This window comes from Vibrio sp. STUT-A11 (genome assembly GCF_026000435.1).
Lineage (GTDB): Bacteria > Pseudomonadota > Gammaproteobacteria > Enterobacterales > Vibrionaceae > Vibrio.
In genome coordinates, this window is the sequence record NZ_AP026763.1 from 2,939,236 (window position 1) to 3,369,721 (window position 430,486).

Genomic DNA, 430,486 nt, shown 5'->3' on the forward strand with positions numbered 1-430,486 from the left:
TATTTGCAAAGTCCCCTATAAAGCCTTTGCAACGCCACGTTGTCTGTGTCAACGAATGTTGTTCACACCTGGTGAAATTCTTTGAAGTTTCTTCAAAGGGTGACTGGGAAAAAGCAGCAGAAATCCGTGCTCAAATCTCTCATCTTGAGAAAGAAGCGGATGTTCTGAAACGTGAAATCCGTCTAAAACTGCCTCGCGGTTTGTTTATGCCAGTAGACCGTACTGACATGCTTGAGCTTCTAACTCAACAAGACAAGCTTGCTAACTTGGCAAAAGACATTGCTGGCCGTGTATATGGTCGTCAACTTGTCATTCCAGAGGCTCTCCAGCCAAATTTCCTCGCTTACGTTCAACGTTGTCTTGATGCGGCTAATCAGGCGCAAAAGGTAATTAATGAACTTGATGAATTGTTAGAGACTGGCTTTAAAGGCCGTGAAGTAACACTCGTTGCTGAAATGATTCATCAGTTAGACGTCATCGAAGATGATACCGATGCGATGCAGATTGAACTTCGTCAACAACTGATGGCGATTGAATCTGACATGAACCCTATCGATGTCATGTTCTTGTATAAGATTCTTGAATGGGTAGGTGGTATTGCCGACCAAGCGCAGCGCGTAGGTGCTCGTTTGGAAGTCATGCTATCTCGATCTTAAAACATAAGTTAACGACATAACGAAGAGCTTAATTAACACGTGTCATAAGGACGATGACGGTTTTCATCGTCTTTTTGGCGCGCGTAAAATTTTGTTCCGCTTGTTATAAAACAACTAGGTATTACGATGGATATCCTTGCGAACTACGGCACTGTCCTGATTATTGTTGCAGCGATTTTTGGTTTCATGATGGCAATTGGTATTGGCGCGAACGACGTTGCCAATGCGATGGGTACATCGGTAGGTTCAAAAGCGTTAACCGTGAAACAAGCCATCATCATTGCGATGATCTTTGAATTTGCGGGTGCATATCTTGCAGGCGGTGAAGTAACCGACACTATCCGTAAAGGTGTTATCGAAACATCTCTCTTTGCTCACCAGCCTGATGTCCTTGTCTACGGCATGATGTCAGCGTTACTTGCGGCGGGAACTTGGCTTCTGCTAGCTTCCTACATGGGGTGGCCGGTATCAACGACTCACTCAATTATCGGTGCGATCATCGGTTTTGCGTGTGTATCTGTAGGTACAGAAGCGGTGGACTGGGGGAGTGTTCAGGGCATTGTCGGTAGTTGGATCATTACACCAGTTATCTCCGGTTTCTTTGCATACGTGATTTTTGTCAGCGCACAACGCCTGATTTTTGATACAGAAAATCCACTGTTTAATGCAAAACGCTTTGTGCCAGTTTACATGTTCATCACCACAATGGTGATTGCACTGGTTACCATCAAAAAAGGTCTTAAGCACGTTGGTCTTCATCTGACTAATGGTGAAGCTTGGATGTGGGCGGCTGTGGTATCGGCACTTGTTATGGCTGGCGGTTACTTCTACATTCAGAAGAAATTTGCTAACCGTGAAGATGATCACAGCTTCTCTGGTGTTGAAGGCATCTTCAGTGTTCTAATGGTCATTACGGCTTGTGCGATGGCATTCGCACACGGCTCAAACGACGTAGCAAACGCAATTGGCCCTCTTTCCGCGGTAGTATCAACCGTTGAGCACATGGGTGAAATCACAGCGAAAAGCACAATCGCTTGGTGGATTCTGCCACTAGGCGGTATTGGTATCGTTGTAGGTCTTGCGACTCTGGGCCACAAAGTAATGGCAACCGTTGGTACAGGTATTACTGAACTAACACCAAGCCGTGGCTTTGCAGCGCAGCTAGCGACGGCATGTACGGTTGTTCTGGCATCTGGTACTGGTCTACCAATTTCAACCACTCAAACCCTGGTTGGTGCGGTTCTGGGTGTCGGTTTTGCTCGTGGTATTGCGGCACTAAACCTAGGTGTGGTTCGTAACATCGTTGCTTCATGGATTGTTACGCTACCCGCTGGCGCACTATTGGCTGTGGTATTCTTCTACGGCATTCAAGCAATGTTTGCTTAATTAAGACATCCGTCAATAGAATGTAAGCGCTTTGTCATTATTGACTCAAACGCACAGAAAGGGAGGCTTTGCCTCCCTTCTTTGTTGCACCAAAGTTTGAAACTGCATACTATTCGTCTAATTCCGGCTCCAATCATACGGTGCCAACGCTGTATCCAAGAAAAATCGTTAAGGGATTTACTGTGAAAAAACTAATCATCACGGTTTTGTTTACTTTGCTAGCAGCGCCAACGGCCCTAGCTGCAAACCGTTATATTTCTGATGACCTATTCACTTTTATGCACTCAGGTCCAAACAACACTTACCGCATTATTGGTAGTGTTGACGCTGGCTCTCAAGTACAACTACTAAGCGCAAATAAAGAGAGCGGTTATACACAGATTCGTGATTCTCGTGGCCGTACTGGCTGGGTGCAAAGCAAATTTGTCACCAACGAAGAAAGCATGGCGATTCGCCTGCCTCGTATTGAAAAAGAGCTGGCTGAAGTGAAAGAACAACTGGCCAATGCTCGTCAGACTTCGGACACGGAAAAAGCCGGTCTTGTGACCTCGCTAGAAACGCGTAATCAACAAATTTCTGATCTTGAGAACAAATACTCAGAGATCAGCGACCAACTGACTTCGATTGAAACAGAAAATCGTGAGCTGCGCGCTAAACTTGATACGCAAAAAGATGACATGCTGCTGAAGTACTTTACTTACGGTGGTGGCGTTGCGGGTCTGGGTCTACTATTTGGTTTGGTGTTACCTCACCTAGTGCCACGCAAGAAGCGCTCTCCTGCGGGCTGGGCATAATCACTCCCTTAGAATTGAATATTCAAAAGGCCACATTGTTGTGGCCTTTTGCTTATTTGGACTGAGTTAACCTTCCCACTCATACAGGGCCGGAATCCGGATCTGCTCACCCTGAAAATCAACGATCACCGCTTGTGGCTGGATCTCTTTTAGTGTGATCTGGCCATCCACCACATCGCCTTGATGATATTCCACGTTATTAATTTTTACCCAACGACGCTCGGCATCACTGGCATACATATGTGTTTGTAAGTTGAGAGCAGGCAAACGACCCTGCCACCGCTGAGCATTCCCCTCCAAATCATTGACGGGAGCCACACGCTGTGGCGCTATTCCTTCACTTCGGCGAGACAATGCATTCTCAACCTTCATCGCCAAGTCCGGTGACAGTGACGATAAATCGATATCTTCCAAAGTGAAATCTAAATCGTCATCGCTGGCTTGATTTTGAGTCGCTGGCGATTGTTCTCCTTGAGAGCTGCTCGCATATTCTTCAGGTTGTAAATAAGTCCCTAAATCACCGGATAACTCTGCACTTGGCCACTCTCTTGGTAACTGTGCTAGTTGTGAGATTTCTGGGTAGTCCAATATCTCAAATGGCTGTGCTGCAGCATTCTTAACCGTAACACGAGCTGGTGTTGTTGGTGTCGCAGGCGTCGCGGACTGAGAGCCAGGAACGAGCATCTCCAAATACCAGGCAGCCCCTAGGGCAGAAATACCAATAGGCAAAAGCAACAGGCTTGCATGCTTGGCGATAGACATTACACCTCCTCCTTATCAATGCTTGCCAGCGTTGGCGCATTAGGCTGCACATTCTGTTGTAATCGATCTAGCGTACGCTGACCTGCTATACCGTCAACACCAATGCCTTGCCAGCGCTGAAAGAGTTCGACGCGTTCTTTCAACTCAGAATCAAACATCGAGGTTCCCAAAGGCCGCTCACTGACTGCTTCAGCAAGCAATTGATCTAAGACTTCAATCGCGGGCCCTTGCATATCCAACCGCAATGTTTCTTGAAGCGGCGATTGCCATAGCTCAATGATATTTCCCTGCCACATTGGTTTTAACCAGGAAAGTGGTAAACGCAAGCGATGTTCACCATTAAGCACTTCAACTTTATCGTCGCCTACAGCGTAGAGAATCACATAGCCGATCTCGCCTTGATAATTCAGCTCCAAGATCACGGGTCTATTTTGCTTTACCAACAACGGCCATGTGGCCATTCTCCTTTCACAAACCATGGTCGATTGCGCCTCTGATAAACAGAGGTTATCGCGCACAGAAGCTCGGTAACCCCATAACTTGTACAGGTCGTTGACTGCAAGGTTGGATTGTTTTTGTGACAGCAATAATTCACGTTGCTCGTCAGTTAGCTGATCGTTTAGCACAACGGGTTCAACTGGCTCAGGAGCACTCTCAGGAACACTGATAGCGACGGTCTCTTCTACAAACGCAGAAATGGGGTTCTTCGGCATATAGTTAACGGCAGCCCAACCAACACCGAATGCCGCTGCCACCCCTATGGCTGCAGTGCCCCAGGCAGGCCAGCCAAACTGACGACGAGCCCTCATCTGTCCGGGTTTGTTGTCTTGCTGATAAATGTCGGCCTGAAACTGCATGACTTCTTCACAGGCGCGTAAAACCATTTGCTTATCGACAACAGCACTGCCTTGGTGATAACTCATGTTAAGCGCTTTATCGCAAATAAGGTTAATCAACCTGGGAATACCGTGACTGTACTTGGCTATCAGTTTGGTTGAACTGCGATTAAATAGCTGTTGATTCCCTCCAGCAGTGTGCAGTCGGAACGCAATATAATCCTCGGTTTCTTTTTCATCCAAAGGCAATAGGTGATAACGACCAGTAATTCTCTGAGCGAGCTGACGTAACTGAGTGGTTTGTAATAATCGTTGTAATTCTGGCTGGCCAACCAAAAGGACTTTAAGTAGCTTTCTGGTCTCAGTTTCCAAATTGGTCAACAAACGAAGTTGCTCTAAGACCTCAGCGGAAAGGTGTTGCGCTTCATCGATGACAAGTAACGTCTGCCAGCCAGCATTGTGATTGTCTAGCAGATAATGATGAATCACTCGATTGAGCTGCTTCAGTGTCGCATCTTGCGGGTAAATGATATTGAATTCATCACAAATCGCCTCCAGAAGATCTCGAGTCGAAAAAGTCGGATTAAGAATCAAACCCGCCTTAGTGGTCTCGTCCAGGTTGGCCAGCATAGCTTTTGCCACAGTGGTTTTTCCTGTCCCCACTTCACCAGTCAACATGGCAAACCCGCCCCCATCACCTAACCCGGCTTTAAGGTGCGTAATCGCTTCTTTATGACGTTGACTCAGATACAAATAACGAGAGTTTGGAACAATCGAAAAAGGTTGCTCAACAAACCCGAAAAAGTCCTTATACATAGGATCTCCAGCTAACAAACCACCCACTTTTGCTCAGACACATAAATGCATCTGCCGTTGGGAGTAAAGAAAAGTACCATTGCTTGCTACAATGTCCAACGACATATCAGTAAATTAAGAGGTTGTTCGTGCAAGTTTACTTAGTAGGTGGGGCTGTCCGGGATCAATTGCTCGGAATTGATCACTATGACAACGATTGGGTGGTGGTTGGCGCGACTCCCGAAATGATGCTTTCTCAGGGATACACTGCTGTAGGGAAAGATTTTCCGGTATTTCTTCATCCGCAAACCAAAGAGGAATATGCGTTAGCCCGAACAGAGAGGAAATCAGGCTCAGGTTATACTGGCTTTGAATGCTTCTTCGATCAAAATGTCACCCTGGAAGAAGATTTGATTCGTCGTGACTTAACCATCAACGCCATGGCAATGGATGACCAGGGTAAGCTTTACGATCCCTACGGCGGTCAGGACGATCTTAACAATCGACTCCTGCGCCACGTCTCTGATGCGTTTATCGAAGATCCGCTTCGAGTTCTGCGTGTGGCCCGCTTTGCAGCCAAGCTCGCGCCATTAGGCTTTACGGTGGCAGACGATACCATGCAACTGATGCGTGATATGTCTGCATCCGGGGAGTTAGACACACTGACACCGGAACGCGTTTGGCAGGAATGGCATAAATCGCTATCTTCGCCTCGTCCCGATATTTTTCTTGCTGTACTGCATGATTGCGGCGCACTGGCGGTTGTCCTGCCAGAAATTAACGCACTGTTTGGCGTGCCTCAACCTGAGAAATGGCATCCTGAAATTGATACTGGCATTCACACCTTAATGGTTGCAGAACAAGCGGCGAAGCTCAGCGTTTCTCTGCCAGTTCGTTTTGCGGCACAAGTGCATGATCTTGGCAAAGGAACAACGCCAAAGAATGAATGGCCGAGCCACAAAATGCACTGCCATACGGGCCTTAAACTGATCAAGGAACTGTGTGAACGTGTCCGTGTCCCCAATGAGTTTCGTGATTTGGCTTTGATGGTCTGCGAACAGCATTCCAACATTCACCGAGCAGCCGAGTTAAAACCGCAAACCATCATCAAAATACTCAACAAGTTTGATGTATGGCGTAAAGCCGATCGACTGCATGATATTTTAATCTGCTGTCAGGCTGACCATGCAGGTCGAAAAGGGTTAGAAGATCTGCCTTATCCTCAAGCGGAGATTTTTACCCGAGCTTACCAAGCCGCAGTAGCCGTGGATGTTCAGGCTATCATTCAGGACGGATTTAAAGGGCCGGCGATTCGAGATGAACAAGAAAAGCGGCGGATTGAAGCGGTAAGAGTCGCTTTGAATAAGTGACCTGATCTAAGGTTAATTAACCGAATGCTACTCATGCCAGGTCATTCCTGCGAGCTTAAGCGAGACTAGGAATCTAATATCAGCACGCAGGGAAGTTTTAGAAATGGCCTAAGCTACAAGAAACTCGGAGAGAAGATTCTGAATCACGCTCCTTCGTCGCTGTTCAGAATGACGTAGCGGTTTAGGTTTGCAGCTTGCGGTTAAGCAAGCTGCAAATCAGGCAATTTATTAGGCATTAAGCAAAAAAGCAAATAGGCCCACGCCCAGAATCAGACGGTAAATAACAAACGGTGTCATGCCCATACGAGAAATCAGCTTGAGGAAGAAGTGGATACAAATGTACGCACTCACAAACGATGTCACGATGCCCGTCAGCAGAAACCCAACGTGCACGGGTTCGCTACTGGTGACCAACTTCATACCAAGATAACTACCGGCAAGAGTGATGATAGGAATCGACATCAGGAATGAGAAACGCGCGGCGGCCTGACGGGTAAAACCAAGGTAAAGCGCTGCAGTAATCGTCGCACCAGAACGAGAGGTTCCCGGGATCATCGCCAGGGCTTGAGTCACACCAATAAATAGCGCTTTCTTCCAGCCAGTCTGGTATTCGTCTGCTTCCTGTTTCGCGTGTTTATCCGCCCACCAAAGCAATAAACCAAACACAATCGTCGTCGTTGCGATCACGTAGGCACTACGCAGATATACTTCGATGATATCTTTCATCAGTAAACCAAACACACAGGCTGGAATCGTAGCCAGTACGATCATCCACGCCAGTTTCGCTTCTTTACCACGATCCCCTTTAAAGATAGAGGCAAACAACGCCCGAAATAGCGTAAGCACTTCATAACGGAAATAGAGCACCACAGCCATCAAGGTCCCGACGTGAACAGCGACATCAAATGCAAGGCCTTGATCTTCCCAACCAAGAATAGCGGAAGGCAGGATCAAATGTGCGGAGCTGGAAATAGGCAAAAACTCCGTTAGACCCTGAATAAGAGCCAAAATAAAGGCTTCCAAATAACTCATGTAAATAACTCAAATTTAAAGTGAAAAAGAAACTGGTTTAAGACAATCAACTGGCTGCATCGCGAGCCAAACATCCGCAACCGTGCGTCCATCACCAGGAATAATCAAATGTGGTTCGAGATCATACAAAGGCTTTGTGACAAAGGGATATTTATAGATATCACTGCGAGGCAATTCAGGTTTTTGCTTAGAAATGATCTCACCAAACAACACTATATCCAGATCCAGTGTTCGATCCTGATACTTTTGCGCATTTTCTTCTCGCCCCCACTTAAATTCAATCTCACGCAGGCGATGGCTCAACTCTTCTAATGATAAAGTTGTACGCAGAGCAATCACAAAGTTGTAGAAATTCTGGCTGCTGAAACCAATTGGTTCACATTCATATATCGGTGATACAAGAAGATCTTCTCCAAGCTGTAGCAGCTCTGTATAAGCAACCTTCGCATGCTGCTCTCTGTCTATATTCGTACCGACACCGATATAAGCGGTGATCATGCCTGACCTCGCTCAATCACCACACCTACCGCGCGAGCTTGAGGAACCGCACCAGGTTTTGCTAAGCGAATTTTAATCCAAGGTACCGAAAAACGTTGCATGATCAACTCTGCTATTTCTTCCGCTACACGTTCTACCAATAAAAAACGACCATTCTCTATGTGATTTAATACTGCTTCACTCACTTGCGAGTAATCTAATGCATCTTGAACATCATCACTTTTACCAGCAAGCTTATTGTCATGTGCCATTTCGATATCCAGAACCAGCTTTTGTTTAATTTGCTGTTCCCAATCGTACACGCCAATCGTGGTGATCACTTCTAATTGTTCAATAAACACTTTATCCAGAGCCATCTTATGTCCTTCTATTGCAGAGGTCGGATACCCATTGAGGGTAATTTGATCGTAATATTCTATACCTAAGCCACTTATTATAAGGTTGCTATAAAGTGGCTTAGGTATAAAAACTGCAAAACACCTTTATATACAGGAACTCACATAATGCAAGCTCCTTCGTAGAGAGTGTTTCTGCTAGCAGCAGATTCACGCTATGATAGCAATTACGCTGGAACTGAGCATTAATTTCCAATCCATCAAGGACTTCTATGGACGCACTGGCACTGATAATGACAATGGCCGCCTACTTACTGGGTTCTATATCCAGTGCGGTGTTAATTTGTCGTCTGTTAAAACTGCCAGACCCGCGTAAAGTTGGCTCTAATAATCCAGGCGCAACCAATGTATTACGCATTGGAGGTAAAGGGGCTGCCATCTCTGTATTGCTGTGTGACATGCTCAAAGGCACCATTCCGGTATGGGGGGGCTACTTCCTCGGTATTAACCCGATCATCCTTGGCGTCATTGCAATCGCCGCATGCCTTGGCCATATGTATCCTATTTTCTTCCATTTCAAAGGAGGAAAAGGCGTTGCCACCGCTCTGGGGGCTATCGCGCCAATTGGGCTTGACCTTACAGCATTAGTGATGCTGACCTGGCTCTGCGTCGCGATCATCTTCCGCTATTCATCCCTTGCAGCCCTGGTTACTGTCTTGCTGACGCCCTTTTATACCTGGATGTTCAAGCCACAGTACACCTTACCCGTAGCGATGTTGTGTTGCCTGATTGTATTTAAACATCACCAGAACATCCGACGCTTGTTAACCGGCGAAGAGCCTAAAATTGGCCAAAAGAATCTGACAGAAAAAAACTCGGCATAGTGCCGAGTTTCTGTTTAGCGCAGTCTTAAGAGTAAACTTTATTTAGAAAGTTCAACAACATCTGATTGACGAACTCAGGCTGCTCCAGTGAACTGATATGACCCGCTTCTGGGATCTCAATCAGCTGACTGCCTGTAATGCAATCATTCATCAAATAAGATTCGAACACCGGGCGAGGCTTATCTTCACGTCCTACTGCAATTAACGTCGGCAAAGCAAACTTCTCTGAATCTTCAATCACATCACGTCGGCCGAAGACCATTCGACCAATTCGCGCTACTTCAACCGCACGCTCACCCTGCAGTGCTTGCAAGCTTTGCTTAAATGATGCGATGAGCTCTGGATTCGCTTGCTCGACATTGTTGGCAAAGAACAGCGGAGCGACAGCGTCGACAATCGGCTCAGGTACCGATTGAACTTGATTGATGGTATCGAGCATGGCGAAGTACTTTTTGTGTGTGACTTCTGGCTCCCAGCCAATAAAAGTATCCATCAATACCAGCGACTTCACGCGCTGTGGTGCTTGAGCAGTTAACTCCGCGCCCCACATGCCACCAACAGACAAACCAACAATAGAAAACTCTTCCACTTCGAGGTGATCCATCAACGCTAACATATGCTGGGCATAGTCGACTAAAGAGCGTGTTGATGCAGGTGCCGCCTCAGACTCACCATGTGCCCATAAATCCGGCACGATACAGCGATAAAACTGACTGAGAACTTCAACCTGTGGTGCCCACATTTGGTTATCCCACAAATAGCTGTGACCAAATAGCAGTACTGGCCCTTCACCTTTATCCAGATAGGCAAGTTGCTGACCTTCAATTTCAAATTTATTCATTGCGATATCCATTACTTCTTTTTCTATCCGGTGTTGCCAATGAACCAAACATCCCGAGGTTATTTGGGTATAAGATAAATACGATTACGCAATCGGCGTTAATTGATCGATCGGCCAGCGAGGACGGGCTTCGACTGCCATATCTGATACTTCACCGTTTTTCAGGCGCTGCATGCCCGCATAAGCGATCATCGCACCATTGTCGGTACAGAACTCTGTACGTGGGTAGTAAACTTCACCGCCCACTTTCTTCGCCAGTTTTTCTAGTTCAGCGCGTAGGCGACGGTTAGCACTCACACCACCCGCGATAACAATACGTTTCATACCAGTCTGATCCAGTGCTCGCTTACACTTGATCGCCAGCGTCGCACAGACCGCTTCTTCAAATGCCAGCGCGATATCTGCGCGAGTCTGTTCGTCATCGCCATTGGCCGCAATAGTATTCGCCGTGAATGTTTTCAGACCTGAGAAGCTCATATCCAGACCCGGACGATCTGTCATTGGACGAGGAAACTTAAAGCGGCCCGGTGTGCCTTTTTCAGCCAGTTTTGAAAGCAGTGGACCACCTGGGTAATCCAGCCCCATTAACTTCGCCGTCTTATCAAAAGCTTCACCAGCCGCATCATCAATCGATTCACCAAGAATTTGGTATTCACCAATGCCTTTTACTTCGACCATCATAGAGTGACCACCAGACACCAATACCGCAACAAACGGGAACGGTGGCGGGTTGTCTTCCAGCATTGGCGCCAGTAAGTGGCCTTCCATATGATGAACAGGTACCGCAGGCACACCCCAAGCGTAAGCAATACTGCGCCCAATAGTTGCGCCAACCAATAACGCCCCAACCAGACCAGGGCCTGCAGTATAAGCCACACCATCAATGTCTTTTGAGGTAAGGTTTGCTTCTTTTAATGCCTCTTTAATAAGAGGAATCGTCTTCTTCACATGGTCACGTGAAGCCAACTCAGGCACCACACCACCATAATCCGCGTGAAGTTTTACTTGGCTGTAAAGCTTGTGTGACAATAAGCCCTTTTCATCGTCATAAATCGCGATGCCAGTCTCGTCACAAGAGGTTTCAATACCAATAATGCGCATGGTTATCTCAGTATGCTTTCTATATAGAGGAAATTTGGGCGTCATATTACCTTGCCTTCGTGCTGCAAACAAATTTTGTACAGACAATAATCGATAAAAGGCTTTACAAAGCAGTTGTGATCGGATTAAAATTCCGCACCATTTTTGATCAGCTGGTAAGTGACCAAATAATTGTGATTTGGTCTGTTGAATTCCAGCATTAACGAATAACCCCTGAGGTGAAAGGCATATGCCAGTAGTTAAAGTACGTGAAAACGAACCGTTCGACGTTGCTCTACGTCGTTTTAAGCGCTCTTGCGAAAAAGCAGGTATCCTTTCTGAAGTGCGTCGTCGTGAGCACTACGAAAAACCAACTACAGTTCGCAAACGCGCTAAAGCAGCAGCTCAAAAGCGTCACGCTAAGAAGCTAGCTCGCGAAAACGCTCGTCGCGTTCGCCTGTACTAATAACTGAGCTCCATAGAGGAATTTAGTTATGGCTCTGATTGAACAACTCAAAGAAGAGCAAAAATTAGCGATGAAAGCCAAGGACAAATTGCGCCTTGGTACTATTCGTTTAGCCTTAGCAGCCATTAAGCAACGTGAAGTGGACGAACAGATTACTCTGGGCGACGACGACATTATTGCGGTAATGACTAAGATGGTTAAACAACGTCGCGACTCTGTTACGCAGTATGAAGCAGCGGGTCGTCAAGATCTTGCTGATGCGGAGCAAGCAGAAATTACGGTTCTTGAGGACTTTATGCCTCAACCACTGACAGACGATGAAGTTGCGACTCTTATCGAGAGCGCTATTGCAGAATCTGGTGCAGCTGGCATGCAAGACATGGGTAAAGTAATGGGCGTTTTGAAACCGCAGATTCAAGGGCGTGCAGATATGGGTAAAGTAAGTGGTTTAGTTCGCGCTAAATTGGCTTAACACCCCACCCAATTGCAGCAAGCCGTGCTATCCTTTGGAACGCACGGCTTGTTTGTATCTGAATGAAATAACTCAAAGTCGCACGCAAACTTTCTCAGTAATTCATTCGCACCAATCATGATTTTTCTTTTTTGTTAGGTTTTATGGCTGGACACATCCCACGCAGTTTTATCGATGACCTTCTAGCTCGGCTTGATATTGTCGATATCGTCGACGCGCGCGTGAAACTTAAGAAAAAAGGCAAAAACTACGGCGCTTGTTGCCCATTCCACAATGAGAAAACGCCCTCTTTCAGCGTTAGCCAAGAAAAACAGTTCTATCACTGTTTTGGTTGTGGAGCGCATGGCAACGCCATCGACTTCATCATGGAGTTCGAACGCCTAGACTTTGTGGAAGCCATCGAAGAGCTTGCCTCTTATTTAGGTCTGGATGTTCCACGTGAACAGCGTAGTGGTGGTGGGCAGTTTAAGTCTGGCCCACAAGCCAGCAGCAGTGAAAAGCGTAACCTTTACGATCTAATGGGCAGTATCGCTCAGTTCTATCGTAACCAGCTAAAACAGCCAGCCAACAAAGTTGCGATTGAATATCTGAAAGACCGTGGCTTATCTGGCGAAATCGTGCAGAAGTTTGGCATTGGTTACGTGGCTGACGAGTGGGACTTAGTCCGTAAAAACTTCGGCCAGCAAAAAGACGCTCAAGACATGCTCGTGACGGGCGGCATGTTGATTGAAAATGATAAAGGCAACCGCTACGACCGATTCCGCGGGCGTGTGATGTTCCCGATTCGTGACCGTCGTGGTCGGGTTATTGGTTTTGGTGGCCGAGTGCTCGGCGATGGCACACCGAAATACCTTAACTCACCGGAAACGCCCATCTTTCATAAAGGTAAAGAGCTTTACGGCCTTTACGAAGTAATGGAGGCTCATAAAGAGCCGAAGCAAATCCTGGTAGTAGAAGGGTACATGGATGTCGTTGCTTTAGCGCAATATGGCGTCGATTACTCTGTCGCTTCTCTAGGGACCTCTACAACCGGTGATCATATTCGCCAGTTATTTCGACAAACAGATACTATTGTTTGTTGTTACGATGGTGATAGAGCAGGTAGAGAAGCTGCCCGAAGAGCTATGGAAAATGCGCTCGAATACCTCAATGCAAATAAAGTACTAAAAGTTCTATTTCTTCCAGATGGTGAAGATCCTGATAGTTTTGTGCGCAAATTCGGTAAAGAACAGTTAGAGAAAGAGATTTCAAATGCAGAGTCATTAATCGACTTCCTACTAACTGAAATTAAAAAAGAAGCTCCAGATACTGATCCTAAGAGATGGGGGACGTATGTCGCAACAAAAGCAGCACCGCTTTTAGACAAAACGACTGACCCATCTTTAAAAGCATATCTTTGGAAAGAGCTAACTTTGGGTACCGGATGGAGTGACTTTCAGCTACAAAAGTTTCTAAATACACTGCTCAAAAGCAATCCAGAAACTCGACCTCAGCCGCACAAAGAGATCAAACGAACTCCAATGCGTGAGGTTATTGCTCTACTTATTCAAAATCCGAGCTATGCTCAAATGGTACCGGACCTTTCCACAGTGAGAGATTTATCCATACCAGGCCTCAGTTTATTTGTAGATGTACTTGATAAATGCCAGGCGCATCCCCATATAAACACAGGCCAATTATTAGAGCACTGGCGAAATAGCCAGAATGAGGCACTTCTGTCTCGTCTTGCGAGCTGGGATATCCCACTCGATGAAGACAACCAAGAAGAAATATTTTTAGACTCACTGGACAAAATTATTGCCCAGTGCGTAGAAAAGCAAATTGAAAACCTGCAGGCCAAAGCAAGAAGCGTCGGTTTATCAGCCGAAGAGAAAAGGGAGCTGCTAGCACTTATGCTAGATTTAAAAGCGTAACCCTGTTTAATTAGTCAGCATCAATTTAATTTGTTATAGTTAGTGGTTTGCATTTCGCATACTGATTCCTTCACCAGATTACGAAGTTGGATACCGTCTATGGATCAAAATCCGCAGTCACAGCTAAAGTCACTTGTTATTAAAGGCAAGGAACAAGGCTATCTGACCTACGCCGAAGTAAATGACCACCTCCCTGCTGAAATCGTAGATTCAGAACAGGTAGAAGACATCATTCAGATGATCAATGACATGGGCATTAAGGTAGTAGAAACTGCTCCTGATGCTGATGATTTAGCACTAAATGATGACACAAATATTACCGATGAAGATGCAGCGGAAGCTGCAGCCGCTGCACTTTCTAGCGTAGAAAGTGAAATTGGTCGTACTACAGATCCAGTACGTATGTACATGCGTGAAATGGGTACTGTTGAGCTACTGACCCGCGAAGGCGAAATCGACATCGCAAAACGCATTGAAGAAGGTATTAACCAAGTTCAATCATCGGTTGCTGAATACCCAGGAACGATTCCGTACATTCTTGAGCAATTTGATAAAGTTCAAGCAGAAGAGCTTCGCCTTACGGACCTGATTTCTGGCTTTGTCGACCCAGATGCAGACGATACCGCTGCACCGACAGCAACACACATCGGTTCTGAGCTATCTGAATCTCAATTAGAAGATGAAGATAACACAGACGTTGATGATGATGAAGACGAAGACAAAGACGACGATTCAGATGATGATTCTGAAGAAGATGTTGGTATCGACCCAGAACTGGCTCTGGAGAAGTTCAATCAGCTACGTAGTACATACCAAAATCTACAATTAGCGATTAACGAATACGGCTACGAAAGCCCGAAAGCAACCGTCGCTAATGAAATGATGCTAGACGTATTCAAAGAATTCCGTCTAACGCCAAAACAGTTCGATCACTTGGTGAATGAGCTGCGCACTTCTATGGATCGCGTTCGCACGCAAGAACGTTTGATCATGAAGTCAGTGGTTGAATACGGCAAAATGCCGAAGAAATCATTCATCGCTCTGTTCACTGGTAATGAATCAACTGATGCTTGGTTAGATGAAGTTTTGGCTTCTGACAAACCATATGCAGAGAAGATCAAACGTAACGAAGAAGAAATTCGTCGCTCAATCACTAAGCTAAAAATGATTGAAGAAGAAACTTCTTTGAGCGTACAAAATGTTAAAGACATCAGCCGTCGCATGTCTATCGGTGAAGCTAAAGCTCGCCGTGCGAAGAAAGAGATGGTTGAGGCGAACTTACGTCTGGTAATTTCTATCGCGAAGAAATACACCAACCGTGGTCTACAGTTCTTGGATCTAATCCAAGAAGGTAACATCGGCTTGATGAAAGCGGTAGATAAGTTCGAATATCGTCGTGGTTACAAGTTCTCGACATACGCAACGTGGTGGATCCGTCAGGCAATCACTCGTTCAATCGCAGACCAAGCACGTACGATTCGTATTCCGGTACACATGATCGAAACGATCAACAAACTAAACCGTATCTCTCGTCAAATGCTACAAGAGATGGGTCGTGAGCCGCTACCGGAAGAACTGGCAGAACGCATGCAGATGCCAGAAGACAAGATTCGTAAAGTGCTGAAAATCGCTAAAGAGCCAATCTCAATGGAGACACCAATCGGTGACGACGAAGATTCGCATCTAGGTGATTTCATCGAAGATACAACGCTAGAACTGCCATTAGACTCAGCAACAGCAACTAGCTTGAAAGGCGCGACAAAAGACGTGCTTGCAGGTCTGACACCGCGTGAAGCAAAAGTACTTCGCATGCGCTTTGGTATCGACATGAACACTGACCACACTCTAGAAGAGGTAGGTAAACAGTTCGACGTTACTCGTGAACGTATTCGTCAGATTGAAGCAAAAGCACTGCGTAAACTTCGTCACCCAAGCCGCTCAGAGACTCTGCGCAGCTTCCTAGACGAGTAAGCCAGGCGCTCATCAGCGTTAAAAAATCCTAAAAAGGTGACCCTAGGTCACCTTTTTTATTATCCACTGTTCTAAGTGGATAAAAACTAAGCGCAATTAGCCATACTGGTATCTAGACACCTCGCAGCGCTTCCCCTATAATCGTTGACCTATCAGGCCCCTTAGCTCAGTGGTTAGAGCAGTCGACTCATAATCGATTGGTCCGCAGTTCAAGTCTGCGAGGGGCCACCATATTCCAGAAGGCTCGTAGAGAAATCTACGGGCCTTTGTCTTTTCTGGTCCGGTCTATATTCGGCCCTAGATTTACCTCACTATACTTTCCAGTCTGACTGATGGTCCTTCGCTGTCAGTAGACGTTAGCAAGCCGATATCACGAACCTTGGTTAGCTTTCATATCTGAAGCGTCCTAACTCATCTCATAGAACTTCTCAGCGTAGTTTTAGCCACAGGTCTGTATCTCAGCTACAGATTCATTTCGAAGTTGATTTAGCGACGTCAACGAAGACAGTACAGCGCTAAACTCCCAGTTAAAGACTGGACGAGGAGCGGAACAACGACACAATTTGCGTAAAAATTGATGTGATGGGATGTGGGTAATGTAAGGGCTGACTGGGTCAACCTGATATGGCCGACCCAGCACTTTAGAGTTTGGATTAGTTGAGTTAGAAGTAGTAACGAGCACCAGCATAAAAGCCACGTATCGCAATTTCTACGTCATCAATTTCAGTATTTGCGCTTCGATAACCAACATTTAAGCTAATGCTTTCATTAATGTTATACCCTCCCTCTACACCAAATTGATAACCAGTCTCAGATTCTTCAACTGCGTTTGTCTTATCTTTCAGAGTCATTTGACCTAGGCCAACTACGCCCGAAAGGTAAGCACCATTATCAAAAGTATATTTAGGCTTAAGGTTCGCAAAAATCGCATGCCCATCTGCTTTCATCGTTCCTAAAAAATCCACTTCACCAAAATTTTGGTATTCAAGTTCGCCTGCAAGTTTAAAAGATTCTTCTAACTTTGACTCATACCCGACAACGGCATTAAAACCAACGTCATTTGATTCCTCGATTGATACACCACTATTTTCCAGTTCCGTATCATTCGCAAATGCCACATCCGCTCCTAAATAAAAGCCTGTTTTTGTCCCAGCAACCGCTGCACTACTGATGAAAAAAGACAACACTGCTAAAGAAAATACATTTTTAGTTTTCATTTTTATCTCTAAAATTTACTAATTTTTTATAGCCACATATAGCCATGACATTTTAATCAATAATTACAATGAATTATCGCGCGTCATAATATTCAAAACAGTGCTTACAAGCCATGACTCAAATCACATCAACCGAATCATATGCAAAAAGCCTCTTAATCAAATGCTTTTACTAAGGGGGATTAAACCAGCACAACAACCAAAAGTAACTTAAAGCGCACCGATAAAGGCCCGTAGAGAAATCTACGGGCCTTTATCTTTTCTGGTTTGGTCTATATCCGGTCGTAATTATTGCCAGCAAGTACCGCACCCGTCTTTTACCAATACCTGTTATTTAGTGAGCATAGAATCGCGCAGAAATGACTAAATTATTGCTTGGCATTGGTATTACTATAAATTTTCGTATCAATAAGTACCTCACGTGCAATACAAACACATGAGCAGTAATTGAGATACAGGCTGAAGTTACACACTATTCATTCAGCAGATTCAAAGCAGCATTCGGAATCAACCTAGCTTGAGCTAACATAGATGATGAAGATTGTTGAAGAATTTTAGCTCGCGTCATTTCGGTTGTTTCTTTTGCGTAATCGGTATCCGTACGGTTTCCTTTTGATTCACTGATATTCTCATGCATATTCGTTAGATTAGAGAGCATGCGATCAAACCGATTCTGCAAAGCCCCCATATCTGCTTGATGCCCATCCACATAATTCAATGCAGAATCAATGACAGAGACGGCTTCTTGGGCGCCTCCTATGCTTGTCACATCAATGTTCTCTACAATTGTCTTACGGCCGTTATCGAAGTTAAACTCTCTGGCCAGACATCCAGAAAAACAAATTTCCCCTTCTGCAACATCTGCCCCAACAAACATTTGTAGTTCACCGGTACCGGATACGGATGCTGTAACAAACTCTTGCTGTCCATTGATATAAGTTGCAAGTTCTTCAATATCATCTCCAATCTTGGCTTCGATATTGATACTTACATCGTTTCCGGCTCTATCGGTGAAATCCATACCGAGCTCGTGAGCATCACCTTCGACAGCCCAGCCTTCGTCTTTGGCTTCCTCTGCAATAAATATCGTTCCACCCATCAGTGAAGAGCTTGAACGCATATCCTTTAGTTCCAATAGTATCGTTTCATTATTGGAACCAACTTGAAGCGCTTTCTTGCCATAGCTACCATCTAACAGTCTAGTCCCAGCAAAGTTAGCTGAGCTAGCGATACTATGCAGTTCTTCCTTTAAGGCTTGGACATTTTTTTGAATTGCCTGCCTGTCAGCTATTGAGTTTGACCCGTTCGCCGCTTGCAATGAATGGTCTCTCATATCCTTTAGAATGCTAGATATTTCCCGTATAGACCCTTCAGCAGTCTGGACTATGGCTACTCCATCATTGACATTCTTAGCTGCAACATCCAGCCCTCGACTTTGTACATGTAGTCGATTCGCAATTTGTAACCCAGCAGCATCATCTTTAGCACTGTTTATCTTTTTTCCCGAAGAAAGTTTAAGTATTGATGAATTATAATCATCAGAAGCATCAGCAATGTGACGTCGTGTTGCTAACGCAGCGGTGTTGTTGTGTAGGCTCAATGTCACGCATAGCCCTCCTTTCCATTATTGCTGCTAAAAAATATGGAACTAAAGTCTCATTCTGTGTATCGACCAAAACCATCATCACTTTAGGGGCTATATGCATAAAAACTTGAATATTTTAACTTTAACCCATTCATACAACAAATGAACAAGCAGTTCCTTAAAGAAAAAAGGCAACTGTTAAAAAAGGAAGTGCGCTTTTAAGCGCTAAAGTCTCATTGGCGGGACACACTAGAAGAAGACCGAGCGATCAAATATTGACGACTTTTATAAATATGCTAGATTAGCCGTATAGACGTCCAAAAAAATAAATGGAGTTATTATGGAAAGTTTGCGCCAAATTAGACAGTTACCTATTGTTCTCATCGCAGCCCTAAGCTTAGCGGCCTGTGGGCAAAAAGATGAATCAGTCATCAAGGTAGGTGCAACGGTTGGTCCTCATGCACAAGTTGTCGAAGCCGTTGCCAAAGAAGCAGAAAAACAAGGGCTAAAGGTCGAAGTAGTCGAGTTTTCCGATTACGTCACACCAAACGCAGCGTTAAGCGATGGCAGTATCGACATCAACAGCTACCAGCACCAACCGTTTCTGGACAATTTTAACAACAGCCATGACGCTCACTTGGTCTCTATCGGCCAATCCATTCTGATGCGTATGGGGATTTACTCAAACAAGTTTCGCTCTCTTGAAGAGCTTCCTGAGAATGCTCGTATCGCTATTCCTAATGATCCAACCAACGGTGGGCGCGGTTTGCTTCTTCTTGCTGACGCGGGCTTGATTACGTTGAAACAAGACGTCGGCCATAAAGCGGCATTGACCGACATAACTGAAAATCCTAAACGTTTTCAGTTTGTTGAAGTCGATGCAGCTCAGCTGCCAAGAACGTTAGATGATGTGGATGCAGCAGCGATTACCATGAACTATGTGATGTCGTCTGGCCTTGACCCGAAAAAACAGGGTATTTATTTGGAGTCTAAACAGGCACCTCTGGCGGTTATGGTTATCGCAACGCGCGAAGCAGATAAAAATAAACAAGAGTACAAAAAGTTTGTTTCTATCTACCAGTCTCAGGAGATTCGTGACTACTTGGAAGAAACATTTAAAGGAACGATTGAACCTGCGTTCTAACCTGTAAAAGTGTACGTTAGAAGATTAAGCTGAATCTTTGAGTAAGGCTCGTGGAGATATTATCCATGAGCCTTTTTACTTTTAAGCTTCACCCTCTGACGAACTCGGTAAGCCAGGCTACACATTATTAGCGTTTCCACGACGCTCTGCTTCTAGCCTCGCAGCTAAGTACTTTTGAGTCGCTAATACTAAATCAGGACGATCAATTAACTTCCAGAGAAAGTATGGCGGGATGAAGAAAATAACAAAATATAGTGATTCATGGAAAAAGACATTAGCAATTGAATCTTGATGCTCAAAAAATGCTGTCAGGGCAAAAAGATCCAACAAGACCCCTACCACTCCAAAAACAACACAGACCACTATCGCTAACCCCAAGAGTTCACGTAAGAAATATTTATATATCATGGCACTAAATCCTTCTAGCAGTACGTCGTACCAAGATACTCCTCTAATTACTCCGTTAGCTTGATTACGGTCAATTTCTGCTAGATACCAATAAGAAGTTAGTTTTATAAAAGCTAACTTCTACTCAATATTACAGCTATAAGAAACTGTCCCAGTCATCCCTGTCGGCGATGAACATCCTGAAAACAAAGAACTAATGAACATATCAATTCATCCTTACGTCATTAGAAGTGAGAGGGAACACACAGAACAAGACATCGACCTGATTCTGTAGTTCTCACACATAGAATAGAGAAAGCCGCTTACTGGTTTGTAAGCGGCTTTTTATTTTTGCTCTGTCAGGCATTAACTGGCGGACAGCTCTGCCAGCCGCTTCGCAGCGCGGCTATGGCGAACCATCAAGTCCTGTAAATCCACCCCAATCACTTCACCATCATGCACACGCCATTGGCCAGCGACCATCACTCGGTCAGCCTGTTGTGCGCCACATAGCAGTAAAGCGGCCAGCGGATCATGACTCCCTGAGAAGCGAATATCATCCAGCTTAAACATAGCAATATCAGCCTGATAACCGATGTCTAGTTCTCCAATATCGTGTCGCCCCATCGCAAGAGCAGAGCCTTTTGTCGCCCAGCGCAGAGCATCAAAATGCGTTACTTTTGCTGATCCATACTGCAGGCGTTGCAGGTACATCGCCATGCGGACTTCGGCGATCATATTGGATCCATCGTTTGAGGCAGAGCCATCCACGCCAAGACCAACTTTCACACCGGCCTGTTCAAGCTCCAAGTTTTTACACATACCAGAGGCCAGCATCATATTGGATGTCGGGCAATGACTGACCCCAACGCCCGCTTTACCTAATCGTAGAATCTCTTCAGAGTTAAAATGAATACCATGAGCCAGCCAGGTCCGCTCGTTTAACCAGCCAACATCTTCCAGATAATCAACCGGACGTAATCCAAACTGCTTGATACAGAAGTTCTCTTCATCAATGGTTTCACACAAGTGGGTATGCACCATGACATTCTCATCTTGAGCGATTCGCGCAGTCTCTTTCATCAGATCCGTGGTCACCGAGAATGGGGAACATGGCGCAAGCGCAATTTGAATCATCGCGCCATCATGGTCTTGGTGATATTCATTGATCAGTCTTTTGCTGTCATCGACAATCGTTTGCTCTGTTTGGATAGTATGCCTTGGCGGTAAACCGCCCTGATCTTCCCCCAAACTCATTGAACCCCGAGTAAAAATAGTGCGTACGCCAAGGCTGTGTGCAGCTTCAACTTGCAGATCGATGGCATGTTCCAGACCATTGGGTAATAAGTAGTGATGATCCGAAGCGGTCGTGCACCCTGAACGCATAAGCTCAACTAAAGCCAATTCAGTGGCAACGCTCATCATTTCCTGGTCAAGGTTCGCCCACACCGGATAAAGGCTTTTCAACCAGTGAAACAGCTCTTTATTGAGAGCATCGGGATAAGCGCGAGTCAAAGTTTGATAAAAGTGGTGGTGGGCATTGATTAGCCCTGGAGTGATGACGTGCTGGCTGGCGTTGACTACCGAATCGATTTTGCTGTCAGGCGTGGCATTAAGTGCCACCAGCTCAATAATTTTGTTTCCGCGAATCACCAGACCTCCGCGAGCGTCCTGCTCATTGCCAGTGTAAATCGCGAGTGGATTCTTAATCCAGATTGTTTCCATTCATAAATATCCTTAGCCGTTTCAACCATTTCAGGGGAATCGGACTTGTACCCACATCTTCACAAGAGAAGATGTTGAGTGGTTTTATTTGATTAAAAATACCGATATGACGGCATGTAAAGAGCCCAAATAATGAGCCGTAACTACCATAACATAAGCCTATCTAAAGTGGACAAAAATTCTGCACCGCCTTCTTAATCTCAACTCGGCGTTCAATAAATCGTCACCCTTTTGTCACCAAAGACTCACTGTTTTGCCGCTGAACTGTCATCTGTAATTCCTACTATCCAGTTAGAAACTTGCACGCTGAGGTAAATATGGATAGCACTACCCCTTTTCGTCTCCCTCGTAAAACGCCATTTGGCATTGGTGAAAATGTCGCTGAGTGGGCTACTGGATTAAGCCAGCTCGATAAGTTCTATGCGCAAAGACCCGTTAATGCAGATATTCAAACCTTCTTACGCTTTACGCTGTCGATTTTAGGTATCGACTACCGAATTGCTCATGGTTCGCTCGACGCCGTTCCAAAACAAGGCCCTACCGTTATTGTTGCCAACCACCCTCTCGGCTGTGTCGAAGGCGTGATTCTGGCTGAATTACTGCTCATGGTTCGAGATGACATCCAAATCCTCGCGAATCAATACCTTAAAACTGTCCCGGAACTCGACCAGTTGTTTATTGGTGTGGATGTATTTGAAGGCAAAGATGCGGTCAAATCCAACATGAAAGCACTGCGCGCGGCGAACAGACACCTCGCTAATGGCGGATTACTGTTAGTTTTCCCGGCGGGTGAAGTATCCCAACTGGTTGATAAACAGCAGCAACGCATAGAAGACAAAGAGTGGAGTCGCAGTGTCAGTACGTTAATTCGTAAAAACAAAGCGACAACCGTCCCTGTATTTATTAACGGACAAAACTCGAAACGCTTTTACATGGCCGGAAAAATCCATCCTTTGCTAAGAACGTTAATGCTGGGTAGAGAGCTACTTAATAAGAATGCTCAGACCATTGAGTTATCGTTTGGACAGGCGATTAAATTTAAAGAACTGAATAACCTCAGTGACGATCAGGTGGTCAATTATTTGAGGCTCAATACCTACCTGCTTAACCGTGATCCCAGCACTCCTGGGCAAACCACATCGACGAATGATTTGCTGCCTATTGCGGCAGGGTTACCAATAAGCCAATTACTCGATGAGCTGTACAGCTTACCTGCAGAAGCCAAACTTCTTGAAAGTGGCGAGTTTGAAGTCTACTGCACATCCGCTTATCAGATCCCATCTCTACTGCATGAAATCGGTCGTCTACGTGAATACAACTTTCGTCAGGTGGGCGAAGGCACAGGACAAGCAATCGACATCGATCATTTTGATCATGATTACCTACACCTGTTTGTCTGGGATCGTGAAAATCAATGCATGGTAGGCGCTTATCGTCTGGGATTAGTGGATAAATTACTGGCCAAACATGGTGTTGAAGGGTTGTACTCTCGCACCCTGTTTAATTACGACCAACGCTTCCTCGATAAAATGGGTAAATCAATTGAGATGGGGCGTTCGGTAATTGCGGAACAATACCAAAAGAGCATGAGTGCCCTACTGCTGCTTTGGAAAGGCATTGCGACGTTCGTACACAGAAACCCAGAGTACACGCACCTGTTTGGTCCCGTCAGCATAAGTAACGATTACAGCCAGACCGCTCGGCAATTACTGGCTCAGTCCATGACACTGCATCACTACGACAATGCCTGTGCAGAGCACGTCACACCGTCCAATCCATTGCCCGAGAACAATCTGAGCTGGAACACCAGCATGCTCACCGCGTTAGGCGACTTGCAGCTGTTATCTCGCGTCATCGCTCGAATTGATGAAGGCAAAGGTGTCCCTGTGTTGTTGCGTCAGTACTTAAGCTTAAACGGCAAACTGGTCTGCTTTAATGTTGATCCTGCCTTTAACAACGCGCTAGACGGATTAATTATGGTGGACTTACGCGAAGTGCCAGAAAAGACGCTTGCAAGGTACATGGGGCTGGAAAATACACAAGCGTATTTAGCGCAACACCACGATTAATAACTTACCAGAAAAATAGTGCATTGCTGATACAAGCAGTGCACTATCCTTTTAATTTGTAAGAAATATAACCGAAATTTTCCGATATTTCTGACATCGCACTCATTTACCCAGTCAATCAGTCGCTATGTGCTGATATTGCGCAGCATATCTCGTTACAAAATTTCAAAAAAACCACAACCAGACGCGCATCACACTTTTATCAACAACCAAACAAAAACAAAGTGTGACATTGATCGATAGATATATTTAATTCGATCCCAGAAATAAATCATAAGTGATTTTGATCACATTATATTTTCAACTCAAATTTGTAATAAGATCGATTTGATCACTAAGATTTTTATTGACAGATTAAAAACCTGCATTTTGTTATTAAGTTACATATCAATAAATTGATCGCCATCACTTAAAAAATGCTTTTTATCTGAAGAAGTGCGGGTGTAGATCACGAAAAGCCCGTTGTCAGTTCTAATTGGAAATTGTGTGATAAATTGATTGGGTACTAAGCAATCAAACAAGCGGTTTTGGCGAACCGTTTACGACAACAATATTCATCAGAACATCGAACGGGGAATTGTTATGATATCACCAGATGCTAAGATCAAGATACAAAATTTTGGTCGCTTTCTGTCTAACATGGTAATGCCTAATATTGGCGCATTTATCGCGTGGGGCTTTATCACTGCACTATTCATCCCAACCGGATGGTTGCCAAATGAGACTTTGGCTGCCATGGTTGGTCCTATGATCACTTACTTGCTGCCACTACTTATCGGTTACACCGGTGGTAAATTAGTCGGCGGCGATCGCGGAGCGGTAGTCGGCGCAATCACCACTATGGGCGTGATTGTCGGTACAGACATCCCTATGTTCATGGGAGCGATGATCGTCGGTCCAATGGGCGGCTTGGCGATTAAAAAATTCGACAACTACATCGATGGCAAAGTGAAAAGTGGCTTTGAGATGTTGGTAAACAACTTCTCTGCAGGCATCATCGGTATGCTGTGTGCCATTCTTGCTTTCTTCCTGATCGGTCCTTTTGTAAAAGTACTTTCTGGTGCTTTGGCAGCAGGCGTCAACTTCCTTGTATCAGCGCACCTTCTACCTCTGACTTCTATTTTTGTTGAGCCAGCGAAGATTCTGTTCCTGAACAACGCAATTAACCATGGCATCTTCTCACCACTGGGCATTCAACAGGCGTCAGAAACAGGTCAGTCTATTTTCTTTCTGATTGAAGCAAACCCAGGTCCGGGTCTAGGTATTCTTCTGGCGTACATGGTGTTTGGTAAAGGTACTGCTCGTCAGACTGCAGGTGGTGCTTCTATCATCCACTTCTTTGGTGGTATCCATGAGATTTACTTCCCATACATTCTGATGAACCCACGCCTCATCCTAGCGGCTATCGCAGGTGGTATGACTGGTGTATTCGTTCTCACTATGTTCAACGCAGGTATCGTTTCTCCAGCGTCTCCAGGTTCTATCTTCGCGGTACTATTGATGACGCAAAAAGGCTCGATCGTTGGTGTACTTGCCTCTATCGCAGCGGCAGCGGGCGTATCGTTCACCGTAGCCTCTCTGTTAATGAAGACTCAAACATCGACAGAAGAAGACGGCGATAAAGCAGCGCTAGAAAAAGCAACTTCACAAATGAAAGACATGAAATCTGCATCAAAAAACAATGCAGCGGTAAACAGTGAAAGCAAAGGCGACGTAGACCTTGCGACAGTTCAAAGCATTATTGTCGCTTGTGATGCAGGCATGGGCTCAAGTGCAATGGGCTCGAGCATGCTACGTAAGAAAGTTCAGGACGCAGGTCTGAACATCCACGTTACTAACCTTGCTATTAACAATTTATCAGAGAGTGCAGATATCGTGATTACTCATAAAGATTTGACGGATCGTGCACGTAAGCATGCTCCTAACGCACACCACATTTCACTGACTAACTTCCTGGACAGCGAAATGTACAACCAACTCGTCACCAAACTGCTGGCGGCACAAACTTCATCTGCCAATGACGATCAGATGGTAAAAGTATCGGTTCTTGCAGCAAACGACGACAATTTTGAACAGCAACAACCATCTGTTTTCCAGATTCAACGTGAAAACATCCACTTAGGTTTAAGCGCGGCTAACAAAGAAGAAGCGATTCGCTTTGCGGGCAACAAGTTAGTTGAACTTGGCTACGCTGAACCAGAATACGTAGAGGCGATGTTTGATCGTGAAGCACTGGTTCCCACTTACCTTGGCGAATCTATCGCGGTGCCACACGGCACGATTGAAGCGAAAGATCGCGTGAAAAAGACTGGCATTGTTATCTGCCAATACCCATCGGGTATCCAATTTACTGAAGACGAAGACGATGTAGCGAAACTGGTTATCGGCATTGCCGCTAAAAATGATGAGCACATCCAAGTAATTACCACCATTACGAACGCGCTCGATGAGCCCGAAGCAATTGAGAAGCTAACCAGCACTATGGATGTAGAAGAGATCCTCAACATCCTTGGCCGCGAACAAGCCGCTTAATTACTTCACTATTTTGCTCCTGAGCAAACTGAGGTCAGCTGTCACCCCCTATGCGGTTGGCCTCCCCCCTGATTCGTTAGTCAATATTTTAGACATTGGTAGGTAACAGTTATGAAAAATGCAGTTCATTTTGGCGCAGGTAACATTGGTCGTGGTTTCATCGGTAAACTTTTAGCAGACGCAGACGTCGAGGTCACTTTCGCTGACGTTGATGCCCCGTTGGTAGACCAGCTCAGTCATAAACAAGAATACAAAGTTAAAGTGGTGGGCACGGAGTGCCAAATCGACACAGTCACGCATGTCACTGCAGTTAACTCAGCAAGTGAAGACGTGATTGACCGCATCGTAAAAACCGATTTGGTGACAACCGCCGTGGGTCCAAACGTGCTGGACATTATTGCGAAAACCATTGCAACCGGCATCACCAAACGTTTCGAATCGGGCAATGAATCACCACTGAACATCATCGCCTGTGAAAACATGGTTCGCGGCACAACCCATTTAAAAGGCGAAGTGTACAAGCATCTTGATCAGTCACTGCACACAAAAGCAGACGAGCTCGTCGGCTTCGTCGATTCCGCTGTGGATCGTATCGTGCCACCAGCAGAAGCGGCCAATGATGATCCGCTGGAAGTCACGGTAGAAAGCTTTAGCGAGTGGATTGTTGACGAGCAGCAATTCAAAGGCGAAATCCCAGATATCTCAGGGATGGAAAAGACCGACAACCTGATGGCGTTTGTGGAACGTAAACTGTTCACCCTAAACACCGGTCACTGTATTACGGCTTACTTAGGCTGCTTAAAAGGTCATCGCACCATTCGCGAAGCGATTGAAGATCCTGAGATTCAGGCAGAAGTAAAACAAGCGATGCAAGAGAGTGGTGAAGTACTGATTCGTCGTTATAGCTTCGACCGCGACATGCACAATGCCTACATCGAGAAGATTCTGGGTCGCTTTGCCAATCCATACTTAGTTGATGAAGTTGACCGAGTTGGACGTCAGCCAATTCGCAAATTAGGTGCAAATGATAGATTAGTGAAGCCATTACTCGGTACAATTGAATATGGCACTGAAAATCAAACACTTTTAAAAGGGATTGCGGCGGCATTGAAGTACACTAACGACACCGACCCGCAAGCCGTCGAATTACAAACTTCATTAAAACAAGTCGGCGTGAAGAAAACGCTCGCAAAATACACTGGTCTTGCAGAGGACAGCGCTGAAGTGGCTAACATTGAGACACTCTACAACCAGCTGTAATTAACTCAGGGGGGGCAATGCTCCCCTTACAATAACGATTGAACAACTACTCAGTATATGGCAGATAACATCAACGAAACCGAGATCATTGAACGACTCAACAGCGCACCCTCGGTGCGGGGCTTCTTTATTGCCACAGTCGACGTCTTTAACGAGTCGATTGACGGCCTAATACAAAGAATCTTTCGTAAAGATAACTTCGCTGTTCAGTCCGTTGTCGGCCCGCTTTTACAAGACTCAGGCCCACTGGGTGATCTGTCTGTTCGTCTCAAGTTACTGTTTGGTTTAGGTGTGTTGCCTGACGATGTTTACCACGATATCGAAGACATCATTAAGCTCAAAAACCAACTCAACAGCGACGCATCCGACTACGAGTTCACTGACCCAAACATTCTCGACCCGATCAAAAAGCTTCATCTGGTAAAGAAAATGGGTATGGTGCAACTGGAAGTCAATGAACCAGACGACGACATCGATCTAGAGTTCTATCAGCTTCAACTTCAGCGCCAACAACAAATCATCAAATCAGGGCTTTCCCTCGCCATTGTCGAAATCTGCAATGAACTGGGCAAGGAAAGTCCTTTTTAATAGTTAAACGTTACTAACGCTATCTTTGTGCAGTACTGGCTACTGCTTTGAATTATTGCTACCTCTGCCCACCGATTCCTCGACCTAGTGTTTTGTTTAGAGAATGTCACCTCTCGACATTCTCACTCGTTAATACAACTGTTCACTCCCCGTCAAGTCTCCTATCAATAAGTAGTCGAACCACAACAAAAATAAATGAAACATCGTTTTACATATGTGACTCCAATCTATAATCCGTACTATTTAAATTGTCGATATTCGACATTTAATTATTATCTATACGTCGATTGTCAACGGAGAGAGTTATGAGTGAGTTGTCGTCCACCATTAATAAAGAGCAAAACCCCGAGACAGAACTGCTGTCCGAATTGCCATTAATGGAAGTGCTGGAATTACTCAATGCGCACGATGCCAGTGTTGCGGTGTCGATTAATAAAGTGCTGCCAGATGTCGCGAAAGCGGTTGAACTGATTGCCTCGCAGATGAGACAAGGCGGCCGTTTATTCTATGTTGGTGCAGGAACCAGCGGCCGACTTGGTGTTTTGGATTCGGCGGAATGTCCCCCTACATTCGGTACCGATCCTGCTTTAGTGCAGTCGATTATCGCAGGTGGCGTTGACACTATGCTTGCTGCGGTGGAAGACATTGAAGACTGTACCGAGTCGGCCCCTGCCGAGCTTCAACAACGTCAACTGACTGCTCAAGATGTGGTTCTAGGGATCGCAGCAAGCGGTAGGACTCCCTTTGTTATCTCAGCAATGGATTACGCCAGACAAGTAGGAGCCAAAACGATAGCACTCAGTACCCGGGGACCAGGGCTTATTTCGCAACACGCCGATGTGTCTATTGCACCGGATGTCGGCGCAGAGGTACTGGCAGGCTCGACACGGATGAAAAGCGGCTCAGCACAAAAGATGTTACTGGGCATGCTGAGTACCTCGGTCATGCTTCAACTGGGTAAAGTTCACGGAAACCTGATGGTAGACGTCAAAGCGAATAACCAGAAGCTGCGCATTCGTGCCCAGCACATGGTGCAGCAAATTTGTGAAGTGGATGAGCTAACCGCTGCCAAGCTATTGGATGCGGTGAAATACAATGTTCGTGCTGCGGTATTGCTGCACACGTTGGACACTTCACCTTCTAAAGCGTTGGCTCTTGCGGCGCAACCCTTCCAACCTCTGAAACAGCAGTTACTGCAAGGAAAATAGCATGGCAAATAAGATAGAACATCTGGAACTCATTGCCGATCACATTGAACGGTATATTGGCGGCTTTGATAACGTCGCGACCCTGACCAACTGCATGACACGCGTACGTATCGTGCTTAAAGACCGCTCCCAATTTAATATGGATGCACTACGAGAGGTTGAGGGTATTAAAGGTGTCGTTGATGCCGGAGAACAATATCAAATCATCGTCGGCATGGGCACTGCGGCAAAAGTCGCTGGCGTTCTGAATAAACGAATGAAAGGCGCTGGTATTGAGGAAGGTTCGACGGAGGCTCCTGTCGCGCAACCATTTTCGATTCGTCGCGCTCTCAACACCTTAGCCGCGATCTTTGTACCGACGATTCCGGCTCTGATCGGTTGTGGTTTAATTCTGGGGATGGTGAACATCTTCAAACTCATCGCTCCGGAATTTGTCGCAGCCAACCCAGATATTTTCTCGCTATTCACTGTCGTTGGCAAAGCCGTATTCGCGGTGCTTTCTGTCATGATTGGTATGAATACCGCCAAAGAACTTCAGGCATCTCCTGCGATTGGTGCGGTGATGGCTGCAGTTTTGGCTGCACCGGGCCTCGCTAATATCGAGTTATTTGGTAACGCGTTAGTACCAGGCGGCGGCGGCATGTTTGCGGTGTTGTTGGTCTGCGTCTTTTCTTCTAAATTTGAGCTTTGGTTCCGTAGCCACTGTAAAGAAAGTCTCGACCTTATCTTTACTCCAACCGTGACGATTTTGGTGTCGTCGGCAGTGGCTTTGTTCATCTTGCAACCTATCGCCCACTCGGTAAACGTGTGGCTAGGTAATTTGGTTTCGGTTGCACTGCTTAATGAATCCGCAGGTTCCGTCGCCGTTGGCGGTGTCCTGGGTGGTGGCTTCCTGTTTCTACTATTAACGGGCTTACACCAAGGTCTTATCCCTATTCATGCGCAAATTCTTGAGACTTTTGGTCTTAACTACCTGTTCCCGATTTTAGCGATGGGTGGCATGGGGCAAGTCGGCGCAGCGGCGTACGTCTACCTTAAGTCGAAGAATGAACGCCTGAAGAAGACCATCACTGGTGCTCTGCCTGTTGGTATTCTGGGTGTTGGCGAACCACTGTTGTTTGGTGTATCGCTACCGTTAGGTAAAACCTTTATTGCAGGCTGTCTTGGCGGTTTTGCTGGCGGTGCAATGATGGCGGCTTTCAAGATTGGCATCATCATTCCATTTGGTACTGCAGGGCTTTCTCTGATTCCACTGGTTGGCGAAGGGCAGATTCCATCCTTCCTGCTTGCGGTAGTGTGTGCATGGATTGTCGGCTTTATCGCGTCGATGCTATTAGGATTTACCGATCCAGTCGAAAAGCCAGCGAAAAGTCGCTAATATCATCCCGTCGTATAATTCACTGCGACGGGACGATTTCACTGCAGAGGCACCAATGGAAAGCATAATTAATAAAGTCAAAGCACTCGCTCATTCCACCAACCTGAACGAGAAAAAGATTTCGCACTTTATTATTGAGCAGCAGTTTGACCTCTCTAAGTTTAGCGCCACCAAAATCGGCGCTAAACTGGGTATTAGCGATTCTTCGGTGATTCGTTATGCCAAGAGTATCGGCTGTAGCGGCTTTCCCGATTTAAAACTTAAGCTGGCGGCACTCGCACCACAGACGCAAAAACTGCCTACTCAGTCAGTGTATGCGGAAATCGAAAGCAGCGACTCGACCCAGGCCATCATCGAGAAATCAAAAAACTTATTTACCAGTAAGATCGAGCAATCTTTAAGCCTGATTGATACCGACACTATTGAACGTAGTGCTGAGGTATTGCTGAAAGCAAATAAGATTCTGCTTTCCGGCATTGGCGCTTCCGCGTTGGTCGCCGCCGATATCAATCACAAGCTAATTCGCTCTGGCTTTAACGTGCAGTTCAATCTGGATTACCACATGCAAATCGTCCAGGCTTCGCTGCTTAAAAAAGGTGATGTTTTACTGGTGGTATCGGCGCGAGGCAATACACAAGAAGTGTTGGCGACGATTGAAAAAGCACGCGCCAACGGTGCCAAAGTGATTGCCCTGACTCGTTACGGCAAAGGTAAAGTGGCCCAGCTATCGGATTTCGTCATTCCTTACAGTTACACCGAAGAGCACAACCAATTAGGTATGGTCACGCCACAACTGCTGCAGATGATTGCTTTCGATATCCTGTTTTTCAAACTTAACACGCTAACCGACTCTGTCTGCATGAACACGGCGTTAGATTCACTTCGTCAAATTCAGCGCTAACGCAGTCCATCAAACAATGTGAACCCGCAGCCTTGGGTTTACCACCGTGGTTATATTCGCGGCACTGTGAAGATGCTTTCCCTCTTTTGTCTGCGAGCATAAAAGAAAAAACCACCTATCACGCGCGGCGTAAATAGGTGGTTTTGTAATTCACTTGGTAGTGGGTAGTGTTATTCCACTGTTACCGCTTTCGCCAGGTTACGAGGTTGGTCAACGTCAGTCCCTTTGATCAAAGCAATGTAGTAAGACAGCAATTGCATTGGAATGGTGTAGTAAATCGCTGCAGTGATTTCGCTTACGTGTGGCATGGTGATGATCTTCATCGTCTCATCACCTTCAAAACCTGCATCAGCGTCAGCAAATACGTACAGTAGACCACCACGCGCGCGAACTTCTTCAACGTTTGATTTCAGCTTCTCAAGTAGGTCATTACTTGGCGCAACCACAACCACTGGCATGTCAGCATCGATAAGCGCTAATGGACCGTGTTTTAGCTCACCTGCTGCGTACGCTTCAGCGTGAATGTACGAGATCTCTTTTAGTTTCAGAGAGGCTTCCATCGCGATTGGGTAGAACTCACCACGGCCAAGGAACAGTGTGTGGTGTTTATCAGCAAAATCTGTTGCCAATGCTTCGATATCTTTCTCGAAAGACAACGCCTGATTGATTTGCTCTGGGAGCGCGTGCAGTGCTTCTACGATTTCTTTTTCTTTCTCTTTGCTGATGCGGTTCTGTTGCTTACCAAGCGCAGTAACCAGCATTAGCAGTGCAGATAGCTGAGTCGTGAATGCTTTGGTAGAAGCCACACCGATTTCAACACCTGCGCGAGTCATAAAGGCAAAATCAGATTCACGAACCAATGAAGAGCCCGCCACGTTACAGATAGTCATTGCCGCCATGTAGCCTTTCTCTTTTGCAAGACGAAGCGCCGCTAGTGTATCGGCCGTTTCGCCTGACTGCGATAGCGTAATTAGAAGGCTGTTTGGACGCGTCACAAACTTGCGGTAACGGAACTCAGAAGCGATTTCTACGTCACAGCTCACGCCAGCAATATCTTCAAACCAGTAACGAGCCGTCATACCAGCGTTGTAAGAGGTACCGCACGCCACAATCTGAACGTGCTCTACACGGCTTAAGATATCTGAAGCATTCACACCAATCGCGTCAGTGACAACAGAATCTGCAGTAATGCGGCCTTCCATGGTATTGATTAGTGCTTTTGGCTGTTCATAAATTTCTTTTTGCATGAAGTGACGGTACTGGCCTTTATCACCCGCATCGTGTTCAGCGTTAGATTCTGTGATTTCGCGTTCTACACGCTCACCAGTTTCGTCGTAAACGGTCACTTCACGGCGAGTAATTTCTGCTACATCACCTTCTTCCAAATACATGAAACGGCGAGTCACGCTCAGCAATGCCAACTGGTCTGAAGCCAGGAAGTTTTCACCTACACCAAAGCCGATAACAATCGGGCTACCGGAACGTGCAACAACAATGCGAGAAGGATCTTTACGATCTAAAGCAACCGTACCGTAAGCACCTTCCAATTGCTTCGCGGTTTTTTGAACCGCTTCAAGAAGTGTTTCTGACGTGCGAAGTTCCCACTCAACAAGGTGTGCGATAACTTCAGTGTCAGTTTGAGACTCAAATACGTAACCGCGTTCACGTAACGTTTCACGCAGTTCTTCATAGTTTTCGATAATGCCGTTATGCACAACAGCAATATCACCTGACATGTGTGGGTGCGCGTTTGCTTCTGAAGGTTCCCCGTGTGTTGCCCAGCGAGTGTGCGCGATACCCGTGCCGCCAATCACTTTTTCTTGATCAACCGCATCAGCCAGCTCTTGTACTTTGCCAAGACGACGAACGCGGGTCAGGTTATTTTCTGCATCGACGATTGCTACGCCTGCAGAATCATAACCACGGTATTCCAAGCGGCGTAGACCTTCGACCAAAATTTCTGCAACATCTCGTTGTGCCACTGCACCTACGATTCCACACATGTGTTTCTCTCCGATTATAGTTTTGTTCTTCCCTAGCCATGATTTCATATAGAGGCAGCAAGCAAAGGCCTGTACATGAGGGAAGTGAATTTAAAAAATGTTAGTTTGAATATGAGTTTGTCAGGCGCAAATGACTTTCACACCTTGCTGTTCAATCTGGAATTTGTGTTCAGCTTTTATATCCGCGTCGGTTACCAGCACATCAATCTGTTGCCAGGCGAGCTCGAGATTCGGAATACGGCGGCCGATTTTTTCAGACTCAATCATTACGATGACTTCGCGGGAGACTTCCGCCATTACATTACTTAAGCCAACCAGCTCATTAAATGTGGTGGTTCCGCGCTCTAGGTCGATCCCATCAGCACCAATAAATAGCTGGTCAAAGTCATAAGCTCTTAAAACAGATTCAGCGACTTTGCCTTGAAAGGATTCAGAGTGCGTGTCCCAGGTTCCCCCAGTCATCAGCAAAGTAGGCTCACTCTCCAGCTCATTGAGCGCATTCGCCACATGTAATGAATTAGTCATTACAACTAAGCCACGCTTGTCGTTTAACTGCTGTATTAATGCTGCGGTCGTACTGCCACTGTCGATAACAATGCGATTATGGTCTCGGATCAGTGATGCGGCCGCTTTGGCTAAATTTAACTTTCGAGTCGAAACATTTGGACTCAATTCTTCATGGATAACTTCCGTTGGGATCGAGATCGCTCCACCATAACGACGCAAAAGCTGTCCATTTTTCTCCAAAGAAGCTAAGTCCTTTCTAATCGTGACTTCAGAGGTCTCAAACTGATGAGCCAATTCATCGACACTGACTTCGCCCAGTTCAGAAACCAGGTTAGAAATAGCGTGTCTTCTTAGTTGAGTGTTTCGTTTCGACATTTACGTTTTGATTTTAAGTTTCGTTTCGAAAGTTATTATAGTCAAATCGAAACTTTTAAGTCCATTTATTTCGATCCAAAAAATTAATATTTCTCGATAAAACCTTGTCCTAAGACAATTCTTAAACAGTGATATTGGATTCATTCGGTGGTAGAATTCGCCACCGAAAAGAAAAAAAATTACAGAAATGACGGCTATTTTTTTGCAACTTTCTGCATATAAAGTGGGATTAGTCACAAAAAGGTAACCAAAATCACCGATCTTTAAGTCATAAAATGACTAAACTTGGTGAAAGACTTTCAGAATCTGAAGTTCAATAATGTGGCGGAAAATCGGTGGGTGACAGGCACAAAATGTCATCAAATACGCCCTGGCTTCAGAGTAAATAACCGACTTTCAAATTGTAACTATACTTACCGGAGAGTATCTTCCATGAAAAAGACCAAAATCGTTTGTACGATTGGCCCTAAAACTGAATCTGTAGAGAAGCTAACTGAACTAGTAAACGCAGGCATGAACGTTATGCGTCTTAACTTCTCTCACGGTGACTATGAAGAGCACGGCACTCGTATTGCGAACTTCCGCCAAGTAATGGAAGCAACTGGCAAACAACTGGCAATCCTTCTTGATACTAAAGGTCCAGAAATCCGTACTATCAAACTAGAAGGCGGTAACGACGTTGATCTAGTTGCTGGTCAAGAATTCACTTTCACAACTGACACTTCAGTTGTTGGTAACAAAGACACTGTAGCAGTAACTTACGCTGGTTTCGCAGCAGACCTAAACGTTGGTAACACTATCCTTGTAGACGACGGTCTAATCGAGATGGAAGTTATCGCAACGACTGAAACTGAAGTTAAATGTAAAGTACTTAACAACGGTGCTCTAGGTGAAAACAAAGGTGTTAACCTACCTGGCGTTTCTGTAAACCTTCCAGCTCTTTCTGAAAAAGATAAGAACGACCTTAAGTTTGGTTGTGAGCAAGGCGTAGACTTCGTTGCGGCTTCTTTCATCCGTAAAGCTTCTGACGTTCAAGAAATTCGTGACGTACTTGCTGCAAACGGCGGCGAGAACATCCACATCATCTCTAAGATCGAAAACCAAGAAGGTGTTGATAACTTCGACGAGATCCTAGAGCTTTCTGACGGCATCATGGTTGCACGTGGTGACCTGGGTGTTGAAATCCCAGCAGAAGAAGTAATCTTCGCTCAGAAAATGATGATCGAGAAGTGTAACCGTGCACGTAAGATGGTTATCACTGCAACTCAAATGCTTGATTCTATGATCAACAACCCACGTCCTACTCGTGCAGAAGCAGGCGACGTTGCGAACGCTGTTATGGACGGTACTGACGCAGTAATGCTTTCTGGTGAAACTGCAAAAGGTAAATACCCTGTTGAAGCGGTAACTATCATGGCGCAAATCGCTAAGCGTACTGATTCAGTGCTTAAAGCTGAACTGGGTGATCGTCTAGACAGCCCACGTCTACGTATCACTGAAGCGGTATGTAAAGGCGCTGTAGACACTGCAGAGAAACTGGCTGCTCCACTGATCGTTGTTGCAACTGAAGGCGGTAAGTCTGCACGTTCAGTACGTAAGTACTTCCCAACTGCAAACATCCTAGCTCTAACAACTAACACTAAGACAGCTGCACAGCTTGTTCTGACTAAAGGTGTAACTCCTGTTGTTGTTGAGTCTATCGCAAACACTGACGCGTTCTACGTGACAGGTAAAGAGCTTGCTCTAGAGTCTGGCCTAGGTAACAAAGGCGACATCGTTGTGATGGTTTCTGGTGCTCTAGTAGCTTCAGGCACTACAAACACAGCGTCTGTACACGTACTATAAGACTGAACACTCTGTTATCAGTTAAATACTAGAAGGGGGCTTTATGCCCTCTTTTTGTTTTTGGTTCTAACGTCACGTATCGCTGGCACCAAAAACAGAAAAGCCACCGATTATTCGATGGCTTTGTTTGTTTTGTTGGTAAAGATACCCCAGACCGCGTTAAGGCTTCAGTGCACGCTCTCCACGCGCAATGCCTACAACCCCACTACGAGCGACTTCTACTACTTCCGTAACTTCCGAAATTGCCTTAATAAACGCATCCAGTTTCTCACTGGTTCCTGCCAACTGAACGGTATACTGAGAAGCCGTCACATCAACAATCTGTCCGCGGAAGATGTCTGCTGTGCGTTTGACTTCAGCACGAGCAAAGCCACTTGCTTTCACTTTCACCATCATCAGCTCACGTTCAAGATGCTCAAGCTCCGTCACTTCCTGAACTTTTAACACATCAATTAACTTGTGTAACTGTTTCTGAATCTGCTCTAGTTGCATCTCGTTCGAGGTTGTTGTGATATTCATACGAGAAAGGGTTTCGTCATCCGTAGGAGAAACCGTTAACGATTCAATATTGTAACCACGCTGAGAGAACAAGCCTACAACGCGAGACAAAGCACCAGGTTGGTTTTCCAATAGCAATGAAATTATGTGTCTCATATTAAGTTCTCTCCGTTTTGCTTAGCCACATTTTGTCCATACCCTCGCCTTTAATCTGCATAGGGTAAACGTGCTCAGTTTCATCGACATTAATATCAACGAAAACCAATCGGTCTTTCATATCGAGTGCTTTTTGTAGACCAGCTTCTAACTGATCTGGTGTCTCGATACGAATACCAACGTGACCATAAGCTTCTGCAATTGCTGCAAAATCAGGAACAGAACTCATGTATGAATTAGAGTGACGACCTTGGTAAATAATGTCTTGCCACTGTTTTACCATGCCTAGGAAACGGTTATTCAGGTTGATGATCTTCACTGGGATGTCGTACTGCATTGCGGTCGACAACTCTTGAATATTCATTTGAATACTACCGTCACCAGTAACCACAACCACTTCTTCTTCTGGCATGGCAAACTTAACGCCCATGCCAGCAGGAAGACCGAACCCCATCGTACCCAGACCACCAGAGTTGATCCAACGACGTGGTTTATTAAATGGGTAGTAAAGCGCAGCAAACATTTGGTGCTGACCTACATCTGAAGCAACATAAGCATCGCCATTGGTCAGTTTGTGCAGAGTTTCAATAACTTGCTGCGGCTTAATCCGTTCTGGAGATGTGTCATAAGCTAAGCATTGACGATCTCGCCATACATTAATGTCTTCCCACCAGGCCTGAATGGCTTCTTCGTCGTTTGAAGCATCTTGCTCTGCCAGCAAACCTAGCATGGTTGTCAGTACTTTTTCTGCCGAACCAACGATAGGTAAGTCCACTTTCACGTTTTTCGAAATCGACGATGGGTCGATATCTATGTGCATGACTTTTGCGTTAGGGCAGTATTTTTCCAGGTTGTTGGTTGTACGGTCATCAAAACGAACCCCAATACCAAATATCAGGTCAGCTTCATGCATTGCCATGTTGGCTTCGTAGGTACCGTGCATGCCCAGCATGCCCAGAGAGTTTTTGTGTGTGCCTGGGAATGCGCCTAAGCCCATTAACGTGCTCACTACCGGAAGATCAAGCTTGTCAGCCAGCTCAAGGATGTGTTCGTGTGCACCAGAAATCACCGCACCACCACCGACATAAAGCACTGGTTTTTTCGCTTCAAGCAAAGACTTGAGTGCTTTCTTGATTTGGCCTTTATGACCAGAAGTGGTCGGCTTGTACGAACGCATCGAAATGCTTTCCGGATACTGGTAAGGCAGTTTGATTTGCGGATTCATGACATCTTTTGGCAAATCAATCACAACTGGACCTGGGCGACCAGTCGTCGAAATGTAAAACGCTTTCTTGATGGTTTCAGGGATATCTTCTGCTTTCTTTACTAAAAAGCTGTGTTTTACCACTGGGCGAGATACACCAACAATGTCACATTCTTGGAATGCATCGTTACCAATCAGGTTGTTCGGTACGTTACCTGAGATAACGATCATTGGGATTGAGTCCATGTAAGCGGTCGCAATACCTGTAATCGTATTGGTCGCGCCAGGACCTGAACATACCAGTACGACACCCGGTTTACCGGTGGCACGAGCATAACCATCGGCCATGTGCGTCGCCGCTTGTTCATGTCTTACTAATACGTGTTTAATTTGGTCGGTTTTGGCGTGCAGCGCGTCGTAGATATCTAGAACGGAACCGCCAGGGTAACCAAAGATCTGCGATACATTCTCTTCGATCAGAGATTGCACAACCATCTCTGCGCCTGACAACATTGCTGTCATAATTGCTCTCCTTACCCAGTTTCCTCACCGTAAGGTCAACGGATAGGTCTGGTTTCACATAGTTTAGGGCTTATTCGTAGCCTAATCGAAATACTTCCACGTTTTCGGCTATGTCTTGCGTTCGTCATAACATCCCGCAAGGTTACCCAACAAATGTAACGTTTTATTATCAACGGGTCTAATGAGAGGTAGATCCCATTTTTCAACAAGATACTATGAATTGGATTGATAGAAGGAATAGCCGCCAGAGAAGCGAAAATAGACAGTATGATCGAAGAGAGTATTGGTTAAAAAAAGAATATTATTTCATATGCAACTCGAAGTTTGTCGCAAAATCCCCCTCAATCAGGCAAAAACACAGCAGGAACAATCGTAAAGGAAAAAGTCCCCAGACATGAACAAGGCATCTCTGGGGACTTTTTCATCAATTTAAAATCTACGCGAGTTCAAGTTAAGCGAACTAATGCTTTTCCTTGTACATTTCTTCGATTTCGTCTTGGTATTTGTCGTTGATAACTTTACGACGCAGTTTTTGTGTCGGTGTTAGCTCGCCATCATCCATCGAGAAAGCCTTTGGCAACAGTTTGAACTTTTTAACTTGTTCAAACTTAGCCAGCTCTTTTTGCAGTTCATTGACTCGCTTTTCGAGCATTTCTACGACTTGATGATGTTTAATCAGTTCAACACGATCGTGATACGCAATGTTCAGCTCTTTGGCATACTCTTCCAACGAATCAAAACAAGGGACGATCAGTGCTGAAACGAATTTGCGTGTATCCGCGATCACCGCAATCTGCTCGATAAAGTGATCTTTACCGATAGCACCTTCGATCATTTGTGGCGCAATGTACTTACCACCCGAGGTTTTCATCAACTCTTTAATACGATCGGTGATAAAAAGATTGCCGTTTTGATCAATATGACCCGCATCGCCAGTTTTCAGGAAGCCGTGCTCATCGAACGTTTTTTCTGTCTCTTCTGGCATTTTGTAGTAACCACGCATGACCATAGGGCCACGAACCAGAATTTCGTTGTTTGCACCGATTTTCACTTGTGCGCCAGGCATTGATGAGCCGATAGAGTCAGGATCAAAGCAGTGATCATCCCAACAGGATACGGTCGCGGTTGTTTCCGTCATGCCGTAGCCTAACTTAACGTTAATGCCCATCGCATGGAAGAAACGGCCGATGGTTTCATCCAGCTTCGCGCCGCCACAAGGCATAAAGTTAATACGCCCGCCTAATAGCGCACGTAGCTTACTCAGTACCAGCTTATCAGCCAGAGCATGAGCTTTACGTAGCATGATTGAAGGCTGACGCTTTTCCTGATCGCATAACGCCATTTTAGCGCCCATGTTCACCGCCCAGGTAAACATGATCTTACGGTGGATCGGTGCGCGAGACACCTTTTCATGAATCGCAGAAAAAATCTTTTCGTAGAAGCGAGGCACTGCACACATCACAGTTGGACGAACCTGACTGAGCGCGTCTCGCACTTGCGCTGTATCTTTGAGGTAACAGTTGGTTGCGCCTTTATACAGGACATAGAATGTCCACGCTCGCTCGAACACATGAGACAATGGCAGGAAACACAGCGAGACGTCATCCTGAGTCAGGCTCAAGCGTTTGTCATGTCCTTCTAGCTGCGCGGCAATATTGGCGTAATCCAGCATTACCCCTTTCGGCTGTCCTGTTGTACCAGAGGTATAAATCAGGGTAAGCAAATCATCTTCACAAGCCTGTGCAACACGAGCGTCCAACTCTTGTTGGTAACCAGCATTGCCTTTAGCGACAAAGTCCTTCCAAGTGATAACAAATGAATGGTCGCTGAGCTCGATATCGTCAGACATCGCCACGATCAGTTCTAGCTGACTGCACTGCTCGAAAATACTGACGGCTGCATCAAACTGAGGCTGCTCACCGACAAACAGAACTTTCACGTCTGCATTGTCGAGGATATACGCCGACTGCGCAGCCGTATTAGTCGGATAGATAGGAACCGTCACACTACGTACTTGCAGTGCGGCAATATCCGCGATCGTCCATTGCGGCATGTTATTTGAAAAAATGCCGACCTTATCTTGAACTCTCAATCCCTGAGCCAAAAGTGCAAGCGATAGTTCATCCACTTGCTGACCAAATTGCTGCCAAGTAATACCTTGCCATTCATTGCCCACTTTGTGTTTTAGAGCAACGCGAGTATCACCTTTCGCAATTTGTTCACGAATACGTTTAACGATATGAAAATCTAACTTGGCCATTTTTACTTACCTTTGGCTTACAGGTGTAAGCTAATTGAGCGAGCAAGTGTACTCACAGGGCGGCAAAACGCAACTGACGAATATCAAACTTCTCTTTATTAAGAGATCGGCTTCACTAATGCGTGCGAACCACCCCATCGATAGTCGGATAGAAAAGCACTTAACTTTATGTTTGTATTGGCCATTATAAAAAATACAAAGCCCCGAAGGAGTAAACCTTCCGGGGCTTTGTAATTGTAAAATTTGGTGAGCAGTTGAGGGCGTTTTCTATCCCTCAACGTGACCTAAGTGAGTGAAGTCATGACCCAGGCCGTATTCTCATTTATTTTTGAGCGATAACTTCGCCACAGATCATCATCAATTGATCACGAAGCCAGATGTGACCCTTGTCTTTCTCACTGGACTCATGCCAGCTCAGGTAACCACTGATTTCTTGACTCTCAAATGGCAGATCCAGAATTTGTAACTGATCGCTGTTGACCGCATTTTCAGCGATCCAACGCGGAGCTATCGTCACCAACTCAGATTGACTGACCACATAAAGCAAGTTGCTAAGGCTTGAACCTTCATACGCCGCCTGACAATCAAGTTCTCTATAAGCTTGCTCTGAAAAGCTACGCTGACCATGCACTTTTGATAGTTTCGCATGCTTTTCGTTAATCAGTTGCTCTGCCGATACCATCCCTTGAATACGCGAGTGCGTTTTAGACGCTATCACTACCAGTTCATCTTTAAAGATCTCAGTGCTAGAGAACCCTTGCTCATCAAAGCGGGCGTAGTCGATCACAAAATCGATCTCTTGGTAACGCATACGTTCAGACAGAAGACGATCGAATTCCGCATCTAGATGAAGTTGAACGCTTGGTGCCTGTTGTGCCACTTTAGACATAATCTTGGGCGCAAAACGTAAATCACATGGGCTACAGATAGCCAATTTAAACAGACGCGTTGAAGACTCCGGTTGGAATACAGAGCTTGGTAGCTCGTTGCGGATTAGTTGTAACGCCTGACGGATAGGACCAAATAACTGACGTGCACGCTGTGTTGGCTGAATGCCTCGGCCCTGACGCATAAAGAGTTCGTCATTAAACATCACTTTTAGTCGTGCCACTGCGTTACTTACCGCTGGTTGAGACATGCCTAAGTTGTGTGCTGCACGAGTGATATTTTGCTCCTGCATCACGGCATCAAATACCGTTAACAAGTTTAAATCTACACCTCGTAAAGTGCTTTCCATACGGTAGCTAGCAATTGCGCTCATCGCGTCTTTTTTATCTAACATTGAGTGCGCCTCTTTTGAAATCGTCAATTTGGTTTAATGAATTCATAGCGAATAGAATCCCATCTCGCACAAAAGACGGCGGCTGGATTCGAATCATGTCACGAATAGAAAACCTAACTTTTATTATATTTATCGTCCGGATGATTCCGGCTCAAAGCGTACTATCAACTAATTGATTAGGGTTTCGCAACTAGATTGACAATTAATCAGTAAATTTTATCCTTCCAGTTATTTATTATTTAAAATTCAATATGTTGATAAAAATATAAAAAAACATAAAATGACTAAAATTACGCCAATCTAGCTCAGAGGTCGTATTTCTAAGAGTGGAGAGAACAAGCCATAGACCCATTCACAGAGAGTATGAAAGATTTTTTAAGAGAAATACAATCAATAACCCGAGCAGTTAGGCGGTGAAAAGTCGAGTAGTTTGGGAGCTAGGATTGAATAAAAACAAGGAAAAATCAATTAAAAATGCAGCGCATATTTCTATGCTGCTGCTCTAAAAACGCTTGATACTGACTGGCTAGATATTGGATACGTAACTAGGGAAGTCTACTTGTTCCCACAATTGCTTGGACAACGCTTCCTGAGAATCCCAGACACCTTGCAACACCCAGTTAACTATCGCCTGTGCCACATCCGGGTACTTAACGCTCTCTGCTTGTTGCTCCTTCAACCAATGACGCACCGCCGAAATATCTAAGCTGTCCATGGAAGAAGCGAGCCCTAAATCTTCGAGCGTTGCGACGTTACTCTGTTGCTCAAATTGACCCGCTAGTGGTTTCAACAACAGCTTCTTACCAAGGGAAAGTGCCTCTGACGGCAACTCAAAACCACCATTGGCGATCACACCACTACAACGGTGTAGGTGATGCTGAAAATTGGTATGGCACAATGGGCGCAACTCGATATTCTCAATCACTTCATTTTCTATCACATCAGGGTGATAACAAATGAATGACTGCTGATTAAAGTGGAACAACAGATCAGCAATGTCCTCGATAGATTCAAAAGGCAGGTAAACCAGCACAAAGCTATCGCTGTGTTCCTGATTGTCCAGTGTATGAATGATGGGAGGCAGTATTGGCTGGTCGAAATGATACCAATGCAATCCCAAATGATGTTGCGATGGCGCAAAGTGCTCAATTACTGATTTATCCAGCCAGCTGGCCCCTTTTAACGGTACGGGATAACGAAATGCGTTCTGATGGCTGATGCCGATGCATGGCTTTTTCTGCTTACGGGCAGCCCATGCCGTGACAGGTTCAAAATCATTAATCACTAGATCATAAGACGACAGATCTAGCTGATTCACTTCTTTAAGAAACTGAATCAAATTGTTGTTGAGTGCTGTTTTTATGTAGTTCACTGCCCCTTTTTCAGTCACGAAAGTAAACCCTCGACGAGTTTGATAATCACCAAAGGCTTCCATTGAAAAATATTTCTCTGGAGCTCGACCTGAAAACAGAAAGTCCACCTGCACATCACGCGACGCAAATGCTTTACTCATCGCTCTGGCACGAGCAATATGCCCATTCCCGGTGCCTTGCACACCGTATAGAATTTTCATCAATTACACTCCGATGATTGAAATAGCGAGCCCAGCACACAGACTTCCTAGCAGCGCACCTATAATGATGTCGGTAAAAAAGTGCACCCCGAGAAAAATACGCGCAGAGCCGATCAAGCTCGCCCAGAAATAAGCAGCAAACCCCAGTTGTGGGTAAAAGTGGTCAATAAGCGTTGCCATAACAAAAGCGGCAGCAGTATGTCCAGACGGTAAACTGTAGCGATCAGAAGGGGTAATAAAAGCAGGTAACAAAGCGCTCAGTTCTTCAGGGCGGCGACGCTTAAAACTGTTTTTCAGCGTCCAGTAGATGGGCAGTTCTATGGCAAATGCCAACAACCCGGCAAGCAGAAACCACAAGCCCAGATCCTTATCCAGATACCACGCCAACACACCGAGGACTAAGTAAAGGTGACCGTCACCGCTGTGTGAGATCCCTTTGCTGATATTAGCCACTTGTTGGTTAAAGCGATGTTGCAAACAAACGCTAGAAAGTGCTAAGTCAAACTTAGCGATGGCCGTTATTGGCTGAGTAATTGTCTCTATCGTTCTCATATGACCTTCCCTCATTTTGACAACGCCTTAAACGCAAATTAGGCGTTTTTAGTGACAGTCGCATGACGGGAAGTTGGACAATTAATGACAGGTGTAAAATTGATGTGAGGCACTCGTCCTCAGGACTGACAAACTTATCTGTCTGGTTACGTGTAACACAGCAACGTATATGGGAATGATGATCTTTAGGCTTGTGGCGAGTCGATATACCAGACCTTTCTCTGCTTACGGCACGCTCGTAAGGCTCCAGTGGTAAATTCACCACCTTTGCTCAACTCATAGCTGAGAACGCGACAGGTATAGCTTCCCTGTAGTTCATAATAATATTGGTAATTTGGGTCTGTGGACTTAGGCGAATCCAGTAATGGATTCGGTGGCGTGGAAAGTATGTCACGCTCTCCGACATTACTCCGCGCGTAATCTTTATGGACATAGCCTTTGATCACACCTCTTTGCTCGACAAGGTACCAATCCGCGACTTTAGCAATAACATTAAAGACTTCACCTTTAGTAATCTGGCTCAGTTCTTCACCATCTGGACCGGGTTTTGAGCGTAAATACAACGTCGACTTTGAGCGATATGGCACATCGATAAACGCTAAGTCATGGTAAACCTCAATTCCCTCTTCCATGGGCCTGATGCCTTCCGCCTGATACCATTGATTAGGTTGCACACGAATCTTCCACCACGCATACGTCTCTGGATCTTTACCTTTAAATTTGTCTCGATTGTCGGACTCCAGAGCAACCAACATCTGATTTAAAAACGACGCTCGGCCCTCATAACTTAAGTACATATCCATTTGATCACGGATCAATGCAATAACTTGAGCATGATCATTGGCAACGACGAGTGGAACGCTCTGACTCGTGTGTGATTGAAACAGCTGACAACCAGATAAGCTGATCAATGTTAATGCTAGTGCTGAACATCCAAATTGTTTTGCTTTAGCCATTAATCCCCTGCCTTTTGTACCTTTCATCAAGTGCAAGTACTACCTCAAAAACCCAACTCAGATAAAACGGTTTATTCTCTCGAACAAAGCCCTGCCACAGGCTTTGAATAGCGAACCTTGTCGCCACTTTAAGATAGACTATAAACTCTATCTATCGATTCTCAGCTAACAATTCAATCCTTGTCTCGATAGCTTGTAAGCGCGATCCCTCTATTTAATGATCCACCTTATAAGCGCGTGATCTTTATCGAGAGTTAGAATAGACAATTAAAACCCGCTCTCTTTGCACTTTTTACAAGATTACATACCTTAAATTGCAAATGACTCATCCGATATGAATAAAAAATCGACTTTGGGGTTGACGCAATTGATGGAGTGCGGTACTAATTTGTTAACTTAATTTTGTGGAAAGCTTAACAACTATGTCAGCTCATTTTTCTATCCTGCTTAGCCTCCTCCTGATCGTGACCAGTTCGCGCGGGTAGGCTGTGGAAGAAAAATAACCACACCAAGTTCTAAGAACCCGCATGCAAATGCGGGTTTTTTTATACCTAAATACTGGAAGTAAACGATTAACTCACACGAAAGTGCAGAAATCATTAAGGAAGCAAACATGAACGATCAAGTCATTATATTCGACACCACTTTGCGTGATGGCGAGCAAGCGTTATCAGCAAGCTTGACGGTTAAAGAAAAACTGCAAATTGCCTACGCGCTGGAAAGGCTGGGCGTTGATGTCATCGAAGCAGGTTTCCCTATCTCTTCTCCGGGTGATTTCGAGTCAGTACAAACCATTGCTAAAAACGTTAAAAACAGCCGAATTTGTGCTCTTTCGCGTGCCGTTGCGAAAGACATCGATGCTGCCGCAGAAGCGTTGAAAGTCGCTGACCAGTTCCGTATTCACACATTTTTGGCTACTTCGACCATTCACGTCGAAGACAAGCTACGTCGCAGCTATGACGATGTATTAGAAATGGCGGTGAATGCAGTAAAACATGCACGCAACTACACAGATGATGTTGAGTTTTCTTGTGAAGATGCCGGTCGTACACCAATCGACAACCTATGCCGTATGGTTGAAGCTGCAATCAATGCAGGTGCGACAACAGTCAACATTCCTGATACTGTGGGCTACACGGTACCAAGTGAGTTTGGCGGCATCATTGAAACGCTATTTAACCGTGTACCAAACATCGACAAAGCCATCATTTCGGTTCACTGCCATGATGACTTAGGTATGTCCGTTGCTAACTCTATCGCCGCCGTCCAGGCAGGTGCTCGTCAGGTTGAAGGCACGATCAATGGCATCGGCGAACGTGCGGGTAACTGCTCGCTTGAAGAAATCGCGATGATCATCAAAACGCGCGAAGAGTTAATGGGTGTACGTACGGCTATCAAACACGATGAAATCCACCGTACCAGTAAGTTAGTCAGCCAACTATGTAATATGCCTATCCAGAGTAACAAGGCTATCGTCGGTGCCAACGCGTTTAGCCACTCTTCAGGCATTCACCAAGATGGCATGCTGAAGAACAAGAATACCTACGAGATCATGACTCCTGAGTCGATTGGCCTTAAAAACCAAGCGCTTAACTTAACCAGCCGCAGCGGTCGTGCCGCAGTGAAGAGCCACATGGATACCATGGGCTATAAAGAAGATGAGTACAACCTAGATGCGCTGTACGCTGACTTCTTGAAGCTAGCAGACCGTAAAGGACAAGTTTTCGATTACGACTTGGAAGCACTAATGCACTTCTCAAATCTGCGTGAAGAAGACGACTTCTACAAGTTGAACTACTTGAGCGTGCAATCTGGTAGCGTAATGGCAACCACCAGCATTAAAATGCAATGTGGCGATGAAGAAATGTGTGAGGCGGCAGTCGGTAATGGTCCTGTAGATGCGCTATACCAGTGTATTTACCGCGTAACTGGCTACGACATCGTGCTAGACAAATTCGACCTAACAGCAAAAGGCGAAGGTGAAGACGGTTTAGGCCAAGCTGATATCATCGCTAACTACAAAGGTCGTAAGTACCATGGTACGGGCGTTTCAACAGATATCGTAGAAGCGTCAGGTCAGGCTCTACTGCACGTAATCAATAGTATTCACCGCGCCGACAAGATTGCCGAAATCAAGCAAAAGAAAATTGCGACTGTTTAATAGCTAACGTTACTTCCAAGCGCACAACAGATTAACTTCGACATAAAATTTAGCTAAAAATTAGTATATTAAAGGATTAACATGACAGACAAATCATACAAAATCGCCGTTCTACCTGGTGACGGTATTGGCCCTGAAGTGATGGCACAAGCGCACAAAGTACTTGATGCAATCGAGAAAAAGCATGGCCTTTCTTTTGAGCGTGATGAGCACGATGTCGGCGGTATTGCTATTGATAATCATGGCTGCCCACTTCCTGAAACGACGGTAAAAGCGTGTGAAGAGTCTGATGCGGTTCTATTTGGTTCAGTAGGTGGCCCTAAGTGGGAACACCTGCCACCGAACGACCAACCAGAGCGCGGCGCTTTGCTTCCACTGCGCAAGCACTTCCAACTGTTCTGTAACCTGCGCCCAGCACAGATTCACAATGGCTTAGAGGCATTTTCTCCACTTCGTGCTGACATCTCTGAGCGTGGTTTTGACATTGTGGTGGTTCGTGAACTGACTGGTGGTATCTACTTCGGCCAACCAAAAGGTCGTGAAGGCGAAGGCGCAACAGAGAAAGCGTTTGATACCGAGGTTTACCACCGCTTTGAAATCGAGCGTATCGCTAAAATTGCCTTTGAATCTGCACGTCTACGTCGTAAGAAAGTTTGCTCAATCGATAAAGCGAACGTACTACAAAGCTCTATCCTATGGCGTGAAGTGGTCGAAGAGATCGCGAAAGACTACCCAGATGTCGAGCTTTCTCACATGTACATCGACAACGCCACCATGCAGCTAATCAAAGATCCAGCGCAGTTTGACGTAATGCTATGTTCAAACATCTTCGGTGACATCATCTCGGATGAATGTGCAATGATTACTGGCTCTATGGGCATGCTGCCTTCTGCGAGCCTTAACGAAAGCAAATTTGGTCTGTACGAACCAGCAGGCGGCAGTGCTCCAGATATCGCAGGCAAAAACATCGCTAACCCAGTGGCGCAAATTCTTTCAGCTGCGCTAATGCTACGTTACAGCCTGGGTGAAGAAGCAGCGGCTCAAGACATTGAAGCTGCCGTATCTAAAGCGCTTTCTGCTGGCGAGCTAACCGCTGATTTAGCAAGCGACAAACCAGCGCTAACCACTTCAGAAATGGGTGACAAGATCGCCGAGTACATCTTGAACTCATAACTCAAATTAAATTTATAACAATTATTCGCCTCTGATAAGCCGTTATCAGAGGCAGCACACAGGATTAGTGATAATGGGCAAAACACTTTACGAGAAGGTCTACGACGAACACGTTGCTGTCGCAGCTGAAGGGGAAAACCCGATTCTTTATATTGATCGTCACCTGGTACACGAAGTTACCTCTCCACAGGCTTTTGATGGCTTGCGTGAAAAGGGCCGTCAAGTGCGTCAGGTAAGCAAAACGTTCGCAACGATGGACCACAACGTTTCGACCACAACCAAAGACATCAACGCTTCTGGTGAGATGGCACGTATCCAGATGGAAACGCTATCGAAAAACTGTGAAGAATTTGGTGTAACCCTTTACGACCTAAACCACAAATACCAAGGCATTGTCCACGTTATGGGCCCTGAGCTAGGCATTACCCTGCCAGGCATGACCATCGTTTGTGGTGACTCTCATACTGCTACACACGGTGCGTTCGGTTCACTGGCTTTCGGTATCGGTACATCTGAAGTTGAACACGTATTAGCGACTCAAACGCTAAAGCAAGCACGTGCGAAAACGATGAAAATCGAAGTGAAAGGTAAAGTCGCTCCGGGCATTACAGCAAAAGATATCGTACTGGCGATCATCGGTAAAACAACAGCAGCAGGCGGTACTGGCTACGTGGTTGAGTTCTGCGGTGAAGCGATTACGGACCTTTCAATGGAAGGCCGTATGACAGTATGTAACATGGCTATCGAATTAGGCGCGAAAGCGGGTCTGATTGCTCCGGATGAAACCACGTTCGACTACATCAAAGGCCGTAAATTCTCACCACAAGGTGCAGATTTTGACGCGGCGGTTGAATACTGGAAAACACTAAAAACTGACGATGATGCTGAATTTGATGCCGTAGTAACGCTAAACGCAGCGGACATCAAACCGCAAGTAACCTGGGGTACCAACCCAGGGCAGGTTATCGCGGTTGACCAACCGATTCCTTCACCAGAAAGTTTTTCAGACCCAGTGGAAAAAGCATCAGCAGCAAAAGCGCTGGCTTACATGGGGCTAGAAGCAGGCAAGTCACTGGCTGATTACCCAGTTGATAAAGTGTTTGTTGGTTCTTGTACTAACTCACGTATCGAAGACATGCGCGCAGCAGCAGCGGTAGCGAAAGGCCGTAAAGTTGCTTCTCATGTTCAGGCATTAATTGTCCCAGGCTCAGAACAGGTGAAGACTCAAGCGGAAGCGGAAGGCTTGGATGTCATCTTTAAAGAAGCGGGCTTTGAATGGCGTCTACCAGGCTGTTCTATGTGTCTGGCAATGAACAATGACCGCTTAGGTCCTCAGGAACGTTGTGCATCGACTTCAAACCGTAACTTTGAAGGTCGTCAAGGCCGTGATGGTCGTACCCACTTGGTTAGCCCTGCAATGGCTGCAGCGGCGGCTATCGCGGGTCACTTTGTTGATATTCGTGAACTAGATTAAGGAAAGAACAGATGTCAGGTTTTAAACAACACAAAGGCTTAGTTGTTCCTCTAGATGCAGCGAACGTTGATACTGATGCCATCATACCAAAGCAGTTCCTACAAAAGGTGTCTCGCCTGGGTTTCGGTAAGCACCTTTTCCATGACTGGCGCTTCCTTGATGACGCAGGTGAACAGCCAAACCCTGAGTTTGTGATGAACGCACCACGTTACCAAGGTGCTTCCATCTTACTTGCGCGTGAAAATTTCGGTTGTGGCTCTTCTCGTGAGCACGCTCCTTGGGCGTTAGCCGATTACGGCATTAAAGCGATGATCGCACCAAGCTTTGCAGATATCTTCTATGGCAACTCAATCAACAACCAAATGGTGCCAGTGCGTCTGACTGAGCAAGAGGTTGATGAACTGTTCCAATACGTTGAAGCGAATGAAGGTGCACAGATTGAAGTGGATCTGGAAGCGAACAAAGTACGTGCCAATGGCAAAGAATACGATTTCGAAATCGATGAGTTCCGTCGCCACTGTCTACTGAATGGCTTGGACAACATCGGCTTGACGCTACAGCACGAAGATAAAATTGCGGAATATGAAGCGAATATTCCAAGCTTCCTGCGCTAAGACGCTTTAATCTATAAAAATGAAAAAGGCTGGCTGTTGTCAGTCTTTTTTATTTTTTAGGTAACTGATTTCAGAGCGCTTTGCTTACGGAATACAGAACGCGCCTGTTTAAGTTCGTCATCCTGAACAGCGACGAAGGAGCGTGATTCAGGATCTACTGCCAGAGTACGCAGTACACATTCATACTTTCTTTACTCAAGAGTTTGTGGGTATTAGATTCCTGATGTCGCTTAGGCTTCTCGGAATGACGGCGAATAAGGGCTGCAGATTACAGATTACAGATTACAGATTACAGATTACAGATTACAGATTACAGAAAGAAAACAAACACTAAACTGGTCTACACTAACATCAAAAAGTTTCTCCGCAGGTATCTCTATGAAACGTTTCTTATTGTTATTGTGTGCCCTACTTTCCTTTTGCGTCTATTCCGCACCTAAAGCCGACCTGTGGCCATACTGGAACCACTCGAACGAAGCCAGCCAAATACAAATCTCTCATCAAGAGTGGCAACAATTACTCGACCGCTATCTTGTCACTCTGGGGGAAAATACGTTATTTCGCTACCGCGCTGTGTCGGCAGCGGATAAAACATTACTCAAACAATACATTCAGCGCCTGACCAAACTCGATCCTTTGCAATACCGCAAAGCTGAGCAATATGCTTATTGGCTGAACCTGTACAACGCCATCACGGTGGATCTGATCTTGGATAATTACCCGATAAAGTCGATCACTAAGTTAGGAGGGTTGTTTAGTTTTGGGCCCTGGGATGAAGAGGTCATCACCATTAATAATCAAAACTTAACTCTGAATGATATCGAGCATCGAATTCTGCGACCGATCTGGCAAGATCCAAGAACACATTATGCGGTTAACTGTGCAAGCTTAGGCTGTCCGAATCTACAAGCTCAGGTGTTTACAGCCGCCAATAGCCAAGCCTTGTTGGACAGCGCGGCAAAAGCCTTTATCAACAGCAAAAAAGGCGTCTCTATCGAAGGGGAGACGGCGCGAATCTCGTCTATTTATGATTGGTTTGCAGAGGACTTTGGGGGTGAGAAGAACGTGTTTAAGCACATCAGGCAATACGCACCGCAATACAAGCGCTTTTCCGGTCAACTTAAATACGACTACGATTGGAATTTAAATCAAGCTGACTGATTGTACTGAGTGGATAGCTTGAATAGCTTTGGGTTACCTGTAACTCAAAAAGGGCACCGGATAACGACTCTTATTGGGTCATTCCAGCGAGACTAAGCGAGACTAGGAATCTAATATCCGCGCGCTGAGAGGCTAGAGAAATACCTTTGACAACAAAGTGCTCGGATAGAAGATTCTGAATTACGCTCGTGCCTCGCTTTTCAGAATGACGGCATGATACCAATACCGTTTGGCGTTTCTTCTTAGATAGAAAAAGCCAGATTACTTAAAGCCTTTTACTTTCTTAATCAGATCATAAGCATTTTGAATTTCTTGCGATTTTTCTTTGGCTACATTCATCATTTCTGGTGGCAGACCTTTCGCCATCAGCTTATCTGGATGGTGCTCGTTCATCAGCTTACGGTAAGCACGTTTCACCGTTTTACTGTCCGCATCTGCCGACACATCGAGGATTTCATACGCATTCGCTAACTGATCAGATTCAGACGCTTGCTGCCACCCTGCACCAGACGATTGATGTTGACCGTGAAAACCACCCTGATGCTGGAAACGGAATGCCGCTTCTTGCATGTGTAAGCGACGCTCCAGTTGCTCAGAAGAAAACCCTAATGCGCGAGCAATCTTGTGCAGCACATTTCGCTCACTTGGATGAATCTCGCCATCGGCAAAGGCAGCTGAAATTTGCAACTCCAAGAAAAATTGCAGCAAGTCGAAACGACCCGCAGTCGAGATCTTAACCCTAACCAACACCTCTTCGAGCGGGAAATCACTTTCCTTCCCTTCACGAAATGCGTCTTGCGCTGCACGGCGCTGTTCACCATGCAGGTTCATACGGTCCATCATCGCTGACGCAAGTTGAATCTCTTCTTTGGTGACCTGACCCTTCGATTTTGCCACATGTCCCATCACAGCAAAAGCCGCTTTGAAAAACTCTTCCTGACGTTGCGCCTGACTAGGCCCTTTACCAAACCCGCCCGTCGAGAATCCAGCCTGACTCAAACGACGTGCTTTATCAAACTGATGGCCAACAAATAAGCCAAATAGCAAGCCGAGTGGCCCGCCAAGTAACAAGCCAAAAAAGGCACCTAGTATTTTGCCCCAAATATGCATTATGTGTTCTCTATCAATGAATTTTTATCGACGAAAGCGGTCTTATAGTGCCGTATGCAACGATTTCCTTTATGATAATGGAATTAGTTTTATTTCGGCTAGGCCATTTCGCCAGCTTATCTTTGCAGCTACTTTATCTCGATTATGCCACAGCAAGTCAATGAGCCGGGACATATACGACGATAGTAGTTGATTCATTTGGCTATTACGCTAGGGTACAACAAGCCCTATAGCCATCGAGTAATATCTATCACCGTAAGTAAGTGAGCAGTTATTTACTACGATTGGTATAACAGTGACACAGGAAAGTTCGATTCAATGCAACATTTCTCCCGCACATTTTTAGCGGCCTCTATCAGCACCGCCTTGTTTGTCCCTACCACTCAAGCTGACGCGAATATCCATGATAGTGTGCAGGAAATGCCCACCACAGATCAATGTTTGGTCGAAACGAGTGGTGATCAGGACGCTTTAAATGCACCCGTGGTAGTCGAGGCTGACAGACTGCAAGCCATTAGTGGCGACAAAGCACAATACTCTGGTAACGTCCAAGTCACGCAAGGTCAAAAGAAAATCACCGCAGATAGCGTAACGCTGCACCAACAAGACAACGTCGTGGTCGCTGAAGGTAACGTCACCTTCAATGACGGTCAGGTCGAAGCTCGCTCGGATCGCGTGACCAGCGATATTGATCAAGACACTTTCTCACTCGAGAACACGGACTACCACTTTATTTGTCAACAAGGACGAGGCACGGCGGCCTATATTGCGCGTACTGGTCAGTCGATTTATGAACTGGAAGACGGCTCCATTACATCCTGTCCTCAAGGCGACAACTCTTGGCGCCTGGTTGCGTCCGGTATCGATGTCGACCAGGATGAAGAGACGGCAACACTGCATCACCCTCGCTTTGAAGTGTTAGATGTGCCTATTTTCTACGTCCCTTACCTGACCATGCCAATAGGCAATACACGCAAATCGGGTCTGCTATTCCCTTCTCTATCGTACGGCTCTAGCGATGGTATGGAAGTAGAAGTGCCATTCTACTGGAACATTGCGCCTCAATACGATATGACCCTGACCACGCTCTACATGCAGCAACGTGGGACCAAATTCGACACCGACTTCCGCTATTTAACCGATGGTTGGGGTGAAGGTGAAATTAAAGGCGAATACCTAAATTCAGACAGAAAGTATGCCGATGAGACACGCTGGGGCTACCAGTTTAAGCATGAAGGTATTATTGACAAGCACTGGGTCGTGGATGTCGATTACTCAGAAGTGAGTGATATCGACTACTTCCTGGATCTCGACTCTGATATTGGTAACCGTGAAGATGGCCAACTGATGCAGGAAGGCGAAGTCCAATACCGCTCAGATTTCTGGGACGCCTCGTTGACCGTTCGCGACTTCCAAATCCTGTTGCAAGAAGAAAACAAACCTTATCGTCTATTGCCTCAGTTGGCAGTAAACTACTACACGCCAGTGTGGGGAAACTACCTCAACTTTGATGTGAAAAGCCAACTAAGCCGCTTTGACACCAGTGACAACGCCAAGCCCGATGCCACTCGTTTCCATATTGAGCCTGGCTTCACTATGCCGCTGTCTAACTCATGGTCGTCTTGGACAACAGAAGCTCGCGTGCTAGCCACATACTATTCGCAAGACTTAAATGGTCTGACCGACTCAGATCTGGAACTTCAGCTGGATGAAAAAGTGTCGCGTGTGATTCCAGAGTTCCGTAGTAACGCGCAGATTTATCTTGAACGTGATACCAGTTGGATCGAAGGGTACACCCAAACGCTGGAACCACAGGTTCAGTACTTGTACGTGCCAAAAGAAGATCAAACCAATATCTACAACTACGACACAACGTTGCTGCAAACCGATTATTACGGTCTGTTCCGTAGCCGCAAATACAGTAGTATCGATAAGATCGCATCCGCGAACCAGCTAAGCTACGGTGCAAGTACTCGTTTCTTTGATGACGATTATAAAGAACGTCTCAATATTTCATTCGGCCAAATCTATTACTTTGATAAAAAAACTAAGCTCAGCAACAGCCCAGCCGATCCTGATGACACGACAAATTACTCGTCATGGGCGATTGAAGCAGACTTCAACTATAACGATTACGTGTTCTATCATGGCGGTATTCAATACGACATCGACCTAGGTTCAATGCAACTTGCGAACAGCACGTTAGAATACCAGTTTGACGGCGGTTTTATTCAAAGTAACTACCGTTATGTCACTCGCGAATACATTGAAGATACGATCATTCTCGAAAACCTGGACACCATTACTCGGAAAGGTATTTCTCAAGCCGGTATTGTGGCCGCTTACGAATTTAACCGAAATTGGTCCGCCAGTGGTCAGTACTACTACGACCTGAATGAAAATAACGACTTAGAATGGTTAGCAGGCTTACGTTATCAATCTGATTGTTGGTATATCGGTTTAACCTACTCTAACCAACTGTTAGGCTGGGAAGACCAAATTATCGGCGGCTCAGGGGCATCAGCAGAATACGAAAGCAACTTCAGTGTTAATGTTGGTATTCAAGGCTTTGCCACCAACCAATCTACTGGCACGGCAGCCAAAGAATTGGAAGGTTCAGACAACACCATCAAATATGGTCGCCCATTCTATCTGAACAATTAATCGAATTAAGCGTCTTAGAGTAAATAAGACACTAATTAAAAATACTGACGGAATTTTAGATGAAAATTTGGAAATCAATCTTATTTACGACCCTACTCTCTTGTGGAGCGGTTGCAGCACCAGTAGAGCTTGATAAGGTTGCTGTTATTGTGAATGACGGTGTCATTCTACAAAGTGATATCGACACAGCGTTAAAAACGCTACAAGCCAATGCTCGCCAAAGTGGGAAAAGCTTGCCTTCTGCCCAGGTGTTGCATGAACAAGTCGTTGAAAAACTGATTCTAGATACACTTCAAGGCCAGGAGGCTGAGCGTATCGGTGTGCGCATCGACGATAGTCGTCTAAACCAGGCTATTGCAGAGATTGCACGCAACAATAATCAAACTGTCGAACAACTGACAGCATCAATTGCAAGTGAAGGGCTGAGTTACACCGAGTTCCGCGAGCAAATCCGCAAGGAAATTGCCGCTTCGGAAGCACGTAACGCGCTTGTGCGTCGTCGTATTAATATTCTACCGGCGGAAGTTGACAGCCTTTCGGAGCAATTATCACAACAAACCAACGCCACGGTTCAATACAAAATTAGCCATATTCAACTGCGCTTCTCTGATGACAAAGACAAGTCAGCAGTAGAAGCAGAAGCGAAAGCGCTGGCCAAAAAGCTCAATGACGGTGCAGACTTCACTGAAATGGCTTACACCTATTCTAAAGGACCAAAAGCGCTACAAGGTGGTGACTGGGGCTGGATGCGTAAAGAAGAAATGCCGACCATCTTTGCCGACCAAATCAACATGCAGAACAAGGGCAGTATCATAGGTCCATTCCGCAGTGGTGTTGGTTTCCACATTCTTAAAATCGACGATGTACAAGGTCTGGAAACCGTCGCGGTAACGGAAGTGAACGCTCGCCACATTCTGATTAAGCCAACGGTTATCCTCAGTGATGAGGGCGCACAAAAGCAGTTAAATGAATATGTTCGCCGTATTAAAGCTGGTGAAGCAACATTTGCTCAGCTAGCTTCTCAACACAGCCAAGACCCAGGCTCTGCGGCTCAAAACGGTGAACTTGGTTACCAAACTCCGGACCTTTACGTGCCTGAATTTAAACATCAGGTAGAAACACTACCAGTAGGTTCGATCAGTGAACCATTCAAAACGGTTCACGGCTGGCATATTGTAGAAGTGCTGGATCGCCGTCAGGTTGACCGTACGGATTCTGCAATGAAGAATAAAGCTTACCGCATTCTATTTAACCGTAAATTTAATGAAGAAGCAGGCGCATGGATGCAGGAACTGCGTGCAAGTGCGTTTGTTGAAATCGTGGATGACAGCAATGACAACTGATTTAGTTCGCAGAATTGTCGTAACCGCAGGGGAACCTGCGGGTATCGGCCCTGACTTGGTGCTGGCGCTCTCAAAAGAAGACTGGGCGCACCAAATTGTCGTCTGCGCAGATAAAAACATGTTAATGGAACGTGCCGAGCTACTAGGTATTGACGTCCAACTCTATGATTATAATCCAGAAGAAGCGCCTAAAGCTCAAAAAGCTGGCACGCTTATCGTCGATCATATCGAATTATCGGAAAGTACCGTAGCCGGTCAGCTCAACGAAGCCAATGGCCACTATGTACTAAAAACGTTAGAAAGAGCCGCTTTAGGCTGTATGAATGACGAATTTGATGCTATTGTCACCGGCCCTGTTCACAAGGGGGTGATCAATCGCTCTGGCGTTGCATTCAGTGGACATACTGAATTCTTTGCCGAGAAGTCTAATACGCCGTTAGTTGTGATGATGCTGGCGACGGAAGGACTGCGTGTTGCGCTGGTAACCACACATATTCCTTTGGCGTATGTGTCAAAAGCCGTCACTGAAGAGCGATTAGAGAAAATCATCGGTATTCTTCATAAAGACCTCGTTGAAAAATTTGCCATCAAGCAACCAAACATCTATGTTTGCGGGCTTAATCCACATGCGGGAGAAGATGGTTGTTTAGGTCATGAAGAGATCGAAACCATCACTCCGACACTGGAAAAGATTCGACAAGAAAAAGGGTTTAATCTGATCGGCCCACTGCCAGCAGATACCATTTTCAATGACAAATATTTAAACGATGCTGATGCTGTTTTAGGCATGTACCACGATCAAGTATTGCCAGTTTTAAAATACAAAGGCTTTGGTCGTTCAGTAAACATTACGCTTGGTCTACCTTTTATTAGAACATCGGTGGATCACGGTACTGCATTAGATCTGGCAGGGACAGGTCAGGCGGATACAGGGAGTTTCCGAACAGCGCTCACGCATGCGATAGAATTGGTAGAGAAGAAACAATGAGAAATGATGTCCATTTAGGACACAAAGCGCGTAAACGTTTTGGTCAAAACTTCCTGAACGATCCATACATTATTGATGGTATCGTCTCAGCGATTAACCCAAGACCAGGCCAGAATCTGGTTGAAATTGGCCCAGGTCTGGGCGCTATTACTGAACCTGTAGGCCGTGAAGTCGACAAGTTCACCGTTATCGAACTTGACCGAGATCTGGCTGAACGTTTACGTAACCACCCGGATCTAGCGGATAAGTTAACCATTCATGAAGGCGATGCGATGCGTTTCGACTTCACTCAGCTAGTAAAACCGAATAACAAACTACGTATCTTCGGTAACTTGCCGTACAACATCTCTACCCCGTTGATGTTTCACCTTTTTGAATTCCATAAAGACATTCAAGACATGCACTTTATGCTTCAAAAAGAAGTGGTTAACCGTTTGGCAGCAGGCCCGGGTAGCAAAGCTTATGGCCGTCTGACAGTAATGGCTCAGTACTACTGTAAAGTGGTGCCAGTACTAGAAGTGCCACCAACAGCATTCGTACCGCCACCGAAAGTAGACTCAGCCGTCGTTCGTCTGGTTCCTTACGAAGAGCTACCGTGTCCAGCCAAAGACCTGCGTTTACTGGATCGCGTTTGCCGTGAAGGCTTTAACCAGCGTCGTAAGACCGTACGCAACTGCTACAAATCACTGTTGAGTACAGAAGTGTTGGAAGAGCTGGGTATCAACCCAGGCATGCGTCCAGAGAACCTGACGCTAGAACAATTCGTTGCCATGGCGAACTGGCTGGCGGATAACCCACAACGCTAAGTTTGTTAAACGAAAGCAACTCAATACAATAAGCCAAACCAACCCCTTGCCGGTTTGGCTTATTGCTAAGTTTCTTAAGGAGTGTACATGGACGTCATTCAACCCTGCATCAAAATTCAAGTTCACACCAAATACATCGAAGAACAGTCTAATCCCGAGCTACAACGCTACGTTTTTGCCTACACCATCACGATTAAAAATCTAAGCCAGCAAACCGTACAACTGATTAGCCGTCGTTGGTTGATCACCGACTCTAACGGAAAGCAGATGACGGTTGAGGGAGATGGTGTGGTTGGGCAGCAGCCATTTATTCCAAGTAATGATGAATACACCTACAGCAGTGGCACTGCGTTAGAAACACCCGTTGGTGTTATGCAAGGGCACTATAAGATGCTCGACGAACAAGGACAGGAGTTCATCGCTGAAATAGAACCATTCCGTCTTGCCATTCCGAATGTTTTAAATTAATAAGATTGGAGAGTCAGTGGCTACCTATATTGTTGGTGATATCCAAGGCTGTTTTGAAGAACTGCAGCGACTATTAGAACAAGTATCTTTTTCTGCCAAAAATGATCAACTCTGGCTTGCCGGTGACCTCGTCGCCAGAGGGCCTAAATCGTTAGAAACCTTACGCTTGGTTAAGTCATTAGGTGACAGTGCCAAAGTGGTACTTGGCAATCACGATCTACATTTACTTGCCGTCGCTCATGGCGTTAAAAAAGTAAAAGATAAAGATAAGACCGCCCCAATTTTCGCCGCTCCTGACAGTAAAGCGTTATTGCAATGGCTCGCTAAGCAACCGCTTCTTGCAGAACATGATGACTTCGTTATGTGCCATGCTGGAATTTCACCACAGTGGAATTTGGCAACAGCCCGCCAATGTGCCCGCGAAGTAGAAAACATCCTGCAAAGCGATCACCTATCGTGGCTACTGCACAATATGTACAGCAACAAACCAGATTACTGGGATGATTCTCTGACAGGGTTAGATCGCTATCGCTATACCATCAATGCATTTACGCGTATGCGCTTTTGTTTTCCGGATGGACGCCTGGACATGGATTGCAAACTTCCGCCACAACAAGTGACAGATGAAGAGTTAATTCCTTGGTTTGATCTTCCACAGAGAGTGGAGCTAGGCAAGACGGTCCTATTCGGACATTGGGCGGCATTACAAGGCCATATCGATGAAGAAGTGATTGGTCTGGATACGGGCTGTGTTTGGGGTGGAGAACTGACGATGATTCGCTGGGAAGATAAACAAATTTTTACCCAACAGGCATTAAGTTAAGCTCTGATACCAACCTAAGTAAGAAAGTGGTCATACTTAATTATAGAGAACCAGAAAACAGGAATCGAACACAAACACGCATCAACCCATCCATGGGGCTTCGATTTGCCATCCATGGCAAAGAGAGTTTGTTTATCGAACCCTGTTCCCTGATCAGTTAGATATCAGTTACTTAACGACTCTTCTAGGGTCATTCCAGCGAGCCCTAGCGAGACTAGGAATCTAATATCAGCGTGCTGGGAATAGATAGAAAGCTCTTTGACAACAAAGTGCTCGAATAGAAGATCCTGAATTACGCTCCTTCGTCGCTTTTCGATGACGGTAGGCTGGTATAGCCGCTCGTCGCTGTTATACGAACGGCATTACCGTATTAACAATGCTGTTTTGGTCTCGAATTATTTTCCAGAATCGTAAAGCGCATGTTGTAGGCGTTTTTCTCATCCGCTTGATACGCTTCTGAATAAGTTTCTTTAAACTCATTCCCCCAATCAGGGAACTGCGTATCACCTTCGATAGCTGCCTCAATATGTGTCACATACAACTTCGTCGCGAGTGGTAGACAGGCTGAGTAAATAGCCCCACCACCAATGATCATCACTTCTTCCACATCACCCGCAACCTCTAATGCTTGTTCAATGGAAGTCACTGTCGTCACCCCTTCGATACTTAGAGATTCATCACGACTGATAACGATATTAAGACGACCAGGCAATGGACGTCCGATAGACTCATACGTTTTGCGTCCCATGACGACAGGCTTGCCCATGGTGCAACGCTTAAACCATACGAAGTCAGCCGGTAAGTGCCATGGCATTTGATTGTCTTTACCAATGATACGATTGTCTGCCATCGCGGCAATCATACTAATGATCATGTCGGGTCCTTATACTATCGGTCTGCGGCGATAGAATAACAGCCCCGGAACAGCAAGGCCAATGGCTAAACCTGCAATAATAAACATGGCTTTAAGAAAATTTTCCATGCACGTCGCAAGTAGTTCAGGTGAGTAACCTAAATGGTTTATCTCTACCATCGCAATCATGGCTTTGTAGGCAAACACGCCGGGAACCATAGGGATCAGAGCAGCAACGGTGAATACTTTCGGGTGGGCCAAAAAGCGACGAGACCAGTACACACCAATCATCCCAACTAAGGTCGCAGCGAAGAAGGTTGCCCACTCAATAGGAATCCCGAACTGCATCATTACATAACGACTACCATGACCAATCGCGCCGCCTACGGCACAGTAGATTAATGCTTTATGTGGCACGTTGAACACCAATGCAAACCCCACAGCAGGTATAGCGGCAAAAAACATATCGTTTAACAGACCAAGCAGTAAATCGACAATACTCATCTGATGCTCCATCCCCAAATTCCAGTCACACTCATCGCCGCAACGATGCCTAAGCAGGTCGCCAGCGTTAATAAACTCGCCATCACAAAGCGGGCAATCCCCATATTGATATGACCTTTGAGCATGTCGGCTACCGAGTTAATCAATGGGAAGCCCGGTACTAGCATCAACACTGACGATGCCATCGCGACCGTAGGCAAGTTACCAATCTGATAGATTTCCGCCTGCGCAGAAATTAAGGTAGTCACAAATGCCGTAGCGGCAAAATTGAGTAAAGGATTGAAATGACGGTGGCCAATTTCCTGGCGAACAATCATGCCGACCGCTGAGGCTAAGAAAGTCATAAAAAATATGCTTATATCCCCTCCCGCTAAATGACTAAATGCCGCACAAGATAGTCCGATCATAAAGACCACCAACCAACGGTTATAGCGCTCAGGGCTGATATGATTAAGCTTTTTCTGCGCCATGGCTGAATCGAGTAACCCTCGCTCCATCATGATACAAATACGCTGAATTTGTGTGATAACTCGCATATTGATACCACGATCGGCACAACTTCGTGTAGTGGTAATACAATGGCCATCCATCAGCGTGGTGACGACAAGCGCATTTGCAGAGAGTGCTACCGCGACTTCATGAACACCACAAGCAAGGCCAATACGGCGCATAATATCGCTCACTAAGGTACTTTCAGCGCCATGAGCGAGCAACATCTGTCCGGCTTGAGCGACAAGGCGAGAAATCGCCCTTTGATTTGATACCGATACCTTTGTGGTCGGTATAGTTTCCAATGCCATAGATACGTCTAAATCCTTTTAGGGTCCAAATGATACTAATCCCAGCCAATTTTTAATCAATGAAGCTGGCATTAGTATTATTGTGCCGTAAATCACATCATCTAAATATGATTAGATACAAAAAAAGCCGCAATAGGCATTGCGGCTTAATTAAATTTTCTTGGTAACTATTTACCGGATGATAAAAACCGGGTGATGAAATTAGTCACGAACGTAGACAACGTGACCGTCATCTTCTTCATCGTCCCAATCATCCCAGTCGTCGTCATCATCTTCAGTAATAACGTCTTTACCAGCCATCGCGTCTTTATGGTAGTCATCCCACATGAAGTTAACTTTATCTTCTTCAGCAACTTCTTCCTCTTCACGAGGTAGGTTTTCCATAAAGTCAGCTAGCTTGTAACAAAGCTCTTTGGTTCCAGAACGGTTGATTGCCGAGATCTTAAAGTACTCGTCTTCCCAACCTAGCGCATCCAAGATCTCTTGGATCTTTTCATTCGCTTCTTCTTCTGGCATTAGATCAACTTTGTTGAACACCAACCAACGAGGTTTATCGGCTAGCTTTTCACTGTACTGCTCTAACTCATCAATGATCGTTAGTGCATTTTGCACTGGATCAGACTGATCAATCGGCATAATGTCGATCATGTGCAGTAAAACGCGGCAACGTTCTAGGTGTTTCAGGAATCGAATACCTAAACCTGCACCATCCGCAGCGCCTTCAATCAGACCAGGGATATCCGCAACGACAAAGCTTTTCTCAGGTACAACACTAACCACACCTAAGCTTGGGATAAGCGTCGTAAATGGGTAATCCGCCACTTTTGGTTTTGCAGCAGATACAGCACGAATAAAGGTTGATTTACCCGCGTTTGGCAAGCCAAGCATACCAACGTCAGCAAGCAGTAATAGCTCTAGACGAATTTCACGAACTTCACCTTTAGTACCCAACGTTCTCTGACGAGGAGCGCGGTTTACCGAAGACTTAAAGCGCGTGTTGCCCAGACCGTGCCAACCACCTTTAGCTACCATTACTTTTTTGCCGTGTTCAGCAACTTCCGCAACGATTTCGTTAGTGTGGATATCAACAGCACGAGTACCAACCGGCACACGCATCACAATATCTTTACCACGCTTACCAGTACAGTTACCACCGCGGCCATTTTCTCCACGCTCTGCTTCGTAAAAGCGTTGGAAACGGTAATCGATTAGGGTGTTTAGGTTTTCGTCAGCTTGGATATAAACATCGCCGCCGTCACCACCATCACCGCCATCAGGACCACCTTTAGTGATGAATTTTTCACGCCAGAAACTAACAACGCCGCTACCGCCGTCGCCTGCCTGAACTTTTACTACAGCTTCATCTACGAACTTCATCTTTTACTCCGACTACTTCGTGCGTGGATTAAATCTACTTTGTCATCCGACAATTTTAGCAGATGACAGATCTAAACTCCCTGATTCGAATCGCTTTGGATCAACCGAGAAGTTTCGATATGTCGACTGCCTATAAATAAAAAACCCCGCCGATTCGGCAGGGCTTTTGAATTCAGCTTAAAGCTATTAAGTAATTGAGTTAAAAACTAATTACTCAGCTTCGATGCTAACAAACTTACGGTTCTTAGGACCTTTCACTTCGAACTTCACTTTACCTTCAGTAAGAGCGAATAGAGTGTGGTCTTTACCGATACCTACGTTGTTACCAGCGTGGAACTTAGTACCACGTTGACGCACGATGATGTTACCTGCAAGAACAGATTCACCACCGAAACGCTTAACACCTAGACGTTTGCTTTCTGAATCGCGGCCGTTACGAGTAGAACCACCAGCTTTTTTGTGTGCCATTGTTAAACTCTCCTAATAGATTAAGCGTTGATACCAGTGATCTTCACTTCAGTGAACCACTGACGGTGACCCTGTTGCTTACGAGAGTGCTTACGACGACGGAACTTAACGATTTTAACTTTATCGCCACGACCGTGTTGTACAACTTCAGCAACAATTTTGCCGCCCTCTACAAGAGGAGCACCAACTTTGATGTCTTCGCCGTTAGCAACAAGAAGAACTTTATCAAATTCTACAGTTGCACCAGTTTCAACGTCTAATTTCTCTAAACGAAGAGTTTGACCTTCGCTTACACGGTGTTGTTTACCACCAGATTGGAAAACAGCGTACATATTTTACTCCGCTTTTTCCGCACAGCCTTTCGTGAGGGTGTGCGCTAAACTAATCATCAATAGGGCGCAGATTCTACAGAATAGGAGTCCCCATGACAAGCCATATTTTGAAAAAATTGGCGAAAAGCTAATCGCCAAAGAAAAGTGCGGCAATCATGCCCTTTAGTAATGTATTAATCAACGTTTTTTAGTGTATTATTCGACAATTATATAAATCGAATAAGCCTTGCAGGGTCTAACTTCAGCCGGATATACAATGGATTTTAAAACTATCCAAGCGCTTACTGCCAATGACATGGCAAAAGTGAATGAAACAATTCAAGCCCAATTAAATTCTGATGTCTCTTTAATCAACCAGCTCGGTTTTTATATCGTCAGTGGTGGAGGCAAACGCCTAAGACCGCTATTGGCGATCTTGTCAGCCCGTGCTCTTGGATATCAAGGCAGCGGTCATACGATGGCAGCTGCGTTTATTGAGTTCATCCATACAGCCACTCTGTTGCACGATGATGTGGTAGACGAGTCAGATATGCGCCGTGGTAAAGCGACCGCAAATGCTGCCTTTGGCAACGCAGCAAGCGTATTAGTTGGGGATTTTATCTACACTCGCTCATTTCAGATGATGACTGAGCTAGGATCGATGAAGATCCTTCAGTTAATGAGTAACGCCGTAAACGTGATCGCCGAAGGTGAAGTTCAGCAGTTAATGAACTGCAACGATCCTGACACGACAGAAGAAAGCTACATGCAAGTCATCTACTCTAAGACGGCACGCCTGTTTGAGTCTGCGACACAAATTGGCGCCATCCTGACTGATGCACCGGAGCATGTTGAAATTGCACTACAGAATTACGGTAAGTACTTAGGTACCGCATTCCAACTGATTGACGACGTCATGGATTACACCTCTGATGGTGAAGACATGGGTAAAAATGTTGGCGATGATTTAGCAGAAGGTAAACCGACCCTTCCTCTACTTCATGCAATGCGCAACACAACCCCTGAAAATGCTCAGATGATCCGTGAAGCGATCGAGAAAGCCAACGGAATGGATCGTCTTGAAGAGATCCTTGCGGTTATGAAACAAACGGGCTCACTGGAATACACGACTCAAAAAGCCCTCGACGAAGCTGATAAGGCGATAGCAGAGCTGTCGGTACTGCCTGAGTCTGAGTATAAAGAAGCACTTATTACTCTGGCTCACGTGGCGGTAAAACGCACGCGATAGCATTAGCTAACTGGACCAGCAAGGCGATAAATTATAACCACCGACTAAAGTTGGTGGTTTAAGGCTGAAAAGAAAAAGGAAGAGCACCACAGTCCACTCTTCCTTATTCTTTATTCCAGCGACGGTTTGCTCAATTAATAGTAGCGTTCGCTTCCTCCGTGTAGCTGCGGGTCATCTTCTATCTCGTCAAACGTGACGGCAATTTGCTGATCGCTTCCCTGTTTAGCCAACAGCACTGTTTCGGCTTCACGATCAACAACAAGAATAGTACCGACACCTTGTTGGCACTCTACAACCATGCCTTTGCGGATTCGACTTGCTTCCATACCCTACTCCTGATTGACATTGTTGGTTTAGCCTCTTATACGTCAGACAGAATAAAGGGATCAAAAAAGCCGACCCTAAGATCGGCTTTTTATAAACGTATAAACGCTTAAACTTACTTAGCGAACTCAACACCGATGTTGATATCACCATTTAGCGTTTCTAGCATGTTGTCTAGAGCAGACTTTTCGTAGTCGCTTAGTGCACCGTAGCTTAGTACTTCCTCAACACCTTCTTTACCTAGCTTCACTGGCTGAGCAAAGTATGGTGCGTGCTCACCGTCACCTTCAACGTAAGCACACTCAACCACGCCTTCTTCACCCTGAAGAGCACGTACTAGAGACAGACCAAAGCGACACGCTGCTTGACCCATAGATAGAGTCGCACTACCGCCACCTGCTTTCGCTTCAACGACTTCAGTACCTGCGTTCTGGATACGCTTGGTTAGAGCTTCAACTTCTTCAGCCGTAAACTCAACGCCTTCTACCTGAGAAAGCAGAGGAAGAATAGTTACGCCTGAGTGACCACCGATAACTGGTACACGAACATCACTTGGATCTTTGTCTTTCAGCTCAGCAACGAAAGTTTCTGAACGAATAACGTCAAGTGTAGTTACACCGAATAGTCTGCGCTTGTCATAAACGCCAGCTTTCTTCAGTACTTCTGCAGCGATTGGCACAGTCGTATTCACAGGGTTAGTGATAATACCAACACACGCTTTCGGACAAACTACAGCAATTTTCTCAGCCAGTGCCTTAACGATACCAGCATTAACGTTAAATAGATCCGCACGATCCATACCTGGCTTACGTGCAACACCAGCAGAAATTAGAACTACATCTGCGCCTTCCAGTGCAGGTGTTGGATCCTCACCCGCGTATCCTTTGATCGATACAGGAGTTGGGATGTGGCTAAGATCAGCTGCAACACCTGGAGTTACAGGGGCAATATCATATAGGGCTAAATCAGAACCAGCAGGAAGACGGTTCTTTAGTAAAAGGGCAAGGGCTTGACCGATACCGCCAGCGGCACCAATAACGGCTACTTTCATGTAGTTCTCCTTGAGAGTATTTTTTATAAATGTATTCGTAGGGTAGTTTTTAACCAACCCATTAAAGCTATCGGAATCACAACTTGATTACAATCAATTAACGCCAGCTTTGCGACCTCGCGCAACTCCGCATTTTCGTGCTACACAAACGGTTGGATTATTCTTTTATTCATTTGAAATGACAATAGATTACGGGAAATAAAACAGATGTATGATTACCCATTAAATGGGGCATCATTCTGTTTATGATTTACAGTGATGTAACTAACATTATCTTGGGACTTTTTGGCACTGCCTGAATATATATGCGAGAATATGCAAAATTGCTGATCCGTAATTAAGAGAATCATAATGACTATGCGCAATACTGAAAAACAAGATAACCTAGTCCGAGCTTTTAAAGCCCTGTTAAAGGAAGAAAGCTTTGGCTCACAAGGCGAGATTGTTGATGCTCTAAAACTGCAAGGTTTTGAAAGCATTAACCAATCTAAAGTGTCTCGCATGCTGACTAAGTTTGGTGCTGTTCGTACACGTAATGCGAAAATGGAAATGGTTTACTGTCTTCCTGCAGAACTTGGCGTGCCAACAACAAGCAGTTCTTTGCGTGAGTTAGTACTGGATATTGACCACAATGCAGCGTTAGTTGTTATCCATACAGGTCCAGGCGCAGCACAACTTATCGCTCGCATGCTGGACTCTCTGGGTAAATCTGAAGGTATCCTGGGAGTTGTCGCGGGCGATGACACCATCTTTATTACTCCTACGTTGCCAGTATCTACAGAGCAGCTATTCACATCCGTGTGTGAACTGTTTGAATACACGGGCTAACAATCATAAGTTAAAGTCACCTAACTGATTGTGAGCTATAAGATAAATCCTATTTTGTAGCTCACCATATCCTCCTTCCCCTGCGTTTTAAGGTTGTTTTTTAGCCAAATTATTTGTGATCTGACTCACGCAATTAATTTTTCCTTCCTTTCCTCACATTCGATCGTAAGCTACTGTTATAAAAGGAATAAAATAACAGTTAAATCACTAATTATTAACGCTGTTTCAGACTTATTCGCTATAACTTTTAACAGTCGGATAATTTTCTGCCAATTTTTTGTTATGATTTGTTCGCTTTTTCAAACAATTGGATTGGAAAAGATGCCGTTTCCAAACAGGAAACTCCAGAAGTGATTGATGGTTATTTCCGGGTAAATAATGAAATATAAGGAAGGGAATTTCATGGCATTTAACAAACTACTTAAAGTAGGCGCTATCGCTGCAGCCGTTATGGGCGCAGGCGCAGTTAACGCTCAAGAGTTTATTACTATCGGTACGGGCTCGGTGACAGGTGTTTACTACCCTACTGGCGGTGCTATCTGTAAATTGGTAAACAAAGGTCGAAAAGAACACAATATTCGTTGTTCCGTTGAGTCGACTGGTGGTTCAATTTACAACGTAAATACTATCCGTGCTAACGAGTTGGACTTTGGTATCGTACAGTCGGATTGGCAGTACCATGGCTACAACGGTACGAGCAAGTTCGCGAATCAAGGCGAATACAAAAAGCTACGCGCCATGTTCTCTCTACACACTGAACCTTTCAACATCATCGCTCGAGTAGACTCTGGCATCGAAAACGTTAAAGACCTGAAAGGTAAACGAGTCAACATCGGTAACCCAGGTTCTGGTGACCGTGCAACAATGGGTGTTGTAATGGACGCAATGGGTTGGACTCTAGACAGCTTCCAATTAGCTTCAGAGCTTAAAGGTTCTGAACGTTCTCAAGCACTTTGTGACAACAAAATCGACGCTTTCATTTACATGGTTGGTCACCCAAACGGCTCAATCAAAGAAGCAACCACATCATGTGACGCAAAGCTAGTGCCAGCTACTGGTCCTGAAATCGACAAGATTGTTTCAGCAAACCCTTACTACGCATACAGCAATGTGCCTGCAGGCATGTACCGTGGTACTGATCAAGATGTGAAGAGCTTTGGTGTAGCTGCAACAATGGTTACTTCAACGGACGTTTCTGATGAAGTGGCATACAATGTTGCAAAAGCAGTATTCGAAAACTTCGACACATTCAAACGTCTGCATCCAGCCTTTGCCAACTTGAAAAAAGAAGACATGGTGAAAGCAGGTATTTCAATTCCTCTTCATCCGGGCGCAGTGAAATACTACAAGGAAGTGGGACTGCTAAAATAACCCCCACAGATTCCAAATCTAGGCAGATACAAGCCGTTTCTGCCTGATTGAGTATGCTGGTTGTCACTGTTGCTACACCAGCATACTTTGTTTAATACCCCAGTAACCTCAAGATGCTTTCCCTACTGATAACACGGTAGCCTTGCATCTGGACGTTATCTGATTACATTCGTTGGTTTTTCTAAAACCTCACACTCATGCCAAGAAAACACTTTAACGCCGCCAATTCAGAGCTTCAACAAGCCTCATTTAAATTTCAGGCAGCGGAATACTCGACTGCAAACTTCGCTCAGTTCACTACACTGATATAGGCGAAGTGAGCTTTCGATATATAAAACAGGCAGAACCATCAATAATAAGGAAAAAGTACATGGCGACGAACAAAAGCCCGTCACAAGATGTGCAAGATATGGTGGCTCAGGCAGACACAGGGGCACGTAGCCCATCGGGCATACAAGGACGAATTCTCTGGTTTGTTCCTCTGTGTTGGTCACTATTTCAGCTATGGTATGCTTCACCATTACCATTTATTTTTAATTTTGGCGTACTAAATGACACTGAAGCTCGTGCAATTCACTTAACCTTCGCGATCTTTCTGGCTTTCACCGCCTACCCAGCAATGAAACACTCTCCACGCGATCATATTCCGATTGTCGACTGGATTCTCGCGCTTGCTGGTAGTTTTTCAGCGGCTTATATCTATCTCTTTTATACGGAGCTCGCCGGACGTTCAGGTGCGCCAACCACGCCCGATATTGTCGTCGCGGTAATCGGTATGGTCCTTCTTTTGGAAGCCACAAGACGCGCACTTGGTCCACCACTGATGCTTGTCGCAGCCGTATTCCTTACCTACACCTTCGCCGGTCCATACATGCCAGACGTCATTGCCCATAAAGGAGCGAGCTTGAATAAAGCGATGTCTCACTTGTGGCTGACAACTGAAGGTGTATTTGGGGTGGCTTTAGGCGTTTCGACTTCCTTCGTCTTCTTATTCGTGCTATTTGGTGCGATGTTAGAGCGTGCAGGCGCTGGTGCTTACTTTATTAAGGTGGCCTTCTCACTGCTCGGCCACATGAGAGGTGGTCCGGCAAAAGCGGCCGTTGTGGCTTCAGGTCTGTCAGGCCTGGTGTCCGGCTCTTCGATTGCCAACGTGGTAACGACGGGTACATTTACTATCCCATTGATGAAACGTGTCGGTTTCCCGGGCACCAAAGCTGGTGCGGTAGAAGTAGCGGCATCAACCAACGGCCAGTTAACGCCACCAATTATGGGTGCCGCTGCCTTCTTGATGGTGGAATACGTCGGGATCTCGTACGTTGAAGTCATCAAAGCAGCGATACTACCAGCACTTATCTCGTACATTGCATTGATTTACATCGTTCACCTTGAAGCATGTAAAGCGGGCATGACAGGTCTACCTCGCCGTCATAATCCAACCATGCTACACAGCATGTTGTCGTTCACAGGAACCATTTTAGGGCTTTGTGTCATCAGTGCCTTGGTTTACTACGGTGTGGGCTGGACGAAAGATGTCTTTGGTGAAGCCGCGACAACCATCGTGATGGTCGCACTGCTCATTGCCTATGTTGCTCTGGTAAAAGTATCCGCTAACCATACCAAAGATGGTGCGATTAATATCGATGAAGAGTTGACCGAAGTGCCCGACCCAGGCCCTACCGTGAAGTCTGGTCTGCATTTCCTACTGCCAATCGTGGTACTGGTTTGGTGTTTAACGGTAGAGCGTTTCTCTCCGGGCTTATCTGCATTCTGGGCAACCGTGTTCATGATTTTCATCCTGCTCACGCAACGCCCTCTGATTGCCTTGCTATCTAAACAAGGTGATATGGGCAAACAAGCCAAAGAAGGTGTTGTCGACCTTTTAGAAAGCTTAGTTTCTGGAGCGCGTAACATGATAGGTATCGGTGTGGCGACGGCTGCCGCTGGTACGGTGGTAGGCGTGGTAACGCTGACTGGTATCGGTCTGGTTATGACTGACTTTGTCGAGTTCATCTCTGGTGGTAGTGTGTTCCTGATGTTGCTGTTCACCGCAGTGATTAGCTTGATTCTGGGGATGGGCCTGCCAACAACAGCAAACTACATCGTCGTATCAACGTTGATGGCACCAGTGATTGTCACACTGGGTGCTGCACATGGGCTTATCATCCCACTGATTGCCGTACACCTTTTCGTGTTCTATTTCGGTATCTTGGCCGACGATACGCCGCCTGTAGGTCTAGCCGCCTTTGCTGCTGCAGCGATTGCGAAATCAGATCCGATCCGTACTGGTATCCAGGGCTTTACCTATGATATCCGTACCGCCATTTTGCCATTCATGTTCGTCTTCAATACTCAATTGCTATTAATGGGTATCGACACATGGTGGCATTTAGCGCTGACGATTATATCTTCTATCATTGCGATGCTGATATTTTCCGCAGCCACTCAAGGTTGGTGGTTTACTCGCAACAAGTGGTGGGAAACCGTCCTATTATTAGTATTAACGTTCTCTTTCTTCCGCCCGGGATTCTGGTGGGACATGATGTTCCCGGCAAAAGTGCTTTCTCCAGGGATTGAAGTCGCTCAAATTGTCGAAGGACTGAGTGTAGGACAGTCCATCGAACTGCGTGTCGCCGGACAGAACTTAGAAGGTGATAACGTTGAGAAAACCGTGCTGCTACCGTTTGACGACAATGCAACAACCGCAGAAGAGCGCATCTCATCGATGGGTCTGATGCTGGTCGAAAACGACGGGAAAATGATCGTTGATATGGTGGAGTTTGGTAGTCCTGCTGAATCTTCAGGTATCGATTTTGACTGGGAGATTAAATCCGTTGTTCAAGACGCTGACCGTCCAATGAAAGAGTGGGTGTTTGTGCCTTGCTTATTGATTCTGCTGGCACTTGCTATGAACCAGAAACGTCGTGCGCGCAGAGAACAACTGAACGCATAACCGATTTACCCCTGGGAAACCGGGGGTTGAGTGAGAGAAACTGAATGTATAAACAAATTCTTGTTCCGGTAGATCTTAATGATCAAGGCTTCTCAGACCGAGCGGTGGAACTGGCTGTTTGGCAGGCGAAGCAAGCGAATGCGGTAGTCCACCTTCTGACTGTTGTACCTGGCATCCATATGTCAATGGTCGCCACTTACTTTCCGAAAGATGCAGCTCTTAAAATGAAGCAAGATGTCGAACAGCAGTTGACGACATTTGCCAAAGACAACATCAAGGAAGACGTCACCTACAGTATCCACGTGGCCGAAGGTAAACCTTATACAACGATCATTGAACACGCTAAGCGCTTAGGCATCGACCTTATCATCATGCCAAGCCACAAGCGTTCGAAAATCAATAAAGTGATGCTCGGTTCAGTCGCGAGTAAGGTTGTGGAATACTCTCCGGTTAACGTGATGGTAGTGAAGCCACAAAGCTAGACTCGCGAAACAATCGCGATAAAAAAAGGTTGATGTTCTCATCAACCTTTTATTTTTCTATCTAAACAGAGCTTATCCAGCTGCCCGAACGAAGGCTTGTAAAGCCTCACTTGAATGTGTCATGCAGAGCTGACCTATCTCACCTGCCGCCTCAATTTTTCCACCCGCAACAAATGCAAAGTGACTTGCTATGGCTTTTGCATCACTCAGGTGATGAGTCACCATCAGAACGGTAATCCCTCGCTCAGCGGCTAATCGTTTCACTAAGCTCAGCATCTCTTCACGCAGCACAGGATCGAGCGCAGAGAATGGTTCATCCAACAGCCACACCGGATGAGGCTGGACAAAACAACGGGCTAACGCAACACGTTGGCGTTGACCGCCAGAGAGATGCTCTGGCAATCGGTCGAGGTACTCTGCAACACCAACCTGCTGCGCAGCTTGCTCAACCTGAAGTTTTTGGTCTGCGGTGAGCTTTAAGCCCGGATGCAATCCTAAACTGATGTTGTCACGCACCGACAAATGGGCAAATAAGTTATGCTCCTGAAACAACATTGAGAATGGACGCAGATAAGGTTCTTTACTGACAATGGATTCGCCATCAACTTGGATATCCCCTTGGTCAGGGTGGATAAAGCCAGCAACCAGTGCCAACAATGTCGATTTACCCGCCCCACTCGGCCCCATCAACGACACAATCTGACCGCGCTCGATGGTTAAATCAAAACGAAACAGTTCACTTTGATAAGTGTATTGCACGTCATCCAACACTAACATTGTGTGCTCTCCTTCGTTTTAATACTTTCTCAATCAGAGTAAAACAGCCAACACTAAGCAAAAGTAAGGTGACCGAAACCACCGCTGCCGCTTCCATCTGATAACTGCCGAGTAGTTGGAATAAATACAACGGCAAGGTTCTGAATTCTTGTCCGCCAAATAGCGCAATCGCACTCAAATCCCCTATCGCAAACATAAAGCTGATTGCGAAAGCGTGAGCAAAGGGTTTACGTAGTGCTCGCCATTCCACGACTTTAAATCGCTGCCAGCCTCGCATCCCCAGGCTGGCACAAACATATTGATATTGCTGTTCGATATGCAGCATCGGCTGCGCTAACGTCTTAATCACATACGGCAGCGCCATCAAACCGTTGACCAGTATGACGACAAAAAATGCCAGACTGAAAACATCAGTAAAGGAACGGAGCAACAAAAACAAACCAGTACTGATCACCAAACCCGGCGTTACCAAAATAATGGTACCAACTAACTCAATGTGATCCGCCCGTGAGTTTTTATACTCCAGGCGCAAACGCCGACTGGTGAGCAAAATGGAAACGCCAGCAGCCACTGCAAGAGTGCTCGCCATTGTTGCTACTTTTAAAGAGTTGAATAGCGCAGACCAAAAACGTTCGTCATTTAATACCGAGCCAACCTGTTGATTTATGCCGCTCAGAATCACCATCGCAAGTGGTGGGATAACCAGTAAAAAGGCACCCATGATCCAAAAGCTATCCCAAGCTTTTGACCACCCATGATCCTTCGTTAAGTATTGCTGTACCGATGTGCTGCCAGAGCTTATAGACACTGGCTTTGTCAGCTTCTGTACGCCTATCGCGATCACACCGCACAACAACATTTGCCACAGTGCTAATAGCGCGCCGGCCTGCAGGTCAAAGTCAAATTTTATCGCTTGGTAAATGGCCAACTCAATGGTGGTCGATTTAGGCCCGCCTCCCAGTGCCATCACCGTGGCGAAACTGGTAAAGCACAGCATAAAGACAAGGCCACTTACATGTGGCAATTGTTGTCTTAATCGAGGCCACTCAACCCAACGAAACTTATCCCAATGGCTCATGCCGAGATGAGCACATAGCTTATGTTGCTCAGCAGGAATCGACTCCAGTGTTTGCAACAATAATCGCGCAGCGTAAGGCAGATTAAAGAACACATGCGCCAGCAAAATGCCGTTCAAACCATAGATCGAGAATGGCAGCTTGGCATCAAGGGTTTGCAACCATTGGGCAATCAAACCGCTATTGCCATATATCGCCAGCAAGCCAAAAACCCCGACTAAAACAGGCAGAACTAAGGTGGAAGCGAACAGTTTGAGCAGTAATGGCTTACCGAAAAATTCACGGCGGGAAAGCGAATGGGCGACGGGAATCGCCAAACCCACACTAAGCAACGTGGATAGAAAAGCCTGATAGAAGCTGAACTTAGTAACGTGCTGATAATAGGGATCATGCCAAATCAGCGACACATCCAGAGACGGAGCCTGAACAGCCAAAGCACTCAGCGCAGAAAGAACAAAGGCCGCGATGACTATCGCGACCCCTATGCCTAATTTGGGTACAGTATTCAAACGGAACTCTTAGAAAGTCAGGGCGCTTTGCCATTCACGAATCCAAGTCTTACGCATTTTTGCCACTTCATCGGCGCTAAAGCTCAACGGCTTACTTGGTACGTTCAAGGTTTCAAAGCCTTTTGGAAGGGCAACGTCAGTGACTGGGTACATCCAGTTACCCGTTGGCATGGCTGACTGGAACTCGTCACTCAGAATAAAACTCAAGAACTCGTCCGCCAGCTTGGCATTGTTTGAGTCTTTCACCTTGGCCGCGACTTCCACTTGCATGTAATGCCCTTCAGCGAAATCTGCTGTGGCAAATTTTGCATCTTCTTCGGCAATCAAGTGGTAGGCTGGTGATGTGGTGTAAGAGAGCACTAAGTCTGATTCACCCTTGAGGAACATGGAGTACGCTTCTGACCAACCTTTAGTCACCGTGACGGTTTTATCTGCCAGCTGCTGCCACGCTTGTGTCGCACTGTCGCCATAGATTGACTTCATCCACAGCATCAAACCCTGCCCCGGAGTTGAAGTACGAGGGTCCTGATAAATCACTTTAAGATCATCACGCTCTTCCACCAGCTCTTTCATGCTTTTTGGTGGGTTAGCCAACTTTTCTTTATTGTAAACGAACGCGAAATAACCATAGTCATAAGGCACGAAGGTTTTATCGTTCCAGCCATTTGGTAACACAGTTTTAGAGGTATCAACATGGTGCTCAGCCAACAAACCTGTTTTCTGCGCTTCCGCCATCAGGTTGTTATCCAGACCTAACACGATATCCGCTTTGCTGTTACTGCCTTCCAGACGCAGGCGGTTCAAAATCGATACACCGTCATCAAGAGCAACGAAATTTACGTCACAGCCGCATTTCGCTTCAAAAGCTTGTTCGATTTTAGGACCCGGTCCCCAATCCGCAGCGAATGAGTCGTAGGTGTAGATGGTTAATGTGTTTTCAGCAGCGAATGCTGAAGTTGTTGTCATTGCAGCAAGGGCAATCAGGCTTAGAGTGGGTTTCACTGCTCGCTCTCCATGTCTATTTCAGAGAAATTAGTTGAGCGGCACAGGTTTGAGGCGGCTATTGGGATGGCTAATATCCAGACTCAATTCCTACGCCAGCATTATCTGGTTCAGGTATTACGGGTCCCCATAGCCTAACTAGGTTAAGCCATTAGGTCTCAGCGCCCTTAAGTATTGATGAACACAATACAAAATGGGGTTGCTCCCCGATGAGTTGGATGGATTGTATACCCAAACCCCCTCGCGATGCTAGGTTACGCGAGGGGGTTTGGTACTTAGATGAAGATCGGGCTACGTAGCAAGATAACTATTTATGAACGTTGGTCGTATCCCCAGCGCGGGACCAATCCTTGCTCAATCCCCAGATGGTCGAGAATTCGCGCCACCATAAAGTCGATTAAGTCTTCGATAGTCTTTGGCTGATGATAAAAACCCGGCGCTGCTGGCATGATGGTTACGCCCATTTGCGACAGCTTGTGCATATTTTCCAGATGTAGGGTCGAAAATGGCGTTTCACGCACTACCAGAAGCAGCTGGCCACGCTCTTTCATCACCACATCGGCGGCACGCTCAATCAGGTTATCCGACATACCATGTGCAATCGCCGCGACGCTGCCTGCCGAACACGGACAAACCACCATTTGTTTTGGAGCCGCAGAGCCTGAAGCCACTGGCGAGAACCAATCATCTTTACCACAGACAGTAATGTTGTCAGGATTACACTTCAGGTGCTCCACCAGCGCTTTTTGCGCCGCATCAGGACCACTTGGCAGCTTCAGGTCATGCTCGGTTGCCATCACAACCCTCGCCGCGGAAGATATCAACACATAGACGTGATAATCCGCAGCGACCAAACATTGCAGAAGTCTCAAGCCATAAGGCGCACCAGAAGCGCCAGTCAGTGCTAGGGTAATGGCTTTTTTTTGTTGATGTTTTTTGTCAGACATAAGGATTAAGCTTTTTGTTTTAATTGTTCGAGAAGTTTACCGTGAATACCGCCAAAGCCACCATTGCTCATAACCAGAATTTGGTCATCAGGCTTTGCACGTTCAACGATTTTCGCAACAAAACGGTCTAAATCAGCGTCAACAAAAGCCGGTTGCTGGCATTGGTCTGCAATTTCCTGTACCGACCATTCAATATTGTCTGGCTGGAACAAAAATACTTCATCGGCACTGTGCAATGACTCCGCCAGCGTATTCTTGTGCACACCACGCTTCATGGTGGCGGAGCGAGGCTCCAGTACTGCTAAGATACGTTTGTCACCCACCTTGTTACGCAGGCCACCAACTGTTAGTTCAATAGCAGTAGGATGATGAGCAAAATCGTCGTAAACCGCCACACCTTGCTCTTCACCTTTAAGCTCTAAGCGGCGTTTAGTATTGATAAAACGGTCCAATGCCTGACAGGCTAACTCTGGAGTCACGCCGACGTGCCTTGCCGCTGCGATCGCCATCAGAGCATTGTCCACGTTGTGATCGCCGACTAAGTTCCACTCCACAATGCCGACTTTCTCACCTTGCAGCGATACTTCGAACTTCGAGCCATCGACGACCAGTTTATGCGCTTGCCAGTCGCCACCTTCACCAGAAAACTGCTTTTCTGTCCAACAACCGCGCTCAAGTACATCAGCAAGTGCCTGATCTTGTTTAGGAGACAGAATAAGACCATTGCCCGGAACAGTACGCACCAAGTGATGAAATTGACGCTTAATCGCTTCAAGATCGTCGAAGATATCTGCATGATCAAACTCAAGATTGTTCATGATTAACGTACGTGGGTGGTAATGGACAAACTTAGAACGCTTGTCGAAAAAAGCACTGTCGTATTCATCCGCTTCAACAACAAAAAACATGCTTTCTCCTAGTCGGGCAGATACACCAAAGTTACCCAGTACGCCTCCGACCAAGAAACCTGGCTGGTAACCACAGTCTTCCAGTATCCAAGCCAGCATACTTGAGGTGGTCGTTTTGCCATGCGTCCCAGACACAGCTAACACCCAGCGATCGTGAAGTAAAATCTCATGCAACCATTGCGGTCCAGAGGTATAACGCATGTTGCTGTTGAGTACATGCTCTACGCATGGGTTGCCACGACTCATCGCATTGCCAATCACGACTAGGTCAGGTTCAGGATCAAGCTGAGAAGGATCGAAGCCTTCAATAATTTCAATACCTTGAGACTCCAGTAATGTGCTCATCGGAGGGTAAACATTCGCATCAGAGCCCGTGACTTTGTGGCCGAGCTGGCGAGCTAAAATTGCCGCGCCACCCATAAACGTGCCGCAGATACCCAAGATATGGATGTGCATAAACTTAACCTTGTAATGCCGTGTTTAATGCTTTCATTATCGCGATAACCACCAGAAAAGCGAGAGACTTTCACCTTGTTCTTGCTATCACTTTCAAAAAAATGACAAGCCTGAACACGGACTGTACAGTCACCAAACTAAATGATGAACTCGTCAGTGATAAGACAAATAAATTGAGATCTCAGACGGTTACTTCATTACCATTAAAAAGATCTTCGACATAAAATTACGTTTAGCGCAAACGTTTAACATCCATAAAGAGATGCCCCGTTGCGCAACACCCCCAATAAATGAAAATGTAAGGATTGACCATGTCTGGATTGCGCACCCTAGGCGAATTCATTGTCGAGAAACAAGCGGATTTCCCCCACGCTAGCGGTGATCTATCATCTCTTTTAGCATCCATTCGTTTGGCTGCTAAAATCGTTAACCGCGAAATCAACGCTGCGGGCCTTGGTGACATTACTGGTGCTGTCGGCACAGAAAATGTCCAAGGTGAAGCTCAGCAAAAGCTAGACGTTTATGCAAACGACAAGTTTAAAGCGGCACTTGAAGCTCGTGACCAAGTTTGTGGCGTAGCCAGCGAAGAAGAAGATGAGGCGGTTGCATTCAATAAAGAACTCAACCAAAACGCCAAGTACGTTGTATTGATGGATCCACTTGATGGTTCATCAAATATCGACGTGAACGTCTCTGTAGGTACCATTTTTTCCATTTACCGTCGTGTATCACCAATTGGTACGCCAGCAACAGAAGAAGATTTCCTTCAGCCAGGTCACAAACAAGTTGCGGCGGGTTACGTGATTTACGGCTCTTCAACCATGTTGGTTTACACAACAGGTAACGGCGTGAATGGCTTCACGTACGATCCTTCTATCGGCAGCTTCTGTCTTTCTCATGAAAACATGATGATCCCTGAAGAAGGCAAAATCTATTCTATCAACGAAGGCAACTACATCCGTTTCCCACTTGGTGTGAAAAAGTACATCAAGTACTGTCAGGAAAATGTGCCTGAAGATGGTCGTCCGTACACGTCTCGCTACATCGGTTCTTTAGTAGCAGACTTCCATCGCAACCTGCTAAAAGGCGGTATCTACCTATACCCAAGCACGCAAAGCCATCCACAAGGCAAACTGCGTCTGCTTTACGAGTGCAACCCGATGGCATTCCTCATCGAACAAGCCGGTGGTATCGCTTCTGACGGCGTGAATCGCATCATGGACATCAAGCCAACAGAATTACACCAACGTGTACCATTCTTCGTTGGTTCGAAGAACATGGTTCGCAAAGTTGAAGAGTTCCTTGAACTGAACCGCGACGAAGAATAATTTCCGACCTTTGTCCAACACGGCAGGTGTTTACCTGCCGTGTTTTTGTCGCTAAAGTGAGTTGCGAATAGATCGTAATTACTCATCCTCAATGAAAAGGAAGTTTCAAATGAGCCTAAACCATGTACCAGCAGGTAAATCTCTGCCTGAAGATATCTATGTCGTTATCGAAATTCCTGCAAACGCAGACCCAATTAAATACGAAGTAGATAAAGACTCTGGTGCTGTATTTGTTGACCGTTTTATGTCTGCACCAATGTTCTATCCATGTAACTACGGTTACGTGAACAACACACTGTCTCTTGATGGTGACCCTGTAGACGTACTTGTTCCTACTCCATACCCGCTAATGCCGGGCTCAGTAATTCGTTGCCGCCCTGTTGGTGTGCTAAAAATGACGGATGAGTCTGGTGAAGATGCTAAAGTTGTCGCGGTTCCTCACTCTAAAATCTCTAAAGAGTACGAGCACATTCAAGACGTCGGTGACATCCCAGAGCTACTGAAAGCACAAATCACTCATTTCTTTGAGCGTTACAAAGAACTGGAATCCGGTAAATGGGTGAAGGTTGATGGCTGGGCAGACGTGGAAGCCGCAAAAGCTGAAATCCTGGAATCTTACGATCGCGCGCAAAACAAATAACCGCGAGCGGATTACAAAAAAAGAGCTGCAAGTACGCAGCTCTTTTTTATGCCTGAACGCCAGATAAGCTTCAGTCGATTTGTACACCAACACAATATGCGACTAACGTCGAAGCCATTCTAAAACTACACGTCGATACGCCGTCGGACTAGACTCTCTGGCACCAGTCCCCAGATGATATTTCATCGGTCAAATGCTCGGTATCTTGATAAATGTAAATCCAAGCCTGACCAAATGGCGTACTGATGCTCTCTCGACGGTACTCCACAGGAACATCCTCAAGCTTATCAAGTGCAACCAGCGTATCGTCATCAATCATATACACTTCACCTTGTACTGAGCGATGTCCTTCAGACACCCCAGGGTAAGGCCCTAAGTCATACAAAGTATATTGAGCATCACTTTCATGGAGACCAAGGAATTGTGCGGTACTCAAATAGTGATGATTGTACTCCCCTTTGCGTAACGTTCCGTATACAAAGACTAAATGCTGCATAACCACTCCTTAGCTATGAGTTACGCCCTATTAATCAAACTCAAATTGATAGAGTAGATCAACTGCACTGTCTACACCAGAAACCGCTTCTAAATACAGATCCTGCATTAATCGGTAACGAACCGTAAATTCACCCAACGAGTTAAAGATTCCCACACCATATTTCACCTGCAGGCCAGGGAGAATGTAACCACTGACCGTCACCTGAGAGTCATCTCCCGATCCTGCGGTATCGAGCTGTAAATCTTGTACGCCAAAGGCTTCGCCTATCTGACCGACTACACGACCACTTTTCGCCAGACTCAAGCCAATCAGGGTCGTTGTCATGGCATTGCCACCTGACTCTGCATCGATGTCTTGACCTCGTAATAGGTAGGACAGCGCGTTAGCCTGAGGCATCGACGGTTCTGAGAAGATTTCCAAACTTGGATCCGATGCGGGACCTGTAACCCGAACCCCCGCGGTCACATCATCTTGCGTATTATCAGGATTACGAATGGCGGAAATCGACAGATAAGGTTCATCCGCTGGGCCATTCATCATGATTTTACCTTCGTCAATAACCAGATCCTGACCAAATGAGCGGTAAGAACCATCGACGATGTTGACCTCACCAACAATAAATGGTCCTTTGTCTTTTTGGGTTACGTTGAGATTACCCTGCAAACCGCCTTTTAGGCCAAACGCCGCAAGCTGGAAGTCGTTACCGATCTTGATGTTAATATCAGTTTCAACATTAAACGGTACTGCTACCGTATCATCAACTGGCTGTAAGTTTTCATCCAGAATGACCAAGTCACTCGAAACGCCAACGGCACTCGGTGGCAACTCTTCAACCACGATACGCCCCCAAGGCAGGTTAATATTACCTTGTACCTTAGCGAAGTTCGGTGTCGCTTCAATCGTCATATCGGGCTCAACTTTGATTTTCACCATTGGTGGCATATCGACTTTTAATTCTTCAGCAAACACACGAGCGCTGGTTCGCCAATTTGCCAAGTCTTGCCAATCTGCATCACCAGTGATTTCCAACTTTCCGTCTGGGGTGTTGATGCCTGCGTTTAAGTCAGCTTGATGACCTTTAAAGTTAATCAGGACCTGACCCGAATCAATATCGATTGGCGTCACTTCACCATTCAGATTAAGTTGGTCAATCAGGAACTCTCCGTTTACCTTAGGGTGCATCACGTCACCAGAGAGCGCTAAATCGGTATTCATATTGGCTTTAAACAAGCTGTACTCGCCAATCAATGGCGCTAAGAAGTCCAAATGGAGCGTCGAAAGTGCCACATTACCAACAATCTCTGGTCGCTCGGCAGAAACATTAAGTAATGAAACCTTACCGCTTATATCTCCGTTATCCGATACATCTACCAGCCACTGTGCGTCCAGTTTGTCTTTCGCTAGTGCGGCCGTAAAGCTGACACTATCCCAACCAACCGTAATAGGCTGCTCCAGAGCCTGTTCCACCTTGCCTGGTGGCATGTCGACATTCAGCGTCACTTCTGGCTTCATGTTGGGAGCCCACTTCGCAAAAGCTTGTGCGTTCACAGAGCCTTGCAATTTAGTCTCTGCCGGTAATAGTGTCTTGATTTGGCTAAAGTCAAAGTTGTTCACCGCTAACTTCGCCTCACCACTTTTGCCAACACTGATGTTTTCAGATAAACACACACTCGAATCAGCTTGCAACCAACAGTGCGCCTGAACATCCGCGATCTGCTTATCGATATTGACCTTCACCGCCGTCGACTTTTGCAGTGCCCAAGGCCCTTGAACGGTATCAAGTGACAAACGAGTTAGCGCACCGTCCCAGATCATTTCAGGCTTCTGAGTAAATGCGCCTTGGATTTCCAAGCTGGTTGATACGATATCCGAAACCACATCCAGGGTGAGTTGATGCTGTTTTTCATCTCCCGACACTTCAAGATCAGCGCTGTCTATGCTGAAGCTGTCATAGGTGATATTGTTGACCACCAAGCTTACGTTAGCTTTTGGTGCCGGTAACGGTGAAACATCCCCTTTCAACGTGACCGTTTCTACTTTAGCTAGCTGCTGCCAGTTCGCTTTATTGACGGTAAGATCCAGATTGATGGCCGGTTCTTTTAAGCTGCCCCGCACCGCGATTTTACCGTTCATATTACCGCTAAGATCAGGCACACTTTTCGCGAAATCAGGGAAGTTAACCTCAACGTCCAGCAGGATTTGTTGATCAACATTACCCTTGGCACTCAACTGGTTAGGGCCATGAGCTAGTACTAAACCTTGCGTGGTAAGCTGGATATCCTCGGCTTTGCCATTTGGAGCAGAAGCTTCTAACTGCCCCTTCACTTTCAGTGGATAACCGCGTAACACACCATCAATATCAAGGGTAGGAAGACTAACCTGCCAGCCGCCTTGCTCCGTCAGCGCCCCAGAGGTTGATAAGCTACCGCTTATGTCGCCTTCGGCTTCCTGCCACTGAAGACCCGGCTGGATATGTTGTAAGTTGAGATCGGCTTGCCAGTTGATTGGTGCCGCCCAGTTAGCCATGACCTTGCCCGACAGCTCGCCGCCCAAGGTTTTCACCACCAGACTTTCCAGATCAATTTGTTCTAAGGTGCCCTTTCCGTTTAGCGCCACATCTAGCGCAGGAATATCCTTACCAGATGCTTTAGTTTCCAGCGCCACCTCGTAGCCCTCTAACGAGCCTTTAGCGGTAAGACTCGGTACAGCAACCTGATAGTCACTTTCTCCCGACAAAGGCCACTGCGCTTCGACATCATTAATGGTTACATCAAAAGGTAACTGCGCTTTCAGTGGCTGAAGTTCGGCTTGGATTTCGGCTTTAGTCAGTTCAGACAATGTGGCTTTCAGTGCTAAATCAGCTGCAGAGCCCGATGCCGACAGCGACAATTTCTGCCCTTTCGCCTCAGCATGTTTCACTAGCGCATCCAGTTGAGCACTAAGAGGATAGTCTGCGGAAAGTGTCACTTGCGTACTCAGCGTAGCCTCAACTTCAGGCATGTCGAGCTCAAGCGTTTGCAAATCAACACGATCACGACCCGCCTTCGCCACCAAGCCGAGATGATGAACAATAACCGGCGTTTCACCCGCTAACTTGAAGTTATGAATATCAAGACGTCGGGCATCGACGGTCAACGGAATCCAGACTTCAGGTAAAACGATATCTTGTGGTTCTGCATCGGTCTGAGAATCAGCGACTTCAGTGTCCACGCTCTCAGCTTCAACTCCCACGACGGCGGCAGTCTCAGATTCAGCAGCTTCTGTATCAGCCGGTGCTTGTTCGGTGTCCGTTGGCGCTAATGCAACATTGATCTCTTTTAATGCTGTTGGTGCAATGACTAAGCGGTCGCCCTGCATCGATAACGCAGTCGTGAATTGCTGCCAGTCAACTCGATTACCCAAAACATTCAGGTTGATATCATTAAGGCTAACTTTGTTGACGAAAATTGGCACTGGCGTACTGATTGAACGCAGCGGAGGCGTCTCTTCTTCTGGCTCGTCACTCGCCGGTGGAAGTTCCGGCATCTGGAAGTTTACACCCTGCAGTGAAAGCTCATCGACACATACTCTAGGATCGAAAAAGCAACGAAAGTTAACCGCCAATGTCAGGCGTTCAACTTTGGCATCAACATGCAGTGATTGATCAGCAAAGCTGACGTTTTCCAATGCAAATCGTGGGAATAATGCCCCCTGCACTTTCTCCACCTGTAATTGTGGCAGGGCTTTTTCTGCGCCCCATATGGCGAGCTTTAACCCAGGGTGAGTAAAAAGAACGGTTGAGACTAAAGTGATGATCAACAACAGCAGACCAATCAAACCGAGCGATAGCCATTTGGTCCACTTAAACACTTTTTTCATCATAGTTCAGGCCCCAAAGAGAAATGGATGCGAAATTCGTTCTTCTCTGGATCATCCAACCCCCATGCAAAATCAAAACTGACCGGTCCAACCGGTGATGCCCAGCGAATACCGACCCCGGCCCCCGATTTCCACACGGGTGTGTCATTAAATGCGTCACCAATATCGTAAAAGGTCGCTCCCCACCAGTTCCCGGTAATACGGTATTGATATTCCAGCGTGCTGCTCAGGATATATTTTGCCCCCGTTAGCGCCCCACTTTCATCGACAGGCGAGATGGATTCGTAACCATAACCACGAATGTTGTTGTCACCACCAGCAAAGAAGCGCAACGATGGAGGCAACTTATCGAACTCTTCCATAAAGTTAGCGCCGCCTTCTAGGCGGAAAAGTCCGCGATGGTTTTCACCAATTCCACGAATCCAGGAGGTTCTGCCCAGAAAGCGAAACACTCGGGTCGCAGACAACACGGCCGGATCACCATATTCAAAAGTGATGGTTTGCTTATCGCCCCACATTGGCATACTTCCCCCACGTACTCGTGTACGTGAAAACGTCGCCCCAGGTAGCAAGAAGTGCACCCCATCTTCTTGTAAACCCTGAGAGAAGTTTTCGTACAGGTGACGTACATACAAGGTCTTACGCCAGCCATCATCGACTATCCAGTGACGCTCTACTGCTAAGTTTGATTCTAAACTCTGAGTATCACGGTTATCTACATGCTTCAGGCCAAACTGAAGTTGGTAGTATTCATGTAGAACATCATCAAGCGGTATTTTGTAGCCTGCGGTAATGGTTTGTTCTGGCTGAGAGAGGGAAAGTGCGGTATCGAGGCTGTGGCCACGAGAGCTGATCCAAGGCTTTTTCCATTTCAAGGTACCGCGGACACCAGTATCAGTAGAGTAGCCAATACCGGTTTCTATCTGGTTTTTGGCAGCCGGAGCAAGAGAGACCTTAACAGGCAAATCACGTCCTTCATCCAGCATGGTCAGATCGGGTTCAACAAACACGGACGAGAACCAATCGGTATTAGACAGGTTCTGGTTATACTCCCCGACACTCGAGACTAAGTAAGGTTCGCCCTCCTCAAAAGGACTTAACGACGCAACACGCTCATCCCAAATCTGACTACCAGTGATATTGATGGAACCAAAGTGATAGCGGATACCACTGTCATAATGCAAACGAATGTTCGCTTCATTGAATGCAGGCACCACTTCCAAACGGCTGAGTTGATAATCTCCTTTGAAGTAACCGCGCTGCAAGGCTAAATTACGTATTCCTGACTTGAGACTATCGTATTCGCTTTGATTAAGGACTCGACCAACTTTTAAAGGAGATGCCGCCAGAAGCGCATCAAATGCTTCATCCTCTTGCGCTTCACCAGTAATCAAGATATCCATGACTTTAATTTTGACTGGTAAGCCTTTTGCAATATCGATGATCAGTTCATCATTATTTTCAGTAACAGAGTATGAAATCTCTGCGTGATAATACCCAAGCGCGTTGAGGGCTTCAGTGATACTTTCATCTAATCGCGCTTGAAAACGCAACGAAGTCGAGTAGTCTTCTTCAGGAATCGACGTTAGATAAGCTTGAACATTTTCTTCTAACGCACCATCGATACCCTGTAGCTTAAGAGATACTTTGGCAGAGACGTTGTGGGAAAAGGCAAACAGGCCAACAACAATGATCGGGAGAGCTTTTTTTATCATGCGTTTTTAGCTGCGTGAGATTCGTGAGATTAAAGAAACGTGTGTCATAATAACGCCAATTAAAGGCTAAGTCTGTAATATTAATAACTTTACCGCAGCCTTTGTAAATCCATTTTCACATTAAGACGAACTGGGAAAAGTTCGCAAATTTAAGACATATTTAAAGGACGGATAGCATGCTCAACAAACAAACACTAATCAGTATAGAAGATGCTCTACCAGGTCGAGAGCAGCCGATGCAAATTGAAGATACTCATTTTGTTAATCATTCCAGTTTAACGGCACCATTGCAGTCTAACCAACAGCAAATTCTATTAGGTATGGGTTGTTTTTGGGGAGCGGAGCGCCTGTTCTGGCAACTGGATGGCGTCATCTCAACATCAGTAGGTTACTCCGGCGGGCATACGAAAAACCCAACCTATGAAGAAGTATGTACGGGAAAAACCGGACACACTGAAGTCGTTAGAGTGGTATTTGATGAGCAAGTAATCTCTCTGGAACAACTTCTGGCTACATTTTGGGAACGACACGACCCAACACAAGGGATGCGTCAGGGTAACGATCTCGGTACGCAATATCGTTCGGCTATCTACACGTATTCGCAACAGCAGCAAGACATCGCAGAGCATTCAAAACTTCAGTATCAACAAGCACTGAAAGAGGAACAAAGAGCGGCCATCACCACCGAAATTCAATCGGCAGGGCCATATTACTTTGCTGAAACGTACCACCAGCAATACTTGGCGAAGAACCCTGAAGGCTACTGCGGTCTTGGCGGTACAGGTGTATGTTTTCCACCAAGTTTACAAGACTAACTGCGCTAGAAAACAACGAAAAAAGAGCGACCTTAGCCGCTCTTTTTTATCGCTTTATCTAAGACCAACTTACTGTTCTTATAGCGAAGATATCGCCTGATTCACTTCTTTGAATACCGAAAGTCTTTTCTGATCTTTTACGTCAGGAAGCAGAACCTTACCATTGTCGAAATCAAAATTCCCAACACCTGCGATGAAAAACTGGCCTTTAAACAGCGTCTTTACAAAACGAGCCACCTGGAGTGGTCGATATACTGCGAATTCACGTAGCATAATTCACCTCAATTCCTTTGAGAAAACACAGATTGTCTATCCTTAACAATCTACTAGCGCAATTTGCGACCGACTTCATTTTAGCAAATCCTATTAACAACGCAAGATTGCACATTCTTATTTGTTAATCAAATGTTAACAATTTATCTGTAAATTTGCTTATTCTACTTATATACTGGCGAAATCCAGATGGTCTCAATCAACCAAGTTCGCCTGACTGAATCGACTCTGTCAAAGAAACTTGGTATAAAAGTGCTCACTAGTACGGAATATAACAATATGAAAACTAACACTCTCCTACCACTCCTACTGGCTCTGACCTCAAGCCTTTCATTCGCAAATAATTTATCCATCGGTGAAAATGTTCCAGATGTCAGAGTCGGAGCTTACGGTGAAATTGTGATGCAAGGGGAAGGCGTTGCATACCAACCATGGGCTACACAGAACATGTTTGGCAAAGTGCGTGTTATTCAGGCGATAGCCGGACGTAGCAGTGCGAAAGAAATGAACGCACCTTTGATGTCTGCCATCACCGCCGCGAAGTTCCCTGAAGAAAGCTACCAAACCACAACGATCATTAATCAGGATGATGCGATTTGGGGTACTGGATCCTTCGTTAAGTCTTCAGCGCAAGACAGTAAGAAGGAATTTCCGTGGTCATCAATGGTATTGGATGAAAATGGCTTAGTAGCAAAAGCGTGGGGATTGAAGCAAGAAAGTTCAGCGATCATCGTTCAGGATAAGCAAGGTAAAGTGCTTTTCACCAAAGAGGGGCCTTTGAACCAAGACGAGATCACACAAGTGATTGAGTTAATCAAACAAAACATCTAACCCATCAATAGGCTCCTTGTTCCGACAAGCACATGGAGCCGGTTCCTCAGCATTGTTTGAATTTTCCCTGAATTAACAAAAGAATGAACTTTTCCTATGAATGAGTGTTATATTGTAACAGTCATTCATGGTGTCAGGCGCTAAAATGGTTATCTTTAGGCAAGCCACATTTCAACATTGGTATCGTACTGTTGTGCTGTTCAGTGCGACTTTGCTGATCGTATGGAATTTTGCCAGCATTTTTCACCAATTCGATGTGACGCCGGAACACCATGCACATCATCACTGTCAGCTATTTGCCGGGACTCACCATGGTTTGGCAAAGGTCCAGCCCACTATCGCCGTCCAGTCTTACACTCGGATCAAATTTCATGATGTGGCTGAAAACTCGCACTACATAGAAGAAGTAGGCAGTTCTGCCCGTGCTCCGCCTAATTTCGCTCAGTCCCCCTCAACTCAAACCACTTAGTGTTATTGATTCGCACATTCGCGAGTTTTAACAATGTATTAAAAGACTTAGTATCAATTGGAATGCATACTCATTCAAATTGATAGACGCAAAATTAGGAAAGTAAAATGCCATCTAAACACACTTTGGCTCTTGTTATCGGCTTGTCTCTATCTACCACTGCAATGGCGGAAGAATACCGCCAACACGAAGCTCACGTACATGGCCATGTCGAATTTAATATCGCACAAGACGGCAAGGATTTATTAGTGGAAATCACCGCTCCGGGTGCAGACGTGGTTGGCTTCGAACACGCTCCAGAGAACGCAGACCAAGAGCAAGAACTGAAACAAGCGATCGCAAAACTGGAAGACACCAGCAGCCTATTGACTATCAACCCACAAACTCAGTGTGAGATTGCAGATGTGCATGTGGAGCATACACTTGGTAGTTCACACGACGATCATGATCATGAGGGTCACGACCATGATGAGCACGATCACCATGACCACGAGGATCACGACCATGATGAACACGAACATCATGACCACGAGGGTCACGACCATGATGAACACGAACATCATGACCACGAAGGTCACGACCATGATGAACACGATCACGATGACCATGAACACCACGATCATGATACGCACAGCGGCCATGGTGAATTCTCTGCGCAGTATCGTTTCAACTGTGAACAGATTGGTGAACTGAGCAAAATCAAAACGTCTTGGTTTAATCAATTCCCAAATACAGAATCAGTCAGCGTTAACCTGTTCACTGATACGACTCAGTCAGCGGCCAGTCTTGACAAAGATAACACCGAAATCGTAATCAAATAATCGTATGGCGTGTAAGCACCCACTTACACGCTATTACTTTGGTAACTATCTATGACTGATTCAACATCAAGCGTTGTTGAACTCAATAATGCCCAATTTATTTGGCCAAGTTCAGACAGCGCTACCATCGATATCCCTCACCTACGCATCACGCCCGGTGAGCATGTCTTTATCAAAGGCCCCAGCGGATGCGGTAAGTCAACACTTCTGGCATTACTTACCGGTATTAATACACTAAGCTCGGGGGCTTTATCGGTATTAGACACCGATTTATCGGCGCTATCAGCAAGTCAAAGAGACAAATTTCGCGCCGATCATATTGGCTATATTTTCCAACAATTTAATCTGTTGCCCTATCTCAACGTGATTGAAAACGTATTGCTGCCCTGCCAGTTCAGCCAAGTAAGGCGTGAACGTATTGCGCCGAGAGCAAGCCATCAAGCATTAGCAGAACAGGCGTCAGGGTTATTAGAAAGACTGCATTTGCCAAAAAGCCTGCATTCTCGTCCAGTATCAGAGTTGAGCATTGGCCAACAACAGCGAGTAGCTGCAGCACGAGCTCTGATGGGGCACCCAGCGGTAGTGATTGCTGACGAGCCAACGTCCGCTCTGGATCATGACAACAGAATGGCTTTCATTGAATTGCTGATGGAACAAGCTAATCAAGCCAACGCGACCTTGGTCTTTGTCAGCCATGATCCAACCTTAGAGTCTTTGTTTAACCGCACGATTAACCTGCCTGAAATCAACCAAGCGAATACATTAGGAGGGTTATCATGACTGCCGTAGTAAGCCTTGCCTGGAAGAGCCTGATGAACCGTAAAGCAACCGCCTTGCTGACTATCATGACCGTGGCTATTTCAGTAGTCCTGCTGCTTGGCGTTGAGCGTATTCGAACTCAGGCAAAGGACAGCTTTGCCAATACGATTTCTGGCACCGACTTGATTATTGGAGGCCGATCTGGCCAGGTAAACTTATTACTTTATTCAGTATTTCGTATCGGTAATGCCACCAACAACATTGATTGGAAGAGCTATCAAGAGTTCAGCCAGCATCGCTCCGTTGATTGGGCGATCCCAATCTCTCTGGGGGATTCTCACAAAGGCTTTCGAGTCATGGGAACAAACCACAGCTACTTCGAGCATTTCAAGTATGGAAGTAAGCAACCACTTACCTTCTCTCAAGGCTCTGAATTTAAAAGCTTATTTGAAACCGTAATAGGGGCAGATGTAGCTAAAACGCTGGGGTACCAGATAGGCAGTGAGATTATCATCGCCCACGGCATCAGTGATGTAGGCTTTAGCCGCCATGACAACTTACCTTTCAAAGTGGTGGGCATTTTAGCACCGACGGGAACACCCGTAGATAAAACTGTCCACATCTCTTTAGAAGCAATTGAAGCGATCCACGTAGGTTGGGAAAGTGGTGCTCACTTAGGCACAACGCCAAAAGCCGAAGATTTAAAAAATATCGACTTTCAACCCAAGCAGATCACCGCCATGCTCGTCGGTTTAAAATCACGCATTCAAACTTTTGCTTTGCAAAGACAAATCAATACCTACCCACAAGAACCGCTGAGCGCAATCATGCCTGGTGTGGCGCTACATGAATTGTGGGGGATGATGTCGGTCGCAGAACAAGCATTGATGGCGGTATCAGGTTTTGTTGTTGTGGCTGGATTGCTCGGTATGTTGAGTAGCCTACTGACCAGCTTACAGGAGAGACGCCGAGAAATGGCCATTCTACGCGCGATGGGGGCAAGACCCCGCCATGTATTCTCACTGCTGATCAGCGAAGCCAGTTTATTGACAGCGGCTGGAATTATCACAGGCGTTGCGGGGCTTTATTCCATTCTGGCTCTATTACAACCCATTGTACAACAACACTATGGTATACATCTGACACTCAGCTTTCTTTCTTCATATGAATGGATGCTACTCGGTTTTGTTCAATGCGCTGGTATTATGATTGGTTTCATCCCCGCACTACGCGCATATCGACAATCTCTGAGTGATGGAATGACAATAAGGATATAAATACATGTGGAAAAAAATACTCGCTAGCTGCTTGCTGGTGATTGCTTTTACGGCCCCAGTAATGGCAAATGAAGAGCCGTTGAAGTTAGACTGGCTTGATCTGGTTCCAGAATCAGAACGAAAATTGTTCGATAGTATCGGCATGCCAACGGCATCTGAACATAGTGGTGGAGCTGCGCAGCAATCTAAGCTTGGTGGTGTAAGAACAGAGCTGAATGGTAGCCTGGTTAAAATTCCGGGATTTGTGATCCCGCTAGAGGGTGATGCCAACACAGTGACTGAGTTTCTATTGGTACCCTACTTCGGGGCATGTATACACGTTCCACCCCCACCACCAAACCAAATCATTTACGTGAAATTCCCAGAAGGAGCGCCTGTTCAGGAGCTGTGGGATGTCATTTACGTCGTTGGTAAGCTCAAAACCGAAGTCATCAGCCATGAGTTAGCCGAAACCGCTTATATGATAGAAGGGACCAAGATAGAAGCCTACGACGATATGTAGTATCTCATCTTTTCAGATATCCCCATGGCGTCGCTTCGGCGCCATTTTTTAATGCAAAACTAAATAATATAGCGAGACAAGTACGCTAATACACCCACATAGAGAATCAAAAGAAACGCTATCGACAGGTGCTTTTTCAGTTTGCTTGCTTCCGATAACTTCATTGCCCCTCCAAAATAACGATAACAACTTTAACAATTCATTATCATTTTGGATAGCTTAATTTGATCAAATTTTAATGATCACATTCTGGTCGTTAGAAAGAATACGATGTAAATTGAGGAAAGCATTACTCATAACTCCCTGAGTAGGAAAATAAATGGCAGAATCAGCAAAGCAACCTGGCGAAATGGTACACCAGCCTCACCCCGAACAAGGTTCTAAAAACGACAAGAAAAACAGCTATATCAAAGACAGTGCCAGCCGACTTCATAACATTGCGCAACGTTATGGACTCGATGCATTGCTGCAAGCTGATACTCCGAACAAGTCTGCCCTTGAAAGAGCTCAACTGCGCGAGCAACGACGTCAGGAGCAACGACAAAAGAACCTTGAACAGATTTTAAAATTAGCCCACAGCGCCTGCCGAGACGAAACGGCGGGCGAGCCGGAACAGGATTGGTTATACCGTTTTTTCGATATGGCTCAGGATATTCACAACAGTTCGATGCAAAAGCTATGGGCGCAGGTGCTCAAACGCGAAGTAACCAACCCCGGTTCAACATCGATGAAAGCGCTTAAAGCGCTCAAAGACATGTCAGCCAAAGAAGCCCAGACACTGCAAAGAGCCGCCTCTTTGGCTTGCAGCTTTGGTGGTGATGGCAGCCGCAAGTTATTGATTGGTTATAAAGCTCATAACGGTATTTTTAGCTTTGGTAAGCGGGACACCACCAGCAACCTCAATATGGGGGCGTTCCAACTCCCGTACTCCAGCTTGTTGGTGTTGATTGAGTTAGGACTGCTGCACAGTGCCGAGCTCGAGTCTGGAGAAATCAGCGTGGAAACCCCCTTAATACTCTCGTACCAAGGTAAAAACCTATCACTCCATGCCAACAGCAAAGGAGTAAGATTGCTTTACTATCGATTTACGCTAACGGGTAACGAGCTGTGTAAGCTACTAGGCAACAAACCTAATCCTGATTACTACGATCAGTTGTTAGCACTGATAAATCATAAATTTAGTGTACACACTGAATCAGGCAGCCGTGTAGACCATACCGTTTAGTTAAATGCCGTTCGTTTAACAGCTAACGGCATGTTTACACCTCCAGTCATCCTGAACAACGACGAAGGAGTGTGATTCAGGATCTTCTATCCGAGCTCTTTGTTGTCAAAGATATTTCTCTATATTCTCAGCGCGCTGATATTAGATTCCTAGTCTCGCTAGAGCTCGCTGGAATGACACAAATAAAATCGTTAAGTGATTGGCATTAATACTGTTTAGTCAGGCTTTTAGAGCTTTTGGTCACCTATGTTCCAAAAGCGCTTTAAACACCTTTACGACCTTTTAGTCACCTATGATCTAAATGCTTATTTAGCGGATCACACCACGCTGCTTGAGGTCATTTACGCACAGGTCCACCAGCTCATCGACGCTCTTTTCGCCTGCTGGTAAATCAATTTCTGGGTTTTCAGGTGCTTGATATTCTGAATCAATTCCCGTGAAGTTTGGAATCTCTCCAGCGCGAGCTTTACGGTACAACCCTTTAGGATCACGTCCTTCACACACCTCCAGAGAGGCATTGACGAACACTTCAATAAACTCACCTTCAGGTAATAAGTCACGTACCAGTTGGCGCTCAGCTCGGTGAGGCGAAATAAACGCAGACAGGACAATTAAACCTGCATCCGCCATCAATTTAGCCAGTTCGCCAATGCGGCGAATATTCTCGCGACGGTCCTGCTCAGAAAAACCTAAGTCACTGCATAAACCATGACGAACGTTGTCGCCATCAAGTAAATAAGTATGGTAACCAAGCTCAGCAAGACGATTTTCCAGTGCACCCGCTACGGTTGATTTACCCGCTCCAGATAAACCGGTAAACCACAGCACAGCTGGCTTTTGTTGCTTTAAGTCAGCACGAAAATTTTTATCGACCGAGTGCTGATGCCAAACAATGTTTTCGTCTTTTACCGTAGTGTCGGCTGTCATAACGTATCCTTGTAAATATCGGAATTAAAACGGGAAGAAGACCGGAATGAGTGTCAGTACTAATACGGAATACACAATAGAAATCGGCACACCAATTCGCACATAATCGGTCAATTTGTAATTACCTACGCTATAAACCAACAAGTTAGTTTGATAACCGTAGGGAGAAATAAAACTCGCACTTGCGCCAAACAATACCGCCATAATAAACGGCATGGGATCGACACCGTACCCTACCGCCATACTATAGCCGATAGGAAAAGAGAGTGCGGCGGCGGCGTTATTAGTGACTAATTCAGTTAACACCAGCGTCATGATATACGTCGCGACCAAAGCGCCAAAGACACCCCAACCGTTAAAGGCGTGGATAAACATCTCCCCCATCCTGGCGGATAAACCCGAGGAGATCATCAACTGAGCAATCGAGAGCGCGGAGCCAACAATCACCACAATATCAATAGGAAAACGTCGGCGCAGCTCGGAAACTTGTATAATGCCAAACGCCATCAAAGCGATAATGTAAACCGCGAGTCCTTTTATGATTGGCACCAAATCGAGTAAGGCACAACCAATAACGGCTGCAAAACCAAGTAAGACGATAGAAGACTTGTTCGCGTCCAGACGAGCACTCGAATCCAAATCTTGAACTAACACGAACTCTTTACGGTGGGCACGACGCTCAGCTTCAAATCGCTTACCCGGCACCAATACTAAGGTGTCACCCGGGGCGAGCTTGATACTGCCCAGCCCGCCTTCTAGCCGCTCATGACCACGACGAATTGCGACCACTACCGCATCAAAACGATCGCGGAAACGACTCTCTTTAAGCGTTTTGTGACAAAAAGTAGCAGAAGAACTGACGACAACTTCACGGAAGTTCTGGCCATTCAAATGCTGATGACCAAACAGAGTCAAACCGGGAATTTCCTGCAGCGTCGCCACACTTTCGACATCGCCACAAAACAGCAGGCGGTCTTTTGCATTGAGCACAAAGTCCGGCCCTACCGACGAAACAGTAACGCCATCGCGAACCACTTCCGCCAAGAACAGCTTACGTAACGCACGCAAGTTATTTTCACTGACGGTGCGCCCGACCAATGGCGAGCCCGGCTCAACGCGTGATTCGAGAAAATAAGGCAGATCTTCCTGAGTTTGATCATCATAATTCGGCAGCAAGTAGCTCAGCGGGATCAAAATCAGTAACCCACCCGCTAGTACGGCCAAGCCAATTAGCGTCGGTGTAAAAAAGCCCAGGCTAGGTAAACCTGCATCTTCGACAAAGCTATTGATAATGAGATTGGTCGACGTACCAATCAGGGTCAGTGTGCCGCCCAAAATCGCCGCGTATGACAATGGGATTAACAGCTTTGACGGCGCATGTTGCTGGTTTCGTTTAATCGCGCCAATCAGGGAAACCACAACCGCCGTGTTGTTGGTGAAAGAAGAGAGTAACGCCGTCGAGAGTCCCAACTTTGCGATAACACTGCCTAACTGCCCTTCCGAAATGCTGCGGCTAACCCAACTGATGAGAAGTGTCTTTTCCAGGGCGCACGAAGCAAGTATGAGTAATACTAAGGTCAGTAGTGACGAGTTGGTAAAGTTAGAGGCAATGGATGTTAAATCCATCATGCCAGCCAGAAACGAAATGAAGGCGGCACCAGCAAATACATGACTAGGCTTAATTTTCGTGACGAGCAAGCAAGTGATAATGCCAAGCAAAATCGCTAATACAAATCCTTGTTCCCACATAGCCTTTCCTTACCAAATAGCCCATTCAGGGCGAAAACAGCCACTGCACATCACGTGGTGCAGAGCGAGAAATTAAGTAACCAGAACAAAGCAAGCGAAAAAGAAAGCCAGAATACTCATACTTCGCCGAGCATTCTGGTTTCTGGGGGAATGAGCCTGACTGCATTTCGCAACTCAGTCAGGCTATCAATCTAAGCCGGGAAAAGAGGAAGTATTTGCTTCCTTCCCTGCCCAGCTACAGCAATTACTTTTTAAGTAACTGGCTTAGGTCTTTCGCTTCCCAATGTGGGAAGTGTTTACGAACCAGTGCGTTAAGCTCCAGTTCAAATGCAGAGATATCGGTCAAATCACGCTCTACCGCTGCCAGGCTTTCTTTCACCATACCCGCACCAACAGTCACGTTAGTCAGACGATCAATAATGATGAAGCCGCCGGTGTCGGCACAATCTTGGTAATTATCAAGTGCCACAGACTCGTTCAATGACCACTCACACAAACCAATACCATTGAGTGGCAATTCAGCCGCACTGTGAGTTGACAGGTTGTTGATGTCGTATTGATGACGAATCGCCTCTACGTGACCAACCGTTTTCTTACCGGCAATCTTAATATCGTAATCACGACCCGGTTGCAGTGGCTGCTCGGTCATCCACACGATATCAGCAAGAAGATGGTTGGAAGACTCTACGTTAGCGTCTTGCAAAACAATCAAATCACCACGGCTAATATCGATTTCGTCATTCAGAGTCAGCGTTACCGCAAGACCTGCTCGTGCTTCCTCAACATCTCCATCGAACGTTACGATTCGAGCAATCGTCGACGTTTTACCGGATGGAAGCGCTTTGATTTTATCGCCCACTTTCACTGAACCTGAAGAAATCGTGCCAGCGAAGCCACGGAAATCGAGGTTAGGACGGTTGACATACTGAACAGGGAAACGGAATTCACCAGTACCTTTCTCGTAGTCAACATCCACAGTTTCAAGTAACTCAAGCAGTGACGGACCTTCGAACCAGCTCAGGTTATCGCCTTTATCGACAACGTTATCGCCTTCAAGTGCCGAAATCGGGATGATTTGGATATCAATCTCACCGGTCAGCTTTTCAGAGAACGCAAGGTACTCATCACGAATCTCTTCAAATCGCTCTTGTGAGTAATCCACTAAGTCCATTTTGTTGATTGCAACAACAAAATGCTTCAAGCCCAACAGGTTTGAAATGAATGAGTGACGACGCGTCTGATCAAGAATGCCTTTACGCGCATCGACAAGAATCACAGCTAAATCACACGTTGAGGCACCTGTAGCCATGTTACGCGTGTATTGCTCATGCCCTGGCGTATCAGCAATGATGAACTTACGTTTCTGGGTTGAGAAGTAACGGTAAGCCACATCAATGGTGATGCCCTGTTCGCGCTCTGCCTGCAGACCATCAACAAGTAGGGCTAAATCAGGCTTTTCACCTGTGGTACCTACACGCTGGCTATCTGAGTGCACAGCCGCTAGCTGATCTTCATAAATTTGTTTTGAGTCATGGAGTAAGCGACCAATAAGGGTACTCTTACCATCATCAACAGAACCACAAGTCAGAAATCGAAGTAAAGACTTGTACTGGTGTTGTGTTAAATAGCCTTCAATACCTAGCTCGGCTAATTGAGCTTCAACTGCACTGTTCATTATCTTTCCTTAGATCCTTTAGAAGTAACCTTGACGTTTTTTAAGTTCCATCGATCCTGACTGATCATGGTCGATCGCTCGCCCTTGACGCTCACTCGATGTTGCTACCAGCATCTCTTCAATGATGCCCGTCAGCGTATTGGCTTCGGATTCGATCGCGCCGGTTAACGGGTAGCAACCTAAAGTACGGAAACGAACACTCTTCTCTTCTACTACTTCACCTGGCTGAAGCTCCATGCGGTCGTCATCAACCATGATCAACATGCCATCGCGCTCAACAACCGGACGCTTGTCAGCAAGGTAAAGCGGTACGATCTCAATATTTTCTAGATAGATGTATTGCCAAATATCCAGTTCTGTCCAGTTTGATAGAGGGAACACACGGATGCTCTCGCCTTTATTAACCTGACCATTGTAGGTTTTCCAAAGCTCTGGACGCTGGTTTTTCGGATCCCAGGTATGGTTCTTGTCACGGAATGAATACACACGCTCTTTGGCACGTGATTTTTCTTCATCGCGACGCGCACCACCAAATGCAGCATCAAAACCGTATTTGTTGAGTGCTTGCTTAAGACCTTGAGTCTTCATGATGTCAGTGTGCTTTGAAGAACCGTGCACAAATGGGCTACAACCCATCGCAAGACCTTCTGGGTTCTTGTGAACCAAAAGCTCAAAACCGTATTTTTCTGCAGTACGGTCACGGAACTCAATCATCTCGCGGAATTTCCAGTCCGTATCGACATGCAAAAGTGGGAATGGAATTTTGCCCGGGTAAAACGCTTTACGCGCCAGGTGCAGCATCACTGATGAGTCTTTACCAATCGAATACATCATGACTGGGTTACCAAACTCAGCCGCAACTTCACGGATAATATGAATACTCTCCGCTTCGAGTTGTTTAAGGTGAGTTAAACGTTGTTGGTCCATGTTTTGTATTTCCTTTTAAGCTTGAAGGCGCTGTACGTCTCTAATCTTTGATTTGAAATTATATGGAGTTGGCAATAGCACTTTTGTTGAATTCAGTACTAGACAAAAACCAGTCTAATTTTTGAGACAATCGAACCACTTCACCGACTACAATTAAGGAAGGAGATTGAGCATCCTTCGATAAATCAGAGAGTTGAGACAATTCTCCCGTAAATACTTTCTGTTCTATTTGCGTACCACGTTCAATGATAGCTATCGGTGTTGAGGCAGATCGACCATGTTTAATCAGCTGATTCTGAATATAGTTTGATTTCATCAGCCCCATATAGATCACTAAAGTCTGATTGCCACGTGCCAGTGTCGACCAATCCATCTCGTCACTTTCTTCTTTCAAGTGACCAGTGACAAAAATGGCCGATTGAGCGTAATCACGGTGAGTCAGAGGAATCCCGGCATATGCCGTTGCTCCTGCCGCTGCAGTAATGCCAGGCACAACCTGAAAACGCACACCAGCATCAGCCAGCACTTCAAGTTCCTCACCACCACGACCAAACACGAATGGATCACCACCTTTCACTCGCACCACGCGATAACCTTGCTTGGCGAAATCAACCAATAGTTGATTGGTTTTCTCTTGTGGCACGCTGTGATGTCCAGCACGTTTGCCAACACAGACTAAAATGGTATCGCTAGGGATCAATGCCATGATCTCTTCGGATACAAGGTAGTCATACAAGACCACATCCGCTTGCTGCAGGCAGTTCAGTGCTTTCACAGTCAACAGTTCAGGATCACCTGGGCCTGCGCCAACCAGCGCAACTTCGCCAGGCTGTAACGAGCGCTTGGAAAAACGCGTTGTCCCAGCCGTTGGGTTATCAGAAACCAATCGAGGCTTTGATATAGGAAAAGTGGTGACTGAATCTTTCGCTGCCATGTGTTTGCTCATCGTCCATAGATATCGGTATGGATGCATTATGGCGGGGCGCTTATATTACCTGAAATTCTAAAATTTCATTTTTTATTCAAAAATCTGCTAAGAAGTTTTTGTTTGGTCTCATTCAAAAGTGTGAATTGGCCGTTTAGCCTCATTCCAGTCGCAGTATTATGTGGAATATTAACGCCTTGTGATTCGGCTTCGCTGACACTAAAAAACGGCGCAGCATGGTGAGAGGTTAAAGAGGATCGTAGTAACTCATGTCGTCCGTAGAACCGCGATCAGCATATCCCAGTCTACCGTCATCCTGAACAGCGACGAAGGAGCGTGATTCAGGATCTCCTATCCGAGCACTTTGTTGTCAAAGATATTTCTCTATCTCTCAGCACGCTGATATTAGATTCCTAGTCTCGCTATGGCTCGCTGGAATGACCCAATAGGAGTCGTTAAGCGACTGGCATTTGATCCCAGTAGTCGCTTTTTGTTATTGCTTTTTGTTATAGAATAAGAAAAGGCACTTCATTTGAAGCGCCTTTTCGGTGAAATAAGCGGACTATTTTAATAAACGAGCTCGGAACTGACGCCCTTTCATCTTACCCGTGCTGATGGTTTGCAGCGCTTTCTTCGCCGCCGACTTCTCTACTGCCACATACGCACGCATTGGGAACAGATGAATTTTGCCTACTTGAGCGCCCGGAATACCATTTTTTCCGGTTAAACAGCCAAGGATATCGCCCGGACGCACTTTTTGTTTTTTGCCGCCGTCGATATTGATCGTCACCATTTTCGCCTGGTAAGGCTGCTGTTTGGATTTTTCTGGCAACGTCGCAGGAACGATATCCATATCTAAGTACTCTTCGATACGCGCAACACGTAAACCATCTTTCTCACCAAAGAAGCTAAACGCTAAACCTTTACTGCCCGCTCGGCCTGTACGACCAATGCGGTGCACATGTACTTCTGGGTCGCGAGACAACTCAAAGTTAAATACCGCATCCAGATTATCAACGTCTAAACCGCGCGCCGCAACGTCTGTTGCCACCAGAATCGAGATACTCTTATTGGCAAACTGCACCAGTGCCTGATCGCGTTCACGCTGCTCCAGATCACCGTGCAGATCAATCACGCTGAAACCGCGATGATGCAGCTCATCCGCCACACTTTGCACTTCTTTTTTGGTGTTGCAAAATACAACCGCAGATTCAGGTTGATGAGTAAGAAGCAGGTTTGCCAGTGCCTCATCACGCGCTTCCGAGCCTTCGACTTTATAGAAATACTGGGCAATGCTCGAGGTATCGTGTGTCGATTCCACTTTGATCATCTCAGGAGACTGCATGATGCGCTGGGCAATTTGATCAATCTTCTCAGGAAACGTCGCACTGAAAAGCAACGTTTGACGCTTTTTCGGCGCAGCATCAATGATGGCGTCCAGCGCGTCCTGGAAGCCCATTTCCAGCATGCGGTCTGCTTCATCCAGTACCAGAGTATTCAACTCGGAAAGATTAATCCGGCCTTTTTCAAGGTGATCAAGAATACGTCCCGGCGTGCCAACCAGGATATGAGCACCATGCTCCAACGAGCCTATCTGTGGACCCATAGGCATACCGCCACACAATGTCAGCACTTTAATATTGTGGATACCACGCCCTAACGTCCGGATCTCTTTCGCTACCTGATCGGCCAGCTCACGAGTAGGACATAACACCAGAGACTGTACGCGAAATCGCTTCACATTAAGGTTAGATAAAACCCCAAGACCAAACGCAGCGGTTTTGCCCGAGCCAGTTTTACCCTGACCAATCACATCGCGCTGGTTCAGAATCGCCGGCAAGCTTAACGCCTGAATTGGCGTCATGTGGGTGTAATTCAATGAATCAAGCGTCGCGAGTAACGCCGGGCTTAGCCCTACGTGGTCAAAAGTTTGTTTGCTCACAGGGGAATATCCTCAGGTGGGATGAAAAAGAGGGCACATTATCGCCAGATTTTGCATAATGACCAGCGAAAATTAACCCTTGTTAATGAGCCTCGGGCAAAAAGTCCGTAAAGTCAGACACAAAGCAATTTGAGATTCACACTATGACCAACTGGATTACTTTACCTTTTTCTCAACTCACAACACTTCAACTTTACGAAGTGATGCGCTTACGTGTCGATGTTTTTGTCGTAGAGCAAACCTGCCCATATCCGGAGCTAGATGGCAAAGACACACTGAACGGAGTCTATCACCTGCTCGGCTATAACGATGATGAATTAGTGGCTTGTGCGCGCTTATTACCGGCTGGGACAACTTACGACAACGTCAGTATTGGTCGCGTCGTTACCAAAAAAACAGCTCGTGGCGGGGGGTTAGGTCACAAACTGCTGGAAGAAGCATTAACACAGTGTGAAGCACTTTGGCCTGAACAAACCATCGACATTGGCGCTCAGGAACACCTCATTGAGTACTACTCTCGCCACGGGTTTGATGTTATTTCAGACAGCTACCTTGAAGATGGTATTCCGCATGTCGATATGCGCAGAGAAGTAAGCACAAAATAAAACGAGACCATTACGTCTGCGAAAAAGATATCCCAAAGAAAGGCGCAAATTGAGCGTAATGCCAACCAGTAAACAGCAAGCAGAATACTCCAGTAAACCGTCATCCTGAACCGCGACGAAGGAGCGTGATTCAGGATCTTCTATCCGAGTACTTTGGTATCAAAGGTATTTCTCTCTATTCTCAGCGCGCTGATACTAGATTCCTAGTCTCGCTAAGGCTCGCTGGAATGACCTTATAGGAATCCTTAAGTGACTAGCATTGCGCGACTTGAGCACGTCTTTTTTACAACAAGTCTTTTATAGATACCGCTATTTATTGCGGCCGAAGGTTCCATCAGATAAGCGGAAGAACATAACCGAATGATCGCCCTTCTCCAGCTGTAACATATCCAGCTGGCCATCATCAGAGAACTTAAAGCGAATCAACTGTCCTTGCTTAATATGACTGAGCGGCTTATCGCTCCCCTCAATTTTGACCAGCGAGCTGAGATCCGCCATGGATAATTGATTACTGCGGAAAACCTGAGCGAGCGTATCGCCATTCTTGACTTGATACTCTTTCCAATTTTCAGACTTTGGACCTGAATTCTGAGAGGTTCGTTGCTGACTCAAGCTCTGGGCATTTAACTCAATCGCAACTCGCGGATGATCAATAACCTGAGTCTGTTCAACTAACTCTTCTGTTTTGTTTGGCATCGGAACAATAAGAAGTAAAAATAACAGTGGCATCAGCACCATCAGTGCTCGTTGATGGAATTTAGGCAGGCGTTGCCAAAACGCAGTCACTGGCTCTACTCGTTCCAACCAGTTACTTTTATTGAACGGCTGCTTCCAGTCGATAGCAGCGTATTTTTGTTTGATCAGTTCGACGTAGTCGACTTGCTGCTTTTTCTTTCTGCGACGATTCATTCTGATAGACCCCTTAATGCTTACTGCCAGTATAAAAATACCAGCGCGGAGAGTATATGTTTTTCAATCAAGTAAAATGGAATTTGGACTAAATTAGCAGAAAATTCACTTGGAGTAAGAGATAAGTCACACCCTTAATGGTCAGACGAGACAATCTGAGCCAATCATTTAAACATTAGCTCGAAACTGATATCCTGTGACCTTTACACTCCTAATAAGAGATGACATTCATGTCTGAAATTAAATTTGAAACTGCAGAACAAAAAGCAAGCTACGGCATTGGTCTGCAAATGGGTCAGCAACTAGCAGGTTCTGGTCTTGAAGGTCTTAGCGTTGATGCAATCGCAGCTGGTATTGCGACTGCACTAGTTGGTGACATGCCAGCTATTGAAATCGACGAAATCAACAAAGCACTGCAAGAGCTACACACTCGTGCAGAAGCAGTTCGTCAAGAAGCAGCTAAAGCTGCAGCAGCTGACGGCGAAGCGTTCCTAAAAGACAACGCTCTACGTCCAGAAGTTAAAGTTCTTGAGTCTGGCCTACAGTACGAAGTTATCTCTGAAGGCACTGGCGAGATCCCAACTGAGCAAAGCCAAGTTCGTGTTCACTACCACGGTGAGCTAACTGACGGTACTGTATTTGACAGCTCTGTATCTCGCGGTCAACCAGCTGAGTTCCCAGTAACTGGCGTAATCAAAGGTTGGGTTGAAGCTCTACAACTAATGCCTGTTGGTTCTAAGTGGAAACTATACGTACCACAAGACCTTGCGTACGGTGAGCGTGGCGCAGGCGCTGCAATCCCTCCATTCGCAGCACTAGTATTCGAAGTAGAACTACTAGACATCCTATAATTGAAAGCAATTTCAATTACAATTTCTAAAGCGGCGCTCTTGCGCCGCTTTTTTGTCTAAGATAAAAAGACATTATCCCTTCAAACACTATCAGTCAGTCTAATAACGTATAAATTAATAAATTAAAAAAGCACGCTCAACCATTGGAGGTACTATGCGTAAAACACTTCTTACTCTGGCATTGTTGTCGGTGAATATCGGCAGTGCACATGCTTTCCTTGATGCAGTAGTAGAAAAAAGTAGCGAGAGCGGACTGATGGACATGGTCGGTCAAAGCTTAAGTACGGAATCTTCACCATTAACTGAGTTGCTAACGAGTCAACTACCAGTATCAACAGAACAAGCTGCAGGTGGCAGTAGTGCATTACTTGCGCTAGCACAAAGCCAGTTATCGAGCGAGAACAGCAGTGAACTGGAATCTTTAGTACCGGGTTTATCTAGCCTGAGTGGCGCACAAAGCTTACTAGGTAATATTGAAAGCCTAAGCGCAGTTCAAAGCGCATTCGATACGTTAGGACTGGATGCATCAATGATCAGCCAATTTGCTCCTGTAATTTTGGAATATCTAAACCAACAAGGTGCAAGTGAAAGCCTATTGAGCTCTTTGACAGGATTGTGGTCCAACGAATAAGCGGCCAGACGAATAAACAAGAGTCGCTAACCAATTAGGCGCTAAGCGCTGTTAGTTTACTTTCCAGCTCGGATGGACCAGGTCGTTTAATGATATAACACGCTTAGATTTCTGAAATTTGAAAGTAACAGATACAAAAAAGCCGAGCTAACGCTCGGCTTTTTCGTTATTACGAACTGATTACTCAGCAGCTTCTTCAGCAGCTGGGCGATCTACAAGCTCAATGTAAGCCATTGGAGCTTTATCACCAGCACGGAAGCCAGCTTTTAGGATACGAGTGTAACCGCCCTGACGAGCAGCAAAACGTGGACCTAGTTCGTTAAATAGTTTTGCAACTACTTCGTTGTCACGAGTACGTGCAAATGCTAGACGACGGTTAGCAACACTGTCAGTCTTAGCTAGTGTAATCAAAGGCTCAACTACGCGACGTAGCTCTTTTGCTTTTGGCAAAGTAGTCTTGATAACTTCATGACGTACTAGAGAGCTAGCCATGTTGCTGAACATCGCTTTGCGATGTGAGCTGTTGCGGTTGAGTTGACGACCACTCTTACGATGGCGCATGACCTAATCCTTCTAACTAGTATCGATTAATCTTCAGCGATTGATGCAGGTGGCCAGTTTTCTAGGCGCATGCCCAGAGACAGACCACGTGACGCAAGTACGTCTTTAATCTCAGTAAGAGATTTTTTACCAAGGTTAGGCGTTTTAAGTAGCTCTACCTCAGTACGTTGTACTAGATCACCGATGTAGTGAATCGCTTCTGCTTTCAGACAGTTAGCAGAGCGAACTGTTAGTTCAAGATCGTCTACAGGACGCAGTAGGATCGGATCGAATTCTGGCTTCTCTTCCTTCTCCTCAGGAACACGTACATCACGAAGATCTACGAATGCATCCAATTGTTCAGCTAGGATAGTAGCTGCACGACGGATTGCTTCCTCAGGTTCTAGAGTACCGTTTGTTTCCATATCGATAACAAGCTTGTCTAGATCGGTGCGCTGTTCTACACGAGCTGCTTCTACAGCGTAGGCAATTTTGTCTACTGGGCTGTAAGTAGCATCTACTAGTAGGCGACCGATTGGACGCTCATCTTCTTCAGTATGGATACGCGCAGAAGCTGGAATGTAACCGCGACCACGTTCTACTTTAATACGCATTGCGATTTCAGCGTTGTCATCCGTTAGGTGACAAATAACGTGTTCAGGGTTAGCGATCTCTACATCACCATCATGGGTGATGTCACCTGCAACCACAGGGCCCGAGCCTGATTTGTTCAAAGTAATGAACACTTCATCTTTGCCTTCAGCAACACGCACTGCCAAACCTTTAAGGTTTAGAAGGATTTCAAGAATATCTTCTTGTACGCCTTCTTTAGTGCTGTACTCGTGAAGTACGCCCTCAATCTCTACTTCTGTCACTGCACAACCAGGCATAGAAGATAGAAGAATGCGGCGAAGTGCATTACCCAGAGTATGACCAAAGCCACGCTCTAATGGCTCAAGAGTTACTTTTGCGTGAGTCGAGCTGATTTGTTCGATGTCAACTAGACGTGGCTTAAGAAATTCTGTTACAGAACCCTGCATTGTGTCCTCTCTTTAGTTTAAACCTTACTTAGAGTAAAGCTCGACGATCAATTGTTCGTTGATGTCAGCTGATAGATCAGAACGCTCAGGCATACGCTTGAATGTACCTTCCATCTTGCCACCATCTACTTCAATCCAAGTTGGTTTTTCACGTTGTTCAGAAACTTCTAGAGCCGCTTTAATACGAGATTGCTGTTTAGCTTTCTCACGGATAGAAACAACGTCATTAGCCGCTACTTTGAAAGAAGGAACGTTTACAACTTTACCGTTTACTAGGATAGCTTTGTGGCTAACTAGCTGACGTGCTTCTGCGCGAGTTGCACCAAAGCCCATGCGGTAAACTACGTTATCAAGACGACCTTCAAGAAGCTGAAGTAGGTTTTCACCCGTGTTGCCTTTAAGGCGAGCAGCTTCTTTGTAGTAGTTACGGAATTGTTTTTCTAGAACGCCGTACATACGACGAACTTTTTGCTTCTCACGAAGCTGAACGCCATACTCAGATAGACGACCGCGACGAGCGCCGTGTACACCTGGTGCGTTATCAATTTTACACTTGGTATCGATCGCGCGAACACCAGACTTAAGGAATAAGTCAGTGCCTTCACGACGGCTAAGCTTCAGCTTAGGACCCAAATATCTTGCCATGATTCTTCTCCAATTGTCCTAGAAACGTTATACGCGACGTTTCTTAGGTGGACGACAACCGTTATGAGGGATTGGTGTAGCATCAACAATGTTTGTGATGCGGAAACCAGCGGCGTTCAGTGCACGAACAGTAGATTCGCGACCTGGACCAGGACCCTTAACCATAACTTCCAAGTTCTTTAGGCCGTATTCTTTAGCCATTTCAGCACAACGCTCAGCAGCAACCTGTGCAGCGAACGGAGTAGACTTACGAGAACCACGGAAACCAGAACCACCTGCAGTAGCCCATGCAAGAGCGTTACCTTGACGGTCAGTAATGGTTACGATTGTGTTATTGAAAGAAGCATGGATGTGCGCAACGCCATCTGCAACTTGCTTGCGTACGCGCTTACGAGCGCGAGTTGGTTGTTTAGCCATTGTACTCTACCTTCCCGATTATTTCTTGATCGGCTTACGCGGACCCTTACGGGTGCGAGCATTGGTTTTAGTACGCTGTCCACGTAGTGGTAGACTGCGACGATGACGAAGACCACGGTAACAACCAAGGTCCATAAGACGCTTGATGTTCATTGATACTTCACGACGTAGATCACCTTCTACAGTGTATTTAGCTACACCATCACGCAGTTGATCGATCTGCTCTTCAGTTAGTTCACTGATCTTAACATTTTCAGCAATACCCACTTCAGCTAGAATAGCTTGAGAACGAGTTTTACCGATGCCGAAAATCGCAGTTAGTGCGATTACAGCATGCTTCTGATCAGGAATGTTAATGCCTGCTATACGGGCCATTATTCACTCCTAAGTGTTTCTATAAAAGAATTAGCCGCAGCAAAGCCCGTTATGGATACGCTGCGGAGTACTACTTCTTTTGCACGCAAAAGGTAGGCCGAGGAATATACTCGACCTAACCTTCGTTTTCAAGTAAAAATTTCTGCTAATTAGCCTTGGCGCTGTTTGTGCTTTGGCTCACTGCAAATCACGCGAACGACACCGTTACGCTTGATTACTTTACAGTTACGGCAGATTTTTTTAACGGAAGCACGAACTTTCATTGCTAAACTCCGTAAATGAAACTGAGTCTACCACCGAATTAACGGCCGTAGCCTTTCAGATTCGCTTTCTTCAACACAGAATCATACTGTTGAGACATCATATGAGTCTGTACCTGTGCCATAAAGTCCATAATTACAACCACTACGATGAGTAGTGATGTACCGCCGAAGTAGAAACGTACGTTCCACGCGACCATCATGAACTCGGGAATCAGACAGATAAAGGTAATGTACAGTGCACCAGCAAGGGTTAGACGTGTCATTACTTTATCGATGTATTTCGCTGTCTGCTCGCCTGGGCGGATACCGGGTACGAATGCACCAGACTTCTTCAAGTTATCTGCTGTTTCACGAGGGTTGAAAACCAACGCTGTGTAGAAGAAACAGAAGAAGATAATAGCTGCTGCATAAAGCATTACATACAGCGGTTGACCTGGGCTAAGAGCCAAAGACACGTCAGTTAACCAACCGAACGCGCTGCTCTCACCGTTCTGACCAAACCACTGAGCCAGTGTTCCTGGGAACAGGATAATGCTTGATGCGAAAATCGCTGGAATAACACCTGCCATATTAATTTTAAGTGGCAGATGCGAGCTTTGTGCAGCAAATACTTTACGACCTTGTTGACGCTTCGCGTAGTTAACAACGATTCGACGTTGACCACGCTCCATGAAAACAACGAAGTAAATAACTGCAAAAGACAATACCGCGATTAGCAACAGAAGAAGTACATGCAATTCACCTTGACGCGCTTGCTCGATTGTTTGACCGATTGCAGAAGGCAATCCAGCAACAATACCTGCAAAAATCAGTAACGAAATACCGTTACCAATTCCACGCTCTGTAATTTGTTCACCTAACCACATTAAGAACATGGTGCCGGTTACTAAACTTACGGTAGCAATAAGCGTAAACATGGTTTGGTTGATAACAACCAAATTATCGACCATGTTTGGTAAGCCTGTTGCAATACCTATAGCCTGGAAGGTTGCAAGTACAAGCGTGCCGTAGCGTGTGTATTGGCTTATCTTACGACGGCCTGCTTCACCCTCTTTTTTGAGTTCAGCTAACGCTGGATGAACTACAGTTAGCAATTGGACAACAATAGATGCCGAAATATACGGCATGATGCCCAATGCTAATATAGATGCACGCTCAAGAGCACCACCGGAGAACATGTTAAACATTTCTACGATGGTACCTTTTTGCTGGTCGAACAACTCGGCAAGTACAGCAGCGTCAATACCAGGGATCGGCACAAAAGAGCCTGCTCGAAATACTAAAAGTGCACCAATTACGAATAATAAGCGCGACTTTAGTTCACTTAAGCCGCTCTGAGCACTACGAAAATCTTGTCCTGGTTTCTTAGCCATCTGTACCTCGTTCCTCGAGATTAATCCTCGATTTTACCGCCTGCAGCTTCGATTGCAGCTTTAGCGCCTTTAGTCACACGTAGACCTTTAACAGTCACTGCTTTGTTGATTTCACCAGAAAGAACAACTTTTACGAATTCGATGTTCTTAGTGATGACGTTAGCAGCTTTAAGGCTGTTAAGATCAACTACGTCACCAGAAACTTTCGCTAGCTCAGCTAGACGAACTTCAGCAGACACTAGGCTCTTACGAGAAGTGAAACCGAATTTTGGTAGACGTTGTTTCAGAGGCATCTGACCGCCTTCGAAACCTGGACGAACGCTGCCGCCAGAACGTGATTTTTGACCTTTGTGACCACGGCCACCAGTTTTACCTAGGCCTGAACCGATACCACGACCTACTCGCTTCGCAGAAGTTTTCGCGCCAGCAGCCGGTGCTAGAGTATTCAAACGCATTCTGATTACTCCTCAACTTTAACCATGTAGTAAACCTTGTTGATCATACCGCGTACGCACGGAGTATCTTCAAGTTCTACTGTGTGGTTGATTTTACGAAGACCTAGACCGCGCAAAGTAGCTTTGTGCTTAGGTAGACGACCAATTGAGCTTTTAGTTTGAGTTACTTTAATAGTTGCCATGGTGTTCTTACTCCGAAATAGATTCAACAGTTAGACCACGTTTAGCAGCAACCATTTCTGGTGACTTCATGCTACCTAGTGCATCGATCGTTGCACGAACGATGTTGATAGGGTTCGTAGAACCGTATGCTTTAGATAGTACGTTGTGTACACCAGCAACTTCTAGTACTGCACGCATCGCACCACCTGCGATAACACCAGTACCTTCTGCAGCAGGCTGCATGTAAACTTTAGAGCCCGAATGGCGACCTTTCACTGGGTGGTGAAGAGTGCCTTCGTTTAGAGCGATCGTAGTCATGTTACGACGCGCTTTTTCCATTGCTTTTTGAATCGCTGCAGGTACTTCACGAGCTTTGCCGTAACCGAAACCTACACGACCATTACCGTCACCAACTACTGTTAGTGCAGTGAAGCTCATGATTCGACCACCTTTAACCGTTTTAGAAACACGGTTAACTGCGATTAATTTTTCTTGCAAATCATTCGCTTGAACTTGTTGTTCTTTAGCCATCTTCCAACCCTACCTTAGAATTTCAGACCAGCTTCGCGAGCAGATTCTGCTAGCGCCGCTACTCGACCGTGGTATTGGAAACCAGAACGATCAAATGCAACTGCAGTTACGCCTTTTTCAAGAGCGCGCTCAGCAACAGCTTTACCTACTGCTTTAGCTGCATCAACGTTACCAGTGTATTTCACTTGCTCACGGATCGCTTTTTCTACAGTAGAAGCTGCTGCGATAACCTCAGAGCCATTAGCCGCGATAACCTGTGCGTACACGTGACGAGGAGTACGGTGTACAACTAGGCGAGTCGCACCCAGTTCTGCAATCTTACGACGTGCACGTGTAGCACGACGGATGCGAGATGCTTTCTTATCCATAGTGTTACCTTACTTCTTCTTAGCTTCTTTAGTACGCACATTTTCATCTGCGTAACGAACACCTTTACCTTTGTAAGGCTCAGGTTGACGGTAAGAACGAATGTCAGCCGCAACTTGACCAACTAGTTGCTTGTCAGCACCAGTGATCACAATTTCAGTTTGGCTAGGACACTCAGCTTTAATACCCGCTGGCAACTCGTGCTCAACTGGGTGTGAGAAGCCTAGTGTTAGACCTACAGCGTTGCCTTTAATAGCAGCACGGTAACCAACACCTTTAAGAGTTAGCTTCTTAGTAAAGCCTTCAGTAACACCAACAACCATGTTGTTTACTAGCGCACGAGCAGTACCTGCTTGAGCCCAAGCATTAGCAGCACCTTCAACAGGGCCGAACGTTAGGTTGTTTTCTTCCTGAGCGATAACTACAGCGTCGTTTAGTACGCGAGTTAGTTCGCCTTTAGCACCTTTTACAGTGATTTCTTGGCCGTTTAGTTTCACCTCTACGCCAGCTGGAATAGCGACAGGTGCTTTTGCAACACGAGACATAGTCTACTCCTTATTAAGCTACGTAGCAGATGATTTCACCACCAAGACCTGCTTTACGTGCAGCGCGGTCTGACATAAGACCCTTGGAAGTAGAAACGATAGCAATACCAAGACCACCCATTACAGAAGGAAGTTGATCTTTCTTCTTGTAAACACGTAGACCTGGACGAGAAACACGTTTAAGTTGCTCGATTACTGGTTTAGCTTGGAAGTACTTAAGAGTAACTTCTAGCTCAGGTTTTGCTTCGCCTTCAACAGCGAAGTCAACGATGTAACCTTCAGCTTTTAGTAGTGCAGCAATTGCAACTTTAAGCTTTGAAGAAGGCATTTTAACAGCAACTTTGTTTGCTGCCTGACCGTTACGAACACGGGTCAGCATATCCGAAATCGGATCTTGCATGCTCATATGATTTACTCCAAATGATTAAGTGGCAATTACCAGCTAGCCTTACGAAGTCCAGGAATCTCGCCTTTCATGCAAGCTTCACGAACTTTGATACGGCTTAGACCGAACTTACGTAGGTAACCGTGTGGACGACCAGTTTGGTTACAACGGTTGCGCTGACGAGATGCACTTGAATCACGTGGAAGAGATTGCAATTTAAGAACTGCATTCCAACGATCTTCTTCAGATGCGTTTACATCGCTGATGATAGCTTTTAGCGCAGCACGCTTTTCAGCGAACTTAGCTACTAGCTTTGCACGTTTTGCTTCACGTGCTTTCATAGAATTTTTAGCCATAACAGTAACCCTTCACCTTACTTACGGAATGGGAAGTTAAAGGCAGCCAGCAGAGCACGGCCTTCCTCATCAGTACCAGCAGACGTCGTAATAGTGATGTCTAGACCGCGTACTCGATCAACTTTATCAAAGTCGATTTCCGGGAAGATGATTTGCTCGCGAACGCCCATGCTGTAGTTACCGCGTCCGTCAAAAGACTTAGCGCTAACACCACGGAAGTCACGTACACGTGGAAGAGCGATGTTAATTAAACGCTCAAGAAAATCCCACATACGTTCGCCACGCAAGGTTACTTTACAACCGATAGGGTAGCCTTCACGGATTTTGAAACCTGCAACAGATTTGCGCGCTTTTGTGATAAGTGGCTTTTGACCAGAGATCGTTGCCATATCAGACGCTGCATTTTCTAGCAGTTTCTTATCGTTGATTGCTTCACCAACACCCATGTTTAGGGTGATTTTCTCGATTCTAGGGACTTGCATGACGCTTGTGTAGCTGAACTGTTTGGTCAGTTCAGCGACTACAGACGACTTGTAGTAATCATGCAGTTTCGCCATAGTAGAACTCCAAATTACTTCTAATTAGTTAGAAACGGTTTCGCCGTTAGACTTAAAGAAACGAACTTTCTTACCATCTTCAAAACGGAAACCGATACGGTCAGCTTTACCAGTAGCTGCGTTAAAGATTGCAACGTTAGAAGCGTCAATAGCTGCTTCTTGTTCAACGATGCCACCTTGTTGACCTAGAGCCGGAACCGGCTTTTGGTGTTTCTTAACAAGGTTGATGCCTTCAACGATAACTTTACCAGTTGCTAGAACCTTAGTTACTTTACCTTTCTTGCCTTTGTCTTTACCAGCAAGAACGATTACTTCGTCGTTACGACGGATTTTAGCTGCCATTTCTACGTGCTCCTTACAGAACTTCTGGAGCCAGTGAAACGATCTTCATGAACTTATCGCCACGAAGTTCGCGTGTCACAGGACCAAAGATACGTGTACCGATTGGTTGCTCAGTATTGTCGTTCAACAATACGCAAGCATTTCGGTCGAAGCGAATGACAGAACCGTCAGGACGACGTACGCCTTTACGGGTGCGCACTACCACCGCCTTCAGAACATCACCTTTTTTTACTTTACCGCGAGGAATTGCTTCCTTCACAGTAACTTTGATGACGTCACCGATATGTGCATAACGGCGGTGAGAGCCACCCAGAACCTTAATACACATTACGCTGCGTGCGCCTGAGTTATCAGCTGCGTCCAGCATACTTTGCATTTGGATCATGTTAGTGCTCCGCTAAATATTAATAACTAGACCCATCACGGGTCGGGCTGCCTCTTTAAAAGGGACGCGAATTGTACCACCCTTTTTTGTGATTGGGTAGTCAAAAAATAAACGGCTCCAAAAATATTTTGGAGCCGCTTGAGTTTCATAGAATTAACGAGATTAAATCTTCGCCTTTTCTAGAACTTTTACCAAAGTCCAAGACTTAGTCTTAGACAGTGGACGACACTCAGCGATTTCAACTGTGTCGCCTAGGCCACACTCGTTGTTCTCGTCATGTGCGTGTACTTTAGTCGTACGTTTAACGTATTTACCGTAGATAGGGTGTTTTACGAAACGCTCGATAGCAACAGTGATAGACTTGTCCATCTTGTCGCTTACAACACGACCTTGTTGAGTACGTTTTACTTCGCTCATTATGCGCCTGCCTTCTCAGTCAAAACAGTTTTCACACGTGCGATATCACGGCGTACAGCTTTCAGAGTATGAGTTTGCTGTAGTTGACCAGTTGCAGCTTGCATGCGCAAGTTGAACTGTTCACGTAGCAAATTCATTAGCTCAGCGTTAAGCTCTTCAACGCTTTTCTCGCGTAGATCTTGTGCTTTCATCACATCACCTGCTTAGTTACAAATGTAGTTTTGAAAGGCAGTTTACGTGCCGCAAGACGGAACGCTTCACGTGCCAATTCTTCAGGTACACCACCCATTTCGTACATAACCTTACCAGGTTGGATTTGGGCTACCCAGTACTCAACGTTACCTTTACCCTTACCTTGACGAACTTCAAGTGGTTTTTCTGTGATTGGTTTGTCTGGGAACACACGGATCCAGATTTTACCTTGACGCTTAACGTGACGTGTCATTGCACGACGTGCCGCTTCGATTTGACGAGCAGTTAGACGACCACGGCCAACAGCTTTAAGACCGAATTCGCCGAAGCTTACATCAGTACCTTTAGCTAGACCACGGTTACGACCAGTCTGAACCTTACGGAACTTAGTACGTTTAGGTTGTAGCATCTGTCGACTCCTTACTTACGGCCTTTACGCTGCTTCTTAGGCTTGTCGCCTTTAGGCTCTACAGCGTTAGCTGCTGGCATACCACCTAGGATCTCACCTTTGAAGATCCAAGTTTTAATGCCGATCACACCGTATTGAGTGTGAGCCGAAGAAGTTGCGTAATCAATGTCAGCACGTAGAGTGTGTAGAGGCACACGGCCTTCACGGTACCACTCAGAACGTGCGATTTCAGCGCCGCCTAGACGACCGCTTACTTCCACTTTGATACCTTTAGCGCCTAGACGCATTGCGTTTTGTACCGCGCGCTTCATAGCACGACGGAACATAACACGACGCTCTAGCTGAGACGCGATGCTGTCACCAACAAGTTGCGCATCTAGTTCAGGCTTACGTACTTCAGCGATGTTAATTTGCGCTGGTACACCTGCAATTTTAGCTACAGCTGCGCGTAGCTTCTCTACGTCTTCACCTTTCTTACCGATAACAACGCCTGGACGAGCAGTGTGAATAGTCACACGGATGCTCTTAGCAGGACGCTCGATAACGATGCGTGATAGAGACGCTTTTTTCAGTTCACCTGTAAGGAACTGACGTACCTTGAAGTCGCCGTCTAGGTTGTCAGCGAAATCTTTGGTGTTAGCAAACCATGTAGCATTCCAAGGCTTAACGATGCCTAGACGAATACCATTTGGATGTACTTTTTGACCCATTGCTTACTCTCCTAGTCTCTAGCGATCTGCTACAACAACAGTGATGTGGCTTGAACGCTTCAAGATACGATCCGCACGACCTTTAGCACGAGGCATAATACGCTTCATGGTTGGGCCTTCATCTACAAAGATTTTTGCGACATTCAGATCGTCAATATCTGCACCTTCGTTGTGCTCCGCGTTAGCGATAGCAGACTCTAGAACTTTCTTAACTAGTTCAGCCGCTTTTTTGTTGCTGAAAGTTAGGATTTCTAGAGCTTGGTCAACAGATTTACCACGGATTTGATCCGCAACTAAGCGAGCTTTCTGAGGCGAAATGCGAGCAAAGTTATGTTTAGCAAATGCTTCCATTATCTACTCCTTAGCGCTTCTTAGCTTTCTTATCCGCAGCGTGACCGCGGTAAGTACGTGTTGGTGCGAATTCACCCAGTTTGTGACCGATCATTTCATCAGTTACAAATACTGGTACGTGCTGACGACCATTATGGACAGCGATGGTCAAACCGATCATCGTAGGGATGATCATTGAACGACGGGACCAAGTCTTAATAGGCTTTTTGTCTCCGCTTTCCACCGCTTTCTCTACCTTCTTCAGCAAGTGTAGGTCAATAAAAGGACCTTTCTTGAGAGAACGTGGCATGGCGATTCCTCTTTATATAGATTACTTGTTACGACGACGTACGATGTACTTGTCAGTGCGTTTGTTCTTACGAGTCTTGTAGCCTTTAGTTGGCATACCCCAAGGAGATACTGGATGACGGCCACCAGAAGTACGACCTTCACCACCACCGTGTGGGTGATCAACCGGGTTCATTACCACACCGCGAACGGTTGGACGAACACCGCGCCAGCGAGTAGCACCAGCTTTACCAAGTTCACGTAGCATGTGCTCAGAGTTACCAACTTCACCGATTGTTGCACGGCCTTCAGAAAGAACTTTGCGCATTTCGCCAGAACGTAGACGGATAGTTACGTACGTACCGTCGCGAGCAACGATTTGAGCGTAAGCACCAGCTGAACGAGCTAGCTGACCACCTTTACCAGGCTTAAGCTCAACGTTATGTACTGTTGAACCTACTGGGATGTTACGCATTGGTAGAGTGTTACCAGCTTTGATAGGTGCATCAACACCTGACTGAATAACATCACCAGCTACAACACCTTTAGGTGCTAGGATGTAGCGACGCTCACCGTCTTTGTAAAGAACTAGAGCAATGTTTGCGCTACGGTTTGGATCGTATTCAAGACGCTCAACTGTCGCTGGGATACCGTCTTTAGTACGTTTGAAGTCAATTACACGGTAGTGGTGCTTGTGACCACCGCCGATGTGACGTACTGTGATACGACCGTTGTTGTTACGACCACCATTCTTAGAGTTTTTCTCTAGAAGAGGTGCGTATGGCTTGCCCTTGTGTAGGTCAGCGTTAACAACTTTAACAACGTGACGACGACCAGGGGAAGTCGGCTTACATTTAACAATAGCCATTTTTAACTACTCCTGTTATTCCGCGCCGCCAACGAAGTCAAGATCTTGACCTTCTTTCAAAGTAACGTACGCTTTCTTAACGTCGCTGCGGCGACCTTGGCGTAGACCTTGACGTTTGGTCTTACCCTTAGTGATAAGAGTATTTACAGACTTAACTTCAACTTCAAATAGCTTTTCTACAGCTGCTTTGATCTCTTTTTTAGTTGCATCTTTAGCTACTTTGAAAACGATAGTGTTCGCTTTCTCAGCTGCCATAGTTGCTTTTTCAGAGATGTGCGGTGCACGTAGAACTTTTAGGATACGCTCTTCAGTGATCATGCTAGCATCTCCTCAACTTGTTTAACTGCTTCAGCAGTCATTACAACTTTGTCGAACGCGATTAGTGAAACTGGATCAATACCAGCTACATCACGTGCGTCAACTTTGTATAGGTTACGAGCCGCTAGGAATAGATTCTCATCTACTTCGCTAGTCACGATTAGAGCGTCAGTTAGCTCAAGCTCTTTAAGCTTAGCTACTAGCTCTTTAGTCTTTGGTGCTTCAACTGAGAAGTTATCAACAACGATTAAACGCTCTTGACGAACAAGCTCAGAAAGAATGCTCTTCATAGCACCGCGGTACATTTTCTTGTTTACTTTTTGGCTGTGATCTTGTGGTTTCGCAGCAAAAGTAACACCACCCGAGCGCCAGATTGGGCTACGGATTGTACCAGCACGCGCACGGCCAGTACCTTTTTGACGCCATGGCTTAGCGCCACCGCCAGAAACTTCTGAACGTGTTTTTTGAGCACGAGTACCTTGACGAGCACCTGCTGCAAACGCAACAACTACTTGGTGTACAAGAGCTTCGTTAAACTCACGTCCGAAAGTAGTTTCGGAAACAGTTAGTGCATCAGCACCTTTAACCATTAGTTCCATTACTTACTCCTGAGACGTTATGCTTTAACAGCTGGTTTAACGATCACGTTGCCGCCAGTTGCGCCTGGGACTGCACCTTTAATAAGAAGCAGGTTGCGCTCAGCGTCAACACGTACGATCTCTAGGTTTTGAGTCGTTACACGCTCTGCACCCATGTGACCTGCCATTTTCTTGCCTTTAAATACGCGACCTGGAGTCTGACATTGACCGATAGAACCAGGAGCACGGTGAGACAATGAGTTACCGTGTGTCATATCTTGAGTACGGAAGTTCCAACGCTTAACAGCGCCTTGGAAACCTTTACCCTTAGATGTACCAGTAACGTCTACTTTCTTAGTTTCGTTGAATAGTTCAACAGTCAGTTCAGCACCAACTTCGAACTCTTCGCCGTTTTCTAAACGGAATTCCCAAAGACCGCGACCAGCTTCAACACCAGCTTTAGCAAAGTGACCTGCTTCAGCTTTGTTTACGCGGTTAGCTTTCTTTGCACCAGCAGTAACCTGGATTGCAGCGTAGCCGTCAGTTTCTTGAGTTTTCACTTGAGAAACGCGGTTTGCTTCAACTTCAACAACAGTTACTGGGATAGAAACGCCGTCTTCAGTAAATACGCGGGTCATGCCCACTTTACGACCGATTAGACCAATCATTCTTCTAATCTCCCTTAACCTAGGCTAATTTGAACGTCAACGCCCGCAGCAAGGTCTAGACGCATTAGAGCATCAACAGTTTTGTCTGTTGGCTCAACGATGTCGATTAGACGCTTGTGAGTACGGATTTCGTACTGGTCACGTGCTTTCTTGTTAACGTGTGGAGAGATAAGAACTGTGAAACGCTCTTTACGAGTTGGTAGTGGGATTGGACCACGAACCTGTGCGCCAGTGCGCTTAGCTGTTTCAACGATTTCCGCTGTAGAAGCATCGATTAGTTTGTAATCGAAAGCTTTTAGGCGGATACGGATACGTTGGTTCTGCATGAGACAGAGCTCCAAATTAAATAAATTACACAAACAATATCGCCACTCAAACTCGTCAAGACGAGAGAATGCCGATTGATTTATGTGAAACCGTAGCATCCAAGATTAGGACGCATTGTCAGTTAATTTTCGATTAACTATCCCTACATACCAAAGTCACCTTTGGGGATAGTTTTTCCGAAGAAAAGATAGCTAATTGTATTAACCGCGAACATAAGCTGAGTCTACATTACCTAATAAATCCTTGAATTTATTAGCTCCTCACTGCTCATTGGTTCACAACTGGCTTAACCAGTGCGCTGCATTATACAGATCACATTTTAGGTTGCAAGCATTGAGTGAAAAATAATCGAGACAATTTTTAACTTGTTGTTTTTGAGTTTTAACTGACGGTTTTAGGGCCACCAGCCAGTTGCCTCATAAACAAAAAGGACGCCGAAGCGTCCTTTTCTAAACTGTAATCGTAATAGCGTCTGCTATTATTTCTTACCGCTTGATAGTGCACCGAAACGCTTGTTGAAGCGATCAACACGGCCGCCTGTATCAACGATACGTTGCTTACCAGTGTAGAATGGGTGGCACTTGTCACATACGTCTAGGTGGATTGAATCTTTACCTAGAGTAGAGTTGAACTCAAAAGAGTTGCCGCAAGAACAAGTAGCAGTTACTGCTTTGTATTCTGGGTGGATACCAGCTTTCATGGGATAACCTCAATAGTAGGCCGTGTCGCTATACGAATCTAAGCCGCACACCACACGTAATTAATATCAAAAGTGCGATACCGCATCAGCATAATGCTGAAGCCATATCTCAAGGCGCGATATACTAATGAATCGCACTGATGGGATCAACACATTTGGCAATTTTTTCGCCACTTTTTTAGCCAGTCTATTACTCATCGTCTGTTTGAACGGTGATCAGTCAGCTTTACTCGAATTTTCATCCCAACTTTAATAGACTCTAAGCTCCTTTCCCTCTTTATATTACAGCAGAATTTTATGCGTCCATCCATTGCCAGAGTGGCATTACCCGTTCCACTCGACAAACAGTTTGATTATGCCATCCCGGGACACTTGTTCCCGCTCATTGGTGGGCGCGTATCCGTACCTTTTGGACGTCAGACTCTGGTAGGAATTGTCACCGCGATGGTGAACCACTCTGATTTTCCTAAAGAGCAGCTAAAGCCCATTAAAGCCGTATTGGACTCACAGCCGATTTGGTCAGAAAAGCTGTATTCATTACTCACATGGTGCAGCCAGTTTTATCAGTATCCATTAGGCGATACGCTGCACAATGCGATGCCGGCTGCGCTGAGAAAAGGGAAGCCAGCCGATTTTGCCACGTTACAGGAATGGCAGATCACCGAAGCGGGTAAAGACAAACTGATGCAAGGCCTCGACCGTCGGGCCGTGAAGCAACAAAAAGTTCTGCAAATTCTGGTAAACGGAGCCGTCCCGCACCAAGAATTTGTAGAGCAAGAGATCGCCTCAACCGTATTGAAATCGGTCGAAGAGAAAGGTTGGATAGAGCGAATTGAGAAAATGCCAACGATTTCTAACTGGCCTCAGCAAGTCGAAAACGACGTCGACAAACCCAAACTAAACCACGAGCAGGCGTTAGCCATCGCTAGCGTCAATGGCCAAAGTGGTTTTGCCTGCTATTTATTAGAGGGCGTTACAGGCTCCGGTAAGACCGAGGTTTACCTCAATCTGATCAAGCCTGTATTAGAAAAAGGGCGACAAGCCTTAGTTCTGGTGCCAGAAATTGGCCTGACACCACAAACCATTAACCGCTTCAAGCATCGCTTTAATGTGCCTGTTGATGTTATCCACTCAGGTTTAAATGATACTGAACGTTTAAACGCCTGGTTATCGGCTCGTGATAAAGCGGCTGGAATTATCATCGGAACACGCTCCGCGCTACTGACGCCATTTGCCGATCTCGGCATTATTATTGTCGACGAAGAACACGACTCGTCATATAAACAACAAGATAGTTTGCGCTACCACGCTCGAGATGTTGCTGTAATGCGTGCGCACAAAGAGCAAGTGCCTATTGTGTTGGGCTCTGCGACTCCGGCTCTTGAAACGCTGCACAATGCGTTGACGGGTAAATATCATCATCTGACATTAACTCAGCGTGCAGGCTCTGCGGTGCCGACCACCAATAAAGTACTCGACGTAAAAGGTCAGTATTTGGAAAGCGGATTGTCTGCGCCGCTGATTGCTGAAATGCGTAAACACCTAAAAGCAGGCAATCAGGTGATGCTGTTCCTTAACCGCCGAGGTTTCTCCCCTGCCCTAATGTGCCATGAATGTGGTTGGATTGCAGAATGTAAGCGATGTGATGCCTACTATACCTTTCATCAATACAGTAACGAAATACGCTGCCATCATTGCGGCTCACAGCAACCTGTCATTCATCAGTGTCAGGGATGTGGTTCCACTCAGTTGGTGACGGTTGGTGTCGGCACAGAGCAGTTAGAGCATCAATTGGCGCAACTCTTCCCAGAATACAAAGCCATTCGTATTGATAGAGACAGCACCCGCCGTAAAGGCAGCTTAGAGGATGCCCTTGAATCGATTCGTAAAGGTGAATTCCAGATTTTAATTGGTACGCAGATGCTTGCTAAAGGACACCACTTCCCCAACGTAACGCTGGTTGCCTTGTTGGATGTGGATGGCTCTTTATACAGTAGTGATTTCCGGGCTTCTGAACGTCTCGCGCAGCTTTTTATTCAGGTTGCAGGACGAGCAGGACGCGCGAGTAAACCTGGCGAAGTGATTTTACAAACTCATCACCCAGAACACAGCCTATTGCAGGCACTACTGCAAAAAGATTACCGTCACTTTGCGATGACCGCCTTAGAAGAGAGAAAGTTGGCGCAGCTCCCTCCCTACAGTTACCTGACTCTATTCAAAGCAGAGGCAAACCAAAGTGAACTCGTCGAAGACTTCTTGCGCCAAGTTCGTTTTACGCTGGAGTCTCACCCATTATTTGACGACACTTGTATGGTACTTGGCCCGACCCCCTCACCTTTGGCTAAACGGGCAGGCAAATATCGCTGGCAACTTTTGCTGCAAACTCAACATCGTTCATTGATGCAAAAGTTATTAACCAGTGCCAAACCTGCTATTGAGTTGTTGCCTAATGCCAAAAAAGTACGTTGGAATTTAGACATAGAACCACAAGATCTCAGCTAGCAAACGTTTAGCCATGAAATGAATTACCTTTTAATGTGACCGATATCACATTGTCATTGTGGATTTTGTTAAACAGACCGTAACTTTCGCCATAGAAATGAATAGACTATCCAAATTAGCAAAGTCTTAAGTGCTTTGCAGGCAAAGACTTTAAATGAACACTATAAGATTCCCTGAAATCGAAGTGTTGTTCTGGAAGTAAAAGCGGGCTTTATCCGATAAATAAACACCAGAAATGTGATGGTTAAGTGCGAAATGAACTGTACTCAATGACAGCGATTTCACGACAGGGAATAACGTCATCTTGGCGAACTATTTGAGAGGTTAAAACACTATGGCGACAATGAAGGATGTTGCCCAGCTTGCGGGAGTGTCTACCGCGACGGTATCTCGAGCTTTAATGAACCCGGAGAAAGTCTCCTCTTCAACCCGAAAAAGAGTGGAAGACGCGGTACTCGAAGCAGGCTACTCACCCAATTCATTAGCGCGTAATTTACGACGAAACGAATCAAAAACCATTGTTACGATCGTTCCTGACATCTGCGACCCTTATTTTTCTGAAATCATACGTGGTATTGAAGATGCGGCGATGGAACACGGCTACCTGGTTTTACTGGGAGACAGTGGCCAGCAGAAAAAACGCGAAAGTTCGTTTGTAAACCTGGTATTTACCAAGCAAGCTGACGGAATGCTGCTACTGGGTACCGACTTACCGTTTGATGTGAGTAAACCAGAGCAAAAGAACCTGCCACCCATGGTCATGGCTTGTGAATTTGCACCAGAGCTGGAATTGCCAACTGTACATATCGACAACCTGACTTCTGCCTTTGAAGCGGTTAACTATCTGACTCAGCTTGGTCACAAGCGAATAGCGCAAATTTCAGGCCCCGATACCGCGGTATTGTGCCAGTTCCGTCAGCAAGGTTACCAACAAGCTCTACGTCGAGCAGGGATCAATAAAGACCCGCAATACAGTATTGTCACCGAATTCTCTTTTGAAGGTGGTGTAAAAGCAGTACGTAAACTGTTGGAGCTAGCGGAGCCACCAACCGCGATATTCTGCCACTGTGATACGATGGCAATCGGCGCTATTCAAGAAGCGAAAAAGCTCGGTTTCCGTGTCCCGCAAGATCTGTCGGTAGTAGGGTTTGATGACATCAATTTTGCACAATACTGTGATCCACCGTTAACCACCATCTCTCAGCCTCGCTACGAGATTGGCCGACAAGCGATGTTAATGATGTTAGAGCTTTTAAAAGGCCACGACGTACATTCTGGTTCTCGACTTCTGGAGACGAACCTGATTATACGCGGCAGTGCTGCGCCCCCAGCGAGATAGATTAAAGAGAAGATCCTAGGGTCTAGGGAACTAGGTCCTAGGCGTATCTGTGGTTAGTTTTGTGATAAACGTAATCTTCGTGTTTGCTGTATTGGAATACGGGCCGCTTCGATTACGGATTACGGATTACGGATTACGGATTACGGATTACGGATTAATACCAGTATTCCGTAATCTGTATTCCCAAAAAACTAGTACAATCATTTATTTTGTTCGCTTTATTCCCAACGAACGCCTCTAGGACCTAAAACCTAGGAACCTAGTCCCTCTTTCCTAATACCTTTCCCCTCCCACCTAACAAGATTCATTCAACAGGGTGTTTTCTCGACTCGTTCTGGATTAACATATTTGCAAGAATTCTTGATCACCAGAAATGACCGTGGCAAACAAAGATTATGTGAGAAGGGGGCGTGGTACCCCAAAAAAGTCGACAAAAAAACAACCTTCAAGAAAGAAGCCTTGGCGTAGTGGTCTACTGGCAATCGTGCTAGTAGGTGGTTTTGGCTATGGGCTTTACTTGCTAAACAATGATCCAGAGCCTCAGCCACAGGTTGTGCAGCAATCAACGACTCCAGTCAGCAAACCAAAGGCAAAGACAGACTTACCTCCCCCACCCGAAGAGAAATGGGAATACGTAGAATCTCTCCCCAATCGCGAAGTTGAAGTGGTTGCCAAAGAGATTCAAGTATCGAAAATCCCTTACATCATGCAGTGTGGCGCTTATAAGACCCAAGCTCAGGCAGAAGAACGTAAACTCGCCATCGCTTTCCAGGGATTAACCAGCAAAATTGTTAAGAAAGAGGGCAGTTCTTGGTATCGAATTATTCTAGGACCATACAAATTTAAGCGCGATGCAGAAAAAGATCGCCATAAATTGCAACGCGCTAAAATCGAGCCATGTGCGATTTGGAAAGAGAATTATTAAAAATAGGTCCTAGATCCTAGGTGGCTAGGTCCTAGAAGCATCTGCGGTAAGTCAGTTAAGAAATGTCAGCTCAGGTGCTTGTTACTTTGGAATACGGGACGCTTCGCTTACCGAATACTGATTACGGGAAAGACAACGTTTGCCCGTATTCCGTATTCCGTATTCCGTATTCCGTATTCCGTATTCCGTATTCCGTATTTCGTATTCATGTTTTTTCCTAGGACCTAGGAGCCTATAACCCTAGGTCCTTTAATTTCCCCCCCTTGAATCCCCTTTTCCCCTCCCCCATATACAGTATTACTTCCAAAGAGAAATAATTAAGAGGTCGACTGTGACTACCATTGTATCTGTACGTCGAAATAATAAAGTCGTCATCGCGGGTGATGGCCAAGTATCTCTAGGCAATACCGTAATGAAAGGTAACGCTCGTAAAGTTCGCCGCCTATACAACAACAAAGTACTGGCGGGTTTTGCTGGCGGTACTGCGGATGCCTTCACCCTTTTCGAGCGCTTCGAAAGCAAACTGCAAATGCATCAGGGCCACCTGACCAAAGCCGCTGTGGAACTGGCAAAAGACTGGCGCAGCGATCGCGCACTTCGTAAGCTAGAAGCGCTACTTGCTGTTGCAGACGAAACCGCATCTCTAATCATCACGGGTAATGGTGATGTCGTACAGCCTGAAAATGACCTAATTGCGATCGGCTCTGGCGGTGCATACGCACAAGCGGCCGCAACGGCATTGTTAGAAAACACAGATCTGGATGCGCGTGAAATCGCGGAAAAAGCACTGAACATTGCGGGTGACATTTGTGTTTTCACCAACCACAATCACACAGTAGAAGAGCTAGAATCAACGGCAGAACTGGCAGTACCAGCTGAGTAATCGTAACGAAGTAAGGAAAGAATATGTCTGAAATGACCCCTCGCGAAATCGTTCATGAACTGAACCGCCATATTATTGGTCAAGACAAAGCAAAACGTTCGGTTGCGATTGCGCTTCGTAACCGCTGGCGTCGTATGCAACTTGAAGAAAGCCTGCGTGTCGAAGTGACACCAAAAAACATCCTGATGATCGGTCCAACCGGTGTTGGTAAAACTGAAATCGCTCGTCGCCTGGCTAAGCTAGCCAATGCGCCGTTCATTAAAGTAGAAGCGACCAAATTCACCGAAGTGGGTTACGTTGGTAAAGAAGTGGAAACTATCATCCGTGATCTTACCGATGTTGCCGTGAAGCTCACTCATCAACAAGAGATGGAAAAAGTGAAATTCCGCGCTGAAGAGCAAGCAGAAGAGCGTGTTCTGGATGCACTATTGCCACCAGCTCGAGATAGCTGGGGACAAGCAGAACAGAGCGAAGATTCCTCTCATACTCGTCAAATCTTCCGCAAAAAACTACGTGAAGGTCAGCTAGACGATAAAGAGATTGAAATCGATGTCGCTGCGCCACAAATGGGTGTGGAAATCATGGCACCTCCTGGTATGGAAGAGATGACCAACCAGCTGCAAGGTATGTTCCAGAACCTGGCGGGCGATACCAAGAAGAAGCGCAAGCTAAAAATTAAAGACGCGATGAAAGCCCTTGCCGAGGAAGAAGCAGCGAAGCTTGTGAATCAGGAAGAACTAAAAGAAGCGGCGATTTACAATGTTGAAAACAACGGTATCGTCTTTATTGATGAGATCGATAAAATCTGTAAACGTGGTGAGAGCTCTGGCCCTGACGTTTCACGTGAAGGTGTTCAGCGTGACCTGCTACCTCTGATTGAAGGCAGTACTGTTTCAACCAAACATGGCATGGTGAAAACAGATCACATCTTGTTTGTGGCTTCTGGTGCATTCCAGGTCGCGAAGCCTTCTGATCTTATCCCAGAGCTACAGGGCCGTCTGCCAATCCGTGTTGAACTTGAAGCACTAAGCAGCAACGACTTCAAACGTATTCTGACGGAACCAAAAGCCTCATTGACTGAGCAATACATCGCGTTGATGAAGACAGAAGATGTCGACATTGAGTTTACTGAAGACGGTATTACGCAAATTGCCGAAGCCGCGTGGACAGTAAACGAAAGCACAGAAAACATCGGTGCTCGTCGTCTGCATACCGTGATGGAACGTCTGATGGACGAAATCTCTTACGATGCTGCCGAGCAATCTGGCGCTAAGTTTGTGATTGATGCAGCCTACGTGCAAGCGCGCTTGGGCGATACGATTGAAGATGAAGATCTAAGCCGCTTTATTCTGTAATAACATAGGTTCTAGGATCCTAGGTGGCTAGGGTCTAGGACCTTCTTGGATTACGGATTAAGGATTACGGATTACGGATTACGGATTACGGATTACGGATTACGGATTACGGATTACGGATTACGGATTATTTATTAACCACCCAGTCCAATGTCAAGCATTTCGGTATTCCGTAAGCGAAGCGTCCCGTATTCCAAGAAAACAAACGCAAACGCCAAAGAGATACGCCGAACTTTCAGCTAACTCACCTAACTACCTAGAACTTCTTATTTCCCCAACTCTCTTTGACTTGTTTCAGGTCAATAGCGCATCTGCTTCTTTATGCTTATACTGGACAAATCGGTTACTAGCACGAAATATCCATGAAACAATCTTTACAGATCTGGCTCGACGCCGCTCGTCCTAAGACATTACCACTGGCATTAGTCTCTATTCTTACCGGTAGTGTGCTCGCGTATGCAGCGGGGCAATTCTCAATGCCTATTTCCCTGATGGCGTTTATCACCGCGACTCTGTTACAGATCCTTTCCAATCTGGCCAACGATTATGGCGACGCAGTAAAAGGCACCGATAATGAAGCACGCCTTGGTCCACTGCGCGCTTTACAGTCGGGTGCAGTAACTAAAGAGCAAATGAAGCAAGCAATCGTCTTCAACATCGTGCTTACTATTATTTCCGGTCTGATCTTAGTGTTTTACTCTTTGAGCTCTTTGGAAAGCATTCTCACCTTCATCGGATTAGGTATTCTTGCCATCCTCGCTGCCATTGCCTACACCATGGGCAGTAAACCCTACGGTTATGTTGGATTAGGCGATATTTCTGTGTTTCTGTTTTTTGGTTTGCTTGGCGTATCCGGTACTTATTTCCTGCATACCGGACATGTCGATACCACGCTCTTCTTACCCGCTTTAGGTTGTGGCTTACTTGCTGTTGCAGTACTGAACATCAATAACATGCGTGATATTGAAAACGATCGAGAGTGTGGAAAACGAACTGTCGCGGTGCGCTTAGGCCAACAGAAGGCCAAGCAATACCATTTCATCTTATTGGGTGGCGCTATTCTCGCTTTCGCTGTTTACTTGCTTATTCAGGACAAACCGGTTTGGATCAGTTTGCCATTCTTATTAAGCATTTACTTTGTCGCTCACCATGGCAAAGCCGTTTGGGAAACCGAAAAGCCCGCACAGATCGCACCTATGATGCCAGTCATCGTTAAATGCTCACTGGTCACCAACGTTTTATTTGCAACAATTGTGGTAGCTCAAACTCTGGTAAGTTAAAAAAGGATTGTCATTGCATTGACTTAATGCCCAGATATACTCAAAGACAACCAGTTTCTGTTTAGAAAGGTACGCTATGGAATACAATACCTCGGCACTCTGTGATATTTACCTCGAGCAGGTAGATGTGGTTGAACCAATGTTCAGTAATTTTGGCGGTCGCGCTTCCTTTGCCGGACAAATCACCACCATCAAGTGTTTTGAAGACAATTCTCTGATCCGTGAAACGTTAGAGCAAGATGGCTTAGGTCGCGTACTGCTAATTGACGGCGGTGGTTCCTTACGCAAAGCTCTTGTCGACGCAGAAATTGCCACCATTGCAGAAGAAAATGAGTGGGAAGGCATTGTCGTATACGGCTGCGTTCGTGAAGTTGATGAACTGGAAGATATGAATCTGGGTATTCAGGCTCTGGCTTCTATTCCTGTCGGCGCATCTAGCCAGGGCATTGGAGAATTCGATATCCCAGTGAACTTTGGCGGTGTTAGCTTTCTACCAGAAGACTACATTTACGCGGACAGCACTGGCATCATTCTGTCTCCAGAACCGCTCAATATCGACCTTGAACTGGATGAGACGGAAGAAGAAGTTTTAGAGGTACTAGATCCTAGGGATTAGGTTCTAAGGTCCTAGATCCTAGGGGGCTAGGTCCTAGGTGTGTTTGCGGTTAGTGAAGTGGATAAACGCTAAGTTTAGTTTTACTGTTTTTGAATACGGATTACAGAGCACTGAAAAGTTGACTTTTTACTCTGTAATCCAAACAAGCTCTATCTAGGACCTAGGATTCTAGAACCTAGGTCCTTATTTCCCTGGATTACTCCACTTCTTCCATTTTGCCAAGTAGTGCACGAATGCGCTCTTGCCACTGCGCGTGCTCTTGCTGTGCTTGCTCAGCTTTTTGCTCAAGCTCTTCGCGTTGCGTGCGAAGCTCGTTTGCTTGTGCTTCTAGTTTTACTTTATCTTCTTTCAGCTCTTCAACTTCCATTTGAAGAAGAGTGATTGTGTCAACTGCAGTTTGAATTTTAGATTCTAGTTGTGCGAGTACTTCAAAAGACATCTTGGCCTACCTATGTTGTTCCGTTGGGATGATGCATGCGACAAGCGCGCACCTTACCTATATAAGGTTATTCTACTCAGCGTTGCGACGAGAAACACTCACTATATTCGATATTTTGCATCATTCGGTTAAAAAACCGGCGCAATCTCACTAAATGCTGACTTTTCTGATCACCGACGCATTTTTGAGCAAGATATTTGCCTCTCGCCACGCGAAAAACTCACTCAGTATTGATCAAATTCAACTTAACCAAAGTAAAAGCTCGGCAAAAACGCAAACGTTTAACACTCGTTATGGTAAAATCGCCGCGCAAATTCTTCTTCCCTCTTGCTTACTTGGAGACATCATGAAACGTGATTTAGCAATGGCATTTTCCCGTGTTACTGAAGGTGCAGCACTGGCTGGTTATAAATGGCTTGGTCGCGGCGATAAAAACGCAGCGGACGGTGCAGCCGTTGAGGTTATGCGCACACTACTGAACAAAACAGAAATCAGCGGTGAAATTGTTATTGGCGAAGGTGAAATCGATGATGCACCAATGCTGTACATCGGTGAGCAAGTGGGTATTGGTGGCGATGAAGTCGATATTGCAGTCGATCCTATCGAAGGCACACGCATGACGGCCATGGGTCAATCCAATGCTTTAGCGGTTCTCGCCGCTGGTGAAAAAGGCAGCTTCCTTAAAGCGCCTGACATGTACATGGAAAAACTGGTGGTTGGCCCTGGAGCAAAAGGCGTTATCGATTTAGAGAAGCCTCTAAAAGAAAACCTAGAGAACATCGCCAATGCACTAAACAAAACTCTAGACACTTTAGTTGTGATCACGCTGGCTAAACCTCGTCACGACAACGTGATTGCAGAAATGCAGGCAATGGGCGTACGCGTATTTGCTGTGCCAGATGGTGACGTGGCAGCTTCAATCCTGACTTGTATGCCAGACAGCGAAGTGGACGTGATGTACTGCATCGGTGGCGCACCTGAGGGCGTTGTTTCTGCAGCGGTGATTCGTGCGCTAGACGGTGACATGCATGGCCGCCTGCTTCCTCGTCATGAGGTGAAAGGCAATACCGAAGAAAACCGCATCTACGGCGCTGCAGAGCTAAAACGTTGTGAAGAGATGGGCGTGAAAGCAAACGTCGTGTTGAAAATGGAAGACATGGCATGCAGCGATAACGTTGTGTTCTCCGCGACAGGCATCACCAAAGGTGATCTGCTAGAAGGCATTACGCGCCAAGGCAATATCGCAACAACCGAAACGCTACTTATTCGTGGTCGCTGCCGCACCATTCGTCGCATCAAGTCGATCCACTACTTAGAACGTAAGGATCAAGAAGTGCGCGATATTATTCTTTAGTCATAAAGATCCTAGGACCTAGGTTAATAGGTCCTAGGTTAATAGGTCCTAGGTATGTCTGCGGTAAGTTCAGTGATAAACGTAAGCTCCGGTGTTTGCTGTTTTGGATTACGGAATACAGAATACAGAAATGCTTGACATCAGGTTTGGGTGGTTGAACATTAATCCGTAGTCAGAAACTCCCTCTAGGACCTAGGATCCTAGTCCCTCGAACCTCCCCTCCCTAAGTCAACACTTTTCTTTATAAAACCTATCGCGCATAATATCTACTGACACATAAATGGTGGGAATATGAAAACCGTAGATAGGATATTACAAATCGTTAAGCGTGACGGCTCTGTCACAGCAAAACAACTCTCTTCTGAGCTTGGCATGACAACCATGGGTGCACGCCAGCATCTGCAAGGCTTGGAAGACGATGGCATCCTGTCTATTTACGATGTAAAAGTCAAAGTTGGTCGCCCGACCCGACATTGGGCTCTCACCCAGAAAGGCCATGAGCAGTTTGCTGACCGCCATGGTGAACTCACCGTACAATTCATTGAAGCCGTTGAACACATCTTTGGTAAAGACGGTCTCGAGAAAGTGACCTCTGAGCGCGAAAAACTCACGTTACAAAACTATCGCCAGCATCTTGAACCATGTGACACGCTAGAAAGCAAATTGAAAACACTCGTCTCATTAAGAGAGCAAGAAGGTTATATGGCCGAACTCGATCAAGACGAGCACGGTTTCATCTTAATTGAGAACCACTGCCCTATTTGCAAAGCCGCAACGCGTTGTCCTAGTCTCTGCCAGTCAGAGTTAAGCGTGTTCCAAGCTCTGCTTGGCGATGAAACTCGTGTGGAGCGCACAGAACATATCATTAGCGGCCAGCGACGCTGTGTATACCGTATTCAAGCGTAAGCAATGATTAGAAACTCGCAGCTTCTCCCTACAACTCAACTATTAAAATGCTCTCTTAACTCTGAGACGACAGAGTAATTTCGCCTTTCTCCTCTTCTCTGTGATGTACGCTTTTAATATCGAAGCGTAACTATCCTTATGGATTAGGAGACAAACGATGGCCAATCTGCGTACTCACAAAGTGCAATCTCTGCCTTCTTTCGACGAACTGATGAAAATGGCACAGGATGATCCGGAAGCTTTTGAGCAATTCCGCCAAGATAAAGCGCGCGAGATGATTGAGGGAGCATCGGAAAACATGCAACCAAGATTGTGGGCACAACAAAGTCACATCGACAGAGTGATCAACAACTGCAAAAACCCAAACCATACCAACGTGGTATTAATGAATGAGTTACAAAAGCAGCTGATGAAATTTAGAGATGCGTTGCAAGGCAACACACCAGCTGAACAGGCTGATAATATCGTCCAGCTCAGGGAAAATTAAGGTCCTAGATCCTAGGGGACTAGGTCCTAGAAGTTTTTGTGGTAAGTTCAGTTAGAAATATAAGATCAGGTACTTGCTTATTTGGATTACAGGGCGCTTCGCTTACGGAATACCGAAATACTTGACATTGGGCTTGAGTGGTTGAAAATTAATCCGTAATCCGTAATCCGTAATCCGTAATCCGTAATCCAAAACAGCAAATACAAATGCTTAATCGGGCATAACAGTTCCAGCGAATAATCCTAGAACCTTCAACATTAGTTCTACTCTACCGGATCAGGGCCGTACTTATTGGGGCCTGTTGTTCCTTTCAGAAAACCACACTCAACTAAAATCCATACGCCACAAATTAAAGAAATCGACGCGATAAACAGTTGTGGTGTGGCAGGTTCTTGTGAAATCGGACTCGTCATTGGTGTGGTAAGTCGGCCAAAAACCAAAGGGATATTCAGGGCTAGCCAATAAATCGATTTATCACGGTCGTGCCAACGCTTAGTCGTCATCGCGAGATCAGGAATCAGCAAAACCAAGAGGAAAATAGGCAGCAGAAGGTGGGAAACCGCAGGAAACAGCTTACTTATACCCACACCAAAACCCAGAATGGAGATGTAATAAATCACGTTCCAAATCCAAAAGGTTTTACGCCCTATTCGTCCTCGAAAAGAAAACAGCAACTCTTTAGTCAGCATTAACAATTACCCTCTAAAATAAACTCGTCATTCAAATCGTGCTGGAAGCCCAAAAGCTTGCCTTTACTACTAGGATAGAGCAGAGAAACTTTCACGCTTTAAAACCTCAATAAAAATCAGCCATTAGTGATTGAAAAATACTTTTCCAAAGTCTTGATACAAACAAGATCTTCCCTATTTTCATCTTGGAATTGCGCGACATGCGCATGAGCGTTTTCCAACATCTTTTGCGCTTCAGCCGGGTTCTGTAAGTAGTAATTGACCTGTTCTTCAAAGTCGGACCAATCATCTTTGACTTCTATGTAGTGAACGCCTGGCTTAAGAGCACCCTCCATAAACCAAGTTTCAAATCTCATTTTTGGCGTGATAACCACTGAGTTTGAAGACATCGCCCACTTTAAGTTAGAAGCCACGTCATTACCTTCTAAACAAATGAGGAATTTATATTGCAGCTGATCCCCAATGGACATAAACGGCTGCTTCCATTCAGGATGCTCTTTTGAAGGGTTAGATTGCCCGGCATCCACCAGCGGATGACCAAACATGGCATTCATAAAGCGAATACGATGCTTTTGTTTAACAGCGCCGCGAAAAACAGCCATATCTTTCTTATCTAGATATTCCGTTTTATCTTCAATAAAACGGAAGTGGCGTATTTTATCTAACTTAAACAACACCGAAGTAGAATTGTCACCTTGTGTTGGCCTGGCTTTATACAGCGTTGGTTGTGGCTCAACTTTTACGTGGTCACCAAAGTAGTATGCGAACTTAAGATGTTTAGGAAAATAGTGCAGGTACTGCTTTAGGTCATAGAAGTAAGCACTCTTACCTCGACGTTGATATGTACGTTGGGTGATAGCATCACTCGGTAACTCATGCAATTCATTCGGTTTACAGTAATAATCAACTCGAGCCTGAATCGCTTCTTTATCCTTCTCAAACAGGCGTTCCAATTGAGCCTTGCGCCGTTGAAAAACAAAGGATGGAACAACGTTGAGTAGTAAGTTGTTAAGATAGTAGAAAAGTTTCATTAAATAGACCTAGAAGTCAATGCCGTGCAATAGGTTAGCAGAATCGTAAAACTAGGGGTAGATTAACCAAGGCCTAGCTGCGTGAGAAAGGTCACCACGCAGCGAGTTAATAAATAGAGACGACCATTAGTTCACCACTTTTTGGAAACACTCCACATCCATATCACGAATATTTACCGTTAAGCTGTGAACATGGCTGGCTTGATCTTGAAGCACTGACATTAAATCTCGCGATAACGCTCGTTTTTGCTCTGACGTTCTTCCCGCGAGTAGCTCAAAGTTTACATGGATAAAGTCGAGACTGTCTCCTTCCTCTCCTACTAACCAGTTATGGCAGCGGAGTGTTCTCGATTTTACTGACGCCAATTCAAAAAGCCCACTATCTAGCGCCGCTCTATGTAAGTCCTCCAGTAAACCTTGAACATTAACTCGCTCTTCCACTGAGTTCGAATACTCTAAAACCAAATTTGGCATTTTGATTCCTTTCTACAAGATTAAAATCCAGTGCGTAGTAATACCAATCCACGCAGCAATTTCCGAGCAATGAGCTATTATTCTGTCTACGTGATCACCAATCGATTGCTTTTGATAGAACTGACAGAAACAAGTGCTACGCTGACCAGATAAACAAAGGCGTACAAGACATGATACCAATCATGATCTGTGCAAAATATTCTGTTATATTCTTTCGTAGATTTTTTACATTAATCATTAATAGATAATACGGAGATATTCCTATGCGTCGTCCTGTAGTGATGGGTAACTGGAAACTAAACGGCAGCAAAGCAATGGTAACTGAGCTGCTAACTGGTCTTAACGCTGAGCTTGAAGGCGTTGAAGGTGTTGACGTAGCAGTAGCTCCACCAGCACTTTACATCGACCTAGCTGAGCGTGTAATCGCAGAAGGCGGTAATAAGATCATCCTAGGTGCACAAAACACTGACCTAAACAACAGCGGTGCTTTCACTGGCGACATGTCTCCAGAAATGCTGAAAGATTTCGGTGCTACTCACATCATCATCGGCCACTCTGAGCGTCGTGACTACCACAATGAATCAGACGAGTTCATCGCGAAGAAATTCGCTTTCCTAAAAGAAAACGGTCTAACTCCAGTTTTCTGTATCGGTGAATCTGAAGCTCAAAACGAAGCTGGTGAAACTGAAGCAGTATGTGCACGTCAAATCAACGCAGTTATCGACTCTTACGGCGTTGAAGCTCTAAACGGCGCGATCATCGCTTACGAACCAATCTGGGCAATCGGTACTGGTAAAGCAGCAACAGCTGAAGATGCACAACGCATCCACGCTTCTATCCGCGCACTAATCGCAGCAAAAGACGAAGCAGTTGCAGAGCAAGTAATCATTCAATACGGCGGCAGCGTTAAACCAGAAAACGCAGAAGCATACTTCTCACAGCCAGACATCGATGGTGCTCTAGTTGGTGGCGCATCTCTAGATGCTAAGAGCTTCGCAGCAATCGCTAAAGCAGCGGCTAAAGCAAAAGCTTAATCTTGCTTTAAAACAAGCAGAAATAACAAAGGGGTGCATTATGCATCCCTTTTTCTATCTCAGAGGTAAAGAGTCCCCTACTTACATCTGACACCCGCCCCAGCACCATCAAAGGTACAAGGCTTCAAACTGATCGACTTTTTTGTCGTAAGCCTCTAACTCTGCGGCTGTTTTTTTCTTCTCGAACAAGATATGTAGGTTTTTCCGGAGAAACTTCTTAAACTTACGGTTGATCTTTTTATGCATAAGATAAGGGATAAAATCCGATACGGGGATAAATTCCGTATTGCCAAATCCATCGATCAGATAGAGCGTAATGTCACCTTCAGCCTGTCTCACCAGCAAATTCGTCAATACTAAATCACTCGGTATCACCCGACTCTCAACCAAATAATCTTTGAGAATTCGTATCTTCAGCAATAAGTTATCAATATCGAGTTCATCCCCTTGCTGCACAATATATTGTGCGAGGTTCAATGATACTGACAAATCCTCATCCAAAACCACTTGCTGCTTAAAGCCAACTTGAGTCTCTGTTGTCACCTTGCCTAAGAATTTGGGAATATGCGTAAACTGAACGTTTTTATTTTTTAATCGCTCAAAAAACTGAATTTCTCGATAGGTTTGCTTTGCGGCGTCTTTCTGACTCAACTTTACACATTGAGCAGGGTTAGAAGGGTTTTGAAAACAAACTCGCTCTGCGCCTTTTCCGATGACAGTCCAGCTTTGGAACTCATGATCCGATTGCATCTTTAACCTTTATGTATTGTCTCTTGTAATCAATAGCAGAACAGCGCTTACGTTGTATTTACGAGAGGAACTCTTTGAACTTAAGGCTAATTGTATCACGAACTGGGAAGACAGTGAGGTGCTAGGTGGATTACGGATTACGGATTACGGATTACGGATTACGGATTACGGATTACGGATTACGGATTACGGATTACGGATTGTTTTTCAACCACCCAAGTCCAATGTCAAGCATTTCTGTACTCTGTAAGCGAAGCGTCCCGTATTCCAAAGCAACAAACACCGCAACTTACGTTGATCACTAAACTGGCCGTATTCCCCCTAGAACCTTCCTGTATTCCGTAAGCGAAGCGCCCCTTAATCCAAATCAGCAAACACCTGATCTTATATTTCTAACTGAACTTACCACAAAAACTTCTAGGACCTAGCTCCCTAGGATCTAGGACCTTAACCTCCCTCGCATTTCCGCACTTTCCCAACCAATTACATCTAACCCACTGAACCATAAGCCTTACTATTTCATTACCTGCTCGCCTATTCTGAATAGATAAGGAGAATTATAAGCATGACGACACCAATATCTGACAACGCCAGTGTTATCCACCATGGCGGGAAGCATACCGTTACTGGCTCCTGTCATGAGCTTAAGCTAACCAATGGCAGTATTTTGATTGATTGCGGGCTGTTTCAAGGCAAGGATCTCAGCTTTGGTGGACGTGACGCTTCACTTAACATTGAGTTTGCTATCGAACCGATTAAAGCGCTCGTTCTAACTCACTCTCATATTGATCATATTGGTCGATTGCCATGGTTACTGGCTGCTGGATTTAAAGGGCCAATCTATTGCACTCAAGCAACTGCGGAACTTGTTCCCTTAATGCTTGAAGACGGCCTGAAGCTACAACTCGGTTTAAACTACCACCAACGCCAACAAGTGCTGAATATTATTAAAAAGCAGCTAAAGCCGTGTGATTATCAGCAGTGGATAGCACTCACAGATCTCGCTGACGTCCGCTTTCAGCCTGCTGGGCATATACTGGGTTCAGCGTATGTGGAGTTTAAACTACCCAATGATGAGATAGTCGTCTTCTCCGGTGACTTGGGGCCGTCCGATACGCCACTTTTAACCGATCCGCAATCTCCTGAGCGTGCTGATTATCTGTTTCTAGAGTCCACGTATGGCGATAAGCAACATGAGGACATCGCAACACGCACAATGCGTTTAAACAACATCATTGAGCATGCATTAAAAGATGGTGGTGTAATTCTGATACCTGCTTTTAGTGTCGGTCGAACACAGGAGCTGCTGTTTGATCTTGAGCAGCTAATTAACCAGCATAATCTGGCAGCTTCATTGCCGATCATCCTGGACTCCCCTCTCGCTAAAGAAGTAACGAAAACCTATCGCCGCTTCAAAACGCTGTGGGGCCAAGAAGCGAAACAAAGGCTAGAAAATCAACGTCACCCACTCGCGTTCGATCAGTGCATTACGGTTGAGAATCACACCGAACATAAAGCTTTGGTCAACCGACTCGCTTCGACCGATGAACCCGCCATCGTTGTGGCCGCTTCTGGTATGTGTGAAGGCGGCAGAATCGTAAACTACTTAAAAGCACTGCTGCCCGATGAAAGAAACGATGTGCTATTCGCAGGCTATCAAGCTCAAGGCACGTTAGGTGAGGCAATACAAGCGGGTAATTCGACAGTTGAGATAGATGCTCAAGAAATCCAGGTGAACGCTCAGGTTCATACCATTTCTGGTTATTCCGCACATGCAGACAAGAGTGACTTGCTGAAGTTTATTAATGGTATACCAACGGCGCCAAAAGCCGTTCATTTGATTCATGGGGAAGAAGAGGCCCAGCAAGCATTAGGGAAGGAGTTAGAGAAGAAAGGATTTAAGGTGGTGTATTGAGGGGGCGAGAACCTAGGGGAGATTGTTGTGATTATGGTGGATCATATCAAGTTGAGGAATCGTGGTTTGGGATTACAGATTACAGATTATTTTCAACCACATAAGCCCGATGCCGGATACTAACTAAGCTCCTAGGTTCTAGAAAGAGCTTGCTGGGATTACGATTACAAAAATTTACTTTTCAGTACTCTGTAATCCGTATTCCAAGACAACAAACACCGGAACCTACGTTTCTCACTGAACTGGCCGAGAATACTTCTAGGACCTAGCCCCCTAGGATCTAGGACCTTTCATTTCCTGTATTCCGTCTTCCGTAAGCGAAGCGTCCCGTACTCCAAAACAACAAGCGCCTGAGCTTATATTTCTAACTGAACTTACCGCGAATACACCTAGGACCTAGGATTCTAGTACCTAGGCCCTTGCGCGATTACGCCACTTTAACCTCAGGCACTTCTTCGACCTGGCTTTTAGACGGCTTATTGTAGATATTCTCGAAGCAGTAGTTTGTCGCTTCAATATAACCTTCTACACTTCCGCAATCGAAACGCTGGCCTTTAAATTTGTACGCCAATACGCAGCCGTTTTGTGCTTGCTGCATCAGAGCATCAGTGATTTGAATTTCACCGCCTTTGCCTGGCTCCGTATTTTCTATCAACTCAAAGATATCGGGAGTCAAAATGTAGCGGCCAATGATCGCTAAGTTGCTCGGTGCTGTACCTGGCTCTGGCTTTTCAACCATATTGTCGATACGGAAGATGTCTTCTTTGATCATCTCACCGGCAATCACACCATATTTGTGCGTTTCTGATTCTGGTACTTCTTGTACCGCAACAATCGAGCAGCGGAACTGTTTGTAGAGCGCAACCATTTGCGCCAACACGCCGTTGCCTTCGTTCACACACAGGTCATCGGCCAATACCACTGCGAACGGTTCGTCACCCACTAGCTCACGCCCAGTCAGAATAGCATGACCTAAGCCTTTCATTTCACTCTGACGAATATAGGTGTAGCTCGCTGAATCAATCAAACTACGTATATCATCTAACAACACTTCTTTGCTGCTGCCGCTGATTTGGTGCTCTAACTCGTAGTTTTTATCGAAGTGATCCATAAGCGAGTGCTTGCCACGACCAGTGACAATACACATGCCATCCATACCTGCTTCAATCGCTTCTTCGACGCCATATTCGATGAGTGGTTTGTTTACCACTGGCATCATTTCTTTCGGCATGGACTTAGTCGCAGGCAAGAAACGCGTACCGTAACCTGCTGCTGGGAATAGACATTTTTTTATCATTTTAATTACCAACTGAAAAAAGGGCTCCGTACCAGGAGCCCTTACGTTAAACAAATTTGAATTTAATCACTTCCAAAAAGATCACGCGTATAAACTTTATCAGCGACGTCCGCTAGCTCTTCCACCATACGGTTGGAAACGATCACGTCAGCTGTTTGCTTAAACTCGTTCAAGTCTTTCACTACACGAGAATTGAAGAATTCCTCTTCCTGAAGAACTGGCTCGTACACCACAACATCAATACCTTTTGCTTTGATGCGCTTCATAATGCCCTGAATAGAAGAGGCACGGAAGTTATCAGACCCCGCCTTCATGATCAGACGGTAAACACCAACTACCTTTGGCTGACGCTTGATGATCGAATCTGCAACAAAATCTTTACGCGTACGGTTTGCATCTACAATCGCACCAATGATGTTGTTTGGTACATCTTGATAGTTCGCCAGAAGCTGTTTGGTATCTTTTGGCAGACAGTAACCACCATAGCCAAAGGATGGATTATTGTAATGATTGCCAATGCGAGGGTCTAAGCCTACACCCTCGATAATTTGACGAGCGTCTAAGCCATGCGCTTCCGCATACGAATCAAGCTCATTAAAATACGCAACACGCATTGCCAGGTAGGTATTTGAAAACAGCTTAACGGCTTCTGCTTCGGTTGAGTCGGTAAACAGTACTTGAATATCTTCCTTTACCGCACCCTCAACTAATAAACCAGCGAAGGTTTCGGCACGCTCACTACGCTCACCAACAATAATACGAGATGGATGAAGGTTGTCGTAAAGCGCTTTCCCTTCACGCAGGAACTCTGGTGAAAAAATAACGTTTTCACAGCCCAGCTCTTGCTTAATACGCGCAGTATAACCAACAGGTACTGTCGACTTGATAACCATGACTGCATCCGGATTAATGGACATGACATCTTTGATCACAGCTTCTACCGAAGAGGTGTTAAAGTAGTTCGTCGTCGGGTCATAATCGGTTGGTGTAGCAATAACAACATACTTGGCTTCGCGATATGCGAACTCTCTGTCTGTCGTGGCGACAAAGTTTAACTGCTTGTTTTTGAGGAAATCTTCAATCTCCGTATCCACGATTGGAGATTGCTTATTGTTTAATAACTCAACCTTTTCTGAAATAATATCCAACGCAACAACGTCGTGGTTCTGCGCTAGTAACATGGCGTTAGAAAGCCCTACATAGCCGGTACCTGCAACTGCTATTTTCATCAATAAATCCTTGGTTTCTTTTTTTATGAGAATATCAGAATTTGAAAAAGGGAACTAGTTTGAAATCCCCACCAGATCGCCACATATAAAAAATCAACTTTGTTAAAAAAAAACCAATATCCCGTCAATTTTTCTTTAGACCAATCAATATTTGAAGTAAAATTGTCCAGTTACATCAAAAAAACAAAACTATTAAACAAACGTTGGCTAAATCATGTTATTTGAATTAATCAGTATATTCTTTTCTTCATGTATAACTCTGTTCTTTATGCGAAAACTCGCCAAAAGAATAGGCTTAGTAGATAAACCGAATAAAAGAAAGCTCCACAGTGGTGCAATTCCCTTGGTGGGTGGCATTTCAATTTGTCTAGTTTTAGCGCAATACTTAGCGTTTAGACCTGAAGCTATAGAGCATAGCTGGCTTTACCTAGTATGTATTGCTGTGCTTACTTTAATTGGCGCAATAGACGACAAAGTAGACCTAAACTTTAAAGCCCGAATGGGGGTTCAGGCAGTGCTTTCTCTATTTATGATGAAAGAGTACGGCACTGAACTCCATAGTTTGGGCAATATGTTTGGCTTTGGTGACATGTATTTAGGCATGTTAAGCCCTGTCATTACCATACTCGCCGTTATCGGCGCAATTAACGCCTTTAATATGGTGGATGGTATTGATGGTTTATTAGGAGGGCTGTCTATTGTTTCTTTAGGTTCAATCGCCATTCTATTGCATGCAGATAGCCATTACACATTAGCCTATTTCTGTGTGGTTATTATTGTAGCCATGTTGCCTTATATTATGATGAACCTTGGTATTTTAGGCCGTACACGCAAAGTATTTATGGGCGATGCAGGGAGCATGCTACTTGGCTTCACCATTATTTGGCTTTTACTCTCTGCAAGCCAAACCCGCGCTGAGCCTTTCATCCGTCCAGTCACCGCTTTATGGCTAATAGCCTTGCCACTCATGGATATGGTTGCAATTATGGTTCGCCGCGTTCGCCGCGGAGACTCGCCATTCAAACCCGACCGAGAACACCTTCACCATATATTCCAACGTATTGGATTTAGCTCACATCAAACTCTTTTTGCGATTTGTTTACTGGCCTCTGTTTTTGCCTTGTTTGGTATTTATGGCGAGTTTATGAACATTAGCGAGCCGGTTATGTTCTATTCCTTTATCGCTATATTTGCCATTTACTTCACTACCCTAGCTTACATCTGGCGCATTACGAGTTGGGTACGTCGTATATTTGGTAAAGAAAAATTAGAAGTAGCTCAAGATATAAAAGCGCAATAGCCTGCGCTCTTTTAAGCTGATGTTGTTTTATGACGATGTGGAAGACCACCAATACGGTCGTCTTCCATATCTACTAGCTTCGTTTAATCAATAAACTCCAAAGCGGTGTGAAAGACGTCATATCCTGAGAATGACCAACAAAAGAAAGGAAAAAAGATAAAAAGAAAGAACACCGACCGGTAAGTCGGTGCTATGAATATAATTAGATGACTTCAGCTTCAAGCACTTTTTGTTCAGTTTTCTGAGGCACCGCTGCCAAAGAAATCCATCAACGCGTGTATACCACGACAGGTTACCACACACATATCAGTCATTGCCGCTTGAATCGCTTCTTAATCATAATTTATCTAGCCAATTGTTTTAGTCGTTACCAAACAAGTCGCGAGTATAAACCTTCTCTGCGACATCACTGATTTCATCTACCATACGGTTAGATACAATCACATCACAAGCCGACTTAAATTGCTCCAAATCGGAAAGAACCAGCGAGTTGAAAAACGTATTCTCTTTCAGTACTGGCTCATAAACTACCACCTCAATGCCTTTCGCTTTCAAACGCTTCATAACCCCTTGAATCGAAGATGCACGGAAATTATCCGATCCCGCTTTCATTACAAGGCGATAAATACCGACACGTTGAGGGTTACGCCTTATAATAGAATCCGCGATAAAATCCTTACGGGTGGTATTCGCATCAACAATCGCGCCAATAATATTGTTTGGTACTTCCGCGTAATTAGCGCGCAGTTGCTTAGTATCTTTGGGTAGACAATAGCCGCCGTAGCCAAACGATGGATTGTTATAGTGGTTGCCAATACGCGGGTCTAAACTCACCCCTTCAATAATTTGGCGGGCATTCAAGCCGTGAGTTTCAGCATAGGAATCTAACTCATTGAAATAAGCCACACGTAACGCCAGGTAGGTATTAGAAAACAGCTTAACCGCTTCAGCTTCAGTTGAATCCGTGAAAAGAACTTCGATATTTTCCTTCACTGCCCCTTCAACTAATAAATCGGCGAACACCTTAGCACGTTCACTTCTTTCACCTACGATAATACGAGAAGGATGAAGGTTGTCATATAGCGCTCGGCCTTCACGTAAAAACTCCGGAGAGAACATCAGATTTTCACAACCCAACTCCTCTTTGATACGAGCCGTGTAACCGACCGGAACCGTCGATTTAATCACCATCAAAGCATCTGGATTAATTTCCATCACATCTTTAATCACTGACTCTACTGACGAGGTATTAAAGTAGTTGGTTTTTACGTCATAATCGGTCGGCGTTGCAATCACGACAAAATCCGCATTTTTATACGCGAGCTCTTTATCCAAAGTAGCGTAAAAGTTAAGCTGCTTATTCGCCAAAAAGTCTTCAATCTCAACATCTACAATCGGGGATATCTTGTCGTTTAATAGCTGTACTTTTTCTTGAATAACATCTAAAGCAACCACTTCATGATGCTGCGCGAGTAACATCGCGTTTGATAAGCCTACGTAGCCTGTACCGGCAATAGCAATTTTCATGTTTCCTAGTCCAAACCTGTTTAATTTTTATATGTTTTTTATACGATATGTATGAGATTCTCGTAATACCAACGAGATAGCGTTTTTTGAGCCATGATTACAATGACGCTCTTAAATTGACAATAAATGATGATTAGTTTCCTGCAATGCCAGAAACTAATCACTGAATAGAAGACAACCTTAGAAAAGTGTCTCAAAATTGTCTTACGCTGAGACACTATGACGACTAATTACCTGTTTATTTGAAACAAAAATGATCACAAGGAGTATTCCCAATAGTGTCGTGGCGCTATCTTTTTTCATCTACAAAAATACATACTCTTTATCGACCAAACATTCTTTGACCGCATTAAGATATTTATTAATCACTAACTGTTCATCAAACTCACGTTCAATCTTCAAGCGACTTTGACGCCCCATATCTAAACGTTGCTCATGAGTCAACTGAATCATTAATTCTAATTTTTCAGCCAAGCTCTCTGTACTGCGTAACTCACACAGGTAACCGTTTATGCCATCATCAACAGTTTCTCGGCAACCAACATTATCGGTAGTTACAATAGGTTTTCCCATCGCGCCAGCTTCAAGCAACGACTTAGGAACGCCTTCGCGATAGAAAGATGGTAATACCATACAATCAACTTTCGCGATATCCTCTTCAACGCTATCAGATACGCCAAGGTAATTCACAATACCCTCATCAACCCATGCTTGCATTTCAGATTCGGTGACAGCTGACGGATTATTTACTCCAACAAAACCGAGTAGTTGAAACTCAACACCGTCGCCATACTTAGCTTTAAGTGTTCTAGCCGCGTCTACGTAATGCCCAATACCTTTGTCGTAGAGCATACGAGCAATTAATAAAAATCGGATAACGCCATCATCGGCAGCTGGTTGAAGAGTAAAACGAGTTAAATCGACACCAGAGCCTGGTAACCTATCGGTAATCGAAACATCTGCAAGTTTGTTATCTAAGAAGAGCATCCTATCGTCTTCATTTTGGAAAAAGATCTTATCGGCTTTACGTTGACTAACTTTGTAGAGACAACGAGCTAATTTGGCGGTAATAGATTCATTAATAAAAACCATACCCAAACCAGCAATATTGTTAATCACCTTTGCTTTGCAAAGCTTGGAAGCCAATGTGCTATAGATATTATTCTTAGGCGTAAAATTAAGAACTACTGAAGGTTTAACTTTTGAATAAATCTTAAAAAAACTGATAAAGGTTTTAATATCCTTAATTGGACTAGTACCACCTTGATCTATATCTACATGAATAAATTTGCAACCCAATTCAGATAATTTTCTTGAATACTCATCTTTGGGAGCAATTGCAACGACATGATAACCTTGATTCATTAACGATATAATAGTATTCTTTCGAAAATTATAAAGGTACCAGCTAGTGTTAGATGTAATAGCTATTATAGACATTTAATCTTTCATTTATTTTAAAATTATCAACTTAAACATACAAGAACTGCATGCCTCATTAACAGATTGTTTCTCGAAAATTATAAATAATAATTTGGTAGTGAATTATGTATCAAATCAATTAGACAATTGCACCATATAGAAAAATCCACGATTATTAATATCAAGATAATATTTTATCACTGTAAAAATAACTCACTAAAACTAATTATATTCTTCCCAGTATCTACCTAACATGAAATCAACATCTTTCGTTGAAGTTGGCTCCCAACCGCTACCATGACAAAAGGTAATTTCACCGAAAAACACGTTTCCATCAACATTGTACATATCCACTCTTGAGTACTTGAATTTAGAAGCAATAATACTAGCTTTATAAACCAAATCGCTGAAGTTTTCAGGGAAAATATAATTTTCGGAGACCTCATCATACTTAGGTTGAATATTAAAGTTAAGTTTTTTTCCATCAACATCAAATAAAGACCGCTTATGATTACCGAACCTATCTTCGTCTATTTGAATAATTATTTCTTGTCTTTTACCATTAAATATATGTAATTTATAATCAGAAGGAAATCTACCATCATTATGACGTAAAAGATGCTCTACTATGATAACTGGTTTTTCGATATCATAAAAAGCCTCATCAATCTTTTCCCCTATTTTAATGTTAAGATATCTATTAAATCTATTGCAAATCGAAACAATATCAATGTTAGATTTATCTTCTATAATTAAAACGTTCTCTCCACCGCCACCATTACTTGTTTTTATAACAAAAGAATTAGGGAAATCATTAAAGTGTGACGGTTCGATCTTTTCGTATACACCGATTAATGGGATCAAATACTCCTCCCCAATTTCGCGTGAAATTTCACTCCTAACAGTGTACTTATCTACGTAACGAGAGAATTTAAAGGGGCTATCATTGAGTTTACGATATTGAATTTTTTCGTTCCAAGTTCTAGGATGGCGCAAATTAGGCCAATAGCCATGAGTCAATATAAATCTAACTTTTATATACAAACGTTTTCCTAAGGTTAATCTAAGGAAATCACGAACTAAGTTTTTTACTTTTTTCACGTTACCTCCATAAATATTTATTATGGATAAATTTGTCATGCTTTTCTGACTTTAGACCTATTTTTTTTGCCGGACAACCAGCAAACACTTCATTTTCTAAAATATTCTTCGTAACAACAGAACCTGCTCCAACCACTGCACCTGATCCAATAGACACATTTTCAACAATACATACATTGGGGCCAACATATACACAGTCACCAATTGTAGCGGCATTACCTATATTACTGCCTATAGTAGTAAACTGAGATAAATTACAGTTATTTCCAATTTTTACACTTGAACTGAGAATTAGACTAGTCCCATGTCCTATATATAAACCGTAGCCAATATTTGCAGATATAGGTATTTGAATAGAATATTTACGCGATAGCCAAAAGTGCATTAATTTCGCATACATTCTAACAACATAAAAGTTTGACTTACATAGCCTAAACCAAAACATATACTTAAATGATCTACTTTTAAAATAATACTTTAAAAGTGACATACATGTTTTTTTTCCAGAGTACCTATATAAATCACTTAAAATAAATTCAGTGGTTTTCATTTATAACCTTTTCATAAGCACTAATATGATTTTTTGCACAATGGTTTATTGAAAGTTTTGATAGATGGTCTTTATACGAATCTGAATCATATGAGTATTTAACTTCGCCCAAAATAAACTTCGACATCGCTCTAACAAGTTCGTCGCGAGAATTGTTAGTAATAAGCTGACCATATTTACCATCAGATATTATTTCGTTATTAGCCCCAACATCAGAAGCTATTATAGCAGTCTTAGAAACAAGAGCTTCTATCAGGGCAATAGAAAACCCTTCATATTTTGAGGGAAGTAAGAAAACATCGCTAAAAGATAACACGTTGGGAATATCTTTCCTAACACCATGGAAAATAAAATAGTCGTTTAGACCCAATCTCGAGATTTTAGCTTCTATAAGACTTCTTAGCGGACCGTCTCCAACTATGTTGACTAAAAATTTATAGTCTTTATCAGTATTTACCAGTTCATAAACAGCATCGACTATAAGGTCATGGTTTTTTTGATCTGTTAACCTGGAGATAGTAGTAAAATTAGTCATTTTATTAATGGACTTTGGTTTTGATAAATTAAACCTATCCATTCTTATACCATTGACAATTTTTAAAATTTTACTACTGGGTAAAGTATTCCCCATCGACAAAGTAGCTTCATCACAAATTGAAATATATTTATTAATGCTATTCCTAATAAAGTATTGATGGAGGTATGGATGTTTTAACCTATTGATATGTTGGGTAAATACATGATTTCGACCACGCCAAAATGTTGATAAGTAAAGAGTCCAAATCAACAAATGCGAATGAACAATATCGGGATCAAGACTTTTAATTATCTTATGTAGCTTATATAAAACATGAAATGGCCTTTTACGTGAATACCTACCAACATGGATTACTCTGACACCATTGTCGTTCAATTCTCGTATTAAACTTTGTTCGTAAGCAACATCTTTACCTACATCTACAGCAAAGTCCAGTGCGAGTATAACTACTTCGTGACCTTCTTTGTGCAATTCAATACTTAAATCTGCAACGAATTTTTCTGCTCCACCAATGCCAAAAGAGGAGACTAGTTGTAATATTTTCATAAAACTTTCTTAACTTTACAAGACAATTTTTATTTTGTTTACCATTTCTTCAACGGAAAATTTTTCGTTTGCATATTTCGATATATCTTCACGGTCAAGTGAAAGGCAAGTTGAAATAGCTTTCTCAACATCATATTGAGTTGAAGATGTAGATATAAGTTGGCCAGTTATATTATGGGCAATTGACTCTTTTGTCCCATATTTATCATAACCTAAAGATGGAAGCCCACTAACTGAAGCTTCCATATATACTAGAGGATGTGCTTCTTTAAAATTAGAAAGAAGCCAAAATACATCACAATGCGAATATATAACTGGTAAATTTTCTCTTTTTATAGCTCCTAAGAAAATTACGCTATTAGATAAGTTACGTTCACTAACTTCTTTCTTAAACTCATCTAGATAATCACCAGTCCCAAGAACTAGCCAAATATATTTATCTTTTTCAAATTCTTGAAAAAAATTTAATTTATCTAAATAGCCTTTACCCTTAACTATACGGCTAGCTGATACTAAAACAATTTTGTTATTTTTATTAAAATCAACGAGCGCAGGAGGAATAGATAAATCACCTAAGGAATTTTTAATATTAACACCATTATTGATGACAGAAGATTTTCTATTTATCCAATCAAAACCAGTAATATCTAAAAACTGCTCTTTTATATACTCGCTTACAAAAACGACATGCTTACATTTTAATATTAAAAGATAATAGAGTTGGTATAAGAATCTATTTGATTTACCTTTATCAAGGTAATCTTTAGCTTCTTCACCATGAATATAAACAACTGACTTACCTATTATCTCTTTGCTAAACGTCAAAGCTGCAGACAAATGAGATCGAGTATCATTTAAGATAAATGTATCAACTCTATCCCTAAGAGAATACAACTTGGCGGAATATTGTAGAGGCCTTACTACTTTTTTAGTATTTACTTTTATAATATTATCATCGTCCATACTGCAGGCAACAGAAGTAAGCAAAGTGAAATTATCATCTTTTTTCATAACATTATATATTTCACTAGCAACGACCCCGGCACCACCAAGCGATGGAGGAAACTCATGACTGACTAAGCATACTTTCATTTTCATTCGATCCGAATTAAGTTTTGAATTTCCACTTCTGGAATAAAAAATATATTAATAGCTGGTTTAATTGATATGAGATATGACTCATAAAAAACATATCGGTAAGTATAGAAACTATATAATGTAGTTAAAAAACCACAAATAATAACAATTGCTTTGAATTTATTTATATGCCTATCTTTGCTTTGTGAAGATTCTAATATGACAAAAGGTAAGATTATTGTAGTCATAACTTGATATCTTCCAGATATAGTTCCAAAATCCCACAACCATAGTGAAAATATAACCATCAAAGCAAAAAATTTTTGTATTTGAGTAGAGTTGATATAATATAATGAATAAACAACACAGCAATAGAACAATGACGACTTTACTGTTACGTTAGCTAAAGTTGCAGTAAAGGAATGACTTACATCTTTTCCCCACTCTTCACCTATAATATACGTTGTATGTATATAAGTGCTTATTTCAGAAGGTAGTATTGAAACGAATGAATCAACAAGAAGTGAGACCCCCCCAAAAGAAATAGGTATAGGCGTTAGAATTATCAAAGTCTTTATAAGGCTACTATTAAGTTTAAAATTACTTAATAGAAATAAAAATATAGGAGCTAAAACAAAGGAATGAAAAAAAGATGCTATACAGAATACTATTAGTGACGTAGTTCTACTTTTACTGTCTATAGCTAGCCCAAATATAAATATAGATATTGCAACGCCACTTCTAATCCCATTGGCTGCACTCATAAATGGAAACGCAAAAAATATTAATAACACATAATATAAAACTTCTTTTTGAGATAGCTGGATATTTTCCGTAAATACTTTAAAACTATAAAGTAGAAAGTAGTATGCTAAAAATGTTGGCATAAATGGAATAAACTCTTTACCTATCCCAAACATACTTAATAACTTGACATAATACTTCACAAGTAAATTAAAATGATACAGACTGAAAATATCAAATATATTTACATTCGCTAACCTTTCGTAAGATTCATAATACCTAACTAGATCCATCTCAAATACAGGCACTACACCAATTGAAATAATTGCTGCACTCAAACTTAATAATAAAATCGATGATTTTCTTCTCAAATCTAAGGTAATCAGTGTACTGAATACAGAGATCAAAGGGTTAAAGATAAAAAGAATATAATTAATAGCTATCTTATACATAACGAATTGACAATCAGTCTTTTTGATATTTTAAAAAAGCAAGATATTGTAGGGTATAAAACAAAGTCATTCAGTGAATACTCTTTATCACTATTAACTTTGATATTAAATTTGTGGTTTATTCTTTGATTCTTTGACATCTTATCATCATGTTTGTCTATAAACATGTTGATAGCTAAATTTCTTCGGTTACTATTAGTAATTCTTGGTAATGTATGATCGACGTGAACAATATATAAATAATCTTTTAATTTATATGCCTCTCCATACTTTTCCAATAACCTTACCCACATATCATAATCTTGTAAAGCGGGAAATCCAACATCGAAACCATCAAGTGACCTTAAATATGAAGTTTTAGTCAATACTTGATTCCCTATGTAATTTTTTGTTAATAGTGAATTGAGATTTATTACACCTGACTTATCTTTATATAGGCTTCTTTCACCAACTTCATCGATTAAATACACCGACGAACAAACACATGAAAAATTATTATCAACAAATTTCTTAAGTAACTTTTCTACTCTTTGAGAATGGAATTCATCATCATCATCTAAACCAGTAATATATTTACCTTTAGCTTGGCTAATGGCTATATTCCTTGAATAGCACGCTCCCATCGATGTCTTATTTCTAAAATACCTTACATTATTATAAGTCCTAACACACATATCTAAGAAATCATTAGTGTCATCTGAAGATGCATCATCTACAATTATAATGTCCAGCTCTTTATGTGTCTGATTTAAAACCGACAATAATGCTCTCTCAAGTAATTTTCGTCTATTTTTCGTAGTAATATAGACCGTAACTAATTTATCTTCCATCTTGTAAGTGCTCGTTAAGTGAGTTGTATTCTTTCAGATTTTCTTTGATATGTTTATTTGATGGTCTTCTAGGCTTTAAGGTTAGGGCGGAAACAACCCTTCTTAAAAAATTATAATTATTTATTTTAAATTCTTTAATATCTTCTCTTTTACACCAAGTAATGCTAGTTAATTTTTTATTCCTATCACCAGATATTTTAAGAGATATTGAATTAATTTTGAAATCAAAGTCTTCCTCAATAACTTTTAATTTAGGAAACTCTTTTTTATTCATTACGTCATTTTCATAAACTAAATTTATCAAAAACAAACTCCTAAGCCCCCATAGGGAACTAGCAGGCCCAGAGTAGTTATCAAGAATTCTTAAATCACGTCCAATATACCCTTGAGTTGGTACACCACGAGACACAGCACCATTCCTAATAAAATAACTCCAAGAGCTTTCAAAGCAACTTATAGCATAGCTTAGCTCATCGTCATTATCTAATAGAATTGCATTTGATATAAGAGGGGCTGAGATTGCTAACCTATAACAGACACTACGTCCCCATAAAGGAATACCAGTTGGAGAGAATAAATATTTATAACTTTCTGAAAAATTTGAGCTTATTAATTTTATATAGTCAAGATCGAAAGAATCATCAATTCTGGTGATCCAAAATAATGAATAATGGAACCCCCATGCATTGTATAGATCAACATCGCCATCTATACCATCTCGAAACCAACCATCGTCGATATAGAATTCTTTTATTCTCTCATAAGAACTAATATCATACGGTATTCCTGACAGTTTAAAAACTATTAAGCTAATTGTAAACTTAAATAGATGCCAATTATTATCAGCAACTTTTTTGTCCGAAGCTTGATTTAGCCATTTTAATATTTTATCTTGTTCCTTTGAATTTAGAGTATCCCAGACATATTTTTTTGATATCCATATAGCTAGCGCAATATCAGAGGCTTCTGCTAAGCGTTGATCAAAATCGACAATATCTCCCCAATAACCTCTTTCTGAAGGATCAACCCCTTTTAATAAAATTGACTTTAGTTGAGCACGAAGGTTTATTTTTTTATTGTTTAGTAAATGAAAATCATCTTTACATTTAAGGGCGATCAACGGTAAAATCCTAGATACACCTTCAATTGAATCTATATCACGCTCATTGCAACTAAAGGCGCCTTTGTAATATCCTCTATTATTTTTCGGACAATAATACTCAAAGAAGTAAGAAATAAAATATCTATTTAGTATATCAACTCTCTGCTTAATATTAATTTCGGAATTTAAAAAGTCTTTTAATACCGAATCAAAATTTGATGTTTTTTTTCCGGAAACAAACTTATGTTTAATTGTGTCTCTTAGTCTAGAGTAATATCTAATTGCCTTAGTCATAAATAACTCTTTTTATTTCAAAACTTCTTAGCACATTAAGATGTGACTTAAAAATTGCAGATTTTTTATGGAAATAATTTGTTATTGACAATGCAATAATTTCAGTAATGACCAAACTAATTGCAGCCCCCTTCATACCTAACAAATCTATCATGAGGATAGATAGAAATATTGAAAAAAAGCAAACAAAAATCATTTTATACATTAAATATCTATATCCACCTAGAGATGATATAAAACGATTAGATACAAAGTTTATTACTGTCAAACCTCCCATAGGGGCTAGAATTGGTAATAACCAAGAGGCTTCAAGATATTTTTCTCCATATAAAAAACCTATTATTTCACTTGAAAATAAAGTATAAAAAGCGACTACTAAAATGAGCATGATAAAATTAATTTGAAAGATCCCCGTCATTCCTATAACTTTGTCTTCTATTTTATTTTTTGCTATAACTTTAGATAATAAACTAGTAGATATAGACAAGGGTAAGAAACTCCAAACCTGACTTAATGTTAGTGCCACTGAAAAAATACCGACCTCATGATAACCAACTTTGCTACCTAATAATATCAAAGATACTTTTGAGTATATTGCTACCGATAACGCCGATATCATTAAAGGGACACCACAATTAATAAAATATTTTACGTATTTTTTCTTTGCACTTTTTCTTAGTTGTGTCTTACTAAACTTTACTTTCCTAATTAACCAAGGAATAAAATTCTGAAGTAATATAGGTAAGGTGAAAAATATTGTATTCAACGCTAACTTAACCATTATAACTCTTAAAACCATCGATAATACAACAGATACTTGTGAACTTATTGCATTTATTTTTGACTTATGAATCGCGTTATAATGAAACTGATATATATCGTGTCCGACAAAAAGGTATGAGAGCAAGATTAGTATTATAATTATAGTGTTATCTATATCTACGTTTACAAAAAGTAGCCATGCCGAAATAAAAAAAACCGAAACTAGGTATAGCCAAGCTCTTAACTGATTACTTGAATTTACTAACTTTTCTGCACTTTTACTATTTTTTGAAGCCCGATTGAAGACCAAATGTGTTGCACCCAATTGAGAAATAGCAGTAGGTATAGCAGACAATGCTATTGCATAATTAATAACTCCCATTTCTTGTGGCCCTAAATATTTAGCGACCACTATTGAAACAAGAAATCCACCAGCGAACAAAAATAGCTTGTCAACAATTAACCAAAAAGTATTTTTTAAAATCTTATTATTTAAAACCATGTCATAAAGCCATTTTAAAATTTTTGAACTTTCATGTATATATCTGCCATATCACATTTAATCTATTACACTTTTACAGTTTGATTAAATAATAAAATCAATAATAACTAGATGTTTTGCTTGATAGTATTAAGATTCTTATCTTTCAATTGCTACCAAAACCATAGAACTTTTAGGTCAGTAACATTGTATAGATCTGCTACTATGTTTTTAATATAGATTCCTTAATAAAACTCTTTGTACCAATTTACAAACAAATCGACACCTTCTTGTACATTAACTTTGGGGCTATATCCTATTGCTTTAAATAGTCCCGATGTATCTGCATATGTCTGATATACATCACCAGGTTGCATAGGCATAAAGTTTTTCTTCGCTTCTATACCTAACGACTCTTCTAGTGCTTGAATGTAATCCATCAATTTCACCGGATTACCATTGCCAATGTTATAAATACGGTAAGGTGCTGAGCTTGTTGCTGGTGAACCTTCCTCTACAGTCCATTTACTGCTCTTTTCAGGAATAACATTCTGAATACGAATAATACCTTCTACGATGTCATCGATATAAGTGAAATCGCGACACATATCACCATTGTTATAGATATCGATACTTTCGCCTTTTACGATTTTGTTGGTGAATTTGAATAACGCCATATCTGGACGCCCCCAAGGCCCATAAACCGTAAAGAAACGTAATCCCGTTGTTGGAATATCGTAGAGGTGAGAATAGGTATGTGCCATCAACTCATTTGACTTTTTGGTCGCAGCATAAAGAGAGATAGGATGGTCTACAGAGTCATCTGTACTAAAAGGGACTTTTCCGTTTAGACCATAAACAGAGCTAGATGAAGCATAGACGAGGTGTTTAACTTTGTTGTGGCGACATCCTTCCAAAATATTCAGGTGCCCAACTAAGTTACTGTCCGCATACGCGAGGGGATTATCAATAGAGTAACGCACGCCAGCTTGAGCCGCTAAGTGTATAACTCTATCAAACTGTTCATTAGCAAACAGCTCTGGAATTGCTTCGCGGTCAGCAATATCCATTTTAATGAACTTGAATAGGGGATGTTGGATTCGCTCTAAACGAGCGTATTTTAAGTTAACATTGTAATAATCGTTAATGTTATCGATACCAACAACATCGTGTCCCCTGTCTGTCAGGCGTTCAACAACTGCACTGCCGATAAACCCAGCAGCACCTGTTACTAAGTATTTCATATTTTTTCCTAGACAACCTAATGACCCTATGTGTAAGGGACATATATTGATTTATATTTATCAGTACATGACACACATGAAAACATAAAGGCGTTATCAAACTCGATGTTTATAGCCTACGTTTTTCTTAGTATTTTTATTTGTGTCAGTGTTCCTTGACATCACCACTTACTAAAACGAAGCAGTTTCTCTAGCGATATTTATAGAGTTCTTCATCTTAAAATCGTGAAGTTTTTCTACATTTCATCTCAGACTTCGGATGAGCTTGAGACGGATTTCATTCATTTTGAGACTGTCAGCTTTCACTAACTGACTGTAATTGCTTGATTTGGCCTATTTTTGGCTACCCCGCCCCAATAGGCCATTTTTCGTATCTTAAATATATTTATTAAGCTTTATTACTTGAATACTCATAGTTGTAATATCCATAGCCATAAGAGCTTGACGCTTTTTTCTCAATAGCGTTAAAGATAACACCTTTCACCTCAATGCCTGACTGCTGGAATCGGTTGCGTGCGACGTCTATTTCTTTCGCGGTGTTTTCACCAAAGCGAGCGACCATTAAGGTAGTACCAGCGAACGCACCGACGATACTTGGGTCCGTTACGGCAAGCACAGGTGGCGTATCGAAAATCACCAAGTCATAGTTTTGGGAAGCCCAATCAACTAACTCTTTGAGGCGAGGGTGCATTAACAACTCTGAAGGGTTTGGAGGTAACTGACCACGGGTAATCACATCTAAGTTTTCAACTTGGGTTGCTTTTACTGCCTGGTTGGTATCAATTTTGCCGCTCAATAAGTCCGACAGCCCGTTATTTGCACCTACTCCCAAGGAGTTCTGTAAGTGGCCTTTACGCATATCTGCGTCAATAAGTAGCACTTTTTGCCCAGTTTTCGCCGTGACAGCTGCGAAGTTGGTAGAAATAAACGACTTACCGATACCAGGTGCTGGACCAGAGATCATAAGTACATTATTTTTCGCTTCCATCATTGCAAAATGGAGGCTGGTGCGTAATCCACGTAGTGCTTCGATAGAAAGATCTGCAGGGTTAACCTCTGCCAGCAATGGCTGTTCCTTGCTTTTCTTTTGACGCATCGCCTTATTAGCGATATCAAGCTGCAGCACCGATTTTGGCACACTGGCGTATACCGCTAAGCCGATTGCTTCAATCTCATCTGGAGATTCCACACCTTTATGAAGTGCAGCTTTCACGAGTGCAAATGCAACACTCAGCATCCCACCCATCAAGGTTGCTAACACAACAATTAGCGGTTTTTTTGGCTTAACGGGAGCAGCATAAGACTGTGCGCTATCAAGAATACGTACGTTGCCCACCGTACCCGCTTTAATAACGCTTAACTCCTGCACTTTATTAAGCAGTTGAATATAAATTTGTTGATTCACTTCAACATCACGTGTCATGCGCAGCACTTCACGTTGGGTTTTTGGTAGCTTTTGAATTTGCTGGTTTAAACGTTCTTTTTCGTTTAACAAGGTTGCACGTTTATCCAGTAGAGATTTGTAGGCAGGGTGATCTTTGGTAAAGCGCTGGCTAATCTCGCTCTCTTTAAATGTCAGTTCATTCAACTGAGCTTCAAGTTCAACCATCACGGTCAACGTTGACTGCGCTTCTAAGCCTAAATCAACAGATTCGTTATCCTGACGATATTGATTGAGTAGATCTTCTGCTGTCGTTAAGTTGTCCTTGATGTCAGGCAGACGTTCCTTTAAAAACGCTAAACTTTGTTCTGCTTCAGCCGATTGTCGTTCTACATTTTGTAGAAAGTAAGTTTGGCTAATGTGATTGAGGATATTGGTGATTTGGCTGCGGTGTTCACCAGTAAAGCTCAGTTGTAATATTCCCGTCTGTTTACCACGTTCGCTAACCGATAGGTTTTGCTTCAGCCATTCAATTGCATCTAAACGGCTGCGTTTCGCAATATTAAACTTTTGCCCATTCTGTGAGTGGATTGAGGTGATAAACAGCTCGTAACCATTGCTCTTAGCTAACTTACCCGCTTCTCCCTCTAGGACAACCTGTTCATCTTCACTAATTAACTGATACGTTTGCTTTTCAGCATCTGTTACCACTAAACGATGCTTTAATCCCATCGCAAAGTCAGGCGTTACATAACGGCTGACCGCAATCTGATTCACTTCGCCCGACATACGCGCTAAACCTTTACCGATAACAGGAAAGTAGTCAGGTGTAACAACGGTGGTTAAATTAAACTTATCAACCGTGTCGCCTAAAATCATACGTGATTTGATGATCTCAATTTCTGTCGTGGCAGAAGACTCTTGCGCGAAAAGCTCGCCCATGTCCCCAACTAAAGAGCCAATGCCTCCTGAGTTTTTAGACTCAATTTGCAGCAGCGCATCTGCTTTGTAAACGGGTGTGGATAACAGTGCAACAGCCACCCCTCCGACAGCAAATAAAAAGGTGGTAACTAAAATGGTCCATTTCGCGTCTAACAAGATGCCAAACAGTTTGCCTAAGTCCACTACGTCTGAAGCGGCTTCTGTAGCGGGTCTTTGTTGTGGTGTTGTCATAATTGATGCTGATTCTTATGTTAAAACAATCGCCCCTAGTGGGGCAATTTGATAAGTAACTTGTGAGTTTAACTAGAGAAGTAAGCGTTATTTCAGCTTTGCCGCCCAAGCATGAGCAGATTCTTCAATAAGCTTGTAGGCGTGATCGAACGCCTCTCTACTTTGTCGATAAGGGTCTGGAATGTCACTTTGCCCAATCCATTGCCCAAATAGCATTGTTTTCCCTCGGGCTTCTGGCGCGATTTGGGTCAATGCTTCTTTATGCGATTTTTCCATTACAAGAATAAGATCATATTGAGCACATAATTCCGGGGTAAGCTGCTTGGCTTGATGTTCTGCTAAATCCACATCATGCTCGGCAGCCACTTGCTGGGCCATTGAATCCGCTGGCTTACCAACCAGGCCACTCTTTTTGGAAGCAATACCTGAAGAGTCTACTGTTTTATTCGGTAATAATTTTTTGAGAATCGCCTCGCCAGTTGGAGAACGGCAAATATTCCCGACACACACGACTAAGATTTTGTTAAACATGGATCACGCCTATAGTGAAAAAAGGTCTATGTTCTAAGGCCAATTACGAACTCGCAACACCCCTTCCGTCAGCTCATTAAAGCCAGAGATGGTTGGGAGAAGCTGAGTGACAACGCGGTTCCAACGGGTAATTGGTGCTGCGGTAACATAAACCACATCATAAGGTTCGAGATTAAACTCGGTTCCGACCACAAGCGCTGACGCATCTTGAATGTCTAACTGGTAAATATCGGCCATACGTTCTGACTTGTCGTCAGAAGTGCGTATCACAAATACACCCGTCGCATCAGCAGAAAGTTGGTCAATACCTCCAACATTACTCAATGCTTCGGTCAAGCTCATTCCAGCGCGGTCAATTTTAAGTAGCTGGGGATTATTTACCTCGCCCATGACAAAGACTTTTTGCCCATCGTTACGCGGTACATGAATAATATCGCCGGCTTCTAACAAACGGTTTTGGGTTAAATCACCACGTTGCATTAGAGCATAAAGAGAGATTGGCTGCTCTTCACCGTTTCGGGTCAAGGTGACATTACGCCAGTCTGCGTTCGCAGCTAAACCGCCAGAACGGTTCACCGCATCTAACACGGTTAAAGGTATGTTGGTGATCGCCTGTTGACCTGGCTGGCCTACTTCACCTGTCACGTAAGCTTTTTTAGAGCGAAACGCTGCGACGTTAACGTCGACCTGAGGGCTCTCGATATACTTTGCTAGGCGAGCGGCAATGTCAGCGCGAATTTCGCGTACCGTCTTACCTGATACTTGAACAACGCCGATATAGGGATAGAAGATGGTGCCATCAGCATGTACCCAGTTACCAGCCTCCGACGCGCTTCGGTAAGAACCAGCAGGAATAGTCAACTCTGGGTGGTCCCAAATCGTCACGTTTAGGATATCACCCGCTCCCACTCGGTACTCATATTGAGCAATCTGTTGATCAAGTTCTGGGTTGGCTTTAGAAGTAAAGTAAGACAATCCACCGTAACTCGCGACTGTTTTCGCATTGAGCGTATGCAGATTAACAAATTCAGAAATGTTGTCGGCTTGATTAGCCTCATTAAGAGCTACAACGTTCTCACTATTGGTAGACAAATGTGAGCCCGGCAAAGTACAACCGACTAATAAGGAGGGTGCTAGCATCACTAGCATCAATTTTGATTTCAGTTCCATGTAAGCCAAATCATCAAGAGTTAAAGAGTGTTTGTTAGCAGGGAGTTATAAAGGGACAACACGCTAACATGAGCTATAGTTAAGTAGGAGCAAGAGCTGAGCGCCCCTTAGAGTTGGGAAATTCACCGAAAAGTATCATCACCCCTTTTTGACGGATTTGAAGGGGAGCGACGTTCCTGTGTCGACACTTGCCATGAATATTTACCGAATTTTTACACTAATTGATATTTTTCATGATATCGTTAAATCCTTGAATATAGGCTTGTGCGCACGATTTCCATTTGTATCATTTTGCCTTGTAAAACCTTTTTAAGACGCTACCGCCCATCGGCTGTACGCAAACCACATAGCGCTACATTCAACACTAAATAGAAAAATAGTATTGAATTTACTGACGTTTTTTTCAATGCGCTGAAAAACAGCGCTTATTTTTTTATAGTTTTCAAGCGCAAACATTATCCATATTACGTTCAAGATCACAACACTTTTTCGGACTCATCAGTAAATGAGACTCATAAGCTCCACTTGTAAAAAGAACCAATAGTTATAGTTTTTGCGGATATATCTGTTGAGTAGGGGGATGTAAGAAACACTTCTGGCCATTGCTGTACTTTTAACTACGTGTATACCATCCAATTCAGCTTTGTATTGAGACCTGATCTCATTTGCAGTAATTGCTAACCTTTGGGTTTACGTTGGATATTGTGTAACGGGTTAACCAGCTCCAGTTGATATACTCTATCCAACCGTTATGTGTGTTCAAACAGTCAAAGCAATCAATTTATGCTGTAAAGGAAATATCCTCCAAACTTTTAAAAAGAAGTACTACTTTAAGGTTGAAATGTATGCCTTAAACGATTAAAACAGAACTTACACGAAGTACCATTACTACAATAATTAATCTATAATTTACATCTACTTTACTAAGCTTGGCTAGCCAACAAAAAATAATCATTAATATGACCGATACAATCAGCGATACAATTCAAAAAAGAGATGCGTTAGAGTTGCAAGCGAACGATTCTATCGAAGCAAATGCTAATTTATCGAGTACAACCTCTAAGCACCTGGAATCATGTATTTATATCTACTGTCCCAAACCTGATGAGGACATGATCGCTGAAGTATTAAAGCGAAACCCAGAAATAAATGCTCAAGTAAATAACTACACCATAAGGGATTTCAAAAGTAAGACGCTTTGTCACTTCAAAAGCTCGTATTTGACCCAAGATCAGCAAGCATTTCTCGTTGCCGCGACGGAACTTGGAGCTTGGGTTGAACCTCTCGTAAGCTACTTTGACCGCACCCTTGGCTACACTGAAACAGAACTCTTGCATAGCGGTTACTTCCTACATCAAAAAGCTTTTTCTATCCTTTCTAATCGTAGGAACAACTGGCAAAAGCGAGTCATCGACCTTCTATTCGTATTCATGCTTGCTTGGATTGCTATTCCTGTTGGCTTAATTACTGCGTTACTTATTAAATTAGAGTCACCAGGACCGGTGTTTTTTAAGCAACGCCGCACAGGTCAGTACAACGAAGAGTTTAAGGTTATCAAGTTCCGCTCTATGAGTAACGATGCCGAAAAGAATGGCGCGCAGTGGGCAACCAAGAATGACGCTCGTGTTACTAAAGTTGGCAACTTTATTCGTAAAACTCGAATTGATGAACTTCCTCAGTTAATCAATGTATTGAAAGGTGAGATGTCGATGGTAGGGCCTCGCCCAGAGCGTGAAGTGTTCATATCTGAATTGGAAAAGGTAATTCCATACTACCGTTTCCGTCATGCGGTTAAACCAGGAGTAACAGGCCTCGCTCAAGTAAAATACCCTTACGGGGCATCCGTGGAAGATGCGATATGGAAACATAAATACGACATTTTTTACATCAAGCATCAGAACTGGAAGATGGAAGTGAAGATTTTGTTTCTAACCGTGAAAACAGTTTTGTTTGGGATGGGTAGGTAAACAAAGCAATTTTCAACCAAATGGATAGATATAAAAAAAGAGCAACTCCTTTCGGTAGTTGCTCTTTTTTTATGAATATCTTATGCCAGTGGTTTTTACGAGAACAGATTAAGACTTACGTTTTGCCCTATGTTTCATCGTTCCTTTGACAGCATAAACCGCAAATGTGAATAAAGTCTTAGGCAAGCTTAAATCCACTACATCCCTATAGAATCGCCACTGGTATGACAATACGGTAAGTTTATTTGCCGTCATGCCAGTGTCCATTCTGTACTTAGCTAATGGTTTGGGTAGACAATAAGCTTTAGGTGTATCCTTTAATATCTCCAACCATAATCCCATATCTTGACGCTTGCGAATTAATGGCATGTAACGTTTACCAAGAGATTTCGTATCATAAACTGCTGTCAAACAACCAATAACGTTACTATATATTAGCTTTTTGTAAGTTGTATATTCAGGTGCAGTTACAACGTTCAATTCACCAGTACTGTTAAATCGAGTATAGTGAGTGTATGTCAGAGAATAGTCATTCTCTATCATGAAGGATATTTGCTCTGAGAGCTTATCTTCCAGCCACAGATCGTCAGAGTCTAAGAATGCGATGAATCGACCCTTCGCTTTCTCTATCGCAAAGTTTCGACTCGCACCAGCCCCTAAATTTTCGTCATTCTGATATATATATATATTATCGAATTTGTCAGCATAGCTTTTAATAACTTTCCAAGTATTATCTGTAGACCTGTCATCTACTATGATAAGCTCCCAGTTTTTATATTTTTGAGATAATATACTATTAACACTGTCTTCAATTGTAAGTTCAGAATTATAAGAAGGCATTATTATAGAAACAAGGGGTTGTGTCTTTGGCATAATACTGGCGACCTTACTACCTATCCGATTTTGTAAAATTTAGTGAAACCATAAACTATCCTCAGATTTAAAAAATTAGCCCTTGGCGCTACAAGGCCCATTTCACCTTTTAGTAGTACATTGATAAGCTGAGGGAGTTCATTAACCTTAGTTTTTCTTAGGAATAGCCATAGCTAATTAAATATTATACTGGAGTAATCATACTCCGCTGATGGAAAGGCGATCACTTTTAAACAGTAACCAAACAAAGTATATACAATCGCCAAATAAACTAAGTTTTTCTTATTCAATACGTACAGGTAGTAAAACGGTACAAACATAAAAGGTGCAAAGAAATAAAATAAACGGCTAAAACGGCCAAAATAGAATACAAACAAAGCACTATTAATGGTTACAACCCATACCGCTATTAAGCTTATATCTACTTTTCTAAACTTACTAATATCTGACTTTGACAAGTAATATATGAATAAAAAATAGAACGGATAGTTATACAGCCTCGTAGCTAATTGTATTAATGATACATTTTTTTCACGCTCTGCATTAAGATAATGCTTATACATAGGGGCTATCGCACCTACTATAACGTCAATAAATTGATAAAGAATACCACTACCAAACAACATTAGCGTTATGATAAACATAAGCTTAACATTCTTGACAACAAAAAAGCCTAATCTTCCTCTTAGTAAAAAAAGAGGTAACGTAAATATTATTGACTTATGCCATATTAAACCGATCATGAACATCAGTATAGATAACGAATTTTTCCCTCTGATGAAATACACATAGGCGTTCATAAAAAACAATACAGCCACATATGCTCGTAATACGTTTAACTGATTGTGAAATACATTAGTAACAAAAAAGAAGAAAGAGAAAACTAATGCGATATGAACATAAGGATACCTTGGATATGCTATACGTATAAAATTTAGAAAAAGGAGTATCTGGATAAGCCCTACAGAGACGAAAAGACTTTGACTACTTAAACCTAAATAGTTTAAAAATACGACCAGATAGTAAAATGCGTACTCATATTTACGATAATAATAGTCTAACTCAGTTGGGGTATCAAAGATCCTTATATAATTAAAGTAGTCTGTACCTACCCCATATTGAAGCGAAGGTATAAACCATAAGAGTAAAAACACCGAAAGAAAACAAAAAGTATCAAGAACGACATTTCTTTCATATTTGGAAAATAGAAGAAACCAAAAAACACAAAAGGCGTAAATTAAAACGAATAACAATTTCGAAGCTACCTTATCTTAAGTGCTTTTTTCACTACCAAGGAACTTGGTATCAAGTCTCTAACAAGGCTAAACTCAAAGGCCTTCAAATAGCTTAGAGATGACCGTATATCCAGCTTGAATAACCTAATTAGCAATGGGAAAATTGAAATCCTGTACTTATTTTGCCCAACACTTACCAACTCTTGGTTGTATCGTATCACAACACCTAGCCGGTCACGTAACCTAGTAACGCTATCATTTACAGTTAAGCCAGAGTTGTGTTCCTGAACGGAATAGTAAGATTGCTCGCTCACAGATATCGATTTAGCTTTAATACCCGCTTTTAGAGAAAACATCGCATCATTGGATGCTGAGATCTCGTCAAATGACAAGCTATGATCGATGATAAACTTTCGTCTATAGATCTTTGACCAAGGGACATGAAACTTATACCTAATCGCTTGATCCCCATCATCAATATATAACGACACTAACTGGGAATACCGATTATGTCTTGAACCTGAACTACCATCTGGCTTATGACTCTTTGGAGAGAAGAAGTAAATATCCTTAACTAAATCCGATTCAGATATAGAATATAAGAGACGTGATAGAACTGGTTCATTTACCATATCATCAGCATCGAAAAAGGCGACATAATCTCTGGTCGCAAGCCCCAAGCCAATATTTCTGGCAGCTCCGGCACCTAGATTAGATTCTAGGCGCTTAACGATTACGTTACTTTGAGAACTCTCAACGACTTCATCTACTAATTCCTGCCCATGATCATCAACAATGATCACTTCATACAGATCGTTGTTGCTTACTAGTGGCAAAAGCTGTTTTAAATTATCATTTGAGTTATAAGCCGGAATAATAATAGATAACATTCACAAACCTCACACTATATAGGATAACTCGTACACTCTTGCCATAAAGGTCATTAAATCAACTTCATTATTGCAAAAGCACTTATGTTCAGCGTTCCAATACTTATCAAGCTCTCTATTCATATAGCTTTCATATTCTTCCTGAGACAACGACATTAATCCCTTACGAGCAAAAGTCTGGTATATAAACGGAAGCTCAAATGCTGATACGTTGTAGTGTGAACCATAAACATTATCTTCGCTGGATAACGCATCCAGAACATCAAGGCTCACGTACTTAAGTGATTTACAGAAGTTATCACTTGAGAAAAAGGCATTGTTAGGTTGTTTCGCGTAAATCTTAGAAAACGCGAACAGATTGAACAAATGGTAACCTCGCTCTTTATAGTTAACCTTCTTTCCTTTAGTTAACTCAGCACGCTTGTACGCCAACTTGTTAATCTTATTCTTTAGTGTTCTGCCATGATAAAGGTGGTTAATCAATCCATTATCTCGGATCTGAAAAGCACCATTTAAAGCACTGGACAAAAAACTATTCACAAAATCAGATTTGTTGTGAATTTTGCTATCTTCTAAGCAAGCGGCCAGCCATAGTTGGTGGTTGAACGTGAAGTCAGGAGTAAGCTTACCTTTTTGACAATCGAATCGGTATGCGAAGCTATAAGTGCTATCAAAATCAGCACGAGCAGACATGGCTTCTAAAATCGCGATTCGGTTGCTCTGATTGTCTGCATCTAAACTATCACTTTCGATACTGAGGGCCTCGATGACCCAAGCTTCACCAATAACGCCATTACAAGTATCGTTAGCAAGTCCCCGTTGAATAAACTGACCTTTCTTAAAGTATGGATTTGCGTCAACTAAGTATCTGACAAGCTGGTTCAGGTGCTTTTTGAAGCACTTCTCTTTCTCACTTTCCAGTTCAGTCTTTAATAAATTGGCCAATAAAACTACGAAGTGTGATGTATTTCTAATCGGAGTTTCATGGTGGATATAAGGACCATTGTGTCCCCCAGGGAAAAACATTTTGTTTTCTCCTGCTCGAACCAACACATTACTAATCACATAGTCAGCATGTTCCACCAACATGCGCATCATTCTACTTCTTAAACATTCCATAAACGATTCCAACAGCACTAACTAATCTTAAACCCCAACCCAATAAAGTAATCGACAGTTTGTCAAAAACTGACAAATTCACACCTCTTCTCTTTGCCGTATTAAAAAGCTGAAGGGGGTTTGGTGGAATAAAGAACAATAGAACACGCTTCACAAAGTTTGGTATTACGGTTCCATCTACTTGCCAAATCTTATACCAGCCAGAAGACACGCGGAACTGTTTCTTAATTAGATTATGTGTATTTCGTGATTCTTTTCGTACGATCCAGTCAGGCATAAACATAAGTTGAAAGCCCATAGATGTAGATTTCGATGTCCATAAAACATCCCCACCGCTTCGGATCTTTTCTTCAAATAGACCGACTTTCTCAATCGCTTTTGAACTCACAGCTAAACAAGCCGTTTTAGCTACACCCGACTGCTTTACTGTTTTTTGGTTATCGATATTGATAATAGAGTCATAGATGTCTCCAGAGGTACTCTTGCTCTTGCTGTAAAATTTAACATTAGCAGCATAGACATTATCAGAGTCAAAATTTAAAATTTTATCAAACCAATTCCCTTCAGGTAGACATGTGGAATCTAAAAAAACATACCAATCGGACTTTTTATGTTCTACACCTCTATTTCTCGCGGAGTATGGGCTATTTAAACAGCTAGTCTCATTAATTAAACATAATTCAAAAGAATAAGACTTATCTGAATAATACTCCTTCCCTCCATTGTTAACACAAATAACATTTATTTCAGTTTCTTCAAGTAATGTACTGTTTGAAACTTGATCGTCGATACAATCTAATACATCTTTTAAATCGTCATTGAAATAAGGTATGATTATTGAAACTATCTTCATTTTATTTTACCTTATACTTAAAATATCTATAACATATGCTAACTATATCTCTGAGAGATAAATTTGATAAAAAGTCAAAAAAGTCTTTCAAGATGATCTCATAATCAGAAGTTTTAACTGTATCCTTTTCTTTTGGATATTTACCTTCTTTAAAATCTGAAAACTTAAGACCTTTTTCCTCAAATAGTATTTTGTTACACTCCTCGTAGTTCGACATAACTTCCTTCATTTCAGACTCACTAGGAAGAAACTTCTTACTACCGTTTTTTGATAGTTTCTTCATGAAATGTGGTCTAATACAGAAGTCTAAAACCCCAGAAGAAAACACATGGTAGTTAAATATTATATTTTCTTTACTTAACGCTTGATTTGTAACTTCATTTTTTACAGGAACATCTATTCCGATGTTCGTTAAAAAGTCATTAATTATGTTGTTTTTATAAAGACAGTTTTTATCAAACAAGTTCCAATATACATTTTCTTCTCCGAAGACTGAACGCCACAGTTCCAATTTACGTGCGTAGTTCAAATACTTATCAAAATACGGCTTATGCTCAGGTAAAGGAGTCAACTCTCTTCCATAAAACTTAGCTGCTGTAGACTCCTTAAATCTAAACCCTTGTTGATAGTGAGACAATAACTGCTCATCTTGTCTTCGAAAATATACAATAATAGAGATATCACTAAAGATATTCGACATTATTTTTTTAATGTTTTCTATACTCTCTCTTGTCATACACCAAGATAACTCTTCAGAAGATATAATAATATTCCCTTGTGTTTTACTTAGTTCAGAGAGTATTTTTTCACTTAGCCTGCCACAAAAGCTTTCATGTTTACCACTGAAGTCAATCCAACTATTAATACTGCCTTCAGTATAATGAACTCTATTATTCACAGCTCTATTCTTTGAGAATAAGCTCCAACCATTATCCTCAAGTAAGTTTTTATTATCTAACATAAACTTTTGAATAGAAGTAGTTCCTGTTTTGTGGGAACCTATGTGGATAATGAGCTTCCTACCTTTGTTCATTTTTAGTTAGATTCCCATAAATTATGTTTAGTGATTAAGGACATTAATTCACTATCAGTACAACTATTCAGGTCTAAAGAGAAAAACTCTTTTCTGTCTTTCATTTGTTTGTAACTCCAATCCCACCAATTTATTCTTTTTATAATTTCAGTTTTGCTGTCACTAAACCTATTTTTAATAACCTTAGCAGGGTTTCCAGCAGCGATACTATATGCGGGTATTGATTTTGTTACGATACTACCTGCACCAATAATGGCTCCATCACCAATTTGTACTCCAGGCAAAATGACCACGCTATCTCCAATCCACACTGCATTTCCTATACTAACTCTACCTTTAGATAGTCCAGCAACCGAAGTTTCAGGACAAATTTTCTTTTGTAGTTCAGATTGCATATTTAAATAACAAGTATGATGATTAGTAGACCGGATTATCAATCGCCCTCCTATAGCGCAGTATTTTCCTATATCACAGTCTCCCAAATGAGATATATGATTAATCCTAGTTCCTGTCCCTATATTAACGTCAGGGTGAATATAACTACCTTTAGCTACCTTTACGTTATTTTTCTTTAAATAAAACAACTTAGACTTTTGTTTTATAAATTTATAAATATATCTAATCATTTTATGCTTTTATACATGAATAAGTTATATGTGAAATAAAAAATCATTGTTGCTATCGAGTACATAAACAGTGTATTAAATAGATCATCAGAAAATGTTAGTGATATATATCTAATTGGAAGAAATATAAATAACAACATTAGTCCTATTTCTTGTCTATTAACTATACTTAATGTGCTTGCTAGAGGGCTATTCATAAGTTGTGCACATTTACTGAGTCCAAGAATAAGCATGATTGTATTCACTTTCTCCCATTCATCACCCAGTAGAATATCAACACCAACTAAAGATAATAAACCCACTCCTAATATAAAAACAATTGATACAATAGCTAATTTTTTTAGCGTGTTTAAATATCTGTTCTTCAATTGGTCAGGAGATATTTTATAGTCATCTGCAGCAAACTTGGTAAAAACTTGACTTAAGGCCCCTGAAACCAATGAAATAGGCATATCTAGCAATCTATTAGCCATCATATATATGCCAACAACTTCCATATTAAAATGCCTTGATAGTACAAAAACAGGAAGGTTTATAGACACATTATTTAATATTGTATTTGTTGTATTTAGAGTTGGAAACTTGCCATATTTTTTTGCGTACCTAAAGAGTAAACTAAATGATAGGCTTCTTCTACTATTCAAAAGATGTTTACATCGTGCTGACGCCATTAAAATGATAAATAAATTAGAAGATATGTATGAAACAATCAGAGTAGTAAATGAAGCGTTATATTGTCCTAACCCAATATTCATTCCATTATTTATTATCGCTTGGCTTCCTTTATTGTACGATAATTGAGAGAAATCCCCCTTATATACTAGGCACATTTGCAACATTTGAACGAGCCCGTTTAAACCAACACCAATTGGGATCATCCATGCTACAACAAGAAGTTCAGTTGCATTAAAGTAGCTTAAAACAATTTCAGAAAAAAAATAAAATATAAGCCCGTACATTATTGTTGATATAAAAGTAGATAATAATGCTATTCGTATCACTATTAACGATTGATATCTCCTTCTAGGTAATACTATAGCGAGCTCATATTTGAACGAGCTTACACTAGAAAAAACCAATACAATACTGATAAATAGCTGATAAGTTCCAAGTTCTTCTGGGGAATATAATCTAGCAATTATAGGTAGACTTAAAGCTGTAATAGCGGCTGTTAACACACCAGTAGACAATAGCTTTACAAATCCCAAACTAAAATCGCTAAGATTTAATTTAAACACTTTAATGTCTCTAATATCTCTTTTGTTAATATATTATTTTTCATAACTAATGTGCATTTCTATATATTATTTTTCTATTATACGACTTGGTCTCTATAATATAGAGACCAAGCTTTTATACTCTAATTGTTATGCAAAATTATATGTTCTTACATTCCCACTCTGGATAATGCTTGCGAACATAGGCATTCAGTTCTTTCTCAGCTTGAGAATAAACACGACTAGGCTCACCTGATTTTTGTGATATTTGGCTTACCATACCAGCGCCAACTGTGACATTGGTATGACGGTCGATAACAATAAATGCCCCTGTTTGAGGGAGAGTCGCGTAGGTATCAACGGCAATGTTATCCGTCAATGAAATACTGGATAAGGCAATCTCATTCAGATCGAGTGTTTCACTATTCTCCGCATGCTGCTGTAGTGTATTTACATCAATCTTATGATCAATATCCGTCACTTTACCTGTGCATGATTTAGTAGCGAACTTGAAAATGTATTCTTTGTGGGTACGCATCGGGTTCTCACCCATCCAGACTACATGCGCTACCAATTTATTGGTTACCATTGGTTCGTGGCCAACATGCACCAGCATGTCTCCTCGAGAGACATCAATTTCATCTTCAAGAGTAATGGTAATGGCTTGACCAGGGTAAGCGGTCTCTAGTTCACCATCATGAGTGAAAATAGATTTAATACGTGACTGTTTACCTGACGGTAATGCTGTCACTTCGTCGCCAACTTGAACAATGCCCGAAGCAAGCGTGCCACAGAACCCTCTAAAGTCTAAGTTAGGGCGGTTGACATATTGAACAGGGAAGCGCATGTGCTCAAGATCTTTATCTTGGTCCACCTTTACTGTTTCAAGCAACTTCATTAATGTCGCACCCGGATACCAATCCATGTTCTCACTTGGGGTAACTACGTTATCACCCTTAAGCGCTGAGATTGGTACAAAGCGGATATCGTCAATATTGAAGTTCTTTGCCATTTCACGGTAATCAGCTTTGATTTTTTGGTAAACCTCTTGGCTATACTCCATCAAATCCATTTTGTTTATAGCAACAATGATGTGCTTAATTCCTAACAGGCTACAGATGTAACTATGACGCTTGGTTTGAGTCTGAATGCCGTGGCGAGCGTCAACCATCACGATCGCAAGATCACACGTAGATGCACCTGTAACCATGTTACGAGTGTACTGTTCGTGCCCTGGTGTGTCTGCAATGATGAACTTACGTTTATCTGTAGAGAAATAGCGGTAAGCGACGTCAATTGTAATGCCTTGCTCACGTTCAGACTGAAGTCCATCAACGAGAAGTGCCAGGTCAAATGCTTCGTCGGTTGTATTGAACTTCTGCGAGTCTTTTTCAATCGCCGCCATCTGGTCTTCGTAGATAAGCTTACTATCAAACAGTAGACGACCAATCAGAGTAGATTTACCATCGTCAACGTTACCACATGTCAAAAAGCGAAGCAGATCTTTGTTTTCATGAACTTTTAGGTAGGCTTCGATATCTGTAGCAATTAAGTCAGAAGAGTGAGACATTTTTGTATCCTTTTCTAAAAGAGAGTATTAACACTCTCTTCTTTCATTTTGTTGTTATATCTAGAATATTTAATAGAAACATATAGGCATCAACGTAGTGTTAAATAGCCTTGGTCAGCAAGCTGAGCAACAACAAGTTCCGCACATTCTTCGACGGATTTGCCTGCGGTTTTCACATGAATTTCTGGTGAGAGCGGCACTTCATATTCGGAGTCAATCCCAGTAAAGTTTTTGATTTCTCCTGCACGAGCTTTTTTGTAAAGACCTTTGGGATCTCGTTGCTCACATACCTCGAGCGGTGTATCAATAAACACTTCCAAAAACTGGCCTTCCGCCATTAGATCTCGTACCTGTTCGCGATCAGCGACAAATGGAGAAATAAATGCGGTAAGCACTATTGCTCCAGAGTCTACAAATAGCTTTGCCACCTCACCGATACGACGAATATTTTCTACACGGTCATCATCACTAAAGCCAAGGTCTTTGTTCAAACCATGACGAACATTATCGCCATCAAGTAAATAACTATGTTTACCTAAACTCAGTAGCTTACTTTCCACCGCATTGGCAACCGTTGACTTTCCTGAGCCGCTTAAACCTGTAAACCAAAGCACTACTGGTGTTTGCTGTTTTAATTTAATACGGTCTTCATGAGTCACCGTTGTATTATGCCAAACGACATCATTACTCACGGATTCATTGTCTTTTATTTCATACGGAGAGCTCATTCGAATTCAATCCACTATTTTAAAAAGGAAACACCATCGGAATAAGCGAATACGCGATCCCGATATAAGTTAGCGTCATTAGCCAACCCACTTTTACAAAATCGACAAACTTATAGCCACCAGCATTCATTACCATTAAATTCGTTTGATATCCAAATGGGCTGATAAATGATGCGCTTGCCCCATAAGCTACCGCCATGACAAAAGGCATGTCATCTACTTGCAAATGAGATGACACGCTAAGAGCGAGAGGTAAAACAATCGCGGCGGCGGCTGTATTTGTCATAATTTCAGTTAACAAAATGGTCAGCAATATGACCATCAACAGAGCATGGTGGTGACTCACTGACTCAAGCAGGGAACTGGTGCTCATCACTAACTGAGTAGATAAACCACTTTTACTGAACGCAGCCGCAATAGATAACGCACACACTAAAATAGCCAGTAATTCGAATGGGAAGCGTCTTCTTAATACCGAACCATCGATAAGCCCTAATGTAAGCGACCCCAACAAATAAGCGCTCAAGGTTTCAACCAAACTGAGTGACGTTGCACTAGCAATAACGACAGCTGTAATAAAGCCAATAATACCGAACACGTTTTGTTGCAATGATAAAGGCTTATTAACTTGTCTTTGGCTGAGAAAAAAGAAGTTTCTTGAGAGATTAGGCCTCTTATCAAAGTCGCTGCCTGTTGCCAGCAACAGTTTATCACCAGCCAGAATAGTTAGCTCACCCAACTTACCTGATATTGCCTGTCCTTGCCTCGAAATGGCTACTACTGCAGCGTCAAACCGAGAACGAAACTCCACTTGCTTGATGGTCTTCCCTACCATTATGGATTCAGGGCTAACTAACACTTCTTGAAGATTCTTTTCTAAGTCGAAATCGTCAGAGCTAAAAAGCTCTAGACCATTCATGTTGGACAGCTGGCTGACTTCTCGCACATCACCGACAAAAATAAGTTTGTCTCCCTCTTCCATTTTCTCATGTGGAGAAACTGGTGAGATCAACCTTCCCTGACGAACAATCTCTACTAAGAAGAGAGACTTGAGAGAACGCAGGCCGTTTTTTAAAACGGAATGACCAACTAGAGCGCTCCCCTTTAGTAATTCCGCTTCAATAAAGTAGTCTTGGTGAGTCTGCTTTTTCAAAACCCCACCATTGGGCAACCAACGAGTAATAGCCAATATCGCTATACCACATCCAGTTAGTAGCGCTAAACCAACGGGTAAAAAGTCAAAAATGGCAAGAGAAGGTAGATCCTCTTCTTGTAGCAAGCCATTAACCACTAAGTTCGTCGCTGTCCCAACCAGTGTGAGCGTTCCCCCTAAAATCGAGAAGTAAGACAGAGGAATAAGTAATTTCTTAGCCGAATGAAATGGGTTGTTGAGTAAGGTCCCCATTAACGTTGCAACCACGGCCGTATTGTTGAGAAATGCAGAGCTTAAAGAGCTCGCTAACCCAAGCTTACACAACGTACGATAATAGTTCTCATCAGCGATCTTAGTCGCCAACCAAAAAAGAATTGCCGTACGCTCTAAAACAAGTGCAGAGAGCATCAGCATGATCAATGTGATTACCGACATATTCGTCACATTACCCAAAACTGTGCTTTGATCAATCACGCCAGTTACGTACAAAGTCGCGGTTACAAGAATAAAACTGTAAACCGCTCTTATACGCCCCCATACCAACAATGTAATTAAGGCAATAAGAGCTCCACCGGTGATCCACTGCTCAAAAGGCACTTTTTGTACTCTCTGTTACTGCTGCTTTGACAAAGCTTTCAGGTTAGAAGTAGCCTTCACGCTTTTTCTTCTCCATGGATCCAGAGCTATCGTGATCAATGGCGCGACCTTGACGCTCCGAAGTCGTTGTGAGAAGCATTTCTTGAATAATTTCAGGTAATGTCGTTGCTTCTGACTCAACCGCGCCGGTAAGCGGGTAACAACCCAGGGTACGGAAGCGAACCATTTTTTCTTCTACGACTTCACCTTCTTTAATTTCCATACGATCGTCATCGACCATGATCAGCATACCGTCGCGTTCTACGACAGGGCGTTTCTTCGCTAAGTATAAAGATGGAATTTCAATACTTTCTAGGTAGATATATTGCCAGATATCGAGTTCAGTCCAGTTCGAAAGCGGAAATACTCGAATGCTTTCACCTTTATTTACTTTACCGTTGTAGATGTTCCAAAGCTCTGGGCGTTGGTTTTTAGGGTCCCAACGATGATGCTCATCTCGGAATGAATAAACACGCTCTTTTGCACGTGACTTTTCTTCATCACGACGTGCACCACCGAAAGCAGCATCAAAGCCATGTTCATCTAGTGCTTGTTTTAGCCCTTGAGTTTTCATGATATCAGTGTGTTTTGAGCTACCGTGAACAAATGGGTTGATATTCATTTCCAACCCTTCTGGGTTTTGATGCACAATTAGCTTCATACCCAATTTTTCTGCCATGTAATCACGAAACTCAATCATTTCCTTAAACTTCCACGTTGTGTCAACGTGCATCAGTGGAAATGGTGGGATACCTGGTGCAAACGCTTTTTTTGCTAAATGAAGCATTACGGATGAATCTTTACCTACAGAGTAAAGCATTACCGGATTATCAAATTCCGCAGCAACTTCGCGCATAATATGGATTGACTCGGCTTCAAGCTGTTTTAAGTGAGTCATTCTCTCTGGAGACATTTTCATCATTTCACACTTTTAATTATTTAAAGTTCATCCACACACTCAGTGAATTAAACAAACACTGAATAAGATATTTTCTCTTGGAGTGCTAAGTATTAGCAGCTAGATCTTCAGACTCTTCTTTCCTAAATACAAAACGTACCAACACAATCGCTACACCTAGCATGCCGCCCAATAGAGTACCTATTACACAGAGCAAGGCTCGCTTAGGGCTATCCTTTAACTCTGGAACAACTGCAGGGTCAACCGTCTTAAATACAAACTCTTCTTGAACCTCCGCCAGCATTAAACTTTTTGTTTGCTCCTCAATGAGCTTGTAAAAGGTGCTTTGCATATCGGCTACAGCGGTTTTCTGTAATTGTATGTTGAGATAGTCTAAATTTTGCGACGTTTCTGCAATGGTACGTTCACGCATCACTTTATTTATCTCCTCAATTAACCAGTTAACCCATTGCTGAGCAACATAAGGAGAATAGTGTTTAATAGAAACTGTGTATAAACCACTATCTTTATCTTGTTCAACACTCAAGATATCTTTGCTGAATACTTCAAAAGCCTCTTGCGAAGTTGGTTTTGCACCTCTGAGGCCTTCAGGTTCTCGAAGCCAATTCGCTGTACTTTGGTCAAAAACCTCATCATCTATAACCAATTTGTTATTGGCTAAATCCCAATCTTTAGTCGCCATTAACGGAACAAGTAAGTCATGCTTGTTGATAAATGCATCCACAAACTGCCGAGACTTCATAATTTGAACAGCCAGATCGGCTTGGGATGACTCCGCCCCCCCCAGGTTTACACCTGCTAATGCAGCTAAGCCGCCAACCTGGTTAGCCATTTTTGACAAACCACCACTACTAGAACTTTCTGTGGGAGCTAGCAACGCATCTGCTTTATAGATGTCCGGGAGGCTTAGAGAATAAAGTACTGAAGCCACTGCAAATACAAATGTGGTAGCAACGATGATCCACTTTTCCTTCCAAATAGCTTTGAATAGTTCACGCAGGTCAATTTCTTCTTTAGAGACCACAGGTACTTGTGGAGGGTAAGGTAGGTAATTTGGTTGTGGTTCCATAGGGTATTTAGGTCCTAGGATCCTAGGCCCTAGGTCCTAGGTAAAAACTAGGTGCTAGGGATAGGATCGGTGAAAATTAGTTTAGTTACGGATTACGGATTACGGATTACGGATTACGGATTACGGATTACGGAAATCATACTCAGCTGGTTCTTCGTTTAAACGGTTTTGCTTAGTTTTTATTAATTTTCCAAGACTTGCAGCTATCAGCTCAGATTCATCAATTAATGTTAAACCCACCTGCTTATCGATATATCCGATTTCTATTCCTATATAAATTTGTGTAATGAGTTCAGCAGTTGAAGCCTTTGCTATATTCAAAAACCTCATTTGGTCTTTAAGCGATTCCCTTTCTTCACCTTCAGCAATATTCGAAGGAACAGATAAACCAGAACGAGTAATCTGGTCCTTAAAGCCAAAGTCACTACATGTCCGCATTATTTTGTAAATATTACAAGAAAGGCGACACGCTTGTTGCCAAACTTTTAACTGCTTAAACCTCAATAGATTTCCTTATCTAATGACTACGGAATACGGAATACGGAATACGGAATACGGAATACGGAATACGGAATACGGAATACGGAATACGGAAATTTTAATCACTCAATCACGAAGTAAAGTATCTGTAATCTGTAATCTGTAATCTGTAATCTGTAATCTGTAATCTGTAAGCGAAGCGCTCAGTATTCGGTAATCAATTTCCATTCTGTAAGCGAAGCGCTCCGTAATCTGTATTCTCAAATTTTAGGGCCTAGGATCCTAGGACCTCCCCTATTTAAGCGCATTAATCGCTACACCTGTTTGGTACAGGATTTGCGTTGCAGCGGTCCAGGTGCTCAGAGCATCGCGGTAGTCTGTATCGATAGGTACAACAATAGTATCGCCAGCACTTAACTCTTCATTGTTATTACCGAACCAGTAACCTGACGTTGGTTTATAAACAGAGCCGTCTGCACGTACTACGAAAATACGATCTTCATCCGCTTGCTTTTTCGCACCGCCAGCTTTGTTCAGGTAATCGTCGACATCTAACTTACTATCTAGCAGATAGGTAATTGGAACCTGGACTTCTCCCATAATTGATACTGTATTGCGGAAAGTCGGAACAAATAAGAAGTCACCGTCTTCTAACATAAAGTCCGCAGAACGTTCGTCTTTAATGATACGGTTTACCTGAACAACCATACGGCCAAGTGCTTTGCTGCGGCTTGCTTCTTCAACAAATTGCAGCGTTTTATCAGGATTAGAGATGATCGAACCTAAATTAGTATCGGCCCGGAAGGTTTTCTTCGCTGTTTCTGCACGCATATCCGCCGCGTACTCATTGAGTAGTTTCTGCTCTTGTAGCCGCAGAGCTTCACGAGTGAATATTGCACCTTGCGGATGCGCAAATTCGGTAAGACCACCAGCGCGTTCAAGTAGCTCTCCAAGTGTTTCACCTTGGCGTACCGTGTAAGTTCCTGGAAAACGTACTTCGCCCTGTAAAGTAACCGTACTTTGCAATTTCACGCTTGGTTTTTCAAGAATATTCAAACGGTCTCGCCCAGCAATAATAGCATCAGCAGCCGTACTACCCTGGATTGCTTTGCGTAAGTCAATACGCTCTACATCAATGTAGGCACGTTCATCAATATTATTGATAACTGTACGTGCAAGTTCTGCGTTAATAGTAAACGCGTTGTACGTTAACCCCCCGGCAGCTTCAAGCAACGTAGAGACGGTCATTCTTGGGGTGATTGGATAACGACCTGGGTGTTTTACTTCACCAAAAACTTCGGCTATTTGTGGTGCTAAACCGAGCTTAGATTGTTGCTGAAGTTGCAACAGAACAGGAGCAAGTAACGTTCGGCGTGTATTTTGTTTCAGCGCTTCCAGATCTTCTTGGGTTATCTCTTTACCGCGGAAAATAATTTTAGGCTGATTGTTCTGATTGAAGTCCAACGTCTTATGTACGGTACCAACCGAGTTAGCACCAATTTCGAAACCATTGTTTACGGGTTCAGTTGAGACGGCGACTGAAGAACTCATAACTTGCTGTTCTTTTCGCAAATCTTGTTCTGCTTGCTGCTGAGCTTCTTCAAGCGTCTTCGCTTTAGTAACGACTTCTTGTTCGGCTAGTGTATCTAAGTCTTCATTGTTAAAACGGTTAAACACTAAGACACGATCACGAGTTTGCAGCTGTAAATTATCTTTGCTATTGGGAGCTAGAATTGCTTTAGCAAGATTCACTTGATACGTTTCGATATCTCGTTGAGAGTTAATTTCTCGCACAATGACGGCGTAGTTAACATCAGCAGTTGAATTGAAAGAAGAATCTACAGAGTGGAATAAGTCAGCGATACGCAACCCACTCTTCCATTGAACAAACCCTGGATGGCGTACGTCACCTTCGATCTGAACGTAACGGGTTAGCTCTTCACTTTTCTTCAGTACGTTAACTTCATCACCCACTTTTACTTTCGCTTGTTGGTCTTGAGAATTAACAAAGTTCAGAGTTAACGCTTCTCGTCTACCTTCAGTACCGTAGCGTTTTATATTGATTTGTTCAAAGAAGGCGTTGGCAGTAAAACCACCCGCCATTTGAACTAGTTGTTTGTAGGTTTCACCAGGTTTGACTTCATAAATCGCAGGACGGTTAACTTCGCCATCAACTGAAACGGTTTGTTTAACTGCGCCAATAAAAACCACATCACCTGGTAATAAACGGACATCGTTACGAGCATCACCTTTTAGTAGTAGATCATACATATCAAGCTTACGGATCACTTGACCATTACGTTTTAGCTGAATGTCACGCAGTGCGCCGCTCTCCCCAAAACCACCACTGTAATAAATAGCCTGAGAAATTGTAGTCAGCGCACTCACTGTGTAAGCGCCGGGTTTATAAGCATCACCCATGACAAATACTTGCATGGTACGCATTTCCCCAAGAGAGATATCACTGCGTACACCAATCATTTGTTCTTTGACACGTTGGTTAAGTGAATCACGCACTTCTGAGAAGCTCATGCCAGCAACCTGTACCGGACCTAGCGATGGGAAGTTAATGATCCCAGCACGATTAACACGCAGACGGTGAGTTAAGTTCTCTTTACCAAACAGTTGGATAACAAGTTCATCACCAGCTCCGACGGTGTAGTCAGCAGGAACAGGAACATCACTAACCGGAGCAAAAGTACTTGGTGAACCTGCAAATAACTCCAAACCAAAACGTTTTAGTTCTTCATCTTCGTCTTTCTGGTTTTGCTGATTTAATTGCCCGTTTTGAACGCTGTCGTTTATAAGAGGACGAGGTTCAACCACCTGTGGGCTTTGGTAGGTCGTTGATTGAGAAGAGGCTGATGGAACGGAAATACCATACTTACTCGCCAGTGCTTGTTGCTGATCGGCTGGTAAGCTCTTAAACATTTGGATCTGTTCTGGAGTTGGGTTCTGCGCCAACGTGTACGGCGCAAACATACTTGCCAATACACAAATCGCAATGGAGAAATATCCTTTAAGCATGATCAATCGCTATAAATATAATGAAGTGAAAAACCTAGACACTAAGACCTAGGCGCTAGGTTTTTTAATTAAAATCGGTGCTGGAAGCCAAGTGAGATTCCGTTCAGGCGGATTTTATCTTCGGCTAGATAGTCAGTAAATTCGAAGACAACTGCACTTTGCTTATCAAGCGCGTAATGCGCACCCATACCAAAACTGAAGCCCTGCTCTTTCCCCGAACCAACATTTTGTTGATCGATTTGAACACTGGAGTAGCCAGCCAATCCATAAAGGGCAACTCGCTCCGAAACTGGAATATTAAACTTGGCGAAACCGCTTGCAATACTATCGACAGCTAAGCCACTATCGCGCTCGAGAGAGGTGCCATAACGGGCTTCGAAACCAAGGTAATCATTGAAAAAGTAGCCCGCTTGAGCCTGAAGAAGAAAAGGACTTCCTTCCTCTACGGAAGATGAAGAAGTGTGGTGATATTCAGCGTTAGAGTAGCTCAATAACGCACCAGCATAAAATTTGGCAGAGACAGAAAAAGAGCACAAGCCTAAACTGATTGCGCTCAACGCCCCTAGCCATGGTCGTTTATAAATCACGTAATGGTTCCCTAGGTATCGACCTATCACTGCATAAATAATGCGATCAGTGAGGTCTGTTAAATATCTGTGCATTCCACGCTACCGCCCTGCGGCACTTACGCGTTAGCCACTGTTCGCTGATTACCGATTCATTGTATTCGGTTTATTGATAGAAATACTGTTATTTAAGCCAATTCTTTGTGAATTCAAACCCAAAAAATCATGGTCTAAGTGCATAACAAAGCGGTCAAATTATGCATGCAATGACATGAAACGGCAAGTGGGGAAGAGTGTCTAGAAAGTGAGAATGAGATAGTCATTAATAGAGGAATGAGGTTTCGAGCGGATTACGGATTACGGATTATTTTTCAAACGCCAAAGAGATACGCCGAACTTTCGGCTAACTCCCCTAGGACCTGTATTCCTAGGTTATTTATTTTCTTAAAATTAACAACCAAATAGATACGAAACTATTTACATGCTGATGATTTTTTAACTAGAATAGAATTTGGGACATAGAATTATGCTCCAAAACATCGATGTTTTATATACCGGATATAAAAAGGATAAATAATGAAGAATACAGCTCTGGCTATTCTTATGGCTCTAAGTGCGTCAACAGCCTTCGCAGCACCTGACGCAGGCACAACCGAAGGCGCTTCTGCCCTTGCTAGTGGTGAAGTAGCTGTAGGTGTTGGTGCAGCAGCAGCAGCAACCGTTGTGGCTGTAGCGGCAACAGACAGTGACTCTAGCACTACAACAAGTTCTGCTTCTGCTTCTGCTTCTGCTCAGCAGTAATACTAATAGCAGTTGATTAATAATCGCCCTGATTTATTCAGGGCGATTTTATTTTCAAGAGGGAATAATGAATATCTTTCGAACTGTAAAGTGGAAACGCCTCCTTGTAACACTACCAGTATTGAGCCTTATGTTCGGATGTACTCAAAAATTCAATGATGTATCCGCAACCGTTCAAGAAGCTTATGACAATTACATCGATGTAGAGCTCACGCCCCAAGAAATTGAAGCCGTACCATACGCCAGCGCATACCTTAAGATAGGCAATCAAAAACAAGTTTTCGTCGTTTTGGCATTTGCCGAACACAACCCTCTTACTGGCAAAACTCGGCTGAAATGGGTCAGCTCAGATAAAGCAATGGTGATCACAGAAAACGGCCATATCGTTAAAACGGTCAACTTACAGAACTACAACATAGCTGGTATCTATGGCCAAGTGCCAGCCTACACAGAATCAAACACTGAGTATGTCCTTTCCTATGACTGGGCTGAACAATACCGTTACGGATTTACAGCCCGCATATCACGAACATACCAAGGGAAAGACGTGGTCACAACGCCACTCTCTTCTACTTCCGTCAATGTCTATCGTGAATCTGTTGAATTCCCTAGCCTATCGGAGTCCATTGAGAACTTTTTCTGGGTAGATGAAACAGGACAAGTTGTGAAAACCCGACAACACCTGGGGCCAAAAATGGTGCCTATTGAGTTAACGATTTTGAAAGGATACAGCCAATCATGAATAAACGACTGTTACCTTTATTAAGCGTCGCCTTGTTAGCGAGTTTCTGTACCGCTCCCGTCTCGGCCCAATCAACTCAAGATATCAACGCATATTTAAACGTTGAGTTAGTTGGTGTGGGTAAACAGTTGCAATTCAAACAACCTGCTCGGTTAGCGGATGTTCTGAAGCAGGCGCAACAGCAAAGCCTTATATTACAATACCCACTTGGGACAACGTTATTTGACAGCTCTGAACAAGCGTTACAAAAATCGACTGCGCTGAAAAATTCGGTACTGAATCAAATGATTCAGCATAATCTGGTCGCCCACCCTTTTTATAAACACATCCAAAAACATCAATTTGCGCCGCGTGTATTCTCTGCTGTTGATTTGGATAACGTCCGCTTGGATAAATTTAACAACCCTTTGCTTAACGGTGATTTATCTCTTGTATCAACACTACGGGAGGAAAAAGTCATTTACCTGGGCAACCTAGACAATGTCTACTCCGTCAAAGAGCAAGCGGGTATTCCATTAAAACAACAGATTGAAAACCTAAAAAGTGACATAGGAGAACTGGCAAATCCTCCTATCTTAATTTATCCAGATGGCAACGTTGTCCAGCCACACCACGGTTCCTGGCTAACGACGCAATATTACCTGCCACCACTGACTATGGTTTATATCCCGTTTGAGGAATTTGAAACCTCAGAAATGGATCAGGATATTGTCCAGTTACTCACGCAACTGAAGCCAACCGTAATGAAGAAACCACTATGACGCTGATTAGAAATACTTTAACCCTTTCGTTACTAGGGCCAGCATTGGTTTGGGCTCAAGACATGCCATTTGAAGTACCACCATTACGACCATCGCAAATGGACTTTGGTGGTGTCGGTCTTATGCAGATGCCAACTGGCCGCATGGCTCCAGAGGGCGAATTTAACTTTGCTGTCAATTTCAGTAATGAATACCAATTGTACAATGTCACTCTACAAGCGATGCCATGGCTGGAAGCGACCCTTCGTTATACACTGGTCAATGATCTCTTTTATAGCAAAGATCCTGACTATTCTGGTGATACCAAATACACCGACAAAGGCATCGACTTTAAAATTCGCCTCTTAGAGGAATCCCAATACTTACCCGAGTTGTCTGTTGGCATTCGTGACTTTGCAGGTACTGGCCTGTTTGATGCTGAGTTTATCGCCGCAACCAAACGTTACTCTAATCCTAACTTGGGTACCTTCGACTTTACTTTAGGTATGGGCTGGGGTTATCTAGGAACTCGTGACAATATCAGCAATCCAGCATGTAAACTTTCTGATCGCTTTTGTGACCGACCATCCGACTTTAAAGGTAATAGTGGTAGTGTAGATTTTGAACGCTGGTTTAAAGGATCTTCAGCGCTATTTGGCGGTGTTGAATACCAAACGTTGTATGCCCCACTACGCTTTAAACTCGAATACGACAGCAACGACTACAGCGAAGACTATCCTGTTGTCCGTGGTGGTACAGACATGACCCCGCACACGCCATGGAACTTTGGCGTATTATACCGCTTGAGTCACATGGCGGATCTACGTTTGAGTTATGAGCGTGGCGATACCCTCGTAGCAGGTTTAAACCTGTACACCAACTTCAATAATATGCCATCTTTCTGGCGCGATACGCCAACGCCAAAAGTAGAAGATGACCAACCAGTTGAACTGTCTCAGGTCGATTGGGAGCGCGTGACAGAAGACTTGGATAAAATCGCGGGTTATCAAAATACCAAAATTTACGCCAATGATGACACCATATCGATTGTCGGTGAGCAGAAGAAATACCGTGACCGCAACGAAGCTCATGAAAAAGCGGCGGCTGTGTTAACTAACCAAGTACCCGACAGCGTTGAGACCTTTACCATTAATGAGCGCAACCGTGGGTTAGTATCCAACCAAGCAGTTATCTCGAAAGATAAATTCCGTGACTACGAACAAGTAAACTACATCGATCCAAAAATTGAGGATGCAGTTTCAACATCGAACAAGAAACCACAAGGTGAAGCGACCTACGATGGTTTTAAACGATTCGATTGGGGATTTGCGCCTAAATTGGTTCAAACTTTGGGTAGTGCGGAGGACTTTTATCTGTTTAGCGTTGGCTTAAATGGTAATGCCTCCTACTGGTTAACTGATAACCTAGAAATAGGAGGTTCGCTTTACTGGGATTGGTACAATAACTATGACAAGTTTGTTTACGTTACACCGCCAGATGGCACAACAATTCCACGAGTGAGAACCATGTTCCGTGCTTACCAGAATGAGCATGATGTCACTATGTCAAACCTACAGCTGACCTGGTTCCAGGAATACTCAGATACGATAGACCAGCAATTCTACGCGGGTTATTTAGAGAGCATGTTTGCCGGTGCAGGCACAGAGATCCTATACCGTCCTCAAGGCTCAAACTGGGCTATTGGCGCAGACGTTAATTTAATATCTCAGCGCGACCCACAAAGTTACTTTGGCGTTTACACCGACAAGTGGCAGGACATTCCAGAGTATGGTCGTCCATTCCAGGTTATTGATAAAGGATTTACTGGTTTTGTATCTGGCTACTATTTCCCACAATGGGAGTTCTTATCTAACACAATGTTCCAGTTAGATGTTGGTCAATTCCTAGGTGGAGATAAGGGCGCTCAGGTGAATTTCGCCAAACAATTCAAGAGTGGCGTTATCGCTGGTGTGTTTGCATCTGTAAGTGACTTGTCTGCCGATGAGTTTGGTGAAGGTAGTTTTACCAAGGGCTTCTATATATCCATTCCATACGACATTATGACGGTTAAGCCAAGTAACAACCGAGCGAACTTCAGTTGGCAGCCACTGACGCGTGATGGTGGTCAAAAACTGGGTCGCAAGTACAGTTTGATTGAGCTCACAGATGAACGAAATCCTTGGTTCCAAAGGCCAAACCATTCGGATGAGAAATAAAAGAGGTCCTAGGGCCTAGGTTTTAGGTCCTAGGGAAAGACAACAGAACACGGAGCGCTTCGCTTACAGATTACGGAAGAGGTTGTTGTAAATTCCGTAATCTGTATTCCAAAAAACCGCATTCTCCGACTTACCGTTTGTTCACCGTAATTTCCAACGATCTCCCCCAGGACCTAGGATCCTATAACCTAGGATCTTGTTTCCCTCCCCCCCGTTTCTTGCTAAAATTCCTGAGAAAATTTTAATCTATGGTGGAAGTTCTATGATCATCGTAACTGGTGGTGCTGGCATGATCGGCAGCAACATTGTTAAAGCTCTCAACGCAGCTGGTATGAACGACATTCTGGTTGTCGACAACCTAAAAAATGGTAAAAAGTTTAAGAACTTAGTTGATCTGGACATCACAGATTACATGGATCGCGACGACTTCCTTACCCAAATCATGGCGGGTGATGATTTCGGTCCGATCGAAGCAATTTTCCATGAAGGTGCGTGCTCTGCAACCACCGAGTGGGATGGTAAATACATGATGCTGAACAACTATGAGTACTCAAAAGAGCTACTGCATTACTGTTTAGACCGTGAAATTCCATTCCTTTACGCGTCTTCTGCAGCAACATACGGTGAGACAGATACCTTTGTTGAAGAGCGCGAATACGAAGGCGCACTTAACGTTTACGGTTACTCGAAGCAACAGTTTGATAACTACGTTCGTCGCCTATGGCAAGATGCTGAAGATCACGGTGAGACCCTGTCTCAAATCACGGGCTTCCGTTACTTCAATGTCTACGGCCCTCGTGAAGATCATAAAGGCAGCATGGCATCCGTTGCCTTCCACCTAAATAACCAGCTAAATGCAGGTGAAAACCCGAAACTGTTCGCAGGTAGCGAGACCTTTAAACGTGATTTCGTTTACGTCGGCGATGTATGCAAAGTAAACCTGTGGTTCCTGGAAAATGGCGTATCAGGCATCTTTAACTGTGGCACAGGTCGCGCAGAGTCATTTGAAGAGGTTGCAAAAGCGGTGATCAAGCACCACGGCAAAGGTGAAATCGAAACGATTCCTTTCCCAGATCACCTAAAAGGCGCTTACCAGGAGTTTACACAAGCCGATCTAACTAAACTACGCGCAGCAGGTTGCGACGTAGAGTTCAAGACGGTTGCTGAAGGTGTGGCAGAATACCTGGCCATCCAAAACCGCTAAGTATCTTTGTTCGCAATTATGAGGTGGCGGTGATTATGACCTGCCACCTTTACTCAGTCTCAATAGCCTGTATCATTTCCTTTATCTGCATTTAAATCACTCGTCCTCCTACATATAGGTAACTAGACTCCCCATGACCAATAAACGCGATGATTTCGATCCCAAAGCCTATAACCCTGAGTTTGAGTACTCCTTTCTCAAGCCTAAATATTGGGGAACTTGGCTCGCTGTTTTTAGCTCCGTCCTTATCGCATTGCTGCCCCTCGCTTTTCACCAGTGGCTGGCAAAGATGCTGGCATCACGTTTAGTTAAATCTAAAGCCAACTCAGTCAATAACGTAAAGACAAACTTAGCGCTGTGTTTCCCTCATCTAAGTGAACAAGAGCGCGACCAGCTGGTTTACAAAACCCTTTATACCGCAGGCGTCTTTACACTTAGGTTTGGCCTAGTCTCTTTACGATCACCAGAATGGCTTCAGTCAAAGTGTGATTTTGTGAACCCAGAACAGTTGTTCGACCTTACAGCACAAGATCAAAAAGTGATGTTATTAGTGCCACACTCTTGGTCAATTGACATACCTGCGGTGCTGCTTGCTTCAAAAGGCTTACCCGTTTCTGCAATGGCGAAAAGGCAAAAAAACCCAGTAACAGACTGGTTAATGCACCGTCAGCGCGTGCAATATGGCGGCCGCGTGTATGAGCGCTCTGGAGGGATTAAACCCTTCATAAAATCAATTAAAGAAGGTTACTTAGGTTACTACCTTCCGGACCAGGATCATGGTGCTGAACTCAGTGAGTTTGTGGATTTCTTTGCTACAACCAAAGCGACACTGCCAGGTCTGACAAAACTGGCAAGGCTGTCAAAGTCCAAAGTAATCCCGACTTTTGCTTCACTTGATCCGGAAACTGGTCGCTTTAGTATTGAGTTCATGCCAGCGCTGACGCTTCAAGAAACCGATAGCGACGATGCTCGCTCACTCAATGAAGCCGTTGAGTACTTTGTGACGAAAAACCCAGAGCAATACATGTGGACCCTGCGTCTACTGCGTACTCAGGCGGATGGCAGCAATCCATACAGTGAAATGCGTGAGCATGGCTTTATTAAAGAGAAGTGATATCAACATGTCGAAAAACAAAATTCTAATTATTGGTCCTTCTTGGGTTGGCGATATGGTGATGTCGCAATCCTTATATATCGTTTTAAAGCAACTGAACCCTGAAAGCGAAATTGATGTGATTGCTCCCGGATGGTGTAAACCAATCTTAGAGCGCATGCCCGAGGTAAACCAAGCGATACAAATGCCGATTGGTCATGGTGAGTTTAACCTTCTGGGTCGCCGTGAAATTGGTAAGACACTGCGTGAGAAGAAATATGACCACGCTTACATCCTACCAAAATCGGCTAAGTCGGCACTGATACCTTGGTTTGCTAACATTCCTCTTCGCACCGGTTGGAAAGGCGAAATGCGCTATGGCTTGCTGAATGATATTCGTCCAAACATGAAGTCGTTCCAATACATGGTGGAGCGTTATGTGGCTTTAGCTTATCCAAAATCGGAGATGGTGGACTCATCATCACTAGGTGGATTGGAGACACTGCCTCGCCCTCGCCTTGCTATCAATACAGAAGAGCAACAAGCCACTATCCAGAAGTTCAATCTGAATCAAGAACGCTCGATTATTGGCTTGTGTCCAGGCGCAGAGTTTGGCCCGGCGAAAAAGTGGCCAGAAACGCATTATGCCGAAGTCGCCACACAAATGTGCAAAGAGGGCCATCAGATCTGGTTGTTCGGTTCGCAAAAAGATCTAGAGACTTGCAATGGCATTCGAGCGCTCGTTCCACCACAATTCCATCAACATATTCATGTTCTTGCCGGACAAACCAGTTTGATCGAAGCCGTTGATTTACTCGCTGCATGTAAAACCGTCGTAGCAAATGACTCAGGCTTAATGCACGTGGCAGCCGCGGTTGGTTGTAATGTCGTAGCAGTATATGGTTCGACATCGCCACAATACACGCCGCCACTTGCGGAGAAAGTCGAGATCGTACATACCGATATTGATTGTCGCCCATGTTTTCAGCGTGAATGCCAGTTTAACCACCTAAAGTGTTTAACGGAACTGTCTCCAAAACAAGTGCTGCACAGTATCCAAAAGCTCGAAGCCATTACTATTAGCTCATGTTAATTCGTCTAATATATACGTTACTGCTAGCACTAGTGTCGCCAATTCTTTTGTTTGGTTTGTACAAGAGCAAGCCAAACAAGCCTAAATTTGGTTCGCGCTGGAAAGAGCATTTCGGTATTACACCAAAGCTCAATACTGACCAACGCCCAATATGGATCCATGCCGTATCCGTTGGTGAAAGCATCGCTGCAGCACCGCTAATAAAAGCGTTAAAAAAGCAGAATCCTGGGCAGACGATTCTGGTTACCACAACAACCAGTACCGGGGCTGAGCAGGTAGCAAAATTAGGTGATTTAGTTGAACACCGCTACATGCCGATCGACTTTAGCTTTGCGGTGAAAGGTTTCTTGAAAGCCACAAATCCAAAGCAAATGCTGATTATTGAAACCGAACTCTGGCCAAATACCCTAAATACGGTACACAAAGCCGGAATTCCAATCACTGTCGTTAATGCACGCTTGTCTGAAAAATCATACCGCAACTACGCCAAAGTGCAGCCTTTGTTTAACCTTTTGCATCCAAAACTTACTCAGGTGTTGTGCCAAACCGAATCGGATGCTGAGCGTTTTTCGCGCTTAGGCGTCGATAGCAATAAACTATTCGTGACAGGTTCAATTAAGTTCGATATCCAAATTTCAGACAGTGTGAAAGCAAAAGGAAAAGAATTACGTTCTGCTCTTGGCGAACACAGACCTGTCTGGATAGCGGCAAGCACTCATAAGGGTGAAGACGAGCAGGTATTAGAGGCTCACAAGCAAGTGCTTAAATCAAAACCAAAGGCCTTACTAATCCTAGTCCCTCGCCACCCGGAGCGTTTTGATAGCGTCTTTGAACTTTGTCAGGGTCAAGGCTTTGAAACCATTCGTCGTACATCACAGTCAGAGGTAGCTGAGTCAACTCAAGTTTACCTCGGCGATACCATGGGTGAGATGTTGATTTTAATCGGCGCAGCTGATGTTTGCTTTATGGGCGGAAGTTTAGTTGGTGATAAAGTTGGTGGACACAATGTGTTGGAACCAGCGGCTTTGGGGGTACCAGTGATCACCGGCCCTAGTTACTATAATTTTACCGAAATTGTGGAAGATCTTTATTCTCAACACGCTTTGACGATCATTGCTAATGAATATGAGCTCTCGAAAAAAGTGCTAGAGCAAACTTCTAACAATAAAAGCCAAACTAAGGGTTCCTTAATCAAAAAGACCGAGCCAATAAAATTAAGTATTGAACGAATCGTCAGCGTAGAAAAAAGATTTATATAGCCTTACGGTTATTACTGGAGAATATATGAAAAAATTAGCTATATTACAATCTAACTATATTCCATGGAAAGGTTACTTTGACTTAATAAAAAAATCAGACCTTTTCGTTTTTCATGATGATCTCCAATACACAAAAAATGATTGGAGAAACAGAAATAAAATAAAAACGGCAAAGGGAACTGAATGGCTTTCAATTCCTTGTGGGACCAATGAAAAAAGATTGATTTGTGAAGTACCTTTAAATGACAAGAAATGGGTTAACAAGCACAAAAACAAAATAATCAGCGAGTATAAAGATTGTCCATATTTTGATGAATATAAATTTGTTCTCGATTATATCTATGACAACAAATGGGATAACCTTTCTGACTTTAATCAGTCTGTTATCAAGTTTATTTCTAAAGAAGCTCTTGGCTTTAAAACAGAGTTTATGGATTCAAGGGAGCTCGATCTAAAAGAAAAAAAACAAGAGAGAGTACTGGAAATATTGGAAAAACTTGGCTACCACTACTATATTTCAGGGCCTGCTGCAAAAGATTATATCGATGAGAATAAGTTTACGTCTAAAGGCATAGAGATTGAGTGGATGGACTACTCCCATTACCCTGAATACCCTCAAAAGCATGGAGAATTTGAACATGCCGTGTCTATCTTAGACCTCATTTTCAATACTGGTAAAAATGCTAAAGACTATATAAGTTAAAAATAACAATTGTGGTCAGAAATTTAATTTACACTTAAAAACCTGACCACTATTCATAACATCTTTATTATTTGGCTTAGAAACCTAACTCATCCTTAATAATGGACTCTATCGAGCTATTCAACCTTCTAACTTCATATTCAACATTTTCACTACTGGATGAATAGTTACTTTCAAACTCTTTTCTGTCAACTTTAAATGGTTCCACGTAGGTATGTATAATAACTTCATTGCTAGAAGAGGTTGAGGTGTCATACTTCATTAACTCCATCTCTTTTTTACAAACAGTTTCAATATACTCTATTACCGTAGAGGGAAGAACTTTTTTATAATTGCCAATAGCAGATGTATCAAATGCCTTTTTCTCTCCAAATGAAGAATTTCCTTTCCATGATGATAAGTTCATCTGTTCAACTAAGGATTCGTAAGATAGAGAATCAATGTCTAGAAAAGAATATATAGATTCCAAAACACTTTCAGGGTGTATTAACAAGTCTTCCATTCTGAGTACCATTAAGTTTGGATCATTTTTAAACACTTCACCAATAAGTACACTCTTTCGCCAGTTTCTCAGATCAAACAGTACTGGCCTTTCCTTTCCTGTATATTCTGCACCATTACCAAATGACATTGAAGCGATCACATCTCTAGGATCCCTCACAATTAAAATACATTTGATGCCATTCTTGATAAAAAAAGGAATGAACTCTTCTGCCAAAACTTCCTTAACACCACAAACTTTACTGTCTTCACTCTCAGGCATAAAGCTATCTACACTTGAGTTTAGTAACAACCAATGATTAAGCTCTTTTAATGTGTATTCACTATTACCTGAATAGTGAGATAACAGATGGTATTTGTCTAAGTTTAATGATTGGTGAAAGCCTTTTATGCACTTCAGAAAGTCTTGAGTACTGCTCTGATAGGATATTGATACGTCCGAGTGCATATCTAAGGCTCTTTGCAGCAATGTAGTACCAGAGCGCATCATACCGGTTAAAAACACTCTCATTTTGACCTCTCATTAAAGATTCAATTTAATATTTTAGGAGCTATAAAGATTATTAAGCTGTAGTATTAGGTTCTCTTTAGAAAAAAACTCATTTATTATTTTCGAGTTTCTTTCACTATCTATGTTTTCTTTCAAGTTTAACGCTTGCACATCACCAAGGTGTACACCCAACTCATCAAAGAAATTCCACTGCGATGTATTACTACATGCATAAACTCTTTTTCCTAAGCTAAGTAAAGATACGGTATTTCCTAGAGCCTGGGGTCTTTTATGATTGAAGATAGCAATATCTATACTCAATAAAAGCTGATTGTACTCTTCAATCGGCAATAACTCTGTTAATGGATAAAAGTTGTCCTTACCAAATAATTTAAAGCCAAGTTCAGTAATTTCTTTCCTATAAGCCTTATGTCCATAGCTCAAAGGGCAGTAAACTTTCACATTTTTTGAATAATATGGACTACTTACTAACTTATGAAAAACTTCCTCGTGATCATTTATTGGATCGGCAGAGTTCCCCACAAGAATATTAATAGATTCGCTACTTTTATCATCATTACTGTGAATTTTTGGTGGAATATTTGTTGGATATGAGAAACACTGGATAAAGTTTCCGGTTGCTCCATAATTTTTCTTAGCCAACTTATAATTACCTTCGGATACCGTCGCTATTGAAGAAAACCAAGGTATTACTTTTCGCTTAATTTTCTCAGGAAACGATTTTTGCTTCTCTGGTGAAAGTTGTGCATTATGTAAATCTCCCCCCCAGACAATCCACTTACACTTTTTGGCATTACTTTTCGGTAATAGATAAAGAAGCCAGTTAATAACTTTGTTATTAGTGGAATGAAGAATAACGACGTCAGCCCTTTTAATCTTCCGGATTGCTTTTATGTAAAACAAAAACTTTCTAATATTTCTATTTTTACCTTTGTTTTTACATTGTACTACACCTAGAGTATCATCCAGTCTTGCATCGTAACCATAAAATAGATACTCATGGTTATAACCCTGTAGGTTCTCTTCATTAAACTTAACAAACGGAAATATAAATTTATCGATATTTCCAATATGTAAAATATTTTTTTTCTTCATAAACTATGAATTCTTGAAAAACGACAGAGTATGGTTGATGACATGTTCTACTTCTTCATCTGTCATATTGTAAAATATAGGAAGCCTCAGCAACTTTTCGCTTTCTTGTGTTGTATACTGATCACTTCCAATAAATACACTTGAACTCATCCCTTTCTCTGAGGAGTGTAACGGAACATAATGAAAAACTGCGGTCACACCATTCTCTTTTAAATGCTCTATTAATCTTGTTCTTTCAGCTAAATTTTTTAATTTCAAATAGAACATATGTGCGTTGTGTGTACACATTTCTGGTACAGTAGGGAGCTCAACTAGGCTTTGGTCTTTTAAAACAGTAAAAGCTGTGAAGTACTTATCCCAAATTTCATTTCTTTTTTCATTAATCTCATCGTAAGCATCCAATTGGGCCATTAAGTAAGCAGATTGGATTTCTGATGGTAAATATGAACTGCCTATGTCAACCCAACTGTACTTATCTACCATTCCTCTAAAGAATAAGCTTCTGTTGGTTCCCTTTTCTCTTATAACCTCAGCACGTTCAATAAACCTTTCATCATTAATGATTAGAAGACCACCTTCACCACCGCTGGTATAGTTCTTGGTTTCATGAAAACTAAGAGCTCCCATGTGACCGATTGTACCTAATGGTTTACCTTCATAATGAGCATGCATTCCTTGAGCAGCATCTTCTATAACAAATAAGTCATACTTATTTGCTATATCCATAATCGTATTCATCTCACAAGCGACACCCGCATAATGAACTGGAACTATCGCTTTGGTCTTACTCGTTATCGCGGCTTCAATTAAGTTTTCATCAATATTCATCGTGTCTGGCCTGATATCGACAAAAACTATTTTAGCTCCTCTCAATAGAAAGGGGTTTGCTGTACTGACAAAGGTATAGCTTGGCATGATAACTTCATCACCTTGCTGTATATCTAATAAGATTGCGGCAAGTTCTAACGCATGTGTACAAGATGGGGTCATTAGTGCTTTCTTAGCGTTAAGCTTTTCTTCAAACCAATCTTGACAGCGACGACTAAATTCCCTGTCACCACTCAACTTCTTACTATCAATAGCTTTAGAGATAAGTGCTAACTCTTTACCTGTCACTGGGGCTTTATTAAATGGGATTAACATACTAATACTCATTTTTGTAAAGTGCCTTGAAAACAATATCATGCCCAGACACTTAAAATCTCAAACTAAATAAAAAGCTTTTAAAGTGGCTACTTCACCAATGCTTTTAAATATTGACCGTACGAGTTTTTGTCTAGTTTACTTGCTAGTTCTAATAGCTGATCTTGGCCAAGCCAACCGTTCTTAAACGCAATTTCTTCTAAACACGCGATCTTCAATCCCTGAACATTCTCAATGGTTTCTACGAAGGAAGAAGCTTCATGCAAGCTGGCATGGGTGCCTGTATCTAACCAGGCAAAACCACGCCCGAGTAGTTTGACGTTTAGCTTGCCGCGGTCCAGATACATCTGATTCAGCGTAGAGATCTCCAGTTCACCTCGCTCAGATGGCTGGACTTGCTTTGCCAGCTCAACGACGTCGTTATCGTAAAAATATAAACCGGTCACCGCATAATTTGATTTCGGTACCTTAGGCTTCTCTTCAATAGAAATGGCTCGCATGTTGTCGTCAAATTCCACAACACCAAAACGCTCTGGGTCTTTCACTTGATAACCAAATACCGTCGCCCCTTCTAAAGAGCTCGCAGCATTTTTTAGAATTGGAGTAAAACCTTGACCATAAAAGATATTATCCCCCAACACTAAGCAAACAGAATCGTCACCAATGAACTCTTCACCGATGATAAAAGCTTGTGCTAAGCCTTCAGGCTTTTCTTGAACCGCATACGTTAGGGAGATACCAAAATCAGAACCATCCCCAAGTAAACGCTTAAAGCCTTCTTGGTCTTCAGGAGTCGTGATAATCAAAATATCTTTAATTCCCGACAACATTAATACAGACAATGGGTAGTAAACCATTGGCTTGTCGTACACTGGTAATAACTGTTTTGATACACCACGTGTAATTGGGTAAAGTCGAGTCCCAGAACCACCTGCAAGAACAATACCTTTCATTTTCAGACCTTTTTCAATTAGTTACCGAGGCGTTCTAAGCTATACGAACCATCTAAAACACGCTGCCACCAGTTTTCATTAGTTAAATACCACATAACGGTTTTACGCAGACCTGTTTCAAAGGTTTCTTGCGGAGTCCAACCTAGGTCGCGCTCAATCTTAGAAGCATCGATGGCGTATCGAACATCATGCCCCGGACGGTCTTTAACGAAGGTAATAAGATCTCGGTAATGTACAACACCTTGAGGTTTTGTTGGCACTAGCTCTTCCAACAACTCACAGATAGTTTGTACGACATCAATATTCGCTTTTTCATTGTGCCCGCCAATATTGTATGTTTCACCAATTGAGCCTTCTGTCACGACTTTGTATAGCGCTCTTGCATGGTCTTCAACAAATAACCAATCGCGAATCTGCATACCATCACCATACACTGGTAGCGGTTTTCCTTTTAGCGCATTCAAAATCATTAATGGGATCAGTTTTTCAGGAAAATGATACGGACCATAATTGTTTGAGCAGTTAGTAATAATTGTCGGAAAGCCATAAGTGCGTTGCCACGCTCTAACTAAGTGGTCACTCGAAGCTTTAGATGCGGAATATGGTGAAGATGGCGCATAAGAGGTATCTTCTGTAAACAGCTCATCAATGCTGTCTAAATCTCCATAAACTTCATCAGTCGAAATATGGTGGAATCGGAACGCTGCCTGTTTCTTTGAATCTAGTTGATTCCAGTATGCACGCGCTGACTCTAGCAACGCATAAGTGCCAACAATATTGGTTTCAATAAACGCAGCAGGGCCATCGATAGAGCGGTCAACATGGGACTCAGCTGCCAGGTGCATAACCATGTCAGGTTGATGTTGCTCAAATACGCGATCAAGCTCAGCACGATCACAGATATCGACCTGTTCAAACGCATAACGTGTATTATCAGACACTTCAGTCAAAGACTCCAAATTCCCGGCATAAGTTAGCTTATCGAGATTAACAACAGAGTCTTGAGTATGATTGATGATATGACGCACAACCGCAGAGCCTATAAAGCCTGCACCGCCAGTAACTAATATCTTCATTTGAATAATTTCCAACGTGAAGGTCAATCAGTCGTTTATTGTTTTAGTTAAACGGAAGCCATAGCGTCAAAACGTTCTGCAACTCATCGACCTAAAACATAAACACTGATTTATTGTCTAAACCTGATGGGGAGATTGTAGAGCAGTGAGTAATTACCGCAATTACTTTCTAAATGGACTCATATACCCAAGTAACTTCAAGATGAAGGATTCAGAGTCTTATCATCGGTGCAAGTTCAAGAATAAAGACAGTTTTTTCGATTCCAAGACGTTACACCAACTTTGTTCCATCAGTTTCCAAATGCCTCATATGAATAAGTGCTTTTTTCACCTATACTATGTACCTTGTCAATAGCTCATAAGTAATGATCTACTCTTAGGTGGCGTTGGATATACCATAGAAACCTACCTGTAAAAGTTCCTCAATGTAGTTCCAAGTCCAAAATATGCAGTTTAGAAAAGATATCAATGCACTAAGAGCATTAGCGGTAATCTTAGTTGTCGTTTACCATTTTAATTCCAGTTGGGTTCCCGGAGGTTTTGTTGGCGTTGATGTGTTCTTCGTCATTTCAGGCTTTTTGATGACCACGATCATCCTCCAAAGAGAACTGGTAAACCTATCATCATTAATCAATTTTTACGTAGCACGGTTAAACCGCATTGTACCCGCGCTCGCATTCCTTTGCGTTGCATTGCTAGCCTTAGGCTGGTTTTATGTTGCTGGAGAAGAGTATGAGACTCTAGCCAAGCATGCCAGATACAGTTTAACGTTCTTATCAAACCAAGTTTATTTAGATGAAGCGGGATACTTTGCTGCCGCCTCCAGAGAAAAGTGGCTGCTACACACATGGTCACTTTCTATCGAATGGCAGTTTTATTTACTTTACCCGATCTTCATTGGCATCGTATTGAAGCTATTTTCGAGGTCTCGCCTTGCAGTCGCTATCAATACATTACTCCTAATCAGTTTATTTTACTGCGGATATTTATCATCTAGTGGCGATACAAGTGGCTACTTTATGCTTTCAGCACGTGCTTGGGAGATGCTTTTAGGTTCATGGGCGGTTCTTTACAAGCCGAGGAGACCTTACCCTGCGTATGTAGGTTGGCTGCTCGTTTTGAGCTCGGCATTGGTAATCAATAAGGATTACGTATGGCCAAGCTTGGTAACGCTGCTCCCCACACTCGGTGCACTCATTATTTTATGGGCAAACCAGAGCAACCGGGTGAATGACTCTTATGTTGTCCAACAGATAGGTTTATATTCGTATTCGATCTACTTATGGCACTGGCCTGTCGTTGTTCTTTTCTACAAACTAAACTTAAGCACTCCTTTATGGTTGTTTGTTGGAATCGCACTGAGTCTATTATTAGGTGGCTTCAGTTACCATACCGTGGAACAAATCCGATTCACTAAAAACATACATTCAGCTAAACGCCTATTTCTTCAATGTAAACCTTTGTGGTTAATTCTAATTTTGGTCGGTACAACCAAGTTCATAGCAGAAGAAAAGGGCTTTCCAACAAGAGGAACTTTAGAGCCGGAACTTGTAGAGCTATATGAAAAGTTAAGCAAAAAAGCACAAATGAGTCCATTCAGAGCCAAATGTCATATCGTTAAATATACAGGGCAACAACCAAAGGATGCCTGTACTTTTTCTTCTATGGACCCAGAATGGGCTGTTATTGGTGACAGTCATGCTTCAGAGTTAGCGTTCTCGTTGTCTGAACCATTGAAAAAAACAAGTAAAAATCTTATCCAGCTAACAATGTCAGGGTGCCCTCCATCGTATATGCAAAGCGAAGAATTTAGTGATTGTGTGAACTGGACTAACGATGTCGTTAGTTTTGTTTCATCATCTGATGAAATTAAAAATGTTGTTATTGCCTACCGGTACTCTGCTCACTTATTCGGTGGTAATGAACACTCTTATCCTGACCTGCCCAATGACTATTCTGACGAAAGAAGAGAACAGGTGTTACAATCACTAAAACTAACGGTAAATACTCTTCTTGAACAGGGAAAGGAAGTGTATTTAATGATGCCTGTGCCAGAAATGGGGATTAGTATAAAAACCCTGGTGGACCAGGCATACATGCAGAAAAAAGACCTAACAAATATTCCATCTGTCGACGTCTCGTACTACGAAAAGCGAAATCAACTGTTTTATTCTTTTATGTCTAAATCAACTTTTAAACCGGGATTACACCCTGTTGAGATAAGAGACTTCTTCTGTGATGAGAGTCAGTGCTACGCTGTTAGAGATAAGGTGCCACTCTACTTTGATGATGATCATCCAGGTTTATCCATTACCAATGATATAGCTGCTAAGATTCTTAACAGCAAGAGTTAGTCTACGGGTGGGATCATTGGCTCATGTTGTGAGAAAAAACTCAGGGAAACCATAAACATGAGGTGCGAGGCAAAATAAGAACGAAAGCGCAGGCAGGTTTTTATCTCGTTCGTCGTACAACTAAGCCAATCATCTGTCACTTATATCCAGCAAGAAGATGATTAAACTCATCTTCTTGCCAGTGGATTGCTCGCTTGCGTTGTTCTTTGCGAAAAGAACGCAACAACCTATCTAAGTTGTTTTTTTGCCAGTCTGAACCAGTTTGTTGGTAGCACTTATCAAAATCAATTAGCCAAACTTTGTCGTTTGCATCGAGTAAAACATTGTGGATATTCAAATCCGTGTGGTTAACACCAGCACCGTGCATCTTGGCAATCTCTTGACCAACTTTACGGTACGTCTCCGCCGGTAAAGCCTGCTCTTGAAGGATACTGACTAAATCTTTCGCGTTGGGAATGCGCTCGCTGAGTAAATCTGCCTGATAGGTTAAGCCTGTTTTTACTGCTCTTGCTGCGATGGGCTTCGGTACGTTAACCCCCGCCTCCGTGAGCGTCAGTAACAGCTGAAACTCCTCGGCACTGCGCGTCTTGTCCCAACCAGAAAACCAGTAATGATCTTTCACTAACTTTCCGAACAGACCACCACGTCGATAATGACGCAGCGCAGCTTGCATGGTATCAAGTTGAACAAACCAAGTGGTTCCACGCCCAGTTGCACTGCCAACAACCGCGTTCTGACTCTGCCAGTATTCAATATCAAACAGCGCTTTTTCCGGCTCTGAAACTAATGACTCGTCATGCCAAATTCGAGTATTGCCGTGATGAAAAAGTTTCATGGTGTTCCTTAAAAGAAGAGGAGCGTTAACCAAGTGAACGCAGCCAAAAACAACGCAACCATTACCGCTGCTGAGCCAATGTCTTTCGCACGTCCACTGAGCTCATGTTGCTCCACGCCGATGCGATCCACTACCGCTTCAATGGCAGAGTTAAGTAACTCGACAATCAGCACTAATATGACACTACCAAGCATCAAAACACGTTCTGTCGAGGACAAATCCAACCAGAACACGATAATGGCAGCACAGACAAATAAGGCCACTTCTTGTCGAACGGCCGCTTCATGTTTGAATGCCGCTTTTATCCCTTGAGCGGAATAAAAAGTCGCGTTATAGATACGTTTGAGCCCAGTCTGACCAGGCTTTCCTGAAGTGTTTTCGCTAGTTTTTTTCATGTAGCCCCATGATTAAGTTTCAGCTCAAGCGTCACGCGGAGTATTCTACATGGTTATGATGACAGTACCAATGGAGCTGAATGGAAGATCCTTTCTCTTTCTGGCCCAGAAAATACAGCATTAACAGCATCTTTACTCGACGACCTTTGGTAAACTTAGAGCATCAGCTAACATAAAAACCATTTTCTGTTTTAGGGTTCATAATGAAGATTGCACTGATTCACATGCGTCACGCTAAGGTTGGCGGCACAGAACTATTCTTAAATCAATTGTCCAAATACCTGTGTGAACAAGGTGAAGATGTCACCATTATTTGCCGTTCTCACGAAGAGCCAAGTCACCCAAACATTAAGTTTGTCACACTAAAACCGATAAGCATTGGTAAAGCGCATCGAGCCTATCGATTCGCAAAAGCGGTTGAAAAGCACGTCAATGAAAATGACTATGATATTGTTTATGCGTTGGGGAAAACCTGGACACACGACTTGATTCGCGTTGGTGGCGGCACTCGTAAACACATCGTTGATTTGAGAAAAGACAAGCGCCCAACACCAAGGGATCGCGTCTCCATGTATATCGAACGTAAAGCATTGTCGTCTGCCGATAATTTATTTGTAGTATCGAACTCGCATAAAAGCAGTACTGAAATCATGGAAGATTACGGGGTATCTCCGGAGAAAATCGCCACTATTCATAACGCGGTTGATTTGAACCGTTTCTCGCGTGAAAACTGCGCGTCACAAGTCGCAGAGTTAAAGCAAAAACTGAAAATTGACGATCAGCACCCTATCTTCCTATTTTTAGGATCTGGCTATCACCGCAAAGGGTTGGAGCCGACACTCAGGGCATTTAGCCTGCTTAACGAACAGGCAAGCCTGGTTATTGTGGGTAATGAGCAACACCCTCAACAATACAAAGATCTCGCTAAAGAACTTGGTATTGAAGATAAATGTTACTTCTTGGGCAAACAAAGTACCCCTGAAGTCTTCTTTAGCATGGCCTCTTGTTATGTTTTCCCAACTAAATACGAGCCATTTGGTTTTACGGCTATTGAAGCGTTATCAAGCGGCTGCCCTGTGATTACCACTGTTGACTGCGGAGCAAAAGAGGTGATGAACGCCGACGTCAGCTCTATTCTTGAATCTGACTTTGCGCCTGAAAAGCTCGCACAAGAAATGAGTTATTGGGCAAACAAAGCAAGAGCTGACGAATTCCGAGAAGCCTGCCGTGAGTCAGTCGCACCACTGGACGTGGATAATATCATGGAAAAGAACTATCAACTGATCAAGCAAGCGTGGAAAAAGAAACAGCAATGATACTTAATGCCGTTCGTTTAACAGCGAATGGCATTTACGTCTCCCGTCTTCCTGAACAGAGGCGAAGGAGCGTGATTCAGGATCTAACTTCCGAGCACTTTATAGCCAAAGTGATTTCATTTAGCTGCTCAGCGCGCTGCCATTAGATTCCTAGTCTCGCTAGAGCTCGCTGGAATGACAAAGGTAAAATCGTTAAGTGATTTGTATTAAGCAATGATACTGCAATTAACTCAACATCTTAAAGGCTTCTTACTGACCTCAATAGATAGCTAAGAAGCCTTTTCAATATAAGTATCTGGTTGGCTGAACAGGTTAGCTTTATACCGCCGCTGCCGGCTGAGTGTTTCGACTTAACTCCATCAAAGATAAGCTACTCACCCTTTCTACAGATATAGATTCTATAGACTTGCTACACTCAGAAGGAAACACACACCAAGAATGATCAGTACTGTGGTACCACTCTGGTAATACGAAATAAGGCGCCTTTGCCGAATTTTTGCAAAACTCCCAGCCCCAAATCATCACCATCGGCACTTTCATCATCTGGAAGATATGGCACGGGCCACAATCGTTCGACAACGTTAGCGCGGACTCATTGGCAATATCGACTAATCCAGAAATAGAGGGAGAGTGCTTTATTTCGTATGGTATGTCTTGTAATAAGTTATCTACAATTGCTGACTTCGAGCTTTCTTGAGGACCAAGAATAACATTCACTTTTTCAATCTTTTCTGACTTAAGATAGATCTCTTTCGCAGCTTCACAGTACTTTTCAATTGGCCAGACTTTAAAAGCACCAGCGCCACCAGCTGGTACCAAAGTTAACGCGCTTTTCTTTGCATCTTGTCCGGTTTCGGAGCCCAGCATATTTATAATCGTGGTATCGTAGTTGGTACCAAATGCGACATTAGCTAAATCGAGATTGTTTTTTGCGATGTACTGTCGACCTTTTGGCGTAAATAAATGCTTGCTATAGAAACCACATTTATTCAAAAACCTGGAGTTACTAAACGCGTATTTTTCTTTTGTTTTCGCCAGAAGTAGTGCCGCATGAACACGCTCAGAGCCGGAGTAAATATTAAAAACTTTATCAAATTTATTCGAATTGATACTCGTTACTATTTTTAGAATATTCCAACCTTTGTAGTTAATGACGTTATCTGCAAGTCCATTACACACAAGAAGTTGACTGCTTTTGGCCTTGGTATAAATCGTAATATTTGCGTCTCCAATTTCTTTCCTTATGGCGCAAAGCAATGGAATTTGCGTTGTGATGTTTCCAAATTGTGCTCTGTGTGGAACAAATACAGCCACGTTTGTCATTTATATATCCACCAATTACGATAAGTATATGTCACTTTCCTTACAGCAAAGACTAAAGTATGGGTCTAGACGCATAAGGCCAAGTAAAATTTAAATTTATTTTTAATAGAAAACAGAGAAATAATATCAAAAACTGACCTGGTTTTTACAATTAGCACTCTATTCTGTGCTCCTGAAACCAAAAATTCATCCTAGTTCAACTTTTTGGTAAAAGCCTGTACTTAGATCAAGCAAAATGATTAAAGAAACCTCTTAATACTCAAGGGTTGGACCACTAAAAATTAAAATTGTTGCATAGTCGCTCATGGCTCCTATCTCGCCAAATCACGCAACTCAGGGTTATTTGGGTATACATTCTGTAGATGCAACTGCATAATTCATAGATAAATAACAAACCTCTTCATAGTCATGAGCCTTTTTAATAAACCACCACAGAAAATCTGTATCCTTAGACTCTCTGCGATTGGTGACGTTTGCAACACCATCGCAGTTGTGCAAGCGATACAAAAGCACTGGCCAACAACGGAGATCACCTGGATCACCGGAAAACTGGAGGCTGAGTTACTTGAATCAATTCCAAATATCAACGTAGTGGTGTTTAACAAAAAGAATGGCTTTTCCGAATATCTAAGGGTTTGGAAGCTACTTAAAGGCACACGCTTTGATGCTTTGTTGCACATGCAGTATGCCATCAGAGCCAGCCTACTGACTATGGGGATCAAAGCCAAATACAAGCTTGGGTTTGATGCCAAGAGGAGTCAAGACGGTCAACGCTTGTTCACTAACGTCAAGGTCCCCTCTCCTGAGTCTAATCATGTTTTAGATGGCTTACGCCAGTTTGCGATTGAGCTTGGTGTGCCTGAATTCACCCCATCATGGTCGCTGGAATATAATGATGACGCACGAAGCTGGGCGACTAAACACCTTTCCAACGACAAAACAAACTTAGTGATTGTTCCTGGTGCGAGTAAGGCATACAAGAATTGGACTGCGACGGGGTATGCAGACGTGATTCAGTATGCCATGGCGAACAATCTTAATGTCATTCTTGCCGGAAGCCCTGCGCAAGTTGAAAAAGACCTTGGTCGTGACATTGAGCAAGCACTTGATAAGCCTGTCACCAACCTTATTGGCCAAAGCTCACTGCTTCAAATGCTGGCGTTACTCGATAAAGCAGATGTGGTCATTGCACCAGATACAGGACCAACGCATATGGCCAATGCCATGGGCACTCCTGTGATTGGGCTCTATGCGCATCATAATCCAGAACGTACTGGGCCCTATAACTATCGATCGTTGGTCGTTTCAGCGTACAACGACGCTCTGTGGGCGGAAACTCAAAAACTGCCTTCTCAGGTCGACTGGCGTACCAGAGTACAAGATACAAAAGCAATGGAAAGAATTACCAGTGAGTCCGTCATTACCATGCTGGATAACGTTCTAAATAACTTTCAATGCGAGCAAGTCAAAGCATGAATATCTGCCACGTGAATTTAGCGTCAGGGTACCACGGTGGTGAAAACCAGACGCTTCAGCTTATCAAACAGCAAGTTAAGTTAGGCTATGACCTCACTGTTGTCGCCAATCCTAAAAGCCCTTTCGCTGATGCCGTCCGTCAACTGGACGTAAAACTGGTGCTCGCGACGCACTTTACTAAAGCTCACGCAAAGTCGATAACTCAACATTGTGCATTGGTCCATGTACATGAAGGCAGAGCCATTTACTGGGCTTTGATTCAGCACATGCTGTATGGCACATCATATATTGTCACTCGCCGTATCGACAACACTTTAAAAAAGAAATGGTTAGCAAACCTGGCCTATTCTAAAGCAGCAGCCGTGGTCGGCTTAAGTACCGAGATTGTTCAGCGTGTTAATGATGCCTATCCCGCTTTACAGACACACAAAATCCCGAGCTCTCCTGTCCAATATCCGATTGACGAGAAAACCGTTCAATCAATTAAACAAAGATTTCCGGGCAAGTTTTTGGTCATTCAGGCCGCGAATATGCTTAAACATAAAGGGTTTGATGTCACCATTACTGCAGTAAAAAAACTCGAAGAATCAGGACTGCCGATACAATTCTGTTTGCTTGGTGATGGTCCAGAAAGGCCTGCCCTTGAACAACAAGCTAGCGGGCTCAGTAACGTTAGCTTTGAAGGTAAACAAACAAATATGGGCGACTGGTTCAGCGCCGCAGATCTGCAAATCCACCCGTCATATACAGAAGGACTGGGTTCAGTGATCTTAGAAGGTATGTCTGCAGGTTTACCTGTGATTGGCTCGAACACCGGAGGGATCCCAGATATTATTGAGCACGGCTATAATGGCTTATTAATAGAGCCCGGAAATGCCGATGCATTAGCCGATGCCATTGTGTCACTCTATGAAGACGAACAAAAACGAGCAAGCTTCATACAAAACGGCATTAAAAAGCTCGAGACGTTCGACATTCGTTATACTTCCCAGCAGTACCTTGAGCTTTATAAGAAAATAGAAAAATGAAAAGAGTAATATACCCAGGCACTTTTGATCCAATTACCAACGGCCATCTGGACCTGATAGAACGTGCCGCTGATATGTTTGATGAAGTGATTGTCGCTGTCGCCGAAAGTCCAAGTAAAAACACTATGTTTACACTGGAAGAGCGCGTCAACTTTGTCAAAGATGTCACCGCGCATCTCAACAATGTATCTGCCCAAGGCTTTTCCGGACTTATGGTGGACTTTGCTCGTGATGTCAATGCGAACGTGCTTATACGGGGCCTGAGAACCACAGTAGACTTTGAATACGAATTCGGTTTAACCAATATGTACCGCCGTTTACTTCCCGGGTTAGAAAGCGTGTTTCTCACTCCGGCCGAAGAGTATGCGTTTATCTCATCGACAATCGTTCGCGAAGTCGCTATTCATGGTGGAGACGTCAGTGCATTCGTGCCAAAAATCGTTGCGGACGCGATGCACAGCAAAAAGCGCCATTAGTGAAAAAGCCTGAATTAACCATGTTTGGTTACTTCAGGCCTCCGCTTCTCCGCAATCCATTTATTTCAAAGCACTTCTAGCGAAAAATTTTACTTCTGGCATTCATCGCAGAAAAAAGTATTACGCTGACCAATCTTCTGCTCTTGAAGCGGCTCTCCGCATTCAGGACAAGGATTTCCTGCTTTACCATATACCAACAGCTCCTGGGCGAAGTAACCGGGTTTACCATCTGCCTGGGCAAAATCCTTGAGAGTGGTACCACCTTGATTGATTGCGATTTCTAGCGTGGCTTTGATGTGGGTAACCAGTAACTTCCACTCTTCTACCGTCACTTGACCCGCAGGTCTGGTTGGATGAATCCGCGACTTAAACAGGGATTCATTGGCGTAGATATTACCAACGCCAACCACCATTTTGTTGTCCATAATGAACTGCTTGACGGCAACGCGCTTACCTTGAGCTTTTTCTGCCACATATTCAGCATTGAATTCGTCCGTTAACGGCTCTGGCCCCATATGATCAAGCACGGTGTGAGACTCACCCGGCGCGCACCACAACCACGCTCCAAATCGACGCGGGTCGTTGTAGCGCAGTACTTTGCCATTAGTCAGCTTCAGATCCACATGATCATGTTTCGCCGGAGGAAAATCGGCATCAAGCACACGTAGCGAGCCCGACATGCCGAGATGAACAATCGCGGTTCCCATATCGGTCTCAATAAGCAGGTATTTAGCACGACGTCGGATTGCGCGAATAACCTGCCCTTCCAGTTGTTTCAGCTGCTGAGGGATATCCCAGCGTAGTTTTGGGGTACGAAACACAAACGCCTGGATCGTTTGATCAAGCATATGTGGTGTGATTCCCATACGGCTGACTTCGACTTCCGGTAATTCAGGCATTGTCGGCTCCATTCATTCTGTTTATCAATCTGCGCCGCTAGCATAATAGAAATACACCCAGATATACACTTTATAGCTTAGGCTTACTCTGGAAGGATGTAATCACCATCGACTGAAATCGCAATCCATTTATCTTGCCAGTTCTTGAACAGCCAAAAATCGGGTAAGCGATAAAATGTAATACGCTGTGGCTCATCAAGCCCCTGATACCAAATTTCTATCGTTTCTGGTGTGTCAAGCTGTGGCTTTAGTGATTCGTACTGCGGTTCGGATAGCTCGGTGCCTTCAAGAGACTGCCAGCGAGCCACAAGCTCTTCTGCGGGCAAACTAACGTTGATATTGGATTGCCACTGACCATTGTGAAGATCCAACTCCCAACCGCTATAGTAAATTGCACTGACCTCGTGGTCAGAGCGCAGCAAGCTTGGGTAAGGATCCGCTTCTTCCGGTAATAAATAGGTTTTGATCCACATCGGCGCATTTAAGATCACAATAAAAGCGATGATGGCTAGGATAAGAATATTGTTCCATCGGCGACGACGAGCCGGGCTAACGCGCATAGTTTCAGGTCCTAGAGGTAAAGAAAGGTCCTAGATCCTAGAGTTTAAGTCCTAGGGATGCATATGGAAAATAAAGTGATAAACGTAAATTCTTATATTTGCTTTTTGGGAATACAGGTTACTAAATACCACTCCCATCCCTGCACTGTGTTCTTTACTCCGTAATTCCGAGGAGCCTAAGCGACATCAGGAATCTATTTACAGAAACTAAGTAACCGAAGTTAACACCGCAATATCAGCGCACTCGGACAGTAGATCCTGAATCACGCTCCTTCGTCGCTGTCCAGGATGACGATATTGGGTATCAGGTTACTAAATACCAATTTTATTTATCTTTCCGTAATCTGTAAGCGAAACGTCCTGTATTCCAAGACAACAAACACCTGAGCTTGCGTTTAGCACTGAACTTACCGCAAACACTTCTAGGACCTAGGATCCTAGAACCTAGTTCCTTTCTTTCAGGCAATAAAAAACCCAACTCGAAAGCTGGGTTTTTCAATACGTAAAAGAGTCAGAAACCAATTATTTGATTTTTGCTTCTTTGTACATAACGTGCTGGCGTACAACTGGATCAAATTTCTTGATCTCAAATTTGCCTGGCATGTTACGCTTGTTCTTATCAGTTGTGTAGAAGTGGCCTGTACCTGCAGAAGATACTAGACGGATTTTCTCACGAACGCCTTTCTTTGCCATTGCTTATTTCCTCTTAAACGTTTTCGCCACGTGTACGCATTTCTGCAAGAACTGTATCAATACCTTTCTTGTCGATGATGCGCATACCTTTAGCAGATAGACGTAGTTTAACAAAACGTTTTTCGCTCTCTACCCAGAAACGATGAGTTTGTAGGTTCGGCAGAAAACGACGCTTAGTAGCATTTCGTGCGTGTGAACGGTTGTTACCCGTTACTGGACGCTTACCAGTTACTTGGCATACTCGTGACATGAATGTCTTCTCCAAAATCGTTTCAGCTCGATATCAACCTTGGTGGCCGAACCTCTCTATCTCTCAAAAAGAAGTTAGAGGTTAAGAACCGCTATGGAAAATCCATACAAGGCTATCAAAGGTCGCGCATTATACTAACTTGACATGCATTGCTCAAGACCCGAACAGATCCTTTTTACAGGTTTTCGTGATCTTTTTTTAGACAGCAGGTTTTTCTAGCAGTCCAAGCTGAATTCAGTTTAAAATTTAGTGGCGTGGATAATAGCAGATTTTTTGCAACTAACAACCTAAAAAACGCACAGTTATATCCATCCTCTTTCAGCAAAAGAGACACTTTCTCCATCACCGATGACGAAATGGTCCAAAATGCGAATGTCCACCAGGGCTAACGCGTCGATTAGACGGCGGGTAATTCTTCTATCTGACTGGCTCGGTTCCGCCACACCTGAAGGGTGATTGTGAGCGAGAATCAAGGCTGCAGCGTTATGATACAAGGCTCTTTTCACCACTTCTCGCGGATAAACCGACGCCGAATCCAGTGTTCCTTCGAATAAGATTTCGTCTTTTATTACTCGGTGCTGATTATCAAGAAAAAGAATGTAAAAAGCCTCTCTTTGTCGGTCTCTTAAAATAGAAGAGAGGTACAACTTTGTTTGCTCCGGACTGGTTAAGGCGTCGCCTCGCTTTAAAGTTTCCGCCAAATAACGCTGAGTCATCTCAAGCACGGCTTGTAATTGGACATATTTTGCTTGTCCTAGACCTTTGTGTTGGCAGAATTCTTTCTCTGAGGCAGAAAACAGCTTCCTGAGCGAGCCAAAATCCTGAATCAGGAAATCCGCCAACTCAATCACATTCATGCCTTGTGTGCCTGTACGCAGAAAGATAGCAAGCAATTCAGCATCGCTTAGCGCTTGCGGTCCTCTTTGGAGAAGCTTCTCTCGGGGCATGGACTCATTCGGTAAGGATTTGAGTATCATCGAATGTCTCTTTTAAAGGTAAGAGCCCCTATTCCACAAAATAAAAAGCGAAAGTCGAGGGTGACTTTCACTTTTTCCGTTCTGATTTGATTTTTTGTGTAATTTATTAGTTCATCAGAGTTTAAAGTTTCCAACCAGATCGTTAATCTCGGTTCCGGATTGCGACAGCTTGGTACTGATTGTCTCGGCGTGTTGCAAAGTGTCCGTAATGTTATTGACGATTTGTTGAATCGCGACCAAGTTTTGATTGATATCGTCAGCGACTGCACTCTGTTCTTCTGCAGCTGAAGCGGTCTGAATCCCCATATCCCTGATGGTGCCAATTGAGTGATGAACACTCGATAAAGATTGCTGGATAAGCGCTGATTCTTCTGCCGTTTTCACTCCTCGTTCCTGGCTAGCAGACATAGTGGTCACGGCTCGTGAAACGCCAGTTCGCAACTGCTTCAGCATGTCACCGATTTCGTGGGTGCTATTTTGCGTACGGCTGGCAAGCGAGCGAACCTCATCAGCAACCACCGCGAAACCTCTTCCTTGTTCACCTGCTCGAGCTGCTTCAATCGCCGCATTCAAGGCGAGCAAGTTAGTTTGTTCTGCAATCTCTCCTATCACATCCAGTACTTTGGTGATTTGATCCGTCTGCTGGCTCAGCTCCGAAATAGCGTCTGATGTGCTATTAATCTCCGCAACGAGATCTGTTATCCCATCAATAGCTTGTTCTACTTCACGCTGCGCTTCGGTTACTTGGCTATTTGCATCCTCAATCGCCTCTGCCGTTGCGCTGGTATTACTGGCCACTTCTTTTGCCGTCATACTCATTTGCGTTACCGCTGTCACCACCTTATCGGTTTCCAGACAATGGTTTTGCATTTGATCACTGGCTGTGATGGTTTTGTCATTCAGCTCTTCAGAAACACTCTGCACTGTCGACGCCGAACCATGAATGTCTGTCATTAACGGGTGAAGCTTATCCATGAACTCATTGAATGCTGCAGCCACTTCACCCACTTCATCTTTACTTTCTACTTTCAGTCGAGCGGTTAAATCACCACCGCCAGCGGCGACATCTTTAAGTGAGTTCGCCACATGCTGCAAAGGTTTGATACCTTTAGACACCACGATACTAGTCAAGATACTGGTAAAAATGAGGCCAATGACCGAGATCATCACAGCAAATAAAGTGTTTTGATTCAGCTCCTGAGTACGTAGTTCACGCTGCATAGCAACCTGATGGTCGATATCATCAATGTAAATGCCAGTACCAAGAACCCAATCCCATTTCGGCAAATACTCTGCATAACCTAACTTTGGAGCTTGCGCATCGATGGTTGGCTTATGCCAAGAGAATGACAAAAAGCCATCGCCCTTCTTCGATGAGTCAATTAAGCCAGCAATTACTGCCACGCCATTTTCATCTTTAAGGTTGTACAGATTTTTACCTTCTAGTGATGGCTTAATAGCATGCAACGTATTCACACCCTTTGAGTTGTAAGCAAAGAAGTAACCATCACTTTCAAAGCGCATCGCCTTCAAGATTTCTTTCGCGGCTTCTTTATTACTGCCATTGACGTCAGAATCATAAAGCGGTTTGATCGCGGTTACCCCCATCATCATGTAGGCGGTTAGCTCTTTCTTGCGCGTTTCTAACAACTCATGTCTATCGCGAATCAGCTCCTCTTCTAGGCTATTACTACTATTGATGTAATACACCACTGAAATCAACGTGGTGATCAACAGTAGAGGAACTAAAGAGATCAGCAGCAATTTATTTCGACTTTTTAATACCATGGATTATGACCTTATTTTTTCTTTTCAATCTTTCAAACTAGGCTCAGATTTACTGTGAAGTATGCGGAATTTTTATGGCTGCTCAACCGAATTATATCCCGAGTTTGATTTTGGTTAGTTTCTGAAGAGAAATACCTCTAAATGACTTCAATACTCAGGCTTCATAGCGTTGTAATTGAAACTTGTTCCCAGGTAAGTCGAAAAATAATTGTGGCTCCTTATAAGGACAAGTTGAAGCTGCATCTCGAGGTTATTTGGGGTTATACGGGTGGCAGAAGTTTGAGTTGTGCTAAACTCGTCGCCAGAAAAATTGGAGATCTCACATGCAAACACTAGCAGGAAAGAAAATTCTACTCGGCATCAGTGGCGGTATTGCCGCGTATAAATGTGCGGAGCTAACCCGTCGCTTAATAGAGAGAGGCGCACAAGTACGCGTCGTGATGACCAAGGCAGCTCAGGAGTTTATTACTCCACTCACCATGCAAGCGGTCTCTGGCCACCCAGTCTCTGACAGCTTATTCGATCCCGCAGCAGAAGCGTCGATGGGGCACATTGAGTTGGCAAAATGGGCGGACTTAGTCCTGCTTGCTCCAGCAACGGCAGATTTGATTGCTCGACTGTCGGCAGGGATGGGGAACGACCTAGTGACAACGTTAGTGTTAGCTACTGATTCGCCAGTTGCGGTATCTCCGGCAATGAACCAACAAATGTACAGTAACGTGGCAACACAAGAGAACATCGCCACCCTAGCTCGTCGCGGCATGCACATTTGGGGCCCTGGTGCCGGTGAACAAGCATGTGGCGATGTCGGTCCAGGTCGTATGTTAGAGCCAATGCAACTGGTGCATCTGTGTGAGCAGTTTTTTCAGCCTAAAGTACTCGAAGGAAAATCCGTACTCATCACTGCAGGTCCTACCCAAGAAGCCATCGATCCCGTGCGTTACATCAGCAACCACAGCTCAGGCAAGATGGGCTTTGCACTGGCGAACGCAGCGGCGCAACTGGGGGCGAAGGTCACTTTAGTCAGTGGTCCAGTCAGTTTAAGTACACCTGCTGGCGTGGAGCGCATTAACGTCGCAAGCGCTCAAGAGATGTTTGATACAGTGATGGAGCACGCCACCAGCCACGATGCATTTATCAGCTGTGCCGCCGTGGCCGATTACCGACCTGAAGAGATCGCGTCTCAAAAATTGAAAAAGACCGAAGACAACGACCAGATGGTCATCAAAATGGTCAAAAACCCTGATATTGTTGCGTCAGTTGCAGCAATGACAGATAAGCGTCCGTTTACCGTCGGCTTCGCCGCAGAAACCAATGATGTCGAAACGTATGCGCGAGGCAAGTTAGTGAAGAAAAACCTCAACATGATCTGCGCCAATGACGTATCGGTTGAAGGTCAGGGGTTCAACAGCAATGACAATGCGATGACGCTTTTCTGGCCAGAGGGTGAACTCGCTCTCGCTCTCGAATCAAAACAAGCACTGAGTTTTAGAATCCTCGAAAAAATGCACGCATTAATGTAATTAGTGTTCATTTTTTGATAGCTGCTTATTTTTTAATAAAAGTTGGCGAAAATTTAGAGCATCCATGACAACTGAGGGTGTTATCTCTCCCAAACCACCCTCAGTAGTCTAGTTTGATCCAACTTAGCGTTTTATAATCCCTCCGCTCAACTTTGTATTTTGAAAGGAAATAACTAATGGCCGGCAGTAAAAAATCCAATCGTCGTGAAGAGATCTTGCAAGCTTTAGCACAGATGCTTGAATCTACAGAAGGCGCTTCACGTATTACTACGGCAAAACTGGCGAAGCAAGTTGGCGTTTCAGAAGCGGCGCTCTACCGCCATTTCCCAAGTAAAGCACGCATGTTCGAAGGTTTGATCGAGTTCATCGAAGAAGCGTTAATGACGCGTATTAACCGCATTCTGGACGACGAAAAAGACACTTTAGAGCGCATTCGTATGGTGATGCACCTGATTTTGGTTTTCTCAGAACGTAACCCTGGATTGACACGTATTCTTTCAGGTCATGCTCTAATGTTTGAGAATGAACGCCTGCGTGAGCGAATCAATCAGCTATTCGAACGAATTGAAACTCAGCTGCGTCAAATCCTACGCGAACGTAAACTTCGTGAAGGGAAATCTTTCCCGGTAGAAGAGCGCATTCTTGCCGCGCAGATCCTGGGTCAAGTTGAAGGAAGCCTGAACCGATTTGTTCGTAGTGACTTCAAATATCAGCCTACTGCCAACTTTGATGAATATTGGGCATTGCTCAGCGCACAAATTAAGTAGATATTATGAGTAAAGACAAACTAATGCAGCCAGAGTTTTCTCTTTCCCTTCTTCATCCACGCAACTGGGGCGTATGGATAGGGTTTGGTCTGCTGGCGATCATCGTTAATATTCTCCCTTACCGCTTGCTACTGTCATTCGGCCAATCATTAGGTAAGCTCGGCATGCGTTATGGTAAAAAACGCGTTCACGTTGCCAAGCGTAATCTGGAGCTGGCGTTTCCGGACAAGCCTCAAGAAGACATTGACCGTATTGTCGAAGAGAACTTCAAAAACACTGGTATGGCTCTGATCGAAACCGGCATTACCTGGTTCTGGCCAACTTGGCGCTTTAAAACGCTGCTAGTGGAAAAAGATGTTGGTGCTCTGAAAGAAAAGGCGCAAGAAGGAAAAGGCGTCCTACTCTGCTGTGTGCATGCATTGAACCTGGAAATCACCGCACGTGCTTTTGCCGTGGTGGGGCTTGCAGGTTACGGCGCATTTCGTCCACACGATAATCCAGCTTATAACTTTATCCAGTACTGGGGCCGTACCCATAACGGCAACAAACTGATTGACCGTAAAGACGTGAAAAAGATGATTCGCGTGCTGCGTAGTGGTGAACGTCTGTTCTACCTACCTGACCACGATTACGGACGCAACAAATCGGTGTATGTGCCATTCTTCGCGGTAGAAGATGCCTGTACGACAACCGGTACGAGCATTTTGGCTTATACCTCGAAGTGTGCCATTGTTCCAGGCTCTGGCTTTCGCAATGAGCAGGGCAAGTATGAAATCATCGCAGATAAATGCATTGAAGCCGATTACCCACAAAAGGATGAAGTTGCCGCAGCAGCGTACATGAATAAATACGTGGAAGAAATCATCTTACGCGCTCCTGAACAATGGATGTGGCTACATAAACGCTATAAGACCATGCAGGATGAAAACGTGCCAAAAGGCATTCGTTATAGATAACCCAAGATCCTAGGTTCTAGGTTTTAAAAGGGCCTAGGCTCCTAGGTCCTAGGAAAAGATTTGGGATTACGGAATTTTGGGATTACGGAATACAGACTACGGAATGTACCTATCTGTAGTCCGTACTCTGTAAGCGAAGCGCTCTGTCTTCCAAAACAGCAAACACAAAGCCCACCGTTTATCTCTTGAGGTGCAGCGCGCTACACCTAGGACCTAGGATCCTAAAACCTAGAACCTAGGACCTATGTTTAACCTTCTTTTAAACCCCATATTCCGCGCGGTACGCCTTTACTGCATCTAAGTGTTCCGCTGCATTACCTTTTTCTTCAAGGTAAGTCACTAGGTCACCCAAACTCACGATAGAGATCACCGCGCAGCCGAAATCGCGCTCAACTTCCTGAATCGCAGACAGCTCGCCCTTGCCTTTTTCTTGACGGTCGATAGCAACCAACACGCCAGCCAAATCAGCACCGTTCGCCTTGATGATTTCCATCGATTCACGAATCGCGGTACCTGCTGTGATCACATCATCAACCAGCATAATGCGACCTTCCAGAGCCGAACCTACCAGATTACCGCCTTCACCGTGGTTTTTCGCTTCTTTACGGTTAAAGCAGTAAGGTGTGTCGATATCATGGTGGTCCGCGAGTGCTACTGCTGTTGTCGTCGCGATAGGGATACCTTTGTACGCAGGGCCAAATAGCACGTCAAACTCAATACCTGAGTCTGCTAATGCGGCTGCGTAAAAACGACCAAGGCGAGCAAGGTCGCGACCTGTATTGAAAAGACCAGCGTTAAAGAAGTAAGGGCTCTTACGGCCTGATTTCAAAGTAAACTCACCAAACTTAAGAACTTCTTTCTCAAGTGCAAACTCAATAAATTCACGCTGGTATGCTTTCATGGATTTCTCTCAATTTTCAGTGTGTGGATATAAATATTAAGGACCTAGGTTCTAGGTTCTAGGTTCTAGGTTCTAGGTTCTAGGTTCTAGGTTCTAGGTTCTAAAATAAGTAAAAAAATAGCTTCCTTTGCGGGGAAGCTATTTTTAAAAATTAATTTTCTAACGCCGCCTTCTGCGCCGTGACAATTTCGCTAATGCCGATTTTCGCTGACTCCAGCAGTGCCATCAGCTGTTCGTGACTGAACGGTTCACCTTCTGCAGTGCCCTGGATTTCAATCATCTTACCTTCTTCAGTCATGACCACGTTCATATCGGTATCCGCTGCTGAATCTTCGACATATTCAAGGTCACACAGTACGTCATCACCCAGTAAGCCAACAGATACTGCGGCTACGTGGCCTTTCATTGGGTTCGCTTTTAGCTTTCCGCTCTCAACCAGGTGCTGGAACGCGTCTGCCAATGCAACGCTTGCGCCACTGATAGAAGCTGTGCGAGTACCACCGTCGGCTTGGATAACATCACAGTCAACAGTGATCATAAACTCACCCATCGCTTTTAGATCGACAACAGCACGTAGGCTGCGCGCGATCAGGCGTTGGATTTCCATCGTGCGGCCACCCTGTTTACCACTTGCCGCTTCGCGACGGGTACGAGAGTGTGTTGCACGTGGCAGCATACCGTATTCAGCAGTTACCCAGCCTTTACCTTGGCCTTTTAGCCAGCGTGGTACAGATTCTTCGACGGTCGCATTACACAACACTTTGGTATTACCGAACTCCACTAACACTGAGCCTTCAGCGTAAGCGGTGTAGTTACGAGTAATTTTGATTGGGCGAACTTGGTCCGCCTTGCGATCGTTTGGACGCATGGGCATCTACCTTAAATATGAGGAGAAGACGATTTGGTTGGGCGAAGATTATAGCGGATTCGATTCCGGATTCCTAGGTCACAAGTCATGCAATCGATGCACATTTCCCTAGTACATCGCGCTACATCCCGCGCACCTATTCTCACTCCGTGATACACTCTCTAGGTAATTTTCAAAAAATTGAAGACAGGAAAATTCGATGATTTACAGTATGACAGCGTATGCGCGCAAAGAAGTGAAAGGCGACTGGGGCTCAGCGGTATGGGAAATCCGCAGTGTAAACCAGCGCTACCTGGAAACTTACTTCCGCATGCCAGAACAGTTCCGTGCACTAGAGCCAGTACTGCGCGAGCGTTTTCGTAAGCGCCTAGCTCGCGGTAAAGTTGAGTGTAACCTTCGTTTTGAAGCGAACCCTGCCGCAAAAGGCGAACTGAGCATTAATGAATCACTGGCGAACCAGGTCATTAAAGCAGCCGAGCAAGTGATGCACATGACGGGCGAACTGAGCCGCATCAACCCATTCCAGGTGATGCAATGGCCTGGTGTAATGGAAACACCAGAACAGGACATGGATGAAGTAAACAAAGTTTTACTGGGTGCTTTTGATGAAGCTTTAAGTGAGTTTATCGATGCGCGTGGCCGTGAAGGCGACAACATGAAAGCCCTGATCGAACAACGTCTCGATGCAATTACAGCAGAAGTGGTCAAAGTGCGTGCGCGCATGCCAGAAATTCTGGAGTGGCAACGCGAGCGTCTGTTCTCTAAGTTTGAAGATGCCAAAGTGGAACTGGATCCGTCTCGCGTTGAGCAAGAGCTGATCCTGTTAGCGCAGAAATCAGACGTCGCAGAAGAGTTGGATCGTCTCGACTCTCACGTAAAAGAAACCACCAACATCCTGAAAAAAGGTGGCGCAGTTGGCCGTCGTCTGGACTTCATGATGCAAGAATTCAACCGTGAATCCAACACGCTAGCGTCTAAATCAATCAGCACAGACATCACCGCATCTGGCGTCGAGCTAAAAGTTCTGATTGAACAGATGCGTGAACAGATCCAAAACATCGAATAAGCTTCTAACCTACCTATTAGCATGCTTAAGGCCCTTTTTTATAAGGGCTTTTTTATGTGCTTGGCCTACAACACCGAACCTAACCAATCAAAAAATAGAACAATAATTAAACTTTTTTTGATTAAATATTTGACACCTATCACACCAGTAGTAAAATACGCCCCGTTCTTAGACACGTACCAATAACTACGGTGAAAAAATGAACTCAGCACTTTTATCAATATTAGACGGTAAAAATAATCTTGAATTAGGAAAAGTGTTAACGCCTTCAATCTCTGCTGCACTGATGTGTTTTTCAACAACAGCAGTTATTGGACTGTTAAGTCTAATTTCTATGGCATAGTTTACTGCCCGTCAGAATTCAAAATAGAAAAGACGCTTACCATAGCGTCTTTTTGTTTGATTACCCCAGTCCAACATCCGTATCTGTCGCCCCTCAGACCAGACTAGAATGCATACAAAATTGTCATACCACTTAAGGTATCCTCTTGCTTTCCTGCACCCAAATTATCTTCTTCTGTTTTTCTAACTTCACCAGAAATAATCAACTGCGGTGTCGCATGGTAGCTTAAACCAAATGAGTAAATGCTACGTTCCCCATCCATATTTACCGAACTGTCATCAAAATCAACTTGCGAAAGGTAAATATAAGGACGTAAGCCAATGTTGAAGTAATAGTGTGCATACATATCGTAAGCGCTAGCGTCAGCATAGAGGTTTGCTTTAGTGCTTTCGGTCACACGGTAATACAATAAATCGGTTTCATGCGCTTTCTTACCATCAGTAAATGCAGCAGAAATTTGAAACCCTTCATATCCATATTTTGCTGCAACTGTCGTCAGTTCCTGGGAGTCGCCATCATTAAGTCCGGCAAAAGAGGTGCCCTCCACTTTGTTTTGCATATGAGTTGCGCCAAGACTTAAACCAAAGTCAAAATCATAGCTTACCGCCAGGGCAACGTTGTTATCTCGACCTAAGTTCTGATTGTATCGGTTGTTTACCCCATTAAAGCCATACTGAGCAGAGACATTCAGCGAATCGAAGCTCTTGCGGTAAACAACCAGGTTGTCACCACGAGCTGTGGCCATAAAGCCACCATCTTTACCATCACTGAATAATGGTGTTGCATCCGGATCGAACACAATAAGGTTATCCATGTATCCCGCGACATCATGATACGCGGAATATTGCTTACCGACTCGCACACTACCGAACTCTTGATTTGCAACCGTAATATAGCCCAGCCGACTTCTGAACTTATCACCATTCTGCGTTTCAAATTCGTTCGAAGGAGGGTTTAGAATCGTATCCCACTCAAATTTTACATCGGTTGACCAACCGTTCTCTAATTGACGCTCGATCGCAATACCTAACGTACTGCGGCTGGCATTAAAGTAGTGATCAAGGAATTGAGCGGGTTGCCAATAATCCATTAAAAATGCGCCAGATACTTCTACCTTGTTTACTTCATCTTGATACACCGTCAGCGCATGCGATTGATTTGAAAGAATTAAACCAGAGATGAATAGTATATTTTTATTATTTAGTTTCATTTCACGTTCCAACATTTATAAAAAACGGGCACAAAAAAAGCATGACAATAAATCACATTATGAAATTATCATGCTTCTATTTTTAAATAGGTGTAGAGGTGTTAAAGCGTATTCAGCGGTCGTTATGTCGTTGCTATCACTTCAATTTCCACTTTTGCATCCATGGGTAAACGAGCGACCTCAACGCAAGATCGAGCAGGGAATGACGCGTTGTGATTCTCAAAAAAGTCACCGTAAACTTTGTTAACAACAGGAAAGTCATTTAAGTCTTTAACAAATACGGTTGTTTTCACAATGTGCTTAGCGCTCAACCCGGCCTCTTCGATGATGGCCAAAGCATTGTTTAATGATTGCAGCGTTTGTTCAGCGACATCCTCCGACATCTGTTTTGTTTCTGGGTTAATTGGAAGCTGACCCGAGGTCATGATCATGCCACCTAAATTAACACCTTGAACATATGGACCAATAGCTAAAGGCGCTTTTGAAGTACTAATAATATTTGTCATTTTTTATCTCAAGTCAGTTGTAAAAGTTGCGATTTGTTGAGGACTAAATGCTAAACACAGGGAGAAGGTTCAACATTGACATGAAATGGAACACGGCTGTCAGCACACCAAACAGAATCAGTACGCCAACCATGGCATTCCCTCCAGGGGCGACAAATCCTTCATGGCTTCCCTCTAGACGGCGTGATTTGCGAGCTAATAACGCAGGGATCAGACATGCCCAAACCGTAGCTGCCGCACCGGCATAACCAATTGCAATAACGAAACCAAACGGAAATAACAAAGAAAGCACCAGAGGGGGTAAAAATGTAGCCAGCCAGGTTTTTGTTCGGCCTTGTTTTGTGTCTTCAAACTTGAATAAGTCCGCTAGGAAATCGAAGACGCCTAACCCGACCCCAATAAACGAGGAAAGAATGGCAGCCATAGAGAAGGTGTTAATGGCGTTGGCTACTTTGTCAGAATCAATTGCTGAGCCTAATGCTGATAATAATGCTTCTACATTACCGCCTTGCTCAATAACAGGGCCGAATTCACTGCGTGGAAGATTGCCGTAAATGCTCACCATCCATAAGAAATAAAGCGTTAACGCAATCAGCGTACCTCCTAAAATGGCTTTTTTTGCACGATGCTCGCAACCGTAGTAAGAGCGCATACTTGCGACGGAGTGATGGTAACCAAATGAAGTCAACGCGACAGGCAGCATCGCCATTGCATAAGGTGCATAGCTGGTTTCTTGATTGACGCGGTCAAACAGAATCGACATATCGATATTTGCCGCTAAGCCAGATACACCGAAGATAAAACTGAGGCCCATAAAGGCAATAAGAACAACGGAAATTCTATCTACCGCTCGAGTGGAGTGCCATACGAAAAGAGAAAATATTGCAACAAATAAAACTGAAGCTACTTTATTATTGAGACCTAATACACCTTCTAAGATTAAACCCGAAGAGGTTATATAGGCATAAAGTAAAATACCACCAACGAAATATACTGCTAAATTATTAATTCGGTTAACGGTACTCCCTAGCATATCTTTCGTTACCGTATTAAAAGATACTTTTAAATCATAGCGCTTAAAAGCTTCTAACAGCATCCAACCTGATACTGTCATCATAATCATGGTAAAGGTAATTGCAATTAATGACCATGCGGTCCAAGCACCTGCGCCTGCGCTTGGTAAACCAAGCATTCCCGCCCCAACACAGACACTTGCTATAATACAAGATCCGCCGACTAAAGATGGACTATTTTTCATGACCTATGTCTCTATAATAGTGTTTTAAATAGGGATAAACAATCAGCCAACATTTACAATTTATATTTAATGTTATTTGTAATTTTATTTATAGTAAGAGGTAGATATTAAGAATAAGTGCGCCTCAGCAGAGGGAAGAGACGCACCCATTATTTATTGCTTAATGATTTACTATTTAATTCCTAGGATTAAATTTCTTTTAGTCGGGCAGTGAAGTGACGAAGTACTTTCGGTTCGTAAGTAAAATCGAGACCTTTCACGTTTTGGGCATTGGCTTTCACTTTCTCAAAGGCTTCGATAACAAAGTCCATGTGTGTTTGTGTATACGTCGCACGAGGAATCGTTAGGCGCAGCAATTCAGCCGGACATTCATGCTGCTTGCCGGTTGCTGGATCACGGCCTAGTAACAGAGAACCGATTTCAACCGCACGAATACCCGCTACTTTATACAGTTCACAAGCAAGAGCATGCGCTGGGAATTGATGCGATGGAATGTGAGGCAACAGTTTACCTGCATCTACGAACGCCGCGTGACCGCCCGCTTGCTGACAAACAACACCAATTGCTTCTAGGCCATCAACTAAGTACTGAACCTGACCGATACGATACTCTAGCCACTCCTGACGCATACCGTCATAAAGACCAACCGCTAAGCGCTCCATAGCGCCACCTTCAAGGCCACCGTAAGTAGGGAAGCCTTCCTGTACAACACAGAGCGTACGAGATTCGGTGTATACATCCATCATGGATTCGTCTTTGAAACACAGCAGGCCACCCATTTGTACCATTGCGTCTTTCTTCGCTGACATGGCTAGCGCATCCGCGTACTTGTAGGTTTCGCGAGTGATCTCTTCAATCGTCCAGTCTTGGTAACCTGGCTCACGCTGTTGTACGAAATAAGCGTTCTCCGCATAACGAGCCGAGTCCATGATAACTGGGATATCGTAGCGTTTAGCGATTTCATAAACCGCTTTCAGGTTTGCAATGGAAACTGGTTGGCCACCTGCAGAGTTACAAGTAATCGTACTTACAATGTACGGAACGTTGGCTGGACCCGCTTCTTCAATCGCCATTTCCAGTTTTTGCAGGTCGAAGTTACCTTTAAAGTCGGCATTTACTGATGTGTCAAAGGCTTCGTCTGTATAAACGTTTTTTGCCACACAGCAGTTCACTTGAGTGTGGCCTTGCGTTGTATCGAAGAAATAATTAGACAGAGCGACCATTTTAGAACGGTCCAGGCCTTTCTCCTGCTCACGTTTCTTGATAAGAATAGGAATATAAATCTGCTCTGCACCACGGCCCTGGTGAGTAGGAATTGTCAGTTCATATCCAAAGATATCTTTAACCGCATTGGCAAGCGCGTAGTAACTGCGACTACCACTGTAGGCTTCATCACCCATTAACATTGCCGCTTGCATTTTTTGTGTTATCGAACCAGTACCACTATCGGTGAGTAGATCGATAAATACATCTTCACTGTCTAATAGAAATGGGTTCATACCCGCCTTTAAAATGGCTTCTTCACGGTATTCTCTAGTCGTGGTTTTTACTGGTTCAACAACACGGATACGGAATGGTTCTGGTAGATGCTTAAAGTTTTCCATAATAATACCTATAAATAATATTTTTTATTATTCAGACGATATTAATTACACCTAAAATTTAATTTTGGTGTACTAAACCGAACTGAATAATGAATCAGTTAAATTAAAAATTAAATTTAGATAAAATACGACTAAGGAACTGAATTAGTAGTACAGAACTGTAATGTCGAATTTTAAAAAGATGTCAAAGGGATTACGAACATTTAGCAACAACAACTAGTTGCTAAAAATACGCATTAATTAGGCATGAATACAAGAAGGAAGAATTTTTAGATCAAAGTCGTGCGTATACCAAGCTAATGAGCTTGACCATAACTTATTTTGATTTTTTAGATTTTCACTCATTTCTAATTCCATCATTAGTTATAGCTGATTGACCGATGAGTTCATTTTTGGCCAAAAGATGAATAAAGTAAATTACACAGAATAATAAATGTGACAAATATCCTTATAGATAATCTTGGAATAAGTTGCATGTCACAAATAAACGAGCACATGCAGAACACACACACTCATAGAAGCCCATACGAAAAAGAATCGTAATTCATAATTCTGATAGTTAGTAACGATACTCCAACTCATTGACAACATAACCCTACCCAAAAAGCCAGAAAGCAAAAAGGGCGGTGCCTACAAAAGGAAACCGCCCTTTAATATTACTTTTTAATCGACTTAGCGCTCTTGTTCCAACAAACGAAGATAGGCGTTTCTCATTCGCTGTTGATAGGTATTGAAGTACGCTGGCGTTAACCTAGAACGGTTAAGGTACTCACGTTCCAGACTATGTTGCAGCTTAATCGACTGACCAAGTCCGGTGTTGATATTGTTGTGAGAGTCATTAACTCGAGTTTGTACCGTCAGTTCATACTGATCGATACCTCTGACTTGCAAGTAGCCCGGTTTCATGTCTCGCCATAGCGTCAACGGTAAAGAGACACCAAGAGTCAGAAACTCTTCATCTTCACTGTTTAAGTATTTCGCGAAGAATTTAGCATCACCGAGCCAATGCGTTGTGGTGATATCATAACCTTGATCCCCACGCCAGTACTCTCCACCCCGCAAGCTTAGCTGCCAGTTCCAATCAGGTCTTGAATAGGTATAGTTAGCTAAACGAGTGGCTTTGTCTTCAATTTCACGACCGCGTGAGTCAACGTCATCCTTATAGGTGAATTCGCTGATCTGAAAACCAATGCCGTGATGTCCCTCAGGTGAGTTCCACTGGGTTTCATTCATTCCTCCAAGGTACCCACCATAGACATAACCTGCCGAAAACTGAGTCATGATATCGAAAGGTAGACGGAAAGCCTGGTGAACAAGAACACGGTTAATCTCATTGTCTAAGCTTTGCTCTTCCCAGTATCCACCGTCCTGATAATCATCGCTGTCATCAAGCGGTAATACATGCCGAATATCAAATGCTGCACCTTGCCACAGTGGTGTATACAGATTGGAACTAAGGCCGACTGAATAGTCAAAAACACCATATTCGGTGGCAACGTTGTAATTCATAACTGGCGAAAAAATAAGCTGCGAACGTCCCATACCATCGTTGATATGCTGATGGATCCACTGAGTCTGCTTCCGATATTCATTCAAGTGCTGTGAGGAAAACGACGTCTGTTTACATAACTCGCCTGTCTCCAAAAAGTCTTGATAGCAGTCTAGCGTGGTGGAAACTCGCATTACTGGTATATTGTTATTCAGCAGCAGCAAGTTGATCACTGGAGCATAATCACTACCAACAATATCGGTAAGTGTATCATGGCTTAGGTTTGTTGCTATTAGGCCCAGAGCCACACCAACACCATCAACTTCATTGTGGTTATAACGACGGTTCTCGAGGGCAATGACCAATTGGTTAAGATGAGTACCCGTTTGAATATTAATAAAGCCTTCATTCTTAAGCGCTTGCTGCAAAGATGTCCGACTTGTCGACTTGCTAGCAGCCAACTGAGAGGTAAGACGCTGCTCGGTACTTTCTAGTTCTGGCTGTTTTAATCGCTTACGGCTATTGCTGCTATATCCAACCAATGGAATGTCTGTATTGATCCCCCATACCGTCTGATCACTATTCTCGTGACCACTGTAAAGCTCTACATGGGCAGAAGTCTGAATACCATAGGGTAAAAAGCCCTCAGGGGTAAACACTTTCGCCGTAACATTGAGTTCGCTGGCATCATATTCACCAACAAGCTGGGCAAAGGAAAGCGGTTGCCACTCTACGCCACCAAAAGGCCCGTCCATAATCCCAAGACTAAGATCTGACTTGCCAAAACCTGAGCTAACACGTAATCCGTAGTCTTCGAAGGTTTTGTCTGCGACGACATATGCCGCTCTAAAGTTACTGGCAGCACCGCCAACATCTTGAGCCCCCACGGCTAGTTGGATGCCGGTCCAGTCATAAACATAGGGGACTTGAGCCTTGAAAGACGCGGACAAATCTCGAATACCACAGCCAGGTTCAAAGTAAATATTGCAATCGTAAGTTTGAGTAACAATTCTCCCCCCAGCTTCAACACCAGGAAGAATGCCGGCGCCAAAATACCAGTTATCTAGTTGAGCAATCGTACCCAGATACGGTGTGCCTTGGCTGAAAGAAACATGAAAGTCTCCAGTATCAATCACCTGAGCATTTGGGGTAAATCCCAACCCAGTGAAACTTTGATAAGAAGATAGGTTATCGGGTGAAGCAAGAGTAGTACACGGGGCAAGGAGCAAAACTGTTCGTATACAGTTTTGTAATGAAAAATTAGGTCTGAACATGCGATACATCCATGGATAAAAAGTCACCCAAAGCGTGCGCTATGGGTGACTAATCTTTTAGCTATGATAAGGAAGGAGAAAGCGATTAAGCGCCACCGCCGCCTTCACTACCACCACCACCTGTACCACCTGTACCGCCTGTGCCACCTGTAGGTGGAAGCTCAGGCTCAGGAACGGGCTCCGCAGGTTCACCCGTTGCTATATCTTCACGAAGTTCATCAAAAATTGGATCATCCTGATTGATATCTTCGTCTTGTTCTGCATCAGCAATTGTGGTGAATACAGTCTCATCTTCCAGAGCTCCAGAAAGTTCGACATAGATTTCATCACCATCGTTATTGGTCGGATAGTTTGGATGTTCATCCAAAACAACCTGACTTACTCTTCTCGTCACAGTAGTAAGTTGCTCAACAGTAACATCTGAATTTTCACCTTGAGCGGCAAGTGTGTCAGAAAGTACGACTGTAGTAACCATAATTTCTGAGTAAATGGTTGGATTTGATTCTTTTAGATCACCCAATACAGTTTCAGGATCAGTGAGCAGCTCGAAAATACTAATGTTCGTACCATTCTCATTGTTTAGATCACCAACATTGATACCTAGGCTTTGCAAAGTTTCGTTAGCAGCTTCTTCAGTATAGTCGTCATCACCCAGCGCTTTGGCAATAATTGTCGTCAATGGTGTTGCCGCTGCTTCTTGACCCTCTTGGAGCAAGCCTTTTGGCACACTGTAGCTAACGTTCGACATGTCTTTACCGTTAGAGGTATCCACGGCACCTGGTGTTTTATTGAAGGTTACAGAACAAGTTTCAGGGCTAGTTGCGAACGTTTCATTTTCAATGGTGATATAACCATTGTAGTCAGTAGTCCCGTTGATAGCGCCGCCTGAGCCGTCAATACAATCAAACTGACCAGTCATACCTTGAACAGCACCATCGAATGCACGAACATCCTGAGAAAACGATACAGTATCAGTGCTACTATCATTACAGCCGACTAAAATTATGGAGCCAACCGCGATTGCTAATAGTGAAAATTTCACTTGAATCTCCTTTTTTTTTGCAAGTGAGGGTATACCAATGAAGGGCCGCGATAATAGTTTCTATTATTTTTAACCTTGATTAATATAACAATTTTAGCTTTCGACCAATAATATAAGAAATACCTATTAATGTAAAAAACTGTTTGCATCAAGCCGACAGATAAATTACTCAAAATTGACAAGAGTTGCCTGTCAATTAGATAAAGCTAATCTTGGCGGTGCAAACTGCTATCATGCAGTAGAGGTATAAAAATTGGCAACAAAAAAGGTAATATCTATATTATTCAGTGATATTGCTCTAAAAACAGCACTGCTTACTTAGATTAACAACATCAACCGACACCGACTTAAGTAACCACTCTAAAAATAAAGTCCAATATTGGTGCAAAAAAATAGTCTAGATACTCAATCAACCTATATGTATCTTCAAACCCATATTTATAAAAACCTTATTTATACCCAAATAACCTCGAGATGCTTGGTTCAGCGAGAATGACTTGGCTCTCAGACGCGGCAACGATTTGAAGATCTAGTGGTTCTAACAAAAAAGAGGTCAAAGTTAGCTTTACTCATCCTTTTCTTCTGTTCGCTTATCAACATATGGCCAATAATGGTGACCAACGCGAATGAGCAGTGTCGCCGCCGCAAGAATCAGGGCCGCAAGAGATAGCCAAACAACGGGAACTGCATCCAACTCTTTCATACCCAGAGTAATATAACGAGCAATTGCCATCATCGCGATATAGATGGGGTAACGCACCGGAATTTTCCCGTTCATTACAAACTGCCGTACCATCGCCAACACTTCGAGATAAATAAACATCAATAAGATGTCGGTTAACAAAACACGCTTTGCAACAAACACATGGATGAACTCCTCCGCCATGGCATACAAGGTAGCCAAGGTAATGGCGACTAATAATATCGCCTCAAAGAAGTGGAAGATTTTTAAGAACGGTCGGCTGAATGATTTCGGTAAATCTGACGCCATAGTCAATTATCCAAACAAAACCAAAGAGATAAGCCTGAGTGTAGCATGTAAGCGCAAAAAGCATACAAAAGAAAAACGCCCCGACTACTTGGCGGAGCGTTGCTTGTTTACATTCGCAGTGGCACGGCTTACGCCACTCGCTGCTTTTTTTCAGCCACACGTTTTTTCTTTCTGTATTTAGGATGCGTAATTGGGATAGCAGAAAGCAGCTTTTTGGTGTATTCGTTTTGTGGGTTAGCGTAGATTTCTTTCGCATTACCCGCTTCTACCACCTTACCAAAGTACATCACCGCGACTTTATCTGAGACATGCTTCACTACCGACAGGTCATGCGAGATAAAAATGATCGCCAGATTCATCTCCTGCTGTAGTTGTAACAACAAGTTGAGAATCTGTGCCTGAACGGAAACGTCCAGGGCCGAAACCGACTCATCACAAATCAGAAGTTTTGGTTTCAGCGCAATCGCACGAGCAATCCCGATACGTTGGCGCTGGCCACCAGAAAACTCGTGCGGATAACGATTTACCGCGGTTTCCGGCAAGCCGACTTTAATCAATAACTCTTTCACCCACTGTTTACGTTCAGCAGGCGTACCTACTTTGTGAATCACAAACGGCTCTTCCAGAATCATACCGATAGTATGACGCTGGTTGAGAGATTCCATTGGGTCCTGAAAAACAATCTGCATGTCTTTTCGCAGAGAGCGCATCTCTCTTACCGACAACTTGGTGATATCTTTGCCTTCGAAAAAGATTTTGCCTTCCGTTGGTTCGTAAAGCTTTAATATCGTCCGGCCCAAGGTACTTTTACCACAGCCTGATTCTCCTACCAGACCCAGCGTTTCCCCTTCACCGACAGACAGGGAAACCCCATCTACCGCTTTAATCGTGTAGCCTTTCTTAAACAGCCCTTTACCAGATACAAAGTGCTGCTTAAGATTTTCAATTCTTAATACTTCTTTTGTCATAACATCCTCTTTTATGACTCACTTACTTTGCACCAGTTAGCTTGCAAACATACTCGCATCTATTGGTTTGATGTCTATCATCTGCTTAGGTTCATTATCTAAGCTTGGCATTAAGCCCATCAAACGCTCTGTGTATGGGTGCTGCGGGTTATCAAACAGTTCAAAAATTTCTGCTTTTTCAACAATACGTCCGCCATACATCACCGCCACGTCATCGCAGACTTCGGCCACTACTCCAAGGTCGTGGGTAATGAAGATCATCGCCATGCCCGTCTCTTCCTGAAGCTCATTCATTAGTTCAAGAATAGACGCCTGTACAGTAACATCCAGCGCCGTTGTCGGTTCATCACAGATCAGAATGTCTGGTTTACAGGCCAGTGCCATTGCGATCATCACACGCTGACGCATACCGCCAGACAGGTTGTGCGGATACTCATTGAGACGCTTTTCTGGCATTGGGATTTTTACTTTATCCAGCATTTCAATTGCATAGGATTCGCGGGATTTCTTATCCAACTCCGGGCGGTGTAGTTCGAGTACTTCACAAATCTGACGGCCGATAGTGTGAACGGGGTTCAACGCGGTCATTGGATCCTGAAAAATGATCGAAATATGGTTACCACGCATCGCGTACATTTGGTCTGCTGGCAGCTCCACCAGATTGGTTCCGCGGTAATTCACTTCACCCTTCACAATATTGCCGTACGGTTTAGGTAGCAGTGCCATAATGGCCATTGAAGTGACACTTTTTCCACTGCCCGACTCTCCGACTAAACCCAGCGTACGCCCGGCCCGAACATCAAAGTTAACGCCGTGCAGTACTTTTACTGGCCCATCGTCGGTTATGAACTCTACTTCGAGGTCTTTAACACTTAAGATTACATCGTTTTCCATAACACCTCCTTACAGCTTATAGGTGTCGTCGATTTCAATTACAGGTTCGAATGCCTTACCTGATTTCATCGCTTGTTGAGTTTCTTTTTTCACATCACTGTCGATCCAGTATGTGCCATCGCCAATAACGCCATCACTGTAAAGTGCTTCTGTCATACGGTTCATCGGTTTTTCTGGTAACTTGAGCCAGCGCCAGTGACCGTAACGAACGTAAGGCACCATATAGCCAGAAATGATCACGTGTGCATCGATGATATCGCGTTGAATTTCGTGTCCGAGCTGAACCTTTTTATCCATATCTAAGTTGAAACGGTACTCCATGATTTTTTCATCCAGCTCAGGTGTGCTGTAGTTGGTGAAGGAGTTCGTTTGCGGTTTATTGGCATTCACCGAGTGGAAGTACTCCCAATACGTCGGAATCTCTGAGGTACTCATGGTTAAGAACGCCAGATCGTGCTTTTTCTCGCGCACGTACTTGAACATCGAAGAACCATCAACCAGCTTCAACTCAATGTCCAGCCCAGCCAACTTAGCCTGCTCTTTGAGGTAAGCAATACGCGGGGTATGCACAGGTGTACCGTAGGTCAACTCAAAGCTCAGACGCTGACCTTGAGAGTTAACCCGAATACCGTCGGCACCGATCGAATCAAAACCTGCCGCTTCAAATGCGGCTATTGCTCTATCCACATCAAAGGCAGGCGCTTTGGCATCTGGAAGAGAGTATTTACCATGACCAAAACCCATTGGGTTCGGCTTACGTGAGTAGTCACCGCGCAAGACATTTTCGATCATGCCATCGAAATCCGTCGCGTAGGTGACGCCTTTACGCACATTAAGATCATTCAATAACGGTTGCGCCGCGTTGATCCAAAGGCCACCAGCACCAACCGGGTATTGGTTGTAACCCCAGAACTTTTCAATGTAGCCTTTCTGATACGGTTCCGAGTTAGATTTGTCATGCCACAGACTTGGTAGTATTAAAGCAAAAGCATCGAGATTACCTTTCTCAAAGTGCTTCATTGCAATGTCATTATCGCGAATGACCGTGATACGAATTTTGTCGACGTTGTAGCGGTTTTGATAGTACTTATTCGTGTAGCCCCACCAGTCCTTACCAACGTGTTTGAAGGTGACGCTTTTGCCTTTCTTGATATCGTCTAAGTAGTACGCGCTTGTGGTTGGTTCACTCTTAAAGTTGTAGTAACGAACAAAGTTGTCATGAATGCCATCGCCGTTTTCATCTTTAGCCGGATTGGCATAGAAGTGCGCTGGGCGTGGGCGCAATGCTCCCATTCTCAGCATCAGTTCTTCTTGGTTAAACTCTTTGGCCGCAACAACGGAAAACGTGTGATCATCGTACTTAACGACGTCCGCTACCGTTTTGTTGTAATAATCGTTGTACCAGGGTTCCAGAATATCTTTTGAACGGTAGAACTTAAGCATGAAGACAAAGTCGTCTGCGGTGACGGGTTTGCCATCCGACCATTTCGCTTCTGGGTTGAGTCTGAAATAAACCGTCTTATTGTCCCCCGCCAACGCCCACTCATTGGCCAACTCAGGAATGAATTGCAAAGTATCCGGATGACGCACCACCAACCCTGGGGTGTCATCCAGCAAGAAAGCTCGCAGTCCTGCATTTGCATCTGGTCCCACGCTGCGTAGCGTCTGGGGAAAGCTCGACATGTAGGTGCGATAAGTACCGCCACGCTTAGCTTCCGGAGAACCATATTGAGGCTCATCCCAGTTTGTTTGCCATTCTAAGTCAGTCGGGAGCGTCGCGGACATCGCACCGAAACTCAGGGCGGCCAACGTAGACGCTAAAAGTAATCTATTCATAAAACTTCCCTTTTTTATGTTTTGTTCACTCACTTAAACATAGCGTGTGAATTTTTTCGGGTCGAAAGCCGCTCGGATCGCTTCACCAATGAAGGTCACCATCACCAGTACCAATACAATTGAAGTCACTACTGACGAAACAATCCATGGCGAGTCTAAGTTCGACTTACCTTGCTGCAGTAGTTCACCCCAGCTCGGTGTCGGTGGCATCAGACCTAGGCCTAAATAGTCTAACGCAGTAAGTGCGGTAATGTTGGCCGCGATCGTAAATGGTGCCAGTGTGACAATCATAACCATAGTATTAGGAAGAATATGATTAAACAGAATTCGGGCCGTTGACGCACCTAACGCACGCGCTGCCATGACGTATTCACGAGCCGCTTCCTTATAGGTCATAGTTCTCATGTACCAGGTCATGCCCATCCAGGTGAACAGAACGTTGATAGCGACAAAAAGCGCAAAGGTGGGCTGAACGATCGAAACCAGAATCATAATCACGTAAAGGAATGGCACCATCGACCAAACTTCTATCAATCGCTGGACGAACAAATCGAACTTTCCGCCCCAGAAACCCATCGCACAACCTACTGCGGTACCAATGGCGTACGAGATAGCCATGGTCAACAAAGCAAAACCCATCGCGGTCCTAAAGCCGTAAACCAGTCGAGCTAAAATATCCCGACCAATAACGTCGGTGCCCAAGTAGTGCTTATTCTCAGCGCTTGGAGCCGTTGGCGGGAAATCACCACTAAAGTCCTGCTCATACGGGTTCCAGGGCACGATAGGTAGAATGACAAAATTATCGCCACCTTGTGCTTCAAACACTTTTTGCAGAACGCGGTAATCGGCTTCACTTGCTGTATTTTGGCCAAACTCACTGCCAAGGCGAACATCACTCACGACAGGAAAATAGAAATTGCCATCGTATTTAACCACCAGCGCCTTACTGTTGATCAGCAATTCAGCGAACAGAGAGAGGATCAACATGATTGATAACACCACAAACGACCAGTAACCACGCTTGATCTCTTTAAAGTGACGAATTTTCTTTTGAGTTAATGGACTGACTTTAATCATATTACGCTCCAAACTTCACACGTGGGTCGACTAAAGCAACACAGATATCTGAAACAATGTTACCGATCAGCAGCAGTATCGCGTTGATAGCAACGATGCCCATTACCACAGGATAATCACGCTCCATGATGGATTCGTAACCCAAAAGGCCAATACCATCAATGTTAAAAATAACTTCAATCAGGAAGGCCCCGGTCATAAAGAACAACAAAGAGTTACCGAAGTGACTTGCAATGGGAATCAGACTGTTGCGTAAAGCATGCTTACGAACGGCTTTTTTGAAGGGTAGCCCTTTCGCAATTGCGGTACGGATATAATCTGACGACAGGTTTTCCATCAGGTTGTTTTTCATCGTCATCGTCAGCGTGGCAAAGTCACCAATCAGATAACAAATCAATGGCAACACAGCATGCCACATGATGTCTTTTGCTCTTTCGAAGAAGGTTTCATAGTCATCAAAATCATCACCAACAAAGCCCCCCATAGGGAACCACTCGAGGTGATAACTGAACAAGGTGATGAGCAGTACACCCACCACATAGCCTGGTAAGGCATAACCGACAAATATCAATACCGAGGAGGAGGAGTCAAATACAGAGCCATGCTTGAGCGCTTTGTAATAACCCAGTGGGATAGAAATGAAATAACTGATAAAGAACGTCATTCCGCCGTAAAACAACGAAACGGGCAGACGCTCTGCAATCATCTCTGACACTGGTTCGTAGTAACGGGTTGACTCACCAAGATCTAACGTGACCAAACGGCTAAGCCACTCGATGTACGCTTCCATCACAGGCTTGTCCAAGCCATAGAAAGCATTCAACTCTGCAATTTGATCATCAGAAAGCGCGGTATTGCCACCCGCTGACGTCATAGCAGCAGCGCCATCGCCCTGTGATTGCATCTGTGACAACATACGTTCAACAGGGCCACCCGGTACAAAACGAGTGATGGCAAAAATAAGAATGGTAATTCCGAGAAAGGTCGGAATCACTAACGCTAAACGACGTAAAAAGTACGACAGCATATACAACTTGCTCCTTGTCTACTGTCCAATTTAGACCGGTTTAATAGGGAAAGTACCAGCCCCAAATGGTGCATATCTATCTTGCAGAAATTCTAGCTGTTGAACCACGCTCCATGTGTTTCAATCACTTAATTTTTTAAGACTGCAATAATGTCAGCGTCATATTTAGCTTGAATCCACATTGGCTTCAAGTGTTTAAAAACAAAACATGACACACTTCGTCCACTATCAAAAAAACGCATTATTTTGGTAAAAAATGATAAAAAACCACAAAAATAATTCATACAGAATTTCAATCTGGCCAAATTAGAGCCAAAACCCTACATAAAAATGCAGAAATTAAGAATAATAAGACATTTATAACCTAAGCATATTGACTCAAAATTGCGAGTGAGCCCTTTGATAGCAATGGGTATCATATTTTGATACCACTTAACGTGCTAGAGCCAACTTGATTAGCATTTCATATAAAACTCGTGTCAGAATTATTCACTGGAAAAATACAATTTTTCAGATTCTATTACCCACTGAAAAAGCATACACAACATAACCCATTAAAGTTTACAAGAAAGACAAAATACGGTGTTTTACCGAGGTTTAATGTCATTAATTCACGCTTGCTTGGATATTTATCCTGCAATTCATAATTACTTCAGATTTTTACATCTTTTTTACATTTGACCATCCTAGTTTACGACTGGTTTGACTTCCTTTTTTGTCCTCGGTTATACATTGGCCGCACGTTAACGAAACATTAACGTCACATTTGGTCGTTTTACGATCAGATACAGGAAATAATAATAAATTGGAGCAACAAGGATGTATAAAAACACAACAGCTTTATCTGTTGCGATCAGTCTTGCTTTAGGTACGGCGACGGCATTCGCACCTGTAGCAGCTCAGGCAGAAGAGCAGCAAGTTGAAAAACTTCAAAAGATGAAAGTGACTGGTTCGCGCCTTACGCGCGCATCAATGGAAGGAAGTACTCCGATAGCAGTGATCGGCAGAGCAGAAATCGAACGTGCTGGTGACATATCGATTGCAGACGTTCTACGTAAATCTTCATTCAACTCATTTGGTTCTTACAGTGAAAGCTCTGGTAGCTCATGGCAAAGTCAGGCAACCGTCTCTCTACGTGGTTTAGGCGCTTCACGAACTCTGGTTTTGGTTAACGGTAAACGTCTACCTGGTTCAGCAACCATGGGTGGCGGCGCCGCGAACATCAACGCGATCCCATCTGCGATTGTTGAACGTGTTGAAGTGATGGCCGACGGTGGCTCAGCGGTATACGGTTCTGATGCAGTTGCTGGTGTGGTCAACATCATCCTGAAAGAAGAGTTTGATGGCATTAACGTGACGGTTGGTTCAGGAATCCCAAGCCAAGAAGGCGGTGACGAAGGAAACGTTGCGCTTGTAATGGGTACCAGTGGCGAAAAAGGCAACATCATGTTCTCGTTTGAGCATGACAGCAAAGATGAAATCTACCAACGCGATCGCGATTACCTAAGCTCGACCAATACTGGCGCAGCCAACTACTTCGATATGTCTGGTGTTAGTATCTACGGCCGTAACGTGTACCATGACGGCGAATTAAAAGCGCTAAACGGTTACAACACTGACGCATCATGTACATCAAAAGGCTTTGTTGGCCTAACCAACTACCCAGGTCTGGGTGACATTTGTGGTTACGACTACACGGGTGAAGCCGCTCAAACAGCCTCTCTAGAACGTAACACAGTATTCGTTAACGGTAATATCTTCCTGACTGATGAAACAACGTTTAATTCACAATTGCTGTTGAACCGTAACGAAAGTTTTGGTCGTTTCGCACCAGCTGCAGGTTATTTTGAAGTAGACCCTACTACCGATGGCGGTGCGGACTTCTTCGCGGAAAACGGATTAGATCCGACCAAAGGCCCTGCGGAAGTTTACTATCGTTTCAACAACGTCGGTACGCGTGATAATACTGTTAAAGATTTTCAGGCTGACTTCAAGGCAGGCTTGGATGGCACGCTTTACACCGATACGTTCGGCGACGTAATTTGGGAAGCCGGCTACCATATGAACTACTCTAACGGTAGCGAAACAGGCACCGGCTATGTCTTCGGTTCAGCCGCATCACAACTTGTAGAATCAGGTCAGTTTGTAGACGGTGAGTTCAGCGCAGACGCGACAGATCAGCTTTCTGCGGGAACTGGCCGTGAAACAGAAATGGAAATGCACCAGTTCTCTGGTGGTCTTCAGTTTGACCTCGCACAGGTGGGTGACGTAACGATTCCACTTTATCTTGGTGCCGAGTTCACGACTTACGATTACTCCGATATCTATGACCCACAAAGTGAAGCGGGTAACATCATCGGTAGTGCGGGTAACTCTGCTGGCGGTGATCGCGAAACATACGCATTTTATGCGGAGTCTTTGATCGCATTTACTGATGAGTTGGAAATGAACCTGGCGGCGCGTTACGACCATTACAGCGACTTCGGTGATGAGATCTCGCCAAAAGTTTCTTTCCGTTACCAACCTCTTGATAACCTGATGTTCCGTGCTGGTGCTGGCATGGGCTTCCGCGCTCCAACGCTATCTGACCTTTACGCCGCTGACAGCTACTCGTCAGACTTTGCAAAAGACTACAGCTACTGTTCAGCCAATGGCATTGCCTATGCAGACTGTCCAGAGACTCAATACGATGTGACTCGTACTGCCAACGAAGACCTGGAAGCAGAGACATCAGTATCATTTAACTTCGGTGTGAGTTACTCGCCAATCGAAGATCTAGACGTAACAGTGGATTACTACAACATCAGCATTGATGACATGATCACACTGAATACTCTGCAAAGTATGATCGACGAAGAGCGTAGCTCAGGCGTTTCAAACCCGAACATCATTCGTGATGCAAATGGCCGTATCATTGAAGCAACAGCAGGTCTGCAGAACCTGGGGACACTAGACACTTCTGGTATCGACCTGAAACTGGGCTACCGCTACGACTTCGATTACGCGACTGTTCGTTACGACTTTATGGGTAGTTACGTACTTGACTTCAGCACACCTGAATATGTTGGTGGTCCAACGAACAACCAGGTAGGCCGTAACGGCATGCCTGAGTACCGCTTCAACTCTGGTGTAGGTGTGAGCTTCCTTGAAGATCATGACATCTATCTATCTGCAGATCACATCGCAGATCAGGCACAAGATGTTGACGACAACTACAAGAAAACTGGCCACATCTCTTCTCAAACTACATGGAACGTTGCATACAACTACCTGGCTCCATGGGATGCAAAATTTACAGCGGGTGTACGTAACCTGACTGACGAAGAACCATCGTTTGAGTCTGATGGCGTGACCTACGACGACGAGCTTTACAGTATTCAAGGCCGTGTTTACTTCTTGAAATATTCTCAAAACTTTTAATTAAGACCTTTGGCGCAGGAGGATTTCCTGCGCCCTATTCGACTGACTTAATATCACACTAACAAGGATGCTACTATGACGTTAAAGGAATTTGGCGTAAGTGCGTTGACTGCCGCGATCCTGTCGGTAAGTGGTGCAGCAATGGCCGCTGACTCAGGAACCGTAGTCTCTAATCAAGCACAAACCACGAAGTCTTCCCAGGCTTCACAACAAAAAATCGACAACTATGCTGAAAGCACTGAAGGCATGTTGGCAGAATACAAAGGCTTACTTCGTCAAATCGACAGCATGAAAGTCTACAACGAGCAAATTAACCGTATGGTTCAATCTCAACAAGGTGAGTTGGATTCATTAAACAGTCAGATTGCTCAAATCGATCAAACGGCAACCGAAGTTGTCCCTTTAACACTAAAAATGATCGATGCACTAGACGAATTCGTGACGCTCGACTTGCCGTTCCAAAAAGAAGAACGTAATAAACGCGTTCAAGAATTACGTCGCCTGATGGACCGTGCAGACGTAACGACTTCAGAGAAATTCCGTAAAGTAATGGAAGCTTACCAAATCGAAGAAGGCTTCTCGCGCTCTATCGAATCTTACAAAGCTAGCCTGGACCGTGGCGGCGAAGTTGTGACTTACGACTTCTTGCGTATTGGTCGTACGGCACTTCTATTCCAATCTCCAGATGGCGGTGAAACGGGTATGTGGAACCAACAAACTCGTCAATGGGAAACATTACCTGAAAGCTACCGTATTGCTGTACAGCAAGGTCTGCGCATCGCTAAGAAGCAAGCGCCACCATCGCTGATCAAACTGCCTGTATTTGCTGGGGAGGAATAAGAGATGAAAGGATTCAAAACTCTAGCCGCTGGCCTATTAGCGAGCTTATTTATGGTTTCTGGCGTCCAAGCAGAAACACCACAAACTTTGTCTGAACTACTGAAAAACGTAAAGTCAGAAAGTATTGTTGAATCGAAACAGAACAAAGAACGCGAAGCTATCTTCAAACGCGATCGTGACCAACAAGCCGTGTTGCTACAACAAGCACGCAATGAGCTTGCCTCACAACAAGCACTGGGTGATCAACTAAAAGCGACGTTCGACGAAAACGACAAACAACTGACTGAATTAACCGAAACCTTACGTGTTCGCTCCGGTACCTTGGGCGAAATGTTTGGTGTAGTTCGTCAATACGCAGGCGAATTTAAAGGTCTGTTTGCCGCTTCGCAAAATGCCGTTCAGTTCCCAGAGCGTGATGCCCTGCTGACGAAACTGGCAGAAAGTAAAGAATTACCATCCACTCAAGAGCTGGAAGCATTCTGGCACACCATCCTGCAACAAGTTGTCGTATCTGGTGATACATCAACAACACAAGCAACCGTTGTTTACGGAGAAGGTAAAGAAGCCGTTCGCGACGTAACGCTAGTTGGTGAGTTCAACGCAATTGCAGATGGCAAATACGTTATTTACGTACCACAAACTGGCAAGTTCGAAGAACTATCTCGCCAGCCAAGCAAGAACATCACAAGCCAAGTGGCTGGTTTTGAGTCAGCAACAGGCACTTACGAGCCACTGTTCCTTGACCCTTCTCGTGGTGTAATCCTGTCGCTGCTTGTACAAAGCCCGACTGTTCAGGAACGTATTGACCAAGGTGGTATCGTTGGTTACGTCATCCTGGCAATGGGTGCTGTCGGTGTCATCATTGCACTGTTCTGCTTCCTACGCCTTCAGGTTATCGGTGGCAAAATGCGTAAACAGGCGAAGTCTGACACGGTTATTCCTGGCAACCCACTGGGTGAAGTTATCCAGGCTTACCAAGAACATAAAGGCGACAACCTTGAAGATCTTGAAGCGAAACTGGACGAAATCATCCTACGCAACGCGCCAAGCATCGAACGCTTTGTTAGCTCAATCAAACTGTTTGCTTCAGTTGCACCGCTACTAGGTCTATTGGGTACAGTAATGGGTATGATCGGTACCTTCCAGGCTATCACGCTATTTGGTACTGGCGATCCGAAACTGATGGCTGGCGGTATTTCTGAAGCATTGGTAACCACCATGCTAGGTCTGGTTGTCGCTATTCCTCTGCTGTTCCTTTACACCATCGTACACAGTAAAGGTCGTCGTTTGGTTCAAACTCTTGAAGAACAGAGTGCAGGTTTCATCGCTCGCTATCAGGAAAAACTACATAAAGCCGAAAGCTAAGGAGGCATTATGTGGTGGTTAGTTGGAGAACTTGAATCAATTAGGCGCTTCTTGGGAATGGGTGGCGATGTACTCGTCGCCATCTTTATCCTCAGCTTTATGTTGTGGGCAGTGCTGCTAGAACGCTGGTTCTACTTTGCCGCCGTCGCTCCGAGAGCCGCGAAAAAAGCCGTGACGCTTTGGAGTGAGCGTTCAGAACATCAAAGCTGGAACGCAAAGATGATCCGACAAGAAATCGTTTCTCGTCAGGATATTGAGAATAAAAAGGGTCTGCCAATCGTGAAAGTATTGATTGCGCTTTGTCCCCTACTCGGTCTGCTCGGCACCGTTGTCGGCATGATCCAGGTATTCGACATCTTAGCGGTAACAGGAACAGGAAGCCCTCGAGCAATGGCCTCGGGGATCTCAAAGGCAACAATCCCAACGTTAGCCGGGATGGTGGCTTCTCTGTCAGGACTGTTCTTTAGTTCACGTCTTGATCATTTAGCCAAAGTCACAACGCAAAAGCTGGAAGATAAGCTTAAGCATATTGCCTGAGTAAATGGAATTAGAGGTATAGGTCATGAAAAGACGCTATAGCAGTGATAGCAGTGATGAAACCGCTATCGATATGACACCGATGCTCGACATCGTATTCATCATGTTGATCTTCTTTATCGTAACAACATCGTTCGTTAAAGAAGCTGGTATTGAAGTAAACCGCCCAACGGCAAGCTCAGCACAAACTGTGAAGAAAGGTAACATCATGGTTGCAGTGGGTGCAGCTGGTGACGTTTGGGTTGATAAACGACGCATTGAAGTCGACGCCGTTCGCGCCAACATCGAGCGTCTTCGCGCAGAAAGCCCTGATGGTGCGGTTGTTATCCAGGCGGATACAGAAGCCAACGCAGGCGTAGTCGTGAAGGTTATGGACCAGATCAAGATGGCAGGTGTAGAAAGCATCTCCATTGCCGCAACCGGTAAGGATTAAGCTTATGCGGTATCTGGCCTCAATTGCACTGGCGCTCATTGTCTCCCTCGGACTGTTCTGGGGGATGGACAAGCTGGTAAACAAAGAGCGCCACGAGCTAGTGTCGAATGATGATCAGCGTATGGTCGACTTCATTCGCATTAAACCAGACGAAAAAGTACAGGAGAAAAAACGCGAACTGCCGAAACCACCACCACCTAAGCGTCCGCCGCCACCGCCAGAAATGAAGGTGACATCGACGGTGAAACCGGTGATGGATCAGGTTCCAATGAACATGCCTAAGCTAGACCTTCCAGTTAACGTAACGGGTGGTTCAGTACTGGGTCACTACACACAAGGTGGCGGTGCTCAGGTTGTTGGCGGCGGAGGTCCGGTTCCTCTGGCCACGTTCCAACCGCAGATGCCTCGTAAAGCGGCACGCTCGGGACTTGAGAAAGGTATCGTACTGGTAGAGTTTACCGTTAACGAACGCGGTGGCGTTGAAGATGTAAGAGTCTTAAAAGAGACACCACGTAAGTTAGGCTTGGGCAGAGCAGCGAAGACAACCGTAGCCAAATGGACCTTCAAACCTAAGATGGTCGAAGGCAAAGCCGTGAGTTCTCGTCTTTCTCAAGAAATTGAGTTCTCTACTAACTAAGGAGTCGCAATCATGAAATCATACACAAAATTGTTGGCTTCTCTGGTGTTCATTGCAGGCGCGTACGGCGCGCCTGCTTTCTCCAGCACTGCTGAGTTGTCTGACCGAACATTCAGAACCGTCAATAAAGTTCAGGAATTGATCGCAACTGAGCAGTATTCAGAAGCCATCTCGAAACTGAACTCGGCATTAAGTAGCACCAGCAAACGTCAATACGATCGTGCGGTACTACTGCAACAAATGGGCTTTTTGTATTCGTTGCAGGACAACTACACGAAAGCGATCAAATACTTTGCTGATGCGCTGAGTTTAAACGCACTGCCAGTGCCTGTTGCACAACAAGTGCGCTACAGCGTGGCGCAACTTTATCTTGCTGAGGGTCAGTTTAAAAAATCTGTCTCGACCATGAATGAATGGTTCAAGATTGCCGAGACGACTGAAGAAAAACCGCAAGCTCATGCCTACATCACGCTGGCGAGTGCTTATATTCAGCTAGAAGATTACAGAAACGCGATTCCGCCGACAAAAAAGGCCATCGCAATGAGTAAAAACCCTAGCGAATCCTGGTACCAGCTGCTGATGTCGGCGCACTATGAGCTGAAGCAGTTCAAGAGCGTTGCCGGTGTTTTGAAGATTTTAACCACCAAGTATCCGCAAAATAAGCGTTACTGGACGCAGCTGTCTGGTATTTACATGGAGTTAAACCAGGAGCGTAATGCCCTTTCTACTCTGGAGATGGCCTATAAACTGGGTCTTCTGCAAGGCGAAAAAGAGTATCTGCGTCTGGTGAACTTTCAGGCTTATCAAGGGGTACCATTCCGAGCAGCAAAAACGCTTCAAACGGCCTTTGACGAAGGTCATGTAGAGCGTAACGCGGAGAACTTAGAAAAGCAGGGAGCCTTCTGGCAACAAGCACAAGAGCTTGGACGTGCAATCGACGTCTACCAACAAGCTTATAACTTGGCTCCAAAGGCGAAAACTCAAATCAAAATCGCTCGTTTGATGATTTTAGACAAGCAATATTCAGAAGCGACGAAGTTTACTCAAAACGCCGCTCCTGATGCCAAGCGCGATCAAAAAGGCGAATTAGCCTACATTCGTGGCATGGCATATTTTGAGCTGAACCAGCCAGACAGCGCTCTTAAAGCAATGCAAAGTGCCGCTCAGTCTCCTGACTTAAAAGCCGTAGCGAACCCTTGGATCAACTTCCTAGAGACTCAAGGCTAAACCAGGTCAATATAATGAAATTAAGTGTGAGTCAGTCGCACGCCTGGGGAAGTGAAAGCTTCCCCTTTTTTCCCTCTATTTATTACATTCTCCACCAGCGTCATTCCGAGGAGCCCTAGCGACATCAGGAATCTGCTTGCAACAAGAATGCAGCTGCTGTAAACACGGTTAGTACAGCACACTCGGGATTTATGAGGAGTTAGCACAGAGAGAAAGATCAACTGGTAACAATATAGAGATCATGATACTCTTCGCCTCCATTTTTCTGGCGGGATTATCACCAGTATCCATCCCTTTGGTGGTTAATTCAACAATGCCAGTGCTATCGTTATAAGACTGTCGCGACTTTCGTCGGCACTTAATCAATCCAATCAATAGTGGAACAGTACAATGGGCAAAGGTACTCTCTATATCGTATCTGCACCTAGCGGCGCAGGTAAATCTAGCTTGATCTCAGCAATGTTGGAGCGTAATCCAACATACGCAATGAAAGTGTCTGTGTCTCACACCACTCGTGATATGCGTCCTGGTGAAGAAAACGGTATCCACTACCACTTTGTCGCCAAAGACGAATTTGAAGCTCTTATTGCGCAAGGTGACTTCCTTGAATACGCTGAAGTGTTTGGTAACTACTATGGTACGTCCCGCGTCTGGATTGAAGAAACGCTAAACAAAGGTATCGACGTATTCCTGGATATCGACTGGCAAGGTGCGCGACAAATTCGTCAACAAATGCCAGAAGCGAAAAGCATCTTCATTCTGCCACCATCAAACGGCGAGTTAGAACGTCGCCTGAACGTGCGTGGCCAAGACAGTGATGAAATCATCGCTAAGCGTATGGCAGAAGCTAAGTCTGAAATTTCGCATTACAATGAATACGATTACGTAATTGTAAACGACGACTTCGATACCGCGCTGGTGGACTTTAAAGCCATTCTTCGCGCAGAAAGATTGAAGGAAGAAAAGCAAGCTGCTAAATATAAAGGTATGCTTGACGCGTTATTAGCAGAGTAACTTCAATATAAGTACACTGTAAAACACCAAGAATTTTGCTTCTTTGCGCCTATTTTTTTGCAGCAAAGAGCAGACAATAAAATCCCCGAGAAAGCCCACGTGCAGTGGCCCGTCTAATTGCTAGTAAATAAAGCAGTTAGGCTGTATACTTTCTCGTCATTCTAATATTTTAGTTAACTATTTGGAGTCCTCATGGCACGCGTAACTGTTCAAGACGCTGTTGAAAAAGTTGGCAACCGTTTCGACCTAGTACTGATTGCGGCTCGCCGCGCTCGTCAAATGCAAACTGGCGGTAAAGATGCACTAGTGCCAGAAGAGAACGATAAGCCAACGGTTATCGCGCTTCGCGAAATCGAAGAAGGTTTAATCACGAAAGAAGTTCTGGACGCTCGTGAACGTCAAGAACAACAAGAGCAAGAAGCGGCAGAGCTAGCGGCAGTAAGCAGCATCGCTCACAACCGTTAATTCTGACTCGAGAATTCAACAACCTCCCGGGCCTATAATTTGTATCTATTCGATAGCCTCAAAGACGTTGCCCAAGAATACCTAACAGAGCCTCAGATTGAGGCTCTGCGTCAATCTTATGTGGTAGCGCGAGATGCCCATGAAGGGCAAACCCGTTCTAGCGGGGAACCGTACATCATCCACCCTGTCGCTGTGTCTCGAATCCTGGCAGAAATGCGTCTGGATATTGAAACGCTCCAAGCCGCTCTATTGCATGACGTCATCGAAGATTGTGATGTCAGCAAAGAGGATCTCGAAGAGCAATTCGGTAACACCGTGGCTGAGCTGGTTGATGGTGTATCTAAACTGGACAAACTCAAATTCCGTGACAGGAAAGAGGCTCAGGCAGAGAACTTTCGTAAGATGGTTCTGGCCATGGTGCAAGACATCCGCGTAATTCTGATCAAACTGGCCGACCGAACGCACAATATGCGTACGCTTGGCGCACTTCGACCAGATAAAAAACGCCGTATCGCCCGTGAAACCCTCGAGATCTATTCACCACTGGCTCACCGTCTTGGTATTCACAATATCAAAACCGAGCTGGAAGAATTAGGTTTTGAAGCGCTCTACCCGAACCGTTATCGCGTTCTTAAAGAAGTAGTCAAAACGGCACGTGGTAATCGTAAAGAGATGATCCAACGCATCCACAGTGAGATCGAAGGCCGCCTGCAAGATGTCGGTCTGAGCTCACGCGTTGTGGGTCGTGAGAAAAACCTGTTCTCTATCTATAACAAGATGAAAACCAAAGAGCAGCGCTTCCACACCATCATGGATATCTACGCATTCCGAGTGGTTGTCGACACCTCTGATACCTGTTATCGAGTGCTGGGTCAGGTGCACAGCTTGTACAAACCACGCCCGGGCCGCATGAAAGATTACATCGCGGTACCAAAAGCGAACGGCTACCAATCCCTGCATACTTCTATGGTCGGCCCTCACGGCGTTCCGGTAGAAGTACAGATCCGTACTGAAGATATGGATCAAATGGCGGATAAAGGTGTTGCTGCGCACTGGTCTTACAAAGACAAAGGCGATAAGTCTGGCACAACTGCGCAAGTAAAAGCTCAACGCTGGATGCAAAGCCTGCTTGAACTGCAGCAAAGCGCGGGTAACTCATTCGAATTCATTGAAAACGTAAAATCAGATCTGTTCCCAGACGAAATTTACGTCTTCACACCAAAAGGCCGTATCGTCGAATTGCCACTTGGCGCGACAGCGGTAGACTTCGCTTATGCGGTGCATACTGACGTCGGTAACTCTTGTGTTGGTGCGCGTGTTGATCGTAACCCTTACCCACTTAGTAAGGCACTGAAAAATGGTCAAACCGTCGAAATCATCAGTGCGCCGGGCGCTCGTCCGAATGCAGCCTGGCTGAACTATGTGGTGACTTCTCGTGCTCGTACCAAGATCCGTCAGGTTCTGAAGACCATGCGTCGTGAAGAATCAATCACGCTTGGGCGTCGCTTGCTGAACCATGCACTTGGTCGCCACTCTATTGACTCGATTTACCCAGAAAACGTCCAGGAAGTCCTGACTGACCTTCGTTTGGAAAGTACCGATGACTTGTTGGCTGCGATTGGTTTGGGTGAGTTAATGAGTATAGTCATTGCCCGTCGTCTGCTTGGTGATACCGAAGAGCTGACCACAACCAGTTCGATTCCAGGCGATTCGAAGAAAAAGCTGCCAATCCGTGGCGCCGAAGGGCTATTGCTGACGTTTGCAAACTGTTGCCACCCGATTCCGGATGATCACATTATTGCGCACGTATCACCGGGTCGTGGTCTGGTTGTTCACCGCGAAACTTGTCCAAACGTTCGTGGTTACCAGAAAGAGCCGGATCGCTACATGGCCGTTGCCTGGTCTGACGATTACGATAAAGAGTTCATCGCCGAGCTCAAAGTCGACATGCTCAACCATCAAGGTGCGCTCGCTGAGCTAACCAACGTGATTTCGAAAACAGGCTCGAACATCCATGGCCTGTCAACGGAAGAGCGAGATGGTCGCCTGTATACCGTCACAGTGCTACTGACCACCAAAGATCGTGTTCACCTAGCTGGTATCATGCGAAAAATCAAAACGATGCCTCAGGCGACTCGAGTCAGACGCAGAAGAAAATAACCTCCATCGCCACCTACCCCACTAGGTGGCGATTTTTTATGTACCTATCACTATGAATCTAGAACGCTACCACCGTATCCACCAAGTCCTGAAAGCACGCCAGACCGACCTAACGTTATGCCTAGAAGAAGTGCACAAACCAAATAACGTCTCAGCCGTGATTCGTACCGCCGACGCAACGGGCTTGCATAAAGTTCACGCCATCTGGCCGGATAAGATGCGTACCTTAAGCCACACCTCTGCTGGCGCCCGTAACTGGGTAGAAGTGGACACTCACGACTCTATCACCAGCGCCGTAACAGAATTAAAAGCACAAGGCATGCAGGTGCTGGTGACTAACCTGTCAGAGACAGCGGTCGACTTCCGTGAAATCGACTACACCAAACCAACGGCGATCATTCTAGGCAGTGAGAAAGTTGGCGCTTCGGAACAAGCGAAACAGCTCGCAGATCAAGACATCATCGTCCCAATGATTGGCATGGTGCAGTCGCTCAATGTCTCTGTCGCAAGTGCGGTGATATTGTATGAAGCCCAGCGACAGCGTGAAGCCGCCGGTATGTACGAGCGTGACGAAAGCGTTCTGCCGAGAGAGACGATTAACCGAATTCTGTTCGAACGTGGTCACCCGGTTCTGGCTAAAGTTGCGAAACGTAAAGGTCTCGCTTATCCGCCACTCGACGATGAGGGTCAAATCATCGCCGATGAGGCATGGTGGAAAGAGATGCAAAAGAAGTAAAAAAGATCCTAGGTTCTAGGATCCTAGGTCCTAGAAAGCGTTGCAGGGAGCACGGTGAAAAATTCAAAATCAGGTATCTGTTGCCTTGGAATACGGAACGCTTCGCTTACGGAATACAGAGAGGTAAATGTGTGCACAATCTGTATTCCGTAATCTGTAATCCAAAACAACAAGCACGAACATCTAATGGAGCACCAACGTCTCAACAAACTCCCCTAGAACCTAGGACCTTTCTTTTACCTAGGACCTCCAAAAACTTTTCCTGTACAAAAACACAGCTCCGTGGTTAACATATTGCAATGTTAACCATTTTTTTGAGCCTTCTATGTCTGCCCAACTGCTATCAGCTGTTCCATTAACTTCCCTTTCTGGGGTTGGCGCGAAAGTCGCAGAAAAACTAGCCAAAGTTGGCTTGCATTCGGTTCAGGATTTACTGTTTCACCTGCCACTTCGTTACGAAGATCGTACCCGTATTTATCCTATTGCTAAGCTCCATGCAGGGCTGTGGGCCGCAGTACAAGGCAAGGTGATGGCCGTGGATACCATTTTCGGTAAACGCAAAATGCTCACGGTAAAAATCAGTGATGGTAACGGCACTATTACGCTGCGTTTTTTCAATTTTACCGCCGCCATGAAGAACAACTTTTCTCAAGGTAAGTTAGTACACGCTTACGGGGAAATAAAACGTGGTGGAATGGGTTTAGAAATCGTCCACCCAGATTACAAGTTCTACATCAGCGAACAAAAGCCAGATGTAGAACAAAGCCTGACGCCCGTTTATCCCACTACAGATGGCCTAAGACAAATCACCCTGCGTAACCTGAGCGAACAGGCATTAGCGTTATTGGATAAAGCCGCCGTACAAGAGTTACTGCCAGCGGGTTTATACGATCACCAAATCACCATGTCTCAGGCGCTGCACACCATTCACCGACCGCCCCCAACGATCAACTTAGATGAATTTGATGAAGGTAAGCATCCGGCACAAATTCGTCTGATCATGGAAGAACTGCTGGCTCAGAACTTATCTATGCTGGCGGTGCGCAGTAAAGGACAGCAAGATATTGCTTTGCCACTTGCTCCTTGTGAAAAACTGAAGAACCAACTGCTGGCACAACTGCCGTTCTCACCAACCAACGCTCAGACACGAGTCGTAAAAGAGATTGAAGCCGATCTGGAGAAGCCTCACCCGATGATGCGCCTTGTTCAGGGCGATGTCGGCTCAGGGAAAACCCTCGTCGCGGCACTTGCTGCGGTTCGCGCTATCGAGCACGGTTATCAGGTCGCACTAATGGCACCGACTGAGCTTCTGGCCGAACAGCATGCCATCAACTTTGCCAACTGGCTTGAATCAATGGGAATCCAAGTGGGCTGGCTGGCGGGTAAATTAAAGGGGAAAGCCAAAGAAGCCGAGCTTGCACGCATTGCCAGTGGTGAGGCGCAAATGGTAGTGGGTACTCACGCGCTCTTCCAGGAACATGTTGAATTCAATCATCTGGCACTGGTGATTATTGATGAACAGCACCGCTTTGGCGTCCACCAGCGCTTAGAGTTACGTGAGAAAGGGGCCAAGCAAGGCGCTTACCCACATCAGCTCATCATGACCGCTACCCCTATCCCGCGCACCCTGGCGATGACCGCTTACGCCGATTTAGAAACCTCAGTAATTGACGAATTACCGCCGGGCCGAACTCCGATTCAAACCGTCGCGATTCCCGATACCAAGCGCGACGACATCGTAGAACGAGTTCGCCATGCCTGTCTCAACGAAGGTAAGCAAGCCTACTGGGTGTGTACACTGATTGATGAGTCTGAGGTATTGGAGGCACAAGCTGCCGCTGATACTGCTGAAGAACTGCAACGCAAGCTACCTGATGTAAAAATTGGTTTGGTTCATGGCCGTATGAAGCCAGCGGAAAAACAAGCGGTGATGCAGGATTTTAAAGACAACAAACTGCACCTACTTGTCGCAACAACCGTGATAGAAGTTGGTGTTGACGTACCCAACTCAAGCCTGATGATCATCGAAAACCCGGAGAGACTCGGTTTAGCTCAGCTCCACCAGCTAAGAGGCCGTGTTGGACGAGGCTCAGTCGCTAGTCATTGTGTTCTGCTCTATCATTCACCGCTATCAAAAACCGCACAAAAGCGCCTCGGCGTTCTGCGTGAAAGCAACGACGGCTTTGTCATTGCGCAGAAAGATTTGGAGATCCGTGGCCCTGGTGAGTTATTAGGTACCAAGCAAACCGGTCTGGCAGATTTTAAAATTGCGGACTTGGTTCGTGATCAGCGCTTAATACCCGAAGTTCAACGCATAGCGCGCCATATCCACGACAATTACCCTACTAATGCCACGGCGATTATCGACCGTTGGTTAGGTGAACGGGATATTTACTCCAAAGCTTAAAATTGTCCGATTAACTGATTATCAACGCCTCATGGCAATCGTTTGCTTTTTAAATAAATCACTCTATAATCGCGCACAAAATTAGGGTATTTACCCAAACCAATCTGAGTTGACACTGATTAACAGCAATCACAGATCAAAACGTCACCTCCTCCCAGTACTCCCATTCAGCGAGCGCTGGGTAATCAATATTGCGACAAGCGAGACAAACCATGACAACTTCAAACCGATCTTCGGAACTGGTCTATCAATTAAATGATCGCCCACCACTACCACAAACGATTTTCGCCGCCATTCAGCACCTTTTAGCGATGTTCGTTGCGGTTATCACCCCTTCGTTGATCATTTGCCAATCCTTAGGCGTACCAGCCGATCAGACAAACACCATTATCAGCATGTCTCTGTTTGCTTCTGGTGTGTCGTCATTTATTCAGATTCGTACTTTTGGTCCGATAGGCTCTGGCTTATTGTCAGTACAAGGCACCAGCTTTAACTTTTTAGGTCCAATCATTGGTGCTGGCTTGTCATTGAAAGCCGGCGGTGCTGACATTAGCACAATGATGGCCGCCATATTCGGCACGATTCTGGTCGCTTCCTTCGCGGAAATTCTGCTGTCTCGAGTGCTTGAGCACGCTCGCCGCATCATCACTCCGCTGGTTTCAGGTATTGTGGTGACTCTGATTGGTCTGACATTGATTCAAGTTGGATTAGTCTCAATGGGTGGTGGCTATGCTGCGATGGGTGATGGCACGTTCGGTAGTCTGGATAAGTTAGCGCTGGCTGGCACGGTACTGGGCCTAATCGTTATTCTGAACCGCTCAAATAACCCTTACATTCGCGTTGCTTCGATTGTCATTGCAATACTGGTTGGCTATATCATGGCCTACTTTATGGGCATGGTGGACACATCACAGCTAAGTGAGACCAACCTGGTTGCGCTGCCAATCCCAATGCAATACGGCTTGGCGTTTGACTGGTCGTTGTTTATTCCACTGGTACTAATCTTCTTCATTACTGCGCTGGAAGCGATCGGCGATATTACCGCAACGTCAGAAGTATCCGGCGAGCCAGTTAAAGGCCCGGTTTATATGCAGCGCATCAAAGGTGGCGTGCTGGCGGACGGTTTAAACTCAGCTATCGCAGCGGTCTTTAACAGCTTCCCGAACTCGACGTTCAGCCAAAACAACGGCATCATCATGCTGACAGGCGTCGCAAGCCGTTACGTGGGTTATTTCATCTCCGCTATGCTGGTTTTACTTGGTTTATTCCCTGGTGTTGCGAGCTTTGTGCAGTTGATTCCAGAGCCTGTACTTGGCGGCGCAACCATCGTGATGTTTGGTACGATTGCCGCGGCAGGTGTGCGTATTATCTCTCGTGTTGATCTCGACCGCCGTGCGATTCTGATCATGGCGTTGTCTTTTTCGATGGGCCTTGGTATTGCTCAGAAGCCAGAAATTCTGCAATTCATGCCGGAATTTATTAAGAGCATCTTCTCGACGGGTGTTGCTGCTGGCGGTATCACTGCCATCATCCTAAACCTGCTATTGCCAGAGAAACTGGAAGACGAAGAACCAGAAGTTCAAGAGGTCAAAGAATCCTAGACTGATCAATAGGATGAGAAAAGCCCGATCTCACAACTGAGGCTTAGTGCCGTTCGTTTAACCGCGAACGGCATATTACACTCTCCCGTCTTTCTGAACAGCGACGAAGGAGCATGATTCAGAATCTTCTATCCGATCACTATATCGCCAAAATGATTCCTGTACCTGTTCTGCACGCTGATAGTAGATTCCTAGTCTCGCTACGGCTCGCAGGAATGACCAGCAATTTACTACGATATGGTATTACTTGGTCGGGAAGCTGATTTGTGCGATTAAGCCACCTTCACTACGATTGCGCATCACAACCGAGCCTGAATGCTGGCTGACAATGCGCTTGACGATCGCCAGACCAAGCCCGGTCCCTTCACTGCCTCGTGCCGTATCTCCACGCGTAAACGGTTCAAACAACTTACCGACCTGATCCGGTTCAATACCGGGGCCATTGTCTTCCACTGTGACCCAAACCAGTTGGTTATCTGCGGTCATACCCGTCGATACTTTGACCCAGCCATTGCCATAGCGAACCGCGTTGACCACTAGGTTCGTCACAGCACGTTTTATCGCAATCGAATTGCCCAAAGCAGGTTTGATGGACGCTTCAATCCGTGTCTCAATTTCCTGTTCTTCACTGCCTTCTGCGCCCGCAACATCACAGACAATGTCGTTCAGGTATACGGCCTCAAACGTCTGGTTGTTCACTGGCTTGAGGTAGTCCATAAATTGGCTGATGATTTCATTGCACTCTTCCGTATCGCTGATGATGCCTTCCGCTAGATAGCTTTCTTCAGGTGACATCATTTCTGTCGCCAGACGAATTCGAGTTAGAGGTGTACGTAAATCGTGGCTGATCCCCGCCATCAACAAGGCGCGATCTTCTTCCAGCTCCTGAATACCTTTCGACATCTGATTAAAAGCACGGGTCACCGCGCGAATTTCTAACGCGCCTTTCTCTGGTATCGGTGGCGGTATCTCACCTCGTCCAACCCCCTTGGCGGCTCTTTCTAACGCCAGTAACGGTCGGTTTTGAAAACGAATAAATAACCAGCCACCAGCGATAATCAGCAATGCCATAATCAGGCTGTTACGAAATAGCGGCGCAAAATCCTCTTCTTGCAGCTCTGAGAGCGGGATACGAATAAGCGAGTTGGGCAGCTTGTCGATGTGCATCCACAAGATGTAGCTCTCCTCGCCCAACATCAAACGCACTTCAGTCGGGGAGTCCAGTTCTTGAGTCATTTCTTCCGACATCAATTCAATCGACATCGCATGATTAAACTCGTCCGCTCTTTCACTATCAATACTGTGAACCGTTACACCCAGCCTTTCTAATAACTGACGCCTTATTGGTGCCTCATACTGAAGCTCTCCGTCGGCATCAAGTACCAGATTGAGCTCATGAGCGAGAATTTTATTGAACTGCTGCAGGCTCGGCATCAACGCATAATTAAAAACAGCGTAATAAGAGAAAACTTGGCTAGCGAGAAGCAAAGAAATGAACAGCAGAATAGATTGAGTGAGAGAGCTTCGGATTCGCATGGACAGTTCCTGGTGATCCTAACAGAGTGTTGCTAAAAGAATGTGCCTAATCACAATTTTCCGCCCTCATACAGGAGATGCAAGAGGACGGAATGTACAGACAAATATCGGAGTGCAGTTACGCCAATTATACTTCTTTGCCGTCTGGGACAAATACGTAACCTAAGCCCCATACTGTCTGAATGTAGCGTGGTTTACTCGGATCATCTTCCAACATACGACGAAGACGAGAAATTTGTACATCAATAGATCGTTCCATCGCCGAATATTCACGACCACGGGCCATATTCATCAGCTTGTCACGCGACATTGGCTCACGCGCATTGGTGACTAAGGCTTTTAATACGGCAAACTCACCGGATGTTAACGGCATCGCTTCTTCGCCACGGAACATTTCACGCGTTCCTAGGTTTAAACGGAATTCACCAAACTCAACCACTTTTTCTTCCGTGCTTGGCGCACCCGGCAGTTCGATGGTTTGACGGCGCAATACCGCTTTAATGCGAGCCAGCAACTCACGCGGGTTAAATGGTTTTGGCAGATAATCGTCTGCCCCGACTTCTAAGCCAACAATACGATCAACTTCGTCACCTTTTGCGGTCAGCATCAGGATAGGTAACATGTTGTTCGCGTTACGTAAGCGGCGACAGATAGATAAACCGTCTTCACCTGGCAACATCAAATCGAGCACCATTAAGTGAAAGTTTTCACGCGTCAGTAAGCGATCCATTTGTTCGCCATTGGCAACGCTACGAACCTGAAAACCTTGCTCAGAAAGGTAACGCTCCAATAGAGCACGTAAACGAGCATCGTCATCAACCACTAAAATTTTATGATTTTCCTGCATTGAAACATCCTTTCAGAAGCATGTATTGTCGAAAATGTATCACTGTTTTTTCAAACGTGCTTGAGCAAATTGTTACTCTTTTTATCTTAGCCGCTCTTTTGACACATTATTTCGAAGATACAGTGCCGATATTGAGCGAAGTGATTGCTCAGATTGGTAAAAAACACGGCGTATTAAAAGTAATCCACTCGTTGACCTGCGAGCAATAAATACCAGCCGATCGTCTTCCTGAACAGCGACGAAGGAGCGTGATTCAGGATCTTCTATCCGGGCACTTTGCTATCAAAAAATATTTCTATATCTTCTCAGCACACTGATATCAGATTCCTAGTCTCGTTAGAACTTGCTGGAATGACCCGAGAAGCGTCGTTAAGCGAATGGCATTTATCTATCTAAGGGAATTACTCGTTCAGTTCCCACTCAGTTTCGCTACTGGCTTGCAATTTTTCTTTTTGAGTACTTTTTTCAATTTCTGCATGTAATTTCTGGCGTTGCTCCTCTCGAATACACTCACTTTGTACCGAAGCTAACGCACGTTCGAGGCCTTCAATATGCTGCTCTTTACCTTGCACTTTGGCGTATTCAAGCTGCTGCTCGACAGCAAACTCTTTTGCTTCACACCCTTTTAGTTCTTGTTGGGAAAACGCAGAAAATGAACATCCTACGGTTAATACGGTACCACTAATCACTGCTCTCATCATTTATGTGCTCCTATAAAAACGCTCAATGTCTTTCGTCTCAGGATGAATGAGGATGTCGGTTAAACATGGTCGGAACATTCGCTCACTGACCAGCCACTCTAACTAGGGTTTGTCGCATCGGGGCTGGATAGGTTGTACTCAATCGAGTTAATAAACCACTCTTTATCTCCATCGGGCGTCCTGACCGTAAACTCTTCATCGACTTGTTTTTTTAGCATCGCGCGTGCCATGGGTGAGTCGATAGAGATATAGCCTTTAGCATCGCCATAGATCTCTTCCGGCCCGACAATACGAAACTTCTTCACCTCACCCGCTTCATTTTCGATCTCGACCCAAGCTCCGAAGAAGACCTTGCCTTCTTGTTGAGGTGAGTAATCCACGATGGTCACTTCAGGTAAAAACTTTCTGAGAAAACGAACGCGACGATCGATTTGACGCAATAATCGTTTATTGAAGGTGTAATCTGCATTTTCAGAGCGATCGCCCAGACTGGCCGCCCAAGTCACTATCTTGGTGATCTCAGGTCGCTTTTCGTTCCAGAGGTAATCGTGCTCTTGTTTGAGTTTGTTATAGCCTTCACGCGTAATCAGCTTAGTTTTCAATTTTTCTCCTTGGGAGACGGGTGATTTTCGTTTGGTTTATGCCCCGGCTCTAATTCTGAGATTATACCAATCACAATACGTAAAACACGGGGCGACGTTGGCGTTCAGCCGACAAATTGACTGAGTTTTTACTTTTTGACATCCGATTTTTTCGTCACGATGTAATTGGTATCACTCGACACCACCACACCATGCTTCAAAAAGTTTTTACCCAAAATCATGCTGTACTTAAAACGCTCTCTGTCCTGAAGGTTGACCTCTATTTTCTTCTCCAGATCGCCCAGTTTCACGTGCATTTTAACCACTGGCCTGACGTTGGTTTTTTCGCCCTTCTTCGCGGTAATGTGCATGACATTGACCACTTCGCGAGTCAGCTGTTTTTTCACGCCATAATCGTTTTCGTAAGTGAAGCTCACCATGTCTTTGCCGTCTTTCTCAAATTGCTTAATATCGGTGGCGCTGATTGAGCTGACATCAGCCCCCGTATCCAGCTTCACCGGGAACAACATCCCTTCCACTTCAGCCACTTCAATATGACCAGCCCGGAATAATGGTTTAGCGTCCAAGAGGTGATCCGCACGCGTATTCAGCAATACACCACCTTCTTCCATATCATGACCAAAGACGAAAAACGGTTGGGTTTCGTCGTTCTCCAACACATCAATGGCAAATTCTATCGACTTCTCTGTATTGCCAAACACAAAATTCCCTTCAACCACAGGGCGCACCATATCGCCCACTTTTAGCTTTTTCACAACAGGTTTGGTGATTTTTTCTTCTTTGCCCTGTTCATTGGTTAAGTAATAGGTCGCTACCTCATCTTTACCTTGTTCGCTCAGCTCAAAGCCATGCACGCGAAGAAGCGGAGTTTTGACGGTAAACGTTGGGTAGGCTGGTACGGAGTAACCATCGATAACGAGTGTCTCCTCAGGAGAAACCACCAGAGGTTTGGCTTTCAGAGCACTCTTAAAGGTCTTCTCAACACCACCAAGCAGGTTTTCTTTATCGGTATCGACTACAAAGTGCTGGCTAACCACATCGTTACCTAAGCGAAGCTGCGAGCTAAAATTGCTGCGATCACGCAAATACACCAACCAGTGCTGAGTTTCGCTTTCCGACACTTTCACAGGTAAATACACCAGTGGTCGCTCACCTTTGGTCGTTTTAAGCATACGAATCAGCGGTAGTGTCATCGGGTGTCGCTTACCGCTTTCACCCTCCAAGATGAAGGATACTAGCTTAGCCTTCTTATCTACTTTGATGTCCAGAGCATGCGCATTGGTGTAGCGACTGCGGGTCGAAATACTCACCTTGTAAGGAATACCTTCAACAGAGACAAGCTCTTGCTTACCAATCATTTTGGCCTTGGGTTGCTGCTGCAGGTAGTCATATCCGGCAAACACCCACGCATTATCTTTCAGATAGGTTTTACCAATCAAAATCGGTGCAGAAAACTGCTTACGTGCGGTTAAGTTCACAACGGTATCAACGGTATGACCGGCTATTGTCATCGGCATTTTTACGTTTGGGCGCAATATCGGTTTTGTACTGGTGCGGCTGCGAATCGCACTGATGCGTTCCAGATCATCGGTGATTGTGATCTGTTTACCCGTGTAAGGGTGCTGAATGGTAAAGCTCACTTTGACTTGATACGGCTCGAACGTCCCATCATCCCATTTGGCTTTAGTGCCGCCAAGATCATCGACGATTGCCCAGAGTAACTCGTTATCTTTCAAGTTAGAGAACTCTGGGTTAGAGCTGCTGACATGAATATTCTCGGCATGCATCGACGTGGTATCTGCCCCCGTATCGATCTTGCCCATAAATGGCACATCACTTAACTCTGGAATCTCGCTGTAATAGACACTTTCCACCCGACCTAACACCAGTTTGTTATCGAGTTGGTAGATTGGATCTTGAGTGGTCGCGGAAAGAGATTGCGCCCAGCTAAGCGGTGCAAAAAGTAAGGCACTGGTAAGCGCCAAAGCCAAAGACATTTTTTTCATCATGATTATCCCTATGAGCTAAGGTATGTTCTTTAGTTGATAATCGAGGATATAAGTTCTCAATTTAATTAAAGTTTTGACACAAACCTGACTGATGTCCACCAGCGCCCGGTAAATTTTTGTGTTGCTAATTTAAAACATTGTAAATTCATCGAATGACCCCAATGTTTATATCAATAATGAAACTCAACTGAATAGAAAGAGAATACACGGATGAGCCAAGCTATCTGTCGCATGATTGCTCAAGAGCTAAATGTTCGCTCAGAGCAAGTCAACGCTGCTGTCACCCTAATCGACGACGGGAACACGGTCCCTTTTATCGCGCGTTACCGTAAAGAGGTGACCGGTGGACTTGATGATACCCAACTGCGTACGCTAGACAGTCGCCTGTCATATCTGCGTGAACTGGACGACCGTCGTCAGACCATTCTGAAATCTATCCAGGAGCAAGGTAAGCTGACGTCTGAGCTGGAAAAAGAAATCACTCAGGCAGACAGTAAAACTCGTCTCGAAGATCTTTACCTGCCTTACAAACCTAAACGTCGCACCAAAGGCCAAATAGCAATTGAAGCCGGTTTAGAACCACTCGCTGACGCTCTGTGGAATCATCCACAAACTGAGCCAGAAAGCGAAGCCAGCAAGTACCTTGACGCAGATAAAGGTGTCGCGGATATCAAAGCGGCATTGGATGGCGCACGTGCCATCATTATGGAACGTATCGCCGAAGACGCCAATCTGCTAGAAAAGATTCGTGTACATCTGAACCGCAATGCAGAGCTCGTTGCTCGGGTTGTCGAAGGCAAAGAGAATGAAGGTGAGAAGTTTAAAGACTACTTCAGCCACAATGAGCCTCTCAGCAAAGTGCCATCACACCGCGCTCTTGCGATGCTGCGTGGCCGTAACGAGGGTTTCCTTACCTTGGCAATGAATGCCGACCCAGAACAGGAAGAAGGCGTTCGTCAGTCTTACTGCGAAACCATTATTGCAGACCATTATGGCGTGACCCTGAGCAATGCACCGGCAGATACGTGGCGTAAACAGGTAATCAGCTGGGCATGGCGCATCAAAGTGTCGATGCACATGGAAACCGAGCTGATGGGTGCGATGAAAGAGCGTGCAGAAATCGAAGCGATTGATGTGTTCGCTACCAACCTGAAAGATTTATTAATGGCAGCGCCAGCAGGTCCACGTGCTACGCTAGGTCTGGATCCGGGTCTGCGTACTGGTTCTAAAATCGCTGTGGTTGATTCCACAGGTAAGGTACTGGCAACTGAGACTATCTACCCTCATCCACCGCAAAAACAATACGATAAATCTGCTCAGATTGTGGACCAATTGGTACGCAAGTTTAACGTTGATTTGATCGCGATTGGTAACGGTACGGCTTCTCGCGAGACTGACAGCTTTGTCGCAGACATCATTAAACGCGGCAACCTGAAAGTACAAAAGATCATGGTCAGCGAAGCTGGCGCATCGGTTTACTCAGCATCCGAATTGGCGGCGAAAGAGTTCCCGAATATGGACGTTTCACTGCGTGGCGCTGTTTCTATTGCCCGTCGTTTGCAAGATCCTCTGGCCGAGCTGGTGAAAATCGATCCGAAATCGATCGGTGTGGGTCAATACCAACATGACGTCAGCCAATCGATGCTGGCAAAACGTCTGGACGCAGTGGTAGAAGACTGTGTAAACGCCGTGGGTGTTGACGTCAACACTGCATCGGCTGCTCTATTAACTCGCGTAGCGGGCCTGTCAACGACCATCGCACAGAACATTGTTGATTTTCGGGATGAAAACGGCCGCTTTGACGCGCGCACCACACTGAAAAAAGTGCCTCGCTTAGGGCCAAAAGCCTTTGAACAGTGTGCTGGTTTCCTGCGTATCATGGATGGCAAAAACCCGCTGGACGCCTCTTCGGTTCACCCGGAAGCCTACCCAGTGGTCAAAACCATTGCAGCGAAAAACAGCAAAGACATTAAAGCACTCATCGGTGATACAACGTTCCTGAAAAGCTTGCATGCTGTGGATTATACTGACGACAGCTTTGGTGTTCCAACGGTGACCGACATCATCAAAGAGCTGGATAAACCGGGCCGTGACCCTCGCCCTGAGTTTAAAACCGCGACCTTTGCTGATGGCGTAAATACCGTGGCGGATCTTGAGCCAGGCATGATTCTGGAAGGTGTTGTCTCAAACGTGGCTAACTTTGGTGCATTCGTTGATATCGGTGTCCATCAAGACGGATTGGTACACATCTCAGCACTGACGGATCGCTTTGTCTCTGACCCGCGTGAAGTGGTCAAAGCGGGTGACATCGTCAAAGTAAAAGTGATGGAAGTCGATGTTCAGCGTAAACGTATTGCTCTGTCGATGCGTCTTAACGATGAGCCGGGCCAGGACAATCGCAGCCAGCGTTCTGATGCGCCGCGTCGTAATGATCAGCAACGTCGCCAACCACGTCGTGATAATTCCTCATCAAATAATGCATTAGGAAATAACGCAATGGGTGGCGCTTTTGCCGCGGCTTTTGCCAAGGCGAAAAAGTAAATTCCGTTAAAAACAAAAAAGAAAACGCTCCAGTCAGTTAGCTCTGACTGGAGCGTTTTTATTTGAGTAGAGTGTTGAGTTATTACAATACTGCTATCACGTCTGACGGCGTATGAGGCGCGACCGAATGACCATAATGAAACTTGATCACTTTCCTGCGCCTTTCCATCAATCCTTGATAGATCGCAGCATCCAGAATGCGCTTTGGTAAGCGAAAGCGTATCGTATAGCCTTTGCCCTGTTCTTCACTGTACGACTTGAGCGCAAGTAATCCGAAAAGCCGTTCTAACGTATCGGCTGGTTCTTCAGAGTAACCAGCGTCAACTTCAGGCTCCCCTTCATAACTGGGGTGCTCAGAAGGGTCCCAAGCAGACTGACGTCGCCGTTTGTCATCCCCTTTTACTCGGCGCTCAGCACTGGTTTTGGCCAATGCCGTCGTTGGCGTCACAGGCTCCCGGACTTTGTTATCACGAGCCGCTTGCTCCGTTTGCACATTCACGGACGGGGCGATCAATGGCACACTTACGTTGGTCGGTGACACAATCATTGCGAACCCTCCTCAGAGTCGCCCACTCGTCTATGCCGCTAGCAACTACAGCCTAGCTCAAACCCTATATCGACCACTTTTTAAACAACTTGAGTTTTTTGCCCCACGAACCGTTAGCGGACAGCAAATTCTCGAACTTGAGCACAAAATGCGTCATGTTCGGTCATAAACGGCGCATGAGAAGACTGGCCGAAGATGCTATGCTCAGTGTGTGGCAGCTGTTGATTGAGATCGCTGGCGACTTTAATCGGCACCAGTCCGTCTAGTCGTCCATACAAACGCAACATCGGCATGGTCAGCGACGTAAGCGCATCGCGCAGATCAACATCAGCCAATATGTTTAACCCTACCAGCAGTGAGTCTGGATTCGGCTGAGGGCGAGAGAGCACCGCTTGCTTAAGCAGTTTGACGTCTTTACGCGCGGATGGGCTGCCCATTGCTTGCAGCGCCATAAAACGCTCGATTGTGAGTGAAAAATCTTCCAGCAACTGCTCGGTAAAAGCACTCAAAACCTTAGGTTGAATACCACGCCATGTTTTCTCTGCCGCAAATTTAGGAGAGCTCGCCACAGTGATGAGTTTATTCACGCGCTCTGGTGCATTAAGCGCAATATGAGTCGCCACCAAACCGCCTAATGACCAGCCCAGCCAAACCGCTTTGTCTGGCGCGTCTTTTAGCACCATCTGAGCAATCTGAGCTAAATCTTCGCCATGATGTTCAGCGCTGTGGCCGTATCCTGGAAGGTCAACCACGTGCACCCGAAAACTGGACTGAAGGGACTCGATGGTTTGTTGCCAAACCGCGCCATTCATTCCCCAGCCATGCAGCAACACCAAATCTGGCCCCTGACCAAACGACTGCCAGTGTAAATTCGTGCTCATGCTCTCAATCTCTCCCACTTAACTTATTCCTTACGCTTACATCCCGGCGTTAGTCTGTGAAAAACCTCAGCCTGAATAAGTTGTATGTTATCTCATCACTGGCAAAACATCATGCATCATGTGCTCGGCAGCCAATGCGGCTTGTGCAGGTTGCCTCTGGACACATCGCAACTGCCTAACCCACTTCGCTGGTGTAGCCATTGCTTTCAGTACCTTAATCCAATTAAAAGGTGCCAACAATGTGGTTTGGCTATGCAGGAAACAGAAATAGACGATTCAGTGTGTGGCGAGTGTTTAGCCGACCCGCCTCCCTGGCAACGACTCATCACTCTCGGTGACTATGCGTTTCCTCTGTCTCGCGAGGTTCAACGCTTTAAAGATCATGGCGAGAGTTGGCACGTCGACGCGCTGACTCAGTTGCTTGCCACTCGTATTACCGCGCCCGCTCCGCTTATCACCAGCGTTCCGCTGCATTGGCGACGCTATTTATCGCGCGGATTCAATCAAAGTGATGTGCTCGCCAGACACTTGGCAACCCATCTGGATAGCCATTTTGACCCCAAATTATTTCGTCGAATCAAATACGCAGATTCCCAACGAGGCCATAAAAAATCTAACCGGGAGCAAAATTTACAAGGGGCATTTGTGCTCAATAAGAAGCCGATATTTGAACACGTAGCGATTGTCGATGATGTCGTCACAACGGGCAGTACGGTACGACAATTATGCCAATTACTACTTGAAGTTGGTGTAGAAAGCATCGATATTTACTGCATCTGCAGAACACCTGCTCCTACTTCGCTCTAGATCGCTTTACTATGCCTTATCAGCAAAAAAACTAGATCCATACGCCAACAAGAGTAGAATAGCAGCAGTAACCTACAAATTTACTCGGGTATTGTCGTGTCAAATATTACTATTACAGAAACTGCGCAAACGCATTTCGCTAATCTTCTCGGTCAACAGCCAGAAGGGACTAACATTCGTATTTTCGTTGTAAACCCAGGTACACAAAACGCTGAATGTGGTGTGTCTTACTGCCCACCTGAAGCGGTGGAAGGAACCGACACAGTGCTCCCATACAGCGGCTTTTCAGCATACGTTGATGAGTTGAGCCTGCCATTCCTTGAAGACGCTGAAATCGACTTCGTTACAGACAAAATGGGTTCTCAACTGACGCTAAAAGCGCCAAACGCTAAAATGCGCAAAGTGTCTGATGATGCGCCGCTTGTTGAGCGTGTTGAATACGCTATCCAAACTCAGGTGAACCCACAGCTTGCTGGCCACGGCGGTCACGTAAGTCTGGTGGAGATCACTGATGAAGGTGTGGCTATCGTTGCATTTGGTGGTGGCTGCAATGGTTGTTCAATGGTCGACGTAACACTGAAAGAAGGTATCGAAAAAGAACTACTAAACCAGTTCTCTGGTGAACTAACTGCGGTTCGCGATGCTACAGAACATGATCGTGGTGACCACTCTTACTATTAAGGTAAGTACTGTCATTGAAAATGGGAGACTCAGGTCTCCCGTTTTTGTATCTAGCATTCGCCAGAGCGATAAATTCCAGCTAGCAACTCAGGCAGACTTTTCATATATTAAGAATCTTACGCACCTCGTAAAAACCCAACGACACCAAGGAGCCAGCGCTATGTCGAAAAGGACCCCACCAGAGATTCTCTCTTGTCAGACGGTCGCAAAGTCTAAGCTGTTTGCAGTGGAAGCCCTCGACCTTCGCTTTTCTAATGGAGAACATCGCACTTACGAGCGTATGAAACCGAGTGGCCGAGATGCCGTTATGGTTGTGCCTGTTACCGAACAGGGCGATCTCCTGTTGGTACGCGAGTACGCGGCTGGTACAGAACGGTATGAATTGGGCTTTCCCAAAGGTCTTATCGATCCGGGAGAAACGCCACATCAGGCGGCAGACCGCGAGCTGAAAGAAGAAATCGGTTTTGGCTGTAATCAATTAACCGCTTTAAAACAAGTTATCCTCGCGCCCTCTTACTTTTCGAGCAAAATGACCCTGTTTTTAGGACAGGCGCTATATCCGGAAAAACAAGAGGGTGATGAACCCGAGCCACTGGAAATTGTGCGTTGGCCACTGGCGCAAGCTGAAGAGCTGATCACACACATGGATTTCTGTGAAGCGCGCAGCATCACCGCATTAATGTTAGCGCTGAAACATTTACTCAATACCACTCACAACCAATAACAACAACAGAGCCAAATCATCGTTGTGAGGAAGGACAATCACCTATGCCAATGACAAAAGATTTATCTCACCTGCTCCCTCAAGTTATTGAGATCGCCCGCAGTGCCGGACAGTTGATTCTCGATATCTATCAAAAGAAGCAATACGAAGAATTCACCAAAAGTGATGAAACCCCGGTCACCAGCGCTGATCTTGCCGCACACAAATTCATCATCGAACGTCTGAGCGAACTAACGCCAGATATTCCTGTATTGTCTGAAGAAGACGCTGACATCAGCCTGGAAAAACGTGCCCAATGGCAGCGTTATTGGCTGGTCGACCCTCTCGATGGTACTCAGGAGTTCATTGCACGCAGCGGTGACTTCGCGACAATTATCGCCTTAGTCGACAACAACCAACCGACGATGGGGGTCGTGTATGGCCCTGTTTCCGGTGTCACTTATTATGCCTACAGCGGAAAAGGAGCATGGAAGATTCCAGATATGTCCGAGAGTGTCAGAGTGCACACTCATAAGCACGAGCAGCCTGGACAGAACATTGCAATTGCGATTAGTCGTCGTCAGGACATCAACCGCATCACCAATCGCATGAGCAGCGCCTGGAATTACGAGCTGATCCCACTTGGTTCTGCTGCGTTGAAAGCGTGTTTAGTCGCTGAAGGTGCGGTGGACTGCTATCTCCGCTTGGGGCCAACGGGTGAGTGGGATACGGCCGCAACACAGTGTATTGTTGAAGAGGCGGGAGGTCGCATTCTAAGCACTCAATTAGAACCGCTGTCTTACAATGAACGCGAAACGTTGGAAAACCCTAACTTCATCGTCTTAGGTGATGAAACGCTGCCTTGGAATGAGATTCTTCAGCGTAAAGATTAATTTTCTCCCTGCAACAGAACGAACTTCTACAAGGTCACGAATCTAATTCGTGGCCTTTCTTTTTATCGCCGTACAGCGATCTAGGTATTTAGCCTACTATGATCCAAAAGCTAATCAAGCTGTACAGATTCAAATAAAACAGTTTTAAATCATAAGGTTATTTAGAATTGTGTGGATAGGGCATTTTCTCGTACAGCGATTAAAGGGTTTGGCCTACTATGATCCAAAAACAAAAAGAGCTGCACATTGGCAGCTCTTTTCTCTGTCTGTTTTCGGCTTTGACTTAAAAGCGTCCTTTATAATCAAACTCATATTGTCCCTGTGCGTTTGGCTTGCCGAGCCATTGCAGCTGATCCCCCATCGCTGAAGGGAATTCGGCACCTGGCTTAAACCAGGCTTTCGTCGAGTAACGCTGATTCGGCCTTAACTCAGCCGAAAACGCCGCTGAAACTTGCGGGCTATTTTGTTCGCCGGATGCAGTCAGCACGCTGTCTTTACAGTTCAAATCGGCTACGACCAGACCGAGATCTAAACGCCCTAATGGACTTTGTATACCACTTGCACTCCATACCAGGGTGCCATCACCCGTTCCACACCAAGGAGAAGCATAGGTTGCATGGTGAATGTTGAGTTCCAACTGCCCATCGACACCAACCGGCACAGGTAAGCGCACCTGCTCAACGACTTTTATCGCCGGGACAGAGGCCACTAAGTCTTTTGCGTAGGCATCACCAAACAAACCATAGCCAACTAAGCCACGTCCTCGCACGTCCATATCGCTGCCACGACCAAAACGCACAGCAAATTCTGCTTTACCAGCAAGCAGTGCAGACCATTGGAAATCCCAACTAACTTCACCCAGATTTTGACGTTGCCAGCGCACATTGGATGCCTGACCTTGCCATATTGTGCCCTGGGGCCCCTGGATATCGAGTCCTCTCACCGTAGGACTGTGTTGAAGTACCCAGGATACTGGTAACCCCACCAATAAACTCACTGAGAAGCAGACAATAAAGATGACTGCATAAAGTACAACTCGCTTCACTTTATCCTCGCTTAAACTGCAGGCGGTTCACCTCGATCATGCCCGCCTGTTCGGTTCGATCAATATCTAAAAATTCGACCTCGATACCTTGCTGCTCTTTCAAATAACGTAACCAGTCAACCATTTGGTTAAAGGCTAAAGGCTTGATCCACACCTGAACGCTCTCATTACGCGGCTGTACGCGTATCAACTCAACCTTATAACGACGTGCCGAAGAAGACACTAACTGGTTAAGAGGCTGATTCGAGTAGGTCACACCGCCACTCTTGCGCAGTGCCGTAATGTCGTTCGCTTTGCCTTGCACCCAGGTAAGGAGCTGTTTCTCACTCTGTATTCTTGACTGCGCCAATTCTGCTCGCTGGTTCATCGGTTGTAATATGCCCCAGTAAACGAAACCGAGAATTACAAGGACCCCACATCCCATCACCATACGCTGTTCACGCTGTGAGATGCTGCCCCACCAAGTCTGGACTTGAGAGATTAAATTTTTCATCACCACCTCACAAACGTTTCAATACAAAACTGCCCATCACAACTTTGTCGTTGCGATTAAGCTGGCCTTGCTCAACATTAAACTTTTCTGCGAGCTTCACTCGAGCCTGCTCAAAAGGCTGAAAATCCGAGCTGCGCGCGTGGATTCTGACTTCCCCACGTTGACCATCGTATTTAAAACTGGTGATTAGCAGATCATCAACCTGACCTAGCGTGGCAGGAAGCGCGGCTAACCAGATCAACATGGCTTCATCACCAGAACCACCAGATAAGCGACGCTCTTCATCGGTCATTTGACGTTTAAGGTAGCTGACGGTTGGAATGCGTTTTTTGCCCGGGAACACTTGGCGGAAAATACGTTCACTTTCTTCACGATAAGCCTGAGCCTGAGCCTCATACTTATGTACCATCAGTAACTGTTGAGCGACCATCACCACTAACAAAACACCCGCAGCGATAGCGGTTTTTTGCCATATTTTCCAGTATTTACCCCAAGACGATTTCGGTTTAAATTCTCCAGTGAGTAAGTTGGCTTTGCTCTCAACCACACCTCTGGCTAACAACGCCATCGTCATTTCTTCTGGCTGAGCAATCCACACTTCACTGACGGCAGACACCGGAACCGAACTGTAACAGTCGAGTTTCCAACCTTCATGGCTTTGCAGATAAGATGAGAGATAAAGGTCTAGCCATGAAACATCGACCACCGCGCCTTCGGTTTGAGAATGGCGAATCAGCCACTGTTCACCCATGAGTGCAGCACTGCTGTTCTCATTCACGGGTAGTGCCAACACATCTGGCAAAACACGCTTAATTGTCATTCCCTGACTTGAGAAGCGCTGCAGCACGGTTTGGATCCACGCTCGCTCAACCGCACAGATTTGCGCTTTACCTGACTGCTTGCCTAATACGGTAAAGTGAAGGCTATCGACATCTTGTGCGACTTCGTCTTCCACCAAGTAAGGCAGCATGGTGTCGAACTGACGTTCTGCGCCCGCGGGGATGTCCACTTGAGTGAGCACGACATCGTTACTTGCCAGTAAAGCAAACACCGGACGCTGGTTAGCATAAGGCACTAACTCATCCAGATGTTCCCACCCGGCGATTTCGCCGCTGGCAATCACTTCCTGCTGCTCTGTCGACCACACCACCCAAGGAATGGTACTTTGTTGTTCGCTACTCAGCCGAACGGTCAGAAACTCGCTCACTGATCCCTCCAAAACGACGGCGTACTACCGTCACTGTGTCTCTGTTTGTACTTTGCAAAAGGCTGCGGATACGCACGCGTGAATCATCCACCAGCACTTGTGCATCTAATTCGAAGAAAGCACTATCGACGCCTAAATAAGCTTTGGCTTCCTTCGTGATATTTTCATTTAAGCCCGCTAATTCTGACTCGGCTAAAAACGCTTCGACATTATCCCAGCCATCGAATGGGCGCTTCTCTATCAACTGCACCGCATCACTGTTGCTCAAACCGGGTGAGAACATTGCGACTAAAATTGGTGCTTGTTCAACGTCAATAGTATTCACGTTCAGACGCCAGTCATCACTGGGTAGTGCACAAACTAACGGTGCGATTTTTTGATAGAACTCGCCACTCACCTGATAGACTGAACGTAACTCGGTCTTATCCGCCATCCAGCTATTTGGCGATAAATAAGCAGGACTCATCGCTTCATAAGTACTGTCTTCAACCCCTGTCGTTGAACGAACCACAGAGTCGCTGTCAACGTACTCCCAAGTCGAGTCAGCAATCACTTCCGCTTGATACGGATCCACTTCCGACTCTTCTAGTAAGCGTTGCAGAACCTGAACCAGATAAGGCCTGGCCGTTTGCTGACTGGTCGACTGCACACGGCTCAACACGTTGAGGTTAAAGCACGCTTGCTTATCCACAATCCGTCCGCTGGCCTGACCATAATCAAGCGGGTAGACCTGATCTTTTATTGCCCAAGGCTGGCTCAAGTTGATGGTGTCGGTATCCTTATAGCTTTGCTCAATACCCACTTTTGCCAGCGCTTCGACGCCTAAGCTATACCAATACGCCTGTTGGAAATTGATTTGGTTAGCACCACGCTGAAACTGAGCAAATAATCGCTCAGACATGCTTGCTGCAACCGTGGTCATGATTGCCAGCAACATGAGAACGATAAGTAAAGCGACACCACGCTGACGTTTAGCCATTGTCACTCTCCTCTAACTCAACCAGCTTGCCATCCGGTGTAAGGTAAGTGCGCGTGATTTTGCCGTAGTCCTTTAGCGTCAGTACCACGGATACCGCTTTGGGCAAGGTATCGTTGCTCTCCCAATCACTCTGCCATTTTTCACCATCATAAAAGCGAATATCGAATGCTTCGACTTGCTTCAGTAGTGGCGTAACTATCCCTTCCTGCCCAACGGGTGTATCCGGATAGCGCCACCAGATACGTTGCAGAGTCTCGCCTTTGAGGCGATAACCAACTTTGGTGACTTCACCACGGGGAAACTGCTGTTGCGGGTTGTGCCAACCCAAACGCGCATACATCACCCCTTTGGCATCGGAGTCTAGTAAATAGTCTGACCAAAAAATCAGCTGGCTTGTCGGGTCTTCTCCATCGGTACGAGTGCGACGCAAGGCCATCTGACGAAAGTCATTATCCATCATTACCATCGTACGTTGCAGCTCATTCAAACGCGTAGTACGTTCTTGAGAAAGCAGGTTGCTACGCTGTATCTGTGATACCACCTGATAGGCAGCAACGCTCAAGCTGGCAAAAATCGCAATCGACACCAACACTTCGATAAGTGTAAAACCGTTTTGCTTGTGGTATTTAGTCACGCTATGCATCCTACTGCGCCACATAACTGCGTACCGTCACAAGCGGGCTCGCGTCTTTCGCTGTTGCGACGCTCACATCAAATGCTTTCAGCAATGGCTGTGTGGTAGCGACGGGCGCAACTTTCCAGTACCAAGTGCGTCCAGCCAGTTGCTCAGTGCCATTTTTCGCTTTGAGTTCACTGGTGGCTAACATCACATTCGCCATTTGATTATCCACAACCATTGCTGCAAACATTTTTTCTTCTAAGTAGCTAACCGTATTAATGTGTTGGCTCACAGAGCGAATCACGCTAATGGCCGCTGTCGCAAAAATAGCTAGAGCAACCAGCACCTCTAGCAATGTCATGCCTTTGGAGCGATGACCCGCTACGCTCGGGTGAGTTCGCTTAAAATTGCGCATTCTCATCCTCTTCTGCTTCTTCTCCCGGTGCTAACAACAAAATCTGACCGGACTCTTTACCCACAACACGCCAGCCATCATTCAATGCATCGCCATTTTGGGGAAAGAAAGACAAAGTAAACGGTGTCAGTTCCGCGCTGGAAAACACGAACACTTGTGGCGGCTTACTTTTTTCCTCTTGCTCCTGTTCGGCAAACATATCTTCATCAAACAGCGAGCCTGGCTCAAACAAACGATCATCGTTGTCCCAAGCACCACCACCTAGGTCCAATTGCAACGAGATACCTTCATCCAGAGCGGTTTCACTGGGTATCTGTCTCATTTCTAGTGGTTGCCAGCCCTCAGCGCTCATACTCAGTAATGAATAGGTCGATTGAACGTCATCAACTCGGACACCAAAATCTTTACCGCTCAGTATCGCCTCTTCATTAAGCAGCAGTAAGCGCTGGAAAAAACTTTGTGCATATTGTTTTGAAAGGTCTTTCTGACTGGTAGGCAATGTCGTGACGACCGCTAAGGCGGTCAGAGATAATAAAACCAGCACCAATAGAATTTCTATTAATGTAAACGCTTGATGTTTTCGCATTTGCTTCCTTGGCGCTGGTTTAACGGTCACGATTATTGGTAATCTTGCATATTCCAGTTGCCGATATCCGCAGCTGGACCTTCACCACCCTCTTGACCATCAGCACCCAAGGTAAAGATATCAATCGTGCCATTATCACCCGGGCTCAGGTATTGGTATTCATAACCCCAAGGGTCATTAGGAAGACGCTTAATGTAGCCACCATCACGGTAGTTACGTGGCTCAGGGTTTGACGGTTTGTTCACTAATGCGTCCAAGCCCTGATCGGTGGTTGGATAAACGTTATTATCTAGTTTGTACATATCCAAAGCGTTTTCTAACGCCACAATATCTGTGATCGCTTTTTGTTGGTCTGCCTTTTCTTTGTTGCCAAGTAAGTTTGGTACAACAAAACTTGCCAAAATACCTAAAATCACGACCACTACCATCACTTCTAACAGTGTAAAGCCGCGTTGTTTACTGCGCTTAAAGTTCATTTTTTTCTCCGAAAGTTAGATTGAAGGAACGCCTTTAGTAGACATCCCTTAACCCGAATATTATCCGCTCATTAAGTTATTCATTTCTAGCATTGGCATCAAGGTCGCCATAACGATGAACAGTACTAAACCAGCCATGAGTGCAATCAATACCGGGGTGAAAATGCCCAATGCAATGTTAACGGTTGATTCAAAGTTCTGGTCCTGGTTATCCGCGGCACGAGTAAGCATACTTTCCAGCTCGCCACTTTGCTCACCACTGGCAATCATATGTAGCATCATTGGCGGGAATAAACGGGTTTGATCAAGCGCCCGACGTAAGCTTGCCCCTTCACGCACATTATCCGCAGCCACCATCACCTGCTGTTTTACGTAGCGGTTTGACATTACGTCCACCGCGACACGCATCCCTTCAAGAATAGGGATAGCGCTAGAGGTACAAATCGAAAGTGTACGAGCAAACCTCGCGGTATTAATACCTCTAGAAATCTTACCTAACAGCGGTAAGTTAAGAATTTTTTTATCCCAGGAAAGTCGGAAATCAGGCTTTTGCAAGGCCAGTTTAAGGCCGTAGAAAAACACCACTAAAATGGCAAAAATAATCAGTCCCCACTCCTGAATAAACTCACTGGCAGCCAGAAGAACTTGGGTTGATTGCGGCAGTTCTTGTCCCATCTGAATAATCGGGTCGATGATTTTTGGTACCACTGTGGCGAGTAGAAACGAGACAATAGCAACCGCAAAGACCACCAAAACTACTGGATAAATCATCGCTTGCAGCAATTTAGAGCGCATTTTTTGCCGGTTTTCTACGTAATCCGCCAGACGCTCCAATACTGCATCCAAGTGTCCTGATTTTTCTCCCGCCGCCACCATCGAGCGAAACAGATCATCAAACACATGAGGATAATCCGCCAAGCTATCCGCCAGAGCATAACCTTCGGTCACTTTAGAGCGGACTGCAGCCATCATGGTTCGAATGCGCGGTTTCTCTGCTTGATCAGAAACCGCACGCAAACATTCCTCAAGTGGCATACCCGACTGTACTAGAGTTGAAAGCTGGCGTGTAATCAAAGCTAATTCTGCGGTTTTGATGCCACGCTTAAAACTCACAGAGCCTGACGATTTGACCGCTTTTGCCTTCGCCTCCATCACTTCAATCGGGATCATTCCCTGCTCTTTGAGACGTTGGCGCACCTGACGTGCATTATCGCCTTCTATAGTGCCTTTCTTTTGTTTCCCTTTGCCATCCAGCGCTTTGTACTCAAATGCAGCCATTACGCTTCCTTCGTCACTCGCATCACTTCTTCAAGTGACGTAATACCAAGACGTACCTTGCTTAAACCATCACTACGAATACTTGGCGTATGCGCTCGAACTGCTTTTTCAACCTCTTGCTCACCCGCTTCGCTATGGATCAACTCTTGAACTTTTTCATCGACCATTACCAACTCGTGAATACCTGTTCGACCTCGGTACCCCTTTTGGTTGCACGCTTCACAGCCTACCGCTCGATGCAGAACTAAAGATTCGTGTTCAGCAATACCAAACAGTTTCTTTTGCTCTCTATCCGCCTCATAAGGTTGCTTGCAATCCGGGCAGAGAGTACGAATCAGACGCTGCGCTAACACGCCCAATAGTGACGATGAAATCAAGAATGGTTCAATCCCCATATCACGCAGACGAGTAATAGCACCGACTGCGGTGTTGGTGTGAAGCGTTGACATCACTAAGTGACCAGTCAAGGAGGCTTGCACGGCGATTTGTGCTGTTTCTAAGTCACGGATCTCACCAACCATCACCACATCCGGGTCTTGACGCAATATTGCACGTAGGCCACGAGCAAATGTCATGTCCACTTTAGTGTTGACCTGTGTCTGACCAATACCGTCGATATCAAATTCGATCGGGTCTTCTACCGTCAGGATGTTGCGTTCGTTACTGTTGATTTCTTGCAAGCCAGCATACAAAGTTGTTGATTTACCAGAACCTGTCGGACCGGTAACCAAGATGATGCCGTGTGGGCGCTGAATAAGATGACGGAAATTATCATGTACTGAGCGAGTCATTCCCAAGCTGTGCAGATCAAGGCGCGTGGAATTCTTATCGAGCAGACGCATCACCACACGCTCACCGTGTGAAGATGGCATGGTCGAAACACGCACATCAACGGCGCGACCACCGATACGCAAGGAAATGCGACCATCCTGAGGCACACGTTTTTCTGCAATATCCAGCTTGGCCATGACTTTGACACGGGAAACCAGAAGAGGCGCTAGCTTGCGACTAGGTGTCAGGACTTCACGTAATACGCCATCGACACGGAAACGAATAGAGAGCTTTTTCTCGAACGTTTCAATGTGAATATCCGAAGCCCCTTCTTTGATGGCTTCTCCCAACATTGCGTTAATCAATTTAATGATTGGGGCGTCGTCTTCGGACTCAAGCAAGTCTTCATCATGTGGCAACTCTTCTGCCAGAGAGAAGAAATCATCACTGTCTGCACCGATGTCTTCCATCAGCTGACGCGCTTCAGAAGAATCTCGCTGGTACGCTTCAGTCAGCTTTTTATCGAACGCTTCCTGGTCGATAGGCTGAGGTACGAAGCTCTGTTTAATCACACGACGAACTTCAACCAGAGCCGCCGGATTAAGCGGCTCCACATAATAGAGAATGGGTGGGCGCTCAGGATGTTCCGTCTCCAGCACCAGTTTAAAGCGATTGGCAAAACTGAATGGCAGACGACGCATACTTGGCACTGTGTCTAACATATCAACCATTAGTTCACACTCATCTGATCAAGAAATGCCTGGATCTCAGCGGGATGCTCGCGATCTTGTCCATACTCAGGCATCAATGGAACTTTATCATCCGCCATCAGTTGCAAGCCTTGCTCCGCTTTATACAATTGCTCTGCACGAATGAAGTTGTACTTACGCTGAGTAATACCATCTGCCGTCATGCCATCACGGATAATGGTTGGCTTAATGAACACCATCAGGTTACGCTTTTGTGTTTCCGTACTGGTTGACTTAAACAAGTGACCAAGAACTGGTATATCACCCAGTAGAGGAACTTTTGCCACACTCTCCAGTGCGCGCTCATCCACCAAGCCACCCAGCACGAGCATCTGACCATCCTGAACCATGACTGACGTGTTTAGCTGACGCTTGGCAAAGCGAACATCGACCGCACCATTGGCACCTAAAACGTTCGACACTTCTTGTTCAATATTCAATTGAACGGAATCCCCTTCGTTAATTTGTGGTACCACTTTCAGCTTGATACCGACTTCTTTACGGTCCACGGTCTGGAATGGGTTGTCGTTGTTTGAGCCGGCAGTCGAACCAGTAATAACCGGTACTTCCTCACCAACAATAAATGAGGCTTCACCGTTATCCATCACCGTAATGCTCGGAGATGACAGGATGTTAGAGTTTGAATCCGTCGCCACGGCATTAATCAGTGCTGTCCAGTCACCCATCACAATACTCATTGCTGCGCCGTTGACGCCACTCAACGCAGAGGCCAGTGTAGAATAATCACCTTCTTCGGTGTACTCACGAGTTTGCCAGCTACTTGAATCGCTATCCCAGTAGCTTTCTGTCTGTGTGGTGTCTTTCGCTTCTTCCAGACCAACCATGACTTCGCCGATTTGCGCACCAGAACCGTACTGAATCACAGCGCCCGTCTCTAGCGAGCCCCATTGAACGCCAAGGTTAATACCATCACCTTCCGACATTTCAACAATCAGCGCTTCAATCAATACCTGTGCTCGGCGGATATCAAGCTGGGCAATAACATCTTGTAAAGCCATCATGATATCTGGTGGCGCAGTCAGCACGAGCGCATTGGTTGCAGGGTGAGCTGCGATCACCACTTCGCCACGCTGTGTTGATTTCTGTCCCTGACCTGCTTGCTTTTCCGCTTGTAGGTTATCAGATACGCCTTTTAGGACATCGACTAAATCTTCGGCTTTGGCGTTCTTAAGGTAGACCACCCGGTTGTTACCTTTGGTCGCCATTTCCACGTCAAGCTGACGAATTAAGCGTTTAAGACGAGCGCGTACTTTAGGATCACCCGAGATAAGAATCGCATTGGTGCGGTCATCAGCCACGATCTTAGGCTCAAGGAATTCTGGTGTGCTTTTTTGATTGGTGCTTTTGTTTAGTGCTTCGACAATACGCACCATCTCTGCTGCCGAGGCATTACGTAGCTCAACCAGCTCAATTTCTTTGTCACCCGCCTGGTCAACGCGTTTAATGATTTCCGCCAAGCGATTGACCACCGCCGCACGACCCGTGATCAGGATGATGTTGGCTGGATCATAGTGAACCACGTTACCGGCACCTGCATTGTTAATTAACTGACGCAGCAAAGGAGACAATTCACGTACCGATACATTACGTACCGCAACAACTCGGGTGATAACACTGTCGCCTTGCGCGCTGCTATCACCTAAAACTGGGATCGCAGAAGTTTTCGAGTCTTTCGCTTTAATCACTTTCAGTACGCCGTTGTCCATCTCGACGACGGCATAGCCGTAAACTTCGAGTACGTTAAGGAAAAAGCTGTAGTATTGCTCTTCATTCAGTACGTCATAACTACGGACATCAATTTTTCCACGGACCGATGGATCAACAATGATGGTTTTTTCTAAATTACGACCAACGATGTTAATAAATTCCTGAATATCCGTACCTTTAAAGCTGGCACTAAATTCATTTGCTATCGTACCCGGAGCCCAGAGTAGGCTCCCTACCAATAACCAAGCACTTTTGCTTAACCAATGTTTCACGTATGTCTCCCTGCACTTACGCTGATAGCCTAAGTATTACAATTGGATATAGATTTCGTACTGCTGGCCTTCACGCACAACAGTCAGATTCAGCTCTTGCGGATCGCTCATTATTTGCATCAATTCAGCTGAAGAAGAAGGGTCACTTAAGTCGATCCCGTTGAGTTGTACGGCAATATCACCAGACTCTAAGCCCACATCATTAAACAATGCGGCTTCGCGCCCCGGAGCAACTCGGTAACCAATAATGTCGTCACCATTCTTCACGGGTGAAATGCTGATGTATTTAAAAACACTTTTCGGATCTTGAGCGATTTCCTCGCGGATTTGCTCCAATTTGTCACCCACCACAGACTCCTGCTGGACAGCCTGCGCTCGCCTCAGCTGTGGCGATTCAGATAACTTGTTATACTCAACTCCCTGCATCATCAGCGTTTCGTCACGGCCTTGGTTATCGATGATGACACGATCGACTAATACGGCTTTCAATGTCGCACGTGTGCCTTCGATTTCTTCACCGATACCATAGGTTGACTGTTTACCTCGATTGGCAATAACCGCTAAACTGCTTTGCACCTGATTACTGGCCACAGCCCCAACGAGAGTTAAGTTCAGACGAGTCTTAGGTGCATCTTTGACAACAGGTTGATCGATAATGACAGGTTTGTTTTCAGTGTATTGACCGAATAAGTGAGCATTTTGAAGGGCGTTGAAATCAATTGCGTTGTCGTTATTGCCAGCAATAATATTACCTGCTGTAGGTCGCCATGGCGTTATTTCCGCCGTTTGTGGGATCAGTAACCACACTACTTTTCCGAGCAGCCATCCGACTAGCGCGATAAATAAACAAGTAAATAGCAAACTAAGCTTGGTTTGAATCGCGTAGTTATTGGATTTCATCTGAGCCAGTAGTGGGCTGCTCGATAATCCAGCACTCAGCTCTATTCGCTTCACTAAATTGATTCCTTTCTTTCGATATAGGTCGATCTGGCTATAAAAAACATCGACTCTATCACTTCTATAATGACAGTAAAATTACTAACAAAAAAATAGCAGTCAACTATATCATAACGAATATTACTTACCTTTTTCTTCTTCAGTTTTTGCCAACTCCCTTGAAAAAAATAGGCCTTGGCTCCATCTGTAGGTGAATAATCCATCACTCATTGCTGTAAATAGCAGTGGTTAGATAGCGTAGTGTTGTATGAGTTCCGTAAATGAAGCCGTTAGGCTAGATAAATGGCTTTGGGCCGCAAGATTTTATAAAACCCGCTCCATCGCTCGTAACATGGTCGATGGCGGTAAAGTCCACTATAATGGCCAACGAAGCAAACCAAGCAAAATAGTTGAGTTGGGTGCCGAAATTAAACTTCGTCAAGGCAACGAAGAAAAAACGGTGATCATCGAGAAAATCTCTGATCAACGTCGCGGGGCACCAATCGCACAGACTCTGTATCGCGAAACTGAAGACAGTATTACAAAGCGAGAAGAACACGCGACTCAACGGAAACTTAATGCCCACAACCCAAGTCCGGAACGCCGCCCTGATAAAAAGCAGCGCCGTGACATCATTAAGTTCAAGCATCAATAAACGCCGGAAATACCAACGAGGAAATCACTCCATGGCAAATAATGTTTTAAACCGCTACCTATTTGAAGACCTTTCAGTTCGTGGCGAGTTGGTACAATTGGACGAAGCGTACCAGCGTATTATCTCCAGCAAGGAATATCCGGCAGCAGTACAAAAACTGTTGGGTGAGCTACTCGTATCGACCACTCTTTTAACCGCAACACTTAAATTCGAAGGCTCAATCACGATTCAGCTGCAAGGTGATGGTCCGGTTTCTCTTGCCGTCATCAATGGTGACCACAAACAGAGAATTCGTGGTGTTGCCCGCTGGGAAGGCGATATTGCCGATGATGCTAGCCTTCACGATATGATGGGTAAAGGTCATATGGTGATCACAATCGAACCTAAAGCAGGCGAACGTTACCAAGGTGTGGTTGGCTTAGAGGGCGACAATCTGGCAGAAGTTCTCGAAGGCTATTTCGCAAACTCTGAGCAGCTAAAAACGCGTCTTTGGATCCGCACGGGTGAATTTGAAGGTAAACCGCATGCAGCGGGTATGCTGATTCAGGTGATGCCCGACGGTACTGGTTCTCCTGATGATTTTGAACACTTAGAACAACTGACTGACACAGTAAAAGAGCAAGAGCTGTTCAGCTTAGAAGCCAATGAGCTACTCTACCGTTTATACAACCAGGACAAAGTGCGTCTGTACGAACCTCAACCAGTATCATTCCAATGTGGTTGTTCTCGTGAGCGCAGTGGTGCTGCTATCGTCACTGTTGAGAAAGCAGAAATTTATGACATTTTGGCCGAGGTCGGATCCGTTTCTTTACATTGTGATTACTGCGGGACAACATATTCCTTTGATGAATCTGAGATTACAGCCCTCTACGCACAAGCTTCAACGGACAAAAAAACGCTGCATTAATTTTCATAGCTTATCAAGCACGTAATTCCCCCTTCAAAAGGCCAGCTTAATGCTGGCCTTTTTGTGACCCAACCCCCGTAAAACCTAACTTTTGACGTAATAAAATAACCGCTTAATTTTAAGTGATTAATAATTATTTTGCCCTAGCGTAAAGGATTGCGCGCACGATAAACTATTCCAACCAATATGTGACGGGTCACCTAAAACCCCAACAATATCGTGGATAAATTTTGAACTATATCCCTGTTTTCTCCCGGTCCCGTTGCTAGCATGGTGAGCAGATAAAAATTAAAACATTCTTACAAAATCCCTACAAAATCCTTATAAGGAGCACCTATGACCGTTATGGAACATACAAAGGCTGCAACACTTGATCTAACCAGACATGGACTGCACAACGTAAAAGAGGTTCTGCGCAACCCTAGCTACGAAGTGCTGTTTGAAGAAGAGACGCGTGAAGAACTAACCGGTTATGAACGCGGTGTGGTTACTGAATTGGGTGCGGTTGCTGTAGACACAGGCATCTTTACTGGTCGCTCACCAAAAGATAAATACATCGTGAAAGATGCTACAACAGAAGAAAACATGTGGTGGACTTCTGACGCAGTTAAAAATGATAACAAGCCAATCAACCAAGAAGTGTGGAATGAGCTAAAAGAATTGGTGGCAAACCAACTTTCTGGCAAACGCCTGTTTGTGATTGACGGTTACTGTGGTGCAAACCCTGATACACGCTTGAGCATTCGTGTTATCACCGAAGTTGCATGGCAAGCGCACTTCGTGAAAAACATGTTCATCCGCCCAACAGAAGAAGAGCTGGCAACGTTTGAACCAGACTTCGTTGTTATGAATGGCGCGAAATGCACTAACCCTAAATGGGAAGAGCAAGGTCTTAACTCTGAAAACTTCACTGTATTCAACTTGACTGAACGTACTCAGCTTATCGGCGGTACTTGGTACGGTGGTGAGATGAAGAAAGGCATGTTCGCAATGATGAACTACTTCCTTCCTCTGAAAGACATCGCATCAATGCACTGTAGTGCAAACATGGGCGAAGATGGCGATGTAGCGATCTTCTTTGGCCTATCTGGTACAGGTAAAACAACGCTTTCTACTGACCCTAAACGTGCCCTAATTGGCGATGATGAACACGGTTGGGATGACGACGGCGTATTTAACTTCGAAGGTGGTTGTTACGCGAAGACCATCAAACTATCGAAAGAAGCCGAGCCTGATATCTACAACGCTATCCGCCGCGATGCGCTGCTAGAAAACGTAACGGTACGTAACGATGGCTCTATCGACTTTGATGATGGCTCTAAGACAGAGAACACTCGTGTTTCTTACCCGCTTTACCACATTGAAAACATCGTTAAGCCTGTTTCAAAAGGCGGTCACGCGAACAAAGTGATCTTCCTGTCAGCTGACGCGTTTGGTGTGCTTCCTCCAGTATCAAAACTGACGCCAGAACAAACCAAGTACCACTTCCTGTCTGGCTTTACTGCTAAACTAGCAGGTACTGAGCGCGGTATCACTGAGCCGACGCCAACCTTCTCTGCATGTTTTGGTGCTGCGTTCCTAACACTTCACCCAACTAAGTATGCAGAAGTACTGGTTAAACGTATGGAAGCAGCAGGTGCAGAAGCTTACCTGGTCAACACGGGTTGGAACGGTAGCGGTAAACGTATCTCAATTCAGGATACTCGCGGAATTATTGATGCAATCCTAGACGGTTCAATTGAAGATGCAGCAACAAAGCAAATCCCAATCTTCAACCTTGAAGTTCCGACTTCACTACCAGGTGTTGATCCAAGCATTCTTGATCCACGTGATACTTATGTTGATCCACTGCAATGGGAAAGCAAAGCGAAAGATCTAGCGGAACGCTTTATCAATAACTTTGATAAATACACAGACAACGCAGAAGGTAAATCCCTGGTTGCTGCAGGCCCACAACTTGACTAATGTGATGCAATAAACCAGTCGAGAGTGACTTGGTTACCAAAATATTCTACAAGCCCCTCTTTTGAGGGGCTTTTTATTGAATCCCACTTAAGATTGATACAAGCTAAAGCAGACTTCCCTACTTTTACGCAGGTTCTGGCAAGGATGAAAACAGCGCTTCGAATTCTAATTCTGTTACTGGTATTACTGATTGCTATCCCAGCAACCGTTATTGCGCTGCTTGCTACTTCCTATGCTAACCAAACCTGGGGCTTTATTTCACAGCATCTGAACCTATCTGTTCAGGCAGATAAGGTGTATTACGACTTTCCTTATCACCTCACTGTGCAAGGTATTCGAACTAAAAACGAACGTGCTTCCTACATTGAACAAATCGATGTATGGCTGAACCCAGATGTGCGTCGTGATGGAAAGTGGATTGTCGATAGTTTGCTTATCGATGGTGTGAGCTTACAAAAAGGGATGCCTGCCTTACCCGATCTCAGCGCTGTCCTGTTCCACCAAGTGGCCGTTAAGAATCTTGAATACTCCAACAACCAATTAGTGGTCAATGGGTTAAACGTTCAAGTTCAAGCGCCTGATTGGCATAACAGCCCGTATGAAGTGCCTTATGGTGAAATACAGCTATCCGCAGCTCAAATATACTGGAACGGTGAAGCTTTCGATAATGTCTTGCTAGATATGGATTATCGACCTGAAAATAGCACACTCTACGGTTCGTCGTTTGAATGGCGAGGCAGCCAGGTTTCCGGTCAAGGGGAACAGTACCCTCAAGGCTGGTCTTTGGTTAATGTCACCCTCAACAAACTAAAAATAAACGATACGCAGCTAAAATCTCTACTTGCGAAACCATGGCAACAGATACCATTCAAAATCAACCATATTAATAGCTTAGACTTGCTCAATGCGGATATCGAGTGGGGAGATTGGCACTGGCAAAATTTAGATCTTTCGTTGGAAGATGCTGAACTTCCGCTCTCGCTTTGGCATACACAAGCTCAGGTATCTCTTCAAGCCGACAGTGTTCGCTTTCAGGAACAAACCGCGATCGAACCACGCTTAAGCGCGACAATGACGCCCGGTCAGATCGAGCTGAAAGAACTCGACTTAGACTGGCAACAAGGTCGTATTCAGGTTTCGGGCCAGTTCAAGCCAACCCGATGGCAGATAGAAACAGCCTCAATTCAGGGCTTGAAGTGGGCCATACAGCCAGAGGACAGCTCTGATTGGTGGCAACAAGGTCGTATTCAGGTTTCGGGCCAGTTCAAGCCAACCCGATGGCAGATAGAAACAGCCTCAATTCAGGGCTTGAAGTGGGCCATACAGCCAGAGGACAGCTCTGATTGGTGGCAAGTGGCGACGAACGAACTAAAAGAGCTCGCGATAAACCAGCTTGATATCGAACACAGCCAGATCATTCAGATATCACAGCAGCCCTATTGGCAGGTTTCAGGACTGAACTTAGAAGGTCGCCAACTTGAAATCAAACGCTTAGCGAAGCACTGGACCGTGTGGAATGGCAATCTGGACGTCAGCGTCGTCAACGCCAGTTATGATAAGGTTGTAACAACTCATGCTGCGCTGTCAACTCAAAGCGACAATGGGTTGTGGCAATTGACTCGTTTGTTTGCTCCATTAAAGCAAGGTTATATCGAAGGTTACGGACAGATTGATGTCAGTACCACCAGCCAACCATGGACACTAAACTTAGATGCAGATGGTATCCCTTTGCGACTGTTCCACGCTTATCTACCTGACGTATTAGCCGTAGAAGGTTTTTCTGATCTCAACCTTGAGCTCCAAGGTCTGGCGGGAGATCACAATATGCTGGCGTACAGCTTAACCGGCGCTGTCGAAGCCAATTTACGTGAAATAACTCTGCGTTCACAAGCAGATAAGTCACTTAAACCCATCACATTATCTCCCGTCCGCCTGCAAGCGCAACGTGGGGAGGTCGTTATGAAACCCATCACCATTTCAGGCGCTGCTATCAAAGGTAAACTATCTGGTGCTTTCGATCTGGCTAACAATCCATTAAGCGGAATAGAGTATCAACTGCAAGAACAATGCGGCTTGATTACTGGTGACCTTTTCAGCCCTGAACCCGAGACGAATAAGTGCATTCAACCTAATAAAAACCAAGTATTACCACCGCAAGATGGTTCTGCGTTACCGGAATCAGGTCAAGAAGAAACCGAGCCTGCAGCCCCTATTTCGGACATCAATTTAGAGCTGCAGGAAGACGAGTTGGTTGAAGAGATAGTGGAAGAAAATGAGCCAACAATAAATGCTGCTGCCGACGAAGCGCTAACAGCTGAGTAATTGCGAATAATTAGGGATTAGCATGTAAGTCCCGACAAAATCGACGGCTGGCGTATCACCACTATAAATCACTACATGAATCACGATTCGCGCTTTACGGCCCGACTTCAGTCGGTCCAAGTCACCGCTGATACCGTCAAGCGATGTGCTGGCAACAGGGTTTTGTTCCACGGGTTGGCGATAACGAATCGAGCTGTCCGCAAGAACAATATCACCGTGCAGACCACGCTCTTTAAGCAGTAACCAGGTCATTCCCCACCCAGTCAATGTCGCCAAGGTAAAAGCAGAGCCAGCAAACATGGTATTGTGAGGGTTCAGGTTAGGGTTAAGCTGGGCGCAACATTCAAATTGATAACCCGTGTATTGATTAATCTTAATCCCCATTTTGTCACTAATCGGGATTTGCTCTTCCCATCGCTTCTGAAGCTCCGTACACCACTCAGGGCGGCGCAGAACATTGGCCATCGGGTCCAGAGGTTTAACCATTTGTTGGTGACGGACCGGGCCACGCTCATCAGTCAGCTCACCACGGCGCTCAAAACCACTTTTCTCATAGAACGCAATCGCATCTTCACGGGCATTACATACCAAGCGTTTCGCACCTTCCTGGCGTGCTAGAGACTCTAGTGCCACTAACACTAATGAACCCATGCCTTTACCACGGCGATTACTTTTTACCGCCATGTAACGAATCTGACCGTCATTGTCTGGGGTAATATAAAGACGCCCAATCGCCATCGGGCGGCCTCGGCCATCCACAATCATCCGGTGGTGACTCATACCATCGTATTCATCACGTTCCGACCCGATCGGCATTCGCCACGGCTCACGTAACATCTGCCAGCGGAACTGATAATACTTGTTAAGCTGGTTTTCGGTTTTTGGAGTAATGAGTTTGAACATATCATTCCTTTGAAAGAACTAAACAAATAAATGTCAGAGAAAATAACGCCAAGCCAATTCCATGTGCTTGGAGTTAAAGCTTAGACCATCAAGATTGCGTTACCAGATTAGACCTGTAACCAGAAAGTCACTGGGCCGTCATTAATTAATGACACTTTCATATCGGCAGCGAAACGGCCACGCTGGGTAGGAAGCACCTGTTCGCATAAGTCAGAAAAGTAATCATACAGACGTTCTGCATCGGTAGGGTGAGCACCGCGCGAAAAGCCGGCGCGAGTCCCTTTTTTAGTATCAGCTGGCAGAGTGAACTGAGAAACCACTAACACCTTGCCTTCCACCTGTTTGACGTTGAGGTTCATTTTACCGTCCTCATCTTCAAACACACGGTAAGTGGTCACACGCTCCATCAAACGCTTTGCTTTAGCTTCATCGTCGTCCTTCTCTACGCCAAGCAGAACAAGAAGACCCTGATCGATTTCACCAACTACTTCACCGTCAACACGGACGGCAGCTTCACTGACCCGTTGAATTAGAGCTATCACTACGCTCGTTTCCTTTATTTGCTAACTGAGATTCTGCGACCGAGTGTATCATGTCTAGGTCTTCACTCCAGTGCTCTCGTTCACCCATCGCTGCAGTCACTTCCGCTCCTAACAGCACAATCATCCAGCACAAATATACCCAAACAAACAGGATAGGGATCGCTGCAAGCGCGCCGTAGATAAGCTGATAGGAAGGGAACTGAGTAATATACATAGCGAAGCCTTTTTTACTCAATTCAAACAGAATCGCGGCCAGCGCTGCACCCACCGCTCCATGGCTAAGGTGTACTTTTTTATTCGGTACCAAAATGTACAGCCCTAAAAAAGCAAAGAAAGACAATAGCAAAGGCAACCAACGCAAAAACAGGTTAAACGCACCCGATAGGGTTTCGTTCTCTAGGATCTGAAGTGATGTCACATACGACGTGGCGGCAATACTGGCGCCGACCATAATTGGTCCGAGCGTTAATACCATCCAGTACATTGAGAAGGAAAAGACGAAGCGACGTTTATCTTTTACTCGCCATATATAGTTAAGATTCTTATCAATATTAGAGATCAGCATCAGTGCCGCGACAAATAAAAATGCACCACCAACCGCACTCATTTTACCAGTATTAGACACAAACTCTTGCAAAGCAGTATGTACGGCCTCACCAGACGCTGGCACAAAATTCTCGATAACATACCCTTGCAACACTTCACCGACATCCGAAAACACCGGGAATTTTGATAATATTGATAACAATACGGTGAGCATCGGTACGATGGACAACAGGGTGATATAGGCAAGGTAGCCGGCGTTCACATTCACACGGTCGTGCGTCAAACGCTTAAGAAGATACTTAAAGAAAGCGACGCAACTTGGTAATAGATTACTCAATCTCGCCTTGTAACTCTCTGATAACTGGTTCATAGTTCATCTCATAATTAGCATCTGGGACATAAAAAATGCCTTACTTATTAGCAATTGTACTATCAATTTTTACTTTAACAGGGTGTCAGTCTGCATATTATTCCGCAATGGAACAAGTGGGATACCATAAACGCGACATCATGGTCGATCGTGTTGAAGATGCCAAAGAGTCTCAACAAGACGCTCAGGAAGAATTCACCAGTGCGCTTGAAGCCCTATCTGCTCTGACCAACTTTGATGGTGGTGAGCTGGAAGACGTTTACAACAACATAAACGACAAATATGAAGACAGTGAGAAAGCGGCGCAAGATGTCCGCGATCGTATCGCTGCTATCGAAGATGTATCAGATGCACTCTTTGACGAATGGCAGGACGAACTCGATCTGTACACCAGTGCAACACTGCGTCGTTCGAGTGAACAGAAATTGCGTGATACCAAGGCGTCTTACAAAACCATGCTCAGTGCGATGAAGCGAGCTGAACAAAAGATGACGCCAGTTCTTAATACATTACGCGACAACACCTTGTATTTAAAACATAACTTAAATGCGAGCGCAATTGGCTCTCTACGAGGCGAATTCTCTAATCTAGAGCAAGACATTCAATATGCCATCAAACAGATGAATGCAGCGATAGCGGAATCAGATAAATTCCTGCAAAAGCTAAACCAAAAATAACTTACCTGAATTTAACACCTCTCTACGTGGAGAGGTGTTCGTTTTCTTCCTGACTGACTAAACCGGCCACCCTTTGAACAAACCTTACCCGCTCCTCTACCGTTCCCCATGGCACTTCAACCACCTGATAACCAAGCTCAGCGTAAGTGGTAACTAGGATTTGATGGATTGTCATTGCCTCTTCAAAGCTGTGGGGACGCACCTCATCCTGCACATAAATCGAGGCTTCAGGTCGACAAGTCAGCACTTGACTATGGTACCCAGCACTTTCTGTCACAAAGTCTAAGTCTACATCACAATCGCCCACTCGCAGATAAGCAATGATGTCTGGTATCGCGCGATCAACAAACGCCACTTCGTGACTCTGCGCCTGCTGTTTCTGCTCGCTCATGAGCTCAAGGCACAATCTGGCAAACTCAGGTAAGTTGTTCCAAGGTAAGATACCGCCTTCCAACTGGCTTTGTTGCTCTATTATGGTGCGAGAGCTTTCAGCGAAAGTCGCAAAGCCCTGCTCACCCAAAGCGTTCAATAACGTCGTTTTACCGGCGCCTGGACCACCCGTAATCACCATCGGTTTCATCAAAGTCTTCCCTTTCCCTGAAATACAAAAAGCCCCGAGCATAACTCGGGGCTTCTTATTAACTTAATCCGTTACAGCAGATTATTTCGCTGAACGTGAAGCACGCTTACGATCGCTTTCCGTTAGGAACTTCTTACGGATACGAATGCTTTCAGGTGTTACTTCTACTAGTTCGTCATCATCGATGAATTCTAGTGCTTGCTCAAGAGTCATCTTGATTGGCGGAGTAAGAACCTGTGCGTCATCAGTACCAGAAGCACGAACGTTAGTTAGCTGCTTACCTTTCAGTGCGTTTACTGTAAGGTCGTTGTCGCGGCTGTGAATACCGATAACCATGCCTTCGTAAACTTCTACACCGTGACCGATGAATAGGCGACCACGCTCTTGAAGGTTAAACAGTGCGTTGGTTAGCGCCTTACCCATCGCGTTTGCAATTAGTACACCATTCACACGTTGACCAATGTTACCGCCTTTGTGAGGGCCGTAGTGATCAAACGTATGGTAAAGAAGGCCAGAACCAGACGTCAGCGTCATGAATTCCGTTTGGAAACCGATCAAGCCACGAGATGGCATGTCGAAGTCCATACGTACACGGCCTTTGCCATCTGGAGACATATCTTTCAGCTCACCTTTACGCAGGCCGATGTTCTCCATGATGCCGCCTTGGTGCTCTTCCATCACGTCGATAGTGACCGTTTCGAACGGTTCCATCAACTGGCCATCTTCTTCTTTGATGATAACTTCTGGACGAGATACCGCTAGCTCAAAGCCTTCACGACGCATATTTTCGATCAGAATAGACAGGTGAAGTTCACCACGGCCTGATACGCGGAATTTATCTGGATCGTCAGTTTGCTCTACGCGTAGTGCTACGTTGTGTACCAGTTCCTTCTCTAGACGCTCAAGGATGTTACGTGAAGTTACGAACTTACCTTCTTTACCCGCGAATGGAGACGTGTTTACCTGGAACGTCATGGTTACTGTTGGCTCATCAACAGAAAGTGCAGGTAGTGCTTCCACCGCGTTTTGCGCACAGATAGTGTCAGAGATTTTTAGCTCGCCAAGACCGGTGATTGCGATGATATCACCTGCGTTAGCTTGATCAATGTCGTGACGCTCTAGGCCAAGGTAGCCCATTACTGTGCCAACTTTACCGTTACGAGTTTTACCGTCTGCACCGATAACTGTTACTTGTTGGTTTGGCTTAACGCTACCACGAGTTACACGAGCAACACCGATAACACCAACGTAAGAGCTGTAGTCTAGCTGAGAAACTTGCATCTGTAGTGGACCGTCTAGGTCAACTTCTGGTGCTGCTACTTCTTCAACGATAGTTTCGAATAGTGCTTCCATATTCTCGCCAGTTTCGCCTTCTTCTAGAGAAGCCCAACCGTTAAGAGCTGAAGCGTAAACTACTTTAAAGTCTAGCTGTTCGTCAGTTGCACCTAGGTTGTCGAATAGGTCGAACACTTGGTCCATAACCCAGTCAGGACGAGCACCTGGGCGGTCGATCTTGTTGATTACAACGATTGGCTTAAGACCATGAGCAAACGCTTTTTGCGTTACGAAACGAGTTTGCGGCATTGGGCCGTCAACTGCGTCAACGATAAGTAGTACAGAGTCTACCATCGACATGATACGTTCTACTTCACCACCGAAGTCCGCGTGTCCCGGAGTATCTACGATGTTGATACGGTAATCGTTCCAGTTAATTGCTGTGTTTTTAGCAAGAATGGTAATACCGCGCTCTTTCTCGATGTCGTTCGAGTCCATGACTCGCTCTTCAGCTTCACCGCGAGACTCAAGCGTGCCTGATTGTTGTAGCAGCTTGTCAACCAGCGTTGTTTTACCGTGGTCAACGTGCGCGATAATCGCGATATTTCTTAATTTATCAATCTGTGGAGTAGCCATGGATATTGATTCACTTAGATAGATGAAATGCCACCACGCTAAGAACGGGTGCTCTCTGGCGACATTTGCTGATTAAAAAAACGGCCATAATGTACCAGATTTTAGCAAAAAGCCTAGAAATATGTGATCTACTCCCGAGCATTTCTGCGATTTATACGCTTAATGCACGCTTTCGTCTTCTAAGCGGTGCCGTGAAGTGAACTTTCTTTACTTCAACGTTCAATACAAATTGACTATTGCTTAAAAAATGGGCTGAATAAGCGATGTGGCTGTCACATCGTGGTGCAATAAAAATAAATTGCACCACCAAAGTGCAGATAAGGATCATTATGGTGCAATGCTTTGCACCAAACTAGTATCCAAAAACACAATCCATTGAAATTAATGGAATATTTTTTTTGGCACGGTTCTAGCTTTAGAAAAAACAGCATCGGTTAATGAAAGTTTAGTTTGATTAATCAATGCCGAATTTCACATTTAAAGAATAGTTCCTAAATCGAGCTTTTACCGCTTATTTAACACTGGAGGTTATCCAAGATGTCAGTAGAAAACGTTCTATCGCTGATCCAAGAAAACGAAGTTAAGTTTGTTGACCTACGCTTCACAGATACAAAAGGTAAAGAGCAGCACATTTCGATTCCTGCTCACCAAATCGACGCAGACTTCTTCGAAGAAGGTAAAATGTTCGATGGTTCATCAGTTGCTGGCTGGAAAGGTATCAACGAATCAGACATGGTAATGATGCCGGATGCATCTTCAGCTGTGCTTGACCCTTTCACTGAAGACGCAACACTAAATATCCGTTGTGACATTCTAGAGCCTGCGACAATGCAAGGTTACGATCGTGACCCACGTTCAATCGCAAAACGCGCTGAAGACTTCATGCGTTCAACGGGTGTTGCAGACACTGTACTTATCGGTCCTGAGCCAGAGTTCTTCCTATTTGACGATGTTAAATTCGCAACTGACATGTCAGGTTCTTTCTTCAAGATCGATGACGTAGAAGCGGCATGGAACACAGGTTCTGACTACGAAGAAGGTAACAAAGGTCACCGTCCTGGCGTTAAAGGCGGTTACTTCCCAGTAGCTCCAGTTGACTCATCTCAAGACATCCGCAGCGCAATGTGTCTGATCATGGAAGAAATGGGTCTGGTTGTTGAAGCACACCACCACGAAGTAGCAACTGCGGGTCAGAACGAAATCGCGACTCGTTTCAACACGCTAACAACGAAAGCTGACGAAATCCAAATCTACAAGTACGTTGTACACAACGTTGCTCACGCATTTGGTAAAACAGCGACATTCATGCCTAAACCACTTGTTGGCGACAACGGTTCTGGTATGCACGTTCACCAATCTCTAGCGAAAGACGGTGTAAACCTATTCGCAGGTGACAAGTACGGCGGCCTATCTGAAATGGCTCTTTACTACATCGGCGGTATCATCAAACACGCTCGCGCAATCAACGCATTTGCTAACCCAGCAACTAACTCGTACAAGCGTCTTGTACCAGGCTTCGAAGCACCAGTTATGCTAGCTTACTCAGCGCGTAACCGTTCTGCTTCTATTCGTATCCCAGTGGTACCAAGCCCTAAAGCGCGTCGTATCGAAGTTCGTTTCGGTGACCCAGCAGCAAACCCATACCTATGTTTCGCAGCAATGCTAATGGCTGGTCTTGACGGTATCAAGAACAAGATCCACCCAGGCGAAGCAATGGATAAAGACCTTTACGATCTACCAGCTGAAGAAGCAGCAGAAATCCCAACTGTTGCATACTCACTAAAAGATGCACTAGCTGAGCTAGATGCTGACCGTGAGTTCCTAACAGCAGGCGGCGTATTCTCTGATGACTTTATCGATTCTTACATCGACCTTAAAGCTCAGGACGTTGAGAAAGTAAACATGACAACTCACCCAGTTGAGTTTGAACTTTACTACTCTGTTTAAGGTTCAGATTCAGACTGTGTAACGTGTAAACACAGTAGCAAAATTTTAGGCTCGCCTCGCAGGCGGGCCTTTTTTGTATTCGCCAGTCCAGAGTCGCCGTTTAACATGAGGGAATAATTACAATACGCTCAGACTCTTATTATGTGAATCAAGGGACTCAGCACCTAAACGTGAAAATATCAGTCAAAAGAAGGTGAGCTATGAAAGTTCAGCTTATTACACTCCTGTGCGCGCTCAGCAGCGTAATGACTCCCCCCGCTGTACTTGCACAAATCGCGTATATCTGGGTTGATAAAGATGGTGTTATTCACTTCAGTGACACGCCTAGTCAGGGTGCAAAAGCCATTGCTCTGCCTAATTTGGAAGCTCCAGCACCTGAAGTCGAAACTACCGAATCACTTGCACCACAAGTGAACAAAACGTCTGCAGAGACCGAAAAAGTACCTCAAACTCAACCTGAAAAGCCCCAGCCCTTACAACTCACTATGCTCAGTCCCGCGCATGACGAAACACTGCGCAGCAATCGTGGACGGATTAATATTCAACTCGAAACCAATCGTAAACTCGGCATTGGAGAACAGTTACAACTTCTACTTGATGGAAACCCTTATGGGGTACCACAAACTCATCTGAATTGGCAGCTAAGTGATATTGACCGAGGGACTCACACTCTTTCGGTCCATGCCAAGCGAAGCGGCAAGCTTATTGCATCATCTAGCCCTATAACGGTGCATTTACATAGAGCAAGTATCAAGCCGACCGTAAACGGGGCAAAGTAGAGTTTTTGGTGAAAATAAAGCATCACAATGAAGCTTTTCACTTTTTCTTCTTAGTTTTATTGGCCATACTCAATGTTCCATTGCACCATTATTGTGCGTCGCACAGTCTTAACGCAAACAAGGACATAATGTGGATACCAATCTTCCTAGTGCCATTCTCAACAATATGGTTACAGCAACGCTGATTCTCGATGATGGCTTGGCGGTCCGTTATGCCAATCCAGCAGCAGAGCTGTTGTTTTCACAAAGTGCTAAACGCATTGTCGAGCAGTCGTTATCTCAACTTATCCAACATGCCTCGATGGATTTGGCCCTGCTCACTCAACCACTACAGAGTGGTCAAAGCATCACCGACAGCGATGTCACTTTCATTGTCGACGGAAAGCCTTTGATGCTGGAAGTGACGGTGAGCCCGATAACCTGGGAAAAGCAGCTGATGCTATTGGTCGAAATGCGCAAGATTGACCAGCAACGCCGACTAACGCAAGAACTCAACCAACACGCACAACAACAAGCAGCCAAGCTTCTTGTGCGTGGTCTGGCACATGAAATTAAAAATCCATTAGGTGGGTTGCGGGGGGCAGCACAGCTACTGGAAAAGATGTTGCCAGATCCATCCTTAACGGAATACACCCATATTATTATCGAACAAGCCGATCGCTTGAGGGCCTTAGTCGATCGCCTGCTTGGCCCTCAAAAGCCAGGTAAAAAGACACAAGAAAACCTCCATCAGGTTTTGGAGAAAGTCCGCCAATTAGTCGAACTTGAGTCACAACACTCTATCACTATTGAGCGTGATTATGATCCAAGCCTGCCAGAGATTTTGATGGATGCGGACCAAATAGAGCAAGCGATGCTGAACATCGTCAGCAACGCGGCACAAATTCTTGCGTCTCAAGAACACGGAATAATCACTATTCGCACCAGAACGGTGCACCAAGCCAATATTCACGGTAAACGCTGTAAATTAGCCGCACGTATTGAGATCACCGATAACGGGCCGGGCATTCAACCTGAATTACAAGATACGCTGTTTTACCCAATGGTCAGTGGCCGAGAAGGCGGTACCGGACTCGGGCTGTCTATCTCACAGAATTTGATCGACCAGCACAACGGAAAAATCGATGTTGAGAGCTGGCCTGGCCACACCAATTTCACAATTTATTTGCCGATCTGACCAAGTTTAGCGTTTAGCTATGGGTCAGTTTTACGGTTTTGCTGCAAGGACTAGTAGATGAGTAAAGGATATGTTTGGGTCGTTGATGACGACAGTTCAATTCGCTGGGTGATGGAAAAAACCCTTTCTTCAGCCAATATTAAGTGCGAAACCTACGCTGATGGGGAAAGCGTATTAATGGCACTAGAACGCGAAGTTCCTGACGTTCTGGTTTCAGATATACGTATGCCGGGCATCGATGGCCTTGAGCTTCTCAAACAAGTTCAGCGCGACTACCCGGACTTGCCCGTCATCATTATGACCGCTCACTCCGATCTGGACGCGGCAGTTAACGCGTATCAAAAAGGCGCATTTGAATACCTGCCAAAACCGTTTGATATTGATGAAACCCTGACTTTAGTCGAGCGCGCTATCGCTCACAGTCATGAAAATAAACGAGTGCAGATATCACCAGAAGATATCCCTGCCGAAACACCAGAAATCATCGGTGAAGCACCGGCGATGCAGGAAGTGTTTCGCGCGATCGGCCGCCTTTCCCGCTCTTCAATTTCAGTATTGATCAATGGTGAGTCAGGCACCGGTAAGGAGCTTGTGGCTCACGCGCTGCATCGACATAGCCCTCGAGCCAGCAAACCTTTCATTGCACTTAACATGGCAGCAATCCCGAAAGACCTGATCGAATCCGAACTGTTTGGCCATGAAAAGGGCGCGTTTACCGGCGCGAACAATGTTCGCCAAGGCCGATTCGAACAAGCGAATGGCGGTACGTTATTTCTGGATGAAATCGGTGATATGCCACTGGATATCCAGACTCGTTTACTACGCGTTCTCGCTGATGGTCAGTTCTATCGTGTTGGTGGTCATTCACCGATCAGTGTTGATGTCCGTATCGTTGCGGCGACTCACCAGAACCTGGAAAGACTGGTTCATGAAGGCGATTTTCGTGAGGACTTGTTCCACCGTCTGAATGTTATACGCGTTCAAATTCCGGCACTGCGTGAACGTAAGCAAGACATAGAGAAACTGACTCAGCACTTTCTGCTGCGTGCCGCAGACGAGCTTGGCGTAGAAACCAAAACACTGCACCCATCTACGGTTGAAATTCTCAATCGATTGGACTGGCCGGGCAACGTGCGTCAGCTAGAGAACATTTGTCGCTGGTTAACGGTGATGGCCAGTGGTAGTGAAATATTACCGAACGACTTACCTTCAGAACTGCTGCAAGAAAAGAAAACCATTGCTGACTCTACACAAGGTAGCTGGCAAGAACAATTGGCGGACTGGGCACGTCAATCACTGGCTGCAGGAGATAAAGAACTGCTTTCTTACGCATTACCAGAATTTGAACGTATTTTATTGGAGGCCGCGTTAGAGCACACTAAAGGTCACAAACAAGATGCCGCTAAAGTTCTAGGTTGGGGACGGAATACACTCACCAGAAAATTAAAGGAGCTGTACTGACACTTTTATTAATAATACGGCATCACTGTCACACAATATTAATAAATATATCAGTACAATATGGCGCACCACCCTTTTGTGATTAGACTATGTCTACTGCTAAGACTCAAATTACACTGCGTACCGCTGTTCTCATCCCATTTGTGATGATTTTTCTACTGTCTATCGGTGTAATGGTCTACGTACAAAAGCAAAACTACGAAACGGTGGTGGCCGACATCAGTGAGAGGCAACTGTCGGTTTTGACCGAGAGTGTCCACGAGCATCTTAACGGCTTTCTCCATGAACCTTTTAGTGCCGTAACGACGCTCGCTCACAGCGTCAACCATTACAGCCTCTTCGACCCTATTTATTCTGAACAGATTCAAACTTACCTGCTAAGCGCATTTAAAACGCTTTCTGAATCTATCCCACAACTGGATGTGCTAGCCTTTGGCTCTGAAAGTGGTGACTTCACCGGTTTTCGTCTTGAGCCCTCTGAAAAATACACTTTGATGCTTCAAAGCCAACAAACTGATGGCGCTCTGGTTATCTATGGAACCAGTCAGGCCAGTGACGATATACGTTCAGTCATTACCTCTTATGACCCACGCAACCGACCTTGGTACCAACCCGTAGCCAAAAGCCAAAGACCGATGTGGTCAGAGATTTATAGTAACTCCGATGAACGACAAGACATCACTTTGTCAGCGATGGCGCCGGTGTATCTTAGACAAGAGTTGGCCGGAGTATTGGTCGCCGATGTCCGGCTTAATACCTTTAACAAATTTCTGCGCGAAGTCGCACAAAAGACCAAAGCCTCAGTCTTTATCATGGATCAGGAGCACCGTTTGGTTGCGCACTCAGGAGTGGGTAGTGTCATCTCTTGGGGTACACGCTTTTCAGACAAAGGACAGCGCTTATTTGCCTCAGAAAGCTCGAGCCCAATCATTCAAATCAGTGCCGAACGCGTCCGAACATTCGACCTTTATCAAACTGATCAAACGTTTACCTTAGTCTTTGACCACAACGGACAACGTATCTTCAGTCGCCTCACACCCTATGATGATCAGAACGGTATAAGGTGGTTTATCGGTACTTCTATCTCCGAGCAAGATTTACTCGGAATGCTGCCAAATAACCAAGAAAAAAGCTGGCTCGTTGGCATTATTGTCAGCTTGATAGGCATTGCGATCTGCTGGGTCATTTTCAATCGTATAACAAAGCCAATCAATACCACAGCGGCAGCAGCGCTCCAGCTGGCTAAAGGCGATTGGTACAGTAGCCTGCCCAAACCAGGCTATGTGTATGAGACCACAGTGCTGGTTCAGGCATTTAATGACATGACAACAAATCTAAAGACATCATTTACCGCCTTACGAGAGCAGTTGGTTTATGACTCACTTACGCGTTTATACAGCCGCCAAGGTTTGGTAGAAATGTGTTATCACTGCCACGGAACGCTATTTTTACTCGGTATCAACCGATTTAGGGACATCAATGATAGTGTCGGTCACCATAATGGCGATCAACTTCTGATAGACATCGCGGAAAGGCTTAAAAAACAATTTAAGGATGATACGTTGCTGGCTAGGATAGGGGGCGACGAGTTTGCCATTTTTGTACCCAATGCACATAAAATTAATGATGTTCGGCTGATAGAGCGTCGTTTACAACAGCTGTTTGCAACTCCGTTCATCACACAAGAAGAAGCGGTCGTCATGAAAATTTCGCTTGGTATTGTGCAAACCAAGCAAGGCGAAGACATGTCTCTATGGTTGCGCAATGCCAGTATTGCACTGAGTTACGCCAAACAGGACGCTCTCACTGGTGTTTGCCATTACAGCCCAGAACTCGCCAGTGCCTCTAAATTTCGCACTAAGATGCTGACCAAAATTCAAACCGGAGTAGAAAACCGAGAGTTCATTCCTCATTATCAACCAATCATAGACTTGGCAACTGGCAACATCTGTGGTGCCGAAGCACTGGCGCGCTGGCAGAGTGAATCTGGCATGATTTCACCATTGGATTTTATTCCTATCGCAGAAGAAAGCGGGATGATCAAAGCGATTGGTCAACAGATTCTGTTACAAGCTTGCCGTGATACCTACATCGCCATCGAAAATAAACAGTGGCCATCAGACTTTCAATTACACGTAAATATCTCTGTTAACCAACTTTCCTGTCCGGATTTTGTCGATAGCGTCACACGTGTTTTAGCGTTAACTATGCTTCCTGCCAACAACCTGACATTGGAGATCATTGAGTCACGCATCATTGACAGCGGACCAACGACGCTGGAGAACATGACAAAACTGCGTGATATGGGCATAGGTATCGCGATAGATGACTTCGGCACTGGCTACTCGTCGTTGGGCTATTTACATACCCTACCGTTCACGTGCCTGAAAATAGATCGCACATTTATCAGTCAACTAAACCAAGAGAATCTAGAGAGTTCCGTGGTCGCAGCCGTACTTAAAATGACTGCCGGACTTAAAACCAGCGTGGTCGCAGAAGGGGTAGAAAACGCTTCTCAGGCTCAACTGCTGCATTCCATGGGTTGCCATCAGGTGCAAGGTTTCTATTACAGCCGCCCTATGCCACTAGAAGAATGGCCAACACATTTAGTTAACATGAAGTAGAAAAGAGCGATAATCGCTGATTTCCTGGTCACGCTCTACTGACAATCAACCAAACTGTTAATTATACTTAACTGCAAATCTTCCCCATGTATTGTCACAGATGATGTTTGGGCCCTGTTCCAGTTCATAACTATCCGGATCGACATAATGATAACTAAGCACCTTCCTCTCACAGATTTGCACCGCCACCTAGACGGCAACATTCGCACTCAGACTATCCTAGATCTTGGCCAACAATTTGGCATGACACTACCTGCGTACGACGTTGAATCTCTAACGCCACACGTTCAGATTGTCGAAGCGGAGCCCTCTCTTGTTGCCTTCCTTTCAAAGCTTGACTGGGGCGTAGCGGTATTGGGTGATCTAGACGCGTGTCGTCGTGTTGCGTACGAAAACGTGGAAGATGCGCTAAATGCGCAAATTGATTACGCGGAATTGCGTTTCTCGCCTTACTACATGGCGATGAAGCACAACCTGCCAGTAGCCGGCGTTGTCGAAGCGGTTGTCGATGGTGTTCAAGCAGGGATTCGTGATTTCGGTGTCAAAGCTAATCTGATTGGTATCATGAGCCGTACATTCGGTATCGATGCATGCCAGCAAGAGCTGGACGGTATTCTGAGTCAGAAAGACCATATTGTGGCGGTTGACCTTGCAGGTGACGAACTCGGTCAACCAGGTGATCGTTTTGTTTCTCACTTTAAACAAGTGCGAGACGCGGGTCTTCACGTGACTGTTCACGCTGGCGAGGCTGCTGGTGCAGAAAGTATGTGGCAAGCAATCAACACATTAGGTGCAACGCGTATCGGTCACGGTGTGAAAGCGCTTGAAGATCCAAAATTGATGGACTACCTAGCAGAAAACCGCATTGGGATTGAATCTTGCCTGACATCAAACATTCAGACCAGCACCGTTGCCTCACTGGCGAATCACCCGCTAAAACAGTTCCTTGAACATGGTGTTCTTGCATGTCTAAACACCGATGACCCAGCTGTTGAAGGTATCGAACTGCCGTACGAATACGAAGTCGCTGCTCCAGCTGCTGGTTTGAGCCAAGAACAGATTCGTCAGGCGCAAATCAATGGCCTTGAGTTGGCATTCCTGTCAGACGCAGAGAAATCTGAGCTGAAAGAGAAAGTGAAAGATCGCGTCTAATCGCAGCAACTAGAGACAAAAATGCCAGCATCTGCTGGCATTTTTTAGTCGGAATAGGTAAGTACTCAATATCCACTCATTTGTGTCATTCCGAGGAGCTCTAGCGACATCAGGAATCTACCAACAACAAACTCACAGTCAAAACTAACGCCTTTAAAGCTAACACACTCGGAGAGTAGATCCTGAATCACGCTCCTTCGTCGCTATCCAGGATGACCGAAAAATATGACTACACTATTCGTTACTAAACGTTCTGTGGCATTTTTTGTATCCGGAATCTATCGAGTTTTAAATCACTCGAGAGAACTGCTGCTGACGAGCCTTCGCACGGAGGTACTTATCGAAACTCATACAGATGTTACGGATAAGCAGACGACCACGTAAAGTGACACGAATTTCGTTGTCATCCACTTCGACCAGCTCATCATTAATGAAGGTTTGTAACAGCTCCAGGTCTTCTTTGAAGTACTGATTAAACTTAACCTTAAACTCCGACTCAATGGCTTTTTTATCCAGTTTAAAGTTACAGATCAGTTGCTTAATCACTTCACGGCGTAGTAAGTCATCCGCATCCAGCGAGACGCCTTTCCAAAGCGCATGGCGCAGGTCATTCACCTGAGCGTAGTACTTCTTCAACTCTTTTTGGTTCTGCGCATAAGCATCACCAATCATCGAAATCGCCGAAACGCCAAAGCCGACTAAGTCACACTCACCTTGTGTGGTATAACCCTGGAAGTTGCGATGCAGCACACCTTCTCGCTGGGCAACCGCAAGTTCATCATCGGGCTTAGCAAAGTGATCCATACCGATAAACTGGTAGCCTGCATCGGTTAACGTTGCGATAGTGTCTTGCAAAATCGCCATCTTTTCTTCGGCTTGTGGCAGGTCTTCATCTTTAATCTTACGCTGAGCGGCAAAAAGTTGCGGCATGTGAGCGTAATTGAAAACCGAGAGACGACCCGGCGACATTTCAAGCACTTGTTCCAGTGTCTTAGCAAAAGACTCTTTGGTCTGCTTCGGCAAGCCGTAGATTAAATCCAGGTTTGTCGAGCGGAAGCCCAAGTCTTTCGCACGTGCCACCATATCAAAAATGAACGTTTCATCCTGCTCACGGTTAACCAGTTTCTGGACTTCTTTGTTAAAGTCCTGAACACCGATACTTAAGCGGTTAAAGCCTTCGCTACGCAGGTGATCCAGCATAGTAAGCTCAATTTCTCGCGGATCGACTTCGATGCTGATCTCAGCATCATCACTGAAGAAAAATTCCTGGCGAAGTAGATTCATCACACGTGTGATCTGTTTTTCAGATAGGAACGTTGGTGTACCACCACCAAAATGCAGTTGCGTTACCGTTCGGCCCGCAAGCAATGAAGCACGTTGACGAATTTCGTGCTCTAGAACATCGAGGTACTCATCGGCTTTATGCGAGTGACGAGTAATCACCTTATTACAACCACAGTAGTAGCAAAGCTTATGACAGAACGGAATGTGAACGTACAACGACAATGGACGATCAGGGTACTGAGCGCATGCCATATCATAATCAGAAATGGTAAATGCTTCATGAAACTCTAATGCTGTTGGGTATGACGTGTAGCGAGGACCGGAATAGTTGTACTTATCCAATACTGCTTGATCCCAAACGACTTGTTGTTTCGATTCAGTGTGTTGATTCGACATGGTGGTACTTTCCGTTAAATGTTAGAGTGACAAAAACCGCCACCCAATACCCAGATCTGTGTATTTTGCCACACGATAGTGATAACCGCGGTAATCACTTTTGGCTTTTTAATTATAAAACCAAAGAAATGTTAGCGTGATCACGATAACCCCAGCAGCCATAAAGCATTACTGGGGGAAGCGAGTTCAAGCAATCAAGTGGCTTTCTGATGGCTAGATCATCTGAATATTAATTTGATTATTCAGTGGCTGGACGTTTTTCTTCAACAATTCGAGTTCTTTAACGATCGACTCGGTTAAGCGACTTTCCGCTTTTTGACGAGCCAAGGTCTGTTGCATACGCTCTTTTTTGGCAAGTTGCTGGCGATCTTCACCGCGCGCCATATCTTTCACAATATGATAAAGCTCAGAAATTGCAGGATACGTTTTGTCAAAATCGATGCGGTCTTCACCTTGAACATAGTCCATGATGCAGTAAACACGAATACTGATTTCCGACAAATCGCACTGGCCTTGAATGCCTGCCTGACACAAGGTATGCACGTTCTCAAAAATGTTGGCGTTACGTTTATCAATCGCCAGTTTTTGATGCTTCAGCTGCAATTCCTTTTGCTTTTTCAATTGAAGCAGAAGGTAACCTGCATAAGAAGCCAGAGCAATGATGATCACCGCTCCTGCAATTGCTAATAAGGTTACGTTCATCGCTTAATTATCCTTTGTAGTCGTCGAAGTTGATATCATCAAAATCCGCAAGAAGATCATCGTCATTACGAGAACCTTTTGCAGCAGGAGCAGTAAAGTCATCTTCTTCTTCCGGTTCTAACAGACCGAGTTGGTCCATCAACTTCTCGATGCGATCCAGCTTCTCGTCTACGTATTTTTGTAGACCGGTACCCAGATTCTCACCCGCTTCGATACGATCCAACAACACATTCAATTGTGCATCGTTTTCCAGCATCTCTAGCTCTTGTTCTGCAGACAGACGACGCTCTTGCTTGGTCATCTTCTTCGCTGGCTCAACAATCAGAGGGATCTTCTTCTTGCTGCCTAAACGTGGGTCACGATTTTGTGCAGCGGCGCGTTGCTTCTGCTCGTTTCCTTCCGAGTTGCGGTTGCCCGTTTTCAAACCTTTGCGCTTTTTCGCACGCTTACGTAAACGGCCTTCCACGTCTGATTCAGTACGGTTACGAGTGACAATAACATCAGGTGCGCCTGTGGCACCCGGCTTTCTAGATTTTTTACTACGGCTCATTACTGGGTCTTCCTCAGTAAAATTACATCATTACCAATAAATTCAAGTTCGAGCTTATCCCGCTCAGCTAGGAACTGGAACGTTTCACGGCTAAAAAACACCACATGCGTTGGGTCGTTCTTATAATGCCACGATTTGAAAGCCTCTGCGTCGATGACCATTTTTGTCATCAGGCCAATCCAGCCCCCCGGCTTAACTAAATTCAACCATTGCTTCCACACCATATCTGGGTGGTAGAGGTGCTCAATCACCTCCGTTGCTGTCATGAAGTCATACTGCTTTTCTAGCACCGAAGTATCAGGGTGATAATAAAGATCGTATAACGCCATGCTGTGGCCCGTTTCTTCTAACATCAGAGAAAGCGTCGGGCCCGGACCACAACCAAAGTCGATTCCGTTCGATTGTGGAGAAATTCGCTCTGTCATTGGATCAGCTATTCGCGACAAAAAGCGTCTGTATCCCATATCTGCGGGATTGTTCTCATGCAAATCATAGTGAGCTTTTTCGGTATCTGCATCCAAACGTTGGTCTGGATTTACAAACACCAAACGGCACTGTTCACATTGAAGATACTCGCGACGCTTATCTTCAAAATAATGGTGAGTGTGCTGATTGTGGCATAAAGGACAGGTATGCATGCTGACTTCCTCAAACAGGGATGCGAAACATACCAGAAACTGAACTCAGATTGGAGTGTTACTGAACATTTTTTCAGCAGTTTTTACTAAAAAACTCTGATTCTGATGCGACATCGCCTGCTGAGAGAGTTTCGATGTCAATTTCATTGTAAAAGAAATAAAAAAAGCGACAGTTAAACTGCCGCTTCCTAATGCCATCTTATGTGGCGAAACTGTGTTGCACGCATTGAGTGCACCAATAATCCTTTTGTTTTTCGAGCTTTCCTTGCCAAAAAGTGTTGTTTTTCATCTTCCTGATGAATTTTGGCTATCCATTAACTTCCTGTCTTCTGGGCGACTTCCTGTGCCTGATCCTTTTCACTGTCTTAACCGTCAGACGAGATGACCATCCTTATCCGGCAGGCTCCTTGCCTACCCAAATCCTTTTGCAGCAACCAAGCATCCCTAGCTTGAATCCCTGAGACCGAAACCTTGGTCTATATTTCCCTGTGTTCACCCCCTTGTGAACAACTTCTACTTTACGCCGATCAAACCTTGCGACAAGTCGAGCACAGAAAAAAAACGTATCATTTTTTCCACTCCCGAAAAAAGGCATTATTAATCATGAACTTAAGATTGTTTGAAGAGAAAAAGGCAACAACAAGTATGGCAAATATCTCACAAACTGCCGAGCTAGATATCTACTTAGCTGATTGAGTCGGGTGTGAGCTGCATCACCAACAAAAATGCCCCGACGAATTCGCCGGGGCATTTTGTGAAACATTGCTCGAACTATGTAGGGTTATCAGTTATCAGTGCAGACCGCCAACGTATTGCGACAGGACTTCAATATCTTCATCTGTCATTTTCTTCGCGATATCACGCATCATGGCATTCATATCGTTACCACGGCTAGCATCACGGAATTTAGTTAACTGAGCTTTGATGTAGTCAGCATGCTGACCAGAAATTTTAGGGAAACCTGAAAGCTCAGTACCGTTACCACGTGCACCGTGACATGCAATACATGCTGTTAGACCACGTTCGGCATCACCAGCAGTGTAAAGCACTTTGCCTTTCTCAACGACGTCTTCTGGCGTTGAATTCTCTGATGTTGGCAGAGAAGCATAGTATGCGGATAGATCGGCGATGTCTTCATCGCTTAGCGGCATGGCCATACCACTCATGACGGGATCGTAACGACCTTGCTTACCACCGCTTGTCATACCTAACTTAAGATCTTGTAACTGTTTTTCAAGATACTTAGCGTGTTGACCAGCAAGTTTAGGATACATTGCGATTGCACTGTTGCCATCTGCACCATGACAGGCGACACAGGTTTGTGATTTTGCTTTACCAGCCTCAATACTACCTTGGGCCCATACTGAGCAGCTGGCTAAAACACTCAAAATTAGCGCTAATTTCTTCATGACATTCCATTATAATTATCAAGCTTCCAGTACCACGGAATGTGAACATACCGTGTACACTCATGGTACAATAGGCGACCTCATGCCGAGCACGGTTATTTTACACAATTTCACAAAAAAGTAATCAATCGACTACACAAAGTCGAGATGGAGTTAACAGTGAGCGTAAAAATTCATTACCAAAATACGCATTTCATCACCAGCGCACCCGATATTCGCCACTTGCCGGAGGACGAAGGTGTCGAGATTGCGTTTGCAGGACGCTCAAACGCTGGTAAATCGAGTGCACTTAACCGTCTGACTAACCAAAAAAGCTTAGCCAAGACATCAAAGACACCAGGTCGTACCCAATTAATCAACCTTTTCAAAGTAGAAGAAGGTTGTCATATCGTCGACCTACCGGGATACGGCTTTGCTCAAGTCCCAGTAGAGATGAAGAACAAATGGCAGAAATCTTTGGGTGAATACCTGCAGAAACGCGAGTGTCTAAAAGGCTTAGTGGTTCTGATGGACATTCGTCACCCAATGAAAGATCTCGACCAGCAAATGATTTTCTGGGCCATTGATAGCCGTATTCCTGTCCAGGTACTGCTAACCAAAGCAGACAAACTGAAAAGTGGTGCCCGTAAACAGACACTCCTTAAGATTCGTAAGCAAGTTGAAACTTTCGGTGGTGATGTCGACGTGGATGTATTCTCTTCTTTGAAAGGGTTAGGTGTCGATCAATTACGTGCCAAACTGGATACTTGGTTTGCGCCTGCACTGGCACATCTTATCGAAGAAGACGAGCTAGAAATGCCAGAAAGCAATGAAGAATAGTTAACAATTTTTGTTAAATTTTATGACATAGCCCTGCCAACCCGTTGGTGGGGCTTTTGTTTGTCTAACAGATAAGAAAGGAAATGACAGAAAATAAAAATCCCCACCTTCCTGGCAGGGATAACGGGAGAGAAAACTTGGTAGTTGTTATTATGCTGAGAGCATTACTGAACTATTAAATGATTTCAATAGCATAAAAAGCCCCCAGATTTCCGTACCCTAGTCTCCCCGTCATACCCAGCCAAAACAAAAGCAATAAAATTCAGAAACTTAAAATAAAAACAATTGTAATTATTAACGACTTAGTTTCCGTCAAGAAAAAATCAGAATGTGATTGGCGTAAATTTACAGGATGGATATCAAGGCAATAGAAAGGAAAAAGCTAGAGTGGTCAGAGAGTTACAAGGAGTGAAGATGGAAGCAGAGCAAAAAAACATAACTGATTGTTATAAAATAACTTTTCTTTCGCCCAATAAAAAACGCCCCAGTCAAAAACTGACTGGGGCGGCTGAATCAGCCTAATCCAATAACGTGAAACAAAAGGTCTGAAAGATAGAACATCTTACCTCTGTACCCTACGAGTATTAATGTACAACAATTGGTCAGAATTGCAAAGAATTTTTGTAATTTTTTTTCATTAAATTTTTATTAAATGACATTAAACTCCAGATTGGCCTTGCTTTTTTAATACCAAAAAAAAGCCAGCGTTTGTGCGCTGGCTCATATTAAAATAGCTAAATCGATTTAAAATTGACTAGTGCGCCTGATCCCAGTTGTCACCATGTCCTGCTTCTGCAACAAGAGGCACTTTCAGCTCCGCTGCGGATTCCATCAATTTCTGTACTTTACTTTCAATTTCGGACAATGATGACTCTTCCACTTCCAATACCAGTTCATCGTGTACTTGCATCAGAAGTTTCACTCGACCGTTACCTTCAGCCTGAATCCATTGGTCAACAAGCAACATCGCTTTCTTAATGATGTCTGCCGCTGTACCTTGCATTGGCGCATTGATCGCCGCACGCTCAGCCGCTTTACGACGCATCCCATTACGAGATTTAATTTCTGGTAGGTGCAAACGACGACCAAAAATGGTTTCAACATAACCTTGATCGGCTGCAGCGCTGCGCGTGTCTTCCATATACTGCATCACACCAGGGTAACGCTCGAAGTACTTATCCATGTAAGTTTGTGCTTCTCCACGTGGGATACCTAACTGTTTCGCTAAGCCGAACGCACTCATACCATAGATAAGACCGAAGTTAACCGCTTTCGCTCGGCGACGCTGTTCACTAGATACTTGATCAATACCCACGCCCATGATTTCAGCGGCAGTGGCTGCGTGAATGTCTTTACCATCGCGGAATGCATCAAGCAGAGCCTGGTCGCCAGACAGGTGAGCCATAATACGCAGTTCGATTTGCGAATAGTCGACCGCCAGGATTTTGTAACCTGTCGGTGCAACAAATGCCTGGCGAATACGGCGTCCCTCTTCATTACGGATAGGAATGTTCTGTAAGTTTGGATCAGTCGATGACAAACGACCCGTCGCCGTTACCGCTTGATGGTAAGAGGTATGTACGCGTCCTGTGGTTGGATTAATCATCTTCGGCAGCTTATCGGTGTAAGTCGATTTAAGCTTCGCCAGACCACGGTATTCCAGGATAAGTTTTGGTAGCGGGTAATCTAATGCCAACTCTTGCAGAACTTCTTCATTGGTCGAAGGCGTGCCAGATGGTGTCTTTTTCACTACCGGTAAACCCATTTTCTCAAACAGGATAGCTTGCAGCTGTTTTGGTGAGTTCATGTTGAACTCTTGCTCTGCAATTTCGTACGCTTTTTGTTCCAACTCTTCCAAGCGTGCGGCAATTTCTACTGACTGAGCGCCCAACTTCATGTCATCAATCAAAACCCCGGTGCGTTCAATACGAGAAATCACAGGCACAAGTGGCATTTCGATCTCTTCGTAGACCGACTTTAGCTTGTCGTCTTGCTCAATATTGGCAAACAGACGGTTGTGCAGACGAAGCGTGACATCCGCATCTTCTGCTGCGTATGGCGCCGCTTGGTCAAGTTCGATTTGGTTAAAGGTCAGCTGTTTTTTACCTTTACCTGCAATCTGTTCGAATGAGATACAGCTATGCTGAAGGAAACGCAGAGCCAGGCTGTCCATATCATGCTTACCGCCTACGCTGTTGTACACGTAAGACGCTAACATGGTGTCGTGCTTGATGCCTTTCATCTCAATGCCGTAGCGAGCTAAAACAGAAGCGTCGTATTTCAGGTTCTGACCGACTTTGGCTTGTGACTCATCTTCTAAGATAGGTTTTAACTGCTCTAATACCCAATCACGATCTAACTGCTGTGGCGCATCAAGGTAGTCATGAGCAACAGGCACATAAGCGGCGATGCCTTCATCAATTGCAAACGAGAGACCAACCAGATTCGCCACCATGTAGTTGAGGCTGTCGGTTTCAGTATCGAAAGCGAACAATTCAGAGGCTTTGAGTTTTTCTAACCAAGCACTAAAAGACGCTTCGTCTAAAATAGTTTCGTACTGGCTACGATCAATCGTCACCGCTGACGTTTCCATCTCAGCATGAGAAGAAGCAGACGATGTGCGTGCAGACCCAGCCATTTCTACCGCTTCAACAGAACCAGAGCCGCCTTCTAACAGTTCATTTAACCAAGACTTAAACGTCAGTTGACCATATAACTTGATCAGCTCGTCTTTGCTTGGTTCTGCTTTGAGTAGTGATTCCGGAGTTTCTTCCAGCTCAACATCAAGCTTAATGGTAGCGAGTTCGTAGGACAGCATCGCATTTTCTTTGTTGTCGACCAGCTTCTTCGCCATGGTTTTTGAACCACGGAAGCCCAATGGAGCAATATCATCTAAGTTTTCGTAAAGCTTCGTCAGGCCACCAATACCTTGCAACAGCGCAGTTGCAGTTTTATCGCCCACACCCGGCACACCCGGAATGTTGTCGACTTTATCACCCATTAACGCCAGGTAATCGATGATCAACTCCGGTGGAATACCGAACTTTTCAATCACACCTTCACGATCCATCACAACATTGGTCATGGTGTTGATCAGGGTGATATTGTCATCCACCAACTGCGCCATGTCTTTATCACCGGTGCTGATCAAGACTGGCATACCTTTTTGCGATGCCTGATAAGCCAAAGTACCAATCACATCATCAGCTTCTACGCCAGGAACACAAATTAAAGGCAAGCCCATCGCGCGAATCACATTATGTAACGGCTCGATTTGACAACGAAGATCATCCGGCATTGGCGGACGATTCGCTTTGTATTCTGGATACATATCGTCACGGAAGGTTTTACCCTTCGCATCAAAAACCACTGCAATACGATCAGACGCAAACTGACGCATCATACTGCGTAGCATGTTGACTACACCGTAGACTGCATTGGTTGGTATTTCACCATTACTCATTGTGCCTGGGTAGGCGTGAAAAGCGCGATATAAATAAGAAGAGCCGTCGATAAGAATCAGCGGATTTTCAGGAATACTTGCCATAATTGTCTGTATCCAAGTCAGTACTTAAGAGATCTGCTTAGGATGCCATGACTACTGATCTGAATCTATCTTGTTCGCTCGATCCAGATCGCGTAAATATTTCGAGCAGATACACTAAAAGAGCACAACCCCTGTGGATAACTCTGTTCATATTATTTATCCACTGGTTATACAAGATTATAAAACAAAGAAAACAACCAAACTAAGCTACTAATAACATTAAATAATTTTATTTTAAGATGAAAAGATCAACGATCTAAAAATGATCATCAAATGTGGAAAAGTTATAAATCGTGGCGTCAAATGAAATCGTAGAAAAGAAAAAAGCGACCCAATTGGGTCGCCTAGCAGAAGTGGTAAAGCAATTTTTATCAAGCTGCTTAACCAAGAAGCTATAAATTACACTGGAAGCAATGTGAGCAATGTCGTGTCAAAAAGAGTTCGTGCAAGTTCTTAGAAACTGTTTCATCACCTTCTCAACACCAGTTAATCAACTTCTGTTAATCAACAACTATTAATAAGTAAATCAACGTCCTTGTGAACCTTTCCTCATTCCCTAAGACAGGTTTAATAATAATGATTCTCATTTGACTGTCAACAATTAAATGAGAAAAAATCTCATTTATTTTCAAATCGCTTTAATGAAGTGCACTCTAGATTCGCGAAGATTTACATTTTCTTCAAACTTTTCAATGATATACCCATTTCTCAGCAACAATCTAAGCATAGCTGGAAACTGGTTACGAGACTTCACTTTAAGGGTTTTATAACCTTGTTCAGCAACCCACTCTTCCTGGGCCTCTAACAACATTTGTGCAACCCCTTCATTACGAGCCTGAGGAGCTACGCCACCAAACCAGCTGTAAAAAGTATCATCATCCAATTCATACCCAATTTTGAAGCCCAAAATGGAGCTGTTCTTTTCTGCCACCAGAATCAAGCTATTTTTATCGCCGAGACGCTGTGCCATAGACTCGATTGTTTCTTCATTGGTAAACTCTTTCACACGGGTTACCACTTGAAGTGCCTCTTCCAACGTGCCTTCACGAATCAGCATTGTCATTGTTCTTTCTCCAGAAATAAAATACCCAAGCACCTTGGACTGCTGCTAAATAAATAAGCCTTATTTGATCCGCCAGAGGTTACTTGGGTATATACAGACGAACAACAATTGTCGGTCTGGTTTTTCTCACTAAGCGATAATTACTCTTCTGTCGCTTGCTGAGACATATTTAGATATTGAGCCGCTTGTGCGTTTTCTTCCGCTAACCACTCCGCCACATCTTTGGCAAAATAAGTCAGGATGCCATCAGCGCCTGCACGTTTGAAACATAGCAATGATTCCATCACCGTTTCACGCTCTTTTAACCAACCGTTTAGAATCGCCGCTTTATGCATCGCGTACTCACCCGACACTTGGTAAGCAAATGTCGGAACCTGCAACTCAGTCTTCACACGGCGTACCACATCCAGATAAGGCATCCCAGGCTTAACCATCACAGAATCGGCACCTTCATTGATATCCAGCGCGACTTCATGAATCGCCTCATCAATATTCGCCGGATCCATTTGGTAGTTTTTCTTATTGCCACCTTTAAGGTTAGACGAAGAACCGACCGCATCACGGAATGGCCCGTAGTAGTTCGAAGCGTATTTCGCAGAGTAAGCCATGATTTGAGTATGAATATGGCCTGCTTCCTCCAGTGCTTCACGGATTTTACCAATACGTCCATCCATCATGTCTGATGGCGCAACAATATCAGCACCCGCTTCTGCGTGAGACAACGCCTGTTTAACCAATACTTCGGTAGTTTCATCATTCATTACATAGCCGTCTTCATCAATGATGCCGTCTTGGCCATGCGTGGTAAATGGATCCAGCGCAACGTCGGTAATCACACCAATTTGAGGGATATGCTCTTTAAGAGAACGAACGGCACGCTGAACTAAACCTTCCGGGTTGTAAGCTTCGGTCGCACATAAGCTTTTCGCATCTTGGTTTACGACAGGGAAAAGCGCGATTGCAGGAACACCTAAGTTTGCAAGGTATTGCGCTTCTTCTAGCATTAAGTCAATCGACAATCGCTCTACACCTGGCATGGATTCTACGCTTTCACGACGATCTTTGCCCATCAGAATGAACATTGGGTAAATCAAATCATTAACAGAAAGTTGGTTCTCAGCCACTAGACGACGGCTAAAGTCATGCTTACGTAAACGACGCATACGGCGTGCAGGGAATGGACCTTGAATTGATACAGACACCATTTTCTCCTTGTCTGGACGGTTATGATGATCAAATCATCTGGTGGACAAAATCATATCACTCTTGATGCACTTTGCGGGTGACAATCTGGAAAAAGGCGCGGGAAAAAACTGAAAATGACCCCGCACTCACACTCAAGTATACTTCTCAGATAACCAACACAATCAAGCACAGAGATTAACGATGATCGATACCCACGCGCATATATACGCCAGCGAATTTGATAATGACCGCGACGAAGTGGTAAAACGCGCGCTAGAGCAAGGCATAAACAAGATTTTGCTGCCAAACATCGATCTGGAATCGATTGAGCCTATGCTGGAAACCGAAGCTGCTTATCCTGAAGTATGCCATTCGATGATGGGCCTTCACCCATGCTATGTGGATGATAATGTCGAACAAACGCTGGAGATCATTCGCAACTGGTTTGAGAAACACAATTTCATCGCTGTGGGAGAAATTGGTATCGATCTGTACTGGGATAAAACCTACCGAGCTGAGCAGGAAATGGCATTTATTACCCAACTTAACTGGGCAAAAGAGATGAACTTGCCAGTTGTGATCCACACTCGCGACTCCATCGAGGAGACATTAACCCTGCTACGCCAGGAGCAAGATGGCCGCTTGCGTGGCGTATTTCATTGTTTTGGCGGCAGTTTGGAAGAAGCAAAAGCGATTAACGAGTTAGGTTTCCATCTCGGCTTGGGTGGCGTATCAACGTTTAAAAATGGTGGGATGGACAAAGTTATTCCTCACCTCGATATGCAGTGGGTCATACTGGAAACTGACTGCCCTTACTTAGCGCCGGTCCCACATCGCGGGAAACGCAACGAGCCATCCTATACTTCTCTGGTTGCCCAGCGTATTGCTGAACTGAGAGAGTTAACCATTGAAGAAGTAGACTCTGTGACGACAGCGAATGCCAACAAGCTATTTGGTCTAGAAAGCAAATAAGCGTCCAAACAGTCGTCCCCTCATACATGAAAAAAGAGCGAGATTTTTACACCTCGCTCTTTTACTTATTTCTGCGCTACTCTTCCGTTTCTTCCTCGTCTTTACGCGTGTAGAAACGCGCAAACAGCAGACCCACTTCAAACAGCAAGCACATTGGAATGGCCAGCAGAGTCTGCGAAATCATGTCAGGTGGTGTTAACACCATACCAACAATAAACGCAGCAACGATGATGTACGGACGTTTTTGTTTTAACTCTTTTGGTGTCGTTGCCCCCGTCCAGCACAGTAGAATGATCGCCACCGGAACTTCAAAAGCAATACCAAACGCCATAAACAGCGCCAGTACAAAATCCAGATAGCTGGAAATATCAGTGGCAAACTCTACACCACCAAGCGATATCGCGGTGAAGAAACCGAACACAAGCGGGAATACGACAAAATACGCAAACGCCACGCCGCAGTAGAAAAGCAAAGAGCTGGAAAACAACAGTGGCATGATTAAACGGCGTTCATGCTTATAAAGACCCGGCGCAACGAATGCCCACACCTGGTACAAAATAAATGGTACGGCGATAAAAACCGACGCAATCAATGTCAACTTCAGAGGAGTGAAAAACGGTGACGCAACATCGGTCGCAATCATCGTTGCCCCTTCGGGCAAACGCTCGACTAAAGGTGCTGAGACAAACTCGTAAATGTGGTTAGAGAAATAAACTAGCCCGACAAACACCACCAACACTGCCAATATTGCACGCAGTAGCCGGTTGCGAAGCTCCAACAAGTGACTAATTAAAGGTTGTGTCTGCTCGACGGTAGACATGGCAAACCTCTTTGTAAAAACCAGATCAAAAAGGAGCCACTTATCCTAGCAGCTCCTCCTAATGAGACTATTCGGCTTTCTTATCTGCCGCTGTAACCTTGATATCTTGCGCTTTTTCTACCGACTCAACGACAGGCTCTGCTTGCGCAGGTTTTGCGTCCGACTCAGTGTTTTCCGCGTAAGGGCGGTTTACAGATTGCGCTGCTTGCTTCAGTTCTTCTACAGAAGACTTCAGCTCCGGAGATAAATCTTTCATCCCCATTTGCTCAGCTTTACGCAAATTCTCTTGCAGCTCTTGGACTTTCAGCTCGTGCGACAATTCGTCTTTGACGTTATTTGCCATACTCTTAGCCGCACCGACAAAACGCGATACGCTTCGAATAGCATGAGGCAAACGCTCCGGTCCAAGAACGACCAGACCAACAACAGATATCAATACCAGTTCCCAAAAACCGATATCAAACACGTTTTACGCCTGCTCTTTGTCTTTTTTAGTTTCAGGTGCAGCTTCTTTTTTTTGCTGCTCCTCTAAACTTTTTGGCTCGAAGTCTGCGTCTTTAGCGTCTTTCGCATTTTTCGCAGCCTCGTCATCATCGCTCATTGCTTTTTTGAAGCCCTTAACGGCACCGCCTAGATCACCACCAATACCACGTAGCTTCTTGGTTCCGAATAGTAATACAACAATTACAGCAATGATTAAAAGTTGCCAAACACTGATACCACCCATTCTTTTTACCTCGGGTCTTTAAACAAAATGTATTTCAAGAGTTTACCGTCTAACGACGATAAGCTCGCCAACTAAACAGCCAGAATGTGACACCTGCAATCCCGCAAGCGAACGATAGCTGCTCATAAGCGTTATCCACCAATATTGCCGAGCATACGACTAAAGTGGCGCCAACACCAAGTAAAAACTTACCTGTTGCCTGTTGTCGCTTACTTTGACGGTAGCCCTGATAAAGCTGATCCATACGTTGGTTCATTGCCTTACCTTGTTTGAGGCTATCATAAAGCAGCTCAGGTAACTCCGGTAATTTCTCCGCCCAAAATGGCGCTCGATCTTTAATCGCATTGACTAAAGCTTGCGGACCAACTTGATTCATCATCCACTCTTCAAGGAATGGTTTCGCAGTCTCCCACAAGTCGAGCTGCGGATAGAGCTGTCTGCCAAGCCCTTCAACGTAAAGCAAAGTTTTTTGCAACAACACCAGTTGAGGCTGAACCTCCATATTAAAGCGACGGGCTGTATTGAACAGATTCAATAACACGTGGCCAAAGGAGATTTCACACAATGGCTTAGCGAAAATAGGCTCACAGACAATGCGAATCGCAAACTCAAATTCGTCAACATTGGTATCTGCCGGCACCCAACCTGAGTCCACATGCAATTCCGCCACTCGACGATAATCACGATTGAAGAATGCCAGGAAGTTTTCCGCCAGATAACGTTTGTCTTCACTATTAAGTGTACCAACGATCCCGCAATCTAACCCAATCCACATTGGGTTTTCCGGGTGTTCTGGTTTGACGAAGACGTTACCAGGATGCATATCGGCATGAAAGAAGCTGTCCCTGAACACCTGAGTGAAGAACACACTCACGCCGCGTTCAGCCAGCAGTTTCATATTGGTGCCATTTGCTTTCAAGCCTTCTATATCAGAAACTTGAATGCCATATATTCGCTCAGAAACCATGACAGTTTCATTACTGAAGTCAGGAAAAACTTCAGGAACGTACAATTCTTCACTTCCTTCGAAATTTCGACGCAGTTGAATCGCGTTTGCTGCCTCACGACGCAGGTCCAGTTCATCGAGAAGGGTTTTCTCGTATTCACGAACCACTTCGACCGGTTTCAAACGACGTGCTTCAGGCAACGCCCCCGCGACTATACGCGCCATTCGAAGCATCAGTTTTAGATCAGAATCAATAACCGGACGAATATCCGGGCGAATGACCTTTAATACCACTTCCTGGTTAGTGTCTTTTAAGCGAGCGGTGTGCACCTGAGCAATAGACGCAGAGGCCAGAGGTTTGATATCAAACTCGGTAAACCAGTTTTCGAGTGGTCCACCTAACGCTTTTTCCATCTGTCGTTTTGCCAGCTCACCATCAAACGGGGCAACCTGATCTTGAAGCAACGCGAGTGGATCAGCAATATGAGGAGGGAATAAGTCACGACGGGTCGACATCATCTGACCGAACTTGATCCATACCGGACCCAGTTCCTGCAATGCTAAACGAAGGCGCTCACCTAGAGGCTTCTCAGGGTGTTTATTTTTAATCCAGAATAGGCTTTTGCGCATCCAAAGCGGCGCTTTAGTCAGTTGATGATCCGGCAACAACTCGTCCAAGCCATATTCCAGTTGTACTTTAGCGATGTGGTATAAGCGTTTTATTTCTGCCGGGGTCATGGTTTCTCCAGCGCAAGCTTATCTGAATCCAATTTATCAAGCAGAGCATTCAGGCGCGCTTCCACACGCGAAGCCTGACTGCGTACTTCGTCCACTTGATCGCAAAAATGCGCGACTTCGAGAGGTGCCGGGGCAAACTTCCACTCTTCCGTGACGACTTGAGCGAGATGACGCTGATGCTTTTCGGCCTGAGAAACAAAGAAGTTACCGACGTTTTTTGAACCCTGAACGACCGTATGGGCTACGACATCTCCAGTCAATCGCGATAGCCATTCTTCAATGTCTGGTTTGCAATCCACCATGAGCTGAGAGAACTTTTGCGCCAGTTGGATATCTCCCTCAAGTTCAAGCTTGTCTTGCTTGATGAGTCGGGTGATGTTGGCTTGTTCACGCAGCTCCGGCAAAACGCTTAAATGCAAAGATAGATAACAATCAGGTTGTCCTTCATAGTGACCCAACACATCAATCTGTTGACTGAAAATAAACGTCAGTGTCTTATTAATTTCTTTCAGGTGAACTTGAATAACCTGGCCTTTAAGACGTGCTAAACGACGACCCAAAGCCGGATCGTCTTTAATCAGCGTGTTCAGCGACGTTTCAATCACGGCAGTAATAAGAGGTTCAAATGGCATGCCGTTAACCCTTAGAATTTGAAGCCGCGGTGCAGCGCCACAATACCACCCGTCAGGTTGTAGTATTTGGTGTTTTCGAAACCCGCTTCTTGCATCATGCCTTCCAGCGTGTCTTGATCTGGGTGCATGCGGATCGATTCTGCAAGATAACGGTAACTTTCTGCATCGTTCGCCACCAGCTCACCCATTTTTGGCAACAGATGGAATGAGTACGCGTCATAAATTTTCGATAATGGTTCAATGATTGGTTTTGAAAACTCCAGCACCAATAGACGGCCGCCCGGCTTTAGAACACGGAACATTGAACGCAGTGCTTTGTCTTTGTCGGTGACGTTACGCAGACAGAAACTGATGGTGATAACGTCAAAGTAATCATCCGGGAATGGCAGCTCTTCTGCGTTTGCCTGAACGTAATGCACGTTACCGACAATGCCATTATCACGCAGCTTATCGCGGCCGACATTCAGCATTGAGTTGTTGATATCCGCCAGAATGACATGACCCTGATCGCCGACGATGCGCGAAAATTTCGCTGTCAGGTCACCGGTACCACCGCCAAGATCCAGAATTCGCTGCCCAGGGCGAGCACCACTACAATCAATGGTGAAACGCTTCCATAAGCGGTGAACACCTCCAGACATCAGGTCGTTCATGATGTCGTACTTCGCTGCCACGGAGTGAAAAACTTCGGCAACTTTGGTTACTTTTTCTTCTTTCGCTACGGTCGTGAAACCAAAGTGGGTGGTTTCGTTCTCTAATGCATTATTGGATTGCAAGCTTGTGTCCGTCATTCTAATTCCTCTTAGGCAGCACTTTCACTGCTGGGCGGTTGCTGACAAATATCGTCGCCCAATATACTGCGGGCAATTAGTTTACTTTATCCTCAGCCGGATGTCTTTCTACTAACGATTCATTTGGGGATTCATTTTCCGAAAATGTTTCACTCTGTGCTAACTGGGCAAGATCAGAAGAAATAGGACGTTTAACTTCGACGCCAAGTTGCTTGAAGCTTTCCGCTTGTCGGATGACGTTCCCACGACCTGTAGCGAGTTTATTCATAGCGCCCTGATACGTTTGGTTGGCTTTATCCAGCGCACCACCCAACCCTTGCATGTCATCAACAAACAAACGCAGTTTGTCGTAAAGTTTGGTCGCTCGCTGGGCGATCAATTTGGCATTCTCATTCTGACGCTCATTGCGCCACAAATTATCAATAGTACGCAGCGCCACCAGCAGAGTGGTTGGGCTGACTAAAATGATGTTCTGCTCCATCGCATCTTTAACTAAGCTCGGATCGGCCTGAATCGCGACCTGAAAAGCAGGTTCCACCGGAATAAACATCAGCACATAATCCAGGCTCTGGATGCCTTTCAGCTTGTGATAATCCTTCATGCTCAAGCCCTTGATGTGCGCACGCAGCGCGACGAGGTGAGCATTCAGCGCCTGATCACGCTCGGCATCCGTTTCTGCGTTGAAGTAACGCTCAAACGCTACCAACGCCATTTTAGAATCGACCACAACTTGCTTGTTTTGCGGAAGGTGCACAATCACATCAGGCTGGTAGCGCTTGCCCGCTTCATTTTGCAAATTCACCTGTGTTTGGTATTCATGCCCTTCACGCAATCCAGACTCTGCAAGCACACGGGCGAGAACCACTTCGCCCCAATTGCCTTGCTGTTTGTTATCGCCCTTCAGAGCCTGAGTTAAGTTCACCGCTTCACGTGTCATTTGTTCGTTTAAGCGTTGTAGATTTTTTAGCTCATGCACCAGCGTATGACGCTCCTTGGCTTCCTGACTAAAACTGTCATTGACTTGCTTTTTAAACCCATCTAACTGCTCTCGCAATGGCGAGAGTAAGCCTTCCAGGCTCTGACGGTTTTGCACATCTACCTTGGCGGTTTTCTCTTCGAATAATTGGTTGGCAAGATGTTCAAACTGCTGTTTCAGGCGGACTTCCGCTTGCTCCAGTATTTGCAACTTTTCCGCATTCGACTGATTCACTTGCTCATGGCGCGCTTGCTGCTCTCGCAGTTGTGTTTCCAGACGCGATTTTTGCTCACGCATGTTGCCGAGCTCATCAAAATACTGCTGACGTTCTTGTTTGACGGCTTCGAAATAACGCAGCTTCTCCATTGCCGCCATCAACTTACCGTGTGACTGGCGTACTTCAAAGGCGGCCTTGTCGCGCTCGTCATCCAGTTCATCCAGTTCTTGTTGCGCGTCAGTCAAACGCTGATTGACTTGCTCAAGCTGTTGTTGATGAAGCTGTTTTTCCGCAGAGAGTTGCTGCTCAAGCAATTGAGTTTGTGAGATAAAGCGCTGTTTTACCCACCACCCTACCGCCACGCCACTGGCAGATGCGGCACAAAGAGAAGAGAGAATGAGAGATTGATGCTCAAGAATCCATTGCATAATAGCGAGTTAGCCTGTGTTTTAGTTCTATAACAATGGTATTTAGACACTGGATAAATGTCCAGTTTGTTGGATGAAAAATCCTCGCATACACTAGCTGCTCAAAATAATATCCTTTGGCTCGCTCAAAACCTTATCGTCGAGCCTTTGAACACGATACAGAGGCATCATGAATGAGCGTCGCGCCCTAGGATTTGGGCTCTCAGCAGTATTACTTTGGTCAACAGTGGCGACCGCATTTAAACTCACATTAGCCGAGTTCACTCCGATTCAAATGCTGTGTATCGCCAGCGTCGTTTCCGCTCTTGCGCTCATCATCGTATGCGGTGTTCAAGGCAAGTTAAATCAGCTTAGCGATACCTTTCTGTCAAACCCTTATTATTACCTGCTGCTGGGGTTAATTAACCCGCTGGCTTACTACCTGATTCTTTTTAAGGCTTATGACTTGCTCCCGGCATCACAGGCTCAGGCCATCAACTACAGTTGGGCCATTACACTGACGCTCATGGCGGCGGTTTTTCTCGGCCAGAAAGTTCGTGTTAAAGATTGGATTACATGCGCGTTGAGCTACTTTGGCGTGATCGTGATTGCGACCAAGGGCGATATCCTGGGATTAAACTTTGAAAGCCCTCTCGGTGTAGGATTGGCGCTACTCTCAACCCTGTTATGGGCTGGCTACTGGATTCTAAACACCAAAAACAAAGCAGACCCGGTTGTAGGGGTACTGCTTGGTTTTCTGGTCGCGATTCCATTTGCAATTGCCATCAGTCTTTACGAAGGTGCAAGCTGGCAACAGATTTCACCGCAAGGTTGGTTGGCTGTGACTTATGTCGGTTTGTTTGAAATGGGGATTACTTTTGTACTTTGGCTAAGCGCGCTCAAATCAACCCAGAATACCGCGCGCATCAGTAACCTGATTTTCGCCTCACCATTTGTCTCGCTGATATTGCTCGCAACCATCATTGGCGAAGAGATTCACCCAACCACCCTGATAGGCCTGGTGTTGATTATCGGCGGACTGGTGATCCAGCAGATCAAATTTGGCAAAAAAGTGAAGACAGCGAAAGCTTCTCAATGAAAAACGTTATCAAAAAGCATTTTTATGATCTCAAGCATCTTCTATTGCTTGGAATTATCTGAGCGTTGGATACGATACTGCCACAGCCCAATAGCCAACTCGGCTTTAATTTTTATAAACACATCGCTGGGCACTCCAGGATACCGTACTAATTATGTTTCGCTTTGATATTCCATCTTCTTTATTAGCAGACTGGCAACATGCCCTGCAACAGTGCTGTGATGCCAACCATGCACAGGGACGAGTGTATACCTTAAATGGCAACAGCCATTGGCAGCTCAGTGAAGTGTCGACCTCAGCGCAGGACCATGATGCTATTGTTGCCGAGGTAGAGCAGACTACTGCACGCTTTACCCCTTTTAAATTCGAAACAGTCAACACGGCTTGTGATCATCAGGCCGTCAGCATTTGTCCGGTGTGGTTACCTAATGGCGATTTATTTGCTGCTGTGACACTGACTTACTCACACGCACAAAGCGACTCCGTGTCTGCGTGGTTGAGCGCACTGGCAGGTAGGTTCAGCTTTGATGTCAGCCAATATTACCATCAAGAACAGGATCGCCATCTGCGACTTAAGCAAACTCAAAATCAGCTGCCAACACTGCAAGAGTTTATCGACTGCCTTGAAGACCATATCTGGATCAAAGGTATCGATGGCCTGTACGCAATGACAAACCGAAGCGTTGAACAAGCTTGGCAAAAAAACAATCAGGAGATCATCGGTAACAATGATTTTGACCTGTTCAGCGAACAACGTGCTGAAAAGTTCATTCAAGCGGACATTTCAGTGGTAGAAACTGGTAATCAAAATATTGTCGAAGAGTGCCGACAAATCGATTCGAACAACAATCCAACATGGCTCGAAACGATTAAGTCACCCGTGCGAAATCGAGCAGGTGAACTGATTGGTGTTCTCGGTATGACACGAAACATTACTCGAAGGAAAACCATAGAAACCCAACTCACGTTGGCATCTAAAATCTTCAATAACTCGCAAGAAGGGATGATCATCACCGATCGTGATGCAAACATCATCGATATCAACCCGGCCTTCACGAGCATCACGGGATACAGTGCAGAAGAAGTAATTGGTCATACACCGAAAATCCTTCATTCTGGACACCACGATAACAACTTCTATCTAGAGTTATGGTCTGAGCTACAAACTAACGGACAGTGGAAAGGGGAGTTCATCAACCGCAAGAAAGATGGCAGCTTTTACCCTCAACTTGCCACCATCAGTGCGGTAATGGACGACAAAGACCAGCTGATCAACTATATCTGCGTGTTTGAAGACATTTCGGTGCGCAAAGCGCATGAAGAAAAGCTACAGCGAATGGCGTTTTATGACCCGTTAACCAACTTGCCAAATCGTACTCATTTACTCAGTCTGATCGAGCAACACATAGAAACGGGCAGAAAGAAACAGCAAGGCTTTGCAACCCTGTTTCTGGATATCGATCACTTTAAGCACATCAACGACAGCATGGGCCACTTTTGTGGTGACCAACTACTGTCCAAACTGGCGACGCGACTACAAGACATCTTACACCTGAATGCCCATGTCGCCCGTATCAGCGGTGACGAATTTGTGATTATTCTTCCAGAAGCCCAAAGTGATGTCGCGCTGACCGAAACGGTGGACAGCATCTTAGGTGTATTCCATCAACCATTTAAGCTGACCAGTCACGACTCACTGAGAGTCTCTGCCAGTGTTGGGATTGCCATGTACCCCACAGATGGACATGACAGCGAAACGCTACTGAAAAATGCTGATACAGCCATGTACTTAGCGAAAAAAAATGGGCGTAACGGCTACGCTTTTTATTCCCCAGATCTAACCCATAAGTCCATTTCACACGTGCGAATTCAATCTGCCCTGCATCAGGCTATAGAACTCAATCAACTGCGTTTGGAATACCAGCCTCAATATGATTTGGAACAAAACACGATCGTGGGTGTGGAAGCCCTGTTACGCTGGCAACATCCAGAGTTTGGCTTGGTATCTCCTGCTGATTTTATCCCGATTGCAGAAAAAACGGGGCTGATTCAAAGCATCGGGGATTGGGTACTTAAACAGGCTTGTATTCAAGGCCTCTCGTGGCTGGAATCCGGAGTTAAATTCGGCAGAATGGCTGTCAATGTGTCCGCACTCCAACTGCAGCAATCAAACTTTATTGACCGACTCCGGGGGATACTTCGAGAGACTGGTTTTTCCGCGCAGCATTTAGATATTGAAATTACCGAAAGCTTTTTGTTGATCGATCCACAACAGGCCATTGCGTCGTTAAATCAACTGCGAGAACTCGGTATTGAAATATCTTTGGATGATTTTGGCACCGGCTATTCCTCACTTTCTTACCTGAAAGGTCTGCCGATCAACAAATTGAAGATCGACCGTTCATTTGTGAAAGATGTACCGAGTCACAGCGACAGCAACGCCATCGTTAATGCGATCATCGCGATGGGCAAAACCTTATCACTTAAAGTCGTCGCAGAAGGAATTGAGACGCAAGAACAGGCACAATACCTGTCAGACAAAGGGTGCATTTACGGACAGGGATATCTATTTAGCCCTCCAGTTGTTCCCAACAAGCTATTTCTATGACCGACGTATCATTCAACAAGTAGTCAGAAGCATAAATATCTAATTGAAACAACGAGCATGAACACTGAATAAGTTGCTTTATTCAGTGTTCAGCAATGGTATCGATAAATATAGGTAAGTATAAAAACTCACACCCACTGACCAGCGACAAAGCCGCTCGACCAACACCACTGGAAGTTGTAGCCGCCTAACCAACCCGTCACGTCCATCACTTCGCCGATAAAGTACAAGCCTTTGATATTTTTGCACTCCATCGTTTTAGAAGAGAGATGGTCGGTATCCACGCCACCTAGTGTCACTTCCGCCGTGCGGTAACCTTCTGTACCGTTGGGCGCAACATTCCAGTTTTCTAAACGCGCGACAATGTCAGCCAGCTCTTTCGGGTTAAATTGCTTCAGTGGCTTGTCGGTTAACTCTTTACGTTCGATCAACACTTCCACCAAGCGTTTTGGCAAGACTTTCGCCAGCGTATTTTTCAGCGATTGATTTGGGTGTTTCTCGCGACTGCGTTCCAGCAGAACGGCAACATCATCATTCGGTATCAGATTGATCGAAACCTTTTGCCCCGCTCGCCAAAATGAAGAGATCTGCAAAACAGAAGGTCCAGACAAGCCTCGGTGAGTGAAAAGCAGCGCTTCTTTGAACATAGTGCCGTCTTCAGCCGTGATTTCTGCTGGCACAGCAATGCCAGACAAATCGGAAAAATCTTCTTTGTCTTCTTTGTGCAGCGTAAATGGCACTAAGCCTGCCATGGTTGAGATGACTGGAAGACCAAATTGTTCGGCAACTTTATAACCAAACGGCGTCGCGCCAAGTTTTGGCATCGATAGACCACCGGTCGCGATGACCAATGATTCACACTCAACCACTTCTGTACCTGCATGCAGACGAAAGCCTACGTCGGTTTTCTCGATGGAGTGGACATCACATTGGTAACGTTGCTGAATATTCGGCATATCGCACTCCGCGAGTAACATTTTTACGATGTCTTTGGCGGTGAATGCATCCACACAGAACAGTTGGCCATGGTCACGTTCTTCAAACTCGATACCGTATTTGCTGACCATCGCAATGAAATCCCAGTTGGTGTACTGAGATAGTGCCGATTTTACGAAATGAGGGTTTTGGCATAAGTAGTTATTGGCCGACACGTCATAGTTGGTGAAGTTACAGCGGCCACCGCCAGAAATAAGAATTTTACGCCCAGGCTTTTTCGCGTGGTCGAGCACTAATACACTGCGGCCTCGCTTACCAGCTTCTGCAGCACACATCAAACCCGCAGCGCCAGCGCCAATTACTACAACATCAAATTTCTTACTCATCGGTAACTCTTAGGCTCTATAAAAATCCAAAACAATAAAAAAGGATGTGCTCAGTGCACATCCTTGCTTTGTTCGGGCGACATTCTACCGAGAAATGTTTTCCGGGAAAAGCGCTTAAATTCCAAGCACCGAACGAAGGGCTTTGTTTATCCAACTTATAGAATAAAAGCCGCGAGCAACGTGACGCCAAGTAACGCAGTTGAAAGGACGAACAGCTCTCGTACACGCTCACACTTACCCGTAAATATCTCATCATGGTGATGATGGTACTCTTTACTCTTGATGTAGTGAAACAAACGCACTTGTTTAGTGACATTTCCATGAGTAGTGAAAAACCCATTGCCATCCACTTGTTGATATAACAACGGATGGGCTTCACGCATGATGTGAATTAAAGAACGAAGAGCAGTCAGATACCGGACCATATTGACTCCGGTGACTACCATTAGCGCAAATAAGATTGTGTCTCCACTGATCATCTTTTCCTCCCTACATCTTCAACAATGCTCAAGAGAAAAAGACGATCACTGCTTTGTCTTTTAATCGCTACTTATCGCGCTGGGGAACGCTTTATGCAGCTGGAGCATCCATGATTGAAGATGAACCTTCTTTCGCCATTTGTGCTAGATCTTTATCGATGAAGAACAATGCCTTACCATCTTCACCAACAAGTTCGATCTTATCTAAGATCCCTTTAAACAACTTCTCTTCTTCGTGCTGTTCAGCCACGTACCACTGTAGGAAGTTAAATGTTGAGTAGTCTTGGCTTGTAAAAGCACCGTGTGCCAGCTTGTTGATTCTCTCAGTGATCATTTGTTCGTGTTCGTACGTCTCACGGAAAACATCACCTAGGCTAGCAAAGTCATGCTTTGGTGCATCGATCGCGCCTAGAATTGGCAATGCGCCAGTTTCACTTACATAGGTGAAAAGGCGTTGCATGTGCTCCATCTCTTCTACTGCGTGCTTACGTAGAAATTCAGCAGCGCCTTCAAAACCTTTGTCTTCACACCAAGCACTCATTTGTAAGTATAGATTGGATGAGAAAAATTCTAGGTTAATTTGATCATTCAATTGATCGACCATAGTTTGAGACAGCATGTTAGCTCCTGTTTATATTCCTGCATTTCATATAACTATAACATGATTAACACATTAAGACTTTGTGAGGTATACCTAAATAACTTCAGGATGCAGAACCAAGCATCTCAAGGTTATTTGGGTATACACTATTGATATGAGATCACTTTAGCAAAATTTATTGGGGGTTAGTGCTAATCTGAAACTATACCCAAGTGACTTCAAGATGCAGAAGTCAAAGCCTAAGTGCTGGGGTCAGTTCGAGGTTACTTGGGTATATGACCTTACAAGGAGATAGCAATATGAGTTACAAACACATACTTGTGGCAGTAGACCTGTCAGACGACAGTAAAGTGTTGATTAAGAAAGCCGTATCTCTGGCTAAACCTCTGGATGCGAAAGTCTCTTTCATTCACATCGATGTGAATTACGCCGAGCTCTACACCGGGCTTATCGATATCAACATGGCGGAAGCACAACACCAAGCCATGGAAGCCTCGCGCACTCAATTAGCCAACTTTTCGGAATACGCTGAGTATCCTATCACCCATACGTTAGTCGGCAGTGGTGATTTAAGTAATGAGCTGTGCGACACCATTCAGGACTTCAACATTGATTTGGTGGTTTGCGGTCATCATCAGGATTTCTGGAGTAAGATTCTGTCTGCGACACGCCAGCTGATTAACCGCTCACCTGTCGATATGCTGGTCGTACCGCTAAAAGACTGATTGGCGCTTTGATAAAACTTGGTTAGACTGCAAGCATATTTGTTATTGATAAAAGTTCTCATCTATGGCTTATCTATCTGCAGTCACCCTGCTCTGGGCATTTTCATTTAGCCTGATCGGCGTCTATCTCGCCGGTCAGGTTGATTCTTGGTTCTCGGTATTTATGCGTGTGGCGCTCGCCAGCATCGTATTTATTCCGTTTCTGAAATTCCGTGGCGTGCCTAAATCGCTGATCGCCAAATTGATGATTGTCGGCGGCTTCCAGCTCGGTTTGATGTACTGCTTCTACTATCAGTCTTTCCTACTCCTTTCTGTTCCCGAAGTCCTGCTCTTCACGGTATTCACCCCGATTTACGTCACGTTGATTTACGACCTACTCAAAGGTCGCTTTTCGCCTTGGTATTTAGTCACGGCGTTGATTGCGGTTGTGGGAGCTGCTTGGATTAAGTTTGCAGGCATCAACGAAAATTTCCTGCTCGGCTTTTTGGTCGTCCAAGGCGCGAACCTGTGCTTTGCCATCGGTCAGGTGGGTTACAAATACATCATGGAAAACGAGCCTGTCGACCTGCCTCAACATACCGTATTTGGTTACTTCTACCTGGGTGCACTGTGTGTGGCAACGGTTGCCTTCGCGCTGATGGGGAATATCGACAAACTGCCAACCACCGCGACCCAGTGGGGCATTTTGACTTATCTTGGTTTGATTGCATCGGGGTTTGGGTATTTCGCCTGGAATAAAGGTGCAACTCTGGTGAATGCGGGCGCACTTGCTGTAATGAATAATGCGCTGGTTCCGGCTGGTTTGATTGTCAACATTGTGATTTGGAACCGCGACGTTGACATCACTCGCCTGGCTATTGGCGGCGCTATTATCATGTTCTCACTGTGGGTAAACGAGACCTGGGTGAAAAAACGCGTCGAGATGAGCTACGCGAATAAGTAATTCCCTTGATAACGACAATAAAAACGCTCTCCGAATGGAGAAATGCCGTTCGTTTAGCAGCTAACGGCATGTTTAAGTCTCCAGTCATCCTGAACAACGACGAAGGAGTGTGATTCAGGATCTAATTTCCGAGCACTTTATGGCCGAAATAATTTCATTAAAAGCTCTGCGCGCTGCTATTAGATTCCTAGTCTCGCTTGAGCTCGCTGGAATGACACAGATAAAATCGTTAAGCGATTTGCATTACTCCGAATGGAGAGCGTTTTTTCATTCGATTAATGCACTTTAGCTTGTTGGCTTTCACTCATCACAGCCGTTAATGGCGTTGGCAACAGTACTTCCAATTTGGCATTGCGCTTTTGCAACTTTTGCTGACGTTTGAGCAGTTTTTGCTGCTTCTTGGCCAATTTAAGCAGCTTCTTCTGTTGCTTGTAATGCTTCTTCAGCGTCTTCTTGGCTTTCTTGAGCGATTTTTTGTCGGCTAAGTCAAACAGGTCTGGAGCTTTGATAGCAACGGGCGGTGTCACTTGAGCAGCCAGCTTTTTCTCTTTTACTCTTTCCACCACACGTTTAACGATCGCCGCTTTTTCTGCGCTTTGCTTTGGCGTCACCGCAATAGGCTCTGCTGGAAGCGCTTCAGCCAACAGCCCACAAGCTTGCTGCTCGTGAAGTGGCTTATCTTGGCATGCTTGCGGCGGAATAGCCGCGGGCTTGCACAAGGTATTTTTAGAAGCGGAAGAACGCGCGCACGAGCGACAGACAAATTTTGGCGCTACCACTAAACGGTGGATATCACCCAGATTGGTTGCGATCTGTTTGCGATTCATTTTACATAAGCGTTTAGCCATACGACGACTCCAAATAGCTAATTATTATTTCATCGACGCATGAAATAATAATAATTCTTACTTAGATATACCGTCAGTATGCCGAATTAGCAAGTGGAAAATAGCGTTCTTTGTTACGAAAGAAAAGCGGGATCACAGCGCGAAAATTCGCGCTATGGAGTAAAAGAGTTAGCAGTCAGAAAGTTACGCCATTGAGGCTTTAACATAAACGTCGAAGCGGTTCTTTTTGGTTTCTATCGCCATGCTCGGTTTTTCGTCATCCAACCAGTTGGCGTAATCCGGACGCTTGACCACAACACGCTTGGTAGCCAGTGCCATCGCCGGTTCCAGCAAATCATCCGCATCCAAATCAGCGCCAACCAGAGACTGGAATACGCGCATCTCTTTTTTCACTAATGCGGATTTCTTTTTGTTTTCCGGATGTGGATACATTGGGTCAAGGTACACCACATCGGGTTTCACAAACTCACTATCTTGCGCTAATTGATTTAACGCATCATGGCTTGAAGCGTGAATCAATGACATTCGCTCTGAGACCCAGGCACCGATTTCTGGATCTTGTTTCGCACGAGCTAAGCCATCGTCCAGTAAGGCGGCAACCACTGGGTGACGCTCAACCATCTGTACCTGACAGCCCAGAGAAGCCAGTACGAATGCATCTCGGCCCAAACCTGCAGTGCCATCCAGCACCGTTGGTGTTGCGCCTTTATTTAAGCCTGCCGCTTTTGCGATTGCCTGACCTTTGCCGCCGCCAAATTTACGACGATGCCCAACCGCTCCGCCAATCAAATCGACAAAAATCGCCCCCAGCTTGGGCTCATCCACTTTGCGCAGCTCCAAACGCTCGGCAGTCAGTACTAAAGCAAAGTCACTGTGTTCAGAATGGGACAGTTGCCAGCGAGCAGCAAGCTCATCAAGATGGGACTGTTGAGACGGGTCTTCACAAATCAATTGCAGTTGCAAAAGGAGGCTCCAATAAAAAAATCGCGGTAACTGGCGCTGAGTTTACCTCACTACTGGCATTCTTGCAGTAACTGCGAAGCTGGTTAAAATAAACCCATAACAAAAACCATGGAACGAATCGTATGAATACGAGCATGCCGAAACTCGATGACCTCGATCGCGCAATTTTAAAAACCCTGATGGCCGATGCCAGAACGCCTTATGCGGAAATGGCCAAGCAGTTCGATGTCAGCCCAGCCACAATTCACGTGCGGATTGAGAAAATGAAGTCGGCGGAGATCATCGAAGGAACCGAGGTCATCGTTAATACCAAGAAGCTTGGCTACGATGTGTGTTGTTTCATCGGTATCAACCTTAATGCGGCTCGTGACTATCACTCTGCACTTGAGAAGCTCAACGCACTCAATGAGGTGGTTGAGGCTTACTACACCACAGGGGCGTACAATATTTTCGTCAAACTGATGTGTAAGTCGATTGAAGAGCTGCAATTTGTCCTGATCGATAAGCTGCAGGCGATTGATGAAGTTCAGTCCACCGAGACGTTAATCTCGTTGCAAAACCCGATTAACCGCAACGTAAATCCATAGTTCTGGATTATGTAGTTTTCTACCTACGTCATTCCAGCGAGCCATAACGAGACTAAGAATCTAATAGAAGTGTACTGAGAAGTGTTAGAAAAAGCTTTAGCAACAAAGTGCTCGGAAAGTAGATCCTGAATCACGCTCCTTCGTCGCAGTCCAGGATGACGGGGTTATTTAAAAATGCCGTTCACTGTGAAGAGAACGGCATTGAACTGAAGATTGCATTAATGCTTACGCGGCAATACCTGAATGACGCAGCAGAGCATCAATTTGTGGCTCACGGCCACGGAAGCGTTTGAACAGTTCCATCGGCTCTTCACTGCCGCCCATCTCAAGGATGTTATTCAGGAAGCTTTGGCCCGTATCTTTGTTAAAGATGCCTTCTTCTTCAAAGCGTGAGAATGCATCTGAAGAAAGCACTTCTGCCCACAAGTAGCTGTAGTAACCCGCGCTGTAACCACCAGCAAAGATGTGCGCAAAACCGTGTGAGAAACGCGCCCACTCTACCGCAGGCACCACGGCAACTTTCTGCTTCACTTCCGCTAAGGTTTCTAGCACGCGCGCGCCCACTTCAGGGTCGTATTCCGTGTGCAGAGTGAAGTCGAACAGGCCAAACTCTAGTTGACGTAGGATGCCCATCGCCGATTGGAAGTTCTTCGCCGCCAGCATCTTCTCTAACATCTCTTTAGGCAGAGGTTCACCGGTTTCGTAATGACCAGAAATGAACGCCAGTGCCTCTTCTTCCCAACACCAGTTTTCCAGGAACTGGCTTGGCAGCTCAACCGCATCCCAAGGCACACCGTTGATGCCAGATACCGCACCAGTGTCAACTTGCGTCAGCATGTGGTGAATACCATGGCCGAACTCGTGGAATAACGTCACCACTTCATTGTGAGTGAACAATGCAGGCTTATCGCCAACCGGACGGTTGAAGTTACAGGTCAGGTAAGCGACTGGCGTTTGCAGTTCGCCAGATAGCGTAATACGGCGACCACGGCAATCATCCATCCAGGCGCCGCCACGTTTGTGTTCACGAGCGTAAAGATCGAGGTAGAAGCTGCCACGCAGTGTGCCTTGTTCATCGAAGATATCGAAGAATCGAACCGACTCGTGCCAGGTATCCACACCTTCGCGCTCTTCGACTTTCATGCCAAACACACGGTTTAACACTTCAAACAGACCGCTTACGACCTTAGATTCTGGGAAGTAAGGACGCAGATCTTCATCAGAAATCTGGAACAGATGCTGTTTTTGCTTTTCGCTGTAGTATGCGATATCCCACACGTTTAGCTCTTCAACGCCAAACTCGCTCTTAGTGAACTGACGCAGCTCTTCCACTTCACGCTCACCTTGTGGCTTCGCTCGGGTAGCCAGATCGTTCAGGAAACCTAACACCTGCTCTGGCGTTTCTGCCATTTTGGTTGCGAGCGACTTCTCACTAAAGGTGTTGAAGCCCAACATACGCGCAATTTCATAGCGCAGTTTTAACTGCTCCGAAATGATGTCTGAATTATCCCACTGCCCTGCATTTGGACCACGGTCAGACGCACGAGTCACGTACGCTTCATACACTTCTCGGCGTAGCTCCTGATTGTCACAGTAAGTCATCACTGGCAGGTAAGATGGAATATCCAGCGTGATCAGGTAGCCTTCCAGCTCTTTCGCTTCTGCCGCTGCTTTGGCTGCAGCCAGCGCAGACTCCGGCATGCCGGTTAATTCTTTTTCATCGCTAATATGTTTGGTCCAGCCCATGGTCGCATCTAACACATTGTTAGAGAATTTTGAGCTCAACTCGGACATGCGCTTGCTAATTTCACCGTAGCGGTGCTGCTCGTCCGATGGCAGACCAATACCGGATAGTTCAAAATCACGTAGTGCATCGGTAATGGTTTTCTGTTGAGCGCGAGTCAGCGTTACAAATTCGTCACTGGCTTTGATCGCTTTGTATGCTTCATACAAACCTTTGTGTTGACCTACCCAAGTGCCGTATTCAGACAGAATAGGCAGACAACTTTCGTACGCTTCACGCAGTGCTTCGCTGTTTACCACTGAATTCATGTGGCCGACAGGTGACCAGATACGGCTTAAGCGGTCATCTGTTTCTTCCATCGGCGCAATAATGCTTTCCCAAGTTGGGTGAGTGCTTTCTTTTAACACCGCCTCAACTTTAGCGCGGCAATCCGCTATCGCCTGCTCCACCGCAGGTTTAATGTGTTCTGGTTTAATTTGCGAGAACGGAGGCAGGTCCGAAAACGTAAGAAGTGGATTAGACATGAATAATTCCTTTTGTGTTTTGGCTTTGTGACTACCTATAAAATAGGTCAACTCAAGGCGCAGGCAAGCCAGCAACATGGATGGAGAGATATCCGTTCTCTTTCTCTATGCAGCGATGACCACGGTGATCAGCGAGAGCAACTCTGTCCTTGAGCGTAGTTATGCCTAAATGAGGCTAACTCTATTGGAGTACTGGCACTCACTTAGGTTCAATATGTTTAGTAAGTATGGGTGACTTAAAGAAATTTCAATAGTGATGAGATTAATAATTAAACAAAGCAAACGGATATTCTGCATCTTCGAGGTTGTTGGGTATAATACCTTCAATATTGCAAAAACTTATTGCATCTGAAATCACAGACCACACTCAGATAAAGAGTGTTTCGAGAGTTTAATTTGTTAAGTTACCGCCACAGCTTCCACGCAGGCAACCATGCCGACGTGGTCAAACACATTGTTCAAAGCCTTATTCTTGATGCGCTAAAACAGAAAGATAAACCATTCGTTTATCACGATACCCATTCGGGCGTGGGCCGCTACGACCTGACACATGAGTGGTCGGAAAAAACTGGCGAATACAAACAAGGCATCGCTCGCATTTGGGATAATCCGAACATTCCTGCAGATATCAGAAGCTACATCGACTCGATCAAAGCACTAAACAATGGTGAGAACCTGCGTTATTACCCAGGCTCGCCTCGTGTGGCTCGTGCCCAAATCCGCTCACAAGACCGTATGGTTTTAACTGAACTTCACCCTGCTGACCATCCTCTTTTAGAGCAAGAGTTCCATCGCGATCGTCAGGTGAGCATCTACAAAGAAGATGGCTTCCAGCGCCTAAAAGCGAGCTTACCGCCGCAAGAACGTCGTGGCTTGGTGCTGATTGACCCACCATACGAGCTAGCAAAAGAGTATCGTGATGTAGTGCGCGCTATTCACCAGAGTCACAAGCGTTGGGCGACGGGTATCTACGCTATCTGGTATCCGGTGGTTAACCGCATCGACATTGATGACATGATCGAAGGTTTAGAAGCGCTAGGGATTCGTAAGATTCTGCAAATTGAACTTGGCGTCTCTCCTGACACCAATGAGCGCGGCATGACCGCATCGGGCATGATCGTGATTAACCCACCATGGAAACTGGAAAGTCAGATGAAAGAGATTCTGCCATTCCTAAAAGAAGCGATAGCGCCTGCGACTGGTCACTGGAAAGTCGACTGGATTGTGCCAGAGTAAACGTCTCTGCTCATAACTCTCTCAGCGCAACGAAACCATCGTTGCGCTTTTGTCCCCTCAGCTTCGCCCTTCACCCGCACTTATTCTACTTTTTGTGTCTCTCATCGCTATTTGTCATAAGTATTGTCGCTTTTTCCCATTTAGGAATTGGTCGGATTCGATTTATCATAGTCAGACTTCTTAACAAAATGTTGCGGCGATATTGAGTTAACATCTCATCACCCCAATGTATTTGTTAACCAGAAATTCATACGCTCTTGGAGAAAGTAATGGCGACTCATTTTGACTATATCTGTATCGGTGGCGGCAGTGGCGGCATCGCATCTGCAAACCGTGCAGCCATGTACGGCGCGAAAGTAGCGCTGATTGAAGCACAAGACCTTGGTGGCACCTGTGTAAACGTAGGTTGTGTACCAAAGAAAGTGATGTGGCATGGCGCACAAATCGCAGAAGCAATGAACCTGTACGCGGAAGATTACGGGTTTGATGTCGACGTGAAAGGTTTCGACTGGAGCAAACTGGTAGAGAGTCGTCAGGCGTACATTGGCCGTATTCACCAATCTTACGACCGCGTTCTAGGTAACAACAAAGTAAACGTCATCAAAGGGTTTGCTAAGTTTATTGACGAGAAAACCGTGGAAGTAAACGGTGAACACTACACCGCCGATCACATCCTGATCGCAGTCGGTGGTCGTCCAACCATTCCAAACATCCCGGGCGCAGAATACGGCATCGATTCAAACGGCTTCTTCGACCTGGCTGAGCAACCAAAACGCGTTGCGGTTGTTGGCGCTGGCTACATCGCGGTTGAAATCGCAGGCGTACTACACGCACTAGGTACAGAAACGCACCTGTTCGTACGTAAAGAATCGCCACTACGTAGCTTCGATCCAATGATCATCGAAACGTTGGTTGAAGTGATGGACGCTGAAGGTCCAAAACTGCACACCCATTCTGTACCAAAAGAAATCGTCAAAGAAGAAGATGGCACTCTGACTCTGCACCTGGAAAATGGTGAAAGCCAAAATGTTGACCAGTTAATCTGGGCAATCGGCCGTCACCCAACGACAGACGCCATCAATCTGGCTTCAACAGGCGTTGCAACCAATGACAAAGGCTACATCAAAGTAGACGAATACCAAGAAACTAACGTGAAAGGTATCTACTGTGTCGGTGACATCATGGAAGGTGGTATTGAGCTAACGCCAGTAGCGGTTAAAGCTGGTCGTCAGCTTTCTGAGCGTCTGTTCAACAACAAGCCAAACGCGAAGATGGATTACGACTTAGTTCCAACTGTCGTATTCAGCCACCCACCAATTGGCACCATCGGCCTGACTGAACCAGAAGCTATCGCGAAGTACGGCGAAGATAACGTGAAAGTGTACACATCAGGTTTCACGGCAATGTACACCGCGGTAACAAAACACCGTCAACCATGTAAGATGAAACTGGTATGTGCTGGCGAAGACGAAACGGTCGTTGGTCTGCACGGCATCGGCTTCACCGTTGACGAAATGATTCAGGGCTTCGGCGTAGCAATGAAGATGGGCGCAACCAAAGCAGACTTCGACTCAGTAGTGGCAATCCACCCAACTGGCTCGGAAGAGTTTGTTACCATGAGATAAATCAACACGCAATCAATTGATAGTGTAATAAAAAATCCCCGAGCAGCATTAGTACTCGGGGATTTTTAGTTGGTATAGCTAACGAATAAAGCTTACAAGATTAAAATTCATACTTGGCGGTTAGAGAGAAGTTACGCTTAGCTTCAGATCGATCTTTATCTTCCGCAGACAACCCACGAACATCGTTCCAGTTGTAGTATTCTTCGTCGGTCACGTTGAAGATACCCGCACGTAGCGTCAGATCCTTAATTGGCTTGTAGTAAGCGGTAATATCAACCACGGTTGCAGCATCGATTGGTTGGTAATCACCGTCGATATCACTCTGTGATTTTTTCGCAGTATAGCTTAGGTTAACCGTCGTACCCCACTGGTTGATAGAATCATAGCTTAACCCAACAACGGTATTCCAAGGGCTTACGCTGTTAAGAGGGTTACCGTCGCCATCTTCGCCTTCTGTATAAGCCGCTGCGATACGTGAGCTAAAGCCTTCCACAGGCATGAACTCATCCCAAGAGAGTTGGTTTGCAAGCTCAACACCTTTGATAGTGGCTTTGTTAATGTTGATCGACTGATAAACCGCATCACCAGTCATGAAGCTACCAGAAACCAACTGGTTATCAATAAAGTTATCGTAGTCACTGTAGAAGAGTGAGATTTCATTGCTGACTAGGTCTGTGTTGTAACGCCAGCCACCTTCATAAGAAATACTTTCTTCCGCTTCTAGATCTGGATTTGGTTTGTTCACATAACCGTACATCGGGTTGCCGTAAGAGTAATAGAGCTCTTGGAAATCTGGTGCACGGAAGCCTTGGCTTATTTGAACAAATAAGCGGTTCTCCTCGTTGAGTTTATAAACGGTACCTAATCGTCCAGTTACAGCAGAATCAGAGTAGTCTTTGTATTCACTTGCCGCATTCAAGCTTGGGTTGGCGCTGGTATCACCTGGATCGGTGTCAAATGAATCAAAGCGAACCCCTGGCGTGACAATCCATTTGCCAAACGTGATTTCATCTTGAGCAAATAAGCCATAACGCGTTTCTTGCGCATCAGGAATGTAGAAAATAACTTGGTCACTACCAACTGAGTTAAATTCTTTGTTGGTGTTGGCAATGTCTTTGTCTGAGAAAGAAGCGCCATAAATTAAGTTATGCTCTGCACCGCCCGTAACAAAATACTTATCGAACTGAGCGTCAAATTGAATCCCCTCGTCAGAATACAGGTAATCTTTCTTCTGAACGTTGCCATTTGAGACTCTTGTTCGATCCGTTACACCGGTTTCTTCTTTACTCATCCAATCTAGTTGCCAAGTAATTCGATCAGCGAATGACGTTTCCGCATCCCAGATATGCTTGATACCTAGTTGATATTGTTCGGTTTCATCACTACCAGATGCATTTTCATACGGAACCATGCTAGTGAGATAATCGAGTGAAAGGTTATTTTTATTGCGAATATAGTTACCAGAGAATTCTATGCGGTGAGCAGCGTTGAGTTGATATTGTAGTTTCACCAATAGATTGTTTGCACTGCTGTCTTGCTCATCCGGTTGACCGAAGTTATCCAACTCTTCACCATCGCGACGCGTATAAGCAACCAGAGATTCCAGATCACCCACTTTATTTGCTATCGCAACAGATTCACTGAAGGTTTTGTCCGACGATGAATAATTAAGCTTGGCATAACCACCAAAATCACGACCTTTTAAGATATCTGCCGGGTCTTTGGTTTCAAACGCCACAATACCGCCGATAGCGTCAGAGCCTTGCAGTGAAGAAGCTGCACCTTTGACAATTTCGACCGCTTTGATCATATCGGTATCAACATCAACACGTGATGAGTTTACAAACTCAGCACCAGACTCAAATTGATTTGGTTGAGCCACCCCATCCACTATCACTTTAATGCGGTTTCCTTCGATTCCGCGAATATTGATGCTTTGTACACCTTGACGTGAGTTACTCTGTACGTTCACCCCAGGGGTATATTTGAACAGGTCATCAATGTCCTTGACCATGTTTTCTTCGATTTCTTCCTCATCAATAACCGTCACCGATGCAGCAGTATCTATCGTCTGGGTATTGAGGCGTGTTGCTGACACAACCACTTCATCAAGTGAGTAGCTAGTCTCTTCAGCGACGGCTGATGCTGATAGTAAGGTGCCAATAACGATGGCAAGAGGAGTTGGCTTAATCATTAATTTGTCCGTATCTAAATGTTAAGTATGCTCAATGGTTTTCCCGAATTTGAAGCGCAAGAATCTAAGCGGCATTCGCATGCGAGCCGCTTTGAAAGCATCAAACTTATGGATATATTGTTATCAGTTGAGCTGGTTTTGGTTACTTTACTTTCTTAAGCGTTTGTTATTTAGCGCTTACAGTTGCTTCATGTGCTATTTTTCAGCTTTAACATGCCCTTCTGTTAAGTGCACAAAATCAAGCATGTCATCGCCCGTAATCACATAGGCTTGCCCAAACCCTTTTACATAACGGCCCGAGTCAGGCACCAAGCGGTAAAGATTGAAGTCGCCAAGCTGACTTAAATTGTCAATAATTTCGCCAAAGCGAGCTCGCAGTGCTGCAACGCCCTGTTGCCAATCTTGGGTTTGTTTTGCTACCAGTTCCGCGCGCGTATCAAACGTGAGTCGTTTACGTGCGTAGATGTTTTTACATTCGCTTTCGTCCTCGATCATTAGAATCGAAACATTGCGATTGGTTTTTAAATTCTTGCCATGAGCGGCGATATCACTCACTAGGATGTAATACGCTTTGCTATCAAAAGCGAAAGGGGCATAAGTGGAGTTCGGAATACCCGCTTCATTAATGGTTGCCAACTGCAACGTTTTGCGCGAATCACGAAATTCACGAACCTCAGGCTCTAAACGCCCTTGTAGTCGTTCGCGACGAATTTCTTCTCGTTGAGCACTTTCTTGTGGCTGACTTTCTACTTTCACGCGGCAAACTCCTTTTTGATTTGCGTAAACGCTTCTATTTGATGAGGGAAAAGTTGACGCTTCTTATCTCTTCCCAGGTACACTTTAAAAACACAATCGCCAGCTGCATTAAAGAAGCCAATATAGTGGCTTTCCGTGCCTCGGAATGATTTGCTAACAAATGCGATATGTTCAACTAGATCCAAGCGTAAATGACCATGTAATTCACCGTCTCTGCCCATCAAGTTATAGTAACCATGTGCTTCTTTGCCTTTGGGGAACTTAGCTTTAGTTTCAAATATTGAGCCAAAAGAGTGAACAATAGTGGTAACAGGCCCCCACTCAGGAAGCTGCTCTAAAATAGCTTGGGCATGCTCGCCTGCAACGCGAGTAACCATATTTTCAGGTAACGCAAAAGTGATTGCACCTTCATTCAAACCTAGCTGTTGAGACATGCTAGAGACAGGGGTTCCAGCATCTTCCGCCAATGCGGCTGCTACTTTTTGTTTTACTTCGACTTCGGAACAAGTGGTGTACATGATGACTCCTGGTTACTTCTTAATGTTCAAGCTTCTTAATATTCAAACGCTCTTAACGACGCCTTGAATGGGATAACTTTGGTCTTCTTTGGTTTTGGATGGCAGATGGCAAGGTTTGCCAAGCTTACTGCCCAAAACTGTTCAGCTTCGGCCGTCAAAATCAACTGAATTATCGTTTGATGATGCCTGAATTAAAAACCTCAATCTGACTACTGCGTATCCATCAATATCGCTCAAAGCAGCGATGAATGCTCAATTGATAAAATTGCAATCAAGAAATTGTTCGATATAATAACGATCGAAAACAATAATGTAAATAACAATCAATATCATTAACAACCTCATTACTGTAAGATTACGGTGTTGATAATTAGTGGGTATAAAATGGCAAGGCTTCGTTATCTTATCGCTGGCTTAATAACATGCATTCTACATGGTATTGCGTTGTCGTTTACTCCACAGCAAAACACCATCAATGTTTCGACTGAAGATGGCGCGCAATCGGTACGGATTCAGCTTATGACAATGGCTGCCGCCAAACCTGTAGCAGAACCAACAATAGACAAGAAAGTCGTCAAAGAGCCGACGCCCGTTACTCCCCCACAGGAACAAAAGCCGAGTGCGACTGAACAAACAAAACCCTTAACGCCTGAGCCAATTCACAAGCCAGTCATCACGCCTAAAGAGGCAAGCAAACCAATTGTTGCTAAAAAACCACTGCCGAAACCGCCAGAGAAAAAGCAGGTTGCCCAACCTAAAAAGCCAGTAAAACCAAATACACCTGAACCCAAGACCACAAAGCCTAAGGTCAAAGAAATAAGTACTGAACCAGCTAGCCTAGAAAAGCCTCGGACCGAGACACCAGCCAAAAACAGTGCTCAAGACAGCAAACCAATGTTGGTTAAGAAGCCTAAATTTAGTGCGAAACCAACACCTGTGACTTACCCAAGAATAGCGAGAAAACGAGGCTTGCAAGGGAAAGTGCTTGTTGAGGTGTGGCTGGACGAAAAAGGCAATCAGGTGAAACAGGTGCTGCTCGAATCGAGCGGGCATAAGGTGCTGGATCAACAAGCGCTAAGTACGATTAAAGAATGGCGTTTTTCACAGCAAGTAGCTCAAGGGCAAGCCATTGCTCACCGTGTACAAATTCCTATTAATTTCCAACTACAGTAGTCGCTATCATGCAAACATTAACTCATATCCACAGCCAACTCGGCATCATGACATGGCCACTTATCACTATGTCATTCCTCACTGTCGTTATTTTAATAGAGCGGACGATATACATGCTGCTGAACAGCCGTACGCACACGACAGCTATTCTCAAAAGCATTCACAAACTGGATTTTTCCCGTCCGCAAGAGGTGGACGACTTTATTCAAAATCAATTACAAGGTCGCCAACTGATTTTTCAGTCCATGCGTATGCTTCTCGGCCATCGTCATTTTACTAAACCTCTACGAGAAGAAGCGGTTGGCATTTGGCTATTTAAAAAACGTCAGCAGTTTCGTTCGGGTATTCGCTTACTGTCGATGATAGGCGTGATTAGCCCGCTGATTGGCTTACTAGGTACGGTGCTTGGACTAATGGAAATGTTTAGCGGCATGACCGATGCCACTGCAGTCATTTCTCCAGCAACCCTAGCGGATGGCCTGGGCCTTGCGATGACAACCACAGCGGCAGGTTTGATCATTGCTTTACCCGCTATCATGGGCGCTCAATTACTTGGAATGTGGGTGGAAAAGACATTAGCGAAAATTGAGTACACGCTAAATCATAGTAACCTCCATATCGAAGGCATTGTGGTTGATCCTTTCTCGGGTAAACAAGTTCTACCCACTGCCACCACAGAAGAGGTGTTGTGATGATCCAGTCGCAATCTCGTTTTCTCGACGAAGAATTCAAGCCCGATCTCACCCCGATGATCGACATCATCTTTATCGTTATGGTGTTTCTGTTACTGACCGCCAATGTCAGTGTGCAGACTCTAAACGTGGATATCCCAAAAACCGAACAAGCGAGTCAGCTTAGCTCACCTGATAAGCCAGTTATTTCTATCGGCATTTTGCATAATGAAGAAGAAAAATGGGCATTAGACGGAGAGAAGTTTAGTGACTGGGACGCTTTCACCACAGCGTTGCTCAAAACTCGCACTCGCTTTCCAGATAAACCTTTTGTTATTGCTGCAGATAAAAAAGCCGATGTGGAATCCATGCTCAACCTTTTCGCATTCATGCAAAAACATCAAATTTCAGCCACCAATATCGTTATGGAAGAACAATAATGAAAAAGCTCATTTTGGCACTTAGCCTAATTTTGTCGACCGCCACAACTCAAGCTCAACCAGAGACCTACGCCAATAATCGGATTATCAGCGCTGGTTCCAGCATTACAGAATTGCTCATCGCTTTAGGCGCAAAAGATCAGCTCGTTGCTGTAGACGTCACGAGTCGTAAATACAACCGTGATGAAGCACTTCCTCAAGTAGGTTATCACCGCCAGCTCTCTGCTGAGGGTTTGATGGCTCTGGAGCCGACCCATCTCATTGGCTCTAATGAAATGGGCCCTGAAAATACCTTAACGCTGTTAAAAAGTGGCGGTATTAAAGTAGAAACCGTGCCGTCGGGCGATACGGAAAAAGATCTGTTTAGCCGTATCGACAAAATCGCCCAAATAACCGGAACTCAAGACAAGGCCAAATCGCTCAAAGCATCGATTGATGAGCAACTAAACAACATTAAATCACGCGAATTAAGCCATTCACCAAAGGTGCTGTTTGCCATGCTGACAAAAGGCAGACCCGCCACCATAGCCGGTGACAAAACCACCATTGATGTGATCATCAATTTAGCTGGCGCGCAAAACCCAGCAAAATCGGAAATGAGCTCTTACAAACCCTTAACGCCTGAAGCTATCGTCAAAATGCAGCCTGATTTCTTATTGGTCAGCGACCGTGCCTGGGAGACGCTGGGTGGCCAGGAAGGTATTTTACAAGAATTCCCGTTGCTAGCAGCGACACCTGTGGCGGGTAAAGACAGAATTATCCCCGTTAGCAGTAGCGCAATCATAGGCGGTTTTGGCCTTGAGAGCATCGAACTCACGGACAAACTGTATGACACGTTCCTTAAATTCGAATAAGCCAGCCTTTTAATATAAATAGCCATCGATAAAAAAGTCATGACAGATTCAAGAATGGTTTCAGCCAAAACATTATGTAGTCTAGCTGCGGTTGCACTCTATTTCGCGACCGTTGCTTCGATCAGTACCGGAGCCATGAACATCAGTTTATCTGACAGTTTGATGTCTCTTCTGCCGTTGGGAAATCACGATCTCCCTAATCATGTCACCATGATCATTCAACAGGTACGTTTACCTCGTACCTTATTGGCCATCGCGGTCGGGGGCATTTTAGCCATTAGTGGCGCGGTGATGCAGGGCTTATTCCGCAACCCGTTAGCCGATCCAGGCATTATCGGGGTATCTTCAGGTGCAGCTCTGGGCGCTGCGCTTGCAATTGTGGCCTTTGGTGACCTCGCCAGCCACTATCCAAACTTACTACTGTTCGGTACCGTACCTATGTTTGCTTGTATTGGTGGTGCCCTAACAACCTTCGCGGTTTACCGTTTAGGTACTGGCAGGAACGGTACCTCGGTGACTATGATGCTACTTTCTGGTGTCGCCATTTCAGCTTTAGCGGGCGCGGCTTTGGGTCTACTGAACTACTATGCTGACGACCAGGCACTAAGAGACCTGTCTCTGTGGACAATGGGCTCGCTGGCAGGAGCAAATCAAAAAGGCTTATGGCTTGCCTTTGCAACGCTCATCATTCTATTTATCGCCTACTACCGAGACGCTGATAAGCTTAATGCGATGTTATTAGGTGAAGCCGAAGCACGTCATATGGGCATTAATGTACAAGCTCTAAAGCGCCGCTTAATTGTTATGGCGGCATTTGGTGTGGGTGTGACGGTCGCATTAAGCGGGATGATTGGCTTTATAGGACTTATCGTTCCTCACTTAGCACGGATGATGATCGGGCCAAACTATCGCTCTCTGTTGCCTGTGACGCTATTTCTTGGTGCTCTGCTGTTGCTGATTTCTGATATGTTGGCGAGAACGGTTGTGGCTCCTTTAGATATGCCAGTGGGTATTGTCACCGCTCTACTTGGTGCACCCTTCTTTGTCTGGCTACTCATCAAACAAAAGGGGAGGATCTAATGCTGTCTCGTCTAGGTTTTAGTTTTTCATCAGCAACAGACAATAATGAGCCGATTCAATACTCAGGCCATAAGACAATAGAAATAGGCAACTTGTCTGTCACACTGGGTGATAAGAAGATACTTGATGACATTGACCTCACGTTAAACCGAGGTGAGTTCACCGTACTCCTTGGCCCGAATGGCACCGGCAAAAGTACCCTGCTCAACGCTTTGACAGGCGAGATTAGCGCAAAAGGTGAATTTCGAATCTTTGGTCAAGACAGAGCACAGTGGCCTGCACCATTACTTGCAAAACATCTGGGGGTATTACCGCAAAGCAGCTCTCTGTCATTCAACTTTATGGCCAAAGAAGTGATTGAACTTGGCGGTATTGGCTTAACCATGTCTAACCGACAATTGGCAGATGTGGTGAGCAATCATATGCGTGTGACGGATGTAGAGCACCTAGGTTCACGCTCCTACCCGACCTTATCTGGCGGAGAAAAACAACGCGTACATTTGGCTCGGGTGCTGACTCAACTAGAGCAAAGTGGGGATAATAAAATTCTGTTGCTTGATGAACCAACGTCGGCGTTAGATATTCATCACCAGCACACCACCCTAACGCTGGCTCGAAAGCTAGCCAATGAAGGGGCGACAGTTGTGGCAGTACTGCATGATCTCAACTTAGCTTCACAATATGCGGATAGAATTGTCATTCTTAACCAGGGAAAGATCGCCGCCGACGATATTCCAAGCAAGGCACTCAAACCTGAGATCATTGCAGCGGTGTACCATCACAAAGTGGATATCATTGCGCATCCAACTTACGGTCATCCGGTTGTTATCGCCTGCTAGGTAAGCCTAGATAGTAGTAATAACCACTTCAAAGTAAAAGGGCCATTCAAGGCCCTTTTCATATTTCCGATACACCACTAAATAAGTGGTAGAACAAAGTTCACTTATGCTTTAACGGCACGAACCAATTCAGCAAGACCTTCCCAGTCGCCATCATCCATCAGTTTTGTTGGTACCATCCAGGTACCGCCACAAGCGATAACCGACTTAAGTGCAAGGTAATCTTCTACGTTAGCAGGGCTAACACCACCCGTTGGCATAAAGTTCACTGGGTAAACCGCAGTCAGTGCCTTTAGCATGTTCACGCCACCCGATGGTTCTGCCGGGAAAAACTTCAGAGTGCGCAGACCCATTTCCATCGCCTGCTCAACCAAGCTTGGGTTATTCACACCCGGGACAATCGCGATATTACGCTGCTGACAGTATTTCACGGTAGTTGGGTTAAAGCCCGGGCTAACAATGAAGTCCGCACCCGCATCAATAGCAAGATCAACCTGCTCAGTCGTCAAAACGGTACCTGCGCCAATCAACAAGTCTGGGTACGCTTCACGCATAGTACGAATTGATTCCGCTGCCGCTTCTGTACGGAAAGTCACTTCGGCGCATGGCAGACCGTTCTCTACCAGTACTTTAGCCAGTGGCAGTGCCTGTGCGACATCGTTGATCGCAATAACCGGGACGATTTTGATTTCTTTTAATCGTTGTTCAAGTGTTGTCATGGGTAACCTCTAAAGAATAAAGCTTAATGTTGCTACGATAATAAACGCAATACCGCCAAGTAGTGTTTCCATTACCGTCCAAGTTTTTAATGTGGTTTTTTCATCCATCTCCAGCAAGCGAGAAACCAACCAGAAACCAGAATCGTTGAAGTGTGAAAGCACTGTCGCACCACCAGCAATCGCAATCACGATAAAGCATAGATCAAGCTCGCTCAAACCAGTAGACGCAGCCACAACAGGCGAGATAAGTGCAGCAGTAGTCGTCAGCGCCACAGTTGCAGAGCCTTGGGCAACGCGCAGACAGGTTGAGATAACAAATGCTGCAACAATAACGGGCATGCCAGTATTGGTTAATACCCCCGCCAGTGCATCACCAATGCCACTTGAACGCAATACACCGCCAAACATACCGCCTGCGCCTGTGACCAGAATAACGCCACAAATCGGTGCCAGTGACTCGCCACACAGCTTTTCCAGTTTCGCCATACCGTAATCTTTAGCAAATACAGCAAGACATACCACCAGCGTGATCAGCAGGGCTACTGGGGTTTTACCTAGCATACGCAGGAACGAAACCAGCGAAGAGTTGCCATCTATAACACCAGCAACGGCTAACGTGTTAAGAACCGTGTCCAAACAGATAAGTAAGACAGGCAGAATAAGCAGCGTCATTACTGTCGAAAACTTTGGCGCTTTGCTGTCGTCCGCGAACGCATCACTGTCAAAGAATGCTTTAGAAAGTGGGATCTCAAACTTCTTACCAGCATAAATACCAAATAAGTAAGCGCCAAGATACCAAGTCGGAATCGCAACCAGAATACCAACCATCAGCAGCAGGCCAATATTTGCACCAAGGAAATCCGCAGCGGCTACAGGTCCTGGGTGCGGAGGAACAAACGCATGCATTACGGCAAATGCACCTGCAGCGGGCAACGCGTATTTAAGTGGTGAGCCACCAAACCGAGCCGCAACGCTCAGGATAATGGGCATCATTACCACCAAACCCGCATCGAAAAAGATGGGGAAGCCGAACATCAACGATGCCACACCGAGTGCCAGTGGTGCACGCTCTTTACCAAAGCGGCCAATCAAAGTATCGGCCAGCACTTTCGCACCGCCAGTCACTTCTAAAATTTTGCCGATCATCGCACCAAGACCAACCAATAAAGCAACCGAAGCTAACGTGCCTCCGAAGCCACTCATCATGGTAGGTACGACCTTGTCAGTCGATACGCCCGTTGCGATTGCCGTACCCAAACTCACCATAGTCAGGGACGCAAAAGCATGGACTTTTAATTTAATGATTAGAACGAGTAACGCTGCAATAGCAAGGCCTGCAATCGTTAATAAGTATGTAGGATCTGGGGCTTGGGCTAGCTGCTCCATAGGTTCACCTTTAAGAATTATAGTTTGTGTTTTGGTTCACATTTATTTAAGTTACCGGTAACATGTTACCGATAACATGAATAAGATAAACCCATATTTTCAAGTGAATTCAAAAATTGAGATCACGCGCAACTTTAGTTATGAGGATAAGTTATGGCTGGTAGTAGTGTCATCGTTATGGGCGTTTGTGCGAGTGGAAAAAGTACAATCGGCGAGCAACTAGCGAAAAAGCTAGGACGAAAATTCATTGATGGTGATGATCTTCACCCACGAGCGAACATCCAGAAAATGGCATCTGGCCAACCTCTGAATGATGACGATCGCAAGCCATGGTTAGAGCGTATTCGTGATGCAGCCTACAGTCTGGAAAGCAAAAACGAACACGGTGTGATCGTCTGTTCTGCTCTGAAAAAGATCTACCGCGATCAGATACGAGAAGGCAACAATAATGTGACTTTCCTGTTTTTGGATGGCGACATGGAATTGATCCTTAATCGCATGCGCCTGCGCCAAGGCCACTTCATGAAAGAAAACATGGTGAAAAGCCAGTTTGAAGCCCTTGAGCGCCCAGATAATGAACCTCAAACTCTGGTCGTCAGTATTGAAGGTGACATCAGTGGCGTTGTTGAACGCTCTGCAGCGGAACTCTTGAAACAGCAACCGGTTGAGGAGGCATCATGACCCACTCCGTTATTCTCAATGTAACCGAACGTCTTATCGAACGCAGCCGCGAAGCCCGCGCCGCATTTTTAGCTCGTACCGAGAGTCAGTCTGAAGCAGGTAAAGGCCGTACAGGCCTGTCTTGTGGCAACCTTGCGCATGCGGTGGCGGCGTCATGTTCTACCGAGAAAGATAATATTCTCGATTTTACTCATTCCAATGTCGCGCTGATCAGTGCTTACAACGATATGTTGAGCGCCCACCAGCCTTACCAAGAATACCCAGCACAAATTAAGCAAGTACTGGCACAGTATGGACACACGGCTCAAGTGGCAGGTTGCGTACCAGCGATGTGCGATGGCGTGACGCAAGGTCAGCCTGGTATGGATATGTCGCTGTTTTCCCGCGACTTAATTGCTCAATCGACAGCGTTGTCTCTAAGTCATAATGTCTTTGATGCCACATTGCTGCTTGGCATCTGCGATAAAATCGCACCGGGACAACTGATGGGAGCACTCTCGTACGCTCACCTGCCAGCTGCCTTTGTACCTGCTGGTTTAATGGCCACCGGCATCAGCAATGAAGAAAAAGTCGATGTGCGCCAGAAATACGCAGCGGGTGAAGTAGGAAAAGATGCTCTACTGGATATGGAGTGTCGCGCTTATCACTCTCCAGGTACCTGTACTTTTTACGGCACGGCAAACACCAACCAACTGGTGTTTGAAGCAATGGGATTAATGCTGCCGGGCTCAGCGTTTATTCATCCTCATACTGAGCTACGTAAAGCCCTGACCGATCATGCGGCAGTGAAGATAGCGTCCATGACTGCAGGCTCCAGCAACTTCCGTCCTCTGGCAGAGGTCGTGACAGAAAAGAGTTTGATCAACGGTATCATTGCGCTGCTGGCATCAGGCGGCAGTACCAACCACACCATTCATATGGTCGCCGTCGCACGTGCGGCAGGTATCTTACTCACCTGGCAAGACATCAGTGATTTATCGGAAGTCGTGCCTCTACTGGCGCGCGTGTACCCGAACGGTCCGGCAGATATGAATGCATTTCAGGCAGCTGGCGGCGTTCCAGCCCTGCTACATCGATTGGACGAATCCAACCTACTACACCGCGACGTGAAACCAGTTTTCGGAGAGTTCTCTGCTCAGATGACGATGCCATCTTTGAACGATGGTCAATTAGTATGGACAGCCTGCAACGGCAGCTTGGATGGCGATGTTATCGCCGCTCCAGAAGCGGTATTCCAAAACACGGGGGGGACTCGTGTATTAGACGGCAATTTAGGTAAAGCGGTAGTTAAAGTCTCGGCGGTAAAAGAAGAGCAGCGCATCATCGAAGCACCTGCGGTGGTCTTCCAGTGTCAGCACGAAGTGGAAGCAGCCTACAAACGAGGTGAGCTCAACAAAGACTGCATTGTCGTTGTAACGCATAACGGTCCAGCCGCGAACGGTATGCCAGAGCTGCATAAGCTGATGCCAATTTTAGGCAATGTGCAAAAAATGGGTTTTAAAGTGGCACTGGTAACCGATGGTCGTTTATCTGGCGCATCAGGCAAAATTCCATCCGCGATTCATGTCTCACCCGAAGCGATTCGTGGTGGCGCGATTGGTTTAGTCCGTACTGGTGACGTTATACGCGTTGATTGCCAGACTGGCGAGTTGAACAACTTAACAGACGCCAGTGGACGCACAGTCATGCAGCTTGATACTGAGTCAACCCAGCAAACATGGGGACGTGGATTTTTCGAAGTGATCCGCCACAACGTTTCCAGTGCAGATCAGGGCGCGAGCTTCATTGTTTAGGGTATAAGAACGGATAAACCGAGTATCCAGAACTTAATGCCATTCGTCTAATAGCGAATGGCATGTTTAAGCCTCCCGTCTTCATGAACAGCGACGAAGGAGAGTGATTCAGGATCTAATTTCCGAGCGCTTTATGACCAACGTTATTTCATTAGCTGCTCAGCGCACTGCGATTAGATTCCTAGTCTCGCTAGGGCTCGCTGGAATGACGCGGATAGGATCATTAAACGATTGGAGTACTCCGCTTATCTATATTTTTCGACAAAATATTACACACTCTCACCCGCAGTAATGTCATAGCCCATATCGACCACCAACTCTTGCTGCTCTTCGCCTTTTAATCGCGCTATCAGCAGTTCTGCACTCTTCTTGCCAATCTCAAAACGCGGCGTATCCACACTGGTCAGCTTCGGACTGATCGTCTGGCCGATGTCCAGTGCGTTATAGCCAACCACTGCCAGTTGCTCCGGGACGTTAATCCCACGCTGCTGGGCGCTGAGGATAGTACCAATCGCGATATCATCGTTGGTACAGAACACACCATCAAGATCAGGGTAGCTTTCCAAAGCCCGTTCAAGTAACTCATGGGCAAGAGAGAAGCTGGAATGTTCACCAGTTAATACATGTCTCACTTCTAGACCGGCTTCAGACATGGCGCGCTCATAACCTTGCATACGTAACTTAGTCCGCGTATCCAAACGGGCACCAAAGTAGACAATGGTACGCTTGCCAGAATCTAACATACGCTTTACTGCGCTATAGGATGCATCTTCATGGTCCAAACCTACCGCCATATCAATAGGTTGTTCCGGCAATTCCATGGTCTCTACCACAGGCACACCGGCATTTTTGATCATCTGCAATGTACGCGGAGTATGGTTGCTTTCGGTTAAGATCAGCCCATCAACTTGATAAGAGAGTAATGACGCGATCTTGCGCTCTTCTTCTTCTACATCATAGCTAAAGTGGGCCAGAAGCGTCTCATAACCGTGCGCTTTGGTGACCATCTCTATGCCCTGCACAAAAGAAGCAAAAATTTGGTTAGACAGAGAAGGAAGTAAAACACCGATCGCTTTACTGGAGGATTTAGACAGCATTGCTGGAGCCCGGTTTTCAATATAACCCAGCTTTTCTATCGCAGCTGCGATCTTAACCCGCGTCTTTTCCGCAACGGATTCCGGATTGCGCATATAACGCGAAACCGTCATCTTTGTGACACCAACCTGGTCAGCAACATCCTGTAATGTCGCACGTGTTTTCTTAATCTTTTGATTCATAAATATGTGAACTGTCAGTAATGTTACTTGTAACATTATGACCAATAGACATCCTTCGAACAAGCTCAGGATAAATAGTTCATTAAATCAGTATCTTAATGTACAAGTATCCACCAGGTTACGATACCAATACTGTGATTGAAACCAAATAAATAGATAACATTAATATCAGTTTTCATATAAAATAATGCGCCTAAAAGAGTAAGAAATTAGGCACCGTGCAATTAGGTTATAACGCAACTCAGATTTATTATCATCTTCTTGATCTGGACGACTCTCAAAAGCAGCAATTCCTTCAAGCATTACAGCAAAGTCAACCTAAGCTATATCAACAACTCACCCCTCTTTTAACTAATAAAACCGCAGAAGATCAGCTGACTCAATTACTTTGTTTTGGCGCTCAGCAAGCTACAGCTCGGGACATTGATCTTAGCGGCCAAGTTATAAGTAAATACCGCTTAACCCAAGAGCTTGGTCGCGGCGGTATGGGTGTTGTTTATGCAGCGCAGCGAGCAGATGCAACATTTGAGCAAGATCTGGCGATTAAATTTATTCAAAGTAACTTGAGCAACGTGCTGGAACAACGTGCTCTATTCGATGAAGCTCAGCTTCTCGCTCGATTAAACCATCCTTACATCGCAAAAGTCTTTGATGGCGGTTTACACGACGATTCAGTTTACATTGTGATGGAACGAGTATTCGGTCAAACCTTAAATAAGTATCTGTCCGAAACTAAATTGAAAACAAACGATAAGTTGCTGCTGTTTAAACAAATTTGCCAGGCGATGGAACACGCTCATCAACATCACGTTTTGCATGCCGATCTCAAGCCAGAAAATATTCTTATCGACCACAACCATCGCCCCAAGTTGCTCGATTTTAACTTAACCCAAAAAGCACACTCCAACCGAGGAGAGCCACCGTCGGCGCTGATCGCTTTCAGCCAACACTTTGCCAGCCCGGAGCAACAATTAGGGCAATATCTAACTGAACAAAGCGACGTTTACTCTTTGGGTAAAATTCTGGCACTAATGTTTCCATCTCCAGCGATTTGGTCGGATATCTATTGGGTGATAAAAAGCGCCACGCGCACCACCATTACGCAACGATACCAGAACGTCACAGCCTTAAGAATCGATATCGAACGAATTCTCGAACGTCGCCCGATCAAGCAGAAGATCCATTGGCCTTTTTACAGCGCACTTCGATTAGTTCAGCGAAGGCCTCAAGCATCGGCATTGACAGCCATTATTGTGCTCTCCGGTATGATATTTGGCAGTGCCATAATGCAAAAGAATATCCAGCTGCAGCAAGAGAAAAAAGTGACAGAAAACATGATGTACGAACTCACTCGCCTTATCTTCCACACAAAAGGACAGAATCTAGAACAATTGCCGGTTAACGCCATGATGGAGTTAACACGAAGGCGGATACTGGCTAATCCAGAGATCCCCAAACAGGTAAAGCAAAAAATGTTATTGGCGATGATGACACCCGTGCCAGATAAGCACCTCCCCCCCCAAAAAAAGTGTCACTCGAATTGTCCGTCTGAGTACAGCACTGAACAGTAAGGCTAAAACAGGATGTATACACATTTGGTGGCACTATGGATATTGGTATGTGCCGCTGCAATCACTTTAACTGCAGCGCCATCTATCGCAAATCAAAGCCAACTTTTACCCAAGCTCAGACAGGGCTATTTTGATGATGCAACGAACCTGCTAGATTTTGATTGGTTTTCCAGTCTAGACGCCATTGAGCACCTCAATGAGAGCCAAGCCTATATTGAAAAACACTTCACATCCGATGACATTATCTTTCAGCCTCGCGGCACCACCTTCAAACACATAGTGATCAAAAAGAAAGACTGGCAAGGCCACGTGTGTGCGTATGACCTACGCTACCGAAATTACCCTGAATATCGTCCTCCCTTTGCTGAAACAACATATACCATCACTGACGACGCTCTTATTCAGCACCCGAGTACGGGGGATCATTTTCAGGGCTGCTTTTTATCGCTCAGCCATCAAGTAACCGAAGATGTCATCGAGCCACTCAGTCACTTTTCTAATTGGCACAATTTGGTCGGTTGCTCACTAACAGGTTGTACGAGAAACGATTTAAATGGCTTCTCTACCGAAGAATTTGATGATGACGGTGATTGGAAATACCGTACTGCGGCCATGAACTTCGACCCACGTACCAAACTATTAATGGAGAAGGTACAAGGCTTGGGGTATAGCGAGTATATTCAACACAGCAATCGCTCCGAAATGCTGTGGTTTACTTACCCGCAATCGGATGACCATTATATTAATTATCGTGGTATCTGGCAGCAGACCCAATATCACGGTCAAACCATAACGCAATCCTGCCTATTAATAGGTCACCAGCAAGTATTGCGCCTACCCCTGTCGACAAAAACCTGTCCAACAAACCCAAGTTTGTACACATTGGACGTCACTTGGGAATATGGCGATATGTGGTGGATTGATAACCCTACTCCCAAAGCAGACCTCGCACAAATGAATGTGATGGTTCGTTGGTCTCAGGCGCTCACAGACATTAACTACACGACCTGGGAATATCTGCCTGCAGGGAAAGCTTGGGAGCAAGGCATTTTATATCGTTATCAACAAGATGTTCATCGTAATCTAGATGGTTCTGATCGCATTGAAACCCACACAATTTCTGAATTTGTCAAAGTAAATAAGGATGTATAACAATGACAAAACCCAAAGCACTGACTCAAATTATTCATCAATGGCAATCAGGCAACAAACAAGCTGAAAGTGAGTTGTATCAGTTCGCCTACCTGCAATTGCGCAAAATTTCCCAGCAGGAGCGAAAGAGAAACGCAGAAAAATACGGCCCTGAAAATAAAGTATTAGTCGATAGCGTCAATAGCACCACGGCATTGATTCACGATGCCTACCTAAAAATATCCAACTACAACAGAAGTGATATTAAAACCAAACGTGATTTCTTTTTGATGGTAGCTAAAGTCATGCGCCAAATACTCATCGATCATGCACGCTCACACCAAGCCCAGAAGCGCCAACATTACACCGCGATGAACCAAGAAGAAGATCGCTTCGAACAGCTGATCATCATGGATAAAACCCTGGATAGCTTCAGTATCCGTTACCCACGACAGTCCAGTGCCTTAAAGCTTAAGTATTTGATGGGAATGAAAAGCCAAGAAATCAGCGAACTGCTCGAGTGCAGTGCGAGTTTGATTGAGAAAGATCTTAAATTCTCTCGCAGTTGGTTGCAGTCCCGCCTGACATCGAAATGAAAAGCAAGCGGTCATTGCCCCGAATCTGCATGCTAACCCCCAGTTCGCCCAGTGGGTAGAAGAGATCAAATTAAACCAGATCTATCATCCACCACATTAGTACGCCTAAAATTTCCACAATGCTTGTAAGCCCGTGCTCCATGTCAGCAATTCCGATTCAGGCAACGTGGCTTGGTAATTCTCGGTTACCTGCTCCTGACAAATGCCATCGGTCATGGTCTTACAGTATGAGGTACTTATAATGTGAGAATCCGATTCCAGACGTTTTTCAAATCCAATTAAGGCAAACCAACCTAAATGCAAACCTTCAAAAACCTCATAGCTCACCGTTCCCTCCAAACTGGTACGAAGACTGTGGCTAGCAAAATCGACATCACTAAACTGAGTAGAAGAGGTTTTGCTATATAAAGGGAAACCAATTAGTACTTTGCCAGAAACATGCCAGTTATTATCGGCGAATAACGTGCCATCATCATAAGCCACCCCAATATCAGCAAACACACTTGTGTTGGTTTCCTCCCATGTACCCTGAAAGAACTGATTACCCTGTTCGGTATAGTTTTTGACACTGAAACGAGTAAACGTTTGATAAGTGAATGACGGGCCAGCGACCAAACGCCAGCGATTATCCAGCTTATAGTGCAGTAAGATATTGGTGGCAGTTTTCAGGTACTCCGCTTCGTTATTTTGAATAACTTGGCCGTTCCAACGCCACTCTTCCTCACCATTAACTGGTGAGAACGTTGCAAGTGCATCGATAGAAAAATCGAAGTCTTGATTAATACGGTATAAGCCACCAGAGTTAATCACCGGATTCAGTAAGTTCACACTGGAACTTGCTACGCCCGTTTCCTCATACACTACGTTCTCTAACCCCAGGGAAAAATACGAATAGCCATACCGATCATCCATCTCGCTCGCTGCCGTTGCCGAGGCCATACACATCAACGCGAAACCCACGCAAGTCTTCATTATTATTGTCCTTTTTATCCTTTTCTGCGGCAGATAATAGCGTTGCGCTACACAATTCCAACCCCGTTATTGATAAAAAAAACAAAACTTTTTTTACGGTTTTTTTGCTGTTTTTCGTATCTTGAAATCTCGCCATATTCACTGATACAAATCACCTATCTGTACCCAAAAAACGTTCACAAGCAAAAACTTACTCCCTCCGAGTGATGAGAGTTTAATTCAAAGAAAGGATGTAGAAACACATGAAAAAACTTAGTTTACTAGCAGCGTCAGTGGCTATCGCTCTTACTGGATGTGGAGGCTCTGAGGGAGGTTCATCCGACGGCGGCACACCACCAACTCCGGGCGGCTTGATTATCACAGCTATTGATGGCTACCTACAAAACGCTGAAGTGTGGGTAGATAAAGACGGTGACCTAAGCAATGGTTGTGAATTCGATACTGATGAAGTAACCGATGAAAATGGTCAAGCAACCATCAGTAAAGATGACTATGCGGGTATGGATGTTTGTATCAAAGCAATCGCAGGAAAAACCATCGACAAAGACCGTGGTATTGTAGCGTCTGACTTCGTACTTGCTTCTCCTTCAAGTGATGGTGACCAGGTGATCGTCAACCCAATGACCAATATGGTAATTGAAAAGGTTAAGACACAGCTAGCCAGTGACTCAGCCCTAGATGTGGTTGAAGCGAAACAAGTGGCGGCTGATGAGGTTGTTGCTGCTGTAACACAATCGGGCTTAACCGCGAGCGCTGAATTGATTTTCGGTGACTATCTCACTAGCTCAGAGTCCTCTAATGATGCTAAAGCACTAAAAGTAATTGGTGAAACGCTGGTTGACCACCAAGACCAACCTGTTGAAAAACAGCTAGAAATCACGACTAAAGTGGCAGAGAAAGCACAAGAGATCATCAGCAGTAGCACACCTGAAGAGATTGATAACTTCGCTCCAGTCGTTAATGTACCTAACGATGGTCCCGTTACCGTAGAGAAGAACAGCCGCCCTGTGGTAGCAACACCTCTAAAACCTGTCACCCTTCAACTTGGCGATACCTTCTTGGCGATAAATGCTGCCGATTACTTCAGCGATGCGGAAGGTGATGCACTGACTTTCACCATGAGTGCTATTGGCGGTGATAAAAATGGTATCGATATTGATAGCCTTGGCATGATCACGGGTGCACCAACAGCAGCGGGCGAATTTATCTACCAAGTTTTTGCTGAAGATGCGAAAGGCTCACTCTCTTACCCTGCAACCCTGACAGTGACTATCGAAACGCCAAACACAGTTCCAGCAGTCAATGACACCACAAAAGCAGACCTTCAAGCAGAAGTGAACGGCTGGCAATGGGTAAAAGGCGAACAGCCACAAGACACCCTGAATATTGCAGCACTGTTTACCGATGCTGACTCAGATGTCCTCACTTACAAAGTGGAAACCTCACTGAGCAAAAATGGTGGTGAAGACACAGGCTTCCAGGTGCTTATCGATGACAGCGGTACGATTTCATTCGACGGCCTAGTGCCACATGTTGCCAATGCAGGTGCCGAGCATATTTATGTGTACGCGAACGACGGGGTGAATGCCGAAGACACTTTAGTTACCTTTGCGCTACCGAAAATCGCAGAGGGAACGGTGGTTGAGCCAACGCTGCATCCTCTGGAAGGTCAGGTGTGGTACCGTCTTGAATACGGTAGTGGCACAGAAACTGAGAGCTTTAACTATTCTCGTGTCTGGTGTGACACACTGAGCTTTAACAATGGTGAAGTTAATGGTAACACACGCTCTCTGAGCAACCTGACAGAGTGTAGCGAAATTACCGATGGAACAAATAGTTTCTACTTTGGTAGTTATGAAGTACAAGGGAATAAAATCCTTGCCTCTTTTGTTGGTGATGAAGGTACAGAACGGGCTGAACTGACCATAAAAGATGCTGACGAAATTTCACAAGGTGCGAAAACGCTGTACTGGTATTTCCCTGAAAGCGGCGAAACAGAAATCTACACACTGTTCAGTGTAAAAGCCGATGCTGAAGCACGTATCCAGATTCAATCAGACGATATCTCTGATAACCGTATGTTCCCAATGACGCTACCAACTGCAGTTGAAGGTCAATATGCAACGGGTAAAGCGTCTGTATCATTGCTAGAAAATAGCAGCACCAATGATAACGGCTCAATGGATGCGAATCTGATTCTAGAGTTCGATAATCAAGATTTTACCTGTGCCGATGTGAGTGAGTTTTACCGCAGTATGACGTTCACAGGCGAAGGGCTGGGATACGGTGTCGACTCTGTCGATGCTTACGAAGGTGGCTTTGAGTGTTACGACAATGTTGAAAACGACATCACCCATGCTGCTATCGATTTCGACTTACCAGCATTAACTGTAGGCAACGTTTACAGCTTTGTAGGTAAAGTCAAAGAAAGCCAGGGAGCTTACATTGAAGCAGTGAAGTTCAATGTAACTTGGACAGGTACTGGCGATAACGAATAACAACGCTTCCCCCAAGCACCAGGCCCCGTACTGCGGGGCTTTTTTCGTTCTATACAAAAATCACTTCACACACATCACATTGAGTAACGAAGTGCCCGTTAATTGGTTAGGCTCACGATCGGTAAACAAACCTTTCTTACCTTTGCCCCAATACGGCAGTTGAAGCGGCCATTTATTCTTTTCCATCACACCTGAAGCTCTTAATGTCTTAAACTCTTCAGACGTTGCCAACGACATGTCTAATTGCTGGCATATCTGTAATGCGTCTTTATAGTTGAGGCGGTTCCACGGTTTACCATATTCCATGTAAAACTGGTTCCGATTATCAACCAAGTACGGCGCGACATACGTTTTACCCTGTAGTACGGTTTTTAAGCGAACCACAATACCATCTCGACTTGATACTCTCTTTTCCGGCTTAGCTTGAACTGCTGGTTTAGTCGCAACTTGCTTCGCTGCGGTAGTTTTTTTTTCAGCGGTCGCCGATGGAGATTTAAACGCATCGGTGTTCGGTCGTACACTCGAAACCGAGGCAGCAGGCGCGTTGCCAACAACTGACTTCGTCACAGCCTTGGTTTGTTTCGACGCCGAGGTGTTACGCTTCCCAACCACACGAATAAACGCATCTTTGTAGTTGGGCAAGGTTTTCACTCCACGCAAATCAGCCGCTGCTTTAGCAGGGTCCGTGTACGGACCAATCAGACAGCGATAGCCGCTGGGTTCTGCTTTCATCCAAACATCAGTGGTGATTTGGTTATAGAGGGGTTTAGCTTTGGCCAGTGACATCGGCTTTGGCAGCAAACCACATTGAATCCAGTAGAAATCACTGCCACCCTGCGGCACTTTCTTTCCCCATACTCCATTACCAATAGGACAGGTTTGCTCAAGCTTTGGTAGCTCTTTGTCGCTAGCCTGAGTCGCCTGACAAAGAAACTCTTCAGCCAACACATAAGGAGAAAACTGAGCGCCGCCCAAGACCAAAGCTAGGCTGAGGCATAATTGGATACGTCGTGATAAGTGTTGTGCCTTCTTCAATTCCATACGCTTCACTATAAACTCGTGGGTAAGGTCATTATGGCGGAAGACCGCCAAAAAACGGTGAACAAGGAATAACTAGCAAAAAAAGAGCCGGAAATACATCCGGCTCTTTTTTTAGCAAGGAATTAAGCGAATTAACCACACTTAATGTCTAGATTCTTAACCTTTATACAGTTTCGGGTTAAATACATCACGTAACCAGTCACCCAATAGGTTGATTACCAGTACCAATGTCACCAACACAATGCCAGGAAAAGCGGTAATCCACCAAGCGCCCGAGAAGATGTAGTTAAAGCCGATACTGATCAGCGCACCCAAAGACGGCTGATCCACTGGTAAACCTAAGCCAAGGAATGACAGTGCCGCTTCAGACATGATCGCATTCGCTACCTGAACCGTCGAGATAACTAATATTGGCGACAGACAGTTCGGCAGAATATGACGGAACATAATACGTGGCGCTTTAAAGCCCATCACACGTGCCGCTTCTACGTACTCTTTTTTCTTCTCTGCCAGAACCGATGCACGGATAGTACGTGCGTACTGTGGCCATTCTGCCACACCGATGATCACCACCAGCATAACCACTGCATATTGGCTGTAGAAGTCACTGCCAAAGCTGGCTTTGAAAATCGCCGAAACGATGATCGCTACCATCATGGTTGAGAACGAAAGCTGAACATCAGCAAAACGCATTAAGAAGCTGTCGATACGGCCGCCAAAGTAACCCGCAGACAGACCAATGATGATCCCCAGAATCAGCTGTAGACCCACAGCCAGAAAGCCGATGGTCAGTGATAAGCGAGAGCCATAAAGAATCGTCGATAAAATGTCACGACCTTGCTCATCCGTCCCCAAAACAAAACGCTCATCGCCTTCTTCCATCCATGAAGGAGGAAGTTCCGAGTCCATAATATCGATCGACGTCAGGTCATAAGGATCGGTTGGTGCCAGAATGGGTGCCGCAAGAGCTAATACTAAGAACACCATAAACACAGTGAAACTTGTCATCGCGACTTTGTCACGCTTAAAGTAGTACAGAAAATCTGACTTTTTAAAACGCTGCCACGCTGAAGGAACGGCTTCAGGAGCGGCAACTTGATTTGATTGGCTCATGATTAAGCTCCTTTTCCGGTTAGGTTCACAGTTGGGTTGATGATGCCGTACAGCAAGTCGACGATGGTATTGGTTACCACGAAGATCAAACCAACAAAAATAACGTAGGCTGTGATTAGCGGTGTATCTACACGGTTAATCGCCTCAAGGAAAAGGAAACCCGTACCCGGCCATTGGAATACAGTTTCAGTCAGAATGGTGTAGGCCACCATAGTACCAATTTGCACACCACCCACTGTCAGTACTGGCAGCATGGTATTTTTCAGTGCATGTTGGTAATAGATTTTTTGTAAGTTCAGACCTTTTGCTTTTGCGAACTTAATGTACTCAGAGCTCAGCACTTCCAGCATTTCTGAACGAACCAAACGAATGAACAGCGGCAACATAATAGAAGCCAGAGCAATACATGGTAGGATCAGGTGCTTGATACCATCAAGGGTAAAGAAGCCTGACTCCCAACCGAGAAGGTTCGATGTTTCACCCCGCCCGTAGGAAGGCAGCCAGCCTAGCTCAATGGAGAAGACGTACATCAGCATGATTGCGGTCAGGAAAACCGGAATCGAAATGCCGACACTACTCATCGCCATAACAAATTTGGTGAAGATACTTTTCGGGTGAATCGCAGAGTACACCCCAAGTGGTATTGAGAAAGCAATAATGATGAGCGTCGCGCCAAACACGAGCTCAAGTGTCGCAACCAGCTTATCAAGAATGACCTCAACCGCTGGACGCTTGAAAAAGTATGAAGTACCCAAATCACCTTGCAGTGCATTACCAACAAAGCGAGTGTACTTTGTGATAAAGGGATCGTTCAGGCCCAGTTCATCACGCAGCGCTTGACGCTCCGATTCCGAAACCGACTGACCTACAAGCTCACGCAGCGGGTCACCCAGGTTGTCCTGAATGGCAAACGCCACCAAACTGATCACAAACATCACTATCAGTGCCTGAAACAGGCGCTTGACCAGAAACGAAAACATTCCTTGCCCCTTAACTATCCATAGATCTCTAAATTTAGAGAGAAAATTCAGTCTTTAAACGGGCTCAGTCCGACTGAAATAAAACTGAGCCTGGTATTGAGCCCCACAATAATTCAATTGTCATAGGGCTCTTTCAGGAGGGAACGAACTCCCTCCTAATCACTACTTAATGTGCTTATTCAACCACTAGGTCGCCAAAGTAAGGCATAACCATTGGGTTCACGATGTCTGCTGCTTTCACGTTAGACTTCGCGCCCCACGCTTCACTTTGCCAGTGTAGCGGTACGAATGCTGCGTCGTTGTATAACGTTGCTTCGACACCTTTTAGCATCTCTGCACGTTTCGCTGGATCCGTTTCAACGTTAGCCGCCTCTACTACTTTATCCATTTCCGGGTTTGAGTAGTGACCACAGTTGTACTGACCACGACCAGTTTCTTCGTTACGAGTCATGGTTAGGAATTCGTTGAAGTTTGCAGAATCTTCAGTATCTGAGTGCCAGCCGATCATCAGCATGTCAGCAGAACATAAATCAAACTCAGGCCAGTATTGCGCTTTAGGCATGGTCTTCAGATCAACCTTGATGCCGATCTTAGACAGCATCGCCGCCGCTGCTTGTGCAACTTTGGCATCGTTCACGTAACGGTTGTTTGGCGCAATCATTGTTAGCGTCAAGCCGTCTTCGTAGCCCGCTTCTTTCATCAGCTCTTTGGCTTTCTTCAGATCGTAACGAGGAACCAGTTCTTCGTTATGACCAACGTAACCTGCCGGGCTTTGCTGACCAGCTGCCGTTGCGAAGCCTTTCATAATTTTCTTCACGATGCCTTCGTTATTGATGGCATGCACAATCGCTTGACGAACGCGAACGTCTTTCAACGCTTCGTTGCTGTTTTGGTTCATTTGTAGCGTGATAATACGAGTACCAGGCAGTGTTACCAGATCGATACCGTCAGCGTCTTTCACACGTTGGTGATCGTTTGGCGCGACTGGGTGAATCATATCTACGCCGCCAGAAAGTAGTGCAGCAACACGAGTCGCATCTTCTTTGATAGGCACTAGCGTTAGCTTATCAACGTTACCTTTTGACTCTTTGTCCCAGTAATCTTTGAAGCGTTCAAATTCTACTTTTACGCCCTGTTCACGTGATGTCACGATGAACGGACCAGTACCAGAAACGTGAGTTGATGCAAATGAGTTACCATGCTTCACTAGCTCAGATTTGTCTTTGCCGTCTTCCGTTTTACCAGTGTAGAACTTGCTGTCCATTGGGAAGATGTACGTTGCCGTTTGCAGCACAAGTGGGTATGGGCCTTTAGTCACAAGATCAAAGGTATTGTCGTCAACTTTAACGATTTTTTCGTACGGTTCGAAGATAGATTTAAAGTCTGGAGAGTTTTGCAGACGCTCAAATGTCCATACAACGTCATCTGCAGTCATTGTGTTACCAGAGTGGAATTTCACACCTTCACGCAGTTTAAAACGTACTGTCGTATCGTTAATACGCTCCCAACTTTCTGCCAGGCGTGGTTCAAAATCCATTTCCTGAGTGAAACGAACCAGTGGGTCAAATACCATGTGTGACATTTGCAGTGTACCACCAGATAGCTGCTCGTGCGGGTCAAGCGATACCGGATCAGCAGCGTAGCCAACTTTAATGTCTGCTGCCAACGAGTTAAAACTTAGTCCCGCCGCGATTAGCGCCACTGCTAATTTGCTTTTCATGGTTTTCATTTGCATAACTCCTTCATGCTGGGATCAAAGTCCCTTGTTGTTGTGTTTGCGTCTGTTTTTATTTCAAGATCAGCCAAGCTAAAAACTTGGTTTATGCCGATTTAATCTCTTCTCTTAGCCCAGTAAATTCTGGCATCAGAGAAATCAGTTTCTTACTGTATTCATGCTGAGGTGCGGTAAACAACTGCTCAGTTGGTGCCACTTCCAGTAGCGTACCCATCTGCATTACACCGACTCGGTCACACATCTGACGAATTACCGGTAAGTCGTGACTGATAAACAACATAGTCAAGTTCAGCTCACTTTGCAGATCTTTCAGCAAGTTAAGAATCTGTGCCTGTACCGAAACATCCAACGCTGATGTTGGTTCGTCACAAATTAAAAGACGGGGCCTCGTTGCCAGTGCGCGCGCAATAGAAATACGCTGACGCTGACCACCTGAGAATTCGTGTGGATACTTAAGACCAGCCATACGCCCCAAACCAACGTGATCAAGCAAGTCATTCACGATTTGGCGTGTTTCTGTTTCGTTTTTAGTTAGTTTATGGAAACGAATAGGCTCAGCAATGATATCCGCCACCTTCATGCGAGGGTTCATTGACGTATAAGGGTTCTGGAATACCATCTGCATTTGACGGCGAACAGGGCGACGCTCTTTTTCTGACTTCATCGCTGTCAGGTCCAGGCCTTCAAACTTTACCTGACCAGAGTTTGGTTCATACAAGCCCGCAATCACACGTGCTATTGTCGACTTACCAGAGCCAGATTCACCCACCAGACCAAACGTCTCACCTTCGTGAACTTCAAAACTGACGTTATTCGACGCTTGTACGTACTCACGACGGCTTTCAAACAGCGAGTCTTTGGTCACGAATCTTAGGTTGACGTTTTTCACATCCAACAACGGACCAGTGTACTCACGTTGATCCTGACTTTGTCCTAACCAGTGATTCTTAATGTCTAGCGACTTCATTTCTGTCGCTTCTTCGATGTAACTGACCAGAGGGAAGCGATCGAGCTTTCTGTCTGAGCGAGGAACCGCAGAAATCAAGCTGCGCGTGTATGGATGGTCTGGGTTACCGAGCACTTTTGCTGTCGGGCCAAATTCAACCAGATCTCCACGATACATAACTGCGACACGGTCGGTCACATTCGAAACCACGCCCATATCGTGCGTAACCAGCATACAGCCAACGTTGTTCTTGACGCACAACTCACGAATCAGGTTCAGGATTTGGTCTTGGATTGAAACGTCCAAAGCCGTCGTTGGCTCGTCAGCAATGATCAGATCAGGTTCACCCGCCAGAGCAATGGCAATAACCACACGCTGACGCATACCACCTGAGAATTGGTGAGGATACTGTTTAAGACGGTTTTCCGGTTGAGGAATGCCCACTTGCTGCATCAGAGAAAGCGCACGTTGATAAGCCTCTTCATCCGACACTTTCATGTTGGCATGAATAGTTTCTTTAAGCTGCTGCTCAACCGTAAACAGAGGGTTAAGAGAGGTCATTGGGTCTTGGAAAATAAAGCCTATTTTCGAACCACGAACCTTACGCATCGCTTCCGGGGATAAACCAGAAATCTTTTCGCCATCCAGAAATACGTCGCCACTGGCAACACGACCCGGAGGACTAAGCAAATCAATAACAGCGTTACCCACGGTGGATTTACCCGCACCTGATTCGCCAACAACACCCACAATCTCACCACGTTCAATTTGGAACGAAAGCGATTTCACGGCTGCGTGAACACCGTGTCGGGATGGATACTCAATACGAAGGTTTTTCACTTCTAATAGTGACATTTCAGACCTCTACTACCTTGTCTGTGTGGCATTGAATCACGCCCACCTGGGACGCAATTCATCGCCTGAATGAATCCGTTCAAATTCAGAATAATACTCTGAAATTTTAATGCGGACACAATTTGGCAAAAATCACACAAAAAAGCAACAATTAAAGTATATTCCGCCATGAAAATGTTAATTAAACGCATATTTGGCGAATAAAAATGCATTAACAAGTATTTAACCGCTTTCATATCAACCTATTTTTGTGCGCTATGCACCAATAAAAGCAGGAAAATGCTCTATATTTAGGCAAAAACCCAACATTAGACATAACCACATTATTCACAGGCAATCATTAACAATCAGCAAACAATATCTGGCATGAAATCGATCTCTCAGGCATAAAACTTCATCTAAAAACGATATTGAAAGATAATAATCCAAACCAAAACAACACTAGGTCAAAGTAAAACGTGAACCGTTCTGCAAAAAAGATTAATACTCTATTTTAGGCTAGTTATTCGAACTTGGTGGCCAAACGTACAATGAATGGCACTGAAATCGTTCACTCGGTTTGAATCGATTGATGGCAGAGGGCTCTGCCATGCTTTGATTTTAAGTCTTTACGATACTAGCTAGCATGAGATAATAGACTAAATAAAAGCCCCAGTAGCAGAGTTGTAAAAGATAGGAGCCCCTGTGCTTAAAGCGATTTTTTTTGATATGGACGAAACTTTATGTGGCACATCTCAAGCCGATAAAGTGGCAGGGCAAGAATTTGCAAATTGGATGAAAGCAACCTATCCACAGCTCGCGGACTCTAATGCCTTCTTACAACGCTACCTACAAGGCGTGTATAAAAAGCTCAATGCAGAGTTTCCCGATCTCGTTGCTCTGCTACCGGATGAAAATGCATTCCGTTGTGGCCTGATAAAAACCATCCTTGCAGAACAAGGCATCGAAATAAGCGTAGAGCAAGCTCAACAGGCACAAAGTTTTTTTGACTCTGCACGCATGAATGCATTCTCCTTTTTACCAGGGGTAAAAGAGATGCTGGTTGAACTGCGTCAGCACTACACACTCGTTGTAATCACTAACGGGCCAATCTTCTCTCAGCATCCGAAACTCGCAGCAACTGAGATGAGTGAATGGGTCGATCACATTATTGTTGGTGGTGAAGAACCTGAAGAAAAACCTGCGGCAAGCATCTTCCATAAGGCTCTTAAGCTAGCAGACGTTAAACCAGAAGAGGCGCTTCATATCGGTGACTCTTTAGCAGCAGATATTGCAGGCGCTAACAATATGGATATTCTCAGCGTTTGGGTGAACCCAAAAGGCGCAGATAATCAGACGGATATTGAGCCTGACTACGAAGTAAAAGACACCGTGGAGCTAAAAGAAATCCTCAAAACGCTCGCGCAATAGAAAGAAAAGGTCCTAGGTAAAAAGGTCCTAGAATCCTAGGTCCTAGAGGAGCCCGTTGGAAATAGAGTGATAAACGTAAATTCCTTTATTTGCTTTTTTGGAATACTGATTACTGAATACAGATGATATTCACCCCTTCCGTAATCAGTGTTCCGTATTCCAAAACAACAAGTTCCTAAGCTTGCACTTCTAACCGAACTTACGGCGTGCACTTCTAGGGCCTAGCCCCCTAGGACCTTTAACACGCAAAGAAGCCGCAACATTTCTGTTGCGGCTTCTTTTAATAGTGGTCGGTGAAGAGCCAGAATTTGAACATCAGGCGACCCCCCGCCCCTCTGGTCCGCTATATTTCAAAGCATGAGATACGCTACCAAACTGCGCTATTCACGATCTGTAGACGTAAAAAAGCCCCAGCTTTCGCTGAGTCTTTGAAGATGGTCGGTGAAGAGGGATTCGACGCGGCTGGGCTCCCAGACCCCGGCCCTCTGCAATAATGCCTAGAACTCAGAATGCAAAAAAGCCGTAACATTTCTGTTGCGGCTTCTTTAATAGTGGTCGGTGAAGAGCCAGAATTTGAACATCAGGCGAACCCCCGCCCCTCTGGTCCGCTATATTTCAAAGCATGAGATACGCTACCAAACTGCGCTATTCACGATCTTAGACGTAAAAAAGCCCCAGCTTTCGCTGAGGCTTTGAAGATGGTCGGTGAAGAGGGATTCGAACCCCCGACCCTCTGGTCCCAAACCAGATGCGCTACCAAGCTGCGCTATTCACCGATATATTTATTGCTTGAGATAGTATTCCGAGGGTCTACCCTCTGGTCCCGCTATTCTCAAAACCCAGAGATGCGCTACTAAAATACGCTATTCACCGAGCATGTATTCTTTAAAGAAAGAATGGGGTGGCTAACGAGACTTGAACTCGCGACAACCGGAATCACAATCCGGGGCTCTACCAACTGAGCTATAGCCACCATCAAATTGTCATGTTTACCGCTTACTGTAAGCCATAAACTTTAATAGTGGTCGGTGAAGAGCGTGATTTAAACATCAGACGAACCCCCGACCCTCTGGTCCGCTATTCTCAAAAAATGAGATGCGCTACCAAGGTGCGCTATTACCAGATTTACTCATAATAGCTAAATAGTGGTCGGTGAAGAGGGATTCGAACCCCCGACCCTCTGGTCCCAAACCAGATGCGCTACCAAGCTGCGCTATTCACCGACGAAATATTTTATCTCGACTTAAGTCAAGACAGGAAGCAATGCTACCTTGTTCTCTCTAAAAAAGAAAGAATGGGGTGGCTAACGAGACTTGAACTCGCGACAACCGGAATCACAATCCGGGGCTCTACCAACTGAGCTATAGCCACCACTGAATTTTACCGACTTATCCTTCAGGGCAATGGTACGCCCGAAAGGATTCGAACCTTCGACCTTTGGCTCCGGAGGCCAACGCTCTATCCAACTGAGCTACGGGCGCATGCCCTATCGGCGGAGTGGAATAATACGGATATCACACTATGCCGTCTAGTACTTTTTTTACTTTTTTTATCGTTTGGTCTCTTTTTCGACAGTTATATGCCTTTAAAGAGAATTTTTGATGTGATTCACGCCCTGTCATCGATAACTTGTTGTTTAATGCAACAAGCTATCGGGATATAATCACTCATTATTTACATTGATTTAACAGCTGCAACCAAGTTGTCTAATCATTCTATGCCATTAAAGTGGTTTTATCGGGCTTCTTTAATCGGTATCAATACTCTAACTATATAAATAGGTAAGTCACTTACCTCGGGAATGTGAAGTGGGTTTAATGGATATGTCTCGACAAATGATTAGCGTTTTGTTCGCTGCCTTAACGTTTTCTACGGCAGCTTTAGCTTCTGACATCAGCCAAAGTGAATACGATGCGATCGCAGAACGCATCAAACCTGTCGGCGATGTTTATCTGGCAGGCTCTGAGCCTGTAAAAGCAGAACCAACCGGTCCTCGTGATGGCGCAACAGTTTACGGTACTTTTTGTATTGCTTGTCACGCATCTGGTGTAAACGGTGCGCCAAAGATTGGCAATGCTGACGAGTGGGCACCTCGTATAGCTCAAGGTAAAGATGTACTGATCAAACATGCACTTGAAGGCTTCAACGCGATGCCAGCTAAAGGTACGTGTATGGACTGTTCTGACGACGAGATCACGGCAGCTATCGATCATATGATTGCAGGTCTATAATTCTTCTTGAATCAAAGCGTTAAAAGAGAAAGGCTTGCCACTTGGCAAGCCTTTTTATTTGCTGTTTGATGATTTAGATGATGTTACTTCTTAAACATCGAGCGTAAGTTGGCAATGTGCGCCTGGCCTTTCGCCATTCGCTCTTCTTGCGATACTGGCTTTTTGTTGACTTCCCATTCCACATCATCGAAAGGCAATTCATCAAGGAATCGGCTTTGCGTCGGCTTGATTAACTCACCATACTGACGGCGTTCTTTACACATCGTAAAAGTCAGCTCTCTCTGAGCACGAGTAATCCCCACGTACATCAGGCGACGTTCTTCTTCTACGTTGTCTTCATCAATGCTGGTTTGATGCGGCAAAATGCCTTCTTCTGAACCAATCAGATAAACGTACGGGAATTCCAGACCTTTTGACGCATGCAATGTCATCAATTGCACCGCATCGCTGTCTTCATCTTCTTCTCCACGCTCCATCATGTCACGTAAGGTTAAACGCTGAACCACCTCTTTTAACGTCTTCTCTTCTTGATCGTAATTATCACCTTCTAAATCAGCCACAATCCAGGAATAGAGATCTGACACGTTTTTCATCCGCATCTCGGCCGCTTTCGGGCTAGTGGACGTTTCGTACAACCAGTCTTCGTAGTTGATATCACGCACCAGTGAACGTACCGCCGTCACGGTATCGCCTCTTTCCGACTGATCGGCAATAGCAACTAACCATTGAGTGAAGCGTCGCAAGTTTTCCAGACCTCGACCAGTCAAGTGCTGTTCGAGTCCCATTTCAAAACTGGCTTCAAACAGGCTTTTACCACGCATATTGGCGTAACTGCCCAGTTTCTCTAGTGTGACCGGACCAATTTCACGTCGAGGCGTGTTTACAATGCGCAGAAAGGCGTTGTCATCATCTGGGTTCACCAGTACTCGAAGATACGCCATGATGTCTTTAATTTCTGCACGAGCAAAGAAAGAGGTGCCACCCGAGATTTTGTATGGCACACGGTTTTGCATCAGCGACTTTTCAATTAAACGTGACTGATGGTTACCACGATATAAAATCGAGTAGTCTCGGTATTCCGTGCGGTTGAGGAACTTGTGCGCAATCAGCTCACCCGTGACGCGCTCCGCCTCATGCTCTTCATTTTTCGCCAACAGCACTTTGAGCTTTTCACCATCGGGGATCTCTGAGAACAGTGATTTCTCATACACGTGCGGGTTGTTGGCGATGAGTATATTGGCAGCACGAAGAATACGACTGGTAGAGCGATAGTTTTGCTCGAGTTTAATCAGGCGTAAGTTCGGATAATCTTCACCCAGTAGCACTAAGTTCTGCGGCTTCGCACCACGCCATGAATAGATAGACTGGTCATCATCCCCTACGACGGTGAGACGGCCGCGTTCACCCACAATGAGTTTTACCAACTCGTATTGACTGGTATTGGTATCTTGATATTCGTCCACCAGCAGGTAGCGAATACGGCTCTGCCAACGCTGACGCACGTCTTCATTATTACGTAACAGCAGTACTGGCATCAGAATCAAATCATCAAAATCGAGCGCGTTGTACGCTTTCATCTGCTTCTGGTACATATCGAAACAGAAGGCAAATAACTGCTGTTGCTCACCTTTCGCCTGAGCTTTCACCTGCTCTGGCGTTAGCATGTCGTTCTTCCAGTTAGAGATTGAACTCATAAGCTGACGCAGCAGATCTTTATCTCCGTCGAGCTGCTTTTCGGTTAGCTCTTTGAGTAGCGCGAGTTGGTCTTGATCATCAAACAAGGAGAAGCCTGCTTTTAAGCCAAGCTGCTTGTACTCGCGCTTAATAATGTTCAACCCCAAGGTGTGGAAGGTCGACACCATCAAACCTTTAGATTCCGCTTTACCTAACGTCTGACCTACCCGCTCTTTCATTTCTCGTGCGGCTTTATTGGTAAAGGTTACCGCAGCAATATTTCGCGCTTTGTAGCCACATTGCTGAACCAAATACGCAATTTTATTGGTAATAACACGAGTTTTACCCGAGCCAGCACCTGCCAGCACCAGACACGGACCAGATACGTACTTTACGGCTTCATCTTGACTAGGGTTCAGCTTCATAGAATTTCTCAGCGGGCAATAAACGTGGCGCCTATGATAATAGTGAGTATGAACGATTACCACGTTTATCAGCCTTCCGTTTGTCGGTGTTGACTAACTCCATTTATAGCAAAGTAAAAATTTAACCATTTTTTATTGCACACTCGTATAGCTTTAAGTCTATAATGAATGAACGTTCATTCACTAGAAGTGGAACTATGTCGAGTAATACAACTTTAGATAAAAAAGCTCAGATTCTTTGTGCGGCGGAAAAACTGATTGCTGAGCTGGGTTTTCAGGGGTTTTCGATGCAAAAGCTAGCCAAAGAAGCGGGTGTGGCGGCTGGTACTATCTATCGTTACTTTTCCGATAAGAACCACCTTTTAGACGAAGTTAGATTAAACGTCGCAAAGCGCATTGCAATAGAAGTGCAAGCGGGCGTGAGCGACGATATGCCTTTAAAAGAACGTTATACAAAAATGTGGCTTAACATTTGGTGTTTAGCTGGCTCAAATGTGGACACATTGAACAATAGAGTTCAATATCAATCCCTGCCCTATGCAAGCAATAGAGTAACGCTGGAACTTGAGCGTAAAATGTTTGATCAGGTAGACCGACTATTTGACCAAGGTAAAGAGCAAGGAGTGTTTAAGCCACTCGACAATATGATCCTTTCGGGACTGAGTTTCGAGGCGACCGTTGCACTCGCCCGACATCATGCCCTGGGGTTTTATCAACTGGACGAAGCAGCCATAGAAGCTGCCATTGAAGCCAGTTGGGACGCAATCATTCAACACTAATTGGAGTTCTGACCAGAATGAAAAAGTGGACTTTTTTTATGTTACTTATCGCAATCTTGCTGTTCGGCAGTGTGATAGGTTTCAACTTATTCAAGCAACAGAAGATTGCCGAATACATGGCGAATCGCCCAGAGGCGGAGTTTCCGGTAACCGTCACTGAGGTACAGTCAGTTGATTGGGTTCCGGTGATTGAGGCAATTGGTTTTATCGAGCCAAACCAAGGGGTAACAGTAGCGAACGAAACCAGTGGCGTCATTGACCAAATCGCTTTTGAATCGGGAACTCAAGTGAAAGAAGGCCAGGATTTGGTACTTCTTGATTCAGCTGTTGAGAAAGCCAACCTGAAAAGTGCACAAGCGAAGCTGCCTGCCGCGGAAGCAAAATACAAGCGTTACCAAGGCCTGTACAAAAAAGGGTCGATTTCTAAAGAGTCTTATGATGAAGCAGAAGCGAATTACTTTTCTCTTAGCGCTGACATCGAGAGCTTGAAAGCGGCGATCGATCGTCGTGAAATCAAAGCACCGTTTTCAGGCGTGGTTGGTATCCGTAATGTTTACCTGGGTCAGTACCTGCAAGCGGGTACGGATATCGTGCGTCTTGAAGATACCAGCGTTATGCGTCTACGTTTCACAGTGCCGCAGACCGATATTTCTCGTATCCACATCAGCCAAGCTGTCGATATTTTTGTCGATGCTTACCCAGAAATCGCCTTCAAAGGTTCAATTACAGCCATTGAGCCAGCGGTTAATGTACAGAGTGGTCTGATCCAGGTACAAGCAGATATACCAAACAACGACGGTAAATTACGTAGTGGTATGTTCGCGCGTGCGAATATCATCCTGCCTAAACTTGAAAACCAGGTGACTCTGCCACAAACCGCGATTACTTACACACTTTACGGTGACAGCATTTACATCGTATCTGAACAAGATGGCGAAAAGCGTGTAACACAGCAAGTGGTTAAAGTGGGTGAGCGTACAAAAGACATCGTACACATTCTTGAAGGCGTTAAGCCAGGTGATGTGGTGGTAACCTCAGGTCAGATTCGTCTGAGTAACCACGCTAAAGTCCGTGTCGTAGAAAGCGATGCAACAACTCCACCAACTGAAACACCAATGCTGTAATCGGAGGCTTCATGCGCTTTACTGATGTTTTTATTAAACGTCCAGTTTTAGCGGTATCAATCAGCTTTTTGATCGCATTGCTTGGTCTACAAGCAATTTTCAAAATGCAGGTTCGTGAATACCCTGAAATGACGAATACGGAAGTAACGGTTTCGACCAGTTACTACGGTGCCAGTGCCGACCTAATCCAGGGCTTTATTACTCAGCCATTGGAGCAAGCGGTCGCACAGGCTGATAATATCGATTATATGACTTCTCAATCGGTGCTGGGTAAATCTACCATCACCGTAAAAATGAAGTTGAACACCGACCCGAATGCGGCACTCTCGGACGTTCTGGCAAAAACCAACTCGGTTCGCTCTCAACTACCGAAAGAAGCCGAAGACCCTACCGTTACTATGTCGACTGGTTCGACAACGGCGGTGTTGTATATCGGTTTTACCAGTGATGAGTTGTCTTCAAGTCAGATCACCGACTACCTTGAACGTGTAATCAACCCACAGTTGTTTACCGTTAACGGTGTATCGAAAGTCGACCTGTACGGTGGTATGAAATACGCGCTACGTGTTTGGCTAGACCCTGCAAAAATGGCCGCGTTTAACTTAACCGCGACTGACGTAATGGGCGTGCTGAGTGCCAACAACTATCAGTCTGCTACTGGTCAGGCTGTCGGTGAGTTTGTACTTTATAACGGCAGTGCAGATACACAGGTATCCAATGTTGATGAGTTGAAGAACCTTGTTGTTAGCAATGACGACGGCAATGTCACTCGCTTAAGCGATATTGCTAAAGTGACGCTAGAAAAGAGCCACGACTCATATCGAGCCAGTGCAAATGGTCAGGAGGCGGTAGTTGCCGCAATCAATGCTGCACCAAGTGCCAACCCAATCAATATCGCAGCAGATGTGCTTGATCTACTGCCTCAGCTAGAGCGCAATTTGCCTAGTACGATCAAGATGAATGTGCTTTATGATTCAACTATCGCAATTAACGAATCCATTAACGAAGTCATCAAAACCATTGCTGAAGCAGCAGTGATCGTACTGATTGTTATCACTATATTCCTTGGTTCATTCCGTGCGGTAGTGATCCCTATTGTGACCATCCCACTGTCTTTGATTGGTGTGGCGATGGTAATGCAATCAATGGGTTTCTCGTGGAACCTGATGACCCTACTGGCAATGGTTCTCGCCATTGGTTTGGTTGTAGATGATGCGATCGTTGTACTGGAAAACGTTGACCGACATATCAAGCTTGGTGAATCACCATTCCGAGCGGCGATTATCGGTACGCGTGAAATTGCTGTGCCTGTAATCGCGATGACACTAACGTTGGGTGCGGTATACGCGCCGATCGCGCTGATGGGTGGTATCACGGGCTCGCTATTTAAAGAGTTCGCGTTAACCCTGGCGGGTGCGGTATTTGTATCAGGTATCGTGGCACTGACCCTATCACCAATGATGTGTTCAAAAATGCTTAAAGCTCATCAAGCCCCAAGCAAGTTTGAACAGAAAGTACATAGCGTGTTAGAGCGCATGACCAGCCGATACGCCAAAATGTTGGGTGCGGTCATGCAACACCGTCCCGTTGTGATTGGTTTTGCGTTGATTGTATTTGCCAGCTTACCAATGTTGTTCAAGTTCATCCCAAGTGAACTGGCACCATCTGAAGATAAAGGCGTGGTTGTATTGATGGGTACTGCTCCATCTAATTCGAACTTAGACTTTATCCAGAACACCATGAACCAGGTAAACAACATTCTGTCTGAACAGCCAGAAGTTCAGTTTGCCCAGGTGTTCTCAGGTGTACCAAACTCTCACCAAGCGTTCGGTATTGCCTCTATGGTGCCTTGGAGTGAGCGTGAAGCAAGCCAGGCAGACGTTACTGGACGTGTAGGTGGATTGGTTGCAGACGTTCCGGGAATGGCGGTAACGGCGTTCCAAATGCCAGAATTGCCAGGTGCGGGTAGTGGTCTTCCAATTCAATTTGTTCTGACCACACCAAACGCATTTGAGAGCTTATTCTCTATCGCGACAGACGTATTGACGGAAGTGAAATCGAGCCCAATGTTCGTTTATTCGGATCTTGATCTGAACTACGACTCGGCGACGATGAAAATTAACATCGACAAAGACAAAGCGGGCGCATACGGCGTAACCATGCAAGACATTGGCGTGACTTTAAGCACCATGATGGCAGATGGCTACGTAAACCGTATCGACCTTAATGGCCGCTCTTACGAAGTTATCCCTCAGGTAGAACGTAAGTGGCGTCTAAATCCAGAGTCGATGAACAACTACTACGTACGTGCAGCTGACGGCAACGCGGTTCCACTGAGTAACCTAGTGACGATTGACGTGATTGCAGAGCCACGCTCACTGCCTCACTTCAACCAGCTGAACTCAGCAACGGTAGGTGCGGTACCAGCTCCGGGCACGGCAATGGGTGATGCGATTAACTGGTTTGAGAACATCGCTGAAACGAAACTGCCAAGCGGCTACAACCATGACTATATGGGTGAATCTCGTCAGTTTGTGACTGAAGGTAGTGCGTTATACGCAACGTTTGGTTTAGCACTAGCGATCATCTTCTTGGTTCTGGCGATTCAGTTTGAATCTGTGAAAGATCCACTGGTTATCATGGTGTCTGTGCCACTGGCAATTTGTGGCGCGTTGATTGCGCTTGCCTGGGGCGCGGCATCGATGAACATTTACTCTCAGGTTGGCTTGATTACTCTGGTTGGTCTTATCACCAAGCACGGTATCTTAATTTGTGAAGTAGCGAAAGAAGAGCAGTTGCACAACAAACTGGGTAAAACAGAAGCCGTAATGGAAGCGGCGAAAGTTCGTCTGCGTCCTATTCTGATGACTACAGCAGCGATGATCGCGGGCCTTATCCCACTGATGTACGCAACAGGTGCAGGTGCGGCTCAGCGCTTTAGTATCGGTATCGTAATTGTTGCTGGTCTGGCGATTGGTACTCTGTTTACCCTATTCGTACTGCCTGTTATCTACAGCTACTTAGCTGAAAAACACAAACCACTGCCAGTGTTTGTTGAAGATAAAGATCTGGAAAAGTTGGCCCGTGTTGATGAAGCAAAAGCGGCACAACGAGGATTAGCGGACAACCACTAATTCCCAGCCAAGCTAAAAAGGTCACTTCGGTGGCCTTTTTTATTCCCTTGTGTTTGCCGTACCTATCTCGATTTTTTGCATTCCAACTAGCGACTTTCCCGTATCAATTACTTAAAATGAGGGCAAATCAAAAGGAGTTTTAACCACTATGTTTGATCCAAAGAAACTAGAGCAAATTGCCAAGCAGATTCATGACTCTATGCCAGCACCAGTGAAAGAGTTAGGTGCAGATGTTGATCAGAAAGTTCGCCAAGTGATTCAAGGTCAGCTGAACAAACTTGATGTTGTTAGCCGTGAAGAGTTTGATGTTCAGACTCAGGTTCTGCTTCGTACTCGTCAGAAGCTCACTGAGATGGAAGCGAAACTCGCCGAGCTTGAAGCAAAACTGGCAGACAAATAAACATCGGCTTCCAATGATATTCAAAGGCTGACACTCAGGTGTCAGCCTTTTTTGTGCTCCCACCAAACGAGCCATAAACAATACCAACCTAAGTAAGAAAGTGGTCATACTTAATTATAGAGAACCATAAAACAGGCATCGAACACAAACACGCATAAACCCATCCATGGGGCTTCGATTTGCCATCCATGGCAAATAGAGTTTGTTTATCGAACCCTCTCCCTGACCAGTTAACTTTCCAGATAGGTATAAAAAAGGCTTGGTCAACGGCGACCAAGCCTTTTGATTAGATGTTGTGTTTTGTATTTATTGACCCCAGTCTGCCTGGAGTTCTTTTACTGCGTTACTTTTGAGTATGTAAATTACGCAGTATTAAGATTTCATTTCTAGGAGAAGGCACGGAGTTTACGATAGTAAATGAGCACCTTCGACACCGAAATGGAACCTTAAGGCCAGTAATTTAGCCGCCTACCGCGATACGCTTCATATCAGTCATGTACCCGCGTAGCTCTTCACCGATGTACTCAACAGGGTGGTTGCGAAGCGTCTCATTAACCGCGATAAGTGTTGCGTTATCAACTTGGTTTGAAGTTTCACCCAGGCCTTTACCGATAACATCAGTACCTACCGAAGGCATGAACTTCTCACGTAGTAGTGGTGTTGCTACGTTTGCGAATAGGTAGTTACCGTATTCTGCAGTATCAGAGATTACTACGTTCATCTCGTACAGACGCTTACGTGCAATTGTGTTTGCGATTAGCGGTAGTTCGTGTAGTGACTCGTAGTACGCTGACTCATCGATGATGCCTGATGCAGTCATAGCTTCGAACGCTAGCTCAACCCCTGCGCGAACCATCGCGATCATTAGAATGCCGTTGTCGAAGTACTCTTGCTCAGAGATTTCAACGTCAGTTTCTGGGTAGTTTTCAAATGCTGTTTGACCAGTTTCTTCACGCCAGCCTAGTAGGTTCGCGTCGTCGTTCGCCCAGTCAGCCATCATTGTGCTAGAGAAGTGACCAGAAATGATGTCATCCATGTGCTTGTTGTAAAGTGGACGCATTAGATCTTTTAGCTCTTCAGAAAGCTCAAACGCTTTGATTTTAGCTGGGTTAGACAGACGGTCCATCATGTGCGTGATGCCACCGAATTTCAGTGCTTCTGTTACTGTTTCCCAACCGTACTGAAGTAGTTTACCTGCGTAACCTGGGTCGATACCTTCCGCAACCATCTTCTCGTAACATACGATAGAACCAGCTTGAAGCATGCCACATAGGATAGTTTGCTCACCCATTAGGTCAGATTTTACTTCTGCAACGAAAGAAGACTCTAGACAACCTGCACGGTGACCACCAGTCGCAGCTGCCCATGCTTTTGCGATTTCCAGACCATCGCCTTTAGGGTCATTCTCTGGGTGAACCGCAATTAAAGTTGGAACACCGAAACCACGTTTGTATTCTTCGCGAACCTCAGTACCTGGGCACTTAGGAGCAACCATTACAACCGTTAGGTCTTCACGGATTTGCATGCCTTCTTCAACCACGTTGAAGCCGTGTGAGTAACCTAGTGTAGCGCCTTCTTTCATCAATGGCATTACTGTCTCAACAACGTTAGAGTGCTGCTTGTCTGGAGTTAGGTTAACAACTAGATCCGCTTGAGGGATAAGAGTCTCGTAGCTACCTACTTCAAAACCGTTGTCTTTTGCATTTTTAAATGACTGACGTTGCTCGTCGATTGCTGCCTGACGAAGTGCGTATGACACATCCAGGCCAGAATCGCGCATGTTTAGACCTTGGTTCAGGCCTTGAGCACCACAACCTACGATGACAACCTTCTTACCTTTTAGGTAGTCTGCTTCTGAAGCAAACTCACTGCGATCCATAAAACGACAACGACCTAGTTGGTCCAATTGCTCACGCAAGTTTAGAGTATTGAAATAGTTAGCCATTAGGGTGCTCCTTTAAGATTCTTCCGTAGAGGTCGGTATTAGTCTTACCGAATGAGTTCATACTAGAACAGACATTTAATTGCTTAAAGTGATATATTCACAATTAGTAATTGCAAAAAGTGCAACACGGTAATTTCATGAATATAAAAACCATCCGACTGTTCCTTGATATCTGTGACAGCAAGAATTTTAGTAAGACAGCAGCCACTATGCACGTGAGTCCATCTGCTTTGAGTCGTCAGATTCAAAAATTAGAAGAAGAGATAGGCCACCCGCTTTTTGTCAGGGACAACCGGAGTGTGGAGTTAACGCCCGCTGGTGAAAAATTTCAGCCAGTAGCGATGAAGATGATTCACGACTGGACACAATTCCAATCTCAAATAAATGTGCAAGACGATGTTCTGAAAGGTGAAGTTCGACTGTTCTGCTCCGTGACCGCCAGCTACAGCCACTTGCCTCAACTGCTCAACTCGTTTCGCTTAAAGCACCCTTACATTGAATTCAAGCTCTTGACGGGCGACCCAGCACAGGCCATCGATAAAATAATGAATGATGAGGCCGATATCGCCATTTCAGCCATGCCAGAGCATCTTTCATCTAAAGTAGAGTTTACGACTATCAGTGAAATTCCACTCTCCGTGATAGCGCCCATTGGTATCAGCTCATGGGTTGAAGAGCTACATAAAGAACAACCAGATTGGAATAAGGTTCCTTTTATTGTACCTGAGTCAGGAACAGCGCGAGACAGAGCCAATGCCTGGTTTAAAAAAATGAAAATTAAACCGAATATCTACGCGCAAATTTCTGGTCATGAAGCCATTGTCAGCATGGTGGCTTTAGGTTGCGGTGTCGGAATCGCGCCTGATGTGGTGATTAATAACAGTCCTGTACGAGATAGCATTCAGCGTCTCTCGTTTGCCCCAATTAAACCATTCCAACTCGGTGTTTGTTGTAAACGATCGCAACTGGAAAACTCATTAGTCAGAGCGTTATGGGAGTTAGCCGAAGGAAGCTTTATTGCCCAGTAGAGTAAGCTTCAATAATCATTTGAGCATTGCCGCAATTGGTATCAACACATTAACGATCTTTAATTTTTCAAAAAGGTCCCCTCAAGAGAAGTTTTCGTAGACTCTTGGTGACAATTAATAGAGACAAACCAGCAACATTTTAACGATTTATCCCCCTAAATCGTGTTGGCTCGCATTAGTCACGCGAGCCTTCTTTTTCATATTTCCCTCTCTCTGCTACATCAGTAAAGTACCAGCCAAAACAGAGGAATCCCCCGTGAAAATACTCATCATAGAAGATGACGAAACGACCAGAGAGTTCGTCAGTAAAGGTCTGACCGAGCACGGTTATATCGTTGACCAAGCCGAAGACGGCAAGAAAGGGCTAATGATGGCTCTTAGCTCGGAATACCAGCTCATCATCCTGGATAGGATGCTGCCATACCTTGACGGAATGAAGGTTCTTGCAGCAATTAAAGCCGCAGAAGAACAGCTTCCGGTTCTGATTTTAAGCGCGATGGATAGCGTAAACGATAGAGTGGACGGTTTGCAGGCTGGCAGCGATGACTACTTAATTAAACCATTCGCTCTTGCTGAGTTAATTGCACGAGTCGATATCATCATCAATCGCACTCAGCGGCCAATATCAAATCAACACATTCTTAATTACCACTGTTTGCAAGTGGACCTAAAAGCACACAAAGTCACCTGCAATCAGCAGGAGATAATTCTCCAACCCAAAGAGTTTCAGCTTATTCAATATGTTATTGAGCATAATGAGCAAGTGGTATCACGCATGCGCCTGTTCGAAAATATCTGGAGTTATCATTTTGATCCCAAAACCAACGTCATCGATGTCCACGTTGCTAACCTGCGCCGTAAACTGGAAGAGGCTGGATGTACAGAGATCCTGCACACAGTAAGAGGAGTCGGCTATGTCCTTCGTCGATGACTATGCTTTAACCCGTTCTTCGGTATTTAAAACATTGGTGAGCCTTTTCTTAATTGTCACTATCACCAACATCGTCGTCATACATCAACTGTATCGGGATTCTAACAACTTTCACCATAAGCAATTAGCACGACAACTCAATGAAGAAATTCTGGAATTCAACTTTGCAGCCAACCAGAGCCAGGAGGATGTCGAGCAACTTTTAAGAACCAAACGAGCAACGGAGACACCTTTCTATTACCAGCTCATCGAAACCATCGAATCAGACAGCTTTAAACCGTACTATCCTGTCGATCTGCAAGACAACAGGCATAATATTTTAGTAGGTAACAACCTCCAATTAGAGATAGGAGTAGATAAAAGTGCGGTAGAAGAGTATCGAAAATCACTGACCCCGATGGTCTTCTCTGGCATCATTTTCCCTACCGTAATCATGATCATCTCGGCACTCTTTTTTACTGCGCTGATTCTCAAACGATTAGAAAAAGTGAATCACGCCATGAACCGCGTTTTATGCGGAGAGCCGAATGTGAAAATTGCCGTATCTCGCCAGGACGATGAGTTTGATATTTTAGCCATTCACCTTAATTTCATGATTGAGCAAATGGCCAAAAACGAGTCTAGCCTAAAATCGCTGACCACTGGGCTTGCTCATGATATGAGAACACCAATGGCGAGGTTGAAACTTCGCTTAGAAGACATTCTAGCTCAAAGCGATTTATCGCCATCCCAAGTAAGCAGCTTTTCAGCTTGTTATGATGAATTAGAGCTGATTTTGTCACTGTTCAATAGCATGCTTGAGATTGCAAAGCTCAACTGCGGCCAAGTGAATATCGACAGTGATAACGTCGATTTAGGTAAAATAGCCCAGGATGCCCTGGAGTTTATTTCTCCCGTCGCCGACGAAAAAAATCAGAGATTAACATTCAGACAAGATGCTTCCTGTATTGTCACAGGCGATCGATCTCTGCTTTTTCGAGCGGTGTTTAATCTGTTAGAAAATGCGGTTAAGTACACTCCTAACGGAGGACAGATCGAAGTTATTGCGGACTGCTTTGGTGTTGTTATCGCCGACTCTGGCATCGGCATTTCTGATTACGACAAAATGTATGTTTGCCGCCCAATGTATCGTGCGGACCAAAGTCGCACAGAATCAGGTAATGGTTTAGGGCTATCTTTGGTCGATGCCGTGGTCAATCTGCATAGCGCACACTTGTTTTTGCGTGACAACAACCCAGGGCTGCGTGCTCGACTCTATTTTGAAAGTTAAATAAATACAAAAAGGCTAAGTAAATACTCAGCCTTTAGCTTAATTAGAAAGACTTTTATACGGAGAAACCAGGAACGACAACATCCGAGAGATCTTGCGTCTCAGGAATTTGCTGCATCGCATGAGCGATTTGTTCCGCTTCGGTACCAACAATGACCTGTAGGTTATTCGCGCCAATTTTCACGACCCCCATCGCGCCAATGGCTTTGAGAGTACGTTCGTCAATAACAGACGTATCGTTCAGAGTTAAACGTAAACGCGTAATGCATGAGTCGATAGAAGCAAGGTTACTATGACCACCCAGCGCCTTCAGATACTGAGCGGCTTTGGTATTAGTAGAAGTCTCACTCTTCACCATCGCCTCAGCTTCTTCACGGCCTGGCGTTTTCAAATCAAACTTAACAATAGCGAATCGGAATACCGCATAGTAAATAAATGCAAAACAAATACCCTGTACGATAAGCATATAAGGCTTGATCGCTAGAGGTAAGTTATAAGACAAGATGAAGTCAATTAACCCGCCGCTAAATGTGAAACCCGCGAACCACTGCATGCTTGCTGCAATGTATAGAGAAAGTGCAGCCAATAGAGCGTGAACAACATACAGCGCAGGAGCAACAAACATGAACGCAAATTCAATAGGCTCTGTTACACCAGTCAAAATTGCGGTCAGTGCTGATGCACCAAGAATGCCGCCGACTCTTTTCTTGTTTTCTGGTTTTGCACAGTGATACATCGCCAAACATGCAGCAGGCAGACCGTAACCCATGAATGGGAAGAAACCACCTTGGTACATACCCGTCACACCTAGCTCACCAGTACCAGACCAGAATTTAGAAATATCGTTGATACCAACAAGGTCAAAGATGAACACTTGGTTTAATGCGTGATGTAGGCCGATTGGAATTAACAGTCGGTTGAAGAAACCGTAGATACCAGCGCCCGCCGCACCCATTTCAGAAATTGAGATACCAAAGTTTACCAGTGAACCATAAACAGCAGGCCACACATAAACCATCACAATACTGATAAAGATTGAGGCAAGTGAAGTGACGATAGGAACAAAACGTTTACCGCCAAAGAAACCTAATGCCGCCGGCAATTTGATAGTGTGGAAACGGTTGTAAAGAGTGGCAGCCACTATCCCCATCATGATCCCTGTAAATGCGCTCACAGCAGCTCCTGATGCAATAACTTCCGAAGAACTCATCTCCGCAACAGGAATTCCAGTGATCTGCGAAATCACTGCCGTGTTCCCGACAATCATTTCAACAATTAACAGACCGAGTAATCCTGATAAAGCCGCAGCACCGTTATTATCTTTGGCCAATCCATAAGCCACACCAACGGCGAATAACCATGCTTGGTTATCCATAATGCCCTTACCGCCATACACAAGTATTGTCGCTATTGGGCTATTTGCGCCCCAACCCGACGGGTCTATAGCATAACCAAGACCAAGCATTAAACCACCTGCAGGCAGTACGGCTATTGGCACCATGAGTGCTTTACCGATTTTCTGTAGATATCCTAAAATGTTCACGTTGTATCCTCTTACTTTTTGATTCTAGATAGAGGATACGTGATTGATAATTAAGGGTCGGTTGTGCGTAGATTAAGTTTTGTTAATCTTATGAAGCGTATTTTGGAAAGCGTAAATAACAAAAAAGCCCGCTATTTCTAGCGGGCTTTTTTGCAAATTTGAAGCCTGGCGATGTCCTACTCTCACATGGGGAAACCCCACACTACCATCGGCGCTAATTCGTTTCACTTCTGAGTTCGGAATGGAAATCAGGTGGGTCCAAATCGCTATGGTCGCCAAGCAAATTCTTACTCTCTATTTCTAGAGAAAACTTGGAAAGCTGTTGTTAATTCTCGTTTTTACACATTCAATGTTCTTGCTTTGAGTCCATCAAAACCCCTTGGGTGTTGTATGGTTAAGCCTCACGGGCAATTAGTACAGGTTAGCTCAACGCCTCACAACGCTTACACACCCTGCCTATCAACGTCGTAGTCTACGACAACCCTTTAGGATACTTAAAGTATCAGGGAGAACTCATCTCAAGGCTCGCTTCCCGCTTAGATGCTTTCAGCGGTTATCGATCCCGAACTTAGCTACCGGGCAATGCGTCTGGCGACACAACCCGAACACCAGAGGTTCGTCCACTCCGGTCCTCTCGTACTAGGAGCAGCCCCTTTCAATTCTCCAACGCCCACGGCAGATAGGGACCGAACTGTCTCACGACGTTCTAAACCCAGCTCGCGTACCACTTTAAATGGCGAACAGCCATACCCTTGGGACCGACTTCAGCCCCAGGATGTGATGAGCCGACATCGAGGTGCCAAACACCGCCGTCGATATGAACTCTTGGGCGGTATCAGCCTGTTATCCCCGGAGTACCTTTTATCCGTTGAGCGATGGCCCTTCCATTCAGAACCACCGGATCACTATGACCTGCTTTCGCACCTGCTCGAATTGTCATTCTCGCAGTCAAGCGGGCTTATGCCATTGCACTAACCTCACGATGTCCAACCGTGATTAGCCCACCTTCGTGCTCCTCCGTTACGCTTTGGGAGGAGACCGCCCCAGTCAAACTACCCACCAGGCACTGTCCTCATCCCCGATGAGGGGACCAAGTTAGAACATCAACACTACAAGGGTGGTATTTCAAGGTCGGCTCCACCAACACTGGCGTGCTGGTTTCAAAGCCTCCCACCTATCCTACACATGTAGGGTCAATGTTCAGTGCCAAGCTGTAGTAAAGGTTCACGGGGTCTTTCCGTCTAGCCGCGGGTACACTGCATCTTCACAGCGATTTCAATTTCACTGAGTCTCGGGTGGAGACAGCGTGGCCATCATTACGCCATTCGTGCAGGTCGGAACTTACCCGACAAGGAATTTCGCTACCTTAGGACCGTTATAGTTACGGCCGCCGTTTACCGGGGCTTCGATCAAGAGCTTCGACCGAAGTCTAACCCCATCAATTAACCTTCCGGCACCGGGCAGGCGTCACACCGTATACGTCATCTTACGATTTTGCACAGTGCTGTGTTTTTAATAAACAGTTGCAGCCACCTGGTATCTGCGACTCTCAATAGCTCCATCCGCAAGGGACTTCACCGTCGAGAGCGTACCTTCTCCCGAAGTTACGGTACCATTTTGCCTAGTTCCTTCACCCGAGTTCTCTCAAGCGCCTTGGTATTCTCTACCCGACCACCTGTGTCGGTTTGGGGTACGATTCCTTACAATCTGAAGCTTAGAGGCTTTTCCTGGAAGCATGGCATCAATGACTTCACATCCGTAGATGCTCGACGTCGTGTCTCAGCCTTAAAGAGAGCCGGATTTACCTAACTCTCAAGCCTACGCACTTGAACCTGGACAACCGTCGCCAGGCCCACCTAGCCTTCTCCGTCCCCCCATCGCAATTGTAAGAAGTACGGGAATATTAACCCGTTTCCCATCGACTACGCCTTTCGGCCTCGCCTTAGGGGTCGACTTACCCTGCCCCGATTAACGTTGGACAGGAACCCTTGGTCTTCCGGCGAGGAGGTTTTTCACCCCCTTTATCGTTACTCATGTCAGCATTCGCACTTCTGATACGTCCAGCATGCGTTACCACACACCTTCAACCGCTTACAGAACGCTCCCCTACCCAATATACAAAAGTATATTGCCGCAGCTTCGGTTTACTACTTAGCCCCGTTACATCTTCCGCGCAGGCCGACTCGACCAGTGAGCTATTACGCTTTCTTTAAATGATGGCTGCTTCTAAGCCAACATCCTGGCTGTCTGAGCCTTCCCACATCGTTTCCCACTTAGTAGTAATTTGGGACCTTAGCTGGCGGTCTGGGTTGTTTCCCTCTCCACGACGGACGTTAGCACCCGCCGTGTGTCTCCCGGATAGTACTTACTGGTATTCGGAGTTTGCAAAGGGTTGGTAAGTCGGGATGACCCCCTAGCCTTAACAGTGCTCTACCCCCAGTAGTATTCGTCCGAGGCGCTACCTAAATAGCTTTCGGGGAGAACCAGCTATCTCCAGGTTTGATTGGCCTTTCACCCCTAGCCACAAGTCATCCGCTAATTTTTCAACATTAGTCGGTTCGGTCCTCCAATTGATGTTACTCAATCTTCAACCTGCCCATGGCTAGATCACCTGGTTTCGGGTCTATATCCAGAGACTGAACGCCCAGTTAAGACTCGGTTTCCCTACGGCTCCCCTAGATGGTTAACCTTGCCACTGAATATAAGTCGCTGACCCATTATACAAAAGGTACGCAGTCACACCACGAAGGTGCTCCTACTGCTTGTACGTACACGGTTTCAGGTTCTATTTCACTCCCCTCACAGGGGTTCTTTTCGCCTTTCCCTCACGGTACTGGTTCACTATCGGTCAGTCAGTAGTATTTAGCCTTGGAGGATGGTCCCCCCATATTCAGACAGGATATCACGTGTCCCGCCCTACTCGATTTCACTGAACACACATCGTCAACTACGGGACTATCACCCTGTATCGTCGGCCTTTCCAGACCGTTCGTCTAACGTGTGTAAAGCTTAAGGGCTAGTCCAATTTCGCTCGCCGCTACTTTCGGAATCTCGGTTGATTTCTTTTCCTCGGGGTACTTAGATGTTTCAGTTCCCCCGGTTCGCCTCCTGCTGCTATGTATTCACAACAGGATACTTACTTATGTAAGTGGGTTTCCCCATTCGGAAATCCCAGACTCAAGTGGCTTTTACTGCCTAATCTGGGCTTATCGCAAGTTAATACGTCCTTCATCGCCTCTGACTGCCAAGGCATCCACCGTGTACGCTTAGTCACTTAACCATACAACCCGAAGGAGTTTCGAATTGCATTTTGTCTTCACTTTAAAAAGTGAAATCAAACGGTCAAACAACCAAAGTTGCTATCTCATTATTTGAATGAGCGAGATAGCTTTCGATTTTGCCGGACTCAAATATGAATAATCCGAAGATTATTCCCAAGAACACTTGAATGTGTTTTTAGTTGTATTCCATTAGGAATACTTTGAGAACTTTACAATCAAACTCCTATCTATTTAAAGACAAGGTTTGATTTGTCAGCTTTCCAAATTGTTAAAGAGCTATGTTTCTTCACAAGGAAGTACATTTTCTAAAGACTTTCAGAGTCAAAAATGCCAACCAGTATCAATTGCTTGCTCTGGTTTGGACGTTTTATTCCAAAAATGCTTAGAGAATGGTGGGCGATACCGGGCTCGAACCAGTGACCCCCTGCTTGTAAGGCAGGTGCTCTCCCAACTGAGCTAATCGCCCACATTATTTTCTCTTGCTTTCACTTTTAGAAAAAGTGAAACAAAAGCCATCCTTCGTGGAAAGAATGGTGGGTCGTGCAGGATTCGAACCTGCGACCAATTGATTAAAAGTCAACTGCTCTACCAACTGAGCTAACGACCCAATGGTATCCCGTAGGGGAGTCGAACCCCTGTTACCGCCGTGAAAGGGCGGTGTCCTAGGCCTCTAGACGAACGGGACACTAAGTGAACATCTTGGGGGATGTTCTATCTCTTAAACTTCATAAACCGTATCAATCTGTGTGGACACTCATCACGATAATCATCGTATAAGGAGGTGATCCAGCGCCAGGTTCCCCTAGCGCTACCTTGTTACGACTTCACCCCAGTCATGAACCACAAAGTGGTAAGCGTCCCCCCGAAGGTTAAACTACCTACTTCTTTTGCAGCCCACTCCCATGGTGTGACGGGCGGTGTGTACAAGGCCCGGGAACGTATTCACCGTGGCATTCTGATCCACGATTACTAGCGATTCCGACTTCATGGAGTCGAGTTGCAGACTCCAATCCGGACTACGACGCACTTTTTGGGATTCGCTCACTTTCGCAAGTTGGCCGCCCTCTGTATGCGCCATTGTAGCACGTGTGTAGCCCTACTCGTAAGGGCCATGATGACTTGACGTCGTCCCCACCTTCCTCCGGTTTATCACCGGCAGTCTCCCTGGAGTTCCCGACATTACTCGCTGGCAAACAAGGATAAGGGTTGCGCTCGTTGCGGGACTTAACCCAACATTTCACAACACGAGCTGACGACAGCCATGCAGCACCTGTCTCAGAGTTCCCGAAGGCACCAATCCATCTCTGGAAAGTTCTCTGGATGTCAAGAGTAGGTAAGGTTCTTCGCGTTGCATCGAATTAAACCACATGCTCCACCGCTTGTGCGGGCCCCCGTCAATTCATTTGAGTTTTAATCTTGCGACCGTACTCCCCAGGCGGTCTACTTAACGCGTTAGCTCCGAAAGCCACGGCTCAAGGCCACAACCTCCAAGTAGACATCGTTTACGGCGTGGACTACCAGGGTATCTAATCCTGTTTGCTCCCCACGCTTTCGCATCTGAGTGTCAGTATCTGTCCAGGGGGCCGCCTTCGCCACCGGTATTCCTTCAGATCTCTACGCATTTCACCGCTACACCTGAAATTCTACCCCCCTCTACAGTACTCTAGTCTGCCAGTTTCAAATGCTATTCCGAGGTTGAGCCCCGGGCTTTCACATCTGACTTAACAAACCACCTGCATGCGCTTTACGCCCAGTAATTCCGATTAACGCTCGCACCCTCCGTATTACCGCGGCTGCTGGCACGGAGTTAGCCGGTGCTTCTTCTGTCGCTAACGTCAAATAATGCATCTATTAAACACACTACCTTCCTCACGACTGAAAGTGCTTTACAACCCGAAGGCCTTCTTCACACACGCGGCATGGCTGCATCAGGCTTGCGCCCATTGTGCAATATTCCCCACTGCTGCCTCCCGTAGGAGTCTGGACCGTGTCTCAGTTCCAGTGTGGCTGATCATCCTCTCAGACCAGCTAGGGATCGTCGCCTTGGTGAGCCCTTACCTCACCAACTAGCTAATCCCACCTAGGCATATCCTGACGCGAGAGGCCCGAAGGTCCCCCTCTTTGGCCCGTAGGCATCATGCGGTATTAGCCATCGTTTCCAATGGTTATCCCCCACATCAGGGCAATTTCCTAGGCATTACTCACCCGTCCGCCGCTCGACGCCGTTAACGTTCCCCGAAGGTTCAGTTAACTCGTTTCCGCTCGACTTGCATGTGTTAGGCCTGCCGCCAGCGTTCAATCTGAGCCATGATCAAACTCTTCAATTTAAGATTTTGTTCGGCTCAATGAATACTGACTTCAAAACTACAAAAGTAACTTTAAAGCTATTATCGTTATTCCTTTATAAAAAAGGAGAACGATAATGAATTGACTGTGCCAAGTCCGAAGACTTGATTGGTCACTCAGTTCATTGAAACCTAATTTGAAACCGAAGTTTCTAATTGGATTATCATCAACGAGTGCCCACACAGATTGATAGGTCTATATTGTTAAAGAGCTTTCCTATTGAGCCTTGAGCTATGCGCCCCACTCAAATCGGACGGCCATTTTAGCGAGTTAAAGTTTAGTGTCAATCACTTTTTCAAACTTTTTTCAAGCGTTTCCGCTTGGCTAATTTGGCTTGCTAACTCAACATCGTTTCTTTCGAAGCGTTGCCGTGTCAGCGAGGTGGCATTATAGAGATTGCGATCACATTGGCAAGCCCTTTTTGAGGTTTTTTTTGATTTATTTGTCGTTTGGGTGTTTTTTATTCTAAAAGGCGAGTTTTTACTACTCTTCTACCCCTATATACCCTTTAATCGCCCATAATAAGGAGAAAAGATGAGTTCAATAAGAAGTTATAAAGGTATAAAGCCTCAGCTTGGTGAGCGAGTTTACGTCGATTCAACATCTGTTTTAGTCGGAGACATCGTTATTGGGGATGATTCTAGCGTTTGGCCATTGGTTGCTGCGCGTGGCGATGTCAATCATATCCACATCGGCGAACGAACAAATATCCAAGATGGCAGTGTATTACACGTGACACACAAGAATCAGGAAAACCCAAACGGCTATCCATTAATTATTGGCAATGATGTCACTGTCGGTCACAAAGTCATGCTGCATGGTTGTGAGATTCACGATCGCGTATTGGTAGGTATGGGAGCAATCGTTCTTGATGGTGCTGTTATACAATCTGAAGTGATGATTGGCGCTGGCAGTTTAGTTCCGCCTGGGAAAATATTAGAAAGTGGCTACCTCTATGTTGGTAGCCCGGTAAAACAAGCACGCCCACTGTCAGAAAAAGAGCGCGCTTTTTTACAAAAGTCTTCAGATAACTACGTCCAGAACAAGAACGACTACATGAATGAAGTCGAAATAATTGGTTAGTCATCCGATAGCCTAATTATTCAATAACAATGTGGCCTTCTTCATTGAAGGCTTCATCTTCTATCAGTTCTTCGGCCATTTCTTCCAGATCAAAGCGTAAGGCTAAAAATGCTTCTACAGCTTCTTGCTCGTCTTCAATATCCAATCCACTCATTTTGGAGAGCTTTTGTTTCGTGACGTAGCATTCAATCAGTGCGCCCGATTGCTGCGCAGGAAAGTGGATTGATTGTGATGCTTCATCCCAAGACTGGATGTCTGGGAATAAAATGGATTGATTCATCGATTATTGACCTTCAAGATTTTTTCTAAGCTCACGTAAAATCTGTTTGGCTCCAGGACGTAAACCGCGCCAGAGCATAAAGCTTTCAGACGCTTGACCTACCAACATTCCCAAGCCGTCATAGGCATGAATAGCACCATGCTCTTTAGCCCATTGATTAAAGGTGGTGTCCCCCTTGCCATACATCATGTCATAGCTTGTGCTGTTAGGAGCAAATATTGCTGATGATATTTCAGGAAGTTCGCCACTTAGCGACGCAGACGTTGAGTTGATAATGACGTCGTATTCTTGCGTAATACTACTCATCTCTTTCGCTGACACAGGCCCATAATCGGAAAACAGCGCTGCCAATTCTTTAGCTTTAGAAAATGTACGGTTGGTCACCGTCAATGAAGCAGGCCTTTGCTCAAGTAACGGCAGAATTACTCCTCGAGAAGCACCACCAGCTCCAATGATTAGGATACGAGCGCCTTCTAGAACGACTTGATGCTGTAGTAAGTCTTGCACCAGACCTGCACCATCCGTGTTGTCACCGATGATTTCACCATCATCAAGCTTCTTAAGTGTATTCACAGCTCCGGCAAGTTGGGCACGCTCTGTCAAACGAGTAGCAAATTGATACGCCTGCTCTTTAAAAGGTAAAGTGACATTACATCCTTTTCCACCTTCAGCAAAAAATACGTTCACCGCTTCGATAAATCCATCGACAGGGGCGCATTCGGCTGTGTAAGTCAGTGATTGATTTGTCTGGCGAGCAAAAAGTGTGTGAATAAATGGCGACTTACTGTGCCCGATGGGATTACCAAACACGGCATAGCGATCAACTTGCTGAGTCATTTTCTTACCTTTATTCCTTACCTTAATATAGAGAAAAACAGGGCCATCTGATTAAAGATGACCCTATCACTATCTTTCTATATAGAAAAGGAGATTCAGCGCTTACCAGTCACGTGGTTTTAGGTATCGCTCGTAAAGCTCGGCTTCAGGTGTCCCAGCTTCAGGCTGATAACTGTATTCCCAGCGTGCTAGTGGCGGCATTGACATAAGAATCGACTCCGTACGTCCACCACTTTGCAAACCAAACAAAGTGCCACGGTCGTACACCAAGTTAAACTCAACATAACGGCCACGACGATACAACTGAAACTCTCGCTCACGCTCGCCAAACTCAATATCTTTACGTCGTGCAACGATGGGCAGGTAAGCCTGACAGAAGCCTTCACCCACCGCTTTGATGTAATCGAAACATTTGTCGAACTCCCAATGGTTCAAGTCATCAAAGAACAAACCACCAACACCACGAGTTTCGTTTCGATGTGGAAGGAAGAAATACTTGTCACACCAAGCTTTGTGATCCGAATAGACTTCATCACCAAATGGGGCACAGATGGCCTTCGCGGTATCGTGCCATGACTGGCAGTCTTCTTCGAAAGGATAGAACGGCGTTAAGTCGAAGCCACCACCAAACCACCAAATCGGATCTTCTCCGTCTTTTTCTGCGATAAAGAAGCGCACATTGGCATGTGACGTCGGCACATACGGGTTTTTAGGGTGAATAACCAAAGACACTCCCATCGCTTCAAAACGGCGCCCCGCCAATTCAGGGCGATGCGCTGTTGCTGACGCTGGCATTTCTTTGCCTTCTACATGAGAGAAGTTCACTCCACCTTGCTCAAACACGTCGCCATCACGCAGAACACGTGAACGACCACCACCACCAAGACGCTCTCCCGGCTCACGATGCCAAGCATCTTCGACAAAGACGGCCTTTCCATCTTCTTGTTCTAACTGCTGACAAATGGAATCCTGAAGCGACATCAGGAACTGCTTTACGGCATGCTTATCGATTGCTGACATACGTTATTACCTATTATCTGGTACCTATTAGAAGGCTGGTAGGCAGGGTTAGCCCTGTCTTAATATTTGCGAGGTTTTGGCGTCACGAATTTCACTTGGCTTATCACGACCGCTGGTTTCACCACGAAGAATCGCCACCAGCTTATCACCCAGCTGCTGCTCAACCTCTTCCGTCGTCATACACGGCGGCAAGCCTGAAAGATTCGCGCTGGTAGAGGTTAACGGCTTTCCGAATGCATTACACATCTTTTGCACCAAAGGATGATCAGTCACACGAACTGCAATTGAGTCAAACTGTCCTGAAACCCAATTAGAGACTTTATCGCTCGCAGGCATGATCCAAGTGTAAGGACCAGGCCAGGTGGCATGAACTTTATCTAACTGCGCTTGCGTCAGCTGAGATTCGTCAATATAAGGTAATAGCTGATCGTAGCTGGCAGCAATAAGGATGAGCCCCTTTTCTACCGGGCGCTGTTTTAGTTCCAGTAGCTTTTGGATTGCCTCTGGATTATCGGGATCACACCCAACGCCAAAAACACCTTCTGTTGGATAGGCAATCACTTCGCCTTGCTGTAGTGCATTGAGCACCTGTTCAAAGTTATCCACCGATGACTTCCTGATTATCTGACTGTATTATTTTCTCTGTGCCTAAGTGTACAAAGATTCATTCTCAGAGACTAAAGCAATTTTTTATAAAATGTATCTATACTCTTTACAAAGGCACGCAAACGTTTGCTTGAGATAAAAATCCCCGTATAATGCGCACAAATTTATCAGCTCACCTAATTTTGCAGCTTGAAGGAGTTTGAGATGAAAGTCGGTATCATCATGGGTTCTAAATCAGATTGGCCAACCATGAAACTAGCAGCGGACATGCTGGATCAATTTGGCGTGTCTTACGAAACAAAAGTGGTGTCAGCTCACCGTACTCCTCAACTATTGGCTGATTACGCAAGCAGTGCGAAAGAGCGCGGCATCAAAGTAATCATCGCAGGTGCGGGCGGCGCAGCTCACCTACCAGGTATGGCGGCGGCATTCACGAGCTTGCCAGTACTTGGCGTTCCGGTTCAGTCACGTGCTCTGAAAGGAATGGACTCTCTGCTGTCTATCGTACAAATGCCTAAAGGTATTGCGGTCGGCACATTAGCGATTGGCGAAGCAGGTGCAGCAAACGCAGGTATCCTGGCAGCACAAATCCTGGGTACGCATGATGAAAGTATCATGGCGAAGGTAGAAGCATTCCGCAACGAACAGACGGAAACGGTACTGGCTAACCCAAACCCAGCTGAGGACTAATCGGATGCACGTACTGGTTCTAGGAGCAGGTCAGTTGGCTCGTATGATGTCTCTGGCTGGTGCACCACTGAATATTCAAATCTCTGCTTACGATGTGGGTAGCGGCAATATCGTTCATCCTCTTACTCAACATGTGCTTGGTCATGGTCTGGAAAATGCCATTGAACAAGTCGATGTGATCACCGCAGAATTCGAACATATCCCTCATGATGTGCTCGACATCTGTGAAGAGAGTGGAAAGTTCCTTCCGAGCACAGAAGCGATCAAAGCAGGCGGTGACCGTCGTCTTGAAAAAGCCCTACTCGATAACGCTGGCGTGCGTAATGCGAAATACTACGTGATTGAAACACGTGAAGATTTCGATCTTGCGATTGAGCACGTTGGGATGCCAATGGTTCTGAAAAGTGCATTAGGCGGCTACGATGGTAAAGGTCAATGGCGCTTGAAAGAAGCTTCTCAGGTAGACGCTATCTGGACAGAAATGGCCGAGTGCATTGCTGCAACACCAACTCAAGCCATTGTGGCAGAAGAGTTTGTTCCATTTAACTGTGAAGTATCTTTAGTTGGAGCTCGCGGTAAAGATGGCAGCATTGAAGTTTATCCACTGGCAGAGAACGTGCACACTGATGGTGTACTAAGCCTTTCTACCGCCATTGATGAACCTGAACTTCAAACGCAAGCCAAACAGATGTTTACTGCGGTTGCAGAAAGTCTCGGTTATGTAGGCGTATTAGCCCTAGAGTTCTTCGATGTTGATGGCACTTTACTGGTGAATGAGATCGCGCCACGCGTTCACAACTCAGGTCACTGGACACAGCAAGGTGCAGAAACCTGTCAGTTTGAAAACCATTTGCGCGCGGTTTGTGGTTTGCCACTAGGCAGCACGAAACTGGTTCGCGAAACGTCGATGGTTAATATTCTCGGTGAAGACACTTTGCCAGAAGCGGTATTAGCGATGGATGGTTGCCATATTCATTGGTATGGCAAAGAAAAACGTGCAGGCCGTAAGATGGGCCACATTAATGTGTGTGGAGACTACCCAGGAGAACTTCACCGCAGGCTATGTGCATTAGCCAACGTATTGGATAAAGAGGCTTTTCCTGCTGTGCATAGTTTTGCCAAGCAGTCATAAGATTAAAATCCAGATAAAGAACAACAAAGGGTCGCATCATGCGACCCTTTTTAATGGGTAGTATCGTTTACTGAGCTTGCGTATGCTGACACTTGCGGTTGGCACACTGCAACTTCACCCCACTGGCGAGCTTCTTTTCAACCAGTAAAGTAAAACCGCACTCTTCACAACGGCCTTTGACTGGGGGCTGGTTCACGGCAAACTTACATCTCGGGTAGTTATCACAGGCATAAAATGTTTTGCCGAAGCGTGTTTTACGCTCGACTAAATGGCCTTTGCCACATTCAGGACAAGCATGTAGCTCCTGTGGCTGTTTTTCCGGCTCGGGCTGGTTAATCGATTCAATATGATGACAAGCCGGATAATGACTGCATCCGACAAACATGCCATAACGTCCCTGGCGTAACACCAACTCGTTACCACACTCAGGGCAAGGTACGCCCAGCTCTTTGACGATGTGACCATCATTACTGTTCAGCGCTTTGATGTAATCGCAACCTGGATACTGACTACAGCCGAGAAACGGGCCGTGTTTACCGTGCTTAAGGATCAGCTCTGCTCCGCATTTTGGACACGGTTCATGTTCGAGCGCATGTTCATGGGCAGAGAAAAGGCTGTTGTCGATTTTACTACTCATACTTACCGTTTACTTGAAAGACATACCAAATGGACAAGTTCGCGTTCACACTCAACGGAACACGAACCTGCCGGAATGAGGCTTAGTGAAGGATCCCTTGTTCCTTGGTATATAACAACTCTTCCATCAGCGTATAAGCGTTTTCATTACCCGGTACATTAAACAGTACCATCAGAATGATCCATTTGAGGTCTTCAAGCTCAAATTCGTTTGTTTCCAGCCCCATCACTCGATCAATCACCATCTCACGAGTTTCTGTCGTCAGGACATTAATCTGCTCAAGGAATAACAAAAAACCTCGGCATTCGAGATCCAAACGCTGCATCTCTTTCGCTGTGTAGATACGAGTCGATGACGATGCACTACAAGCCGATATCGCAGAAGATGTTTCACTTTGCTGCAGCGCGGCAAGCTCTTCTAACCAGACAAGGGCTTTGTAGATATCTTTTTGCTGGAAGCCTGCACGAAGCAACTCATCTTCCAACTCGTCTTGTTCGACCTGTAACTCCGCATCGCTATGGATGTAGGTTTCGAATAGATACATCAGTATATCCATCATCATAGCTAGCCCCTCCCCTTTCGAATATAGCCACCTGAAACTGCAACAACATGCCCTGAGAGCTCAAGCTCTAAGAGCTGCATCATGACTTCCTGGACAGGTATATTGGTCCTGTTTGCAAGAATATCAACTGGTGTAGCCTCATTTCCTACGTTAGCTAACAGCTGAGGAAATGGCAATTCTTCTTCAACAATTAAGGTAGAAAATAAATCTCTGCTCTGATTAACAGACCAATCAAGCAATGACTGTATTTCATCGAGTACATCTTTGGTCTTTTCTACGAGGCAAGCACCATTGCGAATCAAATGATTTCCGCCACTGGCATTTTTCGCATTAATAGAAGCAGGCAGAGCAAACACTTCTCGTCCTTGCTCAAGCGCATAACGCGCCGTAATTAAAGAACCGCTTTTCTCTGCCGCTTCGACAACGAACACCCCCAGAGATAACCCACTAATAATTCGGTTGCGACGTGGAAAGTGATCCGGCCTTGGCTTTGCATTTGGGCGAAATTCTGAAATCAGTGCACCACTTTCTGCGACGCGCTGTGCCAACCCACGGTGCCGGGCTGGATAAATATGCGCTAAGCCGGATCCAAGCACAGCAATCGTCCTTCCTCCCGCTTGCAACGCTCCGTCATGCGCATGACCATCAATGCCCAAAGCGAGTCCACTGGTCACAACGAGATCATTATTAACAAAGTCTGCGGCAAAGTGACGAGCGTACTGCAATCCGTCAACACTCGCGTTACGGCTTCCCACCATAGCAATCTGAGGCTGAGATAAACACGTAGGATCGCCTTGCAAAAACAACAGCGGTGGCGGTGCAACAATCTGTTTAAGTAGCGGAGGGTAAAGCGGATCATCTAAAGTCAGAATATGGTGATTCGAAGCGAGCTCTTTCCAATTGAGGCAAGCTTCAACTTCTTTATCGACCGATGCCCAGGCCTGAAGTTGCTTCTGACTTAATCCAAGGCACTGCAGGTATTCATGAGAGGAGTTGATGATGTTTCGAGGCGTATCTTTAGCGAGTAACTGATTCAGTTTGACCCCGCCAACGCCTGGCAAGCAGCTCAGCTTTAGCCAGGCAACAAGGTCACTATCATTGAGTGGCTTCATCTGTGACAGGCACTTCAGCAAGAGGCGAAACGACCGTTACCTCGTTACTAATTGGTTTAGTACTGTTAGTAATCAAAGCCAAGCTGAAGTATTCATAAGGACGAATCACCAGCAATTCACCTACTTTACTTTGGGGCAGAATAATTGCTTTATCGAATAAACCCACCTCTTTTTGGAAGCCATCGCCATCTTTAGCAACCGGATGAGCGTCTTGTTTGAGATCAAACACACTGCCTTGTTTCAGCTTATCCGCCGTCCCTTTATCAATAACAACAACCTGATTGGTTGAACTGAAGTGAATACCTTCGATATTTCCTAGTAACTTCGCAGTGCTACCCTGCGGTGCAGGAAGTGGATAGAAGGTCGTGGAAAGATCTCTGTTATCTATCATCTGGTTTGGTAAAGCGATGTCGTTACGAAGAACTTCCTGCAACTGAGCAGTGATTTTCAACCCTGAAAACGCTTCATACGCCTCTACTAAATCCCCTTTTGCAATCAAGCGCAATGCGGTGATTTCCTTTGAAACGTCTTCACGAGAGAAAGTCTCGACCGGGCGGTAAATCACCCATTCCGTCGCAGTTTGCTCACCGCTGATGTACAACACATCTTCTGCGGTCAAATACCGACTGCCTTTAGAACTGCCGATAACTTTGACTGCATTGTCGAGCGTCTCTTTATCCACCAGTCGGTCAGAACTGAGATAAGGCATCACCAGACCTTCCGCAACCGTCGGCACCGCCTTCTTTTCGGTAATTCGAGCCTGTGGACTGAGTTTTTTTACCGGTTTTAAGCTCAGCACTGGCTGACCGTTCATCCATACCAGAGACAATTTATCACCGGGATAAATCAGATGTGGATTATCTATCTCTGGGTTAATTTGCCACAAACGAGGCCACAACCAGGGACTATCCAGGTACATTGCCGAAATATCCCATAAAGTGTCACCTTTCACGACCAGATAAGTTTGGGGCGCATCAGCTTTGACTGCGAGTGGATCAGAATCTGCATTCGCTGCAGCAGTGAAGGAGAATAATAACGGCAACATCATGCTGGAAACGTTGCGGAAAATGCGATTCATACCCCTCATCCTTGGTCTATTACGCAGTAGTTGGTATGGAAATTAATGCAAGGATGCTGTCATTTAGGTCATAAAATGTCTAGAATTGAGCCAACAAGGTTTGTGCTGTTTCGGCACAGTTCAATATTTCGAGTGAATATGTCTGTATTACAAGTATTAACATTTCCAGATGATCGCCTGCGCACAGTCGCTAAGCCTGTGGAAGAGGTGACACCTGAAATTCAAAAAATCGTCGATGATATGATTGAAACCATGTACGACGAAGAAGGTATTGGCCTTGCTGCAACGCAGGTTGATATTCATAAGCGTATCGTAGTGATTGATATTTCAGAAACTCGTGATGAGCCAATGGTGCTTATCAACCCTGAGATTCTGGATAAGCGCGGCGAAGATGGCATCGAAGAAGGCTGTCTGTCGGTACCGGGTGCTCGTGCACTGGTGCCTCGTGCGGCTGAAGTTACGGTTAAAGCACTGGATCGTGATGGCAAAGAGTTCACCTTTGAAGCCGACGACCTGCTAGCGATTTGTGTTCAACATGAGCTTGATCACCTACAAGGTAAGCTGTTCGTGGATTACCTATCGCCACTGAAGCGTAAACGCATTCAGGAAAAGCTGGCGAAGATCAAACGCTATAACGAGAAGCAGCTAAGCGCTTAATCGCGACCCATACCAAATAGAAGGAAGTCTACCTTGAGTCAGTCTTTACGTATTGTCTTTGCAGGTACTCCGGATTTCGCCGCCCGTCACTTGGCGGCGTTGTTGTCTTCGGAGCATGAAGTCATCGCGGTTTACACAAACCCAGATCGTCCAGCGGGTCGTGGCAAGAAATTGGCTGCGCCACCGGTAAAACAACTGGCGCTGGAACACAATATCCCGGTTTACCAGCCTGAAAGCTTTAAGTCCGACGAAGCGAAACAAGAACTAGCCGATCTGAACGCCGACCTAATGGTTGTCGTGGCGTACGGTATGCTACTGCCACAAGCGGTTCTTGATACCCCTAAACTGGGTTGTATCAACGTACATGGTTCTATCCTACCTCGTTGGCGTGGTGCGGCACCAATCCAACGCTCAATCTGGGCAGGTGATGCAGAAACTGGCGTAACCATCATGCAGATGGATATTGGCCTGGATACGGGTGATATGCTGAAGATTGCAACTCTGCCAATCGAAGCGACGGATACCAGCGCATCTATGTATGAAAAGCTTGCCGACCTTGGCCCGCAAGCCCTGATTGATTGTCTGGCAGATATCGCTGCAGATAAAGCTGTGCCAGTTAAGCAAGATGATGAGCTCGCAAACTACGCGAAAAAGCTCAGCAAAGAAGAAGCTCGCATCAACTGGAGCGACGATGCCGCACACATTGAGCGTTGCGTGCGTGCATTCAATCCTTGGCCTATGAGCCATTTTTCAGCGGCTGAAAACAGCATCAAGGTTTGGCAAAGCCGAGTAGCAGAGCAAACCAGCGATAAGCCAGCAGGCACGATTGTGCAAGCAGACAAAACCGGTATCTATGTTACGACAGGCAATGGCGTATTAGTTCTGGAGCAATTACAGGTTCCGGGTAAAAAAGCCATGCCAGTTCAAGACATTCTGAACTCGCGTGCATCTTGGTTTGAAGTTGGCACCCAGCTGATTTAAGCCATACTAGGGTGAGTTATTCCCCTAATAATACGAACTTTTAGAGGGCAGAGATGCCCTCCTTTACTTTAAGGTACTCATCATGAATGTTCGCGCTGCGGCTGCCAACGTCTTGTATCTTGTCGTCGACAAGGGCCATTCTCTTTCTAGCGCTCTACCAGCGGCTCAACAAACCATCCGACCTCGTGATCACGCGCTTTTGCAAGAGATCTGCTACGGAGCACTTCGCTACTTACCTCGCCTTGAAACCATTTCAAGCCAGCTAATGGATAAGCCTCTGAAAGGCAAACAACGTGTGTTCCATCACCTGATCCTGGTTGGTATTTATCAACTGAGCTTTATGCGTATTCCTGCGCACGCAGCGGTTGGTGAAACGGTTGAAGGCACCAAAGATCTCAAAGGCCCTCGTCTGCGTGGCCTGATCAATGCCGTCTTGCGTAATTACCAACGCAATCAGGAAGAGCTTGACGAGATTGCCGTCAGCCACAACGCTGGCAAATATGGTCACCCGAGCTGGTTACTCAAGCTGCTGCAAGACGCTTATCCGCAGCAATGGGAAAGTATTGTCGAAGCCAATAATCAAAAGGCACCGATGTGGCTGCGAGTAAACCACCAGCACCATACTCGTGATGAATATCTGGCACTACTCAAAAATGAAAACATTGAGGCCACGCCGCACACAGAGGCGATGGACGCGCTAAAATTGGCTGCGCCATGCGATGTGACCAAGTTGCCTGGGTTTGAGAAAGGTTGGGTATCGGTACAAGATGCTGCCGCTCAACTTTCAATTAATTACCTCAAGCCAAAAGATGGTGAGTTGATTCTGGATTGCTGCGCAGCACCAGGTGGCAAAACCGCACATATTCTTGAGCGTACATCCGGCAGTGAAGTGGTCGCGATTGACTGTGACGACACTCGCCTGAAACGCGTACATGAAAACCTGAAGCGTCTCAATCTTCAGGCAAAAGTGGTTTGCGGTGATGCACGTAATCCTAAAGAATGGTGGCAAGGTGAACAGTTTGATCGCATCTTGCTGGACGCGCCGTGTTCTGCGACGGGCGTCATCCGCCGTCATCCAGATATCAAATGGCTACGCCGAGCCGACGATATTGCGGCATTAGCCGAGCTGCAAAGCGAAATTTTCGATGCGATGTGGACACAGCTAAAACCAGGCGGCACAATGGTTTATGCAACTTGTTCAATCACTCCACAAGAAAACGTAGAGCAAGTGAAAGCATTCTTAGCTCGCACCGCTGATGCGAAATTGCTGGATTCTGACCCTGAACACCCTGGTCGTCAAATTCTACCAGGTGAAGAAGATATGGATGGATTCTACTACGCTGTGCTGACTAAAACACACGCGTGACAGCAGGCTAAATAGGGCGATTGGAGTCATTCAATCGCCTTTTTCAGATAACGAGAAAAGAGTATGAAGATCATTATTCTTGGTGCTGGTCAGGTTGGCGGCACACTGGCAGAAAACCTGGTTGGTGAGAACAACGACATCACCATCGTCGATAACAATTCTGACCGACTGCGTGAACTACAGGACAAATATGACCTGCGTGTGGTCAATGGCCATGCGAGTCACCCAGATGTACTCCACGAAGCAGGCGCGCAAGATGCCGACATGCTGGTTGCAGTAACCAACACTGACGAAACCAATATGGCAGCATGTCAGGTAGCCTTCACTCTGTTTAACACACCTAACCGTGTTGCACGTATCCGTTCGCCAGAGTATCTGGCAGAAAAAGAAGCCCTATTTAAGTCTGGTGCGATCCCTGTCGATCACCTAATTGCTCCAGAAGAGCTGGTAACCAGCTATATCGAACGTCTGATCCAATACCCTGGCGCACTACAGGTAGTCAGCTTCGCAGAGCAGAAAGTCAGCCTGGTTGCCGTAAAAGCCTACTATGGCGGTCCTTTGGTGGGTAACGCACTCTCAGCGCTACGAGAGCACATGCCTCATATCGACACCCGAGTTGCGGCAATCTTCCGTCAGGGTCGTCCGATTCGTCCGCAAGGCACGACTATCATAGAAGCTGATGATGAGGTGTTCTTTGTCGCGGCAAGTAATCATATTCGCTCGGTAATGAGTGAGCTGCAGCGTCTAGAGAAGCCTTACCGCCGCATTATGATTGTTGGTGGTGGTAACATCGGCGCAAGCTTAGCCAAACGCTTAGAGCAGACCTACAGCGTGAAATTAATCGAGCGAAACTACCAACGTGCTGAACAACTGTCTGAGCAGCTCGGTAACACCATCGTCTTCTGTGGTGATGCTGCAGACCAAGAGCTGTTAACCGAAGAAAACATCGATCAGGTCGACGTGTTCATTGCGCTGACCAACGAAGATGAAACCAACATCATGTCCGCGATGCTGGCAAAACGCATGGGTGCAAAGAAGGTAATGGTGCTGATTCAGCGTGGTGCCTATGTCGATCTAGTACAAGGCGGCGTGATTGATGTGGCCATTTCGCCTCAGCAAGCCACCATTTCCGCGCTTTTAACCCACGTTCGCCGTGCCGATATTGTTAACGTATCTTCTCTACGCCGCGGTGCAGCCGAAGCGATCGAAGCCATTGCCCACGGTGATGAAAGCACCTCTAAAGTGGTGGGTCGCGCCATTGGTGATATTAAACTTCCACCCGGAACTACCATCGGGGCCATTGTTCGTGGTGAAGAAGTACTGATCGCTCACGACCGGACTATCATCGAACAAGATGACCATGTGGTGATGTTCCTAGTCGACAAAAAATACGTACCAGACGTCGAAGCTCTGTTCCAGCCGAGCCCATTTTTCCTCTAGGACTCTCTTATGGTCAACTTACGTCCCGTACTGTTTGTTATCGGGCTGGTTTTATCTAAACTGGCCCTTTTCATGTACGTGCCTACTTTGGTCGCTTTCTTCACCGGTACGGGCGGATTTCTCGACTTCGCCCAAGCCGTGGTGATTACGCACCTGGCTGCGTTTATCTGCCTGAGTATTGGTCGAACGGCTAAATTCAAACTCAGTGTGCGCGACATGTTCCTCATCACCAGCTTAGTCTGGACTATCGCCAGTGCTTTCGCGGCGTTGCCGTTCGTCTTCATTAACCACATCAGCTTTACCGATGCCTATTTCGAAACCATGTCGGGGATCACCACCACAGGTTCGACGGTTCTGAGCGGTCTGGATGACATGGCTCCAAGCATCTTATTGTGGCGTTCCATCCTACAGTGGCTTGGTGGCGTCGGCTTCATCGTCATGGCAGTAGCGGTTCTGCCAATGCTTAACGTCGGTGGTATGAAGCTGTTCCAAACGGAATCTTCTGACTGGTCAGATAAAAGTAGCCCAAGGGCTAAGACCGTGGCCAAAAACATCGTGCTGGTTTATCTGATCTTAACCGGGCTGTGTATCGGCGGGTATATACTGACAGGCATGGGAATCTTTGAGGCAATCAACCACGCGTTCACTACTTTGTCGACGGGCGGTTACTCAACTTCGGATGGCTCAATGAATCACTTCTCTAACGGAGCACACTGGGTGGCGACGGCCTTTATGTTCCTGGGTGGGTTGCCTTTCTTGCTGTTCGTGGCGGCACTGAGAAAACGTCGAGTTGATATATTACTTAAAGATGCACAGGTTCGTGGCTTTGCTTACCTGTTCCTCTTCTCAAGCCTAGTGATTGCCTGCTGGTTAGTCATTCGCGATGGTTACACCATACTCGATGCTTTGCGAGTGTCGATGTTCAATATCGTGTCAGTCGTGACAACCACTGGTTTTGGCCTGGAAGACTTCACTGCGTGGGGGGCTCTGCCAACCACATTGTTTGCTTTCTTGATGATTGCAGGTGCTTGCTCGGGTTCAACATCAGGCGGGATAAAAATATTCCGCTTTCAGGTAGCAATGACGCTGCTGAACAAACAGATGATGAAACTGGTTCACCCCTCCGGTGTTTTTGTCCAACGCTATAACCAACGCCCCGTAAACGATGATATTGTGCGATCCGTGGTCGCTTTTGTGTTGATGTTCTTTATCACCATTATATTTATTGCTGGCTGCTTGAGTGCACTCGGCTTAGATCCTATCACTAGCATCTCCGGCTCAATTACCGCTGTCGCCAACGTTGGCCCTGGTATGGGCTCTGTGATTGGCCCGACTGGTAACTTTGCCCCATTACCAGACTCCGCAAAATGGCTATTAAGTTTTGGCATGTTAATGGGCCGTCTGGAAATTCTGACTATTCTTGTATTGTTCTTTCCAGCCTTCTGGCGTCGTTAACGGCAATGAAATAAAAGGTACAACAATGAAAACTTGGATTACTTTGGCTACTCTGCTGGCCACATCATCGGTCTATGCTGCCGAAATAGTAACGTTAGCCGATGGAAGAAGTGTAAAGTTAAATGATGACTTTACTTGGGAGTATGTGGTTGAGAACACTGCACCCGAAGCCACTGCAGCGTCAGCAACCAAAACGGTCACCGCGGCGACTGAACCTGTTGCCGTTCCAGCAATAGCAACCATTCCTGTCGTCTCGAAAACCGTGGGCACGACGGTTACCGTCAATGCAAAAAAACCAACCATGCAGCTATCAGATTCAGGTGTAGATATATTGATTGGCTCTGCAAGTTACCAAGGCGGCGAACTGGTCTTTCCTACTTCGATCACTAACCAAAGCTCGCAGTCAGTAATTCAGATTGAGGTCGAAGTTGAGGTGTTCGATATGTCCGGAAAAGCGCTCGCAAAAGAAAAGGTCATTGTTTGGCAGTCGATCAAACGTATGGCAGATACTTACCTTCGCCCACAACAAGCTGAGCAAGGTAAAACCATCAAACTGGCAGTGCCACAATCGCAGCAATACCAGTTTTCGGCAAAAGTGGTTGAATTACAAACTCGCTAATACGCGCATACGTTGTCGAGCTGATTTAGCCAAGCTTAGATCGGCTCGACAAAATAGTAGATAGAGAAGAAGTGGCACACGCACCCAGCCAGAACAAAGCCGTGCCAAATCGCGTGATTAAATGGAATCCGCTTAGCGACGTAAAATATAACGCCAAGAGAATAGATCAAGCCACCTGCGGCTAGCAGCGTCAGACCACCGATATCCAGAGTGATAGCCAACTCATAAATCACAATCAGCGATAACCACCCCATCGCCAGATAACTCGTCAAAGACAAATGCTTAAAGCGATGAATAAACGCGACTTTCATGATGATGCCAAGCAAAGCAATACTCCAAATCACGATCATCAAACCAATCGCGAGAGGTGTACGTAAGCTCACCAATAAAAATGGCGTGTAGCTACCCGCTATCAATAAGTAGATCGCGCAATGGTCAAACGTTTTCAGCCAGCGTTTGGCATTCGGGTGCGGAATGGCATGGTACAGCGTTGACGCGAGAAACAGCACAATAATACTTGAGCCATAGATCGCCATGCTGGTTATGGTCAGGGTATCTGCTTGCTGATCTAATGCTCTTACTAGCAGCACAATCAGCCCTACAATACCTAGAACCATCCCGAGGCCATGGGTGAGAGAATTGGCAAATTCTTCACTCTGACTGTATTCAGGTTTCTGTGGTGATGACATCGAAGTACCTATACTAGAGCGTGTCAATTCACTCTAGTATGGCACATTAAGCGTACACGTGTAAGCTTAAACTTCGGAATCGTGAATGGCGGTGGTTTGGTCGAGGTAATTAAGGACAATCTCTCCCACTTCTTCAGGGCTGGTCGTCACCGGAATCGTCAGTTCTCGGTTAAGCTTACCACTGCCAAGCAGGCTCGCCAGCATGCCACCAGCGCCACTTCGCGTTCGGTCTATTTCAAACCATAACTTCAGATCTTCCTCACTACGATGAGCCACAAACTCCAACTCACGCCATACACCATGGTAAGGCCCGTCGGTGGGTACCATTTCAAATTCCTGAACAAATGGTAAGTCGAAGCCATTGACCTCTTCACACTCCACCTGGCGAATACGTAATCCTTGCGCTTCAAATGCGGATAAAATGGCGTCCATCAGTGGATCAGGTCGAATGGTAAGCGTGTCTTTATCGGTCGGATCGAGTGAGGCGGCAACGTCCAGTCCCGTTTCCAACCATACTTTCGCGTCACCAATCGTAACGGGAGTATTCCAGGGAACATCAAGCTTCACATCAAAGGTGCGCTCTTCTGCGGAATGAATGACAAACGAGTAAGGGAGGCGCCACTCAGTCAGGACATGAGTCTGCGGCACTCGACGCATGTTATGCCCTTCTCGAGAGCCTCGGTCATCAGGTGCCTCTGCTATATAACGACAACAGAGCTTCATATCGATGTTATCGATCTTTTGTTCTGTCGCGCCACCGTAAACATGGATTGACACATCCACACTCTGACCGGGGTATATCACATCCTGATTGAGGATCGAATCGACCTTAGCACTGCCGATACCAAAACTCGCAAGTGTCTTCTTTAAAAATGACATATGCACCTCCTTTGTCGAGATCTCATACTACTACTGCTGATCTGGGGATCAAAACAAATTTTTGCACTCATTCTCGGTTTAAAATGACCAAATCGAAAAAATTCAATTGCTCAAGTATCGACCAATTATAACAAGAGTGCTAACCTATTAATTGATATGCATGCATATCGTTATTCCTGCTCACTAACTGGATTGGCGCGAGCCAAAAGAGCGAATCTTTAAGTAATTCAAGATGAGCTCATAGTGATTCAGGGCATTAGAACGGCAATGGATATGCCTGACAGTTAGGTAACTGAATGCGCCCAACAACAGTCAGGTTCGCACACACCAATAGTAGTGCAATGCGCCGCCGCAGTGGCTTTGCTGCTGCACCTCAGGCACACCAAGTTGCGCCTGCTAAAACATTGGTTGAGAAAAAAGCGGTAACGTCGAAAACTCCGTCCAAAGTTAACAAAGCAGCTTAATAAAAAGCGCGGCAACAGCTGCGCTTTTTCTTTTCCTCTCATGCCTATTTGTATCCTCTCTACAATTTGATACCTTAAACAAAATACCTATAAAATTTGTGGAGAAAGAAATGAAGTGTCATCGTATCGAAGAACTGCTTGAGCTGATAGAGCCAGAGTGGCAAAAAGACCAAGACATGAATCTGGTGCAGTTTATTATCAAACTGTCTCAAGAAGCGGGTTATGAGGGCAACTTGGAAGATCTCACCGACGACGTTCTGATCTACCATTTGAAAATGCGTAACAGCAGTAAAGATGAAATGATCCCTGGATTGAAAAAAGACCAGGAAGACGATTTCAAAACCGCGCTTTTACGCGCTCGCGGCGTCATCAAGTAATGTCTAGTACAGCCATAAATTTTCCTAAGCGACTCATCTGAGTCGCTTTTTTATAGCGAAATGACAGTCGCCGAAGTGAGTGATAACTGTTCAGCCATTTATCAGGTTAACTGTACTGACTTTTGTTGTTAAACATTGACTACGTTAAAGAAAAGGAATTGTTATTGGTTGTATAATCACCGTTTATCAGTATTAACTAAAATAGTTAAAAATAGCAATGTCATCGAGCGACATCATCAGAAATGACGCCGAACATTATAAAAAGCCTAAGAAGGATGAGTACATGAGTCAGGATAAGATCGACATTAAAGATGTGACTCCGAAAACTTTTAACCCCAAAACCCACAAAGGTAACGGGGATCGTTTTAACCCAAGCAATCGCATCTACGTACGTGAAAGTAAAGGAACCTATCAAAAGCTAAGACGCTACGGCGGCTGGTTTTTACTGCTACTGTTTGCTTTGACACCTTGGATTCCATACGGAGATCGCCAAGCGATTTTATTGGATATCGGTAATCAACAGTTCAACTTTTTTGGCACCACACTCTATCCGCAAGATCTTACTCTGCTTGCACTGCTGTTTGTTATCGGGGCATTTGGTCTGTTCTTCATCACCACCTTTTTAGGTCGGGTCTGGTGTGGTTATCTGTGTCCACAAACCGTCTGGACTTTCATGTACATCTGGTTTGAAGAAAAACTCGAAGGCAGTGCGAATAAGCGTCGTAAACAAGACGCCAACAAGCTCACCGCCAATCTGGCAATACGCAAAACACTCAAACACATTGCCTGGTTTTCGATCGCGCTGATTACTGGATTCACCTTTGTCGGTTACTTCGTGCCAATGAAGCAATTGGTGATCGACTTCTTCACTTTTAACTCCAGCTTCTGGCCAGTTTTCTGGGTGATGTTCTTTGCAGTCTGTACCTACGGTAACGCCGGTTGGATGCGATCTATCATGTGTATTCACATGTGTCCTTACGCGCGCTTCCAGTCCGCCATGTTCGACAAAGATACCTTCATCGTTGGCTACGACACCAAGCGTGGTGAAAAACGCGGCCCACGCTCACGTAAGGCCGATCCAAAACAACTTGGCTTGGGTGACTGTATCGACTGTGATTTGTGTGTCCAGGTTTGCCCTACCGGCATCGATATTCGTGACGGTTTGCAATATGAGTGCATCAACTGCGGTGCCTGTATTGATGCCTGTGACCAAACTATGGATCGCATGGGTTATGAAAAAGGGTTGATCAACTACACTACCGAACACCGCTTATCTGGTAAACACACCAAGGTAATGCGCCCAAAACTGCTCGGCTATGGTGCGGTATTCCTGATTATGATCGGCTTGTTCTTCGCTCAGATTGCCTCCGTTGATCCGGCGGGTATGAGCGTACTTCGAGACCGTAACCAACTGTTCCGCGTAAATAGTGCCGGAGAAGTAGAAAACACTTATACGCTTAAAGTGATCAACAAGACCCAGCAAGTGCAAGAGTACCAACTGGATGTGAAAGGTATGAGCGATGTAAGCTGGTATGGTAAACAAACCATTCAGGTACAGCCTGGAGAAGTATTGAACTTACCAATGAGTCTTGGCGCCGATCCTGACAAGCTAAACTCTGCGATAACCACAATTCAGTTTATACTCAGCGATAAGAGCAATGAATTCACCATCGAAGTGGAAAGCAGGTTTATCAAGAAACTCTGATTTCAAACTCGATGACTAATGGAAAAAGGCTCAGCAATGAGCCTTTTTATTTATATGTCCCAAGGTACGTTTAACTTTGACGCCCTCACCCCAGATTTTATGTGGTATGCGTTAGAAAGCATCGGCATTCGCGCAGAATCTGGCTTTCTCCCTCTCAACAGTTATGAAAACCGCGTTTATCAGTTTACCGATGAAGAGCGTCGCCGCTATGTGGTGAAGTTCTACCGTCCTGAACGTTGGAGCGACGAGCAAATTCAGGAAGAACACGATTTCACACTGGAGCTGATCGACAACGAAATCCCTGTCGCACCACCTGCCATTCTTAACGGTCAAACATTACATCACTACCAAGGCTACGGTTTTGCGCTATTTGAAAGTGTTGGCGGACGCCAGTTTGAAGTAGACAATCTGGAACAACTGGAAGGCGTCGGTCGATTTTTAGGTCGAATCCATAAGGTTGGCGGTAAAAAGATTTTTCAACACCGACCAAGTATCGGCTTACAAGAATACCTATACCAGCCAAGGGAGATTCTGCAAAACTCGAACATGATTCCCATGCATCTGGAGAACAGTTTCTTCAATGATCTGGATATCCTTATTAACTCTATCGAAAGCCACTGGCAGGATACCTTTGACAGTATTCGACTGCACGGAGACTGCCACCCGGGTAACATTCTATGGCGTGATGGGCCTATGTTCGTCGACTTGGATGACTCCCGTAATGGGCCTGCAGTACAGGATTTGTGGATGCTTTTGAGCGGTGAGCGACAAGATAAGCTGATGCAGCTGGATATCGTTCTGGAAGCTTATCAAGAATTTTGTGATTTTAACTCCGCAGAATTGAAACTAATTGAACCACTTCGCGGTCTACGAATGGTGCATTACATGGCATGGTTAGCAAAACGTTGGCATGACCCTGCATTTCCGTTGGCTTTTCCATGGTTTAATGAGCCAAAATACTGGGAAGGTCAGGTTCTTGGCTTTAAAGAGCAGATTGCCAACTTAGAAGAAGCCCCCCTCTCTTTAATGCCTCAATGGTAAGTCAGCCAACTAATTCAAAGTGGAGATATTTAAATGAAAAAGCTGTTCGCACTGTTTTCTGTACTGATGCTGAGCCTCTCAGCACAGGCGGCGCAATTCAAAGAAGGTGAACATTACAAGGTATTGGATCTAGAGGCATCAAACAAACCAGTAGTGACTGAGTTCTTCTCATTCTACTGCCCGCACTGTAGTTCGTTTGAACCTGTTATTCAGCAACTTAAAAAGCAGTTACCAGAAGGCGTGAAGTTACAAAAGAACCACGTATCCTTTATGGGTGGCAGCATGGGCCCTTCAATGAGCAAAGCATTCGCAACTATGGTTGCACTTAAAATTGAAGACAAAATGGTCCCTGTGATGTTTAACCGCATCCACAATTTGCGTAAAGCGCCGCGCGACGATGCAGAACTGCGTCAAATCTTCTTAGATGAAGGTGTGGATGAGAAGAAGTTTGACTCCGCATTCAAAGGTTTTGCTGTCGATTCTATGGTTCGTCGTATGGACAAACAGTTCGAAAACAGTGGCCTGACAGGTGTTCCTGCGGTGATTGTAAACAACAAGTATCAGGTACAGGCACAAAGCATCAAAACCATGGATGAGTACTTTGCTCTGGTAAACTACTTATTAGAACTTAAATAATCCGTATAGATTGCACAAAGGGGAGCTCCGGCTCCCCTTTGTTTTATCTGTGTATCTCTTTCAGTAACTGGTCTTTCTCTTGCCAGACATCACCCAGCCACTGCTGAAACTGACGCTTGTAGGGTTTGTCGTTAAAGTAATCACCCTGCACTTGTTCATCGACCGGCAGTACCTTCACACGAACCACTATCTTGCTCATACGGCCCATTAACATGTCTCTAAATGGTTTATGGGTATTTTCCGGATAAGCCAACGTGACATCAATAATACTATCAAACTGATCACCCATCGCAGCCAGCGTGTAAGCGATGCCACCAGACTTTGGCTGCAACAAATGTTGATATCGTGCTTTGCTCTGGCGTTGCTTTTCTGGCGTAAAACGCGTGCCTTCTACGTAATTGACTACCGTCGTGGGAGTATGCTTAAACTTAGCGCAAGAGCGACGCGTGGTGGCCAAATCCTGACCACGCTTATGCGGATGACGGATCAAATATTCGCGCGAAAAACGGCGCATAAACGGCATATCCAGAGCCCAGCAAGCCATACCAATAAATGGCACATACAACAGTTGCTGTTTGAGGAAAAACTTTGGCATTGGGATACGATCTTTAAACACACAACACAGCACCACAATGTCCGTCCAACTCAGATGATTGCTGATCAAAAGGTACCAGCCATCTTTCTTTAGCTCATCGCCAACTTGCACATCCCATTCAACGCGATTGGACAGCGCGAGTATCCCCGCATTTATTGTTGCCCATGCCCACATAACCTTGTTCGCTGCTTCCGTTCCCTTCGCTTTTAGCTTTGCGCCTGGAAATGACAGTTTAACCACAGCGATCAAGCAAATAACCAATGAACAGATCGCCGAATTGATTATGACTAGAGACGCGTTAAGAAGAAGTAACAAATATGCCAACATGATAACAGTGCTAAAGTGTGAGTAATAAAACAGCGTGTAATTATACTGTCACATTGCTACATTGAAACATTTATGAGAATGGTCTGATTAGTTACCACTTACCCGCTTGACCTTGCACAATATGAAACAAAGGGAATATATTATTGTATAAGTTGGGCAAAGAAATTAAGTTACTCTCCAATACAAATAAACGCTCAACCATTGCTCGAACCATTCATTCACAAATAGGGAGATCATGAATGAAACCAAGACTAACGGTCTTGACCTTGGCTTTTATCGTCAGTTCAGCTCAAGCTCAGCTCGCAGAAACTGCTGGATTCAGCGGTGAGATTTCACTTAACGCTGCCTTTGTGACCTCAGAATCTAACTTTAATACCGATAACGACAGAACCATCGACTCACTGAATCACAGTGCTGACAGCGATAGCTCGGCAGTCGCAGCGCCCCTGGGAAACATCGCCTACACCTTCGGTACGCAGCTCAACCAGCAAGTCTATGCTGGTACCACTCGTTCAGATGTAGCCATTGGTACACTTGCATTTCAGCTAGGCTATCAATACCAATTGCCATCAGGCACCGTACTCGATGTATCGTACTTGCCAACTATGCTAGAAGGCGAAACCTGGCGTAATCCGTATCAGGTCAGTGTAGCTAGGCGCACAACCGACGAAGGCGGTAACGCGTACCGTTTTCAGGTTAAAGGGCTGATTGATAAAAACTTCAATCTTGATCTTGCCTATGCCAACAAAGAAATTGATAAAGAGGAAGTAACGGATCGCTCTTTGGCTCGTGATGCTGATATTTACTACATCAAAGGTGACTATCGAATTTCACTGGATCGCACATCAATATTGCAACCCGCATTTGCCTACATTAACCAAGATGCGGATGGTAAAGCAGAATCCTTTGACTCATATGGGTTTGAGCTTAGCTGGTTTAAATTCATCAATCGTCATCGCTTAGCGCTCACCGGCGGCTATACGCTTCACGACTATCAATCTAAAAGCCAGACCTTCACCAAGACGCGCAGTGACGATACGTTGAGCCTGTTTGCCGCTTACGAATACCAAAATGTGTTTGACTGGCAAGACTGGTCTTTCATTTCATTCGCAGGCTATAGTCAAACCGACTCAAACATTACCTTCTATGACGAGAAGGAATACCTGTTCTCGTTAGGCTTCAGCTATCGCTTCTAATTTTCTGGCCGCTATTGGGGGTAAGGACTGATTACACAGCCTGAGCAGTAAGCTGTTTCAGTAATCGGTCCATAGCACGATATCCAAGGGCTTCCGCTAGGTGGGAGCGTTCAATCCGCCCTTCCCCATCCAGATCGGCAATCGTACGGGCCACTTTAATGATTCGGTGATACGCGCGAATAGACAGCCCTAACCTGTGCAAAGCGGTCTCCAGAAACTCAGCATCACTTTTTAGCAGTGGGCAAAACGTCTCTATCTCACGGCTCCCCAGCAAGGCATTTACCTTGCCACTACGGCTTAACATGTTCTGGCGAGCGTCATAAACCCGCTCTTTAACGACTGCTGTAGGCTCTCCTCGGTCACCTCCCTGCGATAATGTGCCTTTAGGCAACGCCGGAATTTCTAACGACATATCAAATCGATCCAGTAACGGTCCTGATAAGCGACCTAAATAGCGCAGAATGGCTTGTGGATTAGTACGAGCCTGATTGCCTTCGTAATAACCTGTCGGGCTGGGGTTGAGTGCGCCCACCAGCTGAAAGCGGGCAGGAAAACGGGTTTTGCCCTGAGCCCGAGAGATGATGATTTCTCCCGATTCCAGTGGCTCTCGTAACGAGTCCAAAGCTTTACGATCAAATTCCGGCATTTCATCGAGAAATAATAGGCCATTGTGGGCCAATGAAATCTCACCCGGCCTTGGCACCGAGCCACCGCCGACCAATGCCGCCATAGAACTGGAGTGGTGTGGAGAACGAAACGGTCGTCGCTTCCAGTTATGTTCATTGATTTCGCTTTGTGTCAGTGATGCGACGGACGCGGTTTCCATCGCTTCCTCATCACTCATTTCAGGTAACAAATCGCATAAGCGCGACGCTAACATGGTTTTTCCGGTACCGGGTGGCCCTAAAAATAATAAGTTATGGTTACCTGCCGCCGCGATCTCCAAAGCCCGCTTTCCCTGCTGCTGGCCGATAATGTCTTGCAGATCGCGGTTATGGTTTTGTGACATAATTCTCTCAGGCGCTTGATGCAAACTCAGCCTATGCTGACCGCACAATTCAGCACACACCTCAAGCAACGACTGAGCAGACTTATGCTGCTCTTTAGCCACCAGCGCCGCCTGATCACCATTCGCATGTGGCACGACCAAGTGGCGCTGAAACTTGCTTGCGGCGAGCGCTGCAGGTAGCACGCCTTTTACTGGCCTTAAGCCTCCAGACAAGGCTAACTCGCCAACAAATTCGTAGTTTTTGAGCTTATCTGTCGCGATTTGCTCTGAAGCGGCCAAAATACCCAGCGCAATGGGTAAATCAAAACGTCCGCCCTCTTTGGGTAGATCCGCCGGAGCTAAGTTGACCGTAATGCGTTTGGCGGGAAATTGAAAATTAGAATTAATGATGGCACTACGTACCCGATCTTTAGACTCTTTTACCGTGGTTTCTGGTAACCCAACCAAAGTAAAGCCCGGCATACCGTTACTAATATGTACTTCCACACTAACTGACGGTGCCTGAACACCGACGCTTGCCCGACTATGAATAATTGCCAGCCCCATACGATCCCTAACCAGTTATTGATTGCTTTATAAACAAATGTTTTCACTATGTGTTTATGTTATATACCGCGTCTTAATTGAGAGTTAATGTGAAAAAAGAATGACTTTTTGCTTGTCATGCAGAGGAATTGTGTGATACCACTAATGACGCAAACAATTTCGTAGAACATTACACAACAAAATTTAACGAAAACAGAACGACAGACAGATGAATCTTTTCGCTTACATTAACTCACTGCTAGCCCTGATTATCGTGGTCATTATTGGCACTGCGCGGGGTGTTGTGGGCGAAAGATAACCACAAATTACAAAAAACCCCCGCACTGAAAAGTCCGGGGGTTTTTTTACAACTACAAGTTGTCATCTGTCTAACCCTTAGACAGTTTAACGGGAAGAATGGGAGTGCACATGAAGTGCAATACAAATGGTAATAGCTACGAGCCACAACGTAGCAAAGGAGGTTTACGATGACCGGTGCACAACTTGTCGTAGCCGCTTTAAGACAGCAAGGCATCCAGACCGTGTTTGGTTACCCTGGCGGGGCCATCATGCCAATCTACGATGCTTTGTATGACGGAGGTGTCGAGCACATCTTATGCCGTCATGAGCAAGGCGCAGCCATGGCCGCTATCGGTATGGCTCGATCCACTCAAGATGTTGCCGTTTGTATGGCAACTTCCGGCCCTGGCGCCACAAACCTAGTCACCGGCCTTGCCGACGCTTTCCTTGATTCAGTTCCACTGGTAGCCATCACAGGTCAGGTTGCCAGCTCTCATATCGGTACCGACGCTTTCCAGGAAATGGATGTGATTGGTATGTCTCTAGCCTGTACTAAGCACAGCTATCTGGTTACCGAGATCGAAGATCTTGCCCCGACTCTGGCTGAAGCCTTTGAAGTAGCAAAAACCGGACGTCCAGGCCCTGTCATTGTTGATATCGCGAAAGACGTTCAGCTTGCTCAAACTCCAACCGATTTGCTTACGCCATATGTTGCCCCAGCAATCGAAGATGTCCCTACCGAAGACATAAAACGCGCACAAGAAGTGTTAGCCGCTTCTACTCGCCCTGTGTTATACGTTGGTGGTGGTGTTCAGCTAGCGAAAGCGACTGATGCAGTACGAGAGTTCTTACGTCTGAATCCAATGCCAGCGGTAAGCACTCTGAAAGGTCTAGGCACGATTGAACGCCATGACCCTCACTATCTAGGCATGTTAGGCATGCACGGCACTAAAGCGGCCAACCTGGTAGTTCAGGAAGCGGACCTATTAATTGTGGTTGGTGCGCGATTTGATGACCGTGTGACAGGTAAGCTCGACACTTTTGCACCTAACGCGAAAGTGATTCACATCGATATAGATGCAGCAGAAATTCATAAGCTTCGCCATGCCAATGCACCGCTGCGTGGCGACATTAAGACCATTCTTCCTCAGCTAGAACTGACTCAAGACATCTCCCCTTGGGTTCACCACAGTGAAAGCTTACGCAGTGGCTTTAAGTGGCGCTATGACCATCCTGGTGAACTTATCTACGCGCCGCTGTTGCTTAAACAGTTGTCTGACATGATGCCGGATAGCTCTATGGTTTCAACAGACGTAGGCCAGCACCAGATGTGGGCTGCGCAACATATCCAGCCACGTGAACCACAAAACTTCATCACTTCAGCCGGTTTAGGCACCATGGGCTTTGGTCTGCCAGCGGCAATGGGTGCTGCCGTTGCTCGCCCGGATGATCAGTCTATCCTTATTACTGGTGATGGTTCATTCATGATGAACGTGCAGGAATTAGGTACGCTAAAACGCCGCCAGATTCCAGTGAAAATTGTTCTTCTTAACAACCAACGTCTTGGTATGGTACGCCAATGGCAATCGCTATTCTTTGATGGCCGACACAGTGAAACTATCCTTGATGACAACCCTGACTTTGTGATGCTGGCAAAAGCATTCGACATTCCGGGCAAAACCATCACCAAGAAAGAAGAAGTGGAGCCAGCACTGAAAGAGATGTTGGAGAGCAAAACTTCTTACATGCTTCACGTGTTAATCGACGAAGAAGAAAACGTGTGGCCGTTGGTGCCACCTGGCGCATCAAACAGTGATATGTTGGAAAACACCTAGGAGACAATCACATGGATAGATATTTACTCGACATCAAAGCCGATGATAAACCGGTATTGTTAGAGCGCGTTCTACGTGTGATTCGTCACCGAGGTTTCGTGATCAAACAAGTAGCAGCCACTCAAAACCACGAAAGCAAAGTCGCCAGTGTGGAGATTATCGTCGACAGCGATCGCCCAATCTCATTTTTGATCAATCAAATTGAGAAGCTGTGGGATGTTCGTAAAGTTGAGGTACTCAAAATCCGCAACGATGAACTGCCAAATCACAACTTACAACAACAGGTAAGTGCATAAGAGCCCTGTGGCAACAATCGAACCAATGGAAATGGGCAGCGCCAGGCGTTGTCCAATCACAAACTACTGCGAGAGGCCTACGATGGCCTATGTAACAGCACCACGAAAGAGAAGTGGGCTGGTTAGACTGTGTGTAACCAGAGCAGAAGTAAGAAGGAATTAGGAAATGCCAAAATATAGATCAGCAACCACCACACATGGTCGTAACATGGCGGGCGCCCGCGCGCTTTGGCGTGCAACTGGTGTAAAAGATGAAGACTTTGGTAAGCCAATCATCGCTGTGGTGAACTCGTTTACTCAATTTGTACCGGGCCACGTACACCTGAAAGATATGGGTCAGTTGGTTGCCGGTGAAATCGAAAAAGCAGGTGGCATCGCAAAAGAATTCAATACCATTGCTGTCGACGACGGTATCGCAATGGGTCACGGCGGTATGCTTTACTCATTGCCTTCACGTGAATTGATTGCCGACTCTGTAGAGTACATGGTCAATGCACACTGTGCCGATGCAATGGTATGTATCTCTAACTGTGACAAAATCACTCCAGGAATGATGATGGCCGCTATGCGCCTAAACATTCCGGTTATCTTTGTTTCTGGCGGCCCAATGGAAGCAGGTAAAACCAAGCTTTCTGATCAAATTATCAAACTCGATTTGGTTGATGCGATGATCCAGGGTGCCGATCCAACCGTGTCGGATCAACAAAGCGAACAGGTCGAACGCTCGGCTTGTCCAACCTGTGGATCGTGTTCAGGCATGTTTACCGCCAACTCAATGAACTGTCTGACAGAAGCTCTAGGCCTCTCTCAACCAGGCAATGGCTCGATGCTGGCAACACACGCCGACCGTGAACAATTGTTTATTAACGCTGGTAAACGTATCGTTGAGCTGACTCGACGTTACTACGAACAAGATGACGAGTCCGCCTTACCACGCAACATTGCTAACCGCGACGCCTTTGAAAATGCCATGGCGCTGGACATCGCAATGGGTGGCTCCAGCAACACCGTTTTACACCTTTTAGCTGCGGCTCAAGAAGGTGAAATAAACTTCGATATGAACGATATCGATGAAATGTCTCGTCGCGTACCACACTTGTGTAAAGTGGCGCCATCGACACAGAAATACCACATGGAAGATGTACACCGTGCGGGTGGCGTAATGGCTATCTTAGGTGAACTCGACCGTGCTGGTTTGCTAAACGGCAGTACGAGTACGGTATTGGGCATGACTATGCAGCAGCAGCTTGCCGAGTACGACATCATGCAAACAGAAAATGAAGAAGTACTTAAGTTCTTCCGCGCAGGCCCTGCAGGTATACGCACCACCAAAGCATTCTCACAAGACTGCCGCTGGGATCGTCTCGACGATGACCGTGCCGATGGCTGTATCCGCTCCAAAGAGAACGCATTCAGTCAAGAAGGTGGCCTGGCCGTTCTCTCAGGCAACATTGCGGTTGATGGCTGTATAGTAAAAACGGCTGGTGTTGATGAGGAAAACCTTAAGTTCCAAGGCCCTGCGATTGTGTTTGAAAGCCAAGATTCAGCGGTTGATGGCATCTTAGGTGGTAAAGTTAAAGCGGGTGAAGTGGTTGTTATTCGTTATGAAGGTCCTAAAGGTGGTCCGGGTATGCAGGAAATGCTCTACCCAACCACTTACCTAAAATCGATGGGATTAGGAAAATCTTGTGCCTTACTAACAGATGGTCGCTTCTCAGGTGGTACATCGGGTCTGTCGATTGGTCATGCATCCCCAGAAGCTGCCAGTGGCGGTACGATTGGCTTGGTGCAAGATGGGGACATCATTACCATTGATATCCCAAGTCGCTCTATCACGCTCGATGTAGCAGAAGATGAGCTGGCAGCACGTCGTGCAAAACAAGACGAACTCGGTTGGAAACCAGCCGATCGTCAACGTGAAGTTTCTTTTGCACTCAAAGCGTACGCCAGCATGGCAACCAGTGCTGACAAAGGCGCAGTACGAGACAAATCTAAGCTAGAGGGCTAGCAATGATGGAATCTCAACCCACAAAAAAAGTGAATCAAACTGGCGCAGACTATCTGCGCCAAATCCTGCGCGCGCCAGTTTATGAAGTCGCAACGGTTACGCCACTGCAAGATATGCCGCGCCTGTCGGCACGCATTGGCAACAATGTGCAAATCAAACGTGAAGATCGCCAGCCAGTGCACTCTTTCAAACTGCGTGGCGCCTACAACATGGTGGCCAGCCTGTCTGAAGAACAAAAGGCTGCGGGTGTCATTGCAGCATCGGCGGGCAACCATGCTCAAGGGATGGCACTATCGGGCACTAAACTAGGCATCAAAACCACGATTGTAATGCCAAAAACCACGCCAGACATCAAGGTTGATGCGGTGCGGAGCTTTGGCGGTAATGTCGTGCTGCATGGCAGCAACTTTGATGAAGCGAAAGCGGAAGCCGAGCGCCTGTCAGAAGAATATGGCTACACCTTTGTGCCACCCTTCGATCATCCATTGGTGATTGCTGGCCAAGGCACCATTGGTATGGAAATGCTGCAGCAAAATGGTCACCTGGATTACATCTTTGTTCCGGTAGGCGGTGGTGGTCTGGCGGCGGGTGTCGCTGTCCTGGTCAAGCAACTGATGCCAGAAATCAAAGTCATTGCCGTCGAGCCAGAAGATTCTTCTTGCTTAAAAGCGGCTTTAGATGCTGGTGAGCCAGTTGTCCTTGATCAAGTCAGTATGTTTGCTGATGGTGTGGCAGTAAAACGCATCGGTGAAGAGACATTCCGTTTGTGTCAGAAGTACATTGATGGCCATATTGCCGTATCAAGCGATGAAATCTGCGCGGCGGTGAAAGATATCTTTGAAGATACACGAGCAATAGCAGAACCTTCAGGCGCGCTTGCTCTGGCGGGCTTGAAGAAGTTTACTGAGCAGAACAAACTCGAAGGCAAAAACCTTGGTACGGTACTGTCTGGTGCCAACACCAATTTCCATGGCTTGCGCTATGTCTCTGAACGCTGTGAGCTGGGTGAAAAACGTGAAGGCCTGCTTGCTGTTACAATCCCAGAACGCCAGGGCGCTTTCTTTGAGTTTTGTAACTTGATTGGTGGCCGAGCAGTGACTGAGTTCAACTACCGTTACAACGATGATGAGCTGGCAAATATCTTTGTTGGTGTGCGTCTTCAGGGCGGTCAGGAAGAACTGGATCATATTATTCGCGATCTACGCGAAGGCGGTTATCCGGTCGTGGATCTATCTGATGATGAAATGGCGAAGCTACACATCCGCTACATGATCGGTGGCAAACCTTCCAAAAAACTCAAGGAACGCCTATACAGCTTTGAGTTTCCAGAATATCCGGGGGCGCTGCTGAAGTTCTTAAGCACGCTAGGTACCCACTGGAATATCAGCCTGTTTAACTACCGCAACCATGGTGCCGATTACGGGCGTGTTCTTTGTGGTTTCGAGCTAGATGAAAGCGACTTAGCCCAGTTTTCTGCCCATTTGCGCGAACTTGGCTATCAGTGTAAAGACGAAACGGATAACCCATCCTATAAGTTCTTCTTATCGTGAACCATCTAAAAACACCTCGTGAAAGCGAGGTGTTTTTATTTACCCCGAGCTTATTTAAGCCTGTAACCAATCCTGATGTAACTGGTTGGATGATCCTAAGTAATCCACCATCCATTGGATCAAATTATGGTTTTCATCTTTACGCCATACTAAGCAACAACGGCTTACGGGCTTGTCGTCCGGTAGAACCTTCTCCACCAGCACGCCATCATTGATCAATGGCATTGCGATATGGCGAGGCATAAACCCGACCCCAACTCCATTTTTCAGACATTCAATCGCCGCATACCAGTTTGGCAGCAACAAACGACGCTGATGGGGATAATGACCTGTGTGTCGCTTAGGCAATACGTTCGAAGTATCATCCAGACAGATAGCAGGAAACTGGCTGACAAACGCTTCCGTTAACGCCTGTTGACGAACACAGGGATGTGCCGGTGACATAACAAATGCCCAGTCGAGTGTTCCCATATCTCTGACTTCGAAATCGCCACCAACCGGGATCGCACTTGTCGCGCCAATCACAATATCTGCCCGCCCTTGAGCAATCGCCTCCCATGAACCATTGAACACTTCCATGTTGATCTGCAGCTCGGCAAACTCAAATTCGCGATAAAAGTCTTCAATCAATGGTTTGAGCTTTTCCAGCTTAACGACGTTATCCAAAGTCAGTTTTAATGTGGTTTGCCAGCCATGTGCTGCTCGACGAGTCTGAGCTTTAACCTCTTCCATTTGACGCAATAAAGCACGCGCTTCTGAGATAAATAACTCTCCCGCAGGGGTCAGTTCAACTTTTCTAGGCAAACGTCTAAACAATACAACATCCAAATCTTTCTCCACCTGGCGAACACCATAACTGATTGCCGAAGGCACTTTGTGCAGCAACTCTGCAGCCGCGGTAAAACTCCCCAACCGGGCAACGGTATCGAGCATTTCTAATGAGGATTTGGAAAACATTCGCGAAGTACCTTTCAAATTTTTTGATTGATAACCAACAATTTTAGCGTTTTATTTTTAGTAAATCGAAAAATAGAATGAAAGAACAAATAAATCAGGGTTGGCGCCAACTGATATTGGTTAAAAAGTAATTAAATAATTTGATTGGTTAATAATGAAAATATCAAAACTACAACTCGTTTATCTTGCAGTGTTGTCGATGCTTGGCTTTGTCGCGACCGATATGTACCTGCCAGCTTTTAAAGCAATGGAAATAGACTTTGCGACAGGCCCGGAACAGATAGCCCTTTCTCTGACCGTATTTTTAGGGGGAATGGCATTTGGTCAGCTGATGTGGGGGTTGGCTTCAGATAAGTTTGGCCACCGCAATACGCTAGCCGCAGGTTTAGTTGTATTTACTCTTGCGTCATTTGGTCTGGCATTCTGCGATCAAGTATGGCAATTGCTCACTCTTCGATTTGTTCAGGCGATCGGTGTCTGTGCACCAGCCGTTATCTGGCAAGCCATGGTGATTAAACGTTACTCAAGCAGCAGTCAGCAGATTTTCGCTACCATTATGCCATTGGTTGCCTTATCACCTGCGCTGGCTCCACAATTAGGCGTCGTACTTGCGGACAACTTTGGCTGGCACAGTATTTTTATCGCGCTAATGCTGGTGGGTGTATTGCTTGTCGCTGCAACCATGCTGCAAAAAGACCAAAAGGCAGAAGTAAAGCAGACCAGTGTATCTGCAGATATTAAAGCACTACTCCGTTCTAAGGCTTACCTTGGCAACGTCATCATGTTTGCCACCGCTTCTGCAGCATTCTTTGCTTACCTAACCGGTATGCCGGAAATCATGGCGCAACTGGGTTATGAAGCCAAAGACATTGGCCTGAGTTTTATTCCACAAACCATTGCCTTTATGGCTGGTGGCTACTTGGGTAAAGTGGGTGTACGCAAATATGGCGATAAAAATGTTTTACGCCAGCTGATCGGCTTGTTTAGTATTGCAGCACTGATGGTATTCGTTGCATCACATTGGACGTTGACCTCTATCTGGCCAATCCTGGCGCCTTTCTGTCTGATCGCTGTCGCCAACGGTGCTCTGTACCCTATTGTTGTAAACCGAGCTCTGGAGAGTGCCCAGCAAAGCCCAGCGACCGCAGCTGGTTTGCAAAACAGCTTACAAATCTGTGTGAGCAGTCTTGCCAGTGCATTTGTTGCCGCAATGGCCAGTCAGGCTCAGTCGGTCACTGGTATCGCAATTGTGATTTGTATGGGCGGTTTATGGGTCGGCTACATTCTGTCTAACCGAGATCTGGCCAAGCACTTTGCTACCCCCGATAACTCGCGCGTTGTCCGTGAAGACGACTGCTAAATACAACAAAGCCGCTCAAGATGAGCGGCTTTTATTCAATTTTTTAGAAAAAGTTGAATTACTTCTTTTTAACCGGACGCTGCCAATCAGTAATTCTGCGCTCTTTAGCACGAGTAATCACTAACTCACCTTCGGCGACATCTTTGGTCAAAGTCGTACCTGCTCCAATAGTCGCACCATCAGCAATGGTAACTGGCGCGACTAACTGGCTATCCGAACCAACAAAGACATCATCACCAATGATGGTTTTGAACTTGTTCGCACCATCGTAATTACAGGTAATGGTACCTGCACCGATATTGGTGCGCTGGCCGATTTCTGCATCGCCCAGGTAAGTCAGATGGTTTGCTTTAGAACCTTCGCCAATGCGCGCATTCTTCACTTCGACAAAGTTACCAACGTGAGAGTCATTACGCATATCTGCACCAGGACGCAGACGAGTAAATGGACCGACAGTACAGTCCTCTCCGACAGTCGCGCCTTCAATCACGCTGTATGGACGAACGATCGTGTTGTCATCAATCTCACAATCTTTCAACACACTGCCAGCACCGATAACCACGTTATCACCAAGCGAGACACTGCCTTCAATGATCACATTCGCATCAATTTCACAGTCCATGCCGCACTGCAGTTCACCACGTAAGTCAAAGCGAGCTGGATCACGTAGCATAACGCCCTGCTCAAGCAGTTTTTGCGCTTGCATCGATTGGAATGCGCGCTCTAAACGAGCAAGCTGGGCACGATCATTCACACCTTCAACTTCAATCGCATTAACAGGATGGACAGCTTCAACTGCACGACCTTCATCGTGAGCAGCAGCAATCACGTCAGTAAGGTAGTACTCACCTTGTGCGTTGTTGTTGTTTAAGCCTGACAACCAGCGCTTCAGGTCACCACCAGTTGCAACCATCACACCTGTGTTGATTTCTTTGATCTGTTTTTGTTCTTCGGTGGCGTCTTTCTGCTCGACGATAGCAACTACAGGACCGTTCTTACGTACGATACGTCCATAGCCAGTCGGGTTATCCAGAACAACCGTCAGCAACGCGATACCACCCGTTGGTTGAGCGTCAAGCAGGCTCTCAATAGTTTCCGCTGAAATCAGTGGCACATCCCCATACGAGACCAGGATTTTCTCATCATCTTCAAATTGAGCAGAAGCCTGATCCACCGCATGACCTGTGCCTAGTTGCTCAGCCTGAAGTACCCAGTTTACCGGCTCTTCTGCTAGTACCTGTTTCATTTGATCACCACCATGACCATAAACTAGGTGAATATTTTGCGCGCCAAGACCGGTACATGTATCAATGACATGTTTTGCCATTGGTTTACCGGCCAAAGTGTGAAGCACTTTTGGCATGTTCGAATACATACGGGTTCCCTTGCCCGCAGCAAGAATTACAGCACTGAATTTCATTGATAACCTATTGACGTTCTTTATGTAGTTGGCGGATATTTTAGACAGCTTGAGGGGAGAAGTTAATGGAAAGCGTTCAATTTCTAACGAAAAATAATCAAAAAGGCGACCATTTGGCCGCCTTTTTCATGCAACGTTGCTAATTGAGCTTAGCGACGCTTTTTGGTCAGCTCGATAACTCGTAGCTGAGCAATGGCTTTAGCCAGTTCACTGGCCGCTTGTGCGAAGTTCATATCGCCATGCTGGTTCTGGATATTCTCCTCAGCACGACGCTTAGCTTCTTCTGCCTTCGCTGCGTCTAGATCTTCACCACGAATCGCTGTATCAGCCAGTACTGTAGCAGTACCCGGCTGAACTTCGACCATACCACCAGAGACATAAATGAACTCTTCGTGGCCGTGCTGTTTCACAATACGCACCATACCAGGCTGAATAGCGGTCAGAAGCGGAGTATGGCCATGGAAAATACCAAGCTCACCTTCGCTACCGGTCACCTGAAACGTTTCTACACGACCAGAGAAAATGCGTTTCTCAGCGCTTACTACGTCTAGGTGAAAGGTTATTGGTGCCATATCGCCTCCTAGTTAGCCTTATAGCTTCTTAGCATTCTCAATAGCATCATCGATGCTACCGCAGTACATAAATGCCTGCTCTGGAATGTCATCGTATTCACCAGCTAGTAGACCTTTAAAGCCACGTAGAGTCTCTTTAAGAGGTACGTAAACACCAGGGTCACCTGTAAATACTTCCGCTACGTGGTAAGGCTGAGTAAGGAAACGCTCAATCTTACGTGCACGAGATACAACTTGCTTGTCTTCTTCAGATAGCTCGTCCATACCTAGAATCGCGATGATGTCTTTCAGCTCTTTGTAGCGCTGAAGTGTCTGCTGAACGCCACGAGCGACGTCGTAGTGCTCTTGACCTACTACTAGTGGGTCTAGCTGACGAGACGTTGAATCTAGTGGGTCGATCGCTGGGTATAGACCCATTGCTGCGATGTTACGGTTAAGTACAACCGTTGCATCCAAGTGCGCGAACGTGGTTGCTGGAGACGGGTCAGTCAAGTCATCCGCAGGTACGTATACCGCCTGTACAGACGTGATAGAACCTTGCTTAGTTGACGTGATACGCTCCTGAAGCACACCCATCTCTTCTGCAAGAGTTGGCTGGTAACCTACCGCAGAAGGCATACGACCTAGAAGTGCTGATACCTCAGTACCTGCAAGCGTGTAACGGTAGATGTTATCAATGAACAGTAGTACGTCACGACCTTCGTCACGGAAACGCTCTGCCATTGTAAGACCAGTCAGTGCAACACGTAGACGGTTGCCCGGTGGCTCGTTCATCTGACCGTAAACCATTGCTACTTTAGATTCTTCAGGATTCTCAACGTTTACAACGCCCGCTTCCTGCATTTCAAAGTAGAAATCGTTACCTTCACGAGTACGCTCACCAACACCAGCAAATACTGATAGACCTGAGTGTTGTAGTGCGATGTTGTTGATAAGTTCCATCATGTTAACGGTCTTACCTACACCTGCACCACCGAATAGACCGATTTTACCACCCTTAGCGAATGGACAAATTAGGTCGATTACTTTAACACCCGTTTCTAGAAGTGCTGTTTCGTTTGATTGCTCTTCGTAGCTTGGTGCTGCACGGTGGATAGAGTAAGTCTCTTCCGCACCGATCTCACCACACTCATCAATCGCGTCACCTAGGACGTTCATGATACGACCTAGAGTTTTAGTACCTACTGGTACTGAAATTGGAGCGCCAGTGTTAACCACTTCTACTCCACGACGTAAACCATCAGAGCTACCCATTACGATACAACGAACTACGCCACCGCCTAGCTGTTGTTGAACTTCAAGAACTAGACGCTCTTTTGAGTCCGTTACGTTTAGAGCGTCATATACACTAGGTACTTCGCTCTGTGGGAACTCTACGTCGACTACCGCACCGATGATCTGTACGATCTTACCTGTAGCCATCGTTAATCCTCTAAACTATTTCGTTTTACCTAAGCTTAAACCGCAGATGCACCACCAACGATTTCCGACAGTTCTTGTGTGATCGCAGCCTGACGGGCTTTGTTGTACACAAGTTCCAAATCATCAATTAAGTTGGTTGCGTTATCCGTTGCAGCCTTCATCGCAATCATTCGAGCCGCTTGCTCACAAGCAAGGTTCTCTACCACACCTTGGTATACCTGAGACTCTACGTAACGCACTAATAGCGTATCCAGTAGAGGTTTTGGCTCAGGCTCATAGATGTAGTCCCATGAGTGCTCACGCTGCATCTCTTTGCTGTCCGATTTAGGCAAAGGTAGCAATTGATCGATCGTTGGTTGCTGAACCATAGTGTTCACAAACTTGTTGAACACTACGTATAAACGGTCCAGTTCACCTTCATCGTATTTCTTAAGCATTACGCCAACAGAACCGATTAGGTCTTCCAGGCTTGGGTTATCGCCAAGGCCAGAAACCTGTGCCGCAACTTTTGCGCCACCATGTTTAAAGAAACCAGTCGCTTTTGAGCCAATGACTGCTAGCTCAATTTCAGCACCTTTTTCTTTCCATGCTTGCATGTCTGTAACGGCTTTCTTAAACACATTAATGTTCAAACCACCACACAGACCACGGTCTGTCGAAACGATGATGTAACCAACACGTTTAGCTTCACGCTCTTCTAGGTACGGATGACGGTACTCTAGGTTTGCGTTTGCCACGTGACCGATCACTTTACGCATTGTTTCAGCGTATGGACGAGAAGCTTCCATTGCATCTTGAGAGCGACGCATTTTTGAAGCTGCTACCATTTCCATCGCTTTCGTAATTTTCTGCGTGCTTTTAACACTACCGATTTTATTACGTATCTCTTTTGCGCCGGCCATCGTTACTCTCCGTTAGTTGGTGGCAGAAACTGCCACCGACCTAATTACCAAGTTTGGGTTGCTTTGAAGTCGTCAGTCAGTTTCTTCAACTGAGCTTCGATTTCATCGTTGTAAGCACCAGACTTGTCGATCTCAGCTGCTAGTTCAGCGTATTGACCGCGAGCGTACGATAGTAGAGCCGCCTCAAAATCTAGAACTTTGTTTAGTTCTATATCATCAAGGTAACCGCGCTCTGCCGCGAAGATAGTTAGTGCTTGGTCAAATACAGACATTGGAGCGTACTGCTTCTGCTTCATTAGTTCTGTTACTTTTTGACCATGGTCTAGCTGTTTCTTCGTTGCTTCATCAAGGTCAGAAGAGAACTGAGCAAATGCTGCTAGTTCGCGGTATGCAGCTAGTGCTGTACGGATACCACCTGATAGTTTCTTGATGATTTTCGTCTGAGCTGAACCACCTACACGAGATACTGAGATACCTGGGTCAACAGCTGGGCGTACACCCGCGTTGAATAGCTCAGTTTGTAGGAAGATCTGACCATCGGTAATCGAGATTACGTTAGTCGGTACGAATGCTGAAACGTCACCTGCTTGAGTTTCGATGATAGGAAGAGCAGTCAAAGAACCAGTCTTACCTTTCACTTCACCGTTAGTGAAACGCTCTACATACTCTTCGCTTACACGAGCTGCACGCTCTAGTAGACGAGAGTGTAAGTAGAATACGTCACCTGGGAATGCCTCACGGCCTGGTGGACGTTTAAGTAGTAGAGAGATCTGACGGTAAGCTACTGCTTGCTTAGATAGATCATCGTAAACAATCAGTGCGTCTTCGCCGCGATCGCGGAAGTATTCACCCATCGCACAACCTGCGTATGGCGCTAGGTATTGTAGCGCTGCAGATTCAGAAGCGGATGCAACTACAACGATAGTATTTTGTAGTGCGCCGTGCTCTTCTAGTTTGCGAACCACGTTAGCAATAGTCGATGCTTTCTGACCGATTGCTACGTAGATAGAGAAAATACCAGAGTCTTTCTGGTTGATGATCGCATCGATCGCCAGTGCTGTTTTACCAATCTGACGGTCACCGATGACAAGCTCACGCTGACCACGACCGATTGGGATCATTGAGTCAACTGACTTATAACCAGTTTGCACAGGTTGGTCTACCGATTTACGGTCGATTACACCTGGTGCGATCACTTCTACAGGCGAAGTCATTTTCGCTTCGATTGGACCTTTACCATCGATAGGCTCACCCAGCGTGTTCACTACGCGGCCTAGTAGTTCTGGACCAACTGGCACTTCAAGAATGCGGCCAGTACCTGTAACTTTCATGCCTTCCCTAAGGTCAGCATATGGGCCCATTACAACCGCACCAACCGAGTCACGCTCAAGGTTAAGTGCTAGTGCATAACGGCCACCCGGTAATTCAATCATTTCACCTTGCATCACGTCCGCTAGGCCGTGGATGCGGATGATACCATCGCTTACCGATACGATAGTACCCTCGTTGCGAGCTTCACTAACAACTTCGAAAGATTCGATACGTTGTTTGATTAGATCGCTAATTTCCGTGGAATTAAGTTGCATGCTCCAATCCCCATTAAGACTGCAATGCATCGCTCAGGCGGTTCAAACGACCACGCGCTGAGTCATCGATGACTAGGTCTCCGGCTCGAATAATAACCCCACCAAGTAGGGTCTCATCTACACTGCAATTCAGCTTCACTTTACGTTCAAGACGTGCTTCAAGTTTGCTGCCGATATTTGCAAGCTGTTCATCAGAAAGTTCTGACGCTGAAATTACTTCAACATCAATTTCTTTCTCATGCTCTTTCTTCAAAATGAAGAACTGCTCACAAACATCAGGAAGGGCCGTTAAACGACCATTCTCAGCCATGACCTTTAAAAGGTTTTGACCGTTTGCATCAACTTGGTCACCACAAACTGCAACAAAGATTTCTGCCATTTTTTCAGCAGAGAACGAACTGGTTAACAGTTCAGTCATTTGTTCGTTGTTGGCAACTTCAGCAGCAAAAGACAACATTTGACCCCATTGGTCTAGTTGGTCTTTTTCTACCGCAAAGTCGAAGGCTGCTTTAGCATAGGGGCGTGCGATTGTAGTCAAATCAGACATATGCGCCCCCAGACTTAAAGTTTTGCAGTAATGTTGTCGAGAATATCTTTTTGCGCGTCTTTATCGATAGTACGCTCAAGGATTTTCTCAGCACCAGCTACAGCCAGAGTAGCAACTTGTTTGCGCAGGTCATCGCGTGCACGATTACGCTCAGCTTCAAGTTCAGCTTCTGCTTGCGTTAGGATTTTCTGGCGTTCTGCCTGAGCTTCCTCGCGAGCTTCTTCTAGAATTTGAGACTTACGCTTATTCGCATGCTCGATGATCTCAGTTGCTGTGCGCTTCGCTTCTTTCAATTGATCAGAAGCGTTGGCTTGTGCTAGATCCAAGTCTTTAGCAGCACGTTCAGCTGCTTGAAGACCGTCAGCGATTTTCTTTTGACGCTCTTCGATCGCTTGCATCAATGGTGGCCATACATACTTCATGCAGAACCACACAAATAGTGCGAACGAGATTGCTTGACCTAGCAGAGTTGCGTTTATGTTCACAACAGCTACCCCTCTATTTGGACTTAGTGTTAATCAGTGACAAGCCTGAGCTCGTCCCGAGTTAAAGGTGATTAACCTAGTTGACCAACGAATGGGTTTGCGAAAGTGAATAGTAGCGCGATTACGATACCGATCATTGGAACCGCATCAAGTAGACCTGCGATGATGAACATCTTAACTTGTAGCATAGGAGCCATTTCTGGTTGACGTGCTGCACCTTCTAGGAATTTACCACCTAGCAGTGCGAAACCAATCGCTGTACCAAGAGAAGCAAGACCGACGATAATACCTACGGCGATTGCAGAAAAGCTCAGTAAAGTTTCCATTACTATCTCCAATTTATAGTTGTTGGCTTAGTGCCCAAATAAAAAAGCTAAAAAAATTAATGATCAGGATCTTCGTGTGCCATTGACAGGTAAACAATTGTCAACATCATGAATACGAAGGCTTGAATCGTAATAACCAAGATATGGAAGATTGCCCACGGTAGTGAACCCATCCATTGTAAGTACCATGGTAGCATTGCCGCACAAAGAATGAATACAACCTCACCCGCGAACATGTTACCGAATAGACGCATACCAAGTGATAGAGGTTTCGCAAGTAGCGATACCACTTCAATCAGTAGGTTAAACGGAATCATCAGTGGGTGATTGAATGGATGTAGTGCAAGTTCTTTTGCGAATCCACCTAGACCTTTTACTTTGATGCTGTAGAAAATCATCAAGGCAAAAACGCCTAGAGCCATAGCCATGGTGATATTCACATCAGCAGACGGTACGACCTTAAGGTAAGGAATACCAAGCCAATGTTCTGCTGGGTATGGTAAGAAGTCGATCGGGACTAAGTCCATCACGTTCATCAAAAATACCCAACAAAAGATAGTCAGTGCTAAAGGCGCGATCAGTGGGTTGCGTCCATGGAACGTATCTTTGACGTTATCAGCGACAAATTCTACGATCATTTCTACAGCACACTGAAGCTTACCCGGTACACCCGCTGTTGTTCTCTTCGCTACTTTGTAAAAGATTCCGAGGAAAATTAAACCAGTAAACCAAGAAAAAAACAGGCTATCGATATGTACGTTCCAGAAACTTGTCTCCTCCGCAACTAAACCTAACTTGTATAACGATAGGTTAGAAAGGTGGTGGGCAATGTAACCGGACGATGTTAGCGCTTCACCTGGCGCAGCCATAACTCATCCTATTTTTTGTTGTTAATGAATAGCACTGGTGCAAAGATATTAATACCTAGTACCAGCAAATAGGTTAGTTTGAGGGGAACAAGTTCCACCTGCATATACATGTAGGCAACATAGAACAGTGCAACCGTGATGAGAATTTTCAGTACTTCACCCGTATAGAAGGAAGCAGCGATGCGCTTGGCAGCGCGAGCCCCACTAAACATGAAAGCACATAATGCGAAAACAGCATTGGCAATGACAAAAATGCCCCCACCAATTAACGCTGAAAGTCCCCAATCAGGATTTACGGCTACCGCCGTTCCTGCAGCCACAAAAATAACCGCGCCAGATTCGATCATTAACAATTGCCTTGCAAGCTCTCGTCCTGGTCTAGCTAACGCAGCTACCATGTATTCGTACCTCTAGTAATATCCACTTCGCACTAAACTCTCTGTGCAGGGAAATTGGCGAAAATTATACGTTCAGTCCAAGCGAATGCAATTAAATTGCATCAAAAACTTACAGTTTTGTTTACAAAACGACAACTTTCGCACAAAATTCGAATTATTCAGTTAATTGACCTAAATCAATTATCTCACTTAGGCCTCAAGCTTGGCAATAAGTTGCTCTAATTTGTGAGGTTCATCAATACTTATCGTCAGTTTCGCTTTTCCGCTTGCAGAACGAACCAAAGAAACTTTAGCGTCAAGCATCTGGCTTAATTTATGCGACATTTGCATAGCTTCGGTATCTTCTTGTTGCCCTTTTTGCTCATTTTGTGGCGCTAAACACTTTTTTACTAACTGTTCGGTTTGACGAACAGTCATGTGTTTATTTGCAACCTGCAAAGCGACTTCTATTTGCAGCTCGCCTTCAAGAGCTAAAAGAGCACGGGCATGGCCCATTTCTAGTTTTTTATCAGCGACTAAGCTCTTTACTTCAAGCTCAAGCTGATTCAAACGCAGTAAGTTGCTGACCGTCGTTCTCGATTTACCTATCACGTCAGCAACCTGCTGGTGTGTCAGGGTAAACTCATCTTGCAAGCGCTCCAATGCCTGTGCTTCTTCGATGACATTGAGATCTTCACGTTGAATGTTCTCAATCAGCGCCATGGCAATCGCAGCACGGTCTTCAACCTTTTTCACCAAACATGGGACACGTTTTAGTCCCGCTTGCTTAGCAGCACGCCAGCGCCTCTCACCAGCAATGATCTCAAATTGGCTACTGTCTACCTGGCGAACCACAATCGGTTGAATGATGCCTTGTGACTGAATAGAAGCAGCCAGCTCTTCCAAGGCTTCTGGTGCCATATCTTTACGCGGTTGGTAGACACCCGGCTGCAATTGACCAATCGCGAGTTCAATTAACTCACCGTCTGCTGATAAGGCTTGGCTTTGCGATGCAATATGCTGTTTCTCACGAGCAAATGAACTGGTCGACAACAACGCATCCAGTCCTTTTCCTAGACCACGCTTAGACATGGGATTGAATTCCTTAGGTTAGAGTTAAACTGGGATTTCTTCGCGGCGAAGCATCTCACCCGCTAAGGCAAGATACGCTTTGGCACCAGCAGAGTACTTATCGTAATACATGGCAGGTTTACCATGGCTAGGCGCTTCGGCCAGACGAACATTACGTGGAATCACTGTGCGATAAACTTTGGTACCAAAGTGCTTTTTAAGTTGATCGGATACTTCATTCGATAAGCGGTTACGCGGATCGTACATAGTGCGTAACAAACCTTCAATTTTCAGGTTTTCATTCACTACCGCCGCCAATTTGCTAATTGTATCCATAAGAGCAGTCAAACCTTCTAACGCAAAGTATTCACATTGCATTGGCACCAACACTGAATCAGCGGCAGCCATAGCGTTGATTGTAAGAAGGTTTAGAGAAGGGGGACAATCGATAAAGATGAAATCATAGTTATCACGAACTGATGATAACGCATTTTTCAGGCGAACTTCACGCGCGAAAACTTCCATCAGTTTGATTTCTGCGGCGGTAACATCACCGTTTGCGGCGATAAGATCATACTTTCCGCTTGTTTCAGAGCACACCACTTGTTCAAATGGCGTGTCTTCCACCAATAGATCGTATGCTGTGGCATCGACCATGTACTTATCAACACCGCTGGCCATCGTAGCATTACCCTGAGGGTCAAGGTCGATAACCAAAACTTTGCGCTTTGTTGCCGCCATCGAAGCCGCTAAGTTAATGCACGTTGTTGTTTTGCCGACCCCACCTTTCTGGTTGGCGATTGCTACAATTTTACCCACACGACTACCTCGCTAATTTTCCTTGCGCGATAAGATTACTAGATGACGATCCCCTTCCAACTCAGGAACAGTCAAAGATACGACATCGGTCACATAACACCACTCAGGAAGCAGATCTATTTCATCTTTAGGGTGCTGACCTTTCAACGCAAGAAACAATCCATTTTCCTGTTTCGGCAGATGGTGACACCATTCCACCATATCCGTCATTGAAGCAAAAGCACGGCTCAGCACAGCATCGAATTTTTCTTCAGGCTGGAACTCTTCTACGCGGCTTTGGACCGGAGTTACGTTCTTCAGACCTAATGTGTGCACGACCTGCTTTAGAAAACGAATCCGTTTACCCAAGCTATCGAGCAGGTAGAATTCTTTGTCCGGATTCATGATAGCTAGTGGGATACCCGGTAATCCAGGGCCAGTGCCAACGTCGATAAAGCGCTGACCTGGTAAGTGAGCGCTAACCACTATGCTATCAAGAATATGTTTCACTAACATCTCAAGTGGGTCACGTACTGACGTCAAATTGTACGCTTTGTTCCATTTGTCGAGCAGTTCAACATAACCGACCAGCTGATCACGTTGCTTCTCTGATACTTCAAGGTCAGTTTGAGCAATCAATGCATCCAGTTTAGTTCGAAGTACACTCATTACTCGTCCTCACCTTTTTTCAGTAAGCCATGCTTCTTCAGGTGAACCAGTAGAATAGAAATAGCAGCCGGTGTAATTCCTGAAATACGAGAAGCAATACCGATGCTTTCAGGCTTCGCTTCACTTAATTTTGTCACTACCTCGTTCGATAGACCTTTTACTTGTTTGTAATCCAGATCAACCGGCAACTTCGTGTGTTCGTGGCGGAGTGACTTCTCGATCTCATCTTGCTGACGCTTGATGTAGCCATCGTATTTCACCTGGATTTCAACCTGCTCAGCAGCCTGTTGATCGTCCAAAGCTGGTGCAAATGCGTCTAATTGAGTCAACTGAGAGTATGAGATCTCAGGACGACGCAGCAGATCCTCACCACTGGCTTCACGCGCCATTGGTGTTTTTAGCAGTTTGTTGAGCTCATCAATGCCTGCTGAATTTGGATTCATCCAGGTTGATTTCAAGCGTTGACGCTCCGTTTCCATGTTGTCGATTTTTTGATTGAATCGTGCCCAACGCACATCATCAACCAGACCAAGTTCACGCGCTTTTTCAGTTAAGCGTAAATCTGCATTGTCTTCACGTAGCAACAGGCGGTATTCCGCGCGAGACGTAAACATGCGGTACGGCTCTTTGGTGCCCATGGTGGATAAATCGTCAATCAATACGCCCATGTAAGCCTGGTCACGGCGTGGGTTCCAGCCTTCTTTGTCCTGGCTGTACAAACTGGCGTTCAAACCAGCCATCAAACCCTGAGCTGCAGCTTCTTCGTACCCGGTTGTACCGTTAATTTGGCCTGCAAAGAATAAACCGTGGATAAATTTCGTTTCGTACGTCTGCTTCAAATCACGAGGATCAAAGAAATCATACTCAATCGCGTAACCCGGACGCACAATGTGTGCGTTCTCAAAACCTTTCATTGAACGAACAATTTGTACCTGAACATCAAACGGCAAGCTGGTCGAAATACCATTCGGATACAGCTCGTTGGTTGTCAGGCCTTCTGGCTCAATAAAAATCTGGTGACTGTTTTTGTCAGCAAAACGCATCACTTTGTCTTCAATCGACGGACAGTAACGAGGACCAATGCCTTCGATAACGCCAGCGTACATCGGACTGCGATCAAGGTTAGCGCGGATCACATCGTGTGTACTTTCGTTGGTGTGAGTGATGAAACACGGAATTTGACGTGGATGTTGCTCACGATTGCCCAGGAATGAGAATACCGGTGTTGGGTTATCTCCGTGTTGCTCTTCCAGTACAGAGAAATCAACGGTGCGAGCATCAATACGTGGTGGCGTCCCTGTTTTGAGACGATCCACGCGGAATGGCAATTCACGTAGACGATCAGCAAGTGCGATCGATGGTGGATCACCTGCACGGCCACCAGAAGCACTTTCCATACCGATATGGATCTTACCACCCAGGAAGGTACCAACCGTCAATACAACCGATTTGGCGTGGAATTTAAGACCCATTTGAGTCACGACGCCAATCACATGATCCTGTTCAACAATCAGATCATCTACCGATTGTTGGAATAGCGTTAGGTTTGGGGCATTTTCTAATGCACTGCGAACGTAGGCTTTGTAAAGTGCGCGATCAGCTTGAGCACGAGTTGCTCGTACTGCCGGGCCTTTAGAGGCATTAAGCGTTCTAAATTGAATACCTGCATGGTCAATAGCTTGCGCCATCAAACCGCCCATTGCATCCACTTCTTTAACTAAATGACCTTTACCAATACCACCAATCGCCGGATTACAAGACATTTGGCCTAATGTATCGATGTTATGGGTAAGGAGAAGCGTTTTTTGTCCTGTACGTGCAGATGCGAGTGCGGCTTCCGTTCCAGCATGTCCGCCACCAACAACAATGACGTCAAAATTTTCGTGATAAAGCATGAACCGACCTCAGGTATTCAAAGGATTTATTGGACAGATAAAGGAGCAGCATTTTACCTGCTTTATGCCACAGAGAAAATCGTTTTCTCGCTTTATCCATTTTAAGCTTCAAGTAATATATATATAAGATCTATATATATGATCTTTTATTAGATCTATTATTAGGATCGACCGTTTCTGTGGATAACCGAAAAATGATCAACAAGATCATGGATCTTATTTGGATCATATCTTGTGATCTTGCTTGGATCTGATCGAGGATTAGCTGGGATCAAAATGGGTGGTTATACACAGGGGGATAAAACGATCAAAGTTGTTCTTTGGATAACTAAAGGAAAGTAACTGGATATTAGCTTACTTATCCACAGTCTGATTGCTTGTTTTTTAATCGGTTGATTGGCTGTTTAGAGAAAAAGTTATTCACATTGGGTAGGACAGAGCCGCGATGCGACTCTGTAAGTAGGAGAAAATGGCAGTTAAAATTGTTCGATGTGCTCTTTTAGCCACTCTTCTGCTGCGTCTTCTGGCACTTCATGGCTAAGGACATCAATCTTTAAGCAGTCTGTAATTGGTGTGGCACCAATGTCTTCCAGTAAATCATACGCATGCTGGCCAGCTGCACAGAAAGTATCGTAGCTTGAATCACCTATCGCTATCACGGCAAACTTCACGTCCGCCATTTTCGGTGGGGTCGCCTGAAGAGCGGCAATAAACGGCTGAATGTTATCTGGATACTCTCCGGCACCGTGTGTAGAGGTGATCACCAGCCAGGTGCCCTGGTTGTCAATTGACGCCAATTCCGGTTGGTTGTGGATCGTGGTTTCAAATCCGTTCTCAATGAGTAGATCACTCAGGTGATCCCCCACGTATTCAGCGCCACCCAGGGTACTGCCTGTAATTATGTGGATCATTTATCTTCCTTATAAGCCATACTTGCGCTCGTACAGATGAGCGAGGGTACAAAAAGAAACGCGGTGATAAACCTAAGCTTAACACCGCGCGTTATATTATTTGCCGATACAGAATGAAGAGAAAATACGGCCGAGCAGATCGTCTGAGCTGAACTCCCCGGTAATCTCGTTCAGATGTTGCTGAGTGATGCGCAGCTCTTCTGCGAGTATCTCGCCCGCCATATAGCCTTCAAGCTGCTCCTGACCGATTTGAAGGTGCTGTGCAGCGCGTTCTAATGCATCCAGATGACGGCGACGAGCCATAAAGCCACCCTCGGTATTACCAGAGAAGCCCATGCACGCTTTTAAATGTGCACGTAAGGCGTCTACACCAGTCCCTGTTTTTGCCGACAGGCGGATCAAAGTGGGGTTATTCACATGACAGATCCCCATCTCTTCACCGGTTTGATCGGCTTTGTTGCGGATCACTGTCATACCAATGCTATCTGGCAGGCGATCAACAAAGTCAGGCCAGATGTCTTTAGGATCGGTTGCATCAGTTGTGGTGCCGTCGACCATAAACAGAACTCGGTCTGCTTGTGCTATTTCATCCCAAGCGCGTTCGATACCAATTTTTTCGACTTCATCGGAGGCGTCACGTAGACCGGCAGTATCGATGATGTGCAGTGGCATACCATCGATGTGGATGTGTTCTCTCAGTACGTCACGAGTGGTACCCGCGATATCAGTCACGATGGCGGATTCTTTACCAGAGAGTGCGTTCAGAAGACTAGATTTACCTGCGTTAGGGCGACCCGCGATAACCACCTTCATACCTTCACGCATAATTGCGCCCTGATTAGCTTCACGGCGCACCGCATCAAGGTTATCGATGATAGTTTGCAGATCTCCAGCCACTTTGCCGTCGGCAAGAAAATCAATTTCTTCTTCTGGGAAATCAATGGCAGCTTCTACATAGATACGCAAGTGAATCAGCGATTCCACCAGCGTTTGAATGCGTTGTGAGAACTGACCTTGCAGTGATTGCAGGGCAGATTTCGCCGCTTCTTCAGAACTGGCATCAATCAGGTCGGCAATCGCCTCTGCTTGCGTCAGGTCCATTTTATCGTTGAGGAATGCACGTTCAGAGAATTCCCCCGGGCGCGCAGCACGCACGCCTTCAATGCCCAGGATACGTTTAATCAGCATGTCCATGACGACAGGGCCACCATGGCCTTGCAGTTCAAGTACATCTTCGCCGGTAAACGAATGTGGGTTCGGGAAGTACAAAGCGATGCCCTGGTCAAGCACAGTCCCGTTCTCTGCCTCAAATGGCAGATATTCTGCGTAGCGAGGTTTGAGTGTTTTACCCGTCACTTCCTCTGCCACTAAATTGGCCTTCGGGCCGGAAACACGAATAATGCCGACACCGCCACGACCAGGTGCGGTCGCTTGAGCGACAATCGTATCTGTAGTCATAATCTTGCCTTTTAAGCTGGGCTATAAGGTGGTTGACCCTAGGGAGCCAGAACCAATTAATTAGCTGAATTGTAATCAGCCAAAAACAAAAAGGCGACCTTTTGGCCGCCTTTCTCAATCATTTCCTAAAGGATTACTTAGTGTGTAAGCCTTTTTTCTCTAATCCTTTATAGATCAGAGTTTGCTGGATAAGCGTAACGACGTTCGAAACCAACCAGTAAAGAACCAGACCTGATGGGAAGAACAAGAAGAAGAAGGTAAACATAACCGGCATGAAGGTCATGATCTTCTGCTGCATAGGGTCCGTTACAGTTGTTGGGCTCATCTTCTGGATCATAAACATGGAAGCACCCATCAGTAGTGGCAGGATGTAGTATGGGTCCTGCGCTGAAAGGTCATGAATCCAACCGAAGAATGGAGAGTGACGTAGCTCAACTGATTCCATTAGTGCCCAGTATAGCGAGATGAAGATTGGCATCTGCAGGATAAGAGGTAGACAGCCACCAAGTGGGTTTACTTTCTCTTTCTTGTACAGTTCCATCATCTCTTGGCTCATACGCTGACGGTCATCGCCGATGCGCTCACGCATTGCTTGCAGCTTAGGCTGTAGCATGCGCATTTTCGCCATAGATGTGTATTGAGCTTTTGTCAGTGGGTACATTGCACCACGAACGACGAAGGTCAACAGGATGATTGCTACACCCCAGTTAGACACGAAGCCGTGAATCATAGACAGTAGCCAGTGTAGTGGCTTCGCGATGAACCATAGCCAGCCGTAATCCACAACAAGGTCTAGGTTCGGCGCAACGGCTTCCATTTGATCCTGAAGTTTTGGACCAACCCATAGCGTTGCTTCAAACTTCGCTTGATCACCATTTGCAATGGTCTTGTTCGGCATACGTACGCCGATATCGCCCATATTACCGATTACACGAGTGTAAAGATTGGTTCCAGGTTCGTTACGTGGGATCCAAGCAGCAGCGAAGTAGTGTTGGATCATAGCTGCCCAACCTTGGCCGTCTGCTAGGTTGATAGACAGGTTACGATCCTGCATATCATCAAAGCTGTATTTTTTGTAACGCGTATCTTCTGTAGAGAAAGCACCGCCGCGGTATGTTGGCATCGTGATGCTGCCGCCATCGTCCATTAGGTTTTGACGCAGGTGAGCGTACATACCAAATGTTGCGTTGTTACCTGAGTTGTTAACTACATCGTACTCAACGTTAAGTGCGTAGCTGCCGCGCTTAAAGATGTAAGTCTTCGTGTACTCAAGGCCGTTTGCTGTGAAAGTCATCGGAACGCGCAGTTCGTCTTGACCATCAGCAAGCGTAAAGCTGTCTGCACTTACATTGTAGTGAGGGCGGTTAGTGCTGCTAAGATCGATACCTTGTGGACCCACAAGGCCGCTTTGCGCGATGAACTGGTGACCTTGGGTGTCTTTTAGCAGAACAAACGGGTCAGCAGAATCAAGTTCAGCAGAATATTGATTTAGGTCGGCATGTACCACATCGCCACCAACGGTGTCGATCGACAGAGTTAAAACATCAGTCGTTACTGTGATAGTTTTTGCAGAAGCTTGCTGGTGTCCCGGAGCTGGGTCTAGATCATCAGCAAAAGATGGTGCAGGTAGACTGCTGTTTGATTGAGCCTGTTCAACTGCTTGAGGTTCTGGATTCTTCGCTACTTGCCATTGTTGAAATAGCAAAAAAGAAACCAGGGCCAAACCGATGAGCAGGATATTACGTTGAGAATCCATCGTTAGTTATCTCTGTCTTGTTTTTGGACTGGTGGAACGGGGTCATACCCCCCTTCATTCAAAGGGTGGCATTTTAATAGACGTTTGCCTGATAACCAACATCCTTTTACAAAACCGTGAGCTCTCAAAGCTTCTAGCGCGTAAGTGGAACAAGTTGGTGTGAACCGGCAACGAGGACCAATCAAAGGGCTGATAAACCAGCGATACAGATAAACGAGCCCAATGGCTATCCACGTGAAGGGCGAGACAGGCGTTGCCATAGCTTATCAAACAATTTAAATAATTCCTCATTGCTTAAATCTTGCGCGCTTTTCTTCGCGATCACAACAAAATCTTTGTTTGGAAGTTGATGTTGTTTATTACGGAAGCTTTCACGAGCCAGACGCTTAAATCGGTTACGACCGACGGCAGTTTTAATCTGCTTTTTCGGAACAGCCAGACCTAATCGTGGATGAGAAAGAGTGTTATTGCGAGCAATGATGGTGAAATGAGGCGAGCCAGCACGATGAGCCTGCTGGAAGACGTTTTGATAATGCTCGGGAGTTAACAAACGTAACTCCCGATTAAACGCGTACGTGTTCAAAATAAACTAGCGATTATTTTGATAGGCGCGCACGGCCTTTTGCACGACGTGCGTTGATAACTTTACGACCGTTCTTAGTTGCCATGCGAGCACGGAAGCCGTGAGTACGCTTGCGCTTTAGAACTGTAGGTTGAAAAGTGCGTTTCATGATAATTACCTTTACTGATCAGTAGTTTTAGGTTCTTGTTAAACCCGGCGTGGGCACATGCTTTCTTATATAAAGAAGCTCTTTACATAGAGAAGGCAACCGACGCCTCTCAACAAAGAGGCGGAATTGTAATCACACTCACATAATGTGTCAATGACTCAATGCGTATGAAATTCCGGCCGGGCGATTATACGTAGTGTGAGTAAAATCTCAAGGATCAATCGATCCTATACCTTGATCGTTACTCTATTCCCACTTGGTTAAGGAATTTTTTCAAACGAGGATCCTGTGGATTATCGAATATATCCTGTGGAGAACCTTGTTCAACAATATTGCCTTCCGCCATGAAGATCACCCGATCGGCGACTTCTTTGGCAAATTGCATTTCATGTGTCACCACCAGCATGGTTTGATGCTGATTAGCTAACTTCTTCATTAATGACAACACTTCGCCAACCCATTCCGGATCCAGAGCGGAAGTGGGTTCATCAAAGAGCAGAAGCTCTGGTTGCAGTGCCATGGCTCGGCCAATGCCGACACGCTGTTGTTGGCCACCAGATAAAGCAGCCGGGTAGCTGTCGCCTTTATCGCCAAGGCCAATATCGTCCAGAATCTGCTGAGCACGAGTCAGTGCTTGCTGTTTCTTCCAGCCACGCACGGTAATCAAACCTTCGGCAATATTCTGGCGAGCGGTCATATGAGCAAACAGCGCGTAGTTCTGGAACACAAACCCAGTGCGACGACGTAAAGCCAGTACTTCTGCTTTAGTGTGTTTATTTACATCTACCGACACATCATCAATCGTGATGCGCCCTTCATCAGCCTGTTCTAAAAAGTTAACTGTGCGTAATAAGGTGGATTTACCGGTACCACTGGAACCAATGATAACGATGATTTCACCTTGTTTGATGTCGATATCGATGCCTTTGAGTACTTCAGTATCACCAAAGCGCTTATGAATATTCTCTAATTTAATCATCGAACGTACGCCTTATTCAGTTTCGCTTCAGCCCAAATTTGAACGCGGGTCAGAATCACGACCACGCCCCAGTAAATCAGAGCGACGGCCAGGAAAGCTTCAAAGAATCGGAAGCTGGATGATGCTTCCATCTGCGCTTTAGCCATGATTTCTGCCACGCCCAGCGTAAAGGCGAGGGAGGTCGATTTAATCATATCGATGAAGTAGTTCATCAGAGATGGCAGCGCGACACGGGTCGCTTGCGGCAGAATCACGCGACGCATCGCCTGAGTGGTCGTCATGCCGACGGATAAGCTCGCTTCCATCTGGCTGCGATCAATACCGATGATTGCCGCTCGAATACTCTCTGCCATGTAGGCGGCAAAGTGGAGGGTTAAACCGATCACAGCCGCAGAGAAAGCATCGAGACCAACCATAAATGGAAAGATTTGCGGTAAGCCGTAATAAAGCAGAAACAGCTGGACTAACAGAGGAGTTCCGCGGAAAAAGCTGATGTACAGTTGGCTTAACTGATCGAGTACTGGAACCTTAAAAACGCGGATATTGGCTAAAATGATGGAAAGAATCAGTGAGAACACCAATCCCCATGTTGCCATTTCCATGGTTGTACCAAGATATTTGAGTAATATCGGCAACAGTTCCAACATGTAATTAAAATCAAATCCCATTCGGCATACCTGAACGCTAGAGAAAAGAAAAGGTGGAAAACTAGGTTCCACCTTCACGTAAATTTATAGAGGTGAGGAGGGTATCTCTCCACACCTTAATTTTCAAAGTGTTTTATTTGCTAATGTCGGCACCAAACCACTTCACGGAAATCTTCTCAACGGTACCGTCTGCACGCATTTCTGCAAGTGCTTTGTTAACTTCCGCTTGTAGCTTCTGACCTTTTTCGTTGTTTACGAACGGCCAGGCGTTTTGAATGGTTTCAAATGGTTCGCCAGCTAATTCTAGTGGAAGACCGGTTTTCTTGATCAGCTCTAGTGCTGACAGACGATCCATAACAAAAGCGTCAGAACGACCTAATGCAACATCGTGCTCGATACCGGTATCGTATGTCTTGATGTTGATTTTGCCGTCTTTATCGTACTGACGAAGAAGCTGCTCAAAGTTCGAACCCAGGTTTACTGCCACGGTTTTGCCAGCCAGATCATCGATGCCTTTGATGCTGTCATTGCCTTTACGTACTGTGATTTGTGCACCGTCAACCACGTATGGGTCAGCAAACAGGTATTTTGCCTTGCGCTCTTCTGTCATGGTGATCTGGTTTGAGATCGTATCAATACGACCCGTTTCTAACAGACCAAACAAACCAGAAAAGTTCGCAGTAACGTATTCGATCTTGTAATCGTTACGTTTACCAATTTCGTCCCACATATCCACTTCAAATCCTTGTAGCTTATCTTGCTTTACAAAAGTGAATGGGAAGTAGCGGCCTGACATGCCAACTTTTACTTCTGTTGCAGCTTGAACAGTCGCCGCAGATAGTGCAATAGCCGCTACAGCAACCTTAATCCAGTTTTTCATCATAAATCTCCACAATTTTATGGTTAGATATACTAGTGTTAGTTTTCTCAATTAAATAATAACCAAGCGCAATAATCTAGACCTGGGGGTAATAAGTTAATAATTGTTTCAATTGTTAAGTTTATTCACAACGCGGGTGAAATACGATCACAATTAGGAATTAAGATCGAAAAACTCACGGTCGGAAATAAAATAATACACAGAGTTATCACCAATCACATGATCAGGCCATTTTTGCCCAATTGTGGATCGTTATGTGGGCAAAGTTGGGGCAAGGTGTGTTGATCTCACTATGTTTGACGAAATAATTGTGAATAACTTCGATCTTATTCACTGGATCGTCGATCAATTGCTGGCGATCTTGGTTATCAACAGGTAAAATTGCCAGTCTTTTCCGATAATTCAATTACTCAGTGGGGGCGCC

At 45.2% G+C, this 430,486-nt stretch carries 393 protein-coding genes, 9 tRNA genes, 3 rRNA genes, 2 pseudogenes and 1 riboswitch (1 of these 408 cut by a window edge); of the genes and pseudogenes, 160 read left to right on the top strand and 247 right to left on the bottom strand.

The window, feature by feature from the left end; all coding sequences use genetic code 11:
* The 3 genes from OO774_RS13685 to OO774_RS13695 form a co-directional block, all read left to right on the top strand.
* A protein-coding gene (locus OO774_RS13685) for a TIGR00153 family protein (protein WP_014230765.1) crosses the window boundary here: on the top strand, positions 1–656 show its 3' portion. It extends 25 nt beyond the left edge of the window; the window shows 656 of its 681 coding nt (coding positions 26–681); its start codon lies beyond the left edge, outside the window; the stop codon is at positions 654–656.
* Between the two features lie 126 nt (positions 657–782).
* A complete protein-coding gene (locus OO774_RS13690) occupies positions 783–2,042 on the top strand; it encodes an inorganic phosphate transporter (RefSeq protein WP_264903180.1) in 1,260 nt (419 codons plus the stop codon).
* Positions 2,043–2,224: 182 nt separating this feature from the next.
* Complete coding sequence (locus OO774_RS13695; RefSeq protein ID WP_264903181.1) at positions 2,225–2,836, top strand: TIGR04211 family SH3 domain-containing protein; 612 nt, start codon at positions 2,225–2,227, stop codon at positions 2,834–2,836.
* Positions 2,837–2,902: 66 nt separating this feature from the next.
* Here the strand turns inward: OO774_RS13695 and OO774_RS13700 are convergent, their stop codons facing one another.
* Both OO774_RS13700 and OO774_RS13705 read right to left on the bottom strand, forming a co-directional pair.
* Complete coding sequence (locus OO774_RS13700) at positions 2,903–3,598, bottom strand: general secretion pathway protein GspB (RefSeq protein ID WP_264903182.1); 696 nt, start codon at positions 3,596–3,598, stop codon at positions 2,903–2,905.
* Positions 3,598–5,250, bottom strand: coding sequence for an ExeA family protein (locus tag OO774_RS13705; RefSeq protein ID WP_264903183.1), 1,653 nt, complete (start codon positions 5,248–5,250; stop codon positions 3,598–3,600). Before OO774_RS13705 ends, OO774_RS13700 begins: the two co-directional genes overlap by 1 nt.
* Before the next feature lie 128 nt (positions 5,251–5,378).
* Between OO774_RS13705 and OO774_RS13710 the strand changes: the two genes are divergently transcribed.
* Complete coding sequence (locus tag OO774_RS13710) at positions 5,379–6,599, top strand: multifunctional CCA addition/repair protein (RefSeq protein WP_264903184.1); 1,221 nt, start codon at positions 5,379–5,381, stop codon at positions 6,597–6,599.
* Between the two features lie 228 nt (positions 6,600–6,827).
* Here the strand turns inward: OO774_RS13710 and OO774_RS13715 are convergent, their stop codons facing one another.
* From OO774_RS13715 to folB, 3 genes are read right to left on the bottom strand one after another with little or no spacing between them, the layout of a single operon-like run.
* Entirely contained in the window at positions 6,828–7,631 is an 804-nt protein-coding gene (locus OO774_RS13715; protein ID WP_264903185.1) for an undecaprenyl-diphosphate phosphatase, read from the bottom strand.
* 15 nt (positions 7,632–7,646) lie between these two features.
* Positions 7,647–8,129: a 2-amino-4-hydroxy-6-hydroxymethyldihydropteridine diphosphokinase gene (folK, locus tag OO774_RS13720; RefSeq protein ID WP_264903186.1), complete on the bottom strand. Its 483-nt coding sequence runs from the start codon at positions 8,127–8,129 to the stop codon at positions 7,647–7,649.
* Positions 8,126–8,485 carry a bifunctional dihydroneopterin aldolase/7,8-dihydroneopterin epimerase gene (gene folB / locus OO774_RS13725; protein ID WP_264903187.1) on the bottom strand — a complete coding sequence of 120 codons (360 nt, stop codon included), beginning with the start codon at positions 8,483–8,485 and terminating at the stop codon, positions 8,126–8,128. Before folB ends, folK begins: the two co-directional genes overlap by 4 nt.
* 251 nt (positions 8,486–8,736) lie before the next feature.
* On the opposite strand from folB, the gene plsY reads away from it, so the two are divergent.
* Positions 8,737–9,348 (top strand): glycerol-3-phosphate 1-O-acyltransferase PlsY, encoded by a 612-nt coding sequence (plsY, locus tag OO774_RS13730; RefSeq protein WP_264903188.1) that lies wholly within the window; start codon positions 8,737–8,739, stop codon positions 9,346–9,348.
* 25 nt (positions 9,349–9,373) lie between these two features.
* Here plsY and OO774_RS13735 read toward each other — a convergent pair whose 3' ends face one another.
* Both OO774_RS13735 and tsaD read right to left on the bottom strand, forming a co-directional pair.
* Positions 9,374–10,189 (bottom strand): alpha/beta hydrolase, encoded by an 816-nt coding sequence (locus OO774_RS13735; RefSeq protein WP_264903189.1) that lies wholly within the window; start codon positions 10,187–10,189, stop codon positions 9,374–9,376.
* 84 nt (positions 10,190–10,273) lie between these two features.
* The gene (tsaD, locus tag OO774_RS13740; protein ID WP_264906116.1) at positions 10,274–11,290 is read right to left on the bottom strand and encodes a tRNA (adenosine(37)-N6)-threonylcarbamoyltransferase complex transferase subunit TsaD; all 1,017 of its coding nucleotides are present in this window, start codon (positions 11,288–11,290) and stop codon (positions 10,274–10,276) included.
* 229 nt (positions 11,291–11,519) lie between these two features.
* Here tsaD and rpsU point away from each other — a divergent pair, with 229 nt between their 5' ends.
* The 5 genes from rpsU (at position 11,520) to OO774_RS13765 (ending at position 16,322) form a co-directional block, all read left to right on the top strand.
* On the top strand, positions 11,520–11,735 hold the full coding sequence (gene rpsU / locus OO774_RS13745) for a 30S ribosomal protein S21 (protein ID WP_001145625.1): 216 nt from the start codon (positions 11,520–11,522) through the stop codon (positions 11,733–11,735).
* 28 nt (positions 11,736–11,763) lie between these two features.
* Positions 11,764–12,207, top strand: coding sequence for a GatB/YqeY domain-containing protein (locus tag OO774_RS13750; protein ID WP_264903190.1), 444 nt, complete (start codon positions 11,764–11,766; stop codon positions 12,205–12,207).
* A 143-nt stretch (positions 12,208–12,350) separates the two neighbouring features.
* The gene (gene dnaG, locus OO774_RS13755; protein ID WP_264903191.1) at positions 12,351–14,120 is read left to right on the top strand and encodes a DNA primase; all 1,770 of its coding nucleotides are present in this window, start codon (positions 12,351–12,353) and stop codon (positions 14,118–14,120) included.
* A gap of 99 nt (positions 14,121–14,219) precedes the next feature.
* On the top strand, positions 14,220–16,091 hold the full coding sequence (rpoD, locus tag OO774_RS13760) for an RNA polymerase sigma factor RpoD (RefSeq protein ID WP_264903192.1): 1,872 nt from the start codon (positions 14,220–14,222) through the stop codon (positions 16,089–16,091).
* Between the two features lie 155 nt (positions 16,092–16,246).
* Positions 16,247–16,322: transfer RNA gene (locus OO774_RS13765), tRNA-Ile, on the top strand.
* A 431-nt stretch (positions 16,323–16,753) separates the two neighbouring features.
* Here OO774_RS13765 and OO774_RS13770 read toward each other — a convergent pair.
* Together OO774_RS13770 and OO774_RS13775 are read right to left on the bottom strand one after the other, a co-directional pair.
* The gene (locus tag OO774_RS13770) at positions 16,754–17,308 is read right to left on the bottom strand and encodes a porin family protein (RefSeq protein WP_264903193.1); all 555 of its coding nucleotides are present in this window, start codon (positions 17,306–17,308) and stop codon (positions 16,754–16,756) included.
* Positions 17,309–17,780: 472 nt separating this feature from the next.
* Positions 17,781–18,914: a flagellin gene (locus tag OO774_RS13775; RefSeq protein WP_264903194.1), complete on the bottom strand. Its 1,134-nt coding sequence runs from the start codon at positions 18,912–18,914 to the stop codon at positions 17,781–17,783.
* 319 nt (positions 18,915–19,233) lie between these two features.
* Here OO774_RS13775 and OO774_RS13780 point away from each other — a divergent pair, with 319 nt between their 5' ends.
* On the top strand, positions 19,234–20,037 hold the full coding sequence (locus OO774_RS13780) for a MetQ/NlpA family ABC transporter substrate-binding protein (protein WP_264903195.1): 804 nt from the start codon (positions 19,234–19,236) through the stop codon (positions 20,035–20,037).
* Positions 20,038–20,154: 117 nt separating this feature from the next.
* On the opposite strand, the gene OO774_RS13785 is transcribed toward OO774_RS13780, so the two are convergent.
* Positions 20,155–20,445, bottom strand: a complete 291-nt coding sequence (locus tag OO774_RS13785; protein ID WP_264903196.1) for a D-fructose-6-phosphate amidotransferase — start codon at positions 20,443–20,445, stop codon at positions 20,155–20,157.
* A gap of 345 nt (positions 20,446–20,790) precedes the next feature.
* On the bottom strand, positions 20,791–22,149 hold the full coding sequence (locus OO774_RS13790; protein WP_264903197.1) for an 8-oxoguanine deaminase: 1,359 nt from the start codon (positions 22,147–22,149) through the stop codon (positions 20,791–20,793).
* Positions 22,150–22,466: 317 nt separating this feature from the next.
* Between OO774_RS13790 and OO774_RS13795 the strand changes: the two genes are divergently transcribed.
* The 7 genes from OO774_RS13795 (at position 22,467) to OO774_RS13825 (ending at position 32,085) form a co-directional block, all read left to right on the top strand.
* Positions 22,467–24,218, top strand: coding sequence for a lysophospholipid acyltransferase family protein (locus tag OO774_RS13795; RefSeq protein ID WP_264903198.1), 1,752 nt, complete (start codon positions 22,467–22,469; stop codon positions 24,216–24,218).
* A 582-nt stretch (positions 24,219–24,800) separates the two neighbouring features.
* Positions 24,801–26,750, top strand: coding sequence for a PTS mannitol transporter subunit IICBA (locus OO774_RS13800; protein ID WP_264903199.1), 1,950 nt, complete (start codon positions 24,801–24,803; stop codon positions 26,748–26,750).
* Positions 26,751–26,861: 111 nt separating this feature from the next.
* Positions 26,862–28,010: a mannitol-1-phosphate 5-dehydrogenase gene (locus tag OO774_RS13805; protein ID WP_264903200.1), complete on the top strand. Its 1,149-nt coding sequence runs from the start codon at positions 26,862–26,864 to the stop codon at positions 28,008–28,010.
* A 57-nt stretch (positions 28,011–28,067) separates the two neighbouring features.
* A complete protein-coding gene (locus OO774_RS13810; RefSeq protein ID WP_264903201.1) occupies positions 28,068–28,598 on the top strand; it encodes an MltR family transcriptional regulator in 531 nt (176 codons plus the stop codon).
* A 305-nt stretch (positions 28,599–28,903) separates the two neighbouring features.
* On the top strand, positions 28,904–29,806 hold the full coding sequence (gene murQ / locus OO774_RS13815) for an N-acetylmuramic acid 6-phosphate etherase (RefSeq protein WP_264903202.1): 903 nt from the start codon (positions 28,904–28,906) through the stop codon (positions 29,804–29,806).
* Position 29,807: 1 nt separating this feature from the next.
* Entirely contained in the window at positions 29,808–31,184 is a 1,377-nt protein-coding gene (locus tag OO774_RS13820) for a PTS transporter subunit EIIC (protein WP_264903203.1), read from the top strand.
* 55 nt (positions 31,185–31,239) lie between these two features.
* On the top strand, positions 31,240–32,085 hold the full coding sequence (locus tag OO774_RS13825; protein WP_264903204.1) for a MurR/RpiR family transcriptional regulator: 846 nt from the start codon (positions 31,240–31,242) through the stop codon (positions 32,083–32,085).
* A 170-nt stretch (positions 32,086–32,255) separates the two neighbouring features.
* On the opposite strand, the gene glmS is transcribed toward OO774_RS13825, so the two are convergent.
* Both glmS and OO774_RS13835 read right to left on the bottom strand, forming a co-directional pair.
* A complete protein-coding gene (gene glmS / locus OO774_RS13830; protein WP_264903205.1) occupies positions 32,256–34,088 on the bottom strand; it encodes a glutamine--fructose-6-phosphate transaminase (isomerizing) in 1,833 nt (610 codons plus the stop codon).
* 120 nt (positions 34,089–34,208) lie between these two features.
* Positions 34,209–34,970 (bottom strand): DeoR family transcriptional regulator, encoded by a 762-nt coding sequence (locus OO774_RS13835; protein WP_264903206.1) that lies wholly within the window; start codon positions 34,968–34,970, stop codon positions 34,209–34,211.
* A gap of 432 nt (positions 34,971–35,402) precedes the next feature.
* Here OO774_RS13835 and pykF point away from each other — a divergent pair, with 432 nt between their 5' ends.
* Positions 35,403–36,815 (top strand): pyruvate kinase PykF, encoded by a 1,413-nt coding sequence (pykF, locus tag OO774_RS13840; RefSeq protein ID WP_264903207.1) that lies wholly within the window; start codon positions 35,403–35,405, stop codon positions 36,813–36,815.
* Between the two features lie 159 nt (positions 36,816–36,974).
* Here pykF and ilvN read toward each other — a convergent pair whose 3' ends face one another.
* The 7 genes from ilvN to OO774_RS13875 all read right to left on the bottom strand — a co-directional run bounded on the left by ilvN (position 36,975) and on the right by OO774_RS13875 (position 45,818).
* The gene (gene ilvN, locus OO774_RS13845) at positions 36,975–37,469 is read right to left on the bottom strand and encodes an acetolactate synthase small subunit (RefSeq protein WP_014230733.1); all 495 of its coding nucleotides are present in this window, start codon (positions 37,467–37,469) and stop codon (positions 36,975–36,977) included.
* Position 37,470: 1 nt separating this feature from the next.
* Entirely contained in the window at positions 37,471–39,195 is a 1,725-nt protein-coding gene (locus tag OO774_RS13850) for an acetolactate synthase 3 large subunit (RefSeq protein ID WP_264903208.1), read from the bottom strand.
* A 460-nt stretch (positions 39,196–39,655) separates the two neighbouring features.
* Positions 39,656–41,455, bottom strand: a complete 1,800-nt coding sequence (locus OO774_RS13855; protein WP_264903209.1) for a long-chain fatty acid--CoA ligase — start codon at positions 41,453–41,455, stop codon at positions 39,656–39,658.
* Between the two features lie 322 nt (positions 41,456–41,777).
* Positions 41,778–42,737, bottom strand: coding sequence for a LysR family transcriptional regulator CalR (calR, locus tag OO774_RS13860; RefSeq protein WP_264903210.1), 960 nt, complete (start codon positions 42,735–42,737; stop codon positions 41,778–41,780).
* 526 nt (positions 42,738–43,263) lie between these two features.
* The gene (locus tag OO774_RS13865) at positions 43,264–44,310 is read right to left on the bottom strand and encodes an MJ1255/VC2487 family glycosyltransferase (protein WP_264903211.1); all 1,047 of its coding nucleotides are present in this window, start codon (positions 44,308–44,310) and stop codon (positions 43,264–43,266) included.
* A gap of 3 nt (positions 44,311–44,313) precedes the next feature.
* Positions 44,314–44,862 (bottom strand): phosphatase PAP2 family protein, encoded by a 549-nt coding sequence (locus tag OO774_RS13870; RefSeq protein ID WP_264903212.1) that lies wholly within the window; start codon positions 44,860–44,862, stop codon positions 44,314–44,316.
* 185 nt (positions 44,863–45,047) lie between these two features.
* Entirely contained in the window at positions 45,048–45,818 is a 771-nt protein-coding gene (locus OO774_RS13875) for an SH3 domain-containing protein (RefSeq protein ID WP_264903213.1), read from the bottom strand.
* Positions 45,819–46,431: 613 nt separating this feature from the next.
* On the opposite strand from OO774_RS13875, the gene leuA reads away from it, so the two are divergent.
* The 5 genes from leuA (at position 46,432) to OO774_RS13900 (ending at position 52,401) form a co-directional block, all read left to right on the top strand.
* The gene (gene leuA, locus OO774_RS13880) at positions 46,432–47,979 is read left to right on the top strand and encodes a 2-isopropylmalate synthase (protein WP_264903214.1); all 1,548 of its coding nucleotides are present in this window, start codon (positions 46,432–46,434) and stop codon (positions 47,977–47,979) included.
* Between the two features lie 81 nt (positions 47,980–48,060).
* Positions 48,061–49,152, top strand: coding sequence for a 3-isopropylmalate dehydrogenase (leuB, locus tag OO774_RS13885; protein ID WP_264903215.1), 1,092 nt, complete (start codon positions 48,061–48,063; stop codon positions 49,150–49,152).
* 73 nt (positions 49,153–49,225) lie between these two features.
* On the top strand, positions 49,226–50,626 hold the full coding sequence (leuC, locus tag OO774_RS13890) for a 3-isopropylmalate dehydratase large subunit (protein WP_264903216.1): 1,401 nt from the start codon (positions 49,226–49,228) through the stop codon (positions 50,624–50,626).
* Between the two features lie 11 nt (positions 50,627–50,637).
* On the top strand, positions 50,638–51,240 hold the full coding sequence (leuD, locus tag OO774_RS13895) for a 3-isopropylmalate dehydratase small subunit (RefSeq protein WP_014230723.1): 603 nt from the start codon (positions 50,638–50,640) through the stop codon (positions 51,238–51,240).
* Between the two features lie 378 nt (positions 51,241–51,618).
* Entirely contained in the window at positions 51,619–52,401 is a 783-nt protein-coding gene (locus OO774_RS13900) for a DUF547 domain-containing protein (RefSeq protein WP_264903217.1), read from the top strand.
* A gap of 261 nt (positions 52,402–52,662) precedes the next feature.
* Here the strand turns inward: OO774_RS13900 and djlA are convergent, their stop codons facing one another.
* Positions 52,663–53,511, bottom strand: coding sequence for a co-chaperone DjlA (djlA, locus tag OO774_RS13905; RefSeq protein ID WP_264903218.1), 849 nt, complete (start codon positions 53,509–53,511; stop codon positions 52,663–52,665).
* A gap of 318 nt (positions 53,512–53,829) precedes the next feature.
* On the opposite strand from djlA, the gene lptD reads away from it, so the two are divergent.
* From lptD to OO774_RS13935, 6 genes are all read left to right on the top strand, one after another.
* A complete protein-coding gene (gene lptD, locus OO774_RS13910; protein ID WP_264903219.1) occupies positions 53,830–56,175 on the top strand; it encodes an LPS assembly protein LptD in 2,346 nt (781 codons plus the stop codon).
* Between the two features lie 59 nt (positions 56,176–56,234).
* A complete protein-coding gene (gene surA / locus OO774_RS13915; protein WP_264903220.1) occupies positions 56,235–57,518 on the top strand; it encodes a peptidylprolyl isomerase SurA in 1,284 nt (427 codons plus the stop codon).
* Positions 57,508–58,506: a 4-hydroxythreonine-4-phosphate dehydrogenase PdxA gene (gene pdxA, locus OO774_RS13920; protein ID WP_264903221.1), complete on the top strand. Its 999-nt coding sequence runs from the start codon at positions 57,508–57,510 to the stop codon at positions 58,504–58,506. The genes surA and pdxA overlap by 11 nt, the downstream gene beginning before the upstream one ends.
* Entirely contained in the window at positions 58,503–59,312 is an 810-nt protein-coding gene (gene rsmA / locus OO774_RS13925; protein ID WP_264903222.1) for a 16S rRNA (adenine(1518)-N(6)/adenine(1519)-N(6))-dimethyltransferase RsmA, read from the top strand. The genes pdxA and rsmA overlap by 4 nt, the downstream gene beginning before the upstream one ends.
* An 87-nt stretch (positions 59,313–59,399) precedes the next feature.
* Complete coding sequence (gene apaG, locus OO774_RS13930) at positions 59,400–59,780, top strand: Co2+/Mg2+ efflux protein ApaG (RefSeq protein WP_264903223.1); 381 nt, start codon at positions 59,400–59,402, stop codon at positions 59,778–59,780.
* A gap of 16 nt (positions 59,781–59,796) precedes the next feature.
* The gene (locus OO774_RS13935) at positions 59,797–60,603 is read left to right on the top strand and encodes a symmetrical bis(5'-nucleosyl)-tetraphosphatase (RefSeq protein WP_264903224.1); all 807 of its coding nucleotides are present in this window, start codon (positions 59,797–59,799) and stop codon (positions 60,601–60,603) included.
* 370 nt (positions 60,604–60,973) lie between these two features.
* On the opposite strand, the gene folA is transcribed toward OO774_RS13935, so the two are convergent.
* From folA to rplU, 6 genes are all read right to left on the bottom strand, one after another.
* Entirely contained in the window at positions 60,974–61,477 is a 504-nt protein-coding gene (folA, locus tag OO774_RS13940) for a type 3 dihydrofolate reductase (RefSeq protein ID WP_264903225.1), read from the bottom strand.
* A 9-nt stretch (positions 61,478–61,486) separates the two neighbouring features.
* Positions 61,487–61,960 carry a threonine/serine exporter family protein gene (locus OO774_RS13945; RefSeq protein WP_264903226.1) on the bottom strand — a complete coding sequence of 158 codons (474 nt, stop codon included), beginning with the start codon at positions 61,958–61,960 and terminating at the stop codon, positions 61,487–61,489.
* Positions 61,957–62,760: a threonine/serine exporter family protein gene (locus tag OO774_RS13950; protein ID WP_264903227.1), complete on the bottom strand. Its 804-nt coding sequence runs from the start codon at positions 62,758–62,760 to the stop codon at positions 61,957–61,959. The genes OO774_RS13945 and OO774_RS13950 overlap by 4 nt, the downstream gene beginning before the upstream one ends.
* Before the next feature lie 201 nt (positions 62,761–62,961).
* Positions 62,962–64,137 (bottom strand): Obg family GTPase CgtA, encoded by a 1,176-nt coding sequence (gene cgtA / locus OO774_RS13955; protein WP_264903228.1) that lies wholly within the window; start codon positions 64,135–64,137, stop codon positions 62,962–62,964.
* 210 nt (positions 64,138–64,347) lie between these two features.
* Positions 64,348–64,605, bottom strand: coding sequence for a 50S ribosomal protein L27 (gene rpmA / locus OO774_RS13960; RefSeq protein ID WP_005383095.1), 258 nt, complete (start codon positions 64,603–64,605; stop codon positions 64,348–64,350).
* Positions 64,606–64,625: 20 nt separating this feature from the next.
* The gene (rplU, locus tag OO774_RS13965) at positions 64,626–64,937 is read right to left on the bottom strand and encodes a 50S ribosomal protein L21 (RefSeq protein ID WP_005383096.1); all 312 of its coding nucleotides are present in this window, start codon (positions 64,935–64,937) and stop codon (positions 64,626–64,628) included.
* 256 nt (positions 64,938–65,193) lie between these two features.
* Here rplU and ispB point away from each other — a divergent pair, with 256 nt between their 5' ends.
* Complete coding sequence (ispB, locus tag OO774_RS13970) at positions 65,194–66,165, top strand: octaprenyl diphosphate synthase (protein WP_264903229.1); 972 nt, start codon at positions 65,194–65,196, stop codon at positions 66,163–66,165.
* A gap of 134 nt (positions 66,166–66,299) precedes the next feature.
* Here the strand turns inward: ispB and OO774_RS13975 are convergent, their stop codons facing one another.
* Together OO774_RS13975 and mdh are read right to left on the bottom strand one after the other, a co-directional pair.
* Positions 66,300–66,491, bottom strand: a complete 192-nt coding sequence (locus OO774_RS13975) for a hypothetical protein (protein WP_264903230.1) — start codon at positions 66,489–66,491, stop codon at positions 66,300–66,302.
* Positions 66,492–66,604: 113 nt separating this feature from the next.
* The gene (gene mdh, locus OO774_RS13980) at positions 66,605–67,540 is read right to left on the bottom strand and encodes a malate dehydrogenase (protein ID WP_014230708.1); all 936 of its coding nucleotides are present in this window, start codon (positions 67,538–67,540) and stop codon (positions 66,605–66,607) included.
* A 357-nt stretch (positions 67,541–67,897) separates the two neighbouring features.
* Between mdh and argR the strand changes: the two genes are divergently transcribed.
* The 4 genes from argR (at position 67,898) to OO774_RS14000 (ending at position 73,171) form a co-directional block, all read left to right on the top strand.
* Positions 67,898–68,368, top strand: coding sequence for a transcriptional regulator ArgR (argR, locus tag OO774_RS13985; protein WP_264906117.1), 471 nt, complete (start codon positions 67,898–67,900; stop codon positions 68,366–68,368).
* A gap of 402 nt (positions 68,369–68,770) precedes the next feature.
* Positions 68,771–69,739 carry a TAXI family TRAP transporter solute-binding subunit gene (locus OO774_RS13990; protein ID WP_264903231.1) on the top strand — a complete coding sequence of 323 codons (969 nt, stop codon included), beginning with the start codon at positions 68,771–68,773 and terminating at the stop codon, positions 69,737–69,739.
* A 370-nt stretch (positions 69,740–70,109) separates the two neighbouring features.
* Complete coding sequence (locus tag OO774_RS13995) at positions 70,110–72,689, top strand: TRAP transporter permease (protein ID WP_264903232.1); 2,580 nt, start codon at positions 70,110–70,112, stop codon at positions 72,687–72,689.
* A gap of 44 nt (positions 72,690–72,733) precedes the next feature.
* Positions 72,734–73,171, top strand: a complete 438-nt coding sequence (locus OO774_RS14000) for a universal stress protein (RefSeq protein ID WP_264903233.1) — start codon at positions 72,734–72,736, stop codon at positions 73,169–73,171.
* 72 nt (positions 73,172–73,243) lie between these two features.
* On the opposite strand, the gene thiQ is transcribed toward OO774_RS14000, so the two are convergent.
* The 5 genes from thiQ to mpl form a co-directional block, all read right to left on the bottom strand.
* Positions 73,244–73,948: a thiamine ABC transporter ATP-binding protein gene (gene thiQ / locus OO774_RS14005; protein ID WP_264903234.1), complete on the bottom strand. Its 705-nt coding sequence runs from the start codon at positions 73,946–73,948 to the stop codon at positions 73,244–73,246.
* Positions 73,932–75,533, bottom strand: coding sequence for a thiamine/thiamine pyrophosphate ABC transporter permease ThiP (thiP, locus tag OO774_RS14010; protein WP_264903235.1), 1,602 nt, complete (start codon positions 75,531–75,533; stop codon positions 73,932–73,934). Before thiP ends, thiQ begins: the two co-directional genes overlap by 17 nt.
* Positions 75,534–75,542: 9 nt before the next feature.
* Complete coding sequence (thiB, locus tag OO774_RS14015; RefSeq protein ID WP_264903236.1) at positions 75,543–76,535, bottom strand: thiamine ABC transporter substrate binding subunit; 993 nt, start codon at positions 76,533–76,535, stop codon at positions 75,543–75,545.
* Between the two features lie 70 nt (positions 76,536–76,605).
* Positions 76,606–76,754: riboswitch (TPP riboswitch) on the bottom strand.
* Positions 76,755–76,846: 92 nt separating this feature from the next.
* The gene (locus tag OO774_RS14020; RefSeq protein WP_264903237.1) at positions 76,847–77,482 is read right to left on the bottom strand and encodes a flavin prenyltransferase UbiX; all 636 of its coding nucleotides are present in this window, start codon (positions 77,480–77,482) and stop codon (positions 76,847–76,849) included.
* Positions 77,483–77,487: 5 nt separating this feature from the next.
* Positions 77,488–78,846: a UDP-N-acetylmuramate:L-alanyl-gamma-D-glutamyl-meso-diaminopimelate ligase gene (mpl, locus tag OO774_RS14025; protein WP_264903238.1), complete on the bottom strand. Its 1,359-nt coding sequence runs from the start codon at positions 78,844–78,846 to the stop codon at positions 77,488–77,490.
* Between the two features lie 311 nt (positions 78,847–79,157).
* Between mpl and fbp the strand changes: the two genes are divergently transcribed.
* The gene (gene fbp / locus OO774_RS14030; protein WP_264903239.1) at positions 79,158–80,174 is read left to right on the top strand and encodes a class 1 fructose-bisphosphatase; all 1,017 of its coding nucleotides are present in this window, start codon (positions 79,158–79,160) and stop codon (positions 80,172–80,174) included.
* Positions 80,175–80,283: 109 nt separating this feature from the next.
* Complete coding sequence (gene ppa / locus OO774_RS14035) at positions 80,284–80,814, top strand: inorganic diphosphatase (protein WP_014230697.1); 531 nt, start codon at positions 80,284–80,286, stop codon at positions 80,812–80,814.
* Between the two features lie 148 nt (positions 80,815–80,962).
* On the opposite strand, the gene OO774_RS14040 is transcribed toward ppa, so the two are convergent.
* The 3 genes from OO774_RS14040 to OO774_RS14050 are packed head-to-tail and all read right to left on the bottom strand — an operon-like array spanning position 80,963 to position 86,886.
* Positions 80,963–81,310: a gamma-glutamylcyclotransferase gene (locus OO774_RS14040; RefSeq protein ID WP_264903240.1), complete on the bottom strand. Its 348-nt coding sequence runs from the start codon at positions 81,308–81,310 to the stop codon at positions 80,963–80,965.
* A 30-nt stretch (positions 81,311–81,340) separates the two neighbouring features.
* The gene (locus OO774_RS14045; RefSeq protein WP_264903241.1) at positions 81,341–85,174 is read right to left on the bottom strand and encodes a translocation/assembly module TamB domain-containing protein; all 3,834 of its coding nucleotides are present in this window, start codon (positions 85,172–85,174) and stop codon (positions 81,341–81,343) included.
* On the bottom strand, positions 85,171–86,886 hold the full coding sequence (locus tag OO774_RS14050) for an autotransporter assembly complex family protein (RefSeq protein ID WP_264903242.1): 1,716 nt from the start codon (positions 86,884–86,886) through the stop codon (positions 85,171–85,173). The genes OO774_RS14045 and OO774_RS14050 overlap by 4 nt, the downstream gene beginning before the upstream one ends.
* A gap of 176 nt (positions 86,887–87,062) precedes the next feature.
* Here OO774_RS14050 and msrA point away from each other — a divergent pair, with 176 nt between their 5' ends.
* Positions 87,063–87,701, top strand: a complete 639-nt coding sequence (msrA, locus tag OO774_RS14055; protein WP_264903243.1) for a peptide-methionine (S)-S-oxide reductase MsrA — start codon at positions 87,063–87,065, stop codon at positions 87,699–87,701.
* A gap of 78 nt (positions 87,702–87,779) precedes the next feature.
* Here msrA and OO774_RS14060 read toward each other — a convergent pair whose 3' ends face one another.
* Positions 87,780–87,974, bottom strand: coding sequence for a DUF1107 domain-containing protein (locus tag OO774_RS14060; RefSeq protein ID WP_264903244.1), 195 nt, complete (start codon positions 87,972–87,974; stop codon positions 87,780–87,782).
* Positions 87,975–88,253: 279 nt separating this feature from the next.
* Here OO774_RS14060 and OO774_RS14065 point away from each other — a divergent pair, with 279 nt between their 5' ends.
* The 7 genes from OO774_RS14065 (at position 88,254) to OO774_RS14095 (ending at position 93,858) form a co-directional block, all read left to right on the top strand.
* Positions 88,254–88,805, top strand: a complete 552-nt coding sequence (locus OO774_RS14065) for a YtfJ family protein (RefSeq protein WP_264903245.1) — start codon at positions 88,254–88,256, stop codon at positions 88,803–88,805.
* Positions 88,806–88,950: 145 nt separating this feature from the next.
* Entirely contained in the window at positions 88,951–89,274 is a 324-nt protein-coding gene (locus tag OO774_RS14070) for a DUF2607 domain-containing protein (RefSeq protein WP_264903246.1), read from the top strand.
* 107 nt (positions 89,275–89,381) lie between these two features.
* Entirely contained in the window at positions 89,382–90,095 is a 714-nt protein-coding gene (locus tag OO774_RS14075) for a DUF2796 domain-containing protein (protein WP_264903247.1), read from the top strand.
* Between the two features lie 51 nt (positions 90,096–90,146).
* Positions 90,147–90,875 (top strand): ABC transporter ATP-binding protein, encoded by a 729-nt coding sequence (locus tag OO774_RS14080; RefSeq protein WP_264903248.1) that lies wholly within the window; start codon positions 90,147–90,149, stop codon positions 90,873–90,875.
* A complete protein-coding gene (locus tag OO774_RS14085; protein ID WP_264903249.1) occupies positions 90,872–92,131 on the top strand; it encodes an ABC transporter permease in 1,260 nt (419 codons plus the stop codon). Before OO774_RS14080 ends, OO774_RS14085 begins: the two co-directional genes overlap by 4 nt.
* A gap of 4 nt (positions 92,132–92,135) precedes the next feature.
* Positions 92,136–92,633 carry a DUF3299 domain-containing protein gene (locus tag OO774_RS14090; protein ID WP_264903250.1) on the top strand — a complete coding sequence of 166 codons (498 nt, stop codon included), beginning with the start codon at positions 92,136–92,138 and terminating at the stop codon, positions 92,631–92,633.
* Between the two features lie 319 nt (positions 92,634–92,952).
* Entirely contained in the window at positions 92,953–93,858 is a 906-nt protein-coding gene (locus tag OO774_RS14095) for a TIGR03899 family protein (RefSeq protein WP_264903251.1), read from the top strand.
* Between the two features lie 309 nt (positions 93,859–94,167).
* Here the strand turns inward: OO774_RS14095 and cysC (OO774_RS14100) are convergent, their stop codons facing one another.
* The 6 genes from cysC (OO774_RS14100) to dbpA all read right to left on the bottom strand — a co-directional run bounded on the left by cysC (OO774_RS14100) (position 94,168) and on the right by dbpA (position 102,003).
* Positions 94,168–94,785, bottom strand: a complete 618-nt coding sequence (gene cysC, locus OO774_RS14100; protein WP_264903252.1) for an adenylyl-sulfate kinase — start codon at positions 94,783–94,785, stop codon at positions 94,168–94,170.
* A gap of 24 nt (positions 94,786–94,809) precedes the next feature.
* The gene (locus OO774_RS14105; protein WP_264903253.1) at positions 94,810–96,534 is read right to left on the bottom strand and encodes an SLC13 family permease; all 1,725 of its coding nucleotides are present in this window, start codon (positions 96,532–96,534) and stop codon (positions 94,810–94,812) included.
* A gap of 244 nt (positions 96,535–96,778) precedes the next feature.
* Positions 96,779–98,209, bottom strand: coding sequence for a sulfate adenylyltransferase subunit CysN (gene cysN / locus OO774_RS14110; protein ID WP_264903254.1), 1,431 nt, complete (start codon positions 98,207–98,209; stop codon positions 96,779–96,781).
* Positions 98,210–98,227: 18 nt separating this feature from the next.
* Positions 98,228–99,136 carry a sulfate adenylyltransferase subunit CysD gene (gene cysD, locus OO774_RS14115; protein ID WP_264903255.1) on the bottom strand — a complete coding sequence of 303 codons (909 nt, stop codon included), beginning with the start codon at positions 99,134–99,136 and terminating at the stop codon, positions 98,228–98,230.
* A 58-nt stretch (positions 99,137–99,194) separates the two neighbouring features.
* The gene (gene cobA, locus OO774_RS14120; RefSeq protein WP_264903256.1) at positions 99,195–100,070 is read right to left on the bottom strand and encodes a uroporphyrinogen-III C-methyltransferase; all 876 of its coding nucleotides are present in this window, start codon (positions 100,068–100,070) and stop codon (positions 99,195–99,197) included.
* 553 nt (positions 100,071–100,623) lie between these two features.
* Complete coding sequence (gene dbpA, locus OO774_RS14125; protein ID WP_264903257.1) at positions 100,624–102,003, bottom strand: ATP-dependent RNA helicase DbpA; 1,380 nt, start codon at positions 102,001–102,003, stop codon at positions 100,624–100,626.
* 143 nt (positions 102,004–102,146) lie between these two features.
* On the opposite strand from dbpA, the gene OO774_RS14130 reads away from it, so the two are divergent.
* Positions 102,147–102,608: a GNAT family N-acetyltransferase gene (locus OO774_RS14130; RefSeq protein WP_264903258.1), complete on the top strand. Its 462-nt coding sequence runs from the start codon at positions 102,147–102,149 to the stop codon at positions 102,606–102,608.
* Between the two features lie 309 nt (positions 102,609–102,917).
* On the opposite strand, the gene OO774_RS14135 is transcribed toward OO774_RS14130, so the two are convergent.
* Positions 102,918–103,517, bottom strand: a complete 600-nt coding sequence (locus tag OO774_RS14135) for a LysM-like peptidoglycan-binding domain-containing protein (protein WP_264903259.1) — start codon at positions 103,515–103,517, stop codon at positions 102,918–102,920.
* Positions 103,518–103,747: 230 nt separating this feature from the next.
* On the opposite strand from OO774_RS14135, the gene OO774_RS14140 reads away from it, so the two are divergent.
* Positions 103,748–104,368, top strand: a complete 621-nt coding sequence (locus OO774_RS14140) for an FKBP-type peptidyl-prolyl cis-trans isomerase (protein WP_264903260.1) — start codon at positions 103,748–103,750, stop codon at positions 104,366–104,368.
* 154 nt (positions 104,369–104,522) lie between these two features.
* Positions 104,523–104,999 (top strand): DUF2780 domain-containing protein, encoded by a 477-nt coding sequence (locus tag OO774_RS14145; protein ID WP_264903261.1) that lies wholly within the window; start codon positions 104,523–104,525, stop codon positions 104,997–104,999.
* Positions 105,000–105,179: 180 nt separating this feature from the next.
* Here the strand turns inward: OO774_RS14145 and rplQ are convergent, their stop codons facing one another.
* The 29 genes from rplQ to rpmE form a co-directional block, all read right to left on the bottom strand.
* A complete protein-coding gene (gene rplQ / locus OO774_RS14150; RefSeq protein WP_005383141.1) occupies positions 105,180–105,560 on the bottom strand; it encodes a 50S ribosomal protein L17 in 381 nt (126 codons plus the stop codon).
* Positions 105,561–105,586: 26 nt separating this feature from the next.
* The gene (gene rpoA / locus OO774_RS14155; RefSeq protein ID WP_014230672.1) at positions 105,587–106,579 is read right to left on the bottom strand and encodes a DNA-directed RNA polymerase subunit alpha; all 993 of its coding nucleotides are present in this window, start codon (positions 106,577–106,579) and stop codon (positions 105,587–105,589) included.
* A 24-nt stretch (positions 106,580–106,603) separates the two neighbouring features.
* Positions 106,604–107,224 (bottom strand): 30S ribosomal protein S4, encoded by a 621-nt coding sequence (gene rpsD / locus OO774_RS14160; RefSeq protein ID WP_176290783.1) that lies wholly within the window; start codon positions 107,222–107,224, stop codon positions 106,604–106,606.
* A 27-nt stretch (positions 107,225–107,251) separates the two neighbouring features.
* Positions 107,252–107,641, bottom strand: coding sequence for a 30S ribosomal protein S11 (gene rpsK / locus OO774_RS14165; RefSeq protein WP_001118870.1), 390 nt, complete (start codon positions 107,639–107,641; stop codon positions 107,252–107,254).
* A gap of 18 nt (positions 107,642–107,659) precedes the next feature.
* Positions 107,660–108,016, bottom strand: coding sequence for a 30S ribosomal protein S13 (rpsM, locus tag OO774_RS14170; RefSeq protein WP_017051447.1), 357 nt, complete (start codon positions 108,014–108,016; stop codon positions 107,660–107,662).
* Positions 108,017–108,165: 149 nt separating this feature from the next.
* Positions 108,166–108,279, bottom strand: coding sequence for a 50S ribosomal protein L36 (rpmJ, locus tag OO774_RS14175; protein ID WP_000868186.1), 114 nt, complete (start codon positions 108,277–108,279; stop codon positions 108,166–108,168).
* Positions 108,280–108,317: 38 nt separating this feature from the next.
* Positions 108,318–109,652 carry a preprotein translocase subunit SecY gene (secY, locus tag OO774_RS14180; RefSeq protein WP_014230670.1) on the bottom strand — a complete coding sequence of 445 codons (1,335 nt, stop codon included), beginning with the start codon at positions 109,650–109,652 and terminating at the stop codon, positions 108,318–108,320.
* A gap of 20 nt (positions 109,653–109,672) precedes the next feature.
* Positions 109,673–110,107 carry a 50S ribosomal protein L15 gene (gene rplO / locus OO774_RS14185; RefSeq protein WP_264903262.1) on the bottom strand — a complete coding sequence of 145 codons (435 nt, stop codon included), beginning with the start codon at positions 110,105–110,107 and terminating at the stop codon, positions 109,673–109,675.
* Between the two features lie 5 nt (positions 110,108–110,112).
* A complete protein-coding gene (rpmD, locus tag OO774_RS14190; RefSeq protein ID WP_000201159.1) occupies positions 110,113–110,289 on the bottom strand; it encodes a 50S ribosomal protein L30 in 177 nt (58 codons plus the stop codon).
* 7 nt (positions 110,290–110,296) lie between these two features.
* Positions 110,297–110,800 carry a 30S ribosomal protein S5 gene (rpsE, locus tag OO774_RS14195; RefSeq protein ID WP_004745894.1) on the bottom strand — a complete coding sequence of 168 codons (504 nt, stop codon included), beginning with the start codon at positions 110,798–110,800 and terminating at the stop codon, positions 110,297–110,299.
* Between the two features lie 14 nt (positions 110,801–110,814).
* Positions 110,815–111,168, bottom strand: a complete 354-nt coding sequence (rplR, locus tag OO774_RS14200; RefSeq protein WP_005435088.1) for a 50S ribosomal protein L18 — start codon at positions 111,166–111,168, stop codon at positions 110,815–110,817.
* A gap of 9 nt (positions 111,169–111,177) precedes the next feature.
* Positions 111,178–111,711, bottom strand: coding sequence for a 50S ribosomal protein L6 (gene rplF / locus OO774_RS14205; RefSeq protein ID WP_264903263.1), 534 nt, complete (start codon positions 111,709–111,711; stop codon positions 111,178–111,180).
* 13 nt (positions 111,712–111,724) lie between these two features.
* Positions 111,725–112,117: a 30S ribosomal protein S8 gene (rpsH, locus tag OO774_RS14210; RefSeq protein WP_005450567.1), complete on the bottom strand. Its 393-nt coding sequence runs from the start codon at positions 112,115–112,117 to the stop codon at positions 111,725–111,727.
* A 29-nt stretch (positions 112,118–112,146) separates the two neighbouring features.
* The gene (rpsN, locus tag OO774_RS14215; protein ID WP_006963211.1) at positions 112,147–112,452 is read right to left on the bottom strand and encodes a 30S ribosomal protein S14; all 306 of its coding nucleotides are present in this window, start codon (positions 112,450–112,452) and stop codon (positions 112,147–112,149) included.
* A 17-nt stretch (positions 112,453–112,469) separates the two neighbouring features.
* Positions 112,470–113,009: a 50S ribosomal protein L5 gene (gene rplE, locus OO774_RS14220; protein WP_005455660.1), complete on the bottom strand. Its 540-nt coding sequence runs from the start codon at positions 113,007–113,009 to the stop codon at positions 112,470–112,472.
* 24 nt (positions 113,010–113,033) lie between these two features.
* Entirely contained in the window at positions 113,034–113,351 is a 318-nt protein-coding gene (rplX, locus tag OO774_RS14225; RefSeq protein WP_014230668.1) for a 50S ribosomal protein L24, read from the bottom strand.
* 13 nt (positions 113,352–113,364) lie between these two features.
* Positions 113,365–113,736 carry a 50S ribosomal protein L14 gene (gene rplN / locus OO774_RS14230; RefSeq protein WP_004410450.1) on the bottom strand — a complete coding sequence of 124 codons (372 nt, stop codon included), beginning with the start codon at positions 113,734–113,736 and terminating at the stop codon, positions 113,365–113,367.
* A gap of 162 nt (positions 113,737–113,898) precedes the next feature.
* A complete protein-coding gene (gene rpsQ, locus OO774_RS14235; RefSeq protein ID WP_005379575.1) occupies positions 113,899–114,153 on the bottom strand; it encodes a 30S ribosomal protein S17 in 255 nt (84 codons plus the stop codon).
* Positions 114,153–114,344 carry a 50S ribosomal protein L29 gene (rpmC, locus tag OO774_RS14240; protein WP_005379576.1) on the bottom strand — a complete coding sequence of 64 codons (192 nt, stop codon included), beginning with the start codon at positions 114,342–114,344 and terminating at the stop codon, positions 114,153–114,155. Before rpmC ends, rpsQ begins: the two co-directional genes overlap by 1 nt.
* Positions 114,344–114,754 carry a 50S ribosomal protein L16 gene (gene rplP, locus OO774_RS14245; RefSeq protein ID WP_005379577.1) on the bottom strand — a complete coding sequence of 137 codons (411 nt, stop codon included), beginning with the start codon at positions 114,752–114,754 and terminating at the stop codon, positions 114,344–114,346. The genes rpmC and rplP overlap by 1 nt, the downstream gene beginning before the upstream one ends.
* Positions 114,755–114,765: 11 nt before the next feature.
* Complete coding sequence (gene rpsC / locus OO774_RS14250; protein WP_014230667.1) at positions 114,766–115,464, bottom strand: 30S ribosomal protein S3; 699 nt, start codon at positions 115,462–115,464, stop codon at positions 114,766–114,768.
* A gap of 18 nt (positions 115,465–115,482) precedes the next feature.
* Positions 115,483–115,815, bottom strand: a complete 333-nt coding sequence (rplV, locus tag OO774_RS14255) for a 50S ribosomal protein L22 (RefSeq protein ID WP_264903264.1) — start codon at positions 115,813–115,815, stop codon at positions 115,483–115,485.
* Between the two features lie 10 nt (positions 115,816–115,825).
* Entirely contained in the window at positions 115,826–116,104 is a 279-nt protein-coding gene (gene rpsS / locus OO774_RS14260; RefSeq protein WP_004394525.1) for a 30S ribosomal protein S19, read from the bottom strand.
* Positions 116,105–116,125: 21 nt separating this feature from the next.
* Positions 116,126–116,950, bottom strand: coding sequence for a 50S ribosomal protein L2 (gene rplB / locus OO774_RS14265; protein WP_264903265.1), 825 nt, complete (start codon positions 116,948–116,950; stop codon positions 116,126–116,128).
* Positions 116,951–116,965: 15 nt separating this feature from the next.
* A complete protein-coding gene (gene rplW, locus OO774_RS14270) occupies positions 116,966–117,268 on the bottom strand; it encodes a 50S ribosomal protein L23 (protein ID WP_004398471.1) in 303 nt (100 codons plus the stop codon).
* Positions 117,265–117,867, bottom strand: coding sequence for a 50S ribosomal protein L4 (gene rplD / locus OO774_RS14275; RefSeq protein ID WP_041156801.1), 603 nt, complete (start codon positions 117,865–117,867; stop codon positions 117,265–117,267). Before rplD ends, rplW begins: the two co-directional genes overlap by 4 nt.
* A gap of 17 nt (positions 117,868–117,884) precedes the next feature.
* Positions 117,885–118,514 (bottom strand): 50S ribosomal protein L3, encoded by a 630-nt coding sequence (rplC, locus tag OO774_RS14280; protein ID WP_176290778.1) that lies wholly within the window; start codon positions 118,512–118,514, stop codon positions 117,885–117,887.
* Positions 118,515–118,528: 14 nt separating this feature from the next.
* On the bottom strand, positions 118,529–118,840 hold the full coding sequence (gene rpsJ / locus OO774_RS14285) for a 30S ribosomal protein S10 (protein WP_004410492.1): 312 nt from the start codon (positions 118,838–118,840) through the stop codon (positions 118,529–118,531).
* A 479-nt stretch (positions 118,841–119,319) separates the two neighbouring features.
* Positions 119,320–119,541, bottom strand: a complete 222-nt coding sequence (rpmE, locus tag OO774_RS14290; RefSeq protein ID WP_005435070.1) for a 50S ribosomal protein L31 — start codon at positions 119,539–119,541, stop codon at positions 119,320–119,322.
* Between the two features lie 297 nt (positions 119,542–119,838).
* Here rpmE and priA point away from each other — a divergent pair, with 297 nt between their 5' ends.
* The 7 genes from priA (at position 119,839) to rraA (ending at position 128,441) form a co-directional block, all read left to right on the top strand.
* Positions 119,839–122,043 (top strand): primosomal protein N', encoded by a 2,205-nt coding sequence (priA, locus tag OO774_RS14295; RefSeq protein WP_264903266.1) that lies wholly within the window; start codon positions 119,839–119,841, stop codon positions 122,041–122,043.
* 334 nt (positions 122,044–122,377) lie between these two features.
* Entirely contained in the window at positions 122,378–123,382 is a 1,005-nt protein-coding gene (cytR, locus tag OO774_RS14300) for a DNA-binding transcriptional regulator CytR (RefSeq protein ID WP_264903267.1), read from the top strand.
* Between the two features lie 379 nt (positions 123,383–123,761).
* Positions 123,762–124,307 carry an SPOR domain-containing protein gene (locus OO774_RS14305; RefSeq protein WP_264903268.1) on the top strand — a complete coding sequence of 182 codons (546 nt, stop codon included), beginning with the start codon at positions 123,762–123,764 and terminating at the stop codon, positions 124,305–124,307.
* A gap of 331 nt (positions 124,308–124,638) precedes the next feature.
* Positions 124,639–125,190, top strand: a complete 552-nt coding sequence (gene hslV, locus OO774_RS14310) for an ATP-dependent protease subunit HslV (RefSeq protein WP_264903269.1) — start codon at positions 124,639–124,641, stop codon at positions 125,188–125,190.
* Positions 125,191–125,213: 23 nt separating this feature from the next.
* The gene (gene hslU, locus OO774_RS14315) at positions 125,214–126,545 is read left to right on the top strand and encodes an HslU--HslV peptidase ATPase subunit (protein ID WP_264903270.1); all 1,332 of its coding nucleotides are present in this window, start codon (positions 125,214–125,216) and stop codon (positions 126,543–126,545) included.
* 362 nt (positions 126,546–126,907) lie between these two features.
* Entirely contained in the window at positions 126,908–127,825 is a 918-nt protein-coding gene (locus tag OO774_RS14320; RefSeq protein ID WP_264903271.1) for a 1,4-dihydroxy-2-naphthoate polyprenyltransferase, read from the top strand.
* A gap of 76 nt (positions 127,826–127,901) precedes the next feature.
* A complete protein-coding gene (gene rraA / locus OO774_RS14325) occupies positions 127,902–128,441 on the top strand; it encodes a ribonuclease E activity regulator RraA (RefSeq protein WP_264903272.1) in 540 nt (179 codons plus the stop codon).
* Between the two features lie 196 nt (positions 128,442–128,637).
* Here rraA and zapB read toward each other — a convergent pair whose 3' ends face one another.
* Positions 128,638–128,880 carry a cell division protein ZapB gene (gene zapB / locus OO774_RS14330; protein WP_014230654.1) on the bottom strand — a complete coding sequence of 81 codons (243 nt, stop codon included), beginning with the start codon at positions 128,878–128,880 and terminating at the stop codon, positions 128,638–128,640.
* A gap of 346 nt (positions 128,881–129,226) precedes the next feature.
* On the opposite strand from zapB, the gene glpX reads away from it, so the two are divergent.
* From glpX to OO774_RS14345, 3 genes are all read left to right on the top strand, one after another.
* Positions 129,227–130,234 (top strand): class II fructose-bisphosphatase, encoded by a 1,008-nt coding sequence (gene glpX, locus OO774_RS14335; RefSeq protein ID WP_264903273.1) that lies wholly within the window; start codon positions 129,227–129,229, stop codon positions 130,232–130,234.
* A 291-nt stretch (positions 130,235–130,525) separates the two neighbouring features.
* The gene (locus OO774_RS14340) at positions 130,526–131,140 is read left to right on the top strand and encodes a metalloregulator ArsR/SmtB family transcription factor (protein WP_264903274.1); all 615 of its coding nucleotides are present in this window, start codon (positions 130,526–130,528) and stop codon (positions 131,138–131,140) included.
* A gap of 157 nt (positions 131,141–131,297) precedes the next feature.
* A complete protein-coding gene (locus OO774_RS14345) occupies positions 131,298–131,627 on the top strand; it encodes a DUF3135 domain-containing protein (RefSeq protein ID WP_264903275.1) in 330 nt (109 codons plus the stop codon).
* Positions 131,628–131,890: 263 nt separating this feature from the next.
* On the opposite strand, the gene OO774_RS14350 is transcribed toward OO774_RS14345, so the two are convergent.
* The 3 genes from OO774_RS14350 to OO774_RS14360 form a co-directional block, all read right to left on the bottom strand.
* Positions 131,891–132,316 carry a DUF805 domain-containing protein gene (locus OO774_RS14350; protein WP_264903276.1) on the bottom strand — a complete coding sequence of 142 codons (426 nt, stop codon included), beginning with the start codon at positions 132,314–132,316 and terminating at the stop codon, positions 131,891–131,893.
* Between the two features lie 116 nt (positions 132,317–132,432).
* Positions 132,433–133,347 (bottom strand): glycosyl transferase family 90, encoded by a 915-nt coding sequence (locus tag OO774_RS14355; protein WP_264903277.1) that lies wholly within the window; start codon positions 133,345–133,347, stop codon positions 132,433–132,435.
* 126 nt (positions 133,348–133,473) lie between these two features.
* Positions 133,474–133,821, bottom strand: coding sequence for a 5-carboxymethyl-2-hydroxymuconate isomerase (locus tag OO774_RS14360; protein ID WP_264903278.1), 348 nt, complete (start codon positions 133,819–133,821; stop codon positions 133,474–133,476).
* A gap of 263 nt (positions 133,822–134,084) precedes the next feature.
* Here OO774_RS14360 and tpiA point away from each other — a divergent pair, with 263 nt between their 5' ends.
* Complete coding sequence (gene tpiA / locus OO774_RS14365; protein WP_264903279.1) at positions 134,085–134,855, top strand: triose-phosphate isomerase; 771 nt, start codon at positions 134,085–134,087, stop codon at positions 134,853–134,855.
* Between the two features lie 108 nt (positions 134,856–134,963).
* Here the strand turns inward: tpiA and OO774_RS14370 are convergent, their stop codons facing one another.
* Positions 134,964–135,605, bottom strand: a complete 642-nt coding sequence (locus OO774_RS14370) for a PhoP regulatory network YrbL family protein (RefSeq protein ID WP_264903280.1) — start codon at positions 135,603–135,605, stop codon at positions 134,964–134,966.
* Positions 135,606–136,170: 565 nt separating this feature from the next.
* On the opposite strand from OO774_RS14370, the gene OO774_RS14375 reads away from it, so the two are divergent.
* Positions 136,171–137,520 (top strand): MBL fold metallo-hydrolase, encoded by a 1,350-nt coding sequence (locus OO774_RS14375; protein WP_264903281.1) that lies wholly within the window; start codon positions 136,171–136,173, stop codon positions 137,518–137,520.
* Positions 137,521–137,947: 427 nt separating this feature from the next.
* Here the strand turns inward: OO774_RS14375 and galU are convergent, their stop codons facing one another.
* Positions 137,948–138,817: a UTP--glucose-1-phosphate uridylyltransferase GalU gene (gene galU, locus OO774_RS14380; RefSeq protein ID WP_264903282.1), complete on the bottom strand. Its 870-nt coding sequence runs from the start codon at positions 138,815–138,817 to the stop codon at positions 137,948–137,950.
* Between the two features lie 62 nt (positions 138,818–138,879).
* Positions 138,880–140,046 (bottom strand): nucleotide sugar dehydrogenase, encoded by a 1,167-nt coding sequence (locus tag OO774_RS14385; RefSeq protein WP_264903283.1) that lies wholly within the window; start codon positions 140,044–140,046, stop codon positions 138,880–138,882.
* A gap of 214 nt (positions 140,047–140,260) precedes the next feature.
* On the opposite strand from OO774_RS14385, the gene wecA reads away from it, so the two are divergent.
* The gene (gene wecA / locus OO774_RS14390; RefSeq protein WP_264903284.1) at positions 140,261–141,346 is read left to right on the top strand and encodes a UDP-N-acetylglucosamine--undecaprenyl-phosphate N-acetylglucosaminephosphotransferase; all 1,086 of its coding nucleotides are present in this window, start codon (positions 140,261–140,263) and stop codon (positions 141,344–141,346) included.
* A gap of 360 nt (positions 141,347–141,706) precedes the next feature.
* Here wecA and OO774_RS14395 read toward each other — a convergent pair whose 3' ends face one another.
* The 14 genes from OO774_RS14395 to OO774_RS14460 all read right to left on the bottom strand — a co-directional run bounded on the left by OO774_RS14395 (position 141,707) and on the right by OO774_RS14460 (position 158,271).
* Complete coding sequence (locus OO774_RS14395; protein WP_264903285.1) at positions 141,707–142,873, bottom strand: nucleotide sugar dehydrogenase; 1,167 nt, start codon at positions 142,871–142,873, stop codon at positions 141,707–141,709.
* Positions 142,874–143,176: 303 nt separating this feature from the next.
* Positions 143,177–144,313 carry a glycosyltransferase family 4 protein gene (locus OO774_RS14400; protein WP_264903286.1) on the bottom strand — a complete coding sequence of 379 codons (1,137 nt, stop codon included), beginning with the start codon at positions 144,311–144,313 and terminating at the stop codon, positions 143,177–143,179.
* Positions 144,314–144,517: 204 nt separating this feature from the next.
* Positions 144,518–145,396 (bottom strand): ATP-grasp fold amidoligase family protein, encoded by an 879-nt coding sequence (locus OO774_RS14405; protein ID WP_264903287.1) that lies wholly within the window; start codon positions 145,394–145,396, stop codon positions 144,518–144,520.
* Between the two features lies 1 nt (position 145,397).
* The gene (locus tag OO774_RS14410; protein WP_264903288.1) at positions 145,398–145,946 is read right to left on the bottom strand and encodes a serine acetyltransferase; all 549 of its coding nucleotides are present in this window, start codon (positions 145,944–145,946) and stop codon (positions 145,398–145,400) included.
* Complete coding sequence (locus tag OO774_RS14415; RefSeq protein ID WP_264903289.1) at positions 145,933–147,030, bottom strand: glycosyltransferase; 1,098 nt, start codon at positions 147,028–147,030, stop codon at positions 145,933–145,935. Before OO774_RS14415 ends, OO774_RS14410 begins: the two co-directional genes overlap by 14 nt.
* Positions 147,031–147,045: 15 nt before the next feature.
* A complete protein-coding gene (locus OO774_RS14420; RefSeq protein ID WP_264903290.1) occupies positions 147,046–148,128 on the bottom strand; it encodes a glycosyltransferase family 4 protein in 1,083 nt (360 codons plus the stop codon).
* Positions 148,125–149,303, bottom strand: a complete 1,179-nt coding sequence (locus OO774_RS14425; protein ID WP_264903291.1) for an EpsG family protein — start codon at positions 149,301–149,303, stop codon at positions 148,125–148,127. The genes OO774_RS14420 and OO774_RS14425 overlap by 4 nt, the downstream gene beginning before the upstream one ends.
* Positions 149,291–150,133 (bottom strand): glycosyltransferase, encoded by an 843-nt coding sequence (locus OO774_RS14430; protein ID WP_264903292.1) that lies wholly within the window; start codon positions 150,131–150,133, stop codon positions 149,291–149,293. Before OO774_RS14430 ends, OO774_RS14425 begins: the two co-directional genes overlap by 13 nt.
* Positions 150,123–151,529 (bottom strand): DUF2264 domain-containing protein, encoded by a 1,407-nt coding sequence (locus OO774_RS14435; RefSeq protein ID WP_264903293.1) that lies wholly within the window; start codon positions 151,527–151,529, stop codon positions 150,123–150,125. The genes OO774_RS14430 and OO774_RS14435 overlap by 11 nt, the downstream gene beginning before the upstream one ends.
* Positions 151,522–152,793 carry an oligosaccharide flippase family protein gene (locus OO774_RS14440; RefSeq protein WP_264903294.1) on the bottom strand — a complete coding sequence of 424 codons (1,272 nt, stop codon included), beginning with the start codon at positions 152,791–152,793 and terminating at the stop codon, positions 151,522–151,524. The genes OO774_RS14435 and OO774_RS14440 overlap by 8 nt, the downstream gene beginning before the upstream one ends.
* Before the next feature lie 224 nt (positions 152,794–153,017).
* Complete coding sequence (locus OO774_RS14445; protein WP_264903295.1) at positions 153,018–154,016, bottom strand: NAD-dependent epimerase; 999 nt, start codon at positions 154,014–154,016, stop codon at positions 153,018–153,020.
* Positions 154,017–154,404: 388 nt separating this feature from the next.
* Positions 154,405–156,570, bottom strand: coding sequence for a polysaccharide biosynthesis tyrosine autokinase (locus OO774_RS14450; RefSeq protein ID WP_264903296.1), 2,166 nt, complete (start codon positions 156,568–156,570; stop codon positions 154,405–154,407).
* Positions 156,571–156,657: 87 nt separating this feature from the next.
* Positions 156,658–157,101 carry a low molecular weight protein-tyrosine-phosphatase gene (locus tag OO774_RS14455; protein WP_264903297.1) on the bottom strand — a complete coding sequence of 148 codons (444 nt, stop codon included), beginning with the start codon at positions 157,099–157,101 and terminating at the stop codon, positions 156,658–156,660.
* A gap of 33 nt (positions 157,102–157,134) precedes the next feature.
* Complete coding sequence (locus OO774_RS14460; protein ID WP_264903298.1) at positions 157,135–158,271, bottom strand: polysaccharide export protein; 1,137 nt, start codon at positions 158,269–158,271, stop codon at positions 157,135–157,137.
* A 959-nt stretch (positions 158,272–159,230) separates the two neighbouring features.
* On the opposite strand from OO774_RS14460, the gene OO774_RS14465 reads away from it, so the two are divergent.
* Positions 159,231–160,238 carry a sugar transferase gene (locus tag OO774_RS14465; RefSeq protein WP_264903299.1) on the top strand — a complete coding sequence of 336 codons (1,008 nt, stop codon included), beginning with the start codon at positions 159,231–159,233 and terminating at the stop codon, positions 160,236–160,238.
* 108 nt (positions 160,239–160,346) lie between these two features.
* Here OO774_RS14465 and OO774_RS14470 read toward each other — a convergent pair whose 3' ends face one another.
* The 16 genes and pseudogenes from OO774_RS14470 to OO774_RS14545 form a co-directional block, all read right to left on the bottom strand.
* Positions 160,347–161,111: a glycosyltransferase family 2 protein gene (locus OO774_RS14470; RefSeq protein ID WP_264903300.1), complete on the bottom strand. Its 765-nt coding sequence runs from the start codon at positions 161,109–161,111 to the stop codon at positions 160,347–160,349.
* 74 nt (positions 161,112–161,185) lie between these two features.
* Positions 161,186–161,275: pseudogene (locus OO774_RS14475) on the bottom strand (sugar transferase); the annotation flags it as partial.
* Between the two features lie 1,097 nt (positions 161,276–162,372).
* The gene (locus tag OO774_RS14480; RefSeq protein ID WP_264903301.1) at positions 162,373–163,236 is read right to left on the bottom strand and encodes a glycosyltransferase family 2 protein; all 864 of its coding nucleotides are present in this window, start codon (positions 163,234–163,236) and stop codon (positions 162,373–162,375) included.
* Positions 163,237–163,245: 9 nt separating this feature from the next.
* Complete coding sequence (locus tag OO774_RS14485; protein WP_264903302.1) at positions 163,246–164,355, bottom strand: hypothetical protein; 1,110 nt, start codon at positions 164,353–164,355, stop codon at positions 163,246–163,248.
* The gene (locus tag OO774_RS14490) at positions 164,336–165,208 is read right to left on the bottom strand and encodes a glycosyltransferase family A protein (protein WP_264903303.1); all 873 of its coding nucleotides are present in this window, start codon (positions 165,206–165,208) and stop codon (positions 164,336–164,338) included. Before OO774_RS14490 ends, OO774_RS14485 begins: the two co-directional genes overlap by 20 nt.
* Position 165,209: 1 nt before the next feature.
* On the bottom strand, positions 165,210–166,241 hold the full coding sequence (locus OO774_RS14495) for a hypothetical protein (protein WP_264903304.1): 1,032 nt from the start codon (positions 166,239–166,241) through the stop codon (positions 165,210–165,212).
* A gap of 2 nt (positions 166,242–166,243) precedes the next feature.
* On the bottom strand, positions 166,244–166,867 hold the full coding sequence (locus OO774_RS14500; protein ID WP_264903305.1) for a CatB-related O-acetyltransferase: 624 nt from the start codon (positions 166,865–166,867) through the stop codon (positions 166,244–166,246).
* Positions 166,864–168,105, bottom strand: coding sequence for an oligosaccharide flippase family protein (locus OO774_RS14505; protein WP_264903306.1), 1,242 nt, complete (start codon positions 168,103–168,105; stop codon positions 166,864–166,866). Before OO774_RS14505 ends, OO774_RS14500 begins: the two co-directional genes overlap by 4 nt.
* Before the next feature lie 139 nt (positions 168,106–168,244).
* The gene (cysN, locus tag OO774_RS14510; protein WP_264903307.1) at positions 168,245–169,654 is read right to left on the bottom strand and encodes a sulfate adenylyltransferase subunit CysN; all 1,410 of its coding nucleotides are present in this window, start codon (positions 169,652–169,654) and stop codon (positions 168,245–168,247) included.
* An 89-nt stretch (positions 169,655–169,743) separates the two neighbouring features.
* A complete protein-coding gene (gene cysC / locus OO774_RS14515; RefSeq protein WP_264903308.1) occupies positions 169,744–170,382 on the bottom strand; it encodes an adenylyl-sulfate kinase in 639 nt (212 codons plus the stop codon).
* Positions 170,383–170,401: 19 nt separating this feature from the next.
* A complete protein-coding gene (locus tag OO774_RS14520) occupies positions 170,402–172,132 on the bottom strand; it encodes an SLC13 family permease (protein WP_264903309.1) in 1,731 nt (576 codons plus the stop codon).
* Between the two features lie 43 nt (positions 172,133–172,175).
* Positions 172,176–173,084, bottom strand: a complete 909-nt coding sequence (gene cysD, locus OO774_RS14525) for a sulfate adenylyltransferase subunit CysD (RefSeq protein WP_264906118.1) — start codon at positions 173,082–173,084, stop codon at positions 172,176–172,178.
* A 91-nt stretch (positions 173,085–173,175) separates the two neighbouring features.
* Entirely contained in the window at positions 173,176–174,159 is a 984-nt protein-coding gene (locus OO774_RS14530; protein ID WP_264903310.1) for a Wzz/FepE/Etk N-terminal domain-containing protein, read from the bottom strand.
* Between the two features lie 120 nt (positions 174,160–174,279).
* Entirely contained in the window at positions 174,280–174,663 is a 384-nt protein-coding gene (locus OO774_RS14535; protein WP_264903311.1) for a four helix bundle protein, read from the bottom strand.
* A 270-nt stretch (positions 174,664–174,933) separates the two neighbouring features.
* Entirely contained in the window at positions 174,934–177,666 is a 2,733-nt protein-coding gene (locus tag OO774_RS14540; RefSeq protein ID WP_264903312.1) for an SLBB domain-containing protein, read from the bottom strand.
* A 68-nt stretch (positions 177,667–177,734) separates the two neighbouring features.
* Positions 177,735–178,253, bottom strand: a complete 519-nt coding sequence (locus tag OO774_RS14545) for a porin family protein (RefSeq protein WP_264903313.1) — start codon at positions 178,251–178,253, stop codon at positions 177,735–177,737.
* Between the two features lie 555 nt (positions 178,254–178,808).
* Between OO774_RS14545 and OO774_RS14550 the strand changes: the two genes are divergently transcribed.
* The 9 genes from OO774_RS14550 (at position 178,809) to OO774_RS14590 (ending at position 188,083) form a co-directional block, all read left to right on the top strand.
* Entirely contained in the window at positions 178,809–179,033 is a 225-nt protein-coding gene (locus tag OO774_RS14550) for a hypothetical protein (protein WP_264903314.1), read from the top strand.
* A 67-nt stretch (positions 179,034–179,100) separates the two neighbouring features.
* Positions 179,101–179,775, top strand: a complete 675-nt coding sequence (locus OO774_RS14555; protein WP_264903315.1) for a YjbF family lipoprotein — start codon at positions 179,101–179,103, stop codon at positions 179,773–179,775.
* A complete protein-coding gene (locus tag OO774_RS14560) occupies positions 179,772–180,536 on the top strand; it encodes a capsule biosynthesis GfcC family protein (protein ID WP_264903316.1) in 765 nt (254 codons plus the stop codon). The genes OO774_RS14555 and OO774_RS14560 overlap by 4 nt, the downstream gene beginning before the upstream one ends.
* Positions 180,533–182,731, top strand: coding sequence for a YjbH domain-containing protein (locus tag OO774_RS14565; RefSeq protein WP_264903317.1), 2,199 nt, complete (start codon positions 180,533–180,535; stop codon positions 182,729–182,731). The genes OO774_RS14560 and OO774_RS14565 overlap by 4 nt, the downstream gene beginning before the upstream one ends.
* Positions 182,732–182,993: 262 nt before the next feature.
* Positions 182,994–183,935 (top strand): ADP-glyceromanno-heptose 6-epimerase, encoded by a 942-nt coding sequence (gene rfaD, locus OO774_RS14570; RefSeq protein ID WP_264903318.1) that lies wholly within the window; start codon positions 182,994–182,996, stop codon positions 183,933–183,935.
* Positions 183,936–184,068: 133 nt separating this feature from the next.
* Entirely contained in the window at positions 184,069–185,049 is a 981-nt protein-coding gene (lpxM, locus tag OO774_RS14575) for a lauroyl-Kdo(2)-lipid IV(A) myristoyltransferase (protein ID WP_264903319.1), read from the top strand.
* Between the two features lie 7 nt (positions 185,050–185,056).
* Positions 185,057–186,121 (top strand): lipopolysaccharide heptosyltransferase II, encoded by a 1,065-nt coding sequence (gene waaF / locus OO774_RS14580; protein ID WP_264903320.1) that lies wholly within the window; start codon positions 185,057–185,059, stop codon positions 186,119–186,121.
* Positions 186,115–187,380 (top strand): lipid IV(A) 3-deoxy-D-manno-octulosonic acid transferase, encoded by a 1,266-nt coding sequence (waaA, locus tag OO774_RS14585; RefSeq protein WP_264903321.1) that lies wholly within the window; start codon positions 186,115–186,117, stop codon positions 187,378–187,380. The genes waaF and waaA overlap by 7 nt, the downstream gene beginning before the upstream one ends.
* A gap of 25 nt (positions 187,381–187,405) precedes the next feature.
* Positions 187,406–188,083 (top strand): WbqC family protein, encoded by a 678-nt coding sequence (locus tag OO774_RS14590; RefSeq protein WP_264903322.1) that lies wholly within the window; start codon positions 187,406–187,408, stop codon positions 188,081–188,083.
* A 76-nt stretch (positions 188,084–188,159) separates the two neighbouring features.
* On the opposite strand, the gene OO774_RS14595 is transcribed toward OO774_RS14590, so the two are convergent.
* The 5 genes from OO774_RS14595 to rffG form a co-directional block, all read right to left on the bottom strand.
* Positions 188,160–189,095: a sulfotransferase gene (locus OO774_RS14595; RefSeq protein ID WP_264903323.1), complete on the bottom strand. Its 936-nt coding sequence runs from the start codon at positions 189,093–189,095 to the stop codon at positions 188,160–188,162.
* Positions 189,096–189,128: 33 nt separating this feature from the next.
* A complete protein-coding gene (locus tag OO774_RS14600; RefSeq protein WP_264903324.1) occupies positions 189,129–190,190 on the bottom strand; it encodes a TDP-N-acetylfucosamine:lipid II N-acetylfucosaminyltransferase in 1,062 nt (353 codons plus the stop codon).
* A 3-nt stretch (positions 190,191–190,193) separates the two neighbouring features.
* Entirely contained in the window at positions 190,194–191,333 is a 1,140-nt protein-coding gene (rffA, locus tag OO774_RS14605) for a dTDP-4-amino-4,6-dideoxygalactose transaminase (RefSeq protein ID WP_264903325.1), read from the bottom strand.
* Positions 191,334–191,422: 89 nt separating this feature from the next.
* Positions 191,423–192,286, bottom strand: a complete 864-nt coding sequence (gene rfbA / locus OO774_RS14610) for a glucose-1-phosphate thymidylyltransferase RfbA (RefSeq protein WP_264903326.1) — start codon at positions 192,284–192,286, stop codon at positions 191,423–191,425.
* Positions 192,287–192,303: 17 nt separating this feature from the next.
* Positions 192,304–193,362: a dTDP-glucose 4,6-dehydratase gene (rffG, locus tag OO774_RS14615; RefSeq protein ID WP_264903327.1), complete on the bottom strand. Its 1,059-nt coding sequence runs from the start codon at positions 193,360–193,362 to the stop codon at positions 192,304–192,306.
* A 446-nt stretch (positions 193,363–193,808) separates the two neighbouring features.
* Between rffG and OO774_RS14620 the strand changes: the two genes are divergently transcribed.
* Positions 193,809–195,716: an acyltransferase family protein gene (locus OO774_RS14620; RefSeq protein ID WP_264903328.1), complete on the top strand. Its 1,908-nt coding sequence runs from the start codon at positions 193,809–193,811 to the stop codon at positions 195,714–195,716.
* Between the two features lie 136 nt (positions 195,717–195,852).
* On the opposite strand, the gene OO774_RS14625 is transcribed toward OO774_RS14620, so the two are convergent.
* Both OO774_RS14625 and OO774_RS14630 read right to left on the bottom strand, forming a co-directional pair.
* Entirely contained in the window at positions 195,853–196,551 is a 699-nt protein-coding gene (locus OO774_RS14625) for a 3-deoxy-D-manno-octulosonic acid kinase (RefSeq protein WP_264903329.1), read from the bottom strand.
* An 8-nt stretch (positions 196,552–196,559) separates the two neighbouring features.
* On the bottom strand, positions 196,560–196,946 hold the full coding sequence (locus OO774_RS14630; RefSeq protein WP_264903330.1) for a diacylglycerol kinase: 387 nt from the start codon (positions 196,944–196,946) through the stop codon (positions 196,560–196,562).
* Positions 196,947–197,149: 203 nt separating this feature from the next.
* On the opposite strand from OO774_RS14630, the gene OO774_RS14635 reads away from it, so the two are divergent.
* Positions 197,150–198,262 (top strand): glycosyltransferase family 4 protein, encoded by a 1,113-nt coding sequence (locus OO774_RS14635; RefSeq protein ID WP_264903331.1) that lies wholly within the window; start codon positions 197,150–197,152, stop codon positions 198,260–198,262.
* 318 nt (positions 198,263–198,580) lie between these two features.
* Here the strand turns inward: OO774_RS14635 and OO774_RS14640 are convergent, their stop codons facing one another.
* A complete protein-coding gene (locus tag OO774_RS14640) occupies positions 198,581–199,585 on the bottom strand; it encodes a glycosyltransferase family 9 protein (RefSeq protein WP_264903332.1) in 1,005 nt (334 codons plus the stop codon).
* 408 nt (positions 199,586–199,993) lie between these two features.
* Here OO774_RS14640 and OO774_RS14645 point away from each other — a divergent pair, with 408 nt between their 5' ends.
* The 3 genes from OO774_RS14645 to coaD are packed head-to-tail and all read left to right on the top strand — an operon-like array spanning position 199,994 to position 202,565.
* The gene (locus tag OO774_RS14645) at positions 199,994–201,061 is read left to right on the top strand and encodes a glycosyltransferase family 9 protein (RefSeq protein ID WP_264903333.1); all 1,068 of its coding nucleotides are present in this window, start codon (positions 199,994–199,996) and stop codon (positions 201,059–201,061) included.
* Positions 201,058–202,089 (top strand): glycosyltransferase family 4 protein, encoded by a 1,032-nt coding sequence (locus OO774_RS14650; protein WP_264903334.1) that lies wholly within the window; start codon positions 201,058–201,060, stop codon positions 202,087–202,089. Before OO774_RS14645 ends, OO774_RS14650 begins: the two co-directional genes overlap by 4 nt.
* Complete coding sequence (coaD, locus tag OO774_RS14655) at positions 202,086–202,565, top strand: pantetheine-phosphate adenylyltransferase (protein WP_264903335.1); 480 nt, start codon at positions 202,086–202,088, stop codon at positions 202,563–202,565. The genes OO774_RS14650 and coaD overlap by 4 nt, the downstream gene beginning before the upstream one ends.
* 89 nt (positions 202,566–202,654) lie before the next feature.
* Here coaD and mutM read toward each other — a convergent pair whose 3' ends face one another.
* The 6 genes from mutM to OO774_RS14685 form a co-directional block, all read right to left on the bottom strand.
* On the bottom strand, positions 202,655–203,464 hold the full coding sequence (gene mutM / locus OO774_RS14660; protein ID WP_264903336.1) for a bifunctional DNA-formamidopyrimidine glycosylase/DNA-(apurinic or apyrimidinic site) lyase: 810 nt from the start codon (positions 203,462–203,464) through the stop codon (positions 202,655–202,657).
* A gap of 83 nt (positions 203,465–203,547) precedes the next feature.
* Positions 203,548–204,024: a hypothetical protein gene (locus OO774_RS14665; protein ID WP_264903337.1), complete on the bottom strand. Its 477-nt coding sequence runs from the start codon at positions 204,022–204,024 to the stop codon at positions 203,548–203,550.
* 522 nt (positions 204,025–204,546) lie between these two features.
* Positions 204,547–204,717: a 50S ribosomal protein L33 gene (gene rpmG, locus OO774_RS14670; protein WP_004410866.1), complete on the bottom strand. Its 171-nt coding sequence runs from the start codon at positions 204,715–204,717 to the stop codon at positions 204,547–204,549.
* 13 nt (positions 204,718–204,730) lie between these two features.
* The gene (gene rpmB, locus OO774_RS14675) at positions 204,731–204,967 is read right to left on the bottom strand and encodes a 50S ribosomal protein L28 (protein ID WP_264903338.1); all 237 of its coding nucleotides are present in this window, start codon (positions 204,965–204,967) and stop codon (positions 204,731–204,733) included.
* A 302-nt stretch (positions 204,968–205,269) separates the two neighbouring features.
* Complete coding sequence (gene radC / locus OO774_RS14680) at positions 205,270–205,944, bottom strand: DNA repair protein RadC (protein WP_264903339.1); 675 nt, start codon at positions 205,942–205,944, stop codon at positions 205,270–205,272.
* A gap of 114 nt (positions 205,945–206,058) precedes the next feature.
* Positions 206,059–207,732, bottom strand: a complete 1,674-nt coding sequence (locus OO774_RS14685) for a methyl-accepting chemotaxis protein (protein ID WP_264903340.1) — start codon at positions 207,730–207,732, stop codon at positions 206,059–206,061.
* Between the two features lie 323 nt (positions 207,733–208,055).
* Between OO774_RS14685 and coaBC the strand changes: the two genes are divergently transcribed.
* The 3 genes from coaBC to OO774_RS14700 all read left to right on the top strand — a co-directional run bounded on the left by coaBC (position 208,056) and on the right by OO774_RS14700 (position 210,978).
* Positions 208,056–209,255, top strand: coding sequence for a bifunctional phosphopantothenoylcysteine decarboxylase/phosphopantothenate--cysteine ligase CoaBC (gene coaBC / locus OO774_RS14690; protein ID WP_264903341.1), 1,200 nt, complete (start codon positions 208,056–208,058; stop codon positions 209,253–209,255).
* Positions 209,256–209,431: 176 nt separating this feature from the next.
* Positions 209,432–210,022, top strand: coding sequence for a nucleoid occlusion factor SlmA (gene slmA, locus OO774_RS14695; RefSeq protein ID WP_014230582.1), 591 nt, complete (start codon positions 209,432–209,434; stop codon positions 210,020–210,022).
* Between the two features lie 5 nt (positions 210,023–210,027).
* Positions 210,028–210,978 (top strand): Kdo(2)-lipid IV(A) acyltransferase, encoded by a 951-nt coding sequence (locus OO774_RS14700; RefSeq protein WP_264903342.1) that lies wholly within the window; start codon positions 210,028–210,030, stop codon positions 210,976–210,978.
* 259 nt (positions 210,979–211,237) lie between these two features.
* Here the strand turns inward: OO774_RS14700 and pyrE are convergent, their stop codons facing one another.
* Both pyrE and rph read right to left on the bottom strand, forming a co-directional pair.
* On the bottom strand, positions 211,238–211,879 hold the full coding sequence (pyrE, locus tag OO774_RS14705; protein ID WP_264903343.1) for an orotate phosphoribosyltransferase: 642 nt from the start codon (positions 211,877–211,879) through the stop codon (positions 211,238–211,240).
* A gap of 151 nt (positions 211,880–212,030) precedes the next feature.
* Positions 212,031–212,747: a ribonuclease PH gene (gene rph / locus OO774_RS14710; RefSeq protein WP_264903344.1), complete on the bottom strand. Its 717-nt coding sequence runs from the start codon at positions 212,745–212,747 to the stop codon at positions 212,031–212,033.
* A 199-nt stretch (positions 212,748–212,946) separates the two neighbouring features.
* Here rph and OO774_RS14715 point away from each other — a divergent pair, with 199 nt between their 5' ends.
* Together OO774_RS14715 and OO774_RS14720 are read left to right on the top strand one after the other, a co-directional pair.
* The gene (locus tag OO774_RS14715; protein WP_264903345.1) at positions 212,947–213,813 is read left to right on the top strand and encodes a YicC/YloC family endoribonuclease; all 867 of its coding nucleotides are present in this window, start codon (positions 212,947–212,949) and stop codon (positions 213,811–213,813) included.
* Positions 213,814–214,012: 199 nt separating this feature from the next.
* On the top strand, positions 214,013–214,156 hold the full coding sequence (locus tag OO774_RS14720) for a hypothetical protein (RefSeq protein ID WP_237315949.1): 144 nt from the start codon (positions 214,013–214,015) through the stop codon (positions 214,154–214,156).
* A gap of 103 nt (positions 214,157–214,259) precedes the next feature.
* On the opposite strand, the gene OO774_RS14725 is transcribed toward OO774_RS14720, so the two are convergent.
* The 12 genes from OO774_RS14725 to OO774_RS14780 form a co-directional block, all read right to left on the bottom strand.
* On the bottom strand, positions 214,260–215,366 hold the full coding sequence (locus OO774_RS14725) for a porin (RefSeq protein WP_264903346.1): 1,107 nt from the start codon (positions 215,364–215,366) through the stop codon (positions 214,260–214,262).
* Positions 215,367–215,488: 122 nt separating this feature from the next.
* Positions 215,489–215,872, bottom strand: a complete 384-nt coding sequence (locus OO774_RS14730) for a Rid family detoxifying hydrolase (protein WP_264903347.1) — start codon at positions 215,870–215,872, stop codon at positions 215,489–215,491.
* A gap of 43 nt (positions 215,873–215,915) precedes the next feature.
* A complete protein-coding gene (locus OO774_RS14735) occupies positions 215,916–217,130 on the bottom strand; it encodes an aromatic amino acid transporter (RefSeq protein ID WP_264903348.1) in 1,215 nt (404 codons plus the stop codon).
* Between the two features lie 188 nt (positions 217,131–217,318).
* On the bottom strand, positions 217,319–218,734 hold the full coding sequence (tnaA, locus tag OO774_RS14740; RefSeq protein WP_264903349.1) for a tryptophanase: 1,416 nt from the start codon (positions 218,732–218,734) through the stop codon (positions 217,319–217,321).
* Positions 218,735–219,406: 672 nt separating this feature from the next.
* Complete coding sequence (locus OO774_RS14745) at positions 219,407–221,383, bottom strand: YjbH domain-containing protein (protein WP_264903350.1); 1,977 nt, start codon at positions 221,381–221,383, stop codon at positions 219,407–219,409.
* A gap of 199 nt (positions 221,384–221,582) precedes the next feature.
* Entirely contained in the window at positions 221,583–222,539 is a 957-nt protein-coding gene (locus tag OO774_RS14750) for an excinuclease ATPase subunit (RefSeq protein ID WP_264903351.1), read from the bottom strand.
* A gap of 565 nt (positions 222,540–223,104) precedes the next feature.
* Positions 223,105–223,530, bottom strand: a complete 426-nt coding sequence (locus OO774_RS14755; protein ID WP_264903352.1) for a phosphate-starvation-inducible PsiE family protein — start codon at positions 223,528–223,530, stop codon at positions 223,105–223,107.
* Between the two features lie 128 nt (positions 223,531–223,658).
* Entirely contained in the window at positions 223,659–224,498 is an 840-nt protein-coding gene (locus tag OO774_RS14760) for an ATP-binding cassette domain-containing protein (RefSeq protein WP_264903353.1), read from the bottom strand.
* 36 nt (positions 224,499–224,534) lie between these two features.
* Entirely contained in the window at positions 224,535–225,392 is an 858-nt protein-coding gene (locus OO774_RS14765; RefSeq protein WP_264903354.1) for an ABC transporter ATP-binding protein, read from the bottom strand.
* A gap of 9 nt (positions 225,393–225,401) precedes the next feature.
* The gene (locus tag OO774_RS14770) at positions 225,402–227,228 is read right to left on the bottom strand and encodes an extracellular solute-binding protein (protein ID WP_264903355.1); all 1,827 of its coding nucleotides are present in this window, start codon (positions 227,226–227,228) and stop codon (positions 225,402–225,404) included.
* Positions 227,229–227,261: 33 nt separating this feature from the next.
* Positions 227,262–228,305 (bottom strand): ABC transporter permease subunit, encoded by a 1,044-nt coding sequence (locus tag OO774_RS14775; RefSeq protein WP_264903356.1) that lies wholly within the window; start codon positions 228,303–228,305, stop codon positions 227,262–227,264.
* Between the two features lies 1 nt (position 228,306).
* Positions 228,307–229,332: an ABC transporter permease subunit gene (locus tag OO774_RS14780; RefSeq protein WP_264903357.1), complete on the bottom strand. Its 1,026-nt coding sequence runs from the start codon at positions 229,330–229,332 to the stop codon at positions 228,307–228,309.
* An 819-nt stretch (positions 229,333–230,151) separates the two neighbouring features.
* Between OO774_RS14780 and OO774_RS14785 the strand changes: the two genes are divergently transcribed.
* From OO774_RS14785 to OO774_RS14845, 13 genes are all read left to right on the top strand, one after another.
* The gene (locus OO774_RS14785; protein WP_264903358.1) at positions 230,152–232,752 is read left to right on the top strand and encodes a TonB-dependent receptor; all 2,601 of its coding nucleotides are present in this window, start codon (positions 230,152–230,154) and stop codon (positions 232,750–232,752) included.
* A 75-nt stretch (positions 232,753–232,827) separates the two neighbouring features.
* Positions 232,828–233,592 carry a DUF3450 domain-containing protein gene (locus tag OO774_RS14790; RefSeq protein ID WP_264903359.1) on the top strand — a complete coding sequence of 255 codons (765 nt, stop codon included), beginning with the start codon at positions 232,828–232,830 and terminating at the stop codon, positions 233,590–233,592.
* A gap of 3 nt (positions 233,593–233,595) precedes the next feature.
* Positions 233,596–234,957 (top strand): MotA/TolQ/ExbB proton channel family protein, encoded by a 1,362-nt coding sequence (locus tag OO774_RS14795; RefSeq protein ID WP_264903360.1) that lies wholly within the window; start codon positions 233,596–233,598, stop codon positions 234,955–234,957.
* A gap of 9 nt (positions 234,958–234,966) precedes the next feature.
* On the top strand, positions 234,967–235,494 hold the full coding sequence (locus OO774_RS14800) for a MotA/TolQ/ExbB proton channel family protein (RefSeq protein WP_005458945.1): 528 nt from the start codon (positions 234,967–234,969) through the stop codon (positions 235,492–235,494).
* A gap of 25 nt (positions 235,495–235,519) precedes the next feature.
* Positions 235,520–235,927 carry a biopolymer transporter ExbD gene (locus tag OO774_RS14805; protein ID WP_014230564.1) on the top strand — a complete coding sequence of 136 codons (408 nt, stop codon included), beginning with the start codon at positions 235,520–235,522 and terminating at the stop codon, positions 235,925–235,927.
* A 4-nt stretch (positions 235,928–235,931) separates the two neighbouring features.
* Positions 235,932–236,564: an energy transducer TonB gene (locus tag OO774_RS14810; protein ID WP_264903361.1), complete on the top strand. Its 633-nt coding sequence runs from the start codon at positions 235,932–235,934 to the stop codon at positions 236,562–236,564.
* A 12-nt stretch (positions 236,565–236,576) separates the two neighbouring features.
* Positions 236,577–237,791, top strand: coding sequence for a hypothetical protein (locus OO774_RS14815; protein ID WP_264903362.1), 1,215 nt, complete (start codon positions 236,577–236,579; stop codon positions 237,789–237,791).
* A gap of 390 nt (positions 237,792–238,181) precedes the next feature.
* Positions 238,182–238,805, top strand: coding sequence for a guanylate kinase (gene gmk / locus OO774_RS14820; RefSeq protein ID WP_264903363.1), 624 nt, complete (start codon positions 238,182–238,184; stop codon positions 238,803–238,805).
* A 192-nt stretch (positions 238,806–238,997) separates the two neighbouring features.
* Positions 238,998–239,270: a DNA-directed RNA polymerase subunit omega gene (gene rpoZ, locus OO774_RS14825; protein WP_005379346.1), complete on the top strand. Its 273-nt coding sequence runs from the start codon at positions 238,998–239,000 to the stop codon at positions 239,268–239,270.
* A 39-nt stretch (positions 239,271–239,309) separates the two neighbouring features.
* Positions 239,310–241,430, top strand: coding sequence for a bifunctional GTP diphosphokinase/guanosine-3',5'-bis pyrophosphate 3'-pyrophosphohydrolase (gene spoT, locus OO774_RS14830; protein ID WP_264903364.1), 2,121 nt, complete (start codon positions 239,310–239,312; stop codon positions 241,428–241,430).
* 52 nt (positions 241,431–241,482) lie between these two features.
* Complete coding sequence (gene trmH, locus OO774_RS14835; RefSeq protein WP_264903365.1) at positions 241,483–242,166, top strand: tRNA (guanosine(18)-2'-O)-methyltransferase TrmH; 684 nt, start codon at positions 241,483–241,485, stop codon at positions 242,164–242,166.
* Between the two features lie 325 nt (positions 242,167–242,491).
* Entirely contained in the window at positions 242,492–244,573 is a 2,082-nt protein-coding gene (recG, locus tag OO774_RS14840; protein ID WP_264903366.1) for an ATP-dependent DNA helicase RecG, read from the top strand.
* Between the two features lie 212 nt (positions 244,574–244,785).
* Positions 244,786–246,174 (top strand): uracil-xanthine permease family protein, encoded by a 1,389-nt coding sequence (locus OO774_RS14845; RefSeq protein WP_264903367.1) that lies wholly within the window; start codon positions 244,786–244,788, stop codon positions 246,172–246,174.
* 243 nt (positions 246,175–246,417) lie between these two features.
* Here the strand turns inward: OO774_RS14845 and envZ are convergent, their stop codons facing one another.
* From envZ to OO774_RS14870, 5 genes are all read right to left on the bottom strand, one after another.
* The gene (gene envZ / locus OO774_RS14850) at positions 246,418–247,710 is read right to left on the bottom strand and encodes a two-component system sensor histidine kinase EnvZ (protein ID WP_264903368.1); all 1,293 of its coding nucleotides are present in this window, start codon (positions 247,708–247,710) and stop codon (positions 246,418–246,420) included.
* 127 nt (positions 247,711–247,837) lie between these two features.
* Complete coding sequence (gene ompR / locus OO774_RS14855) at positions 247,838–248,557, bottom strand: two-component system response regulator OmpR (RefSeq protein ID WP_176290592.1); 720 nt, start codon at positions 248,555–248,557, stop codon at positions 247,838–247,840.
* Positions 248,558–248,958: 401 nt separating this feature from the next.
* The gene (locus OO774_RS14860) at positions 248,959–249,258 is read right to left on the bottom strand and encodes a DUF1090 domain-containing protein (RefSeq protein ID WP_264903369.1); all 300 of its coding nucleotides are present in this window, start codon (positions 249,256–249,258) and stop codon (positions 248,959–248,961) included.
* Between the two features lie 98 nt (positions 249,259–249,356).
* Positions 249,357–249,860 (bottom strand): transcription elongation factor GreB, encoded by a 504-nt coding sequence (gene greB / locus OO774_RS14865; protein WP_264903370.1) that lies wholly within the window; start codon positions 249,858–249,860, stop codon positions 249,357–249,359.
* A gap of 128 nt (positions 249,861–249,988) precedes the next feature.
* Positions 249,989–251,869 (bottom strand): RimK/LysX family protein, encoded by a 1,881-nt coding sequence (locus tag OO774_RS14870; protein ID WP_264903371.1) that lies wholly within the window; start codon positions 251,867–251,869, stop codon positions 249,989–249,991.
* Between the two features lie 210 nt (positions 251,870–252,079).
* Between OO774_RS14870 and OO774_RS14875 the strand changes: the two genes are divergently transcribed.
* Positions 252,080–254,410 (top strand): Tex family protein, encoded by a 2,331-nt coding sequence (locus OO774_RS14875; RefSeq protein WP_264903372.1) that lies wholly within the window; start codon positions 252,080–252,082, stop codon positions 254,408–254,410.
* 82 nt (positions 254,411–254,492) lie between these two features.
* On the opposite strand, the gene OO774_RS14880 is transcribed toward OO774_RS14875, so the two are convergent.
* Both OO774_RS14880 and bioH read right to left on the bottom strand, forming a co-directional pair.
* Positions 254,493–254,957, bottom strand: a complete 465-nt coding sequence (locus OO774_RS14880; RefSeq protein ID WP_264903373.1) for an ATP-dependent Lon protease — start codon at positions 254,955–254,957, stop codon at positions 254,493–254,495.
* A 113-nt stretch (positions 254,958–255,070) separates the two neighbouring features.
* On the bottom strand, positions 255,071–255,838 hold the full coding sequence (gene bioH, locus OO774_RS14885; protein WP_264903374.1) for a pimeloyl-ACP methyl ester esterase BioH: 768 nt from the start codon (positions 255,836–255,838) through the stop codon (positions 255,071–255,073).
* A gap of 84 nt (positions 255,839–255,922) precedes the next feature.
* Here bioH and OO774_RS14890 point away from each other — a divergent pair, with 84 nt between their 5' ends.
* The 4 genes from OO774_RS14890 (at position 255,923) to cysQ (ending at position 258,922) form a co-directional block, all read left to right on the top strand.
* Positions 255,923–256,645, top strand: coding sequence for a phosphoribosyltransferase family protein (locus OO774_RS14890; RefSeq protein WP_264903375.1), 723 nt, complete (start codon positions 255,923–255,925; stop codon positions 256,643–256,645).
* A gap of 96 nt (positions 256,646–256,741) precedes the next feature.
* Positions 256,742–257,326, top strand: coding sequence for a Fe-S biogenesis protein NfuA (gene nfuA, locus OO774_RS14895; protein WP_014230546.1), 585 nt, complete (start codon positions 256,742–256,744; stop codon positions 257,324–257,326).
* Between the two features lie 160 nt (positions 257,327–257,486).
* Entirely contained in the window at positions 257,487–258,050 is a 564-nt protein-coding gene (gene nudE / locus OO774_RS14900; protein ID WP_264903376.1) for an ADP compounds hydrolase NudE, read from the top strand.
* Positions 258,051–258,094: 44 nt separating this feature from the next.
* Positions 258,095–258,922: a 3'(2'),5'-bisphosphate nucleotidase CysQ gene (cysQ, locus tag OO774_RS14905; protein ID WP_264903377.1), complete on the top strand. Its 828-nt coding sequence runs from the start codon at positions 258,095–258,097 to the stop codon at positions 258,920–258,922.
* A 283-nt stretch (positions 258,923–259,205) separates the two neighbouring features.
* On the opposite strand, the gene OO774_RS14910 is transcribed toward cysQ, so the two are convergent.
* Genes OO774_RS14910 through gspC form a run of 12 tightly spaced genes read right to left on the bottom strand, consistent with a single transcriptional unit; the run spans position 259,206 to position 270,494 of the window.
* Positions 259,206–259,967, bottom strand: a complete 762-nt coding sequence (locus tag OO774_RS14910; protein WP_264903378.1) for a type II secretion system protein N — start codon at positions 259,965–259,967, stop codon at positions 259,206–259,208.
* Position 259,968: 1 nt separating this feature from the next.
* Positions 259,969–260,460, bottom strand: a complete 492-nt coding sequence (locus OO774_RS14915) for a type II secretion system protein M (protein ID WP_264903379.1) — start codon at positions 260,458–260,460, stop codon at positions 259,969–259,971.
* A 7-nt stretch (positions 260,461–260,467) separates the two neighbouring features.
* Positions 260,468–261,667, bottom strand: coding sequence for a type II secretion system protein GspL (gene gspL, locus OO774_RS14920; RefSeq protein WP_264903380.1), 1,200 nt, complete (start codon positions 261,665–261,667; stop codon positions 260,468–260,470).
* Complete coding sequence (gene gspK, locus OO774_RS14925; RefSeq protein ID WP_264903381.1) at positions 261,636–262,646, bottom strand: type II secretion system minor pseudopilin GspK; 1,011 nt, start codon at positions 262,644–262,646, stop codon at positions 261,636–261,638. Before gspK ends, gspL begins: the two co-directional genes overlap by 32 nt.
* Positions 262,639–263,304 carry a type II secretion system minor pseudopilin GspJ gene (gene gspJ / locus OO774_RS14930; protein ID WP_264903382.1) on the bottom strand — a complete coding sequence of 222 codons (666 nt, stop codon included), beginning with the start codon at positions 263,302–263,304 and terminating at the stop codon, positions 262,639–262,641. Before gspJ ends, gspK begins: the two co-directional genes overlap by 8 nt.
* Entirely contained in the window at positions 263,291–263,680 is a 390-nt protein-coding gene (gene gspI / locus OO774_RS14935; protein WP_264903383.1) for a type II secretion system minor pseudopilin GspI, read from the bottom strand. Before gspI ends, gspJ begins: the two co-directional genes overlap by 14 nt.
* The gene (locus OO774_RS14940) at positions 263,667–264,266 is read right to left on the bottom strand and encodes a GspH/FimT family pseudopilin (protein ID WP_264903384.1); all 600 of its coding nucleotides are present in this window, start codon (positions 264,264–264,266) and stop codon (positions 263,667–263,669) included. Before OO774_RS14940 ends, gspI begins: the two co-directional genes overlap by 14 nt.
* Before the next feature lie 32 nt (positions 264,267–264,298).
* Positions 264,299–264,742 carry a type II secretion system major pseudopilin GspG gene (gspG, locus tag OO774_RS14945; protein WP_264903385.1) on the bottom strand — a complete coding sequence of 148 codons (444 nt, stop codon included), beginning with the start codon at positions 264,740–264,742 and terminating at the stop codon, positions 264,299–264,301.
* Positions 264,743–264,802: 60 nt separating this feature from the next.
* Positions 264,803–266,020 carry a type II secretion system inner membrane protein GspF gene (gene gspF, locus OO774_RS14950; protein WP_264903386.1) on the bottom strand — a complete coding sequence of 406 codons (1,218 nt, stop codon included), beginning with the start codon at positions 266,018–266,020 and terminating at the stop codon, positions 264,803–264,805.
* Positions 266,020–267,522, bottom strand: coding sequence for a type II secretion system ATPase GspE (gene gspE, locus OO774_RS14955; RefSeq protein ID WP_264903387.1), 1,503 nt, complete (start codon positions 267,520–267,522; stop codon positions 266,020–266,022). Before gspE ends, gspF begins: the two co-directional genes overlap by 1 nt.
* On the bottom strand, positions 267,522–269,540 hold the full coding sequence (gene gspD, locus OO774_RS14960) for a type II secretion system secretin GspD (RefSeq protein WP_264903388.1): 2,019 nt from the start codon (positions 269,538–269,540) through the stop codon (positions 267,522–267,524). The genes gspE and gspD overlap by 1 nt, the downstream gene beginning before the upstream one ends.
* Before the next feature lie 36 nt (positions 269,541–269,576).
* Complete coding sequence (gene gspC / locus OO774_RS14965) at positions 269,577–270,494, bottom strand: type II secretion system protein GspC (protein WP_264903389.1); 918 nt, start codon at positions 270,492–270,494, stop codon at positions 269,577–269,579.
* A 250-nt stretch (positions 270,495–270,744) separates the two neighbouring features.
* Here gspC and hslR point away from each other — a divergent pair, with 250 nt between their 5' ends.
* From hslR to OO774_RS14985, 4 genes are all read left to right on the top strand, one after another.
* The gene (hslR, locus tag OO774_RS14970; protein ID WP_264903390.1) at positions 270,745–271,131 is read left to right on the top strand and encodes a ribosome-associated heat shock protein Hsp15; all 387 of its coding nucleotides are present in this window, start codon (positions 270,745–270,747) and stop codon (positions 271,129–271,131) included.
* 31 nt (positions 271,132–271,162) lie between these two features.
* Positions 271,163–272,038 carry an Hsp33 family molecular chaperone HslO gene (gene hslO / locus OO774_RS14975; protein ID WP_264903391.1) on the top strand — a complete coding sequence of 292 codons (876 nt, stop codon included), beginning with the start codon at positions 271,163–271,165 and terminating at the stop codon, positions 272,036–272,038.
* A 336-nt stretch (positions 272,039–272,374) separates the two neighbouring features.
* Positions 272,375–274,003: a phosphoenolpyruvate carboxykinase (ATP) gene (gene pckA, locus OO774_RS14980; RefSeq protein WP_264903392.1), complete on the top strand. Its 1,629-nt coding sequence runs from the start codon at positions 272,375–272,377 to the stop codon at positions 274,001–274,003.
* A 144-nt stretch (positions 274,004–274,147) separates the two neighbouring features.
* Complete coding sequence (locus tag OO774_RS14985) at positions 274,148–276,325, top strand: AsmA family protein (protein ID WP_264903393.1); 2,178 nt, start codon at positions 274,148–274,150, stop codon at positions 276,323–276,325.
* Here OO774_RS14985 and OO774_RS14990 read toward each other — a convergent pair.
* From OO774_RS14990 to OO774_RS15000, 3 genes are all read right to left on the bottom strand, one after another.
* Complete coding sequence (locus OO774_RS14990) at positions 276,311–277,228, bottom strand: bifunctional GNAT family N-acetyltransferase/hotdog fold thioesterase (RefSeq protein WP_014230527.1); 918 nt, start codon at positions 277,226–277,228, stop codon at positions 276,311–276,313. The two genes, OO774_RS14985 and OO774_RS14990, sit on opposite strands and share 15 nt — an antisense overlap.
* 107 nt (positions 277,229–277,335) lie before the next feature.
* A complete protein-coding gene (gene dtd, locus OO774_RS14995) occupies positions 277,336–277,770 on the bottom strand; it encodes a D-aminoacyl-tRNA deacylase (RefSeq protein WP_264903394.1) in 435 nt (144 codons plus the stop codon).
* Positions 277,742–278,686 carry a virulence factor BrkB family protein gene (locus tag OO774_RS15000; RefSeq protein WP_264903395.1) on the bottom strand — a complete coding sequence of 315 codons (945 nt, stop codon included), beginning with the start codon at positions 278,684–278,686 and terminating at the stop codon, positions 277,742–277,744. The genes dtd and OO774_RS15000 overlap by 29 nt, the downstream gene beginning before the upstream one ends.
* Before the next feature lie 35 nt (positions 278,687–278,721).
* On the opposite strand from OO774_RS15000, the gene OO774_RS15005 reads away from it, so the two are divergent.
* The gene (locus tag OO774_RS15005) at positions 278,722–279,363 is read left to right on the top strand and encodes a DUF2959 domain-containing protein (protein ID WP_264903396.1); all 642 of its coding nucleotides are present in this window, start codon (positions 278,722–278,724) and stop codon (positions 279,361–279,363) included.
* Between the two features lie 22 nt (positions 279,364–279,385).
* Here the strand turns inward: OO774_RS15005 and OO774_RS15010 are convergent, their stop codons facing one another.
* Together OO774_RS15010 and typA are read right to left on the bottom strand one after the other, a co-directional pair.
* A complete protein-coding gene (locus OO774_RS15010; RefSeq protein ID WP_264903397.1) occupies positions 279,386–279,943 on the bottom strand; it encodes an AAA family ATPase in 558 nt (185 codons plus the stop codon).
* An 81-nt stretch (positions 279,944–280,024) separates the two neighbouring features.
* Positions 280,025–281,854, bottom strand: coding sequence for a translational GTPase TypA (typA, locus tag OO774_RS15015; protein ID WP_264903398.1), 1,830 nt, complete (start codon positions 281,852–281,854; stop codon positions 280,025–280,027).
* Positions 281,855–282,391: 537 nt separating this feature from the next.
* Between typA and glnA the strand changes: the two genes are divergently transcribed.
* The 6 genes from glnA to add all read left to right on the top strand — a co-directional run bounded on the left by glnA (position 282,392) and on the right by add (position 290,994).
* Entirely contained in the window at positions 282,392–283,801 is a 1,410-nt protein-coding gene (gene glnA, locus OO774_RS15020) for a glutamate--ammonia ligase (RefSeq protein WP_264903399.1), read from the top strand.
* A gap of 200 nt (positions 283,802–284,001) precedes the next feature.
* Positions 284,002–284,580: a DUF4124 domain-containing protein gene (locus OO774_RS15025; protein ID WP_264903400.1), complete on the top strand. Its 579-nt coding sequence runs from the start codon at positions 284,002–284,004 to the stop codon at positions 284,578–284,580.
* A 130-nt stretch (positions 284,581–284,710) separates the two neighbouring features.
* Positions 284,711–285,757, top strand: coding sequence for a nitrogen regulation protein NR(II) (glnL, locus tag OO774_RS15030; protein ID WP_264903401.1), 1,047 nt, complete (start codon positions 284,711–284,713; stop codon positions 285,755–285,757).
* A gap of 57 nt (positions 285,758–285,814) precedes the next feature.
* The gene (glnG, locus tag OO774_RS15035; protein ID WP_264903402.1) at positions 285,815–287,218 is read left to right on the top strand and encodes a nitrogen regulation protein NR(I); all 1,404 of its coding nucleotides are present in this window, start codon (positions 285,815–285,817) and stop codon (positions 287,216–287,218) included.
* Positions 287,219–287,307: 89 nt separating this feature from the next.
* Positions 287,308–289,842 (top strand): GGDEF and EAL domain-containing protein, encoded by a 2,535-nt coding sequence (locus OO774_RS15040; protein ID WP_264903403.1) that lies wholly within the window; start codon positions 287,308–287,310, stop codon positions 289,840–289,842.
* Positions 289,843–289,989: 147 nt separating this feature from the next.
* Positions 289,990–290,994, top strand: a complete 1,005-nt coding sequence (gene add / locus OO774_RS15045; RefSeq protein ID WP_264903404.1) for an adenosine deaminase — start codon at positions 289,990–289,992, stop codon at positions 290,992–290,994.
* Positions 290,995–291,282: 288 nt separating this feature from the next.
* Here add and hemN read toward each other — a convergent pair whose 3' ends face one another.
* From hemN to OO774_RS15070, 5 genes are all read right to left on the bottom strand, one after another.
* Positions 291,283–292,674 carry an oxygen-independent coproporphyrinogen III oxidase gene (gene hemN, locus OO774_RS15050; RefSeq protein WP_264903405.1) on the bottom strand — a complete coding sequence of 464 codons (1,392 nt, stop codon included), beginning with the start codon at positions 292,672–292,674 and terminating at the stop codon, positions 291,283–291,285.
* A 213-nt stretch (positions 292,675–292,887) separates the two neighbouring features.
* A complete protein-coding gene (locus OO774_RS15055; RefSeq protein WP_264903406.1) occupies positions 292,888–293,376 on the bottom strand; it encodes a DUF2489 domain-containing protein in 489 nt (162 codons plus the stop codon).
* Positions 293,377–293,383: 7 nt separating this feature from the next.
* Positions 293,384–293,926: a Der GTPase-activating protein YihI gene (gene yihI, locus OO774_RS15060; protein ID WP_264903407.1), complete on the bottom strand. Its 543-nt coding sequence runs from the start codon at positions 293,924–293,926 to the stop codon at positions 293,384–293,386.
* Entirely contained in the window at positions 293,926–294,564 is a 639-nt protein-coding gene (locus OO774_RS15065) for a class I SAM-dependent methyltransferase (protein WP_264903408.1), read from the bottom strand. The genes yihI and OO774_RS15065 overlap by 1 nt, the downstream gene beginning before the upstream one ends.
* A gap of 791 nt (positions 294,565–295,355) precedes the next feature.
* On the bottom strand, positions 295,356–295,973 hold the full coding sequence (locus OO774_RS15070; RefSeq protein WP_264903409.1) for a cytochrome c4: 618 nt from the start codon (positions 295,971–295,973) through the stop codon (positions 295,356–295,358).
* A gap of 159 nt (positions 295,974–296,132) precedes the next feature.
* On the opposite strand from OO774_RS15070, the gene yihA reads away from it, so the two are divergent.
* On the top strand, positions 296,133–296,792 hold the full coding sequence (gene yihA / locus OO774_RS15075) for a ribosome biogenesis GTP-binding protein YihA/YsxC (protein ID WP_264903410.1): 660 nt from the start codon (positions 296,133–296,135) through the stop codon (positions 296,790–296,792).
* 754 nt (positions 296,793–297,546) lie between these two features.
* Here the strand turns inward: yihA and polA are convergent.
* The 3 genes from polA to hemB all read right to left on the bottom strand — a co-directional run bounded on the left by polA (position 297,547) and on the right by hemB (position 302,604).
* A complete protein-coding gene (gene polA, locus OO774_RS15080; protein ID WP_264903411.1) occupies positions 297,547–300,339 on the bottom strand; it encodes a DNA polymerase I in 2,793 nt (930 codons plus the stop codon).
* Positions 300,340–300,967: 628 nt separating this feature from the next.
* Positions 300,968–301,402, bottom strand: a complete 435-nt coding sequence (locus OO774_RS15085; protein WP_264903412.1) for a GNAT family N-acetyltransferase — start codon at positions 301,400–301,402, stop codon at positions 300,968–300,970.
* 140 nt (positions 301,403–301,542) lie between these two features.
* Positions 301,543–302,604, bottom strand: coding sequence for a porphobilinogen synthase (gene hemB, locus OO774_RS15090; RefSeq protein WP_264906119.1), 1,062 nt, complete (start codon positions 302,602–302,604; stop codon positions 301,543–301,545).
* Between the two features lie 184 nt (positions 302,605–302,788).
* On the opposite strand from hemB, the gene OO774_RS15095 reads away from it, so the two are divergent.
* The gene (locus OO774_RS15095) at positions 302,789–303,559 is read left to right on the top strand and encodes a TatD family hydrolase (RefSeq protein WP_264903413.1); all 771 of its coding nucleotides are present in this window, start codon (positions 302,789–302,791) and stop codon (positions 303,557–303,559) included.
* A 76-nt stretch (positions 303,560–303,635) separates the two neighbouring features.
* Here OO774_RS15095 and tatC read toward each other — a convergent pair whose 3' ends face one another.
* From tatC to rmuC, 7 genes and pseudogenes are all read right to left on the bottom strand, one after another.
* Positions 303,636–304,379: a twin-arginine translocase subunit TatC gene (tatC, locus tag OO774_RS15100; RefSeq protein WP_264903414.1), complete on the bottom strand. Its 744-nt coding sequence runs from the start codon at positions 304,377–304,379 to the stop codon at positions 303,636–303,638.
* 160 nt (positions 304,380–304,539) lie between these two features.
* Positions 304,540–304,845 (bottom strand): annotated as a pseudogene (gene tatB, locus OO774_RS15105) (Sec-independent protein translocase protein TatB); the annotation flags it as partial.
* Positions 304,846–304,848: 3 nt separating this feature from the next.
* On the bottom strand, positions 304,849–305,106 hold the full coding sequence (tatA, locus tag OO774_RS15110) for a Sec-independent protein translocase subunit TatA (protein WP_264903416.1): 258 nt from the start codon (positions 305,104–305,106) through the stop codon (positions 304,849–304,851).
* A 49-nt stretch (positions 305,107–305,155) separates the two neighbouring features.
* Positions 305,156–306,790 carry a ubiquinone biosynthesis regulatory protein kinase UbiB gene (gene ubiB / locus OO774_RS15115; RefSeq protein WP_264903417.1) on the bottom strand — a complete coding sequence of 545 codons (1,635 nt, stop codon included), beginning with the start codon at positions 306,788–306,790 and terminating at the stop codon, positions 305,156–305,158.
* Complete coding sequence (locus OO774_RS15120) at positions 306,787–307,422, bottom strand: SCP2 domain-containing protein (RefSeq protein ID WP_264903418.1); 636 nt, start codon at positions 307,420–307,422, stop codon at positions 306,787–306,789. The genes ubiB and OO774_RS15120 overlap by 4 nt, the downstream gene beginning before the upstream one ends.
* Positions 307,423–307,433: 11 nt before the next feature.
* Positions 307,434–308,213, bottom strand: a complete 780-nt coding sequence (gene ubiE / locus OO774_RS15125; RefSeq protein ID WP_264903419.1) for a bifunctional demethylmenaquinone methyltransferase/2-methoxy-6-polyprenyl-1,4-benzoquinol methylase UbiE — start codon at positions 308,211–308,213, stop codon at positions 307,434–307,436.
* Between the two features lie 76 nt (positions 308,214–308,289).
* Positions 308,290–309,834, bottom strand: a complete 1,545-nt coding sequence (gene rmuC / locus OO774_RS15130) for a DNA recombination protein RmuC (protein ID WP_264903420.1) — start codon at positions 309,832–309,834, stop codon at positions 308,290–308,292.
* A gap of 169 nt (positions 309,835–310,003) precedes the next feature.
* Here rmuC and OO774_RS15135 point away from each other — a divergent pair, with 169 nt between their 5' ends.
* A complete protein-coding gene (locus OO774_RS15135; RefSeq protein ID WP_264903421.1) occupies positions 310,004–310,912 on the top strand; it encodes a DMT family transporter in 909 nt (302 codons plus the stop codon).
* A 154-nt stretch (positions 310,913–311,066) separates the two neighbouring features.
* The gene (locus OO774_RS15140; protein WP_264903422.1) at positions 311,067–313,520 is read left to right on the top strand and encodes an EAL domain-containing protein; all 2,454 of its coding nucleotides are present in this window, start codon (positions 311,067–311,069) and stop codon (positions 313,518–313,520) included.
* Positions 313,521–313,648: 128 nt separating this feature from the next.
* Here the strand turns inward: OO774_RS15140 and OO774_RS15145 are convergent, their stop codons facing one another.
* The 3 genes from OO774_RS15145 to ftnA all read right to left on the bottom strand — a co-directional run bounded on the left by OO774_RS15145 (position 313,649) and on the right by ftnA (position 315,940).
* On the bottom strand, positions 313,649–314,842 hold the full coding sequence (locus OO774_RS15145; RefSeq protein WP_264903423.1) for an NAD(P)/FAD-dependent oxidoreductase: 1,194 nt from the start codon (positions 314,840–314,842) through the stop codon (positions 313,649–313,651).
* Between the two features lie 155 nt (positions 314,843–314,997).
* The gene (uspB, locus tag OO774_RS15150) at positions 314,998–315,321 is read right to left on the bottom strand and encodes a universal stress protein UspB (protein WP_264903424.1); all 324 of its coding nucleotides are present in this window, start codon (positions 315,319–315,321) and stop codon (positions 314,998–315,000) included.
* Between the two features lie 91 nt (positions 315,322–315,412).
* Positions 315,413–315,940, bottom strand: coding sequence for a non-heme ferritin (ftnA, locus tag OO774_RS15155; protein WP_264903425.1), 528 nt, complete (start codon positions 315,938–315,940; stop codon positions 315,413–315,415).
* Positions 315,941–316,221: 281 nt separating this feature from the next.
* Between ftnA and uspA the strand changes: the two genes are divergently transcribed.
* Both uspA and OO774_RS15165 read left to right on the top strand, forming a co-directional pair.
* Complete coding sequence (gene uspA, locus OO774_RS15160; RefSeq protein WP_264903426.1) at positions 316,222–316,647, top strand: universal stress protein UspA; 426 nt, start codon at positions 316,222–316,224, stop codon at positions 316,645–316,647.
* Between the two features lie 64 nt (positions 316,648–316,711).
* Positions 316,712–317,590 (top strand): carboxylate/amino acid/amine transporter, encoded by an 879-nt coding sequence (locus tag OO774_RS15165; RefSeq protein WP_264903427.1) that lies wholly within the window; start codon positions 316,712–316,714, stop codon positions 317,588–317,590.
* Between the two features lie 275 nt (positions 317,591–317,865).
* Here the strand turns inward: OO774_RS15165 and OO774_RS15170 are convergent, their stop codons facing one another.
* Together OO774_RS15170 and OO774_RS15175 are read right to left on the bottom strand one after the other, a co-directional pair.
* Positions 317,866–318,438, bottom strand: a complete 573-nt coding sequence (locus OO774_RS15170; protein WP_264903428.1) for a hypothetical protein — start codon at positions 318,436–318,438, stop codon at positions 317,866–317,868.
* Between the two features lie 183 nt (positions 318,439–318,621).
* Positions 318,622–319,401: a class I SAM-dependent methyltransferase gene (locus OO774_RS15175; RefSeq protein ID WP_264903429.1), complete on the bottom strand. Its 780-nt coding sequence runs from the start codon at positions 319,399–319,401 to the stop codon at positions 318,622–318,624.
* Positions 319,402–319,523: 122 nt separating this feature from the next.
* Here OO774_RS15175 and asnC point away from each other — a divergent pair, with 122 nt between their 5' ends.
* Positions 319,524–319,988 carry a transcriptional regulator AsnC gene (gene asnC / locus OO774_RS15180; protein ID WP_264903430.1) on the top strand — a complete coding sequence of 155 codons (465 nt, stop codon included), beginning with the start codon at positions 319,524–319,526 and terminating at the stop codon, positions 319,986–319,988.
* Between the two features lie 225 nt (positions 319,989–320,213).
* On the opposite strand, the gene prlC is transcribed toward asnC, so the two are convergent.
* Entirely contained in the window at positions 320,214–322,256 is a 2,043-nt protein-coding gene (gene prlC / locus OO774_RS15185; RefSeq protein ID WP_264903431.1) for an oligopeptidase A, read from the bottom strand.
* A 396-nt stretch (positions 322,257–322,652) separates the two neighbouring features.
* On the opposite strand from prlC, the gene OO774_RS15190 reads away from it, so the two are divergent.
* Positions 322,653–323,492 carry a 23S rRNA (adenine(2030)-N(6))-methyltransferase RlmJ gene (locus OO774_RS15190; protein WP_264903432.1) on the top strand — a complete coding sequence of 280 codons (840 nt, stop codon included), beginning with the start codon at positions 322,653–322,655 and terminating at the stop codon, positions 323,490–323,492.
* A gap of 269 nt (positions 323,493–323,761) precedes the next feature.
* Positions 323,762–325,117 (top strand): glutathione-disulfide reductase, encoded by a 1,356-nt coding sequence (gene gorA / locus OO774_RS15195; RefSeq protein ID WP_264903433.1) that lies wholly within the window; start codon positions 323,762–323,764, stop codon positions 325,115–325,117.
* Between the two features lie 100 nt (positions 325,118–325,217).
* Here the strand turns inward: gorA and OO774_RS15200 are convergent, their stop codons facing one another.
* The 3 genes from OO774_RS15200 to hutX all read right to left on the bottom strand — a co-directional run bounded on the left by OO774_RS15200 (position 325,218) and on the right by hutX (position 328,585).
* Entirely contained in the window at positions 325,218–327,311 is a 2,094-nt protein-coding gene (locus OO774_RS15200) for a TonB-dependent hemoglobin/transferrin/lactoferrin family receptor (protein ID WP_264903434.1), read from the bottom strand.
* A gap of 195 nt (positions 327,312–327,506) precedes the next feature.
* On the bottom strand, positions 327,507–328,067 hold the full coding sequence (gene hutZ / locus OO774_RS15205) for a heme utilization protein HutZ (protein ID WP_264903435.1): 561 nt from the start codon (positions 328,065–328,067) through the stop codon (positions 327,507–327,509).
* On the bottom strand, positions 328,064–328,585 hold the full coding sequence (gene hutX, locus OO774_RS15210) for a heme utilization cystosolic carrier protein HutX (protein ID WP_264903436.1): 522 nt from the start codon (positions 328,583–328,585) through the stop codon (positions 328,064–328,066). The genes hutZ and hutX overlap by 4 nt, the downstream gene beginning before the upstream one ends.
* A 384-nt stretch (positions 328,586–328,969) precedes the next feature.
* On the opposite strand from hutX, the gene OO774_RS15215 reads away from it, so the two are divergent.
* From OO774_RS15215 to OO774_RS15240, 6 genes are read left to right on the top strand one after another with little or no spacing between them, the layout of a single operon-like run.
* Positions 328,970–329,758, top strand: coding sequence for an energy transducer TonB (locus tag OO774_RS15215; RefSeq protein ID WP_264903437.1), 789 nt, complete (start codon positions 328,970–328,972; stop codon positions 329,756–329,758).
* 8 nt (positions 329,759–329,766) lie between these two features.
* Entirely contained in the window at positions 329,767–330,450 is a 684-nt protein-coding gene (locus OO774_RS15220; protein WP_264903438.1) for a MotA/TolQ/ExbB proton channel family protein, read from the top strand.
* Positions 330,450–330,869, top strand: a complete 420-nt coding sequence (locus OO774_RS15225; RefSeq protein ID WP_264906120.1) for a biopolymer transporter ExbD — start codon at positions 330,450–330,452, stop codon at positions 330,867–330,869. Before OO774_RS15220 ends, OO774_RS15225 begins: the two co-directional genes overlap by 1 nt.
* On the top strand, positions 330,869–331,723 hold the full coding sequence (locus OO774_RS15230) for an ABC transporter substrate-binding protein (protein ID WP_264903439.1): 855 nt from the start codon (positions 330,869–330,871) through the stop codon (positions 331,721–331,723). The genes OO774_RS15225 and OO774_RS15230 overlap by 1 nt, the downstream gene beginning before the upstream one ends.
* A 39-nt stretch (positions 331,724–331,762) precedes the next feature.
* Positions 331,763–332,803 (top strand): iron ABC transporter permease, encoded by a 1,041-nt coding sequence (locus tag OO774_RS15235; protein WP_264903440.1) that lies wholly within the window; start codon positions 331,763–331,765, stop codon positions 332,801–332,803.
* Positions 332,803–333,642, top strand: coding sequence for a heme ABC transporter ATP-binding protein (locus OO774_RS15240; RefSeq protein WP_264903441.1), 840 nt, complete (start codon positions 332,803–332,805; stop codon positions 333,640–333,642). The genes OO774_RS15235 and OO774_RS15240 overlap by 1 nt, the downstream gene beginning before the upstream one ends.
* A 104-nt stretch (positions 333,643–333,746) precedes the next feature.
* Here OO774_RS15240 and OO774_RS15245 read toward each other — a convergent pair whose 3' ends face one another.
* Both OO774_RS15245 and OO774_RS15250 read right to left on the bottom strand, forming a co-directional pair.
* Positions 333,747–334,361 carry a bifunctional 4-hydroxy-2-oxoglutarate aldolase/2-dehydro-3-deoxy-phosphogluconate aldolase gene (locus OO774_RS15245; RefSeq protein ID WP_264903442.1) on the bottom strand — a complete coding sequence of 205 codons (615 nt, stop codon included), beginning with the start codon at positions 334,359–334,361 and terminating at the stop codon, positions 333,747–333,749.
* 9 nt (positions 334,362–334,370) lie between these two features.
* A complete protein-coding gene (locus tag OO774_RS15250) occupies positions 334,371–335,747 on the bottom strand; it encodes a GntP family permease (RefSeq protein ID WP_264903443.1) in 1,377 nt (458 codons plus the stop codon).
* Positions 335,748–335,900: 153 nt separating this feature from the next.
* Here OO774_RS15250 and OO774_RS15255 point away from each other — a divergent pair, with 153 nt between their 5' ends.
* Together OO774_RS15255 and edd are read left to right on the top strand one after the other, a co-directional pair.
* Positions 335,901–336,428 carry a gluconokinase gene (locus tag OO774_RS15255; RefSeq protein WP_264903444.1) on the top strand — a complete coding sequence of 176 codons (528 nt, stop codon included), beginning with the start codon at positions 335,901–335,903 and terminating at the stop codon, positions 336,426–336,428.
* Positions 336,425–338,221, top strand: a complete 1,797-nt coding sequence (edd, locus tag OO774_RS15260) for a phosphogluconate dehydratase (RefSeq protein WP_264903445.1) — start codon at positions 336,425–336,427, stop codon at positions 338,219–338,221. The genes OO774_RS15255 and edd overlap by 4 nt, the downstream gene beginning before the upstream one ends.
* A gap of 269 nt (positions 338,222–338,490) precedes the next feature.
* Here the strand turns inward: edd and OO774_RS15265 are convergent, their stop codons facing one another.
* A complete protein-coding gene (locus tag OO774_RS15265) occupies positions 338,491–339,498 on the bottom strand; it encodes a LacI family DNA-binding transcriptional regulator (RefSeq protein ID WP_264903446.1) in 1,008 nt (335 codons plus the stop codon).
* Between the two features lie 218 nt (positions 339,499–339,716).
* Here OO774_RS15265 and OO774_RS15270 point away from each other — a divergent pair, with 218 nt between their 5' ends.
* From OO774_RS15270 to OO774_RS15280, 3 genes are read left to right on the top strand one after another with little or no spacing between them, the layout of a single operon-like run.
* A complete protein-coding gene (locus OO774_RS15270) occupies positions 339,717–341,069 on the top strand; it encodes a serine/threonine-protein kinase (protein ID WP_264903447.1) in 1,353 nt (450 codons plus the stop codon).
* Between the two features lie 12 nt (positions 341,070–341,081).
* Positions 341,082–342,221: a chromosome partitioning protein ParA gene (locus tag OO774_RS15275; RefSeq protein ID WP_264903448.1), complete on the top strand. Its 1,140-nt coding sequence runs from the start codon at positions 341,082–341,084 to the stop codon at positions 342,219–342,221.
* Between the two features lie 2 nt (positions 342,222–342,223).
* Positions 342,224–342,796 (top strand): ECF-type sigma factor, encoded by a 573-nt coding sequence (locus OO774_RS15280; RefSeq protein WP_264903449.1) that lies wholly within the window; start codon positions 342,224–342,226, stop codon positions 342,794–342,796.
* 105 nt (positions 342,797–342,901) lie between these two features.
* On the opposite strand, the gene OO774_RS15285 is transcribed toward OO774_RS15280, so the two are convergent.
* Entirely contained in the window at positions 342,902–343,768 is an 867-nt protein-coding gene (locus OO774_RS15285) for a hypothetical protein (RefSeq protein ID WP_264903450.1), read from the bottom strand.
* A 242-nt stretch (positions 343,769–344,010) separates the two neighbouring features.
* Here OO774_RS15285 and OO774_RS15290 point away from each other — a divergent pair, with 242 nt between their 5' ends.
* The gene (locus OO774_RS15290) at positions 344,011–346,266 is read left to right on the top strand and encodes a hypothetical protein (RefSeq protein ID WP_264903451.1); all 2,256 of its coding nucleotides are present in this window, start codon (positions 344,011–344,013) and stop codon (positions 346,264–346,266) included.
* Positions 346,267–346,326: 60 nt separating this feature from the next.
* Here the strand turns inward: OO774_RS15290 and OO774_RS15295 are convergent, their stop codons facing one another.
* The 6 genes from OO774_RS15295 to OO774_RS24025 all read right to left on the bottom strand — a co-directional run bounded on the left by OO774_RS15295 (position 346,327) and on the right by OO774_RS24025 (position 353,172).
* On the bottom strand, positions 346,327–347,307 hold the full coding sequence (locus tag OO774_RS15295; RefSeq protein WP_264903452.1) for an SPOR domain-containing protein: 981 nt from the start codon (positions 347,305–347,307) through the stop codon (positions 346,327–346,329).
* A gap of 156 nt (positions 347,308–347,463) precedes the next feature.
* On the bottom strand, positions 347,464–348,420 hold the full coding sequence (locus OO774_RS15300) for an ABC transporter permease (protein WP_264903453.1): 957 nt from the start codon (positions 348,418–348,420) through the stop codon (positions 347,464–347,466).
* Positions 348,421–348,422: 2 nt separating this feature from the next.
* The gene (locus OO774_RS15305) at positions 348,423–349,400 is read right to left on the bottom strand and encodes an ABC transporter permease (protein WP_264903454.1); all 978 of its coding nucleotides are present in this window, start codon (positions 349,398–349,400) and stop codon (positions 348,423–348,425) included.
* A 175-nt stretch (positions 349,401–349,575) separates the two neighbouring features.
* Positions 349,576–351,129 (bottom strand): ABC transporter substrate-binding protein, encoded by a 1,554-nt coding sequence (locus OO774_RS15310; RefSeq protein ID WP_264903455.1) that lies wholly within the window; start codon positions 351,127–351,129, stop codon positions 349,576–349,578.
* 91 nt (positions 351,130–351,220) lie between these two features.
* Entirely contained in the window at positions 351,221–352,936 is a 1,716-nt protein-coding gene (locus tag OO774_RS15315) for an ABC transporter ATP-binding protein (protein WP_264903456.1), read from the bottom strand.
* Positions 352,924–353,172 carry a hypothetical protein gene (locus OO774_RS24025; RefSeq protein ID WP_319553422.1) on the bottom strand — a complete coding sequence of 83 codons (249 nt, stop codon included), beginning with the start codon at positions 353,170–353,172 and terminating at the stop codon, positions 352,924–352,926. The genes OO774_RS15315 and OO774_RS24025 overlap by 13 nt, the downstream gene beginning before the upstream one ends.
* 448 nt (positions 353,173–353,620) lie before the next feature.
* Between OO774_RS24025 and OO774_RS15320 the strand changes: the two genes are divergently transcribed.
* Complete coding sequence (locus OO774_RS15320) at positions 353,621–354,346, top strand: HAD family hydrolase (RefSeq protein ID WP_264903457.1); 726 nt, start codon at positions 353,621–353,623, stop codon at positions 354,344–354,346.
* A 699-nt stretch (positions 354,347–355,045) separates the two neighbouring features.
* On the opposite strand, the gene OO774_RS15325 is transcribed toward OO774_RS15320, so the two are convergent.
* The 5 genes from OO774_RS15325 to OO774_RS15345 all read right to left on the bottom strand — a co-directional run bounded on the left by OO774_RS15325 (position 355,046) and on the right by OO774_RS15345 (position 355,827).
* Positions 355,046–355,122, bottom strand: a tRNA-Pro gene (locus OO774_RS15325).
* Between the two features lie 121 nt (positions 355,123–355,243).
* A tRNA-His gene (locus tag OO774_RS15330) sits at positions 355,244–355,319 on the bottom strand.
* Positions 355,320–355,492: 173 nt separating this feature from the next.
* A tRNA-Pro gene (locus tag OO774_RS15335) sits at positions 355,493–355,569 on the bottom strand.
* 72 nt (positions 355,570–355,641) lie between these two features.
* Positions 355,642–355,717, bottom strand: a tRNA-His gene (locus tag OO774_RS15340).
* A 33-nt stretch (positions 355,718–355,750) separates the two neighbouring features.
* Positions 355,751–355,827: transfer RNA gene (locus OO774_RS15345), tRNA-Arg, on the bottom strand.
* Between the two features lie 336 nt (positions 355,828–356,163).
* Here OO774_RS15345 and OO774_RS15350 point away from each other — a divergent pair.
* Positions 356,164–356,577 carry a cytochrome c5 family protein gene (locus OO774_RS15350; protein WP_014230450.1) on the top strand — a complete coding sequence of 138 codons (414 nt, stop codon included), beginning with the start codon at positions 356,164–356,166 and terminating at the stop codon, positions 356,575–356,577.
* An 83-nt stretch (positions 356,578–356,660) separates the two neighbouring features.
* Here OO774_RS15350 and rep read toward each other — a convergent pair whose 3' ends face one another.
* Positions 356,661–358,676 (bottom strand): DNA helicase Rep, encoded by a 2,016-nt coding sequence (rep, locus tag OO774_RS15355; protein ID WP_264903458.1) that lies wholly within the window; start codon positions 358,674–358,676, stop codon positions 356,661–356,663.
* A gap of 197 nt (positions 358,677–358,873) precedes the next feature.
* Here rep and OO774_RS15360 point away from each other — a divergent pair, with 197 nt between their 5' ends.
* The 4 genes from OO774_RS15360 (at position 358,874) to OO774_RS15375 (ending at position 364,113) form a co-directional block, all read left to right on the top strand.
* Positions 358,874–359,455: a TetR/AcrR family transcriptional regulator gene (locus tag OO774_RS15360; RefSeq protein WP_014230448.1), complete on the top strand. Its 582-nt coding sequence runs from the start codon at positions 358,874–358,876 to the stop codon at positions 359,453–359,455.
* A gap of 17 nt (positions 359,456–359,472) precedes the next feature.
* Positions 359,473–360,579 carry an efflux RND transporter periplasmic adaptor subunit gene (locus OO774_RS15365; protein WP_264903459.1) on the top strand — a complete coding sequence of 369 codons (1,107 nt, stop codon included), beginning with the start codon at positions 359,473–359,475 and terminating at the stop codon, positions 360,577–360,579.
* Between the two features lie 11 nt (positions 360,580–360,590).
* Positions 360,591–363,713 carry a multidrug efflux RND transporter permease subunit gene (locus tag OO774_RS15370; protein ID WP_264903460.1) on the top strand — a complete coding sequence of 1,041 codons (3,123 nt, stop codon included), beginning with the start codon at positions 360,591–360,593 and terminating at the stop codon, positions 363,711–363,713.
* A 148-nt stretch (positions 363,714–363,861) separates the two neighbouring features.
* The gene (locus OO774_RS15375) at positions 363,862–364,113 is read left to right on the top strand and encodes an accessory factor UbiK family protein (protein ID WP_014230445.1); all 252 of its coding nucleotides are present in this window, start codon (positions 363,862–363,864) and stop codon (positions 364,111–364,113) included.
* Positions 364,114–364,573: 460 nt separating this feature from the next.
* On the opposite strand, the gene ilvC is transcribed toward OO774_RS15375, so the two are convergent.
* Positions 364,574–366,058, bottom strand: a complete 1,485-nt coding sequence (gene ilvC / locus OO774_RS15380) for a ketol-acid reductoisomerase (protein ID WP_264903461.1) — start codon at positions 366,056–366,058, stop codon at positions 364,574–364,576.
* A 137-nt stretch (positions 366,059–366,195) separates the two neighbouring features.
* On the opposite strand from ilvC, the gene ilvY reads away from it, so the two are divergent.
* The 3 genes from ilvY (at position 366,196) to OO774_RS15395 (ending at position 369,287) form a co-directional block, all read left to right on the top strand.
* The gene (gene ilvY / locus OO774_RS15385; RefSeq protein ID WP_264903462.1) at positions 366,196–367,086 is read left to right on the top strand and encodes an HTH-type transcriptional activator IlvY; all 891 of its coding nucleotides are present in this window, start codon (positions 366,196–366,198) and stop codon (positions 367,084–367,086) included.
* 256 nt (positions 367,087–367,342) lie between these two features.
* Complete coding sequence (locus OO774_RS15390; protein WP_264903463.1) at positions 367,343–368,017, top strand: response regulator transcription factor; 675 nt, start codon at positions 367,343–367,345, stop codon at positions 368,015–368,017.
* Positions 368,001–369,287, top strand: a complete 1,287-nt coding sequence (locus tag OO774_RS15395; RefSeq protein ID WP_264903464.1) for a HAMP domain-containing sensor histidine kinase — start codon at positions 368,001–368,003, stop codon at positions 369,285–369,287. The genes OO774_RS15390 and OO774_RS15395 overlap by 17 nt, the downstream gene beginning before the upstream one ends.
* 55 nt (positions 369,288–369,342) lie before the next feature.
* Here OO774_RS15395 and nagE read toward each other — a convergent pair whose 3' ends face one another.
* From nagE to OO774_RS15430, 7 genes are all read right to left on the bottom strand, one after another.
* The gene (gene nagE / locus OO774_RS15400; protein ID WP_264903465.1) at positions 369,343–370,830 is read right to left on the bottom strand and encodes an N-acetylglucosamine-specific PTS transporter subunit IIBC; all 1,488 of its coding nucleotides are present in this window, start codon (positions 370,828–370,830) and stop codon (positions 369,343–369,345) included.
* Between the two features lie 163 nt (positions 370,831–370,993).
* Positions 370,994–371,110: ribosomal RNA gene (rrf, locus tag OO774_RS15405) — 5S ribosomal RNA — on the bottom strand.
* A 110-nt stretch (positions 371,111–371,220) separates the two neighbouring features.
* Positions 371,221–374,110: ribosomal RNA gene (locus OO774_RS15410) — 23S ribosomal RNA — on the bottom strand.
* A gap of 391 nt (positions 374,111–374,501) precedes the next feature.
* Positions 374,502–374,577, bottom strand: a tRNA-Val gene (locus OO774_RS15415).
* Between the two features lie 65 nt (positions 374,578–374,642).
* Positions 374,643–374,718 (bottom strand) — tRNA-Lys (locus OO774_RS15420).
* A gap of 2 nt (positions 374,719–374,720) precedes the next feature.
* A tRNA-Glu gene (locus tag OO774_RS15425) sits at positions 374,721–374,796 on the bottom strand.
* An 89-nt stretch (positions 374,797–374,885) separates the two neighbouring features.
* Positions 374,886–376,438: ribosomal RNA gene (locus OO774_RS15430) — 16S ribosomal RNA — on the bottom strand.
* The 16S, 23S and 5S rRNA genes sit together here with 3 tRNA genes alongside, the layout of an rRNA operon.
* Before the next feature lie 553 nt (positions 376,439–376,991).
* On the opposite strand from OO774_RS15430, the gene OO774_RS15435 reads away from it, so the two are divergent.
* Positions 376,992–377,540, top strand: a complete 549-nt coding sequence (locus OO774_RS15435) for a gamma carbonic anhydrase family protein (protein ID WP_264903466.1) — start codon at positions 376,992–376,994, stop codon at positions 377,538–377,540.
* A 16-nt stretch (positions 377,541–377,556) separates the two neighbouring features.
* Here OO774_RS15435 and OO774_RS15440 read toward each other — a convergent pair whose 3' ends face one another.
* The 4 genes from OO774_RS15440 to OO774_RS15455 form a co-directional block, all read right to left on the bottom strand.
* Complete coding sequence (locus tag OO774_RS15440) at positions 377,557–377,820, bottom strand: DUF1488 domain-containing protein (RefSeq protein ID WP_264903467.1); 264 nt, start codon at positions 377,818–377,820, stop codon at positions 377,557–377,559.
* Between the two features lie 3 nt (positions 377,821–377,823).
* Complete coding sequence (gene aroE, locus OO774_RS15445) at positions 377,824–378,657, bottom strand: shikimate dehydrogenase (protein WP_264903468.1); 834 nt, start codon at positions 378,655–378,657, stop codon at positions 377,824–377,826.
* Between the two features lie 102 nt (positions 378,658–378,759).
* Positions 378,760–379,677: an oxygen-dependent coproporphyrinogen oxidase gene (gene hemF / locus OO774_RS15450; protein WP_020333539.1), complete on the bottom strand. Its 918-nt coding sequence runs from the start codon at positions 379,675–379,677 to the stop codon at positions 378,760–378,762.
* A 48-nt stretch (positions 379,678–379,725) separates the two neighbouring features.
* The gene (locus OO774_RS15455; protein WP_014233380.1) at positions 379,726–380,283 is read right to left on the bottom strand and encodes an L-threonylcarbamoyladenylate synthase; all 558 of its coding nucleotides are present in this window, start codon (positions 380,281–380,283) and stop codon (positions 379,726–379,728) included.
* A 204-nt stretch (positions 380,284–380,487) separates the two neighbouring features.
* Here OO774_RS15455 and purE point away from each other — a divergent pair, with 204 nt between their 5' ends.
* Positions 380,488–380,973 (top strand): 5-(carboxyamino)imidazole ribonucleotide mutase, encoded by a 486-nt coding sequence (gene purE / locus OO774_RS15460; RefSeq protein WP_005394016.1) that lies wholly within the window; start codon positions 380,488–380,490, stop codon positions 380,971–380,973.
* A gap of 4 nt (positions 380,974–380,977) precedes the next feature.
* A complete protein-coding gene (locus OO774_RS15465; RefSeq protein WP_264903469.1) occupies positions 380,978–382,105 on the top strand; it encodes a 5-(carboxyamino)imidazole ribonucleotide synthase in 1,128 nt (375 codons plus the stop codon).
* 67 nt (positions 382,106–382,172) lie between these two features.
* On the opposite strand, the gene OO774_RS15470 is transcribed toward OO774_RS15465, so the two are convergent.
* The 4 genes from OO774_RS15470 to OO774_RS15485 all read right to left on the bottom strand — a co-directional run bounded on the left by OO774_RS15470 (position 382,173) and on the right by OO774_RS15485 (position 385,494).
* On the bottom strand, positions 382,173–382,742 hold the full coding sequence (locus OO774_RS15470; protein WP_264903470.1) for a topoisomerase DNA-binding C4 zinc finger domain-containing protein: 570 nt from the start codon (positions 382,740–382,742) through the stop codon (positions 382,173–382,175).
* Positions 382,743–382,824: 82 nt separating this feature from the next.
* The gene (locus tag OO774_RS15475) at positions 382,825–383,304 is read right to left on the bottom strand and encodes a DUF494 family protein (RefSeq protein ID WP_269469170.1); all 480 of its coding nucleotides are present in this window, start codon (positions 383,302–383,304) and stop codon (positions 382,825–382,827) included.
* A gap of 2 nt (positions 383,305–383,306) precedes the next feature.
* Complete coding sequence (dprA, locus tag OO774_RS15480; protein ID WP_264903471.1) at positions 383,307–384,416, bottom strand: DNA-processing protein DprA; 1,110 nt, start codon at positions 384,414–384,416, stop codon at positions 383,307–383,309.
* Positions 384,400–385,494, bottom strand: a complete 1,095-nt coding sequence (locus OO774_RS15485) for a LysM peptidoglycan-binding domain-containing protein (protein ID WP_264903472.1) — start codon at positions 385,492–385,494, stop codon at positions 384,400–384,402. Before OO774_RS15485 ends, dprA begins: the two co-directional genes overlap by 17 nt.
* A gap of 138 nt (positions 385,495–385,632) precedes the next feature.
* Here OO774_RS15485 and def point away from each other — a divergent pair, with 138 nt between their 5' ends.
* The 6 genes from def (at position 385,633) to OO774_RS15515 (ending at position 392,012) form a co-directional block, all read left to right on the top strand.
* Positions 385,633–386,151: a peptide deformylase gene (def, locus tag OO774_RS15490; protein WP_264903473.1), complete on the top strand. Its 519-nt coding sequence runs from the start codon at positions 385,633–385,635 to the stop codon at positions 386,149–386,151.
* Positions 386,152–386,184: 33 nt separating this feature from the next.
* Positions 386,185–387,132, top strand: coding sequence for a methionyl-tRNA formyltransferase (gene fmt, locus OO774_RS15495; RefSeq protein WP_264903474.1), 948 nt, complete (start codon positions 386,185–386,187; stop codon positions 387,130–387,132).
* Positions 387,133–387,214: 82 nt separating this feature from the next.
* Positions 387,215–388,498 (top strand): 16S rRNA (cytosine(967)-C(5))-methyltransferase RsmB, encoded by a 1,284-nt coding sequence (gene rsmB, locus OO774_RS15500; protein ID WP_264903475.1) that lies wholly within the window; start codon positions 387,215–387,217, stop codon positions 388,496–388,498.
* 63 nt (positions 388,499–388,561) lie between these two features.
* On the top strand, positions 388,562–389,938 hold the full coding sequence (gene trkA / locus OO774_RS15505) for a Trk system potassium transporter TrkA (RefSeq protein ID WP_264903476.1): 1,377 nt from the start codon (positions 388,562–388,564) through the stop codon (positions 389,936–389,938).
* Positions 389,939–389,947: 9 nt separating this feature from the next.
* Positions 389,948–391,393 carry a TrkH family potassium uptake protein gene (locus tag OO774_RS15510; protein WP_264903477.1) on the top strand — a complete coding sequence of 482 codons (1,446 nt, stop codon included), beginning with the start codon at positions 389,948–389,950 and terminating at the stop codon, positions 391,391–391,393.
* A gap of 25 nt (positions 391,394–391,418) precedes the next feature.
* Positions 391,419–392,012, top strand: coding sequence for a DUF3157 family protein (locus OO774_RS15515; protein WP_264903478.1), 594 nt, complete (start codon positions 391,419–391,421; stop codon positions 392,010–392,012).
* Between the two features lie 35 nt (positions 392,013–392,047).
* Here OO774_RS15515 and OO774_RS15520 read toward each other — a convergent pair whose 3' ends face one another.
* Positions 392,048–392,701: a hemolysin III family protein gene (locus OO774_RS15520; protein WP_264903479.1), complete on the bottom strand. Its 654-nt coding sequence runs from the start codon at positions 392,699–392,701 to the stop codon at positions 392,048–392,050.
* A 66-nt stretch (positions 392,702–392,767) separates the two neighbouring features.
* The gene (locus OO774_RS15525; RefSeq protein WP_264903480.1) at positions 392,768–393,580 is read right to left on the bottom strand and encodes a sporulation protein; all 813 of its coding nucleotides are present in this window, start codon (positions 393,578–393,580) and stop codon (positions 392,768–392,770) included.
* 296 nt (positions 393,581–393,876) lie between these two features.
* On the opposite strand from OO774_RS15525, the gene OO774_RS15530 reads away from it, so the two are divergent.
* The 5 genes from OO774_RS15530 to OO774_RS15550 all read left to right on the top strand — a co-directional run bounded on the left by OO774_RS15530 (position 393,877) and on the right by OO774_RS15550 (position 397,803).
* Positions 393,877–394,044, top strand: coding sequence for a hypothetical protein (locus OO774_RS15530; RefSeq protein ID WP_264903481.1), 168 nt, complete (start codon positions 393,877–393,879; stop codon positions 394,042–394,044).
* Between the two features lie 110 nt (positions 394,045–394,154).
* Positions 394,155–394,421 carry a YihD family protein gene (locus tag OO774_RS15535; protein WP_264903483.1) on the top strand — a complete coding sequence of 89 codons (267 nt, stop codon included), beginning with the start codon at positions 394,155–394,157 and terminating at the stop codon, positions 394,419–394,421.
* A 283-nt stretch (positions 394,422–394,704) separates the two neighbouring features.
* Entirely contained in the window at positions 394,705–396,126 is a 1,422-nt protein-coding gene (gene ccoG, locus OO774_RS15540) for a cytochrome c oxidase accessory protein CcoG (protein ID WP_264903485.1), read from the top strand.
* A gap of 54 nt (positions 396,127–396,180) precedes the next feature.
* Positions 396,181–397,167 (top strand): serine/threonine protein kinase, encoded by a 987-nt coding sequence (locus tag OO774_RS15545; protein WP_264906122.1) that lies wholly within the window; start codon positions 396,181–396,183, stop codon positions 397,165–397,167.
* Positions 397,168–397,200: 33 nt separating this feature from the next.
* Positions 397,201–397,803 (top strand): thiol:disulfide interchange protein DsbA/DsbL, encoded by a 603-nt coding sequence (locus tag OO774_RS15550; protein ID WP_264903487.1) that lies wholly within the window; start codon positions 397,201–397,203, stop codon positions 397,801–397,803.
* Positions 397,804–397,846: 43 nt separating this feature from the next.
* On the opposite strand, the gene OO774_RS15555 is transcribed toward OO774_RS15550, so the two are convergent.
* Positions 397,847–398,725 (bottom strand): acyltransferase, encoded by an 879-nt coding sequence (locus tag OO774_RS15555; protein ID WP_264903488.1) that lies wholly within the window; start codon positions 398,723–398,725, stop codon positions 397,847–397,849.
* 239 nt (positions 398,726–398,964) lie between these two features.
* On the opposite strand from OO774_RS15555, the gene OO774_RS15560 reads away from it, so the two are divergent.
* Complete coding sequence (locus tag OO774_RS15560) at positions 398,965–399,921, top strand: DUF2860 domain-containing protein (protein ID WP_264903490.1); 957 nt, start codon at positions 398,965–398,967, stop codon at positions 399,919–399,921.
* A gap of 31 nt (positions 399,922–399,952) precedes the next feature.
* Here the strand turns inward: OO774_RS15560 and OO774_RS15565 are convergent, their stop codons facing one another.
* Complete coding sequence (locus OO774_RS15565; RefSeq protein ID WP_264903492.1) at positions 399,953–401,476, bottom strand: YifB family Mg chelatase-like AAA ATPase; 1,524 nt, start codon at positions 401,474–401,476, stop codon at positions 399,953–399,955.
* Positions 401,477–401,943: 467 nt separating this feature from the next.
* On the opposite strand from OO774_RS15565, the gene ilvG reads away from it, so the two are divergent.
* From ilvG to ilvA, 4 genes are all read left to right on the top strand, one after another.
* Complete coding sequence (ilvG, locus tag OO774_RS15570; protein WP_264903493.1) at positions 401,944–403,590, top strand: acetolactate synthase 2 catalytic subunit; 1,647 nt, start codon at positions 401,944–401,946, stop codon at positions 403,588–403,590.
* 11 nt (positions 403,591–403,601) lie between these two features.
* A complete protein-coding gene (gene ilvM, locus OO774_RS15575) occupies positions 403,602–403,886 on the top strand; it encodes an acetolactate synthase 2 small subunit (protein ID WP_014233403.1) in 285 nt (94 codons plus the stop codon).
* A gap of 166 nt (positions 403,887–404,052) precedes the next feature.
* Complete coding sequence (ilvD, locus tag OO774_RS15580; protein ID WP_264903496.1) at positions 404,053–405,894, top strand: dihydroxy-acid dehydratase; 1,842 nt, start codon at positions 404,053–404,055, stop codon at positions 405,892–405,894.
* 2 nt (positions 405,895–405,896) lie between these two features.
* Positions 405,897–407,444 (top strand): threonine ammonia-lyase, biosynthetic, encoded by a 1,548-nt coding sequence (gene ilvA / locus OO774_RS15585; protein WP_264903498.1) that lies wholly within the window; start codon positions 405,897–405,899, stop codon positions 407,442–407,444.
* A 54-nt stretch (positions 407,445–407,498) separates the two neighbouring features.
* On the opposite strand, the gene punR is transcribed toward ilvA, so the two are convergent.
* Positions 407,499–408,401, bottom strand: a complete 903-nt coding sequence (punR, locus tag OO774_RS15590; RefSeq protein WP_264903500.1) for a DNA-binding transcriptional activator PunR — start codon at positions 408,399–408,401, stop codon at positions 407,499–407,501.
* A gap of 154 nt (positions 408,402–408,555) precedes the next feature.
* On the opposite strand from punR, the gene punC reads away from it, so the two are divergent.
* Entirely contained in the window at positions 408,556–409,761 is a 1,206-nt protein-coding gene (gene punC / locus OO774_RS15595) for a purine nucleoside transporter PunC (protein WP_264903502.1), read from the top strand.
* A 58-nt stretch (positions 409,762–409,819) separates the two neighbouring features.
* Here punC and glmU read toward each other — a convergent pair whose 3' ends face one another.
* The 23 genes from glmU to OO774_RS15710 form a co-directional block, all read right to left on the bottom strand.
* Positions 409,820–411,181 carry a bifunctional UDP-N-acetylglucosamine diphosphorylase/glucosamine-1-phosphate N-acetyltransferase GlmU gene (glmU, locus tag OO774_RS15600; RefSeq protein ID WP_264903504.1) on the bottom strand — a complete coding sequence of 454 codons (1,362 nt, stop codon included), beginning with the start codon at positions 411,179–411,181 and terminating at the stop codon, positions 409,820–409,822.
* 149 nt (positions 411,182–411,330) lie between these two features.
* The gene (locus OO774_RS15605; protein ID WP_065297600.1) at positions 411,331–411,753 is read right to left on the bottom strand and encodes a F0F1 ATP synthase subunit epsilon; all 423 of its coding nucleotides are present in this window, start codon (positions 411,751–411,753) and stop codon (positions 411,331–411,333) included.
* Positions 411,754–411,771: 18 nt separating this feature from the next.
* On the bottom strand, positions 411,772–413,175 hold the full coding sequence (atpD, locus tag OO774_RS15610; protein ID WP_264903507.1) for a F0F1 ATP synthase subunit beta: 1,404 nt from the start codon (positions 413,173–413,175) through the stop codon (positions 411,772–411,774).
* Between the two features lie 35 nt (positions 413,176–413,210).
* The gene (gene atpG, locus OO774_RS15615; RefSeq protein ID WP_014233413.1) at positions 413,211–414,077 is read right to left on the bottom strand and encodes a F0F1 ATP synthase subunit gamma; all 867 of its coding nucleotides are present in this window, start codon (positions 414,075–414,077) and stop codon (positions 413,211–413,213) included.
* A gap of 44 nt (positions 414,078–414,121) precedes the next feature.
* Positions 414,122–415,663, bottom strand: a complete 1,542-nt coding sequence (gene atpA / locus OO774_RS15620; RefSeq protein WP_264903509.1) for a F0F1 ATP synthase subunit alpha — start codon at positions 415,661–415,663, stop codon at positions 414,122–414,124.
* A gap of 13 nt (positions 415,664–415,676) precedes the next feature.
* Positions 415,677–416,210, bottom strand: coding sequence for a F0F1 ATP synthase subunit delta (gene atpH / locus OO774_RS15625; RefSeq protein WP_264903511.1), 534 nt, complete (start codon positions 416,208–416,210; stop codon positions 415,677–415,679).
* Between the two features lie 14 nt (positions 416,211–416,224).
* Positions 416,225–416,695, bottom strand: a complete 471-nt coding sequence (gene atpF / locus OO774_RS15630; RefSeq protein ID WP_264903513.1) for a F0F1 ATP synthase subunit B — start codon at positions 416,693–416,695, stop codon at positions 416,225–416,227.
* A 71-nt stretch (positions 416,696–416,766) separates the two neighbouring features.
* A complete protein-coding gene (gene atpE / locus OO774_RS15635; RefSeq protein ID WP_002540812.1) occupies positions 416,767–417,021 on the bottom strand; it encodes a F0F1 ATP synthase subunit C in 255 nt (84 codons plus the stop codon).
* 56 nt (positions 417,022–417,077) lie between these two features.
* A complete protein-coding gene (atpB, locus tag OO774_RS15640; RefSeq protein WP_014233417.1) occupies positions 417,078–417,890 on the bottom strand; it encodes a F0F1 ATP synthase subunit A in 813 nt (270 codons plus the stop codon).
* Positions 417,891–417,898: 8 nt separating this feature from the next.
* Entirely contained in the window at positions 417,899–418,288 is a 390-nt protein-coding gene (locus OO774_RS15645) for a F0F1 ATP synthase subunit I (protein WP_264903589.1), read from the bottom strand.
* A 189-nt stretch (positions 418,289–418,477) separates the two neighbouring features.
* The gene (locus tag OO774_RS15650; RefSeq protein WP_264903591.1) at positions 418,478–419,359 is read right to left on the bottom strand and encodes a ParB/RepB/Spo0J family partition protein; all 882 of its coding nucleotides are present in this window, start codon (positions 419,357–419,359) and stop codon (positions 418,478–418,480) included.
* Positions 419,360–419,383: 24 nt separating this feature from the next.
* Positions 419,384–420,157: a ParA family protein gene (locus OO774_RS15655; protein WP_264903593.1), complete on the bottom strand. Its 774-nt coding sequence runs from the start codon at positions 420,155–420,157 to the stop codon at positions 419,384–419,386.
* A gap of 12 nt (positions 420,158–420,169) precedes the next feature.
* The gene (gene rsmG / locus OO774_RS15660) at positions 420,170–420,805 is read right to left on the bottom strand and encodes a 16S rRNA (guanine(527)-N(7))-methyltransferase RsmG (protein WP_264903595.1); all 636 of its coding nucleotides are present in this window, start codon (positions 420,803–420,805) and stop codon (positions 420,170–420,172) included.
* Positions 420,805–422,700, bottom strand: a complete 1,896-nt coding sequence (gene mnmG, locus OO774_RS15665) for a tRNA uridine-5-carboxymethylaminomethyl(34) synthesis enzyme MnmG (protein ID WP_264903597.1) — start codon at positions 422,698–422,700, stop codon at positions 420,805–420,807. Before mnmG ends, rsmG begins: the two co-directional genes overlap by 1 nt.
* Positions 422,701–423,176: 476 nt before the next feature.
* On the bottom strand, positions 423,177–423,611 hold the full coding sequence (gene mioC, locus OO774_RS15670; RefSeq protein ID WP_264903598.1) for an FMN-binding protein MioC: 435 nt from the start codon (positions 423,609–423,611) through the stop codon (positions 423,177–423,179).
* Between the two features lie 96 nt (positions 423,612–423,707).
* Positions 423,708–425,069, bottom strand: a complete 1,362-nt coding sequence (mnmE, locus tag OO774_RS15675; protein ID WP_264903600.1) for a tRNA uridine-5-carboxymethylaminomethyl(34) synthesis GTPase MnmE — start codon at positions 425,067–425,069, stop codon at positions 423,708–423,710.
* Positions 425,070–425,202: 133 nt separating this feature from the next.
* Positions 425,203–426,825, bottom strand: a complete 1,623-nt coding sequence (gene yidC, locus OO774_RS15680) for a membrane protein insertase YidC (RefSeq protein ID WP_264903602.1) — start codon at positions 426,823–426,825, stop codon at positions 425,203–425,205.
* A 2-nt stretch (positions 426,826–426,827) separates the two neighbouring features.
* On the bottom strand, positions 426,828–427,085 hold the full coding sequence (gene yidD, locus OO774_RS15685) for a membrane protein insertion efficiency factor YidD (protein WP_005378822.1): 258 nt from the start codon (positions 427,083–427,085) through the stop codon (positions 426,828–426,830).
* Complete coding sequence (gene rnpA / locus OO774_RS15690) at positions 427,052–427,375, bottom strand: ribonuclease P protein component (RefSeq protein WP_020333575.1); 324 nt, start codon at positions 427,373–427,375, stop codon at positions 427,052–427,054. Before rnpA ends, yidD begins: the two co-directional genes overlap by 34 nt.
* A 46-nt stretch (positions 427,376–427,421) precedes the next feature.
* Positions 427,422–427,556 carry a 50S ribosomal protein L34 gene (rpmH, locus tag OO774_RS15695; protein ID WP_005378825.1) on the bottom strand — a complete coding sequence of 45 codons (135 nt, stop codon included), beginning with the start codon at positions 427,554–427,556 and terminating at the stop codon, positions 427,422–427,424.
* Positions 427,557–427,797: 241 nt separating this feature from the next.
* A complete protein-coding gene (locus OO774_RS15700; RefSeq protein WP_263837747.1) occupies positions 427,798–428,535 on the bottom strand; it encodes an amino acid ABC transporter ATP-binding protein in 738 nt (245 codons plus the stop codon).
* Positions 428,532–429,203, bottom strand: a complete 672-nt coding sequence (locus tag OO774_RS15705; protein WP_014230420.1) for an amino acid ABC transporter permease — start codon at positions 429,201–429,203, stop codon at positions 428,532–428,534. The genes OO774_RS15700 and OO774_RS15705 overlap by 4 nt, the downstream gene beginning before the upstream one ends.
* A 112-nt stretch (positions 429,204–429,315) precedes the next feature.
* On the bottom strand, positions 429,316–430,062 hold the full coding sequence (locus OO774_RS15710; RefSeq protein WP_264906123.1) for an amino acid ABC transporter substrate-binding protein: 747 nt from the start codon (positions 430,060–430,062) through the stop codon (positions 429,316–429,318).
* Between the last annotated feature and the right edge of the window lie 424 nt (positions 430,063–430,486).

Coding starts and splice junctions, on each gene's coding strand:
- rplX (WP_014230668.1), bottom strand. CDS start 113,351: ATGGCAGCTAAAATCCGTCGTAACGACGAAGTAATCGTTCTTGCTGGT.
- OO774_RS14770 (WP_264903355.1), bottom strand. CDS start 227,228: ATGAATAGATTACTTTTAGCGTCTACGTTGGCCGCCCTGAGTTTCGGT.
- rph (WP_264903344.1), bottom strand. CDS start 212,747: ATGCGTCCAAACGATCGCAAGGCGGACCAAGTTCGCCCAATCAAAATT.
- OO774_RS14440 (WP_264903294.1), bottom strand. CDS start 152,793: ATGGTTTTAAATAATAAGATTTTAAAAAATACTTTTTGGTTAATTGTT.
- OO774_RS15365 (WP_264903459.1), top strand. CDS start 359,473: ATGAAAAAGTGGACTTTTTTTATGTTACTTATCGCAATCTTGCTGTTC.
- rpsJ (WP_004410492.1), bottom strand. CDS start 118,840: ATGCAGAACCAACGTATCCGTATCCGCCTAAAAGCTTTCGATTACAAA.
- OO774_RS15275 (WP_264903448.1), top strand. CDS start 341,082: ATGTATACACATTTGGTGGCACTATGGATATTGGTATGTGCCGCTGCA.
- OO774_RS14130 (WP_264903258.1), top strand. CDS start 102,147: ATGACCAACTGGATTACTTTACCTTTTTCTCAACTCACAACACTTCAA.
- OO774_RS15000 (WP_264903395.1), bottom strand. CDS start 278,686: ATGAACCAGTTATCAGAGAGTTACAAGGCGAGATTGAGTAATCTATTA.
- punC (WP_264903502.1), top strand. CDS start 408,556: ATGAAAATATCAAAACTACAACTCGTTTATCTTGCAGTGTTGTCGATG.
- OO774_RS14415 (WP_264903289.1), bottom strand. CDS start 147,030: ATGAAAATATTACAACTAGTCTCCTCTTTTGGCATTGGTGGAGCAGAA.
- rpsS (WP_004394525.1), bottom strand. CDS start 116,104: ATGCCACGTTCTCTCAAGAAAGGTCCTTTTATTGACCTACACTTGCTG.
- OO774_RS14480 (WP_264903301.1), bottom strand. CDS start 163,236: ATGTTATCTATTATTATTCCGGCTTATAACTCAAATGATAATTTAAAA.
- OO774_RS15300 (WP_264903453.1), bottom strand. CDS start 348,420: ATGAGCCAATCAAATCAAGTTGCCGCTCCTGAAGCCGTTCCTTCAGCG.
- OO774_RS14915 (WP_264903379.1), bottom strand. CDS start 260,460: ATGAAAAATTTAATCTCTCAAGTCCAGACTTGGTGGGGCAGCATCTCA.
- glmU (WP_264903504.1), bottom strand. CDS start 411,181: ATGAAATTCAGTGCTGTAATTCTTGCTGCGGGCAAGGGAACCCGTATG.
- slmA (WP_014230582.1), top strand. CDS start 209,432: ATGGCCGGCAGTAAAAAATCCAATCGTCGTGAAGAGATCTTGCAAGCT.
- mioC (WP_264903598.1), bottom strand. CDS start 423,611: ATGATCCACATAATTACAGGCAGTACCCTGGGTGGCGCTGAATACGTG.
- typA (WP_264903398.1), bottom strand. CDS start 281,854: ATGGCTACTCCACAGATTGATAAATTAAGAAATATCGCGATTATCGCG.
- OO774_RS14500 (WP_264903305.1), bottom strand. CDS start 166,867: ATGATTAGATATATTTATAAATTTATAAAACAAAAGTCTAAGTTGTTT.
- OO774_RS15285 (WP_264903450.1), bottom strand. CDS start 343,768: ATGAAGACTTGCGTGGGTTTCGCGTTGATGTGTATGGCCTCGGCAACG.
- cysD (WP_264906118.1), bottom strand. CDS start 173,084: ATGTCTCCAGAGAGAATGACTCACTTAAAACAGCTTGAAGCCGAGTCA.
- OO774_RS14810 (WP_264903361.1), top strand. CDS start 235,932: ATGCGGTATCTGGCCTCAATTGCACTGGCGCTCATTGTCTCCCTCGGA.
- OO774_RS14765 (WP_264903354.1), bottom strand. CDS start 225,392: ATGGAAAACGATGTAATCTTAAGTGTTAAAGACCTCGAAGTAGAGTTC.
- rplF (WP_264903263.1), bottom strand. CDS start 111,711: ATGTCTCGTGTTGCAAAAGCACCTGTCGCTATTCCAGCTGGCGTAGAG.
- apaG (WP_264903223.1), top strand. CDS start 59,400: ATGGACGTCATTCAACCCTGCATCAAAATTCAAGTTCACACCAAATAC.
- ilvG (WP_264903493.1), top strand. CDS start 401,944: ATGACCGGTGCACAACTTGTCGTAGCCGCTTTAAGACAGCAAGGCATC.
- cytR (WP_264903267.1), top strand. CDS start 122,378: ATGGCGACAATGAAGGATGTTGCCCAGCTTGCGGGAGTGTCTACCGCG.
- OO774_RS14360 (WP_264903278.1), bottom strand. CDS start 133,821: ATGCCAAATTTGGTTTTAGAGTATTCGAACTCAGTGGAAGAGCGAGTT.
- punR (WP_264903500.1), bottom strand. CDS start 408,401: ATGTTTTCCAAATCCTCATTAGAAATGCTCGATACCGTTGCCCGGTTG.
- OO774_RS15120 (WP_264903418.1), bottom strand. CDS start 307,422: ATGCCATTTGAACCTCTTATTACTGCCGTGATTGAAACGTCGCTGAAC.
- OO774_RS14665 (WP_264903337.1), bottom strand. CDS start 204,024: ATGCGCGTTAGCCCGGCTCGTCGTCGCCGATGGAACAATATTCTTATC.
- tatA (WP_264903416.1), bottom strand. CDS start 305,106: ATGGGTGGTATCAGTGTTTGGCAACTTTTAATCATTGCTGTAATTGTT.
- OO774_RS13950 (WP_264903227.1), bottom strand. CDS start 62,760: ATGGCATTGGAAACTATACCGACCACAAAGGTATCGGTATCAAATCAA.
- OO774_RS15465 (WP_264903469.1), top strand. CDS start 380,978: ATGCACGTACTGGTTCTAGGAGCAGGTCAGTTGGCTCGTATGATGTCT.
- cobA (WP_264903256.1), bottom strand. CDS start 100,070: ATGGCAGCGAAAGATTCAGTCACCACTTTTCCTATATCAAAGCCTCGA.
- bioH (WP_264903374.1), bottom strand. CDS start 255,838: ATGAGCACGAATTTACACTGGCAGTCGTTTGGTCAGGGGCCAGATTTG.
- tsaD (WP_264906116.1), bottom strand. CDS start 11,290: ATGCGCATTATTGGTATTGAAACCTCTTGTGACGAGACTGGCATCGCG.
- OO774_RS14435 (WP_264903293.1), bottom strand. CDS start 151,529: ATGACTAAGGCAATTAGATATTACTCTAGACTAAGAGACACAATTAAA.
- edd (WP_264903445.1), top strand. CDS start 336,425: ATGACCCACTCCGTTATTCTCAATGTAACCGAACGTCTTATCGAACGC.
- rpsC (WP_014230667.1), bottom strand. CDS start 115,464: ATGGGTCAAAAAGTACATCCAAATGGTATTCGTCTAGGCATCGTTAAG.
- rpsE (WP_004745894.1), bottom strand. CDS start 110,800: ATGGCTAAAGAACAACAAGTTCAAGCGAATGATTTGCAAGAAAAATTA.
- OO774_RS14050 (WP_264903242.1), bottom strand. CDS start 86,886: ATGATAAAAAAAGCTCTCCCGATCATTGTTGTTGGCCTGTTTGCCTTT.
- ftnA (WP_264903425.1), bottom strand. CDS start 315,940: ATGCTGTCTCAAACTATGGTCGATCAATTGAATGATCAAATTAACCTA.
- OO774_RS13990 (WP_264903231.1), top strand. CDS start 68,771: ATGGCATTTAACAAACTACTTAAAGTAGGCGCTATCGCTGCAGCCGTT.
- ppa (WP_014230697.1), top strand. CDS start 80,284: ATGAGCCTAAACCATGTACCAGCAGGTAAATCTCTGCCTGAAGATATC.
- rplC (WP_176290778.1), bottom strand. CDS start 118,514: ATGATTGGTCTAATCGGTCGTAAAGTGGGCATGACCCGCGTATTTACT.
- mnmG (WP_264903597.1), bottom strand. CDS start 422,700: ATGCTTTATCACGAAAATTTTGACGTCATTGTTGTTGGTGGCGGACAT.
- OO774_RS15560 (WP_264903490.1), top strand. CDS start 398,965: ATGAAACCAAGACTAACGGTCTTGACCTTGGCTTTTATCGTCAGTTCA.
- OO774_RS15095 (WP_264903413.1), top strand. CDS start 302,789: ATGATCGATACCCACGCGCATATATACGCCAGCGAATTTGATAATGAC.
- ilvC (WP_264903461.1), bottom strand. CDS start 366,058: ATGGCTAACTATTTCAATACTCTAAACTTGCGTGAGCAATTGGACCAA.
- asnC (WP_264903430.1), top strand. CDS start 319,524: ATGAATACGAGCATGCCGAAACTCGATGACCTCGATCGCGCAATTTTA.
- OO774_RS15310 (WP_264903455.1), bottom strand. CDS start 351,129: ATGAAAACCATGAAAAGCAAATTAGCAGTGGCGCTAATCGCGGCGGGA.
- OO774_RS15700 (WP_263837747.1), bottom strand. CDS start 428,535: ATGATTAAATTAGAGAATATTCATAAGCGCTTTGGTGATACTGAAGTA.
- OO774_RS14815 (WP_264903362.1), top strand. CDS start 236,577: ATGAAATCATACACAAAATTGTTGGCTTCTCTGGTGTTCATTGCAGGC.
- OO774_RS14400 (WP_264903286.1), bottom strand. CDS start 144,313: ATGTCTATAATAGCTATTACATCTAACACTAGCTGGTACCTTTATAAT.
- OO774_RS14065 (WP_264903245.1), top strand. CDS start 88,254: ATGAAAACTAACACTCTCCTACCACTCCTACTGGCTCTGACCTCAAGC.
- thiQ (WP_264903234.1), bottom strand. CDS start 73,948: ATGTTAGTGTTGGATGACGTGCAATACACTTATCAAAGTGAACTGTTT.
- coaD (WP_264903335.1), top strand. CDS start 202,086: ATGAAAAGAGTAATATACCCAGGCACTTTTGATCCAATTACCAACGGC.
- OO774_RS14795 (WP_264903360.1), top strand. CDS start 233,596: ATGAAAGGATTCAAAACTCTAGCCGCTGGCCTATTAGCGAGCTTATTT.
- uspB (WP_264903424.1), bottom strand. CDS start 315,321: ATGATCAGTGGAGACACAATCTTATTTGCGCTAATGGTAGTCACCGGA.
- ilvY (WP_264903462.1), top strand. CDS start 366,196: ATGAATATAAAAACCATCCGACTGTTCCTTGATATCTGTGACAGCAAG.
- OO774_RS13690 (WP_264903180.1), top strand. CDS start 783: ATGGATATCCTTGCGAACTACGGCACTGTCCTGATTATTGTTGCAGCG.
- OO774_RS13785 (WP_264903196.1), bottom strand. CDS start 20,445: ATGATATATAAATATTTCTTACGTGAACTCTTGGGGTTAGCGATAGTG.
- glnG (WP_264903402.1), top strand. CDS start 285,815: ATGAGTAAAGGATATGTTTGGGTCGTTGATGACGACAGTTCAATTCGC.
- galU (WP_264903282.1), bottom strand. CDS start 138,817: ATGATAAAAAAATGTCTATTCCCAGCAGCAGGTTACGGTACGCGTTTC.
- secY (WP_014230670.1), bottom strand. CDS start 109,652: ATGGCTAAGAAACCAGGACAAGATTTTCGTAGTGCTCAGAGCGGCTTA.
- OO774_RS14890 (WP_264903375.1), top strand. CDS start 255,923: ATGTTATCTCATCACTGGCAAAACATCATGCATCATGTGCTCGGCAGC.
- OO774_RS14350 (WP_264903276.1), bottom strand. CDS start 132,316: ATGCTGACTAAAGAGTTGCTGTTTTCTTTTCGAGGACGAATAGGGCGT.
- gspK (WP_264903381.1), bottom strand. CDS start 262,646: ATGGCTAAACGTCAGCGTGGTGTCGCTTTACTTATCGTTCTCATGTTG.
- OO774_RS15375 (WP_014230445.1), top strand. CDS start 363,862: ATGTTTGATCCAAAGAAACTAGAGCAAATTGCCAAGCAGATTCATGAC.
- rffA (WP_264903325.1), bottom strand. CDS start 191,333: ATGTTAATCCCATTTAATAAAGCCCCAGTGACAGGTAAAGAGTTAGCA.
- OO774_RS13770 (WP_264903193.1), bottom strand. CDS start 17,308: ATGAAAACTAAAAATGTATTTTCTTTAGCAGTGTTGTCTTTTTTCATC.
- gspI (WP_264903383.1), bottom strand. CDS start 263,680: ATGCGCAATTTTAAGCGAACTCACCCGAGCGTAGCGGGTCATCGCTCC.
- OO774_RS13780 (WP_264903195.1), top strand. CDS start 19,234: ATGGAAAGTTTGCGCCAAATTAGACAGTTACCTATTGTTCTCATCGCA.
- OO774_RS14425 (WP_264903291.1), bottom strand. CDS start 149,303: ATGTATAAGATAGCTATTAATTATATTCTTTTTATCTTTAACCCTTTG.
- OO774_RS14600 (WP_264903324.1), bottom strand. CDS start 190,190: ATGAAGAAAAAAAATATTTTACATATTGGAAATATCGATAAATTTATA.
- OO774_RS15510 (WP_264903477.1), top strand. CDS start 389,948: ATGGTCAACTTACGTCCCGTACTGTTTGTTATCGGGCTGGTTTTATCT.
- prlC (WP_264903431.1), bottom strand. CDS start 322,256: ATGTCTAATCCACTTCTTACGTTTTCGGACCTGCCTCCGTTCTCGCAA.
- ispB (WP_264903229.1), top strand. CDS start 65,194: ATGGATTTTAAAACTATCCAAGCGCTTACTGCCAATGACATGGCAAAA.
- aroE (WP_264903468.1), bottom strand. CDS start 378,657: ATGACTCAGCAAGTTGATCGCTATGCCGTGTTTGGTAATCCCATCGGG.
- OO774_RS14805 (WP_014230564.1), top strand. CDS start 235,520: ATGAAAAGACGCTATAGCAGTGATAGCAGTGATGAAACCGCTATCGAT.
- OO774_RS15520 (WP_264903479.1), bottom strand. CDS start 392,701: ATGTCATCACCACAGAAACCTGAATACAGTCAGAGTGAAGAATTTGCC.
- envZ (WP_264903368.1), bottom strand. CDS start 247,710: ATGCGAATCCGAAGCTCTCTCACTCAATCTATTCTGCTGTTCATTTCT.
- OO774_RS15145 (WP_264903423.1), bottom strand. CDS start 314,842: ATGAGTAAGAAATTTGATGTTGTAGTAATTGGCGCTGGCGCTGCGGGT.
- OO774_RS14860 (WP_264903369.1), bottom strand. CDS start 249,258: ATGATGAGAGCAGTGATTAGTGGTACCGTATTAACCGTAGGATGTTCA.
- rsmA (WP_264903222.1), top strand. CDS start 58,503: ATGAGAAATGATGTCCATTTAGGACACAAAGCGCGTAAACGTTTTGGT.
- ilvN (WP_014230733.1), bottom strand. CDS start 37,469: ATGAGACACATAATTTCATTGCTATTGGAAAACCAACCTGGTGCTTTG.
- rpmB (WP_264903338.1), bottom strand. CDS start 204,967: ATGTCACGAGTATGCCAAGTAACTGGTAAGCGTCCAGTAACGGGTAAC.
- ilvA (WP_264903498.1), top strand. CDS start 405,897: ATGATGGAATCTCAACCCACAAAAAAAGTGAATCAAACTGGCGCAGAC.
- cysC (WP_264903252.1), bottom strand. CDS start 94,785: ATGACAGCCGACACTACGGTAAAAGACGAAAACATTGTTTGGCATCAG.
- cysC (WP_264903308.1), bottom strand. CDS start 170,382: ATGAGCTCTCCGTATGAAATAAAAGACAATGAATCCGTGAGTAATGAT.
- rplP (WP_005379577.1), bottom strand. CDS start 114,754: ATGCTACAACCTAAACGTACTAAGTTCCGTAAGGTTCAGACTGGTCGT.
- OO774_RS15265 (WP_264903446.1), bottom strand. CDS start 339,498: ATGAATCAAAAGATTAAGAAAACACGTGCGACATTACAGGATGTTGCT.
- OO774_RS13835 (WP_264903206.1), bottom strand. CDS start 34,970: ATGTCGAAACGAAACACTCAACTAAGAAGACACGCTATTTCTAACCTG.
- rplD (WP_041156801.1), bottom strand. CDS start 117,867: ATGGAACTAATGGTTAAAGGTGCTGATGCACTAACTGTTTCCGAAACT.
- ubiB (WP_264903417.1), bottom strand. CDS start 306,790: ATGACCCCGGCAGAAATAAAACGCTTATACCACATCGCTAAAGTACAA.
- glnA (WP_264903399.1), top strand. CDS start 282,392: ATGTCAGTAGAAAACGTTCTATCGCTGATCCAAGAAAACGAAGTTAAG.
- fbp (WP_264903239.1), top strand. CDS start 79,158: ATGTCTGGATTGCGCACCCTAGGCGAATTCATTGTCGAGAAACAAGCG.
- rplR (WP_005435088.1), bottom strand. CDS start 111,168: ATGGATAAGAAAGCATCTCGCATCCGTCGTGCTACACGTGCACGTCGT.
- OO774_RS15530 (WP_264903481.1), top strand. CDS start 393,877: ATGCGCCCAACAACAGTCAGGTTCGCACACACCAATAGTAGTGCAATG.
- rplE (WP_005455660.1), bottom strand. CDS start 113,009: ATGGCGAAACTGCATGATTACTACAAGTCGTCTGTAGTCGCTGAACTG.
- rpmG (WP_004410866.1), bottom strand. CDS start 204,717: ATGGCAAAGAAAGGCGTTCGTGAGAAAATCCGTCTAGTATCTTCTGCA.
- rpmA (WP_005383095.1), bottom strand. CDS start 64,605: ATGGCACACAAAAAAGCTGGTGGTTCTACTCGTAACGGCCGCGATTCA.
- OO774_RS14375 (WP_264903281.1), top strand. CDS start 136,171: ATGACGACACCAATATCTGACAACGCCAGTGTTATCCACCATGGCGGG.
- OO774_RS14040 (WP_264903240.1), bottom strand. CDS start 81,310: ATGCAGCATTTAGTCTTTGTATACGGAACGTTACGCAAAGGGGAGTAC.
- pdxA (WP_264903221.1), top strand. CDS start 57,508: ATGACAACTGATTTAGTTCGCAGAATTGTCGTAACCGCAGGGGAACCT.
- zapB (WP_014230654.1), bottom strand. CDS start 128,880: ATGTCTTTTGAAGTACTCGCACAACTAGAATCTAAAATTCAAACTGCA.
- rfaD (WP_264903318.1), top strand. CDS start 182,994: ATGATCATCGTAACTGGTGGTGCTGGCATGATCGGCAGCAACATTGTT.
- atpE (WP_002540812.1), bottom strand. CDS start 417,021: ATGGAAACTTTACTGAGCTTTTCTGCAATCGCCGTAGGTATTATCGTC.
- OO774_RS15230 (WP_264903439.1), top strand. CDS start 330,869: ATGAAAAAGCTCATTTTGGCACTTAGCCTAATTTTGTCGACCGCCACA.
- OO774_RS14340 (WP_264903274.1), top strand. CDS start 130,526: ATGAAAACCGTAGATAGGATATTACAAATCGTTAAGCGTGACGGCTCT.
- OO774_RS15245 (WP_264903442.1), bottom strand. CDS start 334,361: ATGACAACACTTGAACAACGATTAAAAGAAATCAAAATCGTCCCGGTT.
- OO774_RS14940 (WP_264903384.1), bottom strand. CDS start 264,266: ATGCGAAAACATCAAGCGTTTACATTAATAGAAATTCTATTGGTGCTG.
- pyrE (WP_264903343.1), bottom strand. CDS start 211,879: ATGAAAGCATACCAGCGTGAATTTATTGAGTTTGCACTTGAGAAAGAA.
- hutX (WP_264903436.1), bottom strand. CDS start 328,585: ATGTACACCACTTGTTCCGAAGTCGAAGTAAAACAAAAAGTAGCAGCC.
- OO774_RS14495 (WP_264903304.1), bottom strand. CDS start 166,241: ATGAACAAAGGTAGGAAGCTCATTATCCACATAGGTTCCCACAAAACA.
- OO774_RS14105 (WP_264903253.1), bottom strand. CDS start 96,534: ATGTGGGAACAAGGATTTGTATTAGCGATTTTGCTTGGCATTATCACT.
- rffG (WP_264903327.1), bottom strand. CDS start 193,362: ATGAAGATATTAGTTACTGGCGGTGCAGGCTTTATAGGCTCTGCGGTT.
- OO774_RS15535 (WP_264903483.1), top strand. CDS start 394,155: ATGAAGTGTCATCGTATCGAAGAACTGCTTGAGCTGATAGAGCCAGAG.
- OO774_RS14790 (WP_264903359.1), top strand. CDS start 232,828: ATGACGTTAAAGGAATTTGGCGTAAGTGCGTTGACTGCCGCGATCCTG.
- OO774_RS14685 (WP_264903340.1), bottom strand. CDS start 207,732: ATGGTATTAAAAAGTCGAAATAAATTGCTGCTGATCTCTTTAGTTCCT.
- OO774_RS14075 (WP_264903247.1), top strand. CDS start 89,382: ATGCCATCTAAACACACTTTGGCTCTTGTTATCGGCTTGTCTCTATCT.
- hslU (WP_264903270.1), top strand. CDS start 125,214: ATGTCTGAAATGACCCCTCGCGAAATCGTTCATGAACTGAACCGCCAT.
- folK (WP_264903186.1), bottom strand. CDS start 8,129: ATGATCACCGCTTATATCGGTGTCGGTACGAATATAGACAGAGAGCAG.
- OO774_RS14630 (WP_264903330.1), bottom strand. CDS start 196,946: ATGAAAAAAACTAGCGAAAACACTTCAGGAAAGCCTGGTCAGACTGGG.
- mnmE (WP_264903600.1), bottom strand. CDS start 425,069: ATGACTACAGATACGATTGTCGCTCAAGCGACCGCACCTGGTCGTGGC.
- OO774_RS14595 (WP_264903323.1), bottom strand. CDS start 189,095: ATGAGAGTGTTTTTAACCGGTATGATGCGCTCTGGTACTACATTGCTG.
- OO774_RS14345 (WP_264903275.1), top strand. CDS start 131,298: ATGGCCAATCTGCGTACTCACAAAGTGCAATCTCTGCCTTCTTTCGAC.
- OO774_RS14590 (WP_264903322.1), top strand. CDS start 187,406: ATGAAAAAATTAGCTATATTACAATCTAACTATATTCCATGGAAAGGT.
- yidD (WP_005378822.1), bottom strand. CDS start 427,085: ATGGCAACGCCTGTCTCGCCCTTCACGTGGATAGCCATTGGGCTCGTT.
- OO774_RS14320 (WP_264903271.1), top strand. CDS start 126,908: ATGAAACAATCTTTACAGATCTGGCTCGACGCCGCTCGTCCTAAGACA.
- rplN (WP_004410450.1), bottom strand. CDS start 113,736: ATGATCCAAATGCAAAGTATGCTGGACGCAGCTGATAACTCAGGCGCA.
- polA (WP_264903411.1), bottom strand. CDS start 300,339: ATGGCAAGTATTCCTGAAAATCCGCTGATTCTTATCGACGGCTCTTCT.
- OO774_RS15360 (WP_014230448.1), top strand. CDS start 358,874: ATGTCGAGTAATACAACTTTAGATAAAAAAGCTCAGATTCTTTGTGCG.
- OO774_RS14775 (WP_264903356.1), bottom strand. CDS start 228,305: ATGATTAAAGTCAGTCCATTAACTCAAAAGAAAATTCGTCACTTTAAA.
- hslR (WP_264903390.1), top strand. CDS start 270,745: ATGAGTTCCGTAAATGAAGCCGTTAGGCTAGATAAATGGCTTTGGGCC.
- OO774_RS14560 (WP_264903316.1), top strand. CDS start 179,772: ATGAATAAACGACTGTTACCTTTATTAAGCGTCGCCTTGTTAGCGAGT.
- msrA (WP_264903243.1), top strand. CDS start 87,063: ATGCTCAACAAACAAACACTAATCAGTATAGAAGATGCTCTACCAGGT.
- OO774_RS15085 (WP_264903412.1), bottom strand. CDS start 301,402: ATGACAATGCTGATTCGTGAAGGCACGTTGGAAGAGGCACTTCAAGTG.
- OO774_RS14715 (WP_264903345.1), top strand. CDS start 212,947: ATGATTTACAGTATGACAGCGTATGCGCGCAAAGAAGTGAAAGGCGAC.
- tatC (WP_264903414.1), bottom strand. CDS start 304,379: ATGTCTACCGTCGAGCAGACACAACCTTTAATTAGTCACTTGTTGGAG.
- OO774_RS15485 (WP_264903472.1), bottom strand. CDS start 385,494: ATGAATCGCATTTTCCGCAACGTTTCCAGCATGATGTTGCCGTTATTA.
- OO774_RS14455 (WP_264903297.1), bottom strand. CDS start 157,101: ATGTTTAACAAAATCTTAGTCGTGTGTGTCGGGAATATTTGCCGTTCT.
- OO774_RS15470 (WP_264903470.1), bottom strand. CDS start 382,742: ATGAGTAGTAAAATCGACAACAGCCTTTTCTCTGCCCATGAACATGCG.
- yihI (WP_264903407.1), bottom strand. CDS start 293,926: ATGAGCCGTAGTAAAAAATCTAGAAAGCCGGGTGCCACAGGCGCACCT.
- OO774_RS15025 (WP_264903400.1), top strand. CDS start 284,002: ATGAAAGTTCAGCTTATTACACTCCTGTGCGCGCTCAGCAGCGTAATG.
- OO774_RS13810 (WP_264903201.1), top strand. CDS start 28,068: ATGGCAGATAACATCAACGAAACCGAGATCATTGAACGACTCAACAGC.
- cysN (WP_264903307.1), bottom strand. CDS start 169,654: ATGTCTCACTCTTCTGACTTAATTGCTACAGATATCGAAGCCTACCTA.
- waaA (WP_264903321.1), top strand. CDS start 186,115: ATGTTAATTCGTCTAATATATACGTTACTGCTAGCACTAGTGTCGCCA.
- atpG (WP_014233413.1), bottom strand. CDS start 414,077: ATGGCCGGCGCAAAAGAGATACGTAATAAAATCGGTAGTGTTAAAAGC.
- mutM (WP_264903336.1), bottom strand. CDS start 203,464: ATGCCTGAATTACCGGAAGTCGAAGTCAGCCGTATGGGAATCACACCA.
- glmS (WP_264903205.1), bottom strand. CDS start 34,088: ATGTGTGGAATCGTAGGTGCAGTGGCACAACGAGATGTTGCAGAAATT.
- OO774_RS13790 (WP_264903197.1), bottom strand. CDS start 22,149: ATGGAAACAATCTGGATTAAGAATCCACTCGCGATTTACACTGGCAAT.
- OO774_RS15140 (WP_264903422.1), top strand. CDS start 311,067: ATGTTTCGCTTTGATATTCCATCTTCTTTATTAGCAGACTGGCAACAT.
- rraA (WP_264903272.1), top strand. CDS start 127,902: ATGGAATACAATACCTCGGCACTCTGTGATATTTACCTCGAGCAGGTA.
- ubiE (WP_264903419.1), bottom strand. CDS start 308,213: ATGACGGACACAAGCTTGCAATCCAATAATGCATTAGAGAACGAAACC.
- OO774_RS14450 (WP_264903296.1), bottom strand. CDS start 156,570: ATGACAACACCACAACAAAGACCCGCTACAGAAGCCGCTTCAGACGTA.
- plsY (WP_264903188.1), top strand. CDS start 8,737: ATGGACGCACTGGCACTGATAATGACAATGGCCGCCTACTTACTGGGT.
- rsmG (WP_264903595.1), bottom strand. CDS start 420,805: ATGAGTGTACTTCGAACTAAACTGGATGCATTGATTGCTCAAACTGAC.
- hemN (WP_264903405.1), bottom strand. CDS start 292,674: ATGTCGAATCAACACACTGAATCGAAACAACAAGTCGTTTGGGATCAA.
- gspJ (WP_264903382.1), bottom strand. CDS start 263,304: ATGTGGCGCAGTAGGATGCATAGCGTGACTAAATACCACAAGCAAAAC.
- OO774_RS15350 (WP_014230450.1), top strand. CDS start 356,164: ATGGATATGTCTCGACAAATGATTAGCGTTTTGTTCGCTGCCTTAACG.
- OO774_RS14490 (WP_264903303.1), bottom strand. CDS start 165,208: ATGAAGATAGTTTCAATAATCATACCTTATTTCAATGACGATTTAAAA.
- OO774_RS15525 (WP_264903480.1), bottom strand. CDS start 393,580: ATGTCATTTTTAAAGAAGACACTTGCGAGTTTTGGTATCGGCAGTGCT.
- OO774_RS14700 (WP_264903342.1), top strand. CDS start 210,028: ATGAGTAAAGACAAACTAATGCAGCCAGAGTTTTCTCTTTCCCTTCTT.
- tnaA (WP_264903349.1), bottom strand. CDS start 218,734: ATGGAAAACTTTAAGCATCTACCAGAACCATTCCGTATCCGTGTTGTT.
- rplV (WP_264903264.1), bottom strand. CDS start 115,815: ATGGAAGCATTTGCTAAACATAACTTTGCTCGCATTTCGCCTCAGAAA.
- uspA (WP_264903426.1), top strand. CDS start 316,222: ATGAGTTACAAACACATACTTGTGGCAGTAGACCTGTCAGACGACAGT.
- rpmJ (WP_000868186.1), bottom strand. CDS start 108,279: ATGAAAGTTCGTGCTTCCGTTAAAAAAATCTGCCGTAACTGTAAAGTA.
- rpsU (WP_001145625.1), top strand. CDS start 11,520: ATGCCAGTAGTTAAAGTACGTGAAAACGAACCGTTCGACGTTGCTCTA.
- OO774_RS13750 (WP_264903190.1), top strand. CDS start 11,764: ATGGCTCTGATTGAACAACTCAAAGAAGAGCAAAAATTAGCGATGAAA.
- OO774_RS14640 (WP_264903332.1), bottom strand. CDS start 199,585: ATGACAAACGTGGCTGTATTTGTTCCACACAGAGCACAATTTGGAAAC.
- OO774_RS14370 (WP_264903280.1), bottom strand. CDS start 135,605: ATGCAATCGGATCATGAGTTCCAAAGCTGGACTGTCATCGGAAAAGGC.
- ompR (WP_176290592.1), bottom strand. CDS start 248,557: ATGCAGGAAAATCATAAAATTTTAGTGGTTGATGACGATGCTCGTTTA.
- OO774_RS14070 (WP_264903246.1), top strand. CDS start 88,951: ATGGTTATCTTTAGGCAAGCCACATTTCAACATTGGTATCGTACTGTT.
- OO774_RS14635 (WP_264903331.1), top strand. CDS start 197,150: ATGAAGATTGCACTGATTCACATGCGTCACGCTAAGGTTGGCGGCACA.
- OO774_RS15240 (WP_264903441.1), top strand. CDS start 332,803: ATGCTGTCTCGTCTAGGTTTTAGTTTTTCATCAGCAACAGACAATAAT.
- OO774_RS14720 (WP_237315949.1), top strand. CDS start 214,013: ATGAACTCAGCACTTTTATCAATATTAGACGGTAAAAATAATCTTGAA.
- dprA (WP_264903471.1), bottom strand. CDS start 384,416: ATGAAGCCACTCAATGATAGTGACCTTGTTGCCTGGCTAAAGCTGAGC.
- nudE (WP_264903376.1), top strand. CDS start 257,487: ATGTCGAAAAGGACCCCACCAGAGATTCTCTCTTGTCAGACGGTCGCA.
- trkA (WP_264903476.1), top strand. CDS start 388,562: ATGAAGATCATTATTCTTGGTGCTGGTCAGGTTGGCGGCACACTGGCA.
- OO774_RS14735 (WP_264903348.1), bottom strand. CDS start 217,130: ATGAAAAATAGTCCATCTTTAGTCGGCGGATCTTGTATTATAGCAAGT.
- rplQ (WP_005383141.1), bottom strand. CDS start 105,560: ATGCGCCATCGTAAGAGTGGTCGTCAACTCAACCGCAACAGCTCACAT.
- leuB (WP_264903215.1), top strand. CDS start 48,061: ATGACAGACAAATCATACAAAATCGCCGTTCTACCTGGTGACGGTATT.
- OO774_RS13820 (WP_264903203.1), top strand. CDS start 29,808: ATGGCAAATAAGATAGAACATCTGGAACTCATTGCCGATCACATTGAA.
- hemF (WP_020333539.1), bottom strand. CDS start 379,677: ATGTCAGCAATCGATAAGCATGCCGTAAAGCAGTTCCTGATGTCGCTT.
- OO774_RS14645 (WP_264903333.1), top strand. CDS start 199,994: ATGAGCCTTTTTAATAAACCACCACAGAAAATCTGTATCCTTAGACTC.
- atpD (WP_264903507.1), bottom strand. CDS start 413,175: ATGGCTACAGGTAAGATCGTACAGATCATCGGTGCGGTAGTCGACGTA.
- OO774_RS13735 (WP_264903189.1), bottom strand. CDS start 10,189: ATGAATAAATTTGAAATTGAAGGTCAGCAACTTGCCTATCTGGATAAA.
- OO774_RS14020 (WP_264903237.1), bottom strand. CDS start 77,482: ATGTCTGACAAAAAACATCAACAAAAAAAAGCCATTACCCTAGCACTG.
- OO774_RS14985 (WP_264903393.1), top strand. CDS start 274,148: ATGAAAACAGCGCTTCGAATTCTAATTCTGTTACTGGTATTACTGATT.
- gspE (WP_264903387.1), bottom strand. CDS start 267,522: ATGGTTGATATGTTAGACACAGTGCCAAGTATGCGTCGTCTGCCATTC.
- lpxM (WP_264903319.1), top strand. CDS start 184,069: ATGACCAATAAACGCGATGATTTCGATCCCAAAGCCTATAACCCTGAG.
- OO774_RS13975 (WP_264903230.1), bottom strand. CDS start 66,491: ATGGAAGCAAGTCGAATCCGCAAAGGCATGGTTGTAGAGTGCCAACAA.
- OO774_RS15555 (WP_264903488.1), bottom strand. CDS start 398,725: ATGTTGGCATATTTGTTACTTCTTCTTAACGCGTCTCTAGTCATAATC.
- hslO (WP_264903391.1), top strand. CDS start 271,163: ATGGCAAATAATGTTTTAAACCGCTACCTATTTGAAGACCTTTCAGTT.
- rplO (WP_264903262.1), bottom strand. CDS start 110,107: ATGCGTTTGAATACTCTAGCACCGGCTGCTGGCGCGAAAACTTCTGCG.
- pckA (WP_264903392.1), top strand. CDS start 272,375: ATGACCGTTATGGAACATACAAAGGCTGCAACACTTGATCTAACCAGA.
- waaF (WP_264903320.1), top strand. CDS start 185,057: ATGTCGAAAAACAAAATTCTAATTATTGGTCCTTCTTGGGTTGGCGAT.
- wecA (WP_264903284.1), top strand. CDS start 140,261: ATGTTATTTGAATTAATCAGTATATTCTTTTCTTCATGTATAACTCTG.
- def (WP_264903473.1), top strand. CDS start 385,633: ATGTCTGTATTACAAGTATTAACATTTCCAGATGATCGCCTGCGCACA.
- OO774_RS14870 (WP_264903371.1), bottom strand. CDS start 251,869: ATGATGAAAAAAATGTCTTTGGCTTTGGCGCTTACCAGTGCCTTACTT.
- OO774_RS14755 (WP_264903352.1), bottom strand. CDS start 223,530: ATGGCGTCAGATTTACCGAAATCATTCAGCCGACCGTTCTTAAAAATC.
- OO774_RS14565 (WP_264903317.1), top strand. CDS start 180,533: ATGACGCTGATTAGAAATACTTTAACCCTTTCGTTACTAGGGCCAGCA.
- add (WP_264903404.1), top strand. CDS start 289,990: ATGATAACTAAGCACCTTCCTCTCACAGATTTGCACCGCCACCTAGAC.
- ilvD (WP_264903496.1), top strand. CDS start 404,053: ATGCCAAAATATAGATCAGCAACCACCACACATGGTCGTAACATGGCG.
- rpsD (WP_176290783.1), bottom strand. CDS start 107,224: ATGGCAAGATATTTGGGTCCTAAGCTGAAGCTTAGCCGTCGTGAAGGC.
- OO774_RS13995 (WP_264903232.1), top strand. CDS start 70,110: ATGGCGACGAACAAAAGCCCGTCACAAGATGTGCAAGATATGGTGGCT.
- OO774_RS15250 (WP_264903443.1), bottom strand. CDS start 335,747: ATGGAGCAGCTAGCCCAAGCCCCAGATCCTACATACTTATTAACGATT.
- OO774_RS14800 (WP_005458945.1), top strand. CDS start 234,967: ATGTGGTGGTTAGTTGGAGAACTTGAATCAATTAGGCGCTTCTTGGGA.
- OO774_RS14085 (WP_264903249.1), top strand. CDS start 90,872: ATGACTGCCGTAGTAAGCCTTGCCTGGAAGAGCCTGATGAACCGTAAA.
- pykF (WP_264903207.1), top strand. CDS start 35,403: ATGAAAAAGACCAAAATCGTTTGTACGATTGGCCCTAAAACTGAATCT.
- rpoZ (WP_005379346.1), top strand. CDS start 238,998: ATGGCACGCGTAACTGTTCAAGACGCTGTTGAAAAAGTTGGCAACCGT.
- cysD (WP_264903255.1), bottom strand. CDS start 99,136: ATGGACCAACAACGTTTAACTCACCTTAAACAACTCGAAGCGGAGAGT.
- rpmH (WP_005378825.1), bottom strand. CDS start 427,556: ATGAAACGCACTTTTCAACCTACAGTTCTAAAGCGCAAGCGTACTCAC.
- recG (WP_264903366.1), top strand. CDS start 242,492: ATGTCTGCCCAACTGCTATCAGCTGTTCCATTAACTTCCCTTTCTGGG.
- dnaG (WP_264903191.1), top strand. CDS start 12,351: ATGGCTGGACACATCCCACGCAGTTTTATCGATGACCTTCTAGCTCGG.
- OO774_RS13700 (WP_264903182.1), bottom strand. CDS start 3,598: ATGTCTATCGCCAAGCATGCAAGCCTGTTGCTTTTGCCTATTGGTATT.
- OO774_RS14760 (WP_264903353.1), bottom strand. CDS start 224,498: ATGACAAAAGAAGTATTAAGAATTGAAAATCTTAAGCAGCACTTTGTA.
- OO774_RS15220 (WP_264903438.1), top strand. CDS start 329,767: ATGCAAACATTAACTCATATCCACAGCCAACTCGGCATCATGACATGG.
- OO774_RS15435 (WP_264903466.1), top strand. CDS start 376,992: ATGAGTTCAATAAGAAGTTATAAAGGTATAAAGCCTCAGCTTGGTGAG.
- OO774_RS14530 (WP_264903310.1), bottom strand. CDS start 174,159: ATGGAACCACAACCAAATTACCTACCTTACCCTCCACAAGTACCTGTG.
- OO774_RS14725 (WP_264903346.1), bottom strand. CDS start 215,366: ATGAAACTAAATAATAAAAATATACTATTCATCTCTGGTTTAATTCTT.
- tpiA (WP_264903279.1), top strand. CDS start 134,085: ATGCGTCGTCCTGTAGTGATGGGTAACTGGAAACTAAACGGCAGCAAA.
- leuD (WP_014230723.1), top strand. CDS start 50,638: ATGTCAGGTTTTAAACAACACAAAGGCTTAGTTGTTCCTCTAGATGCA.
- OO774_RS15290 (WP_264903451.1), top strand. CDS start 344,011: ATGAAAAAACTTAGTTTACTAGCAGCGTCAGTGGCTATCGCTCTTACT.
- murQ (WP_264903202.1), top strand. CDS start 28,904: ATGAGTGAGTTGTCGTCCACCATTAATAAAGAGCAAAACCCCGAGACA.
- yidC (WP_264903602.1), bottom strand. CDS start 426,825: ATGGATTCTCAACGTAATATCCTGCTCATCGGTTTGGCCCTGGTTTCT.
- OO774_RS15010 (WP_264903397.1), bottom strand. CDS start 279,943: ATGAAACCGATGGTGATTACGGGTGGTCCAGGCGCCGGTAAAACGACG.
- OO774_RS14785 (WP_264903358.1), top strand. CDS start 230,152: ATGTATAAAAACACAACAGCTTTATCTGTTGCGATCAGTCTTGCTTTA.
- rplB (WP_264903265.1), bottom strand. CDS start 116,950: ATGGCTATTGTTAAATGTAAGCCGACTTCCCCTGGTCGTCGTCACGTT.
- radC (WP_264903339.1), bottom strand. CDS start 205,944: ATGATACTCAAATCCTTACCGAATGAGTCCATGCCCCGAGAGAAGCTT.
- rpoD (WP_264903192.1), top strand. CDS start 14,220: ATGGATCAAAATCCGCAGTCACAGCTAAAGTCACTTGTTATTAAAGGC.
- OO774_RS14140 (WP_264903260.1), top strand. CDS start 103,748: ATGTCTGAAATTAAATTTGAAACTGCAGAACAAAAAGCAAGCTACGGC.
- gspG (WP_264903385.1), bottom strand. CDS start 264,742: ATGAACTTTAAGCGCAGTAAACAACGCGGCTTTACACTGTTAGAAGTG.
- OO774_RS15650 (WP_264903591.1), bottom strand. CDS start 419,359: ATGTCTAAGCGTGGTCTAGGAAAAGGACTGGATGCGTTGTTGTCGACC.
- rpoA (WP_014230672.1), bottom strand. CDS start 106,579: ATGCAGGGTTCTGTAACAGAATTTCTTAAGCCACGTCTAGTTGACATC.
- OO774_RS15305 (WP_264903454.1), bottom strand. CDS start 349,400: ATGTTTTCGTTTCTGGTCAAGCGCCTGTTTCAGGCACTGATAGTGATG.
- OO774_RS15475 (WP_269469170.1), bottom strand. CDS start 383,304: ATGATGATGGATATACTGATGTATCTATTCGAAACCTACATCCATAGC.
- OO774_RS14550 (WP_264903314.1), top strand. CDS start 178,809: ATGAAGAATACAGCTCTGGCTATTCTTATGGCTCTAAGTGCGTCAACA.
- OO774_RS15070 (WP_264903409.1), bottom strand. CDS start 295,973: ATGAAGAAATTAGCGCTAATTTTGAGTGTTTTAGCCAGCTGCTCAGTA.
- OO774_RS15200 (WP_264903434.1), bottom strand. CDS start 327,311: ATGATTAAGCCAACTCCTCTTGCCATCGTTATTGGCACCTTACTATCA.
- rpsQ (WP_005379575.1), bottom strand. CDS start 114,153: ATGAGCGAAGTAAAACGTACTCAACAAGGTCGTGTTGTAAGCGACAAG.
- OO774_RS13865 (WP_264903211.1), bottom strand. CDS start 44,310: ATGAAAATTCTATACGGTGTGCAAGGCACCGGGAATGGGCATATTGCT.
- OO774_RS15005 (WP_264903396.1), top strand. CDS start 278,722: ATGCCTTACTTATTAGCAATTGTACTATCAATTTTTACTTTAACAGGG.
- OO774_RS15235 (WP_264903440.1), top strand. CDS start 331,763: ATGACAGATTCAAGAATGGTTTCAGCCAAAACATTATGTAGTCTAGCT.
- OO774_RS13825 (WP_264903204.1), top strand. CDS start 31,240: ATGGAAAGCATAATTAATAAAGTCAAAGCACTCGCTCATTCCACCAAC.
- atpH (WP_264903511.1), bottom strand. CDS start 416,210: ATGTCTGATTTGACTACAATCGCACGCCCCTATGCTAAAGCAGCCTTC.
- OO774_RS14485 (WP_264903302.1), bottom strand. CDS start 164,355: ATGGAATGTTTAAGAAGTAGAATGATGCGCATGTTGGTGGAACATGCT.
- cgtA (WP_264903228.1), bottom strand. CDS start 64,137: ATGAAGTTCGTAGATGAAGCTGTAGTAAAAGTTCAGGCAGGCGACGGC.
- OO774_RS15705 (WP_014230420.1), bottom strand. CDS start 429,203: ATGGGATTTGATTTTAATTACATGTTGGAACTGTTGCCGATATTACTC.
- OO774_RS15515 (WP_264903478.1), top strand. CDS start 391,419: ATGAAAACTTGGATTACTTTGGCTACTCTGCTGGCCACATCATCGGTC.
- mdh (WP_014230708.1), bottom strand. CDS start 67,540: ATGAAAGTAGCCGTTATTGGTGCCGCTGGCGGTATCGGTCAAGCCCTT.
- gmk (WP_264903363.1), top strand. CDS start 238,182: ATGGGCAAAGGTACTCTCTATATCGTATCTGCACCTAGCGGCGCAGGT.
- lptD (WP_264903219.1), top strand. CDS start 53,830: ATGCAACATTTCTCCCGCACATTTTTAGCGGCCTCTATCAGCACCGCC.
- OO774_RS14135 (WP_264903259.1), bottom strand. CDS start 103,517: ATGAATCGTCGCAGAAAGAAAAAGCAGCAAGTCGACTACGTCGAACTG.
- OO774_RS15605 (WP_065297600.1), bottom strand. CDS start 411,753: ATGGCACCAATAACCTTTCACCTAGACGTAGTAAGCGCTGAGAAACGC.
- OO774_RS15170 (WP_264903428.1), bottom strand. CDS start 318,438: ATGGCTAAACGCTTATGTAAAATGAATCGCAAACAGATCGCAACCAAT.
- OO774_RS15295 (WP_264903452.1), bottom strand. CDS start 347,307: ATGGAATTGAAGAAGGCACAACACTTATCACGACGTATCCAATTATGC.
- OO774_RS15440 (WP_264903467.1), bottom strand. CDS start 377,820: ATGAATCAATCCATTTTATTCCCAGACATCCAGTCTTGGGATGAAGCA.
- OO774_RS14540 (WP_264903312.1), bottom strand. CDS start 177,666: ATGCTTAAAGGATATTTCTCCATTGCGATTTGTGTATTGGCAAGTATG.
- OO774_RS15135 (WP_264903421.1), top strand. CDS start 310,004: ATGAATGAGCGTCGCGCCCTAGGATTTGGGCTCTCAGCAGTATTACTT.
- OO774_RS15395 (WP_264903464.1), top strand. CDS start 368,001: ATGTCCTTCGTCGATGACTATGCTTTAACCCGTTCTTCGGTATTTAAA.
- trmH (WP_264903365.1), top strand. CDS start 241,483: ATGAATCTAGAACGCTACCACCGTATCCACCAAGTCCTGAAAGCACGC.
- purE (WP_005394016.1), top strand. CDS start 380,488: ATGAAAGTCGGTATCATCATGGGTTCTAAATCAGATTGGCCAACCATG.
- OO774_RS15315 (WP_264903456.1), bottom strand. CDS start 352,936: ATGTCACTATTAGAAGTGAAAAACCTTCGTATTGAGTATCCATCCCGA.
- OO774_RS15280 (WP_264903449.1), top strand. CDS start 342,224: ATGACAAAACCCAAAGCACTGACTCAAATTATTCATCAATGGCAATCA.
- priA (WP_264903266.1), top strand. CDS start 119,839: ATGCGTCCATCCATTGCCAGAGTGGCATTACCCGTTCCACTCGACAAA.
- OO774_RS15165 (WP_264903427.1), top strand. CDS start 316,712: ATGGCTTATCTATCTGCAGTCACCCTGCTCTGGGCATTTTCATTTAGC.
- rpsM (WP_017051447.1), bottom strand. CDS start 108,016: ATGGCCCGTATAGCAGGCATTAACATTCCTGATCAGAAGCATGCTGTA.
- rpsH (WP_005450567.1), bottom strand. CDS start 112,117: ATGAGCATGCAAGATCCGATTTCGGATATGCTGACCCGTGTTCGTAAC.
- cysQ (WP_264903377.1), top strand. CDS start 258,095: ATGCCAATGACAAAAGATTTATCTCACCTGCTCCCTCAAGTTATTGAG.
- OO774_RS14385 (WP_264903283.1), bottom strand. CDS start 140,046: ATGAAAATAGCAGTTGCAGGTACCGGCTATGTAGGGCTTTCTAACGCC.
- OO774_RS14625 (WP_264903329.1), bottom strand. CDS start 196,551: ATGAAACTTTTTCATCACGGCAATACTCGAATTTGGCATGACGAGTCA.
- OO774_RS15710 (WP_264906123.1), bottom strand. CDS start 430,062: ATGAAAAACTGGATTAAGGTTGCTGTAGCGGCTATTGCACTATCTGCG.
- surA (WP_264903220.1), top strand. CDS start 56,235: ATGAAAATTTGGAAATCAATCTTATTTACGACCCTACTCTCTTGTGGA.
- rpsN (WP_006963211.1), bottom strand. CDS start 112,452: ATGGCTAAAAATTCTATGAAAGCACGTGAAGCAAAACGTGCAAAGCTA.
- gorA (WP_264903433.1), top strand. CDS start 323,762: ATGGCGACTCATTTTGACTATATCTGTATCGGTGGCGGCAGTGGCGGC.
- OO774_RS14000 (WP_264903233.1), top strand. CDS start 72,734: ATGTATAAACAAATTCTTGTTCCGGTAGATCTTAATGATCAAGGCTTC.
- atpB (WP_014233417.1), bottom strand. CDS start 417,890: ATGGCTGCGCCAGGTGAAGCGCTAACATCGTCCGGTTACATTGCCCAC.
- OO774_RS15065 (WP_264903408.1), bottom strand. CDS start 294,564: ATGCATACCTGTCCTTTATGCCACAATCAGCACACTCACCATTATTTT.
- OO774_RS13715 (WP_264903185.1), bottom strand. CDS start 7,631: ATGAGTTATTTGGAAGCCTTTATTTTGGCTCTTATTCAGGGTCTAACG.
- OO774_RS14780 (WP_264903357.1), bottom strand. CDS start 229,332: ATGCTGTCGTACTTTTTACGTCGTTTAGCGTTAGTGATTCCGACCTTT.
- OO774_RS15565 (WP_264903492.1), bottom strand. CDS start 401,476: ATGGGGCTGGCAATTATTCATAGTCGGGCAAGCGTCGGTGTTCAGGCA.
- OO774_RS14420 (WP_264903290.1), bottom strand. CDS start 148,128: ATGAAAATGAAAGTATGCTTAGTCAGTCATGAGTTTCCTCCATCGCTT.
- rep (WP_264903458.1), bottom strand. CDS start 358,676: ATGAAGCTGAACCCTAGTCAAGATGAAGCCGTAAAGTACGTATCTGGT.
- OO774_RS14650 (WP_264903334.1), top strand. CDS start 201,058: ATGAATATCTGCCACGTGAATTTAGCGTCAGGGTACCACGGTGGTGAA.
- OO774_RS14095 (WP_264903251.1), top strand. CDS start 92,953: ATGGCAGAATCAGCAAAGCAACCTGGCGAAATGGTACACCAGCCTCAC.
- OO774_RS14555 (WP_264903315.1), top strand. CDS start 179,101: ATGAATATCTTTCGAACTGTAAAGTGGAAACGCCTCCTTGTAACACTA.
- rpmC (WP_005379576.1), bottom strand. CDS start 114,344: ATGAAAGCACAAGATCTACGCGAGAAAAGCGTTGAAGAGCTTAACGCT.
- OO774_RS14410 (WP_264903288.1), bottom strand. CDS start 145,946: ATGAAAACCACTGAATTTATTTTAAGTGATTTATATAGGTACTCTGGA.
- OO774_RS24025 (WP_319553422.1), bottom strand. CDS start 353,172: ATGAAAGCGGTTAAATACTTGTTAATGCATTTTTATTCGCCAAATATG.
- OO774_RS14080 (WP_264903248.1), top strand. CDS start 90,147: ATGACTGATTCAACATCAAGCGTTGTTGAACTCAATAATGCCCAATTT.
- OO774_RS14880 (WP_264903373.1), bottom strand. CDS start 254,957: ATGATTGTGTCACCGACCAACGTAAGTGTGCCATTGATCGCCCCGTCC.
- rsmB (WP_264903475.1), top strand. CDS start 387,215: ATGAATGTTCGCGCTGCGGCTGCCAACGTCTTGTATCTTGTCGTCGAC.
- coaBC (WP_264903341.1), top strand. CDS start 208,056: ATGCAAACACTAGCAGGAAAGAAAATTCTACTCGGCATCAGTGGCGGT.
- rpmD (WP_000201159.1), bottom strand. CDS start 110,289: ATGGCAACTATTAAAGTAACTCAAACTAAAAGCTCAATTGGTCGTCTA.
- folA (WP_264903225.1), bottom strand. CDS start 61,477: ATGATCATTAGTATGATTGCCGCGATGGCAGACAATCGTATCATTGGT.
- OO774_RS14430 (WP_264903292.1), bottom strand. CDS start 150,133: ATGGAAGATAAATTAGTTACGGTCTATATTACTACGAAAAATAGACGA.
- OO774_RS14470 (WP_264903300.1), bottom strand. CDS start 161,111: ATGCCAAAGACACAACCCCTTGTTTCTATAATAATGCCTTCTTATAAT.
- OO774_RS15055 (WP_264903406.1), bottom strand. CDS start 293,376: ATGAACGTAACCTTATTAGCAATTGCAGGAGCGGTGATCATCATTGCT.
- OO774_RS13805 (WP_264903200.1), top strand. CDS start 26,862: ATGAAAAATGCAGTTCATTTTGGCGCAGGTAACATTGGTCGTGGTTTC.
- rfbA (WP_264903326.1), bottom strand. CDS start 192,286: ATGAAAGGTATTGTTCTTGCAGGTGGTTCTGGGACTCGACTTTACCCA.
- rplW (WP_004398471.1), bottom strand. CDS start 117,268: ATGATCACTGAAGAGCGTATCCTAAAAGTTCTACGTGCACCGCACATC.
- OO774_RS13705 (WP_264903183.1), bottom strand. CDS start 5,250: ATGTATAAGGACTTTTTCGGGTTTGTTGAGCAACCTTTTTCGATTGTT.
- calR (WP_264903210.1), bottom strand. CDS start 42,737: ATGTTAGATAAAAAAGACGCGATGAGCGCAATTGCTAGCTACCGTATG.
- ccoG (WP_264903485.1), top strand. CDS start 394,705: ATGAGTCAGGATAAGATCGACATTAAAGATGTGACTCCGAAAACTTTT.
- OO774_RS14060 (WP_264903244.1), bottom strand. CDS start 87,974: ATGCTACGTGAATTCGCAGTATATCGACCACTCCAGGTGGCTCGTTTT.
- OO774_RS13855 (WP_264903209.1), bottom strand. CDS start 41,455: ATGGCCAAGTTAGATTTTCATATCGTTAAACGTATTCGTGAACAAATT.
- OO774_RS15255 (WP_264903444.1), top strand. CDS start 335,901: ATGGCTGGTAGTAGTGTCATCGTTATGGGCGTTTGTGCGAGTGGAAAA.
- OO774_RS14395 (WP_264903285.1), bottom strand. CDS start 142,873: ATGAAAATTGCTATTGCCGGTACAGGCTACGTAGGCTTATCAAACGCG.
- OO774_RS14445 (WP_264903295.1), bottom strand. CDS start 154,016: ATGAAATACTTAGTAACAGGTGCTGCTGGGTTTATCGGCAGTGCAGTT.
- OO774_RS14875 (WP_264903372.1), top strand. CDS start 252,080: ATGAGCCAAGCTATCTGTCGCATGATTGCTCAAGAGCTAAATGTTCGC.
- OO774_RS13795 (WP_264903198.1), top strand. CDS start 22,467: ATGGATAGCACTACCCCTTTTCGTCTCCCTCGTAAAACGCCATTTGGC.
- argR (WP_264906117.1), top strand. CDS start 67,898: ATGCGCAATACTGAAAAACAAGATAACCTAGTCCGAGCTTTTAAAGCC.
- OO774_RS14145 (WP_264903261.1), top strand. CDS start 104,523: ATGCGTAAAACACTTCTTACTCTGGCATTGTTGTCGGTGAATATCGGC.
- leuA (WP_264903214.1), top strand. CDS start 46,432: ATGAACGATCAAGTCATTATATTCGACACCACTTTGCGTGATGGCGAG.
- OO774_RS14990 (WP_014230527.1), bottom strand. CDS start 277,228: ATGTTCAAACTCATTACTCCAAAAACCGAAAACCAGCTTAACAAGTAT.
- folB (WP_264903187.1), bottom strand. CDS start 8,485: ATGGCTCTGGATAAAGTGTTTATTGAACAATTAGAAGTGATCACCACG.
- OO774_RS14465 (WP_264903299.1), top strand. CDS start 159,231: ATGACCGATACAATCAGCGATACAATTCAAAAAAGAGATGCGTTAGAG.
- OO774_RS13900 (WP_264903217.1), top strand. CDS start 51,619: ATGAAACGTTTCTTATTGTTATTGTGTGCCCTACTTTCCTTTTGCGTC.
- OO774_RS15370 (WP_264903460.1), top strand. CDS start 360,591: ATGCGCTTTACTGATGTTTTTATTAAACGTCCAGTTTTAGCGGTATCA.
- ilvM (WP_014233403.1), top strand. CDS start 403,602: ATGGATAGATATTTACTCGACATCAAAGCCGATGATAAACCGGTATTG.
- OO774_RS13850 (WP_264903208.1), bottom strand. CDS start 39,195: ATGACAGCAATGTTGTCAGGCGCAGAGATGGTTGTGCAATCTCTGATC.
- rmuC (WP_264903420.1), bottom strand. CDS start 309,834: ATGCAATGGATTCTTGAGCATCAATCTCTCATTCTCTCTTCTCTTTGT.
- atpA (WP_264903509.1), bottom strand. CDS start 415,663: ATGCAACTTAATTCCACGGAAATTAGCGATCTAATCAAACAACGTATC.
- djlA (WP_264903218.1), bottom strand. CDS start 53,511: ATGCATATTTGGGGCAAAATACTAGGTGCCTTTTTTGGCTTGTTACTT.
- OO774_RS14090 (WP_264903250.1), top strand. CDS start 92,136: ATGTGGAAAAAAATACTCGCTAGCTGCTTGCTGGTGATTGCTTTTACG.
- OO774_RS13870 (WP_264903212.1), bottom strand. CDS start 44,862: ATGAGAACGATAGAGACAATTACTCAGCCAATAACGGCCATCGCTAAG.
- OO774_RS15040 (WP_264903403.1), top strand. CDS start 287,308: ATGTCTACTGCTAAGACTCAAATTACACTGCGTACCGCTGTTCTCATC.
- OO774_RS14730 (WP_264903347.1), bottom strand. CDS start 215,872: ATGACAAATATTATTAGTACTTCAAAAGCGCCTTTAGCTATTGGTCCA.
- OO774_RS14355 (WP_264903277.1), bottom strand. CDS start 133,347: ATGAAACTTTTCTACTATCTTAACAACTTACTACTCAACGTTGTTCCA.
- OO774_RS15645 (WP_264903589.1), bottom strand. CDS start 418,288: ATGGTAGCTGCGTTAGCTAGACCAGGACGAGAGCTTGCAAGGCAATTG.
- OO774_RS14045 (WP_264903241.1), bottom strand. CDS start 85,174: ATGATGAAAAAAGTGTTTAAGTGGACCAAATGGCTATCGCTCGGTTTG.
- OO774_RS13800 (WP_264903199.1), top strand. CDS start 24,801: ATGATATCACCAGATGCTAAGATCAAGATACAAAATTTTGGTCGCTTT.
- gspF (WP_264903386.1), bottom strand. CDS start 266,020: ATGGCTGCATTTGAGTACAAAGCGCTGGATGGCAAAGGGAAACAAAAG.
- rpmE (WP_005435070.1), bottom strand. CDS start 119,541: ATGAAAGCTGGTATCCACCCAGAATACAAAGCAGTAACTGCTACTTGT.
- OO774_RS14620 (WP_264903328.1), top strand. CDS start 193,809: ATGCAGTTTAGAAAAGATATCAATGCACTAAGAGCATTAGCGGTAATC.
- OO774_RS15225 (WP_264906120.1), top strand. CDS start 330,450: ATGATCCAGTCGCAATCTCGTTTTCTCGACGAAGAATTCAAGCCCGAT.
- OO774_RS15215 (WP_264903437.1), top strand. CDS start 328,970: ATGGCAAGGCTTCGTTATCTTATCGCTGGCTTAATAACATGCATTCTA.
- mpl (WP_264903238.1), bottom strand. CDS start 78,846: ATGCACATCCATATCTTGGGTATCTGCGGCACGTTTATGGGTGGCGCG.
- OO774_RS13945 (WP_264903226.1), bottom strand. CDS start 61,960: ATGAGTATTGTCGATTTACTGCTTGGTCTGTTAAACGATATGTTTTTT.
- leuC (WP_264903216.1), top strand. CDS start 49,226: ATGGGCAAAACACTTTACGAGAAGGTCTACGACGAACACGTTGCTGTC.
- OO774_RS15545 (WP_264906122.1), top strand. CDS start 396,181: ATGTCCCAAGGTACGTTTAACTTTGACGCCCTCACCCCAGATTTTATG.
- glpX (WP_264903273.1), top strand. CDS start 129,227: ATGAAACGTGATTTAGCAATGGCATTTTCCCGTGTTACTGAAGGTGCA.
- OO774_RS15550 (WP_264903487.1), top strand. CDS start 397,201: ATGAAAAAGCTGTTCGCACTGTTTTCTGTACTGATGCTGAGCCTCTCA.
- rpsK (WP_001118870.1), bottom strand. CDS start 107,641: ATGGCTAAACAACCAACTCGCGCTCGTAAGCGCGTACGCAAGCAAGTT.
- cysN (WP_264903254.1), bottom strand. CDS start 98,209: ATGAACAGTGCAGTTGAAGCTCAATTAGCCGAGCTAGGTATTGAAGGC.
- OO774_RS14460 (WP_264903298.1), bottom strand. CDS start 158,271: ATGGAACTGAAATCAAAATTGATGCTAGTGATGCTAGCACCCTCCTTA.
- OO774_RS13875 (WP_264903213.1), bottom strand. CDS start 45,818: ATGGCTAAAGCAAAACAATTTGGATGTTCAGCACTAGCATTAACATTG.
- OO774_RS14845 (WP_264903367.1), top strand. CDS start 244,786: ATGACAACTTCAAACCGATCTTCGGAACTGGTCTATCAATTAAATGAT.
- rplU (WP_005383096.1), bottom strand. CDS start 64,937: ATGTACGCTGTTTTCCAATCTGGTGGTAAACAACACCGTGTAAGCGAA.